The organism is Alistipes shahii WAL 8301 (genome assembly GCF_025145845.1).
GTDB classification, from domain to species: Bacteria; Bacteroidota; Bacteroidia; order Bacteroidales; family Rikenellaceae; genus Alistipes; species Alistipes shahii.
In genome coordinates this window covers 747803-1209175 of sequence record NZ_CP102253.1, presented here as the reverse complement: position 1 = coordinate 1209175, position 461373 = coordinate 747803, and the positions used below count along the sequence as shown (strand labels likewise).

The following is a 461373-nucleotide window of genomic DNA, read 5'->3' as shown; positions in this document are numbered from 1 at the left end:
GATGTACGCCCTGGCGAAACTTTATGCCGACCCTGCGTCGGCGTGGCATGGCGACGGGCGTATCGGCGGCCTGCTGCACAAGGGGCTTGCCTACTGGTATGCGAAGAAACCGTCGTCGCTGAACTGGTGGCACGGGGAGATCGGGGTTCCCAAGAAACTCGCCGCGATTCTGCTGATGATCCGCGGCGAACTTTCCGGTCCGGAACTGGAGCAGGGGCTGCGGATCATCGAACGTTCGCGCTTCGGCCGCACCGGGCAGAACAAGGTATGGCTGGCCGGGAACAACCTGATGCGCGGGCTGCTGACGGACGACGAGGCGCTCGTCGCCGAGGCCCGGGATCAGATCGCCGAGGAGATCGTCGTCACCGACGGCGAGGGCATTCAGGACGACTGGTCGTTTCACCAGCACGGACCCCAGATTCAGTTCGGGAACTACGGACTGGCCTATGCCGAGGGCCTTTCGTTCTGGCTCCGGGTTCTCGACGGGACGCCTTATATGTTCTCGGACGCGCAGTGCGCCGTCATCGAAAAGCTGATGCGGGAGGGTATTTGCCGGAGCATCTGGCGGGGTGTGATGGACCCGAGTTTCTGCGGCCGGCAGGTGTTTATCGACAGCGGTCCCGGAAAAGCCTCGTCGGCAGCCGTCGCCGCGGAGAACATCGCGGCGCTGAAAAGACCGGGATACCGGGTTTTCAGGCGGTTCGCCAAGAGGATACTGGAGCCGGAGAACCGCTCGGACGGATTGCGCGGGCCGCGTTATTACGGCCGTTCGGACTGCGGCATCTACCGTACCGCCACATGGTATGCGTCGATCCGCATGCACTCCGACCGTACGATCGGCTTCGAGTTTACGAACCGGGAGAACACTCTGGCCAACTTCTCGGCCGACGGGGCGTTGCTGTTCATGCAGCACGGGCGGGAGTACGACAATATCTTCGCCCATTGGGACTGGCGGATGGTTCCCGGGACGACGGCTTACGACGACGGTGCGCCCCTGAAGTGCGACAACTCCGTCGAGGCCAGGAAAAACCGTTCCGGGCATGTGGGCGGCCTCGCTTCGGGCGATGTGCTGTGTACGACGATGGAGATCGAGCGCGACGGGCTTCACGCCCTCAAGTCGGCATTCTTTTTCGGGGACCTCGTCGTGGCGTTGGGTGCGGACATCCGCAGTTCCGACGCCCGGATTTTCCGGATCACCACGGCCCTGGATCAGACGCACCTTGCGGGTCCGGTAACCCGGGGCGGAGCGGCCGAGACCTCCGGCGGCCTGCCGTGGGTGCATCACGACGGCCGGGGATACGTATCGCTGGACGGCGCTCCGATTGCAGTCAGCACGGAGATTCAGGAGGGAAAATGGGACCTGATAGATCCTTTTTACAGGGACAGAACCCAGCGGGGGCCGGTTTTCAAGTGCTGGTTCGGGCATGATCCGGCCCGGACGGGCGGCTATGCCTACGCTTTTCTGCCGTGCCGCGACGCGAAACGGACCGAACGGTTTGCCCGGAATCCCTCCGTGCGGATACTTCGGAACGATACCGGATGTCAGGCCGTCGAATACGGGAAAACATGCTGCGTCGTGGTTCACCGGGCCGGAGAATACCGCCTCGGCGGGCGGACGATCACGGCGCCGGAACCGGCGATCTACCTCCTCCGCGGCGGCCGGACCGAGGTCCGCAGCCTCCCGCCCCTAAACGGCGCTGCCGACTGAACGCCGGACGCCGGAAAAAGCCCCCTATTTTACATTTCGGCGGACTTGTTTCGGTCGGGCGCGAATTTCGGCTCCTTATTGAATATGCATTTGGTCCTTGCGCTGTGACGATTCCCGGATATTGAGTTTTCCCTGCAAACTGATGGATTGATGCGGTCCGATGGTCTCCGAATAATTACGAATCTGTTCCAGCAACAGTTTTGCAGCGACGCGGCCCATTTCGAAAGTCGGCTGCGCTACACTCGTTAGATTGGGTTCAATTATTAAGGCGCTTTGAGATTCGGAGAATCCGACGAATGCAATTTCATCGGGGATTCGGATTCCGGCTTTTTGTAAGGTTTTCATCATCCCGATCGCTGCCGGATCGTTGACGGCAAAAACGGCATCGGGACGGGGATGCATTTTTAGCAGTTCCGCCGCCGCCTTTTGTCCGCTTTCCATCGAGATGCCTCCCGGAATGACCAGCTCTTCGATTGCCGAAACCCCGTGAGCCTGCAAAGCATTCCTGTATCCCCGTTCCCGCTCTTGCGAAAGCAGCAGTCTTTTAGGTCCTGCAAGGTGTGCGATCCGTTTGTAGCCTTGCCGGATTAGGTGCTCCACGGCATTGAACGCCCATTTATAATCGTCAAATATAACATGAGGAGCCTCGACCCCCGGACAAAGCCGATTGAAAAAGACGAGCGGAACGCGTTTTTCCTGTAATTGTGTCAGGAAATCGGCGCTTTCCGAATCCTGTGTTACGGAGATAATGATTCCGTCGACCATTTTGGCATCCATGGCCAGCAGGTTTTTCAGTTCCGTTGCTGCGATTTCGTTTGACTGGCTGATCAGGATATGGTATCCTTGCGGCTCCATCACTTCCTGAATTCCTGTGATCACTTCTGCAAAGAATGAGTTGAAAAATTCGGGGACGATTACTCCGATGGACATTGTCTGCCGTTGTTTTAGGCTTAATGAAATCGGATTCGGATGATAATGTAACCGCTCCGCTACTTCAAGAACGGCTCTGCGGGTTTCGGGATTGACATCCCATCTGTCTGCAAGTGCTCTTGATACGGTGGACGGAGAAATGTTGAGCTCGCGGGCGATGTCCTTTATGGTGGCTCTGTGTTTCAACATGGAGTCGAAAAGTGTAAGTTGCTTGTAAATATAACAAAAATCGGGCATAATGAATCATTTGTCCGATAAATTTTTGGGGAGCCCCTGTAATGTCGGAGCCGAAATTCCCGCCGATTTCATCGGCAACGTTACCGGTAACGTTGCCGATGATTTTTAGCTGAAAAAACTTGTTTATGCAACATTCGGACACTAATTTCGTTCAACATCCGGAATTTCCGGAGGCCATTCACCAGCCGAAGAAACCTTATGCAACTACTCGACTTCATTACCATCGCTGTCTTTGCGGCAGGCGTTGTAATCATGGGGCTTTCCTTTTCAGGGAAAAGCCGGAATATGAAATCGTTTTTCGCCGCAGGCGGTGCCGTGCCATGGCCGATGAGCGGACTCTCTCTCTTTATGGGGTTTTTCTCGGCCGGGACATTTGTCGTATGGGGATCGATCGCCTATACTTCCGGTTGGGTTTCCGTCGCTATCCAATGGACGATGGCGCTCGCAGGATTTGCTGTAGGTCTGTTCATTGCTCCGCGCTGGCATAAAACCGGGGCTCTCACGGCAGCCGAATACATTACTCACCGGCTCGGGACGCGTACGCAAAAAATTTATACTTATCTGTTTTTGTTCGTGTCGCTTTTTACGACCGGCGCTTTCCTCTATCCCGTTGCGAAAATCGTCGAAGTTTCGACCGGCCTGCCTCTCAATGCCTGTATCTTGCTGTTGGGGTGTTTTTGCATCTTGTATGTGACCGTCGGGGGATTATGGGCGGTCATGTCTACCGATGTATTGCAATTTGTCATTCTGACGGCTGCCGTACTAATCGTCGTACCGATGTCGTTTGCGCGGATTGAGGGCGTAACGGAATTTATCCGCTCGGCTTCCGACGGATTTTTTCAACTGACGAACGAAGATTATACACTCGGGTTCATTATTGCTTTCGGTATATATAACGCCATTTTTTTGGGTGGTAACTGGGCCTATGTGCAACGTTATACCAGCGTTGCCTCCCGCAGCAGTTCCCGGAACGTCGGGCTGTTGTTCGGCGGTTTATATGTCGTCAGTGCCGTATTGTGGATGCTGCCGCCGATGATATACCGCCTGATCGACCCCTCGCTCGATTCCATTGGAGCCGAAGGCGCTTACTTGCTTATGTGCCGCGAGGTTTTGCCTGTCGGACTGTTGGGCTTGATGCTCGGCGGTATGGTGTTCGCCACGGCCAGTTCGCTCAACGCCACGCTGAATATTTCATCGGGAGTGGTTACAAATGATATTTTCCGAAGGCTGCGGCCTGCGAGTTCGGATAAACTCCTGATCCGTGTCGCACGTATTTCTACTGTTTTGTTCGGCTTGATGGCGATTGGCGTTGCATTGCTGATTCCTAAAATGGGAGGTATCGTCAATGTTGTCATCAGTGTTGCGGCTCTCACGGGCGTTCCGCTTTATCTGCCGATCATCTGGTCGCTTTTTTCACGCCGTCAGACGGGAACGTCGGTGATCACGGCCACGCTGTCGAGCTTGGGAGTTAACGCCTTGTTCAAATTTGTGATGCCTTCGGCAGGTCTTACCCTCAATCGGGCGGAGGAGATGATATTGGGTGTGACGTTCCCGGCAGTGATCCTGTTGTCGTTCGAGTGTTACTATCGGTTGCGGAAAGCGGAGGCCGCCGGCTATGGGGAATATGAGGTTTGGGAACGAAAAAATGAGACGGAACGTCAGAATGAAACCCTGACCCGATCTTCGGACGAAGACAACGCGTTCAGCCGTAAGGTCATCGGAATTGGAATCGCTTCGACGGGGGCTCTCATAACATTGTTGGGTCTCATTGCTCCGACCGGACGTTTGCTTGTTATTGGAATCGGTCTGTTGCTCATATTGTTCGGATTGAAGATTCGGCGTCATAAAGCGGTAAACAAAAAATAAGACAATCCTATATTTATGCTTTCTCAACCCTTTTCATCTTCTAAACGTGAGATGCACTCCCGTGCCCTTTCGGCGGAGTTCGTCGTCATCGGAGGAGGTTTTGCCGGTGTATGCGCCGCAGTTACGGCAGCCCGCTCCGGGACTAAAACAATTCTTGTGCAGGACCGTCCGGTGCTTGGAGGCAACGCTTCGAGCGAAGTTCGCCTGTGGATACTCGGCGCCACGTCACACATGGGCAATAACAACCGCTGGTCGCGCGAGGGCGGCCTGGTGGATGAAATACTCATCGAGAACCTTTATCGCAACAAGGAAGGGAATCCGGTGATTCTCGATACGATTCTTCTTGAAAAGGTTTATCAGGAACCCAACATAACGCTGCTGCTGAACACGGCGGTTTGGGATATTGAGAAGGCCGATCCACAGACTGTTTCGAAGGTGTATGCCTTTTGCTCGCAAAATTCGACCTTCTATGAAATATCAGGCAGGCTTTTCTGCGATGCATCGGGCGATGGCATTCTTGCATACCGTGCCGGGGCTGCATTCCGTATGGGTGCTGAAGAAAAGCGGTGTTACAACGAGCAGTTCGCTCCCGACAAAGGTGAATTCGGGGAACTGCTGGGCCATTCGATCTATTTTTACAGCTTGGATACCGGCAAGCCCGTTAAATTTGTTCCTCCGTCCTATGCTTTAAAGGACATCACCCGCATTCCGCGTTGGCGGAAAATCAGCTCCTCCGAACACGGTTGTCGTTTTTGGTGGCTCGAATACGGGGGACGGCTCGATACGATACACGATACGGAACAGATCAAGTGGGAAATTTGGAGCGTCGTCTACGGTGTGTGGGATTATATCAAGAATTCGGGGAATTTTCCCGATGCGGAGAATCTTACCTTGTCTTGGGTCGGAACGATTCCGGGTAAGCGCGAAAGCCGCCGTTTTGAAGGTGAATATACGTTGGTTCAACAGGATATCATCGAACAGCGACATCACCCTGATGCGGTCGCCTTCGGAGGCTGGGCTATCGATCTGCATCCCGCAGACGGTGTTTACAGCAGCCAGAACGGATGTATTCAATACCATTCAAAAGGAATTTACGAAATTCCGTACCGCTGCTATTGCAGCCGGGATATTCGCAACCTTTTTTTGGCGGGCCGCTGCATTAGCGCGTCGCATGTCGCGCACGGGTCCACGCGTGTCATGGCGACATCGGGATTCGGGGCGCAGGCTATAGGCATGGCAGCTGCGTTGTGTCTGCAAAAGGGGGTGTTGCCGGCCGATTTAACCCGTCTCGAATTTATGCGGCTGCTGCAACAACGCTTGAATTTAGCGGGGCAGAGTATTCCGGGAATACGGATTGATTCGGCCGGGAATCTCGCCGCTTCGGCCCGTATTTCAGCCAGCAGTGAATTGCGCCTTGCGGAAATTCCGTTCGACGGAGGATGGATGCCGTTGGATTATTCGGCAGCCCAGTTGCTGCCACTGAAGGCAGGCGTTCGGTACAGGTTCGAAATAGAAGTGGAAGCCTGCGAAGCCACTGTTCTTGAAGCGGAACTCCGCTATGCCGCAAAACCTTTCAACTATACGCCGGATATGACGGCGGAACGGGTTCGGATTCCGGTTGAAATGGGAACATGCAAGTTGTCGGTCGTCTTTACCGGGACCGTTCCGTCCGACCAATATGGATTCGTGACTTTTTTGAAGAATAATGCATTGCGCATTCGTTCGAGCAAAGCCCGTTATACGGGTATCGTCTCCGTATTCAATAAATTCAACGAAGCGGTCAACAATAACGGGCGTCAGACGCCTCCCGCCGGCAGCGGCATCGATGCTTTCGAATTCTGGTGCCCCGACCGACGGCCGGCAGGACAGAATATCGCCATGCGAATTACGCCCGCAATCGAAGCTTTTTCACCGTCTAATGTCGTCAACGGGTTTGTACGTCCGACTGTAACGGCTAACGCCTGGTGCGCAGCTTTCGGGGATAAGATGCCTCGTCTTTCGTTTTGCTGGGATGTTCCGCAGCGGATCGGTCGCATCCGCCTTTTTTTCGATACGGACTACGATCACGCTCTGGAATCGGTGCAAATGGGGCATCCCGAGCGAGTCATTCCCTTTTGTGTACAAGGTTACAGGATTCTGGACGGTCACGGCAATGTCGTATGCGAATGTACAGACAACCACCAGACCATCAATGATATTCGTCTAAAGGAGACTTTGGAGACCGATCGGCTCGCCATCGTTGTCGAACATCCTTCATCGGAGGTTGCCGCAGCTTTGTTTCAAATACACATCGAAGCATAAACTTACCTTAAAACAATAACCAATGAAGCAGAAATTGACTTATTTCAGGCGCACCAGGACCTTTGTCTTGAGCCTGTTGCTGCTCTCCTGCATGGCCGCGCAAGGTCAGCAACAGCCGTCGCGTATGGTAAAGGGCCTTGTCAAAGATGCCCGGACCGGAGAGCCGCTTGCTGGAGTTGCCGTATTGGTCCGCGGCACGACACAGGGCACTACTACCGGAATTTCAGGAGAATATGCGGTCTCGGTCCCGTCCGGTTCTACCGAATTGGAATTTTCCTTTCTCGGCTATGTGGCCAAAATTCAGAAAATCGGTACGGCTCATACTCTCGATGTAACGATGGAGGAGGAGGCCACCGGTTTGCAGGAGGTCGTTGTCGTGGGATATGGCGTACAGAAAAAGGCGAACCTGACCGGTTCGGTATCCGTCATGGAAGGAGATGACATCAACCGACGACAGGTTATGCGGGCGAGTTCGGCTCTCCAGGGGCTTTCGGCGGGTGTGTCGGTTGTTCAGAAATCGGGACAGCCCGGTTCGGACGGCGCCACGATTCGTGTGCGTGGTGTCGGCACGATCAATAACTCGGATGCCTTGGTGCTTGTCGACGGGGTGCAGGGAAGCCTCGATGCGCTGGATTCGAACGACATCGAGTCGATTTCGGTTTTGAAAGATGCGGCGTCAGCCGCCATTTACGGCTCCCGAGCCGCCAATGGTGTCATTTTGGTTACGACTAAAAACGGCGGTGACGAGAAATTGAGCGTTACGGTGAATAGTTCGGTGGCTTGGCAGCGTTTTACGGATCTGCCGGAATTCGTCAACGGATATACCTATATGAAAGCGATGAATACGGCGTACGAAAATGTCAAGAAAACGCCGCTCTATTCCGACTCTTACCTGGCCGACTACATGCGCTATAAACTGGTCGATCCGGACCGTTATCCCGATACCGACTGGCAAGATGCCCTTTACACAGGTTCCGGGTTCATGCAGCATCACCATATCAGCGTAAGCGGCGGTAAAAAGGTCAACACGCTGGCTTCGTTCGGTTATCAGGAGCAGGAAGGTCTGATTCCGGGCTTCAGCGCCGAACGTTACAATATGCGGCTCAATTCGCGTATGAATATTCGTAAGAATTTGCAGGCTAAAGTTCTGGTTGAGGCACGTCGAAACAATGTCGTCGAGCCGATCAGCGCCGCCAGTATCATGAGCAATGTCAACCGCATTGCGCCGATTTATACGGCGCGTCTGAAAGATGGGCGCTGGGGAACGGGATACAACAATGGCAATCCCGTCGCACAGGCCAACGACGGCGGATCGAGCGATAAGACGTACGACTTTTTGCGGGCGACGTTCCAAGTGGCCTATCAACCGTTTTCGGGCATGGATGTCGAGTTCAACTTTTCGCCCAAATTTTCAAACAACTATACGAAGAATTTCAATAAAAGCCTCAAGCTCTATACGCCCGACAGCGATGAACCTGTCCTGAATCCCGCCATGTCGAGTCTTAATCAGACGGATGCGAAAATAACCGAAAACATGTTACAGGTGATTCTGCGGTACAATAAGGAGTTCAGAGACCATGAAATCGGGATTCTCGGCGGTTATGAACAAATCATCTATAAAACCCAGAATATTTCGTTGCGCCGCGAAGGCTTTCCGTTGGTCGATTATCCCGTTATGAATGCCGGTTCGGTAACAAACTGGAGCAATGGTGGTGGTGCGTCTGAATGGGCTTTGCTTTCCTATTTCGCACGTGCGAACTACTCCTATAAGTCGCGCTATCTGCTTGAAGCTAATATTCGTGTCGATGGGTCGTCCCGATTTGCCCGGGGACACCGCTTCGGAGTTTTCCCGTCGGTGTCGCTCGGATGGCGTATTTCCGAAGAGAATTTCATGAAATCTGTCGACTGGGTAACGAATCTCAAACTGCGCGCTTCGTGGGGCCAGCTGGGTAATCAGGAGATCGGTACCTATCCCGCCTATACTACGATGAGTATGGGCCCGACTTTCATTTTCGGTACTACGCCGACCGCTGCCGATGGTGCCGTACAGAAATCCTATGCCAACGAGGGTATTACGTGGGAGACCAGCGAAACGATTGATGTCGGACTCGACGTATCGCTGTTTCGCAATAAATTCAACATGGTATTCGATCTTTACGAACGGAAGACCAAGGACATCCTGCTGAAGCTTCCTATCACGGGCATTACGGGACTGACGGAACCTTATCAGAACGCAGGTGTTGTACGCAATCGCGGCTGGGACCTCGAATTGTCGCACCGCAATCAGCACCGGGATTTCCGGTATCAGATTTCGTTCAACCTGTCGGATGTTCATAATAAGGTAATCGATCTCAAGGGAGCGGGACCGATCATCAGCGGTTTTTCTCTGATTGAGGAGGGGTATCCGATCAATTCGATTTACGGTTATAAGGCGCTGGGGCTGTTTCGGAGCGATGAGGAGATCGCGGGTGCACCCCGCCAGACATTTGGCGATATCGCCCCGGGAGATATCCGCTATGCCAATGTGAGTGATAGAAACAACAAGAATACGGTGGACCGGGATGATCGGACGGTTATCGGCAATGTTATTCCCCGTTATACCTATGGTTTGAATATCGCCATGCAATATAAGGGTTTCGATTTGTCGATGCTTATTCAAGGCGTGGGCAAGGTCAATGCAATTTATACGGGTGATGCGGTCTGGGCGCTTTACAATGCCGGAAAAATGCAACGATGGCACATGGATTATTGGACGCCGCAGAACCCCGGAGCCTCGTATCCCCGGCTGATTGCCGATTCGTCCCATAATAACTTTCAGAATTCCAGTTTTTGGGTTTATGACGCCTCTTACGTGCGTCTGAAAAATGCACAGCTTGGCTATACGCTGCCCGAGCGGCTTACCCGTAAAATATGGATTCAGAAACTGCGACTTTATGTTTCGGGGGATAATCTGCTGACATTCGACCATATGCCCAAAGGCTGGGACCCTGAGACGCGCAGCGGTGATGCGGAAATCTATCCGATCGCAAGCACCTATACCTTCGGTGTTCAAATTACGTTCTAAACGATTTCAACCATGAAAAAACTGATCATATTGTTTACGGCATGCATAGCACTGGTTTCGTGTCACGATATTCTGGATCGCTATCCGCTCGAAGGCCCTCCCAGCGCAACCTTTTTTTCAAACGAGGATGAGCTTACGCTGGCCATTAACGGGGCTTATGAAAGTCTCTACTGGCTTTCGAATGCCAATGTTCCTTATCAGATGTTCCTCGAGGGAGCGACGGACATTGTCTATGTCCGCGGTAATTATGCCAATATGGATGTAATTCGCATCGGGCAGGCTACGGCTTCGACGGCCGTGTTCCAAAGCGTATGGGATACATTCTACAATAACATCTCGCGTTGCAATAACATTCTCGACAATATGCACCGGGCCAAGGAGAATGTCAGCGAGACTTTCTACAACCGCATCGAAGCTGAAGCCAAATTCCTGCGAGCATATAACTATTTCTACCTGACCAGTCTTTACGGCGATGTGCCTTTTGTCGAACACATGCTCGATTGGAAGAACCCGTTGTTGCCGAAAACCCCTGTTCGCAAGATCATCGATGCCATGTATGCGGATCTTGATTCCGCATTTAAATCCGTTCCCCGGATCTGCTCCGACAAACAGTACAATCGGATCACCCAAGGTGCGGTTATGGGGCTCAAGGCCCGCATGGCGCTTGTCAATAACGATATGGATGTTGCGGCGGAAGCTGCATGGACGGTGATTTCATCGGGAGTCTATTCCGTCTATGACAGTTATGAGTACCTTTTCCTGTACGACGGTATGAATTCGAATGAGGTGATTCTCCAGATGCCTTTTGCCGAAGGGGTCAGAACCAGTCAGATACCCCGCCATTTGGGTGCACGTTCAGCCCCGGGCTATTCGGCCATTGTCCCGACGCAGGTGCTGGTGGACATGTATCAGTGCGTCGACGGCGAACGCATCGATCGCTCTAAACTTTACGACCCCAAGAAGCCTTTCGAGAAGCGTGATCCCCGATTGGCGTATTCGATTCTTTATCCGGGACAGTGGCATGCAGGTATCAGATTCGAAACTCATCCCGACTCGATCAAAACCACGAAGATCGTCAACGGCGCCTATACCCGTATTGCCAATGACGAAGCGACACACGCCTATGCCACATTTACGGGGTATCTTTTCCGCAAATATTATGATGAACAGGACCTGCCCGCCAAGGTAGCCAAGAGTTCTCTCAATTTTATGATCATGCGTTATGCCGAGGTGTTGCTTACCTATGCCGAGGCGAAGATCGAATTGGGGGAGATCGATGATACGGTTATCGAGGCCATCAATCAGGTCCGTCGTCGTAAGGACGTAATGATGCCTCCTGCGAAGATCACAATGTCGGTCGATGAACTGCGTTCTCTGGTTCGTTATGAACGTACTGTCGAACTGGCGTTGGAGGGGCATCGTTTGTTCGATATCCATCGCTGGGGAATTGCGGAGGAAGTGCTCTCCGGCTATATGCTGGGAAAGCGCAAAAAGGCCAATTGGTACGATCCGGTCATTCCGTCGTTCAGTGATGCAGGGAAACCGGTTTATCCGGATGAACGCATTTTCAACTCCTTGGGTTACGCCACATTCGATCCCGATAAAAACAGCCTGTGGTTTATTCCGCAGAATGAGATCGACCGTAATCCGTTGCTTCAGGAAGAGACGGAAGATGACGATGACGATTGGTAGACAGCTCTTTTATCACTGACAAAAAAATATAAATAATTTGAATCAGTAGTTGAAAATAAGATATAAAAATGCGATGGCTACCTTTCCCATCGTATGAATTAGCAGTCCGCAAGTAGAGCGGCACTTTGAAGCTCTTTGAATATTTGTTTTTTCGTTCAGCCAACTGAATAGCGCTTCAATGGGTTCCCTGACAGATGAAACGGCTTGAGAATAAATGTCATCAGCGGCCTTGTTTCTCTGCTTCTCTTCTTCAGGAGCCCCTTTGATTGACTTGACGGGAGCGTAGAACTCATTGGCCTTATCGCGTCTTTCCTGCTCCCAGTAGTCATTGCTTCGGTATATCTTGTCAGCGAAGATCTTCTTGTTGAAAAGATCCGGCATGCATTCGCTCTGGAAGACCTTCAGGTCATTCTCGGAGGCAGGAGAGAGCGCTATCTGGCACGGATGAGGAAGATGCCCTTTCCTGCGATATCCTACCATGTGAAGCTTTAGTCCATGATAGTACAGGTTCTTGGTGGAACAGTATCCTTTGTCTGCGATATCTCTGGCGACCTTGCCTGTACGGTTTCTTCCGCAGCATGTGATTATCGGCATCGAGTCAACAATCACGGTATCATCCTGACAGTCAGAAGGCCTGAACATCCTTAATAACTGCGAGGACAGTTCCCTAACAGCACCGGCCATCCTGTTGAGACGGTAATTGAATGTCTGATAGGACACCAGGTTCGGGAACCAGTCGCGCAAGTACTCTTTAGCGAAGTTGTGAATATCCTTGATGAGGGTGTACTTCTGCTCATGACCGACAAAGAAATAAATCGTGAGGATTTCCTCGTCGGAGAACAACGGTTTCGAATTATTGCTGTATCTTTGGCAATGGTATTTGAGGCTTTGTTCGTACATATCGCAGATATACATATAGATTTTTATTAGTCTATACTCTTTGTCCTTGGGAATCATAACAAGCAAAAAATAGGGGTATTTTTTTACTTTAAGTTACTGATTTCCAAGGATTTTGCAAGTATTTTCATCCCTTGATTTTCAAATATTTACAACTAATTCCGAGGCTTAAATGACCTCAGTTAAACTTATAAATCACAGCAGTTCAACTGCTGATTGGAATAAATATGAAAAAGATGATTATAGAATTGCTCTTTGCGCTTCCCCTGATTGCCGGAGGAGTAGCCTGCGGTTCGGATGAAGAGCCGGCTGCACCGATTGAAAACAAGCAATATAAGGTTTTACCTCACACTACGTCGATGGAGGTGCGTTGGAAAGATGCTGCCGGCGTTGTCCGGTTCTGTGTCGAATATGCGGAGGATGCCTCGATGGACGCCGTGCAGAGCGTCGAAGTCGAAGCGCCTTCGACCAATGTTTTGATTGAAGGCCTTTCTCCCGAGACCGACTATTTTGTCCGTACCCGGGCTTATAACGGGGTGCGTTGGACCGAATGGACTGATATCACTCCGATACGCACGGCGCAATTCACCGTTTCGGTTGAAACTTATAACCTGCTTGGTGCAGACATTACGACCAAGGGACCCTCGTGGGCCGAGCGTAAAAGTCATGTGGGGGATATTATCCGGCAGAGTGGCAATGATCCGGATATTCTTGGAGTACAGGAGTGCTCGATCGCTGCACAAAAAGCCGATATGAAAGCCATGCTTGGTGATTTGTACGATTACTCCGAGAATGAAAAACCGACATCGTCCCCTGGCCTTATTTTCTGGAAAAAGGGCGCCTTCGAGTTGGAGGAGCGGGAAATAGTCGATCTGTTGAACGGCAAATATCCCAATACTTACGAAAAACAACGGTATGGTCATTTCGTGAGACTGAAACATCTTGCTTCGGGCAGCAGCATCCTGGTTTACAGCGTCCATTTGCGGGCCGGGTCCGATGTCGCGACAGCGGACCTGCGAAAGGAAATGATTGATAATCTGTGCCCTCTTGCAGCGCGGAAATCGGCCGAGACGGGTTGTCCGGTCATCGTATTGGGGGATATGAACTGCACACCCAACCGGCTGATCGGAGGAATCCCGTCATCGCCGCAGGTTTACAAAAGTCATGGATTTCTCGATACGTTCACGCAAACCCGTCAGCGAACGAACGAGAACTATGCAACCTACTCTTCGTCGGCCGCCGTAGTCGAAGAATGCAGAGTCGAAGTCGGAGAGAATGGCAGCCGGCGAATCGACTATATTTTCACCTATCCCGAAAGCAGAGTCACGACGACCCGTTATGCTACGGTCCTTAATTTCGCTGAAGACGGGACGGCCAACAAACTCCGGTCTCCATTGCCTTCGGACCACCACCCGGTTCGAGCCGAGCTGAATTTTTTCTATGAATAACGAATGTCGCTTATTATGAAACGCATATTCCGTAACATGGCGGCTATGGTCGCAACCGCAGTCCTGCTGGCAGGCTGCGCCGACGATGAAAAGACTGCAATCCCTTCGTTTCTCGACGTGAATGTCAAATTCACCCACGCCGCAAAACCGGAAGTCGGGCAGACAATGGTTACGAATCTCTATTACGGTGAAATATCCGCTTCGGAGGTTATGACCGCCGTACCTGGCATGCAGGTCCAAAGCGTGCTTACAGCCGATATGATCCGCAGCGGATTCCGTGTGACATTTGATAATCCGGACAAGTCGACCGGAACGATGTATGTCTGTTCGTATGTTGATATTAATGAAAACGGGATCATCGATGAGGGGGATCTGGCCGTATTCTACAATAATCTGAAATTCGAGGATATGGAAAGCGGCGAAAAATTTCCGACCAATGTTATCGGTGAGTACGCTATCAATCTCAATCACGGGATCGTGTATGGGGAGGTGATTTCAGATGATGATATAGTAGATGCCGACGGCAATAAATATACGGCCGTAACCATCGGTTCGCAGCAGTGGCTCAAGGAGAATCTTCGTACGCGTCATTTCAACAACGGTGAGGCCATTCCGACCGATTATGATAATGCCGGCTGGATTGGCCTGATGAAAGAAGACGGTACGGGCCAACCTGCCGTCGCCGAGTATCAGGATGCCGACTTGGTGCAGGATGGGCTTTATTACAACTGGTTTGCCGTGACCGACGAGCGGGGTATCTGCCCCGAAGGCTGGCGTGTGCCGTCTGATGATGATTGGATCGAACTTGAAGAATGTCTCGGAATGCCATCATCGGAGGCCAAGCTCAACAATTGGCGCGGCGCCGACGCCCGTATCGGAGAACAGTTGAAAACCCGGGAACGGGATTTCGGCGAGGCGACTGATATTTATGGTTTTTCGGCCATGCCGTCCGGACAGCGGGAGAAGGATAAAGGCACGTTCAGCGCCTACAATGCCGATGCCTATTTCTGGACTACGACTGTTGCTCCGCTTGTAAAACAGGGCGTGCGCCGCGTCATTCGGAAAAGTTACTTCACGATCAATCGGGGTGTGATCTCCAAAGTCGCCGGACATTCCGTGCGCTGTGTGCGTGGCGGCAAAGCTCCGGAACCCAAATCTCTGGCGATTGACATTTCGTTCGACGGAGCTGTGACGCCCCGTGCCGGACAGGTTTTGAAGGCCTATCTTTATTATACGTCCGTCGCAGGTGTTAAAGTCGCCGAATCCACGCCTGATGCAACTGTTTCGACGACGCTTTCCGACACGCATATTTCGGATGGGGTTACGGTAACTTTTGAGAATATTCAGGAGTCGGCGGTAAATGTCTATGTTGCTGCATGGGTAGACGTTGACGCTGACGGAGCGATCAGTGCCGGCGATCTGGCGGCTTTTTATGCCAATGCCGGATTCGAGGAGGTGGAACGTCAGGAGGCGGAGGCGACGAATGTTGCCGGGCAGGAATCGTTGCAATTTTCCCTGACCAAAGTTTACGGTTCTGCTCCCGTTACGGTAAAGGATATCAACGGCAATGAATATCCGATCGTTACGATCGGTTCGCAGGAATGGTTTAAAACCAATCTGCGCGTCACGAAATACAAGAACGGAGACGCTATTCCTACGGATATCGCCGATGCCGATTGGATTAAGCTGACTTCAGGAGCCTGTGCGGCTTATCCCGATACGGATATTGCAATTAACGGATTGCTGTACAACTGGTATGCGGCATCGGACGCCCGGGGCCTTTGCCCCGAAGGGTGGCATGTGCCCACGGAAAAGGATTATCAGACACTTGAGATTGCGATCGGCATGGCCGAAGAGACCGCTGCTGGCAAACCCGGCTGGCGGCAGACTGACAAAGAAGGTACGAAACTCAAGGCAAACGTCGAAGGTTTCAATGGCTCCGATTTATTCGGTTTTACCGCCATGCCGGCGGGACAGCGGGCCGAAGGGAAGGGGAATTTCAATAACATCGGCACTTATGCCTATTTCTGGACTTGCGATGAGTTTACCGACAATCCGGAAAAGGCTTACCGCCGCGTGTTGCAGGCCAAATACGAGACGATCGCAAATTCGGTAATCAGCAAACTCGCCGGTTATTCCGTGCGCTGCGTGAAAGACTCCGAATAACGTTAAACCCATAAGGTGCGTTCTTCTTCAGCGGAAGGGCGCACCTTAAAAAACGACGACGTATGAGATATTTCATAAAAGCAGCAACTGTTGGCAAGGGAATTCTCTTTCTGCTGTTAGCGGGGCTGTGCATTCCGTCCGCAGCGCAAAAACGCCTGGCGGTCGAGGCGGAACATTTTCGCATCGAATGGCAAGAGAAAAGCGATGGGTACCGGATTTCGACGGTCTCGACGAACTCTGCATCGGGAAGAATCTCCTTGGAAAATCCGTCGGGCAGCTATGGATTTCTGTATTCCGCCACCAAACCCGATACCGTTTCATTGTACGAGACGATGCCTGATTACGTCCGGAAATTTCCGGGAAGGGAATATACGCTTTTGTATGGGCGTTGGCGCGATAATCTGCGCCCTGTGGCGATGAATACGGCCGGAGAGTTGGTGCGTTTTTATCCGGCATCGGCGATGCAAAAGGGTGACAGCATTATTTTCACCCGAAAAACGCGGCAGGGCACCTTGCAGGCCGTCTGGCGGCCATCGAAACAGTTCGGCAGCGATATCGAAGTGACAATGACGTTGCGGGCTGCGGTCGACGGGTATTTTTCGCTCATAACTCCGACTTTGGCCACGTTGTCCGAAAAGGAGATGGCCTGGGGTGTCATTCCGGGACATTTTCAGGGACGAAAACTGGAGCCGAACTTCGTCTGGAGTTATGGCTATGGCCAGGGAATTCCCGACAGGCCAGTCGTTGTCCGGGAGCGGACGGCTACCACTCTTTGTCCGACACTCACCGACCGGCAGGGACTTTCGTTTGCCGTGATTCCCGAGCCGGGACAGGGGCGAGACCCGTGGACTTATGATCACAGCACCCAGAATGAATGGCGGCTGGGCTTTTCCCTGATGAATCGCGACCGGGAACTGACCCCTTCGGCTTATCATCCGGTTTTGGGGCAGGAGGATTCGTATATGCGCAAGGGCGAGATCCGCACGTTCCGGTTCCGGTATACGGTGCAGCAAGGAGACTGGTATGCCCTTTGTAGCCATGCGGCCCGCGACATCTATCGTTTCGGCGATTTCCTTGCATTGAAAGAGCCTCGGCAGTCGCTTACGGATCGTATACTCCGTATGGCGGAATACCTCGAGAAAGACTCTACTTCGCTTTGGCGTACATTCGATTATCGAGGGGATACCATTGGGGCGCAAGAGTATAATGCCACGGTTTTCGAATACGAAAGGGATGCTGTTAAAAATTCGGATTACGGGGCTATGTGGATGCTCGCCCGGATTACGGGAAATGACACGTTGCGCCGGACACGATTACCTTACGCACGGAACTTCAAAATCCATCAGCAAGTATCCGGCGGTCCGCTGTCAGGAGCGGCTGCAGGGCAGTATTATCTGTGGAAAAGCGGCCGTTATACAGAAGAATGGGGCGATTATGCAGAGCCGATCGGGACGGTTTACTATATCATGCTCGATATCGGGAATATGCTGCTTTTCAATCCCGGAGACGCTGAATTGCGCGAAGATTTGCGGCGTGGGGCTGAACGGTTGCTGGCATGGCAGTATCCCGACGGACATTGGGAAGTTGCATACGACAAAGCCACAGGAAAGCCGGTGTTTAGGGACTTGCGTGATTTGCGGCCGACATTCTATGGCCTTTTGGTGGCTTACCGTCTTTTGGGCGACGAGCGCTATCTTGATGCTGCCTGCCGGGGTGCCGATTGGTTTGTGGCAAATGCTGTGGACGAAGGTTCCTTCCTCGGGGTTTGCGGGGACTTTCGCTTTGTCCCCGATTTTGTTATTGCCCAAAGTGCCCAGGCGTTGCTTGATCTCTATGAAACGACGGGGAAAGACTGTTATCGGGACGCAGCTTTGCGCACGGCGCGCTTCTATACGAATAATATATTCACGCATCCCGTTCCGACCCGGCAGGAGAAGCTGGTGAAAGGTGTCAGCCGTGAAGATTGGCAGATTGCACAGGCAGGACTTTCGTTCGAACACGGAGGGACGTTGGGCAGCAATGCCAAAAGCAACGGTCCGATTCTGTTATGCAGCCATGCAGGTATGTTCGTAAGGCTTTATGCCATGACAGGCGACCGGTTACTGCTTGACATGGCCCGGGCTGCGGCGTGGGCGCGCGACGCTTTTGTCGATCCGGCGACAAGCGTTGCTTCCTACTATTGGAATCGTATGAATAATGGTCCGGGCCGCTTCCCCCATCATGCCTGGTGGCAGGTCGGGTGGATCGTAGACTATCTGATCTCCGAAATCATGATGCGCTCGGACGGGGCGGTCGATTTCCCGGGTGGATTCGTCACTCCGAAGGTAGGGCCTCATAAATGTTACGGATTCGCTGCCGGGAAAATTTTCGATAAAACCGCTTCGCTTTGTCTTCCGCCCGAAGCCATTGACGTTTCGGAGCCGCAGGTCGATTATCTGTGCGCCTTGGAGGAGAACGATAAAGTGTTTTACGTCATGCTTCTGAATAACAGCACTTCCGATCGGGAAGTACAGGTTACTCTCCGTGCAGACCGTATTCTTCCGGGTAAGCGTTGCGATATCCGGCACGTCGCCTTGTTTGACGCCTCCGGGCGGCAAATCGGAAACCGGGGAGCGAATCAGGCTTTCAGTGTGCCGATTGAAGCCTGTGGTATGACAGTCGTTCGCGTGGAACTCGAATATACGGAGATTCAGGCGCATCGCGGCGGAATGGGATTATGGCCTGAAAATACGATCATGGCGATGAAAAATGCGATCGATTTGGGCGTGGATATGCTGGAACTGGATTTGATGATTTCCAAAGACAGCCTTGTCGTCGTTTCGCACGAGGAGATCATGTCTTCGGAGTATGTAACTAAACCTGATGGGACTCGTGTCACGAAAGCTGAAGAAGCCTCGCTCGTACTGTTCGGAATGCCGTATGATGACATTCGGCGTTATGATACCGGTCTTGCCGGCGATTCCAGATACCCTGCGCGGGTACGGATCGCTGCTTGCAAGCCGCTTCTTTCGGAATTGCTCGACGCCACAGAGGCTCATATTCGGGAAAAGGGCGGTCGGAATCTACGATACAACATAGAGATCAAAGCCTCCAAAGGCAAGGAACAACGCTGTATGGCTCCTGATTACAAAACATTTACCGATCTTTGTATGGCGGTCATCCTTGAAAAGGGGCTTGGCGGCAGGGTTACGATTCAGAGTTTCGATGCGCGTGTCCTGAATTATTTACATGAAAAATATCCCGGTATACGGACTTCGTATCTGATTTATCTCTCGGCAACTGATTTCGATAAGAACCTTGCCAAATTGAATTTTATCCCCGATGTTTACAGTCCCAAGCATACTTTCGTCGATGAAACATTGGTTGCCAAGGCCCATGCGGCCGGTATGGAGATTCTGCCCTGGACGGTCGATGACGAAGCCGATTTGCAAAGGCTTGCCCGGTTGAGTGTCGATGGGGTGATTACCAATTATCCGGACAGGGCCTTGAGACTGTTCCACTTGAAAGAGTAGACCTATGAAACGGGCATTTGCCTTATTGTTGCTTTTGCTGTTTGTAGCCACTTCGTCGAAAGGGGGCGGCCTGCAAATCGTAAAGATTGATACCGACCACCAGTCGTTCGTGTTCAGTGCCGCATCGGGAAAACCGCTGATGTTTCGTTATTGGGGTGCCCGGTTGTCGGAAGAGGATGCCGGGGCTATTTTGTCCGCCTGCGGCAGGGAGAAATCCTGGGAGTTGTATCCGGCATATGGCGGGGCGCTGTATACCAATCCAGCCTTGACGCTGGTCCATGCAGACGGGCAACTTACCACTGAGCTGGTCTTTTCATCCTGTCATAGCCGGCAATTGGATGAAAACCGGACCGAAACGATTATCGTGTTGCAGGATAAGGTTCTGCCGTTGACCGTGGAACTTCGTTTCACCGCATTCCGGCAGCAGGATATCGTCATGCAGTCGGTTACGGTCCGCAACCGGGAACAGGGCCCTGTCATTGTTCGTCAGATCGCTTCGGCATTCTTTTCCTTGAAGGCCATGTCGTATTACCTGACACATTTCCACGGTTCCTCGAATGCGGAGATGTGGCTCAAAGAGGAATTGTTGACTCCCGGCATCAAAACAATAGATTCAAAAAAAGGAGTGCGTACGACCCATAATGAGAACTCCTGCTTCATTGTCTCGGTGAACGGGCCGGCCAAGGAAGATGATGGCGAGGTGTACGGAGGAGCGCTCGCTTGGTCGGGGAATTTTGAATCCTCGTTTCAATTGGACGACTTCAACATGCTGCAAATAAGATGCGGACTCAATCCGTTCTGCTCCGAAATACGGCTTTTGCCCGGTGAATCGTTTACGACTCCGGAGGCTGTGGTTGGATACAGCGATCGCGGGAAGGGACAGCTTACGCGTAACTTTCACCGGTGGGCACGCCGTTACGCCCTTGCGCATGGCGACCGGTACAGATCGGTGGCTCTGAATAATTGGGAAGGAACACATTGGAATTTCAATGAAAAGGATCTGCGGGAGATTATTGACAAAGCTGCTGAAATCGGATGCGAACTATTCATTCTCGATGACGGATGGTTTGGCGGCAAGTATCCGCGTAACGATGCGACCGCGGGGTTGGGCGACTGGCAGGTGAATGCAGCCAAACTGCCCGGAGGATTGCAGTCCATTGCCGGGTATGCGGCGGCAAAAGGGCTTCGGTTCGGAATATGGATTGAGCCGGAGATGGTAAATCCGCATAGCGAACTGGCGCAGGAACATTCCGAGTGGATCGTTCGGAGCGGAGAACGCGAAATTCCCACCTTGAGACATCAATGGATTCTCGATCTGTGCAATCCGGACGTGCAGGATTTCATATTCGGCGTTTTTGATGATTTGTTATCCTCGGCGCCCGGTATCAGTTATGTAAAATGGGATGCCAACAGGCATGTCAACAACGTTGGATCGACCTATCTGCCCGCTGATGAGCAGAGTCGTTTCTGGGTGGATTATACTCGTGGGTTGTATAATGTCTATGAACGTATCCGTTCCAAGTATCCCGACATTGAGATACAGGCATGTGCTTCGGGTGGCGGTCGTGTCGATTTCGGATCTTTGCCTTTTCACGATGAAATATGGACGAGTGACAATACGAACGCAATTGACCGGATTTTTATTCAGTGGGGTACGAACCACTTTTTCCCGACTATGGCAATGGCTGCGCATGTTTCCGCTGCTCCCAACCGACAGACCGGAATGTCGCTGCCGCTCAAATTCCGCTGCGATGTGGCAATGTCGGGACGCATGGGCATCGAACTTGATCCGAGAAAACTCGCCCGCGAGGAGATTGCCTGTTTGCAGGATGCTGTTGCAGCCTATAAAACGATTCGCCCCGTTGTGCAGCACGGGGACCTTTATCGGTTGGTTTCTCCTTATGATGAAAGCGGTTGGGCTGCGTTGAATTACGTTTCGGAGACGAAGGAACGCTGTGTGTTGTTTGCATTCAGCACGGCATTACATACCCGGACGAGGCTTACGCTCCGGCTGAAGGGGCTTGATCCCGCCGGATATTACAAAATAACGGAACAGAATCGTCAGAAAGGCAAAACTGGTTGCCATGCCGAAGGTCAGACGTTATCGGGCGATTATTTGATGAAATGCGGAGTGGGATTCGACTTGGCCAAACCATTTGAGAGTTGTGTGCTCCTATTGGAAAGGCAGGATCGATAAAAAAGAGTTGAAAAAGTTCCGGGGCGATCCCGGAACTTTTTCTTTCTAATAGTTGGTCCTAATACATGAAACGTTTTATCCTGGATTAGAGCGCATTTTTCTGAAGACACAACCTTTCAGATGGCCTCTGTACTTGATATAATCAATTGAATTGTAGTTATATCCGGATTTCCCGGTTCAGAAATGTTTTCCGAAGAATGAGAAGTGACGATTAGTACTCCCTGCGGAAAACGAAAATCCCCGTAATCAAACGATTACGGGGATTGCCAGTGCCCAGGACAGGAATTAATTTGTGAAAACATATGCAAATAACTAAAATTTGAATATATTTATAATATGTTGAAATATAGTATATTAAAATGATATACTATGAAATGTATTTTGTCTGTTTTTAGCTGTTTTGCAAAAATGCGGACACGGTGCGGACATGAAAGTATTGCTGTATTCGAATCTAAATCATATCTTTGTAGAGCATAAAATGAGGATGTATGGCAAAAGTTACATATGTTTTGGCGCAAGGGGAGAACAGCGCGGGAGAATCGCAAGTTAATTTCCGTGTCTATGTTTCCCGCGAATTGCGTGTACGTGTGCCGTCCGGCATTTGGGTCGATCGGAAACGTTGGGGAAAGAAAAACGATATCAATATTCCGAACATACCGGGGGAGGAGCGCGATGCGCTGTTGGCAAAGCGGGCGAAATTGAAAGAATTGGTCGATGTAATTGAGACCTCGGTCGAGGCGGCAGACGATAAATCGACCGTTACGCGCGAGTGGCTCGAAAAGTTGATCCGGCGCACTTTGCGGCCAAAGACGGCGACTTCCGTTGAGGAAAAGAAAATAGGCTTTTTCCCGTTGACGGATGAATACCTCGCTACGCATAAATTGTCCGAATCGCGTGTCAAGCATTTCAATGTCTTGGTGCGGACGTTGAAGCGGTATGAGTTGTATCGTAAACTGTCGAACCGACGGTTCGTGCTGGACGTACACACCGTATCTCCGACGACACTTGATGATTTCGGGGCATTTCTGATGAAAGAACCGGAGATTTTCGACGAACATCCGGAGTTGTACGACGAGGTGCCGTATGCCCGGCCGAAGGTGAGGAAGAATCTGCCTGTGAAGCGCGGCCCGTACCTCAATGCTGCGGGAGAAACGGTAATTCCCGGCCGTCCGAAAGAGCGGGGCATGAATTACGTTTCGGATATGTTGATTCGTCTACGGTCGTTTTATGTATGGTTAAATGATAACGGACATACCTACAATGATCCGTTCAAGCAGTACAAGATTGCGGAGATTGTCTACGGTACGCCTATCTATATTACGACCGACGAACGCAAACAGTTGGCCGAAGCGGATATGGGGGATGACAAGCAACTGGAAACGCAACGAGATATTTTTGTTTTCCAATGCATGATCGGCTGCCGGGTGAGCGACCTTTATAAGATGACCTATGCCAATATCATCGGCGATTGCATCGAATATGTTCCCCGCAAGACGCGAGACGACCGAGTGGTGACGGTCTCGGTGCCGCTGATCGGTGCTGCGAAAGAACTGATTCGTAAATACCTCGATGAGAACCGCGGAACATTGTTTCCATTTATTTCGGAGCAAAAATGTAATGTCTATATCAAAGCGGCGTTCCGTAAAGCGGGACTGACGCGCATGGTGACGACGATCGACCAGCGGACGCGGCAGAATGTTCAGGTGCCGATCTGCGACCTTGCTTCGTCGCACATGGCGCGCCGGACATTCATCGGGAATGTTTATAAAAGCGTGAAAGACCCTGCGATCGTGGGAGCGATGTCCGGTCATAAGGACGGCAGCCGGGCGTTCGCTCGTTATCGCGATATTGACATGGATATTAAGCGTGATGCAGTAAGCGTGTTGGAGTAAGATTTGTTTTGTCGATAAATTTGTATAAATTTGCGACAGATATATGTGTGTAAATAGATGCAAGTAATAGAGGGTAAGATACTTAATAAGATAAAAAAGTGCGGGCGTGGTAAGCTGTATTCCGCATCCGATTTCGCTGTGTACGGATCGGCCGTATCGGTTGCGAAGGCATTGGAACGGCTTACTCGAAAAGGCGGTTTAGTCCGTATTGCAAGGGGCCTCTATTGCTATCCCAAAATCGACAGAAAGTTCGGACTGGGCATACAATACCCGACCATCAATGAAATCGCTGAAAAGGTAGCCCGGCAGGGCGAAGCCCGGGTTGTTCCGACGGGTATGCACGCATTGAATGTATTGGGATTGTCTGCCCAGGTACCGATGAACTATGTGTTTTATACGGACGGCAATTCCCGGACGGTTAATTTGTTCAACGGTCGCAAATTGCGATTCAAGCGTGTGGCGCTTAAAAATTTGGCCTATCAGAATAAAACGCTGATGCTTGCCGTATTCGCTCTGAAGGAGATCGGTCGGCCGCAGGTGACGGAGGAGCACATCGCCCAACTGAAGACGATATTCGCCCGGATTCCGAAGTCGAGCATTCTGCCCGATCTGCGGTTGGTGCCGGCATGGATTCGTAAAATCATTATGTCGTTCTATGAAGAATAATTTTTGGATGTTTTCCGACGAGCAGAAAAGTATGTTCGTTGCACAGACGAGCGAGCGTGTCGGGCTTCCTCCGCAGGCTGTCGAGAAGGACTGGTGGGTGACGATGACGCTGAAAGCCCTGTTCGAATCGTCGTGCCGGGACTTCATTACCTTCAAGGGCGGTACGTCGTTGAGCAAGGGTTGGCATGTCATAGAACGCTTCTCGGAGGATATCGACATTGCGATCGACAAGTCCTTTTGGGAAATTGCCGGGGACAACAAGTCGCAGCGCGATCGGATTCGGAAACTTTCGCGGGCCTATATCGAGCAGCGGCTCGTTGCGGAAACGCAGGCATTGCTGGAAGGATATGGGGCTTCCGATTTTGAGTTGCGTGCCGTTCCGGCGCAGGACTCCGATGCTGATCCGACGCTGGTGTTGCTGCCGTATCGAAGCATTTATGCGAATATCGAATATGTGGAATCGCAAATCCGGATCGAATTCAGTTGCCGGTCGATGAAAGAACCGCGTGAGCGGATCGAGATTCGTCCGCTGATTGCCGAGGCATATCCCAACGTATTCGGAGAATTGGTGTTCCCGATTTATGCGGTCGTGCCGACGCGGACGTTTTTGGAGAAGGCGTTTTTGCTGCATGAAGAGTTTCAGAAAGAGAGTCCGCGTGTCGAGCGAATGACACGCCATCTGTACGATTTGGAGCGGCTGATGGATACGGATTTCGGAAAGGCAGCCTTGGCTGATCCGAGAATGTATGCCGAGATTGTCAAGCATCGCAGCATATTCAATACGATTCGCGGAGTCGATTATCGGACGCACCATCCGAGCCGGATCAATTTTATTCCGCCCGAAAAATTGGCGGAGGTATGGCGCAAGGATTATGAGCGGATGCAGGAGTATTTCATCTACGGAGATTCGCTGCCGTACGATCGACTGATCGTACGGATGACGGAGTTGCGGGATCGGTTTCGGAAAGTTGTAATGGAGGATGATTTTTTCAGCGAATCGTAACTATGAATTCCGAGTATTATTTCCAGAAAGGTCTTCACCTGATCGTGGCGAGCGCTGTGATTTTTGCTTTGATCGTTTTGTTCAGTGCCATGGTTTCTCGGGGATTTCCGCTTTGGTTGGCGCTTGTCTTGCTTGTCCCCGCAGGACTTGGCGTGGTCGGATTTTACTTTTTCAGCCTGGGCAGTTCGGCCGATCTTTCGGAACGGTTTTTCCGTCGGTTTGGGCGTAGTCAGCCAAGAGGTGAAGAGAAAACAATGACAGAAGGAGTCGGTTCCGAACAGTGGTGTGAAAGAAGCCCGGATGCGATCGTGCCGGAATCCGCCGTTGTTTCTGCCGACCCGGTTCCGGACGATCGGATTCTCGAAAATGCACTCGCCACCGTTTACGAATATACCGACAAGGATTTGGGCGATGCCATTGACGAGACGAACCTGCGAATTTTGCGACGACGCTTGCTTTATCTGGCATGTATGACGCCTGTTCCGAACGATGTGCCGCAGGTTCAGCTTCGGCACGATCGGGTGAGCTATGGGGATTTGTGTCACTACGGTTGGAATGTCTGGAATGCTTTTAAGGGCGCGACCAATCGTTTTTATGACCAGACCGAATTGGCGGAATGGCTGAAAGCGAGTTTCGAGTCTTTGGCCAAATATAATACGAAGACGTTGCGGGCCAAACTCCGGGCGACGGACGGAGGTTATCGCATCCGATTGCTCGATAATCTGAAAGAATATATCCAAAAATAAAGAGCTGTATAAGTATGGGATATTTCCTGCACCCGGTCGGTGCAGGAAATTTTCTTGCTGTTTTCATGTAATTGCAAAATGCTGGTAAGTAGCAATATCTGAAATTGTTTGCCGGTGCAAATGCGGTGATTCGATTGCAAAAATAGGTGCAGGAAAAGCACCTGTTAATTTCGTCGCCGAACCTGCTTTCGGGTTCGGTTAAATTATCGTATTATGGACTTAAAACAATTGAGTGAGTTGGGCGGTGAAGTGAATGTGACCGTCCGTCTGGAAGATCTCCGGCAATGGCACAAGGAGTTGACGGCAGTCGCGTCGCCGCCGTCCGTAATGCCGGTTCCGCAACACGCGGGCGAATTGTACACGCGAAAACAGACCATCGCGTTGTTGGGTGTCGATTCCTCTACGTTGTGGCGATGGGCCAAGAGCGGTTATCTTGTTCCCGTGGAGTACGGCGGGCAGCGCCGTTATCGCGTGGCGGATGTGCAACGGATTCTAAACGGAGACAGCTATGCCCGCTAAAACAGTGAAAAGAGAAAGCCCCTACCTGCGCGTGGGAACGACCATCTACAAGCGGGTCCGGCAGCCGTTGAGCAGCGGCCGGAGCGTCGAGACGCTCATCCCGTGGAATGTCGAGACCTTGCGTCAGGACTACGGGAAAAGCTATCTGGCCTGCATTCCGAAATACGACGGCTTTTGCACGGTTCCCGACCACACGAACTACCGCCGGGAGATCGACGGTTTCCTGAACCGTTACGAGCCGATTCCCTTTCAGCCCGCCGATGGCATCTTTCCGCACATCCACGACTTTTTCGCTCATATCTTCGGCGAGCAGGTCGAACTGGGGTACGATTATCTGCAACTGCTCTACCTGCGCCCCTTGCAACGGCTGCCGGTATTGTTGCTGGTGTCGGATGAACGCAACACGGGAAAGACGACCTTTCTCAATCTCTTAAAGTCGATCTTCGGCGGAAACGTTACCTTCAATACCAACGAAGATTTCCGTTCGCAATTCAATGACGACTGGATGGGCAAACTGCTGATCTGCGTGGACGAGGTGCTGCTCAACCGCCGCGAAGATTCCGAGAGGATCAAGAACCTATCGACTGCACGCAGCTACAAGGCTGAGGCGAAAGGCCGCGACCGCCGGGAGGTGGAGTTTTTCGGCAAGTTCGTCCTCTGCTCCAACAACGAGCGCAATCCCGTCCTGATCGAGGCTGCGGAAACCCGCTACTGGGTGCGGCGCGTGCCGCCGCTCCCGTATGACGATCAACACCTGCTGGCCAAAATGCGAGCCGAGATACCGGGGCTGCTCTTCTATCTGCAACAACGTATGCTCTCGTCACATGAAGAGAGCCGTATGTGGTTCGCGCCCCGGCTGCTGGTCACCGATGCCTTGCGGCGGATCATACACTACAACCGCAGCAAGACCGAAACCGAAATGCTGTCGATTATTCGCGATATCATGGATGCCGAGAACCTTGCGGAGTATCGGTTCGACGTGAGCGATATGGTCAATATGCTGGAGATACGCGGCATCCGTGTTGACCATCCCACCGTGCGGCGGATTCTTGCCGAAAATTGGCAGCTGCGACCCGCACCACCGACTTACTACCAACGCTATACGATTACCTACAACGGCGAAACGCAGCGGCAGGACAGCAAGACGGCACGGGTCTATACCGTCACGCGGGAACAACTCGGCGGATTGCTGGACGATGCTGCGATGTAAGAATGTTGAAAAAAGGAAGTAGCTTTCTTATTTTCATAATCTTACATCTCTTACAAATCCTCTTACAAAGTCTTACGGGTTCTTTCGGACTTACAGCGCCGGATGCCGTGTAAGAGATATGTAAGACGCCAACCTTTTCTTTCACTGGATTTTACACTTTTTCTCAACAAATTTACGGAAAAAATGACTGTCATACCATACAGCAACCGGATTTCCATCCGTGATTTTCTCGCCTGGCGCGGGATTCAGCCCAAATACGAACGCAACGGCTACGGTATGTATCTTTCACCCTTGCGGGAAGAACGCACGCCGAGTTTCAAAGTGGACTACGTGCAAAATCTCTGGTACGACTTCGGACTGGGCGAAGGCGGTACATTGCTCACCCTCGTGATGCGGTTGGAGCGGTGCGACAGCCGCGAAGCGGTCCGACGGCTGCAAAACGGTGAAAAAGGAGACACGGGGATTGCTTCTATCTCACCGGGTATTGGTGAGCCTCTTGGCGTTGGCGGGGCATTGTCGGTCGTGCGGCCGGCCACCGTCCCCGCGCTCCGCATCCTCTCCGACGCTTCGCTCCGGCATCCGGCATTGGTCGGTTATCTCGCCTCGTGCGGCATCGTCCCGCCGGTCGCCGCGGCATTCTGCCGCGAGGTCCGTTACGAGATAAACGGCCGCGCCTTTTTCGCCGTCGGTTTCCGCAACGATGCCGGAGGGTGGGAGCTGCGCTCCGCACGGTTCAAAGGCGGCTCCTCGCCCAAACATATCACCACCATCGACAACCGTTCCGATACGGTAATCGCTTTCGAGGGATTTATGGATTTCCTCGCTTATCTCTCACTGAAATACCCCGAACGACTGCGCATCGACGCCGCGGTTCTGAACTCGGTCGTCAACCTGCCCAAAGCCGTTCCGTTTATCTCCCGACATCCGGTGATCCGCACCTTCTTCGACAACGACGAAGCAGGACGCAAGGCAACTGCCGATCTGATCCGTCTTTGTCCCCGCAGCGAGGTAATCGACCAAAGCAGTTTTACAAGGACGTAAATGACTATCTGATCGCCCATATAAAAGACCGGCCGAATCTCCCGAAAACGACATCCGACCGGCAGGGTCACCTTTGTCGGAATAATCTGCAAGCCCTGAAAGCGGAACCGGAGGAAATTGAACCACCGCGTCGGAAAGGGATAAAGGTTTAAGGAAGGCAAGGTTGTGTTTTCGTAGACGAAAACTGCGCCTTCCCCGCTGGCCGGCGTAAAATCCCGCTGGTCTGAACAACCTATATAGCATGAACAATCTATCGAAACAACCTGTCATGGAAACACCGAAGAAAACATACAGCAAACAGGGCGGTCGGCCGAAAGTCGGCATCGGCCGCATCTGCAAATACGTCGTCAGCACACGACTCAGCCCCGAACGGAAACTCCGATTCTCGGCCCTTTGCCGCGAGGCCGGGCAACCGCCGGCCGAAGTCCTGCGCCAGCTGATCGACCGAGGAACGGTGAGGGCGCGGATCACCCGTGAACAGCTGGATTTCATGGCCCAACTCAAGGGCATCGCCCGAAATCTGAACCAACTGACCCGGCTGGCCAATGCCAAAGGTCTGGCGGCTGTCAGGGTACGGCATGCGGCGATCGTCACGGCCATCGAAAAACTCCTGAAGCAGATATGCGATGGTCGGTAAGGTCATATCCGCTTCGTCCTTTTCGGGGACGGTAGGCTACGTGATGAAAGAGGAATCCCGGATACTGGAAGCTGAAGGCATTACGCCTCCGGAAGTGAAGGACATGGTGCAGGACTTCAAAGACCAGACCTTATTGAATCCGCGGCTGAAAAACACCGTCGGGCATATCTCGCTGTCTATCTCACCCAAGGACGCTCCGCGGATGACCGACGCCCTGATGACGCAGATCGCAAAGGAGTACATGCAGAAGATGGGCATCACCGATACGCAATACCTATTGGTGCGCCATCTCGACCAGCCCCATCCGCACTGCCATCTGGTCTACAACCGGGTCGGGAATAACGGGCAGACCATTTCGGACAAGAACATCAAGCTCCGCAGCGCCAAGGTATGCCGGGAGCTGACCGAGAAGTGCGGATTGTATCTCGCACCGGGAAAGGACGACGTGCGGCGGGAGCGGCTGCGCGAACCCGACAAGACCAGATACGAAATCCACGATGCGATCAAAAGGTGTCTGCCCCGATGCGCCGGATGGAAAGGGCTGGAGAAGCAACTGGAAAAACAGGGCATCGGCATCCGTTACAAGTATTGCGGTTCGACTGACCGCAAACAAGGGGTTTTGTTCTCGAAAAACGGCTTCGAGTTCTCCGGATCGAAGATCGACCGGGCTTTCAACTTTACGAAACTCGACAACCGGTTCAACAATATTCAACAACAAACCCAACACCGGGCAACGCTCTTCGGGAACCTCTCGGCGGCGGCAGGCAATTACCGTTCAGCATTTGCAGGGTTGTTCGGCGGTATGGGTAGCAGCGGCACGCGCGAAGAGCCGTCATCGGTAAACCTCGGAAAGGCAGGCGGGATTCCACTGCCGCCGGCCGATTCGCCCGGCGGAGTGTCCGCCAAGCAGTTACAGCGCAAGCCGGGAGAAAGCCCCGAAAAGTATATAGCACGAATCACGGCACTGCTCAACGCCGCGGCCGAGGCGATGGCCATCGCTGCGATGGAGCACCGCCGCAGGATGGAAGAACAGAAAAGAAGAGCCAAAATAAAACTGTAACCGAATTAGAAAATCTCAAAAATCATGAACGACGAAAATAAGATCGGACTCTCGATCGAAATGTACGAAGACCTCAAAGAAACGCTCGTCAAGGCTGTCAAAAGCACCAAAGCCAACGCGGGTCTGGAGAATGCACAGCTGGAACGGATCGAGCGGCTGATAGAGGCCACGGAGCTCTCGCAGGGGCAGGTCGCACAGATGCTCGAACAACTGCAACGGCATACGGCCTTGCCGGGAGTAAAAACCGAGCAGGAGCGGGAATTTACCGACAAATACAACGCTCTGTTGGCGCAGTTAGCGGGTAGGCTGGAGGTGATCGACAAAGAGATCAGGCAGACACATACATTGATAGAGCAGGTGAGGCAAGCTGTCGAAGCAGCGGCAAAGCCCGAAAACCTGCCAGTGCGGGAGCACCGGCATACTTATACGCTCGATATCAGTTCTTCGAAAACATTTTTGACGATGTTCGTCATGCTGGGATGTATTTTCCTGCAAGGCGCATTCATTTACCGAATCTCAGAGAATAATCGGCTGTTAGCTGCGAACGACCTGAAATACCGCTACGTGAAAATGCGTGGTGAGATCAAAGAAAAGGAGCTTATGGAGTTGGAAACGATATTCAGGGATGAGCAGCACACGGCCATACGCGATACCGTCCGAAACCAAGTTGAACGGTACAAAGAAGCCGTAAGGCGGCGGGCAGAACAACTAGAGCGGGCTGCAAGCAAAGAGTGCAAAGCGAAAAAGCTACTTGATGATGCAGCACAGTTGCGGGGAAAATAATTTATTTTCCCCGCTATAATGATTCGTTAATTTTGATTGACCACCTCCATGTTGTTTTGAAAATCAAGCAGTTGTGTTAATCTTGGATTTGTGGGCGTAAATGGTTTGGAGTCAATAATATAGGGGCGAACTTTTGCGTTTTAAAAATACGCATAAAAAAGCCCCTGTTCTTGAAAAGAACGAGGGGCAAAGGATTTTTTGAGGGGGCTGTGTGGGCCCCGGCATGATTGCCGTCCGCAGGCATCGCCCGTTATTTCAGCTTGCAGAGTTTGCGGTCTGCGTCGGTTGCCTCGCGTATGGAGATTGCAAAGCCTCCGCCGCGCGCCATCTCCACGTCGAGTTCCGTGCGTTGTCTGACCTTCCCGGTGCGGATGACATATGCCTGCGGATTGGTCTGGTAATCGGCATCGGGGGCATCGGCGTAGAGCGTCGCCACGTACTCCTTACCGGGATCGAGGTAGTCGAACGGGAGCGTCACCGTACGTCGGTTCTCGTCCGTCACGCCGCCCACGAACCACTCGCCCGTGTCTTTGGCCTTGCGCGCCACGACGATGTAGTCGCCCGGTTCGGCCAGCAGGTAGCGGCTCTCTTCCCAGTCCAGTGCGACGTCCTCGATGAAACGGAACGCATCCATGTATTTCTCATAGTGCTCGGGCAGGTCTGCCGCCATCTGCAGCGGCGAGTACATCGTCACGTACAACGCCAGCTGGTTGGCGAGCGTCGCGTTGACGTGCGAGTGGTTGCCGGGGTTGACCTCCGCGACGTCCATCACGAAGATGCCGGGCGTGTAGTCCATCGGGCCGCCCTGCAGGCGCGTGAAGGGCAGGATCGTCACATGGTGGGGCTTCGAGCCGCCGAACGCCTGGTACTCCGTGCCGCGTGCCGACTCGTTGCCGATCAGGTTGGGGTAGGTGCGGCAGAGGCCCGTCGGGCGCACCGCCTCGTGGGCGTTGACCATGATCTTGTGGTCGGCGGCCCGGCGGACGGCATAGAGGTAGTGGTTGTTCATCCACTGCCCGTAATGGTGCTCGCCGCGGGGCAGGATGTCGCCCACGTACCCGCTCTTGACCGAGTTGTACCCGTATTTGTCCATCAGGCGGTAGGCCGCTTCCATGTGGCGTTCGTAGTTGCGCACCGAAGCCGACGTTTCATGGTGCATCATCAGCCGGATGCCTTTCCCGTGCGCATATTCGTTCAGTGCGGCGATGTCGAAATCGGGGTAGGGGGTCACGAAATCGAAGACGTAATCCTTCGTGTGCCCGAACCAGTCCTCCCAGCCGACGTTCCAGCCTTCGACGAGCAGCTGGTCGAACCCGTGTGCCGCCGCGAAGTCGATGTACCGCTTCACGTTCTCGTTCTCGGCGCCGTGGCGGCCGCTGGGCCTGCATCGGGCGTAATCCGTCACGCCGAGCTGTACCGACGGCACGTCGCGCGTATAGGCCCAGTCGCTCTTGCCGGTGATCATTTCCCACCATACGCCCATGTATTTCACGGGCTTGATCCACGAGGTGTCGTCATAGGCGCACGGCTCGTTGAGGTTCAGGATCAGCTTCGAGGCGAGGATGTCGCGGGCGTCGTCCGAGACCGTCACCGTGCGCCACGGGGTATGGCAGGGCGCCTGCATGTAGCCTTTCCACCCCTGTGCGTCGGGCGTAAGGTGCGAGGTGAAGATGAAATTCCGGTCGTCCAGGTCGAGGTGCATGCACGCATAGTCGACCAGCGCCGCTTCGTGGATGTTGATGTAGAGCCCGTCGTCGCTCTTCATCTGCAGGGCCGTCTGTACGCCCGTGGGCGAGAAGGGCGTCTGCGACGAGTTGGGCGTGATGGCGCCGGGCATCAGCTCCCGTATCTGAGAGAGTTTCGACTCCGTGTAGTCGTACTCCTGCGTGTCGTAGTCGCCCGGGATCCAGAACGCCGTGTGGTCGCCCGCCATGGCGAACTGTGTTTTCTCCTCGCCGATGACGAAATAGGTCAGCGACTCCTGTTCGGGGAATTCGTAGCGGAATCCGAGCCCGTCGTCGTAGAGCCGGAAGCGGATCGTCATGTCGCGGCCTGTCGCGGCCTGCCGCAGCGTGACGGCCATTTCGTTATAGCGGTCGCGGATCTCGGCCTGCTCGCCCCATACGGGACGCCATGTCTGGTCGGACTCGCTGCGGGCCACCTGCCCGAGGGTGAACCCGTCGTAGAGCGATACCGGGCGCCCTGGTTCGCCCTTGCGGATTTCAGCCCCGAATTCCAACTTTGGGGCTTCGCCGCGCAGTTCGAGCCCCATGCCGCTGGGCAGGATCACGGGGCGCTCCTTGTAATCGAGCGTATAGGTGGGGCGGCCTCCATCCGCCAGGCTGAACTCCAGGCGGAGGCGGCCGTCGGGCGAGAGGAGCGTCTCCTGTGCCGTGCAGGCTGCACCGGCCAGCAGCGCGGAGATATATAAAAATATTTTCTTCATGGTTCGGTCTTGTTATTTACGTTTGAATTCTACGATCAGCGCCTGCCGCGGGCCGACCGTGGTGGTATCGTCCACCTCCGTGGCTTTGCCCGTCAGGACGTTGCGCCCGTCGCTCAGCCCCGAGGCGATCTCGGCATAGTGCGACCACGGCACCTGTTTCTTGCCCCGCGAGTTGTTGATGAAGACGAATACCGCGTCGGTGTCGTCATAACGGAAATAGGCGTAGGTGTTGTCGCGCGAGAGGAAGTGCATCGTGCGGCCGTTGTGGATCACGGGCTTCGACTTGCGCCATTGGAAGAGCCGCTGCGTGTAGTCGAAGAGCCCCGCCTGTACGGCATCGCGCTGCGCCGGGTCGAACAGGTTCACCGCGTCGCCCTCCCAGCCGCCGGGGAAATCCACGCGCAGCCCGCCGTGTCCCTGCGAGAGGTCTTTCGAGGTGAACATCATCTCGTCGCCCGAGAATATCTGCGGGATGCCGCGCATCGTGGCCAGCATCGCCATCGAGAGTTTCAGCCGGTCGGGGTTTCTGCGTACGATGTCGCCGATGCGGTCGGTGTCGTGGTTGGCGACGAAGATCATCATTTTCGACAGGTCATGGTAGACGAAATCGTGCGACAGGCAGTCGTAGACGCGCGTCATGCCCTCGCCCCAGCGGAGCGAGTCGGTGGGCAGCGCCCGGCAGATGGCCTCCTGCAGCGGGAAATCCATGATCGACGGCAGGTGCGAGTCGAAGCCGTCCTTGTTGGGATTGCCGCCCTGCCAGTATGCCAGTTGCGGGATCGACGACGTCCAGCATTCGCCCACGATGTTGAAATCGGGGTATTCCCTGCGTACGGCCGCGCACCACTCGCTCATCGGCACCTTCTCGTTGTAGGGGTAGGTGTCGACGCGGAACCCGTCCAGGCCGGCATACTCGATCCACCACACGGCCCATTGCTTGAAATATTGCAGCACATAGGGATTGTCGAGGTTCATGTCGGGCATCGACGGCACGAACCAGCCGCTCTCCTGCAGGTCGAGGTCGTAGCGCGAAGCGTTGGGATCCATGTTCGTCGAGAAGCAGACGTTCGTCCCGGTGTATTCGGGGAACTGGTGTATCCAGTCCCTGAAAGGCAGGTCTTTCATCCACCAGTGGCCCGTGCCGCAGTGGTTGGTGACGATGTCCATAATCACCTTCAGCCCGTGCTCGTGGGCTTTGCCGACGAACTCCCTATACAGTTCGTTCGAGCCGAACCGGGGGTCTATGCGGTAGTAGTCGCCGCAGGCGTAGCCGTGGTACGAACCTTCGGGTTCGTCGTCCAGCAGCAGCGGCGTGGGCCATACGGCCGTGGCGCCCAGCCCTGCGATGTAATCCAGGTGGTCGATCATCCCCTGCAGGTCGCCCCCGTGGCGGCCGAAGAAGGCGCTGCGGTCGGCGCGCTCCCGCGTGTGGGGCGTCGAGTCGTTCGACGCATCGCCGTTGGCGAAGCGGTCGGGCATCAGGAGGTAGATCATGTCGGCCGTGGTGAAACTCTTGCGTGCGACCGAGCCTTCGGCGCGTGCCGCGATCTCATAGGGAACCTTGAACTGTCGTTCCCCCTGCGAGAATACGAGGTAGTAGGTGCCCGGCTCCGCGTCGGGTTTCACCTCCACGTCCACGAATAGGTAATTGGGACTGTCGGCTTTGTGGCGGGCCTTCACCCCGACGCCCTGTCCGCCTTCGATGCGGACGTCGTATGCCGCGATGCCGGCCCCGTTGACGAGCAACTGGAGCGGGGTCTGCATCCCCGTCCACCACGAGAGGGGTTCGACGCGGGTAACCTCGCCCGAGGCGTCTGCCACCGAGGCGGGGTCGAATGCGGACTGTCCTGTCCCTGTGCAGGAGAGCAGTCCGGCTGCTGCGAGTGTCATGAAAAATCGGTTCAAAATATCGTCGTTTGTAAAGTTAGCAAAAAATCGGTTTCCAGCGATTCCCGTTTCGCCCGGGGCATCCCTGTGCTTCTCGTGCGCATCCCTGTGCTTCTCGGATGGTTTATTGTCTATTCCCGTCGGGTTCTATCGGGTTCCCGGCGGGTTCCCGGCGCTGTTTCCGCGCATCCCCGGCGCATGTCCGCAACTTTTATCTCCTGTCTTGTGCGAAGACCAGCCATTGCCATGCGGGAAGCACGGTGCGGGTGCCGCCCGTGTATTCCTTCCCGGTGAAGAACTCGCGGCGCGAGCCCTCGAACGGCAGGTCGAATGCGACCTCCTCCGCACTGAGGTTCGCAGCGACTGTCACCTCGTTGCCGCCGGCCGTACGGGAAAACAGCATCAGGCCGTCGGGTGTTCGTTCGCCGAGCGGGTATGCGGCCTGCCCGCCGCGTTCCCCGGCTGCGAGCGCCGGGTTCTCGTGGCGCAGCCGGATCAGGGCGGCGTAGAAATCCGTAAATCCGTTGCGTTCCCACGCGGGGACGGGGTCTTTCTCGAAGAACTCGAAGCGGTGGTCGAACCCCATCTCCTGTCCGGTATAGACGAGCGGCTGCCCGTTGGGCAGCGTGAAGGTCAGCAACGCCATCACGCGTGCCGCGTCGCCCATGCGCTCGAATTCCGTCCCGGCCCACGAGTTTTCGTCGTGGTTCGAGGTGAACATCAGGCGGAACGCCTCGCGCGGCATGGCAGCGGCATCCCTGGCGACGTAGGCACGCAGGTCTGCGGCGCTTTTCCGTCCCTGTGCGATGTCGTTCAGCAGGTGGTGCAGCTCCCACGCATACGAGGCGTCGAACGCCCCGTCGTGCAATGCGGGGGCTTCGCCCTCGGCGAGCAGGTAGATGCCGGGGTACTCTTTCCGCAGTGCGGGCAGCGTCTGCTGCCAGAAGTCGATGGGTACCTCGCACGCCATGTCGCAGCGGAATCCGTCGATGCCGCGGTCGAGCCAGAAACGCATGGCGGCCGCCATTGCGGCACGCATGTCCGCGTTGCCGTAGTCGAGCTTGGCGATGTCCGTCCAGTCGTACTGCACGATGGTGTTGCCCTGCGAGTCACGTACATACCAGTCGGCCGGGCGCTCCTCGATCCAGCGGGCATCGGGCGAGGTGTGGTTGGCCACCCAGTCCAGGATCACGCGCAGCCCGAGTCTGTGGGCTTCGGCCAGGAACCGGTCGAAATCCTCCAGCGTGCCGAATTCGGGGTTGACGGCTTCGTAGTCGGAGATGGCGTAGTACGAGCCGAGGGTTCCCTTGCGCTCCTTGACGCCGATGGGGTAGACGGGCATCAGCCAGACGATGTCCACGCCCAGTTCTCTGAGCCGGGGCAGGTGGCGTGCGGCCGCCGCCAGCGTCCCTTCGGGGGTGTACTGGCGCACGTTCATTTCGTAGACGACCGAGTTGTAACTCCAGTCGGGGTGGGCGGCCGGTTGCTGCGGCCGTGTGCCGCAGGCAACCAGTACCATTGCGAGAAGTAATGCGGGCAAGCGTTTCATGGCGTGTCGTTTAGAGCGTGAATACCACCGACGACCAGGCGCCCATGAGCAGTTTCGACGAAGCGTCGCCGCGCTGAAGTTTCACTTCACCTGAGACGCCTACGGCCTTGTCCGGTTGGTCGGTAAGGGTCAGTATCTGCTCCTCCCGGCCGAAGTTGTGCACGACGAGCATCCGTTCGCCGTCCAGCTCGCGGTACCAGGCCGCGATGGATTGCTGCGAGGTGTTGCCGTCGTTGTAGACCGGGTGTTTGACCATCTTGCCCTGCGCCAGCACGGGGTAGGTGTTGCGCAGCCGGGCGAACGTGCGGTAGAGGTTGAGCAGCGAACCGTCGTCGTCGGCCTGTGCCTCGACCGAGATCGCCGGGGTCAGCATCTGCATGTCGATCTTGCCCGAGAGGCTTCCCGAAGCCAGTTCGTTGCCCGCCTTGTCCCACAGGATCGGGGTGCGGACATATTCGTCGCCGTTGGATTTGGTGCCCCAGTACCCGAGCTCTTCGCCCTGGTAAATGTAGGGTGCGCCCTGCGCCGTGAGCAGCACGGCGGCCGCCACCTTCATCTTTTCGGCGGACTGTCCCAGGTCGGAGCCCGTGCGATCCTCGTCGTGGTTCGAAAGTTTCGTGGCTTCGATATAATCGCTGCGGTACTGTGCGTAGAGGGGCTGCACGTCGAGGATGTCCTTGACGAAATAGCATCCGATGCCGTTTTGCAGCGCCCATTTGAGCTTGTACCAGAACGTGAATTCGAACAGCGCCGGCAGCCCCCGGTAATAGGGTGCCGCCTTGTCCGCTTCGTCGAGCATCTCGCCCACCATGTAGAAATCGCCCTCTCCGCCGGCGGCCTTGTAGCTCTCGTTCATGCGGTCGTAGAATTTCTTGAGGAACGTGGGGTTCTCGTCGTTGTAGGCGTTGTGGTAGATGTGCTTCACGGCATCGAGGCGGAACCCGTCCACGCCCATGCGTACCCACTTGTCGGCCGCTTCGGTGACGGCCTTGAACGCCCCGGACTGCTCGGCCTCGGCGGCCTTGCCGTAGTTGAGGTCGGCGAATGCCGCCGTCCAGAAGTGCGAATGGTACATCGTCGGCAGCGAGAACTGCACGTTGGCCGGATCGGCCGAGCGGTTCGACATCAGGGTGAAGGGCTCCCCGAACCGGATGATCGTCCGGTTGTCGGGGGCGCCGTATTTGGTGCCTGCGGCCCACGACGTGGTCGAGGTGCGGACGAGGAATCCCCAGTCGGAATCGAAGTCGAGCGTCAGTTCGTAACTGTTGCCGCCCCTGGCGTAGAAGCGTTTGCTCGTGCCGTTGCCGAAATAGAGGTATTTGTCGTCCGCGCCGCCCTGCGTATTGTCCGCATCCGCGGCATCGGCCGTTTCGGTAACGGTCACCGTCGGGCTGTCGGCATTTGTCCAGTCGAGCACGAACTTGAAGCGCCCGGCGGCACCCGCCCCCGTGTCGGTCGAGAACCATTGTCCGGCATCGTAGCCTGCGGCGCCTTCCGTGGCGATCTGGTCGATCCGCCCGGCCGCGATGTCGGCCTGCGGGTCTTCGGAGAAGATATAGCGGTCACGGTAAGGGCTCCCTTCGGACGCGGCGGCCGATTTGAACCACGGGTGGTCTTTGCCCGTATGGTTGAGCACGTAATCCAGGTAGACCCGGATGCCGCGGGCATGGGCCGCGTCGATGAATGCCCTCAGGTCGGCGTCCGACCCGAAGGCGGGGTTGACCGCCTCGTAGTCGAGCACGTCGTAACCGTGGTACGAAGCCGCCGGATGGATCGGTGAGAGCCACACGGCCGAGGCGCCGAGTGCGTCGATGTAGTCGAGCCGCCGGGTCAGCCCCGGCAGGTCGCCCACCTTGTCGCCGTTGCCGTCGGCAAAGCTGTATACCAGCAGCTGGTAGCTTATGTCGGCGCGTTTGCGGTTGTCCCACGCATCGGGCTGGGCGACGACCTGCTCGCCCTCGAAATCCTGGGAGGCATCGCCGCTCTGTGTCACGGTGACGACGACCGGATCGCAGCCCGGGGCGGTGAAGGTAAGCGTCGCGGAGCGTTTCGACGACTCGTTTGCGGTCGCCGTGACCGCGAACGACGTGGAGGTTTTGCCCGATGTGAGGGCCGGTGTGCACCATGCGGTATTGTCGCTCTGCGTCAGCGACCACGCGCCCGCATCGGTGCGCAGGTCGAGCAGCCGGCTGCCGCCTGCGGCTTCGAATTCTATCTCCGTGGGGGTCACGGAGAGCATACTGCCGCCGGTATCGCCGGTCTTGTCGTCGCTGCACGACACGGATACGGAAAGTACGAGTGCCAGCAGCAGGAAAAGAAATTTTTTCATAGCGGAATCTCGGTTAAAGTTCGTTTCGGGGCCTGCCGTCCGGTCAGGGGCGGCAGGCCAGAAACGGGACGGCAATCTCTGTGTGCCGTCCCGTGAAAGGGTGGCCGTTATTCGGCCTCTGCCGGGGTCTTGCCCTCGGACATGATGTATATCTGCGAATTCGCGAGGTCGAAATAGATGTCGTAGGTGCCGTCGAGCTGGACTTTCATGTTCTGCGAACCGCCGCTGGTGATGATGTCGACGGCCTTGTTGATGTCGACCGCACCGCCCGACGCCGTGCCGTAGTTCTTGGAGTCGTCCCAGGCGTTGTTGAAGCGGATCTTGAATTCGCTGGCGGTGGTCAGGACTACGCCTTTGCGAACGAGGTAGGCGCCCTCCTCGCTCATGGAGAAATCGCCCAGGTCACCCCATCCGGTGATGTTGCCGACCAGTCCCCATGTGTCGGCGACCAGCTCGGGCTTGGCGCCTGCGGCCATCACGTAGGCGCGTCCCGCCTCGGGCAGCAGCCAGTAGTCGTACGTGCCGGCTTCGGCGATCACGGCATTGACCTTGTCGGCGGAAACCTTGAAGGCCGAGCCGATCGTGCAGGTGTAGGGGCTGCTGCCGGCGAATGCGGCGTCGGCCCCGATCCACTGCGACTCGTCGCCGCTCTTGAAGAGGAATTCCGAGTTGGCGGCTACCTCGACCCCTGCGGCCTTGTAGGCCACGATGTTCGAGCTGGCGCTCTCCATGGCCGTCGGGCCCCAGTCGGGGGTTGCGACGGTCTGGCCGTGGATGTACCAGTCGGCCTTTTCCGGCCCCGGGTCGGGTTCTTCGCCGCCGCCCGTGCCGTAGTCGCCGGCATTGAGTTCGTAGGTGATCTCCGCAGAGTTGTTCAGGGTTGCGTATACGCGGTAGTTGCCCGCCGTGGCCTTGATGTTGTCGCCGTTCTGCGAAAGGCGTCCGTCCGCCCCGCCGAAGTTTATCGCCCAGTCGTTGTCCGCACGGAATTTGAATTCCCCGGCGGTCAGTGTGACGTCGACCCAGAAACGCTGTTTTTGGGTGTCGAAATTCATCTCCGTGTCGGTGTCCCAGCCGCCCGGAGTGGCATCGCCGATAATACCCATCGAGTTGAACGACAGCTTATTGCTTAACGTTAATGTCGAACGGTCGAATACGAAGCGGTAGAAGCGCTTGGAATAGACCATGATGTTTCCGGAACCGCCGCTGGAGATCAGCGTGATCGACGGGGCTTCCGTTTCCGGAGCCGCAGCATCACCGTCGGTGCCCCAGTTGCAGGCATCGTTCCAACCGGCTTCGCCGCTCAGTTTGAAGCCGTTGGCGGCTTTTTCGCCCAAGTCAACGATAGCTTCGTAGGTGACCTCGTCGCCGGAGAAACAGAACAGTCCCTGTGCGTTGTCGAAATTCCAGCCGCAGTAATCGCCGATTACCCAGACCTGGGGATAGGTACGCTCGGCCGTCGTCACGGTCATGCGGACGGTGGCGGGGGCGGAGTAGAATTTTTCGAAGTCGGTGCCGATCGTGGCGCTGATGTAGAAATCCACGTCCGTAGGTTCGCCCGAGGGAACCCCCAGGCCGCCGTCTTCCACGGACAGCGCAAGGATGTTGTTGAGGCTTTCATAGGTCTGTTCCGACGAGGTGCCGTTCATTCCCGTGAAGAGCACCAGTTTCGCACCGTCGTTGTACGAGGCTTCGATCGAGTAGTTGATCTGGGTGCGGACGCCGAAGTCGGCGGCGTCCCAGGTGAAGGTCTGCGTCGAGCCCATGTTGTCGGGCGTAATGACGATCTCCCCGGGCAGCGCATGCAGCACGGGCGCCACGACCTTGTCGGGGTCGTAGGCCTTTACCTCGTCGAGCTTTTGGCAGGCGGAGAGGAGCCCCGTCGCAGCCGCCAGCATCATCGCATATCGTGTAATTTTCATAGTCGTACGATTTTTAGGGTTGGTTATTTATCGGTTGCGTTTCCGTAGCCGGGATTCTGGTGCAGTTCGGGGTTGGAAGCGAGCTCCGACGAAGGGATGGCAAAGATTTTCATGTAATCATCGAACCCCTGTCCGGTGAAGGTGCCGCCCTTGTATGTCCAGAGGAACGACGGGGTGGTGAACTTGCCGTAGCGGATCAGGTCGGTGCGGCGGTGCCCCTCCCACATCAGCTCGCGGGCACGCTCCTCGAGCAGGTAGTCGGCCGTGACCGACGAGGGGGCCGATACCCCGGCGCGGTCGGTCAGCTCCTTGAGCTTCGGCAGCGCGGTGTTGGCCTGTCCCAGGTTCATGCAGGCCTCGGCGTAGATCAGGTAGATCTCGCCCAGGCGGATCATCGGGAAGTCGATGTCGCTGTATGCCTTCGATGCAGCCGTGGCAAGGAATTCGTCGTTGGTCATGTCGTGGGGGATATTGTTGAACTTGAGGCAAGTCCACCCGTTGAGGAAGACATAGAGCGCATCGTTCATCGACTCCTGGCGGCCTTTGATGTAGAACATTCCGCCGCGTTTGTCGTTGACCGTATATTCGCCCGTGGTGTAGTCCGCGTTGCGGGCGTTGAAATATTTCTGTACGTATTCGTAGGGTACGCGGATGCCGGCCCAGCCGTTGTTCACGCCGTTGATCTTCTGTTCGGCCGTCACGTCGGTGGCGGCGATGGCTGCCAGCGTCAGGTACGACGTGCCGCCGTAGGACTGCGTCTGCTCGGCGTCGTATGCCACGCCGAAGATGATCTCCTTCAGGGCGTCGGCGTTCTCGCCGTTGTCGCCGCGGAAGAGGTCGGAATACTCCGGGCAGAGCGAGTAGCCCATGCCGAAGATCGCTTCGCAGGCGGATTTGGCCTCCGTCCACATCGGGGTGCCGGCATAAACCTCGGCATTGAGGTACATGCGGGCCAGCAGGCCGTTGACCGCACCCTTGTCGGCACGCGGGTAGTTCGAGCGTGCGGCAGGCATCGCGCTTTCGTCCGAAGCCAGGTCGGTCAGCTCCGAGATGCAGTAGTCAAAGACATCCTTGCGCGAGGCCTGTTTGGGGTTCACACCGCCGCCGAAGGGCGAGGTCTCGGTCGTAAACGGCACGTCGCCGAACACGTCGAGGGCGATCCAGTAGAAATAGGCGCGCAGGAAACGGGCCTCGGCACGGAAGCTCTGGATCCTGGCGGCCAGTTCGCTGCTCACGCCGCGGTCGGAGAGTTTGTCCGAGGCGGTCTGGCGCAGGTACTCGTTCACGTAGGCGATGCCCTGCAACGTACGTACGTAGACGGCGTAGGTCGCGTCGTTGTCGGCGTCGGACCACGTGTCGGTATTCATGGCGCGAACCCAGGCGTCGTTCTCCCAGGCGCATTTGCAGGCGTCGGCCGTAACCTCCTGGATCGTCCAGAATGCGCGGATGAGCTCCGAGGCGCCGCCGTCGCTGACCTGCAGGTCGGTGGTGTCGTTCGAGACGAAATTGAAATAGAGTTTGGTGAGCCCGGCCAGGTAGCCGTTCTCGTCTTTCCCGTAGACGGTCTCCGAGGTCGAGTCGGACGGGTTGAGGGGCAGGGTGTCGAGATCCCCGATGCACGAAGTGAGCAGCATCGTTGCGCCTGCCGCCGCCAAGGCGAAATGTTTTATGTCGATTTTCATGGTTCGTTCGTTTTTAGAAGTTTACATTCAGACGCAGCGAATAGGTGCGCGGGCGCGGCCAGATCGAGCCGTCGATGCCGTTGACGCCCGGTATTTCGGGGTCTACGCCGCTGTAATCGGTGATGACGAATACGTTCTGCACGCCGAAGGCGACGCGCATCGAGCCCTTCCAGTTGCCAATCTTGTTGAACGTGTACCCGAGGTTGATGTCGTCCATGCGGAAGAACGAAGCGTTTTCGAGGAACATGTCCGAATACCACTGCTCGCCGCTGTTGGCCTTCGTAAAGCCGGTCTTCTTGACCAGCCGTGCGAAGTTGGGCAGGTTGCCGGCGTTGATGTCGATGTTGGACGTCGAGTTGGCCGAGGCGAAGTCGTTGAAGACCCAGTTGCCCGCCGAACCGTGGCCGTTGAAGCCGAAGTCCCAGTTCTTGTAGCTCAGCTTGAGGCTGATGCCGTAGAAGAAGTCGGGGTTGGGGCTCTTGTCGGTCATGTAACGGTCGCCCTGGTCGATCTGGCCGTTCTTGTTGCGATCCACCAATGCGTTCTGGATCGGCTTGCCGTCCTGGTCGTAAACCTGCTGGAAGCAGTAGTAGGTGTAGGGTGCATAACCCACCATGTGGCGCTGGAGCAGGTTGCCCGTACCCTTGGTGATGCTGCTCACCTGGATGGCGTAGTCGGGGTCGTCGGTGTTGTTGAGCTTGGTGAACTCGGTGTGCTGGAACGTGCCGTTGAAGCCGACCGTGAGGTTCCAGTCCTTGGTCTGCACGGGGATGAAATTCAGGTTGAACTCCACGCCCTTGTTCTCCATCGAGCCGATGTTGGTGAGCACCGTGTTGCCGAAGTTCGAGCCCATGGGGGTGATGACGTTGTTCAGGAGGTCGTCCGTCTGACGCAGGTACCAGTCGACGCTGCCGTTGATGCGCCCGCCGAGGAACCCGAAGTCGAGGCCGACGTTGTAGGTCGTCGTGGTCTCCCATTTGATGTTGGGGTCGTAGGCGCCCGGCGTGAGGTAGAACATGTGCCCGGCGCTGCCCATGTAATAGGTCTTATAGACGTCGGTCGACATGTAGTAACGCGCCAGGTAGGGATAATTGGAGCCGATCTCCTGCTGCCCGGTCTGCCCCACGCTGACGCGCAGCTTGAGGGCCGAGACGGCACGCGAATCCTTCAGGAAATTCTCCTCGGCGATGTTCCACGCAAAGGCGCCCGAAGGGAAGAGGCCCCAGCGGGTATCCTTCGAGAAACGCGATGAGGCGTCGTCACGCAGTGTGAAGGAGAAGAGGTATTTCGAGGCGATCGAATAGTTCAGGCGTCCGTAGAACGAGAGCAGATAATTCTCCTGGCGGTTGAACGGGTAGCGCGAATCCTCGCCCTTCTGCTCGTGCGTCTCGTTGAAATAGGATACCGAGTGGTCGGAGCTGTAGAAATGCTGCCACGAATAACCGGCCATCACGTCGAGGTGGTGGATGCCCCACTCCTTATTGAAGTTGGCGTAGAATTCGAGCAGCTGGTTGCGGCGGAAGTTCGTCGTCCACGAATACTGTCCCCAGCCGCGGGCCTCGGTGTCGGTGTATGCCTGGAACGAGCCGGGGTTCACGCCGTCGTAGGTCTTGGCGCTCGATACGTCGAGGCCGAGGTTGAGGTTGAAGCGCAGCGCCTCGAAGCCGTGAACCTTATAGTCGATCTGGGCGTTGCCGATGAAACGCTTGGCACGCGCCGTATTGTCGCGGTCGTAGAGCTGCGAGAGCGGGCCTGCGCCCAGCAGGGTGTTGGGCGTGAAGTCCTCGCCGCGGCCCGATCCGTAGTTCCAGTATCCGTTGGTGGTCGTGTAGTCGATCGAACCGTCGTCGTTGCGGAAATAGGGGTCGATCGTGGGGTTGAAGAAGGCCGCCGAACCCACCACGCCGCCCGAGGCGTAGCGCTGCGACGTGATGACGCCCTTGGCGTTGAGGTTGACCGTGAGGTGCTTGTCGAAGAAGTTGGGCGAGAGGCTCAGGTCGAGCGTCCCGCGTTCGTATTTCGATGTTTCGAGCGTACCCTGCTGGTTGGTGTAGCCCACCGATGCGCGGTAGGGCATCCTATCGTTGATGTTGCCGATCAGGCTGACGTTGTGGTCATGCGAAATGGCGGTGCGGAAGACCAAGTCCTGCCAGTTGGTGTTCTTGTCGCCGAGCATCGACTGCACCTTGTCGCCCGTGGTCGTACCTGCGGGGTATACCTGGTCGATGTAGGTGCGGAACTCGCCGGGCGACATCACGGGCAGCTCGTCGGAGTTGGTCTGGACGCTCACGCTGCCGCTGTACGATACGCGGGGCGTGTTGCCGCGCCCCTTCTTGGTGGTGACGAGGATGACGCCGTTCGAGGCGCGCGAACCGTAGATGGCCGCCGCCGAAGCGTCCTTGAGCACGGTGAAGGATTCGATGTCGTTGGGGTTGATCGTCTCCAGCGGGTTGGCCATACCCTTGCCGCCGTCGACTGCGATGGGCACCCCGTCGATCACGATCAGCGGGTCGTTCGAGGCGTTGAGCGAAGCCGCACCGCGCACGCGGATGGTGGCGCTCGATCCGGGGCCTCCGTCGCCGGGGATGATATGCACGCCCGGAACCTTACCCTTGAGCATGTCCTGTGTGGAGACCACGGCGCCGCGGTTGAACTCTTCGGCCTTGATCGCCACGACCGAACCGGTCATGTCGTTCTTCTTGACCGTACCGTAGCCGATCACCACCACGTCGTCGATACCCATGGCATCCTCTTCGAGCGTGAGGTGCGCCAGCAGCGACGAACTGGCCACCAGGCTGACGGTCTTGTAACCGACATAGCTGACCTCGATGACCGACTCGGGGCCGGCGGCGCGGATGGCATAGTCGCCGTCGATGCCCGTCGAGACACCGTTGGTCGTGCCCTTTTCGACGACGGTAGCGCCCAGGATCGGCATCCCGGACTTGTCGACAACTACGCCTTTTACCTCATAACCAGCGTTTTGCGCCAGCGTGAGGGGGGGGGGTAAATTGACATATGAGCAAGATACCCGCACACATAGTTAAAAATCGTTTCATAAGAATTTTGGTTAGTTTATAAGTTGATTTTATGGATTGTAGGTCATTGGGCCTTGTGTTCTTTGACCAGGAAGACCGACACGGCGGCCAGCAGCATGAATACCCCGGCGAGCGCCAGCATGTCGGCCGCATCGGAGGCGAAGCAGTACTTGACGATGGCACCGCCGGTCAGTCCGATGACGATCTGGGGGACGGTGATCGTGAAATTGAAGATACCCATGTATACGCCCATGCGGCGTGGCTCGACCGCGCGCGACAGGATGGCGTAGGGCATGGCGAGGATGCCCGCCCAGGCGATGCCGATCCCCACCATCGGGAGCATCAGCGCGTACTGGTCGTGCAGCAGGCACAACCCCGCGAAGCCCAGCGCCCCGGCGAGCAGGCAGGCAGCGTAGACGGGTTTGTTGCCGTAGCGCGCGGCGACGCGCCCGAGGAACAGGGCGGCGATGCAGGCGGGGATGGGGTAGGTGCCGTTGAGCACGCCGACCCATGTCTGCGTGGCGCCGGCCGAGAGCACTTCGCCCGTGGCATGGTCGGTGACTACACCCGTGATGGCGGGTTTGAGGTAAGTCCACATCAGGAAGAGCGCCGCCCACGAGAAGAACTGCGTGACGCCCAGCCGCACCATCACGCCGGGGACGTTGCGCATGAGGCCGACGAAGCTCATCGGTTTGGCGTCCTCCTCGGAGAGGTTGTTGTAGCGGGCGAACTCCCCGGGCGGATATTCCCGTGTCTTGAACGAGGTGACGAGCACCGTGAGCAGCAGGATCGCGCCCCCGGCATAGTAGGAGTAGGCGATGTGCGGCGAAACATGCCCCGGAGCGGCCTCGTCCGACACGCCGAGCCATGTCATGACGAGCGGCAGGATAGCGCCGACGACCGCACCGAGGTTTATCAGGAAGGTTTGTACCACGTAGCCCTGTGTCTTCTGCGAATCGTCGAGCATGTCGGCCACCAGCGCCCGGAAGGGCTGCATCGTGACGTTGAACGACAAATCCATGAACAGCAGGATGAAAGCCCCCATGGCGAGCGGGGCGAAGGCGAGCAGTTTGGGGCAGTTGGGCATGAGCACCAGCGCCAGCGCCGAGATCAGCGACCCGCCCAGGATGTAGGGGATGCGGCGGCCCCAGCGCGTCCAGGTGCCGTCGGAAAAAAGCCCCACGATGGGCTGGACGATCATGCCGGCCAGCGGTGCCGCCAGCCAGAAGTAGCTCAGGTGGCTGACATCTGCCCCCAGCGATTCGAAGATGCTCGACGTGTTGGAATTCTGGAGCGAATATCCGATCTGCACGCCGAGGAAGCCGAAGCTGAGGTTCCAAATCTGCCAAAATGAGAGTTTAGGCTTGGTCATTTCGGTTTTTCGGTTGGTTTTCAGGTTATACAAATTTTAATAAAAAATCCGGACGGCGAACCGCAGGGCGACGAACGGAAGGTTCAGCCGGATGAACGGGCGGATTTTTGCGACGAACGGTAGCCCGCGGGGGACGATTTGGAATTTCCGCGGAAAAACACTACCTTTATTCGTAATAAACGAAACCCGTATATACTTTAATACAGCCTCAGTCAGCCTATATGCGATCGCTCAAAGTGTCCGGAATCATCCACCTGTTCGCCGTGCTCCATGCCGTGGTCGCCCTTTCGTGCCATCTGGCGGGGATCAACGACGAGTTGGTGCTGACGCTGCTGACGATCGTGCTGATCGTGCTGATCTGCCTCAAACGGGGACTGAACGTGGAGTTCACCGCTGCCAGCGTGATCGTCGTCAACGTGATCGGCTACCTGCTGGGTACGGGCGGTGCGCAGTTGATCGAGCTGTTATTGCACGCCCCGCCCGTGGTGCATGCCGTCTCGACCTTCATCACCACCGAGATCCTGGGCTGGAGCATCGTGTGGTTCACCAAGTTGTTCCGCCGCGGCGACGACACGGCGAGCCGCTCCTCGGCCTGGACGCCCCGCATCGGGTTGCTGCTGCTGGCCGTGGGGGGGGGGATTTTCGTGCTGAGGCTGGCCTATGTCGAGCTTTTCGCCTCGCCCTCCTTTTCCACAGACCGCCTCTACCACATGGCCGACTTGCTGGCTTCCAATTCCGCGGCACTGATTATCCTGCTGTGCGTCAATATCATCTATGTCCGGCATACGCGCAGGCGTGAAACCCGACACGGCCCGATCGCCGAAATCGCGGCCTTCCTTCTGTTCGTGCTGCTCACGTCGGCCTGCGTGGCGCTCATTACGGGGCTGCACCTGCCGTTCGCCTTCGACCGCTCGTTCACCGCACGGGAGTTCCTGCAACTGTGGATCGTCACCCTGCTGGTCGAGGTGACCCTCTATTCGGTCGTATTTATGGTCGATTACGCCCTGGTCGCACGTGCCGTGCTGCGTGCCGAGCGCGGCAAGGCGCACCAGGCGCAGTTCCGTTACATGAAACTCAAACAGCAGGTCAACCCCCATTTCCTGTTCAACTCGCTCAATATCCTCGACTGCCTGGTCTGCGAGCAGCGCACGGAGCAGGCCAGCGCCTACATCCATAAACTGGCGGGCATTTACCGTTACATGCTCCAGAACGAGGAGGAGACACTCGTGCGCCTGCGCGAGGAGATGGCCTTCGTGGGGATGTACGTCGACCTGTTACAGGTGCGTTTCCCCGAAGGGTTCCGCGTGGAGACCGACATTTCGGATGAGGCCATGAACCGCCATGTCCTGCCCTGCTCGGTGCAGTTGCTGATCGAAAACGCCTTCAAGCATAACTCGGTGGGGGCCGACCGGCCGCTGGTGATCCGCATCGTCGCCGTGGCCGAGGCCGTGACGGTGTCGAACAACCTTCAGCTGAAGGTATCCGGCAACCCCTCGACCCGTGTGGGGCTGAACTACATCCGCCAGCAGTACCTCGACCTGTCGGGCATCCCGATCGGGATACGCCGTACCGATACCGAATATTGTGTCACCTTACCGTTGCTGTAATATGAACGTACTGATCGTAGAAGACGAAATGATGGCCCAGGCAAACCTGGCGCGAGCGCTGACCCAGCATTTTCCCGACGTACGGATCGTCGGGACGACCGGCTCGGTCAGGGAAACGGTGCTCTGGCTGCGCACGCCGGGGAACAGTGCCGATGTGATTTTCATGGACGTGGAACTCTCCGACGGGGATTGCTTCGAGATATTCCGCCAGGCGGACGTAACGGCGCGGGTCATCATGACCACCGCATATGACAATTACGCCGTGCGGGCGTTCGAGGTCAACAGCATCGACTACCTGCTCAAACCGATCGACCTCGCGGCGCTGCGGCGTGCCGTGGAACGTTGCCGTGTGCGGAGCGGGGGCATCGACCCCGACGTATTGCTGAACGCAATCCGCAGCCCGCGCGAATACAAACAGCGCTATGTCGTGCGTTTCAACGACCGGATCGTCCCGGTGCAGACCACCGACATCGCCTATTTCTACTCGGAAGAGAAAAACACCTACCTTGTCACGAACGACAACAACCGCTACATCATGGATCAGTCGCTCGACGTCCTTTCGGACGAACTGGATCCCGGGCGGTTTTTCCGCATATCGCGCAGCTGCATCATCGCCATGCCGGCGATCGTCAGCATCGTGAAATACCTGGGCAACCGGCTGAAGATCACGGCACGTCCGCGTCCGGAGTTCGAGATGGTGGTGAGCCGGTCGCGGGTCGACGACTTCCTGAAGTGGCTGGAGGGGAATGGCTGAGCCTTGGTCGCGACGGGCAGGTCTTCGGCCCCCCCCCTCCGTTTCCGGGTTTTGTCCTCCGGCCTTCCGGGTTACCGTTCCTGCGGCGGGCGGGGGCTCCGGTTCCGGCGGGAGAGGGGAGTTCCGCAGAGGAGTTCCTCTGGAATTTTCCGCCGAGGACTGAAAGTTCACTTTGAAGGATCATGCTGCGGGCGTTCCTCCGGAGGCGTCCTTCGAGGGCTTCGGTTGAGAGATCCCAGGAAGGGATTCCCGTGGAAGGTTTCCGCAGGGGCACCCGGGAGGATGGCGCGGCGGCATGATAAAAGGGGCGCTCCGGAAATTCCGGGGCGCCCCTTATTTTTGCGGCCGGGGTCGGCGCTGCCGCAGTCTGCCCGTCAGCGGCGCCCGCTGCAGGCGATCATGTCGTGCAGCGACTCGTTGAAAGTCTCCTTGTGCAGCAGTTCCTCGAGCGGGAGGTGCATTCGGTAACGCCAGTAGTATCGGGCGACGGCCGGGACGTTGATGCGTTCCTTGGCCGGGTCGGGGTAGCGCAGTTCCCCGTCGGTCGAGAACCAGTCCTGCAACGGCAGGATGGTGAGCATCGCCGGGGAATTGAGGTGCATGTCGAGGATGCGCCGGCATATCCACGGCTCGCAGAAATAGGGAACGTCGCCCCCGATGCCGAGTGCTTCGTGGTAGAAGCGCGCCGTGAGTTCGCGGTCTTCCTCCCACCATGCCCGCAGCGGGTTCATGTCGTGCGTCGAAGTGGTGCAGACCGAGAAATAGGGGTAGTGCGCCGGGTCGGCGAAGAGTTCCCCCGGCGTCTTGGGCATGCGCTGGATTTCGAGCGAGAGGATTTGCAGTTCGTGCATCGTCTCGGGGACGCTGTCGGGAATCATGCCCAGGTCTTCGCCGCAGGTCAGCATCTCGGTCGCCGAGAGGAGCACCGGGAGCTTGCGCAGGGCGGATTCCTGCCAGAAACGGTTGTGCCGGTGGTAGAAGAAGTCGGTATAGAGCCGGTCGAAAGCTGCACGGCGCTCTCCGTCGAGCCGGCGGTAGGCGTGCGTCGAGTGGGGGGCGATGCGGGGGTGGAAATAGCCCTTGCGGCGCGGGTCTTCGATGAAGAGCACGTCGTCGAGCAATGCCATGAGCCCTTCCCGCAGCCGGGTCTGGCGTTCGTCGTCGCCCGGGAAGCGGGCTGCGACCTTGCGCTGGGTGGCATAGGCGGGCAGTAACCGCCCCTCCTTCATGCAGGTGGCGCGGACTTCGCCGGCCAGGTCGCCGAACAGTTCCCCGAGCATGTGTTCGTCGGGCGCCGGGGTGGTGTAGCGTCCGTCCTGCGTGTCGAAGCCCATGCCGCGCAGTTCATCTGCGGAATAGGGCAGGGCGGGGTTGAAATAGCCCAGCAACCCGTGTACGGCATGCGTGGGAATCTCCCAGATGCGGAAGAAGCCGAGGATATGGTCGATGCGGAAGGCGTCGAAGTATTCGGCCATCTTGGCCATGCGTGCCCGCCACCAGGCGTAGCCGTCGCGTGCCATGCGTTCCCAGTTGTAAGTCGGGAATCCCCAGTTCTGCCCGACGGCCGAGAATGCGTCGGGCGGAGCCCCGGCCTGCGAGTCCATGTGGAACAGGTGTGGGTAGAGCCATGCGTCGACACTCGTGCGACTGATGCCGATGGGCAGGTCGCCCTTGAGGACGATGCCGTGGGCGCGGGCGTAGGCGCAGACCTCGGACAACTGCGTATGCAGGTGGTATTGAACATAGCAGTGGAATGCGATGTCGCGGTTGTGGCTGCGGCAGTAGGCGTCGACGGTTTTGCGGTCATAGCGGGCGAAGCCGCCCCAGCGGGTGAAGTCGGGCGTGCCCGTTTCGTCGCGCAGCGTGCAGAAGGCGGCATAGGGGATGAGCCAGTGTCTATTGGCGGCGATGAAGTCCTTGTAGTCGCGGCGTGCCGCAGTGCGGGTTCCGTGGCGTTCGAACGCCCGGCGGAGCAGCCGCAGTTTGTGCCGGTTGACCCGTTCGTAGTCTATTTCGGGGAGTGCGTTCAGTTCGTTGCGCAGGGTGCGGTACTCGTCGTCCTCCACGACGCCCGCGGCCGGCAGCCGGATGAACTGCGGGTGCAGGGCGAAGGTCGAATTGGCGTTGTAGGGGTAGGAGTCTTCCCATGTACCGGTCATGGTGGTATCGTTGATCGGCAGTACCTGGATGACGCACTGCCCGGTGGCGGCCGCCCAGTCGATGAGCCGTTTCAGGTCGTAGAACTCACCGACGCCGAAATCCTCTTCCGTACGGAGCGAGAAGACCGGGATCGCCGTCCCGGCGCCCTGCCATCTGCGTTCGGGGAACCGCGGGTACGCCGCGGCGTCGAGGGCGTGTTCGCCGGCGCCGGGCAGTTCGCCCCAGGTGCGGTTGGCACCCTCCTCCCACAGGATGGGGGTGAGGGTCTTGCGGTCGGCGATCAGGAATTTGTATTCGAACCGGTGTGCGGTATGTAGCGTGAGTTCCCATTCCGGGAAGCGGCTGTCGTCCATCGGGACGATTCGTTTCCAGTCGCCCAGTTCACGGCCGCTGCCGGCGACGGCGAGCGTTTCGTCCGGCCGCAGGGTGGGCAGGATGACGCGCAGGGTGATGTTGCCGGCTGCTTTCTTCGGATTACCGGTTTTCCCGCGGCCGAAGATGCCCCGGGTGAATGCCGAGGAGTAGAACGGCGTGTCGGAGGGCATCTCCTGCCAGCGGTCGCGAATGCGCAGCGTACGCACCCCCTCCCGGGACGGGATCCGCAGCGTGTGCGGCCGCCATTCGCTGCGGATGCACACGCCCTCGCGCTCGACTTCGTAACGGTATTCTGCCGGCTGCGCCGCAGGGGCGTACCGCTCTACGGCGCAGGTCCAGACGCCGCCGTCGGCGTATTGCAGGGCGATGCGCCGCTTGCCGAGGCGGAGTACGAGCTGTTCGCCCCAGCGGGTACGGTATTCGATGCTGATCAGGAGTGTCATTCGTATATTCACTTTAATGATTATAACTTTGAGGAAATAAAGACATCAGAGCATGGAATAAGTCCGAAATTTCATTGGTCTACGAGACCGGGGACAATGTTCCGGCCCCATGCTGCCGTTTCCTGTTACAATCCAAATAAATCTGGATCAAAGTTTTCGGTTAAATTTGTTTTTATTTCATTTGCAATACATTGCGATTCTTGATGAGTTTCCCGGCCAAAGGTCAAGGCACAGCGTGTCTCCGCCGGCCTTCGATCGAGTCGGTGCGGAGTCACGATGTGCTTTGACCTTTGGCTCTTGCGAAAGCCGTGATTTCAGAACCCGTAAAAATCCTTCGGTAGACAGACTTTCCACAGCGGTCAGTATTCTGCCGCATGTTCCTGTATTAGTTTACAAAGGCCAGAGGAGCATTTTACATTAAGCGGACTCCAAAGCCGCACGCAATATGTAGTATTCTCTCTGGGAAAATCCGTTTACCGGAAGGGGTTGCTTATGACACGACACTATTGACATATTCGGTCTGGTGTTTCAACACGAAGTATAGTCTATTTACCAGTTTGCGGGCGACCTTTACGATGGCCTTGCTCTTGGGCATCCGCTTGCATTGTTCTGTATAAAACAGATTCATCGCGGGATCTTGGCGTATAGCCACCCATGCAGCCTCTATCAGATTACAGCGCATGACGGCGTGTTTTCGCACAGTAATGTCTCCTGTTCCGTCTTTCTCTCCGCTGCTATGGCACATCGGGATCATCCCGATATAGGCGGCCAGTTGTTCGGCATTGCGGAAACGGGTTATGTCGCATATCTCAGACAGAAACGCCATTCCCGTAGTCTGCCCGAACCCCGGAACGCTCATAATCAACCGCTGCGGTTCGCGGAATCGGTCCGCCTTGGCCAAGGCCCGTAAAGCCCGTGTCATCTCCAACTTCTGACGGCGTAGTTCCTCCAGATGCCGGAGCTGAATGTCGAGGGCCTGACGATCGCTCGGAGTGAGTGTCTCAACCTCTTTCAGCCATGCGAAAAAGCGTTTCGATCAGTTGGAGAAAGGTTCGAGGAACTCCTGCGGAATCCCGATGCCTAAACACCGTAACTGGGACTTGATCCGGTTCTTCTGACGGGTCGTGTCTTTGGTGATCGAGTTCTTCAATCTTATCAAGGAACGCATTTCCAACGATACACTGTCCGGCGTATAAATGCCTTTCAGTTCGTTGGCTCTTAAACTCCGCGCCAGCTTGCCGCTGTCCACGGCGTCACTCTTACGCAGCTTTTCGCTGCTCTTGGTCGGTACGTCGGCCGGGTTGACCACGATGTTGTCGATCCCCAATGCCGTCAGGCGTTCGTGTATCCAGAATCCGCAAAAGCCCGCTTCGTACACCGAATGATACTCGGCTCCCGGATAAACTCCTCGTCAGAAATCCGTGCAACGCTTCCGGGGCCGGATTTTGACTGAATTTCTTCAGTACAGAGGTCGCGGACAAGACCGTTACCGACCAACTCTTCAAATGGACGTCGATTCCTACATAAATCTTTTGTCCTTTGAAATAATTTCATTTCTTCGTTCTCTCATGGCTATCGTCGTTTTAGTTAGTAAAGGTCTCGCAACTTTAATCTAACCAAAATCTCGATAGCTTTTTCATCTATCCGCTTTCATCGCAGTCAACTCTGATTGTAAACATAGGGATTACATCAGAATCTGGATAGTTCGTCGTTTGTTTGGAATCGGTTTATACAAAATTACAAAAATAATCTGGTTTTGTCTTTCTGGCAGGGAAAAATCAGAGCCCTTCTCCATGAAATTGCGGACACGATGCGGACACGGAAAAAGAAAAATCCCCTCAGAGTTTCCTCTAACGGGATTTTTTGTGCCCAGGACAGGAATCGAACCTGCACGCCTTGCGGCACACGCACCTGAAACGTGCGCGTCTACCTATTCCGCCACCTGGGCATTTCTGGAATTGCGGTGTGCAAAAGTAATACTTTTTTCTGAAACACCAACTCTTTTTTCAAAAAAAATCTACTTGCTGAAGAACTTGTGCTGAAACAGAAGCAGATAGACGACTGCCACCGAGATGTAGGCATCGGCCAGATTGAAGATCGCGCCGAAGAAATAGTTGTTGCTGTCGACCAGAAACCGCAGCAGGCGGGGTACGCCGTTCCATTGGAACAGCGGGAAATAGAACATGTCGACCACTTTGCCCATCATAAACCCGGCGTAGTGCCCCCCGAATTGAGCCACCGTGTAGGGCGTCGATTCGGAGAAGATCAATCCGTAGAATGCGCTGTCGAGGATGTTGCCCATGGCGCCGGCGAAGATCAGCGCGAGGCCGACGATCACTCCCTTGGGCGTGTCTTGGCGTTTGGTGCAGAGGTGGTGCATCAGCCAGCCGATGAATCCGACCATGACGATCCGGAAGACGCCCAGCAGCAGCTTGCCCCAGTCGAAGCCTCCGCGCGAGGCGATGTGCATGCCGAAGGCCGCGCCGTTGTTCTCGATGAACCGCAACTGGAACCAGTCGGGGAAGACGACGATCGACTCGTCGAGGTGCATATGGGTCTTGATCCAGATTTTGAGCGCCTGGTCTGCGATGAGCAGCAGCACGATGAGCAGCGATATTTTCTTGAAATTCATAATCGTAGTGGTATTTGGTTGCAAAAATAGTAAAAAAATCTCCTTTTTCGGAACTCCGGGGCGATTTTACCTCCCGGGTCATGCACTTTGGCGGAAAAATCATATCTTTGGAAAATCGAAAAGTTTGACGATCTATGAAAAAATTGCTACTCCTCTGCGGGCTGTTGGCGGTATTTGCCTGTACGGAAGAGCCTGCGGACTCTGCCGGCGGCAATGGCGGACGGAAGGCCCGGGTGCTGGGTTCCCCGACTTCGCGGCTGGCGTTGCGGGGGAGTCTTTCCGTAAAGTTGTCGCCCGAAACGGCGCAGGCGGTTGCCGCTGCGCAGGCGCAGCTGCCCGCGACACGCAGCGGTGTCGCGACCCGTTCGGGTGTCGGCGGCATCGACGCAATCCTGCATGAAATCGACGCCGGGCGTTTCGAACGTGTCGTCGCATACAATCCCGAGTGGGAGGACGTTTACGAGCAGACGGGCATCAACCGCTGGTATACGATCGCGTTCGACGACGAAATTCAACTCTCCGAGGTCGGCGAGCGGCTGGCGGCGTTGCCCGGCGTTGCGGTCGTGGAGTACGGGATTGATCCCCGCTATATCCGTCCGATGAGCGAAGGCCCTGCCGTTCCGGCTTCCGAGGGCATGTTTCCCCGTGTGGGCGAGACCCGCGCCGCGAAGGCGATGAACGACCCGATGCTGCCTTTTCAGTGGAATTACGACAACCCGGGCGGAGGCCTCTTTCCGGATGTCGCCGTCAAGCCGGAGGCGGGGGCCGACATCGACCTGCTGGATGCCTGGCAGCTCTGCACGGGCAGCGAGGAGGTTATCGTCGCGGTGATCGACGAACCCGTGCAGATCACCCATCCCGACCTGCGGGCGAACATCTGGTCGAATCCGAAGAATTCGCAGGAACACGGCTATAATTTCTGGGACGACACCCCCGAACTCGACTGGAAGTCGGTCGGCGGGGATGACCGCAATCCGGAATACGCGGACCACGGAACGCATGTCGCAGGCGTCATCGCCGCCGTGAACAACAACGGCCGGGGCGTTTGCGGCATCGCCGGCGGGCGGAGCAACAGCGGCGGCGTGCGGATCATGTCGTGCCAGATCATGGGCAACAGCACGACCGGCGGCAAGGGAAACCCGACGGTCAAGGCCTTCGAATATGCCTGGACCAACGGTGCGATCATCGCCCAGAACAGTTGGGGATACAATCTCGAAACGGCGGACGGCACGAAGATCACCCCCGAGGAGTTTGAGCGGGAGTGGAAGAGCAATTATGGCATCATGCGCGACGCCATCGACACCTTTGTCCGCGGGGCGGGGACCCGGAACCCGAACTCCCCGTTGCAGGGCGGGCTTGTGATTTTCGCCGCCGGCAACGAGGGCGACGTTTACGGCGACGTCCGGATCTATCCGGCCGCCTACGATCCGGTGATCGCCGTCGGGGCGATGGACTGGAGTTTCCGCCCGGCCTATTATACCGACTACGGACCGTGGGTCGACATCGCGGCCCCGGGAGGCGACCGCTATTCCGGAAAGACGACGCGGACCGCTTCCGACGGGAGGACGGTCTTTTATAGCAATGCGCAGATTTTGAGCACGATCCTCTGCGACGATGCGATCGCTTATCAGGACGGACGCAAGGATGGCGGGATGTACGGCTACGGTTTTATGCAGGGGACTTCGATGGCGTGCCCGCACGTTTCGGGCGTTGCGGCCCTGGGGCTTGCTTACGCGGCGCAGAACGGAAAGAAATATACGCCTGCCGAGTTCAAGGCTCTGCTATTGAGTTCCGTTTACGGCATTGACGACTGCTTCACCGGCTCGAAGGACGGGGAGCTGGGTCCTATTGCCGATATGGCCGTCTATAAGAATAAAATGGGCGGAGGCTGTATCGACGCCCTGAAACTGCTGTTTGCCGTCAAGGGGACTCCCGCCGTCTATGTGAGGACCGGAGAGCCGGTGACCGTGGACTTCGCGCGTTATTTCGGGGGCGACCGGAGCCGGGTTGCGCTGACTGCCGCGTCGTTCGCATCGCCGGGCAACCTGGGGCTGTCCTCTTCGAAGGCGGTGTTCGACGGTACGAAGATCACTTTCGACTGTCCCGAACCGGGAACTTCCATGCTTCGGATAAGCGCGGTGTCGGGCGATACGGAGTTCGTGCGCGAATTCGCCGTCGTTTCCCGTGCCGGACTGGCCGCCAACGGCGGATGGCTTTGACCGGCTTTCCTCCCCGGTATGTCCTGCGGCGGTTCCGTGCGGAGCCGCCGTTTTTCTGCCTCTATTAATATATATAGGTAGTATCGGCTTTATCGGGTAAAATTGAAGATTTTTCAAAAAAAGATGCGCAAATATTTGCAGGTTCGGAAAAAGTCGCTACCTTTGCATCCGCGTTTGAGAAATACCGGTTCTTACAAATAAGTCGAGGGTTTACAATAAAGGAGCTTGAGATGGTTTTGTGTTCTGAATTTCAATAAGATGCAAAGTTCTTGAAAAAGTTTTTGGAGATTTAAAAAAGATTACTTATCTTTGCAGTCCCTTTCGCAAATGTCTCGTAAGAGGCTGCGAAAAAAAAATCTTTAAAAAAGATTTGGCGGATTCAAAAATAACACTTATCTTTGCAATCCCTTTCGCAACCAAAATGCGAAGCTTTTTTAAACTGGTTCTTTGAATTACTGGTTATATTTTGAGAGAAAAATTGTAGTATTTATCTGTCAATTTCCTTTTAAAGGATAAACGAATAGTCAGGACTCTAACAATACATTATTTTTTACAATGGAGAGTTTGATCCTGGCTCAGGATGAACGCTAGCGGCAGGCCTAACACATGCAAGTCGAGGGGCAGCACGGTGTAGCAATACACTGGTGGCGACCGGCGCACGGGTGCGTAACGCGTATGCAACCTACCCATAACAGGGGGATAACACTGAGAAATTGGTACTAATACCCCATAACATCAGGACCGGCATCGGTTCTGGTTGAAAACTCCGGTGGTTATGGATGGGCATGCGTTGTATTAGCTGGTTGGTGAGGTAACGGCTCACCAAGGCAACGATACATAGGGGGACTGAGAGGTTAACCCCCCACATTGGTACTGAGACACGGACCAAACTCCTACGGGAGGCAGCAGTGAGGAATATTGGTCAATGGACGCAAGTCTGAACCAGCCATGCCGCGTGCAGGAAGACGGCTCTATGAGTTGTAAACTGCTTTTGTACGAGGGTAAACGCTCTTACGTGTAAGAGCCTGAAAGTATCGTACGAATAAGGATCGGCTAACTCCGTGCCAGCAGCCGCGGTAATACGGAGGATCCAAGCGTTATCCGGATTTATTGGGTTTAAAGGGTGCGTAGGCGGTTTGATAAGTTAGAGGTGAAATACCGGTGCTTAACACCGGAACTGCCTCTAATACTGTTGAACTAGAGAGTAGTTGCGGTAGGCGGAATGTATGGTGTAGCGGTGAAATGCTTAGAGATCATACAGAACACCGATTGCGAAGGCAGCTTACCAAACTATATCTGACGTTGAGGCACGAAAGCGTGGGGAGCAAACAGGATTAGATACCCTGGTAGTCCACGCAGTAAACGATGATAACTCGCTGTCGGCGATACACGGTCGGCGGCTAAGCGAAAGCGATAAGTTATCCACCTGGGGAGTACGTTCGCAAGAATGAAACTCAAAGGAATTGACGGGGGCCCGCACAAGCGGAGGAACATGTGGTTTAATTCGATGATACGCGAGGAACCTTACCCGGGCTTGAAAGTTACTGACGATTCTGGAAACAGGATTTCCCTTCGGGGCAGGAAACTAGGTGCTGCATGGTTGTCGTCAGCTCGTGCCGTGAGGTGTCGGGTTAAGTCCCATAACGAGCGCAACCCCTACCGTTAGTTGCCATCAGGTCAAGCTGGGCACTCTGGCGGGACTGCCGGTGTAAGCCGAGAGGAAGGTGGGGATGACGTCAAATCAGCACGGCCCTTACGTCCGGGGCTACACACGTGTTACAATGGTAGGTACAGAGGGCAGCTACCCAGTGATGGGATGCGAATCTCGAAAGCCTATCTCAGTTCGGATCGGAGGCTGAAACCCGCCTCCGTGAAGTTGGATTCGCTAGTAATCGCGCATCAGCCATGGCGCGGTGAATACGTTCCCGGGCCTTGTACACACCGCCCGTCAAGCCATGGAAGCTGGGGGTGCCTGAAGTTCGTGACCGCAAGGAGCGACCTAGGGCAAAACCGGTGACTGGGGCTAAGTCGTAACAAGGTAGCCGTACCGGAAGGTGCGGCTGGAACACCTCCTTTCTGGAGAGTGTGACTATTTCGTCGACAGATAGGTCTGCGATTTTCTCTCGAAATAATCAGTAATTTTTAATGTTATACTCGAGTGGGGTTTTCCCGCGGATACAGTCCCGTAGCTCAGTTGGTTAGAGCACTACACTGATAATGTAGGGGTCTGCGGTTCAAGTCCGCACGGGACTACACCGATGCTACACTCGGGGGATTAGCTCAGTTGGCTAGAGCACCTGCTTTGCAAGCAGGGGGTCAAGGGTTCGACTCCCTTATCCTCCACTCATGGATCGAAAGATTCGACGTTCATTGACATATTTAAGGAGATGAGATAAAGTTCTCACGCGGGAATAGGCTGTGTGAGAAGTTGTAAGAAAGTAAATAAGGGCGTATGGGGAATGCCTAGGCTCTTGGAGGCGAAGAAAGACGTGGTAAGCTGCGAAAAGCTCCGGGGATTTGCAAACAAGATTTGATCCGGAGATTTCTGAATGGGACAACCCGTCAGGTAGAAGACCTGACACATCGTAAGATGGGCCAACCCTCTGAACTGAAACATCTTAGTAGGAGGAGGAAAAGAAAGAAACATCGATTTCCTGAGTAGCGGCGAGCGAAAGGGAAAAAGCCTAAACCGGTATTGTTACGGCAATGCCGGGGTTGTAGGACTGCAACATTCAAGTAACAATGAACTGGAACGATCTGGAAAGTTCGTCCATAGAGGGTGAAAGGCCCGTACAGGTAAGTTCGTTATGCGATAGCAGTATCCTGAGTAGGGCGGGACACGAGGAATCCTGTCTGAATCTGCCGGGACCACCCGGTAAGGCTAAATACTCCCAAGAGACCGATAGTGAACCAGTACCGTGAGGGAAAGGTGAAAAGAACCCCGAACAGGGGAGTGAAATAGAACCTGAAACCATACGCTTACAACCGGTCGGAGCAGCTTCGTGCTGTGACGGCGTGCCTATTGAATAATGAGCCTACGAGTTACTAATCACTGGCGAGGTTAAGTGCACGGATGCACGGAGCCGAAGCGAAAGCGAGTCTGAACAGGGCGGCTAGTCAGTGGTTGTAGACGCGAAACCTTGCGATCTACCCTTGAGCAGGTTGAAGGTTGGGTAAAACCAACTGGAGGACCGAACGAATAAGCGTTGAAAAGCTTCTCGATGACTTGAGGGTAGGGGTGAAAGGCTAATCAAGCTGGGAAATAGCTCGTACTCCCCGAAATGCCTTTAGGGGCAGCGTTGTAATTAAGAGTCTACTGGAGGTAGAGCTACTGATTGGATGCGGGGGCTTCACCGCCTACCAAATCCTGACAAACTCCGAATGCCAGTAGTATGATTTACAGCAGTGAGCGACCGGGTGCTAATGTCCGGTTACGAGAGTGGAACAACACAGACCAGCAACTAAGGTCCCGAAGAGTATACTAAGTTGATCTAACGATGTTTTGCTGCAGAGACAGCTAGGATGTTAGCTTGGAAGCAGCTATTCATTCAAAGAGTGCGTAACAGCTCACTAGTCGAGCGGCAAAGCGTGGATAATAAACGGGCATCAAGTATACCACCGAAGTTCTGGGCACGAGAGTGCGGTAGGGGAGCATTCCATTGACGTCGAAGCCATTCCGCGAGGATAGGTGGAGTTTATGGAAAAGCAAATGTAGGCATGAGTAACGATAATGCGGGAGAGTAACCCGCACACCGCAAGACCAAGGTTTCCTGATCAACGCTAATCGGATCAGGGTTAGTCGGGTCCTAAGGGTAAGCCGAACGGTGATCTCGATGGACAATCGGTTAATATTCCGATACTAACATATACCTCGATGGAGAGACGAAGGAACGTAAGTGACGCCGCCTGACGGAATAGGTGGTTAAAGGGCGTAGGTATAGGGACAGATTAAGAGTTAGTCCTTGCTGAAACCCGACAGTACGGAGCGGCTACGGCCAATCTGATAGTTCACCCAAGTCGACTTCCGAGAAAATCTTCTAAGTTATAGTATATGTTACCCGTACCGTAAACCGACACAGGTGGTCGAGGAGAGTATCCTAAGGTGCTCGAGTGAATCACGGTTAAGGAACTAGGCAAATTAACCCCGTAACTTCGGGAAAAGGGGTCCCTACGCGAGTAGGGCGCAGCGAAGAGGTCCAGGCGACTGTTTATCAAAAACACAGGGCTCTGCAAATTCGAAAGAAGACGTATAGGGCCTGACACCTGCCCGGTGCTGGAAGGTTAAGAGGGGATGTCATCGCAAGAGAAGCATTGAATCGAAGCCCCAGTAAACGGCGGCCGTAACTATAACGGTCCTAAGGTAGCGAAATTCCTTGTCGGGTAAGTTCCGACCTGCACGAATGGTGTAACGATCTGGACACTGTCTCAACCGTGAGCTCGGTGAAATTGTAGTCCCGGTGATGATGCCGGGTACCCGCAACGGGACGAAAAGACCCCGTGAACCTTTACTATAGCTTAACGCTGAATTTGGGTACACAATGTGTAGGATAGGCCGGAGACATTGAAGCGGGTACGCCAGTATTCGTGGAGTCAACGTTGAAATACGGCCCTTTGTGTACTTGGATTCTAACCCTTGATAGGGGACACCGTTTGGTGGGTAGTTTGACTGGGGTGGTCGCCTCCAAAAGCGTAACGGAGGCTTCCCAAGGTACCCTCAGCACGAATGGTAACCGTGCGCAGAGTGCAATAGCATAAGGGTGCTTGACTGTGAGACTTACAAGTCGACCAGGTGCGAAAGCAGGGTATAGTGATCCGGTGGTTCTGTGTGGACTGGCCATCGCTCAAAGGATAAAAGGTACTCCGGGGATAACAGGCTGATCGCCGCCAAGAGCTCATATCGACGCGGCGGTTTGGCACCTCGATGTCGGCTCGTCACATCCTGGGGCTGGAGAAGGTCCCAAGGGTTCGGCTGTTCGCCGATTAAAGTGGCACGCGAGCTGGGTTCAGAACGTCGTGAGACAGTTCGGTCTCTATCTGTTGCGGGCGTAGGAAAATTGAGGGGTCCTGACTTTAGTACGAGAGGACCGAGTTGGACGAACCTCCGGTGTATCGGTTATGCTGCCAAGTGTACCGCCGAGTAGCCGCGTTCGGTTTGGATAAGCGCTGAAAGCATCTAAGCGCGAAGCCATCCCCAAGATAAGTTTTCCCTTGAGGGGCGTAGGAGACTACTACGTTGATAGGCTGCAGGTGTAAAGACAGTAATGTCAAAGCCGAGCAGTACTAATTACCCGAACGACTTTTTTGCAGCAATTCTTTATCTCATTTCCCGGATATGTCAACTCATACCGAGTGCGACGGATTGTGATGATCTAAAAGCATCACTCGCACGGCTTCGATATATTGAAGCATAGGTTCTTTTAGGTGGTTATAGCAGTGAGGTTCCACCTCTTCCCATTCCGAACAGAGAAGTTAAGCTCACTTACGCCGATGGTACTGCGGTTTTCCCGTGGGAGAGTAGGTAGCCGCCTCTTCAAGGTCAGATCGTAAGGTCTGACCTTTTTTTTGTGCCTAACCCTTCCTTAACAGGAGGGGTTTTTGTCTTGGAGGGGGGGGGCAGCGCAACCTACAGGGGGAGCGAAGACGAAATGTTCGACGTCCGACACGGAGTTCGATGCCGGATATTTTCGGGAGGGGGAAGACTGCCTTTTTAAAGCGGCGTTTGGGAGGGCGTTATTTTTCCCGTTCTGCGAGGTATTCGTCGAGCGTGATCGGAGACGGGCGTTTGTGGATTTTCTGCCCGAGTTTTTCCCGAACAAGGTAGTAACTAGCCTGGAGCGTGCGGTTTATCTCGGTCAGCCCCCGGCGCGGCGGGAAGATTTTCATGGTCATCTCCCGGTTCCATTTGCGGGTGAAGAAACTGCTGTAATAGTCGTCCTCGGGATTTACGAGATATTCGATTGTCCCCTCCCATTCGATGCGGTTGAGCAACAGGTTGGGTTCGGATACGTAGAGCATCTTGAACGGCAGCGACTGGTAGGGCAGGTAGTTGAGAAAGACCTCGCCGTAGTTGTTGCGGTAGTTACCCGGCATCTTCTCCTTTTCGTAAAATACGAGTTTGTCTTCGATAAGCAGGATCACCCAGCGGTGCGACTCCTTGGGAAACATCAGTTCGCCGAGCATGCTCGGGGTTTCGACATACCCGCGTTTGCCGACCCGGACCATCTCTTCGATGAACCGGGCGGGATTGTCGGCATGTTCGAGAACCTGGTTGCAGATCACATAATCGAAAGCATCTTTTTCGAACGGGAGTTGCTCGCCGTCGGCTTCGATGAATTGCTGGTGAGGGTAAATCAGGACTTTTCCGCAGCGATGGGTGTCGTCGTGCGGAAACTTGTCGGCTATCACATCGGAACGAAACATCGGATCGTGTCCGGGACCGATTTCGAGTACCTTATCCCTGCGCTTGATGCGGAGATCCTGGCGTCCCAATGGATGACGGGTTATCATAGAGTGAGTTTGATGTGTGTCCCCGCAAATATAGGAAAAAACCTGCGTAAAAAATAAATCGGCTGAATATTTTCGGCCGATTTGTAAACGATTTTGTCCGAATTGTGGGCCTGCTCCCGAAATCGTCGTCTAATGTTCTCTGTTCTTGAGGTTTATGACGCGATTGATCCCCGGAGAATAGTCCGGTGTGCGGCGTTATTTGCCGTTGACGAAATCGAGGATTGCCCGGGCCGTGGTTTCCGGCTCCTCCAGAAATCCCATGTGGCCGCTGTTTTCGAGCCATACGACTCGGGCCTGCAGGTGCTCTTTTACCATCTTTTCGGCCGCTTCGACAGGGATGTAGTTGTCCTTGCGTCCGAGGATGAAGAGCTGGGGAACCTTCGAGGCGCGCAGCATCTCGTTCTGGTCCTTGCGGGCGATCATGCCGTTGAGCAGCGCTACGATTCCTTCGTCCTCGGTGACGGCGACCTGTTCGGTGAGGTCCTCGATGTAGTCTTTCATCCGGGTGCGGTTGTCCTCGGCGAAGCCCGCTTCGGGGGCCACGCGGGCCAGCGCATCCTTTTTCCCGGCCTTTACGAGGGCGATTTCGCGGCGGCGGTTTTCGGACTTCTCCGGCGTGTCGGCGTTGGGTGTCGAACTTAACAGCACAACTCCGTTGAGCATGTCGGGATGGCGTTCGCAGAAGGCCAGGGCTACGTAGCCGCCCATCGAGTGCCCGACGAGTGTGCAGCGGGGGATTCCCAGCGCCCGGAGGGCGTCGGCCACCGTGTCGGCGAGGAACTCCATCGAATGCTCCTCGCCCGTCACGACCGAGATGCCGTGACCGGGCAGGTCTAACGTAACCACGCGAAGCTCTTTGTAGAGGAATGGAACGAAATCCTCCCAGACGAGCATCGATTCGAGGTATCCGTGCAGGAGCACGACGCATTTGTCCCCTTTCTGGGAGTCGCAGACGTGCAGGGCGGTGGGACCCGCCATGATGAATTTTTCGATCATTGAATCTGGATTTATTCCTCCTCTTCGTCGAGGTAGTCGAGAACGGACTCGCGTTTGAGGGGCAGGATCTCCTCCTCGTCCTCTTCGTCGAAACTGCTGTAAAGCGCGTGGCGCTCCTTGCCGCTCTTGCGTATCGGTTCGAGACGTTTGGCTTTCCGAAGTTCATCCGCGTCGTGTTCGCGGATTCCCTTTTGTGTTTTCATGGGGAAATGAATGGTTGGTTTTAGAAATTTTCGCTGTCGAACACTCCTTCGAAGACGCGGCGCGCCGGTCCCGTCAGGCGGATGTCCGTATAGGTTTGTGTTCCCTGTTCATGCGAAAACCGTACCGCAAGCGCTCCTCCGGGTACGGTGATGCGGAAATCGGTCGTGTGGGGCTGCCGCGCGAAGGCCGTCACGATGGCCGCGGCCGTGGCTCCCGTGCCGCAGGCGAGGGTCTCGTTCTCCACGCCGCGTTCGTAGGTGCGCATGCGGATCGTGCCGTCGCCTGTGATCTGCACGAAATTGACGTTCGTGCCCTGCGGGAAGCGCGTCGTGTCGCGGCGGATGGCCCGTCCGCGGCCGGTTACGTCGACCGCTTCGAGGTCGTCGACGAATTCGACGTAGTGCGGGACGCCCGTGTTGAGAAACCACCAGCCGTCGCCCGTGCGGATCTCCCGCACGGCGATCATGCCCAGCTCGATCTCTCCCGAAGTGCCTTTCAGGCGGCGGATGCGGGCGGTGTGAAGCCCGTCTGCGGCATCGAAGAACTTGGTCTCCCCGCCGATGCCCCGGTGTTCGGCGAAAAGCGTGAAGCAGCGGGCGCCGTTACCGCACATCTCGCCTTCCGACCCGTCGGCGTTGTAATAACGCATCGAACAGTCGATCTCCGCGTTCCGGGCGAGGGTCATCAGCCCGTCGGCTCCGATGCCGAAATGACGGTCGCACAAGGCTGCGATAAGTTCCGCACGGGGCGTGAAGCCGCCTTCGCGGTTGTCGATCAGGATGAAGTCGTTGCCTGCTCCTTCGTATTTTGCAAATGCCGTCTGCACTTTTTGAATGGTTATGTCTTGGCAAAAATAGTAAAACTTCTAAAAGTTTTGCTAATTTTGTGAAAAATATCCGCTCGGGCGTGCAACGGCGGGCGGATTGTATTGTTTATGCCAGGATTCAAAAAACAGACCTTTATGAAAAGTGTGCTTTTCAAGCATCGTTCGATACGTAAATTCCGCCCGACGCCCATTCCCGAGGAGGTGCTGCGCGAGTGTCTCGAAGCTGCCTCGCGCGCTTCGACGTGCGGCAATATGCAGCTCTATTCGCTGGTGGTGACCCGCGATGAAACGCTCCGCGAACGGCTCGCGCCGTGCCATTTCAACCAGCCGATGGTCCGCCAGGCTCCGTGCGTGGTGACCGTCTGCGCCGATATTCACCGTTTCACGATGTGGTGCGAGCAGCGCGACGCCGACCCTGCCTACGACAATTTCGCGTGGTTCCTGAACGCTTCGACCGACGCCCTGCTGGCCGCGCAGAACCTCTGCGTCGAGGCCGAAATGCACGGGCTGGGCATCTGCTACCTCGGCACGACGATCTACACCGCGGGCGATATTTCGCAGATACTGGAACTTCCGAAGGGGGTCATTCCGCTCACCACCGTGGTCCTGGGTTATCCCGACGAGTCGCCCGAACTGACCGACCGCCTGCCGCTCGAAGCCGTGGTCCACTACGAGAAATACACCGATTACACGGCCGCCGAGATCGACGAACTGTGGGCCGAGCGCGAAGAGTCGGAGCTTACCAAACGTCTGCTGGCGGAAAACGGCCTCCCGAACCTGGCGCAGGTCTTCACCCAGCGGCGTTACGTGCGCAAGGACAACCTCGCCATCTCGGAGTCCTATTTCGCCCTTTTGAAAGAGAAGGGATTCTTCAACAACTGACGCCGTGCGGGGATCGTGTCGCATACTCGCCGCCGCGCTGCTGGGCCTGCTGTGCTCGGCGTGCAGCGTCACGCGCCACATTCCCGAAGGACAGTATTTTCTGCAAAAAGTAAAGATCGAGGACGACCGGTCCACGCCGCGCAAGGAACGCATCACGGCTTCCGACATGGAGAAGTACGTGCGCCAGACTCCCAACAAACGCTTCCTCGGGACGAATTTCTACGTCTGGCTCTACGAGCAGGCCGACCCTGCGAAGGACAACCGCTGGAACAACTGGAAGCGCAAGATCGGGCAGGCGCCCGTGACGCTGGACATGGGGCTGACCCAGAAGAGCGCCGAAAACCTGAAGGTCTACATGGACTCGAAGGGTTTTTTCTCTTCGCAGGCGACCTATGAGGTCGACACCGTTTCGCGCCGCAAGCGTGCGACGGTCACCTTCCGCACGCGCCAGGGCGAGCCTTACCGCATCGACTCCGTTTCCTACGAGTTCCAGGACAACTTCCTCGAACAGATCGTGCTGCCCGACACCGTCAATACGCTGCTGCATACGGGCGATATTTACGACGTGTCGGTCCTCGATGCCGAGCGGGAGCGCATCGCCGCCTACCTCAAGGAGCGGGGGTACTACAATTTCTCGGTCAACAACATCTCCTACGCCGCGCGGATGTTCGAGAAGGAGCGGCTGATCGACCTGCGGCTGATCGTCAAACAGTATCTCACGGGCTACGACGAACGCGGACTGCCCGTGATGGACAACAACATGGTCTACCGTATCGACCGGATCAACATTTTCCCCGATTACGACCCCACCGCCGCACGGACCGACACGATGCTGCTTTCGCGGCTCGATACGGTCTACTACCGCGGTCTGAACATCATCTACGAGAAACGGCCCAACCTGCGCCCTCCGGTGCTCCGTCAGGCCGTGCCGCTCTATCCCAACTACGTCTACAACTCGTCGCAGGTCAACCGCGCCTATTCCGACTTGATGGCGCTGGGGTATTTCAAGAGCGCGAAAATCGCCTTCGAGGAGCAGCCCCGGTCGGCCGACGTCACCGACATCGTCTCCTTCATCGGCGCTTCGGCCGATTCGACGCAGACGCTCTACACGCGCGAGGGCTACCTGACGTGCAACATTCTCTGCACGCCGACGCTCAAGCAGAGCGTCAAGGTCGATCTCGAAGGCAGCACCACGTCGAGTTTCTACGGCCTGAAGGCCACCGTCGGTTATCAGAACCGCAATATTTTCCGCGGCGCCGAGTCGTTCGACCTCTCCTTCACGGCGGGTTACGAATTTATGAAGGCTCCCGACGCCAGGCGCAAACGGGCCACCGAATTCGGCGTCACGACCGGACTGACCTTCCCGCGGTTCCTCGTGCCCTGGCGTACGGGCCGTTTCCGCACGGTGAACCAGCCGAAGACCAAGGTCGAACTGTCGATCAATTTTCAGGACCGCCCCTATTACGCCCGTACGCTTTCGAGCGCCGGCATCACCTACATGTGGACCAACAGCCGCTATTCGTCCTTCTCGCTGCGGCCGATCGACATCAACGTGGTCGACATGACTCGCCCGGTCGATCCCGAATTCCTGGGCAATACCTCCAACAAATACCTGATCAACAGTTTCAAGACCCAGTTCATCGGCGGCCTTTCGTTCGGCTACGGCTATAACAACCAGCGCAAGAACCTCGGCGGAAACGCCACGAACATCCGGTTCAACGCCGAGACCGCCGGCAACCTGATCGACGCCGTCGAGCACGCCTTCTTCTCGCCGGCCAAGGGAAAGGAGCAGTATACGATTTTCGGCATCGAGTATTCGCAGTATTTCCGCACCGATTTGAGCGTCAGCCGGAAAATCATGCTGGGGAGCACTACGGCGCTGGTGGGACGGCTTTACGGCGGTGTGGCGATGGCTTACGGAAACTCTTCGTCCGTGCCTTTCGACCGTCAGTTCTATTGCGGCGGCAGCAACGGCATGCGCGGCTGGACACCCCGAACCCTCGGGCAGGGTTCGGTGGCCAATCCCCACAACGATTTTCCGGTCCAGACGGGCGACGTGAAGCTGGAAGCCAACCTCGAACTGCGCTTCCCGGTCTGGGGCATGATCCACGGCGCGACCTTCTTCGATCTGGGCAACATCTGGTATATCCGGCACTATTCGGGTGAGTCCGAAGATACGGTGTTCCGGTTCGACCGTTTCTACAAACAACTGGGATTCAACACGGGACTCGGCCTGCGTTTCGACATCAAGTTCGCCGTGCTGCGCCTCGACTGGGGTATTCAGCTGCACAACCCCAACAACCCCTCGGGCGAGCGGTGGATTCACAATTTCAAGTGGAAGAACACGGCGCTCAACTTCGGCGTGGGTTACCCGTTTTAACGTTCGGCTTTTACTTCTTCGCCTTGTACTGCGACGGCGACATGCCGGCATTGCGTTTGAAGTAACTGCCGAAGAACGACTGGTTGGGGAAATTCAGGTAATAGGCGATCTCCTGCACGCTCATGTTCGAATATTTGAGCAGCGTCTTGGCTTCGAGGATCACGTAGTTGTCGATCCATTCCGATACCGATTTGCCGCTGATGCGCTTGATGAGCGTGGTGAGGTATTTGGGCGTGATGCATAGCTGCCGGGCGTAGAATCCCACGCTGCGTTCGTGCTTGTAGTGTTCGCCGAGCAGCTCGGTGAATTGCCTGAAATACTCCTCCGCACGGTTGTGTATCGGGCTGTCGACCTCGGGATGCTCCGTGAGGTAGTGGGTCAGGATGTCCCCGACCTTGTAGATCGTCGCGGCGATCAGTCCGCCGATGATCTCGCTCGAAAAATCCGTCTCGGAGCCTTTCAGTTCCTGTTCGACCATCGAGATAAAACTCCGGAGCGACTGGCTCTCGGCGTGCGTGAGTTCCATGCAGGGGAGCGAGCCGAATTGCAGGAAAAGCGGCATCATGCGTTTGGTGTCGATGTTGATGCGCTTGAGAAAATCCGGGGCGATGACGATAAGATGGGCCTTGAAACGGTTGTTGGATTGTACTTGCAGGATGTGCTTGGGGCTGAAGATGAAGAGCGAATCCTTTTTGAGCCGGAATTCCTGAAGGTTTGACGTGAGTGAAGTCTCGCCTTCGGTTCCGACGCCGATAATGAGAGCGTTCAGGCGGCTCGGGAACCGGAATATCTCCATTTCCGATGCGCTGTTTGCGGCGATGCATTCGCCCATAATTCCCGGACGCTTTTCGCCTCCGGCCATTGTGATGAGTTCGTTTAGGGTAAAACTCGATATCGGCATTTCTGAATTCGTCTGGTTCATAGTTTCGCTTAAATTTCGACAAATATAATAATGATCAGTCGGGTATCATTCAAAATGTTCGATTCTTCAACCTTATGAACACTACCGCGCGCTTTTCGACCTGCGGGTCTCTGAAAACGAAAGCGCCGACCTTACGGGTCGGCGCTCGATGCTCTGTCGGCGGACCGATCCGCATGAAGATTTATTTGGCGGCAGGTGCTGCTGCGGGCGCGTCGGTGATGCCCAGTTCCTTTTTCACGGCAGGCGCGACGTCCGTCAGCGTAGCCTCGTCGAAGTAAGCCAGCGATCCCGTCGACGTGTCGAACACGACCAGAAATCCGCCTGCGGCCGCTACCTTGTCGATGGCGCTTTTCGCCTTGTCGATGATCGGGGCGAGCAGTTCGTTCTGTTTCTTCTGGTAATCCTGCTGTGCGCGCTCCTGGAACTCGCGGGTGCGGGTCTGCATATCGTTCAGTTCCTTCTCCTTCACCTCCTTGATGGCGTCGCTGAAGGTGTTGTAGTTTTTCTGGAAATCCTGCAACTTGGTGTTGAATTCGACGTTCATCGTCTCGATGTTGTCCGACAACTCCTTGGCGAAGGTGTCCATGTTCTCCTGCATCGTCTTGGTCTCGGGCATCGCCATGATGATTTCCTGGGTGTTGATGCGTCCGAATTTCTGGGCGAAGAGCGATGTGGCGCCCATCACCAGCACAACCGCAAGGGTCAGTTTGATTGCTTTTTTCATACAGTTTTATCAGTTAATGTTTTGATGTCGGTTATTTCTTGAGCGCGTCGATCACCTGCTGCGTCCGCTCTACGGAAGGATTGGTGTAGAGCAGCGTGGGGTTGTTCGCCGAGTCGAGCACCAGGTCGGCGCCCGCCTGCTTGGCGTAGGCCTCGATGGCGTCGAAGACCTGTTTCTGGATCGGGGAGATCACCTCGATACGTTTTTTCATCAGCGTGCCTTCCTGTCCGAACAGGCTTTCCTGATACTCCTGCGCCTCCTTCTCCTTGTTCAGAATGGCGTTTTCGCGGGTCTGGCGCGCAGCGGCCGAGAGCGAGGTTTTCTGGCTCACGTAATTGTTGTAAAGCGCCTCGACTTCGGCAAACTTGGCGTCCACCTGGTCCTGGTACTGCTTGGCGAGCTTATCCAGGTCGGAAATAGCCGTATTGTAGGCGTCGATTGATTTGAACACTTTCTCGCTGTTGACGATTATGTAGTTCTGCGCCGCGAGTGTCCCTGCCGTCAGAATAAATGCCGCAATTAAAATCAGCCGTTTCATAATCCTGTTGTTTTTAAGTTAATATTCAGCCGGTTTCCCGGATTGCTGCTATAAATATAACTCTTTTCTTTCAAATTTATTGCCACGCCCCGTTTTATTTGAGCTCCCTTTGGCGAGGGGGATTCAGGGGATTTTGAATGCCGGTCCGCGGGTGCGGCCGTTCGGATCATGCTAAAATTGTTGTCCCAGAACGAAGTGGAACTGGCTGCCGCTCTTGGTCGAGGAGTTCGCCGGAGCGTCGAATCCGTAACCCCAGTCGATACCGAGCATACCCACCACGGGGAGGTAGAGGCGGACGCCGAAACCGGCCGAACGCTTGATCTTGAAGGGCGAGAACTTCTTCCACGAGTCGAATGCGTTACCGCCTTCGAGGAATCCCAGCACGTAGATCTGCGACGAGGGTTTGAGGATGATCGGGTAGCGAAGTTCGGCGGTGTATTTATTGTAGCCGCGCGAGTAGTTGCTGCCGGGGTCGAGCGCGCCGTCCTCGTAACCGCGCATCGCGATGATGTCGATACCGTATATATTGTATCCCGACATGCCGTCGCCGCCGACTTCGTAGCGTTCGAAAGGCGAAACCTTATACTTGTTGTAGCTGCCGAGGTATCCCATTTCGGCCTTGAGCATCAGCACGAGGTTCGAGTTTTTCAGGAACGACTGGAACCACTGCGCCTTGAACTGCCATTTGTGGAACTCCACCCAGCGGTAGCGCTCCTGGTTGGCCCGGTCCGCCTCTGCGGAGGTCGAGTTGGAACTGTTGGCGATCTGCTCCAGTTTTTTGTAGTCCTTGCCGTCCCAGAGCGAGTAGGGAAGCGTGGCCTGCACCGAGGCGCTGAACTCCGAACCGCGGCGCGGGTAGATCGGCTGGTCGACCGAATTGCGGCCGAACACCAGTTTGATCGATGCCAGGTTGGCCGCGCCGTTCGTCATCACGAACGACGACCAGTTTTTCAGCGCGTAGCGTTCGTAGCTGGCTTCGGCGTAGAACGTGAAATAGGGATCGGGCCAGTTCAGACGCTTGCCCAGACCGGCGGCGACGCCGTAGGTCCGGAAATACTGCGTACTGGTCTGCCATACGTAATAGGCGTTGTTCTGCTCCGAGAAGTGTGCCGAGAGGGTGAACGAGTTGGGTTTCTTGCCGCCCATCCAGGGGTCGGTGAAACTGAACGCGAAGGCCTTGTAATACGTACCGTTGGTCTGTGCCGAGAGCGAGAGCCGCTGGTTCTGGCCCATCGGGTAGGGGCGCCATGCGCCTTTCTTGAAGGTGTTCTTGATCGAGAGGTTGTTCAGCGTGATGCCGACCGAACCCACGAAGGTTCCCGAACCCCAGCCGCCGGCGATGTTGAACTGGTCGGAAGCCTGCTCTTCAAGCGGCCAGTTGATGTTGACCAGCTCGTTCGAAACGGGCTTGATGTCGGGCATGATGGCCTCGGGGTTGAAGTGCCCCATCGAACCCAGCAGGCGGATGGTGCGCATCAGCAGCGCGCGGTTGTAGAGTTCGCCCGGACGGGTGTCCAGCTCGCGGCGGATCACCTCGTCGTCGACGCGCTGATTGCCCGTGATGCCGACTTCGTTGATGGTGAACTGCTTGCCTTCGAAGACCTTGACTTCGATGTCGATCGAGTCCGGGGCGATGATCGTCTCGGCGGGTTCGATCTGCGACATCAGGTAGCCTTCGTTCTGATAGAGCGACGACACGGATGTCGCTTCGGGATCGGTCTCCTTGCCGATGCCCAGCTGCTTGTGCATCGTCTTCTTATCGTAGATGTCGCCCTTCTTGACGCCGAACATCTGTTGCAGCCCTTCGGTTTCATAGACCGAGTTGCCCACCCACGAGACGTTGCGGATGTAGTATTTGTTGCCTTCCGACACTTCGAGGTCGATGCCCAGCCGTTTTTCGTTGATCGGGTAGATCGAGTCGCGTATGATGGTGGCATTGCGGTAGCCCCGCGAGTTGTAGAAGTCGATCAGCAGCTCCTTGTCCGCCTCGTAGTCGTTCTCGTTGAGTTTGGTCCCCTTGAAGAAGTTGATCGACTTCTGGTGGGTCTTTTTGAACGTGCGGCGCAGGCGCTTGTCGTTGAACTGCTCGTTGCCGACGAAGTTGATCTTGCCGATCTTCACTTTCTCCTTGCGGTCGATCAGGAAGGTCACCGTCACGGCCTGTCCCGGGCGCAGCGTGTCGTTGTCGATACGCACGTCCACCTCCGTATTGCGGAATCCCTTTTCGGCCCAGTAGTTATGGATGAGCTTCTTGTTCTTGTCGATGACGTAGTCCGAGAGTTCGCTTCCGCGCTTGAGTTTGAGCTTTTCCAGCAGGTCCTTCTTCTTGCCCTTCGAAATGCCCTCGAACTCCCAGTTGTAGACGCGGGGACGCTCCTTGAGGAAGACCTCCAGGTCGAGGCTGTCGCCCTCGATCTCGGCGCCGATCTTCACGTCCGAGAAAAACCGCTGGCTCCAGAGCCGTGAAATGGCGTTGGAGATGAAGTTGCTCGGCAGGTAGACCGAGTCGCCTGCGATCAGTCCGGCAGACGACTTGAGGATCTCGGGGTTGAGGTATTGCACGCCGTGGACGTTGACGTCGCGGATGTAATAGAGCCTGGGTTCGCCCTCGCTTCGGAACATCGGGGCGTTTTCTGAAATCGCAGGCTTCGGAGCCGCCGTCGTGTCCTGCGGATTCTGCTCCTGGGCGAATATATTCGAGCAGCATAGCACGAGGGCAGCTGCTGCCGTGAATATCTTACCGGAATAATTCATCTATTAAATATAGTCTAAAGTCATCTATTTAACCAGTCCGAAGCGGCGATCGCGCCGTGCGTATTCCTCCATCGCGCGGTCGAACTCCTCCTCCGTGAAGTCGGGCCACAGCACTTCGGGGAACCACAGTTCGGCGTAGGAGGCCTGCCACAGCAGGAAATTGCTCAACCGCTGTTCGCCGCTGGTGCGGACGATCAGGTCGGGGTTCGGGTAGGGGGCCGTGTAGAGCGCGGTGCTGATCGTCTCTTCGGAAATCTCCGACGGGGCGATCTGGCCGGCCTCCACGCGTTGCGCGATCTGCTGCACGGCGTGCGTTATTTCGCTCCGCGACGAATAGTTGAGCGCCAGGATCAGCGTCAGCGTCCGTCCTCCCGCAGTCTGCTCCTCGGCCATGGCCAGGTAGCTGCGGACCTTCTCCGAAAAACGGCTCCGGTCGCCGATCATGCGCACCTCGACGCCCTGGCGGATCAGTTCGGGCGTTTCGTTGACGACGCTTTTGCAGAAAAGCTCCATCAGGGAGTCCACTTCCTCCGCGGGCCGTCCCCAGTTTTCGGTCGAGAACGCATAGAGCGTCAGGTACTTCACGCCCCAGCGCGCCGCGGCGCGCAACGACGCCCGCACGGGTTCGACACCCGCTGCGTGACCTTCGTAACGCTCCTTGCCGCGCAACTCGGCCCAGCGGCCGTTGCCGTCCATGATGATGGCGACGTGTTGCGGTATGCGTTTCTGATCGCTCATATTAGGGCACAAATATAGGGAAAAATTCTGTTAACTTGTGGAAAAATGCGATAAATGATTAACTGCGGATGTCGATTCCCCACATCATCTTATTCCGTAACGTGTCGTAAAATGATATATTGTGCGGCACGGCCAAAAAAATCGTCTGTTCGGCCCGCTCCACGGTGAACGACGCGCCGTGCGAAACGGGGTAGGTCCGGTTGTCCAGCGTGACGAAGGCGTCCGCCCGCCGGGCGTCCACGTTGAGCGTGATGACGCCCGTGTCGGGGATCACCACCGGGCGCATCGTGAGGTTGTGGGGGGCCAGGGGCGAGATGACCAGGCACTGGCACGTCGGGGCCACGACGGGACCTCCGGCGCTGAGCGAATAGGCTGTCGATCCGGTGGGCGTCGAGACGATCACCCCGTCTCCGTGGTAGGTGGCCACCATCTGCCGGTCGACGTAGGTCTCCACCGAGATCATCCCTGCGCCGTGGCGCTGCACGGTGAATTCGTTGAGCGCCAGCTGCGATTCGGGCTGTCGGGCGAATTCGCCCGTGACGCGCAGCATCGAGCGCGGCTCGGTCGCGATGTTGCCTTCGGCTATCTCGCGGAAGATCAGGTTCAGCCCGTTGCTCGGGGCGCTGGTCAGAAACCCCAGGTGCCCGGCGTTGATGCCCATGACGGGAATCGGCGCGCCGCAGAGACGGTGCACCCCTTCGAGCAGCGTTCCGTCGCCTCCGTAGCAGACCATGACGGTTTCGGCAGGCTGTTTGCCGATGTAGCGGCCGTAGATCCTTTCGGGCGGGAGCGCCGTTCCCGTGGCCTGCTCCACCAGGGGGGCGAACTCCTCGTTGACGGCGTAATCGAAGCCGAAAGCTCCGATCGTTCCGATCAGCTGGCGGATCTCCTCGGGGGTGTGGGCGATCTGCGCGCGGGAAAAAAGTATGATTTTCATCGGCGGAGTTTCGAAAAAATAAGTAACTTTACCACGCCGGAACGATCCGGGGCCTTTTCGGCCCGGCAAGGCGCCGGGATGTGGCATATCTCCGGCAAATATACGGAAAGGAGAGCGATGCGCCAAATTTATTTGAGCTTGTCCGGATCGCGTTCCGCATTCCGTGAAACAGCGTAGAATTATGACAAAGTTAAGCGTTAACATCAATAAGATCGCCGTGGTGCGCAATTCGCGGGGCGGCAATCTGCCCGACGTGGTCCGCGCCGCGCTGGACATCGAGCGTTTCGGCGCCGAGGGCATCACGGTCCATCCGCGTCCCGATGCGCGGCATATCCGTTACGACGACGTGCGCGATCTCAAACGGGCGCTCACGACCGAGCTGAACATCGAGGGCAACCCCATCCCGGGTTTCATCGACCTGGTGCTGGAGGTGGTCCCTGCGCAGGTGACGCTGGTTCCCGACGCCCACGATGCCATCACCTCGAACGCCGGGTGGGACACTCTGGCCAACCGCGCGTTCCTGACCGACGTGACGGCGCGCTTCCACGCGAAGGGCATCCGGGTCTCGGTTTTCGTGGACCCCGTGGCCGAGATGGTCGCCGGGGCGAAGGCCTGCGGCGCCGACCGGGTGGAACTCTACACCGAAGCCTATGCGCGCGAATATCCCGACGACCCGCAGCGGGCCGTCGCCCCCTATCTGGCCGCCGCCGAAGAGGCTCGTCGGCAGGGGTTGGGGCTGAACGCCGGCCACGACCTTTCGCTGGAGAACCTGCGCTGGTTCGCCGAACGCATTCCGTGGACCGACGAGGTGTCGATCGGCCATGCGCTGATCTGCGACGCCCTCTACTACGGGCTGGAAAACACCGTGCAGCTCTACCGGCGCGAACTTAAATTCTGACGACTATGAAACGCATCCTGATCCTTGCCGCCGCGCTGTTCACCGTGTGCACGGCCTTTGCGCAGAGCGAATACAACCTCCAGCGGCGCAGCCTTTTCGAGGTGCTCCCGGTCTATTCGAGCGACATCGTGTTCCTGGGCAACTCGATCACCGACGGCTGCGAGTGGGCCGAGCTGTTCAACAACCGCCACGTCAAGAACCGCGGCATCAGCGGCGACCGCTCGGGGTGGCTGCTCGACCGTCTCGACCCGATCGTCGGGGGGCATCCCAAGAAACTGTTTCTGATGATCGGCGTCAACGACCTGGCGGCCGGCGTTTCGCCCGACGAGATCGTGGCCAATGTGGCCCGGCTCATCGACCGTTTCCAGTCCGAGTCGCGCTGGACGAAGATCTACGTGCAGAGCATCCTGCCCGTCAATGGCGAGTCTTTCGCCAAGTTCAAGAACCACTACGAGCACGGCCGTCAGATCGTGCCGCTGAACAAGCGGCTCGAAGCGCTGTGCGACGAGAAGGAAGTCACCTACCTCGATGTCTGGGGGGCGCTGGCCGACCACGAGGGGCGGCTGGACAAGCGTTACACCAACGATGGCCTGCACCTGACGGGCGAGGGTTACGTGGTGTGGCGGGATGCGATCAAGCAACACGTGAAGTAGCCGCGTGACGTTGTCGAATCCCATATTCCGGCGGATTTCGCGCCTTGCCGACGAGCAGGGCGTGCAGGCTTTCGTCGTCGGCGGCTATGTGCGCGATCACTACCTGCGACGGCCTTCGACCGACATCGACGTGGTGGTTGTGGGCAGCGGCATTGCGCTGGCCGAGGCGCTCGCGCGCGAACTGAAGGCGAAGGTCTCGGTCTTCAAGACTTTCGGCACGGCGATGGTCCGCGCCCGGAATGTCGAAGTCGAGTTCGTGGGCGCGCGCCGGGAGTCCTACACCCGCGATTCGCGCAAACCCGAGGTCGAACCCGGCACGCTGGCGGACGACCAGCGGCGGCGCGACTTCACGATCAACGCCATGGCGTGGTCGCTGAACGGGGCCACGTTCGGCGAGCTGGTCGATCCTTTCGACGGGATGTCGGACCTCGAAGAGTGCATCATCCGCACGCCGTGCGATCCCGACGTCACCTTTTCCGACGACCCTCTGCGCATGATGCGCGCCGTCAGGTTCGCCTCGCAGCTGGGCTTCACCATCGAGGAAGAGACCTTCGAGGCGATCCGCCGCAATGCCGAACGCATCCGCATCGTCTCGCGCGAACGCATCGTCACCGAACTCAACAAGATCGTCCTTTCGCCCGTCCCTTCGATGGGCTTCGAGTTGCTGGAACTCACCGGGCTGCTGGAGCGGATTTTTCCCGAGATGCACAACCTCAAGGGGGTGGAGAAGCGGGGCCGCCACGCCCATAAGGACAATTTCATCCATACGCTCAAGGTCGTGGACAACGTGGCGCGCCGCAGCGGCGATTTGTGGCTGCGCTGGGCCGCCGTGCTGCACGACATCGCCAAGCCGCTCACAAAGGCCTACGATCCCCGTGTGGGCTGGACCTTCCACGGCCACGAGGTGCTCGGCTCGAAGATGGTCCCGGCGATTTTCCGCCAGCTGAAACTGCCGCTCAACGAGCACATGAAGTTCGTGCAGAAGCTCGTGTTCCTTCACCTGCGGCCCATCATCCTCTCGGAGGACCTCGTGACCGACTCGGCCGTGCGCCGGCTGCTGTTCGAGGCGGGCGACGACGTGGAGGCGCTGATGACGCTGTGCGAGGCGGACATCACCTCGGGCATCGACGCCAAAGTGAAACGTTACCTTTCGAATTTCGAGCTGGTGCGCCGCAAGATGAAGGACCTGGAGGAGCGCGACCGCATCCGCAACTTCCAGCCTCCGATCACGGGCGAGCTGATCATGGAGACCTACGGCATCGGCCCGGGGCGCGTGATCGGCGACATGAAGGAGATCATCAAGAACGCCATCCTGGACGGCGAGATTCCCAACGAATACGACGCGGCCTACGCGCTGATGGAGCGGCTGGCCGCCGAGCGGGGGCTGACCCGCGTCCGGAAATAAGGCGAACCCCGCGGGGTTCGCCTTTTGGTTCGGGGAGCATTCGCCCCGGCTGTTCGGAAACGCTCTTTTTCAGGGGCGCGGAAGGGGCGGCTGCCGTCGTCGGGGAGGGGCTAATTGCCGCTTTTCAGGCGGTCGGCGTCGAGCTGCGCCCGGGATTTCGACTTGGTTACCAGCCATACCCCCGCGAAGACGCACAGCGCGGCTCCGGCCTTGGTGAATCCGAAGGTGTCGAGTCCGATCGCCACGGTGAACAGCACCGCCACGACGGGCTGCACGTAGTTGTACATCGACACGACCGTGGGCCGCAGGTGGTGCTGGCCGATGGGAACCATTAGGTAGGAGAGGAACGTGGAGCAGACCACGACGTAACCGATTCCGGCCCAGGTCCGGGGCGCCAGCCCGGCGTAGTCGACCGCGGTCAGCGGACGGTAGTAGATCACCACGGCGACTATGGCGGCAAAGAGGAACATCCACTTCATCGTCGTCACGGGCGAGTAGCGGACGATCACGTTGCGGAAGGCCGTGAGGTAGGTGGCGTAGCTGACGGCGCTGACGATGCACAGCACGTCGCCCATGACGCTCGACGAGTGTCCTGTGCCGTGCTGGCTCACGAGAATCAGGATCAGCGCCCCGGCGCATCCCAGAAAGACGCCCCCGGCCTTCAGCCACGTGATCGGCTCGCGCAGGAACAGCGTCGCCAGCACCATCGTCAGCACGGGGACCACCGTGGCGATGATCGACGTGTCGATGGGCGAGGTGAGCGACAGCCCCCACAGGAACAGCATCTGGTTGAGCTGGATGCCGAAGACGGAGGCCAGGAGCAGCAGCGCGATGTCGCGCCGGGCGACCCGTTCGCGGGGCAGCAGCAGCGAGACCGTCCAGAACAGCAGCGCCGCGCCCACCATGCGGTAGACGCTCAACGCGAAGGGGTTGACCCCTCCGGGGTTGGCCTCGGACCAGAGTACGCTTTTGCCGATCGGGGCGTTGAGTCCCCAGACGATGTTGGCGACCCACAGGGCCGCATGTCCTTTCAGTTTTCCTTTGTCCATCTTTCGTAGCCCGTTCGAGAAGCGGGGGTCTGAAGCGGGGCGGGCGCCGATCCGTTTCCGAATCTCGATTTCGGCCGCCGCCCTTGAATCCCGGCTTTTGGCCGGGGCAAATATAAGGTAAAATTCGGTGCGATAATTGCCCGGTTTTCTTTTTGTGAGTAAAACGCGCTATAATCTCGACCTGGTTTTCGCCAATGTGTTTTTCGGAGCGAATTTTTCGTTCTACGTCTCCCTCACGCGCAATTACCTCGATTTTCAGCAGATATTCATGTTGCAGGTGCTTTCGGCGGCGGTTTTCTTCATTCCTTTCGCCCTTTTCTCCCGCTACTCCTACCGCATTACGTGGCGCGATGCGGGCAACATTCTGATTGTCACGCTGCTGATCGTCTACGGCTGGATGTACATGCTGCTCTGGGGGGCGTCTTACACCACGCCCATCGACGCCTCGGTCATCGCCACGCTCGGCCCGGCCTTCACGCTGATCATGGATCACCTGATGCACCCGCGCAAGTATATCGGGACGCGTGTCGTGGGGGTGGTCTGCGCACTCGTCGGCGCCGGAATCCTGATTCTCGGCGACGGCTTCTCGCTTACCCACGGCAGCCGCGCCCAGGGCAACCTGTTCGTGCTGGCGGCCGTGGTGGCCATCGCCGTCAATACGGTGATTATCAAGCCGCAGCTGGAGAAGCTGGGCACGCTGGTCGTGATGGGGTGGTACTACATCATCGGGCTGGCCATAACGGCGCCCTTCTTCTGGAAATACATCGACCACGTACCGTTTCTGCGGCTTCCGCTGTTTGCGCAGGCCGAACTGGGCTATATCCTCATTCTGGGAACCGTCCTGCCCATGTACCTGCTCTACCGCGGCACGGAGAAGCTGACCTCGGTGCACACGGCGCTCTACCGCTACATCCAGCCCGTGATCGCGGGCATCCTGGCCATTACGCGCGGACAGGCGCATTTCGACGCCGCGAACATCACCGCCTCGGTCTTCATCTTCGCGGGCGTCATCCTCGTGGTGGTAGGCTATAAGTATTATGTCCGCCACGGCCTGCCGAAACTGCGCAGCGACGGACGGCTGGAACACTAATCGGCCAGCAGCCGTTCGCGCCAGGCGTCGGGAACCGGTTCGCTCCGCTGGCGTGCGAAGTCGAAGACGACCATCACCGAGCGGCTTTCGCTGCGCACCTCGCCGCCGGCGAGCAGTTGCTGGAAGAGCGTCAGGCTCTTCGTTCCCACCCGTTCGCAGGTGGTCGTCACCCGCACGGGGTCGTGCATCCTGACCTGCCCCAGGTAGGAGGTCGAGGTCGAGACGGCGAGAATCCGCAGGTCTGCGAGCAGCACCTCCGCGCCCAGCACCTTTTCGTAGAACTCCATCTTGCCCACGTCGAAATACATCTGTTGCGAGACGTTGTTCACGTGCTGAAAGGGGTCCACGTCGGAGAACCGTTTCTGAATCGGGGTTTCGAGCGTGCGCGCCATCTTATTCGCGGATGATTTTCACCTCGCCGCCTTCGCCGAACGCGATGATCGACGACGCCTTGCGGGTCGGTTTGCCTTCGAAACGGGGGTTGACGACGAAATCCACGCCGTCGATGATCTCGCGGGCCACGTCCTGCAATCCCACGGGCGTCGCTTCGCCCGAGATGTTGGCCGAGGTCGAGACGATGGGCCGTCCCAGGGCGCGGAGCATCCGGCGGCAGAATTCGTGGTCGGGGATGCGCACGCCGAGCGTCCCTTCGTCGGGGATGAGGTTTTCGGCAAGCCCCGCGGCGCCCGGCAGGATGGCCGTCAGGGGCGAGGTGGCCAGCTCCATCACCTCGAAGGCGATTCCCGGGGCCTTGTTGACGTAGCGGACGATCATGTCGGCCGAGGCGCACAGCACGAGCATTGATTTCTTGTTCCCGCTCCGCTTGAGACGGTATATCCGCTCCACGGCGGCGGCGGAGGTGGCGTCGCAGCCCAGTCCCCAGACCGTGTCGGTGGGATAGAGGATGATGCCGCCCGCGCGCATCGTGCGCACGGCCTCGTCGACCTCCCTTTGCATTTCGGTTTGCGTCTGCATGGCGGTTATTTCAGGGGTAATATTTCGATCCAGTAGTCGTCGGGGTCGTTGATGAAGTAAAGCCCCATGTCGTGGTTTTCGTAACAGACGCAGCCCATGGCGCGGTGGTGCTCGCGCACGGCGTCGTAGTCGCCCGCCACGCGCATGCAGAGGTGGCTCTCGTTCTCGCCCAGCTCGTAGGGCGCGGTGGCGTGGTCGCGCAGCCAGGTAAGCTCCAGGCGGAAGGGGCTTTGTCCGTCGCCCAGATAGACCAGCGTGAACCCTCCGTCGGAGGCCTCTTTGCGGCCCGTTTCCCGCAGCCCGAGGGCCTTGTCGTAGAAGGCGATGCTGCGGTCGAGGTCCGTTACGTTGATGTTGAAATGGTCGAAACGACTTTTGATCTCCATAGATTCAGGTGTTTTTATACGGTACAAAAGTAATTTTTAATTTTTAATCTTTAATTTTTAACTCCGAATTTTATACCTTTGCACCACGAACGAAAAAATCCGAAAAAAAACGATAATCTTATGGGAAGAGCCTTTGAGTATCGCAAAGCGCGAAAAATGAAACGCTGGGGTCACATGGCCCGCACCTTCACCAAGTTGGGCAAAGAGATCGAGATCGCCGTCAAGGCCGGAGGTTCCGACCCGTCGGGCAACACCCGCCTGCGCATTCTGATTCAGAACGCCAAGGCCGAGAACATGCCCAAGGAGAACATCGAACGGGCCATCAAGCGCGCCACCGAGAAGGATGCCGCCGACTACAAGGAGGTGATCTACGAGGGATACGGCCCTCACGGCATTGCGTTCCTCGTCGAAACGGCCACCGACAACACCAACCGCACCGTGGCCAACGTGCGCATGTATTTCAACAAATGCGGCGGCACGCTGGGCAACAGCGGCTCGGTGGGCTTCCTGTTCGACCACAAGTGCGTCTTCAAGTTCCGCGCCGCCGAGGGTGTCGATCCCGAGGAGCTGGAGCTGGAGATGATCGACCTGGGGGTCGACGAGTTCTACTCCGAGGAGGACGGAATCACGGTTTACGCCCCCTACGAATCGTTCGGCGCCATCCAGAAGTGGCTCGACGACAAGGGCTTCGAGATCGTCTCGGGCGAGTCGGTGCGTATCCCCTCCGACGTGAAGGAGCTTGACGCCGAAGGCCGCGAATCGGTCGAGAAGCTGGTCGAGAAACTCGAAGAGGACGACGACGTGGTGAACGTATACCACACCATGAAGGACGCCGACGAGGAGTAGTCGCTGATTTCACGGGGCGTTTTTGCCCTTGTACCTGCGAGGCACGGACGGGATTACCGGTTCGTGCCTCGCTTCGTTTCCCCCCCCCTATGTAGCATGGCTCACTCGAAGAGGACGAACCTTTTTCCCTCCGTCAGGCAGGCGGGGCAGTACCAGTCGGCGTATTCCGACGGATAGAGGTTGCCGCAGTTCGGGCAGACTGCGAACCGGCCCGTGTCCGGGGCGTTGCGTCCCTCCTGCCGGCAGCGTTCCAGCAGGGCGATGTTCCGCATGTCTCCCGCCGAGGCCCAGGTCAGTATGCGCGCCGCATAGCGGTTGCCGCGCTCCATCGCCCGGCGGATGTCGGCTCCGGAGCGTCCGGCGTGGGCCTGTCGTTCGTAGGCGACGCTCCGTTCGAGGTTGCCGTCGGTCGTGCCGCCGAAAATGATGATCTTCCCCGGGGGCGTGTAATGACCTCCGAGATGGAGGATCGCCGTCGCGCAGTTGTTCTCCTGCAACCGCTCGGAGAAGGCCATGGCCCGGAACAGCCGTTCGGCCGTGTGGCGCTTTTCGTCGGCCGCGATGCCTGCGAAATGGTCGTATTGCACCGATTTGACGTGTTTGCGGCGGCAGCAGGCGTCCAGGTCGGCGAGCGTTTCGGCCCACGGCGAACCCTTCGGCGACCGGGGTTCGCGCGTCGCAGCGTAGTACATCCAGACAAGAATGCCTGCCGATGCCGCGAATAACAGAAGTATCAGACCGAGACGCAGTTTCATAATGTGTTGCCGGGGGAAAGGCCGCAGTCCGGAACGTGCATTTTTTGTGCCAACGGGCGTCTGTTTCATCTGCCGCCGGGGATTTTTGCAGCTCTGCTTTGGATTTCGGGTTCCAATCCCTATATTTGTAATCCGTCTTTGCGGAAACCAGGAGCGGGACGGCCTTGGGTATGAAAATCGGATTGAGCCTTTTTGCCGTGGCGGCCGCGGCTCTGCTGGCTGTCGGCTGCGGCGGAGACAAGGGCGGCGGTGAGGACGAGGCGAACTACGACGGCTGGATGCTGACCCGCTGGAAGGACGGTACGGCCTTGACCGGAACGGTTTACCTGCAACTCGGCGAAGACGGGATATTCTCCCTTTACCAGAGTATCGGGACGTTCGGGTACGCCCGGTTCACCGGGACCTACGCCCTTGTCGGCGATCCGGCGACCGGGCAGGTGCTTTCGGGGACCTATGCCGACGGTACGCCGTGGGACAGCAGCTATGCGGTTGAAAAAATGACGAAGCGGGAACTGCGGCTCCGCGCGCTGAAGGACGGCGTCGTCTCGGTCTATTCCGGGGTGGCGATCCCTGCTGCGGTGAAGGACGGCGTCACGGCCGGGCGGCTGCGCAGCGCCGCGCAGGGGGAGTCGTTCCTGTAAGGGCCCTTTGCGTTTCAGAATACCGCGCAGACCTCCATGCTGAAGGTGAGCTTGTGAAGCCGTTCGCGCGACGAACGCACCACGGGAGGTGCGACGTCGTAATCGGTCGAGAAGCGCACGCCGAGGTTTTGCGTGGCGAGGTAAGTGGTCGAAAGCCCGGTTCCGAAGGAGAATCCGGCGCGTCTTTCCAGCCTGCGGAAATCCGTGCGGCACGGTTTGTAGATCTCGCACCCTCCGAGCAGTTTGGCGCCCACGAGCCACCGCATCGAAAAGGGGTGGGAAAAATAGGGTCCCGCGTACATCGACGCACACTCCAGATTGTCGTTCTGCGCCACGCCGTTGACTTTCACGCGCAGGTTGGTGCACGACATGCGGCCGCCGAAACCCCAGTAGGGCGTTGCGAACCAGGCGCCCTGCACCGAGACGGCCGGCCCCGAGAGGAACTGCATGTGCATCCCGGGGTAGGGCGTGTAGCTTCCGGGGACGGTCGAGAATCCGAGGCTGAACCCGAGGAACGACGGCCGGCGGCAGCGGTCGTAGACCGAGTAGGTTTCCGTGACGTTCAGCCCCTTCTCCTTGAAAATCAGGTCTGCGAGGAAATATCCCAGCTCCGTGGCGAGGATGCCGATACCGGCTCCGACCATGATGTCGCTCATCCAGTGCCGGTTGTTGAGCTGACGGGTGACGCCCGTGATCGTCGCCACGGTGTAGCCCCCGATGCTGTACCACGGGCTGCGGTGGCCGTACTCCTTGTGGAGCATCGTGGCGGCCATGAAGGCCGTCGCCGTATGCCCCGAGGGGAAGGAGTTGCGCGACGATCCGTCGGGGCGCATCACACGGCAGGAGTATTTGAGCGAGTTGACCCCGATGGCCATGAGTCCCGCCGAAAAGGCGTCGGAGACCAGCATGCGGCCCCATGAACTGCGTCCCCTGACGCCGCAGGCTTTCAGGGCCACCATCGCCCCGGCGGGAGCGTACTGGAGCCAGTCGTCGTAGTCGTGGCGGAACGAACGGCTGTACCCGTTGCGCAGACGCCGGAAGTCGGAATCGTAGGCCTGCATCACGACGCCGCCCACGATCAGCGGCGTGCCGACGAAGAGCATGCGGTAGGCTTTTGTCGAGGTGTGGCGGTCGATGCGCCGTCGGAACTCCCCTCCGGCGCTCATGTCTGCGCTGTCCGGTAATTGCGCCGCTGCTCCCAGGCCCGCGAATGAGAGCAGGCAGGCGGCGGTCAGGCGTTTGAGCATCGTATTTTATCGCAACTGTTTTCTTTTTCTGTGGATTGCACGGATGATTTCGCCGCCGACAGCCAGCAGCGAGGTGAATCCGATCACCTCGGCCCATTGCATCCACGAGAGCGGTTCGGTGCGGAACACCTCGCCTCCGAATTCCACGATCAGCACCTGTCCCACGCCGATCGCCGCGAGGATCAGGAAGAATTCGCGGCAGCCGCCAAGACATGTGAAGACCGAATGGCGCGTCTCGAATCCCTTGGCGTTGAACATGTTCCAGAACTGGAGGAAGACGAACGTCGAGAAGAACACGGTCAGTTGCTCCACCGTGAGTCCGCCTTGCAGGATCGTCCACCGGAAGAGCATTCCCAGCAGTACGACCACCATCGCCGCGCCGCACGTGAAGAGGGTGCGGGCCATGGCGGGGGTGATGATGAATTCGTCCCTCGGGCGCGGTTTGTCGCGCATCACTTCGGGGTTGGGCGGCAGCGAGGCCATGGCCATCGCCGCGAAGGTGTCCATGATGATGTTCACCCAGAGAATCTGAACCACCGTGAGCGGCATGTCGGTTCCGAACAACGCGCCGATGAAGCAGATGGTGATGGCCGCGAAGTTGATCGTCAGCTGGAACAGCACGAAACGCTGGATATTGCGGTAGAGCGAACGCCCCCACATGACGGCCGTGGCGATCGAGGCGAACGAGTCGTCCAGCAGCGTGATGTCCGAGGCGTCCTTCGCCACGGAGGTTCCCGAGCCCATCGAAAGACCCACGTTGGCGAAATTGAGCGCTGGGGCGTCGTTCGTGCCGTCGCCCGTCACGGCCACCACCTCGCCGCGCTGCTGCAACAGCTTGACGAGACGCTGCTTGTCCAGCGGCCTGGCCCGGGACATGATCTTCAGCTCCTGCACGCGTCCCAGCAGCTCCTCGTCGCTCATGGCGGCGAACTCCGTGCCGGTGATGTGGTTCCGTTCGCCATCCGCGGCGTCGTTCCACAGCCCGATCTGGCGGGCGATTTCGCGCGCCGTGGCCGGGGTGTCGCCCGTGACGATCTTGATGCCGATTCCCGCCTCCAGGCAGCGTGCGACGGCCGCCGGAACGTCCTCGCGCACGGGGTCCGAGATGGCGGCCACCGCCGCGAAGTGCAGCCCGCCCGCCTTGACCGCTTCGAGGCAGTCGTCCGACGCGGTTTCCGCCCACGCCACGGCCAGCGTGCGCATGGCGCGGCTCTGGAACCCGAGGAGCTGTTCGGCGACCTGCGCGTCCTTGCCGTCCGGGGCGCACATCGTGCGCACGATCTCCGGGGCGCCCTTCACACAGAGGATGCGGCGGCCCGAGATGCCGCTTTCGATGATCGTCGCCATGTATTTGCGTTCGGTCGAGAAGGTCAGCCGGTTGACGATCTTCGCTTCGGCGCGCAGCGGTTCGTAGTCCTCGCCTCCGGCGCGCATCCATTCGAGCAAGGCCCCTTCCGTGGGGTTGCCGATGATATGGCCTTCGGCGTCGAGGAACGCCGTGGTGTTCAGGGCCACGACCTCGGCGAATTCCCGTGCGGGAAGCGTGTCGTAGCGGATCAGTTCCTGCACGTGCATGCGGTTCTGGGTCAGCGTGCCGGTCTTGTCGGTGCAGATGACCGTCACGGCGCCCATCGTCTCGCAGGCGTGCATTTTGCGCACGAGGTTGTTGGTCTTCAGCATCCGTCGCATGGACATCGCCAGCGACAGCGTAATCGACATCGGAAGCCCTTCGGGCACGGCCATGACGATGATGGCCACCGAAACCATGAAGATTTGCAGCACGTGCTGCGAGATGGTCAGCCAGTCGCTCTCGAGCAGCCCGCCCGCGAAGATCGCCTTTCCGAGCATCACGCAGAAGATAAGCGCCGAAAGGAGGATGCCCAGCCGGCCGATCAGACGCGAGAGGCGCGTCAGCTGACGGTCGAGGGGCGTCTGCTCTTCGCTCTGCACGGTCGACTGCTCCGTGACGCGTCCGGCTTCGGTCGCATCGCCCACGGCCGTTACGACCATCACGCCGTACCCGTCCGCCACGGTCGTGCCGCGCAGCACCGCGTTCGAGGGATAGGTCGCCTCGGGGTCGAAGTCGGCTTCGTTGACCGTCTTGTCCACCTCGGGTTCGCCCGTGAGCGTCGATTCGTTGATTTTCAGCGATACGGCCTCGACCAGTTCGCCGTCGGCGGGAATCGTCTCGCCGCTCTCGATGTAGACCACGTCGCCCGTGACCACGTCGCGTCGCGGAATTTCGCGGATCGACCCTTCGCGCATCACCTTCACGGGGATGTCGTCGTTCACCTGGTTGAGCCTCCGGAAACGCCGCTGGGCGTCCCATTCGAACCAGAATCCGACGCAGGTGGCGAGGATGATGGCGCAGATGATGCCCACCGATTCGGTGAAGTCCTTGTGGACGAATCCGATGATGAGCGACAGCACGGCGGCCAGCAGAAGGATGCGGATGATCGGGTCGCGGAATTTTTCCAGCAGCAGGCGCCAGGCCGAATCGTCCTTCGGCGGGGTGATGACATTGTCGCCGTGGCGCCGGCGGCTTTCGTCGATTTGCGGGGTAGTCAGTCCTTTGGGGTTGTAGCGAATCATCGGGTATTATAGTTTGTGTACGGAAAATTGTCGTGTCGAGGCGTCGAGCCGCACGGCGATGAACAGCAGGATCGTGAAGGCGATGAGCGACGAGCCTCCGTAGCTCATAAACGGCAGCGGAATGCCCATCACGGGCATCAGGCCGATGGTCATGCCCACGTTGACCAGCACGTGGAACAGCAGGATCGCCGCCACGCAGTAGCAGTAGATGCGTCCGAACGGCTCCTGCTGCCGTTCGCCCATGCGCATCAGCCGCAGGATCAGCAGGCACAGCAGCGTCAGCACCACGACCGAGCCGAGGAATCCCCACTCCTCGCCCACGGTGCAGAAGATGAAGTCGGTGTGCTTTTCGGGGACGAACCCGTATTTGATCTGGGTCCCTTCGAGGAAGCCCTTGCCCCAGAAGTTGCCCGAGCCGATGGCGATTTTCGCCTGGTTGACGTTGTAGTCGGTTCCGAGCGGGTCGCTGATGATGCCCAGGAAGCTTAATATACGGTCGCGCTGGTGCTGTTTGAGAATCGAATTGAAGATGTAGTCGGTGGTGGGCAGGAAGACGAGCGAACCGACGAACAGTCCCAGCGTGATGAAGATGTTGGCGAGATTCGAGCGGTAGGCGTATACGGCAGCGAAGACCACGGCCGCGAGGGTCGTTGTGAGCAGGCTGTGGTAGAGATCGAGCGTTCCGGGGGCGATCAGCGCCATCACGAGGCATAGCAGGATGGCCGACAGCATCACCGCGGCCAGGAACACGAGGCGCGAACGCCACTGGCCGTTCATCATCGCCTCGGAGAGCGTGCAGACCAGAATCAGCGCCACGAGCAGCGTCATCGGCGAGAGAAGGAACGAGACGATGAACAGCGCGGCGATCAGCAGCACCGGGATGCAGAGCCATTTGTTCAGCCCTTCGCGGTAGAGCACGAAAAGGAACGACCCCAGCACGATGCCCGACCCGGTGTCGTTCTGCAGGATGATGATGAAGAGCGGAATGCAGATCACCACGGCGACCTTCATCAAGTCGCCCGCGCGGTTGATCGAGAAGGAGTATTCGCTCATCACGCGGGCCAGGGCCAGGGCCGTGGCGATCTTGGCGAACTCCACGGGCTGCACGCGCAGCGACCCGAACTCGAACCACGCCTTCGCGCCGTTGACCTCGCGGCCGAAGAGCAGCGCGGCCACGAGCAGCGCGATGCCGCCCAGATAGGCCGGGTAGGCGAACATGTGGTAGAACCGTTCGTCGAGCAGCAGGACGATGATCGCCGTGACCCACGCCATGCCGATCCACATCAGCTGCTTCATGTAGAAGTGCGAGAACGAGAGCAGGTCGGCCGCGCTGTCGTCGTACGACGCCGAAGTGATCGAGATCCATCCCGCCGCGACGATCAGCACGTAGAGCAGGACGGTCCAGCCGTCCACGCCGTAAAAGATGCCGTTATGCCGGTTATTTGTCATAAGCGGGATAATAGATGTTCATGTCCTTGATGTATTGCAGCAGTTCGGGCCTGCGGATCGTGTCCGTCAGGTAGTACTCTTCCAGCAGGCTGGCGATCGGCAGGGCCGCCGAGGCGCCGAATCCGCCGTTTTCGACGTAGACCGAAATGGCGATCTTCGGATTGTCCTTCGGTGCGAACGAGAGAAAGGTCGAGTGGTCGCGGCCGCGCGGGTTTTCGGCCGTTCCGGTCTTGCCGCAGACGTCCAATCCTTCGAGCCGGGCGCGGGTCGAGGTTCCCCCGACGTTCACGCCCCGCCACATGCCCTCGACGATGGGTTCGAAGTGTTTCGGTTCGACCATCGTGTAGTGGCGTTCGTAGAAACGCGCGTCGAGCGAGTCCTGTCCTTCGATCTTCTTCACGATGTGCGGGATGTAGTAGTAGCCGCGGTTGGCCACGATGCACGCCAGATTGGCCAGCTGCAACGGCGTGCAGCCCAGCGCATCCTGCCCGATCGAGAGCGACAGCACCGTGAGCGAGTTCCACGAACCCCGGTACTGGCGGTCGTAGTAGGCGCGGTCGGGCACGTATCCGTTGCCCTCGTCGAGGAAGTCCGAACCCAGCTTGCGCCCGAATCCGAAGCTCTCGACATATTGTTTCCAGACGTCGTAACCCTCCTTCACGCTTCCGTATTTGGGGTTGTCGAGGATGTCGCGGAAGACGTAGCAGAAGTAGGCGTTGCACGAGGTCGCCACCGCGAAGCGCAGGTCCAGCGGCGAGGCGTGGGCGTGGCAGGCCATCTTCAGGCGGCCCGCCTGGTAGCCCATGTGGCAGGAGTGCAGGTCCGAAGGCCGGAGCACCCCTTCCTGAAGGCCGATCAGCCCCTGCACCAGCTTGAAGGTCGACCCCGGGGGATATTTGGCCTTCACCGCACGGTTGAACAGCGGCTTGCGCTTGTTGTAGAGCATCTTCATGTAGTTGTTGCCCCGCTGGCGCCCCACCAGCTGGTCCGGATCGTACGTCGGCGAGGAGACCATCATCAGGATTTCGCCCGTCGAAGGCTCGATGGCCACCGCGGCTCCCACCTTGCCGCGCATCAGCTCCTCGCCCAGCAGTTGCAGGCGGGCGTCGATGGTGCTCACCAGATAGCGTCCCGGTTCGGGAACCGAGTCGTAGCGGCCGTTCATGTAGGAACCCTTGATCGCCCCGTGGGTGTCGATCTCCTGAATCCGGACGCCCTTGCGGCCCCGGAGCTGCGGCTCGTAGGCCGACTCCACGCCGTTCATCCCTACGTAGTCGCCCGTCTTGTATTCGGGGTTGCGCTTCAGGTAGTCGGGGTTCACCTCGCTCACATACCCCAGCAGGTTGCCGCCCACTTCGCGGGGATACCGGCGGACGGTGCGGTAGACGGTGTAGAACCCCCGGAAGTTGCACTCGTCGAAGCGCAGTTTGTCCTCCTTGGAGATGTAGTTCATAATCAGCCGCGGCGCCCGCGGACGCATCCGCGCGTTGGCCAGTTCGCGTTCGAGCCGGGCGCGCGAAAGTCCCAGCACGTCGCACATGCGGGCCGTGTCGAAGCCCTGTTTGCCGATTTCGCTCGATATGACCATCAGGTCGTAGCATTCGCGGCTCTGCACCAGATATTCGCCGTTGCGGTCGAAGACCTCGCCGCGCGGCGGGTACTGCACGACGTGGCGCAGCACGTTGGCGCGCGCCAGATCGTCGTAGCGCGAATCGAAGAGCTGGATGTAGGCCAGCCGTCCGACGATCAGCGCGAAGATCAGCAGGACGATGACTTGCAGGGTGCGCATCCGCATGAAACTCTCGGAGTTTCTCATATGCGCACGGGGATTTTGGCGGTGAAGATGCGGGCGATGATCCAGATGAAGCCCGCCGATACCGCCGTGCTGACGACGATGCGCAGCAGCGTATGGAGCGCGTGGGTCCACGAAAGGGCCTCCAGCGAAAAGAATACGGCGTGATGCACGAGCGTCAGCGCCACGAGGTAGGTGATGAGCTTTCGTTCGCCCAGACGCGCCGACGAGGGGATGCCCCCTTCGCGGACGTTGTCGCGGCCGCAGATCATGCCGGCCAGGGTCGGGCGCAGGAAGGCGATCAGCAGCGTGGCGATCGTGTTGATCCCCGCCGCGCCCATGGCGAAGTCCATCGTGACGCCCAGCGCCAGTCCGGCGCCCAGAACTGCCGCGGGCGGCGTGTCGAGCGGCAGCAGGGCGATGAAGACGATGTATACGAGCGGGTTGAGGTAGATGCTGATGGTCAGGTTGTCGAACAGGAAAACCTGAAGCAGCGCCACCGCCGCGAAAAGTCCGAGATATGGTAGTGTGCGGTACATTTAGTCGTTCCGGGTGTGTTGTTCGATTTGTTCGCTTTGCTGCAGGTTGCGGATTTCGTAGAAGTCGCGGTTGCCGACCAGCACGACTTCGTTCAGCCGCGACATTTCGGCTGCGAGCCGCACCCGTACCGTGTAGGCCGTGCGGGTCTCGTTGAGCGAGGCGCTCTCGACCCAGCCGATCAGCACGTCGGCGGGAAAATACTGCGAGAATCCGGTCGTCACGACCTCCTGTCCGGGCTTCGGGTCGGCGTATTTCGACAGCTCGCCGAGGATCACCACGTTCTGGTCCAGCCCGTCCCAATAGATCGAGCCGTAATATTCGGCGTCGGCGAGCTTGCCGCTGGCCCGGAACGAGGTGTTCAGCACCGACATCGCCACGGCGTAGCGTTCCGTGCAGTCGACGACGTAGCCGGCCATCGCGCCGTCGGGCGAGAGGACGGCCATCTCTTCGACCACGCCGTCCTGACGTCCGCGGTTGAGCGTGATGAGGTTCTGCGCCCGGTTGACCGTGTTGGCCACGACCGATGCCGTGACGAAGCGGTATTTCGATTCGCCGATGTCCTGCATATAGCTGTCCAGCCGCGCGTTGGTTTCGGCCTCCTCGTACTGGGCGAGCCGCTCTTCGAGCTGTGCGACGCGGCCCAGCAGCAGCCGGTTTTCGTGTCCGAGGCTGAAGTAACGCCTTATGCCCGCGAAAAATCCGTGCACGCCTCCCGCCACCTGGTTCGACCGTGCGAGCAGCCGGGCCTGGGTGTAGTGGGTGGAGTGGGCGTAGTAGCTGATGGCCGCGACCTCCAACGCCACGAACAGCACCACGACGTAGATGCTTCGTATGAACTCGAACAGTTTGCGCAAAGCAGTTCCTTAATTTAAGATTGCGGACCAAGGCCCGCAATCCGTATTTGTCAATTTATCCGATTCTTGTCGGAACGAACCGTATTTCGGGCTTCGCGAAGTCGGCGGTGCAGGGGCATACTCGGGTATGTGACTGCACCGGAGGGCGAACGACGTGCGGAAGACGGCCGTTATCGCAAGAATCACTTCATCAGGAACGAGAACCGGTTGATATTCTTCAGCGCGATTCCCGTTCCGCGGGCGATGGCCCGCAGCGGGTCTTCGGCGATGTGGAACGGAATGCCGGTCTTTTCGTTCAGCCGCCGGTCGAGTCCCTTGATCAGCGCGCCGCCGCCGGCGAGGTAGATGCCGTTCTTCACGATGTCGGCGTACAGCTCGGGCGGCATGGATTCGAGCACCTTCATCAGCGCCGCGTCGATCTTCGTGAGCGACTTTTCCAGCGCGTAGGCGATTTCGCTGTACGAGAGCGACACGGTCTGGGGCAGTGCGGTCAGCATGTTGGGACCCGTCACGACGAAGTCCTCGGGCTCCTGCTCCAGGTCCGAAACGGCGGCGCCGATCGAACATTTGATCGCCTCGGCCGTGCGTTCGCCGATGCGGATGTTGTGCTGCTGGCGGACGTAGCTCTGGATGTCGTTGGTGAAGACGTCGCCCGCGGTGTTGATCGACTCCGAGCAGACGATGCCCCCCAGCGAGATGCAGGCGATCTCCGACGTGCCGCCGCCGATGTCGATGACCATGTTGCCTTCGGGGGCCTCCACGTCGAGACCCGCGCCGAGCGCCGCGGCCATCGGTTCGTAGATCATGTAGACTTCGCGTCCTCCGGCGTGTTCGGCCGAGTCGCGCACGGCGCGTATTTCGACGTTGGTCGACCCGGAGGGAATGCAGATCACCATGCGCAGCGAGGGTGCGAAGAGGCTGCCCGAGGTCTTGACCTTCTTGATCATGCCGCGCAGCATCAACTCCGTGGCGTTGAAGTCGGCGATCACGCCGTCTTTGAGCGGACGGATGGTTTTGATGTTCGGGTTGGTCTTCTCGTGCATCTGGCGGGCCTGCTGGCCGATGGCCACGAGCTTGCCCGTGTGGACGTCCAGCGCCACGATCGAAGGTTCGTCGACGACGACCTTTCCGTTGTAAATTATCAGCGTGTTGGCCGTTCCGAGGTCGATGGCCAACTCCTGTGTCAATGAAAAAATTCCCATATTCCTACACCCAACTGTTCTGTTTCGTGAAATGCTTTATTCTCAATCCGATACGCACCCGCGACGCCGCTTCGGACTTCGGCGGATGACATATCCCGACAAAGGTAGCAAAAAGCCCCGGAACTTTTTGTATTTTATTCTGATTTTTTTTAATTACATTTGTGCTGGAAAAACTGAATCTCCGCATGGAATACAAAATCGGAACCGACGCCCGCTGTGCGGTCATCGGCTATGGAAGCTGGGCGACGGCCATCGTCGGACTGCTTGCAGCCAACGGCCGGCGCGTAGGGTGGTATGTCCGCAATCCCGAGGTGCTCGAATCGCTGTGCTCGGACGGCCGCAACCCCCGCTATCTGAACGATCTGGAGTTCGACCGCAACAGCATCGCCCCCTCTTCCGACCTCGACGCCGTGGTGCGCGACGCCGACATCGTGATCCTCGCCACGCCTTCGGCCTACCTCAAGGATTTCCTCGCCCCGCTGACCGTTCCGCTCCGTGACAAATTCGTCGTTTCGGCCATCAAGGGCATCGTCCCGGGCGACTACCAGACCGTCGTGGAGTACATCCACGACCATTACGGGCTGTCGTATAGGCAGATCGGGCTGGTGACCGGGCCTTCGCACGCCGAGGAGGTCTCGCGCGGCAAGCTTTCGTACCTCACGGTCGTCTGCGCCGATCCCGAAAACGCGCGGTGCATCGGCGAACGCTTTGCCGGGGAGAACATTCGCCTCAGCTATTCCGCGGATCTCTATGGCGTCGAATACGCCGCAATTCTCAAGAATATCTACGCCCTTTCGGTCGGCATCGCCGTGGGGCTGGGCTACGGCGACAATTTTCTGGCCGTGCTGATCGCCAATGCGGCGGGCGAGATGACGCGTTTCCTGGAGGAGAGTTATCCCGATGAGCGCAACACGCAGGTCTCGGCCTATCTGGGCGACCTGCTGGTGACCTGCTATTCGACTTACAGCCGCAACCGCCGGCTGGGGCTGCTCATCGGCCACGGCTGTACCGTCAAGAGCGCCCTGAACGAGATGACGATGGTCGCTGAGGGCTATTTCGCGGCCGACTGCATCCGTCACATCAACTTCCGCCACCGGGTCGACATGCCCATCGCCGACATGGTTTACCGGGTGCTCTACGAGGGCGCCTCGGCGCGCAGGTGCATGCAGGAACTGACAACCAAATTAATTTAGTTAGCGATATGATGAAAAATGTGAAATTGGACATTGCCAAGACGGGCATTGAAATTTCCGCCGACATCGAGGCCAAAGCGCAGGCCGCCAATGCCCTGCTGCATTCGGGCAAAGGCGCCGGCAACGATTTTCTGGGTTGGGTGCACCTCCCCTCCTCGATTTCGGAGAACGAGATCGACGCCATCCGGAAGGAGGCTGCGAAACTGCGCTCGAAGGCCGACGTGGTCGTCTGCATCGGCATCGGCGGCTCGTACCTCGGCGCCAAGGCCGTGCTCGAAGCCATGAGCGATCCCTTCAAACTCCTGCACAAGGAGCAGAAGGACCCCACGGTCATTTTCGCCGGACAGAACATTTCGGAGGATTACACCGCCGAACTGCTCGCCGCGCTGAAGGAGCATTCGATCGCCGCCATCGTGATTTCGAAGTCGGGCACGACGACCGAGCCGGCCATCGCGTTCCGCCTCATAAAGGCCGAGATCGAGAAGCGTTACGGCAAGAAGGAGGCTGCGGAGCGCATCGTGGCCATCACCGACAAGGCGCGCGGGGCGTTGAAGACGCTCGCCACGCAGGAGGGATACCCGACGTTCGTCATTCCCGACGATGTGGGCGGACGCTTCTCGGTGCTGACCCCCGTGGGGCTGCTGCCGCTGGCCGTCGCCGGCGTGGACATCGCGGCTCTCGTCCGCGGTGCGCAGGAGATGGAGAAGGCCACGGCCGAAGGCGTCGCTTTCAAGGAGAATCCGGCAGCCGTCTACGCCGCCGTGCGCAACATCCTCTACAACGGAGGCAAGAAGATCGAAATCCTGGGTTCCTACGAGCCTAAACTGCAATATATCAACGAGTGGTGGAAACAGCTCTACGGCGAGAGCGAGGGCAAGCAGGGCAAGGGCATCTTCCCGGCGAGCGTCACGCTGACGGCCGACCTGCACTCGATGGGCCAGTATATCCAGGACGGCGAGCGCACCCTGTTCGAGACGATCATTTCGGTGGCCAAACCCGCCGCCGAAGTGCTGATCGAGGCTGACGGGGAGAACCTCGACGGGCTGAACTTCCTGGCCGGGAAGCGCATTTCGGAGGTCAACCGCATGGCCGAGCTGGGCGTTCAGCTGGCCCACGTGGACGGCGGCGTGCCGAACATCCGCATCGAGATTCCCGAAATCTCGGAGAGCGTGATCGGCGGCCTGCTGTACTTCTTCGAGAAGGCCTGCGGCATCAGCGGCTATATGCTGGGCGTGAATCCCTTCGACCAGCCGGGCGTCGAGGCCTACAAGAAGAACATGTTCGCCCTGCTGGACAAACCCGGCTACGAGGAGGCTTCGAAAGCTATCAAGGCCCGTTTGTAAAACGGGTTTCAGGGGCGTGGGCGGCGGCGTTTCCGAGCCGCTCCTGCGCTTCCATCCGGCTGGTTTCTAAAGCCGATACCGAAAAAGCCAATTCCCGCCGGGGATTGGCTTTTTTTATTTATTGGCCGCGGCGTTTATTGACCGCGCACCCGTCTGCCTTTCTCGGTGAAAATCTCTGTTTCGCCCTCTTTCTGCATGTAGAGCAGTTTTTCCCGGAAACCGCCGTTCGGAGCCGCGACGCTCTTTCCGGCTTCTGACGTGTCGGCCTGCGTGTCGATGACGGTATGTCCCTCCTTGTAATAAACAGCGTCGTAGACGCACGGGACGATCGGTCGGCCGCGGTCGTTCAGCATGCCCCACTTGCCGTCGCGCCGGACGATTGTGAATCCGGGGGTGGCTATGAGCAGGTACGCCAGCTCATAGACGCACGGCACGACGAGGCGGCCTTTCGGATCGACGCAGCCCCATTTCCCGTCGGCGAAGCCCAGGTTCTGCAACCGGGTGTCCGCGAAATCCGTGCGACCGTCGTTCACGAACGCCACCTTGTCCCGGACCGGGAAGATGAACCCGTAGAACGGCGTGATCCGGTTGCCTTTCCGGTCGATCAGGGCCGTCGGGCAATCCGAGAGAATCGGCACTTTGAATTTGTCGACTTCGTTTTTGACCATCGCGACGCTCTTGTCGAACCCGTATTCCCCGAAACTGCCGCACCAGTCGTATTGCAGGGGGACGGCCGTTGCGCCCGAGGGGTCGATGAACCCCCATTTGCCGTTGAGCCGTACGGCGGCCCGGTCGCCGATAAACTGCCGGGCGTCTTCGTAGCGGGCATTCCCGAAAACGGCGTGGCCGTATTCGTCGGTGAAATAACACGGGGCGGAACCCCGCGTCCGGTTCATGTAAAGCTGCGGACACTGCGAAGCGGCGCACGATGACAGCGCAAGGCTGATTAATAAGATATATGGACGCATCGGTTTAATATCTGACGTGTTTCTCCGTGTCGTGTTTTTTCTCAAAAATGTACTGTTCCTTCCAATTCAGGGGCGCAGCTTGCATTATATTATTTATAGATGCAGGGGGGAGACAAAAAAGGCGAACTTGAAGAGAGTTCGCCTTTTTTCATGGAAAAAAATCGGCCTATATGACTCCCTGCTCGACCATCGACTTGGCGACTTTCATAAAGCCCGCGATGTTCGCGCCCTTCATGTAGTTGAGGTAGCCGTCCTTCTCGGTGCCGTACTCCACGCAGGCGTGGTGGATCGACGACATGATCTGGTGCAGCTTGGCGTCGACCTCCTCGGCCGTCCAGTTGAGTTTCTGCGAGTTCTGCGTCATTTCGAGACCCGACGTGGCCACGCCGCCGGCGTTCACGGCCTTGCCCGGTCCGTAGGGAATCTTCGCCGCGATGAAGGCGTCGATGGCCTCCGGGCGGCAGCCCATGTTCGAAACCTCGGCCACGACCTTCACGCCGTTGGCCAGCAGCTGTTTGGCGTCCTCGCCGTCCAGCTCGTTCTGCGTGGCGCACGGCATGGCGATGTCCACCTTGACCTCCCACGGTTTCTTGCCCGCGAAGAACTGCGAGCCGGGGAATTTCGCGGCGTATGGCTCCACCACGTCGTTGTTCGACGCGCGCAGTTCGAGCATGTAGGCGATCTTCTCGGCGTCGAGACCCGCAGGATCGTAGATGTATCCGTCGGGACCCGAGATCGTCACCACCTTGGCGCCCAGTTCCGTGGCCTTCGTCGCCGCGCCCCAGGCCACGTTGCCGAAGCCCGAGATGGCGATGGTCTGGCCCTTGATGTCCATGCCGGCCTTTTCGAGCATCTGACGCAGGAAATAGACGGCTCCGAAGCCCGTCGCCTCGGGACGGATCAGCGAACCGCCGTAGGTCATGCCCTTGCCCGTCAGCACGCCGGTGTTCTCCTGGGCCAGCTTGCGGTACATGCCGTAGAGATAGCCGATTTCGCGTCCGCCGACGCCGATGTCGCCTGCCGGAACGTCGGTCTGCGGACCGATGTGACGCCACAGTTCGGTCATGAAGGCCTGGCAGAAGCGCATCACCTCACGGTCCGACTTGCCTTTGGGGTTGAAATCCGAACCGCCCTTCGCGCCGCCCATCGGAAGGGTCGTCAGCGCGTTCTTGAAGATCTGCTCGAAACCGAGGAACTTCAGGATCGAGGGGTTCACCGAGGGGTGGAAGCGCAGTCCGCCCTTGTAGGGGCCGATGGCGTTGTTGAACTGCACGCGGTAGCCCGTGTTCACCTGCACGTCGCCCTTGTCGTCGACCCATACGACCTTGAACGTGAAGGTTCGGTCGGGTTCCACGATGCGTTCGGCGATGCGGTTTGCCTCGAATTCCGGGTGCTGGTTGTAAGCATCCTCCACGGTCATCAGAACTTCGCGCACGGCTTGCAGGTATTCGCTTTCGCCGGGGTGCTTGCGCTCGAGTTCCGCCATAATTTTGTTAACGTTCATAGCTCTATCGGTTTTTGGTTGGTTTGCATCTCCTGTTCGGATTCTATCTTTTCACAAATATAAAAATATTTCCGACAGATTGTAATCTTTTCGGGGAAATTTATTTAAAATCCTAATCGTTTTTCCCTTCGCGTACCATGCCTTTGTTCGAACGCCCGTCGATGCAGACCCACAGCGGGCTGTCGAAGCGCACCTGCCGCAGGTACGTTCCGTCGTACAGCGCCTGTCGGGCGTCGAGTTCCTTTTCGCGGAAGAGGCCGTCGCCGCGGAAGGGGTTGATCGTCAGGTAACCCACGCCCAGCGAGGTGACGTTCTGGAAGAAGTGCGTGCCCTGCGAAGGCTCCACGTCGAACTTCTCGATGCCGCATTCGACGATCACCCTGGCCTCGGAGATGTGGTTCCACTTGACCGGAACCCCGAGGAACGGGTCCGAGGAGCCCCAGCGGCCGGGTCCCACGAGGATGTACGGCCGCCCCTGGTCGCGCATGCGGTTGTTGAGCGTCAGCAACTCTTCGGCGATCTTCTCGGTCGAGAGCGAGTCGAAGGCCTCGGATTTCACATAGATGATGTCGGCGATGTCGGTCATCTGCCCGATGCCGAGGGCCTGCTCGCCGTAGATCAGCGCGCGGGAGGCGTCGACCTCGTTCCAGTCGATGGACCGGTTGTCCTGGTTGTCGATGATCGGACGGATCTGCAACAGGTTGAAAACCTGCCGCTGTCCGGGCGCCACGTCCATGTTGACGGCGAATTCCACCTCTACGGGACAGCGCATCTCCTCGGCGCCCATCGTGAGGATGTCCGAGATGATTTCGGCCAGCGGGAAGGTGTTGTACTTGAGGATGTTGTTGAACGTGATGACCTTGCGTCCCTGGTCGAACGGGCTGTCGGAGATGCGTTCGTTCTCGCGGTCCCAGACCGAGCAGACGAATTTCGAGTTGCGGAAGCCGCCGATCTGGGTGAGTCCCAGCCGGCGCAGGTTCACCGCGTCGTCGATCGACGTGCGGAACTCCTCGGGCCGCAGGCTCAGGGCGAGCACCTCGTTCTGCGTGTCGCGCAGCGCCAGTTCGGGCGTCGAGGTCTGGAGCACCTTCTGCGGGTAGCGGGGCGAGAAGCGCAGCGTGCGTCCGCCGTCCACGACCAGTTTGCCCAGGCCCATGGCGATGTTGCAGACGCCGTCCTCCGGGCGTTCGTCGCCGATGGGGTAGTAGTTGATCGAGCGGGCCACGCCCGAACAGGTGGGGAAGTACAGCCCGTCCTGCTCCGTGCCGCACACTTCCTGGATGATCACGGCCATCTTCTCCTCCGAGATGAGGTTCTGCGACGACTGGATGTAGGCCCTCGACGCCGCGAAATAGACCGAGGCGTAGACGCTTTTGACCGCCTTGAGCAGCAGGCGCAGCATCTGGTCCTCGTTGTCGACGTAGGGGATCATGTAGGTCGAGTAGATGCCGGCGAAGGGTTGGTAGTGCGAGTCTTCGAGCTTCGACGACGAGCGGATGGCCAGCGGCGTGCGCACGGTGCGGATGTAGCTTTTCAGCGCCTCGCGCAACCGGAACGGGAGTACCGAGCTGACGAATTCCGAGAGGATCTCCTCGTCGGAAAAATCCTGCGAGATGATGTATTTCAGTCCGTTGTGGCGGATGAAGTCGTCGAAGAACTCCGTGGCGATGACCACCGACCGCGGGATCATGATGCGCACGTTTTCGTGCTTGTCGTACTGGCGGTGTTTCATAAGCATCGAGTTCATAAACGCCAAGCCGCGGGCCTTGCCGCCGAGCGAACCCTCGCCGATGCGCGCGAAGGCCACGGCGTCGGAGTAGGTCTCGGTGTCGAAACGCGCCACGACGCCCTGCCCGAGCAGCGTGCGGTAGTCGCGGATGAGTCCTACCAGCACGCGGCGGTGTTCTTCGACCGACGAGAAGTGGCTCTTGTTATACTGGCGGATCGACGACGCCAGCGGGAACAGTCCCCGCGAGTAGAGCCATTTCGAGAGGTGATTCTGCGAGGTGTGGTATTCGAACGCCCGGTCGGGGATCGTGGCGATCATCTGCTGCATCTGCGTCAGGTCCTTCGCGCGGCCGATTTCGGCGCCCGTGTCTGGGTCCTTGAAAACGAAGTCGCCGAAGGCGAACTCTTTGGCGATGTAGTCGTGCAGCTGCGAGAGCAGCGTCTTGGAGTTCTTGGCGATGAATCCCGCACCCAGCTCCGCGGCCTGTTTGCCGAAAGCCACCTGCGACGACTGCAACAGTACGGGCATCAGCGGGTTATCCTCCCGGATGCGGCGGCAGAGGTCGATGCCGGCGTCGAGTTTCTCGCTCTCGGGCGGGTCGTTGCGGCGGAGCACGAACCCCACGTCGGAGATCACGCCCAGCAGGTTTTTCTTGTAACGCTCGTACAGTTCCACGGCCTCCTCGTAGCAGCGCGCCAGCAGGATTTTCGGGCGTGCGCGTTTGCGCAGCACCTGCTGCTGCTCGTTGAAGGCGTCCTTCAGGAATTCGGTGTTTTGCAGCAGCAGCAGTTTGTAGATCTCCGGTAAATAGGTGGAATAGAAGCGGATCGAGTCCTCGACCAGAAGGATGGCCTGCACGCCCCCTTCGCGGATGTCCTCGTCGGCGTTCATCTTGTCCTCGATCAGCTTGATGATGGCGATGATCAGTTCCGTGTTGCCGTGCCACGAGAAGATGTAGTCCAGTCCCGAGCGGTCCTGCTCCTCGATGCGGCGGTAAATATCCTTCGAAAAGGAGGTCAGCAGCGCCACGGGGGTGTTGGGGTGCCGCTCCTTGACGATCTTGGCGAACGAAAAAACGTCGGGTTCGCCGACGTTGTACATCGTGAGGATGAAATCGAACGAATCGTCCCGGTCCAGCGCCTCCAGCGCCTCGGCGGTCGAGCTGACGCGCGTCAGCGACGGCGGGTTCGACATGTTGAGGTCGATGTACTCCTGGTTGATCTGCGACTCGATGTGCCCGTCCTCCTCCAGGATGTACCCGTCGTAGCTGCAACATACGAGCAGGATTTTGTGGATGCGGTATTTCATGAAGCGGTAGGGGACTTTGCTCCCGTCGGGCATGTATTGTTCCAGGCTTTTGTTCATTCGGATGCTAAATTTGTTCTACCAACAAAAATAAGGAAAAAATTGTTACCTTTGAAATCGGAAACGCTGAAAATAACCGCAAGACAAGATGAACAAGGAGAAATATACCCTGCAGGAGGTCACCACTCCCGCCCTGGAGCGCGAGTGGCTGGACTTTCCGAAACGAATCTATAAGGGAAACCGCAACTGGGTCTGCCCGCTGGACGTGGATGTCCTCGAGGTTTTCAACCCGTCGAAAAACGAACTTTTCGCCGACGGCGAGGCCATCCGCTGGGTGGCGCGCGACGCCCGGGGCGAGCTTGTCGGCCGCATCGCGGCGTTCTACAACCGCGAGAAGGCTTCGATCGAGGAGCAGCCCACGGGCGGCTGCGGGTTCTTCGAGTCGATCGACGACCAGCAGGTCGCCGACATGCTGTTCGAAGCCTCGCGCATGTGGCTGGCCAGCCGCGGCATGGAGGCCATGGACGGCCCGATCAACTTCGGACAGCGGCGCGACTGGTGGGGGCTGCTGGTCGAGGGCTACGAATTCCAGCCCCTCTACAAGAATCCCTACAATCCGCCCTATTACAAGGAGTTGTTCGAAAACTATGGTTTTAAGAATTATTTCAATCAGCACAGTTTTATCTGGCGGGTGAACGATTCGGAGGCCAACAAGCAGATTTTCGCCCGCGCCGAGCGTCTCTACACCGTGCCGGGTTACCGGGTCGAGAACATCGACATGAACAATCTGGAGGAGGCCGCCGAGAGTTTTCGCGTCATTTACAACAAGGCGTGGGCCTTGTTCTCGGGCGTCAAGCCGATGACGCAGGAGGAGGCGCTGGAGATGGTCCGGGAGATGAAACCGATCATCGACCCCAACATCATTTTCTTCGCCTATTTCAACGAAGAGCCGATCGGATTTTTCATCACCGTTCCCGACCTGAACCGCCTGATCGGCAAATTCAACGGCAAATTCGGCTTGCGGCAGAAGCTGCGGCTGATGTGGGACCTGAAGGTGCGCAAGTCGTGCGACCGCATTTTCGGCATCATCTTCGGCATCACGCCGGAGTTCCACGGCAAGGGCGTCGAGTCGGCCATCATGGTCAAGTACTGGCAGTTCCTCGAGCGGACGAAGAATCCCTACAAGTCGATGGAGCTGGCGTGGATCGGCGATTTCAACCCCGTGATGAACCGCATGATCGAGACCTACGTCTGTGCTACGCGCCACAAGGTGCACACCACCTACCGCTACCTGTTCGACCGCACGAAGGAGTTCCACCGCTGTCCGCGCCTGGGCGTGAAGCGCCGTTCGGAATGATTTGTTGTGCTGCAAGTCTCTCTTTCCAACGGGAGATTTCGGAGGAATTTTGAATACATGAAGCCTGCATCAAACACTCGTTACATATGAAAACCACCGTATTCACCAAGTACCACATCGCCGCGGGCGCCAAGATGGCCGAATTCGCGGGATACAACATGCCCATCGAATTCACGGGCATCAACGACGAGCACATGGCCGTGCGCAACGGCGCCGGGGTCTTCGACGTGAGCCACATGGGCGAAATCTGGGTCAAGGGTCCCCGGGCGCTCGATTTGCTGCAACGCATCACGACCAACGACGTTTCGAAGCTCTTCGACGGCAAGGTGCAGTACACCTGCATGCCCAACGGCCGCGGGGGCATCGTCGACGACATCCTGGTTTACCGCGTCGACGCCGAAACCTACATGCTCTGCGTCAACGCCGCCAATATCGACAAGGACTGGAAGCATATCTGCGCCGAGGGAAAGGCCTTCGGCATGGAGGCGGGCCACGGCAGGGAGCTTTACAATGCCTCGGACGAGATCTGCCAGCTGGCCGTGCAGGGACCGCTGGCTATGAAGATCGTGCAGAAGATGTGTGCCGAGCCGGTGGAAGGGATGGAGTATTATACCTTTAAGAAGATGCCCGTCGCCGGGTGCGACGCCATCCTTTCGATCACGGGTTACACCGGGTCGGGCGGCTGCGAGATCTACGTCGCCAACGAAGACGGCGACAAACTCTGGAAAGCCCTCTGGGAGGCCGGCGCGGAGTTCGGGCTGAAAAACATCGGTCTCGGCGCGCGCGACACCCTGCGTCTGGAAAAGGGCTTCTGCCTCTACGGCAACGACATCGACGACACTACGTCGCCGCTCGAAGCCGGGTTGGGGTGGATCACGAAATTCGCCGAGGGCAAGGATTTCATCGACCGCGCCGCGATGGAGCGGCTCAAGGCCGAGGGCGTGGGGCGCAAACTGGTGGGGCTGAAAATGGTCGAGCGGGGCATTCCGCGCCACGGCTACGCGATCGCCGCGCCGGACGGGACCGAAATCGGACATGTCACTTCCGGAACCATGTCGCCCTGCCTGAAAGTCGGCGTGGCGTTGGGTTACGTCGAGGCGGCCTATGCCAAGCCGGGCACGGAAATCGCTGTGGTCATCCGCGAGAAACCCGTGAAGGCCGAAGTGGTGAAGATTCCGTTCGTATAAACATAAACCGCAACCGATTTATTCTATGAAAGCGAAATATCTCGGGCTGGACCTTTCCAGTCCCATCGTGGTCAGCAGTTCGCCCTATACGGCCACGGTGTCCAACATCGAACAGTGCGTGCGCAACGGCGCGGGCGCCGTGGTGCTGAAATCAATTTTCGAGGAGCAGATTTACCGTCAGGCCGCCTCGCTCGACCGTATGGAAGGTTACGGCGACGCCGGGGAATACCTCGAACGCTATCTGGGTGAAGCCTATAAGGCGGAGTTGCTGGAGTTGGTTTCCGATGCCGCCAAGACGGGCATTCCCGTCATCGGCAGCATCAACTGCGCCGGCGCGGGCGACGCGTGGATCGAATATGCCGCGGCCATGCAGCAGGCCGGCGCTTCGGCATTGGAGCTGAATATCTTCCTGCTTCCGACAGATCGTCGGGCCTCGGCGCAGGAGATAGAGAGCCACTATGCCGGCATCGTGCGCAAGGTTGTCGCCGAGGTGACGATTCCCGTGTCGGTGAAGCTGCCGATGCGCCTTACGAACGTACTGTCGGTCGGCGACGCGCTGCTGGGCCGCGGGGCCGGCGGACTGGTGCTCTACAACCGCTTTTTCGAGCCGGACATCGACATCGAGAAGATGTGCCTGGTGAACGGCGATCCGTTCAGCGAGCCGGGCGAACTGCGCAACGTCCTGCGCAGCACGGCGTTGTGCGCCCATGCGCTCCCGCAGCTGGACATCGCCGTTTCGACCGGCGTCCACGACGGGGCCGCCGCGGTCAAGTCGCTGCTTTGCGGAGCGGCGGCGGTGCAGGTCTGCACGGCGATCCACAAATACGGCTACGAGGTGATCGGGGAGATGAACCGGTTCATCGACGCGTGGGCCGCCCGCCAGGGTTTCGAGTCGCTCGACGAATTCCGCGGACGCATGGATTACGGCTCCTCGGAGGGCGATTTCTACCAGCGCGTGCAGTACATGAAATATTTCCCGCACGATACCGAGTAGACTCCGCGTCGTTTCGAACGCAAATCCCGGATGCCGGCAAAAGGCGTCCGGGATTTTTTTGCGGGCCGGTCCGGAGGCGGGCTGGTTCGGGAACGGGTCGTTTTGCAGGGCGCTGTGCGGCGCGGTCTCTGCAAAAGGTTTTCTTGCCCGGTGTTGCGCGGGGCGCCCGGGATTTACTCCGCGGTCTCCGTGTCGAACGCCGCGTCGAACATCTTCCGCAGCCGTTGCGGGTCGCGGATCACGCCGCGCAGTTCTTCGAGCCGCCGGGCGTTTTCCGACTCTGCGATCCAGAGCCGCAGGTAACCGCCTTCGGCGTATTTCTGCTGCAAATGTGCGAGACAACGGGCATACTGCTCCTCGCGGTCCAGTTCCGGACAGTGCGCCAGCCCGTACTGCACGGTGCGGCGGATGATCGTTTCGGGGTCGATCACCCGGTCGGCCTCGGCCACGATCCGGCCGTAAATGGTGCGGGGTTCGCCGTCCGACGAGGCGCGGTGGTCCTCCACGGCGTCGCGCATCACCGCGATCTGTTCTTCGGAGAACCAGCGGCGCAGTTCGGTGTCGGCCGCAAGAATGCGTCCGGCGTCGATGTGGTGCCGTTCGCGGCCGTTTGCGAGACCCGTGTCGTGATAGGCGGCGACGGTGTAAACCATGTCGGCGTCCGCGTCGTAATGTGCAGCCAGCTCAAGGCTCTGCGCAATGACCGTCCGGACGTGGTCCGTGCGGTGCGCGGCGTCGAAATCTTCGTATCTGGGAATGATTTCCCGTTCGATATATCGTTCGAGTTCCTTGTTCATGGATGTAAAGGTATGAAAAGTCTCTGAATAACCCTCCTGCCCTGCGGTTTCATTTTCATCCGCAGCGTCGGCGGGACGTGTGCGCATGAAAAGTCCCTCCTTATCAGGGGAGGGACTTGGGATTGCCGGACGCTGCCGGATGGCGTACCCGGGTCGTGACGGTTATTTCGCGTAGGAGACTGCCCGTGTCTCGCGGATGACTGTGATCTTCACCTGACCCGGGTACGTCATTTCGTCCTGGATCTTTTTGGCTATGTCGTGCGAGAGTCCCTCCGACTCCTGGTCCGAGAGTTTGTCGGCGCCGACGATCACGCGCAGTTCGCGGCCGGCCTGAATGGCGTAGGTCTTCATCACGCCGGGATACGAAAGGGCGATGTCCTCCATCTCCTTCAGACGCTTGATGTAGCTCTCCACCACTTCGCGGCGCGCTCCGGGACGTGCGCCCGAAATGGCGTCGCAGACCTGGATGATCGGGGCGATGAGCGAGGTCATCTCCACCTCGTCGTGGTGGGCGCCGATGGCGTTGCAGACCTCGGGCTTCTCCTTGAACTTCTCGGCGAGTTTCATGCCGATGATTGCGTGCGGCAGTTCCGGTTCGTCGTCGGGCACCTTGCCGATGTCGTGCAGCAGGCCTGCCCGGCGGGCGATCTTGGGGTTGAGACCCAGCTCCGAGGCCATGATGCCTGCGAGGTTCGCCGTTTCACGGGCATGCTGCAACAGGTTCTGTCCGTAGGACGAACGGTATTTCATCTTGCCGATCATGCGGATCAGTTCGGGGTGCAGTCCGTGGATTCCCAGGTCGATCGTCGTGCGCTTGCCGACCTCGACGATCTCCTCCTCGATCTGCTTCTGAACCTTGGCGACCACCTCCTCGATGCGTGCGGGGTGGATGCGGCCGTCGGTGACGAGCTGGTGCAGGGCCAGACGCGCGATTTCGCGGCGTACGGGATCGAAGCCCGAGAGGATGATGGCCTCGGGGGTGTCGTCGACGATGATCTCGATGCCCGTCGCGGCCTCCAGAGCGCGGATGTTGCGGCCCTCGCGGCCGATGATGCGGCCCTTGACCTCGTCGCTCTCGATGTTGAACACCGTCACGGCGTTTTCGATGGCCGTCTCGGTCGCCACGCGCTGAATCGACGCCACGATGATGCGCTTGGCCTCTTTCGTGGCGGTCAGTTTGGCCTCTTCGACCGTTTCGTTGATGTAGGCGGCGGCTTCGGTCTTGGCCTCGGCCTTCATGTTCTCGATCAGGATGTTCTTGGCGTCTTCGGAACTCATGCCCGAGATCTGCTCCAGGCGTGCGTTCTGTTCGCGCTGCATCTGGTCGACCTCCTCCTTCTTGTGTTCGAGGATTTGCAGCTGGTTCTGCATCTGCTCTTTCAGACGGTCGTTCTCGCGGAGTTTGTTTTCCAGTTCGCGCTGCTGGTTTTGCAGGTTCTGCTCGATCTGCTTGGCGCGCTGCTCGCTCTGGGCGATTTTCTGGTTGCGCTCGTTGACCTGACGGTCGTATTCGCTCTTGAGCTGTATGAACTTTTCCTTTGCCTGAAGGATGCGCTCCTTCTTGATCATCTCTCCCTCGGCTTCAGCCTCCTTGACGGCGGCTTCGCGGCGCTTGCGGATCGACGTCTTGATCACGAGGTTCGTTACGACCGCGTAGATTGCGACGGCGACCACGGCAGAGATTGAGGCAGCCAAAATGATACTATACATGGGTCTTTGCTTGTTTGTTTTTAGTTATTAATTAGGGTTTTAATTGTAGCCATAAAAAAACCGCATAGGATTCCTTAATCTTGTTTGACGAATCTGCCGATCAGTCATGTGTGGGGGCTCCGACAATCGCAATCTTCCAACGGTACGCCGTAACGTACTCCCCGTGAGGGTGGTAAGGCCTGATTTTGAAACGCCTTGAGTTGCCCCAATTTAGTAAATGTTCAGTTTCGCAAAGCTATAAGGAATCTATGCGGGTAGATTCTTGTATGTAAAAGAACGTTTTTCGAACGGTGCGTGTCGTTCCGGGCGGTTTCCGCCCTTTCCCCCCCCCTCGCGGCCTTCCGTCTGCGGAGGCCTTCGGCCGGTTACTTTTTCGGGTCGTTCAGATACGCATCTATTTCCGTGCCGATTTTTTCGAGCTGTCGGAGGTCTTCGTCGTCCACCTCCCGGCTCTGCCGCATTCCGACGTTCGCGATGGCGAATTTCAGCGCGGTCATCGACAGGTAGTCCTGGTCGTTCCAGTTCTTGATATTCTGTTGTTTTATCAGCGCGAGGTAGCTGTTCACCTCCCGTTCGGCAAGCCGGTACATCTCCTCCTTCCCGCTCTCGATGTTGAACGGATAGCTTTTGCCTGCTATTTTGAGGGTTATTGCCTGTTTTGCCATTTTTTCGTTTCGTTTATTCCGTCGTCCTCTTCTCCGGCCTTCCGGCCGTTTTTCCCGGGGCCGTTTATTCGGCCTCCTGCGTCGTCGGGGCCGCCAGCGGCTGGCCCAGCAGCGCGATGCACTTGTCCACCTCCCGCATAAGACGGTTGACGCGCGCCCGCGCTTTTTCCCGGTTACGGCCTCCGCCCGCAAGCCCTTCGGTCAGCTGCATGCGCGCCAGTTCGGCATCCAGCTCCCGGACGCGCTCTTCGAGCGTGCGTTTCTCGGAGCGGAGCGTGTCGCGCTGTGCGGTCAGTTCCGCACAAAGGTCCGACAGCCTTTTGTGGTCGTCGATCAGCTGCCGCACGCGGGCTTCGATGTTCGTTATCACGCTCTTGTCGGCCATGACTTTCGGGTAAAGTTCCGGTTTACTTTTCAAAGGTACGAAAAAAACGCAAAAAAGCAAAAAATTATTTTGCGGCAATCTCCCCGTAGAGGTCGTAGTCGGCGGCCGAGGTGACCGTCACGTCGTAGAAGTGCCCGCGCAGCAGGCGGCGTTCCGAGGCGGGAATCAGGATCTCCTGGTCCACTTCGGGCGAATCGTACTGCGTGCGGCCGACATACCAGTCGCCCTGACGCGAATCTATGATCACCCGTTCGGTGCGCCCCACGCGGCGGCGGTTGTTTTCGAGCGAAATCTCGTTCTGTAAGGCCATTACGCGCTCCGCGCGTTGCTGCTTGATCGTTTCGGGAATGTCGTCGCGGAGGTTTTCGGCTGACCAGGTTCCCTCCTCCTCCGAGTAGGGGAAGACGCCCAGCCGTTCGAAACGCACCTCGCGCACGAACGCCAGCAGTTCTTCGAAATCGGCCTCCGTCTCGCCCGGATAACCCACCAGCAGCGTCGTGCGCAGCGCCAGGTCGGGGATCGCCCCGCGCAGGCGGCCGATCAGTTCCATGGCCTCGGCCTTAGTGTGGCGGCGGTGCATCGACGCGAGCTGTGCATCGGAAATGTGCTGGAACGGAATGTCGAGGTACTTGCAGATTTTCGGCTCCGAGGCCATCGCCTCGATCACCTCGTCGGGGAACCCGGCGGGGTAGGCGTAGTGGAGCCGGATCCATTCGATGCCGTCGATGCGGCACAGGCGGCGCAGCAGCTCGGCGAGCATCCGCCGGCCGTAGAGGTCGATGCCGTAGTAGGTCGTGTCCTGCGCGATGACCATCAGCTCCCGGACGCCCTGCCCGGCCAGCTTGCGGGCCTCCTCCTCCAGCTCCTCCATCGGGACGGAGACGTGTGCGCCGCGGATGAGCGGAATGGCGCAGTAGCCGCATTTCCAGTTGCAGCCTTCCGAAATTTTCAGGTAGGCGTAGTGTTTCGGGGTCGTCAGACGGCGTTCGGTGGCCAGCGCCGGGTCCTCCGAGGCTCCCAGTGCACGGACGATGCCGTCCCACGTGCGTGCGCCGAAATAGTCGTCCACCTCGGGAATCTCGGCCCGCAGTTCGTCGGCGTAGCGTTCCGAGAGGCATCCCACGACGAACAGCCGTTCGATCTTTCCGGCCTGCTTGGCCGCCGCGGCGCGCAGAATCATGTCTATCGACTCCTGCTTGGCGTCGCCGATGAATCCGCAGGTGTTGATCACCACGACCTTGGCGTCGGTGCGGTCGCTGTCGAAGAGGACCTCGTATCCGGCGGCGGCGAGCCGTGCCATCAGATGCTCGCTGTCGACGGTGTTCTTCGAACAGCCGAGCGTTATGACGTTAATTTTTTTCATGGCCGAACAATGCGTTGACGAACTCCTTCCGGTCGAAGATGCGCAGCTGGTCGATGCCTTCGCCGATGCCGATATAGCGCACCGGGATGTGGAACTGGTCGCTGATGCCGATCACCACGCCGCCCTTGGCCGTGCCGTCGAGCTTGGTGATCGTGAGCGAGGTGACCTGCGTGGCCTGCGTGAACTGCTTCGCCTGCTCGAAGGCGTTCTGTCCCGTCGATCCGTCGAGCACGAGCATCACCTCGTGCGGCGCGCCGGGAATCACTTTGCCCATGACGTTGCGGATTTTCGTCAGCTCGTTCATCAGGCCCACCTTGTTGTGCAGGCGTCCGGCGGTGTCGATCAGCACCACGTCGGCTCCGTTGGCCTTGGCCGAGGTGAGCGTGTCGAAAGCCACCGATGCGGGGTCGGAACCCATCTGCTGACGGATCATCGTCGCCCCGGCGCGGTCGGCCCACACCTGCAACTGGTCGATGGCCGCCGCGCGGAACGTGTCCGCCGCGCCGATCCAGACCTTCCGGCCCGCCTTGCCGAGCTGCGCAGCCAGTTTGCCGATGGTCGTGGTCTTGCCGGCGCCGTTGACGCCCACGACCATCACCACGTAGGGCTGACCTTCGGTGGCGTCGAGCCCGAAATTCTCCGACGAGCCGTGCGCATCCTCCATCAGCGTCGCGATCTCCCCGCGCAGGATAGATTGCAGCTCCGAGGCGTTCATGTACTTGTCCCGGGCCACGCGCTCCTCGATGCGGCGGATGATCTTCACGGTCGTCTCCACGCCCACGTCCGACGAGATGAGCACCTCTTCGAGGTCGTCGAGTACCCCGGCGTCGATCGTCGACCGGCCCGCCACGGCGCGCGCCAGTTTCGAGAAAAGCCCTGTTTTGGTTTTTTCCAGCCCGGCGGAGAGCTCCTCCTGCTGTTTCTGCGCCTGCTCCCCGGTGGGCGGCGTATCCTGTTTCTTTTTGAAAATATCGAAAAATGCCATGTCGTAAGGATTAATCCTTTGCAAAGATACGAAAAATGCAGGACGGTTCCAAAACCGGATTGCGGGCAATCTGACAAAACGTTCCGACCTCCTGAAAGTGCCGTTACGGCGCCGAAGATACGAAAAATGCAGGATGGTTTCAAAACCGGATCGCGGGCAATCTGGCAAAACGTTCCGACCTCCTGAAAGCGCCGTTGCGGCGCCGAAGATACGAACAAGTCGGATGGGGCCAAAACCGAACCGCCTCCGGCGCGAAAAAAGGTTCCGACTCCTAAAAGTGTCGTCGCGACGCCGAAGATAACAAGAAAGTTTGAAAAAAAGCGTTATATTTGTCGTATATACCTGTATTGATAATGATGAAACGAACCATTCTGTTGTCGCTCGCAGCGTTGTGCTGCGCCCTGACGGCCGCCGCGCAGGACCTGATCGTCAAGACCGACGCCGCGAAAATCGAAGCCAAAGTGATCGAAATCACGCCCGAAGCGGTGCGTTACAAGCGTTTTTCGAATCCCGACGGTCCGACCTACGTGCTCCCCGTTGCGCAGATCCATTACATCCAGTATGCCAACGGCGAAAAGGAGTATTACACCAAAACCATTCCCGCGACGCCGCTGACTCCGGCCACTCCGACTGTTCCAGCCACCCCGGCCACTCCGGCTGTCCCGGAAGCGCCGGCCGTGCAGCCTGTTTCCGGAGGCCGGTACGTGCTCAAACAGTACGAAATCGGCGAACTCTACGACCAGAACGGCATCCGGGGAGTGATCTGCCAGCTTTCGGACGACCGCCAGCACGGACTGGTCGTATCGCTCGATGAAATCTACCTTCACTGGAGCGAGTTCCGCAAGCCGGACCTGCGCCTTGCGGGCGCCGACAACCGCACCGACGGGGTGGCGAACATGGAGAAGGTGGCGCAGTACATCGCTGCGAACAACCTTTCGTGGGACGATTTCCCGGCTTTCAAATGGTGCCGCGACAAGGGTGAAGGCTGGTATCTGCCGGCCATCGACGAACTGCTGACCATCGGCCACAACTACAACGGCGGCACCCGCGTACAGAACAACCGCCAGGCCCGCAACAAGTTCAACGATGCGCTCAAGGACGCCGGCGGCAAACGCATGGACCGCCTGGTCTACTATTTCTCCTCGACCGAGATGGACGAGAAGAACGCCTACACGACCCATATGGGCATCGAGCCTCCCTATGTGATCGAAATTCCGAAATACAACAAGTTCCTCGTGCGCGCCGTGCACAAGTTCTGACGCTGCGCGCAAAGACCGCAAAAAGACGGAGGTCCGCATCGGACGCTCCGTCTTTTTTGATGCCGGCTGTCGGTCAGATGCTTTCGATCAGCGTTCGCAGTTTCGGAATGATAATCTCCCAGTCGTAGTGTTCGCGCACATAGGCCGGGCCTTTTTCGCTCATTGTACGCCGCAGTTCCGGATCGGAGAGTAGTCTGTGCAGTTTTTTGCGGAAGTCGCGGCCGTTATTATACCACAAGCCCGCGCCGCTCAGACGGCAATGGTCCTTCATCACCTTGCTGCGCCCGTTGACCAGCAGCGGTATGCGGCTCTGCATCCCTTCGAGCATCAGTAGCGAAAGGCTCTCCATCGGCGACGGGTTGACCATCACCGTGGCGTGCCGGACGATTGCGGTTTTTTCCTCGTCGGAGACATAGCCCGTGAAAAGAATGTCCGGCGAGTCGAACTTTCGGATTTCGTTTTCGAATCCGCCGACCAATACCAGTTTGGCGTCGCCGCCGTATTTTGCCTTGCAGCGCAGGAAGTAGGGCAGCAGTTTGTCCACTTTGGCTTTGGAGACGCGCCCCAAATAGAGCACGTATTCATCCGGAAGCTCGTATTTTGCCTTTACGCCGCTCCACTCTGCCTCCGGGGCCATTTCGATACCGCAGCCGACGATGCTGTTCGGGGCCAGAAACCGTCCGAAAACGCTGCGGCACAATTGCCGTTCGGCTTCGGTGTTGAATGCGATATGCCGTACCCGGGTGAACATCGGGGCGTTGATGCAGTAATAGAGCGGCTTGTCCGGGTGCGCCATCGGGATCAGCAGGCTTTTTTCCGGAGCGACGACCGATCCCAGAACCGCTTGGGGCGTGTAGAAGTTCGCGAAGATGAACGCTGCATATTCAGCCTTGTGGCTTTCGATATAACGCAGCAGGCCCGGGGCATGGGTCGCTGTCGATTCGTAGAAAGGCCGTTCGTTTTCAATCCCCGATTTCCACTCCGGGTGCAGGAAGGACGCCGCTCGCAGCAGGTTCAGCTTTTTCAGGTATTGCCGGATACGGCGTGCGGTCTTGTATTTTTTGCGGAAGGGCCTGAATTGCTCCTGGTCGATGGGCTGCGGCTTGAAACGGCGTATGGTGACGCCGTTCCAGGAACTGACACCTTCCGTGTAATCCTGATCCGGGTGGTTGAAGGCCCGGATGGTCGTGGTCAGCACTTCGACCTCGTAATAGGGCAGCAGCCGTTCAGCAAGCATCTGGCAGTGAACTTCTGCGCCGCCGTTGATATTTTCGCCGTAACGGACGATGATGAATGCTATTTTTTTCATAATGAGTTATAACTTGCCGAACAGCGCGAGCCACTCTTGGCCGATGCATTCCAGATCATAGCGCTCTGCGGCCTTGTAGCAGTTTTCGCGCATTCGTTTTTGCAGTTCCTCGTCGGCCAGCGCGCGGTTCAGCAGTTCCGCATATTTGCGCAGACTGTATGCCGGGACCATGATTCCGCATTCCCCGTCGCAGGTGATTTCCCGGATGCCGGAATACGAGTCGAACGACACCGGAATGGCCCCGTACTGCTGCCCCTCCATCAGGCACATGGGCAGCCCTTCGAAGTTTGAAGTCAGGCAGACGAAGGTGGCCCGGCGGTAGAAGGGCGTGACATCGTATTGATAGCCTGCGAATTCAATCCGCTGCAATTTCAACCTGCGGGCCTGCTTCTCCAGATCGCCGCGTTCTTCTCCGTCGCCGACGATCACCAGCCGCCATTCGGGATTTTGCTGCTCGATGCGCTTCCATATTTTCAGCAGCCGGTCGATGCGTTTGTGACATCGCTGGAATCGTCCGGCGTAGAGAACGATCTTCTCTTTGGGCGTTTTCGCGGGTTCCTGTGTCGGCAGCATCGGATTGAGCATCGCGGTAAGGCGTTCGCGGGGGAAATCGCAGCCGGGAAGTCCCGACCGGCGGATCTCTCGTTCGAATTCGTCGCTGTAACCCGGGCATAGCGTCACGAACCGGTCCACGTTCGAGAGCACCCGGATGTACAGTTGGGCGTAACGTTGTTCGAGTTTGCGGGTTAGCCGGTAGGCGGGCTTGCGCAGAAGTGCGTATTCCAGCCTGCGCGTCAGTGTGGGGCGGGGGATCTCCGACGACTTCTTGTGCTTCAGGTCGTATACCTCCCAGAATGGCGTGTTGTGCAGGCAGAAAATGATTTTGGCCGTGGTGCGCGTCCGGATCTGCTCGAATGCGATGTCGGTGGTTGCTTGTATGAACAGGACGTCTGCCCGCTCTGTTTTCAGCGATTCGCAGAGAAAGTCGGTATTTCGGACTCCCGAAATCCGTTTGGTGTCGGGCAGCGGACGGATGTCGAAGATTTTTCGCAGTTCTTCGGTAAGCAGTTCCGCATTCGGCTTCCAGGTATAGAGAAGTACTCTGAAGCCGTGTTTGGCAAAGAAGCGGCCCAGGTTGCAGGTTACGACTTCGGCGCCGCCTGCCGGGAATGTATAGTGATAAAAGGCGATGGTTTTGACCTGCATACTCGGAATTTAATGTTCAAAAGTAATAAATTATTTTGATATGCGCGACCGGCGGGGCTGAAAACACAAAGGGCATCCCGAAAGATGCCCTTTGTATTTAAGAGTCGAACTCTTAAAATACTTATTTCTTCTCCTCGAAGAAAGCTTTTACCTGGTCGTTGGCGATGACGCCTTCCTTGAACATGTAGGAACCGGTCTTCTCCGACTTGACCATCTTGATGCACTTGGTGAACTGCTTACCCGTGCCGGTTTTCAGTGTTGCGACTACTTTCTTTGCCATAGAGCTTCTTTACTATTTGATTTCACGGTGAACGGTAACCCGCTTGAGGAACGGATTGTACTTCTTGCGCTCCAGACGGTCGGGGGTGTTTTTCTTGTTCTTGGTGGTGATGTAACGGGACATTCCCGCAACGCCGCTCTCTTTTTGTTCGGTGCACTCGAGGATGACCTGAACTCTGTTGCCTTTCTTTGCCATTTGTTACTCGTTGTTTTTAGTACACGCTTTTGGGTGCGGCAGCTTCGCGCAGAGCGGCTGCGAGCCCTTTCTTGTTGATTGTTTTCATGCCGGCAGCGGATACCTTCAGGGTAATCCAGCGACCCTCCTGCTCGGACCAGAAGCGCTTGGTTTTCAGATTGGGACTGAATTTGCGCTTGGTCCTGTGGTGCGAGTGCGAGACGTTATTTCCCACGATCGCCACCTTGCCTGTGATTTCGCAAACTTTCATTGTTTGATTATTTTTGGTTAAAACCCGATTAAGGGAGTGCAAATATACAACCTTTTCGGCAAATAGCAAAAGCGGCCGTCTTTTTTTTCGGCTGGAAGCCTGATTCGGGATCGGGTTGAGCGGCGGCCGGCGATACGGCCGCAGTTGAAAAAGGGCGCAGAGTCGCTTTTTCAAGGGGCGTATTGTCCGGATTTTTCCTGCAACAACTCTTCTTCGAGCAGGGCGATGGCCGCCGTGCCCGCCTTGCGGATGACTTTATCGCGGCTTCCGTTTATGTAAACCAGCCGCGATACGGTATGTATGGGCGAGCTGACGGCAATCCATACCGACCCTGCGGGAAGTTCGGGCGTACCGCCCGACGGACCCGCAATGCCGGTGGTGGCGATGCCGTAGTGGGTGTCCGTAACATTACGGACGCTTTCGGCCATCATGCGCACGATCTCTTCGCTTACCACGCCGTAGAGGGCGATCGTGTCGCGCGGGATGCCGAGCAGAGACTCTTTGGTCTGGTTCCAGTAGGCCACTACGCCTCCTTTGAAATAGGCCGATGCGCCGGGCGTGGCCATCAACCGGGCGGCGATCGAGCCGCCCGTGCAGCTTTCGGCCACGGCGAGCGTTTCCATGCGTTCGGTAAGGAGTTGGTGCACTCGTTTTTCCGGGTTGGTGCAGGCCGTTATCGTCAAAAGCAGGGCCGGCAATGCGAAAATTTTATTCATGGGCGGTGAATTTTAATTTCCGTTCAGGCAGTCGCGCAGCAGGCCGATGGCGAAGGCGCTGGCGCGGTCGATGATCTGTCCCCGGTCGGTTCCGCACTGTTTGAGGATTGCGACCGTCTCCCGGGGTGTCGCCACGGCGATCCACACCGTGCCGACGGGCTTTTCCGCCGAGCCGCCCGAAGGTCCTGCGATTCCGGTGGTGGCCATGCCGTAGTCGGCGCCTGCCGTGCGGCGGACGCCCTCGGCCATCTGGCGGGCCACCTGTTCGCTCACGGCGCCGTAGCGGGCGATGTCCGCGGGGTCGACGCCCAGCAGTTCGGCTTTTGATTCGTTGCTGTACGACACCACGCCGCAGAGGAAATAGGCCGAAGCGCCGGGCATGGCCGTGAAGCGCGCGGCGATCGAGCCGCCCGTGCAGCTTTCGGCTGTGGCGAGCGTCAGGGAGCGTTCGGTGAGTATTTTGTGCACCACCTCCTGCATGGTGGCGGTTTCGAATCCGATGATGTTGTGGGGGATGATCCTGCGCAGGGCCTCGAACCGGTTCTCGATTTCGCGGGCGACGCTTTCGCCCTCCACCTCGTAGGCCGACAGGCGCAGGCGCACCGCGCCCGGATTGGGCAGGTAGGCCAGTTTCAGGTACGGGGGCAGGGCGTTTTCCCACGCTTCGATGCGCTTGGCGAGCATCGACTCGGGCAGTCCGGCGGTGATCATCGTGCGGTGGACGATCTGCCGCAGCGCGAAGCGGGTCTTCAGGCGGGGCATCACCTCGTCCTCCATCAGGTGCTCCATCTCGAACGGCACGCCCGGCAGCGAGACGACGACGTGCCCGTCGCGCTCGAACCACATGCCCGGGGCCGTGCCGTGGGCGTTGAACAGCACCGTGCAGCACGCGGGGACCATCGCCTGCGAACGGTTGAGTTCGTTGAACTCGATGCCGCGTTCGGCGAGCATTTTCTCAACGTGCCCGGCCACCCGTTCGTCGTAGCGCATGTCGCTGCGGAACATCTCCGCGAGGGTCTTTTTGGTGATGTCGTCCTTCGTGGGGCCGAGTCCTCCGGTGATGACGGTCACCTCCGAGCCGGCGAGGGCGCGCTCCGCGGTTTCGATGATTTGCGTGCGGTCGTCGCCGATCGAGATTTTCTCGCGGACCACGATGCCCGCCGCATTGAGGTGTTTGGCGATGGAGACCGAATTGGTGTCGACGATCTGCCCGATGAGTATTTCGTCGCCGATGGTGATGATGGTTGCCTTCATGTGTGGGGTTATTTTTGTCCGGACCCGGGGCGGCGTTCCTCTTCCGATTCGCCGTCGGATGCCTTCCCGGCGGTCCCGACGGCCTCCGGGGCGGATGCTTCGGGGTTTTCCCCGTTTTGCACGGACTCCCCGGCGGCGCGCATGGCGGCCGGCTTTTCGGCCGCGGCGATCAGTTCGCGGCACACCGCTTTGACCATTCCGGGACCGTTGTAGACGTATCCGGTGTAGAGTTGCACGAGGTCGGCCCCGGCGTCGAGCATCGCCCGCACGTCGCCGGCCGACATCAGTCCGCCGACCCCGATGATGGGGTAGGTTCCGCCCGAACGGGTGTGGACGCGGCGCACGATCTCCACGGCGCGGTGCGTGAGCGGTGCGCCGCTGAGGCGTCCGCTGCCGATCTTTTCGAGCGTCGTACGGCTCGTGTGGAGTCCTCCGCGGCTGTGGGTTCCGTTGGTGGCCACGATCCCGTCGAGCGGCGTTTCGAGCAGCACGTCGGTGATCTGGTCGATCACCTCGTCCGACATGTCGGGCGAGATTTTGAGCATGATCGGCCGGAACTGGTTCTGCCCGCGCCGGAAGTCGAACAGCGGGTTGAGTATCTGAAGGATATGTTCGCGCGTGTGCGTCGTGCCTTCGCGGCAGGCGTTGTCGCAGCTGATGTTGACGGTGAAATAGTCCGCATACTGGTAGAGGCTGCGGAAGAGTTTGAGGTAGTCCGCCGGAGCGTTCTCGGCGGGGGTCGAGGTGTTCTTGCCGATGTTGCAGCCCACGATCACGCCGTCGTGCGGGCGCCGCAGGTGGCGGATGGTGGCTTCCAGTCCGCGGTTCGCCAGACCGATGCGGTTGATGATGGCATTGTCCTTCGGGAGGCGGAAGACCCGCGGCCGCGGGTTGCCCGCCTGCGGACGGGGCGTCACGGTCCCCACCTCGACGAATCCGAATCCCAGCGCGGCCAGTTCGCGGAATGCCTCGCCGTTGTGGTCGAATCCTGCGGCCAGCCCGATGGGGTTGGCGAAACGGATGCCGAACACCTCGCGTTCGAGCGCCGGATGCTCCACGGCGTAGCATTTGCGCAACAGCCAGCGGCCGCCGGGTATCAGCCCGATGATGCGCAGCAACAGCAGCACCGCGTGGTGGGCCTGCTCGATGGTAAGCGAGAAAAGTACGGGCTTTATGACTCTCCGGTACATGGTTCTTAACTGATAATCGCGGGCAAAGGTAATTAAAAAAGGGCGAATTCGCTAATAAAAAGCAGGTTTCGCCTTTTTCGGACGCCGGAGCGTGCGCAATCCGCGCCGTTCGTGCTAAAAATATTCGCGGCGGTAGGCGTAGTGGTCGCGCATGGATTCGAAATCCCCGGGCCGCTCCTTGAGGCTGCGGCTTTCGGACGCGATGTCGTACGCCCCGCCGATGGTCCGGCAAAGTTCCTGCCAGGAGATCGGCCGCCGGCGCGCCGGGGCGGCCTGTGGCGGATACCACCCTTCGAGCGGCAGGCCGAAACGGCGGGCCAGCGAGGCGACGGACATTGCCGTGGCGTTGGCCTTGCCCTGCTCGGAGTAGCCCGCGATGTGGGGTGTGGCGAGCAGCGCGTTTTCCAGCAGCGCCGGATCGAGGTGCGGTTCGTGCTCCCAGACGTCGAGCGCCCAGCCGAGACCGCTCCGGAGCAGGGCCTCGCCGTCGACCACCTCCCCGCGCGAGGAGTTTATGAGGATGGCGCCGGGTTTCATCAGGCCGAACAGCCGGCTGTCGGCCATGTGGCGCGTCGAAGCGTCGAGCGGCGTGTGGAAGGTGAGGATGTCGGCCTCGCGGGCCACCTCCTCCAGCGTCCGGAATCCGCACCGCTCGCGCTCCTCGCGCGGCGGGTCGCAGCAGACGACGCGGAATCCCCACCCTTCGGCATACGCTTTCACGAGCGATCCGACGTGTCCCACGCCCACGATTCCCAGCGTGCGCTCGGCGGGCTGCCAGCCCTGCGTGCGGGAGAGGTGGACGAGCGCCGCGCCGACCCATTGCAGTACGCCCCGGGCGTTGCAGCCCGCGGCCGTCGTGACTTCGATGCCGTGCGCCGCGCACCACGCCGTGTCGATGTGGTCGAAGCCGATGGTCGCCGTGGCGATCAGCTTTACGCGCGAATCCGCCAGTAGTTTTTCGTCGCACCGCGTGCGGGTGCGGATCACCAGCGCGTCGGCGTTGCGGACGTCGGCGGCCGAAATCGCCGTTCCGGGGAGGTATTCCACCTCGGCGAACGGCTCCAGAACGCCCCGCAGAAAGGGAATGGCGCTGTCGGCAATGATTTTCATGGTAACGGGTGTTTTTTTCGTTTTTCGTCTTTGAGCAAACAAATATAGGTAAAAAATAAAAAATGCGTACCTTTGCAATTCAAAAGCATGTTATGGAACAGAAAAACTTCGATCCGGACGGGGTCGGCGTGGACAACGGAACCTATTTCGGACTTCCGTTCGCTCCCGAAACGGCGGAACTGGTGCTGATCTCGGCGCCGTGGGACGTGACGGTCTCCTACGGGGCCGGAGCGGCTTATGCCCCCGACGCCATTATCGAAGCCTCGACGCAGCTGGATTTCCACGATCCGCTGGCTCCCGGCGTCTGGCGCCGCGGCATCGCCACGGCCGATGTGGACTATTCGCTGCTGGAGTCTTCGCAGCGTCTGCGGGCCGACGCCGCACGGGTGATCGACCACCTCGAAGGAGGCGGCTGCCTGGAGGACGACTATGTCGTGCGCAAGGTCCGCCGTGTCAACGAGGGGTGCATGTCGATGAACGCCAACGTCGGGGCGCAGGCTTCGCGCTGGCTCGATGCGGGCAAGACCGTGGGGCTGGTCGGCGGCGACCACTCGACGCCCTACGGGCTGATCCGGGCGCTGGGCGCGCGCCATGCGGCGTTCGGCATCCTGCACGTCGATGCGCACTGCGACCTGCGCGATGCCTACGAGGGGTTTGAGTTTTCCCACGCCTCGATCATGTTCAACGTCCTGCGCGACGTGCCGCAGGTGACGAAGATCGCCCAGGTCGCCGTGCGCGACTTCAGCGAGTCGGAGGCCGCGCTGGCCGCTTCGTCCGGGCGCATCGCCACGTTCGACGACCTTTCGCTCGCGGCCGCCCTTTTCCGCGGCGAGACGTGGGATGCGCAGTGCCGCCGCATCGTCGACGCGCTGCCGCAGGAGGTCTACGTGAGTTTCGACATCGACGCCTTGACCTTCGAAAACTGCCCTCACACCGGAACGCCGGTTTCCGGCGGCCTTACGTTCAACCAGGCCGTCTGGCTGCTCGATACGCTCACCCGCTCGGGACGCCGTATCATCGGTTTCGACGTGGTGGAGGTGTGCCCCGCGCCCGACGAGCGGATCGACGCCATCACGGGCGCCCGCATGCTCTGGAAACTCTGCGGGCAGACCCTCAAGTCAAACGAATCATAAAACGACCGATAGATGCGACTTTTTTCGATGTACCGCTGGGTTCGCCAGCGACACATGATGGGGCTTCGGGGCCGCAACTTCCTGGAAGCGCCCTGGGCCGGAGGCGTGGTGCTGCTGGTGTGCGTGATCGCCGCCATGCTGCTGGCCAATCTCCCCGCGACCAAACTCTATTACCACCACCTGCTGGAGACCGACCTCTCGCTGATGGTCCATTCCCCGGACGGTGTGATCGACTGGATCTTCCCGCGGGGCATGACCGTCGAGAAGTTCATCAACGACGGGCTGATGGTGATTTTCTTCTTTGCCGTGGGGCTTGAGATCAAGCGCGAGATCGTCTGCGGGCAGCTTTCGTCCGCGCGCCGGGCCATCCTTCCGGTGCTGGCCGCTGCGGGCGGCATGCTGGTCCCGGCGATTTTCTTCACGGCGTTCAACCACGGCACGATGGCCGCAAACGGCTGGGGAATCCCCACCGCCACGGACATCGCCTTCGCCATAGGCATCCTCTCGATGCTGGGCAACCGCGTCCCCGTGTCGCTCAAAATCTTCCTCACGGCGCTGGCCGTCGCCGACGACCTGGGGGCCATTCTGGTCATCGCGCTTTTCTATGGCGGCAAGGTGCAGATCACCTGCCTGCTGGTGGCGCTGGTCATCATGCTGGGGGTCTACTTTATGAAGCAGATGGGCGAGAAGCGCATGTTCTCCTATCTGGTCCCGGCCTTCGTGGTCTGGGGGCTGTTCTATTACTCGGGCGTCCACTCGACCATCTCGGGCGTGGCGATGGCGCTGCTGATCCCGATGGAGCCGCGTTACAGCAAGGAGTATTTCGCCCATAAGATGCGATGGCTCAATGCGCTGATGCTCCGCGCCGCCTCGCACGAGGACTTCCCCAACGAGGAGCAGCGGTTCTACCTGCGGCGCATGCACGACCTGTCGTCCAACTCGGTGGGCATGAGCTACCGTCTGGAGCACGGACTGGCGCCCTACGTCACGTTCCTGATCATGCCGGTCTTCGCGCTGGCCAACGCCGGCGTCGAGATTACGTCGCTCGAATACCTCAATATTTTCCACTATTCGCCCGAAATCGGATCAATCGGCATGGGCGTCTTCTTCGGTCTTGTCCTCGGCAAGCCGCTGGGCATCTTCCTTGCCAGCTGGGGAGCCGTGAGGACGGGTCTTGCGGAGCTGCCCGAGGGGGCGACGTGGCGCATGCTGCTGGCCGTGGCCTGTCTGGGCGGTATCGGGTTCACGATGTCGCTGTTCGTCGATTCGCTGGCCTTCACCGACCCCGATCTGGTCGACCGCGGCAAGATCGCGATCCTGATGGGTTCGCTGGCCGCCGCCGTCGTGGGGTGCCTGCTGATCTTGATCTTTTCGGGGAAAAACCGCCGGACCCGGCAGGGCGGGCGGTAGGCATCCGCCGCGCAGGCGGCGTTTGCCGGAAATGGCGTCCGGTCCGGACCCGTGCGGCCGGAACAGATTTATTTGCTTCTGCCGGCGCCTTGCACTATCTTTGCAAAAAAGATTCGATAATGATGAAAAAGACCTTCCCGATCCTCCCGGCCCTCGTGCTGCTGGCCGGAGCCTGCTCGAAAAATTCGGGCGGAGGCGGCGTGAAATTCCGGAACGATACCGATTCGGTGGCCTACGTTATCGGCATGAACGTGGGCGCGAACCTGCTGAAAATGGATTCGACGATCAATGTGAACGCCGTTTGCGAAGGCATCCGCGACATGTTCCGCGGCAATCCCAGACTCTCGGCGGCCGATGCCGAGACGTTCTATCTGAGCTACGTGAACTACGCCCTTCCCGAGAAGGCGCGCGCCTATGAGGAGCAGTTCCTCCTCGACATCGCCAAGTCGAACCGCTCCTATGCCCGCACGTCGTCGGGCGTGACCTACACCGTTACGGACGTCGGGGATCAGAATCAGGTTCCCACTTCCGAGCGCGACAGCGTGGCCCTGCGGTGGGTGATCCGCACGGCGGCGGGCGACGAGATCGCCTCCTCCTACGAGCGGGGCGATACGGTGCGTTCGCTGGTCCGCAACCTGCGGCGCGGGGTGCAGGAGAGCGTGAAGCTCATCGGCAAGGGCGGCAAGATCAACGCCTGGATGCCTTCGTCGGCAGCCTACGGCGCCGAGGGCGACAAGGAACTGGGCGTGGCTCCCAATGCGACGCTCTATTTCGAGATCGAACTCGTCGACCTCGACAAGTATACGACCCGGTCGCGGCGGCGTTGACGGTCCGTCCGGCGCCGCCGGTTCCGCGGCCGGATCGTCCGGCCCGGGGATTTCGCCAAAATAGTTGCTCGGAATCATTTCGTTAACAAAATTTTTATATCTTTGCGGGGAATAAGCCCGCGCTTTGATAGGCGGCGCCTCGGCAGAGCCGGATAAATTCGCCTCTGCTCCCGGTTTGCACTGTCTTTGCGCGTGCGACGGCGACAATATAAAGGAAACATCAAACATAGTGAAAACAACAATGAAAAAAATCTTTTTTGCTGCGGCGCTCGCGGGTGCCGCAATGCTCGCCTCCTGCGGAGGAAACAAGAGCGGGGTACAGCTGGGCAGTCTGTCCGAGTTCGACTCTCTGTCGTATTCGCTCGGAGCCAACATCGGTTATGGCATGAGCTACGAAATGAAGGATATTCCGTTCGATTTCAAGGCTGTGGACAAGGGCGTCCGGGAAGGCGCTCTGGGCAAGGCCACCCAGGAGCACGACAAGTCGCTCGATATGCTGCGCGAATATTTTATGACCAAGCGCGGCGAGCGTGCGCAGGCCGTGGCGCAGAAGCGCGCCGAGGCGGACAGCGTGCGCCTGGCCGGCGGCGACACGACCAAGGTGGAGTATCCCGCGGCCGATCCCGACATGTTCGAGAGCGAGGAGGAGCGTACCGAGATCTCCTATGCCTTCGGTAACGACATCGGTTACAACATCGCACAGAGCGGCATGCCCATTCAGCTGGTCTGGATCGGCGAGGCCATGCAGAACGTGCGCGACAACAACGCCAAGATGACCGAGGACGAGGTGAACCAGTACTTGCAGTACTACTTCATGGTGAAGCGTCCGGCCGAGAACGCCGAGGCTTCGAAGGCGTGGCTGGAGAAGACGGAGAAGAAGTCGGGCGTGAAGAAGACCGAGTCGGGCCTGCTCTATAAGGTTACCGACGCCGGCGACGCATCGGTGATGCCCAAGGACCCGCGCGACGTGGTGAAGGTGCACTATACGGGCCGTACCCGCGAAGGCAAGGTGTTCGACACCTCGAAGTTCGCCAACCGTTCGAAGGAGCAGCAGGAGATGATCAAGAAGCAGCGTCCCGATGATTTCGACAAGGACGAACCCGTCGAGTTCCCGCTCAACCGTGTGATTCCCGGATGGACGGAAGGGTTGCAGCTGGTGGGCAAGGGCGGCAAGATCACGCTCTGGATTCCCGCCGACCTGGCTTACGGTGCGCGCGGCGCAGGCCGTGACATCGGTCCCAACGAGGCTCTGGAGTTCGAGGTCGAGCTGATCGACGTCACTCCCTACGTGGAGCCTGCTCCGGCCGATTCGACCGCAACGGCCGAGAAGCCCGAGGCTGCTCCCGCAAAATAGTCGGACCGTGAAAAATGAATCCGGATGTGCGCATGCACATCCGGATTTTTTATAAATAGGTATCTAAAAAAACTCCGGCCTTCGAATCATCGAAGGCCGGAGTTTTTCGGTTGGGTCCGTTTAGAACGGCAGGTCGTCGACCTGTGCGGGCGCAGAGGCGTAGGAAGGCTCCTCGGCGATGGGCGGCATGTCGGGCATCGGGGCCGCCGCGGCCTCCTGTTTGGGTTGCAGACGCCATGCGCGGATGTCGGTGTACCAGCGGCCGTTGTATTCGCGCGACTCGATGTTGACCGAGACGTTGTAGGTCGAGCCCTCTTTCAGACGGGCCACGTCTTCGGGCTTGTTGAAGAACGTAACGCAGATTTTGCGTGTGAAAGAGCCTTCGTTCATTTCGAAAACCACATCCTGACGCTGCCACTCACCGCGTGCCGACGTTCCCTTCGTCACGGGCAGTATTTTGTAAACGGTTCCTTCGAATTCCATAGTGTAAATAGGGTTTGTTTGCGGCAAAGGTAGCAATTTTCCGGGACATTCGGAGCCTTTCCCGCGGAAAAAACGCCTGACGTCCGAAGATCGGCGGATGCGGCGTTTCTGTCCCGGAACCGCGGCGTGCGCCCCGTTCCGTTCGGCTCCGTCGGAGGTTCGGCCCTTTCTTTTTGCTGCCTGTTACAGTGGCCTGCGGCCCGTAATCCGTATAAAAAAGCAGGACCCGGTTTGCTTTTTTTGCTTTTTTTGAATTATCTTTGGTGCTGTAATGATATTTTTTATTTGTCGGAGCGTTCTGCCGGACTGTCCGGTTTCGGCTGCGTCCGGCGTGTTGGCACCTTTGTCCATGATGAAAAAACTACTGCTTTTTGTTGCGCTTCTCGGCCTCGCGCTGCCCCTGCGGGCGCAGGACGACAAGGCGCTGGCCGCCGCCGCTGCGAAGGCCGACCTGAAACTGATGTCGTTCAACATCCGCTATTACAAGCCCGGCGCCGACGGCGACAACGGCTGGGTTGCGCGGCGCGCCGCCTGTCTGGAGATGATCCGTGCGGAATCGCCCGACGTCATCGGCTTCCAGGAGCCGCACCGGCCGCAGATCGACTATCTGAAGGTGAACCTCCCCGAATACGCCGAGGTCGACATGGGGCGCGACGCCGCGACCGACATCGAGAAGAAACCCGACGGCGGCGAGCATCTGATGATCATGTACCGCCGTTCGAAATACATCCTGCTCGACAGCGGGTTTTTCTGGATCAGCCCCACGCCCGAATGCCCTTCGCGGGGCTGGGACGCCATGTGCCGCCGCGTCACGGTGTGGGTGCAGCTCAAGGACCGGAAAACCGGAAAGGAGTTCTTCTATTTCGACACCCATTTCGATCATATCGGCAAGCAGGCCCGCGCCGAATCGGCCCGGATGATGGTCGCCCGGATGAAGCGGATCGCCGGTGAGAAGGCCGCCGTCTTTCTCTCGGGAGACCTGAATACGACCTACGACAACGCCCTGCTCGACCCGCTGAAGGCGTGGATGCAGTCGGCGCGCCATGCGGCCCCGGTGACCGACGAACTGCCGACGTTCAACGACTTCGGCAAGCGTTCGCTGTGGATCGACTTCATTTTCGCCCGCAACGCCCGTGCGCTGGCCTACCGGACCCTTGTCGATTCCGGGCGTTACGGCGTTCCGTTCCTCTCGGACCACAATCCCGTTTACGCGCTCTACAAACTCTGAATCCGCCGGACGGCCGACAAACCCGGATACAACCAAATTCCGATACCATGAAGAACCTTTCCCTCGTTTTCCGCAGCCTCGCGTTGCCCGTGCTGCTGCTGACGCTGAACGCCGCCGGTGCGCAGGAGAAGCAACCGCTCCGTTACGTCGATGCCGCGACGCTGACCGTCATCGGCAAGAGCATGCCCACACCCAAACTGTTCCAGCGGGTCGACACCGCCCGTTACGAACTCTGGCAGCCCGTGAAGAACTACTCGGCCTTCTCCACCGGACTGGCCGTCGTTTTCCGCACCGACAGCCGGACGATCCGCGCCCGGTGGAAAACCGGCGGATACGGATTGGGCCACAACATGACCGCCATCGCCCGCAAGGGTCTCGATCTCTACATCGAGCGCGACGGGCAGTGGGCCTACGCCGGTTTCGGCTGGCCCAAGGGCGACAACCACGACAGCGCGCTGGTCGAGTATATGGACGAGGGCGAAAAGACCTGTCTGGTCTACCTGCCCCTGTGGGACGAGGTGCTTTCGCTGGAACTGGGCATCGACGGCGACAGCCGCATCGAGGCCGTTCCGAACCCCTTCCGCCACCGGATCGTGGTGCTCGGGTCGAGCATCACCCACGGCGCTTCGGCCGGGCGTCCCGGCATGACCTGGACGGCGCGGCTGGCCCGCCGGATGGGACTCGATTTCCTGAATCTCGGTTACAGCGGGCAATGCAAGCTGCAACCCGAATTCGCGCGGATGCTGGCCGAGATGGATGCCGACGCCTTTGTTTTCGACGCCTTCTCCAACCCGAGCGCCGGGGAGATCGAGGAGCGGCTCGACGCCTTCGTGGCGACCGTCCGCAAGGCGCATCCCTCGACGCCGCTGATCTTCATTCAGACCGAGGTCCGCGAGACCGTGAATTTCAACCTCCGGGCGCGGAAATTCGAATCCGACAAGCGCGCCGCCGCCGAAGCGGGCGTCCGGCGGCTGATGAAGGACGACCGGAACATCTACTTCATCGACTCCCGGGGGATGATCGGCACGGACCACCTCGGGACGGTCGACGGTTCGCACCCCTCCGACCAGGGTTTCATGTACATGACCCGCCATCTCGAACCGCAGCTGCGCAAGATTTTCCGGAAATACGGAATCCGCTGATCCGCAGACCGGCAGGGCCGCAGCTTTCGGGCTGCGGCTTTTTCGTTTTTTGGGGCAGGAGGTTGCAAATCTGAAATTAATGCTATCTTTGCTTCCGGTATGACCGAAGATTTCATTCAGGAAAACGAGGATCGGGAACTGTTCCGGCGGATCAAGCAGGGGAGCGAGGAGGCTTTCCGGGTGGTTTACGGGAAGTATCACCGGATACTCTATGCCGTGGCCCTGAAGATGCTGAAGGACCGTTCCGCGGCCGAGAACGCCGTGCAGCACGTCTTCGTGAAACTTTGGATCGGGCGGCAGGAGATGACCGTCATGCTGAGCCTGCGGAACTACCTCTACACGATGACCCGCAACTACATCCTCAATTACCTGCGCAGCCGCAATACCGAGCTGGTGCACAGCTACCGCCTGGCGCAGCTCATTCCCGAGGCTTCGGACCCGCTCGACGCGCAGATCGAGCGCGAGGATCTTTTGCAGATGCTCGATACGGTGATCGCGGGGCTTCCGACCCAGAAGCGGCAGGTCATGTACCTGCGCAAGGCGGGCTATTCGAACCCCGAGATCGCCGAAATGCTCAATCTTTCGGTCAACACCGTCCGTTCGCACTACCAGGAGGGCGTCAAACTCCTGAAGAGCCGTTTCGGCCATATCGTCCTGCTTATCGTCATCCTGCAAACTTTATTTTTATGAACAGACCTTCGGAAGAACTTTTGCATAAGACGCTCGAAAACCGCGCCACCGCCGCCGAGGCCGCTTCGGTCGCCGAGTGGCTCGCCACCGATTCGGGCCAGGCATGGGCCAGTCGCTACATCGGCCGCGACTTCGACCGGCAGGAGTCCTGCGGCGACTATGAGCGGGAGGAGGTCGCCTCGGAGCGCATCTTCGCGCGGATCAAAACCGCCCTCACGCGCGGCCGGCGGCGGCGCATTCTTTTTCGCGTCGCCGCCGTCGTGATTCCCGTCGCGCTGGTGCTGGGCGTCGCCCTGCGTCTCGACCGTCAGGTAGGGGGCATCTTTTCGGATGCGGAGTACGGCGAATTCGTCGTCGACCGGGGGCGGCGTACGCAGTGCCTGTTTCAGGACGGCACGGTCGCCCACCTCAATTCCGAGTCGAAAATCCACTATCCCGTGAAGTTCGGGCTTTTCGAGCGCCGCATCCGGCTCGAAGGCGAAGCCTACTTCGAGGTGACCCACAATCCCCGGCGGCCGTTCGTCGTGGAGTTCGAGGGCGGAGAGATCCAGGTGCTCGGCACGTCGTTCAACGTCAAGGCCTACCGCGACGACGACATCGTCGCCGTAACGCTCGACGAGGGGCGCGTGGTGCTCGACGACCGTCGCGGCGGTCGTTTCGAGCTGTCGCCCTCCGAACAGCTGCTCTACGACCGGCGCTCGGGCGAGGGGCGGATCGTCCGCGGCGCCGACGCCATGCGTTATTCGATCTGGAAGGACGACGTGATCTCGTTCCGCGACACGCCCCTTGCAGAGGTGCTCGAAACCCTTTCGCGGTGGTACGACGTGCGCTTCGAAACCGACGGACAGCCCGATCGCCCCATATCCTACACCTTTGCGACCGACAATACGCTGCTGGATAATGTTTTGCGTGAAATGGAACTGATCTCTCCGGTGCGTTTCGAACGCACCAAAACAGAAATAAAGGTAAGTTTCAGATAAAAAAAAGAGTTTCGGCTCATCGTTTTTTCCCGTTTGCGTGTCTATTCTGTGAAAAGCGCGCAAACGGGCTTTTTAGTAAACAACTACCTAAACTAATCTGTATGAAACGAATCAGACTACTCTTTCTGATGCTGCTTTGTGTAGCCGGGACGGCCCTGACGGCCCGGGCGCAGAAAGTGACGTTGAATTTCCGGAATGCCAAGCTCGAACAGGTGTTCGGGCGGATTACCGAGCAGACGGGCTACACGTTCTACTATGCGCGTCCGACGGTCAATCCCGACAAGGTCGTCAGCATCGCCGTCGCGGATGTCGACGTGCGTGCGGCGCTGAAACAGCTGCTGGCGGACGACAAGGTCGAAATTGAGATCCGCGACGGCAAGATTTACCTTTCCCCCCCCCGGCAGAGTGCCGCTGTGCCGCAATCCGTTAAGGGCGTCGTCCGGGATGCCGCGGGCCAGCCCGTTGTCGGGGCCGCGGTGATTGTCAAGGGAACCACCCGCGGCGTGAGTTCCGGGACCGACGGCTCGTTCTCGTTCGAGGGTCTGGCTGACGGCGCCGTGCTGCAAGTCTCGGCGCTGGGCTACGCCACTGCCGAAATCCCGGTCGGCAACCGTTCGTTCGTCGCCGTGGAGCTGAAGGAGGACGCCACGCTCGTCGACGAGGTGGTGGTCGTGGGCTACGGCACGCAGAAGAAGGCCAACCTGACGGGCGCCGTCGACCAGGTCTCCTCGGAACTTCTGGAGAACCGTCCCGTGGCCAACGTCACGCAGATGTTGCAGGGCGCCGTGCCCAACCTCAATATTTCGCTGGCCGACGGCAAGCCCAACCGCTCGGCGTCGTACAACATCCGCGGCAAGACGTCGATCGGCGCGGGCGGATCGGCTCTGGTGCTGATCGACGGCGTCGAGGGCGACCCCGCGATGCTCAACCCCAACGACATCGAGTCGGTCTCGGTGCTCAAGGACGCAGCTTCGGCCGCCATCTACGGTTCGCGCGCACCCTACGGCGTGGTGCTCATCACCACCAAGGACCCGGGCAAACTCACCGACAAGTTCACGATCAACTACACGGGCAACGTCTCCATCCAGCAGCCCACGGCCATTCCCGACGTCGTGGACGACGGTTACGTCTATTCGCGCCTCTTCTACGACGCATGGTACAACTACCGCTTCAACGAGCCGACGGGCTTCAACAACTCGCAGGACTTTTCGCGTGCGTGGCTCGACACCTTCCGCCAGCGCAAACTCGCGGGCAACAAGCTCGAAACGACGGTCGAACCCGACGGCAAGTATGTCTACTACGGCAATACGGACTACTACGACGCACTTTACAAGGATACGGTGATCGCCCAGACGCACAACATCTCGGTCAGCGGTTCGAACGGCAAGATCAGCCACTACCTTTCGGGGCGTCTGTACGACTACAACGGCCTGTTCAACTTCACGCCCGACACCTACCGCACGATGAACCTCCGTTCGAAGGTCTCCTCGCAGGTGTTCAAATGGCTGAAGATCAGCAATAACTTCGACTACACGCACGACCGCTACCGTCAGCCGATGGGTTATTCGAAGGAGGGCGGCGGCGTGCTGTGGCGTTCGCTCAACGACCAGGGGCACCCCTCGTCGCCGATCTTCAATCCCGACGGTACGCTCACCAAGTCGGGCGCCTACGCCATCGGCGGTCTGGTGACGGGCAACAACTGGCTCGACCGCACGACCAAGACGCTCAAGAACACCACCACGCTCAATGTCACGATGCTGGAGAACCGCCTGCGCCTGACGGGCGACTTCTCGTTCCGCACCAAGGACTACACCGAGACCAAAAAGACCACGGCCATCCCTTACAGCGCCTACGAGGGCGAAATCGTCTACCTCGGCACGCCCGAGACCGACGACGTGATGAAGGAGTCGCTGCAACTGACGACCTATATCGCCACCAACGCCTACGCCGAGTTCGAGGACACCTTCGCCGAGAAACACTATTTCAAGGCGCTGGCCGGTTACAACTACGAGCAGCAGGACTACAAGTCGACCTACTCCGAGCGCAACGGTCTTCTGATGCCCGACGCCGACAACATCAACTTCGCGCTGGGCGACATCATGTCGATCACCGCCGGCGGCAGCCGCTGGCGTTACGTGGGCGCTTTCTTCCGCTTCAATTACGCCTACGACGACCGCTACCTGCTCGAAGTCAACGGCCGCTACGACGGCTCGTCGAAATTTCCGAACAACTCCCAATGGGGCTTCTTCCCCTCGGCTTCGGCCGCCTGGCGCGTTTCGCAGGAGAAATTCTGGAATGTCAGCCCCAAGGCCGTTTCGAACCTCAAGCTGCGCGCCTCGTACGGTGCGCTGGGCAACAGCAACGTCGATCCCTACACCTACCTCGAAACCTTCGGCCTGTCGACCTTCGGAACCGGTTCGGGCGATGCGGCCCGCTACCTCTTCGGTCAGGCCAAGCTGCGCTACACGAGCCTCCCGGGCCAGATTCCCGACAACATCGGCTGGGAGACCTCCAAAACCTTCGACGTGGGACTGGACGCCGGTTTCCTGAACGGACGGCTGAACCTCACGGCCGACTACTACATCCGCAAGACGGTGGACATGTACACCGTCGGCCCGACGCTTCCCGACACCTTCGGAGCGACGGCCCCCAAGGGCAACTACGCCGACATGAGCACCTACGGCTATGAAATCGCGTTGAGCTACAACGATTCGTTCAAGCTGGCGGGCAAGCCTTTCAATTTCGGGATCAAGGCGACGCTGGCCGACTATTATTCCATAATCGACCGCTATAACAACGCCTCGCGCAAGCTCTCCGATTACTACGAGGGGCAGCGTCTGGGCGAGATCTGGGGTTTCGTCTGCAACGGGCTGTTCCAGTCGCAGGCCGAAATCGACGCGGCGTTCGGCGGCAAGGGCTACAAGAATGACATCATGCAGACCTCCGAGAAGTACATCACCTATCCGGGCGACATGCGCTTCGAGGACCTGAACGGTAACGACGCCATCGACCGCGGCAGCAGCACGGTCGACGATCCGGGCGACCGGAAGATCATCGGCAACTCCGAGCCGCGCTACCTCTACACCATTTCGCTCAATGCCGACTGGAACGGTTTCTTCCTCTCGGCGCTGTTCGACGGCGTGGGCAGACAGCAGTGGTTCCCCAGCGACGAGAGCCTTTTCTGGGGCATGTACAACCGTCCCTACAACCAGGTTCCGACGTGGCATCTGCAAAACTACTGGACCGAGGAGCGTCCGAACGCCTACCTGCCGCGCTACGTGGGCTACTACGGCCCGATGAACGCCAATACGGTCAACGTCAATACGCGCTACCTGCAGGACGTGTCGTACATCCGGCTGAAGAATCTTCAGTTCGGTTACGAGCTGCCCAAGCGGTGGATCTCGAAGATCGGTCTTTCGAAGGTCTCGGTCTACTTCTCGGGCGAGAACCTCTGGAGCTGGTCGCCGCTCTACCGCCACACGAAGGATTTCGACGTGACGGTGGCCAGCAAGAAATCCGACTCGGATATTTCCAACAGCAAGGGCGACGGACATAACTATCCCGTGATGCGCAGCTTCAGCTTCGGCATCTCGATCACCTATTAAACTGTTTACGTGCTATGAAAAGATCAACCTATATATGGAGTCTGCTCGTGGGCTGCGTTGCGTTCGCCACGTCGTGCGACCTGACGGAGAACGTGCAGGTGAAAGCCGACAAGTCGATGATCTTCGGATCGAAATCGGGTCTCGAACTCTACTCCAATTCGTTTTACAAGGCCCTGCCGACGCTCAAGAACGGCTTCATGCAGGACAAGATGTGCGACGTGGGGGCCGTCAGCAACACCGACACCTTCATCAAGCGGGGGGCCTACAACACCGAGACGGCGACCAGCTGGAGCTGGGGCGCGCTCAAGAACGTGAACTACTTCATCGACGGCTGCAATGATCCGAAATACTGCACCGTCGAAGCCGAGACGCGCGACAACTACCTCGGCATCGCCCGTTGGTTCCGTGCGTGGTTCTACTACGACAAGCTGACCACCTACGGCGAAGTTCCCTGGTTCCCCAACGACATCCAGTCCTACCAGAACGACGTGATGTACAAGGACCGCGACAGCCGCGACGTGATCATCCGCAACCTGATCGCCGACCTCGATTTCGCCTACGAGCACATCCAGGCCACCTCGTCGACCGGCAGCGCGACGCTCACGCGCTGGGCCGCCGCCGCGCTCAAGTCGCGCGTCTGCCTCTTCGAAGCGGCTTACCGCCGTTACCACAACCTCACGGGGCTTGAGATAACCCCCGAGGAGCTGTATCGCGAGGCCGCCAAGGCCGCCAAGCTGGTGATCGACAACAGCGGTTGCTCGCTCAACACCGCCGCGGGCAAGAAGGGCGCCTATCGCGATCTGTTTTACAGCGAGACGCCGCTGACGCAGGAGGTGATCCTCGCCGTCTGCGCCAACGAGAAATCCGGCATCTTCGGCGAGCAGAACTGGTGGTTCAACGCCCGCTCGTACGGACTGTGCTGGAGCCTCGTCCGCTCGTTCGTCCACACCTACCTCAAGCAGGACGGCACGCCCTTCACCGCCGCCGCCGACTACGCCGTGAAATCCTTCGCCGAGGAGATGGAGGGGCGCGACCTGCGCCTGGAGCAGACCGTGCGCGGCCGCAACTTCCTGTGGGACGGCAAGACGGCGGTCGCCGACATCAAAAACCTTTCGCTCACGGGCTACCAGGTGATCAAGTATACGCTCGACGAATCGAAGTACGACGGCGGTGCGAAGAACATCAACAGCATTCCGCTGATCCGCTATGCCGAGGTGCTGCTCAACTACGCCGAGGCGCAGGCCGAACTGGGGGTGATCACCGATTCCGAATGGGCGCTCACGGTCGGTGCGCTGCGTAAGCGCGCGGGTATCACGGGCGGCACGGAGACGCTGCCCACGACCGTCGACAGCTACCTGCAACGCACCTTTTATCCGGACGTGACCAGCCCCGTGCTGCTCGAAATCCGCCGCGAGCGGGCCATAGAACTCGTCGCCGAAGGCATGCGCTTCGACGACCTGCGCCGCTGGAAGTGCGGATCGCTGATGGAGACCCTGCCGTGGAGCGGCATTCACATCCCCGGGTTGGAGCAGCCCGTCGATGTCAACGGCGACGGCGTGAACGACTACTACTTCACCGAGGGCGAGGTTGCGTCGGCTCCGGCGGCCTACAAGAACATCGCCGTCCGCGTCAATCAGGACGGCGTGGGGCTTTATGCCGAGGCGAATCCCGTGTCGGGTTACGATCTGGTCTACAAGACCGGTGCGGGCGACCGCTACTGGTATCCCGACGGGCGCCAGTACCTCTATCCGATTCCCGCCAAGGTGATCCGCGATTACAGGAACGCGGGCTATACGATCTCGCAGAACCCCGAGTGGGACAACGAATAAATAAAAAGCAAGACCATGAGAATATTCCGTTATTTACTGACGTTTTCGTTGAGTTTCGCCTTCGTTTTCGCCGCCGGGTGCAGCGATCCGAAGCCCGATTACTCGGAATTCTACAAACCCCAGCCCGGTGACGAACCGGAGGAGCCGGTCAATCCCGGACTTGAGGACAATCAGCTGAGAGTCATGTCGTTCAATGTGCGTTACAGCTCGGGCGACGACGGTGCGAACAGTTGGGACAACCGCAAGAAGGCCGTTCCGGCGATGTTCGCCGACCAGCAGCCGACGGTGCTCGGCGTGCAGGAGGCGCGGCTCGACCAGAAGACCTACATGGACGAGAACTGCGCGGGCTACAAGAGCGTCGGCGTGGGCCGCACCGACGGCCAGAATGCCGGTGAGTTCATGGCCATCTACTATCTCGCCGATGCCGTGAAGCTCGAAAAGTGGGGGACCTTCTGGCTCTCCGACACCCCCGACGTCCCGTCGGTCGGCTGGGACGCCTCGACCTACCGCACGGCCACGTGGGCCTTGTTCACCCACTACAAGTCGGGCCGCAAGTTCTTCTACGTCAACACCCACATCGACCATGTGGGGCAGGTGGCGGCCCAGAAGTCGATGGAGCTGATCGAGGCGAAGATCCGGTCGCTCAACCCCGACAACCAGCCGACGGTGCTGACCGCCGACTTCAACAAGATGCTCGACAGCCCGATTTTCGACGGCGTGAAGAAGTTCATGGCCGACGCGCGCACGACCGCTCCCGTGACCGACAACAAGGCGTCGTTCAACAACTTCGGCGGGGCGACCAACTACCCGCGCATCGACCACATCTTCAGCTCGGGCTTCACGCCCCTGCGCTTCGCCACCGTCGACCAGCGTTACGAGAAGGTCCCCTACATTTCGGACCACTATCCCATCGCGGCCGTGTTAGAGTTCAAGTAATCCTGCAACCAAAGCTCAAAACCGATTGAAATGAAACGATTTATCTATATGCTGGCCGCTTTCGCCCTCATGGGGGCCGTCTCCTGCCAGCCGGACGAGGAAGTGGCGGTCCACGCCTCGTTCACCACCGACAAGGAGTCCTACGACGTGGGCGATCCGGTGGTGCTCACCAACACTTCGACGGCCGAAAACGCCCTGATCGCCATCTGCAAATGGGAGCTGGGCAAGGGCGTCGTCTCCTACGAAACCACCCCGGAGAACATCTCCTACGATCAGGCCGGAGAGTATGTCATCAAGCTGACCGTCACCTCCGACCGCGGGGCGAAGAAGTCGTCGTTCGAGAAGACCATTCGGGTCGTGGACAACAACATCCGGCCCGTGGCCGACTTCACGTGGTCGCCCGAGAAGGTCGTGGCGGGCGAACCGGTGCAGTTCACCGACCGTTCGACCGACGAGGACGGCGAGGTGGTGGCCTGGGAGTGGAAATTCGGAACCACGACCTCCGACAAGCAGAACCCCGAATTCACCTTCGCGGCGCAGGGGGCTACGGAGGTCTCGCTGACCGTGACCGACAACAAGAAAGGCAGGAACACCAAGACGGTGACCATCGACGTGGGCCGCGGCGCCATCAGCCTCGACCTGCTCTGGTCGTACCCCTACGACGACACGAAGGACGCCTATGTGTTCGGCACGTCGCCCGCGGTCAGCCCCGACGGCGAGTATGTCTATGTGACTTCGACGGGTTATTCGCTGGTCTGCTTCACGAAGGCCGGCGAGCGTCTCTGGGCCTTCGACATCGGCAAGGACGGTGCGTCGGCCGAGAACAACAGCGGTTCGATCAAGGTGCAGTCGCCGACGCCTTCGGTCGACGAGGACGGCACGGTCTACGCGCTGGCGGGCTTCAACGAGCCGAACAAGGGTGCGGGAGGCAGCGCGTTCTACGCCGTCAGCGGCGGCGCCGGGGGCGGCTCGCAGGTCTGGCATGTGAATACGGGCGTGAACACCAGCTTCCGGTTCCTATCGCCGGCCGTCACCGAGAAATACCTCTTCATTGTGGCGCGCAACGTGCCTTCGGGGCACCAGAATTTCCAGGTCTACGACAAATCGTCGGGCGACCTGGTGGACGAGCGGCACGTCAACGGCGGCTCCTACGGCGGCGTGCTGCCGCTCAAAAACGGCATGGTGATCGCCGGTACGGGCGGCAGTCACGGCATGCGCGTCTTCTTCCCCGACGGCGCGGGCAAGTGGAAATTCTCCTGCGTGAAGTCGAACGGCCGCGAGCACAACTACGGCGGCAGCGGCAAGGATGCTACGTGCGAGGCGCCGAACGGCACGCAGCCTGCGTCGGGTCCCGGCGGCAAGGTCTACATTCTGTTCCAGAACCAGGGCGTGCGTGCGGACAAGAGTCTGGGCGGGGGTGTCGTCTACTGTTATGATCCGGCAAAGACCGTCTACGGGCAGACGCCCGAACCGGACTGGTACTGTCCCGTCAAGGGCGACTGCGCCCAGTCGGGCATGGGCGTGGCGCTGGGCGAGGACGGCACGGTCTACGCCGCGACGCAGAAGACCGGCAGCGTGGCGGCCCACGTCACGGCCATCTCCGCGCAGGGCGTGAAACGCTGGGAGCACGCCGCCGACGGCGACATCAACGGCGTTCCGGCCGTCGACGATCAGGGCTTCGTCTATTACAACGACCGGACTACGGGCAAGCTGGTGAAACTCCGCCCGGAGGATGGCTCGCGCGTGGCGGAGATCAAGCTGGCCGACGAGCTGCGTTCGTCGCCGACGATCTCCTACGACGGCACGATCTACGTCAACGGCATGAAGGACGACAAGCCTACCGTCTTCGCGGTGAAGGGTGCGGCCGAGGGCTGCGCCGCGTCGTGGTCGCAGCAGGGAGGCAACCCATCCAAAACCGAGTATATGTACTGATCCGCTGAAAATCAGGGATGAGCGGGCCGCGTCACACGACGCGGCCCATTTTTTTCGGCCTTCGTGTATGTCGTTTCCGGCAAAATTCCCTCTTTATTATGAAACGGGCGCAGGAACCGGGACGAAAAGAACCTCGAACACAATTCTAAATTTCAGCAGATGATCCGAAAACTATTGGTGCTGTTGCTCTGCCTCACGGCGGCGACGGCGACGGCGAAGAAGCCCAAATCCTCCGCTTCGAAGAAGGCGGAGAGTTCGGCCGAAAAACCGAAGGAAAGCGATTACGACAAACTTTTCAAGGAGAAACATACGGTGGCCGACGGCATGTTCCGCCTGCACGACGTCAAGGGGAAGCTCTATTTCGAGATTCCCGATTCGCTTTTCGGGCGCGAAATGCTGCTCGGATCGACCATTTCGGAGGTTTCGGACAACGCTGCGGCGACGACCGGCTCCAAGTCGGACTATCCGCTGCACGTGGTTTTCACGCGCAACGACCGTTCGGTCCAGCTGCGTACGGTCAACTGCGAGAACATCACCGACGAGACGGGGGCCTCCCGCGCGCTGGCCGAGGCGGTGAAGCGGAACACGGCCGATCCCATCCTGCGCAATTACAAGATCGAGGCCTGGAACCGGGACAGCACGGCCGTGGTGGTCAACGTCACGGACCTGTTCGTGGCCGACGTGGAGGAGATGTCGCCCTTCTCGAAGTACGGACTTTATACGGCTTTCGAGCTGAAGAAGACCTTTCAGAAGGAGCGTTCGATGCTGGGCGAAATCAAGGCTTTCAGCGACAATGTGGTGGTGCGCAGTACGTTGAGCTATATTTTCACGCTCACCCGCGGCCGCACGACGCTGGTCAAGGATCAGCCGCTGACGGCCGTGATGACCCGTTCGCTGGTGCTGCTGCCCCGCGAGCCTTACCGTCCGCGCATCACCGACAGCCGCATGTCGGTGTTCCCGACCGGCAAGGTGCTTTTCAGCGAGCGCGAGCAGCGCGCCAAGGTGATCTACTACGCCCACCGCTGGCGGCTGGAGCCGTCGGATATGGATGCCTGGAAGCGCGGCGAGCGGGTCGCGCCGAAGAAACAGATCGTTTTCTACGTCGACGACGGATTCCCGGAGATGTGGAAAAAGCATATTTTCGAGGCCGTCGACCAGTGGAACGAGCCTTTCGGGCGCATCGGATTTAAAAACGCCATCGCCGCAAAGCCCTATCCGAAGGACGATCCCGAATTCGATCCCGACAACATCAAGTATTCGTGCATTCGCTACGCGCCGATCGCCATCGCCAACGCCATGGGGCCTTCGTGGGTCGATCCGCGCAGCGGCGAGATACTCAACGCTTCGGTCTATGTCTACCACGACGTGATGAAACTGCTGAACAACTGGCTGTTCGTCCAGACGGCGCAGGCCGACGAGCGCGTGCGCGCCGTGACGATTCCCGAGGAGGTGATCGGCGACGGACTGCGCTACGTCGTGGCCCACGAGGTCGGCCATTGCCTGGGTTACATGCACAACATGAGCGCCTCGGCGGTGATTCCTGTCGATTCGCTCCGCTCGCCGTCGTTCACGCAGAAGTACGGCACGACCACCTCGATCATGGACTACGCTCGCTTCAACTACGTGGCCCGGCCCGGGGATAGGGAGCGCGGCGTGAAGCTCACCCCGCCGCGTTTCGGCCTCTACGACTACTATGCCGTGAAATGGCTCTACACGCCCGTGCCCGACGCTGCGACGGCTGCCGACGAATATGCCGTCACTTCGAAATGGATAACCGGGGCCGCCGCCGATTCGGTCTACCGTTTCGGCAAGCAGCAGTTCAGCCGCTCGATCGATCCCCGTTCGCAGTCGGAGGATCTGGGCGACGACGCCGTGAAGGCCTCGGGCTACGGCATCGCCAATCTGAAATACATTCTCGGCAACATGAACGCCTGGATCGGCGCCCAGGACCCCGATTTCTCCCAGCGGCGCACCCTCTACGACGAGGTGCTCACGCAGTATATCCGCTACCTGAACCACGTGCTGGCCAACGTCGGCGGCATCTACTTCGCCGAGAAGATGGAGGGCGACCCCGTGGAAGCCTACCGCAGCGTGCCGCGCGAACGCCAGCGCGAAGCCCTGCTGTTCTGTCTCGCGCAGCTCAAGGACATGAAGTGGCTGGACAACGCCGAACTGATCCGCGACATGCCGCTGATGGGTTCGCCCGCCGAGTCGATCATGGCTTCGCTGGTGTCGGTCGTCGTGGCCGCCCCGGCGCGTGTGGCTTTGAGCGCCGCGCTGGCCGAAAAGGAGGCCTACACGCCCGAGGAGTGCCGCAGGGATGTCTATGAATTCGTGTGGGCTTCGACGCTGAAGGGCCGCACGCCCGATGCACTGGAGATGATGCTCCAGCGCGAATACGTCCGCAGTCTCAGCCTTTCGGCCGGGCTGAAATACACCGGGACGGGGGCGCGGGAGGAGAAGAAGCTGGTCTCCGACGAGGGACTGATGCCCGTTCCCGCCTTCCTTGGGGAGCATGCGGCCCGCACCGCGGCGCTCACCGCCTGCGGGGAACGCTGCGGCCACGACCCCTTCGAAACCTTCTCCGCCGCGCACCGCGTCGACACCGCGCCGCTGCTGGGCTACGGCTCTCCGCGCCTGAACTACTACGACCCGCGCAACACCGAGGCCGGGGATTATGCCGCGCTGCTCAAACTGCGTGCGATGCTCCGCACGAAGAGCGCTTCGGCGACGGGCGAAGCGCGCCTGCACTACGAGTTGTTGCTGCGCAACATCGAGAAAGCGTTGAAAAAATAAATCTTCCGGACCATGATGAAACTGTTTAAAATAGCTTTCCTTCCGCTGCTGGCGGGAATCTTGCTGCTGCCGGCGGCGTCTCGGCCCGTCCGGGCGGCCGGTTCGGCCGCCGTGGAAGCCGGAGCCGGGGACAGGAAGCGCGACAAGAAAAAGAAGCAGGAGGCCGATACCGCCGCCAAGGCGACTCCCTACGAGAAACTGTTCAAGGACAAGCGGGTGGAGACTGTCCGCGGCGGCGGGCTGACCCTGCACCTGACTGCGGACAAACTCTACCTCGAACTCCCCGATTCGTTGCTCGGCCGGGGGCTGATGATCACCACGACGATCGAGCGGACGGGCGATCCCGGCGACGGACTGGCCCACCAGCAGCCCGTGCCGCCCTACATGGTCGAGTTCGGCCGCGGGAAGAGCGACACGCTCCTCTGCATGCGGGAGTTCGCTCCGGTGGTGATCGTCGACGGCAGCCCGGCGATGCGTGAGGCCGTTGGACGGAGCAACATCGGTCCGATCGTGGCCTCGTATGCCGTGAAGGCCCGCACGCCCGACGGGAAGTCGTCCGTCGTCGACGTCACGGCGCTTTTCGTCGGGGACGTCAAACGCCTGCGTCCGATCGACCCCGAGGGCGGCAACACCTACGGCGGCTGGATGACGGCCAAGGCCGATTACAAGAAGGACCGTTCGATGCTGACCGGCGTGACGGGCGGAAAAGGGTGCGTTTCGGTGGTGGGAGAGCTTTCCTACGGCACGACGGTCAGCTTCCTCGGCCTGCTCGACCTGTGGAAGGACAAGCCCCAGTCGATCGTCGCCCGCCGCACGCTCCGCGTGCTGGGCGATCCCGAACGGCGGATGCGGCTCTGCGACCAGCGGCTCGGGCTGGCGGCCAAGGCGTTCAAACGCTTCTCGGACCGGGAGCAGGAGGCCAAAACCGATTATTACGTCTGCCGCCGTTCGATCCTCGACAGCGCGGGGAAGGTGCGTCCCGTGGTGTTTTACGTCGACACGGCTTTCGACGCTTCGGCCTATGCCGCCGTCGAGCGGGGGCTTCTGCTGTGGAACGATGCCTTCGCGAAGATCGGCTGCAAGGATGTCGTGCGGGTAGAGCCTTTTCCGGCTGATCCGGCTTTCAACGACAACAGCCTCTATAACAACTGCGTGCGGCGCACGGGAACCTCCAATTCGGAACTCTACACCGCCTCGTGGGTCGATCCGCGCAGCGGTGAAATCCTCGGGACCGACATCTTCGTGCCCTTCAATTTCACGGCCGCCATTCAGAAGAAGCTGCTCCTGACGTTGTCGGCCGCCGACCCCGAGGCGCGCACCACGCAGCCTTCGGCGCGTCAGATCGCCGACGCCCTGACGGCCATGGTGGCCCGCCGTGCGGCCTCGGCTTTCGGCGTGATGCCCAACTACGCCGCCTCGTCGGCCTATCCGACCGACTCGCTCCGTTCGCCGTCGTTTACGCGGGAAAACGGCCTGGCGGCGTCGATCACCGACGACGTGTTCTACAACATCGTCGCGCAGCCGGGCGACAGGGAGCGCGGTGTGAAGCTCGTGGCCGATGCGCTGGGTCCTTACGATTATCTGGCCGTCGAGTGGCTCTACAAGCCCGTTCCGGGGGCTGTGACGCCGCACGACGAGGTTCCGGAGCTGCGCCGCCTGCTCGCCTCGAAGGAGGGTGATTCCCGCTGTTTCTTCGCGCAGTACGCCTCCGGGACTTACGATCCCCGCGTGGGGGCCGGAGACCTGGGCGACGACCTGTTCCGGAGCGTGGCGCTGCAATCGGCCAATCTGAAATATGTCGCCGAGCACGGCGACGGGTGGCTTTCGGGCCGCGACGGCGACTACAAGTTCCGCGAGGAGCTGCTCACGGAGATGGTTCTGCGCGTCAACTCCCTCGCCTTGCAGCTGATGCGCTACATCGGGGGCGTCTATATGAATCCGGTCTACGAGGGAACGGCCCGGCCCGCCTGCACGGCCGTGCCGCGCGAAGTGCAGCGACGCGCCCTGCGCGAGGCGCTCGCCCTGACCGCCGACCTCGGCTGGATCGACCGGCAGGGGGTGTCGAAGAACGTTTACAACCGCGTGCAGGCATGCGAATACCTCCAGCGCCGGATTGCGCGCACGCTTCTTGAAAAGCTCGGAACGCTGGACCTCGCGGCTTCGAAGGCTGACGATCCTTATACGGCCGACCTCATGGCGAAGGACCTCGTGGCGTGGTTCGAGGAGCGGCTCCGTTCGCGCGAACCGCTGACGGACCATGTCCGTAATCTGCAACAGTCGCTGCTCAAATCGACCGTCGCCGCGGCCAACGTCAAAGATAAGCCTTCGTCGGGTTCGGGAAGCGCCTTCGCGCTGTTTGACGGGTCCGCTTCGCTGTCCGACGGCGGCGATCTGTTCCCGGCGACTGACGCCGGGGCGCTTCCGGACATGCCGGCGGAGCGCCGGGCCGACGATTTCACGCCGTTGGGCGCCGGCGAGGTGCAGGGCGCCGCCTACGGCTACCGGACGCCGCGGGTGATTCCCGCCTTCCGGGAGCATCTGTTCTACGGACTGCTACTCGACATGAAGGCGATGTACCGGCGGGGCGCTGCGTCGGCTCCCTTGGCCGATACGCGCAGTTTCTGCCGCTACATGGCCGATCGGATCGACCGGGAGCTGGCGGTCGAATGACGCTGACAAACAGGCAGGCTGCAACCGAGAGGTTGCAGCCTGCCTGTTTGTGCCCGGGGCGATCAGCGTGTTTGGTCGAGGATTACGGTCTGTCCGGATAGTCTGCTTCGCTCGGCTTCGAAGCATATCCGGTGGCTTTCGACCGATTTTCCGATTGATGTGCGGAAGCGGTGCTCCCTGCGGCTGATCGTGTCGACGAAATCCTCGACCAGATTTAGGTCGGCTCCGGCGTGGAACGGCTTGCCGAGTATGCCGGAGAAATCGTATACCTGCTCTTCCCCGCCCCGGAATCGGCGCACGCGCAGGATGCGTTCGTCACCGTCGATTTCGCCGTGAGTCAGCCGTATGTGTGTCTCTCGCTGGTCGCCGAGGGTGAAGGCATCCATCGAGAAGGAGATCGTGACGTCGTTTTCCATTTCCATGGATACGATCTGGTGGTCCACCACGTCGTTGTCGCAGCGGAACACGCATCGGCCGTAATCGCCCGTGCGCAACTGTCGGAGTATGACCTCGTCGAGCGTCGCGCCTTCCGGGACGTCGAAATTCGAAATCCAGTCGCGCCGGTTATAGTAGAGGTCCACTGCCGAGTAGGGGCACTCCTTTTCCAGCGGGCAGTCGATGCACCGGGGCGTGCTTCCCTTCGGGGCGTTCTCGGCCCGGAACCAGCGCAGGGACCCGAACGACGATAGTTTGCGGCAGCGCGCCTCGGTGAGCCACAGCAGGAAGTCGATGTCGTGGCAGCATTTCGAAATCAGCATCGGGTTGGTGATCTCCTCGCGGCGCCACATGCCGCGGACGAATCCGTGTGTGGTTCGGTCGAGCCCCACGGCTGCGAGGTGGCTGATCGATATGATCTCTCCCAGCTGGCCCGAGTCGACGATCTCCTTGATCTTGATGAAATAGGGATGGTATCGCAGGACGTGGCAGACGCCGACGATGACCCCTTTGCGCCGCGCCGCTTCGGCGATGCGGCAGCATTCGGGCAGCGACTGCGCGATCGGTTTTTCGAGCAGGACGTTGTAACCCGCCTCGATGGCCTTCATGCAAGGCTCGAAGTGCATGTTCTCGGGCGTTCCGATCAGGATGGCGTCGGCCGGGACGGGGTTTTCGAAAAAGCGTTCGTAGTCGGCGAAGCACTCTTCGGGCTTCAGTCCGAATTTGGAGGCGACTGCGTGGCGGCGGATGTCGTTGAGCTCCGCTACGCCGACCAGTTTCAGCCGGTCGGGATTCCGGATCGCGTATTCGAGGTATTTGTTGGTACGGTTGCCCGCCCCGATGGCTACGATCGTGACGGGCTTCGTTTCGCTTGTTCGCTCCATATGTCTTCTGCTATTCCGTCGTTTCCGTCATTTCCGTCGTTTGTTCCTCTTCGGCGGCGTGCTTGCGCTCGGTCCGCTCCGCGAGTTTGATGCTCAATTCATACAGCCCGTATAGCGGCAGGATCACCAGAATGAGGCTGAATATGTCGGGCGGGGTTATGATTGCCGCGACGACGAGCAGTATGACGAACGCATGGCGTCGGTATTTGCGGAGGAATCCGGCCGAAACCAGCCCCATGCGGGTCAGGAAGTAGATCAGCAGCGGCAGTTCGAACATGAAGGCGCAGGCTATCGAGACGATGATGACGGTGGTCAGGTAGTCGCTGATGTCGAACATGTTGGTGATGAACTCGCTGGCCTGGTAGTTGGCGAAGAAGTTGATCGACAGCGGCGCCATGACGAAATAACCGAACAGCAGCCCTCCGAAGAAACAGAGCGACACCCAGAATACGAACAGGTGGGTTCCCTGAATCTCCTTCGGCGTGAGCGCCGGGCGTACGAAGCGCCAGAACTCCCACAGCGTGTAGGGCATGGCCATTGCCAGTCCCGTCAGGAGCGAGATCTTCATGTGGAGGTTGAACTGCCCGGACAGCGAAGTGTTGATGATCGAGAAACGGTCGTTGGCGATGCGGAAGGTCTCCGGATCGGTGTCGAACGACGTGCCGAGCACGCTGTTGAGCCATTCGGCCATATGCGCCCACTGGGCGCCCACCCATGTCAGCATGCGGTTGGTGGGGAAGTCCGGGCTTTGTGGCCCGAACAGCACCGTGTCGATAATGAAACTCTTGCAGAAGAAGGCCACCAGTCCGATGACTCCGATTGCCATCACCCCTCGCACCAGATGCGGGCGCAGGGCGTCGATGTGCTCGAAAAAAGTCATCTCCGTCGACTCCGGATCCTTTTTTTTCATGTTCATTTGTTTGCCGCCGCGGAACAGGTGTGATTACTCGGTCTTTCCGGAGTCGGATTTGTCTCCGGGTTTGTTGTCTTCGGCCGTATAGTCTTTGTTGACGGCATCCTTGAATTCTTTGACGCCGCGGCCCAGTCCGCGCATCAGTTCGGGGATTTTCTTGCCTCCGAAGAGCAGGATGACTACCAATACGATTACGATGATCTGCCCGTAACCGATTGCACAAGGGATAAGCATGGTTTTTTCTTTTAGGTTTTTATTCTGAACTCGGCGGCGCGGAGGCTGCGCTCCGGCCTATTTTTTGCAAATATAACACAATTTTTGCGATATTCGGGCCTGCTGTTCGCAAAAACCCGCCCGAATTTCGGGCGGGTTCGCTTTCAGAGGGTCAGGGCTATTTTTTGGTCTTCGCCGCGGGCAGCTCCTTGATTCGTATGTTTCGGAACTTGATTCCGGCTCCGTGTCCGAGCAGTCCGATGTGTCCCGAGGCGTTGAAGAGTCCGGGATGGTTCTTGTGGTCCACGGTGTAGGGGTTGTTTTTCCCGCCGTCGGGGGCCACGTTGTGGCCTTGGCAGGCCTGCCGGATGTCTCCGTCGAGAATCACCTCGCCGTTTACCGTCACGGTGATTCGGTCTCCCACGGCGCGTATCTCCTCGACGTTCCATGTTCCCAGGGGCGGGAATTTCACGCGTTTGGCCGGGATAATTCCGTAGACCGATCCGTGCTGCTGGTATACGCGCAGGTTCTTGTAGATCGGAGCGTCGTGGTCGAGCACCTGAATCTCCATGCCGTGATAGGCGGCGTCGACGCCCATGGGGGTGCGTATGCCGATGCCGTTGTTGACGCCCTCTCTGTCGAAGGCGAATTCGAATCGCAGGACGAAATCTCCGTACTCCTTCTTGGTGTAGAGGTTGCCCGATCCGCCGTACTGCGCCGTCACGTAGATCGTTCCGTCGACGGGGACGTAGTTGGTGGTGTTCCCGGTCCACTTGTGCATCGACGTACCGTCGAAGAGCACCTCGAAGCCGTCGGCAGCCTCTTCCTCCGAGAGTTCGAAGCGCGGCGTGGCGGGCAGTTCGCGGATGTACATTTCGCGGACGTTGAGGGGCGCATTTCCCGCGATGAGCAGGATCTGTCCCTCTGCGTAGGCGGGAATCTCCCGGTTGCATGCGTTTTCGAGGATTACGTTCTCGGCGGTCGTGACGCCGTTGAGTACGACCGTCACGCGGTCGCTGACCACCTTCACCTGCATTGTGTTCCACTCCTGCGGGCCGTTCGCGGCCGCTTTGGGTGCGGCGTTGTCGTGGAGCATGTTGCCCGTCAAGGCTCCGGAGTTCTTTCCTCCGAGTGCGATCTGCGGGATCGAGCGGATGCCCATCGCGGCCTCGCCTTCGGTCTTCCAGTCGAGGATCAGTTCGAAGTTTTCGTAATTTTTCGCCGATCCGATCGTTCCTCCGTCAGCGGCCCCGGTCAGGACGCCGTTTTCTGCGATCCAGTTCTTCGCCATCGCGGCCCGGGCCTCTGTTTGCGCTTTCGCCAGCGCCTTGGCCTTCATCGCCTTGCGGGTCTCGGGGTTTCCGACTACGGCTTTCCGGTTCTCCGGTTCGAGCGACAGGGGCTCGAATCCGGCCTCGGGGAGTTTTGCCATAAGTCCCTTTATCTCGTCGACGGCGTAACCTGCGTCGGCGTCGGATTTGGCCAGTCCGGCATATACCTCCTGGGCCTTTTTCAGGGCTGCTGCTACCGTTTCTCCTCCCAGCGCGGGGTTCTTCGCAGCGACGGTCTTCACGACCATTGCGGCGGTTTCGGCCGTCGCGGGTGCGTCCATGTAGTTCACGGCGAGCGTCAGCGCCGGGAATACCGGGGTTTTGGAGAGCGCTTTAAGCAGTTTGTTCTGTACCTTGGGCGAGGGTTTCGCCTCCAGTCCGCGGCGGTATAGCTGGTATTTGCGCATGGGCGTATTGCGCGACTTCGAGACGAAGTCCGTGTAGCGCGAAATTGCGGCGTCGGTCCATGCGGGGTTCTGCCGGGCGAGATCATACAACACGTCGACCATCGCGGGGTTTTGAACCGTCAGCAGGGCCGCGAATGCGGCCTGGCGGTCGTCGGCGGCCAGCAGGGCGTCGATCGCCTCTTTGCTGGCGGCCTGCGCCAGCAGGGGATAGTAGCGGGCCTTTTCGGGGGCGGCGGCCATCTGCCCTGCCACCATCTTGTACTGCATGTCGGAGGACTCTTTGGCCAGTGCGTTCTTCAATCCGGCCTGAAGGGCCTTCACGTCGTCCTCCTGCGCCTGGTTCAGCAGGCCGCACAGACGGTTGAAGTCCGCGGGGGTCGTGACGCCTGCCAGCGCGCCGTAGGCTGCCGTGCGCACCGCCCTGTCAGGGGAGTTCAGCAGCGCGAACACCTTGTCGGCTGCGGAGGTGATGCGCCTTTTTGCCACGAGTTTCAGGGCGTTGGCCTGCGTGGCGGGCGTGCCGTCGAGAGCTGCGACGAACGCTGCGTTGGGCTTTCCGTTGAATGCCGCGAGAGCTGCCGAGGCCTCTTTGGCATGTGCGCCTCCGAGCTGTGCGACGAGCGCGTTGAGCGCCTCCTGTCCTCCGATTTTCCCGGCGGCGCGGATGGCGGCCAGGGCCAGTTCCTCGTCGGCCGAGGAAATGGCCGCGATCACGGCGTTGGCCTGCGATGCGGCGTGGCGGGCGCCGAGCCAGCTCACGACGTCGGTTTTCGCGGCGTCGGAGAGCGACGGCATTTTCTTCACGACTGCGGCGTAGAGGGCGTCGTCGGCGAAATCGCCGGCGAAGTCGAGCGCCGCGCAGCGGTATTCGCGGTCGGCGTCTTTCAGCGCGGCGAGCAGTTCCGGCGTCTGTTTTTTGGCGTCCGTGCCGAGGACTATTCCCAGACCTGCGGCCCGGACGTTCTGCGGCATGCCGGTTTTGCGCAGGGCCTTGGCGGCGGCGACGGCCTTGCTGTTTCCTGCTGCCGCGAGCCGTGCGAGCAGGGCGACGTAGGCGCCCGTTGCGTCCGTTTTCGTGAAGGCGTATCCGTCGGCCTTTGCGGCTGCTGCGAGCGGCGCGATCGAGGCGGCTGTGCCGCACTTGGCCAGCGCGTTATAGACAGCCTCTTTCGTCGGCGTGCCGGCCTTGGGGTCTGCGGCCCATTTCAGCAGCGCGGGCTCTGCGGCCGCAAGGCGCTTCTCCGCGGCGGCATAGGCCAGCAGGGCGTCCGGGGCCGGGCTTGCGTCGATCAGTGCGAGGATCTCCCCGTCGGTTCCGGGCGTGGAGATCAGTCCGCGCACGGCGTAGTCGGCGAGGTATTCGTCCGCGGCGTATTTCACGAATACGGGGGCTTCGGCCGCCGTTGCGCATAGTTGCAGCTGCGAGAGCAGGAATGCCTGGTTGGGTTTGTCCGTCGAGGCGGCGACGGCGTCCGTCAGTCCGGCGCGGATCTCCCGCGCCAGCTCTTCGCGGCCTGCGGCGGTCACGTAGCTCACCACCCCGTTGATGGCGTATTCCACGGGGGCGTTCTTGCCTTCCGCTGCGGGCACGAGCATGGCGGCCATCATCCGGATTCCGTCGGCTCCGGTCGCCGCGAGTTCCTGCATCAGGCTGTCGAACGCCTTGGGCGTCTGGGCCGGGAGTTGGGCCAGGGCGTCCGCAACGATCGTCTCGGCGGTGCGCTGGCGCGCGTCCTGCGCACCGGCTGCGAAGGGCATCAGGGCGGCGAGGAGTATGGTGATAAATATCTTTTTCATGTTTTTTTCAGGTTTTGGACGTTATCAGATTTTCCACGGCGTGCGCATCGGCTGGTCGATGAGCCGGTTTGCGGCCTCGTCTCCGACGAAGAGCTGCTTGTCGGGATCGAAATGCAGCGTGCGGTTCAGGCGCAGGGCGCATGCCCCGAGGTTCACGAGCGTGGAGCTGCGGTGTCCCTTGAGCTCGTCGAGGGCGAAAGGCTCGCGGTTGCGCACGCATGCCAGGAAATCGGTGTTCTGCGGTTCGGGGTCGGGCATTTCGGCGATCTTCTCCATGACGTCGGGAATCGTGCACTCGAAACCCTGATACACCTTGCCCAGCGGACCTTCGATGTAGGGGACCTTGCCCTTGCTTTCGTAGCCCTCGCCTTCGAGGACGATCTGACAGCCGTCGTCGTAGGTGTATACGATCTTGCGCCAGATGCCCACGGCGTCGGGATGCTGCTGCGGAGCGTCGACCTCGATCTTCACGGGCGAGGTGTCGTCCTTGCCCAACAGGTACTGCACGGGGTCCATGTAGTGCTGTCCCATATCCGTGAGTCCGCCGCCGTCGTAGTCCCAGTAGCCGCGGAACGTGGCGTGCACGCGGTGTTTGTTGTAGGGTTTGTAGGGCGCCGGGCCGAGCCACATGTCGTAGTCCAGCTCTTCCGGGACGGATTGGGGCTTGAGGTTCTCCTGCCCCACCCAGAAGAATTTCCAGGTGAATCCCGTGGCTCCGGAGATGGTCACCTTGAGGGGCCATCCCAGCAGGCCGCTGTCGACGAGTTTCTTGAGCGGTTCGACCGTCGTGCCCAGTCCGTAGAAGGTGTCCTTGAAGCGGAACCAGGTGTTCAGGCGGAAGATGCGTCCGTTCTGCCGGACGGCCTCCACCACGCGCTTGCCCTCGCCGATGGTGCGCGTCATCGGCTTCTCGCACCAGATGTCCTTGCCGGCCTTGGCCGCCTCGACGGCCATGATGCCGTGCCAGTGGGGCGGGGTGGCGATGTGTACGATGTCGACGTTGGGGTCGGTGATCAGATCCCGGTAGTCGTGATAGCTTTCGAGGGTCTTGTCGAACTTCTTGCGGCCCAGCGCGATGGCGCTTTCGAGGTGTTTGCGGTCGACGTCGCAGACCGCCACCAGGCGGCATGCATCGTTGGAGGTGAAATGATAGCTGCTCTTGCCGATGCCGCCCACGCCGATGATGCCCTTCGTGAGCTGGTCGCTCGGGGCGACGAATTTGGTGCCTCCGAGCACGCTGCGCGGCACGATGGTCAGCAGCGCCAGCCCGCCTGCCTTTTTCAGAAAATCTCTGCGGTTACTCATAGTATTTCAGGTTGTGTTTTTTTGGATGCAGTCAATAAAATAGGTAGAGGAAACAGCGGTTCCGTCGGATGGGAACCGCCGTTTGTTTACAGGGTCGTCAGCCGGATGTTGCGCCAGAGGACCTTGATGCCTCCTCCGTCGTGAATCTGCAAGGCGATGCGTCCCTGCGCGGCGCCGATCTTCGCGTCGGTGATGTCCACCATCTCCTCGCCGTTGAGCCACGTCTGCACGCGGTCGCCCTGGACCTTCAGCCGCAGCGTGTTCCAATCCCCCTCCTTGAGAATCGACTCCTTCTCGTCGGGAATCTGCACCAGCCATCCGCGGCCGTAGGACTCGTAGATGCCCGCCGTGTCGTGGTTCTTCGGTGCCACTTCGCACTGCCAGCCGTGGACCTTCACCGGCGGCTCGACGAACGAGCGGAAAAAGACGCCGGAGTTGCCGTTGGCGAGCTGCTTGAACTCCACCGTCAGGTCGAAATCATCGTAGTATTCGCGCGTGGCGAGGTAACCGTATTTTTTGTCGGGACCGCTCTCGCAGACCAGCAGGCCGTCCTTGTCGACATACCATTTCTCGGTTCCGTAGGCTTCCCATCCCGTGAGGTCGCGGCCGTTGAAGAGTTCGACCTCCCGGCCGGCCTTGCGGGGCAGCTCCTTGATTTTCAGGTTGCGGAACGAAGCGGGGTAGCCGTGGTCCTGGAGGCACAGCACGCCGCGGTGCGCCAGTCCGTATTCGGGAGCCGTCTCCCATTTGCCGCTGTTCTTGCGGGCGAACCAGTCGTCGGTCCAGGCTTCGAATTCGAGGATCTTGCGGCCGTTGAGCCAATGCTCCACGTGGCCGTTGTCGCAGACGATGCGCGACGAGTTCCACTCGCCCTGCGGGTTGACCAGCAGCGAATCGGGATTCGGCAGGTGCATGGCGTAGTCCACGCCCAGTTTCTGCCACTCTTCGAGCCGGGTCGGGGCGTTCGTGGCCTCCCAGCCTGCGTTGTCGATCAGCTGGTACTCCGGCCCGGTGACATAGGGAACCTTGAAATAGGGGTTCTCGACCACGTGGTAGAGCATGCCGCTGTTGCCGCCGTAGGAGAGCTTCCAGTCCCAGTCGAGGATGAAGTTCTCATACTGCTTTTTGGTGACGATGTATCCCGACAGGTCGCTGCCGTCGCCCGCGGCCTGGATGCAGCCGTCCACGACGTGCCACGGCTGCGTGAGCGAATCGCCGTTGAAGTCTTTCCATTGGTCGAGCGTCTTGCCGTCGAAGAGCAGTTGCCAGCCGTCGGCGATTTCGGCTTCGGTGAGGGTGTTGTGACGGGGCCCGCACGAGCAGAGGCAGGCCGCGATGATCCCTGATCCGGCCAGCGTGCGGAGCAGATTTCGGAATGAGTTTCGTTTCATGTTTTAAGTAGCTTTTAATGTTTCATCGACTTAATTCGTATTTACGTTCATGGCGCAGAAGATTTTCAACTACGTGTGCAATTGAGAATAATTATGATCTGCGAAGTGACTTACGGTTTTTCAGTTATCTGCGCACGGCTGTTCCCTGGCAAGAACTTCACGAGTACGACGCCGTGGGACGCCACTTCGGTCTCGAAGTGGTCGGAAGTTTTCATCAAGTCCTTCTGTTGCCAAAGGTCGCGTACCGTCTGTTCGCCGCGCAATCCCAACTGGCGGAGCGAAATGCCCATCTTCGCCGGTTGCGAATCCTGGTTGAAGAAGCCGATGGCCATCGAACCATCCTCAAGGTGTTTGGCATAGATTACTTGCTTGTTTTCCTGCCAGACGGGGTAAGCCTGTATGCCCAGCGGGTCTTGGTTGACGTCGTTGACTTCATCGTTGGTGAGCAGGCTCATCGTGAAATCATCCATCTGTGCGATGTCGCAACCGATGAGCATCGGCGAGGCGAGTAGAGACCAGAGGCTGATGTGCGTATACTGTTCGTCGGCTGTCAGTTTCGTGGGATGCAATTTGGGGCCCCAGCCCACCATCCCCACAACCAACATGTCGGAATCGGCCCAATGGCCCGGATGGTTGAAAGCCAGCCAGCGGTCCTGCGAGAACCCGATGCGGCTTATGCTTTCCCATGTATCGCGGATGTCGCCTGTCGTGCGCCAGCAGTTCGCATAACGTTGCCAGACCGGAGCGTCGCCGTAGGGTGCACTGTTCGAGAGGCTGAAGATGATGTCGCGATCGATTTTCCTGAGCATGTCAAACATCTCCCTGACGTGGTAGTAGTTCAACGGATGCCAGTCGTATTTCAGGTAGTCAATTCCCCATTCTGCCCACTGTTTTACATCGGCCTCCACAAAAGAGTAAGGGCCGTGGTGCCAAACTTCACACCGATCCTCCCAGTAGTTACCGCCCGGTTTTTGATAACGATAGTTCTCGTTGTGCAATCCTTTTTCGATCCATTCATTTTCGCCATCGGGACGGTCCGAGTAGCTGCCGATGTGAGCGGCATAGGTACCGATCCACGGAGTCGAGTAAATGCCCACCCGCAAGCCCATGTCGTGAATCTCGCGCGTGAGCGCCGCCATGTCGGGAAATTTTTTGTTGGGCTGAATGGCGTTGTATCGGCCTCCGCGCCGGCCTTGCCAACCGTCGTCAATGTTGATGTAGCTCCAGCCGTGGTCGGCAAGCCCCTTTTCAACCATTGCGCGTGCCGAAGAAAGTATCTGTTCCTGTGTGACGTCGCGTGCCCAGCAGTTCCAACTGTTCCAGCCCATCGGTGGGGTGAGAGCGATTTCGTCACCCACGACGATCCGCAGGTCGCGTTCATAGCGCCCCAGCGCATTTTCGGCGCTCAGGCGGACGGTGTATTCTCCCGTTTTCTTCACGCGGCCGGTGATTCGACCAGTAGCGGGGTTGAGTTTCAGTCCCCGAGGTAGTCCTTCGGCCGAGAAGATCATCGGGCGGATACCCGTCGCTGCGATCGTGAAGAGAAATTCCGAGCCTGGACGCACACCGAAGATACGGGCACCGTTGATGCGTGGTGTTGGAGCTGCTTTCGGGGTCAGGATGTATTTCGACAGGTCAGATGCTCCCTGCACCACATCCTGTTGGGCCGAGATCTCGCCACAGATCGCAGTAAGAATCAAAATCATTAGAAAAGAGATGCGTTTTTTCATGATTTATTTTAATTAAGAACCTTCACTTTTTGGTTCGTTTTGTGATTTTGGATTAGTCGCAATGCGGAAGATAGAATCTCCCAATCCCCTGTGTAATTAGCCTTTATTGAAATCTCGGCAGACGAACGTTGGCTTGTATTGGAAGATACAGCTGGCCATTTTAGATGGGTTAAACTTTCAAGAATGTGCTTTTTCGGTAGAGAAAATAGAGAAACAGCCAACATATGGCGACATAGCCTGCGTTGCTGATCACCCGTGCTATCGCTTCGGGACAATGGGAAGCCGCCCCGCCGAAAAAGAAATTCGCAATGCCGCCGAACCCGACGATTCGTTGCGCCAGATAGATCGTGATGGAATTCAACCCTATTACGCGGAAGAAAAAAGTCCACCGTTTCCAGCCCCGCACGTCGATCAGGTAGTAGAACAATGCAAACAATCCCAAGGAATAGCCCGTTACCACGCAGGTGAACGAACTGCTCCATAGTTTTTTGTTTATGGGTATCCAGCAATTCCAGATGATTCCAATTACCGTGATGGCCACCGCGGCCAGCGCCATGCAAAGTGCAATCTGTTCGCCGCTGAGCGACGACCGTTTCCGGAGCAGAAATTCGCCCGTGAACATGCCAAACAATGCCGAGACGATGGCCGGAAGCGTGCTTAGCAATCCCTCGGGATCGAACGACCCACAGGCGAATGTCCCGGGAAGCCATTGGCGGTCTACCCATCCGGCGATATTCCCGGCTACCGAAAGCGGATCGGTGCCGTCGGGTGCGTCGGGTGCGACGACGAGGTACATCAGCAGCGAATAGCCGATCAGCACGACGGCCGCGAAAACAGCTCGTGTGCGCACTTTGCAATACATGTAAAGCAGGGAGGCGAACATCCACGCCAGTCCGATCCGGCCCAACACGCTCGCCACGCGCAGCGATGCGAAGTCGAAGCGGAATAGTCCATTGTAGATCATTCCCAAAACAATGAGCGTCATTCCCCGGCGGATGACCTTGAACAGAATCCGTCTTTCGCTGATTCCACTGGCGCGTTGTTTGGACAGCGAAAAAGGAAATGATACTCCGGCGATGAAGAGAAATAGCGGGAAGATCGTGTCGTGCTGGGTCAGCCCGTTCCACGATACATGACCCATCTGCCGGGCTATGGCGTCGGTCATGGGATTGGGCCAAAGGGCACATATTGCGGTAATAAGGCCTGCAAAACCCATGATGAAAAGCATGTCAAAACCCCGCAGGGTATCCAATGAAAGCAGTCTTTCGTTCGGTTCCATAAGTTCGGTTATTAAGAGACCGGGCGGAAGGGCTTCGGCCCGGCCCGCCCGCTCTCGTGACAAAAAATCAGTCAATGGAGACGACGCTGATTATCGGCGAGGTTCCCACGGCACCTGCCAGACGGTGGTTGCCTGTGTTGGGATTCTCACCGTTGCAGGCGATGTCGGCAGCGCAGCGCAACCGGCATTGCAACCGGTTGCCTGCAGTGATCTGAGCGCTCAGTGTGAAATCATTGTCGATCTGTGCGTTGTCCGAACCTACTCTCTTGTTGCCCGTGAGGTCTGTGACCAAATCGAGCGTATAGATTACTGATTCTCCGGCTACTTGGGCGGTGCGCTGTGCAGAAATGGGTTTCCAACTTTCGTTGTCAAGGTATTCAAGCGACCAGTAGCGGGCTGCTCCAGCCGCTGAACGGGTGATGAACTTGATGTGCATCACTGTACCGGCAGGCAGCGTCTCCTTGACCGGAATCTGGAAAAGCCAGTAATCGCCCGTCAGAGAACCTGAGAGATAAGGGTGGCCGGTTGTGCCGACAACTTTTTGGATGGTACGCGTATTCGCGGCATCTTGGACATAGCTGATCGTTCCTTCGCCGATTTCAGCCGGAAGGGCGTTGTCGAAGACGAAGGCATTGGTATATTTCCCTGTGGCATAGTAGTCGGCCGTAAAAAGCCATTCGACGGGGAAGCCTTTTACAATGTAGGCTCCCTGCTGGAACACGGCAATCGTGCGGGTTTCATCGCCACAGGTCAGCACAAGCGTTCCCTCGCGCTTTTTTCCGGTATTGGCCGAGCAGTTGATCTTGACTTCCCGCGATCTTTCGGCACCCTCCGGGATCAGCGTGCACCAATCCGGTTTCTCGGAAACCTTCCACACTCCGGGGGCTAAAACGATCAGGTTTTGCGTGCCGCCCTCCTTGGCAAACGACCATTCGTCGGTCGACAGGTCAAATGCGAGGGCCTCCTTGTTGTTGTCGTCGCATCCGGCGGCAAGCGCGGCGAGACAGTAAAGTATCGAAAAGTATTTTTTCATGAGATTTGATTTTTAGCGTGTAAAACGATCAATAGCCGGGATTCTGCACCAGATTCGGATTTTTATTGATTTCGCTCATCGGCACTGCCATCCAATAGCTCTTCGGGGACTCGAAGATACGGACACGTCCGCCCTGATTGGCTTCGATCACCTGGTAGAACTCCTCGGCGGTTTTTCCGTCGCGGTTCCACGAGCGAGGTTGTTTGTTCATCACTTCGGGAGCTTCCTTCCAGCGGCGCAGGTCGTGGAAACGGCGACCTTCGAACAGAAACTCGATTGAGCGCTCCTGATGGAGTACCTTACGCAGTTTTTGACCCGTGGGAATGCCTCCGGCAAGGGCCCACGAAGCTTGGAACGTAGGCAGGCCGCAACGCTTGCGCACCAGGTTGATATATTCGAGACTCTGTGTGCTCAGCGATCCGTTATATTCGAAATCGGCTTCTGCATAGCTCAAGTAGAGTTCGGGCAGACGCAGATAGGGGTAAGCGTAATAGTAGAAACTGAACGAATTGCTCGGAATGCTGTAGGTTGAAGCCTTGGGAATCCATTTCTGGCAAAGATAACCCGTACAACTCTGATATTCATCGGTCTCCTTGAGCGTTGATCCATGCAATTCACCGCCGCGCAGATAGAGCGTGATTTCTTTGCCGTCAATCTCATACGTGCCGCGGTCGTAACCCACTGAGGCATAGAACCGCGGTTCCTTGTAGAGATGCAGGTTGACCGTGCCGGCTTCGGCGTTGTAGGCATAGGGGTCAATATCTTTGGTTTCGGGGTCGTCCTCCCACGGAAGTCCGTTCTTCGTGTAGTACATTTCGACGGCCTCCATAGTCGGAACCGAGGTGGTCTTCCAGCCTAACGACATGTTGTTGGCGATCGGGCGGGGCCCCATCAACTGTTGCAGGGTCTGACAGCCACCACGGTCGCCTTTGGCTTCGATAAATTCGAGTCCGTTCCAATGCTCTTTGGTGAAGGCATCACGGTAGTTGCGGCGACCGCGCTCGTCATTGGGCAGACTCGAATCAGCCGAAGTGTAGAGCATGAAGTTTTGCCGGCCGAGTTCGGAGTTGAATTTCTCGGCTACAGAAATGGCTTCAGCCGCAGCCTCCATCGCCTTTTTCCATTTCTCGGGATCATAAGTCGTGTTCATCAGCGGCGTGCCGTCGTGATTGTCGAATCCGACATAGTCGGAGTTGCCGTTGACCAGCGGAGAGGCGGCATAGAGTAGCAGGCGGGCCTTGTAGCTCAGTGCCGACATCCTGGTCGGAAGTCCTAATTCGGTATCGATGACCGTTTCGGGCAGCAGTTCGGCTGCCTTGTCATAGCATTCGGCTATGTATTTCACACACTCGTCGTAGGGCGAGCGGGGGACAAAGATTTCCGAATCGGGGGCGTCGTTGGGAATGTATCTTTTGACCAGAATGATAGGACCATAATATTCCAGTAACAATTGGTGGTAGTACCCGATCAAATACCATGCTTCGCCGGCATAACGGGCGGCATTCTCCGGACTGATAGCCGGTACCTTGTAGACGTTGTCCAACAAGTAAAAGGCATAGCGGATGCCGCGGTAGATGTCATAGTTTGTACCGCCGCTCGTACTGTAAGGCGCCCATCTGCCGAAATAGGTGACATTAGCATTCTCCTCACCGTAGATGAGACTCTTGCTGGAAAACCAGTAGGTTGTACCCACACCGCCGGTTATCATGTCGTCGCCGGCGAACTGATCGGGCGACCAGTCATATCCAATCAGGTTGGGCATGTAAGTGCGCATGTAGTAGCGGTATTTCTCGGCCTGTTGCGTCGTTTTCCAAATGTCGTCCTGCGTGGCCTTGCCTTCGGGAACGACATCGAGGTATTCGCATGAGGTGAGCAGCAACAGGAATGAAAGCGTGATCAGTATGTTTTTCATGGTCGTGCGGTATTGTTTAGAAGTTGAATTGGAACCCGAGGTTGAACGTCCGTTGGAGCGGATAGCTCAATCCGTTGCCCGAACCTTTTTCGGGGTCCCAGTATTTGAATGGTGAGAAAGTCAGCAGATTGGTTCCTGAAACGTAGACACGCATCATTTTGTAGGAATAGCCGATTTCAGCGGTCTTCAGACGTAGCATCTTGCCGTTGCGCACGTAGAGCGTGTTGGCTTGGCCGTTGTGTTCGTTCCATTGCGAGGAGAGACGCGGATATTTGGCGTCGGGATCAGGGCTCGACTCGCTCCAATGTTCGTCAGCGATCCATTGCATCAGCCCGAATCCCGGCTTGGCCTTAGTCGAGAAAGGATGGGCATCATACATGATAATTGAAACTTTTCCCTGGCCTTGGAAGAACGCCGAACAGTCGAAACCCTTGTATTTGAGCGAGAATCCGAATCCGTATATGATCTCCGGGACTGTCGGGTTGCCATTCCAGCACTTGTCGTTGTCGTCGATGACCTCGTCATTGTTCAAGTCCTTGTATTTAATGTCGCCGGGCTGGAGTGGATAGCGGGTCGCGTAGACGCTCTTGGGTGACGAAGCGATATCTTCCTCATCCCGATAGAGTCCCTCGGCGATCAGACAGTTAATCGAGTTGATCGGGTGGCCTTTCTTGTATTGGTAGCCCCACTTGTATTGGGGTTCGTCCATCGAAACGATCTCGTTGTGGGCGTAGGTGAACGTACCGCGCAGCGAGAGGATCAGATCTTTGGAGAAAGCTTTGTTATAGTCGATCGAGATGTCTACGCCGCGGTTGTCCACCTTACCAATGTTGCCCCAAGGGGTGATGCCCGACATGCCGAACGACGAGGGTAGCGACGAACGCTGCATAAAGATGCCCGAACGCTTCTCCTTAAACCAGTCGAAGATGATGTTCAAACTGTCGAATAGACCGATCTCCACGCCGATGTCAAGTTTGCGGCTCTCCTCCCAGGTGGCGTTTTCGTTGCCGTAGATTGAAAGAATAGGGCCTCGTTTTTGGTCGAAGTTGGTTCCAATCATCACATCGTACCACTGATCCATGGCCACGGTACTTAGGTAGGGAAAGCGGTCCTTGTAGTTCGATGAGATTACGTCGTTGCCAACCAGACCGTATGAAGCGCGCACCTTGAAGAGGTTGACCTTATCTTTGATCCCCTTCCAGAAAGGCTCGTTCGAGATCACCCATCCGCCGGCGATCGAGGGGAAGAATCCAAAGCGTTTGCCCGGAGCGAAATTCTCCGAACCGTTGTAACCGAAATTGGCTTCGATCAGGTAGCGCTTGTCGAATCCGTAGGTAACACGGCCCGCGAGGCCCTGTTGCCGGTAGGGCAACGAGGCATACTCCTCGGCATCGGAAATATTCATGTTGCGCTCTTTTTGATGGTAAACAAACGTTGCGCCCACGTCATGCTTCTTATTGAAAGTGCGTGCATAGTCGAGTTTGACCTGGAACGCCAGTTCCCGGTAGCCATCGCGACCGCGGCTGGTTCCCAGATAGGTTGTGCCGGTATTAGTCGAGGAGCTCGTGTAGCTGTAATTGCCGTCAGCGTCTACGTCGTAGCTAGAGAGTTGATACATGAACGGCGTGAACGAGCGGTTGACAGCCGAATAAACGCGGTTATAGAATGTGGCCATGCCGGTTAGGCTCAACCCTTTGGTGACGAAGTCGAGGTTCTGGCAGACGGTCAGTGCCGAGGTGAAATGGCCACGGAACTTATCGCTGTAACCGCGGCAGAGCTGGGCGTAGGGGTTGATGAAAGTGTTGCCATCCCAAGCGTTCGCGGTGCCGAAACGCACGAACGTGTCAGTCTCCTCGCCGGGTAGCGTGGCCGGAAATTCGCAGGGCAGGGCCGAAAGCGCATAGGTGAAAAGCGAACCAACGCTTTCGATGGGTGCATGATTGTAGTGCAGCTGGGTGTTCATCTTCAGCGATACGCGCGTGGTTTTGGTGGCGTCGGCCGAGACGTTGGCTTGGAAAAGGTATTTCTGCGAATTGATGTTTGTGTCGAACTTCGAGGTGGAGGGGGCGCGCATGATACCGTTCTCATTAAACGCCGAGGCATTGAGGAAATAGTCGATCTTCTTGGCCCCGCCCGTCATGTTGAAGTTGAAGTTCTGGTTGAAGGTGCTGTTTTTGAAAAGCATGTCGTACCAATCTACGTTGGGATAAACGTAGGGATCGAGCCCCAGTTTAGTGCCCATGATTTTTTCGCGGCTATAACGTGGATTCTCGCCGCGCGTGGCACAGGCCTCGTTGTAGGTCTCCATGAAGGTTACACCGTCGGCGATCTTAGGAATGCGTGTCGGGGCCGACACGCCCAACTCAGCCCGCACGTTAACGGTCATCTTCTCCGAATCGCGGCCATTCTTGGTGGTGATGAGCATCACGCCGTTGGCGCCGCGTGATCCGTAAAGGGCTGTTGCCGTGGCGTCCTTGAGCACCGAGAACGATTCGATGGTCTCGGGCGGAATGTTGTTGAGCATCTGGTTGGTGATTTCCACGCCGTCGAGGATCAGCAGCGGCGACTGTCCCGATCCGAAGGTCGAGATTCCGCGGATCCAGAAATTGGCGCCGTCGGCGCCCGGCTCGCCCGATTTCTGCACGGCGATCACGCCGGCGATCTTGCCGCTGAACGAGGTCGAGAGGTTGCTCGACGAGGTTTGCAGGTCGCTCGGCTTGACCGACTGCACGGCGCCCACGAGCGACTCTTTCTTCTGCACGCCGAAGCCGACCACCACCACGTCTTCGAGTTTGTTCGAAGCGTCGGCCAGCGTGATGAGTTTGAAGAGGTGGATGTCCCGGACGGAAATTTTCTTGGTGTCGTAGCCCAGGAACGAAACGGTGACCGTCTTGGCCGAAGCGGGCACGGTCAGTTTGTAGTTGCCGCCGGCGTCGGTGGTCGTGCCGACGTTCGTGCCCTCAACATAGATGTTGGCTCCGACGATGGGCTGGTTGTCGGCCGAGGAGATGACCGTTCCGGCGACGGTCATCTCCCCGTTCGGGGCCGTCGGGGCGGAGACCGGCGAGCGGCGGGAGATGGTGACCAGTTTCCCCCCCCCTTTGACGGTATAGCGCAGCGATTTGTCGAGCACCGTGTCGAGCACGGTCTGAAGCGTCGCGTCCTTGAACGTTGCCGTGACCGGCCTGCTGACGTCGACGTCCTCGTTTTCGAAGAGGATCGAGTAGCCGGTTTGCCGCTCCACCTCTTCCAGCACCGTTTTCAGCGGAACGCTCCGGAAGGCTTTGGTGACGGTTTGCGCGTTGAGGGCGACTGTCAGCAGCAGGCACGGGATCAACGCTGCAATCTTCTTGAATAGGAGATTTACATGCATAAGTTTTAAGATTTAGGTTTGTTTGGAAAGAAGTTTTTTCAGGGTTCGGTTTTTCGGGGGCGGCTGTCGACGCGGTAACCGCAGGTGTCGCGCCTGACGCTGATCGGCAGGATGTCGCACAACCCGCCCATGATTGATTCGATGTCCTGCGCCTCGGTGAGCGATATGCGGAAGGTCTTGTCGTCGAACGCGTCGGTGCAGAGTTCGATCTTCACGTCGTATTCGCGGGCGAGCCGCCGGAGCAGGGCCGGGAGGGAGATCGCGTCGTAGCGGATGATGCCGTCGATCCAGCTGCGGAACTGGTCGGTGTCGACCTGCCTGCGCGACGCCTCCATCGTCCGGCAGTCGTAGGTGATCAGGTCGCCCGGAACCATCGTTTCCGTGCTGCGGGACGATTCGAATTGCAGCGAGCCTTCCATCAGCGCGGCCAATACGTCGGGGGCTTCGTCGTAGGCCGAGATGTTGAACCGGGTGCCCAGCACGGTGAACGTGCAGCCCCGGGCCTGCACCCGGAAGGGGAGGTCGGCGTTGCGGGCCACCTCGAAGTAGGCTTCGCCCGAAAGGCCGATGTCGCGCGACGAGCGGTTGAAATCCGACCGGTAGTTCAGGGTCGATCCGGCGTTGAGCCACACCTGGCTGCCGTCGGGCAGCGATATGCGGCTGTTGGTTCCCTGGGGAGCCTGTACGGAGAACATTTGCACGGGGTCTTCGGTGTGTATGAGGTGCCGGGTGGTGAAGGCCGAGATCAGGATGAGCACGGCTGCTGCCGCCGAGAACCGCAGCCAGCGCCGGCGGGCGCGGATTCGGTTCTCGCGCCGTTCTATTTTTCCGTTGAGCCGGGCGAGCGAACGGAGGACGTCGGCCGACGGCACGTGCCGTTGTTTCCATTCGCGTTCCCATTCGCGCATCAGGGCGGCGTTTTCCGGCGAGGCGGCGAGGAATCCGAAGAGTTCGCACTCTTCTTCGGGGGCGATGGGTCCTTCGAAATAGCGGACGGCGAGTTCTTTCAGGCTTTCGTTCATGGGGTCGGTTGTTGTACGCATACATACATACAACAATCGGGGCGGATTTTACCCCCCCCCGGTTCCGGAAAAATTCGCATATTTTTTGAAATTCGCCTCTGGAAGGCTTCAGGACGGCTGGTTCATCAGCCAGGCGAGGATCAGTATTTGCAGGTAAATGGATTGTTCGCGTTCGAGGGCTTCGGCGAAGATGCGCAGGGCGCGCTGGATGTGCCGCTCGACCGTATGCAGGGAGATGTGGAGCCGTTCGGCTATTTCCCGGTTCTTCAACCCCTGGAACCGGCTGAGCAAAAACACTTCGCGGCAGCGTTCGGGCAGCGAGTCCATGATGCGCTGTATCTGCTGTTCCAACTCCTGATACAGGTAGGGATGCCCGTTTTCGGCGAAGGAGAAATCGTAGTTGTAAAGACGCTCCTCCCCGATTTTCGCCCGGGCCAGGCAGCTGATCGTGTATTTGTCGACGATGCTTTTGTGCTTCAGGTAATTGAGGCATCGGTTGCGGGTCATGGCGAACAGCAGCATGCGGGCCTCTTCGGGGTCGAGGGGGGCTTGCCGGTCCCACAGCGCCATGAAGCAGTCGTGAACCAGGTCCTGCGCCTCGATGGGGTTGTTGACGAAACGCAGCGCATAGGCCGTCAACCGGGGTTGGCAGTCGATGTAGAGCCGTTCGAAATCATACCGTTTGGATTCGCTGTGCATTTGTCGGGTCCGTCCTGATGCTTTTTTTGTTTTGGGCGGTTTCCGCCGCTTTTCGGGGGTGAAACCGAGGCAAATATAATCAAAAAAGTAAAAAATGCCGCAGACGCTCTGAAAACATCTGCGGCATGGAGCGTGTTTCGACGCCGGTGCGGGCTACTTGTAAAGCCCGGCGACGGTGAAGTCGAGTATCTTGCCGAAGCCGTCGAACACCAGCGCGTTCGGCTGGTCGAGCTGTCCGCTGCCGAAGTTGATCTGCGGCACGACGTGTATCTTGTCGTTCCCGTCGTCCTTCGAGGTGACCACCGTCACCGCGCGGCTGCTCCATGCCAGCGAGGCGTTGCTCGGAAGGGTCGACGAGCCGTCGTAGTTCTCCATGGCGTAGTAGCCTTGCAGGTAGAGACGGGCCAGGGTGATGTGCTCGCCCGCAGGGGCCGTGAAGACGGGCGCCGGGTCGAAATTGACGCTGCCCGTCGTGAAGATCACCTTGTAGATGGCGCTGCGGGTGGCGATGTAGAGGATCGGGTCGAATCGCGAGAAGACGAAGCTCACGGCTTCGGCGATGAGGGCGTTGGCCTCCGCCGGGATGTCGTAGATCAGCTTGGCGGCGGGTGCGCCGGCCGAAGCGGAGTAGTTGCCGAAGGTGTAGAGCGCATGGTTGCCGTCAGCTTTCCGCATCAGCAGGGTGTGGGTGGCGTTGTCGATGCTGATGCCGCCCGCGATGCATCGCAGGCCGGGAGCGTTCCCCGGGTCGAAGGGCGACGAACCCACGCTGCCGCAGGCGTAGAACGTCTGGTTGTAGCCGTAGCAGAACTTGCCCTGTTCCCGGTCGTAGAAGATCGTGCTGGGTTTGCGGGTGCTGCCCGGAGCGGAGTGGGCCGAAACGACGCCGTTGTCGACGGTCATGGTTTCGGTTCCGCTGACGGGCGTCGAGATCCGGCCGCGGCTGAGCAGCGTTTCGTAAATGTCGCCGTCGTTGAGGATCATCGTGCACTGGTAGGTGTTGAGCAGGCTCCGGATGTCGAGCTTTCCGGGCAGGTAGACGAACGCATCCTCCTTATGGCCCAGGATTTCGTAATAATCGGTCTCCACGCGCATCAGGTCGTCGTCGGTCGACACCCAGAGGATGTTTTTCTTGTCGGTTTTGTCGTAGGTGTAGAGCATGTGGGTGACCGCCGAGGGGAACGGACTGCCGTTGCGCCGGCTGATCAGCTCCTTTTCGACGGTTCCCTGCTCCGCGCCCGAGTAGGTCTCGGTCAGCTGCGGGTGCATGATCAGTCCCAGGTCCGAGGTGGTTCCGTCCCGGGTGTAGGCCACCACAAGCCCTTCGTTGAATTGGGCCGTCACGATGAGCGTCCACTTGTACTGGTACTTCAGGTCGTGGGCGGTGTCGGTGACCGTCAGCAGGAACAGGTAGCCTTTCGAGGAGATCGGCAGGTCGATCACTTCGTGGAACTCGCGCGTCGTGGCGAGCGAAATCGCCTCCGAGTCGTTGTCGGTCTGACTCACCGTCCATTCGTAGGTAAGCTCCTCGGGATTCTCCCGGCCGTCTTTGGTGATGCGGATGCCCGTGATGTCGAGCCGTGCGTTGTGCACCACCGTCAGCTGCGAGGCGATGGCTTCCGGCACTTCGATCTCCACGGGCGGGATATGGGTGGTCTGCAACGTGCTTTTGTCGTCGTAGCACGACGCGGCGAGCAGGCCCCAGCCTGCCAGCAACAGATATAGGGTGTGTTTTCTCATGGTCGTTCGTCGTTTACTTGGTGCGGATCGTTACCTCCCGGCCCTTCATGGAGCCTGATTCGTGGATGCGTTTTTGCCCGGGGTTGGCGGCCTTCCATTCGTCGTACCAGGCCTGTGCCCTGGCGCGCCAGGCGTCGATGTAGTAGCTGTAATCGGGTCCCCAGTCGGGGAACACCTCCCAGCCGAAGATGTCCAGCAGCAGCTGGTGGCCGGCCTGGCTGTAAGCCTCCGTCGACGAGCTGCCCGAAGAGGCCTCCGATTCGATGAAGGCGTTGTAGGTGGACCACTGCTTGGTCGTCGCGGGTCGCGGCAGCATGTTGTGCCACGAGACGTTGGCTTTCAGGTAGAGGTCCGGTCCCACCCGGAGGTCGGGCGAATCGGTCAGGCAGAGCGTCAGTTCGCGCTGCTGCGTGTCGAGTTCGGCCGATTTGGCGACCTCGATGCGGATGGCGCCGTAGGTCTTCCCGGCCGGAACCTCCGCGCCGAGGATTTCGTACTGCCCGGGCTGCGCCGTGGTTCCCTCTTCGAGGATGCGGACGCCGATTTTCCGGTCGGAGCCGGAGGCCCCGCCGATGAGTTTCACCGGGACCTCGATCACCGCCTCGGCGACCCCTTCGGGCTGCTGCTTGAAGGTCATCGAGGCGTAGAACGTGCTGTCGGAATTCGAGTATCCGGGATATTCGGCCGTTTCGTTGGGCGCAGCCCCCGGGAAGCAGACCCTTCCCTGCGACATGTCGTAGCGTGTCGGGTCGTCCTTTTCGCAGCCGGCCGTCGTCGCCGCGGCCAGCAGTATGCAGATCAGTTTTTTCATGCTTCTCAACAATTAATCGTTCGACTTACTGTACGCGTCCCGACTGTATTTCGAAATCGGGGTAGGGCAGCATGTAGACGGCGTCGTCGATGACCTTGCTGCCGCTCATCACATCGCTCTGGCGGGGCAGTTTCTCGTAGCCCAGCCGCTTGTAGAAATAGAAGACCACGCCTTCGCAGATGAACTCCTTGCGGTACTCCTTTTCGAGCTGGGCCATCAGGCCCGCCTCGTCGAGGTCGGCATCCAGTTCTTCGTAGACCGCGCGGGCCTTGCGCACCTCCTGCAACAGGCTGCGGGCTTCGCCGAGGTCCTTGTCCGGACCGGAGATGCGGCACTCGGCGGCGATGTAGTACATCTCCGGCAGGCGGATCAGCGGCATCAGGTCCTTGTGGCGGTAGTCGGCGCCCGTCGAGGTCTGCTGATAGAGCTTCGAAGGGGTCTTGGTCCCCTCGGGCCAGTAGTCGGTGTTGTGGTAGAGCTGTTTGTAGCGGCAGTCGGAGATGCCGGCGCCCTTGATTTCGAAAAGATCGTCGGCGACCGAGTTCTTGATGCACAGCGTGCGGTACTGGCGGTCCTGTTCCGAATATTCGCGGTTGAGGTTGCTTGCGATCTTCTTGGCCATGTCCGTGACGCCGAGCGCGAAGATATGTTCGCTCGGGAAGCACATCTCGGTCGTGGGGGCCTTGGCGGAGTCGGTGAACGTGCGCAGCGTCAGCCCGCCGGCGATTCCGACCGATGCCGGGTCGTCGATCACTTCGAGGGCGGCCAGCAACGCGGTGTGTTTGTTTTCGTCGCTGCCTTCCCACATGCAGACGCGCGCCAGCAGGGCCTTGACGGCGAAGTAGTTCAGGTGCATGTAGCGGTAATCGTAGAATTTGTCGACGTTGGCTTCGGTATAGATGCTTTCGGGATACCTGGCCCGGATGGGGTCGATCTCCAGCAGGCGGGCGGCCTCCGTGAGGTCGGCGATCATGCGGCGGAGCGTCTCGGCGTAGGTCAGCTGCGGCGCCGCGTCCTTGTCGACGCTCGTCAGGTAGGGGACCGTGTGACGGCTCTCCAGGTCGGTGCGTCCGGCCAGGTCGCTGCACCCGAACAGGCGTATCAGGTCGAAGTGGATGTAGGCCCTCACGGCGAGCAGTTCGCCCTTGATGATGCGGTAGTTGACCGAGTCGAGTTCGTCCTTCCGGCGGTCGATGTGGTCGAGGGCGTCGTTGACGTTGGTGATCACCGAGTAGGATTTCTCCCAGACCTTTTCGATCACTTCGGTGGATTTCGTGGTTTTGTAGTTGTAGCGGTCGAGGTCGTAGTCGTCCGCGGCGGTGTTCTTGCGGGCGTCGTACTGGCGGCCCAGTATTTCGACCATGTGCCACGTCAGGTTTTCGCCGTAGAGGTCGGTTTCGCCCATGGCGAGGTAGCAGCCGATGAGCGTCTGCTGGAAGCCTTCGGCCGAGGAGTAGTGGGCCTCGGCGCGGATTTCCGACGGGGGCGTCACGTCGAGCCAGCTCTCGCACGAGACGGCTGCGAGGGCTGCGGCGGACAGAAGGAGGTATTTGATGCTGTTTTTCATGGCTTCGGTGGTTTGTGTTAGAAGGTTCCGGTCAGCTGGAACGACATGCTCCGTGCGAAGGGATAGGTCGTGCCGCGCTCGATGCGGATCGACGAGAGCGTGGCGATGTTGTTCATGTAAAAGGCCAGCTTGAGCCGCTTGAGGCGGATTTTGCTGATCAGCCGCGGGTTGAATTCGTAATAGAGGCTCAGCGACGAGAACGTCAGCTCGTTGTTGTCCTGCACGAAGCGCGTCGTGGCCCGGGTCTTTTCGTCGTGCTGCTTGCCGTTTTCGTCGGTGTAGGAGCCGAGTTTCTTGAACATGGCGTTCTGGCCCGGGGTCTGCCAGCGGCCGTAGAGCACGCGGCGGTCGACGTTGTAGTGGATGTCGACGTTTTCGACCTTGTTGACCAGCGTGGTGTTGTACCGCTGCCCGCCGCCGAGGAAGGTGCAGGTGGCGCTTAACCCGAAGCCCTTGTATTCGGCCGCGAAGCCGAAGTTGCCGCGGTACTTGGGGTCGCTGATGCCGGCCACGACCTGATCCTGCGCGTCGTACTCGTAGGTCAGCGTGCCGTCCTTCCTGACGTAGATTTCCTGACCCGTCGTGGGGTCGATGCCCAGCGACGGCACGGCCCAGATGGCGTTCATCGGCATTCCGTCCTGATAGATCAGCACGGGCGTCGAGTTGCTCTTGTCCTGCGCCTGGGCCATCATCTTTTCGTTGTAGGCCTTGAGGCTTTCGGAGAGGTTGATGATGATGTTCTTGTTATAGGCGATCGAGCCGAAGAGGTTGAAAAAGCCCTGTTTGCCCTGCCAGAGCGTATAGCTCAATTTGGCCTCGATGCCGCGGTTGCGGACTTTGCCCAGGTTGTCCTTCACGGTGTCGAAACCCGTGGAGGTGGGGATCACCACGTCGGTGAGCATGTTCTCGGTCACCGAGTTGTAGTAGTCGAAGGCGATCGTTGCGCGGTGGACCGTAATGTCGGCGCCCACGTTGTAGTCCATGCGCTGTTCCCATTTGAGGGCGGGGTTGGGCATCTTCGAGAGGTAGGCGCCCGTCTGTCCGTGGTAGGTGGCCCCGGTGTAGTAGAGATAGGTGGCCAGCACTTCGTTGGTGTCGTAGTTCTGGTTGCCCGTCAGTCCGGCCGAGGCGCGGATCTTGAATTGTTTCAAAACGTCCTGATCGCGCAGGAAGGGTTCGTTGTGGAGGTTCCACGCCACGCCGGCGCTCCATGCCGACGACCAGCGGTTGTCGGCGCCGTAGAGCGACGAGGCGCTTTCGCGGAACGTGAGGTCGACGTTGTAGCGGTCGTCGTAGCTGTACGACGCGGTTCCCAGGAAACTGATTTCGCGCGTGATCGACGAGATGCCGACGGGCTTTTTGTCCTGGGCGTACTGCCGGGCGAAGGTGATGTCGGCCGTCTGGCTGTTGGGGAATCCCTCGGCGTAGTGCTGGTAGGCGCTGTACGTGTTTTCGGCGATCCGGCCGCCGGCGTTGACGTAGAGGTAGTGTCTGCCCCAGTTTTTGGCGTAGTTGGCGTAGATTTCGCCCGAAATGTCGCTGCTCTTGCCGTTGTCGAGCTGGTAGGAGCCTTTGCGCAGCTGCATGCTCGTGCTTTCGTAGGCCGAGGTGGCGAATTTCGAATGCTTGGCCGGATAGAATTCGTCGGCGTCGCTGCGCTTTACGGCGATGCCGAGGCGGGCGGTGAGTTTCAGCGCCTCGGTGGCCTGCCATTCGGCGTAGAAGTTGTCCGTCACGCTGGTGTAGGTCTCGCGGTCGAGCGTTCCGAGCGTGGCGTCGTACATCGGGTTGGCCACTTCGTCGTAGGCCCAGCGGGCGATCTGGCCCGTCTGGGGATCGACGGCGCTCCAGTAGGGATTCATCCGGGCGTAGTCCCCGAAATCGCCCCACGGCGAGTTGTCGCTCCTGGTGTTGCTGACGCTCAATATGTTGCGGAACAGGAAGTTTTTCTTGCGGTACGAAACGTTCACGTCGCCCGAGAGCACCGTGCGCTCCGAACCCTTCATCACGCCCGCCACGTTGTTGTACGAGAAGTCGATCATCGCCCGCAGCTTGCGGCTGTCGCCCAGTTCGACCGAGAGGGTGTGTTTGTGGCCGACGCCCGTGCGCAGGGGTTTTGCGAGCCAGTAGGTGTCCAGTCCGCCGAGCACCTGCGCTTTGAGTGCGTTGTAGCGTTTGGTGAGATCCACCTGCGTCTGGGGATTCGCCGAGGTGTAGACGCCCTCGATGCGCTCGGCCTCGAGCTTCTCCCAGGCGTTGCAGAGGTTGTAGCTCGTCAGGTCGGGCATCGACACCTCGATGCTTCCGGTGTAGGTCACCAGCTCCTGATTGCCGGCCAGGCGTTTGGTCTCGATGACGATGACGCCGTTAGCGGCCTTCGAGCCGTAGAGCGCCTTGGCCGCGGCGTCCTTGAGGATGGTGATGCTCTCGATACGGGTCATGTCCATGTCCATCACCTTCTCGGCCGTGGTTTCGAACCCGTCGAGGATGAACAGCGGCTGGTTGGGGCGGTTCTGGTAGTTGCCCTTGATATTGACGCCCGTGGATTCCGAGGGGAAGGTGGTGATACCGCGCAGCTGCATGTCCGGCAGCGTGTTGGGGTCGGAGCCCATCAGCGTGTTGTCCATGATGTAGAGCGATGGCTCGATGTTTTTCAGGCTCTCGAAGACGTTGCGGTTACTCACGCGGGCCAGCTGGCCCGACGTGATGGTCGTGGCCGAACCCGTGTAGCTCTCCTTCTTGCGGGTGAAGATGCCGGTCACCACGACGTTTTCGATCTCCTGTTCGTCCTGCACCAGCCTGACTAGTCTGGTCTGTGCCGAGGAAAGCGTTTGCGAGACGTAGCCGATGTAGGAGAAGATCAGGTTGTCGCGGCCCTCGGGCATGCGGATCGAGAATCCGCCGTCGGACCCCGACACGACTCCCGTGGCGGTCCCCTGGATCAGGATGTTCACACCCACGAGCGGCGCGCCGGCCGTGTCCGTCACACGTCCGCTGACGACCTTGTCCGGGGCTTTCTGCGGGGCGGAGGCGTTCCCCCCCCCGCTTCGAACACGGATCACGATCGTGTCGTCGTCGATCGAGTATTCGAGCCGCGTGCCGCGCAGCGCTTCGTCGAGCACTTCGCGCACCGGGGCGTCGGCCTTGCTGAAGGAGATGCCGCCGATTCCCCGCACGGCGTCGCTATTATAGAGGATGTAATATCCCGTCTGCTGTTTGATCCGTTGGAGAACTTCGGCCAGCGACGCGTTGCGGAACGATACGGAGATGCGTTCCCTGCGCTGCTGGTAGGCTTCGCTCGCCGTCGCCTGCCGCGGCGCGCCCCAGACGGAAATCGCCAGCAGCCACATGCACACGGCAAGCCATGGCCTTCGGTGCGATACTGATAGGTAAAGTTTCCTCATAATAGCTGTGTTTTAAGTGACACGAATGCCGCCCCGTCGGGCGGCTTCCCAACTAACCGGCATCAATCGTCGTCACGGTCGATGCAGAGCACGATCTTCCCCTCCTCGACATCGGCGCGTATCTGATCGGTGCGCGCCAGCAGACGGGCCATTTCGGCAAAGGTTTCGTAGCGTTTCACGACGCCCGTGTAGCGCACCTTGTCGGCGTCGACGCCCCGCGGGACGATCTCCACGCCGTACCAGCGCGAGAGTTTGCGGCATATCGAGGCGATCGTCTCGTCGTTGAAGGTGAACAGTCCCCGGGTCCAGGCGGCGTAATCTTCGGCGGCGACCTGCCGCACGTCGAAGATAGCCCCTTCGCGCCCCACGCGGGCCTGCTGGCCCGGCTGGAGCATTGCGCGGCGGTGTCCGCTCCGCACCTCGACGCTGCCCCTCACGAGCGTGGTCTCGATCGCGCCCTCGTCGGCGTAGGACGAGATGTTGAACGCCGTGCCGTAGACGCTTACGGAAACCGTGTCGGCGTGGACCACGAACCGCCGCGAGGCGTCGTGCGCCACGTCGAAGTAGGCTTCGCCCGTCACGGTCACCTCGCGCGGCCCGTCGCCGAAGCGGACCGGGAAGACGAGGCTCGACTCGGAGTTGAGCCATACCTGCGTGCCGTCCGAGAGGCGGAGCGAGAACTCCTTGCCGCGCGGTACGGTGACGGTGTTCGTCATCGGAATCTCCTGCTCGGCCTCCACCTTGTGGTAGGCCAGCTCCTCGCCGGCGATCTCGAGGCGCGTGCCGTCCTGTTCGACGAGCATCCGCCGCCCGCCCGCTTCGAGCGCGACGTTCTCGCCCGACGAAAGGGTCAGCACGGCGCCCCGCACCCCGGGCGTCAGCTGCTCGATGTAAGCCTGCCGTGCGAGCCGTTCGGCCCGGCGGCCGAGCGTCCACCAGCCGCCGCCGGCCAGCAGCGCCGCCACGGCGGCGACCGCCGCGTATTTCCGGGCCGTGGCAGCCAGCATGCGCATCCGGCGCTTGCGGGCCGCCTTGCGGATGTTGCCCCATACGCGCTGTTCGTCGTAGCCGTATATCCGGCCCAGCAGCGGAAGGTTCTCCGCCGACTCCTCCAGCAGTTCCGCCAACTCCCGGTTCTGCGGCGAGCGGTCGAGCCACTCCCGGAGGATCGCCAGTTCCTCTTCGGTGGCGGTTCCCTCGAGGCGGGCTTTGAGTATTTCTTTGATCTGGTTTTCGAAACTCATGTCGTTTTCCGTGTTTTCAGGTTGGTCGGTGTGGCCGGAAACAACGTTTCCTATGGAATAGACCGAAAAAACGAACGCCGGACATACAATGCCGGCGTTTTTTTGTGAAAAATTTGCAGGTGGGTTACGGATTGTAACACAAAAGCGGAATCGGGATTTCGTCCTTTCGGTGCGGTGGGGCGAAATCGGGTCGGATTAAAATCGGATTCGGGGGGGGCGGACTCCGGCTGTCCGGGACCTAAAAAAGCGTGAGGAAGAACATCGATATTTTGCGCAGGGCTTTGAACGAGCGCGACATGTGGGTCTTCACGGTGTGGAGCGAGAGCGAAAGCAGGCGGGCCGTCTCGACGTAGCTTTTGTGCTCGATGCAGATCATCTTGAAGATGCGGCGTCCCTGTTCGGGCAGCGCCTCGATCCGGCGGTAGATGGCCGCAATCTGCTCGATCATAGCCTGTTCGTCGCCGGGGGCGTTCTCTTCGGCGGCCAGGCGCACCGTCTCCTTCGAGTTGATGTCGTAGAAGCGGTTCTTCATCCGGGCGTGCAGGTGGTCGAGCGCCGCGTTGCGCACGCAGCGGTAGAGATAGCTCTCCTTCTGGCGGATCTGGCTGAAATCGACGTCGAGCAGCGCGATGAAGACCTCCTGCACGATGTCCTCGGCTTCGTGTGCCGAACCGACGATGCGTTCGGCATAGAGCGTCGCCAGCCGGAAATGTTGGCGGAACAGGGCTTCGTATTCGGATGTGATTACGGTTTTCATGCAGTCTTTGACGCTGATGCTGACGGTGTTCGATTGCAAAAATAAGCGCTTCGGGCGAAAAAAGCAAACAATTCGTTACATTCTTTCGCCCGAAGCGGCTTTTCCGGGTGTCGGAACGCTTCCGGGAGGGGTCAGGAGTGCCTGCGCGCCAACTCTTTTTCGAGGTCGGCGATCGAGCATCCGGTGGCTTCGAGCAGCACGAGCAGGTGGTAGACGAGGTCCGAAGCCTCGTAGATCATCGCCTCGCGGTTCTGGGCCACGGCCTCGATGACGGTCTCCACAGCCTCCTCGCCGACCTTCTGCGCGATCTTGTTCACGCCGCGGTTGAAGAGCTTCGAGGTGTAGGAGCCTTCGGGCATCTCGGCGTGACGTCCCCGGATGACGCTTTGCAGGTAGCGGATGAAACCTTCGGTTTCGGGCACGGCCTCTCCGAAGCAGGTTTTCGACCCCGTGTGGCAGGTCGGGCCGTGGGGGATGACGCGGATGAGCAGCGTGTCGCAGTCGCAGTCGGCGGCCACCGACACGATGTCGAGCCAGTTGCCGCTGGTCTCGCCCTTGGTCCAGAGACGCTGGCGCGAGCGGCTGTAAAACGTGACGCGGCCTTCGGCGAGGCTTTTTTCATAGGCTTCGCGGTTCATGTAGCCCAGCATGAGGACCTGGAGGGTGCGGTCGTCCTGAATGACGGCGGGGACGAGTCCGCCGGGGAGTTTTGCGGCGTCGAACGCCGAAAACGGTTTTCCTTCGATTTTCATAGTGGTTTTATAATCTGACGTTTATGTTGCGTTTCTTCAACTCCCGCTTCAATACGGGTATCGGAATCTCGTTGTAATGGAAGATGCTGGCGGCCAACGCCGCGTCGGCACGGCCGAGGGTCAGCACGTCGGCGATGTGGTCCGCCGTGCCCGCGCCGCCCGAGGCGATGATCGGGACGGGCAGTTCCGCCAGCCGCGCGAAGGTGTCGCACGGGTAGCCGTTCTTCGTGCCGTCGTGGTCCATCGAGGTGAAGAGGATTTCGCCCGCGCCGCGGTCGGCGGCCTCGGCGGCCCAGGCGAAGAGTTCGCGCTGGGTGGGGCGTCGGCCTCCGTGGGTCGTGACGACCCAGCGGCCGTCGACGGTCCGGGCGTCGATGGCCGCGACGACGAACTGCGAGCCGTATCTGGCGGCGATGGCGTCGATCAGCGCGGGGTTGGCCACGGCGGCGCTGTTGAGGGTGATCTTGTCGGCTCCGGCGTCGAGCAGCCTGGAGGCGTCGTCGACCGACGAGATGCCGCCTCCGACGGTGAACGGGATGTCGATGCGCGCGGCGATGCGCGCGACCAGCTCCGTGAAGGTGCGGCGTCCCTCCTCCGAGGCGCTGATGTCGAGGTAGACCAGTTCGTCGGCCCCTTCGGCGGCGTATTTCGCACCCAGCTCCACGGGATCGCCGACCTGGCGCAGTCCCACGAAGTTGATGCCCTTGACGGTCTGTCCGTCGCGGATGTCGAGGCAGGGGATTATGCGTTTGGCAAGCATCGCGCGAGGTCTTTGAGGGTGATGCGCCCTTCGTAGAGGGCTTTGCCGACGATGACGCTCCGCAGGCCCTGCCGGTCTAACTCTTCGATGTCCGACATCGAAGAGATGCCGCCGCTGACGGTGATCTCCACCGTCGGGAAGCGGCCTTGCAGGTCGGCGTAGAAGGCTGCCGAGGGGCCGCAGAGCATGCCGTCGCGGGAGATGTCGGTGCAGATAACCTGCGTAAGCCCCTGCGGAATGAATCGCCCGATCAGCTCGGGGGCCGAGAGCGTCGAACTTTCCAGCCAGCCCTCGATGGCCACCGCGCCGTTGCGGACGTCGGCCCCGAGGATCAGCCGCCCGGGGCCGAACTCCGCGAGCCATGCGGCGAAAAGGTCGGGCCGGCGGACGGCGACGCTGCCGCAGATGGCGCGGCGCGCTCCGGCGTCGAAGACGCTGTGCAGGGCCTCGCGGCTCTTGATGCCCCCGCCGTACTGCACTTCGAGCGAGGTCCGCGCGGCGATGCGTTCCAGCACGGCGAGGTTGCGCGGCTCCGAGGCCTTCGCGCCGTCGAGGTCGACCATGTGCAGGCGGCGGATGCCCGCCTCCTCGAAGCGGAACGCCGCTTCGAGCGGGTCGCGGTAGTAGGTCTTCCGGCTGGCGTAGTCGCCCTGCGTGAGGCGCACGCACTGGCCGCCGATGATGTCCGTTGCGGGTATGATTTCGATCATGGTGTCAGAGGTTTAGAAAATTGAGTAAAATCCGCGCGCCCGCCGCACCGCTTTTTTCGGGGTGGAACTGCGTGCCGAAGAAGTTGCCGCTCCCGAGCGCCGCGCTGAACGGGCGACCGTAGTCGGTCGTGGCGATGGTTGCGGCGCAGGGTTCGGCGGCGAAGGAGTGGACGTAATATACATAGGTTTCCCCGGCCGTTTCGTCGAACAGCGGCGAGCGGAGCGAGGTGATTGTGTCCCAGCCCACGTGGGGGACTTTGAGCCGCGCGCCGTCGGCCGCCGTGGCCGGAAGCCGCAGGACCTGCGTCGGGAAGATGCCCATGCAGCGGGCGTCGCCCTCCTCGCTCGAAAGGCACATCAGCTGCATGCCGATGCAGATGCCCAGGACGGGCTGCGTGAGCGAGGGGATCACCGTGTCGAGTCCCCGCTCGCGGAGCTGCGACATGGCCGACGAGGCCTCGCCGACTCCCGGGAGGATCACTTTGTCGGCCCCGCGCAGCAGGGCGGGATCGGCCGTGAGCGTGAATTCGGCCCCTGCGCGGCGAAGGGCGTCGGCAACCGACCGCAGGTTGCCCGTGGCGTAATCGACGACGGCTATCATAGGACTCCTTTGCTGCTGGGGACGGTGTAATCGAACGGGATGTGCGCCACGGCCATGCGCAGGGCGCGGGCGAAGGCCTTGAAGACGGCCTCGGCCTTGTGGTGGTCGTTGTCGCCGCGGGCCGAGATTTGGAGGTTGCACCGCGCGGCGCATGCGAACGAGTGGAAGAAGTGGCGGAACATTTCGGTCGGAACGTCGCCAACCCGCTCGCGGCGGAACGAGGCGTCCCACTCGAAGTCGATGCGGCCCCCGAAGTCGAGCAGCGTCAGCGCCCGGCAGTCGTCCATCGGCAGGGCGAAGCCGTAGCGGGCGATCCCGGCCTTCGCGCCCAGCGCGCGGTCGACGGCCTCGCCCAGCGTGATGGCCACGTCCTCCATCGTGTGGTGTTCGTCGATGTCCAGATCGCCCCGCGCGTCGACGGCCAGCGCGACGCCGCCGTGGTGGGCGATCTGCGCGAGCATGTGGTCCAGAAAGCGCAGGCCCGTGGAGATTTGGCCGTTGAAATCCCCGCGGCCGTCGAGGTCGAGGCGGACGGTGATCTGCGTCTCGCGGGTCTCGCGCCGGATTTCGGCCCGGCGTTCGCCGCGGCGGATGAATTCGGCGATTTCGCTCCACGAGTCGGTGATCAGCGCACAGGCGTCGGCGGCGCCGGCTTCCTCCAGCGTCCGCAGCCCTTCGGCGGGGGGAGCGAGCAGGATGCCCCGCGCCCCGAGGTTGCGGGCCAGCAGGATGTCGGTCGCGCGGTCGCCGATGACGTAGCTCGCCGCGAGGTCGTATTCGCCGCCCGTGTAGCGGCCGAACATCCCTGTCCGGGGTTTGCGCGTGGGGGCGGCGTCGGCCTCGAACGTGCGGTCGATCAGCTGGTCGTCGAACGCGACGCCCTCGCCGCCGAGCGTCGCGAGCATTTTGTTATGCGCCGGCCAAAAGGTATCCTCGGGGAAGGACGGGGTGCCGAGCCCGTCCTGGTTGGTGGCCAGCACGAGGTCGAACCCGAGGCCCGTGAGCGCCTTCAGGGCGGAGATGGCTCCGGGTACGAACGCGAGTTTTTCGAGGCTGTCGATCTGTTCGTCGGCGGGTTCGGCGATGATCGTGCCGTCGCGGTCGATGAAGAGGGCTTTTTTCATAATCGGAAGTTTTTGACGGTTTCTATCATCCGGGCGTTCTCCGCGGGGGTTCCGACGGTGATGCGCAGGCATCCTTCGCAGCCCGGGATGCGCGAGCGGTTGCGGACGATGACCCCGGCCGAGATCAGCGCGTCGTACATGCGGTCGGGATCGGGGGTGCGGACCAGGATGAAATTGGCATCCGAAGGGTAGACCCGCTCGATGGCGGGGCAGGCCGCGAGCTGCGGCGCGAGCCGGTCGCGCTCGGCGCGGATTTCGGCCACCTGCGGGGAGATGTCTTCGGTGAGCCGTTCGGCGACGGCCTGCTGTGCGAGGCTGTTGATGTTGTAGGGATATTTCACGCGTGCGAAAAGTCCGGCGACGGCTTCCGATGCGAATGCCAGCCCGAGGCGAAGCCCTGCCATGCCCCACGCCTTCGAGAGGGTTTGCAGGACGATGAGGTTCCCGAATTCGCCGAGGCGCGCGAGGAATCCCGGCCCGGCGGCGAAGTCGATGTAGGCTTCGTCGAGGACGACCATGCCGTCGAATTCGCGGAGCAGCCGTTCGATGCCGGCCGCCGGGAAGGCGTTGCCCGTGGGGTTGTTCGGGGAGCAGAGCCACAGCAGACGGGTGCGCTCGTCGGCGGCCGCCAGCAGGGCGTCGGCCGGAAGCGAGAAGTCCGCGCCGAGCGGGACCTCGCGCATCTCGACGTCGTTGATGTCGGCGGCGACGCGGTACATGCCGTAGGTCGGGGCGATCGAAACGGCGTTGTCGACGCCCGGACGGCAGAAGATGCGGTAGCAGAGGTCGATGGCCTCGTCGCTGCCGTTGCCGATGAAGACCTGCTCTTCGCGCACGCCTTTCAGCGCGGCGATCTTCTGTTTGAGAAGCTTCTGATGCGGGTCGGGGTAGCGGTTGACACCGTTGTCGTAGGGGTTTTCGTTGGCGTCGAGCCACGTCGTGATCTCTCCGCCGGAAAACTCGTCGCGGGCCGTGGAGTAGGGTTTCAACGCCCGGATGTTGGGGCGCACCAGTTCTTCGAGCGGTTTCACAGCACACCTCCTTTCATGCGGACGCGCACGGCGGCGGCGTGCGCCCCGAGACCCTCGGCCTCGGCCATGGCGATGACGGTCGGGGAGAGGGTCGCAAGCCCCTTGCGCGAGAGTTCCTGATAGGTGATCTTGCGCAGGAACGAGTCGGTGTTCACGCCGCTGTAAGCCCGCGCCCAGCCGCCCGTGGGCAGCGTGTGGTTGGTTCCCGAGGCGTAATCCCCGGCGCTTTCGGGCGACCAGGGGCCGATGAAGACGCTTCCGGCGGCGGTGATCTGCGCCGCGACGTCCCAGGCGTCGCGCATCGAGATGATCAGGTGCTCGGGGGCGTAGGCGTTGGCGAAGCCGATCATCTTTTCGCGGCTGTCGAGGACCACGATGCGGCTCTGGCGCAGCGCCTCGCGGATGGTCTCGCCGCGGCGCAGCTGGAGCAGCTGTTCGCCGACGGCCCGCTGGGTGTCGCGGGCGAACTCCACCGACGGGCAGACCAGCACCGCCTGGCTGTCGCCTCCGTGTTCGGCCTGCGACAGCAGGTCGGCGGCGGCGAAGGCGGGCGACGCTTCGTCGTCGGCCAGCACCAGCACCTCCGAGGGCCCGGCGGGCAGGTCGACGGCCACGTCGTTGGCGCCGACCAGTTGCTTGGCCTTGGTGACATAGCGGTTGCCGGGACCGAAAATCTTGTCGACGCGCGGGATGCTCTCCGTGCCGTAGGCCATGGCCGCCACGGCCTGCGCCCCGCCGACGGAGAAGATGCGGTCGACGCCGCACAGATCGGCGGCATAGAGGATTTCGGGGGCTATCGTGCCGTCGGGGCGCGCGGGGGTGCAGAGGATGACCTCCCCGCAGCCGGCGACGCGGGCCGGGACGGCCAGCATCAGCACCGTGGAGAAGAGCGGCGCCTTGCCGCCCGGGATGTAAAGGCCCACGCGGCGGATCGGCACGGCGCGCTGCACGCACCGGACGCCCGGCATCGTCTCGATGTCGACCTCGGGCGGCAGCTGGGCGCGGTGGAAGGTCTCGATGTTCGCTTTCGCGGCGGCGAGGGCCTCTTTCAGCGCGGCGGGGATGAGCGCGGCGGCTGCGGCGCGCACGTCGGCCGGAATTTCGAACGTCCGGGGATCGCGCCCCTCGACGCGGCGGGTGACTTCGCGCAGCGAGCGGTCGCCGCCGGATTTTACGTCGGCGAGGATTTCGGTCACCTGTCGCGTGATCTCCTCCTCTTCCCGGGTGAAGCGCTCGGTGAGGGCGGCCCACTCGGCGCGTTCGGGATTGTTGTGGATTTTCAGAATTTCCATGACGGTTCCGGATTTTTAGCGGATCATGTTTTCGAGTGCCAGGATCAGGATGCCTTCGGCCCCGATCTCCTTGAGCCGTTCGATGCGCTCCCACAACTGGTCCTGGGAGATGACGGCGTGGATCGAGCACCACCCCTCCTGCGCCAGCGGCAGCACCGTCGGGCTGCGCATGCCGGGGAGTATCCGGATGGCGTCGCCGAGCCGCTCCTTGGGGAGGTTCATCAGCACGTATTTCATGCCGCGGCTGTCGAGGATCGAGTTGAGGCGGAAGGTCAGCTGCTCCGTTTCGCGGCGCTTGTCGCTGTCAAGCCCCGGGCAGGCGATGAGCACCGCCTCGGAAAAGAGGACCTTCTCGACCTCGACCAGCCCGTTGGAGATGAGCGTGCCGCCCGAGGAGACGATGTCGAAGATGCCGTCGGCCATGCCAACCGCCGGGGCGATCTCCACGGAGCCTTCGATGGTGTGGATCTCGGCCTCGATCCCCTTCTCGGCGAAGTAGCGGGCGAGGATGTTGGGGTAGGAGGTGGCGACGCGCCGGCCGCGGAAGAACGCGAGGCCTTCGTAGGCGGTCGTTTTGGGTACGGCCAGCGAGAGGCGGCAGCCTCCGAACCCGAGGTCCATGATCTGCTCGACGGGGAAACCCTTCTCGGCGACCTCGTTCAGCCCCACAATGCCCAGGTCGGCGACCCCCATCGAGACGGCCTGCGGGATGTCGTCGTCGCGCAGGTAGAGGACTTCCAGCGGAAACCCTTCCGCGCGGGAGATGAGTTTGCGCTTGCTCTCGGCAACGCGGATGCCTGCTTCGGAAAGCAGGTCGATGCTCTGTTCGTTCAGTCGGCCCTTGGCCTGGATGGCTATTCGTAACATATTCGGTGTGTGTTTGATTGTTTGCTTCTTTCGGACACCCACCTGCGGTTCGGCACGCAAAAAAGCCCACCCGCAGGGGGTGAGCTTCATGTATTCTATAATAACCTCTTACATATACATAATCGACCTACCCCTCGGTAAAGTGGTGATGGTGATGATGTATATGGTTGAAAATCGTCATTCGTCCGGTTGTCGGAGGCAAATATAGGGTTTCTGCGGGAAAAAACAAAATCCGGCCCGGATTTTTTTGCATCCGGCGGAAAAACGGCGGTCGGGGAGGATGGCCGCCGCTCTCGTTTGGCGAAACGCTCCGCCGCCGGATTGATTACAGCCGCCGCAGGCGCGCGGAAGGGAAACGGAGCGCGAAGTTGCGGTTTTTAAGAGTTTTTAGTATATTTACGGCCTGCATCCAGTGAAAACGGCCCGTGCGGTGCGCAGGGGCCGTACGGGCGGCCTTCCGGATTGTAACCTGTTCGTCCGGAACCCGCAGCGCGGACCTTTCATTTAAAACGAAAAGACAATGTGTGACCCTATTCAGTCGATTGCGACCCGTTTGCGCGGGCTGCGCGAAGCGCTTGAACTGACCCAGGAGGAGGTGGCTGCGAGCTGCAACCTTCCGGTCGGACAGTACAGGGAGATGGAGAGCGGCACGGCCGATTTTTCGGTGAACGTGCTGCAAACCATATCCCGCCATTACGGGATCAGCCTCGATGTGCTGATGTTCGGCGAGGAGCCGAAGATGAACGCCTATTTCATCACCCGCGCCGGAAAGGGCGTGTCGGTCGAACGGCAGAAGGCCTACAAGTACGAGGCGTTGGCGGCGGGATTCCGCGACCGGAAGATCGACCCCTTCATCGTGACGGTCGAGCCGGCTGCGGACGACGCCCCGATGCACCTGAACTGCCACCCCGGGCAGGAGATGAACTACGTGCTGGAGGGCCGCCTGCTGATCGGGCTGAACGGCAAGGAGATCGTGCTGAACACGGGCGACAGCCTCTATTTCGATTCGGGCCTGCCGCACGGGATGAAAGCCCTCGACGGCAAAACGGTGCGGTTTCTGGCCATAATAATGTAACGGCAGCATGGTAGAGCGATTTTTATCCCAGACCTCCTTCGTCTCGCAGGAGGATTACCGGAAGAACCTGCACATACGGGTTCCGGAGAATTTCAATTTCGGCTACGACGTGGTGGACGCATACGCCGCCGAGCAGCCCGGCAAGGAGGCGCTGCTGTGGACCGACGACCAGGGCGCCGAAATCCGGTTCACCTTTGCCGACATCAAGCGCGAAAGCGACCGCACGGCCTCGTATTTCCAGAGCCTCGGCATCGGAAAGGGCGATGTGGTGATGCTGATCCTCAAGCGCCGCTACGAGTTCTGGTTCTCGATTCTGGCGCTGCACAAGCTGGGCGCGGTGGTGATCCCGGCGACCCACCTGCTGACCAAAAAGGATGTTGTCTACCGCTGCAATACGGCCGGGATCAAGGCCATCGTCGCGGCGGGCGAGCGGGTGATCACCGACCACATCGCGGCGGCCATGCCCGAAAGCCCCACCACCGAACTGCTCGTCAGCGTGGGTCCCGAGGTCCCCGAAGGGTTTCTCGATTTCCACGCCGGCATCGAAAAGGCGGCTCCTTTCGTGCGCCCGGAGCGGGTGAACGCCAACGACGACGTGATGATGATGTATTTCACCTCGGGGACGACCGGCGAGCCGAAGATGGTGGCCCACGACTTCACCTATCCGCTGGGGCATATCACCACGGGGCTGCTGTGGCACAACCTCCACGAAGGCAGCCTGCACCTGACGATCGCCGACACGGGGTGGGCCAAGGCCGCGTGGGGCAAACTCTACGGGCAGTGGCTGGCCGGGGCCTGCCTGTTCGTCTACGACCATGAGAAGTTCACGCCCGCGGACATGCTGCGCAAGATCGAGCAGTACCGCATCACGTCGCTGTGCGCGCCTCCGACGGTCTACCGCTTCCTGATTCGCGAGGATCTCACCAAATACGACCTCTCGTCGCTGGAGTACTGCACCACGGCGGGCGAGGCGCTGAACGGAGCCGTGTACGACACCTTCCTGCGTCTGACGGGCATCCGCCTGATGGAGGGCTTCGGGCAGACCGAGACGACGCTGACGCTGGCCACGTTCCCGTGGATGAAGTCCAAACCCGGGAGCATGGGCGTGCCCAATCCCCAGTACCGGATCGACCTGGTGACCCCCGACGGCCGTTCGGCCGAGGACGGCGAGCAGGGGCAGATCGTGATCCGCACCGACGGGGGCAAGCCCCTCGGTCTGTTCAAGGGTTACTACCTGAACGATGAGCTGACCCGCGAGGCGTGGCACGACGGGGTGTATTATACGGGCGACGTGGCGTGGCGCGACGAGGACGGCTACTACTGGTTCGTGGGGCGTGCCGACGACGTGATCAAGAGTTCGGGCTACCGCATCGGTCCGTTCGAGGTGGAGAGCGCCCTGATGACCCACCCGGCGGTGGTGGAGTGCGCCATTACGGGCGTTCCCGACGAGATCCGCGGCCAGGTCGTCAAGGCGACGATCGTGCTCGCCGAGGCCTACCGCGGGCAGGCCGGGGAGGCGCTCGTCAGGGAGTTGCAGGACCATGTGAAGCGCATCACGGCTCCTTATAAATACCCGCGCGTGATCGAGTTCGTGGAGTCGCTGCCCAAGACCATCAGCGGCAAGATTCGCCGCAAGGAGATCCGCAGCGGCGACGAAGGGAAATAATCCGGCCGCAGGCCGGCGGGGAGAGGGACCGTGCGGAGGGCGCGGTCCCTCTCTCTCTTTGCGGCTGCCGCTTCGGGGCCGTCGCGGGATTTTAACGGAACCGTATATTGCGGTTCTGAAAAAGTTTCCTAATTTTGTCTTGTGAAAGCCTGAACATGCCCGGATGTGGAGAAGAAAAAAGAACTTGAGAATTTGCTTGTTTCCGTAAGCGAGAACGACGATTACGCTTTCCGGGTTTTCTATGATCTCTATTACCGGAGCGTTTTCCGGTTCGCCTACTATTTTCTGCGCAACAGGGAGGCCTGCGGCGAGGTCGTGAGCAACGTCTTCGTCGCCGTCTGGAAGTCCCGCGTCGCGCTGCGGAGGATCGAAAACATCGACGCCTACCTCTACGTCGTCGCGCGCAACGAGGCGAACCGGTATCTGAAGGAGTCCCGTACGCGCCGCCGCTGCCTCTCGTTCGAGGAGATTCCCATCTCGCTGATCGACCGAAATTCCCCCCCCCCACAGCGAAGACGCTCCCGATAGCCGGTTGATAGAGGCCGAAGTCGAGGAGCTGGTGCGCCGTCTCATAAACGATTTGCCCGAACGCTGCCGCACGGTGTTTCTGCTCAACCGGCAGGAGGGGCTGTCGTCGCGCGAGATCGCCGAGGCGCTGTCGCTCTCCGAGAGCACGGTGCGGGTCCAGATCAAGATCGCCGTCGACAGGATCGTGGCCGGCATACGCACGCATTATCCCGACCTGAAGCTGGTTTCCCTGCTGCTGTTCCTCTTCACGGCGCGTTTCTGACGCCTGCCGGAATGAAAAAAAGCCGCGGTTCCCTTAAACGGAACCGCGGCTTTCGCACTCTATATGTGTATACGACCAAAAAGGAGAAATCATGCAATATCAGCATACGAAGAGGGAGCCGGAGATGGCGGAACTGATCGAAGGTTCGGAGCGCGACCGCCGCAGGCTGGCGGAGCTGCTGGACGGCATCCGGGTGGGACCCGGAGTCGACGCCATGGCCGACGGAATGCGGGAGGCGGTGTGGGCCGACGTGCGCTCGCGCATCCGCCGCCGGGGAATCCGGATGCGGATCGTCCGCTACGCCGCGGCTGCGGCCGTGATGGCGGGCGTCGTCTGCGGCAGCTGGTTCATGGGCGGACGCCGGACCGAAAGCCGTCTGGTCGCCGCGGCGCAGCCGGTGAGCGTCTCGACGCCTCTGGGCGTGAAGTCCGACGTGGTGCTGCCCGACGGTTCGCGGGTGCGGCTCAACGGCGGCACGCGCATCGTCTATCCCGCGCTGTTCGGCGACGAACGCCGCGTGGAGGTCGACGGCGAGGCCTATTTCGAGGTCGAGCACGACGCCCGCAGGCCCTTCGTCGTCGTCACGGGACAGGTCGTCTCGACGGTGCTCGGAACGACTTTCAATGTGCACGCCTATTCCGAGGACGAGAATTACCAGATCACGCTGGCGACGGGCAGCTTGCTGGTGGACGGCGGTCCCGAGTCGCGGAGCGTGCGGCTGCGTCCCGGCGAGCAGGGATTCTTCGAGAGGACCTCCGGACTGCTGTCGCTGCGCAGGGTGAACGTCGAGCAGGTGCTCTCGTGGCAGGAGGACAGGCTCTACTTCCGGGCCGAACCCCTGGCGTCGATCGCCCGGAGCCTCGAAAGGCAGTTCAACGTCGACATCACGATCCCCGACGAACGGCTGCGCAGGATCTGTTTCACGGGTGAGTTCGTCGACGGCGAGAACATCCACGAAATCATGCGGATCATCTCGGCCGACAGCCGTATCCTCTGCCGCAGCCGCAAGAACCATTTCGAGCTTTACAGAAACCGATAGAGATTCACGATTTTTTTCACTACAACCTAAATTTCAATCCTTATGAGTAACAATTCTACCAGCAGAAGGTCCTTCCGGGACCTTTTCGGCCAGCGGATGCTGTGCAGACTGAGCGGATTGCTGACCCTGTGTTGGTTCACGGTGGCGGCCCAGGCTCTTTACGCGCAGAATCCCGTGATTTCGTTGACGCTGAAGAACGCCACCGTGCGCGAGGTGATCGAAGCGGTCAAGACGCAGAGCGGCTACTCGTTCTGGTATCGGGAGAGCGAGATCGACCTCCGGAAGCGCGTTTCGGTCGAGGCGCACGATCAGAACGTCCTGAAACTGCTCGACGGCGTGCTCGCCGACCAGGGAATTCTGGCCAAACTCGAAGGCCGCCACATCGTGCTTTACAAATCCGACCCGGCAGGCCGGGGCCGGGAATACCAGCTGAAGGGCCGCGTCGAGACCGAGGCCGGCGATCCGATCGTGGGGGCGAACGTGCTGGTCGAGGGCACGACGAACGGCATGGTGACCAATTCGAAGGGCGAATTCGCCCTGAACGTGACTGCGGGCGCGCGGCTCAGCGTGTCGTTCATCGGTTACGACGCGGCGCAGGTCGAAGTGGGCAACCGGACGCATCTGACCGTGGTGCTGAAGGAGAATAACCAGCTCCTCGACGACGTGGTGGTGATCGGATACGGCGTGCAGAAGAAGGTCAACCTGACCGGCTCGGTCGCCGTGCGCCAGATGTCGGAGATCGAGAACCAGCCCATGACGCACGCCTCGCAGGCGCTCTATTCGATGCCCGGCGTCTACATCAACCAGGCTTCGTCGAAGCCCGGCAGCGACGGCGCGACGATCCGCATACGCGGCGTCGGCACGATGAGCAGTTCCAGCCCCATGGTGCTGGTCGACGGCATGGAGTATTCGCTCAACGAGCTGAATCCCGGCGACATCGAGACGATCTCGGTGCTGAAGGACGCTTCGGCCTCGATCTACGGTTCCAAGGCCGCCAACGGCGTCATCCTCATCACCACGAAGCAGGCCAAGAAGGGCGCACCGGTGGTGAAGTTGAGCGCCAACTTCGGCATTCAGTCGGCGACCTACGTGCCCGACGTGGTGACCGACCCGATTCAGTATATGAACATGCGCAACCAGGCCGAACTGAACGAAGGCAAGCTGACGGTGACCTACAACCGCGACGACATCCTCGAATACGAGGAGGGCATGAAGCACGACAAGTACATCTATCCCGCCTCCGATTGGTACGACCTCTGCTACCAGAACGGTTTTCTCCAGCAGTACAACGCCCGCGTTTCGGGCGGCACGGACAAGATCTCCTACTCGCTGGGCGGCGGTTACATGAACCAGCGCGGCATCATGGTCGCCAACGACGACGCGGAACGCTTCTCGTGGGACATGAAGATCAACGCGCAGGTGACCAAGCGCCTGAAGGTGGGCATCAGCCTGCTGGGCAACCTGCGCTACAACACCGACCCGATCTACGGCGTATCGACGACGGTCAACGTCATCAACCGCGCCCTGCCGATCTTCGGCACGCAGCTGCCCGACGGCAAGTGGCTCTCGACGTGGCTCTCGACCCCCGGGCGCAACAACCCCGAGAATCCGCTCATGGAGCTGCACGAGGGCAACACCAAACGTCAGCTTCACCGCATTCTGGGGCGCATCAACATCGGCTACGACCTGCCGTGGGGCATCAAGTACAACGCCAACCTGGGCTACGTGAAGGTCGACCACTATTCGAAGGACTTCAAGCACGCGATGTACACCTACAATCCCAAAACTCTTGAGCGGAAGAACTTCAGCGCCTACGTTTCGGCCAAGGACTGGGACAACAACGCGATCAACTACACCTTCTACAACACCCTTTCGTGGGGCAAGAGCTTCGGCGGCAACCACAACTTCAACGTGATGGTCGGCACGGAGTACAAGCGTTACGACGGCAAGAACTTCCAGGCCAAAAAACGCGACTACTTCAACAACCAGCTCACCGCCCTGTCGGTCGGCTCCACGATGGAGGATATTTCGGGCGGATCGTCGCTCGAACTGCTCTTCTCCTACTTCGGGCGAATCACCTACGACTACAAGGAGAAATACCTGATCGACGTGACGGCGCGTTACGACGGTTCGTCGAAATTCGCCAAGGGCAACCGATGGGCCTTCTTCCCCGCCGTGTCGGTCGGATGGCGCATCGACAAGGAGAATTTCATGCAGAACGTCCGGGCGGTCGACGTGCTCAAGCTCCGCGGCTCGGTCGGCGAGATGGGCAACCAGGCCATCGGCAACTACGAGTACCTGATGGCCGTGCTGGCGAACAAGAGCTACAATTACAGCTTCGGCGACGTGCTGTCGGGCGGCGCGGCGATCAAGGATTTCGTCGACGAGAACATCTCGTGGGAGACCACCCGCACCTACAACCTCGGACTGGATTTCGAGGCCTTCGACCACCGCCTGCTGTTCAGCGTCGACCTCTATAAGAAACGCACCGAAGGCATCCTGCGCGACGTGAAGATTCCGGCGCAGATCGGCAACCTGAACGGCCCGAAGCAGAACATCGGCGTGGTGGCCAACGACGGCGTCGAGCTGAACCTCCAGTGGCGGAGCGCGGTCAAGAATTTCCATTACAGCCTCGGCGGCAATTTCTGCTACAACAAGAACATCGTCGTCGACCTCGACGGGCAGGAGTACATCAAGACCTTCAACATCATCCGCGAGGGCGAACCCATCGACGCGTGGTATCTCTACCAGGCCGACGGCTTCTACAACAGTTACGAGGAGATCGCCAATTCGGTGACCGTCGGCAGCGGCGTGAAGCCCGGGTACATCCGCTACAAGAATCTCAACAACGACGACAAGATCGACAACGACGACCGCGCCGTCTGCGGCAACCTCACGCCGAGCATCACCTACGCCTTCAACTTCTCGCTGGGATGGAAGGGACTCGAACTTTCGGCGCAGTTCCAGGGCGTCGCCGACGTGAAGACCTATCTTTCGGGCAACCTCGCAGCCCCGTTCTGGAACGGAGCGGGCGTGCTGAAGGAGTGGGCGACCGACGCGTGGACCCCCGAGAACCACAACTCCCGCCTGCCGATCCTCCACACCGCCACGGGCGCGCCCGAGATGCACGACTACAAGAACACGCAGTGGCTCTACGATGCGTCGTACCTGCGCTGCAAGCAGCTGCAACTCTCGTACACCCTCCCCAAGAGGTGGATTTCGAAGCTCGGAATGAGCCAGTGCCAGATCTTCGTCAACGGCGAGAACCTCTTCACGATCTCCCCGCTGAAGATGTTCGACCCCGAGATCGACCTTTCGTCGACCAACCTGATGCAGTATCCTTCGCTGCGGACGATCAACTTCGGCTTCAACATTACTTTTTAATCGCTTCAAATACGGAAAAACATGAAAAAAACAGTAATCGGATTGATGCTTTGCGGTGCGGCGGCGCTGGCCTCCTGTAACCTCGACACCATTCCCACCGACAAATATACGGTCGAGACGTTCTGGGAAACCGAAGAAGGAACCGAGGCCGCCATGACCGGCTGTTACAACATACTGACCAACAGCGCGCTGTTCGGAGACTCGGCGCCGCTGCTCGAAGAGACCTGCACGCCCAACGCCTATAATTACAACAACGCGGGCGGATACAATGTCATCGCCCAGGGGACCCACACGGCCAACAGCTCGGGCATCATCGCCAACCGCTGGAAAAAGTGCTACGAGGGCATCGGACGCTGCAACACCCATCTCAACCGCCTGCCTGCCGCCGTCGTGGCCGACGACCGCAGGGTGCAGATGGAGGGCGAGGCCAAGTTCCTCCGCGCGCTCTATTACTACATGCTGGTGACCTATTACAACGGCGTGCCGCTGATCCTCGAAGAGCCTGTCTATGCGCACGGTTCGCTGCCCCGCGCCTCGCGCGAGGAGGTGGTGCGGGCGATTCTCGACGATCTGAACGACATCATCGACCGCGAACTGCTCGACTGGCAGTGGACCAAAGCCGCCGACCAGGGGCGCGCCACGCGCGGCGCGGCGATGGCCCTCAAGGCCCGTCTGCTGCTTTTCGAGGCCAGCAAGCTGGTCAACCCCTCGAACGACGCCGCGAAATGGCAGGCTGCGGCCGATGCGGCCAAAGCCGTGATCGAGAAGGAGGCCCAGGCGGGCTACGACCTGTTCGGCGACTACCGGAAACTCTTCCTGCCGGCGAACGAGCACAGCTGCGAGTGCGTCTTCAACATCGAATTCTCGAAGACCAAGAACACGGCCGTCAATTCGTTCAACGTTTACAGCGTCCAGTACCGCAACAACGCACCGCTGCTCGATCTGGTGATGGACTACCGGACGACGACCGACGGTGCGGCCACGATGGGCAAGTACGACAACCTCGACCCGCGTTTCGCGGCGACGAATTTCTATCCCGGGAGCACGTTCCTCGGCAAGGCCAACTGCCCGGCCGGGGAGGTGTGCCAGTTCACGGGCTTCGCACACCGGAAACTCACGATCTACGACGCGCAGAAGCGCGATTCGGACGACAGCAACGGCGAGACCAACTACATGTTCATCCGCTACGCCGACGTGCTGCTGATGTTCGCCGAGGCGCAGAACGAGGTCGACGCCACGCCCTCCGATGCCGTTTACGACGCCGTGAACCGCGTGCGCGGCCGCGTCGGCATGCCCACCTATGCCTACGGTTCGAAGAGCCAGTCCGAAATGCGCGAGATCATCCGCCACGAGCGCCGCGTCGAATTCGCCGGCGAGGGGCTTTATTATAACGACATCCGCCGCTGGATGACCGCCGAGCTGGTGATGAACGCCGTGATTCAGGACTATGCGGGCACGGACATCGCCGTCCGGGCGTTCGACCCCGACCGCGACTACTGGTGGCCCGTTCCGGCGGACCAGATCCTGCTGAACAAGAAACTCGAACAGAATCCCAATTATTAATCCGACAACCGCTAACTGGCAATTATGAAAAAATATCTGTGGATACTGGCTGCCGCATTCCTCCTTCAGGCTTGCAGCAAAGACGAGGAGGAGGGACCTTACGTTCCCTGGCGGCCGGGCGACGACAAGGAGGAGACGATCGACCTGGACAAGGCCACGAAGGTGATGATTCTGACCGAGCAGGCCAAGAACCGGATCGTGATGATCGACCAGCCGACGGGAAAGGTCGCCTGGGAGTGGACGGCCGCCGACAGCGGGCTTTCGGCTGCGGAACAGGCGTGGTTCGATCTGCCCGACGAGGCCAAACCGGTCTACAACCGTACGTGCGTGCTCGTCACGGCTTCGGGCGGCGGCGTGGCGCTGATCCGCATTGCGGACAAGAAGGCGATGTTCTACGCCAAGCCGGGCGGAAACCCCCACTCGGCCGAGGTGCTGCCCGACGGGAATGTCGTCGTGGCGTCGAGCACGGGCAACCTGTTGAGCGTCTACGTATACAATGGCGCCGACAGCTACGTTTCCAGACCCGCCTTCACCATGCCGGTCCATTCGGCCCACAACGTGGTCTGGGACCGGAAGCGCGGCTGCCTCTGGACGGCGACGGGCGCCCAGCTGCTCAAGCTCGCCTACAACGGGAAGCGTACGGCTCCGGAACTGACGCAGGTGCGCTCTTACGATATGGCGGCGGGGAATACCGATGCCCACGACCTGGCGCCCGTCTGCGGGGAGGATGCGATGTATGTATCGACGAATCAGCATGTCTACAAGTTCGACTGTGCGGCGGAGAAGTTCCTCGACGTGGAGATCTTCCAGCAGAACACCATCAAGAGCATTTCGACGGGGCCGGAGGGGTATTCCACGATCGTCATGCGCCCCACGTCGGGCGGGAGCAACTGGTGGTCGGCCGAGGTGTGCGACATGAAGGGCAACCGGCTGTTCAACCGCGCGGGCTACCAGATTTACAAGGCCCGCTGGTATGTGGAGAATCCGTTCGGGTATCCCGAGGTTCACACTTTGTAAAACTTAAAATGCAAAAACGATGAAAAACATCCGAAAATACATGATGGCCGCGGCATGCATGACCGCCGCTGCGGCGCTGGTCGCCTGCACCGAGGCCGTGAAACGCGACACCGAGGAGGAGATCCAGGAGATGACCGTTCCCAAGAAACCCGGGCCGATCACGAAGGTGCCGGCAACGCTCACCTGCAACGGCGGCGAAGAGTTCACCTTCTCGGTTTCGAAGGTTCAGTGGGCCGAGACCTACGAATGGACGATCGCCGAGCAGGAGAAGTCGAAAATCTCGATCATCGACGGTCAGGGAACCAACGTCATCACCGTCAGGGTGGTCAACGACGACGTGGTGATTCCCGCCCAGTCGGTGTCGGTGGTGGCCAAAAACGAACTGGGCGCGAGCAAGGTGCGCGAGTATTTCGCGGCGATCACCGTGTCGGTCCCCATCGAGCTGCCGGGCTATACGATCAAGAAGTACGGCAAACGCTGGTGGATGACCGAGAACTGCCACGAAGCGGGCGAGGACGGCAACCTGGGCGTTGCGCCCGACCTGACGGCTTTCTCGGTTGCGGGGTTGGAGGCGTCGCATTTGCAGCGGTTGAACGACGCAAAGGGCCGTTACTACACCTGGTATGAGGCGATGACCGGCATATCGGGCTGTACGGCGGAGCAGTGTCCCTATGTGCAGAATTACGAAGGGGTGGACGACGTGGGCAACGCCTTCAAACTCGACGGTACGGAGGAGGGCGAGTTCGGCGTCCAGATACGCGGCTGCTGTCCCGAAGGCTGGCACGTGGCCAACGCCAACGACTGGTGGGACATGCTGATGGCTATCAAAAGCGAGTATGCCATTCCCGACGATTTCGCGCAGGGCGGATACACCTTCTCCGGCGGCCACGACGGGAAACCCGAGAATGCCATTACGAAGGCCGGATTCTACAAGTCGGGCTGCACGGTCAAGAATACGGGCAACGTCGGCGCATGGCTGCGCGGCGGCAACGGCCGTATCGTTGACGGCGGTATTTGGAATCAGGCGAATATGACGCTCACGGACGCCGGGGAACCCCTCCTGCAATTCGTCGACGGGGCCGAAAGCATCGGTTTCGGCTGGTATCCGCTGGGCTATCAGAAGGCCGACGGCAGTTTCAACAGCGGCGCGCTGGGCAAATGGGGCTACGTGTGGTTCATCGGGCAGACCAACGCCTCGACGGCCCGTTCGCTGGTCATCAGCGGTACGAGTCTGAACCTTCAGACCAAGACCAATCAGGAGGCGGCCAAGGATATTTATCTGAACGTCCGCTGCGTGAAAAACTACACCAAATAACCGGAAGCGATGAAAAAAAGAATTCTGTTTACGGCAGCGGCGCTGGTGTGCGCCGCCAACCTGACGGCCCAGTGTCTCGGCGTCGGAAGCTCGACCAGCAGCATGAGCCCCGAGGAGATGGCCGCCGCCGCGAAGGCCGGCGTGGAGTATGTCGAAATCGGCATCAGCGGCCGCGGGACCGTGGCTGAAATCCGCGAGAAGGCGCTGCACGCCAAACGCATGGCCGACGAGGCCGGTCTGAAGGTCTGGTCGTGCCACCTCCCGTTCTCCCGCAAGCTGGACATCTCGGTGCTGAACGACAGCGCCCGCATGGCCAACCTCGAATTCCTGACCGAAATGATCGCGATCTGCGGCGAAGTGGGACCGGAGAAACTGGTGCTGCATCCCAGTTCCGAACCGATTGCGGACGGGGAGCGCGAGCAGCGTATCCGGAACAGCATCGCTTCGATCGGCATATTGCGCAGGGAGGCGGCGCGGATCGGCGCGCAGCTGTGCATCGAGGATCTGCCCCGCACGTGCCTCGGGCGGAACTCGGCCGAGCTGCTGCGCATCATCGCCCCTTATCCCGAGGTGAAAATCTGTTTCGACACGAACCACCTGCTTTCGGAGGACCTGCTGCACTTCGTCGAGGCGTGCGGCGACCGGATTGCGACCGTCCATGTCTCGGATTACGACATGGTCGATGAACGTCACTGGCTTCCGGGCAAGGGCAAGATCGACTGGCCCGCGCTGTACGGGGCGCTGATGAAGGCCGGTTACAAGGGCGTCTTCATGTACGAGCTGAAACGCGGCGAGGGATCGTTCGGCGAAATGGTCGCCATCTACGAAAAGCTGGCCTCCGACGCGGCGAAGCTGGAATAACGCCGCTCCCGAAGAGTGCGAAAAAAGAGGTTACGGCAATTCGTAACCTCTTTTTCTGTGGGCCCAGAGGGGCATGATCCCACGACCTTCGGATTATGAGTCCGCTGCTCTGACCAACTGAGCTATGGGCCCGGTCCTGCGCCCCGGGGCGCTTTCGTGGCGCAAAGATAGAAAAAGTATTCAGATTGCGCAACCCCGAGGTGCTCCGGGTGCGAAAAAATTTGCACGCGGGCTTGTTTGTTGCGAATTAATTCGTACCTTTGTCGCGCTTAAGCATTAATTAAAAACAAAAACAACGAAATGAAAAAGGGTATTCATCCGGAGAATTATCGTTTGGTGGCGTTCAAGGACATGTCCAACGACGTCGTGTTTTTGTGTCGGTCCGCCGTTTCGACAAAAGAGACCATCGAAGTGAACGGCGAAACCTATCCCGTGTATAAGATGGAAATTTCCAACACCTCGCACCCGTTCTACACCGGTAAGATGAAGTTGGTTGACACCGCTGGTCGCGTCGATAAGTTTATGAGCCGTTACGCAAAACGCTACGATAAGAAGAATGCGAAGTAAAACTGCTTGCGCATTTACGAAATAACGGGCTGCAACCGAGGGTTGCGGCCCGTTGTTTTTCATTCCCCGCAGGGAATTTCCGGCCTTTGTGAAAAAATCCGTACAAGATTTTATTTTTATGCATATATTTGCGCCTGAAGGCAAACAAGACCGTAAACCCTTAAAGAGTCGGAGCCATGAAAAACAAGATGAAGCATATAGCAACCGCCGCGGCGCTGGGCGTCGTTGCACTCCTTGCCTCCTGCGTGAGCAGGCAGGTTGCCGTCGAGGCCGAGAGCCGGAGCGATTCGCTGGAGTTGGTCGTCAGCGCGAAGGACTCGCTGATCAATGCCGTGTTCGCGGACATCAACGCCATCTCGGAGAACCTCGCGCTGATCAAGTCGCGCGAGAACCTGATCACCGTGGCCGGGGAGTCGGAGGGAGGCCGCCGTCCCGTCGAGGAGATCGACAACGACATCAAGGCCATCGACCGGCTGCTGCGGGAGAACCGCGCGAAGATCGAGTCGCTGCAACGTTCGGCGGCCCAGCTGCGCAAGGCCAATCTGCGTATCGACGGTCTGGAGAAGATGATCGCCGACATGAACAGGCAGCTGGCGGAGAAGAAGGCCGAGGTGGAGCAGCTGCGCGAGAGCCTCGTCCGGATGGGCGACGAGGTGAAGAGCCTGACCGAGGAGGTGGCCGTCCGCAGCGCCGAGGTCGAGAACCTGAGCGGCGAGAAGGTCGAGTTGCAGAACCAGCTCAACACGGTCTATTACATCGTGGGGGCCGAGAAGGAGTTGCGCGACGCGCAGATCATCAACAAGCAGGGATTCATCGGACGGACGCTGACCGTCGGACGGAACAGTAATTTCGACAGCTTCACGATGGCCGATTCGCGCCTGCTGTCGGAGGTCCTCGTCGGACAGAAGAAGGCGACGCTCGTCACTTCGCATCCCGAGGGGTCGTACGAACTGGTGACCGACGCGAACAAGGTCGTCGAGAAACTGATCATCACTGATCCCGTGCGGTTCTGGGAGTCTTCGAAAATTCTGATCATTAGTTGCAAATAGGCGGTTCTTCCGTCGTTACAACGCTTTTCAGGGTCCCTGCCGGTCGCGGCGGGGACTTTTTTTGACATCACGGGAGCTGATTTGTTTGCTTTTCCTGATTTTTTTTGTATTTTTGTTCGTAAAATCACGTCACACAGATCAAATAAGTTTATGGATTATCAACCCCAACCGCAGTTTGAGGAGTCGGCATTGAAGGAGAGTTGTTCTGCGGATTGTAGTAGTTGTCCTACGTTCCCGGCGCCGTTCCGCCGCATCGGCGATTCGACCTATTGTCGGTTTTCACAGCTTACGTTTGCAGCCGGAGAAGGGGTGACGTTCCCCGCAGACCGCATGGTGCGCATCCTTTTCGTGATGTCGGGATCGTTGAGGCTGGAACACGGAAACGACACGGTGCGTCTGGTTACGTCGAAACAGTGCGTGTGTCTCGCCCGCAGCGAACGCTTCGTGGTGACGGCTCAGGACGACGAGACGCATGTGGTCGTGCTGTCGCTCATCCATCGGATCGAATTCTGCGAGCAGGACATTTTCGACAAGGTGATGCCCTACGACTCGGTCGTTCCGACCGAATCGGTCCCCATGCTTTCGATGCATCCGGCGATAGAACGCCTTTTGAGCACATTCTTTACGATCCGCCAGATGTTCAACTGCGTCCGCTACCACCGGATGAAGGCCACCGAGCTTTTTATGATGATCAAGGTGCTCTACACGCCGACCGAACATGCCTACTTCTTTCAGTCGATGATTCAGCCGCAGGACAATTTCCGCGTCTTCGTCTGCAACAATTACGACAAGGCACAGGGCGTCGCCGAGCTGGCTTCGCTGGCGGGCATGAGCCTCTCGGTCTTCAAACGCCGCTTCGCCGAGCATTTCAACGACAGCGTTTACCACTGGATGATGCGCCAGAAGGCGCTGAAGGTCTTCACCGACATCCGCGACGGCGAGGACAGCACCAAGGCGCTGATGAACAAGTACGGGTTCCGTCACTACACGCAGTTCAGTCGTTTCTGCAAGAATTACCTTCAGGCGACGCCCGCGCAGCTGATCAACTCGATCAAGAAGAAATAGGGCCGCCGGCCGCCACGGATGAAAAGGATGAAAAGGAGGCCTCTCCGCAGGTCTCCTTTTTTCGATGCGACGCCGGATGAACCGCGCACGGCGTCATCGGGCCGGTCGCGGCGTAGGGCATCGGGCCGGATCGGACCGGATTTACGGGTGACGCCGGGGCGGATGCCATCTGGTTTTCAGCGTTCCAGCACGTAGACGTTCAGGTCGATCCACTCTCCGTCGGAGAGCTGTTCGCCCTGTAGCTCGACATGGCTGCGGAGGAAGCCGAGACGCTGCGGAATGCGGTTGCTCGGGAGGTTGCCCGTGCCGCAGCGGATCTCGACACGCCGCATGCCCATCTCCCCGAACGCAAGGTCGCAGAGCGTCCGCACGGCGGCCGCCATGATTCCCTTGCCCTGCTGCTCCTCGCGCAGCCAGTAGCCGATCTCGACGCTGCGCCTGGCGGCGTCGGCCGATTTGAAGCCGATCAGTCCCGCAAAGGCGTTGCCGCTGCGGAGCGTGAAGACCGGATTGGCCGTGTCGGCAAGCATTCCGGCCACCACCTGCCGGGTCTGCTCGATCCGGTGCGTGTCGGCCACGAACGGGAGCCAGCGGCCCAGGTAGCGGCGTTGGGTGTCGATCGAGGCGAAGATGTCCGGCGCGTCCTCCGTGCGGAGCCGCCGGAGCGCGTAAGGGCCGAAGAGGGGGATGGTTTCCATAGTGCGTGAATTCGTAGCGGTAAAGATACGAAAAAGCGGGACGGTTTCAAAGCCGGATGGCGCTCGATTCGGCAAAACGCGCCGAACGATAAAGGCGGCAGGCCCTTGGCGCCGAAGATCGGGAAAAAGCGCGCATTCGGGTTTGCATATAAAAATAGGTGTCGAAGGCCCGGGATCCTGCCGCCCGGGAGCTGCCGGGACGCCGTCCGGGTGGCGGGGTGACATAGTTGGCCCGGGGAGGTAATATTTTTTGCGGTAGCTGTTGCGTTATCCAAAACTTTTCCTATCTTTGCACCCGATTTCGCCCCTGAAGTCAGGACGATCGGGCGCGGTTCTTTGAGAAGAGTGAAAAAGTAGAAAATTTATTCCGAATAATTTGCGCGATAAATTTTTTATGCCTACTTTTGCAATCCAAAACGGTGAATACTGCCGATGTAGCTCAGTTGGCCAGAGCAGCTGATTTGTAATCAGCTGGTCGGGGGTTCGAATCCCTCCATCGGCTCGGAAAGCCGACGCGAGGGAAGCGAAATGAAGTTACAAAACCGCGTTAGCGGCACAGATGAAAAAGATTGGCGGCACAGGCTTGCCTGACGCAGACAAGGTTTTTCAGATGTGAGGTTTCGAAGAAACTTTTGTAACGGAAGCAGCGACCGGGCGCCGGTAGAACGAAAGCCTCCCCAAAGCGGGATCGGCGAAGTGGAACGAGGCGCAGCCGAGTGAAACGAGCCAATTCCTCCGGGAAAGACGAGCGAAGCGAATTCCTCACGGGAGAGGAGCAAAACAAGGGAAGTTACCAGAGTGGCCAAATGGGGCAGACTGTAAATCTGCTGGCGTACGCCTTCGGTGGTTCGAATCCATCACTTCCCACAAAAAAGAGTGCCGGTTGGAGTTGCAGGCCCGGCGCCGTCGAGAGACGGTGTGAGGGAGGGGATAACTCTGATACGGTCTGTTTTTGCGGAAGTAGCTCAGTTGATAGAGCATCAGCCTTCCAAGCTGAGGGTCGCGAGTTTGAGCCTCGTCTTCCGCTCCAATGCGCAGCAGCGTGTGATACGAACGCCTCCGTTCAGCGATGATGGGGAGTTTGTGTCGCTCGCTTGTTCTGCGAAATGAATTTTAAAACTTTGGGACAATTTTTAACAATACTTTAAATACTTAATACTATGGCAAAAGAAAAATTCGACCGGTCGAAACCGCACGTAAACATCGGTACCATCGGTCACGTTGACCACGGTAAGACCACCCTTACCGCTGCTATCACGACTGTTTTGGCAAAGAACGGTCTGTCGGAACTCCGTTCGTTCGACTCGATCGACAACGCTCCCGAGGAGAAAGAGCGTGGTATCACGATCAACACCTCGCACGTTGAGTACCAGACGGCCAACCGCCACTACGCTCACGTAGACTGCCCGGGCCACGCCGACTATGTGAAGAACATGGTTACCGGTGCCGCTCAGATGGACGGCGCCATTCTGGTCGTTGCCGCTACGGACGGTCCGATGCCCCAGACCAACGAGCACGTGCTGCTCGCCCGTCAGGTGAACGTACCGCGCATCGTCGTTTTCCTGAACAAGTGCGACATGGTGGACGATCCCGAAATGCTCGACCTGGTCGAGATGGAGGTTCGCGACCTGCTTTCCAAGTATGAGTACGATGGCGACAACGCTCCCATCATCCGCGGTTCCGCACTCGGCGGCCTGAACGGCGAGCCGAAGTGGGAGGAGAAGATCATGGAGCTGATGGCTGCCGTTGACGAATATATCCCCGTTCCTCCGCGTGAGAACGAGAAGCCGTTCCTGATGCCTGTCGAGGACGTGTTCTCGATCACCGGCCGCGGTACCGTCGTAACGGGCCGTATCGAAACCGGTGTCATCCACGTAGGCGATCCCGTCGAGATCGTAGGTCTTGAGGAGAAGACCCTCACGTCGACCTGCACGGGCGTCGAGATGTTCCGCAAGCTGCTCGACGAGGGCGAGGCCGGCGACAACGTAGGTCTGCTGCTCCGCGGTATCGACAAGAAGGAGGTTAAGCGCGGTATGGTAGTCGCCAAGCCGGGTTCGATCACTCCGCACACCGAGTTCGAGGCCGAGGTCTACATCTTGAAGAAAGAGGAGGGTGGCCGTCACACGCCGTTCCACAACAACTATCGTCCCCAGTTCTACCTGCGTACGATGGACGTAACGGGTGAGGTTCACCTGCCCGCAGGCGTCGACATGGTTATGCCGGGCGACCACGTGACCATCACCGTGAAGCTGATCTACCCCGTAGCTATCAACGAAGGTCTGCGTTTCGCAATCCGCGAGGGTGGCCGTACGGTAGGTGCAGGTCAGATCCTGAAGATCGTGAAGTAGTTCAGGCGCGAGAGCCATCGGAAGGTTGCTTGCGAATGGCCGAGCGACGCCGACTACTGTCGCCTGCGGTTTTCGGGCGACGAAATAATAGACAGAAAGCAGTACGGGTTACTGTACTCTTTCTGTCACCTAGGAGCATAGTTCAAGGGTAGAATAGCGGTCTCCAAAACCGTTGATGGGAGTTCGAATCTCTCTGCTCCTGCCAAGAGTAAAAGACGAAGATATGTTCAAATACGTTAAAGAATCTTACAACGAGCTTGTAAACAAGGTAACGTGGCCTACGTTTCCGCAGCTCCAGAGTTCTACGATCGTCGTGATGGTGGCTTCGGTCATCTTCGCCGTGGTCGTTCTGGCGATGGACGTGACGTTCGAGAACGTGATGGCAGGCATTTACAAGACCCTGGGCGGTCTTGGCCGTTAATTGTTTGCTGAACGATGAGCGAGATTAAGAAACAGTGGTATGTCGTCCGCGCAATCGGTGGCAAGGAGGGGAAGGTCAAAGAGTATATCGAGGCTGAAATCCGCCACAACCACCTTGAGGACTACATTTCCCAGGTGCTGATCCCTACCGAAAAAGTCTATACCATCCGCAACGGAAAGAAGGTCTCCAAGGAGAAGGTCTCTTATCCGGGCTACGTGCTGGTGGAGGCTGCGTTCGTAGGGCAGATTCCGATTATAATTCGCAATACCCCCAACGTGCTGGGTTTCCTCGGCGACACCAAAGAGGACAGCCGCAAGATGAACGCCACGCCCCTGCGTCCGCAGGAGGTAGCGCGTATTCTCGGCCGCGTCGACGAACTGAACGCACAGGAGGAGGAGAACGAAATACCCTTCTTTGTCGGCGAGACCGTCAAGGTTACGGACGGTCCTTTCTCGAGCTTCCAAGGTACTATCGAGGCAGTCGACAACGAGCGCAAGAAACTCACGGTATCGGTGAAGATATTCGGGCGCAAAACTCCTATGGAGTTGAGTTTCACCCAAGTAGAAAAAGAATAATTAACCAAGGAAAACTATGGCAAAAGAGGTTGCTGCATTTATTAAATTGCAGATCAAAGGTGGTGCCGCCAATCCTTCGCCCCCGGTTGGTCCCGCATTGGGTTCTAAGGGAGTCAATATCATGGACTTCTGCAAGCAATTCAATGCTCGTACGCAGGACAAGGCGGGAAAGGTTCTTCCGGTCATCATCACGGTTTACAGCGATAAGTCGTTCGACTTTGTTGTAAAACAGCCGCCCGTAGCTATCCAGCTCAAGGAAGCAGCTAAAGTGCAGAAAGGTTCCGCGCAGCCCAACCGCGACAAGGTCGGTCAGGTGACGTGGGATCAGATCCGCGAAATCGCGCAGGACAAAATGCCCGATATGAACTGCTTCACGCTGGAATCCGCTATGCGCATGGTTGCCGGTACTGCCCGCAGTATGGGTATCAGTGTCGTCGGAGAATTTCCTAATATGTAATTGCGAAGAAGATGAGTAAGTTGACAAAAAATCAAAAGATCGCCTACGCTAAGGTGGAAGCCGGTAAGGCTTACAAGCTCTCGGAGGCTGCCGCTCTTCTGAAGGAAATTACGTTCACGAAATTCGACGCTTCGGTGGATATCGACGTGCGTCTGGGAGTCGATCCCCGCAAGGCGAACCAGATGGTCCGCGGCGTGGTGACGCTTCCCCACGGAACCGGTAAGACGGTGCGCGTGCTGGTGCTGTGTACTCCCGAGAAGGAGGCCGAGGCACAGGCTGCAGGCGCGGACTATGTAGGTCTGGACGAGTATGTTGACAAGATCAAGGCCGGCTGGACCGACGTTGACGTGATCATCTGTACTCCCAATGTGATGGGTAAAGTCGGTGCGCTGGGCCGTATTCTGGGTCCCCGCGGACTGATGCCGAACCCCAAGACCGGTACGGTTACGATGGAAGTCGGCAAGGCCGTCCAGGAGGTGAAAGCCGGTAAGATCGACTTCAAGGTCGACAAATTCGGTATCATCCACACGACGGTAGGCAAGGTTTCGTTCTCGGCAGATCAGATCGTGGACAACGCGAAAGAGGTGCTGAATATGATTCTCAAGCTGAAACCGGCTGCTGCCAAAGGTTCTTACGTGAAGAGTATTTATCTCTCGACCACCATGAGCCCCGGCGTGCAGATTGATTCCAAATCAGTAGAAACCAAATAAGAAGGAGGAGAGAAGAGATGACTAAGGAAGAAAAACTGGTTGTAATTGACAGCCTTGCCGAGCAGCTCCAGGCTTATCCTCACTTCTATATCGCCGACATCGAGTCGCTGAACGCAGAGCAGACCGCTGCCCTGCGCCGCAAGTGCTTCGAGAGCGACGTGAAGCTGGTGGTCGTTAAGAACACCCTCTTGGGCAAAGCCCTTGAGAAGGTGGAGAAGGCCGATGCTGATCTGGTAAAAGTATTGGAGGGTCCTACCTCGATTATGTTCACCAACGTTGCGAAAGCTCCCGCTGTTTTGATCAAGGAGTTCCGCAAGAAGTCGGAGAAGCCCGTCCTGAAGGCGGCTTTCGCCGAAGGATGCGTTTACGTGGGTGACGATCAGCTGGACGCTCTGTGTAACATCAAGTCGAAGGAAGAGCTTATCGCCGACATCGTCGCACTGCTCCAGTCCCCGGCCAAGAATGTTATCTCTGCATTGCAGGCTAATGCAGGCCAAAAGATTGCGGGCCTCGTGAAGACGCTCGAATCGAGAAACAACTAATTTCACAAACAAGAATCAAAAACAAATTAATAAGCTTACAACTATGGCAGACGTAAAGAAACTTGCTGAAGAACTGGTAAACCTGAAGGTTACCGAGGTAAACGAACTCGCACAGATCCTCAAGGAGGAGTATGGCATTGAGCCGGCTGCTGCCGCTGTTGCCGTTGCAGCTCCCGCTGCAGGCGCAGGCGAGGCTGCTGCCGCCGAGAAGACGTCGTTCGACGTTATCCTGAAGGCTGCAGGTCAGGCCAAGCTCCAGGTTATCAAGGTAGTGAAGGACATCGCAGGTCTTTCGCTGGGCGATGCTAAGGCACTTGTTGACGGTGCTCCCAAGGCCGTTAAGGAGGGTGTTTCCAAGGAGGAGGCTGAGCAGATCAAAGGCCAGCTCGAGGAAGCAGGTGCTGAAGTTGAGCTCAAGTAGCATTGCTGCTTAAGCGTCAATAGAAGACGAACAGGTATAGGGCTTACCGGTGTGTAAGCTCTATGCCTTTTCTTGGTCTAAAGACCGGAAGTGCCGATCAGGAGCTGTGTCCGGTTTTTGGAATATAGGATGCTCCCGGGGCCTGCAAGGCCTTCATACGGGAGCATTGCCGGGATAATGACCCGCACATTTTGGGGAGCGTAACCCATTACACTTCAACTAATTTGGATTTTACGATGTCCGCAGCAAAAACACAACAAAGAATTAGCTTTTCGACAGTAAAAAACCGGGTTCCGTACCCGGATTTGCTGGAGGTACAGCTTAAATCATTCCGGGACTTTTTCCAGATGGACACCACGGCCGAAAACCGTAAGAACGAGGGCCTCTACAAGGTCTTCCAGGAAAATTTCCCCATCACGGATACCCGGAACAATTTCGTTCTGGAGTTTATCGACTACTATATCGACCCGCCCCGTTACTCGATCGAGGAGTGCCTGGAGCGCGGTTTGACGTACAGCGTTCCGCTGAAAGCCAAGCTGAAGCTCTACTGCACGGACGACGAACACGAAGATTTCGGTGTTGTCGTTCAGGACGTGTACTTCGGTACGATCCCCTATATGACCGAACGCGGTACGTTCGTCATCAACGGTGCGGAGCGTGTCATCGTATCCCAGCTGCACCGTTCGCCCGGCGTGTTCTTCGGACAGAGCATGCACACGAACGGCACCAAGCTCTACTCGGCGCGAATCATTCCTTTCAAGGGTTCGTGGATCGAGTTCGCTACGGACATCAACAACGTGATGTATGCGTACATCGACCGTAAGAAGAAACTGCCCGTCACGACGCTGCTGCGCGCCATCGGCTACGAGGCCGACCAGCAGATCCTGGAAATCTTCGACCTGGCGGACGAGGTGAAGGTCAACAAGGCCAACCTCAAGAAGGCCGTGGGCCGCAAGCTGGCCGCGAGGGTGCTCTCGACGTGGGTCGAGGACTTCGTGGACGAGGACACGGGCGAGGTGGTTTCCATCGAACGAAACAACGTGATCGTGGACCGCGAGACGGTTCTCGAGGAGGAGCATGTGGACCAAATCCTCGAAAGCGGCGCCAAGACGATTCTGCTGCACAAGGAGAACCTCTCGGGCATCGACTTCTCGATCATCTACAATACGCTGCAAAAAGACCCGTGCAACTCCGAGAAGGAGGCCGTGGTTTATATTTACAGGCAGCTGCGCGCTTCGGAGCCGCCCGATGAGGCTACGGCGCGCGACGTCATCGAGAAGCTGTTCTTCTCGGACAAACGCTATGACCTGGGCGATGTGGGCCGTTACCGCATCAACAAGAAGCTGGATCTGGACACCGATCCGGCCATCCGCACGCTGACGCGCGAGGACATCATCGCCATCATCAAATACCTGATCCAGCTGATCAACTCGAAGGCCGACGTCGATGACATCGACCACCTGTCGAACCGCCGCGTCCGCACGGTGGGCGAGCAGCTGTCGAATCAGTTCTCGGTCGGTTTCGTGCGCATGGCGCGTACGATCCGCGAGCGCATGAACGTGCGTGACAACGAGGTGTTCACGCCGGTGGACCTGATCAACGCCAAGACCCTTTCGTCGGTGATCAACTCCTTCTTCGGAACCTCGCAGCTCTCGCAGTTCATGGACCAGATCAACCCGCTGGCCGAAATCACGCACAAACGCCGTCTGTCGGCCCTCGGTCCCGGCGGTCTGTCGCGTGACCGCGCCGGTTTCGAGGTGCGGGACGTGCACTACACGCACTACGGACGCCTTTGCCCGATCGAGTCGCCGGAAGGCCCGAACATCGGTCTGATCTCGTCGCTGTGCGTCTATGCGAAGATCTCCCCGATGGGCTTCATCGAGACGCCTTACCGCCGCGTGGAGAACGGCAAGGTCGATATGGACAATTCGCACATCCACTACTATTCGGCCGAGGAGGAGGAAGACCTGGTCGCCGCACAGGCGAACACCCCGATCGACGGGGAGGGCAATTTCCTGGAGCCGGATCGCATCAAGGCGCGTGAAGGCGCCGATTTCCCCGTGGTCACGGCCAGCGAAGTGGACCTGATGGACGTGGCTCCGAACCAGATTGCCTCGATCGCCGCGAGCCTTATCCCGTTCCTGGAGCACGACGACGCCAACCGTGCGCTGATGGGTTCGAACATGATGCGCCAGGCCGTGCCCCTGGTGACTTCGGAAGCCCCGATCGTCGGCACGGGTATCGAGAAGGACATGATCTCCGACAGCCGCATCCAGATCGTTGCCGAGGGCGACGGCGAGGTGGTTTTCGCCGATGCGACGAAGATTCAGATCAAATACGAGCGTACGGAGGACGAGATCCTCGCGTCGTTCGCTCCGGAGGTGACGACCTACACGCTGCCGCGCTACCGTCGCACCAACCAGAATACCTCGGTGACGCTGAAGCCCATCGTGCTGACGGGCGACAAGGTGACGAAGGGGCAGATTCTGACCGAAGGCTACTCGACGCAGCACGGCGAGCTGGCCCTGGGCCGCAACCTCAAGGTGGCGTTCATGCCCTGGAAGGGTTACAACTTCGAGGACGCCATCGTGATCTCGGAGCGTATCCAGCGTGAGGACATCTTCACCTCGGTGCACGTCGACGAATATATCATGGAGGTCCGCGACACCAAGCGCGGTGTCGAGGAGCTTACGTCGGACATTCCCAACGTCTCGGAGGACGCCACGAAGGACCTCGACGCCAACGGTATCGTCCGTGTCGGCGCCAACATCCACCCGGGCGACATCCTGATCGGCAAGATCACCCCGAAGGGCGAGAGCGATCCGTCGCCCGAGGAGAAGCTGCTCCGCGCGATCTTCGGCGACAAGGCCGGCGACGTGAAGGACGCCTCTTTGAAGGCCCAGCCGTCGCTGCACGGCGTGGTGATCGACACCCGTCTTTACAGCCGCGCCAACAAGGAGGGCAAAAAGAGCAAGAGCGCCGAGAAGGCCCAGCTGGACAAGCTCGACGAGAAGTTCGCAGCCGAAATCGCGGAACTTACGAAGCGTCTGGTCGGCAAACTGTGGACGCTGCTTCAGGGCAAGACCTCCACGGGCGTTACGGACTACTTCGGGGTGGAACTCTATCCCGCGGGGACGAAATTCTCGCAGAAGATGCTGGAGGAGATCGCCCGCAAGTCGACGGACGAGAAGACCGGCGTGGTGATGGGGTATCTGAACCTCGGGTCGTGCAACTGGACGGGCGACGCCCACACCGATGCGCTCATCGAGGCCACCATCAACAATTACACCATCGAGTGGAAGAAGGCCGACGCCGCCATCAAGCGCGAGAAGTACAACATCACCAACGGCGACGAGCTTCCGCAGACGGGCGTCATCCAGATGGCCAAGGTCTACATCGCCAAGAAGCGTAAGCTGAAGGTGGGCGACAAGATGGCCGGACGCCACGGTAACAAGGGTATCGTGGCCCGTATCGTGCGCGACGAGGACATGCCGTTCCTCGAGGACGGAACGATCGTCGACATCTGCCTGAACCCGCTGGGCGTGCCTTCGCGAATGAACCTCGGCCAGATTTACGAGACCGTGCTCGGATGGGCCGGCCGCGAGCTGGGCTTGAAGTTCGCCACGCCGATTTTCGACGGCGCTTCGCTCGACCAGATCAACGAATACACCGCGCAGGCGGGTATCCCGCACAGCGGCCGTACGTACCTCTACGACGGCGGCACGGGCGAGATGTTCGACCAGCCGGCTACGGTGGGCGTGATCTACATGCTCAAGCTGGGCCACATGATCGACGACAAGATGCACGCGCGTTCGATCGGTCCCTACTCGCTCATCACGCAGCAGCCGCTCGGCGGTAAGGCGCAGTTCGGCGGTCAGCGTTTCGGTGAGATGGAGGTCTGGGCGCTCGAAGGCTTCGGCGCCGCCAACATCCTGCAGGAGATTCTGACGATCAAGTCCGACGACGTGATGGGCCGCGCCAAGGCGTACGAGGCCATCGTCAAGGGCGAGAATCTGCCCAAACCGGGTATTCCCGAGGCGATGAACGTGCTGCTGCACGAGCTTCGCGGTCTGGCTCTGTCGGTGAAACTCGAGTAAGGTGTATTTTAGAGGAAAAGAAAAACGAGAACAAATATGTCAATTACCAAAGACAATAAACCGAATAATGGTTACAGCCGGATTTCGATCGGCCTGGCCTCCCCCGAGGAGATTCTGGCCCAGTCGAGCGGCGAGGTGCTGAAGCCCGAGACCATTAACTACCGTACCTACAAGCCCGAGCGCGACGGTCTGTTCTGCGAACGGATTTTCGGCCCGGTGAAGGATTACGAGTGCCACTGCGGTAAGTACAAGCGCATCCGCTACAAAGGCATCGTCTGCGACCGCTGCGGCGTGGAGGTGACCGAGAAGAAGGTGCGCCGCGAGCGCATGGGACACATCTCGCTGGTGGTTCCGGTGGTGCACATCTGGTATTTCCGCTCGCTGCCTTCGAAGATCGGCTACCTGCTGGGCATTCCGTCGAAGAAACTCGAGGCGATCATCTACTACGAACGTTACGTCGTGATCAACGCCGGCGCCGCCTCGGAGCAGGGCATCGAGCGTCTGGCCACGCTTTCGGAGAAGGAGTACCTCGACGTGGTGGCCGCGCTGCCGAAGGGCAACCAGTCGCTCGACGATTCGGACCCCAACAAGTTCGTCGCCATGATGGGCGCCGAGGCCGTCTACACGCTGCTGAAGCAGGTGGACCTCGATTCGATGTCCTACGCCCTGCGCCACAAGGCCTCGACCGAGACCTCGCAGCAGCGTAAGTCGGAGGCGCTGAAGTGTCTGAACGTCATCGAGTCGTTCCGCGCCTCGGAGGGCAAGAACAAGCCCGAGTGGATGGTGCTGAACGTGATTCCGGTGATCCCGCCCGAGCTGCGCCCGCTGGTGCCGCTGGACGGCGGACGTTTCGCCACGTCGGACCTGAACGACCTCTACCGCCGCGTCATCATCCGCAACAACCGCCTCAAACGCCTGATCGAGATCAAGGCCCCGGAGGTGATTCTGCGCAACGAGAAGCGCATGTTGCAGGAGGCCGTCGACTCGCTGTTCGACAACTCGCGCAAGAGCAACGCCGTGAAGAACGAGTCGAACCGTCCGCTCAAGTCGCTGTCGGATTCGCTCAAGGGCAAGCAGGGCCGCTTCCGCCAGAACCTGCTGGGTAAGCGTGTCGACTACTCGGCCCGTTCGGTCATCGTCGTCGGTCCCGAGCTGAAGATGCACGAGATGGGCATTCCGAAGGACATGGCCGCCGAACTTTACAAGCCGTTCGTGATCCGCAAGCTCATCGAGCGCGGCATCGTCAAGACGGTGAAGTCGGCCAAGAAGATCATCGACCGCAAGGACCCCGTGATCTGGGGCATTCTGGAGAATGTCATCAAGGGACACCCCGTGCTGATGAACCGCGCCCCGACGCTGCACCGCCTCGGTATCCAGGCGTTCCAGCCCAAACTGATCGAGGGCAAGGCCATGCAGCTGCACCCGCTGGCATGTACGGCGTTCAACGCCGACTTCGACGGCGACCAGATGGCCGTGCACCTGCCGCTGGGCAACGCCGCCATCCTGGAGGCCCAGCTGCTGATGCTGGGTTCGCACAACGTCCTCAATCCCGCGAACGGCGCGCCGATCACGGTCCCTTCGCAGGACATGGTCCTCGGTCTCTACTACATCACCAAGCCCCGCAAGGGCGTGAAGGGCGAAGGCCGCGTATTCTACGGCGCCGAGGAGGCGATCATCGCCTACAACGAGGGCCGGGCCGACCTGCACGCCATCGTGAAGTGTATGGTCGACGACCTGGACGAGCAGGGTAACGAGGTGCGCGTGCTGAAGGAGACGACCATCGGCCGCATCCTCTTCAACCAGGTGGTTCCCAAGGAGGTGGGTTACATCAACGAGATTCTGACGAAGCGTTCGCTGCGCGACATCATCGCCGTGGTGATGAAGAAGGCCGGTGCCGACAAGGTGGCCGCGTTCCTCGACGACATCAAGAATATGGGTTACCGGATGGCCTTCCGCGGCGGTCTGTCGTTCAACCTCGATGCCGTGATCATCCCCGAAGAGAAGGAGAAGCTCGTGCAGGAGGGCTACGAACGTTCGGACTCCATCATGGAGGACTACAACATGGGTCTTATCACCAACAACGAGCGTTACAACCAGATCATCGACGTCTGGACGAATATCAATACCAAGCTGACGAAGGCCGTGATCGAAACGCTGATCAAGGACAACGACGGTTTCAACCCGGTATACATGATGCTCGACTCCGGCGCCCGTGGTTCGAAGGAGCAGATCCGTCAGTTGAGCGGTATGCGCGGTCTGATGGCCAAGCCGCAGAAGTCGGGCGTCGAGGGTGGCCAGCAGGTCATCGAGAACCCGATTCTCTCGAACTTCAAGGAGGGACTTTCGGTGCTGGAGTACTTCATTTCGACCCACGGCGCCCGTAAGGGTCTTGCCGACACCGCCCTGAAGACGGCCGACGCAGGTTACCTGACGCGCCGTCTGGTGGATGTGGCGCAGGACGTGATCATCAACGAGGAGGACTGCGGCACGCTGCGCGGCCTGACGGCTACGGCCATCAAGCGCAACGACGACGTGGTGCAGACCCTCTACGACCGTATTCTGGGCCGTGTGGCCCTGAACGACGTGATTCACCCGCTGACCGGCGAGGTGATCTGCAAGGCCGGCGAGGAGATCACCGAGCCGATCGCCGAAGCCATCGAGAAATCGCCGCTGGAGTCGGTGGAGATCCGTTCGGTGCTGACCTGCGAGTCGCGCCGCGGCGTCTGCGCGAAGTGCTACGGCCGCAACCTGGCCACGGCCCGCATGGTTCAGAAGGGCGAGGTCGTCGGCGTCATCGCCGCGCAGTCCATCGGCGAGCCGGGTACGCAGCTGACCCTGCGTACGTTCCACGTCGGCGGTGTGGCCGGCGGCACGGCTGTCGAGACCAACGTCGTTTCGAAATACGAAGGCCGTCTGGAGATCGACGAGCTGCGCACCGTCAAGGGCAAGAATGCAGCCGGCGAGGCGATCGACATCGTTATTTCGCGTCAGTCGGAGTTCCGCATCGTCGACCCCAAGACCGACATCGTCCTCTATACGCACAACCTGCCCTACGGCGCGACGCTCTTCATGGCGGACGGCTCCGAGGTCAAGAAGGGCGACCTGATCTGCGAGTGGGACCCCTACAACGCCGTTATCATTTCGGAGTACGAGGGTAAGGCCTCCTACGAGAGCGTTATCGAGGGTATCACCTACCGCGACGAGCGCGACGAGCAGACGGGCCTTTCGGAGAAGGTCGTGATCGAGTCGAAGGACAAGACCAAGAACCCCGTCATCAAGATCGTCGACCGCGAAGGTCTGGAGGTCAAGCAGTACAACCTGCCCGTGGGCGCCCACGTGGTCGTGAAGGACAACGCCCGCATCAAGGCCGGCGACATCCTGATCAAGATTCCGCGCGCCGTCGGCAAGTCGGGCGGCGACATCACCGGCGGTCTGCCGCGTGTTACGGAGCTGTTCGAGGCCCGCAACCCGTCGAACCCCGCCATCGTATCGGAGATCGACGGCGAGGTGGCGTTCGGCAAGATCAAGCGCGGTAACCGCGAGATCATCATCACCTCGAAGCAGGGCGACGTGAAACGCTATCTGGTTCCCCTGTCGCGTCAGATCATCGTGCAGGAGAACGACTACGTGAAGGCCGGCAGCCCGCTGTCGGACGGTGCGATCACCCCGAGCGACATCCTCAATATCCTCGGCCCGACGAAGGTGCAGGAGTACATCGTCAACGAGGTGCAGGAGGTGTACCGCATGCAGGGTGTGAAGATCAACGACAAGCACTTCGAGGTCATCGTCCGCCAGATGATGAACAAGGTGAAGATCGAGGACCCGGGAGACACCCGTTTCTTCGAGGATCAGGTTGTCGACAAGTGGGAGTTCATGGATGTGAACGACGAGTTGTACGACAAGGTGGTCGTCACCGACGCGGGCGATTCGACATCGTTGCAGCCCGGGCAGATCGTTTCGCTGCGTAAGCTGCGCGACGAGAATTCGAGCCTCAAGCGCCGCGACCAGCAGCCGGTGCAGGTGCGCGACATCGTGCCCGCGACTTCGACCCAGGTGTTGCAGGGTATCACCCGCGCCGCACTCCAGACTTCGAGCTTCATCTCGGCGGCTTCGTTCCAGGAGACGACCAAGGTGCTGAACGAGGCGGCCATCCAGGCCAAGGTCGATCCGCTGGAGAACCTCAAGGAGAACGTGATCTGCGGTCACCTGATCCCCGGCGGTACGGGCCTGCGCGACTACGACGACCTCGTAGTCGGTTCGAAGGCCGATCTGGAGTCGCTCCAGCAGGCGCAGTAGCCGAAGACGAAGGGGGGGGCTATGGCGACGACGTGTCGCCGGGCAGTTGCCCTTCGTGTACATATCGAAAAAAGCCGCTCCCGAAAGGGTGCGGCTTTTTGTAGGAGCAGTACAATGCATAAAAGTGTAAATGTTTTGTTTACAGGTATTTAATGTATTGATTTCCGTAGGTTCCGAAACACTCAAAGGCAGAATCGGGCAGGTTTAACGGTGAGTTGTATTACTTATCCGTTACCTGCCCGAAATGCTTTATTTCGCATTAAAGCGCTTGTTTTTCAGCTTGTTGTGCCGAATTCTCGCATGCCAAATAACTTGACTAAACGTTTAACCCATCCAACAAGTTCAAGTTATTATGCAACGCAGCACGTTCAAAGTCCTTTTCTACGTAAAAAGGCAGTCGGAGAAATCGGGCCAGATTCCCGTCATGGCCGTATTACGATCAACGGTACGATGTCGCAGTTCAGCTGCAAACTCACCGTTCGTTCTTCTTTTTGGGATACCAAGGCAAATAAAGCAGCCGGCAAAAGCCTCGAAGCCCAACGCATCAACCGAATGTCTTCGTCTTCTGCGCATTTACAGGTTTAAGCTATGCGAACGTTTCGAAACTGACCCATACAGATATTCATACAGACGACAACGGGGATCGTTGGATCATCGACAAGCGTCAGAAGACGGGTACACAGTTCCGTGTCAAACTTCTCCCCGTTGCTGAAATGATTTACGACTGTTATAAGGACATGCACCTCTCGGGAGACAGGGCCTTCCCGCTCAAAGGCACCTATAATACGTTGAATATGTCGTTACGGCATGTTACCAGGCATGCCGGTTGCCGTTCAATCCGACGATCCATGTGGCCCGGCATACATTTGCCACGACGGTCACGCTCACGCAGGGCGTACCGTTGGAAACCGTATCGAAGATGCTGGGACATAAACATATCACCACGACCCAAATTTACGCCCAAATCACCAACGACAAGATCGGACAAGATATGACGGCATTGAGCGGAGAAATTCAACCGTGTTTTCAAGGTCGCGCAGCAACCTAATATTCAAGCAATTCCCAGCCGGCGAGAAAGACGATATTCTGCGCCCCGGACGCTACCCTGCGAACGCTCTCCAAATCCACGACCGGAACACTTATGCTGATAGCCAGCAAATAACCTGTGAAGGGAATTTTCCGATGCCATTCTTCTGACGACATAAGGCAGTGCATAATTAAGAGTTTTTTATAAGCGATAAATTAAAGAATTCTTGTGTTCATGAATTTGTGATTTTGGTGATTCACGACTGTATTCATTCGTGAACGACTTCTTTTATGCAGAGGAGATGGGAGGCGTTCCTGCCTGCCATATCGATTCCATGAATGACTTGTAAAAGGAATGTAGGAAAGAGGGTTTTGAATCTCGCGTTTCATCTTTTGATAGTGAAAGATTTTATTTGTGATGCATTCGGGTTTTATGTCCGCTCCAGTCCGTTCGGCGGTTTTTTTCGTGCCGGACGGTTGTAATATTACACCCCGGAACTGATCCGGCTATGGAAGCCGATTTATCGTAAAATGTATCTTCGCCGAGGAGTTCATCATCATCAGACGCGCCCCTTCGAAAGTGCAGTTCATCGCTCGACACAACGAGTTTTATTTTCAATTTCAGAAACTGGCCAATAACTATAACCAGATTGTAAAGGTCGTCAATGCGCACTTTTCCAACATTGCGATCCCGCATCAGATTGCCATGTTGGAACAACAGACACGCGAATTGAAAGTCCTAAGCATCGAAATTCTCAACCCCGCAAAACAGGCTAAGGAATGGTTGCGAATATAAGGTCGGGCCCCTCGCCCAGTGGAGCGTTGTATTATAACAAGGAGAAAGTGGATAAGGATAAAGCGGAAGTACTCTTTGGGCAGAAGATGTTAGAGCTGTTCGACAAATATGGACAGTGGATGTTGTACCTCGATTAACAAACAGAAATGATTGCGTCAGTGTACCATAAAATACGTGTAAATTTGCTTTTAATTCAAACAACGCATCTATTTAATATGTTGGTAAAAATGGTGCAAAGCAGATAATATTTTAATAGTGTAGGCGAAATTCTAGAGTTTTCATTAATATTTCCGAGCATACCACAGGATGTAGATATGATTAATTTGATTGAAGGACCAAAAAGTGAATGGCAATTTTTTGGAATTCATCTTAAATAGTATAAGATTATCTTTGTTTCCTTTAGTTGCTATACATTTCTAGTTCAATTAGAATAATCGTATTAAATATGGCGTAACCAAATCTCCTAAGTCGTTGTAACAAAATTCGTTCAAATCCTCACCTGCAGAACAAAAAAGTTGCACATTTTTTTGCAAATCCCTGTCCAAATTCAACTTTCCTATCATAATGGAAGAGAAATGCGGATGTTGTATAGTGGAGATACCGATAAATAGCAATATGATGTTGTTATTAATGATATTACAAGGTTAAGCCAAGCCAAATTTTCACCACAAAAAATTTTTGCAACTCCCCGAAATTGTTCGAGCGCAGGATATTCCCCGAATACCCCCCCCCGCTTTGCGGGATTGGGGTGCGACCCCGGCTATCCTCCGGGGATAATCATATTATTTCCGCGTATTGTCGAATCTCAAATTTTATGGCTATGACAAACACACTCAAATTCCTGCGGACCTTCACTCTCGACGAGTTCAAGGAGTGGAAAGGTATTCTGCAAATCCGTATCATCCGCAACGAGCAGACGGGAAAGTATTTCTTCGGATATGGCGATAAGGCGGGCGCCGTTACCTCGAAGTATCCCGCAGAACCGCTCGATCATCCCGTCGTTTCGGAGGTGATCTCCGAGGAGAGCGGCGAGCAGTTTCTCCTGCTTCACAATGCCGGGGATAACCCGCAGTTCACCACGGTTGCCACGCTGTAACCTTGTCTATCTTTCCATCGAAAGGCTGTTCCTCCACTCCGGGGGAGCGGCCTTTTTATTATGCTATTACGAGTTCAACCAAATCCAATTTCATTTCATCATGCAATTACGCCATTCACAACGCCGGGCAGCCAAGATGCGGTTAGCCCTGCAAGGAGCTTCGGGATCGGGCAAGACCTATTCGTCGCTCCTTATCGCCCACGGCATGACCTCCGACTGGTCCAAAATCGCTGTCATTGACACCGAGAACGGGAGTGCGGACCTCTATGCCCACTTGGGAGCCTACAACGTGCTCTCCCTCTCGGAGCCTTACAATCCCGAGAAATACATCGACGCCATCGGTATCTGCGAAAGCGCAGGCATGGAGGTTATCATCATCGACAGCATCTCCCATTGCTGGGATTACCTGCTGGATTTCCACGCCAATCTGCAAGGCAACTCCTTCGCCAACTGGGCCAAGGTCACGCCCCGGCAGAACGCCTTTATCCAGCGGATTCTCAACTCCTCGTGTCATGTGATCTGTACGATGCGGAGCAAGCAGGAGTACGTGCTCAACGAGCGCAACGGCAAGATGATCCCCGAGAAAGTGGGGCTTAAAGCCGTACAGCGGGATAATGTCGACTACGAGTTCACCATCGTATTCGATGTCAACATGAAGCACTATGCTTTGGCTTCCAAGGACCGCACGGAGCTTTTCGCCGGGAAGGCGGAGTTTCCGCTGACTGAACAAGTCGGGATGCAGATTCTCGACTGGTGCAACCAATGTCGAACCCAACCCTCCGCAAATTATGGAACAAGCTATCCCGCGGGCAGAGTCGCACAGTAACAACGTACTGCCCTTTACGCTCCGTGAAGATGCACGGGATGCAACACAGCTGATTATCCCCTCGCCCTCGTTCGGGGAAGAAGAGGAATCCCCGTTCCGGGAAACTCCCGAAGAACAGCCCCGCAAGCCTTTCATCGAGGCCAATACCAAGGCTGTTACACTCAGCCACCTCCAGAACGATTGCATTACCCCGGTCTTCTCCAGGGACAACGAGGTGACCATCTCGCACAATCAGTTCATCGAAACCATGTGGGAGTGTGCGCAGCGGATGTTCCGAAGCTGTACGGTGGAAGAGCCCGAAATACGGGTGAGCCATATCGTCAAGGGACGGACACCCGAAGCCATCCACAAGGCCGTAAAGGACCTTACCGACGAGGACAAGACCATCTATTACGAGCGGATGATGTTCTGCATCGAGATACCCGCCATAACGGAGGTTATCGACGGATGCAGGCTCAACTTGACCGTAGGAGGTGTAAGGGCCTACAACCAGGAGAACCTTTACAGTAAGAAAGGCTTCGAGAAATTCAAAGTCTTTATCGGGTTCAAGAACATGGTTTGTTGCAATATGTGTGTGGCCACGGACGGACTGGCCGGGGAGATGCGGGTGACGAATACGCAGGAGTTGACAGCCAAGATTACGGAGCTGATCGTAAGCTACAATGCCAGGCGGCATTTGGAGCGGATGCGGGCGTTACTCGATACCTCCATGTCGGAAAGTCAGTTCGCGCAGATGGTGGGAAAGGCACGGTTGTATCAGTTCCTGCCGCCTGCTCAACGCAAGCAGCTCCCGGAATTCGAATTCACGGACTGCCATCTGAACACCATCGCAAGGGCCTATTACAACGATACGGCGTTTGCGTGCGACAGACAGCGGGAGATTGACCTATGGAGGGTGTTCAACCTCTTTACCGGAGCCAACAAGTCCAGCTACATCGATTCGTTCCTCGCAAGAAGCCGGAATGCGACGGTATTCACGGAGGGAGTGGCAAAGGCGCTCATCGGGGAACCCGAGTACAGGTGGTTTGTTGAGTAAAAACCGCTTGGATATGATACGGCTATTCTACAAGGTATTCTTCGGATACCTGCTGAAATGGTGGGGGTAACCTGTTCAAATATTGAATTAAAGGATGCCGGTTGGAATACTTTTTTGCGAAATAACGAGTGTAACTTATTGAAATACAATTCTAATTATCGGAGGTTCGAGTCCTCCTCCCGCTACCAAAGCGGACAATTCTACGGAGTTGTCCGTTTTTTTGTTTGCCGGAATGGATGGTCGGGCAAACGGCGCGCTATTTGCAGCAGGAGTCGATACCATAAAATTTCCAAAGCCATGAAAGAGAACAAAGACACCGCCTGCGAACCTTGCGAGCAGAATTTCGAGCGTAACATCAATCGTTTGGTTAAAGAGGGCAAGGCTCCGACGCCCAAAGCCCGTCAGCAGAAAGAGCATGAAGTGAAATCGGCTTTCGCCGAAACCGGGAAGGAGCGTAAATAGTCCGTTTCCCGTGCCGCAAAGGCAAGGGGCAGGTCCGGACGGACCTGCCCTTCGTCGTTTATTCGGCCCTGCCTGCCGGACGCCTGTTCCTGCCGGGCATTCCCCGCAGGTCGTCGCCCAGGTCCTCGCGCGCCGCATCGGCGATCCGCATCAGCTCCTCGACCACTTCGGGATGCTGGTTCTGAACGTCGTAGCGTTCGCCGGGGTCGCGGCGCATGTCGTAGAGCGCCAGCGGGAATTCGTGCCCTTCGGCCACCTTGCCCGGGCGTCCGCCGTTGCCGGGCGGGAATGCTTCGTAACTGCGGCCCGGATGGGCGAACACGAGTTTGTAGTGTCCGTCGCGCACGGCTTCCAGGCTGTTTTTCCGGTAGTAGAACAGGAACGACGTGCGTGGCGCGGCGTCCGGCACGCCCTCGAACAGGCTGCGGATGCTTACGCCGTCGATTTGCTTCGCCGGGAGCGGCGTGCCCGCGATCTCCGCGAAGGTCGGCAGCAGGTCGATGGACGAGGCCAGCTGGTTGCAGATCGTTCCGGCGGGTGTCGTCCCCGGCCATCACACGATGCACGGCACGCGCTGCCCGCCTTCGAAGGTGGTTCCCTTGCCTTCGCGAAGACCGCCCGTCGAGCCGGCGTGGTCGCCGTAGTTGATCCACGGCCCGTTGTCCGAAGTGAGCACGACGATCGTATTGGAGGCCGCGCCGCTCTTTTCCAGCGCCTTGAGCACTTCGCCCACGCTCCAGTCGATCTCCATCATCACGTCGCCGTACAGTCCCTGCTCGCTTTTGCCCTTGAACTTGTCCGAGACGAAGAGCGGCACGTGCGGCATGGAGTGGGCCAGGTAGAGGAAGAACGGGCCTTCGGACCTGCGTGTGATGAAATCGACGGCATGTTCCGTGTACCGGGTGGTGAGCTGCGCCTGGTCCGCGGCCGAGACCGACGGGTTGACGACCTTGCGCCCTTCGTACAGCGGCAGCGGCGGATAGGACGACGTCTGCGGATGGTGGGGCCACATGTCGTTGGAGTAGGGCAGCCCGAAGTATTCGTCGAAACCGTGGTCGAGGGGCATAAGCCCCGGGCGGCATCCCACGTGCCATTTGCCGACGATGGCGGTTGCGTAGCCGGCTTTCTTCAGGTTTTCGGCCATGGTCTCCTCGTCGGGGTTGAGTCCTGTTTTCGATTTCGGACCGAGCGCCCCGGCGAATCCGATGCGGTTGGGGTAGCATCCCGTCAGAAGCCCGGCGCGCGAAGCGCTGCTGACAGCCTGGGCGCTGTAATAATTGGTGAAGCGCATGCCTTCGGCGCAGAGCCGGTCGATGTTGGGCGTCCGGTATCCGGTGGCCCCCGTTGCGGTCAGGTCGCCGTAGCCCATGTCGTCGAGGTGGATGAGCACGATGTTCGGCGGCTGTTGTCCGGGGCGTTTCGGGTGTGCGTCGGCGTGCTGTGCCGCAGGAATTCCGGCGAAGGTCAGCAGCGCCATGCCGGCGGCCGGCCTGAATCTCGATGGGTTCATTCGGGTAGGGTGGGTCCTTGTCCGGGGATGCCGTTTCGTGAGGCCGGGACCCGTTTGTCTTCACGAGACGGACGTGACATTTCACAAAATTAATCTTTTTTCCGGAAAATGATTATCTTTACGCGGTTTAATGAGCGGTGATTTATGGTTAAAAAGAATATTCTGGGGACCATCGGCACGACCCCGATGGTGCGGATCAACCGGCTGTGCCCCAATCCGAACGTGAAAATATTCGCCAAACTCGAAGGCTTCAATCCTACGGGAAGCATCAAGGACCGCATTGCGCTGCGGATGATCGAGGCCGCCGAGCGGGACGGACGGCTGACGCCCGGCAAGACGATCATCGAACCCACATCGGGCAACACGGGCATCGGGCTGGCCATCGTGGGGATCGTCAAGGGCTATCCCGTGGAGATCGTGATGAGCGAAGCGGTGTCGATCGAACGGCGGAAGATCATCCGCTCCTACGGTGCGAAGGTGATTCTGACACCCGCCGAGGAGGGGACCGACGGGGCGATCCGCCTGGCGCGGAAAAAGGTCGCCGACGCTCCCGGCAGGTATTTCATGCCCGACCAGTTCGCCAACGCCAGCAACTACCTGGCCCACTACCAGTCGACGGCGCTGGAGATCTGGCAGCAGACCGGCGGCAACATCGACTACCTCGTCTGCGCCATCGGGACTTCGGGGACGCTGATGGGTCTTTCGCGTTTCCTCAAGGTGATGAAGCCCGACATCAAGGTCGTCTGCGCACAGCCGATCCGCGGCCACTACATTCAGGGGCTCAAGAACATGGAGGAGGCCATCGTGCCCGACATCTACGATCCGTCGCAGATCGACGTGCAGGAGATGATCGAGAGCGAGGAGGCGATCTCCATGGCCCGGGAAATCATCCGCAGGGAGGCGATCTTCGCCGGCATGTCGAGCGGCGCGGCGATGCTGGCTGCGGTGCGTACGGCGCAGAAGATCGAGCGGGGCAATATCGTCGTGGTTTTCCCCGACCGGGCCGAGAAGTACTTGAGCACGACGATGTTCGACGAGTTCTCGGACTGATCCTCCGTCCGGAATGCTGAAAAAGCCTGCGGCCGTTTCGGCCGCAGGCTTTTTTCGGGGCGGGAATCCCTATTTCTGCCTGTCGTAGGCTTCGACGCCGCTGCGGAGGAAATCGACGAATCCCTGCACGTCGAGGTCGTAGCCGCGGGGCGGAACCAACTCCTTCCCGCCGCGCCCCTGCAACACGTAGTAGGGCTGGGCGTTGACCCCGAAGGTCTTCAGCGCGTAGTAGGAGTTGATTTTGCCGAGGCTCTTGAGCACCTTGCCCGCATCGGTGGTCACCCATTCGCTCTCGGGAAGCACTTTCTTGTCGTCGGAGTAGAGCGCCACGATCACGTAGTCGTTGCGCAGGATGTCCAGCACCTGCGGGTCGGACCATACGCGGGCCTCCATTTCGCGGCAGTTGACGCATCCGTGGCCCGTGAAGTCGATGAAGAGCGGCTTGCCGACCTTGGCGGCGTATGCCTCGGCCTCCTTGAGATCGAAGAATCCTTCGAGGTTGTGCGGCAGGTGGAGGAAGTCGCTGTGTTTGGGTTTCTGTCCGTCGACGGTCAGCAGCATGCGCGCCTCGCCGCCTGCCGGGGCCGGTCCGGAGCCGTCCTGTTGTCCGATGACGAAGTCCTGCGTGTGCAGGGGCGGCAGGTAGCCCGAAAGACCTTTGAGCGGGGCGCCCCACATGCCGGGGACGAGGTAGACGACGAACGAGAAGGTGACGATGGCCAGCGCCAGGCGTCCTACGCCGAGGTAGGGCATGTCGCTGTCGTGGGCGAACTTGATTTTGCCCAGCAGGTAGAGACCCAGCAGCGAGAAGGTCACGATCCACACGGCGAGGTAGATCTCCCGGTCGAGCAGTCCCCAGTGGTAGGTCTGGTCGGCCACCGAGAGGAACTTCATGCCCAGCGCGACTTCGATGAATCCCAGCACGACTTTCACCGAATTGAGCCATCCGCCGCTCTTGGGCAGCTTCTTGAGCATCGAGGGGAAGAAGGCGAAGAGGGTGAACGGCAGCGCGAAGGCGACGGAGAAGGCCAGCATCGTCACGATCGGACTCCAGAACTCTCCGGCGGTGGATTTGATCAGCACCGAGCCGACGATGGGTCCGGTGCACGAGAACGACACCAGCACGAGCGTCAGGGCCATGAAGAAGATGCCGGCAAGGCCTTTGGAGTCGGCTTTGGAGTCGGTTTTATTGACCATCCACGAGGGCATCGTGATCTCGAACGCGCCGAAGAACGATGCGGCGAAGACCATGAACACCAGGAAGAAGAGGATGTTCGGGAGCCAGTGCGTGGCCAGCCAGTTGAAGATGTCGGCCGTCACGGCGTCGCCGCCCACCAGGCGGGTGATCAGGATGATCGCCGCGATGGGCAGCGTGTAGAGGGCCACGATGAAGAACCCGTACATGCCGGCGCGGATGCGGCCCAGCGCGGGGCTTCCGGAGCCTTTCATAAAGAACGAGACGGTCATCGGGACCATCGGGAAGACGCAGGGGGTCAGGAGGGCGGCGAAGCCCCACAGAATGGCTTCGATGATCAGCCCCCACAGCGAGCCGCCGCCTGCGGCGTCCTTCTGTGCGGGAGCGATTTCGGCCGCAGGGACGGTTTCCGATGCCGCGGCGCTCTCCTTGGCCGGAGTTTCCGCGGGCTGCACGGCGGGCGTCGCACCTGCGGGCAGGGTGATCGTCAGTTCCGTGTCGTCGGGCGGCAGGCAGCTCGTATCGTTGCAGATCATCCATGCGAGTTCCGCTTTGACGGTCGCCTGCGGGGCCGTGAGTTTCACGCTCTGGGCGAACTGCGCCTTTCGGGCGAAGGTTCCGATCTCCATTCCGAACGTTTTGTCGTAGTGGCGTTCGGGACGGGTCAGCTGCTCGACGCCTCCTTCGAGGACGGCGCCTTCGCCCGGGGTGAAGGTGATCGTCGTGGCGTTGGGCCCGCCCTCGTAGGGTCCCATGTCGTACATGTGCCAGGGAGCCGGAATGGATGCTTCCAGCACGATCCGGTAGGTCTGGCCGTCGAGGTGCTGCACCGAGCTTTTCCAGCTGACGCTCTGCGCCGAGACGGTCGTGGCGATCATTGCGGCAAGGACCGGCAGGAGGGTGCGAATCAGTTTGTACATAGTCGTGTCGCTTTTTATATTTCGGACAAATATACGGGTTTTTTACGGATAAATTGCTACATTCGCACGATGATTCGAATCTCGCTCGTCATTCCCACCCACAACCGTGCCGCACAACTCGTTGCGGCGCTCGAATCCGTCGTGCGGCAGGATCTTCCGCGCGACGAGTGGGAGTGCGTGGTGGTGAGCAACAACTCCACGGACGACACCGAGGCGCGTTTCGCGGCCTTTGCCGCGGCGCATCCCGGGTGCGGCCTGCGGCTCGTCGCGGAGGAGGGACCGGGGGTGTCGTACGCCCGCAACCGCGGACTGCGGGAGGCGCAGGCGCCGCTGGTGGCCTTCATCGACGACGACGAACGGGTCAACGAGGGGTTTCTGCGCGCCTATCTCGAATTCTTCGAAACCCGTCCCGGGGCCGTCGTGGCCGGGGGGCGCATCGTCGCCGAATACCCCGCGGGACGTCCGGCGTGGATGTCGAAATACGTCGAAATGCCGATCGCCAATCCGATGGATTTCGGAGAGCGGGTGCGTCCGTTCCCGGCGGGACGCGTTCCCGGGGGCGGCAATATGGCTTTCCGCCGTGCGGGGCTGGCCGGTTACGGGGGGTTCGATCCGACGCTGGGGCGCGTGAACGGCGAGTTGATCGGCGGCGAGGAGAACGACTTTTTCGAACGTCTCCTGCTCGGCGGCGAGACGATCTGGTATGTGCCGGGGGCGGTGATGTGGCACATCATTCCGCCGGCGAAACTCACCGGGGCTTATTTCCGGCGGTTGAGCTACAACGTCGGGGTGAGCCAGCGGCTGCGGGCCGAAATCCACCGCCGGCTGCCGAAGACCTTCGTGCTGGAGATCGCCAAATGGGCGGCGACGCTCGTGCTCTGCTGCACGATGCCGCCCCGCAAATCGCGGTGGCTGCTGCGCATGCGTCTGGAAATCAGCCGGGGGCTGTTCACGAAAATTAAAAATTAGGAGTTGCAGACTTTGGTCGCATGCGATAAGCCCCTCCCGAGGGAGGGATTTGGGGTGGGGCAGAATTGTAAATACGGCGGAACGCTGGGCGACAGCGAATTCTCCGGAAGAAAATTGGTTGTGATTCCGGTATGCGCTGCTGTTTTAAATACAAAGGGCTGAACATTTGTTCAACCCTTTGTATTTAAAACAGGTACTTTTCGTTTTTGACCTTGTTCACCAGCCGGTGGATGTCGGCCCAGGCCTCCTCGCCGAAGGTCGTGCCGACGACTTCGATCACCTTGCCGGCGGTGATGGCGCCGATCGTGCCGCACTGGCGCAGCGAAAGTCCGTCGCAAAGCCCCGCCAGGAATCCGGCGGCGTAGAAATCGCCCGCTCCCGTGGTGTCCACGCGCTTGGCCGCGGCCATGATGCCCACGTGTACGACCTCCTCGCCCTGTTTGATCAGCGCGCCTTTCGTGCCGATCTTCACGACGGCCAGTTCGCACATCTGCGAAATGGCCTGGAGGGCGTTCAGCGGCTCGGCCTCGCAGGTGAAGGTCTTGGCCTCGTCCTCGTTGGCGAAAACGATGTCGACGTGCTCGCTCACCAGCCCGCGCAGGAATTCGAGGTTCTCGGCCACGATGTTGAAGCTGGCCAGGTCGATGGCGACCTTCAGGCCGCACTTCTTGGCCGTACGGGCGGCCTTGAGGATCAGGTCGTGGTTCTGCACCAGATAACCTTCGACGTAGAGGCAGTCGTACCCCTCGAAAATCGACGGCTCGATCTCTCCGGCCGAGAGTTCGAGCGCCGCGCCGAGGTGGGTGACCATCGTGCGCTCGCCGTCGGCGGAGATCAGCGACACGCATTTGCCCGAACGCTCCCTGCCCCGGAAAATGATCGGCTCGATGCCGAGGTTGTCCAGCGCCTGCACGAAGAAGTCGCCCGTGGTGTCGGGGCCCACCTTGCCGATGAACCCGACGCTGCAACCCAGCTGCGCCATGGCGCGGATGGTGTTGCCGGCCGATCCTCCGAGCGAGAGGGAATAGGGGAGTCCGGCCACCGATTTCGAAATTTCGGTCTGGAGCCGGGTGTCCACGAGGCTCATCGAGCCTTTGGCTAATTTGAACCTCCCCAGCACGGAGTCGGTTTTCAGGTTGACCAGCATGTCGGTCAGGGCGTTGCCGATGCCAATTACGCGTTTCATTCGCTTATGTTCGGGTTTTTGTTGAATTCGTTTGCATTGCGGCCGTTCGCGGCGGGCAGGCGGAGCTGTCTAAATCGACAGGATTTTCACCAGTTCCAGCGCTCCGCGGTCGATGCCTTTGTCGTGTTTGATGGCCTTGGCGAAGGGCACGTAGACGATCTTGCCGTTCATCGTGCCGATCATCACGTTGCGCTGTCCGTCGAGGATCGCCTCGATGGCTGCTTCGCCCATGCGCGAGGCGAGGATGCGGTCCACGGCCGTCGGCGAGCCGCCGCGCTGGATATGGCCCAGAATCGTCACTCGCGCGTCGTACTGCGGGAACTCCTTCTTCACACGTTCGGCCAGCGCCGTGGCGCCGCCCGTCTTGGGATTCTCCGCGACGATCACGATCGCCGAGTTCTTGCTCTTGCGGAACCCGTGGTTGATCAGTTCCGCCAGCTGGTCGACCTCGGTCTCCATCTCCGGGATGATCGCCGCCTCGGAACCCGTCGCGATGGCGCTGTTGAGCGCCAGGTAACCCGCCGTGTGGCCCATCACCTCGACGAAAAAGAGGCGTTCGTGGCTTGACGCCGTGTCGCGCAGTTTGTCGACCGACTCCATGATCGTATTCAGCGCCGTGTCGTAGCCGATCGTCGAGTCCGTGCCTCCGAGGTCGTTGTCGATCGTTCCGGGAAGCCCCACGATCGGCACGTTGTATTCCTCGGCGAAAAGTCCCGCGCCGGTCAGCGATCCGTCGCCGCCGATCACCACCAGAGCGTCGATGCCCGCGGCCACCATGTTGTCGTAAGCCGCCTTGCGGCCTTCCACGGTCTTGAACTCCTCGCTGCGGGCGGTTTTCAGAATCGTGCCGCCCAGCTGGATGATGTTGCTCACGCTCTGCGATTTGAATTCAACGATCTCGTTGAATACCAAACCTTTGAATCCGCGCATGATTCCTTTTACGGTAAATCCGTTGTAGATTGCGCTGCGCGTCACCGCGCGGATTGCCGCATTCATGCCCGGCGCGTCGCCGCCCGATGTCAGAATGCCTATGCTCTTGATTCCGGCCATACTCTCATTTGTTAAAAACAAAACCGTTCAAAGGTACGAAAATATTTCAAAAATTTCAAAAATACGGGCGGCCCAAAAAGGATGCCGCCCGTATTTCCGGGAACTTTTTATTTTAACGCGAATGATTTCCGGCTTCGCTTACCGGGACCGGGCGGCGCTGCCGCGGGTCGTTTTTGCGCTGTCGGCGGCGTCGGTTTCCCGGCGGATCGTCACCGAGGCTTCGTCGCCGGTCTCGGAGGCTTTGACCGAGACCTTCCGGCCGTCGGCGTTGACCCGCAGTTCGCCCTGCTTCTTGTCGACGGTGATGTCGATGGATTTCGAGGGCACGGAGATGTGGAGCGTCTTGCGGCCCTCCTCGATCACGCTTTCGTCGTCGTAATCTTCCAGCAGGCGTTCGAGGGTGGTGGTGTCGCCGTCGATGACGATTTCGCTCTGGAACACCTGTTCGAGGACCCTGCGTTTCGTCCGGAACTTGTCGCCCACGTTCTCGCGGATGGCCACGCACGATACGGCGATGATCGAGGCCAGCCACAGCAGGAAGATGGCCAGCACGGTCTTGCCGCCGGGTTTGCGCGAGGCGATCAGGCACATCAGCACGTAGATCAGCAGGATGATGGGGATGAGCGTGGCCAGGATGCCCAGACTCGCGATCCAGATCGACACCGTGTTGCCGAAGACGGCGGGCGTGAAGAAACCCTCTCCGCCGACGATCAGGGCGAACATGCCGATGATCAGGGCGCAGGCCGCCATGATGAGTCCGAAGACGATGAACCCGGCGATGATTTTCAGCAGGATCAGCACCACCTTGCCGAAGACCGATACGACTTCGGCGACGATCGGTTTGGCCTTGGCGTCGGGTTCGGCGCAGGCCGTGGCGGTGGCCGCGGTGACCTCGCCGATGGATTGTGCGGTGATCTTCTCGCCGTTCATTTCGAGTTTCTGCCGCGCCGAACGGGCCGCCGGAACGGCGAACCACATGATGAAATAGCAGATCAGGAAGATGCCGAACAGGTTGCCGAACATCGGGCTGAACCAGTGCAGGAAGGGAATCCACCCGAAGCAGGTGAACAGCAGGGGCAGAAACAGCCCGAGGCGCACCCACACTGGGTCGATGTCGAAATATTTGCCGATTCCGGCGCAGACGCCGCCCAGCTTGGCGTTTTCCGTGTCGCGGTAGAGCCGGCGGGGGATGCGCGGCGTGTCGCAGTGCAGGTCGCGGTCGACGCTCTCCCGGGAGATGTCCTCGGCCGAGCCCATCTGCCGGATGATGTTCAGGATCAGCGGTTTCTCCACGATGCGGGTGTTATCCTGCGCCGAGAGGATCAGTTCCGCGATGCGGGCTTCGATGTCGGCGACGATCTCCGCGCCGTCGGCCGTGTCCTTATAGGTTGTCTTGAGGCTCTCGAGGTAGGTTTCGAGGGCCTCGTAAGCGTCGGCGTCCATCGTGAACGCCACGCCCGAGATGCTGCATTTTTTAACCTCTTTCATGGTTGTCGCGTCGTTTCGGAATTCAGAGTTTGCGGATGCTGCCGCCGCTCGACTTTTCCAGCGAAGTCTGGCAGTCGCCCGAGTAGCGGACCGACGAGCCGCTCGATGCGCTGGCGGTGAGTTTTCCGCTGCAATCGATCGAAGCGCTGGCGGCGCTCGATGTGTCGATCGAGGCGTTGACGGCCGAGAATTTTTCGGCGTTGAGTTTCGATGCCGAACTCATGTCGGCCCTGAACGTCCCGGCGGAACCTTCGAGGATGATTTTCGATGCGCTCGATGCGTCGAGCGAACAGCTTTCGGCCTCGACCGAGGCCTCGACCTTCGAGGCGCTCGATGTTTCGATGGTGCAGGAGACGGCTTCCACCGCGGCTTTGATCTTGGCGGCGCTCGAAGCCTCGATGCTGAATTTGCCGGCTTTGAGCGTCGTCTCGCCGATGATCTTCGAGGCGCTCGAAGCGTCGAGCGAGCGGATTTTCCCGTTGGCCGGGACGGTGATCGTGACGTTGCCGTTCTGGATGTTGTTCACCTTTTGATCGAGGGTGGCTTCGAGTTTGCCCTTGACGGCCCGGACCACCACCAGGTCGATCAGGTTGTCGTCGGCTTCGATGCGGATGTCCGACACCTTGTCCGAGATGACGACTTTCACGGCGCGCGAGGCTTCGATGCCGTCGAAATCGGGTGCCGGAACGGTTTTGGTGACGATCTTGCCGCTGCCCTTGATGTTTTTGCCCAGCAGGGGCGCTGCGACGCAGGCGACATAAGCGGTTGCGGAGAGGCACGCTGCGATCAGGACGGCTATCAGCAGGAGTTTTTTCATGGTTTTGTTTTTTGGGGGTTAATTGTTTTTTCCGTGGCGGATGAGTTGGATCTGTCCGACGAGTTCATCCCAGGCTTCGTCGAGCGTTGCGAGGTATTCGCGGCCTTTGTCCGTGAGCGTGTAGTACTTGCGGGGCGGACCCTGCGGGGATTCCTCCCAGCGGTAGGTCAGCAGTCCGGCATTTTTCTGCCGGGTGAGGATCGGGTAGAGCGTACCCTCGACTACGATCATCTCGGCCTGCTTGAGTTCGGCGATGATCTTCGGAGCATACGAGTCCTCGCGGGAGAGAATGGCGAGGATGCAGTACTCCAGAATTCCTTTGCGCATTTGCGCCTTTACGTTGTCTTCAGCCATGGTGCTATGCGTTTAACCTTTTGGGGGCTTTGGGAACGATCAGCCAGAGGATGATGTAAACCCAGAGCGAGAGACCTCCGAAGAAGATCAGGAGCAGGGTTGCGATGCGTACCAGTGATGTATCGAGTCCGAAGAATTCGGCCAGGCCGGCACAGACGCCTGCGATAATGCTGTCTTGGGAACGGAATAACCGTCTGTTTTCGTTCGTTGCCATGATTTTATCGGTTTTTGCTGTTGATATTGAATTTTCGGGCCGGCTCCTCGGGAATGACGATCCAGAGGATGATGTAGGCCCAGATCGAAAGTCCGCCGAAAAGGATCAGCAGGAGCATCAGCAGCCGGATCAGCGTCGGGTCGGAGTCGAAGTACGCGGCGAGACCCCCGCAGATGCCGGCGATCGAACGCTCGGTGCGCGAGCGGTAGAGTTTGCGCAGGGGCGGCTGTTCGGCGGATTCGGTTCCGGTCCCTCCCTCGGCGGACTCGGACCGCTCCGCGCCGCGGGGTTCGCCGAAATCGGCCGGACTGCCCATCTGGGCCATCGTCGCACGGACGACGTCGAGCGTAATGACCCGCATGGGCGAGGCGACCCGCTCGCGGAATATCTCCGCCACACGGGCCTCGATGTCGCCCATCGTTTCGGCGTCACCCTCCGGCAGGCGCCGCCGGATGTCGTCGAAATAGCTGCCCAGTACCCGGTAGGCGTCCTCGTCGAGGATGAATGCCACGGAGCCGATGTTTACGTTTACAGTCTCTTTCATGGTCGTAAAAGTATTGTCGCGGTTTGATGTTTTGCGGGTTTTACTATTATTACAATGCAAATATAATACGAATTTTAGTATTATGTAATACAGAGTACATTATTTTTTGAAATTATTTTTCATACCTATATTTAGAACGGCGGCAATTTGGGGTTCGGGGGGGGGTATGCGCCGGAGAGGAACTCGCGGTTCGGCGGGGGCTCTTCTCCCCCCCCCCTTCAAAGGGAGGCCGGGAGGGATTGTCTGTCTGGATGCGCGACGCGCATATCGCCCGGCATAAAAAGGGCCGGAGCAACGCTCCGGCCCTGGTCGTTATCGCTGCTGCGACAGTCGTTAGTCCTCGAACTTCGCCGAGAGGAACTCGCGGTTCAGACGGGCGATATGCGCAATGGAAATCTGCTTGGGGCACTCGGCCTGGCAGGCTCCCGTGTTGGTGCAGTTGCCGAAGCCCAGTTCGTCCATCTTGGCGACCATCGCCTTGGCGCGGCGCGCACCCTCGACACGGCCCTGGGGCAGTTTGGCGAGCGACGACACGCGGGCGGCGACGAAGAGCATGGCCGAACCGTTCTTGCACGTCGCGGCGCAGGCTCCGCAGCCGATGCAGGCGGCGGCGTCCATCGACTCCTCGGCGTCGGCCTGCGAGATCGGAATGGCGTTGGCGTCGGGCACCGAGTTCGTGCGCACCGAGATGAAGCCTCCGGCCTGCAGAATCTGGTCGTAAGCCGAACGGTTCACCACGAGGTCCTTGATGACGGGGAACGCTGCCGAGCGCCACGGCTCGATGGTGATCGTCGCGCCGTCCTTGAACTTGCGCATGTAGATCTGGCAGGTCGTGGCGCCCTGGCTGGGACCGTGGGCCTGTCCGTCGATGTGCAGCGAGCACATGCCGCAGATACCCTCGCGGCAGTCGTGGTCGAAGGCCACCGGCTCCTTGCCCTCGTGGATGAGATTGTTGTTCAGGATGTCGAGCATTTCGAGGAACGAGGTGTCGGCCGAAATGTTCTCCACCTTGTAGCTCTCGAAAGCGCCTTTGGATTTAGCGTCCTTTTGACGCCATATCTTTAATGTAAAATTCATGGTTTCGATTCGATATTAAAGTTCAACGTCAAATGGCCTTAATCTTTGTAGTTGCGCTGTGCGGGGTGCACGAACTCGAAGTTCAGCGGCTCCTTGGTGAGTTCCGGAGCCTGGTCCATGCCCTTGTACTCCCATACGGCGGCGTATACGAAGTTCTCGTCGTCGCGCTTGGCTTCGCCCTCCTCGGTCTGGTGTTCCGTGCGGAAGTGGCCGCCGCACGACTCCTCGCGGTTGAGGGCGTCGCGGGCCATCAGCTCGCCCAGCTCCAGGAAGTCGGCCAGACGCAGCGCCTTTTCAAGTTCGACGTTGAAGTCGTTCTCCTTGCCTACGACCTTCACGTCCTTCCAGAACTCCTTGCGCAGGGCCTGAATCTCGGTGATGGCCTTTTCGAGGGACTCTTTCGTACGGGCCATGCCGACGTTCTCCCACATGATGTGGCCCAGCTTCTTGTGGATGTCGTCCACCGACTGCTTGCCGTTGATCGCGAGAAGTTTCGCGATCTTCTCCTTGACGCCCTTCTCGGCCTCGTCGAAGGCCTTGGTGTCGGTCTTCACCTTCGGGGCCTGGATCTTGTGCGAGAGGTAGTCGCCGATGGTGTAGGGCAGCACGAAGTAACCGTCGGCAAGACCCTGCATCAGGGCCGATGCGCCGAGGCGGTTGGCGCCGTGGTCCGAGAAGTTGGCCTCGCCGATGGCGTAGAGACCCGGGATGGTGGTCATCAGGTTGTAGTCGACCCAGATGCCGCCCATCGTGTAGTGCACGGCGGGGAAAATCTGCATCGGCTGCTCGTAGGGGCTGACGTCGGTGATCTCCTCGTACATGTCGAAGAGGTTGCCGTAACGCTGCTTGATAATGTCCTTGCCCAGACGCTCGATGGCGGTCTTGAAGTCGAGGTATACGGCCAGACCGGTCTCGTTCACGCCGTAGCCTGCGTCGCAACGCTCCTTGGCGGCGCGCGAAGCCACGTCGCGCGGCACGAGGTTGCCGAAGGCCGGGTAGCGGCGTTCCAGATAGTAGTCGCGGTCCTCCTCGGCGATCTGCGAGGGTTTGAGCTTGCCGGCGCGGATGGCCTTCACGTCCTCGAGTTTCTTGGGAACCCAGATACGGCCGTCGTTACGCAGCGACTCGGACATCAGCGTCAGCTTCGACTGCTGGTCGCCGTGAACGGGGATGCAGGTGGGGTGGATCTGCGTGAAGCAGGGGTTGGCGAAGCCGGCGCCCTTGCGGTAGCACTGGAATGCGGCCGAGCCGTTCGACGCCATGGCGTTGGTCGACAGGAAGAAGACGTTGCCGTAGCCGCCCGTGGCGATCACGACGGCGTGGGCGCCGTGGCGCTCGATCTCGCCCGTCACGAGGTTGCGGGCGATGATGCCCTTTGCCTCGCCGTCCTCGATGACGATGTCCAGCATTTCGTGACGCGGGTAGCTCTTCACCGAACCGGCCGCAATCTCCTTGTTGAGGGCCGCGTAGGCGCCCAGCAGAAGCTGCTGGCCCGTCTGGCCGCGGGCGTAGAACGTACGCGATACCTGCGCGCCGCCGAACGAACGGTTGGCCAGCAGGCCGCCGTACTCGCGGGCGAAGGGGACGCCCTGGCCCACGCACTGGTCGATGATCAGGTTCGAGACCTCGGCCAGACGGTAGACGTTGGCCTCGCGGGCGCGGTAGTCGCCGCCCTTGATCGTGTCGTAGAACAGGCGGTATACCGAGTCGTTGTCGTTCTGGTAGTTCTTCGCTGCGTTGATACCGCCCTGGGCCGCGATCGAGTGGGCGCGGCGGGGCGAATCCTGAATGCAGAATACCTTGACGTTGTAGCCCAGTTCGCCGAGCGAAGCGGCTGCGGAGGCGCCTCCCAGACCCGTACCGACGATGATGATGTCGAGCTTGCGCTTGTTGGCGGGGCTTACGACCTTGATAGCTGTCTTATGGTTGCTCCACTTTTCGGCCAGAGCACCGGCAGGAATTTTAGCATCTAATTTTAAAGCCATATCGTTTGTGTGTTTATTATTCTACAAAGGGGGTGATTAGCATGCGCCTGCGATGCAGGGGCAGAAGAAGTAGACGAGCACCACGGCGGCGAATCCGAGGAATATGATCGTGGCCACGATGTTGGCGATGCACTTCAGGCGGGGATACCACGTGTCGTTGGCCCAGCCCACGGTCTGGAACATCGACCATACGCCGTGCGTGAGGTGGAACCACAGGGCGGCGAACCATACGAGGTAGATCACCACGTAGTACCACTGCGAGAAGGTGTAGGCGATCAGCGAAGCTCCGTCCGCGGGGTCGAGTCCCAGCGAGTTCTCGTGTCCGCCCAGAATCTCCACGAGCTGCATCTTCGACCAGAAGTTGAACAGGTGGATCAGGAGTCCGCCCAGGATGATGAAGCCCAGTACGAGCATGTTTTTCGAAGCCCATGCCACGCCCGGCTCCTGCACCGTCACGGCGTAACGCTGCGAGCCGCGCGCCTTGTAGTTGTTCAGCGTGAGGATGACGGCGTAGAGGAAGTGGACGAAGACGCCCAGCGCCAGAACGGCCGTTCCGGCCAGCGCGTACCAGTTTGCGCCCAGCAGTTCGCAAATCATGTTGTACGCTTCGGGCGAGATGATCGCCGTGATGTTCATCGACATGTGGAAGAGGATGAAGAGCACGAGGAACATGCCCGTCACGCTCATTACTAACTTCTTGCCAAGCGAGGAATTAGATAGAAAACAGCTCATAATGATTTTAATTTGTTATATTTGTTAATGATTTGTGTTCCGGCGCTTTTATTTTACGCACGCAAAGATAGCCATTGTTTGCGGAATAACAATAGAAACGGACGGGAATTTTATGCCTGAAAGGAGGGTTTTATGACCAAAAAAGAACTGCGCGCCGCGATGCGCCGGCGGAACCTCGGAATGGACGCTGCGGAGCGCGCCGAAGCCTCGCGCCGGATATTCGGCCGGGCCGGGCGGCTGGAGGCTTTCGGCGCGGCCCGGACGGTGGGTGTTTTCTGCTCGCTTCCCGACGAGCCGGACACGGCGGAGACGCTGGCGCGGTGGAGCGCCGTGAAACGCATCGTGGTTCCGCGCGTCGAAGGGGATGTGATGCGATTCTGCGAATACGACCCGCAGACGCTGCGTCCGGGGGCTTTCGGCATCGCCGAGCCGGGACCCGAGGCGCAGACGTGCGACCCGTCGGAGATCGACCTCGTGATCGTTCCCGGCACGGCGTTTACCGCCGCGGGCGCCCGTTGCGGCCGCGGCCGGGGTTACTACGACAAATACCTCTCCCGGCCGGACGTGCACGCCGTGAAAGTCGGCGTGTGCTTTGCCCACCAACTGGTCGGGGAGCTGCCTGCGGAGCCGCACGACGTGGCGATGGATTACATAATAACGGATTGAATGATGGATGCGAAAGAGTTTGCCTCCGCCTATGGCGAGGCGTTCGGACCCGCCGCGGGACTGCCGCTGCTGTTCTGGTATTCGGACGGGCCGGTGCGTGCCGTGCCCAAAGTCGAAGGATGTTTTTTCAAGGCGCTGGCCGAAGCCCGCGAGGGGTCGGCGGTGAGCCTCAATGCCGCCAATATCGGCTGCGGGGGCGGGAAGTTCTACACCGGCTTTGCACCGATGCCGCCCTTCGTGCCGGCCTTCGTGTCGCAGAAGGAGCACTACAAGCAGACACCCGAAATGGTGCTGGAGTTCATCGGGCGGCTCGGCGTGCCGGAGGCCTCCGGTGCGTGGCTCAATTTTGCGCGCATTGATACGCCGCAGGCCGCGGAGGCTTTCGGTACGGCCGACGGGGCGCTGTTTTTCGCCACGCCCGACATATTGTCGGGACTGGTGTCGTGGGCCGTTTACGACAACAATGCCGACGATGCCGTGTGCGTGCCCTTCGGGTCGGGATGCAGCGCCGTCGTGACGCAGGCCGTGCGGGAGAACCGCCGGGGCGGACGCAGCGTCTTCCTGGCGTTGTTCGACCCTTCGGTGCGTCCGTGGGTCGACGCCTCGGAGCTGGGGTTCGTCGCGCCGATGTCGCGTTTGCGCGAGATGTGCGGCACGATGCGTGCAAGTTGTCTTTTCGGGACCCATGCGTGGAACAAGGTCCGGGTCCGCATTAATGGAGGGAATATATGAAAAAGAGAAGAGTGGCGCTGGTGCTGGCAGGCGGCGGCGCACGGGGCGTGGCCCATATCGGGGCCATCGAAGAGTTGGAGAGGCAGGGATTCGAGATCAGCGCCGTGGCGGGGACCTCGATGGGTGCGCTGGTCGGGGGCGTGTATGCCTCGGGGTACCTCGAACCGTTCAAGGAGTGGATGCGCGCACTCGATAAATACAAGGTTTTCAGCCTGGTCGATTTCGCGTTGAGCACCGAAGGGCTGGTCAAGGGAGACCGGGTGATGGAGGCGATGAAGGAGCTGGTCCCCGACGTGCAGATCGAGCGGATGCCCGTGCCTTTCGCCGCCGTGGCGGCCGACCTGCTGACGGGCGACGAAGTGGTGCTCGACAGCGGGGGATTGTACGACGCCATCAGGGCTTCGATCTCGATTCCTTCGGTTTTCAGGCCCGTGCACCGCGACGGCCGGGTGCTGGTCGACGGCGGCACGGTCAACCCGCTGCCGCTGAACCGCGTGCGGCGCGAGGAGGGCGACCTGCTGGTCGCCGTGGACGTCAGCGCCCGGTTCGGGGCCGATTCCGTCCGCCGGGCCAATGCGTCGCTGAATTATTACAAGGTGCTGATCGCTTCGTCGCAGATCATGCAGCAGCGCATCACGCAGCTGATGTGCCGTCTGTACAAACCCGACATCATGGTCGGGCTGCCCGCCGACAGCTACGGCATGTTCGAGTTCTACCGTTCGGAGGAGATTCTCGAGGCGGGGCGTGCGGCGACGCGCGCGGCGCTGGAGCGGCTGGAAACCGACGGTGAAAACGGTATGGTTTTTGCTGAAAGCGAAGAAAAGATTGCGACGGCCCGTTTTTGAAGAATTCAAAAGTAGTGACGCAACTTCACACAGATTTTAGGGCCATCGCAATGTATTCGGGGATGAAGGAGATGGCGGAAAACATTTCCGGATTCCTTACGGGGCAAAGATAGAGAAAGTTTCCGGATTTGCAATCGCTTTGCCCGAAAGTGATATGGGTGCGTCCAAAATTCCGAAGGGGCGGGCCTTTTTCGCGTGGCAAATCCGTTTTTTTTCGCGCTGCGGCCGCCTGTCCGGGTGCCCGGTCCGGCCTGCGGGACGCATTCGCAAAGCAAATTCCCGGCTCATCGAGCCGGGAATTTGCTTGTTTGCGGGGTGGGGTCAGCGTCTGTCGCCTTCGCGGACGTAGGCCGCGATGCGGTGGCTCCGCTTGCCGATGGGGATGCCCAGGCCGAGCGTTACGTTCATCGAACTCTGCTTGATGGGAACCCACTGCGGCGTGTGCTTCGAAGTCAGCACGTCGGTTGCCAGATAGAAATTGATCCAGTTGGGGCAGAGGTTCAGCGCCAGGCCGACGGCTCCGCCGCGGTTGTCGATCACCGAATAGCTTCCCGACACCGTGAACCAGCGCACGGGGTGGAAATTGACCGATCCGGTGATGTTGTGCATGGTCTTGTATTTCCAGACGCGGGCCGTGTAGAGCAGGCCGATGCCGATTTTGTGGCGCCACACTTCGTATTCGAGTCCGGCGTTGACCGACGCGCGGAGCATCTTGGTCGTGCTGCGCCCGTCGACCTGGTTGAATTTCAGCATTTCGAGGTCGAAATCCGGAACCGGCTCCGAGGCGTTTTCCGGAACCGTGGCGCCCGTGAATTCCGTCTCCTGCGTCGAGACGCCCATGACGGAGTTTTTCTTGCTCCAGCTGATGAATCCCAGGTCGGTCACGGCCAGCGACGCTTGCAGGTTGGGCAGGATGTCGTACGTGGCGCCCAGATCGAGGGCGAAGCCGTATCCTGCGGGTTTGGTGGGTTTGAAGTCGAGATCGCCGATCTCGAAGGTCTCGCTGTCGGGGTCCGTTTCGACTTTGGCCCCGGCGGCCGTGAGGTCCAGCGTGCCTTGGGTGAGAACGGCCCAGCGGTCTTCGCGGAGCGAGATGTCGAAGCGGTCGTAGGTGACCTGCGCACGGGCGAGTCCGGCGAGGAACTTACCGCGGATGCCGATGTAGAGGCGGTCGTCCATCAGCGGGAACGAGTAGCTGAAAGCCGCCTCGAGGTAGGAGTCCGTCGAGGTGCCGAAGTTGCGGATCTGGCCCTCCTTGCCGAGTTTGATGAATTCGAAGAGCGAGTAGGGCAGGTTGGCGTCTTCGTTGACCCGCACGTTGAGGTCGAACGACCAGAAATTCTTGTGGTTTTTGGTAAAGGCGCCGAATCCGATGACGTTCATGCGGAAGTCCATGCCCAGCAGGTTGTTCTGCTTGAGGCCCGAGAGTGCATCGGCGGCCGACACGGAGCTGTCGAACAGCGTCACCAGCTTGCCGTCGCGGGAGAAGAGGATGTTGTCCACGGCGATGTTGCCGCCCACGTTGATGTTCACGCCGCCGATGGCCGGGATGTTGACGTAGCCGCGCAGCGGCGCGAAAGCCGGGTTGAACTGGCTGCGGAAGGTCGAACCCTCCATGAAATAGGCCGTGGGGTTCTGGGCTGCGGCGCCGGTCGCCAGAAGCGCCGCCGCGATGAGGGTGTATATTTTTTTCATGATGGAGTGCGGTTTAGATGTCGAGTTTCAGTCCTCCGTTCTTGAGCAGGCTCAGGCTGATGACGATCTGGTACTGGTCGTCGCTGAATCCTTTGCCGGGATAGTATTCCGTGAGCGTCACGGGAATCCGGATCGTGATGCCCTCGACGATCTGCCGCAGGTCTTCGGCGAAAAGCTGCGTTTGGGGAATGTCGTTCGATGCCTTGTCTGCGCCGACTCCGACCTGGAACGTGATCTCCGTGGGCGAAAAACTCGGATCGAGGAGCAGCGAAAGGGGCAGCCCGCTGGTGATCTGGCCGTAGAGGAACAGCGTGTTTCTGGCGTTGGGCGTGCCCTCGGGGTCGAGGTTGTCGGCGAGCATGTCCACTATGTCGCTGCTGATGTCGATATGGCCGACTTCGTATTCGAGCTGGTCTATTCCGAGCGAGCCGGTCAGGTAGGTGCGGGCCAATGCGCTGACTTCGTCCGCGAGCCGTTCGCGCAGCGATGCGTCGTTGCGGTAGGCGGTTTTGAATGCTGTCTTGAAGGTTTGCTCGTCGGGAGCCGTCAGGTTGAGAAGCAACAGAAATTCCGCGGCGTATTTGTCCCAAACCAGATCGACGACCGATGCGAGTTTGGCGTCGCTGGCCTGCATCTCCTCGCGCAGCGTTCGGAGCAGCGTATTTACATACGTCTGATCGTCTTTGTCCTGCAATTTGACGAGGTCGACGAATTTGCCGTCGGGCAGCTGGGAGGGAAACCAGATGTCGGCTTCGCGGAAGATCTCTTCGATGTTGCCGCCGTTGTTTTTGATCTCGTCCTTCGAGACGAGCACCTTGACCAGCGGGATGCGGAACTGCGACCCTTCGTCGCCGATGGCGATGTTGTCGGTGTCGATGTTTCCCAGATCGTAATCTTTGTCCACGCATGCGGTGGAGAGCATGCCGGACAGGAGCAGGAGGATAAGTTTTCTTATAGGCTTGGCGTGTAGTGAAATAGCGATGTGCAAAGATATGATTTTCGGACGAATTAAACAAAAAATGCGACCTTTTTATAGACTTTCCGATTTGCAATATATTTGCTAAATTTGCAGGGCGTATGGCTGAAACGGAAAAACCGGATCTCAAGGAGCAGGTGGCCCTGCTGCCGCTGTCGCCGGGCGTCTACCAGTTCGTGGACCGCTCGGGGACGATCATCTATGTGGGTAAGGCCAAGAGCCTGCGCAAGCGGGTGTCTTCGTACTTCGTGCAGTCGAAGGAGCACAGCGCGAAGGTGCGTGTGCTGGTGAAGCAGATCGTCGAGATCCGCCATATCGTCGTGGGGAGCGAGACCGACGCCCTGCTGCTGGAAAACTCGCTGATCAAGAGCCTTCAGCCGCGTTACAACATCCTGCTCAAGGACGACAAGACCTATCCGTGGATCGTCGTGCGGCGCGAGCACTTTCCCCGCGTGCAGTCGACGCGCATCCTGACGCGCGACGGGTCGCAGTATTTCGGCCCCTACGGATCGGTGATGATGCAGCGCAGCGTGCTCGACTTCATCCGCGAGGTGATCCCCCTGCGGACCTGCAAACTCAACCTCGCCCCGGAGTTGATCGCCAAAGATAAATATACGGTCTGCCTGCAATACCACCTGGGCAACTGCAAGGCCCCGTGCGTCGGGCGGCAGTCCGAGGAGGAGTATGCGCAGCTGGTCGGCATGGTCGTTTCGGTGCTGAAAGGCGACCTGCGTCCCGTGCGCCAATACCTCGAAGGGGAGATGGCGCGTGCGGCCGGGGAGCTGAAATTCGAGCTGGCGCAGCGGTACAAACAGCGGCTCGACGCCCTGGACAACTATGCCGGACGGTCGGTGATCGTCAGCGCGAAGATCGTCGACGTCGACGTTTTCTCGCTGCTGCCCGACGACGACGTGGCCTGGTGCAACTTCGTGCGCATCCGCCACGGTTCGGTCGTGGGCGTGCAGACCGTGAAACTCTCGACGGGCGTCGGGGCCGACGAGCGCGACATGCTGACGCTGGCCATCCAGCACATCGTCGAAAACATCGCCGGGGGCGAACTCTCCCGCGAGGTGATCGTGCCGCTGCTGCCCTCGACGACGCTGCTGTTCGAAGGCGTGACTTTCACGGTCCCGAAGCGCGGGGAGAAACTCGAACTGCTGGAATTCTCGCGGAAGAGCGCCCGCATCTACCGCGCCGAGCAGTTGAAAAACCTCGAAATCAAGAATCCCGAGCGGTATACCGAGCGGCTGATGAATGCCGTTCAAAAGGAGCTGCGCCTCGACAGACAGCCGCGGCACATCGAATGCTTCGACAACTCCAACCTGCAGGGCGCTCATCCGGTGGCTTCGTGCGTGGTGTTCCGGGATGGAAAACCCTCCCGCAAGGAGTACCGCCATTTCAACATCAAGACCGTGACGGGGGCCGACGACTACGCCTCGATGCGGGAAGTCGTCTTCCGGCGTTATACGCGGCTGATGGCCGAAGGGGCCGAAATGCCCGACCTCATTATCGCCGACGGCGGAAAGGGGCAGATGGGAGTCATTCACGAGGTGCTGGAGCGGCTCGGGCTGGACATCCCCATTGCCGGACTGGCCAAGGACGACCGGCACCGCACCGCCGAACTGCTCTGCGGCTTTCCGCCCGTGCTGGTCGGCATCCGTCCCACTTCGCCCCTGTTCCACTTTTTGGCGCACATTCAGGAGGAGGTGCACCGTTTCGCCGTTTCCTTCCACCGGCAGAAACGCAGCAAGGCGTTTATCCACAGCGAACTGGAGCAGATCGAGGGGGTCGGGGACAAGACGGTCCAGACCCTGCTGCGCCATTTTCGCACGGTGGAAAAGGTCCGTGCGGCCAACATCGAAGAACTTTCGGCGCTGGTCGGGGCGGCAAAGGCGAAAAAAATCAGGGCCTTTTTCGAAAAATAGCCGTATTTTTTGAAAAGTTACGAAAATCACCTATCTTTGTCCACCCGATTCGCCGCGTAACGCTCGCGGAAATGCCCGGATGGCGGAATCGGTAGACGCGTTGGTCTCAAACACCAATGACAGCAATGTCGTGCCGGTTCGACCCCGGCTCCGGGTACAAGTAAAATCGCTTAATTTGTTGATTATGACAGGTTAAGCGATTTTTAATTTTCGGGTTTTCCCCGCATTTTCCCCGCAGACAATTTTATCTTTTTGGAACGAAGTGTTAATGTATTACTGAATTTGACATTAAGGTATATAAAAAATGTAATAAATTCAGATTTTCACTATATTTGTCGCGTCAGATATCTATTGCAATATGAATTCAAAAGTATTATTTTCTGCCGTGTATCTGTTGGCGGCAGTACCGTCATCTGCACAAACGGATGCCCCTTGGTTTTTGTCCGCTTCCGATTCGCTATGCGGAGTCCGTCTGACAGAGATTTGTGCGGCAAGAGGTAAAATTCCCCCCCCCTCCCGAAAAAAATCTGAAATAATCGTCGCCGTCATCGACGGCGGGTTCGATGTTTCGCATACGGCTCTTGCGGATTTCATCTGGACCAATCCACGCGAACAGGCTGCTAACGGCCGTGATGACGATAAAAACGGCTATGTAGACGACATTCACGGCTGGAATTTCCTCGGCAATGCTGTTGGAGAGAGTCTTCGAAGGGCCGGCACGGAACCTTTCCGGGAATACAAACGGCTTCGGCCTCGCTTCAAGGACGCTGATACAAGCCGCCTTACTCTTTCGGCAAAGGCCGAATATGCCTATTATAAGCAGATGGAACGGGCCGCCCGGCTCGATACCTACATCAAATTTACCGAATATCAGCGTATTCGTTCCGATGCTTTCCGCATTTGCGATTCATTGATGCGCCTGAAATACGGTGATCGAGAAACAACGGTCGCCGATTTTCAGCGTCTTGAATTGGCCGACACGACCGGGCTTGCGCTGCCTCTGTCGATTGCGGCTTCCACACCCGTTATGTTCACACCCGACATGCCGTGGCACGAAGCGGTGGAAAAGATCGACAGCGAATATCGTTTGTCCGCCGTACGTGTGGCCAGCCTCGATTCCCTGAATGACGATCCTCATATAAAATTGGGCAATCGCCCGGACGATTTCCGGAATTTCCGTTACGGAAACAATCTTATCGGCGACGATCCCTATCATGGGACGATGGTTGCCGGAGTGATTGCGGCGTGTGCGGCGACGGCCGGGGAGTTGCCGCGCCCGGTAAAGATCCTCTCCGTCCGTGCCATTCCCGAAGGCGATGAATACGACCGCGATGTAGCTGCGGCAATCCGTTATGCGGTGGATAACGGCGCAGAGGTGGTGAATATGAGTTTCGGCAAGTACCTATCGCCTCACCGGGATGAAGTACTGGCTGCGATGAAATATGCCCGGAGCAAGGACGTATTGCTGGTTATGGCCTCCGGCAACGACGGCGTCAATGTCGATGTCCGTCCGATATTTCCGACTTGCCGGGACACGAAAGGACGCCGTCTGGAAAACCAGATCGTCGTGGGGGCCTCGACGCCCGACGGACGGGTCGCTTCTTTCAGCAACTACGGAGCGGAAAATGTGGATCTGCTCGCCCCCGGAGAAAATGTACGATCGACCGCTCCCGAGGGCGGATACGATACGGCGCAGGGAACGAGTATCGCTGCGCCGATAGTTTCCGGTGTCGCAGCGGTCTTGCGGAGTTTCTATCCCGATCTTTCGGCTCGTGAGATACGGGAAATTCTGATTCGTACCGTTACGCATTTTCCGGCGGACGAGATGCCTGTTCCCGGGAAATCCGAAACTTCCCGCATGATCCAGGGGCGTCAGGTCTGTCTCGGTGGAGGGATTCTCAATGCGCAGGCGGCCATGAAAGAGGCGTCGAAAATCAGCAAATTCGGAGAGCGATGAAACGGTTGCTTGTATTTTTAACGGTATGGAGTCTTTATCCGCTCTGTGCTCAGGAATCCTATATGGCGCGGGCCGACCGCTTTTCGTCCGATTCGCTCGGTGGATTGATCCGTAACCAATATGTTTCGGTTCAGTGGATCGGCGAGGAGTGCCGTTGGTTCCATTATACGTCGGATGACGCCGATGCACGCCGTTATTGGTTGGTCGATACCCGCACCTGGCGGAAACGCCCGCTGTTCGACAGTTTCTCGATGACGCGGCAGTTGGCCGCATACGCCGATTCATCACGGATGCCGACCCCGAAGGAGTTACGGCTCTACGGCCTTGAATTCGATTCTTCCGATCCCCGCGGTTTTACGTTCGATTTCAATAAGCACCGGCTGCACTACGATGGCCGAAATGGCAAACTGAGCGAAAAGCCCCGGCAGGATGCTTCCCGCGGGAATCTTTTCTCGCGGGGCGACTATCGGCGCAGCTACTCCGCCGACAGCTCGTATTATGTTACGGCTGTCGGTCATGACCTCATGCTCTTTCGCGGAGATGGAAGCGACAGTGTACGGCTGACCCACGACGGGGAGCGCTATCATTCGTTCTCCACCGGCGGGAACAACGTCGTCGGGCCGGAGGCGCGCAGCTCCGCCATCGGCCGCTGGATGGGGAAAAGCCATTATTACCTGCTGGTGCGCGAAGACAAGCGCGAGGTGGAGGAGCTCACGCTGGTGGACAACCTCGCCCGACCGCGCCCCAAGGCTAAAAGCTACAAATTTCCCATGCCTGGCGATGAGCATGTCGTTCAATACGATGCCTGGCTGGTCGATGCCGACAGCATGTGCATTCGGAAACTCGACATCGCCCGCTGGCCCGATCAGAAAGTCGAAGTTCCCCGGTTCAGCATGATCGCTCATACGGACCGTTATGCCTGGCTCGTTAGTCGCAGCCGGACGTGCGACAGCGTGGAACTGTGCCGGGTCGATTTCGCGGCGCACCGTGTCGAGCCGATTATCCGCGAGGTGTGCAAACCGGCCCAGAATGACCAGCAATTTTGTTTCCATATCCTGAATGAAGGCCGCGATATCCTCTGGTGGTCGGAGCGAACGGGATACGGTCATTATTACCTGTACGATGGAAACGGACGCCTGCAAGGGGCCGTCACTTCGGGCGCATACGTCGCCGGAAAGATCGAACGTATCGATACGCTCGCCCGGACGATCGTCTACGAGGGTTACGGACGGGAACCGGGTGTCAATCCGCATTACCGCTTTTATTACAAAACCGGATTCAACGGCGGCGAGCCGGTTTTGCTCACTCCCGGAAACGGCGAACATTCGGTGGCATTCTCTCCCGACGGACGTTTCCTGACGGACACTTGGTCGCGTATGGATCGTGCCCCGCGGCATCAGGTCTGCGACATGAAAGGCCGCGGCCGTATCGAACTGGAGCCGTGCGACCTTTCGGAACTCTATGCCCGCGGATGGCACGAACCGGAAGTCGTCGAAGTGCTGGCTGCGGATTCCGTGACCCGGCTCTATGGCATCGTCTACCTTCCTTTCGACCGGGAACCCGGGCGGAAATACCCGATCATCAGCAATGTCTATCCCGGCCCCCATGTCGATCTGGTTCCGCAGGCCTTTACCTTGGATGACAACTACAATCAATCGCTCGCACAGCTGGGATTCGTCGTCATAAATTTCGCCTACCGCGGCAGCGGCCCCTGGCGCGGACGCGATTTCCATACGTTCGGCTACGGGAATCTGCGGGATTATGCTTTGGCCGACGACATGGCCGCGATCCGGCAGATTGCAGCCCGCTATCCTTGCGCCGATATTGAAAGAGTCGGAATTTACGGACATTCCGGAGGCGGTTTCATGACGGTCGCCGCCATGCTGAACCATCCGGAATTTTACAAGGTCGGGGTGGCTGCTTCGGGGAACCATGACAATAATATTTACTCCCAGTGGTGGGGCGAAACTTTCCACGGAGTAAAGCAGACCTGGGGGAAAGACGGGAAACCGCATTTCGAATGTCATATTCCGACCAACATCGAATTGGCCGACCGGCTGGCCGGACGGCTGCTGCTCATCACCGGAGACATGGACAACAATGTGCATCCGGCATCTACGGCCCGGCTGGCCGATGCGCTGATCCGGGCCCGCAAGCGTTTCGACATGACGGTCATTCCCGGAGCGGATCATGGTCTCGGGAACTCATATTATGTAAATCTGATCCGCTATTATTTTACGGAACATCTTCTCGGGTTGCCTCAGCAGGAGATCGATATAGTCAAACACAACTAATGGATAATGCGTATGAAGCAAACTTTAAGAAATTTTTTACCATTCGTATTTACGTCATTGTTACTTGTAACGATACTTCCTGCCGTCGCTGCTTCTGAGAGCGAGGGGAACAAACATCCGGTGTGGGGTACGGTCAAGGATACGAATGGTGTACCGCTTGTCGGTGTGTCCGTGGTTGTCGTAGGAACGCATTCCGGTGTGAATACTGATATTAAGGGTACGTTCCGGATCATAGTTACCGACGGCGCTACGTTGCGATTCTCATACATTGGTTATGAACCGCAGGAACTCAAGATAAAGCCTGATCGGGTCGGTTATGATATAACGCTCAAGGAGCAGTCCACGGACATCGGACAAGTCGTCGTGACAGGCTTTGCCAAAACTGAGATTCGCAAAAGCACCGGTTCGGTTGCCGTGATTGAAGGAAAAGATCTCAAGACTTCGCCTTTGGAGGGAGTAGACAAACTGTTGCAGGGCAAACTGGCCGGAGTGAGCGTGCAATCCGTATCCGGCCGTCCGGGCGAAGCCGTGAAGATCCGCATTCGCGGAACGAGCACCATCACGGGCAATGCCGAACCGCTGTGGGTCATTGACGGCGTACCGATGCAGAAGGAGGTCCCGACACCTCCTGTTTCCAACACGCAGATTCGCTCCGGAGACTTTTCGAATATTTTTGCTACGGGCATCGGTGGGATCAATCCTAACGACATCGAGTCGATCTCCGTGTTGAAGGACGCTGCCGCTGCCGCAATTTACGGATCTCAGGCTGCCGGCGGTGTGATCGTGGTAACGACCAAACGCGGCAAATCGGGACCTACGCACGTCAACTATTCGGGAACCGTATCCATTCAGACGCGGCCTGTACGGTCTGCCAATTTGATGAACTCACGCGAGAAACTGGCCTGGGAGCAGGAATTATGGGACGAATTTGCAGCTGCCGGTTATGCGAATAATCTTCAGGATGGCAAAAGTTACTATCCGGTTGTGGGTATCGTGGGCATGATTCGTTCGGGATACGGCAAATATAAGGGATTGAGCGTCGCAGAGCAGGATGCCAGGATTGCGGAACTGGGCAGCCATACGACAGACTGGTTCGAGGAACTGTTCCGGACGACAGTTTCCACAAGCCACTATCTCTCCATTTCGGGAGGTAATCCCAAAATGGCCTATTATCTCTCAATGGGATATGGTAACGATCAGGGCATTGTGTTGAAAAACTCGTACGACCGTTACAATTTCAACGGCAAGATCGATGTAACACCGAACAGAGTCGTATCGTTCGGTATCAGTACGGATTTCTCCTATCAGACATCCAAGGCACCGTCGAGCAATGTGGATATGTTCAAATACGCCTATTTCGCCAATCCCTATGAACGCCCTTATAACGACGACGGTTCCTATCGGGCTGACGAGACTTATTTTTCCTTGAGTGAAATCAATGGAAGCTATACGGTAGCGCTTCCCGAAAACGGATTCAACCTGATGCGGGAGATCAATGAGACTTCGGCCAAGAGTACCAGCGGAAACTTCACACTGACGGGAAATACGACGGTCAATATCACCAAGGATCTGAAGTTCGTGGGTCTGGCGTCGTTCTCCTATATTTCGGATCACGGGGAGAATATCAATGGAAAGAATACCTATGCGGCATGGATGGATCGGCCGTTCGAAAACAATACGACGACTTCGAAACGAATCTATGGTTCCATTTATCAGACTTCGACATACAATACCAATTATATGTTACGGGGACATTTCGCCTATGGACATACTTTCAACGAAATACATCGGCTCAATGTGTTGGCCGGAGCGCAGATCAGCCGGAATTACGCCAAGACGATTTTTACCAAACGTTACGGCTACGACCCCGTTACGGGCAACCACTCGACGCCGCTTTATCCTGCGAGCGGAAACAATTCGGTGATCGATTACGATAAACTTGTCAGTTTCGGGAAGACCCTCGATAATTCCACCGGGCAAGCTATTACGGAAAACGCTATGGCCTCGTTCTACGGTACGATCGACTATATCCTGCTCAACCGCTATGTTTTCAATGCCTCGGTAAGATCCGACGGATCGAATAATTTCGGCAGCAAGGAGCAGTTCAATGCTACCTGGTCGGCAGGTTTTTCTTGGAATATAGACGAAGAGTCGTGGATGAAAGGGAAAATCTCGGATGTGATCAGTTCGATGACGCTCCGTTTGGCCACGGGTTATACGGGCGGTGTCAATAAGTCGGTCTATCCGGTAATCATCATGAAATACGATAACACGTTTCGAATTTCCGATACGGATTCCTACCGGATGGGGACTATTTCGAATGCCCCGAATCCGCATCTGAGCTGGGAGAAGACCTGGGATATCAAAGCGGGTCTGGACATCGGATTTTTCAAGGATCGTTTGCGATTGCAGGTCGAAGCATACAACCGTAAAGGATACGATCTCGTGACTTCTTCGCGCGTGAATTCGGCAGTCGGATTTATTTCGCAGGGATATAATACATCCGAACAGGTGAACCGGGGAGTCGAGTTCACTTTGGGGGCGACGATTCTGCGTTATAAGGATTTTGCGTGGAATTTTACTGCCAATGCGGCTTACAATATGAACAAACTGACCAAATACGTGTCGCCCAACAGCGGTATCTATGGTCAGTATTATGTAGGTTATCCCCAGGGGATGATCATCACGGGCAAGAGTACGGGCATCGATCCATCGACGGGATTCTACAATTACGAACTGCGTCCCGATGCGAAAATAAACGAAGTCGCGGACTACCGGAACATGCAAAACTATCTTTTCTATGTAGGTACATCGACGGCTCCCTGGACGGGCGGGTTCAATACGTCCGTTCGTTACAAGGGGCTTACGCTCAGTATGAACGGTGTGTTTTCGTTGAACGGCAAAGTGCTGAACGATATCGTATCCCCCGCATCCTACAGTTCGGTGAGTGACCGGAATATGACCGGTGTGGATAAGGAGCCCATTCCCAACTCCAAATACGACCTTTATGTCAACCATCTCAATGTCGTGCGTGATGTAACCTATCGCTGGACTCCGGATAATCCTGTTACGGACGGTTATCCGCGTCTGATCGACATATACGGAGGGCGCCTTTACGATCAGAACGGCAATCTTATCGCCCAGAGTCTTCCTTCCGAATCAAGAGTTACGAACTGTCTGTTGCTGGAGAATGTTTCTTATTTGAAAATCAGTTCCCTGACATTGCTTTACGACCTTCCCGGCGCGTGGGTGAAGAAACTTCACATGCAAAATTGCAGCGTGTCGTTTACGATGAACAATCTGGCGACGTTCACGAATTACTCGGGGCTGGACCCTGAAACTCCCGGTGCGGTGTACCCGCAATGCCGCTCCTATTCGATCGGACTTTCGATCGGATTTTAATTCCGAAACGGTAATTTCAAAACAGAGAGTATGAAAAAGACATTCACAGTGATTGCACTCGTGTTATTAGCCGTATCCTGCAACCGCTATTTGGATATAAAACCTTACGGACAGACCATCCCCGAAACAGCCGAGGAATTTTCAGCGTTGCTCCATGCGCATCTCGACGAGATCGATTACGGAGAGGAGGTCGTGATGGGCGACGGATTGGAAATGGCCGATTTGGAGTGTTATGCCGATAACCTGGCTGCTAATCTGACTCAATATCCCGGAGGAAATTATATTTCGCTTTACATAGGAGAGCAACTTTCCGCTAAGCAAACTCTGTATACGAATCTTTATGCGGTGATTCGGGATTGCAACATCATAATCGGTTATCTCGAAGACCGGAGCAGCCGGCTCGGGATGGACGTGCTCGGTACGGCGTATGCCCTTCGCGGTATCTGCTATTATAATTTGCTGCGCAACTTCTGTCAGGCTTGCAATCCGGATAATCCGGGGCCTGGTGTACCGTTGGTTACAGAATTTGATATGGAGGCGAAGCCTACTCGCAGTACTTATAACCAGACCGTCAAACGGATCGAAGAGGATTTGAATAAAGCGATCGAATACGACATTCAGGATGAGATCTACCGCTTCAATTCCGATGTCGCCAAAGGCTATCTGGCCCGGCTCTATTTCTGGACACAGCAGTATCGTTTGGCAGCTCAGTATGCCTCGGAGTTATTGGAAAAATATCCGTTGCTCGATGCGGAACCTTACAAGGCGATGATCGGGGAACAGATGGCCAAGAGTGGCAACATGATCTTCAAGGCACAGATTTATGCTGGATCTTCGGAATCTACAGCGCTGACGAATTCAAAGAATTATTTGAAAAACAGACCTTGTTCCCGCCTGTTTTACGATCTTTTCGCCGAAAAGGAAAGAGATGTGCGTTTCGCGCTGTCGATCGATGCCAAAAGACTGCCGGCTAAGAACCTGCTTTCCTGCCTGCGAAGCGCTGAATTGCAGTTGATTCTGGCTGAGAGTTATTATCATAGCGATGAACCCGAAAAGGCCCTTGCTGCTTTGAACGAACTGCGACGAAAGCGTATTGCCGATGTCTCGGACTACACGATGCAGACTCTGCCTCCGGTCGATCACGACGATTTGATTCAGGTCGATGCCAAGGGAAATGCGCTGACTCCGCTGCTGTATGCTATCCATTGCGAACGCCGCAAGGAACTTTTCCTTGAAGGAGATCGCTGGTACGAACTCAAACGTAACGGATGTCCGGAGTTCTGGGTCGCCAAGCAGGGACTGAAATACACGACTTATTCCTGGATGTATACTTTCCCGCTTTACGCTCCCGATATTCAATTGGTCGAGGGGTTGGAGCAAAATCCGGGGTACGATAAAATGGAATAAAAGAATCAGGATTATGAACAATACGATGAAAAGACGAATGATTGCGTTTGTCGCAGCGATTGCGGCTGTTGTGTCGCTGAGTGGCTGTGATGACAACTATGATGAGACGCCGCCTTTGGCTAAGGATTATTTGACGAAATACATTATGCCCGACGGTGTATTTCTCGGGAATGAGGATTGGGCGCAGATCGCAAGCGAAGAAGATGAATATGAAGCCTTTCTGGAAGGTTCGAAATAACTGTTGAACAAACCTTTATTAATTAAAACTTTGGTTATGAGAAAATTTTTATTTGCATTGCTCGCGGCGCCGCTGTTATTCGGCGCTTGTTCGGATGACAACGATGAATCGACGCCTACGCTTTCTTTTGCGAAGCCGGTGCTCGCGCTTTCGACAGGTTCTGTAACACTGGATCTGCAAGTCAGCGGTGTAGATTTATCATCGCTTGCGTCGCCCGTCACCGTTCCCGTTGCTTTCTCGGGTACGGCTGTCAAGGGTTCCGAGTATTCCGTATCGGCCGAACAATTCATATTGGGAGGTAACAATCAGTCGCTTTCGATTACGGTAACGGCTTTGGACAACTACGACGAAGCCAAGGAAATCGTCGCGACGTTGGGCTCGGTGGCTGACTTTATCCCCGGGAAAAATGCCACGGCGAAGATCAGTCTGGGAGTGAAAGGTAAAATTATGTATTCCTTCTCTGTCAAATCCATGACCATGGGTGAGACCGGTTCCGTTCAGTTGGATCTTTATACGGCTACGGGGGCAAAATATACTGCGGAGCAGGATATCGTCATTCCCATTGAGATCGCCGAAGGTTCGACGGCTGTCGAGAATACCAATTTTACGTTCGAGGGGGCTAAACAACTGGTTGTCGCTCAGGGTAAAAGTTCAGGTGCCATTACCCTTAAAGCCGGCACGCTGGAAACCGGAAAAGACAAGGTCGTTCTGAAAACCGGACTGGAGAACAACAAAGGATTCGTCCGGGGACAGTATAACGAGATTACCGTAACGATTTTCGGATCGTATTTCAGCAAACTGGAAGGTACATGGAAAATGAGTGCCGAAGGTAATTATGATCCTATGGAGTATGCCAATCTGAATGGAAGCAGTTCTGAATACGACAAACCTACGTTCGACGCCGATATGGCTGCTTTACCCGCATATAATGCAAAGGACCGGTTGATTTTCACGGAAGAGGGTCTTACGACCTCGCTTGAATCGACCTTGAAAAACTTCTTCCGGGAGAATTCGGGTATCTCGAATGGAGGCGAATTTACATTATACAGCATGTCGGGGAAAATTCCGGTTCAATTAATCCTTCTGGATAATGTAAATCGCTATTTTTCTGCAATAGAGCAGAGTCAAGATACAGAAGCTTATATTGGAGTCCGTTTTAAGGATGGAGATGCCAATAAAATGGAGATGTATTTTATTGATTTTGATTCAAAATCATTTTTGATTGATAAATTGTATTACGAAGAAAATAAACCGACCGCTCAATATTATCCTTATATTTCCTTTACATTCGAGCGAGAGACTGAATAAGTCAGCCTTTTTCGTTATAACAAGGGGCTGTCTAATAAGTCCCTGAAATTGAAATCACCCTCGTCAGAGCTTGTTCTGGCGAGGGTGAAATCATTAAACCGGACTTGTTAGATAGTCTCTTGTTATATTTATTTTACTTATGCTTTGTATTGATTTACCAGTGCTCTTAAAGTTTCTTCTCTTATAAGACCGACTGCTTTGGCAACAATTTTATTATTTTTAATAATTAGAGTGGTAGGTAATGTGTTTACACCGTATTTTGTTGCAATATCTTCTCCTGCTTGATCGATGTCAATACGTCCAAAATGACATTCTTTATTTGTATAATCATTTGCAACTTTTTCAAATATTAAGCGATACCTCTTACATGGACCATTCCATGGGGCTGTAAAATACATCACCAATACCCCAGGTCCCTCTGTTGACCAGAATTCAACTTCACCCTCGGTCAGGAGGTTAAATACGGCTACTCGTGTTTGTGCCAAAGGACTCATATTGCGAAATAATTCGAGTAATTGCGAATTTGTCAATGGTATTGACACGTGTTCGATTGTAGTGGTTTCGGCTTCTAAAAATGTTGACTGGTTTGCAAATTTCGGTTCTTCGACCTTGCAAGATACGAGGTATAGAATAATCCCTAACAATAAGACAAGTTTCTTCATAAATTGAGAAAATTAAAACAATTATTTGACTTTATAGCTTTCTATTAATTCGGTTAGAGCTGCTTCAGTCAAGATGCCCAACGCTTGAGCTACGACTTCTCCGTTTTTAATTATAATAGTTGTAGGAACTTTAACAATATTGAATAGTTCTGCCAGTTCTGGAGATTCATCCACATCAACTTCCAAGAAACGACATACACTGGCAGTGTATTTTTCTGATACTTTATGATAAATGGGCTTATACATTTTACATGGTCCACTCCATGTCGCTGTAAAACAGACAGCAACCAGAGAAGTATTCAAATAGCTCTTAAATTCTTCTAAACTGCTTACTAAAACAACCGCACGAGTCTGTACAGTAGTTAATGTGTTATACAACCCAATAATTTGTGCGTCGGTTAACGGAATACATACATGCTCAATGTTGGACTCTGTAGTCGTTAATTGAGAGTCGGCATTTTTCTCTATTTTACAAGAGGAAAAAAATAGAGATTACCATAATAAAAGAAATAATTTTTTTCATAAAGCGTTAATTTTAATAACATTCTAAATGTATGAAAATAAAATGAAAAATACAATAGAATGGAAAAATATTTTTCCTGCCACCCAAAATCGATCCGAATACAAACTTTAACACAGTTTGATTTACGCCCCACCTACTGTTGAAATCGAGATTATTGAATCTGGAATTATTTTAATTTTGTTGTCGCAATATCTCAGCATCGTCGAGTAGTTTTTTCGCTTTCCGCTCCTTAACAGTCGCCTGCTCCAACCGTTCAGCCTGACGCCTTACGGCTTCTTCGTACCACTCGACTTGGTTTCGGACGGTATCGCGCATGGCCGTGTGCTGCTTATCCCTGAATATCGTTTCCAACTCCATTAGCTCCTTTTCCTTGATCTCACCCCGCATTTTCACGTAGCGGTATTTCAGGTCGTTCGCAGCTAACAGCCGATTATTCTCTGAGATTCGGTAAATGAATGCGCCTTGCAGGAAAATACATCCCAGCATGGCGAACATCATCAGAAATGTTTTCGAAGAACTGATGTCGAGCGTATAGGTATGGCGGTGTTCCTGTGCGGGCAGGGCGTCGGGCCTTGTCAATGCTTCGACGGCTTGCCCGACCTGCTCGATCAATGTATGCGTATGCTGGTTATCTTGATTGATTGTTCCCAGTTTACCAGCTAATTGCGCCAGCAGCGTGTTATATCTGTCGGCAAATTCCCGCTCCTGCTCGGTTTTTACTCCGGGCAAGGCCGTATGCCGTTGCAGATGTTCGAGCAGCTGTGCGACCTGCCCCTGCGAGCGTTCCACGGCCTCTATCAGTCGCTCGATCCGTCCAAGCTGGACATTCTCCAAACCTGCGTTTCCTGCGCTGCCTGCCTTGGCGTTTTTGATGGTTTTGACAAGCGTTTCCTTGAAGTCTTCATACATCTCGATCGAGAGGTCGATCTTATTTTCGTTGTTCATGGTTTTCCGGTTTTAAGGTTATATTTTCATTTTGGCTCTTCTTTTCTGTTCTTCGAGCTTGCGGCGGCGTTCCATCGCGGCTATGGCCATCGCTTCGGCCGCTGCATCGAGCAGCGCTGTAATTCGTGCGATATGCTCTTCGGGGCTTTCTCCCGGCTTGCGCTGCAACTGCTCGGCGGACACTCCGACGGGCGAATCGGCCGGCGGCAGCGGAATCCCGCCTGCCTTTCCGAGGTTTACCGACGGCGGTTTTTCGCGCGTGCCGCCGCTACCCATACCGCCGAACAACCCGGCAAATGCCGAACGGTAATTGCCTGCCGCCGCCGAGAGGTTCCCGAAGAGCGTGGCCCGGTGCTGGGTTTGTTGTTGAATATTGTTGAACCGGTTGTCGAGTTTCGTAAAGCTGAAAGTCCTGTCGATCTTCGAGCCGGAGAACTCGAAGCCGTTTTTCGAGAACAAAACCCCTTGTTTGCGGTCGGTATTTCCGCAATACTTGTAGCGGACGCCGATGCCCTGTTCCTTTAATTTGCCTTCCAATTCGTTCCAGTTCTTGCACTTGGGCAGACAGCCTTTGATCGCATCGTAGATTTCGTATCTGGTCTTGTCGGGTTCGCGCAATTGCTCCCGCCGTACGTTGTCCTTTCCCGGTGCGAGATACAATCCGTACTTCTCGGTCAGCTCCCGGCAGACCTTGGCGTTTCGAATCTTGATGTTCTTGTCCGAAATGGTCTGCCCGTTGTTCCCGACCCGGTTGTAGACCAGATGGCAGTGCGGATGGGGCTGGTCGAGATGGCGAACCAAGAGATACTGCGTATCGGTGATGCCCATCTTCTGCATATACTCCTTTGCGATCTGCGTCATCAGGGCGTCGGTCATCCGCGGAGCGTCCTTGGGTGAGAAAGACAGCGAGATATGCCCGACGGTGTTTTTCAGCCGCGGATTCAATAAGGTCTGGTCTTTGAAGTCCTGCACCATATCCTTCACTTCCGGGGGCATGATTCCTTCGGCTTCCAATATCCGGGATTCTTCTTTCATCACGTAGCCTACCGTCCCCGAAAAAGACGATCCCGATATTACCTTACCGACCATCGCATATCTGTTTCAGGAGTTTTTCGATGGCCGTGATGATCGCCGCATGCCGTACCCTGACAGCCGCCAGACCTTTGGCATTGGCCAGCCGGGTCAGCTGGTTCAGATTCCGGGCGACGCCTTTGAGCTGGGCCATGAAATCCAGCTGTTCGCGTGTGATTCGCGCCCTTACCGTTCCTCGGTCGATCAGCTGGCGCAGGACTTCGGCAGGCGGTTGCCCTGCCTCGCGGCAGAGGGCCGAAAAGCGGAGTTTCCGTTCGGGGCTGAGCCGCGTGCTGACGACGTATTTGTGGATGCGGCCGATGCCGACTTTCGGGCGTCCGCCCTGTTTGCTGTATGTTTTTTTCGGTGTTTCCATGATAAGTGGGTTGTAAGCATTTTTTTGTTCAGACCAGCGGGATTTTACGCCGGCCACCGGGTAAGGCGGAGTTTTCGTCTACGAAAACACAACCTTGCCTTCCTTAAATCTTTACCCCTTTCCGACGCGGTGGTTCAATTTCCGCCGTTTCCGCTTTCAGGGCTTGCAGATTATTCCGAAGAGCCTGAACAGCCTTTGTTTCGGGGGCGTTCCTCTGTGTCGAAGGCTTTTGTGTTCGGTCTTTTATGCGGGCGGTTAGATAGTCATTTACGTCCTTGTGCCCGCTGTAAAAACTGCTTTGGTCGATTACCTCGCTGCGGGGACAAAGACGGATCAGATCGGCTGTTGCCTTGCGTCCTGCCTCGTCGTTGTCGAAAAAGGCGTGAATCACCGGATGCCGGGAGATAAACGGAACGGCTTTGGGCAGGTTGACGACCGAGTTCAGAACCGCGGCGTCGATGCGCAGTCGTTCGGGATGTTTCAGCGAAAGATAAGCGAGAAAATCCATAAATCCCTCGAAAGCGATCACCGTGTCGGAACGGTTGTCGAGGGTGGTGATATGTTTGGGCGAGGAGCCGCCTTTGAACCGCTCGGAGCGGAGCTCCCACCCTCCGGCATCGTTGCGGAACCCGACGGCGAAAAAGGCGCGGCCGTTTACCTCGTAGCGGACTTCGCGGCAGAATGCCGCGGCGACAGACGGGACGATGCCGCGCGAGGCGAGATAACCGACCAATGCCGGATGACGGAGCGGGTCATCGGAAAGGATGCGGAGTGCGGGGACGGCGGCTAGACGCACGACCGGCGAGGGCCCTCCGACAGCTGGACGCTCGCCAACACTCGGTGAAAGAGAAGCGGAACCGGCGTCCCTTTTTTCACCGTTTTGCAGCCGTCGGACAGCTTCACGGCTGTCGCACCGCTCCAACCGCATCACGAGGGTGAGCAATGTGCCGCCTTCGCCCAGTCCGAAGTCGTACCAAAGATTTCGCACGTAGTCCACTTTGAAACTCGGCGTGCGTTCTTCCCGCAAGGGTGAAAGATACATGCCGTAACCGTTTCGTTCGTATTTGGGCAGAATGCCCCGCCGGGCGAGGAATTGCCTGATGCTGATATTTTTCAGATCATTCATAATTTTTGTTTTTTGAAGTTTGCCGATATTGCCTTACTACTTACTACATTTGCGTAATCGTTTGATAAATAATTCGCTATGTGTAGTAACCAAGTTTATGTCACCTTACTACCGTAGTAATTGACGTAGTGGCGTAGTAAGATGTCGTAAGGTGTGTATTTTGTATTCTGCTACATGGCAGCCTATTCTTTTTCAATGTTTTATCGCAGTGTGTAGTAGCGTAGTAACTACAATCCGTAAGAGACGAAAGGGTTGGGTGAGATTTTTTCAATGACCCAGCCGTAGACGGGATTTCCGTTGATACGCTTCGAGCGTCATTCGAACCCGGCCTTGCGCAAGGCTTCGCCCATGCGTTTTTCGGAGAGGTTCAGCGACGAATAGCTGCGCAGGTAGTTCAGAATCTCCACGGTGGTCATAAAGCAATCCGTGACGGCATGTTCCGGAGGCTTCTCGAACCCTTTCAGCAGCATTTCGTATTCGATGGTCTGGACATGGAATGCGGCGTTTCCCCGGTGCAGTTCTTCGATTTCGGCTTCGTCGAACCAATAGCGGAATCCGTTGCTCAGGAGTGTTCGGGCTTCGGCATATACCCGATCCATATTGACCCATATCGCCCGGTCGATGTCGATGGATAACACCTCGAAGGGCAGGAAGCGCCGCGAGCCGGTCGGGTCGGTCAGAAAGTCGTTCCCGTTCACCGAGGCCATGAAGCTCGCCAAGTGGGGATACTCTTCGATGTAAACGTCGTAGGGCCGCCGGTATTTGACCGAAGGAGCCGTGATGAGGTTCTTAAGCTCGTTTTCATCCCGTTTGTTGAGCGCCTTCAGCTGGTCGTCGATGTTGATGAAGAGGTATTCGGCGACCAGCGTCAGCATGTCCTTGTTCTGCGGGTCGATCTTTCCCGTGAAAAGATAACTGGCGAGTGAGCGGGGACAGAGGTTGTCGAGCCATGTGGTCTTGAACTTTCCTTGCTCACCGGTCAATACCAGACAGACATGGTTCTGACACCCAACGTCGTTCATCGCATTGGCGACCACACCGACGAGCCATTTGGTCAGGTCCTCCGACCAATGCCGGGCGTTGCGCACAGTGACGGTCGCGGTCAGTTCGTCGATGGCCTGCGTTCCCGTTGCCGGCGGCAGTTTATGAAAATACGCCTGCACGGGATTCACACGCTCGGAAAAGTCGCTTTCGAGCATGCTGCGCAGGTTCTCCGCCGAGGTGGAGATGCCGATGGTGCGGTCGAGCTCCCGCCGGAAGGAGTTAAGCCGGTATTTGGTCACGGGGAGGAACTCGCCGTCGCTGCTGCGGAACTCCGCACGGCTTTTGACTGTGTTGTAGCGGAAGGCGTAATGCTCCCGCAGGAACTCCTCGATACGCTCGTTCCGGGACTGCTTGCCGGGGGCTGCAACGCTGTCTGACACCTTATTTGCCATCTTGTTCGCCGAGAATCCGTTGAATGTCCGAGGTGCGGTAGCGAACCTTGTTCCCGACCTTAACGGCTTTCAGATATCCTTTGCGGTTCCAATGCCAGAGCGTCGCATCGCAAACATCGCATAGCTCTTTGACCTGTTCTTTGGTCAGGTAACGTTCCTTGCGGGCTTCGGCGACTTGTGCAGCCAGCTCTTCTTTGGCGCGGTCGATAAGGCTTTTGGAGAAAGCCAACAGATCCTCGCCGCTTACCTCCAGCCGGATGCTGCCCGGAGCATCCCGGAGGATGGATAATAAATCTTTCATACATTGCTTTCCGCCCGTTGTGAGGCGCAGCCTTCCGGCGGACGGGAAAGCAGCGCCGCCGCCCGGAAATCCGAGCGACGGCGCAAATATAATGTTATGATTGAACGATGTTTAAGCGTTTAATTCGCGGTGTGTTAAGACGAATTTAACGAGCCTTATTGCGATAGAAAATCTTTTATTTCCCGGATGATAAGGGCCTCGCCGCCCCGACTGCTGACGGCCGATCCGATAAGCAGCGGTTCCGTCAGACGGCTGTATGCTTCCTGTATGCCCCGCTCGTGGACGATGCGGATGTCAGAGCCGTATTCTGCTTGCAGGGCATCGCGGAATGGCTTGATATTGATTGGAACCACCAGATAGCGTAATTCATCGAGAGCGATCTTCAGACGTGCGATGTCGGTCTGGGTGTGTTTCCTCGTGAGGTATTCGCCGATCTTTCTTCGCAACTCAGCGGGATGTGTGACAATTGGCGAAAACATTTCCACCAATGATCTGGCTGCGCTCGGCCTGCCGGGCTTCCTCTTTTCACCTGCATCTTCGACAAGAAGAGTGCCCGTTGCCCATTCCAGCACTCGGTCGCTTTCGGCCAGCCGTATCGCTTCGCGGTGGGCATCCCAATCCTGCTTGGTGCGCAGTTCTAATTTGATGGAGCGGGAGATTAGCAGTTTGATCGTGGCACTCATGGTCATTTTCTGCAAGAATCCCAGATCGGGCGAGCGCCGCAGCTCTTCGCAACGCTCCACCATCCGTTCGAAACTCTTGCCGAAGTAGAGCCAGCAAAGCATTGCCGGGAGTGTGGAATCCTTGCCGGGCTGTTCGCACTCCCGGATGATCTTGCCGGCAAGGTCGTGTTGTTGGGCTGCCTGCTCGATTTCATCGACATGCTCGAACAGTCCTTCATTGGCTTTGTCGGACATGAGGCGCCGGTACCGGGGGATAAGGGACATGGCTTGGAATATGACCGACTGGCACCCTGCATAGTCACGGGCGTTCATCGCCTCTTCGAATGCGGCGTATTCTTCGAGGTGGGTGTCCATCCATTCCCGTAACTTTGCTTTGAAAGCCTCGTATTCCTGCTGACCCATAAGTCGTAATGTTATAACCCGATTTTTAGGTAAGAATCCCGCCGTCCGAGATACATATTCCGGTAATTCTCTTTCAATTCATCGGATAAATAGGAGTTGGCGATCAGCGTATCTAAAAGCGGATAAGAGGTGCAGAATTTGTCGAGTTCCCGTCGGATAGTTTTGTCGGGGAGCCCTAATCTTTTGCCGAATTCCCGGAAAGTTGTGCTGTTGGTCATTCCATAAGGCATAGATTCGGCGGCATTGTCTTTCAGCAACCCTTTGTCGAGAGCGAATATCCGGTCGTCTACATGCAGTTTGGTATTTATCAGGTCGTATGCCGGGGACAGACGGAAATCGCCTGATTCGGTTTCGAGTACCGAAAAATTTTTCAGATGGGCGTCGCCGTTGCAAATCAGAAAATTGAATATGATGAGATCGAAAAATTTCAGGGTCTCTACTTTCCATGCAGGCAGGTATCGTCGAATTAACTCTCCGCATTCTTCGTATGTCAAGTACTCATATTTGTAATTCTTACCGCCGTTTTGCGTAGTCAGTCCGGCGAGCGATGCGAAATCTTCTTTTCTGCGCTTTGTGCCGTCGGGTTTGACATCGAACCGTTTGGTGATATAAGCCGGTTCTCCTCCTTTGAAAAAGCAAAGTCCGTTTGCGGCGGTTTCGATTCCGAATACCTGTGACGCGATTTGCATGGTCAGATTCTCATTCGCGGAACTATATATCCGGTTGCGGAAATCGCTTAACTTCGGTTTGAGGATATAGTGGCCTTGTTCGCCTTTTTGAGTTAAAGCCAGTTTACCGTTGCGAACGATCATCGAATATTTGGGTTGTACTCCCGACAGCGAGATTCGCTCCTGATTGTGCAGAAACTCTTCTTGGGCTGCGGAATTGTTGTCGTCATCAATGGGTGTATAATCCAAAAATGGAGACACTTGCCGGCCGTCGAACAGATGTTTTATCGCAATCGGAGAGTAGCTGTCATATCCTTCGGCCAATGTGGACGGGCAAATCGTAATCGGGTTCATTGTTATAGGGGTTTTACGGTTACTGCTCCGGCAACATCCGTTTGCGCTGTTGCCAGCAGAATGCCGAAATGGTCGTTTTCATCGATATGCAGCATGCGGGATTGAACGATGCGGTTGCGGCCCTCGGAAAGCATGTTGCTGAAAAAGGGGAACAGATAGGCTGATCTATACTCCTGTTGTGTTTTGGGTAATGTCAGACTGACGGCTGGCTGCATATCATCAGCATAGTATGTATCATCGTATTTGAAAACATATTCAGTCGGCGATATTTCTGTCAATATGCCGGCTAACTTGCCATTCATGTATACTGCCCCTTGTCTCATGATTCATTCCGCTGTTTGATTCCGATTTGTAGTTCCAGCCCCAGTGTATCGAGTATTTTTTCAAGAACTTCGATCGTGGGATTCCCTTCTCCGCGCTCAATTTTTGTGAGCGTATTGATACCCACACCGGCCAATTCCGCAAGTGTCCGTTGCGTTATTTTCAATATCTTGCGGCGCTCTTTTATTGCATTACCGACTTTGTCCATAAATCCCAATTTGATGTGATTTTAATGCAAATATAGCGCAATTTATGAATAAGTCAAATAAAATCACTGTTTAATGTGATTTATGATTGCGGGCTAATGTTCGTTGCATTCCGACCGCGCTGCGGACGCAATCATCTCCTTTACGATAACAAATTTACTAATTCTTTTTTCATTTCATCGTCGATGGTGCGATAACGTGCGAAAGCCTTGCTGCCTTCCTTATGTCCGCTTAAAGCTCCGACCAGATTGGGATCTTTGACTTGCTTGTACAGGTTTCCGACGAATGTTCGGCGGGCCAGATGCGACGAGGCGATCTCGTAAAGCACCCTCTTTTCTTCTTCGCGAGTAGTGGGGTTTATGACCGTAACCAACCGTTTCAATCCGGCAGCTTTGAAAATCCGCTTGATCGCCAGATTGTATTTCTGCTCGGAGATGAACGGTAGCAGTTTGTCGCCGTCCAGACTTTTATAACGGGATACGATCTCTTTGGCTGTCTGATTCAGCGGAACCCGCACGGTCAGCGGCCGCCCTTCTTTGGTCTTGCGTGGTATGTACTCGATGGCTCCGTCGATCAGATTCGATTTCGTCATTTTCAGCAGATCACCCACCCGGCAGCCGATCAGACATTGAAAAACGAAGATGTCGCGCTGAACGGCCAGTTGCGGATGCCGCATCAGATTCGTGCCGTAAATCTTGTGCAACTCCTCGACCGTGATATAATAAGGCGTTCCGTATGTGCATTCCTCCAACGGGAAATCGTCGAACGGTCGGTTACGGGTCTTTTTGTTGCTGTTGCACCAGTAGAAGAAAGTTCGGATGCGCGAGAAACAATCCAATAACGTATTCTTTCCTCTGGGTTGCGGTGTGCGTGCTTCGGGGATAGCTTCGTAGATTTCCGGGTAAAGAGCGCAGTAGCGGTATTCATTTTCCAAAAAATCCCAAATATTCCGCAAGGTGTCGGCCGTTACTTGATCGATGTCCAATACGAATGCTTTTTGCCCCCTCTTGGTTGTCCGGATATAAAGTTCATACCGCTGTAATCCTCGTTTGATGACCCGGTAATTCTTTTTGCGGACATCGGAAAGACGGTGCTTTTCGAGAAATTCGTCGAACAATGCGATCAATGTCGGTTTGGCCGTTTCTTCCGTGGCCGTTTCGACATTGTACTTTTGCGGATTGTAATATTGTTCCAAAGTCTCTTTCAGCCACTCTTTCTGCGGTTCTGCCGTCTGTCGGGACTGATAGGCTTTTTCGAGGTAGGACTTGAGTTTGCGGGCTTCATCGTTGTAATAGGAACGCATTTCGTCGTCGCAAACGATTTTGCTTTTGACCTGTTCGGCCTTGTCATCCCAAAGATTGGGATTGATGGTGAGCCGGGTCGGTGCGACCATATCTACCTGTCTGCCATCCCGCAGACGTGCGTAAATGGTCGCCTTCGATTCTGTATCATAGCGTTTTACGCTCTTTTTGATGATGAGAGTTATTTTCATAGTACCCAGATTCCGGATTGACAGAGCAAAAATACGAAAAATTCCCCACATTTTCCCCACATCTGCTAAAATATGTTTAATCTGAATTTATCTGGTAAAATGATTGAATATTTATATATTATTGATAATAAATAAAATAAATATAAATTTATTCATTCTTGCCTCTATTTAAGTTTAATAGAATTTAATATATTCAAATGCGGCTCCGGGTACTGAAAACGTCGCTTGGTCAATTGATCAGGCGACGTTTTGCTTTTGCCGGGGTGTGCATGAGGCGTGAAAAATGGACTTATTAGTCAAAACGGGTGCTGAAACGCCTCAAAAACAGGAAAACGCCACGCTATAGGTCAAAACGGGTGCCGATAGCGTGGCATTCTATTTGATTTTCAGTATATTTTGGCATTTGAAAATATAGAAATTGCATTATGAACAAAAAAATGCCCGACATGCAATTCCCCCATTGTAAAGAAGGACGGAAAACGCAAAAGCGTCCAACGATACAAGTGCATGGTTTGTGGACGCCGCTTCAGCGGCGGGCGTGATTTTACAAAAGAAGACATCTGGGAGATGTACCTGCACGGCAAGCAGACAATAGCCCAGATCAGTGAAACTACAGGTCTCAGTGCTTCGACCGTGACACGTCGGCTTGCCTCCATTTCGTTCAGCTGGGAACAGCCTGGATCAAAGGAAGCGGTGTGATACATCTCGACGCCACGTATTTTGGGCGCAATACAGGAGTGCTGCTGGCTCTGGAAAGCGGAAGCGGCAGACTTCTTTACATGAAGCATATCGCCCACGAGCACATCAGTGATTACGAGGACGCTGTGAAACATATAGTAGGATGCGGGTATGCCATTCAGGGGATTGTCATTGATGGTTTTCAAAAGCTGTTTACCGTCCTTTCGGAATACAGAATACAGATGTGCCAGTTCCACATGGTGGCGATAATAAGAAGAAAACTGACCAAGAATCCGCAACTTGAGGCAGGAAAGGAGTTATTGGATCTTGCATACCGTCTAAAAGACATGAATGAAAGTGCATTCGTCAGTGCATTTGAGAAATGGAAGAGGAAATGGCATGACTTCCTGAAAGAAAAGACGGTCAACGAGATTACCGGACGCACGATATATACCCATCAACGGCTCAGATCTGCCATGGTCAGCATATCGACCTACCTTCCTTTTTGTTTACATACGAGAAAGTCAGAGGTATGCCCAACACAAACAATATGATCGAAGGCACATTCACCGACATGAAGAAAGCCTTGCGGAATCATCCGGGAATGATTGAGGAAAACCGCAAGCGGATGATGAACGGGTTTTTCTTGGCATATGCCAAATTGCATAATGAAAAAGGAGACAACCGCTAAGGCCATCTCCTGAATCGCATTATGCATATTGGACGGCTTTATTCCTGGCGGAGGTGCTCCCCAGCAGAGCTCCGTTACGCTTTAAGCCGCAATGCAAAATAACAAAATACAGATGAATCCACCAAAAACGGGTGCCATTTTCAGCACCCGTTTTGACCTATAGAGCGAAAGCGCTCGCATCAAATATGTGTTCAAAAGTTTTGAATGGTCATATCATACTGACAGACACCAGTATTACAACGATTTTAGCACCCGAAATGACCTATACGCCGAAAAATGCCGGATGGCATTGCGGATGGGGACTTTCGTTTTCCTGCCGGCCGCATCCGGTTCGGACGGGAATCCGACTTCGCCGCCCGCCGCTTCGGCGATCGCCCGGCAGACGTGTCGGCTGCATCCATCGCCATTTCCGGGTTTTTCTTGCTCTTCCCGACACGGTATCCGGTTTCCTTTGCGGCTGTTGCGCCGTTGGTGAGCGGCATGTGCCCCGCCATGTCGTCCTTCGGTTCCGGATGGCGGCGATCCCGACTCCGTGAATAACCGTATTCTTGTTCCGCGTCGTGCGCTGTTCCCGTTTTCCTCTGTTTTGTGCGTCATGCTTCCTCTGCAAGCGCATGGCCGGACCCTCCTATGCTCCTTTCGGCTCTCGAAACTGTGCCCGGTGGTCGGGCCTTCCGCCGTTTCTGCGAATCTTTAGGTGACTTCAGGCGGTCTTTGATTTGCGGCTTCCTATCTTGCAACGCAGTTTCACTAAATTTTATTCTATGATGCACTTACCAGATTTAACCGGCATGTCCTGCCTTGCTTACATGGGGCAGGCCGTATTTGCGGGCGCGACCCGCAACAAAACCCTCCCTGATTTTATCTCCTGTTTCGCACGCCACGTCGGGGAGTGCGAACGGACGGGGCGGAACGGTTCGACTGCAAACTACCGGATGGCCTACCGTATGCTCGTCCGGTATGTGGGCGGAGGCAAGCTGCCTCCGGAACAGTTCACCGCCGAATGGCTCGAACATTACGAGCGGTGGCTTCTGGCGCGGGGTCTCGGGACCAATTCCGTCGTATTCCACATGCGCTCCCTGCGGGCCGTTTACAACCGGGCCGTCGAACAGGGGCTTTTCCCCGCTGCGGGCAGCAATCCTTTTCGCCGCAGGCTCATCAAACAGGTGGCGACCCGCAAGCGCGCCCTGCCGCGCGAGACGCTCCGGCGGATCGGCGGTGCCGACCTTTCGGCCTTGCATCCCAAATATGCGCTGGCGCGCGATCTTTTCATGTTCAGTTTCTACACCCGGGGCATGTCGTTCGTCGACATGATCTACCTGCGCAAAAGCGATGTCCGTGACGGAGTGCTGACCTACCGGCGCAAAAAAACAGGCCAGACGCTTTCCCTGCGCGTCGAAGCGCCCCTGCAAAAAATCATCGACCGCTACGACAGCGATTCTCCCTACGTGCTGCCCGTCCTGACCGCCGACGACAGCTACCGCGCCTATCGTCAGCAGCAGCGCGAGCTGAACAAATTCATCCGTAAAATCGGCGAGCTGCTGGGAATCTCCGAGCCGCTGACCTTTTACGTGGCCCGGCACTCGTGGGCGACGCTGGCCCGCGACTGCGGCACGCCGCTGACGGTGATCAGCGCCGGCATGGGGCATACCTCCGAGCGGACGACGCGCGTCTATCTTGCGCAGCTCGACCGCAGCGTCATCGACAAAGCCAATCGGAAAATCATCAATCTGTGAAGATCGGACCGATTCAGGCGATATTCGGATCAAATGGATACAAGGAAAAAACGGTGCGGATGACGGAAACAAGGCCCATTACTGTAAATAATGTGTCTTCGGGACATAAATGATTGCTATTTAAACAATTCCCATCGTCTGCGAAGGTAAGGTTATTTCTGATTATAACCAAATATTTTACATTAAAAAAATGCAAATAATCCGATAATAATCTGATTATTCGTGTTTTGCATATCCATCTCATTTTTCGGACCGGGTTGCGGACATAAAATCCGTTTTTTGGCTCTGCATCGTGTCCAAATATGTCTTTTTTAGCTGACTGTCATTGCTTTATGTAAACAAGACCCATTATTTACAGTAATGGGACTCGGGAGAATGGTGTACCGGTTGTATTAAAACAGATTACAAGTTGACACTCTCTCTTAAGATTTTGTGGGCGGTGAAGATTCTGCTCACATTGCGCAAGGCGGCGGAAGCCGGGGTTCCTCCCATGAAAAGCTCCGAATTGCTGGCGGCTTGCGTGGCTCCGCATGCGGATACCTATATGTATCGCCGCGCCCTGCGGGAGTTGGTTGCCAAGACCGACTTTGTGACCTGCGACATCCAGTCGAGCCGGACCACCTACGAGTGGAATCCCGATGTCCGCCCGAGCCTGTACGATCTGGTCATCCGGCTGGAGGGCGGCATCCACGAGACATCGAATGCTTTCTGGTCGTACGAGAACACCTACACGATGCAGCCTTTGCACAAGGTGAACAAACGGTACGACGCGCTGACGCGCGAATATCTCTCGAGCATCTACGTCGACGAACTCGACTCCCCGGCGCTGTCCGAACGGAGCAGGGCCAAATTGCCCCATATGAATTTACAAACGACAGAACATGCGGAACAACACACTTAATTAATAACCCGAAAAATGAAACGTCTCTACATTATTGCATTGTTCGTTTTCGCGGGCGGATTTGCTTCTGCCCAGGAAAACGGGAACCGGGATGCGCAGAACCGCATCGTACGGGGGCCTTATGAAACCAATCGCTTTTTCGATAATGTTTTCGTCGGAGTGGCCGGAGGTGTGAACCTTTATTTCGGTGAGAACGACTCCGAAGGAAAATTCGGGAAGCGCCTGGCTCCGGCGATGGACATCCATGTCGGCAAATGGTTCACGCCTTCGATCGGTGCGCGCGTCGGCTACGCGGGCTTGCAGGCCAAAGGCTGGACCTCTGCCGGAACGCTCTACGCCAAGAGCGCAGACGGCGGCCTGTTCCGGGAAAAATTCGGCGTGATGTACCTGCACGCCGACGCCATGTGGAACTTCTCGAACGCCGTGAGCGGCTACAAGGAGAGCCGTACGTGGAATTTCGTGCCTTTTGTCGGTGTCGGCTGGGCGCGCTCCTACGGCAACGACGCCCATGACAACGAGATCGGCTTCGATGCCGGCCTGCTGAACGTGGTGCGCCTGTGCAGCTCGCTCGACCTGACGCTCGAAGCCCGCTGCCTGCTCGTCAACCAGCGTTTCGACGGTGTGACCGGCGGCCGCACCGGCGAGGGAATGCTTTCGGTGACGGCCGGCCTGGCTTACAAGTTCAACCGCCGCGGCTTCGTGCGCGCCTCGAACGTGCAGCCGGTGGACGTTACGCCCTATCTCGACCGGATTCGGAATCTTGAGGAGAACAACACCGACCTTGCCTCGAAAAATTCCGTCCTGAACGACGAGAACGAGAAACTGCGCAACGCGCCCGCCAAGGTCGTCGTCGAACAGAAGGTCTCCGCATCGCCCGTGGTGCTCTTCTTCAGGATCGGCAAGGCCACGCTCGACAGCAAGGAGCTGACGAACCTCGAATTCTATGTCAGGAATGCCATGAAGCTCGACAGCGACAAGACCTTCACGCTGATCGGCTCGGCCGACAAGGATACCGGCAACCGGGAGCTGAACCAGCGTCTGAGCGAGCAGCGGATGGAGTATGTCTACGACCTGTTGAAAAACAAGTACGGCGTCGCTCCGGAGCGTCTGGTCAGGAAGGCCGAGGGCGATACGAACAACCGGTTCTCCGAGCCGGAACTGAATCGCGCTGTCATTGTGGAATAATTCAGCCGAATCATATACAAACGTCACATTCAACGAAAAAGAAGCCATGAATAAATTGTTAATGCCTTATGAGGCACCGGAGCTGTTTCTGATCTCCGTCCGCGTCGAAAAGGGGTTTGCTGTAAGCAGCGACATCGAGCCGGGAGAAGGCGGCGGTGAGCTGGGATACGACGAAACCTACTGATGAGATCGGATACCCGAAAACCAACATTCAAAACAGAGAATGCACGATGAAAAAATTATTGATTATAGCGACTCTTGCCGCAGTCGGCATGGGTGCATGCAGCAAGGATGACGGCGTTTCCGCTCCGGAGGACTTGCGGAAATATGTTCAGGTGACCATCCCCGAGAACGTGGCTTCCGGCGAAACCCGCACATCGGTTGACGGCACGACGACCTCCTGGGTCGCAGGCTACAAGGTCGCCGTATCTCTCTACAACGGTTCCACGACGGAGGTCTGCGAATTCACGGTCGACAGGACGGGCGCGACCACGACCTTCTCGGGCAGCGTGCCCGTCGGCAGCTACACGTGCGCCGCAGCCCACTATCCCTTCTGCGCCGCCACGTTCGACGCTGTAAACAAGACCTTCACGCATACGTGGGGCGATGCTTACTGCTCGACGGATCTGGCCGCCTACGACTTTATGTTCTCGACCGTGTACGAGACCCCGTTCGTGGTCGACGAGACAACGACTGTCCTGCCCATTGCGCTGACTTTCAGACCGCTGATGGCCCGTATCGGGATGAAGCTCGCTCTGGGCGCCAACGAGACCCCGAAATACGTCACCTTCACCACCGACGACAACGTGCTGCCGACGGCCGGTACGGTCAATGCCGACGGAACTTTCTCCGCTTCGGCCCTGACCAACTCGCTCACCGTGGAGACCGACCGGAAGGAGTTCACCGTGGGCCTGCTGCCCGTCGGCGTCGCTTCGAAAATGAGCGTACATGTTACGACCACCGACGGCATGACCTATTCGGACAAATCGTTCCAGCTGGCCGGTCTGAAGCGCAATACCCACTATACGATGAATGTTCCCTGCCGTACGAAACGCTTTATGCTTACGGTTCCCGATGGCGTAAACTCGAAATACGGTACGGGCACCTATGGGGATAACGGATTCTTCCAGGTAGAACCGCAGTATGATCCGGAAAGTATTTTTGATGGCTGGCATTTCCTCCGCTCCGAGATCAAGAGCGACAAGGACGCTGCCGACGGTGACGTACTCAAGAACAGAAATCGTATCCAGTTGCAGGCTGTCAGCCTCGGCACCAACAGGGCGCAGAACGGTGCGTTTGTAACGCCTCCGATTCAGTGCGACGGAACCAAGACCGTGACGGTGTCTTTTACGGCGGCCACCAATAAGTTAACTGTTGGCTCGGTTCAATACCGAATCGGCGTGACAAACAATGGCGCTGATATTTCGGAGAACTTCCTCCGGAGTTTTGACAATATTCAGTCGAGCCTGGAGGGAGAGTGCCCGTGGAAACACAGCGGTTCCGTATCCCGGACCCATACCTTTACGGTCACCAACGGTCAGCGGATTATGATGAAGGTTTACTCCAGCGGCGGCGGTACCCCTTGTCATTTGGAACTCGCCGACTTTACCTATACGGTCGAATAGATCTCGGCACGGCAAAATACATACGATCGGGACGGATGCAACAGCCGTCCCGATTTATATATAACCATATCCAAGTATGAAAGCAGTTTATACAAAACCGGAACTGGAGGTCTTCGCAGTTGCGGTGGAAGCCGGGTTTGCAATCTCGCAGCCCGACGGGGGTGAGTTGGGTCCGACTTCGGAGGACTATTCGGATAACGGGGATTTAACTTATTGAAAATCAAAAAATATGAAATACAGTTCTGTTTTCCGCTTGTCGCTGCTGGCGCTTCTGCTGGCGGGATGCGGGAAGGACGATGCCGGAACGACGGCATGGACCCGCCCCGAAGAACCGGCAGCGGCGGGGAACCCCGTCGTTTGCCGCCTTTCGATCGACGACGGCGACGAGTCGCCGGAGGCTGAAACCCGTACGGCATACGGCCCGCTGACGAACGGCTCCTGGCCGATCTACTGGCGCAGCGGCGATCGGGTGGAGGTCATCTCTCCGCAGACGGCTCCGCAGCGGGCGACGGTCGAGGTTCGCGTCTCCGGGGCGACCGAAAGCGAGGCCGATTTGAGCGATACCGGGATGGTCTGGGGCGAAGGGCTGCACGACTTTTACGCCTTCTATCCCTCCGGGGCGATCCGGGCCAATGCCGGTTCGATCGTCGTGGCGGCGGTCCCTGCCGTCCAGACCTGCAACAACGGGGAGTGCAACATGCAGTATGCCTGCATGTCGGCCTGCGCCGAGGATGTGGCCCAAGGCGAGGTGGTTTCGTTTGCATTCCGTCCGCTGATGACCACGGTAGCCGTGTCCGTGGGATTTTCCGAGACGGTCGAGGTGCAGAAACTCGTCCTTTCGAGCGCGAACGACGCCGTGGCCGGACAGTTTACCCACGACATCGCCGCCAACGTCAGCACGGTCGATCCCGACAGGCGTTCCAACGTGCTGGCGCTCCATCTGACGACGGGCGATGCGCCCTATATCCGGATCAATGCCGGCTCGAAAATCGTGGTGACGGCCTTTATGCTGCCGCAGGACATCCGCGGCCTGACGCTGACGGCCGTTACGACCCAAGGGCGGACTTACAGCTACACCACGCCGGCGACGCTCCGGGCCGGACACCGCTATTCGTTCTCAGTCGGCGACATGCCGGCCCAGGCCCAGCACATTGCCTCGGACCGGTCCGACTGGATGAAATACCTGCCCGATAACGCTTTCCTCTCGCAGATCTCCATTCCCGGATCGCACGACGCCTGCGCGATCTACGGCTCGCACTACGAATATAAGAGCGGTATGCCGCAAGAGAGATACCATTTCAAATGGCTGCTTTCCTGGTTAGGCAACACCAACACAACGAAAGTCACCAAGGCGCAGGAACTTTCCATCGAGGAGCAGCTGGCGGCGGGCGTCCGCATGTTCGACCTGCGTCCCTGCGCGTCTTCGGCTTCCGTAAAGGACCTTCCGATTCATCACGGCATCTCCGTGCTGGGCGATCCGGCCCGCGGCGGTTATACGCCGGGCGCGTCCGGTCGGCAGGAGCTGTCGCCCTTCCTGCTTTCGCAGGTGCTCGACCGCTTCGTGCGTTTCCTGGAGGAGCATCCGGGCGAGACGCTGCTCGTGCATATGAAATATGAGAACACCTCCACCAACGCCAATAAAAGAGGGTGGAACAAGAGTGTCGTGAGCTACATCAAGTCCCGTTGCAACGGCCGTATCGCCGACTTCACGCCGCGGATGACGCTCGCCGACGCCCGGGGCAAGATCCTGTTCGTCATCCGCGAGGATTATAAATCGGACAATGGCGGGGAGTATCTCGGGGCCTATCTGAACTGGACGAACGATAAGGTGGTCTTCGAGACCACGCTCCACGGCAACACCGGCGAGGCGGCTCCGATCAAGGTCAACGACCTCTACAACATCAAGAACGGGGCTTCGGACGGCGTGAGCAAGTATGCGGCCATCGACGAGTGCATCGCCTACACCTACAATGCGACGGACGTCGCGCGCTGGTGCATGAACTACGTGAGCTGCTATGACAGAGACCATTGCAGCGTGACGGGGCTTGGCATCCTCGGGGCTTTGGGCGACTATGACTATTGCGCCAACCGCTACAACCGCTATACGGCGGACAAGCTGAACCGGCCCGATTTCCGCGGAAACGCCGGCATCGTGCTGATGGATTTCGCGGGGGCTTCGAACGCCACGATGACCTACGGCCAGACCTATTCGAACATGGCGGTTTACGGCGACGACCTGGTGGAGGCCGTCATCGGCGCCAACAACAAGTGGGACCTGCGCCGCAACGAATAGGCGGTGTCTGCCGCAAAAAAAAGAAGCGTCCGGTTGGCCGGGCGCTTTTTTTGCGTGTGTGCGGCGTGTCAGCAGTCGGTGAAGAGGTTGAGCTGGTGCAGCAGCGTGAAGGCGAAGAAGCTCCCGATGATCAGGCACATCACCGCGAGCAGCGCGTTGAGCACCCGCGGCGAGGGTTTCGTGGGCCGCCCGGCGTTGTCGCGGATGTATTCGCGGAAGAAGAGGTACAGCGCCGGGACGATGCTGCATGCCAGCAGGTAATCCTCCGGAATGCCGAAGAAGTAGACCTTCGAAAGTCCGATCAGCGCCCAGTGGCAGAGGAACATCGCCAGCACGATGTTGACTCTCTCCGAAAAGGCCAGCATCAGCCCGATCGTGAAGACCGCCACCGAGCAGGGCATCACCGGCGAGGTGATCATCGGGAAGGTGCGGCCCAGCAGGAGCGAGAACAGCGGGTAGACGAGCGGCATGGCGAACAGCAGCGCGGCGAACGCCTTGTGGTTGCCCGTGCGTTGCAGCGAGGCGTGCCCGACCGCCAGGTCGTAGACCCAGATGCACCCCATGATGGCCCAGAACAGCGCCAGCAGGTCGTGGTGTTCGCGCGGCTCGCAGCAGACGAGGTAATAGACCCCGGCGATCCAGAAGTTCAGGAGCGCCATGAACACCTTCATCGCGATCCGCACGGCGGGCGAGGGGCGGAAGTAGAGCAGCAGGGTCAGGACGACGGCCGCCAGCGTCAGCGCGAGCTGTGCGGGCCATGTCGCGGCGTTGTAGGAAGCGATGGTATTCCAGAAAGTCTCCATGCGGAAGGTTTATTTCACGTTTTTTCTGCGCCGCGTGAGCGAGAACGCCCGGCGGTTGAAGACGAAGATCGGCAGCGTGGCTCCGGCGGCCAGCAGGGCGATGACGCTCAACGACACGGTGGCGTTGAGGAAGAACAGCTGCATGTACTGCATGCCTTGGCCCGGGTCGTTGAGCGACTGGAGGAACATGATGAGCGAGAAGACCGTCTTGTAGGCGTAGATGCCCGGAACCATCGGCAGCAGCGCCGGGATGTAAAGCGCCGTCATCGGGCAGCGGATGGCCTTGCCCAGCCAGAGGCTTCCGAAGCCGATGGCCGTTGCGGCGCAGAGCGACGCCGTGGCGATGTCCATGCCGGCGCAGTTCATCAGGCAGAACCGCAGGGCGTGTCCCACGGCGGCCAGCAGGGCGATGCGCGGGAAGGCGCGCATCGGGGGATCGGAGACGGCGCCGAAGCCGACGGCCGCCACGGCCGCGAAAAACCCGTCGAGAAGAATGTCCGCAGCGATCATAGCAGGCTGTTTTTAACCATTAGCAAAGTCGCCGAAAGCCCGATGGCGATGCAGATGATCAGCAGCAGGGCGTTGATCAGCCGGCTGAATCCGATCAGGATGTGGCCTTCGACGATGTCGATCACGCCGTTGATCAGCGGCACGCCCGGCACGAGGTACAGTACGCTCGTGGCGAGGGCCGTCTCCGCCGTGCAGTCGAAGCGCAGGGCCGCTGAGGCGCACAGCGAGGCCATGAAGGCCGAGATGATGAAGATCAGGAAGTGGTTGACGCCGTGCGCCTGCATCCGCTGCCGGGCGGCGAACCCCACGAGCGTGGCGGTGAAGACGATGCCCGCGGCTGTCCAGTCGCCGCCGAAAAGACGGCAGAACGAGGCGTTGGCCAGTCCGACGGTCACCAGCACGAAGATCGGGTCGATGCGCGGTTTGTCGATCAGCTCCCCGTAGCGCCGGCGGATTTCGTCCAGGGGGAGCCGGTCGTCGAGGGCATCCCAGCTCAGGGCGCTCAGGTCGGAGTTGCGTTCGAAACTGATCGGCAGGGCGGGAATCTTCACCACGCGGGTGACGGCTTCGCCCGTCGCGTCGTCGCGGACCGTGAGGATCGTGCTTTTCTGGAAACTCGACAGCTGAATGTCGACTCCCTGCGACTGTCCGATACGCTGCGAATTGCGGATCACACGCGAGGTGTGGACGCCGGATGCGAGCAGGTAGGTCGCGTAGTCCGCAATGAAATCGAGGATTTCGGTCAGTTCTTGTCTGGTTTTCATAACGGCTGCAAAAATAGTTCATTTCCTCCAAACGGCCCGTCTCCGGGCCTGAAAAATTTGCCCGGCGCGTGATTTTGCGGCCGGCCTGCGTCGCTGTCCGCCCCCTCGCTGCGGGGCTGCCGGATGGTTTCGGGGACAAAGCGGGGCTTTTTTAGGCGGAACGGATAAATTTTTCTACCTTTGCTTCCCGGTATGGAAGCATCTTTCAAAAAGTCATACGCCTCGCTGGGGGCCGACAGGCTGGTCCTTCTGTGGCTCGGGGTGTGGTGGATTGCAAACCTCGTGCAGGCCGGCTTTACGGAGCTTGCCAACGACGAGGCCTACTACCATATGTTCGCCGAACGGCTCGCATGGGGGTATTTCGACCATCCGCCCGTGACGGCGCTGCTGGTCTGGGCCGGAGAGCGTCTCTTCGGCGGGGAGCTGGGCGTGCGGTTTTTCTTCACCGTGCTGCAACCCCTCTACCTCTGGATTCTGTGGCGTCTGATCCGCCCGGCGGATGCCGGTCGCCGCGACGCCGCGCTGTTCGTCGTGGTGTCGGCCGCGACGCTGATGCTCCAGCTCTACGGCTTCATCGCCGTGCCCGATGGGCCGCTGATGTTCACCACGGCGTTGTTTCTGCTGACTTTCAAATGGTTTTCCGAAAACCGCCGCCGGGCGTGGTTGTGGATGGGTATTGCCATGGCGCTGATGGCTTACAGCAAATACCACGGCGCGCTGGTGGTTCTTTTCGCGCTGGCCGCCAACCCGCGGCAGCTGCTGCGCCCTGCCCTGTATTCAAGCGGCGCGGTGGCGTTGCTGCTGCTCGTTCCGCACCTCGTGTGGCAGTACGAGCACGACTGGGCGTCGTTCGCCTACCATCTTTCGGGCCGCAACTCGGTCTTCAGACCCGGCTACGTCGTCGAATTCCTGGCCAACATGCTGGTGGTCTTCAACCCCTTCTTCGTGCCGCTCTACGTGCAGGCATGGCGGAAGGTGAAGCCGCAGACCCCCGTCGGGCGGGCGCTGAAGCTCCTGCCCGTGGCCTTCATCGTCTTCTTCATGCTCTCGTCGCTGCGCGGTTACGTCCAGCCCCAGTGGGTGATCGTCTCCTGCTTCGGACTGGTCTGCGTGTTGTTCGCCTATGCGCGGCGGCATCCCCGCACGCGCCGTTACGTGATGCGGGCCGGGGGCGTGACCGTCGGACTGATCGTCCTGGCGCGGCTGGTGATGATCTTCAACCCGCTGGGCATCCGTTTCGAGGTGTTCAACAATCCGGAGAGCTACGCCGCCATCGCCGCCGAGGCCGACGGCCGTCCGGTGGTTTTCCGCTACGGTTACGCCGTTGCGGCCAAATATGCGTTCTATACGGGCGGCGAGGCCTACTGCCAGCCCAATATCCGTTACCGTACGCATCAGTGGCAGTTCCGCGACGACGATTCGCGGTTCATCGGCCGTGAAGTGCTCGTCGAATGTCCGGACGGGACCGTCTCGGACAGCACCCGGCAGGTGCGGACCCTCACGATGGCCAACGGCCGGAGTTTCACCTGGTTCGTCGATCCGGCTTTCCACCCCGTGCGGCTGGTGGACATCGCCTTTACGGGCCTGCCCGGGCGGGTGGCCGCGGGCGAGACGCTGCGCCTCGAACTGCGCATCAGGAATCCCTATCCCTATGCGATCCGCGTGGGTGCGGACGACACGCAGCTGGTGATGCTGTGGAAACACGGGCGTTTCCGGGTCGACGAGTTCCCCACCGGCGAGACCTTCACGATTCCGGCCGACAGCGAACTGACGCGCGGGGTGACCTTCACCGTTCTGCCGCAGCTGGCCGGCGAGACTTTCGACGTGGGGTTCGCGCTGCGCCGGGAGGGTTATACGAATTGGTTTAACGGAAAATCCGTCCCGACGGAGGTCGGAAATTTATGATAGAACAGTTTTTCAAATTCTGCGTCGTCGGCGGCTCGGGCGTCTTCGTCGATTTCGGCGTCACCTATCTCTGCAAGGAGTGGCTGAAGCTGAACAAATATGTGGCCAATTCGCTGGGGTTCCTCTGCGCCTCGACTTCGAACTACATTCTCAACCGCATCTGGACGTTCCAGAACGAAAATCCCGACATCACGGGCCAGTACCTTCGGTTCCTGGGCATCGCGGCTGTCGGGCTGGTGATCAACAACGCCACCATCTACGTCCTGCACGGCCGTTTCCGCCTGAATTTCTACCTGGCGAAACTCTTTGCCATCGGCGTGGTGACGTTCTGGAATTTCTTTATGAATTATTTCTTCACCTTCTGACCGGGCTGTCTTTCCGGCCCCGCATCATTTGCGTTTGCGGATACGGCGGAAGGGGAGTTTCAGCACCCCGAAGAACGCCTCTCCGAAGATTCCTCCCGACATCTTCGACGTTCCCTCGCGGCGTTCGACGAAGATGATCGACACCTCCTTGAGCCGCATTCCCAGCCGCCAGGCCGAGTATTTCATCTCGATCTGGAACCCGTAGCCCTTCATGCGGACGGCGTCGAGGTCGATCGTCTCCAGCGCCCGGCGCGAGTAGCAGACGAATCCGGCGGTGGCGTCGCGCAGCGGCATGCGCGTGACGATACGCACGTACATCGAGGCGAAGTAGGACATCAGAAGGCGCGACATGGGCCAGTTGACCACGTTGACGCCCTGCACGTAGCGCGAACCGACCACCACGTCGTTGCCCTCGGCGGCGGCGCGGTAGAGGCGCACCAGATCGTCGGGGTTGTGCGAAAAGTCGCAGTCCATCTCGCAGATGTAGTCGAATCCGTTCTCCAGTCCCCAGCGGAATCCCGCGAGGTAGGCCGTGCCCAGGCCCAGTTTCCCGGCCCGTTCCATGAGGTGGAGCCTCTCCGGGAACTCCTTCCGGCGCTCCTTGACGATCGCGGCCGTGCCGTCGGGCGAACCGTCGTCGATGACGAGCATCTCGAAGGGTTCGGGCAGCGAGAAGACCTTGTCGATCATCGCCGAAATGTTCTCTTTTTCGTTATAGGTCGGAATGATTACCAGTTTGCGCATGGCGGATGTCGTATCTTTTGGAATTACAAAGTTACTACAAAAAAGTGAAATGCGGAAAGATATAGTGATAGAATTGAGTTACAAGGGTTTTAGTTGAAGTGGCGAAAATTCGTGAAGACATTACAATCCCTGCCGAAGCCAAATCCAGACGCCGCAACGTTACTTGTTCGTAACCATGCCCTAAAATGCGACAAACGGGTACGGATGGCGAAACAAGACACTAAGGAATAGTGAGTTACCGACAACTCACGCGAAAAATCCGGTTACGGAAAAAGATTGCGTCGTTCCTCCCCGTTTTGCGTACCGACACCGGACTCTTCACCAACTAATTTTGAAACAAAAAAATTAAGGACGATGAAGAGTACATTTTCAGTCATCTACTACCTCAAGCGTCAGGTAGTGAAAAAGGACGGGACGGTTCCCGTCATGGGACGCATCACGGTGGACGGCAGCCAGACGCAGTTCAGCTGCAAACTGACTGTCGATCCGAAGCTGTGGGACACCAAAGGTGGACGTGTCACGGGCAGAAGCACGGCGGCACTCGAAACGAACCGTATGCTTGACAAGATGCGGGTACGCATCAACAGGCACTATCAGGAAATAATGGAGCGTGACAACTTCGTCACGGCGGAGAAGGTGAAGAACGCCTTTCTCGGACTGGAGCACCGCTACCACACGCTGATGCAGGTGTTCCGCCAGCACAACGAGGACTATGAGAAACAGGTGGAAGCAGGCATGAAAGCCAAGGGTACACTGGAAAAGTACCGTATAGTTTACAAGCACCTGCAAGAGTTCCTCACCATCCGCTACCATGTGAAGGACATAGCCCTGAAAGAGCTTACCCCGGCTTTCATCTCCGACTTCGAGATGTTCCTGCGCACGGACAAGCACTGCTGCACCAATACCGTGTGGCTGTACGTCTGCCCGCTACGGACGATGGTGTTCATCGCCATCAACAACGAGTGGCTGACACGCGACCCGTTCCGCGAGTATGAAATCAAGAAGGAGGAAACGACACGCAGTTTCCTGACCAAAGATGAAATCCGTCTGCTGATGGAGGGGAAACTGAAAAACGCCAAACAGGAGCTGTACCGCGACCTCTACCTGTTCTGCGCCTTCACGGGGCTGTCGTTCGCGGATATGCGCAACCTTACGGAAGAGAATATCCGCACCTATTTCGACGAACACGAGTGGATAAACATCAACCGCCAGAAAACGGGCGTGGTGTCCAACATCCGCCTGCTTGACATCGCCAACCGCATAATCGGCAAATACCGGGGGCTGTGCGGTGATGGCAGGATATTTCCCGTTCCGCATTATAACACGTGCCTTGCCGGTATCCGTGCCGTCGCCAAGCGTTGCGGCATCACCAAGCATATCACGTGGCATGTCGCCCGCCATACGGCAGCCACGACGGTTTTCCTCTCCAACGGCGTACCCATCGAAACGGTCAGTTCCATGCTCGGACACAAGAGCATAAAAACGACGCAGATTTACGCGAAGATAACCAAAGAGAAGCTCAATCAGGACATGGAAAACCTTGCCGCAAGGTTGAACAGTGTCGAGGAATTTGCAGGTTGCACCATCTAAAAAAGAAGAGCCATGAAACGTGACATAATCATCATAGAGGACAAGGCGGTCAGCGTAACCGGTAACGACTTGTGGATGACCGCCACCGAAATAGCCGGACTGTTCCATACGACCGTCCCGGCAGTGAACGCCGCCATCAGAGCCGTCCGCAAGTCGGACGTGCTGAACGACTACGAGGTGTGCCGCTACATGCAGCTTGAAAACGGGCTGTACGCGGATGTGTACGCGCTTGAAATCATCATCCCGGTCGCCTTCCGACTGAACACCTACAACACCCACCTATTCCGCACATGGCTGGTGGGAAAGGCTCTCGCCAAAGAGAAACGGCAGGCATACGTGATGTTCATACAGAACGGAAAATCCGGGTATTGCTGATTGCACATACCCCATAAGACAAGAAAACGGGCAGCACCACAAAAGGTGTCGCCCATTTCCTTTTTCATGTTGGCGTCACTCCAGCGGCTTGCGGTAGTTCGCTTCCAGTACCTCGCGCAGCCCCGTTTCCGGGTAAAGCACCTTCCCTCCCAAAAGGATAAAGGGCAACACGCGGTTGTTGCGGTATTCCTGCAAGGTGCGCCGGCTTACACGGAGCAGTTCCGCCACCTCGCCGTCCGTCAGGTAACGTTCCCCGTCCAGCGGAGGACGGTAACTTTCCAGAAAGGCGGACAGCCATTTCGAGCCTTTGCGCATATCCTGCACCACAGAGGCTATCGGCTCGTCTTCCATCGTAAAAACGTCGTTGTTCTCGTTCATCATAACTTCGGATTCAGTGGGTGAATAAATCAAATCATCTGCCGCGCGGATAGAGCGTGCCGACAAGCGGTATCAGCCGCTTCACCTCCTCCGGCTTGTAATAGAACCTGCGGTTTATCTGCGAGTAGCCGATAAGCCGCCTGTCGCGCAGCGTCTGCAACGTGCGCGGGCTTATTCTCAACTGCCCGCAGACCTCCTCGCCCGTGAGCCATCTTTCCATGCGCCCCGTGCCGCTTTTGCGCCTCAGGGCTGCGACCTTTTCCGAAAGTGCGCCGAATGCCGCCACCATCATCTCAAAGGTCTTTTTCTCAATAGATACTATTTCCATATTCATGCAATTACCGGTTTGCCCGCAAAGGTAACGATGCAGCCCCGGACACGTGCCGTTTCCCGTTGAAAGGCTGCCTGTTGCGCCGTTTGACCGGGTTACGGAGCCATCTTCCGTAAAAATCTTACGTGAGTCACGTAGTGAGTTGTTAAAGCCCCTTTTGTTTATTGCCGAATTTTGCCGCAGAACCAAAAAGAAAGGACTGAATATGAAAGTGATAACGATGGAAAGTTCCGTCTTCCGGTCATTGACGGAACAGATAGCGGAGATTGCGGCATACGTCCGTACCGTCTCCGGCGATAAGAAAGCGGCATCGCCCGACAGGTTGCTCACCACACGCGAGGCGGCGCACCTGCTTAACGTGAGTACCCGCACCCTCCAGCGTATGCGCAGCGAGCAACGCATCGGCTATGTCGTGCTTCGCGGCAAATGCCGCTACCGGCAGTCTGAAATTGACCGCCTGCTTGAAGCGTGTGCCGTCAACGAGGACGCGGCGACACCGCAGGAATTGAAACGCAACCACACGCTGCGCACGGGCGGCAAACCAAATGGAAGGAGGACATAAGTCATGGAACTGCTCACACGAAACATCTTCGAGGGCTGGATGCAGAAGCTGATGGAACGGCTCGACCGTCAGGACGAACTGCTGCTGGCGATGAAGGCTGAGGGAAAACAGCCCGCTATCACGGAAAGCATCCGTCTTTTCGACAATCAGGACTTGTGCATGTTGCTCCAGATAAGCAAGCGCACCCTGCAACGCTACCGCAGTGTCGGCGCATTGCCCTACAAGACACTGGGCAAGAAGACCTATTACAGCGAGGAGGACGTGCTGACATTCCTTTCCAACCATATCAAGGACTTCAAAAAGGAAGATATAGCCTTCTACAAGGCGCGTATCCATAATTTCTTTCATAAATAACCCATTAAAACATTTTTCAGATGGCAAAGAAAAAAGACGAAAAGGACGTGCTGGTGGTCCGTGACGAGAAGACGGGCGAGATCAGCGTGGTAGCCGGGCTGAACGCTGACGGCACACCCAAGCGCACCCCCGCGAAAGCGGAGAACGCGCAGAGTTTTCTGCAATTCGACCGTCACGGCGACGTGCTGGACAACTTCTTCAAGAACTTCTTCCGGCAGTGCAAGGAACCCAGCCGCTTCGGTTTCTACCGCATCGCGGCAGACCAAGCCGAAAATCTCTTGGAGGTGATGAAGCAACTGCTGAAAGACCCCGAAGTGAACAAGGATCTGCTCGCCCCTCACAAGGTGGACACCTCCGGTTATGAGAAGAAGGTGCAGGAAGAACAGGCGGCACAACAGACAGTGAAACAAGAACCTCAAAAACAGGAAAACATGGAACAACAGAAAGAACAGCAGGAAAGCCCGCAACAGACACAGGGCAAACGGGGCTACCAGCCCATCGACGAGAACAAAATCAACTGGCAGGAACTGGAGGACAGATGGGGCGTGAAACGCGACGACCTTGAAAAGTCCGGCGACCTTACGAAGATGCTCAACTACGGCAAGTCCGACTTGGTGAAGGTCAAGCCCACCTTCGGCGGCGAATCATTCGAGCTGGACGCCCGCCTTTCCTTCAAGAAGGACGGCGAGGGGAATGTCAGCCTCGTGCCTCACTTCATCTGCAAGGAGCAGAAACTGGATGAATACAAGGAACACAAATTCTCCGACGATGACCGGAAGAACCTCCGCGAAACGGGTAACCTCGGCAGGGTCGTGGACATCGTGGATAGGGAAACGGGCGAGATCATCCCCTCCTACGTCAGCATCGACCGCAAGACGAATGAGATTACGGACATCCCGGCAAACAGGGTGCGCATCCCGGAGCGCATCGGCAAGACGGAGATCACCGCGCAGGAGCGGGACATGCTCCGCGCCGGACTGCCCGTGCGCGACAAGCTCATCGAGCGCAACGACGGCAGGAAGTTCGTCACCACCCTGCAAGTGAACGTGGAGCAGCGCGGTGTGGAGTTCGTGCCGGGAACCGGCAGGTCGCCCCGTACCGCACAGACACAGGAAACCAAAGGCGACACGTCGAAAAGTCAGGTGCAAGGCGGGGAAAATGCCGCCCAAGCCAAGAAGGAGCAACGCCGCAACACGTGGACGAACGAGGACGGCAGCATCCGCCCCATCAGCAAATGGAGCGACGTGAACTTCTCCGACCGGCAGAAAGCCGACTATGTGGCGGGCAAAGCCGTGAAACTGGAGAACGTGACCGACAAGCAGGGCTTCCATGCCACGATGTATATCAAGTTCAACCCGGAGAAGGGCCGCCCGTACCGCTACGACACGAACCCCGACAACGCCCAGCAGGTTGCCCCGTCCAACGAGAGCCGCACGCAGGTGGCGGTGAACAACGAGGGCAAGACCAACGAGGCGACAAAGAACCTGAAAGAGCCGTTGCAGAAAGGTCAGACCGCCCCGAAGGACACCCGCCAGCAACAGCAGCAGGAGAAGCTGCGGAATAAGAACAACAAAGGCATGAAAATGTAATCCCGTGTCCGCCACTGAATCCAAAATAAAACCCAAAGTATCAACAAAAAAGAAGAATACATGAAGACAATCATTGCAGAAAAGCCCTCCGTGGCACGTGAAATCGCCCGCATCGTGGGCGCGACAAAGAGAGAGGAAGGATATTTCGAGGGAGGCGGCTATGCCGTGACATGGGCATTCGGACACCTCGTCCAGCTTGCCATGCCCGACGGCTACGGCGTGCGCGGATTTGTCCGTGACAACCTCCCGATTATCCCCGACACCTTCACGCTCGTCCCCCGTCAGGTCAGGACGGAGAAAGGTTACAAGCCCGACAGCGGCGTGGTGTCGCAGATAAAAGTCATCAAACGGCTGTTCGACACCAGCGACCAAATCATTGTGGCGACCGATGCCGGGCGCGAGGGTGAACTTATCTTCCGATACCTCTACCACTACACGGGCAGCACCACTCCTTTCGTGCGCCTGTGGATCAGCTCGCTCACCGACAAGGCTATCCGTGAGGGGTTGCGCAACCTCGAAGACGGCAGCAAGTATGACAACCTCTACCTCGCCGCCAAAGCGCGGAGCGAATCCGACTGGCTCGTGGGCATCAACGGTACGCAGGCACTTTCCATCGCCGCCGGACACGGCACGTATTCAGTCGGACGGGTGCAGACACCCACGCTGGCGATGGTGTGTGAACGCTACTGGGAAAACCGCCGTTTCACGCCCGAAGCCTTCTGGCAGCTCCATATCGCGACGGACGGTTGCGGTGGCGAGGTCGTGAAGTTCTCATCTTCCGAGAAATGGAAAGAGAAAGAGCCGGCTATGGAGCTGTATAATAAGGTAAAGGCGGCAGGCTCCGCAACGGTAACGAAAGCCGAACGCAAGGAGAAGACGGAGGAAACTCCGCTTCTGTATGATCTGACGACGCTCCAGAAAGAAGCCAACGCCAAGCACGGCTTCACGGCGGAACAGACGCTTGAAATAGCGCAGAAACTCTACGAGAAGAAACTTATAACCTATCCGAGAACGGGAAACCGCTACATTCCCGAAGACGTGTTCGCTGAAATCCCCAAGCTGCTCGCCTTCATCGGCACGCAGCCCGAATGGAAAGACAAGGTGCGGGCGAAAGCCGCCCCGACACGCCGCAGCGTGGACGGCGGCAAGGTGACGGACCACCATGCCCTGCTCGTCACAGGCGAGAAGCCGCTCTTCCTCTCCAAAGAGGACGGCATCATCTATCAGATGATTGCCGGGCGCATGATCGAGGCATTCTCCGAAAAATGCGTCAAGGATGTTACCAACATCACGGTGGAATGTGCCGGGGTGGAGTTCATCGTGAAAGGCAGCGTCATCAGACAAGCCGGATGGCGTGCCGTCTATGGCGAGGACAAGGAGGAAACCACCATCCCCGGCTGGCAGGAAGGCGACACGCTGACACTGAAAGCCTCTTCCATCACGGAAGGAAAGACCAAGCCCAAGCCGCTGCACACCGAAGCCACCCTGCTCGCGGCAATGGAGACCGCCGGCAAGGAAATCGAGGACGACGCACTGCGTCAGGCTATGAAGGACTGCGGCATCGGCACTCCGGCAACCCGTGCAGCTATCATCGAGACTCTCTTCAAGCGCGGATATATGGAACGCTGCAAGAAATCGCTTGTCCCCACCGAAAAGGGGCTCGCCCTCAATTCCGTCGTCAAGACAATGCGCATCGCCGATGTAGCCATGACGGGCGAATGGGAGAAGGAACTGGCACGCATCGAGCGCGGGGAACTGTCCGCCGACACCTTCCGCAAGGAGATAGAGGCGTACACACGGGAAATCACCTCCGAACTGCTCTCTTGCGACAAGCTCTTCGCACATAAAGACTCCGGCTGCGCGTGTCCCAAGTGCGGCACGGGCAGGATGCGGTTCTACGGCAAGGTGGTGCGCTGCGACAATACGGAGTGCGGACTGCCCGTGTTCCGGCTGAAAGCGGGACGCACCCTGTCCGATGATGAAATCAAGGACCTGCTCACCGACGGGCACACCAAGCTGCTCAAAGGCTTCAAGAGCAAGCAGGGCAAGAGTTTCGATGCCATTGTTGCCTTTGACGGGGAATATAACACGACGTTCGTGTTCCCGGAAAAGAAAAGCAAGGCTTCCTCTCCGAAGAAAAGGAAATAATCACTAACTTTTAATAAGTTAGGCTGCATCCGGGCAATAGAAACAAACAAGTTTTTTTCGTATTGTCTTCGATTTGCACTAACTTTGCCACTTGTTCAGAGTAATGAATTGTTCTTCGATACCGGATTACACTCATACTTTGGATTTAGTGGTGGCACTCGGAGGGATACCGGGTGCCTTTTTCTTCCTTTTTTCAACCGATTATCCCGTTAAATATCAATCCACTAAACTCCAAAGTAATGAACAACAAGAAGAAAAACGAGGGTCAGACCGACTTTTCCTATTACGGTCTGTACCTGCTGGACTATCTCCGCACGAACAAGTTTGAACAGGCATCCGATGCCGCCTTCATACGGGAACGGGCCGACCGTGCCGCCGAAATGTATGAAAAGGCACGGCTCGAAGGCTATGCAACCGACGGTGCGCAGGAGCTGGCGATGGACACGCTGCTGCGCGGGCTGCGCTACTCCCGGTACGCCATCCTCCGTGAAGTCGTGGAGAACGAGTTTTCCGACGAAGTGCCGGAAGAGAAGCGTGAAGCCTTTATCCATAAACTCCTGCCGCTTGTCGGCAACGTGTTCTCCGTCTATGACCTCTCGGACGACAATTTCGCCCTGTCTTCCGATTACGACCTGCTCTACACGGAGCTGACGGGGGCAACCGTCCTTTATATCGGGGAATATGGCGTTTAACCGCAAACAGAAACTGCGGGACAACATCGAGGCGATACGGACAGCATTCATCCTTGACAGGGAAAACAGGACAGCGACTTCCGAAGAGCGTGCCATACTCCAAAGGTACTGCGGTTTCGGCGGTCTGAAATGTATCCTGAACCCGGCGAAGGAACTGACGGATGCCGTCCGATGGGCGAAATCCGACCTCGAACTGTTCGTCCCTACGGTAGAGCTGCACAGGCTCATCCGCGAGAACAGCAAGGACGAAACGGAGTACAAGCGGTTTGTGGATTCGCTGAAAGCATCCGTGCTGACCGCTTTCTACACACCCAAAGAGATAACCGACACCCTCGCGGACGTGTTGGCGGATTACAGTGTCCGCCCCGCCCGTATGCTCGAACCATCGGCAGGTGTCGGCGTGTTCGTGGATTCCATGCTGCGGCACAGTCCGGATGCGGACGTGATGGCTTTCGAGAAGGATCTGCTCACGGGTACAATCCTGCGGCATCTCTATCCCGACCAAAAGATGCGCACCTGCGGTTTTGAGAAAATCGAAAGACCGTTCAACAATTATTTCGACTTGGCGGTGTCCAACATCCCGTTCGGAGACATCGCCGTGTTTGACGCGGAGTTCGAGCGGAGCGATTCCTTTGGCAGACGCTCCGCCCAGAAAGCCATACACAACTATTTTTTCCTCAAAGGGCTTGATACCGTGCGTGATGGCGGTATCGTGGCGTTCATCACCTCGCAGGGGGTATTGAACAGTACCAAGATCTCTGTGCGTAACGAACTGTTCAGGCAAGCCAGTCTGGTGTCGGCGATACGTCTGCCCAACAACCTGTTCACGGATAATGCGGGCACGGAGGTGGGCAGCGACCTGATTGTCCTGCAAAAGAACCTGAACAAGACGGAAATGTCGCAGGACGAGCGGCTGATGACCGTGATACAGACGGACACGAAAACCGACCTGACCGACAACGCCTATTTCATCCACCACCCGGAACGCATCGTGCATACGACGGCGAAACTTGACACCGACCCCTACGGGAAGCCCGCTATGGTCTATCTGCACGAGGGCAAGGCAGCAGGCATCGCCGGGGATTTGCGCCGTATGCTCGATAAAGATTTCCATTACAGGCTCGCCATGCGTCTGTATTCGGGAACAATCCGGAATACAGGTTCGGAAGAAAAGGCAGTCACTGAAAAAGAGGCGGAGCATTCAACAGTTAAATTGGAAGCGGCATCCTTGGCAAAAGTGGTGGAAACACGGACGGAGAAACCGCAACCCGTAGAGGAAAAGCCGGAGATAGAGCCATATCGCCCGAATTACTCGGAAGGTGTGCAGCTATCATTGCTCGACCTCTGGGGAATGACGGAAGAGGTCAGTCAGCCTAAAACCGCCAAAAAGAAAAAGGCGGCGAAAAAAGAAAGCCCGGCAAGGCGCATTCCGTCCAAGCCACAGACGCAGGCCGCACCGAAAGTCACGGCTGTGCCGGCGGCTTCATCCGCCAACCCTGCCACGGAGAACAAGGAGGCGAAAGCCGAAACCACCGCCAAGCCTGCCGATCCCGACGACATCTATGCCAAGCTTGACTGGGAAACCAACCCTCCCATCAACGGATTTTATGAAACGATGATGAGCCTCACGCCGGAGCGCAGGAAGGAACTTCGGGAGCTGGCAAGGCAGCATAATAAGAAGCAGGAAAACAAAACGGTTGCGCCGGTCACGCCGGAAGTACCACGTGAACAACCCCGGCAGGAGGAAACACAGCCGGAGGCAGTCGCCGCACCTGTCGTTACCGATGCTCCACCGGAAACGGTGGCGACTTCCCTTTTCCCCGACATCGAACAGGAAAAGCCGAAGGAGGAAACAATCGACCTTTCGCCCTGTCCTTACCACCGCACGCCGGAGATGCACCTGCGTGAAGGCTCGCTGGTGGCTGACAGGGCGCGCCGCAACATCGGCTATCTGAAGGACATCACGCCTTACGGGGCGACATTCCAGCCGCTCGACCTGAAAGGATACCAGAAGGAGAAGGCGTTACAGTATGTTTTACTCCGTGACGCCTACGAGCGGCTTTACCGCTATGAATCGAACCTGCACGAAGCAAATGTCCAGTGGCGTGAGCATCTGAACACCTGTTACGATGAATTTGTCATGCGTTACGGTAACCTCAACGCCAAGCAGAATGTAAAGCTGGTGATGATGGACGCGGGCGGGCGTGACATCCTTTCGCTGGAACGGGCGGAGAACGGGAAGTTTGTCAAGGCGGACATCTTCGTGTACTGCACCCCAAAAGTTGGACACTTTTGGGGTGTTTTTTATGAAATATAATTATGAGATTCGTTTAAAGGCCGTAAAACTGGTACTCGAAGGCGGACTTTCGGTTAGGGAAGCCGGATGTCACTTGGGCTGTGGCCGCTCGCAAGTTCACTTGTGGGTAACATTATTCGAGCGCCATGGCCTTGCCGGCCTTAAGCTGCGCCACGGTAGCTACAGTGCAGAATTTAAGTTGTCAGTTTTGAAGCATATGCACCAAAATCATCTATCTTTGCTGGAGACAGCAGTGCATTTCGGCATTCCGGGCCCTTTTGTTATTCGTCAATGGGAGCGGCTCTATCAAAACCAAGGTGCTGAAGGCCTGCGGCGTAAACCGCAAAGAAGGAGGCCGGCCATGAGTAAATCGAAGACTAAAAAAGTCAAACTCAAAACGACTCCGCACGAAGAGTTGCTTAAGGAACTGGAGTATCTTCGTGCCGAGAATGCTTACTTAAAAAAATTGCAGGCCTTAGTCGAGGAGCGCATTGTCCGCGAGAGCGGGAAAGAGCCCAAGCCATCGAAGGACTAAGGCCGCAGTGCCGGCTTTCAGTATTGCTCAAAGCCGCAGGGATGGCGCGAAGCACATTTTATTATCACTTCAGAAAATCAAAACAACCCGATAAATATGCTCGCGAAAAAGAGAGTATTATAAGGTTATATCACGAACATAAGGGGCGTTATGGTTATCGGCGCATTACCGTTGAAATGAATAAGATCGGATATGCGATAAATCACAAAACCGTACTTAAGCTGATGAATATTTGCGGGATAAAAAGTCAGGTCAGGCTCCGTAAATACTGTTCATACAAAGGACAGATCGGACGGATAGCGCCCAATCTTCTGCAACGCGACTTTGCAGCCGAAAAACCGAATCAGAAGTGGGTTACTGACCTTACGGAATTTTCGGTTTGCGGCGTAAAGTTATATCTATCGCCGATTATGGACTTATATAACCGGGAGATTATTAGCTATAAAATAGCTGAACGCCCTAACTTTATGCAGATCATGAAGATGCTGGACGATGCGTTTGCCAGAATACCGGATTCTCCGGGTATTGTCTTGCATTCCGACCAGGGCTGGCAGTATCAGATGAAGCAGTATCAGCTCCGTTTAAGACAGAAAGGTATTACACAGAGCATGTCGCGCAAGGGTAACTGTCTGGATAACGCTGCTATGGAAAGTTTCTTTGGATTATTGAAGTCCGAATTATTATATTTGCAAAAATTCTCATCCATAGACCATTTCCGAAAAGAATTGGAAGAATATATCGACTACTACAATAACAAGCGGATAAAGAAATACTTAAACAACATGAGCCCGGTACAATACCGAACTCATGCCATCTAAACAAATACTAATCCGTCCAATATTTGGGGTGCACTTCATCGAGCGTCCCGTTTCCTTCTCGGTGGAGAGCCATGCCAACGTCGGCTCACCCGAAGAAGCCCTGTCTGCGTCGCTCAACAAGTTCGGTACTGTCAATCTCGACTATATGCGGGAGATAACCGACAGCACGGCGGAGGAGTTGCTTACAGCCCTGCAAGGACGCATCTACTACAATCCGCTCGTGACCGGTTACGAGATCAAAGACCGCTTCATAGCCGGAAACGTGATAGAGAAGGCGGAACGCATAGAGGCTTGGATGGGCGACAATCCCGACAATGAGCGTATGCCGGAGGTTAAGCAGGCGTTGGAGGCTCTGAAAGATGCCGAACCGCCGCGCATCGCCTTCGAGGATCTGGACTTCAATTTCGGGGAACGCTGGATTCCGACAGGTGTCTATGCCGCTTTCATGAGCCATTTCTACGATACCGAAGTGAAAATCGCCTATTCTCCGAGTCTGGACGAGTTTTCGGTGGCTTGCAGCCATAAGAACTTCAAGATATGGGATGAGTTCTGTGTCAAGGGTTATTACCGCAGTTACGACGGCATGAGCCTGCTGAAACACGCCCTGCACAACACTTGCCCCGACATGATGAAGTCCATCGGCAAGGACGAGCATGGCAATGACATCAAGGTGCGCGACAGCGAGGGCATACAGCTCGCCAACGCCAAGATTGACGAGATACGAAACGGCTTCTCCGAATGGCTGGAAGAGCAGTCGCCGCAGTTCAAGGAACGGCTGACGACGATGTATAACCGGAATTTCAACTGTTTCGTGCGCCCGAAGTATGACGGCTCGCACCAGACCTTTCCGGACCTTAACCTGAAGGGGCTGGCAAGCCGGGGTATCAGGAGCGTCTATCCCTCGCAGATGGATTGCGTATGGATGCTGAAACAGAACGGCGGCGGAATATGCGACCATGAGGTGGGAACCGGCAAGACGCTGATAATGTGCATCGCCGCACATGAGATGAAGCGTCTGAACTTGGCGCACAAGCCGATGATTATCGGGTTGAAAGCCAACGTCGCGGAGATTGCCGCTACCTATCAGGCGGCATATCCCAACGCGCGTATCCTGTACGCTTCGGAGAAGGACTTTTCGACTGCCAACCGTGTGCGTTTCTTCAACAATATCAAGAACAACGACTACGATTGTGTCATCATGTCGCACGACCAGTTCGGCAAGATACCGCAGTCGCCGGAGTTGCAGCAGCGCATTCTGCAAGCGGAGCTTGACACGGTAGAGGAAAACCTCGAAGTGCTGCGCCGGCAGGGAAAGAATGTGTCGCGGGCGATGCTGAAAGGCTTGGAGAAGCGTAAACACAACCTTGAAGCGAAGCTGGAAAAGGTGGAACACGCCATAAAGTCACGCACGGACGATGTGGTGGACTTCAAGCAGATGGGCATCGACCACATCTTCATAGACGAGAGCCACCAGTTCAAAAACTTGACTTTCAACACGCGCCACGACCGTGTGGCGGGATTGGGCAACAGCGAGGGAAACCAGAAAGCTCTGAACATGCTCTTTGCCATACGCACCATACAGGAGCGCACGGGCAGGGATTTGGGAGCGACTTTCCTTTCCGGTACTACCATCAGCAATTCGCTGACGGAGCTGTACTTGTTGTTCAAATATTTGCGCCCGAAAGAGCTGGAACGGCAGGACATCCGTTGTTTCGATGCGTGGGCAGCGATATTCGCCAAAAAGACGACGGATTTTGAATTTAACGTGACGAACAACGTGGTTCAAAAGGAGCGTTTCCGCTATTTCATCAAAGTGCCGGAGCTTGCCGCCTTCTATAATGAAATCACGGACTACCGCACGGCGGAGGACGTGGGCGTTGACCGTCCTAACAAGAACGAGATACTGCACCACATACCGCCCACGCCGGAGCAGGAGGACTTCATACAAAAGCTGATGCAGTTCGCCAAGACGGGTGACGCCACCCTGTTGGGCAGGCTGCCGCTTTCGGAAACGGAGGAAAAGGCGAAGATGCTCATCGCCACGGACTACGCCCGGAAAATGGCACTCGACATGCGCATGATAGACCCGCATTACGAAGACCACCCCGATAACAAGGCAAGCCATTGTGCCAAGATGATTGCGGAGTATTACCAAAAATACGACGCGCAGAAAGGCACACAGTTCGTTTTCTCGGACTTGGGGACATATCAGCCGGGCGACGGGTGGAACGTCTATTCGGAAATCAAGCGCAAGCTGACGGAGGATTACGGCATACCGCCAAGCGAGGTGCGATTCATTCAGGAGTGCAAGACCGACAAGGCGCGGAAGGCGGTGATAGATGCCATGAACGCCGGGACGGTGCGCGTGCTGTTCGGCTCCACCTCCATGCTCGGAACGGGTGTGAACGCACAGAAAAGGTGTGTAGCAATTCATCATCTCGATACGCCGTGGCGACCGTCCGACCTGCAACAGCGTGACGGACGGGGAGTTAGAGCCGGGAATGAGATTGCCAAGCATTTCGCAGGGAACAACGTGGATGTAATCATCTATGCGGTGGAGAAGTCACTGGACAGCTACAAGTTCAACCTCCTGCACTGCAAGCAGACTTTCATCAGCCAGCTTAAAAGCGGTGCTATGGGGGCGCGTACCATCGACGAGGGGGCAATGGACGAGAAATCGGGCATGAACTTCTCGGAATATATGGCGTTGCTATCCGGCAACACCGACCTGCTGGACAAGGCGAAACTTGAAAAACGTATTGCCTCGCTCGAAGGGGAACGCAAGTCTTTCAACAAGGGCAGGCGTGATTCGGAGTTCAAGTTAGAGTCAAAGACCGGCGAGTTGCGCAACAACACGGCTTTCATAGATGCCATGACGGAGGACTGGAACCGCTTTCTTTCGGTGGTGCAGACCGACAGGGAGGGCAACCGCCTTAATATAATAAAGGTGGACGGTGTGGATTCTGTCGATGAGAAGGTCATCGGAAAGCGTTTGCAGGAGATAGCGAAAAAAGCCACTACAGGCGGGCTTTACACGCAGGTCGGAGAGCTTTACGGTTTTCCGATAAAGGTGGTGAGCGAGAGGATACTCAAAGAGGGATTGGAGTTTACCGACAACCGCTTCGTGGTAGAGGGGAACTACAAGTACACCTACAACAACGGACATCTGGCAATGGCTGACCCGTTGGCCGCCGCCCGCAATTTCCTCAACGCTTTGGAGCGCATCCCCTCCATCATCGACCAGTATAAGACTAAGAACGAGGTGCTGGAACGTGAGATACCGCAGTTGCAGGAGATAGCGGGCAAAGTATGGAAGAAGGAGGATGAACTGAAACAGTTGAAGTCTGAACTTGCCGCCCTCGACCGCAAGATACAACTGGAGCTTGCGCCGCCAACGCCCGAAATCGCCGAAAAGGAGAACGAGGGGCAGCAGGTCAAGTCCAAAGCGGAAGACGCGCAGAACAGGCAGGCGCAGTATCCCGAAGATACATCGCCGCAGATACGCAGTCCTGTGGATAGTATCGTTGACAACCATGTCATAATCGGGCGTCCGGGGATGTATGCCAAGGAGGAAACCCGGTCCAAAGGATTGAAAATATAACCTTAGGAATTTTATCTGAAGTATTAATAGGGGCTATCCCAAAAGGTCTAAAAGTAAATTTTATCCTCTCTGCAAGTATCTGCAGGATGGCAACTGCATTTTTTCTTTTTGGGCAGCCCTTATTAAAATTTATTCTTATTTTAGGTTGTATACATTCATGTCCATTTATGTAAAAAAATTCCTGCTGACCTTGTTTATGTCTTGTCAGTCACCATTTGCAAAACCATATTTGACCCTCAAAGAGGCTGAATTTGATAAGTAACTTGCTACATACTCATAATAAGGAGCTAAATAGAACACGAATGGGAAATACACAAATGCCAAACTAAAGAAGATATTGGCCAAAATAAACGCTATACCGAGAGAGAAACTTGATTTTTCAACTTCCTAAAACGGTGTTGTTTAAACATTTCTACTTATTTGTACTTGCCAGTTGAACCTACGCTTCCCTAATAAAATGTCTATGGTAAAAAGTTAAAAAATCCTCCCGCTTTTGTTAGATATATTTTTTTGTGTAATTTTGTAATCGTTATGCGGCAGTAATAATATACATATTAATACAAGTTAGTAATCCTGTAGTTCTCACATGCTACGAGGAGGTATTAAAAGGTGCGTTTCGACAATGCATCTATTGTAGTATATTATTGCTTAATCCAAATGAATATTATAAATTTAGGAATTCTTGCTCACATTGATGCAGGAAAAACTTCCGTAACCGAGAATCTGCTGTTTGCCAGTGGAGCAACGGAAAAGTGCGGCTGTGTGGATAATGGTGACACCATAACGGACTCTATGGATATAGAGAAACGTAGAGGAATTACTGTTCGGGCTGCTACGACATCTATTATCTGGAATGGTGTGAAATGCAATATCATTGACACTCCGGGACACATGGATTTTATTGCGGAAGTGGAGCGGACATTCAAAATGCTTGATGGAGCAGTACTCATCTTATCCGCAAAGGAAGGTATACAAGCGCAAACAAAGTTGCTGTTCAACACTTTACAAAAACTGCAAATCCCGACAATTATATTTATCAATAAAATTGACCGTGCCGGTGTGAATTTAGAGCGTTTGTATCTGGATATAAAAACAAATCTGTCTCAAGATGTCCTGTTTATGCAAACTGTTGTCGATGAATCGGTTTATCCGATTTGCTCCCAAACATATATAAAGGAAGAATACAAAGAATTTGTATGCAACCATGACGACAATATATTAGAACGATATTTGGCGGATAGCGAAATTTCACCGGCTGATTATTGGAATACGATAATCGCTCTTGTGGCAAAAGCCAAAGTCTATCCGGTACTACATGGATCAGCAATGTTCAATATCGGTATCAATGAGTTGTTAGACGCGATCTCTTCTTTTATACTTCCTCCGGCATCGGTCTCAAACAGACTTTCATCTTATCTTTATAAGATAGAGCATGATCCCAAAGGACATAAAAGAAGTTTTCTAAAAATAATTGACGGAAGTCTGAGACTTCGAGACGTTGTAAGAATCAACGATTCGGAAAAATTCATCAAGATTAAAAATCTAAAAACTATTTATCAGGGCAGAGAGATAAATGTTGATGAAGTGGGTGCCAATGATATCGCGATTGTAGAAGATATGGAAGATTTTCGAATCGGAGATTATTTAGGTGCTAAACCTTGTTTGATTCAAGGATTATCCCATCAGCATCCCGCTCTCAAATCCTCCGTCCGACCAGACAAGCCCGAAGAGAGAAGCAAGGTGATATCCGCTCTAAATACATTGTGGATTGAAGACCCGTCTTTGTCCTTTTCCATAAACTCATATAGTGATGAATTGGAAATCTCGTTATATGGTTTGACCCAAAAGGAAATCATACAGACATTGCTGGAAGAACGATTTTCCGTCAAGGTCCATTTTGATGAGATCAAGACTATCTATAAAGAACGACCTGTAAAAAAGGTCAATAAGATTATTCAGATCGAAGTGCCCCCCAACCCTTATTGGGCCACAATAGGGCTGACTCTTGAACCCTTACCGTTAGGGACAGGGTTGCAAATCGAAAGTGACATCTCCTATGGTTATTTGAACCATTCTTTTCAAAATGCCGTTTTTGAAGGGATTCGTATGTCTTGCCAATCCGGGTTACATGGATGGGAAGTGACAGATCTGAAAGTAACTTTTACTCAAGCCGAGTATTATAGCCCGGTAAGTACACCTGCTGATTTCAGACAGCTGACCCCTTATGTCTTCAGGCTGGCTTTGCAACAGTCAGGTGTGGACATTCTCGAACCGATGCTCTGTTTTGAGTTGCAGATACCCCAAATGGCGAGTTCCAAAGCTATTACAGATTTGCAAAAAATGATGTCTGAGATTGAAGACATCAGTTGCAATAATGAGTGGTGTCATATCAAAGGGAAAGTTCCATTAAATACAAGTAAAGACTACGCCTCAGAAGTAAGTTCATATACTAAGGGCTTAGGCATTTTTATGGTTAAGCCATGTGGGTATCAAATAACAAAAGGCGATTATTCTGATAATATCCGCATGAACGAAAAAGATAAACTTTTATTCATGTTTCAAAAATCAATGTCATCAAAATAATGGAGCGGTCAGGAAATTTCTATAAGGCAATACGGTTGGGATATATACTTATCTCCATTCTTATCGGATGTATGGCATATAATAGCCTCTATGAATGGCAGGAGATAGAAGCATTAGAACTTGGCAATAAAAAAATAGACGAGCTCCGAAAAGAAATAAACAATATCAATATTCAAATGATAAAATTTTCTCTATTGGGTGAAACAATACTGGAATGGAACGATAAAGATATCGAGCATTACCATGCACGGCGTATGGCAATGGACAGTATGCTCTGCCGTTTCAAGGCCACCTATCCAGCAGAGCGCATCGATAGTGTGCGCAGTCTTTTAGAGGATAAGGAACGACAGATGTTCCAGATAGTCCGGTTAATGGATGAACAACAATCTATTAACAAGAAGATAGCCAATCAAATTCCGGTTATTGTGCAGAAAAGTGTGCAGGAACAGTCCAAAAAGCCAAAACGAAAAGGTTTCTTGAGCATCTTCGGCAAAAAAGAGGGAACGAAGCCAACGACAACAACGACTACGCTCCGTTCATCCAATAGAAACATGGTCAACGAACAGAAAGCGCAGAGCCGTCGATTGTCAGAACAAGCCGATAGTCTTGCTGCCCGTAATGCAGAACTTAACAGACAACTGCAAGGATTGATTTGCCAAATCGAAAAGAAGGTACAATCTGATTTACAAAATAGAGAAAGCGAGATAACAGCCATGCGTAAAAAATCATTTATGCAGATAGGCGGCTTGATGGGATTTGTTCTTTTGCTGTTGGTCATTTCCTATATCATCATACACCGTGATGCAAAGAACATTAAACGATACAAACGCAAGACAACGGATTTGATCGAGCAATTGGAACAGTCCGTGCAACAAAATGAGGTACTCATAACCTCCCGAAAGAAAGCGGTACATACTATTACCCATGAGTTGCGTACACCACTGACGGCAATAACCGGCTATACCGAACTTTTGCGGAAAGAATGCAATAGCGGTAATAATGGGCAATATATCCAAAATATACTGCAATCCTCCGACCGTATGCGGGATATGCTCAACACTTTGCTTGATTTCTTCCGCCTGGACAACGGCAAGGAACAGCCCCGTCTGTCACCCTGCCGGATTTCTGCAATCACGCACACACTTGAAACGGAGTTCATGCCTGTTGCCGTGAACAAAGGGTTGTCCTTGTCCGTGAAGACTGGACACGATGCCATTGTATTGACCGACAAAGAGCGAATAATACAAATCGGGAATAACCTGCTGTCAAACGCTGTCAAGTTCACAGAAGAAGGCGGTGTTTCTTTGATTACTGAATATGACAATGGAGTTCTGACACTGGTCGTTGAGGATACAGGTACAGGCATGACAGAAGAGGAACAGAAACAAGCGTTCGGTGCGTTTGAACGTCTATCAAATGCCGCCGCAAAGGAGGGTTTCGGGCTTGGGCTTGCCATAATGCGTAATATTGTGTCGATGCTTGGCGGAACAATCCGTTTGGACAGCAAGAAAGGGAAAGGCAGTCGTTTCACAGTTGAAATTTCTATGCAGGAAGCTGAAGAACAGCTTGGATATACAAGCAATACACCTGTTTATCATAACAATAAATTCCATGATGTTGTCGCCATTGACAATGATGAGGTATTACTTCTGATGCTGAAAGAGATGTATTCCCAAGAAGGAATACACTGCGACACTTGCACCGATGCTGCGGCACTGATGGAAATGATACGCCAGAAAGAATACAGCCTGTTGCTGACAGACTTGAATATGCCCGGTATAAACGGTTTCGAATTGCTGGAATTGTTGCGTTCGTCCAACGTGGGCAATTCACCAACAATCCCGGTGGTTGTGGCAACCGCTTCGGGCAGTTGTAACAAAGGGGAACTATTGGCAAAAGGCTTTGCCGGATGCCTGTTCAAGCCGTTCTCCATATCGGAGTTGATGGAGGTTTCCGACAGGTGTGCCATAAAAGAAACACCGGACGGGAAACCGGATTTTTCAGCCTTGTTGTCCTACGGCAATGAAGCCGTTATGCTGGAAAAGTTGATGACGGAAACTGAAAAGGAGATGCAGACAATACGGGAAGCGGCAACAGAAAAAGACCTGCAAAAGCTGGATTCCCTAACACACCACCTGCGCAGCTCGTGGGAGGTGCTACGTGCCGACCAACCGCTAAATGTACTTTACAGATTGCTTCATGGCGATGTACTCCCGGATGGTGAAGCGTTAAGCCATGCTGTGACTGCTGTGCTGGATAAGGGAGCAGAAATAATCCGGTTGGCAGAAGAGGAAAGGAGAAAATACGAAGATGGATAAGACAACAATAATTGTGGTGGAAGACAACATCGTGTATTGCGAATATGTCTGCAATATGCTGTCACGGGAGGGCTACCACACCATGAAGGCTTACCACCTCTCAACCGCGAAGAAACATCTGCAACAGGCGACGGATAATGACATCGTGGTTGCCGACCTGCGCCTGCCTGACGGTAACGGCATTGACCTTTTGCGCTGGATGCGAAAGGAGGGAAAGATGCAGCCCTTCATCATAATGACCGACTACGCCGAAGTGCATACAGCCGTGGAAAGCATGAAACTCGGTTCTTTGGATTACATACCCAAACAGCTTGTGGAGGATAAACTTGTCCCCCTGATCCGTTCCATACAGAAGGAGCGAAAAGCGGGACACAATCGTATGCCCGTATTCGCCCGTGAAGGTTCCGCCTTTCAGAAAATTATGCACCGCATAAGGCTGGTAGCCGCCACTGATATGAGCGTGATGATATTCGGTGAGAACGGCACTGGCAAGGAACATATCGCCCACCATCTACACGATAAGAGCAAGCGGGCAGGTAAACCATTCGTGGCGGTGGACTGTGGCTCACTCACCAAAGAGCTTGCGCCGTCGGCTTTCTTCGGACACGTCAAAGGGGCGTTCACAGGTGCGGACAGTGCCAAAAAAGGATATTTCCATGAAGCGGAAGGCGGCACGCTGTTTCTGGACGAGGTGGGCAACCTTGCGTTGGAAACCCAACAGATGTTGCTCCGTGCCATACAGGAGAGGCGGTATCGCCCGGTCGGTGACAAATCGGACAGGAGTTTCAACGTCCGCATCATCGCTGCCACCAATGAAGATCTGGAAGTCGCAGTGAGTGAAAAGCGTTTCCGGCAGGATCTGCTTTACCGCCTGCACGACTTCGGGATAACTGTTCCTCCGTTGCGTGACTGTCAGGAGGACATCATGCCGCTGGCGGAGTTCTTTAGAGATATAGCCAACAAAGAGTTGGAATGTAACGTGAGCGGTTTCAGTTCCGAAGCCCGTAAAGCGTTGCTGACCCATGCATGGCCGGGCAACGTGCGGGAACTTCGGCAAAAGATAATGGGAGCGGTATTGCAGGCGCAGGAAGGCGTAGTCACGAAAGAGCATCTGGAACTTGCCGTGACCAACCCGACCTCACCCGTCAGTTTCGCCCTGCGCAATGACGCGGAGGATAAGGAGCGGATATTACGGGCGTTGAAACAGGCAAACGGCAACCGGAGTGTCGCCGCCGAACTGCTCGGAATAGGCAGGACAACACTATACAGCAAACTGGAAGAATATGGACTTAAATATAAATTCAAGCAATCATAGCCCGTAATTCACTGAATTTGGCTATCTTTGCATAACATTTGAGAAAAAACGGCGATTTGCAGGAGCTTTTCGCCGCCGACATATAGAATAAGACCGCAAGGAGTTTCAGGCGTAAATCTGGTAAATTGAAACTGAAAGAAGCTAATTGCGTGATGCTTAAGCTATGCCTACGCATAGCGTGCAGTCACGCGTTTCTTTCAGGGGCTTTACCAGAGCCTACGCTTGAAGTAGTGTGGATTGCACGCTACTTTTTTTGCCCTTGCCTAACGAAAGGTAACGATTATGGGTAAAGTTCAGATTCTCGCCGTACTGACGATGGACGGATGTCTTTCTTCTGAGTTATATGATAAAGCACATCAGGATTTGTGCCTTGACCGTTGCGGTCTTGATGAAATCAGGGAGAAAGCCCTTTACCATGTCACACCGGACTATTCCATTTCAATGCTGCACGAATGGAGAAAAGACGGCACGAACATCCGCTACCTCGCGGAAGCCACACCGGACACGGCGGATTATATCAACGGACTGCTGCGGATGCACGCTGTGGATGAAATTATACTATACACCGTTCCTTTCATTTCAGGAAGCGGGCGGCATTTTTTCAAATCGGCTCTGCCGGAGCAACACTGGACACTCTCTTCGCTAAAAAGCTATCCAAATGGCGTATGCCGAAGTATCTACACCCTTGACAAATAAGCAAGACAGCCAAAATGTACGGCAGACATACAATTCTGTTTTCTGAAATAGAATAAATGTTCTGATTACGAACAATTTAAGCCCGTATAAATTCATTCCTTCTGAAAAATATTGAATTTTATACCACTGAAATCCAGTACCTTGAAAAAATCGGTGCCGGATTTTTTGTTTTCTGACACGTGTTTTGCCAATTATATTCATGTGCGCACGAAGAAAACAAAGTGTAATTTCAAAATTGACAGAACCATGAATTATTTCTTGCTGGCGGAAACAGACTTTTTCCGCCTGATAAACGAAGCCGGTGACTGCAATATGGAAACGGCATACACGGCTCTCGCCGCCCCGCCACTCAAAAGCGTGTGTAAAGTCCCGTCACCATCGTGAACATTTCCTCCAGCATATCAAAATAGATACCCTCGTGTACGGCAATGTCCTTTGTCTTGCACTCAAAGGTCTTTTTGCTGAATGTCCTGCGGTAGAAGCGCATATTGTAGAGGTCTGCCCCTTCGTCATAGATGATGTCAAGGCGGTTTGCGCTTGTCTTGTTCCTTGCAAGGCTCATCCGTAAGCCGTTGCCCATGTCGATGAAGTCACGGCTTCCCGTCATGGCGGTGAAGCGTCTTCCGCCTATCTGCTGTAATATCGTCTTTGCTATCATATCCTTTGTTTTTAGGGTTTTAAGGGTTGGCGGTGCGGACACCGCCAACACGTTCAAAATTCTCGTATCTCGGCAATGGGTGTCTGCCGTTGCAGCCATTCCTTCACACATTCCATATTGTACTCGCTCGTGATGACTGCCGTATGGCTGTCGGTGGCGGTGAAACGTGTGCTTTCGTAATCATCTATCCACCCTTTGAGGGTGTCCGTTCCCCACGCTCCGGCATCGTCAAAGATACCGTCCAATGCCGTGATAGGCTCGCTGAATCTGACTATCAGCGTCTGATAGGTCGTGTTCATCGGTTGCCCTCCTTTCCTGCTTTTGCGTCCAGCCACTTGTCCCTTGCGGTTCGGCACTCGTCCAAAGTGGGTTTGACACAAGCGAACAGTTCTCCGTCCGTGTGGCGGTAGTCATACTGCACAAGCGTCCGCCTGCGTCTGCCGATACCCGATTGGAAACGCTCGTATTTCTCCGTACCTGCTTCCGTGCAGGTGCTTATTCCGTTGATTGTCATTCGTGTTGCCATAATGTTGCTTTTTAGATGATTAAAAATGTACTGACAGAACTCTGTTCTTCATCACCATTTCGGGGTTGCTCGTGTAGCGTTGGTGCAGGTAGAAATGGTGAGAACCGAAGCCGTAAAGGAAGAACTTGTCAAGTTCGTGCTTCTCGGCAAATTCTTTTACACCTCTCCTTAATTCCTCCTCACTCGTTGCGAGAGTGAGGAGGTTTACAAATTCAAGGAACATCGTGGGGATTGCATCATCCCACACACAAATCATGCTTTCAATTCTTACTTCCATATCAATGTTGTTTTAGGGGTTATGCTATGCCGCTTTCATCCGCTCACGGATAAGGTTGGCGTTGCGGTTCACAAGGTCTATGATGCGCTCGTGATATTCGGTGTCCTGGTTGTGCTTGCCGTGGCACTGCACCACTTCGAGGGTTCGCAAGTCCACCTCTACGGTTTCAATAATCTCATCGCCAATCCTTGCCGAGAGTATGAGGGTGTCGGCTTTCTTGTAGTATCCACTGCCAAACACGCAGATGCCCTGCGTCTTGCCCTCGTTGTAATACTCGTCTATGCTTTCAAGCACCTTGACGATTATTTCCTCGTCCGTGATTACCAAGCCGAAGAATTTGGATTTGTTGGCGATGAAATCCTCCGCATCTTTCTTTCGTTGGAGTTGTCGCTGTTGCTCACGCTCACGCCTTTCAATCTCCCAACGGCGTTGCTCTGCGGCTCTTTCCTTCTCGTGTATGGCTTCAATCTTTCGGGTTGCGTTGTCGTGTGCCGCCATGAAATCTTCGGGACAGATGTTCTTCGGGTTACGGAGGTCTTGACCGAGTTTTTTGAGCATACGCAGATAGTCGCACCACATTGGGAAGTTGTCTATCTGATACTTGTGACGCTTGGCAATCAGATATGATGCCCAACATTCATCGGCAGTACGGGCATTGAAAAGGAAGTGTTTCATGACCTCAATCTCACCGCCTTTCATAAGGGTTTCAATTCGTGGGTCGGAAAGCAGAGCCTTGAAAAGACGCACGGGGTAAATGCCGTGGAAATCGCCCTTGAAGCCGTTACGTCTGAGTTGGGGCAATATCCTCATCTTTGGATATGCACAGCTTCTTGCCACCACATCATCGTATAGGCTGTTGTGCGGTCTTACCTCCATATCGCTGCCTAATGCCCACACATCGCAGTAGCAGAAAAGGAAGCCACGGAGCAACGCCATATCCGTAACCTTGCCGTCGGGTGAAATCCAACGCTGCACGACCTCGTGGCAGTAGAAACGCATCGGTTCGCCTTTCCTGCTCTCGCATCTGACCTGCGCCACGCGGATTACCTGATACCCTTTGCAGGTGGTTATCACGCTGAAATACTGCGTTTCCTTGTAGATGCGTCTGCGTGTGTCCTGCACTTTGAGTTCGGCATGGCATTGGGGGCAGGTGCAGCCTTCAAGGGTGTCGCATAGTCCGCTGTCGCTGTGCCACTCGTGACCGCAGTCGGAACAGGTGATGTTCCCTTTCTTGGTGCGGTAGCCGATATGCTCAACGCAGTGGCGGTATGCCCAATCTATTTGTGTCGCTGATATGGGGCGAAGGTTGGCGGAAAGTCTTGCCACCTCTTTCTGTATCTTGGTCTTCGGTTTCATAAGCCTAAATCAAATAATGAGGGTTGGGGTTGGTTTTCTTTTCTCGCTGACGTTCTGTGGCGGTTCTGCAACTTGCGGAGTTCCTCCTCTTGGTATTTGCGGACAGCGTTCTGACGTGCCTCCGCCTTTTCCTCTGCCGTGAGTTCCACAACATGGTTCACAACCACTTGGCAGTCCATCGGTTTGCCCACCTCTATCTCGTTTTCCTCATAGTAGTGGATGGCTTGCCCGAATATCTCTCCGTCCGTGAAACCGTTGCAACCGCTTTTCTGCACATAGTTCAGAATGTGGGTCACGCACTCGTCCATATTCTTGGCAGGGTTGCGGTACTTCTTTGCAAATAGCGCATCTTCCTCCGCACGCTGTTCCAAGTACATATGTATCGTTCTCTTGAAATGGTCTGTTCCTTTCATATCGCTGTCATTTTTAGATTATCTGTTTCAGTATCTCTCTCCAATAGGTCGGCTCTACCTCGCTGAGAAGGAAGTCCATGAAATCCCTCCGTGCGTCCTTGTTCAGTTCGTGGTACAATCTTCGGAAAGTTTCAAAATTGCCGTTGATGTACGTTTCCACCATATACACGAAGATGTTGTCCACCTCGTAATATCTGCACTGCTGCGCTGCCGTCTTGCTGTTTCTCTTTGCCATGTCGGTAAGGGTCAAAGGGTGAATAACCAAAGGATGAAGCCGAAGAAGGCAATGGTGGAAAGGATAGCCACGATTACACCTATCGCCACTCGGAACACTCCGTTTACAATCTCTCTGATGATACCCCAAAGGATGCCGAACACCCCGAAGGCGGTGCGCATCATCAAGCCGCATATCGCCAACCCGATGTGTTGCGCCATTTGTCTGAAATTTGCCGTTGCCGTCATATCTTCGCTGTTTTTGATTTTTTTGTTTTTAATGCGGATTCAAGAGCTGAGGGAGTTGAGTTTCAAACTATCTTATCTGCCTCTCGTTTATCCGACATTTTTTTTATGCGTCTTTCTGTCGCATCGGTCGTTTTCGTTTCGGGTGCTTGAAAAGGTAGGGATTAGGGAATGCAAGGTTTTTCGGGGAAATACTACCCGAAGGGCTGGAGATTTCCGCAGAAAACAGGAGGCTTGACCTTGCTTTCCCGTCCAATCCCGGAATTACCTTTGCGCCCAGAACGAAAATGACTGACTGATGCGGCTCACTGAAAGGCGCAAAATGGAGGTAAACGAAAACAGAGGCAGATTGGGTGGAAAAAAACTTCAGGGGAAAATCCGTAAAAAAAAGAATCACCAAAAGGAAAAAGACATCACCGGAAGCGTGAAAAGCGCAAACCACAACAATCATTCTTCCCGGTTTGCCCGCTGTGTGTGGCCGCCTGTTTCATTCATGGGGCAGGCTGACACACTCTGCATTCACTTTCCGCTTCCGGCAAAAGAGACAGCGAAAAAAGAAAAATCATTTGAAAACCCGTAAAAGCACCTCTTGGCATAGGCGCAAAAGAAAGGGGCATCGCATCATCAGTCTAAACATCGTTTAGGCGTGAGGCAATGCCCTTTTCTCCGGCTATGCGGTAGTCGGCACACGTTTGTTCCAAACTCGTTTTGGGCAATGGTGTGCCGACGGATAAAACCGCTTTTACGGAAAAATCTTATGAATGAGGGGATAAAAAAAACGGGAGTTTATATCAAAATCTCGAATTAAATAGCTACTTTTGCATATGAAGAGTTCTTTGAAGGTTACGCAACGCGCAGAAGGATAATGCAGTAGATAACTAACTAAATCGTAACCTATTACTATCATGAGCGACTAACCTACGCTCATTTCCAATAAATTACACTCTTTTCGTAACTTCCTGAGACAAAGATAATATTATTTTGCAAATCGCGGCTATTTTGTGCGCCGTTTCAGGGCGCGGGCCGTTGCGGGGTAAAAGTACGCTTTTTTCCGCAGACTGCCGCAACGTTTCCGTTAAAAAGGTTATCTTTGTGCTGAAATGAAACTTGAGGTGCGACAGGTGACCGAGGTCACCGATTCGCTGCTCGAAGCGTTCGGGCGGCTGATGCCGCAGCTTTCGCCGCGGCTGGAGGCCCCTTCCGGGGAGCGGCTGCGGGCAGTGGCGGCGAACCCTTCGGCGGCGCTTTTCACCGCGGAGTCCGGCGGCGCTGTCGTCGGGGCGCTGACCTTGGTGTGGTACGACGTGCCGTCGGGGCGCAAGGCGTGGATCGAGGATGTGGTGGTCGACGCCGCGGCCCGGGGATTCGGGGCGGGCGAGGCGCTCGTGCGCGCGGCGCAGGCGCATGCCGCCGAGGTCGGCGCCGGGAAGGTGATGCTCACCTCCAACCCTTCGCGCGGGGCTGCGCGCAGACTGTACGCAAAAATGGGATTCAAGGAGGCGGAAACCACGGTTTTTGCCTGTAAAACAGATACGGAATGAAAAAAATCGTGAAGATCGCGGTTATAGCCGTGGTCGTTATCCTGGCTATCGCCCTGATCGCGCCGGCCGCGCTCCGGGGCAAGATCGCCGACATCGTGAAGCGCGAGGCCAATGCCATGCTCGCCGCCCGGCTGGATTTCGAGAACCTCGACATCAGCCTGCTGCGCCATTTCCCCAACGCTTCGGTGGAACTGAAGGGGCTGACGCTGGTGGGCGTCGACCGTTTCGAAGGCGACACGATCGTCGCCGCACGGCGTATTTCTGTGGTCGTCAATCTGATGTCGCTTTTCGGCGACAGCGGATTCGAGGTGACGAAGGTCATCCTCGCCTCGCCGGCGGTGCATGCGCACAAACTCGCCGACGGAGCCGTCAGCTGGGACGTGATGAAACCCGCGGAGGCTCCCGCGGAGGAGGTTCCCGCAGAGGAGTCCGCGCCGTCGTCGTTCCGGCTTTCGGTCCGCGACTTCCGCATTTCCGACGCGGCGATCCGCTACGAGGACGATTCGACGAACATGCGGTTCTCGACCGCGCCCCTCTCGCTGCGTCTCCGGGGCAACATGTCGGCCGACCGCACCGACCTCGACCTGCGGCTGACGGCCGCCGCCATGCGTTTCGTGTCGGGCGGCATTCCGCTGTTGAGCGACGCCGAGGCGGAGCTTGTCGCCGTGATCGACGCCGACCTTGCGAACAACCGCTTCACCTTCTCGCGCAATACGCTGCGTCTGAACGCCATTTCGGTCGGTCTCGACGGCTGGGTCGAACTGGACGGCGACGCCGTGGCCATGGACCTCAAGGCCGGCTGCGACAAGGTGCAGTTCAAGGACGTTCTGTCGCTGATCCCGGCCTTCTACACCCGTGAGTTCAAGAACCTCACGGCGGGCGGCGAACTGTCGATGGAACTCTGGGCCCGGGGCGAAATGCGCGGCCCGGCGCTTCCGGCCTTCGAACTGAAAACCGAGGTCCGCAACGGCAGTTTCCAGTACTCCTCGCTGCCCAAGGCCGTGACGGACATCAATATCGCCGCCAGGGTCTCGAACCCCGGATCGGTGATGGACAAGACGGTCGTGGATCTCTCGAAATTCGGGCTTCGGATGGCCGGAAATTCCGTTGCGGCGACCTTCTACGCCACGAATCTCGTCAGCGACCCCGTTTTCCGGGCTTCGGCCGACGGACGGGTCGACCTGGGAGCCGTGAAGGAGGTCTATCCGCTGGAAAAGGGCGTCGACCTGGGCGGTCTGATCACTGCGGACCTAAAACTTTCGGGCCGCATGTCCGACATCGAGAAGAACCGCTACGAACGGTTGGGCGCGCAGGGAACCTTCGTCGTCGAAGGGGTGGGGCTGACGCTTCCCAACCTCCCGGCGGTCCGTATCCGCCGCGCTGCGGCCACCGTCACGCCCGCCGCGATGACGCTCGGGGAGTTCGGCCTGACGGTCGGCAGGAGCGACCTTTCGGCCAACGGCCAGCTGACCGGTTACATCGGTTACCTGCTGCGGGACGACGTGCTTTCGGGGCGCCTTTACGTGAAATCGGAGCTGCTCGACCTGAACGAGATCATGGACGCCATGCCCTCGGCGGAAGGCGGGGCCGCGGACGAAGAGGCTCCGGCGGAACCGGTGCGGGCCATCGAGGTCCCGCGCAACCTGAACCTCTCGCTCAACACCGATCTGCGAAAGGTGCTTTTCGAAAAGATGACGATCGGCGACATCTCGGGCGAGATGCGCGTTGCCGGCGGCGCGCTGTCGCTCGAACGGCTTGCGATGGGCGTCTTCGGCGGCAGGGCCACCGCTTCGGGCAGCTACTCGACGGCTGCCGATCCGGCGCGTCCGGTCCTGAAACTCGATGCCGCCGTTTCGGGCGCTTCGTTCCGGAAGACCTTCGAGGAGCTGGAGATGGTGCAGCAACTCGTGCCGATCTTCGCCAAGACGGGCGGCGACTATTCGCTGTCGCTCGACCTCGGCACGTCGCTCGACGCCGCAATGTCTCCCGACCTGCGGTCGCTCAACGCTGCGGGCGAGATCAAGTCGGCCAATATCCACGTGCAGAATATCGAGGCGTTCGATGCCCTGGCCAAGGCGCTGGGCAACGACGACCTGCGGAAAATCGAGGCCCGGGATGTCGCCATTCGTTTCTCCATTAAGGACGGGCGCATCACCACGCAGCCCTTCGATCTGAAGATGGGCGGCGTGAACATCAACCTCGCGGGTTCGACGGGGCTTGACCAGACCATCGACTACAAGGCCCGGGTGGCCGTTCCGGGCGGGAAGACGCTCCAGTCGGTCGGCGTGAACATCGGCGGCACGTTCTCCTCGCCGAAGATCACCCTCGGGATCAGGGAGGCCGCCGAGGAGGCCGTGAAGAACGTCGTCGACGAGCAGATACAGAAACTCACGGGCAGCGAGTCGCTCTCGGAAGAGATCGCCAAACAGGCTGAAAACCTCCGCGCCGAGGCGAAGCGCGCCGGCGAGAAACTCATCGCCGCCGCGCAGGAACAGCGCGCGAAACTCGTCGAAGCCGCGGCTTCGAAGGGGGCTTTGGCCAGGATCGCCGCCGAGAAGGGCGGGGATAAGCTGGTGCAGGAGGCCGAGAAGCAGGCTGCCAACCTCGAAGCAGAGGCCGAGCGGCAGATCGAGAAACTCACGTCGAAAAAGGAGTAATCGGAATGCTTGCAATATTCGCCGTCATCATCGGAGGCATTGTGACGGGGCGCCTGCTTGTCGGCTGGCGCCTCGCCTTCGTACAACGTCTCATCACCTTCATTATCTGGGCGCTGTTGTTCCTGCTGGGCGTCGAGGTCGGTTCCGATCCGGCGGTCGTCGGCTCTCTGGCGACGCTCGGGGCGGCCGCCTTTGCGATCTTTGCGCTGTCCGTTGCGGGGAGCGTCTTCGCTGCGTGGTTGCTGTGGCGGCGTATTCGCGGCCGCGCCGTGTCTGCGGACGAAGGCGGAGATGCGGACGAAGCTCCCGTTTCCGCGTGGACGGCCCTGAAAGGGAGTCTGGTGATCGTCGTCTTTTTCGTCGCGGGGTGCGTCGCGGGGCTTTTCGCGCCGTTCGACATGACCGGTTCGCGTATGAGCGCCTATGTGCTCTACGCGCTGATGTTCTGCGTCGGCGTGACGCTGGGCAACGACCGCACCCTTGCGGAGCGAGTCCGGCGGCTCGATCCGCGGCTGGCGCTGCTGCCCGTCGCTACGGCCGTAGGCACGCTGGCCGGTGCGGCCCTCGCCGCGCCGCTGCTCGGCGGCTGGTCGCTGACCGACTCGCTGGCCGTGGGCGCGGGATTCGGCTACTATTCGTTTTCGAGCATCTTCATCGCCGACCTCCGGGGACCGGAGCTGGCGACGATCGCCCTGCTGTGCAACGTCATGCGTGAAATCTTCACCCTGCTGGCCGCACCGCTCGTGGCGCGCTGGTGCGGACCTCTGGCCGCCGTGTCGATCGGCGGCGCGACGACCTTCGACACCACGCTGCCCGTCATCACGCAGGCCGCCGGGCGGCCCTATGCCGTGGTTTCGATCTTCCACGGCTGTGCGCTCGATTTCAGCGTCCCGTTTCTGGTGACGTTCTTCTGTTCGATCTGACAATGCGGATTGGCCGCGGTGTGATCCGGGGTTTTGCTTTTTCGTGTTATATCTTTTTTTGTATCGACTTTTCGAAGCGTACGCCATCTCCCTCCCTGAGGGAGGGTCGGGGTGGGGTCAGACTTGTATACGACGCCGAAGGCGGCGGCAACGACTATCGACAGCAACAGGGGATCCAAGTATATGATTTGCCTATTTCTTTATATAGCTTTGCAGCGCCTCGACGTAATCGGCGAAGGCGTCGCGCCCGGCGTCGGTGATGCGGCACACCGTGCAGGGAATCTTGCCGCGGAAGGTCTTCTCGACTTCGATGTAACCGGCTTTTGCGAGTTTGTCCAGCTGCACCGAGAGATTTCCGGCGGTGGCTCCGGTCTGCTGCCGGATGAAGACGAAGTCGGCGCTTTCGACCCCGATGAGGATCGAAACGACGGCCAGCCTCAATTCGGAGTGCAACAGGGGATTCAGCTCTTTGAACATCGCGTTATCGGGCAGGGTGGTTCGACTTGTAGTTGAGGATATGCCCCGGAACGATCATCATCACCACGAATCCGGCGATGAAAAGCAGCGGCTGCCACATGTCGCCGGCGATCAGCGTGAACGGAGCGAGGATGATGGCCGCGACGCCCCCGACGGCGGTGGGCGTGAAGCGGATGATCAGCCCCGTCACGGTGGTTCCCATGCCCATGATGAGCAGAATGATGAAGAGTATCGGCAGGCGCATGGGCATGAAGAGCGCCAGCATGCTGACGAACCACGCCGAAAGACCCATTACCGTCCAGACGTTCCCGATCACGCGGTCGACGAACGTGCGCACCTCGCCTTCGGGCTTCTTCTCGCGCGAAATCCACATCAGCAGCCAGCCCAGCAGGGGCAGCATCAGCCAGAGGTAGTTCCAGCGCGGGTCTTGGAAATAGAGGACTGCGCCCCAGACGGCGAGCGTCGTCAGTACGGTGGCGTAGCCCCATGCCAGCAGCGGACGGCCCGAGTTGCGGACCATGCGGCTGCGGGTGTTTTCGATCATGCGGCCGATCAGCGCCAGGCTTTCGGCGGCTTCGAGTTTACGGTCTTCCATGGTGTTATCGGTTTTCCGAAGCCTCTGCGGCGTCGCGTTTGACTTGTCGTTTGAGTGCGTATCCCGAGCCTGTGAGCCCGACGAGGACCGCCACGGCGAACTGAATCAGGTTGCCGTCCGGGTTGACATTGATCCACGATTCGCGGATGATGCCGAAGGCAACCGGCAATAGGAAGCACGAAACGTAATACATATATTTGTTGTGAATCACCGTTCCCGAGATGAAAAGTCCTGCGCTGATCAGCAGCAGGACCGGGAACAGCGGATCGACAGGCCATTCCCGCTCCATGCAGATCACGAAGGTAGAAAAGGCGGCCAGACCTGCTATGCATCCCCATACCTGTTCCAGCAGGCGGTCGGTGTAGCTTTTGACCTGCGTAGCACGGCGGCGGTTGTACCACCACGTAGCGGCCCATCCGGCGGCCAGTGCGGGCAGCCACAGCCATTGCCAGGCGCGACTTTCGGTGAAGGTCAGCAGGAGGAAAATCCCGACGGCGGTTGCGGCGAGCAGGTATCCCCATAGGATGAAGAGGTTGCTGCTGCCCGACGAAAGGTTGCGGCGCGTGTCGCGGATCATGCGCTGGATGAGTTCGATGCTTTGGTCGGCGTTGAAGTTTTTGTTGTCCATCGTTTCGTTTTTTTCAGCGGTTGCGGTAATTGCATTCGTCGTCGCAGTCGAACAGATACCAGGCGAGCGACAGGGCGATGTTCAGCCCCCATCCGGCGATGACCCACAGCACCCACCAGTAGTGGGGCGAGGTTTGCCAGTTGACGAAGGCGAGAAAGGCGCAGACCACGACGCAGGTGGTCAGGCGGCGGATGAACCAGCGCGCGAAAAGGCGGCGTTTGTCGGTGCGGGCGGGAGTGATTTCCATGGCTTTTTCCGGTTGTGAGCGGCTGCTCGGTTTGTAAATCCATTACAAATATAAAGTAGTTTATAAAATAAACCAAATTTCGAGCCGGAAATTTTTCGGAAAAAGCGAATACCTATATTTATTGAGCGGGAAGTGTTTATTGAGCGGGAAGATGCCTGTCGGGAGGAGGCAGAATCGGACCCTTCGAAAAGAGTCCGGTTTCGCGGCGGGGCGCTCCCTGCGGGCAGGCGGTTGTGGGGGGCCGAACCTGCCCGGGCCTACTTGTTTTCGGCGGTCAGCACCAAGTCCATCCATTCGGGGTGGCGGCGGATATAGGTCGCGACGAACGGGCATTGGGGGACGACCTTGAGCTTCTTTCTGCGGATGTCCTCCAGCACGCCCTGCACCAGCTCCTTGCCGATGCCCCGACCTTCGTACTTCGGGGGCACTTCGGTGTGCGTCAGTACGATAAGTCCGTGTCCCAAAACGTATTCGGCCAGGGCCATGCCGTCTCCGAGGTCGAGTTCGTAACGCTTTTCGGCGGCGTTGTCGATCAAAGTGTGCTTCCTTTCCATATGCATCTCGTTTTAATTGGGTCGGAATGCTTCAAATTTGATTCCGAAGTCGTATTTTTGTCTTCCGTTATGAACCGCATTGCCGAAATACTGCTCGACTGGTACGCCCGCGAGGGTCGTGACCTGCCGTGGCGCCGTACGCGCGATCCCTACCGGATCTGGCTCTCGGAAGTGATCCTCCAGCAGACCCGCGTGGCGCAGGGGATGGAGTACTACCTCCGTTTCACGGAGCGTTTTCCCGACGTTGCGTCGCTCGCCGCCGCGCCCGAGGACGAGGTGCTGAAACTCTGGCAGGGGCTGGGCTATTACAGCCGCGCCCGCAACCTCCGGGCCGCCGCCCGTGAGGTCGTAGAGCGTTTCGGAGGGGTGTTTCCCCGCTCGTTGGACGACGTGCGTTCGCTGCGCGGCGTGGGCGACTATACCGCGGCGGCCATCTGCTCGGCGGCTTACGACGCTCCGTGCGCCGTCGTCGACGGCAATGTCTACCGGGTGCTCTCGCGGCTCTTCGACCTCGCCGAACCGATCGACACCACGGCCGGAAAACGGGCTTTCGCCTGCTTGGCGCAGTCGCAGCTCGACGCCGCGCATCCGGGCCGCTACAACCAGGCGATCATGGACTTCGGGGCGATTCAGTGTACGCCCGCGTCGCCCCGCTGCGAAGCATGTCCGCTGTCGGAGAGCTGTCTGGCCCTCGCTGCCGGAACCGTCGCCGACCGTCCCGTGAAACGAGGCAAAACCCGGGTCCGCGACCGCTGGTTCAATTACCTGCACGTCGCCTCGGGCGACCGGGTCCTGCTGCACCGCCGCGAGGGGCGCGACATCTGGCAGGGACTTTACGAGTTTCCGCTGATCGAGACCGACGCTCCCGTTGAATTCCCGGACCTCGCGGCTCTGCCGCAGTTCCGCCGCCTGCTGGGCGACGGTCCGTGGCATCTGGTGCGCAGCGTTTCCCTGCCCCGGCACCAGCTGTCTCACCAGCGGCTTCATGCGGTCGTTCACCGCATCGAAACGCCTGCATTCACTCCGGCCGCCGCTGCTATGGCCGTCCCGGCCGACTCGCTGGGCGACTATGCCGTGCCGCGGCTTGTCGACCGTTACCTGATGCAGGCCGGTTCGGACGACTCCTCGTTTTAAATCCCGTCGAGGCGGGGATTTAGGGGAGGGGCAGATTTGTAAACACGGCTGTGAGCCGTGGGTTTGCGGTCGGATTATCGTATCAGATACCCGATGTGGGCGACGTAGATCGCCAGGAAGATCGCGCCCTCCCAACGGTCGATCGCCCGGCGTTTGAACGTGAAGGCCGCGAGGAACAGCAGCACCGAACTCAATACGACCATCAGCAGGTCCCAGACCGTGATGCCGCCCATCGAGAGCGGATGGATCGTCGCGCTCAAGCCCAGGATCAGCAGGATGTTGGCGATGTTCGATCCGATGACGTTGCCCAGCGCCATGTCGGCCTTGCCCTTGAACAGCGACACGAGCGACGAGGCCAGCTCGGGCAGCGATGTGCCGCCAGCCACGAGCGTGATGGCGATCACCGATTCGCTGATTCCGAGCCGCCGGGCGATCTCCGTGGCGCTGCGGAGGAACATTTCGCCGCCGAAAATCAGTCCGGCGAGGCCTCCGACGATCATCGCGGCCATGAGCCATCCGGCCATTCCGGGTTTCGCTCCGGCGTCCGGGGCCGTCGCCTCGGGCCGTTTCGTGGTGCGGATCGTGTACCACATCAGCGCACCGTAGAGCAGGAGCATGACGATGCCGTCGATGCGTCCGATGCGGTCCGCCGCACCTTTGAAGACATAGGAGTCCGCTGCCAGCGCCAGCAGCAACAGCGATACGATCACTCCGAACGGAATGTCGCGGCGGATGTTGCCCGCCGTGAGCGGCAGGGGGCGGATCAGGGCGCAGACGCCCAGGATGACGAAGACGTTGAAGATGTTCGACCCCACGACGTTGCCGATTGCCACGTCGCTTTTGCCTGCGATGGCCGAGAGCACCGACACGACCAGTTCGGGCGTCGAGGTGCCGACGGCGACCACTGTGAGCCCGATGATGAATTCCGGCACGCGGAACCGCTGCGCCAACGCCGCGGAGCCGTCCGTCAGGAAGTTCGCGCCTGCGAGGATCAGCCCGAGGCCAATGATGAGGAGTAAGATGTCCAAACTATGAATTTTGAATTGTGAATTCTGAATTGTTTGATCATGCCAGCAGGATCAGACTCACGGCCATCAGGGCCATGCCGGCCACCACGCCGTAGATGGAGATGTGCGCCTCGCCGTATTCGCGGGCCGCGGGCAGCAGTTCGTCGATCGAGATGAAGACCATGATGCCTGCCACGCCGGCCAGGATGCAGCCCATCAGCGTCGGGGTCATGAAGGGCGTCAGCACCAGATAGGCCAGTACGGCGCCGACCGGTTCGGCGAGGCCCGAGAGGAGCGACAGGCGGAAAGCCTTTCGGCGGTCGCCCGTGGCGTAGTAGATCGGGATCGAGACGGCGATGCCTTCGGGAATGTTGTGGATGGCGATGGCCACGGCGATGGCTACGCCGAGGGCCATGTTGTCCACCGCCGAAGTGAAGGTGGCGATGCCTTCGGGGAAGTTGTGGATGCCGATGGCCAGCGCCGTCATCACGCCCATGCGCATCAGACGGGGATTGTGCGGCTGATGGTCCATCTCCTCGACTCTGTGTGCTTCGTGGGGATTCTCGATCGAGGGGACCAGCCGGTCGATGACGCCGATCAGCAGAATGCCCGCGAAGAAACTCGCCACGGTGACGATCACGCCCGTGTGTGCGCCCCATTCGGCCGAGAGGGTCGTGTTTGCCTGCTGGAACAGCTCGACGAACGAGACGTAGATCATCACGCCGCCCGAGAGGCCCAGCGAGAACGAAAGCAGCCGTTTGTTGGTGCGTTTGGCGAAGAAGGCGATCGCGCTGCCGATGCCCGTGGCGAGGCCCGCGCCGAGTGTCAGCAGCAGGGGGATGAGGATATTGTGTTCTTCCATACGAATCGTTTTCGTTTGTTTGGCAAATACGCAGCAAACCGTCCGGGTTGCCGGGTTTTCCACCGCAAAGATAATGCATAAAACGAAATACCGAACCCGCAAGGGTTCGGTATTTGTAGGTAAACGAACATGCAGAAAAGAGTAAATATCATGTTTACAGGTATTTAATTCTCTGTTCTGCATATGCTCCGAGCAATAGAATTGCACATTCGGGCAGGTTTAACGGTGAGTTGTGTTACTTATCCGTTACCTGCCCGAAATGCTTTGATTTACACTAAAGTGCTTGTTTTCAGCTTATTGTGTTGGATTTCCGCATAACAAATAACCTGACTTAACGTTTAACAAATCCACAAAGTTCAGGTTATCATGCAACGCAGCACTTTCAAAGTCCTTTTCTACGTGAAAAGGCAGTCGGAAAAACATGGTCAGGTTCCCGTCATGGGCCGTATCACGATTAATGGTACGATGTCGCAGTTCAGCTGCAAACTCACCGTTCGCTCCACCCTTTGGGATGCCAAGGCGAACAAGGCTTCCGGTAAGAGCCTCGAATCGCAGCGTCTCAATGAAAAACTGGAAAATATCAAAACCAATATCGGCAAGCAGTACCAACGCCTCTGCGACCGTGATTCGTATGTTACGGCCGAAAAGGTCCGCAACGCCGTCCTCGGTATGGGCGACGACTGCCGCCTGCTGTTGCAGACCTTCGACGAATACCTTGCAGGGTTCCTCAAACGTGTGGGCAAAGACCGCGCCTATTCGAGCTATGACAATTACCGCAAACGCCGTAACCGGCTTGCCTCTTTCCTCGAATACGAATACCGTGTAAAAGATATTCCTTTCAAAGAGCTGAAGCGGGATTTCATCGAAAAGTTTGTGGTCTACCTCTCCTCGGTACAAGGGATGCGTTCCGGGACGATCCATTCGACTATCAAGAAACTGAAGCTGATGACCTACACGGCGTATAAGAACGGCTGGATTGCCGTCGATCCTTTCGCCGGGTTCTATGTCAAAGCGGAATACGCTGAACGACGTTATCTATCCGCTTCGGAATTGCAGGCCGTGATGGATGTCAGGCTCCCCAACTACCGGACGGGCATTAACCGGGATGCCTTCGTTTTCTGCGCCTTTACGGGCCTGAGCCATGCAGACGTAGTAAAACTCACCCACGCGGACATCCATACGGACGATAACGGAGAGCGCTGGATTATCGACAGGCGCCAGAAAACAGGTACGCAGTTCCGGGTCAAACTTCTTCCCGTTGCCGAAATGCTCTACGAGCGTTATAAGGATATGCACCTCTCAGGCGACCGGGTCTTTCCGCTCAAAGGCACTTATAATACGCTGAACATGTCCTTGCGGCATGTTGCCAGACACGCCGGTCTGTCGTTCAACCCCACGATCCACCTCGCGCGGCATACCTTCGCCACGACGGTTACGCTCACGCAGGGCGTACCGCTGGAAACGGTCAGCAAGATGCTGGGGCATAAGCGGATCACCACGACCCAAATCTATGCTAAGATCACCAATGATAAAATCGGACAGGATATGGCGGCATTAAGCGAGAAACTCAGCAGCGTCTTCAAGGTCGCACGGTAATGGCCTCCTATCTTACAGCTAATTCGATTCCCGATCTTACTTCGTCAATAGCAGGGTAATTTTCGATGTAAGTTTTCCCGCCGGCAGGGAATTTATCGTCAGAGATGGAAATATGCAAGGCCATGCGAATCGCCCGAGGGGCGAGCCTTGCATATTTCCATCCCCGGCGTTTTGCTGGTCGCTACCGTCGGAAAAGGCGACATTCTGCGGCTCCTGACGATCCGGTTCTGATGTTCAGCCGCGAGCGGCCTGCCCGTTCGACGGCCCCTTCCGTCCTGCTATCTGCCGTCGAAATACCCCGCTTTTTCAAAACGGCCGTCTGTTGTTCTTCTTCTCGTGGAGATAATTCAACTCGTCGCTGTAAATGTCCATGACGAACCGCAGCATATTGTCGGCCAATGCCGTAAGCCTTGTCGTATCGTCTCCCAGCAGGTGGAGGATTGCCGACACTTTGCACTTGGTTTGGGTACTGACATAGATCGCAGAGCGATTACGGCAATCCACCGGAGCGAAGAACATGCGTTCGAAATCCGGAAGCGCGAGCTTTTTACGCCGGAATCCGGCCGACTCCTTTCCAGTAGTCGTTTGGGTGTCGACGTCTGTTTTCTCAGCAGTCGGTGCCGATGCTCCGGATACCGTTTCCGATGTGTTTCCCTCGGGAGTGTCCGTATCTTCCTCTTCCGGTTCGGGAATCCTGCGGACGACTTTCGAATCCAAAGGGGCCTGTCCGGCGATCATCTGACGCATCAACTCCTCGTCGACTTCGATACGGGGATGTTTAGAAGGATTGGGTGCGGGTTTGTCAGTTTCTTTTAATGAATCCATGGTACAACGTTTTTGAGATTGAATGTTCGGTTTGCAGTCGTAAAGCATGTGTGTTCGGTTTTATGTTTTAAACCATTCAAAATATCGTTTTCCGTTTAATGCGGTTTATATCGGGATAATGAACGCAATAAGAAAACCGACCTTTCATGCTGCAAGATACAACCGACTGAAATACCTCGGTTCCGATGTCCGCTCCAGACCGCTCCAGTCCGCACCGAGGCAAAAATTACGGACTGTCCCGTCCTGAAAAAGGTTTACAGAAAAGAGTAAATCTTATGCAGCAAACAACGAATTCAGACTTATCGCGTCATTATTTACCGCGTCAGTTGCGTCATCTGATTTTACAGGAGTATTTGAGCGGAGTCAAGACGGCTCGCCAACTCTCCGAAGAACATGGTATTCCCATGTCTACGATTCATAAGATGGGTCAGCGCTGGAAAGCGAAAAATAGTTGTAGCTTTGTGAGTACCCCTAATCCTTATCCGATCATGTCCCGCGTTACGAGTGAAGAAGCCAGTGAATTATTATCCGAGAACAAAGCCCTTCGGCGGCGCTTGGAAGAGGCTTTATTACGTCTGGAAGGCTATGAGATCATGGGAGATATCCTCCAAGAAGAATACGGTATCGACCTGCTAAAAAAATCCGCAGCCGGACAGTCCAGCGTCTCAAAGAAAGACACACAGCAATGAGCCTGTCGTTTCTGTGCGGGTTGTTCGGCTATACCCGTCAGGCCTATTATAAACATTTACGGCGTAATAGGGAAGGATCCTTGTCCGACACCCTTCTTTTGGAGCGGGTGGGTTACTACCGGAAACTGATGCCCAGGCTCGGCGGTCGTAAACTGTGGCATTTGCTGCAACAAGACGGATTTCCGGTCAGCCGGGATCGGTTATTTACGCTGCTTTCGGAAAACAATCTTCTGGTCAAACGTCGGAAGAAATACAGCGTTACGACCTGCTCGCGGCACTGGATGCGTAAATATCCGAATCTGATCCGGGGTTTCGACCTCGAGCGGCCGCATCGTTTATGGGTCGGAGATATTACGTACATTTCTTTGAAAGAAGGATTTGCATATCTGGCTTTGATAACGGATGCCTATTCCAAACGGATCGTAGGCTATGATCTGAATACGACATTGGAACGGGACGGAGCGCTCCGTGCACTGAGGATGGCCATAGACCAGACTCCGCAGCAAAAACGGCAAGGGTTAATCCATCATTCGGACAGAGGATGCCAATATTGTTCGAAAGAATATGTGAAATTGCTGACCGATAATGGGATTCGCATCAGCATGACTGAAAAGGGCGATCCGTATGAGAATGCCGTTGCCGAACGGGTGAACGGTATTCTGAAGAGCGAATGGATCGACGAGGAATGTTTTGAAAGTTTTCAGGCAGCAAAAGAACGCATCGACCAGATCGTTATCCTTTACAATTCACTCAGACCTCATGCCAGCTGCGATTGGCTTACGCCCTTGGAAGCGGAACTTAGAACCGGGAAACTCAAACATCATTGGGGCCGAAAGACGGTTGTTCGGAAGGCATATGTAAACTTATATCAGGACAATATTTTTTGAACCAAAATGTTTATCTTTAATTATCAATCACTGTAAACCTTTTTCAGGACGGGACAAAGTGGATAAGGATGAAGCCGAGGTGCTCTTCTGGCAGAAGATGTTGGAACCGTTCGACCGATACGGGCGCATGGATGTCAATGCCTACATGGAGAGTTTCATTCGAGTATGATTTCATTTTCAGAGCCAAGTACAGAACTGTTTATTGTGACCCTAATTTCACTTCGGAGGCGGATTCTTTCTATTAGATAAAGATAATCGAGAAAAAGTCTTTCAATGCGCGACGCAACTTGGTAACTGCCTGTTGAAGTTGTTTGTCGACCTTTTTCTGCGGAATGCCAAATTGTTCGGCAATCTCCTTGTAACTCTTTCCCTCCAGCCGCCGGGCCTTGAATATCTGCTGCGTCAGTTCCGGCATTTGTTCGAGTTGGGCCCGGCATATTTCGAGAATTTCGTTCCGGAACAGGATGTCCGGGTCGCAACTCTCGATAGCTCGGGTATAGTAATCCATTGCGCTGCGCTCTTTGAGTTTGATCTGTTCGTATACGGCCTGTCCTATTTGCTGATTCCGGCGATACATCAGGCAATTGTTCCGGATGACTTTATACAGATAGGCTTCGATGTTCGCCCCGTTAATGTTGTCGCGATGTTCCCATACGGCCATGAAACTGTCGTGCACGATATCTTCTGCCGTTTTGGAATCCCGCACATAGCTGTTGGCTATGAGCAGGTATTTCCGCTTGTATTGACGGAATAGCTGCTCGAAAAGTTGCTGTGAGAACGACGAAGCTGTGTCCATAGAGAGTATTCTATACACAAAGATATAATATTTTCCCGGAAGAAATTCTGAAAATAAAATTACGCCCGTACGGACGGAATGCGAAGCGGTTCCGGAAAGCGCGGATCAGAGAAGCCGGAGCATGTGCTTAATTCACACCGTTTCAATGAATTGAACATATTGAAAAAAATATTTTCGTGATTTGTTGTTTGTTCATGGGGGAAAGAGGAGCAGTTATGCATCTTTATTATCAGATAGAGCCCATAAAAGATGAAAGAAGAAATTACAAACGCCCAGTTGTTTCGGTTCTGTGCCGGAGAAACGACAGTCAAAGAGAATGATCGAATTGCCGCCTGGCTGGATGAGAATCCCGAAGAGCATCAGCAACGGCTGAACGACGTGCATTCGATGTACCTTGTAAGCATTTTATGCGACGAATCCGAAGCTAAGCTGCCGACACGACGCTCTGCATGGGCCACTTCTTTCCGTCGGTATGCTGCCGGCATTGCCGCCGCCTTGTTGGTCGGATTTGCAGGCAGCTATGCATTCTTTGCCTTCCGGCTGAACGGCTGGGCCCAACAGCAGACCGTCATCGAGGCTCCGGCGGGCCAGCATGTCCGGATTTCACTCAACGACGGTTCGGAGGTCGATCTGAATTCCGGAAGCCGGCTCATCTACCCTTCGATTTTCAGTGGCAAGGAACGCCGGGTCAAACTCGTCGGTGAAGCCCGGTTCGATGTCAGCCACAACGAAAAACAGCCTTTCATTGTGGAGACCTTCGCCTACGATGTCCGGGTGTTGGGAACCGATTTCAATGTGATTGCCGACGAGGCGAAAGGCCGGTTCTCGACGGCATTGTTCGAAGGCCGTGTGTCCGTCCGCAACCATCGGACCAGCGAGCAGGTCGTCATGGAACCCAATACGGTCGTCCGGCTCGAAAACGGCTACTTGTATGTGGACGAACTTGAGAATTGCGACGAGTATCTATGGACAGAGGGTATTCTGTCGTTCCGGAACGACTCGTTCGATGAGGTCGTTGAGAAACTCAGGAAATATTATGACGTCGAGATTGAAATCCGATGCGCTACGCTTCCGAAAGTGGCCTATGGACGCCTCAAAATCCGCATTTCAGAGGGAATCGAACATGCTTTACGCGTGTTGCAGCTCGCCTCTGATTTTACCTACGAATACGATCACGACCGGAACAGAATTATCATCCAGTGATGGTTTCATAAAGTTTAATACCACCCCCAAACGAAAATTGCCTATGAAGAAATGACCGAACGATCCACCATTGCCTTTCCGGTCGGACGTGAAAAAACCTGCAGGCGGGCAAACACCTGCAGGCCGGAGTCCAATCGGAAAATGATCAACCTTTTCTCAAAATTGAACTTTAATTCAACAAAAGTATGAATAAAAAGATTATTCAGCGAATTAGTTTGTTAATTCTTTTATTCGTTCTGCCCATCGCATATCCCGTAACCGACATTCACGCGCAAGACGTTCGTGTGACTATTCGTATGGAAAAGGTTCGTATGGAGCAGGTTATGAATGAGATTGAGCGTCAGACGAAATATCTTTTCGGAAGCGCCGAGAACGTGGATGTGAAACGCATTGTTACGGTACAGGTCGTGAATCGTCCGCTGCAGGAGGCGCTTGACGCCATGCTCCGGGGAACAAATGTATCCTATACGGTCCAGGGCTCGAACATTGTACTGAAGAACGGACGCTCTGAAGCCGAGGCGAAGAAGCCTGCTGTGATTTCCGGTGTCGTACGCGATGCGGCCGGCAACCCGGTTGTCGGAGCAGCCGTAGTCGTGAAAGGTACGACGATTGGGATCAGCACGGACTCAGAGGGCCGGTTTTCGCTCCAGGTACCCCCCCCCGCTTCGCAGGCCGTTCTGGAAATCAACTATTTGGGGTATGCCCCGGCGGATGTTCGGGTCGGCAGCGCCACTCGCTTCGACATTACGCTCAAAGAGGATAGCCAACAAATCTCGGATGTGCTCGTTGTCGGCTATACGCCCATGCGCAAAAGCGACTTTACGGGCTCGATAGCGAGTGTCAAAGCCAGCGAACTGACGACAACGACGCCCACCATGGCGCAGGCGCTTGCCGGCAAGGTCGCCGGCGTGGAGGTCCGGCAGGCCGACGGCGCGCCGGGTGAGGGCGTGCAGATACGTGTGCGGGGTGTCAACTCGCTCTCGGCTGGCAGCGATCCGCTGTATGTTGTCGACGGTTATCCTGCCTCGGAGGATGTTTACATCAATCCGGGCGATATCGAGAGCATCGACATTCTGAAAGATGCCGCCTCGGCTGCAATCTACGGTTCGCGCGGCGCTTCGGGCGTCGTGCTGATTACAACCAAACGCGGCAAAGAGGGCGAGCGCGCCAAGATCAGCTATGATTTCTCTTATGGTATTCAGCAGCTCGAACGTAAGGTCGATCTGTTGGATGCGAACCAATTCCGGGACCTGTACATTGCTTCGCGCAACGATTCCTATCGCCGGAAAGCGACGGCCGCCGGCATTGCGTGGAGTCCCAACGACGACAATACGATTCGTTCGGCCAAGGGATTTTCGCTCGCCGATGTCGGTATCCACCCCATGTTCTACGATTTTACGACCCGGACGCCTGTCGAACAGCAGTACAATACCGACTGGCAGGACGAGGTGTTCGGCAACGCCGGAATGATGCGCCACAACATTTCGGTGACGGGAGGTTCCAAGGCTATTCGCTACATGGCCAGCGTCGGCTACATGGATCAGGATGGTATTATCGCCCCCTCGAATCACAATCGCATTAATGCCCGTCTGAATCTCGATGCACAGATCACCAAGCACTTTTCGGCCAGCCTGAGCTATTCGATGTACGACGTCAAAAACAAAGTGGTACAGGCGGAAGGGCGTATGATCAATGACGGTGTTATTCAAAGTATGCTCATGTATCTGCCCAACCTGCCGGCCTATGAGGAGAACGGCGATTACGCTCGTAGCGCCATGATCCGGATGGTGACGGACTGGGGCATCAATTTCCCCGAAAATCCGCTCGTCATCGCCAACGAACTGGATATTTCGGAGAAGACTTCGCGCCACAACCTGAACTTCAACCTGGTCTATGAACCATTGCCCGATCTGAAGATCTCGGCGCGACTGGGACAGCAGTGGTACAACTACCGCTATTTCTACTACCGGCCGATGAGCATAGGCCGAAACAGCACGCCCGCCTATGGGCCCGAACTGGCCTCCTACAATATCGCCCGCTCGAGTTCGACCTACGATATCGACCGGCTCGGGGAGTTCACGGCAAGCTACAAGAAACAGCTCGGACGCCATCACGTCGATGCGCTCATCGGCTATACGCTTCAGCGCAAGACCTACGACCGACTCGGTGTCCAGGCTACGGGATTCGCCGACGACCGCATCCACGAGGTGACAGCCCACGGCCCGAAAGATTCGGACGTATCGCTTTATGAAACCCGCAAAGCGGCTTGGTCGATGATGTCCTATCTGGCGCGTCTGAACTATTCGTTCGACGACCGTTACACCGTGACCGGAACGTTCCGCACCGACGGTTCGTCGCGTTTCGGCGTCAATAACCGCTGGGGATATTTCCCGTCGGTATCGGCAGGCTGGACGATCTCGAACGAACCGTTTCTGAAAGATGCGCTCGAAAACATTGCTACGGTCCGTATCCGTGCCAGCTGGGGTAAGAGCGGCAACAACGACATCGGCAATTATTCCAGCATTGCAGGTATCTCGACCGGAAGTTATGCTTTCGGCACGACGGCCGTATCCACTTCCCGTCTCGGCGGGTTTGCCGATTCGGAACTCGGATGGGAAACGACGACGCAGACCAACATAGGTCTGGACCTGGGATTTTTCAACAGCCGGTTGAATGTGATTGCCAACTATTACAACTCCATCTCGACCGACATCCTCTATAACGCACCGATCTCCGCGATTTCCGGGTTCACCTCTTCAACGACCAACATGACCGATGCGAAGATCCGCAACCGTGGTTTCGACCTGCAGGTCGACGCCCGATTGCTGACCGGCAAGGTAAAGTGGAATGTCAGCACGAATATTTCGATCAACCGTAACAAAGTGGTTAGTTTGGGCGGACTGGACGACATTCTCTCCACATCGGAGCGTTCCGTGCAATCGCATATTACCAAAGAAGGCTATCCCATTGGGTCGTTCTACGGCTACAAGGCCGTCGGCATCATGTCGGAACTCGATTACAAGAACGCGCTGAAGGACCGGGAGGTTTATCTGGCCAACGGCAGCAAGTTCCCTGCCGGCTACACGCTGCAAGGGCCTGCCGTACCCAGCTATGCGCTCGACGATCTGTCCTACGGCAATACGATCTGGAAAGACGTGAGCGGCGACGGCGTCATCGACACGAACGACAAAACGATTTTGGGGAACGCTTATCCCGACTTTACGGGCGGCTTCTCGACCAGCCTCTCGTGGAAAGGCTTCGATCTGGGAGCGAGCTTCACTTACTCGTACGGCGGTGAGGTGATCAATTTCCAGGATTACTATCTGTTCAACGTGGAAGGATCGTCGAACCAGTATGCGATTGCCGCCGACCGTTATGTGTCGGATACGAATCCGGGGCGCAACAACGTACCCATCGCCACGCGGATCTCGGTGACGAACCAATCTCTCAAACTCTCTTCGTACTATGTGGAGGACGCCTCTTATTTCCGCTGCTCGAACATTACGTTAGGCTATACGTTGCCCAAACGTCTGCTCCGGAAGATCGGGGTCGAATCGTGCCGGGTATATGTCAGCGGCGACAACCTCTTCACTATTACCGACTACCGCGGTTACAACCCCGAGGTTTCGTACAAGAGCAGCAACCTGATGCCCGGATTCGACTGGGGTTGCTATCCGCTGTCGCGTATCTACTCGGTAGGTTTAAATTTAACGTTTTAATCCGTTCTGTTATGAGAATCAGTCATCTGTTTATTCTTCTTGCAGCGTCGGCTATGCTGACTGCGTGCGATTTTCTCGACGAATATAATCCCAATTCAGTGACAGTCGGCAATTACCATACTTCCGAAGAGGACATTGTCGCATCGCTTAACGGCGTCTACACCTCGCTGACGCAAAGTTATGTTGCCGATAACTATCACTATTTTACCGATGTGCGCGCCAATGCGACCGTCGTAACCAACAGCGGCGCCAACAGCGGCATTCCCTATCAGTTCTACAATTATACGCTTACCGAGGAGAATGTCTATGTTTACAACCGTTATTCGCAGTTGTACAAGATCATTTCGCGCGCCAATACGCTCTTCGCCCATCTGGGGGATGTCAGTTATGCTACTCCTTCGGCCCGCGATACGTATGAAGCCGAAGCCCGGTTCCTGCGCGCTTTGTCTTACTACTGGCTGGTAACCGAGTGGGGTGACGTGCCATTGGTGCTCAAGGTTCTGGAGAGTACGGAAGAGGTTCGGGCCAACAATTACCGCCGCCCGAAGGCCGAAATCTACCAGGCCATTTTCGACGACCTGAAATATGTGACCGAAAGCCCCCTGCTTGATGTGCAACCTGCCTCGGCATGCGGCAAGGTCAGTAAGGCTGCCGCATGGGCACTTTGGGGCAAAGCCTTGTTGCAGCAGGCTTGCGATGAAGATTTCATCGGCTCGAAATCCGAATTGCTCGGACAGGCGATCGGGAAACTGACTGCTGCCTGGGATCTGCGCAAGTTCGGCGAACTCTCGTCGGTTTCCTATTCCTCCGTCTGGGACCTCTCTACGCAGAAGTCGTGTGCGGAAAATATTTTCCAGGTCAACTATATTCAGGGGAACGCCGACCTGGGATCGGTGTGGAATTATATGTACGGTCCTGAGGGAGCGGGCGTCACCTCGCAGAGAAAAGGCGAGATGCAGAACGTCACGATACAGGCTGTCTATGATTCATTCGAGCCGGGCGATGTCCGCCGCTCTTTCCTGCGGGCAACGAACAAGGCGGGGCAGACTTACTATCACACCATGAAGTATGCCGATCTGGAATGCGGCGCCAACGGGTATGGAGGCAACAACTGGATTGTGCTGCGTTATGCCGATGTGGCGCTGATGCTGGCTGAAGCCTATTATTGGTCGAAAGAGGAAACATTGGCGAAAACCTGGCTGAACAAGGTGCGTGAGCGTGCCGGGCTGGGCGATTGGTCGGGGAGCGACCTGCGTCAGGGCATCTACGATGAACGCCTGCACGAATTCATGCAGGAGGGGCTCCGCTGGCAGGATTTGCTGCGTATGTACGATCGTATGGAGATGCTGGAGCACTTCAGCGCGATCAATTCCAATTTTTCGTTGAAAGACTTGTTACTGCCTATTCCCTACAACGAACGGATTCTCAATCCCGAAGGCCTTTATCAGAATCCGGGATACGGAAGCAATTAAACGGTTCGGGACATGAAAAGATTCTCGTTAATTCTTCAGGCATTCCTGCTCGGTTGCACGGGTATCCGTCGTAGAGAGGCAACCCGTTAGACATTTGAAAAATTTTAACAGACTGAAACCATGAAAAGAATCATATCGTTGCTATGCGTCGCATGTTTGGTTTTGATAACCGCATGTTCCGACGACAAAGAGGTGGGGCCGATTTTCGATTCGGTCCTTACCCCCGATTTCACGTTCGATGACGGCGCAGAGATTATCGCCGGCGTCGATGCCGTACAGTTTACCGACAATTCAACGGCCAAAGGCACGGAGATCAGCGGCTATTTCTGGCATTTCGGATTCGCCGGACTGGGAAACTGGTCGGAAGAGGCTGCTCCGGACCCTGTCATGTACAAGGAGGCCGGCGAATATGTCGTTACGCTGACGGTCTACGGCGCCGACGGCAACAGCAGCTCGACCAAACGGACCATTGTCGTCAAGGCCGCCAATCTGGCGCCCTCGGCATCCTTCACGTATACTCCGGAAACGGTGGTTGTGGATACCGAAGTAACCTTTACCGACACATCGGTCGATTCCGATGGCGAGATCGTCGCCCGCCGGTGGACCCTTCCCGATAATACGACCTCTACCGAAGCTTCGGTCAAATATACCTTCACGAAGGGCGGCACGTTCGATGTGACGCTTCAGGTGACTGATGACCGGGGTGCAAGCAGCGAGGTTTCGAAGAAAATCTTCGTAGCAGGCGACGAGGGCATCGGCTCCGGCAGCGAGAGCGACCCGTGGCAGATTGCCACCGCCGACCGATGGAACGAGATCGCGCAGTCGATCAACGGCACCCAGCCGGGCGATTATAAAGCCGGGGACTACTATCTGGTGACGAACGATATCGATTTCAGCGGTAAGAACTTCATCGCATGGGACAGCTTCTCCGGTCAGCTCACCGGCAACGGCAACTCGCTGAAGGGCATTACGGCGACCCGCACGGTTGCGGAGGCCGACATCGACGCGGATGCTGCCATCTTCGGCGTCATCCGCATTAATTCGGGTACGGTCAAGGATCTCAAAATCGAAGCTACCCTCACCTCGAACGGCAACCGGATCGGCGGCATGACCGGGCGCAACAACGGAACGCTCGACGGCGTATACTTCGTGAAAGGCACGCTCACGGGTGTGAAGCGTGTCGGCGGCATTGCGGGCGAAAACAACTCGGTTATCGTCAACTGCGCAGTGTTGGGCGGCAACATCTCGTCATCGGGCGAGAATGCCGGCGGCATCACGGGCGGCAACACCAATGCAAAAGCCTTCGTCATCAACTGTTACAGCTGGATGGAGTCGATCGTTTCATCGGGGCCCAATACCGGCGGCATCATCGGTTACGGTGGCAGTGACTCGTTTGCCGTCAACTGCTATACGACAACGGCGACCGTTGTCTCCGGGGGCATGTACGGCGGAGCTGTCGGATACGTCAAGAAGAGCAACCTGCAGAACATCTACGGCAATTCAGCGGTCGGCGTCGCTGTGGGAAGAGCGAAAAACACCGGCAGCAATGTTCCTTCGGTATGGCCGACGCAGACTTCCAGAGCCCTCTCGCTCGGAGAGATGATGTCGGGCAGCGTGAGCGTACCCTCGAATAACACGGAGTACGGCAGCTTCGTCGAGGCGTTGAATGCCGGCGTGGATATTTTCAACAGTGCGACGTTCAGCCAGAAACCCGAAGGCGTGGTACTCCGCCGTTGGAAGAGTTCGGGCACCTACCCGGTTCTGGCGGACTAACCCTTCATTCATGTTTGTAAAACGGCCCTGGAGGGTGATCTTTCGGGGCCGTTTTTATCCATTTAAAATTGAAACCAATGAACAAGCGTATTTTTATTTTTCTATTCATTATCGGGGCGTTATGTCTGTGCGGTTGTGCGGACGACTTCGCCACAAAAATCAATTTGGACGGAAATTCGTCCGAGGGAGAATTTAACAGCGAGGCCGCGCTCTATGGTACGGTTCAGGACAACTACGGCAAACCGATAGCGGGCGTACTTGTCAGTGACGGCATGCAGACTACTGAAACCGATGCGAAAGGCAATTGGCAGTTGTTCAGCGACCTGAAGCTTCGTCGGTTCGTGTTCGTCACGATTCCGGCCGGTTATGAAGTTCCGTCGAAGAACGGAATTCCCCAGTTCTGGCAGCGGATTCCCGAAAACGAGAAGCAATTCAAGGCCGATTTTACGTTGATGAAGCGCGCCGGCTCGGGCGATCGGTATACGATTTTGATGACGGCCGATCCGCAGATCCGCGCCAAGACCGAGGGAACGGACAAATACATGTTCCATTCGATTGACATTTACGAGGATATGTGCAAAGACATGAAGGAGCTCGCCGCGACGATCACCGACCGTCCGGTATACAGCATTTGCCTGGGCGACATGGTGCACAACAACATGAGTTTGTGGGAAGACTATTGCGAGGGCCTCAAGGATTTTTCGTTCCCGGTGTTTCATGTGATCGGCAACCATGACCACATTCAGAATGCTGCGAGCGACGATTTGGCCGTGGCGGAATATGAAAAATACCTCGGGCCGACGAATTATGCCGTCGATCTGGGACAAGTTCACTACATTTTCCTCGACAATATCGAAATGGCGGATAATTCCGCACTCACGGCCAGCGCCACGGGCGCCTACAAGAACGGGCTTTCCGAAGAGGCTGTCGAATGGCTGTGCGGTCATCTGTCGCATGTCGACAAAAACAAGATCCTCATGGTTTGCGGACACACCTCGTTTTACAAGAAGATCGGTTACGATCCGTCGGTGTCGGACCTGAATGCATCCGTCTATACGGGATTGTTCTCCGCCTACAAATTCGTGCATTCATGGGCGGGGCACAACCACGATTATTATAACTATGCCTATGCCGCCGAGGAGACCAGTCCGAAATACCCCAATGTCGAGTCGCATATCCTGGGACGTTCGACCGGTATGTTGGGACTCAATGCGTCCGTTACGTCCGACGGCGGCCCGCGGGGTTATCTGGTGATCGATGTCGACGGCGAGAACATCACGTGGAAATTCAAGGCCTGCGGTTATGAGGAGGGCAAAAAGCTGGAAAACCTACCTGCCGACTGGCAGCTCCGTGCTTATGCGCCTAACGAGCAGGGCTGGTACACTTCCGGGAAAGTTTATGTCAACGTCTGGAACTACGACGCCCACTGGGGGCCCGTTTACTATTCGGATAGCGGTAAAACGAAGGTGGCGATGAGCAAGGACAAGACCCACGACGGTTACGCCAATTCACTCTACGAGCAGTATAAGGATCAGTATACGGTATTGGCATACACCACGACACCCCATATGTTCAGTATCGAACCGTCGGAAGGTGCCACTTCGGCGACGATCGAGACAACCGACCGGTTCGGCAACCGTTATACTGCCAGTGTAAGTTGGTAACCCCTCTCCTGCGTTCCGGGCCGCCGGGGATTTTACAATAGACAATGTGTGATCTATGAGATGTGATTTTGTATTTTGGGGAGCCGCCGCATTGGGCGGATTGGTCCCTGTTCACGGGCAGGATAATACGATGCGCCGTCCGAATATTCTGTTCTGCATCGCCGACGATGCCGCATGGCTTCATTTCGGGGCTTATGGCTGCCAATGGGTCTCGACGCCGGTTTTCGACAGTGTGGCCGCACGGGGTGTGCTGTTCGAGAATTGTTACACTCCGAATGCGAAATCGGCGCCTTCGCGTGCGTCGCTGCTCACGGGACGCTACTCGTGGCAGTTGGGCGAGGCGGGTAATCACATCTGTCATTTTCCCGAGGATGCCGGGGTCTTCACCGAGGCGCTCGAAGAGGCTGGGTACGACGTGGCCTTTACCGGCAAGGGCTGGGCTCCGGGCAATCCCGGCATGAAGAACGGCCGTAGACGGCAGTTGACGGGTGAAGCGTGGCAGAATCGGAAACTGACGCCTCCGACATCCGAGATGCTCGCCACGGACTATGCGGCGAATTTTTCCGACTTCCTCTCCTCGCGTGAGGATGCGTCGCGGCCGTGGTTCTTCTGGTTCGGCTGTCGCGAGCCGCACCGCCGCTATGAATACGGCAGCGGAGCGGCCAAAGGCGGACGGACGACCGGAGAGATCGATCGTGTTCCGGCTTTCTGGCCCGACAACGAGACGGTGCGTAACGACATGCTGGACTACGGGTTCGAGATCGAACATTATGACCGGCAGTTGGGGCTGATGCTGGCCCGGCTGGAAGAACTCGGGGAGTTGGACAACACGCTTGTCATTGTCACGTCGGATAACGGAATGCCGTTCCCGCGTGCCAAAGGGACGCAGTACGAGTATGCTCATCACATGCCTTTGGCCATGATGTGGCCGCAAGGAGTGAATAGTCCCGGACGCCGGGAGGCGGTTTACGTCTCGTTCGTGGACATCGCACCGACCATTCTGGAGATTGCCGGAACGGACCCTTCGGCGGCCGGGATGGCGCCGCTTCCGGGCGGGAGCCTCGTGCCGCTGTTGCGGAATGAACCGGACCCTTGTGCAGCGTTGCGCGAACGGGCGTTGCTGGGCCGCGAGCGGCACGACAACGGACGCCCCGGTGACCAGGGTTATCCGATCCGGGGGATTGTACGGGGCGGTTGGCTCTATCTGTGCAACCTCAAACCGTGGCTGCTGCCCGGCGGCAATCCGGAAACGGGCTACCGCGACATCGACAGTTCCCCGACGAAAACAGCCATTCTGCAATTGCGGCGCAGCGGGCAGGATCGTCGTTATTATGACCTGTCGATGGGACAGCGTCCGGCGGAGGAGTTGTACCATGTCGAAACGGACCGCGAATGCCTCGCCAACCGGATCGGGGACGTTTCATGCCGGATTCTGGCAGATTCACTGCGGGCCGAGCTTTTCCGGACGCTGCGCGAGCAGGGCGATCCGCGGATGACGGGCGACGGCGACGTATTCGATCGCTATCCCTACGACAAGCCGGGAAAGGACAGCGTTTACGAACGGACCGTCAGTGGGGAGATCATTCCGTGGGAACAGTCGAACTGGGTGCTTCCGACCGATTACGAACAATACGAAACAGTAAAAAACAACTAACCCGAATATGATGATAAGATTATTGATTTTTCTTGCATCCCTTTTCCTGTTTGGTGCTTGTGCGAGTTCCGAATCCGTTTCCGGCACCCGTGCCGAACGGGTTGTTTCAGAGATTCACGACCCCGCCTCGAAAAAGGTGCTGGTCGCCTCCCATCGGGGCGACTGGCGCAACTATCCTGAAAATTCACTCCCTGCCATCCGCAGCGCTATCGAAATGGGAGTCGACATTGTAGAAATAGATTTGGCGCTGACCTCGGACAGCGTGCTGGTACTCTGTCACGACCGCACCATCGACCGGACGACTTCGGGCAGGGGACTTATTGCGGAAATTACTTATGATTCCATTCGGCGGGTGAATTTGCGTGCGGGGCAGAATGCGGTCACACATTGGAAAGTACCCACGCTCGAAGAGGTGCTCATATTATGCAAAGACAAAATTGTCGTCAATATCGACAAAGGATTTCAATATTACGGGTTGATACATCCGTTGCTTGAAAAATACGGCATGCTGGAACAGGTGCTCATCAAAAGCAATGTCACCGCCGACCGTGCCGCCGCGACTTTCTCGAAATATGACGACAATTGTCTTTTTATGCCCATTGTAAACTTCGGGAAGAAATCGTACCGAAAAATTCTCGAAAGCTATGAACGACTGAAATATCCATTGCTGGCTTACGAAATCTGCTGGTCGGAATACACGCCCGAGGTCGAGACCTGCATGCGCGAAGTCATCGCCGGCGGCTCGAAACTGTGGGTGAACTCCCTGTGGCCCTCCCTGAACGGCGGGCTTTGCGACGATGCCGCGGTAGAGGGCGACCCGGCCGAGGTGTACGGGAAACTGGTCGATATGGGCGCCACCATGATCCAGACCGACCGCCCCGAACTGCTGATCTCCTACCTCCGCTCGCGCGGACTGCACGACTGACGCCATGAGCCGTATTACGGAATTCTACCGCATCAGTCCTGCGGCTCCTGCCCGGGAGCAGGACGAAGCATCGCGCGACAAGTACTACCGCCGCCTGCGCCTGCAGGCATTCGTCGCCGCAACGCTCGGATACAGCCTCTACTACGTCTGCCGCACCAGTCTCAACGTCATGAAGAAACCCATTCTCGACAGCGGGTCCTTGGACGCATCGCAGTTGGGAGTCATCGGCTCGGCACTCCTCTTCGCCTATGCCATCGGCAAGTTCGTCAACGGATTCATCGCCGACTACTGCAACATCAAGCGCTTCATGGCCACGGGACTCATCGTCTCGGCCGCGGCCAACGCCCTGATGGGGCTCATGGGGCTCGCACATTCCGTAGTCCCGACAGCCGTGATATTCGTTGCATTCGCCGTGATGTGGGGTCTGAACGGGTGGGCGCAGTCCATGGGAGCGCCTCCGGCCATCATATCCCTCTCCCGCTGGTATCCCCTCAAGGAGCGCGGGACCTACTACGGGTTCTTCTCCGCAAGCCACAACCTCGGGGAGTTCTTCTCATTCCTTTTCGTAGGCTCCATCGTCTCCTTTGCGGGTTGGCAGGCCGGGTTCTTCGGATCGGCCGTGGCAGGGGCCATCGGCGTGGTGCTGGTACTCTGCTGGCTCCACGACACGCCGGAGTCGAAAGGACTCCCGCCGGTAGAGGCGCTGGCCCATGAAAAACCCGTCCCCGGAGCGGAGAAGTCCGTCAAAGAGATTCAGAAGCAGGTGCTCCGCACCCCGGCGGTATGGGTGCTGGCGGCGGCAAGCGCGTTCATGTACATATCCCGCTATGCCATAAATGGCTGGGGAGTGCTGTTCCTGCAAGAGGCCAAGGGATTCTCGGATGTAGAGGCGATTTCCGTAGTCTCGATAAACGCACTGCTGGGAATACTCGGAACCGTGCTCTCGGGATGGTTCTCGGACAAACTCTTCAAGGGAGACCGAAAGATACCCGCCCTGCTGTTCGGCATACTGAACTCCCTGGCCCTGGCACTGTTCCTGTACGGAGGAAATGCCATGTGGGTGAACGTCCTCTCGATGGTGCTGTTCGGAATAGCAATCGGCGTGCTGATCTGCTTCCTCGGAGGATTGATGGCTGTGGACATCGTGCCGCGAAAGGCCACGGGTGCCGCGCTGGGGGTCGTGGGAATAGCAAGCTACATCGCGGCGGGCATTCAGGACGTAGCATCGGGATGGCTTATCGACAGGCACATCACCGTAGCCGCCGACGGCGCGAAGCACTACGATTTCGGGCCCGTGGCACTATTCTGGATTGCGGCGTCAGTAATATCATTTCTGCTCCCGCTATTAAACCGGAAAAAAGATAAAGGCTAACTATTGAAACTATGACTTACAACCGAACTTAGAGCATCAGATACAATCCTATATGAAATAATATCAGGAAATGGAGCATTATCCTATCTGCAAGCCCTGGGACTTCTTGAAGTTCCGGGGCTTGTCGTTTCCGAATATCAAAAGATCCGAGGACCTCCTACGGATTTGCAAAGTAATGTAATAAACAAATTATATTGAAATTCAAAAAACAGATAGCCATGTTACGAAATACCCGATCTTTTGAAAAGAATAGTTTTATCCGTTTTCTGCGTCTTTCGCAAGTACGTTCTCTCTTTGCTTCGGAATACGAACAAGCACAAACAGCATACGAACGTTATATCAACTGTATTCAGCGGTTGTTCCGACCCGGAAAATTATCGGCGTATAGGTCATTTCGGGTGCTAAAATCGTTGTAATACTGGTGTCTGTCAGTATGATATGACCATTCAAAACTTTTGAACACATATTTGATGCGAGCGCTTTCGCTCTATAGGTCAAAACGGGTGCTGAAAATGGCACCCGTTTTTGGTGGATTCATCTGTATTTTGTTATTTTGCATTGCGGCTTAAAGCGTAACGGAGCTCTGCTGGGGAGCACCTCCGCCAGGAATAAAGCCGTCCAATATGCATAATGCGATTCAGGAGATGGCCTTAGCGGTTGTCTCCTTTTTCATTATGCAATTTGGCATATGCCAAGAAAAACCCGTTCATCATCCGCTTGCGGTTTTCCTCAATCATTCCCGGATGATTCCGCAAGGCTTTCTTCATGTCGGTGAATGTGCCTTCGATCATATTGTTTGTGTTGGGCATACCTCTGACTTTCTCGTATGTAAACAAAAAAGGAAGGTAGGTCGATATGCTGACCATGGCAGATCTGAGCCGTTGATGGGTATATATCGTGCGTCCGGTAATCTCGTTGACCGTCTTTTCTTTCAGGAAGTCATGCCATTTCCTCTTCCATTTCTCAAATGCACTGACGAATGCACTTTCATTCATGTCTTTTAGACGGTATGCAAGATCCAATAACTCCTTTCCTGCCTCAAGTTGCGGATTCTTGGTCAGTTTTCTTCTTATTATCGCCACCATGTGGAACTGGCACATCTGTATTCTGTATTCCGAAAGGACGGTAAACAGCTTTTGAAAACCATCAATGACAATCCCCTGAATGGCATACCCGCATCCTACTATATGTTTCACAGCGTCCTCGTAATCACTGATGTGCTCGTGGGCGATATGCTTCATGTAAAGAAGTCTGCCGCTTCCGCTTTCCAGAGCCAGCAGCACTCCTGTATTGCGCCCAAAATACGTGGCGTCGAGATGTATCACACCGCTTCCTTTGATCCTAGGCTGTTCCCAGCTGAACGAAATGGAGGCAAGCCGACGTGTCACGGTCGAAGCACTGAGACCTGTAGTTTCACTGATCTGGGCTATTGTCTGCTTGCCGTGCAGGTACATCTCCCAGATGTCTTCTTTTGTAAAATCACGCCCGCCGCTGAAGCGGCGTCCACAAACCATGCACTTGTATCGTTGGACGCTTTTGCGTTTTCCGTCCTTCTTTACAATGGGGGAATTGCATGTCGGGCATTTTTTTGTTCATAATGCAATTTCTATATTTTCAAATGCCAAAATATACTGAAAATCAAATAGAATGCCACGCTATCGGCACCCGTTTTGACCTATAGCGTGGCGTTTTCCTGTTTTTGAGGCGTTTCAGCACCCGTTTTGACTAATAAGTCAAATTATCTCCTGCGGATACACTTCATATGATGGCAAAGTTAAGAATAAAGTTGATAGCAATCCAAGAAGAACCGGTAAAAGTGGCTCCGGAAATGGAATCGTTACTTCGGGCAGCCATTGCATTGACAAATTTCGAAATAAAAATGGTCTGGTTGAAAGTAAGCCATCCTGCGGTCATGGACTGTAGTAAGAAAGTCGCATTGCCGAAGTCTCCGATTTATTTGGCAGAACAATTTACGCCCACAGATCTTATGGAAATAGTAACTTCGATGCAGGGACTCGGAGTCGGACGATGTCTCGATGGTTCACAGGCTTCTTTGGATATGTTCGTAGAAAGTTTCTCGTGGATGTTCAATGTTCGGATAAACAATCCCAATCAGTGTAAGCATGCAATACTGAACCGAAAACTGCGGTTGACTCGTTTTTTGGACTTATTGAGAGGATATCTCATTGAAAGAAGCCAACAATGATAATCGGCAGCCCTCACTTAAGGGCTGTTTCCAATTCTGGAGAATATAATTTTATAGAATACAAAAAAGAAATTTGTTATACCTTTATCGTTTTCGACAATTTGCCTATTTTGAGAATTTTTCATATCTTGCGAGAGGTTATTTGAAATGCGGTATTTGAGCGCAAGTCGCTGAAAATAAGCCGTTGTCTTTTCGTTACCTATTCTCCTGTACAAAGATGTAACGACTCGATAAATCAAGTCGTTACATCTTTATAAACCCACACCGATGATTATTCGGTATTTTCCGATAGCGCTATTGTCGTAGCTTATCAGGCGTTTCTGTTTGCCCCTCTCCGGGCGGCGGATCGGAGGCGGGACGTCCGGTCGTGGAGTTCCGGCTGTTGTTATTCGTGCGCTTCGCGGATTAGTTCGCCCAGCACTTCGATGCTGTCGGCCGTGATATGGGGCTGCGGGTCGGCCTTGTCGGCCACGTCGAGCGTCGTTTCGCCCGAGAGCACCAGCACGCCCATCGCCCCGGCGTTGTGGGCCATCTGGACGTCGGTGTAGATGCGGTCGCCGACCATGGCGATCTCGTAGGGCTGCAACCCGTGGCGCGAGAGGATGCCCGAAAGCATGTTCGGGTCGGGCTTGCCCAACGTGATGTCGGGGCGGCGTCCCGTGGCGTGTTCGAGGCAGGCGCAGATCGAGCCGCAGTCGACCAATACGGTCGGCTGATCGGTGGGGCACACCCGGTCGGGGTTGGTGGCGATATAAGGCACTCCTTGTTTGATCCACCAGGCCGCGCGGCAGAGCCGTTCGTAGCGGAGCGTCATGTCGAACGCCGCCACGATCACGTCGGGCACGTCGTCGGCCGAGTCGGCGCACGACTCGAAGCCCGCAGCCTCGAATTCCGAGATCATCGACGGCGTGCCGAGCAGGAACAGCCGCTTGGCCGCAGGGTGATGGGTCTTGATGTAGTCGATCGTGGCCAGCGCCGTGGTGTACATCTCGTCGCGCGAAGCCCTGATGCCCAGCGTGTCGAGTTTATGGAGGTAGTCCGCGATGCTTTTCGACGGGTTGTTCGTCAGGAACGAGTAGCCGATCCCCTGTTCCTTGAGTCCGTGCAGGAAGGCCTGCGTGTAGGGGAACAGCGACATCCCCATGTAGATCGTGCCGTCCATGTCGAGCGCCACGTGGCGGATGCGGCGCAGGCGTTCCATCAGTTCGGCGTGCTCCCAGACGGAGCGGTACTTGTGAAAGGGTTTGTTTTCCATGTCGTTATTTGTTCTTTTTGTCGATGCGGTGTTGTTTGATCACGGCGCCCGCGGTGTTGACCACCTTCAGGTCGATGCCCTTCGCGTCGGCCGACACGCGGAGGCAGTCGTTGTTCGAGTTGACGAGGATCGGGAAGTCGACCCCGCGGCTGCCGTCGTCGATCCAGTGGTAGCGGTGGTAGTGGCCGCAGAGCATCAGGTCGATGCCTTTGCCGGCGAGTTCGGGTATGAACAGCCTGCGGATCTGCTGCTCGCCGTACCAGCTGTCCTCCTTGCCCGGGATCATGTGCATCAGCACGATGCGCACGGGGGCCGCCCGGAATTCGTCGCTGTTGACGACGCCTTTCAGCCATTCCGCCTGCTGCCGGCGGTATTCGTTCCAGTCGCCCATGCCGTAATAGCGGGGATCGTTGTCGGGCTTGTCTTCACAGCCGTCGAGCACGATGAAGAAGGCCGGGCCGCGGCGAAACGTGTAGTAGGTTTCGCCGGTCGGTGTGGGGAAATAGTCGAGCCAGTGCTGTGCATAGGCGCCGCGGTTCTCGTGGTTGCCGCGCGTCACGGCGAGGGGGATGCCCGCGGGCGTGAGTATCTTCGATGCCGACCCGAGGCAGGCGTCCCAGAGCGTCTGCTCGGTCTCGGTCTGGCTGGCCAGGTCGCCGTTCAGGCAGACGAAGTCCGGCTGGGCTTCGGGGGCCTCCTTGATCAGCAGCTGGAAAACGGAGTCGCGGGCGTGGATGTCGTTGACCATCCAGAAATCGACCTTTTCCTGTGCAGGGTCGAGGGTTCTGATGGTGTAGGGCTTGCGCCGGTACACTTCGCTGCCGTCCCCGTCGTCGAGGATGACGCGCCGGTTGCCCTCGTTCAGGACGATTCCCCGCTGCATGATGCGGTAGCGGTAGGTCGTGCCGGGTTGGAGCCCTTCGATCCGCACCCGGTGCATGCGTCCGACGCGGCAAAGTCCGAGATGCGAGTCGTAATACCTGGGCCGTTCGGCCGAGTAGAAGTGCGATCCGTCCATCGGGGCGAGTTCGACCCAGCCGATGGCGTCGGCCTTTGCGTCCCAGACGACCGTGAAGCCGTCTTCGGTGACATTCAGTACATAGGGTCCGTGTGCGATGCGTACCGTAGGCGGCACGGCGGTTTGGGCGAGGGCGGCGGCCGTCAGCAGGAGCGCGCCCAGCAGCAGGGTAAGTCGTTTCATGGTGAAAGTTGTATCGGTTCGAAATCCAAAGGTATGTTTTTATTTTCTTTTATCCAATTTTTCGTTTTATTAATCCGAAAAGAAATAAAATGCATTGTGAAAGGAAAATTTTTTCGTCGCTTTTGGCTGTCGAAAGGAAAATAATATCTATATTTGCCTTTGTTTTGGGAAACCCGGGAGCTTTCCTGCGGGTTTCGTTTGTGAAAAATTGGAAACGGTAAAATCAAGCAGATATTCTATGAATAAGGTAGAGAGCGCCCTTCAGCGCACGACCGACACCAAAGCGCTGGTGATCGGCGTCGGAACCCTTCCGCGGACGGCGGAGATGTTCAACGAGTTGTTTCCCGGCTGCCGCGCCGTCGTGGTCGCCGACACCAATACGTGGCGCGTCGCCGGCGGCGAGGTGCACCGCATCCTCGCCGATGCGGGGATCGGGCAGGACGAACCGCACGTGTTCGCCGATCCGAAACTCTACGCCGAATGGTCGTTCGTCGAGGAGCTGGACGGTGTGCTGGCTGCGACCGATGCCGTTCCCGTGGCCGTCGGTTCGGGCGTGATCAACGACCTGACCAAACTCTGCTCCCACCACAACGGCCGCCGTTACATGGTGGTCGGCACGGCGGCTTCGATGGATGGTTACACGGCCTACGGAGCCTCGATCACCAAGGACGGCAACAAGCAGACCTTCGACTGTCCTGCGCCGCTGGGCATGGTTCTCGATCCGTCGATTTCGGCGGCTGCGCCCGCCAGAATGTCGGCTTCGGGCTACGCCGACCTGATCGCCAAGATCCCTGCCGGGGCCGACTGGATGCTTTCCGACGCCGTGGGGTCGGAGCCGATGGACGATTTCGCCTTCGGATTGGTGCAGGACGGGCTGAAAGAGGCTCTGTCCGATCCCGCAGGCGTGCATGCGGGCAATGTGGAGAAGGTCGAACAGCTGGCCGAAGGGCTGCTGTTGAGCGGTTTCGCCATGCAGGCCACGCAGTCGAGCCGCCCGGCTTCGGGCGCCGAACACCAGTTCAGCCATCTGTGGGACATGGAGCACCTGAAATACAACGGCGCTTCGGTGTCGCACGGCTTCAAGGTCGGTATCGGCACGCTGGCCTCGACGGCCTTTCTCGAAATGCTGCTCGACGCCCCCGTGGAGCAGCTGGACATCGAGAGGTGCGTCGCTGCGTGGAAATCGTGGGACGAGACCGAGCGGGACATCCGGGCCATTTTTAACGACGATCCCGAATTCGTGGCCCGCGGCCTGAAGGAGACCCGCGACAAATATGTCGACAGGGAGGGGCTGCGCGACCAGCTCACGCGGCTCAAAAAGGCGTGGCCCGAACTGCGCGAACGCATCCGCCGGCAGATCATTCCTTTCGACGAGGTGCGCCGCCGCCTGGAACTCGTCGGGGCGCCTTATGAGCCCGAACAGATCGGCGTTTCGCGCACCCGTTTCCGCGAGGCGTTCGGGAAGATTCCCTACATGCGCAGCCGCTATACGGTCATCGACACCGCCTTCCGCTGCGGCTGGATGGAGGAGTGGCTCGACCGGCTGTTCGGCAAGGGCGGCGTCTGGGAGGTCGGAAGCCCTGCGCCGGGTTCTGGCGAACCGGCTCGCTCCGCCGCGGCTCCGGTCCCGGGCGCATAGAGCCGTGTGCGGCTTCCGGGCGATAAAACGGAAAAATCACGAAAATAATTTAGAATATCGCTCCGAAAGTTGTATATTTGGCTTCTGAAACTACTAACTTTCATTTCGAAATGACATCTGAACAAACCAAGCGCTTCAAGTATTGGCAGATGCGTACGATCATCGCGACGATGGTCGGTTACGCGCTCTTCTACTTCGTGCGCAAGAATTTTTCGCTGGCCATGCCCGGCCTGGAAGCCGATCTCGGCATTTCGAAGACGAGCCTCGGCATCTTCCTCACCCTGAACGGCCTGATCTACGGCTTTTCGCGTTTCGCCAACGGCATTCTGGCCGACCGCATGAACGCCCGCTGGTACATGGCCGTCGGTCTGGCGCTGTGTGCGCTGGCCAACTTCGCGTTCGGATTCGGCGAGGACGTCTCCTACTGGATCACGGGCGAGCATTCGGGCGACCAGTTCGGCAACACGATGATCCTCTTCATGGGCGTCATGTGGGTCGTCAACGGGCTGTTGCAGGGTACGGGATTCCCGCCCTGCGCGCGTCTGCTGACCCACTGGATTCCGCCTACGGAGCTGGCGACGAAAATGTCGGTGTGGAATACCTCGCACTCGATCGGCGCGGGCCTCGTGGTGATCCTCTGCGGTTACATCATGGGTACGCTGGGCACGAACATGGCGGGCGATCCCGACGCCGTGGCTTCCATCGCCGCCAACCTGGGCGTTTCGCCCGACGATGCTGCGGGCATGGAGCGCGTGATGACCTCCGCGGCGCATGTCGGGGCGTGGAAATGGTGTTTCTGGATTCCGTCGGCGATCGCTTTCGCCGGAGCCATCGGGCTGGTGGTTTTCCTGCGCGACACCCCGACCTCGGTGGGGCTTCCCGAACTGGAAGGAACCGAGACCAGGCAGGTGAAGACCGAAAAGAAGGGCGCCGAGCACAAGGCGTTCCTAATGAAATACGTCTTCAAGAATCCGCTGATCTGGATTCTGGGCTTCGCCAACTTTTTCGTCTACATCGTCCGCTTCTCGGTGCTCGACTGGGGGCCTTCGCTGTTGAGCCAGTCGAAGGGCGTCTCGATGTCGCACGCCGGATGGCTCGTGGCGATGTTCGAGATTGCCGGCATCCTCGGCATGCTCTTCGCCGGCTGGGCGACGGACAAGTGGCTCAAGGGCCGTGCGCACCGCACCTGCGTCTTCTGCATGGCGGGCGCCGCGCTGTTCGTCTTCCTGTTCTGGCAGCTGCCTGCCGATGCTCCGATCTGGCTGCTGTTCACGACGCTCTGCGCCGCAGGGTTCTGCATCTACGGCCCGCAGGCGCTGATCGGCATTGCCGCCGCGAACCAGGCCACGAAGAAGGCCGCCGCCACGGCCAACGGCCTCACGGGGCTGTTCGGCTACGCTTCGACGCTCGTTTCGGGTGTGGGACTGGGCTTCGTGGCCCAGCACTACGGCTGGAATTGGGCCTATGTCGGCATCCTGGGCATGGCCGTCGTGGGCATGCTGGTCTTCCTCCTGATGTGGGGCGCCAAGGCCGACGGCTACGAACCCGAGGCGGAATAAGGGAATCGAAGGTTCTGTTTTAGATGATGATACGGACTTCGGTCCGGAAGGGTCCGGCCCGTCACGGGTTGCGGACCTTTTTTTGCGAAATACGGAATCTTTTTTTATCTTTGGTGGCGTAACGACACTTTTATCAGTCGGAAGGTTTTGCCGAACCGTTAGGTAACCCGGGTGTGCGCCCGTCCGACTTTTTTTGTATCTTTGCTTTTGTAACACTTTAAATATCCGATCGATATGCTGAGCATTGCCGAACGGCACAAATACATTCTCGACAGTCTGAACAAGCACGGTTTCGTCCGGATTACCGACGTTGCCAACGAACTGGGCGTTACGAAGGTGACCATCCGCAAGGACATCAAGATTCTCGAAAGCAAAGGCCTGTTATATAAGGTGCACGGCAGCGCGCGTCCGGCCAATCCCCACGTTGCGGACCTCGACGTGCATGTGAAGGACAACATCAACCGCGACGCCAAGCGCCGCATCGCCCAGCGGGCGGCGGAGATGCTCGGCGAGACCGACTCGATCATCATGGCCTCCGGCTCGACCGTCTACGCCTTCGCCGAGGAGATCAAGATGCGCATGTGGCATCACCTGAACATCGTCACGCCGTTCCTGCGGCTGGGCGTGCTGCTGAACGAGTCGGAGAACGTCAACGTCGTGCAGCTGGGCGGCTCGGTGCACAAGAAGTCGCTGTCGGTGCTGGGCGAAGAGGCCGCGCGCGAACTGGACGACTGCATCTGCTCGAAGGTCTTCTTCGGGGTGGACGGCATCGACCCCGAGCACGGCATCACGACTTCGACGATCGACGAGGCGAAACTCACGCGGCGGATGATGCACGCCGCCTCGCAGGTCATCGTGCTGGCCGACTCGTCGAAATTCGGACAGCGCGGTTTCGGCCGCATCTGCGCGCTGGAGGACATCGACGTGATCGTCACCGACGAGCGGATTCCCGAACAGATGATCTCGATCATCGAGGAGGCGGGCGTCGATCTGATCATCGTCCGATAGCCCGCTCTCCGGGGCGGGCGGTTCCGGGAGCCGGGGCCTGCCGCGCCGGAAATCCGCGGACATGCGCCTTCCGCCCCGCCGCACGCACTCCGCATGCGGCGGGGCGTATACGGCATGTTGAAAAATTTTTCCGGAAAAAGTGTTGCAGAGGCGGCGAAAATGCCCTATCTTTGTGCACAATTATAGCGACACCTGAATCCTATGAATTGTAAACCCAACATAGCATCGGCGCAAGCGTTTTGGCAGCAGGATTACTGGTCGGGTTTCCAGTCTCCGACGGATTCGGGCATTATTGTTTTATTAGGGTAACTGTTTTGGTTGCCCTATTTTTTTGTGTCCAGCGACGAATGAAGACATTTTACACCAACGCGAAGATTTTCCGCAACGGTCGTTTCGAACCGGGGCTGATCGCCGTCGAAGGGGGCCGCATCGCGGCCGCCGGGGAACCGCGCCCGGGCGACCGGGTGGTGGACCTCGGGGGGCGGCACCTCGTGCCGGGGCTGGTCGACGTGCATGTGCACCTGCGCGAGCCGGGCTTCCCGCAGAAGGAGACCATTGCGACGGGTACGGCCGCCGCGGCCCGCGGGGGGTATACCACGGTCTGCTCGATGCCCAACCTGAACCCTGCGCCCGATACGCCGGCGACGCTCGGCGAGCAGCTGGAGATCATCCGCCGCGACGCCGTGGTGCGCGTGAAACCCTACGGTACGATCACGATGGGCCAGCGCGGATGCGGCGAACTGGTCGATTTCGCGGCCTTGGCCCCGCAGGTCGTCGGCTTCTCGGACGACGGCCGCGGCGTGCAGTCGGCGGAACTGATGGAGGAGGCGATGCGCCGGGCCGCGGCTGTCGGTAAACCGATCGTGGCTCATTGCGAAGTCGATGAACTGCTGCGCGGGGGCTATATCCACGACGGGGTTTACTGCCGCGAGCACGGACACAAGGGCATCTGCTCCGAGAGCGAGTGGCGGCAGGTCGGGCGCGACATCGCGCTGGCGGAGAAGACCGGCTGCCGGTATCACGTCTGCCACGTCTCCACGAAGGAGAGCGTCGAACTGGTGCGCCGCGCCCGGGCGAAGGGGCTGCGCGTGAGCTGCGAGACGGCGCCGCACTACCTGCTGCTGTGCGACGAGGATTTGCAGGAGGAGGGTCGCTTCAAGATGAACCCGCCGCTGCGGAGCCGCGCTGACCGCGAAGCGCTCGTCGCGGGCATTCAGGACGGCACGATCGAGGTCATCGCCACGGACCATGCCCCCCACACCGCCGCCGAGAAGGCGCGCGGACTGGCCGGGAGCGCCATGGGCATCGTGGGGCTGGAGACCGCTTTTCCGCTGCTTTATAAATACCTGGTGCTGGAGGGGGTGATCACGCTCGAAAAGCTCGTCGCCCTGATGTCGGCGAATCCCCGCCGGATTTTCGCGCTCGAAGGAGGCGTGGAGGAGGGCGATGCCGCCGATTTTACGGTGCTGGACCTCGGGGCGGAGTATGCCGTGGACCCCGGGACGTTCCTTTCGAAGGGGCGGGCCACGCCCTTCGCCGGATGGAAGGTGCAGGGCCGCGCCGTGCTGACGGTGGTGGGCGGCAAAGAGGTTTATGACGATAACTACGAATCAAACAGATAAGGATGAAAGCTTTTACGAAAAAAATTGTCTTGGAGAACGGCCGCGAGTTCTACGGATACGGTTTCGGCGCCGACCGCGAGGCCATCAACGAGATCGTCTTCAATACCTCGATGGTGGGGTATCAGGAGATCATGTCCGATCCGTCGTATACGGATCAGATGGTCGTGATGACCTACCCGCTGATCGGCAACTACGGTATGGCCGACGAGGATTACGAGACCAAAACGCCGACCATCGGCGGCATGATCGTGCGTGAGTACAACGACTCGCCGTCGAACTTCCGCTATACGAAGACGCTGAACGAGGTCTTCGAGGAGCACGACATTCCGGCCATCTGGGGCGTGGACACCCGCGCCCTGACGCGCATCATCCGCGACGAGGGGACCCAGAAGGTGCTCATCACCGACGTGGCGACGCCGCGCGACGAGGCCCTGCGCAAACTCGGCGAATACGTCATGCCGCGCGACATGGTTTCGCGTGTGAGCTGCAAGAAGCGCTGGATGTCGCGAGTCCCCAACCACAAGTACGACGTCGTGGCCGTCGACTGCGGCATCAAGTACAACATCATCCGTCTGCTGAACCGCGTGGGGTGCAACGTGACCGTCATGCCCTACAACTCCACCGTGGAGGAGATCATGGCCTTCCATCCCGACGGGCTTGTGCTTTCGAACGGCCCCGGCAATCCCGAGGACGTGACGCCGGTGATCGAACTGGTGAAGCAGCTCCGCGGCAGGCTGCCCATCTTCGGAATCTGCATGGGCCACCAGCTGATTTCGCTGGCCTACGGCGCCCGGACCTTCAAGATGAAGTTCGGCCACCGCGGCGCCAACCACCCGGTGAAGAATCTCGTGACGGGGAAACTCGAAATCACGAGCCAGAATCACAGCTACGCCGTGGATGTCGATTCGCTCGCCGGCACGGGGCTTACGCTGACGCACGTCAACCTGCTCGATGGCACGGCCGAGGGCGTGGAGTGCGCCGCCGACCGGGTTTTCTCGATGCAGTACCACCCCGAGAGCGCTTCGGGTCCGCAGGACAGCGCTTATTTGTTCAAGAAGTTCACAAAAATAATGGAGGAGCACAAAAATGCCTAGGAGAAAAGATATCAAGAAGGTTCTGGTCATCGGTTCGGGTCCCATCGTCATCGGACAGGCCGCCGAGTTCGACTATGCGGGTACGCAGGCGTGCCTCGCGCTCAAGGAGGAGGGTTACGAGGTGATCCTCGCCAACTCGAACCCCGCTACCATTATGACCGACACGCACATTGCGGACAAAGTCTACATGGAGCCGCTGACGCTGGAATACGTCGCTAAGATCATCCGCTTCGAGCGTCCCGACGCCATCGTCCCGGGGCTGGGCGGACAGACGGGTCTGAATCTCGCCGTGCAGCTGGCCAAGAAGGGCATTCTGAAAGAGTGCCAGGTCGAAATTCTGGGCACGTCGTTCGAGTCGATCGAGCGCGCCGAGGACCGCGAGCTGTTCAAGGAGCTGTGCGAGTCGCTGGGCGAGCCGGTGCTTCCTTCGCACATCGCCATGTCGATCGAGGAGGCTGTGGCGGTGGCCGAGGAGATCGGCTATCCGGTGGTGCTGCGCCCTGCCTTCACGCTGGGCGGCACGGGCGGCGGTTTCGCCGACGACGAGACCGAATTGCGCGAGATGATGCGCAACGCCCTTTCGCTCTCGCCCGTGCACCAGGTGCTCGTCGAGAAGAGCATCAAGGGCTATAAGGAGATCGAGTACGAGGTGATGCGCGACCGCAACGACACGGCCATCTGCATCTGCTGCATGGAGAATATCGACCCGGTGGGCATCCACACCGGCGACTCGATCGTCGTTGCCCCGAGCCAGACGCTCACCAACAAGGAGTTCCAGATGCTGCGCGACTCGGCGCTGAAGATCATCCGCGAACTGAAGATCGAGGGCGGCTGCAACGTGCAGTTCGCACTCGACCCGCTCTCGTTCAAATACTACCTGATCGAGGTCAATCCCCGCGTGTCGCGCTCCTCGGCCCTGGCGTCGAAGGCCTCGGGCTATCCCATCGCCCGCGTCAGCGCGAAGATCGCCGTGGGACTCACGCTCGACGAGATCCGGATCGCCAATACGCCGGCTTCGTTCGAACCGACGCTGGACTACATCGTGACGAAGGTCGCCCGCTTTCCCTTCGACAAGTTCTCCGACGCGTCGAACAAGCTCGGCACGCAGATGAAGGCCACGGGCGAGGTGATGTCCATCGGCCGCACGATGGAGGAGTCGCTGCTCAAGGCCGTGCGTTCGCTCGAAACGGGCGTCTGCCACATCTACCACAAGAAATTCGACAAGTGGTCGAACGACGACCTGCTCGTCTACATCAAGGGGGGAACCGACGACCGGCTCTATGCCATCGGCCAGCTGATCCGTAACGGCGTCGACCTGGCGCTGATCTACGACAAGACGAAGATCGACATGTTCTTCCTGGAGAAGTTCAAGAACATCGTCGAGTTCGAAAACGTCGTCCGCGCACACCCGATGGACGTCGAGACGCTCCGCGCTGCCAAGCGCATGGGTTTCAGCGACAAGTACATCGGTCAGCTGTGGGGCCTTTCGCAGAACGAAATGTACCGTCTGCGCGAGAAGAACAACGTCTTCCCGGTCTACAAGATGATCGACACCTGCGCCAGCGAATTCGCCTCCTACGTGCCCTATTTCTACTCGACCTACGAGGAAGAAAACGAGTCGATCGTCAGCGGGAAAGAGAAGATCATCGTGCTCGGTTCCGGCCCGATCCGCATCGGCCAGGGCGTCGAATTCGACTACTCGACCGTGCACGCCATCTGGTCGATCCGTGCGGCGGGCTACGAGGCCATCATCATCAACAACAACCCCGAGACCGTCTCGACCGACTACACCACCAGCGACAAGCTCTACTTCGAGCCGCTGACCGTGGAGGACGTGATGAACGTCATCCATCTCGAAAAACCGAAGGCCATCGTGGTGTCGCTCGGCGGACAGACGGCCATCAACCTCGCCGAACCGCTCGCCGAGCTGGGCGTGCCCATCATCGGCACGGACACGCAGGCGATCAAGAACGCCGAGGACCGCGGCTGCTTCGAGAGGATCATGGAGGAGCTGGGAATTCCGCAGCCCGAGGCCGAGGCCGTTACCGACATCGAGTCGGGCGTCCGGGCCGCGGCGCGCATCGGCTATCCGGTGCTGGTGCGTCCGAGCTACGTGCTGGGCGGCCGCGCCATGCAGATCGTCTCGAACGAGGAGCGCCTGCGCCACTACCTGCAAACCGCCGTGGAGATCGACGTGGACCAGCCGGTGCTGGTCGACCGCTATATCATGGGCAAGGAGCTGGAGGTGGACGCCATCTGCGACGGCAAGGAGGTCTTCATCCCCGGCATCATGGAGCATGTCGAGCATACGGGTATCCACTCGGGCGACTCGATCAGCGTCTATCCGACCTTCAGCGTGAGCCAGAAGGCCAAGGACAAGATCATCGACTATACGGTCAAGCTGGGCCTTCGGATCGGTATCGTCGGCCTGTACAACATCCAGTTCATCGTCGCCGGCGAGGACGACGTCTACGTCATCGAGGTCAACCCGCGCTCGTCGCGCACCGTGCCCTTCCTCTCGAAGTCCACGGGCGTGCCGATGGCCCACATCGCCACGCAGGTGATTCTGGGCAAGTCGCTCCGCGAGCAGGGCATCACGGAGGTCTACGGTCGTGAGAAGGAGCGCTGGTACGTCAAGGCTCCGGCCTTCTCGTTCGCCAAGATCCGCGGCATGGATTCGTATCTCTCGCCTGAAATGAAATCGACGGGCGAGGCCATCGGCTACGACGACAAACTGACGCGCGCGCTCTACAAGGCGTTGCAGGCCACGGGCATGCACGTCTCGAACTACGGAACGATCTTCGTGACGATCGCCGACCACGACAAGGAGCAGGCGCTTCCGCTGGTGAAGCGGTTCTACGACCTGGGCTTCAACATCGAGGCGACGACCGGGACCGCCGAGTTCCTGCGGGCGCACGGCATCCGCACCCGTACGCGCCGCAAGCTCAACGAGGGCAGCAACGAGATCATCGAGGCGCTGCGTCAGGGGCATGTCAGCTACGTGATCAACACCATCGACATCAACCAGCACAACACGCGCCTCGACGGTTACGAAATACGCCGCACGGCCGTCGAGAACAACGTGACGGTCTTCACGGCGCTGGAGACGGTGAAGGTGCTGCTGGATGTGCTGGAGGAGATCACGCTGCGCGTTTCGACTATTGATTCGAAATAAAATTCCGACAAGACGCCGGAGCCGTCAACGGAATGCGGACTAAAAGCGCGAGAAACGGGGCCGGTTTGCTTGCAAACCCGCGAATAGGCGCCCGTTTCCAGCGTTAGGTCGCATGAAGTAGGCGAAGGTGATCGTCGGCCGGTTTTGTGGCACTTTTGCCGGATCAAAAGTGCTGAAAAAATTATGTATAAGAAAGGCATCTATAAGATTCTCACGAACGAGCCCCTGACCGACGCGGTGTGGCGCATGACCCTCGCGGGCGATACGCAGTGGATCTCGGCGCCGGGGCAGTTCGTTAATATCGCGCTGGAGGGCAAGTACTTACGCCGTCCTATCTCGATCTGCGATTACGATAACCGCTCGATTGCGCTGATCTACAAGGTCGTGGGCGGGGGAACGGAGCAGATGAGCCGCATGCTGCCGGGCGAAACGCTCGACCTGCTGACGGGTCTGGGCAACGGATTCTCGACGAAGAACGACGCGCGGAGACCCCTGCTCGTCGGGGGCGGCGTGGGCGTGCCGCCGCTCTACAACCTGGCGAAAAAACTCCTCGCCGAAGGAAAACCCGTGCAGGTGGTGCTGGGCTTCAACACCGCGTCGGAGGTCTTCTACGAGGAGGAGTTCCGCGCGCTGGGCTGCGAGGTCGCCGTCTCGACGGTCGACGGTTCGCGGGGCGTCGGGGGCTTCGTCACGACGGCCATCGCCGAACGGGGGCTGGATTTCGATTACTTTTACGCCTGCGGGCCGCTGCCGATGCTCCATGCGCTCTACAACGCCGTGGAGCAGGACGGCCAGCTGTCGTTCGAAGAGCGCATGGGGTGCGGATTCGGCGCCTGCATGGGCTGTTCGTGCAAAACCAAATACGGCTACAAACGTATCTGCAAGGAGGGGCCGGTCCTTACCAAGGATGAAATCATCTGGTAAGAACAATTCACAATTCATAATTCAAAATTTACAATTATGACAGATACTTCGGTTGAACTCTGCGGCCTCAAATTGGACAATCCGGTCGTGCCGGCCAGCGGAACCTTCGGCTACGGCAACGAGTTCCGCGAGTTCTACGACATCAACATCCTCGGGTCGTTCTCGTTCAAGGGTACGACGCGCGAGGCGCGCTTCGGCAATCCCACGCCGCGCATCGCCGAGTGCGGTGCGGGGATGATCAATGCCGTGGGGTTGCAGAACCCCGGCATCGACGCCGTGATCCGCGAGGAGCTGCCGCGGTTGAAAACCTTCTTCCGAAAACCCGTCATCGCCAATATTTCGGGTTTCTCGGTCGAAGAGTACGCCTATTGCTGCGAGCGCATCGACAGGCAGGAGCAGGTGGGGCTGATCGAGGTCAACGTCTCGTGCCCCAACGTGCGGCACGGCGGCATGTCGTTCGGGACCTGTCCGGACGCCGCCGCCGAGGTGACGCGCGCCGTGAAGGCCGTGACGACGAAGCCCGTCTTCATCAAACTTTCGCCCAACGTGACGGACATCGTCGCGATCGCCCGGGCGTGCGAGGAGGCGGGGGCCGACGGCATCTGCCTGATCAATACGCTGCTGGGCATGCGTATCGACATTGCGCGCCGCCGTCCGGTCATCGCCAACACGATGGGCGGATTCTCGGGCGCCGCGGTCTTCCCCGTTGCGCTGCGGATGGTCTACCAGGTGGCCCGGGCGTGCCGGATTCCCGTGATGGGGTGCGGCGGCGTCACGACGGCCCGCGACGTGATCGAGATGATGATGGCCGGAGCCTCGGCCGTGCAGGTCGGGGCTGCGAACCTCGTGAATCCCTATGCCTCGAAGGAGATCGTCGAGGCGCTGCCCGGCGAAATGGAGCGGCTGGGCATTGAAAAGTTGAGCGACATAATCGGCTGCATCGAGTGATTGCGCGGCACCTTCGGCGTTTCCCTCGTCGGCTCCGACAGCCACATGCGTCGAATATGTTCTGCGAAACTCCGAATTTGCCGCACGCTGACCCGATGTGAAAAATAAATGCTAAATTTGTATATTATGCAACACGATGTAATCATAGCCTGCGACTTCAAGTCGGCGGAAGACACCTTCCGGTTCCTCGACCTCTTTAAGGACGAGGAGCGCAAACCCTTTCTGAAAATCGGCATGGAGCTGTTCTATGCCGAGGGACCCGCCATCGTGCGGGAGATCAAGCGCCGGGGACACCGGATTTTCCTCGATCTGAAACTCCACGACATCCCCAACACCGTGAAAAAGGCGATGGCCGTGCTGTCGCGGTTGGACGTGGACATGTGCAACGTCCATGCGGCCGGGACGATCGAGATGATGCGAGCCGCGCGCGAAGGCCTTACGCGCGAAGACGGCACGCGGCCCCTGCTGATCGCCGTGACGCAGCTCACCTCGACCAGCGAGGAGCGCATGCGGGAGGAACTTCTGATCGACGCCTCGATCAACGACACGATCGTGAAATACGCGCAGAACACCCGGGCCGCAGGGCTGGACGGCGTGGTCTGCTCGCCGCTGGAAGCCGGCATGGTGCACGGGGCGTGCGGCGAGGAGTTTCTGACGGTCACGCCCGGCGTGCGTTTTGCAGATGGCGACGTGGCGGACCAGGTGCGCGTCACCACGCCCGCCCGCGCCCGGGAGATCGGTTCCGACCTGATCGTCGTGGGACGCCCGATCACCGCGGCGGAGGACCCTGTGGCGGCTTACCGCCGGTGCGTCGCCGAGTTCGTCGGATAGACCGTGGTTCTGGTTGCCTTGTGGTCGCGATGCGACAAGCCCCGGCTTGAGGCGGGGGATCGGATTTGTAAACGCCGCCACAGGCGGCGAATACGGCATTCGGCTGCGTGAGATGGAACGATATTACAAAAATTGTTAATTCTATGAAACCGGTAAAACTTTTCTACCTGCGCTCGTGCCCCTTCTGCAAGAAGGCGCTGCGTTACATCGACGAGGCGCGTGCCGCCCATCCGGAGCTGGCCGCCGTCGGGATCGAGCTGATCGAGGAGTCGGAGCAGCCCGCCGTGGCCGACGCGTTCGACTACTATTACGTGCCCACGTTTTACGTCGACGGCGTGAAGGTCCACGAGGGCGGCATTTATCCCGAGGAGGTGGAGAAGATTTTACGTTCGGCGCTGGAATAAATGAGTGTCTTGCTGCGTGTTCTGCCGCTTGTCGCGGCCGTTGCCGGGCTGTTGTTGCCTGCCGGGGCGCAAGTCCCGGTGAAAGGCGGCGAAGTCTCCGATTTCGACTTCGCCGTCGACGTCGTGGAGCGCGCCTATGCGGGCTATCCGGACAAGACGGCGAACCGCGCGGCGGAGTACGGGGCGCTGAAAGAGCGGCTGCGGAGCGGGATCGCTTCGGGGCGCGACACGTATGACGCCGTTGCCGAGTATCTCGGCTGGTTCGACGATTCGCACCTCGGAACGGAGGGCGTGAGGGCTTACCGGCCCAAATCAATCCGCCGACCTTCGGATTACGCGGCACGGATGGAGCGTTATGACCCGCAGTTCACCCATTGTCGGGTGGACGGCGAAACGTATCTGATCCGTTTCCCGTCGTGCGACCTGAATGAAGAACAGACCGCTTGGGTGCGGACTGCCGTGCGGGCTTATCTGGCTTCGGGGTGTGAAAACCTGATCCTCGACATCCGCGGCAACGGCGGCGGGAGCGACAGCGCCTATGAACCGCTGCTCCGGCTGCTCTACGACCACGAAGGGGCGGAGGATGCCATGGAGTACCGCGTTTCGGACCTGGCCGTCGCCCACGTGCGGGAGTTTGCCGGAGATACGGAGCGTGGACGCGGGAAGATCGCACGGATGGAACGCACTCCGGCCGGGGAGTTCCTGACGGACGGACCGAAAACCTACCGGATACACTACGATTCCGTCTCGCCGCGGCCTCGCCGGGCGGGGCTGCTGATTGATGGGAAAGTCGGCTCCTCGGGTGAACAGCTGGTGCTCGAAGTCAGGGCCAGCAGTCGCCGCACGACCGTTTACGGGCAGGATAACACGCTCGGGTGCCTCGATTTCTCGAACTGCGAAATACTTTATTTTCCGCAGGACCCGACCCGGTGGATGATGCTCCCCACGACCCGTTCCTGCCGGGTTCCGGAAGGCCGCGGGATCGACTCCGCGGGCATCGCGCCCGATGTGCGCATTCCGCTGCCGCTGCCTGAAGTCCTGACCGACAACGTCGATACATGGACGTTGTGGGTCGCCGAAGATATGAAAACTGAAAAACGAAAAGAATAAATGGGTTTCCGCCCCGAAGTCTCCCTTTGCCAAAGGGAGATTTAGTGGGAATGTCAATATGAAATCGGCATCGCAGATGCCGTTAACGCAGGTTCGGCGGATTTCATGGTTGACACTCTTCCCATGGGGAGGGGAAAGAATGAAGAATTTTGCCGAACCTGCGTTCAAGTAAGATGGAGAAGAAAATTGCTAAAGACCTGCTGTCGATCGGCGCGGTGTTCCTGCGCCCCGAACAGCCTTTCACCTGGGCGAGCGGCATCAAAAGCCCGATCTACTGCGACAACCGGCTGACCCTGACGGCTCCTGTCGTCCGCGGCCATGTCGAGGCGGGCCTCGCCGAAATCGTCCGCACGAAATTCCCCGAAGCCGAGGTGCTGATGGGAACCTCGACCGCCGGAATCGCCCATGCGGCCATCACGGCCACGATCCTCGACCTGCCGATGGGCTATGTGCGCAGCGGCTCGAAGGACCACGGCCGCGGCAACCGGATCGAGGGCCGGCTCGAAAAGGGCCAGAAGGTCGTCGTGATCGAGGACCTCATCTCGACGGGCGGTTCGTGCATCGAGGTGGTTGAGGCCCTGCGCGAAGCCGGCGCCGAGGTGCTGGGCGTGGCTTCGATCTTCACCTATGGGATGCAGAAGGGGCTTGACCGCATGCGGGAGGCGAACGTTACGAATTACAGCCTTTCGAACCTCGACGCGCTGGTCGAAGTGGCCGCCGAGGAGGGGTATATCAAGCCTGAGGACAAGGCGCGGCTGATCGCCTTCCGCAACAATCCGTCGGACGAGAGCTGGATGCAATAATTCCGATTTTAGCGGGCGATTTTCGTCCTTCCCCGCTCGTCCCGAATGGGCAGTGCCTCATGTACAGCCCATCCGTGCCGATCACCGGGCAGGCTAAAAATCGCTCCCCTAAAATCAGAATCAGGGTTTGCCGCGATCGCCCGGCGCCTTCCGCCGATCCGTTGCGTGCCGCGAGCGGGAAATACCGACGGCGCAATGAAAGCGGAACAATGCGGATACCCGCGCAGCCAAAGTCTCCGCCGAGGCGGGGATTTAGGGGCGGGTCCGGTTTGCAAACACGGCGGAAGGCCGTGAATCGGGACCGACCGAAAAGAGGGACCGTTGAAGAATTTAAAATCCGAACTTCTATAAATAACTTATGCGACATTTGATTGATCCCACAGACCTCACGGTTGCCGAAACCGAGCAGATCGTAGCTCTGGCCGAGGACATTATCGCCAACCGCGCCAAGTACAGCGAGGCGTGCAGGGGCAAGAAACTGGCCACGCTCTTCTACGAGCCTTCGACCCGCACGCGGTTGAGTTTCACGGCGGCGATGCTCGAACTGGGCGGGCAGGTCATCGGCTTCTCCGACGCCAACTCCTCGTCGGTGTCGAAGGGCGAGACGGTGGCCGACACCGTGCGCGTGATCCGCTGCTTTGCCGACATCATCGCCATGCGTCACTTCAAGGAGGGTGCGCCGTTGGTGGCCTCGCAGTATGCGGGCATCCCGGTCATCAACGCCGGCGACGGCAGCCACGCCCATCCCACGCAGACGCTTACCGACCTCTTGACGATCAAGCGCGAGAAGGGCCGTTTCGACAACATGACGATCGGTTTCTGCGGCGACCTGAAATTCGGCCGCACGGTCCACTCGCTGATCAAGGCGCTGTCGCGCTATTCGAATATCAAGGTGATCCTGATCGCTCCGCAGGAGCTGCGCCTTCCGGACTACATGCTCGCCGAGATGGCCGAGAACTCGCGTCTGGAGTTTCGCGAGGTCGAGACCATGGAGGAGGTGATGCCCGAATTGGACATCCTCTACATGACCCGCGTGCAGAAGGAGCGTTTCCTCGACGAGGAGGAGTTCGACCGCGTGAAGAACAGCTTCGTGCTCAACCCCGAGAAACTGAAGACCGCCAAGGAGGATATGATCATTCTCCACCCGCTGCCGCGCGTCAACGAGATCACGCGCGCCGTGGACAACGATCCCCGCGCGGCTTACTTCCGCCAGGTCGAGAACGGAAAGTTCGTGCGCATGGCGCTGATCTATACGCTGCTGCGCTGGGCCGACGAGAACAGACCTTTCGAACGCACCCCGGTCTTCAGCGAACGGTATGTCGTGAACGAATACGAGTGCCCGAACCGCCGCTGCATCTCCGCCACGGAGGATGTCGACCGGCTGTTCCACCGTCAGGCGGACGGGACCTGCCGCTGTGCCTACTGCGAGGCGAAAGCCCGGTAGCTTGTCTTTTTACTCAATCCGGTAATTTGGAATAAAAAAATGAAGAACCTCATACTGTTGTTTTTTTCGGCTTTGGCCTGGGGCTGTTGCGAAACCCCGAAACACGAAATTTCGCTGCGCCCTTCTGAATACGTCACGACGCTCGTGGGCACACAGTCCGACTACTCGCTTTCGACGGGCAATACCTATCCGGCCGTGGCCCTGCCGTGGGGCATGAACTTCTGGACGCCCCAGACGGGCAAGATGGGCGACGGCTGGGCCTACACCTACGGATCGCACACGATCCGGGGCCTGAAGCAGACGCACCAGCCCTCGCCGTGGATCAACGATTACGGACAGTTTTCCATCATGCCCGTGCGCGGCAAAGACAAGGTTGATGAAAATGCGCGCCAGAGCTGGTTCTCCCACCAGTCGGAGACGGCGAAGCCCTATTATTACTCGGTCTATCTGGCCGACCACGATGTCGTGGCCGAAATGGCTCCGACGGATCGCGCCGCCGTGCTGCGCTTCACCTTTCCCGAGTCGGACGAATCGGGCGTGGTGATCGACGCCTTCGACCGCGGGTCGCAGGTCAAAGTCATGCCCGACAGCCGCACCGTCGTAGGATACACCACGCGCAACAGCGGCGGCGTGCCCGACAATTTCCGCAACTGGTTCGTCATCCGCTTCGACAAGCCGATCGAAAGCAGCAAGCTGTTCGATGGGGAGCGGGAAATCGCCGGTTCGTCGGTCGAAGGCGGCCATGCGCTGGCGGCGGTGTACTTCACCACCCGCCGCGGCGAGCAGGTGACGGCGCGCGTGGCCTCGTCGTTCATCTCCGAAGAGCAGGCTTTGCGCAACCTCGAAACCGAGGTCGGCGATGCCGATTTCGAGACGGTGAAAGCCCGTGCGCAGGAGCGCTGGGACGAGGTGCTGGGGCGGATCGAGGTCTCGGGCGGCACCGAAGAGCAGTACCGGACCTTCTATTCGTGCCTCTATCGCTCGACCCTGTTCCCTCGCAAATTCTACGAGATCGACGCCAAAGGCAATCCGGTGCATTACAGCCCCTACAACGGCGAGGTGCTGCCGGGCTATATGTATACCGACACGGGTTTCTGGGATACGTTCCGGTGTCTGTTCCCGCTGCTGAACCTGGTCTACCCGTCGGTCAACGCCGAGATTCAGGCCGGGTTGGCCAACACCTACCGCGAGAGCGGCTTCCTGCCCGAATGGGCCTCGCCGGGCCACCGCGGCTGCATGGTGGGCAACAATTCGGCTTCCGTAGTTGCAGATGCGATCCTGAAAGGAGTGACGCCCGCAGAGGATGTCGCCACGCTCTACGAGGCGATGCTTGCGGGACGCGACAAGGTGCATCCCACGGTAAGCTCCACCGGTCGCCTCGGACACGAATATTACAACACGCTGGGCTACGTGCCCTATAACGTGGGCATCAACGAAAATGCCGCCCGGACGCTCGAATACGCCTACGACGACTGGTGTATCGCGCAGACGGCGAAGATGCTGGGCAAGGACGAAGATGCGAAACGGCTGGAAAAGGCTTCGCAGAACTATAAAAACCTGTTCGATCCCGAAACCCGCCTGATGCGGGGCCGCAACGAGGACGGCACGTTCCAGTCGCCGTTCAGCCCCTACAAGTGGGGCGACGCCTTCACCGAGGGCAACTCGTGGCACTACACCTGGTCGGTGTTCCACGATCCGGAGGGCCTTGCAACCCTAATGGGAGGCAAAACCGAATTCGGAAAAATGCTCGATTCGGTGTTCGTCGTGCCGCCGATCTACGACGACAGCTACTACGGGTTCCGCATCCACGAGATCACCGAGATGCAGGTGGCCAACATGGGCAACTACGCCCACGGCAACCAGCCGGCGCAGCACATGATCTACCTCTACAACTACGTCGGCCAGCCGTGGAAGGCGCAGTGGTGGACGCGCGAGGTGATGGACCGCCTCTATTCGTCGAAGCCCGACGGCTACTGCGGCGACGAGGACAACGGACAGACCTCGGCGTGGTATGTCTTCTCGGCTCTGGGATTCTATCCCGTGTGCCCGGGATCGGACGAGTATGCGGTCGGCTCCCCGCTGTTCCGGAAAGCGGCGATCCATCTGGAGAACGGCCAGACCGTGGAGATCGACGCCCCGCAGAACTGCGCTGAAAACCGTTATGTGGGACGGATGACCGTCGACGGCAAGGTCACCGGGAAGACGTTCCTCGAATACGGCGAGTTGCTCGGCGGCGCCAAGATCGCCTTCGGGATGCAGCCGGAGCCAGACAAAGACCGGGGCGCGAAGCCCGGGGATGCGCCCTATTCGATGAGCCGGGAGGATTGTCGATAAATTGTCGATAGAATCTGTCCGGGAATTTTGAAAGTATGTCGAAAAGCGCTATTTTTGTAACGTTGTTTTTACAACTGTTAGGTTAATTCTCATGAATTCAGGCTGCAATATCGACCAACGCGAACGAAAGAAACAGCAGGGCCAGGCCGCTGCCTTCTATTTGCGGGCGTGTCAGCAGCAGATGCGACGTGCAGCGTCCCTGGGGCAGCAGATGCCTGCTCGTGGGGTGCTCGGATAGATACCAGACCGCCATGACATGCGATGTCGTGGCGGTCTGCTTTTTTCACCCGTCCGAAAGACGGGATTCAGGGGCGGTGGCAGGTCGGGGCGTTCCGGCGCCGGTTCTCCGTCCGCTCAAGAGACGGGTTTTAAGTGATATAAAAAACGAATTCATATGAAAGTAGGCGTGATTATGGGCTCTGTGAGCGACTACGAGGTGATGGCCGAAGCCGTCGCCATGCTCGAAGCGTTCGGTGTCGATTTCGAAAAACGGGTGGTCAGCGCTCACCGCACGCCCGATCTGCTGTGCGAATACGCCAAGACGGCCAGGGAGCGCGGTATCGGCGTGATCATCGCCGGGGCCGGCGGCGCGGCGCATCTGCCGGGCATGGTGGCCTCGATGACTCCGCTGCCCGTGGTGGGCGTTCCCGTGAAGTCGCGCGCCCTGAACGGACTGGACTCGCTGCTGTCGATCGTGCAGATGCCCGCGGGCGTTCCCGTGGCCACGACGGCCATCAACGGGGCGAAGAACGCCGCGCTGATCGCCGTGTCGATCCTCGCTTTGCAGGATGCCGCTCTGGCGGCGAAACTCGACGCCTTCCGCGCCAAACAGACCGCGGATGTGCTGAAGGCTGAAATATAGTTGGGAAATTTCCAACCGCGTGCGACAAGCTCCTCCCGAGGGAGGGGGTTGGGATGGGGCAGACTGGTAAACGCGGCGGCACGCCGCGAATAACAACGGCCGAAAGTAAAACAACGAATGACGAATAAACAACATAAAGGCGGATTAATGAAGACCATCGGTATCATAGGTGGCGGCCAGCTGGGGCTGATGATCGCCGAGCAGGCGCGGGAACTGGGCGTGCGCACCGTGTGCCTCGACCCGGCGGCCGACGCTCCGGCGTTCAACGTTTGCGACGATCATATCGTCGCGGCCTACGACGATGCCGCGGCGCTCGAGGAGCTGTGCCGCCGCAGCGACGCGGTGACCTATGAATTCGAAAACGTACCGGGGGATATTCTGATTCCGCTGTGCGGGAAATACAACATCCCGCAGGGCTACAAACCCCTTTACGATTCGCAGGACCGCCTGCGCGAGAAGTCGAACGCCCGCGACCACGGGCTGCGCACGCCCGGTTTCGAGGCCGTGGACGACGAAGCGTCGCTGCGCGAAGCCGTGCGGCGGCTGGGGCTTCCCGCCGTGCTGAAAACCCGCACGCTGGGCTACGACGGCCACGGGCAGCGGGTGCTGAAGACGGAGGCCGACATCGCCGGGGCGCTGCCCCTGCTTGCGGTTCCCTGCATCCTGGAGGAGTTCGTGCCGTTCGATTCCGAGGCCAGCATCGTGATGGTGGCGGACGGCGAGCGGGTCGTGAGTTTTCCCGTGGGGCGCAATGTCCACCGCGACGGGATTCTGGATTTGTGCATCGTACCTGCCGAAGTCGATTCCGGGGTGCTGGCGCGCATGAAGGCCCAGAGCGAGCGTTTCATGCGCGATTGCGGCTATCGGGGCATCCTGGCCATCGAGTATTTCATCAAGGGCGGTGAAATCTACTTCAACGAGATGGCCCCGCGCCCGCATAACTCGGGTCACTACACCATCGAAGGCGCGACCACGAACCAGTTCCGCGAACTGGTCCGCTATCTGGTCGGGGAGCCTTTGCAGGAGCCGCAGCCGGTGGCTCCCACGGTGATGAAAAACATTCTGGGACAGGATCTCGAAGCCGCGGAGCGAATCGCCGCGGAGAACCTCCCGGGCGTATATGTCCACCTCTACGGCAAGACGGAGAGCCGTCCCAAGCGCAAGATGGGCCACATTACGTTCGTGGGGATGGATGCCGCACGGTTCGAGGCCGAATGGGCCGGACGTTTTGTGAAATAACCGATCGGGCCGTCCCGCAGGCAGCTTCCCTCCGGGGGGCGCTTACGTACACGGCCAAAGGACGTGATAACGGCGTATTGAGCCGCTGAACGATGAATGAAATACAAACAGAGATAAATGAATAATACGACCAATTACCGCATTTTTGTCGAGAAATTACCCCGCTTCCGGGTCGAGGCCGAGAGCCTGCGCCGCGAGCTGAACACCAATCTGAACCTGTCGCTGGGCGAGGTGCGCCTGCTCTGCGTCTACGACCTTTTCGGCTTCAGCGAAGAGCTGCTGGAAAAGAGCCGCTATACGGTTTTCGGCGAGGTGGTGACCGACTCGGTGACCGACACGTTCGACCTCGCGGGGCGCAAGTATATCGCCGTGGAGTATCTGCCCGGGCAGTTCGACCAGCGCGCCGCTTCGGCCGTCGACTGCGTGCGGCTGATCGATCCCGAGGCCCGGGTCGACATCCGCTCGTCGAGGCTGCTCGTTTTCGATGACAAGGCGACCGACGGGGAGCTGGCGAAGATCCGGCATTACTACATCAACGCCGTCGAATCGCGTGAGAAGGACCTCTCGGTGCTCAGCGACATGGAGCAGGCCGAAGTGAAGCCCGTCGGGGTGCTCGAAGGGTTCCGGGAGATGGCGGATTCCGAACTGGAGCCTTACTGCAAGACGATGGGTCTGGCGATGAACGCCGACGACCTGCGCGAGGTGGTGAAATACTTCCGTTCGGAGGGGCGCGATCCCTACGAAACCGAGCTGCGCATCCTCGACACTTACTGGAGCGACCACTGCCGCCACACGACCTTCACGACTGAGTTGGAGGGCATCACCGTCGAGGAGTCGTTCGTCAAGGAGGAGATCGAAGATTCGCTGGCGCTGTACCTGCGTATCCGCCGCGAACTGGGCCGTGAGCACAAGAGCCTCTGCCTGATGGATATGGCGACCATCGGCGCGCGCTACCTCCGGCAGAAAGGCCTGTTGGACGATCTGGAGGTCTCGGAGGAGAACAACGCCTGCTCGGTCTACATCGACGTCGATGTAGACGGGCGGACCGAGAAGTGGCTGTTGCAGTTCAAGAACGAAACCCACAACCATCCGACCGAGATCGAACCTTTCGGCGGGGCTTCGACCTGTCTGGGCGGCGCCATCCGCGACCCGCTGTCGGGCCGCAGTTACGTCTATCAGGCGATGCGCGTGACGGGCGCGGGAAACATTTACCTGCCTGTGTCGGAGACCCTTTCCGGAAAACTGCCGCAGAGCGTCATTTCGAAGAAGGCCGCGGCGGGCTATTCGAGCTACGGCAATCAGATCGGACTGGCTACGACCCATGTCCGCGAGATTTATCACGACGACTATGTCGCCAAACGCCTCGAAGTGGGGGCTGTGGTGGGGGCCGTGAAGGCTGCGAACGTCCGCCGCGAGCGTCCCGCACCGGGCGATAAAATCATCATGTTCGGCGGCCGCACGGGCCGCGACGGCATCGGCGGTGCGACCGGCTCTTCGAAGGAGCACGACGCCAAGTCGCTCGAAACCTGCGGCAGCGAGGTGCAGAAGGGCAACGCCCCCGAGGAGCGCAAGCTCGAGAGGCTGTTCCGCCGTTCGGAGGTGACGCGCCTCGTCAAGAAATCGAACGATTTCGGAGCGGGCGGCGTCAGCGTCGCCATCGGCGAACTGGCCGACGGGCTGGACATCTACCTCGACCGCGTGAAGACCAAGTACAGCGGTCTGAACTCCACGGAACTCGCCATCAGCGAGTCGCAGGAACGCATGTCGGTGGTGGTCGAGGCGAAGGACATGGAGGAGTTCATGGGATACTGCCGCGAGGAGAACATCGAGGCGGTGCACGTGGCCGACGTGACGGACACGGCGCGCATGCGGATGTTCAACGGCGACAGGAAGGTCGTGGACCTCAAGCGCGAATTCATCGACAGCGCCGGGGCGAAGCATTATGCCGAGGCGCGGATCGGCGCGGTGGAAAACCGCGATCCCTTTGCCCGTGAAGTGGCGGGGGAGACCCTCGCCGAGCGTTTTACGAACAACCTCAAGGATAACAATGTCGTCTCGCAGCGGGGCCTCGTGGAGATGTTCGACGCGACGATCGGCCGCTCGACGGTGCTGATGCCCTTCGGCGGCCGCATGCAGCGCAGCGAGACGCAGGTCTCGGTGCAGAAACTCCCCACGGACGGCTATACCGACACGGCCAGCATCATGGCCTTCGGCTACAACCCCTACGTGGCTTCGTGGAGTCCCTACCACGGCGCGGCCTATGCCGTCGTGGAAGCTGCGGCGAAGGTCGTGGCCGCGGGTGCGCGTTACGAGAGGATGCGCTACTCCTATCAGGAGTATTTCGAGCGTATGACCCGGAATCCCGAGTCGTGGGGCAAGCCGCTCGGCGCGCTGCTCGGTGCGCTGAAGATGCAGGTCGAACTGGGCCTGCCTTCGATCGGCGGCAAGGACTCGATGTCGGGCACGTTCCAGGACATCAACGTTCCGCCGATGCTGATGGCCTTCGGCATCACGACGGTCGACGCTTCGAAGGTCATTTCCACCGACCTCAAAGGCGCAGGACATCGCATTTACCTCGTCCGCCATACTCCGCTGGAGAACCGGATGCCCGACACGGCGCAGCTGAAGGAGAACTTTGCGTTCGTCAGCGGGCGGATCGAGTCCGGGAAAATCCTCTCGGCGTGGTCCGTGGGCTTCGGCGGCGTCGGAGAGGGCCTTGCCAAGATGGCTTTCGGCAACGGCATCGGCGCGGAGGTGACGATGGACGAGCCGAAATTGTATGAATACGCCTACGGTTCGATCCTCGTCGAGTGCGAGGGCACGTTGGAATATCCGCATGCCGAACTGCTGGGCTTCACCGTCGCCGAGGAGGCGCTGACGGTCAACGGGGTGAAGATGCCGCTCGAAGAGCTTTACAAGGCCAATACGGAGAAATTCGCGGCCGTTTACCCCGACAAGGGCCGGAACTCGGCGGAGGTGATGACCTCCGCACCTGCCCCGAAAACGTTCGTTTATCCCGGCGAGGCGGTCGAGACCCCGGTGGTCTATATTCCGGTGTTCCCCGGCACGAACTGCGACTACGACACCGCCAAGGCGTTCCGCGCGGCGGGGGCCGAGGTCCGGACGAGCGTCTTGTGCAACATCGCCGGCGACGACGTTTTGCGCTCGATCGCCGAAATGAAGGAGCATATCCGCCGGGCGCACATCTTCGTGCTCGCAGGCGGTTTCTCGGCGGGCGACGAACCCGACGGAAGCGCCAAATTCATTGTCAATGTGTTGAACAATAAGGATATTCGCGACGAAATCCACGCTTTGACCGACCGCGGAGGCCTGATCCTGGGCATCTGCAACGGTTTCCAGGCGTTGGTCAAGTCGGGCCTTTTGCCTTACGGACGTCTGGGCATGGTCACCAAGGAGTCGCCGACGCTGTTCCGCAACGACGTCAACCGTCATATTTCGCAGATCGTCGCGACGCGCGTCGCGACGACCGCTTCCCCGTGGCTCCGCGGCTTCCGTCCGGGTGAACTGCATTCGATTGCCGTCAGCCACGGCGAGGGTAAGTTCGTGGTGAGCGAGGAGCTTGCCCGCGAGCTGTTCGCCAACGGGCAGGTGGCCTTCCAGTACGCCGATGCCGCAGGGAACCCCACGGCAGAGGCTCCCTGGAACCCCAACGGATCGTCGTACGCCATCGAGGGCATCATCTCGCAGAACGGGTTGATTCTTGGAAAAATGGGCCACACGGAGCGTTACGAAAACAACCTGTTCAAGAACATCGCCGGCAACAAGCAGCAGTCGTTGTTCGCCAATGCCGTGGCCTATTTCCGCAAAGTGCAATAACCTTAAAAAAACGATAACCGATGAAAACCTCCCTGTTCCGATTTTGCGGCGTGCTGCTTCTTGCGGCGATGCTCGCTCCGGTCTGCGTTCATGCCCGGAAAAACCCGAAGAACCCGAAAAACAACATGCGCCTGCTGTACTGGAACATTCAGAACGGAATGTGGTCCGGGCAGGGCGACAACTACGACAAGTTCGTGGAGTGGGTCAGGGCGTACGATCCGGACGTCTGCGTCTGGTGCGAGGCGCAGTCGATCTACAAGACCGGCACGGCCGACAAGATGGATGTCGCCGACCGTTATCTGGTCGGGAACTGGGGCGAACTGGCCGCCCGTTACGGCCACAAATACTGGTATATGGGCGGACACCGCGACAATTACCCGCAGGTGATCACGTCGAAATACCCGATCGAGAACGTCGAACGTATCGTCGGCTCGAAACCCGACAGCGTGGTGACGCACGGAGCGGGCTGGGCGCGCATCGAGAAGAACGGCAAGACGGTCAACATCGTAACGCTTCACACCTGGCCGCAGGGGTATGCCTTCGAGGCTAAGGACCGCGATGCGAGCCGTGCCGAGAACGGCGGCGACAAATACCGCCGCATGGAGATGGAATACATCTGCAACCATACGATCCATTCGGTTCCGGGCGCCGAAAAGCAGTTCTGGATGATGATGGGCGACTTCAACGCGCGTTCGTCGCGCGACAACTGGTTCTACAAATATCCGGCGGGCGACACGCGTTTCCTGGTGCACGACTACATTCTCCGGCACACGCCTTATGTGGACGTGATCGCCGGGAAATATCCCGGGGAGTTCAAGACCACGACGGGCGGCAAGTCGCGCATCGACTTCGTTTACTGCACGCCGCCGCTCTACGAGCGCATCACGCATGCCGACGTGGTGACCGACGCCTACACCGAGCCGGTCCGCGATCCGGCCAAACTTTCGAATTTCTGGCACCCCTCGGACCACCGTCCGATCGTGGTGGACTTCAATATGAAATGAGACAACGAATCAAATAATCAAAAAACACCCAAACAACATGAAACAGCTCGAAATGCTCTACGAGGGCAAGGCAAAACAGGTTTTTCGCACGGACGATCCTGATAAGATCATCATCCACTACAAGGATGCCGCTACGGCTTTCAACAACATCAAGAAAGCTACGATCGAGAACAAGGGCGTGCTGAACAACGCCATTTCGACCCTGATCTTCAAGGAGCTGCATAAGGCCGGCGTGAAGACCCACTATATCGAGACGATCAACGACCGCGATCAGGTCTGCCGCCGGGTGACGATCATTCCGCTGGAGGTGATCGTGCGCAACGTCATCGCCGGTTCGATGGCCCAGCGTCTCGGCATCGAGGAGGGCACGCAGCCCTCGAACGTCATTTTCGACATTTGCTACAAGAAGGACGAGCTGGGCGACCCGCTGATCAACGACCATCACGCCGTTGCGCTGGGCGCCGCTACGTACGAGGAGCTGAACGAGATGTACGCCATGACGGCCAAGATCAACGAGGTGCTCAAGGAGCTGTTCCTGAAGATGAACATCAAGTTGGTGGACTTCAAGATCGAGTTCGGCAAGACGTCGGACGGCGAGATCGTGCTGGCCGACGAGGTGTCGCCCGACACCTGCCGTCTGTGGGATGCCACGACCAACGAGAAACTCGACAAGGACCGTTTCCGCCGCGACCTGGGCAAGGTCCGCGAGGCTTACGAGGAGATTCTGGCGCGCCTGCAAAAAATCGTCGGGTAGTATGATGGAAGTGATCCGCGACCGTGAATTGCACGAGGAGTGCGGGGTGTTCGGCATCTACGGAGTGCCGAACGCCGCGTCGCTGACCTATTACGGTCTCCACGCCTTGCAGCACCGCGGGCAGGAGGGGGCCGGCATCGTCTCGGTGGACGAGAGCGGCACGTTCCGCCGCATCAAGGGCGGAGGGCTGGTGACGGAGGTTTTCGACGAGGCGAAACTCGCCACGCTGAAAGGTTCCACGGCCATCGGCCATGTGCGTTACACCACGGCCGGAGGCGGCGGCATGGAGAATGTCCAGCCGTTCCTCTTCCGCCACAACACGGGCGACTTCGCGCTGGCGCATAACGGCAATATCGTCAATTCGGAGTTGCTGCGCCGCCACCTCGAAAACAAGGGCAGCCTGTTTCAGTCGACTTCCGACAGCGAGATCCTGGCCCACCTGATCAAGAAGGAGACGCGCTACCACGACCGGCCGCGCATCTTCTCGATCATCGACGCGCTGAACATGCTCGAAGGGGCTTTCGCCTTCCTGATTATGACGGCCAACCGCATCTACGCCTGCCGTGACAAGTACGGCCTGCGTCCGCTGTCGATCGGCAAGCTGGGCGACGGATGGGTGGTGTCGAGCGAAACGTGCGCGTTCGACGTGCTGGGCGCGGAGTTCGTGCGCGACGTCGAGCCGGGCGAGATCGTGACGATTGATAAACAGGGCATCCGCAGCCGCGACTACTCGATGTACAAGCGTCACGAAATGTGTTCGATGGAGTACATCTACTTCGCACGCCCGGACAGCGACATCGACGGCTGCAACGTCCACGCCTACCGCAAGGAGTCGGGACGCCTGCTCTGGAAGGAGGCTCCCGCCGAGGCGGACATCGTGGTCGGCGTGCCCGATTCGAGCCTCAGCGCCGCGATGGGTTACGCCGAGGCGAGCGGACTGCCGTATGAAATGGGACTTATCAAGAACAAGTATATCGGCCGCACCTTCATCCAGCCCTCGCAGGAGCTGCGCGAGAAGGGCGTGAGGATGAAACTTTCGGCCGTGCGTTCGATCGTCAGGGGCAAGCGCGTGGTGCTGGTCGACGACTCGATCGTGCGCGGCACGACCTCGCGGCGCATCGTCACGATGCTCAAGGAGGCGGGAGCCACCGAAGTGCACGTGCGCATCGCCAGTCCCCCGATGACCGATCCCTGCTTCTACGGCGTGGACACCTCGACACGCGAGGAGCTGATCTCGGCCCGCAAGAACACGGCGGGGGTCTGCGAGGAGATCGGCGCCGATTCGCTGGTGTTCCTCTCGCCCGAGTCGCTGTTGAAGGCGGGCAGCCGCAAGGAACTTTGCATGGCCTGCTTCACGGGGCAGTATCCCACGGCGCTCTACCAGTCGCCCGAGGAGGCCAACAAGGACGTAAAATGTTAGCGGACGCGAAGCGGTCATTGCGAGGAGGACGCAGGTCCGACGCGGCAATCTGAACCGGTGTTGTGACGTTACGGCATTTTTCCCGGATTGCCACGGCATCTGGCGATGCCTCCCAATGACGGGCCCGGAGAATGGGGATAAAAACAGGGAATTTAAATTATTTAAACCATATATTGCTATGGCTCAAAGTTATGAAAAGGCCGGCGTGAATCTCGAAGCCGGATACGAAGTGGTGCGGCGCATCAAAAAGCATGTGGCCTCGACCTCGCGTCTGGGTGTGATGGGCAACATCGGCGCTTTCGGCGGTATGTTCGACCTCTCGGCCCTCAAGGTGAAGGAACCGGTGCTCGTGAGCGGGACCGACGGCGTGGGAACCAAACTCAAGCTGGCCTTCGAGATGGACAAGCACGACACGATCGGCATTGATGCCGTGGCCATGTGCGTCAACGACGTGCTGGCGCAGGGCGCCGAACCGCTGGTGTTCCTCGACTACGTGGCCGTGGGGCGCAACGAACCCCAGAAGATCGAGGCCATCGTCGCGGGTGTCGCCGACGGCTGCCGTCAGGCCGGCTGTGCGCTGGTGGGCGGCGAGACCGCCGAGATGCCGGGCATGTACGCCGAGGGCGAATACGACATCGCCGGATTCACGGTGGGCGTCGTGGAGAAGTCGCAGCTGATCGACGGTTCGAAGGTCAGGGCGGGCGACGTGCTGGTGGGCGTTGCGTCGAGCGGCGTGCACTCCAACGGCTTCAGCCTCGTGCGCAAGATCGTCGCGGACAACTGCCTGAACCTGCGCGAGTCCTATCCCGAACTGTCGAACAAACAGCTCGGCGAGGTGCTGCTCACGCCGACGAAAATCTATGTGAAGCAGGTGCTGGAGGTGGTTCGCAACTGCGACGTGCACGGCATCAGCCACATCACGGGCGGCGGTTTCGACGAAAATATTCCCCGCATCCTCCGCGAGGGGCAGGGGCTTGAGATCGACGAAGGGTCGTGGGAGATTCTGCCCGTGTTCCGCTTCCTCGAAAAGTACGGCAAGGTGGCCCACCGCGAGATGTTCAACATCTTCAACATGGGCATCGGCATGGTCATCGCCCTCGATGCCGCCGAGGCGCAGAAGGCCATCGGCATCCTCACGGAGCAGGGCGAGCGTGCCACGGTCATCGGACGCGTAACCGACACCGAGGGTGTCGTCATCCGATAGAGGGATGCGGCGCCTTGCGGTTTTCGCCAGCGGCAGCGGCACGAACTTCGAAGCCATCGTCACGGCCTGCGAGCGGGGCGTGCTGGATGCCGAAGTCGTGCTGATGGTCTGCGACAAACCCGGTGCGAAGGTGGTCGAAAGGGCTGCCGCTCACGGGGTCGGGGCGTTCGTCTTCGCGCCGAAGCAATATGCCTCGAAAGCGGACTACGAGCGGGAGATCGTCGCGCGGCTGGATGCCGCGGGCGTGGAGCTGGTCTGCCTGGCGGGCTATATGCGCATTGTGGGCGACGTGCTGCTGGGGGCCTACGGCGGGCGGATCATCAACATCCACCCCTCGTTGCTGCCGGCCTTCCGCGGGGCGCATGCCATCGAGCAGGCGCTGGAATACGGCGTCAAGGTCTTCGGCGTGACGATCCATTACGTCGACGCCGAGCTGGACGGCGGACGCATCATCGCCCAGCGGGCCTTTCCCTACGAGGGCGATGACATCGGGGAACTGGAAGCGATGATTCATGCCGTGGAATATCCGTTATACATTGAAACTATTAAAAAACTGATCGAATAATGCGCGCATTAATTAGTGTAAGTGACAAGACCGGTGTCGTGGAGTTTGCCAAAGGGCTGCGGACTCTGGGCTGGGAGGTGATCGCCACGGGCGGTACGATGAAGCTCCTGGCCGACAGCGGCGTGGAGGTAATCAACATCAGCGACGTGACGGGATTCCCCGAGATCTGCGACGGCCGCGTGAAGACCCTGCATCCCAACGTGCACGGCGGACTGCTGGCCCGCCGCGACGATCCGGAGCACCTGAAAGCCCTGAAGGATAATCATATCGAGTTCATCGACATGGTCTGTGTGAACCTTTATCCGTTCCGGGAGACGATTTCGAAACCCGGCGTGAAGATGGAGGACGCCATCGAGAACATCGACATCGGCGGACCTTCGATGCTTCGCTCGGCGGCCAAGAACTGGGCCGACGTGACGGTGGTGTGCGACCCCGCGGACTATGACGCGATTCTGGACGAGATTCGCGCCGGCGGCAATACCGAAAAGGCCACGCGCCTGAAGCTCTCGGCCAAAGCCTATACGCATACCGCCGAGTACGACGCGATGATCGCCGCCTATATGCGCGCGCAGGCGGGTCTGAACGAGAAGCTTTTCCTCGAGTTCGACCTCGTGCAGTCGCTGCGCTACGGCGAAAACCCCCACCAGTCGGCCAAATTCTACCGCGAGGGGAAGGAGGTGCCCTATTCGCTGGCATTCGCCAGACAGCTCAACGGCAAGGAGTTGTCGTACAACAATATCCAGGACGCCAACGCCGCGCTGTGCATCGTGCGCGAGTTCGACAAGCCGTTCTGCGTGGGCCTCAAACACATGAATCCCTGCGGCGCCGCGACGGGCAAGGATGTCGTCGAGGCATGGACGAAGGCCTACGAGGCCGACAAGGTGTCGATCTTTGGCGGCATCGTGGCGACGAACTGCACGGTGACGCGCGAAGCGGCCGAGCTGATGAAGCCGATCTTCCTCGAAATCATCATGGCCCCGAAATTCGACGAGGGGGCGCTCGAAGTGCTCTCGGCGAAGAAGAACCTGCGCCTGCTCGAGGTCAGCATGGACAAGGGCGACGTGGACCCGAAACAGTATGTGAGCGTCAACGGCGGCCTGCTGGTGCAGGACCTCGACGTGGCGACGAAGGCCGTTACGGCCGATATGTGCGTCACGAAGGCGAAGCCCGCTGCGGAGCAGATGGAGGATCTCAATTTCGGCTGGCATATCGTCAAACACGTGAAGTCGAACGCCATCGTGGCGGTGAAGGACGGCCGGACGCTGGGCGTCGGCGCCGGACAGATGAACCGCATCGGCTCGGCGGAGATCGCCCTGAAGCAGGCGCATGCCGCAGGCGTCACCGAGGGTCTCGTGCTGGCGTCGGACGGTTTCTTCCCCTTCGACGACTGTGTGACGCTGGCCGCCGAATACGGCGTGACGGCGATCGTGCAGCCCGGCGGTTCGGTCCGCGACGAGGATTCGATCCGGAAGGCCGACGAGAAGGGTATCGCCATGGTATTCACCGGTGAGAGGCACTTCAAGCATTAGTATCACCGGCGTTACCATTTTTGGGTAGTACAGAAATCCGACCGGATACCGGAGCCGTTGGCAAGGGACGGGCTAAAAGCGCGAGCGGAGGGGACGGTTTGTTTACAAACCCGCGAATAGTCGCCCGGAGCCAGCGTTAGACCGTTCCGGGCAGGCGGAGGTATCGTCGGAGAGTTTTTGTGGCACTTTTTGCGGAAAAAAGTGCCGGAATCTGCGGAGTTTATTCTGCGATAAAAAGGAATTTTGTTTATGAAGGTACTGGTTATCGGCGGCGGAGGCCGCGAACACGCCATTGTCGACGCGCTGTCGCGTTCGCCGCAGGTTGAAAAAATTTACTGCGCACCCGGGAATGCGGGCATCGCCCGGCAGGCCGAGTGCGTGGCCATTCGTGAAACCGAGGTGGAACGCCTGCGTGACTTTGCCGCGGAGCGGGGCATCGGCCTCACGGTCGTGGGTCCCGAAGTGGCGCTGGCGGCGGGTGTCGTCGACTGCTTCAGGGCCGCGGGGCTGCGCATCTTTGGTCCGACGAAGGCTGCGGCGCGCATCGAGTCGTCGAAGGAGTTCGCCAAACGGCTGATGGCTAAATATGCCATCCCGACAGCCGGATTCCGCGCATTCAACGACTATGCCGGGGCGCTGGCCTATGTGCAGGGGCGTCCTCTGCCCGCAGTGCTGAAATACGACGGACTGGCCGCCGGAAAAGGCGTGGTGATCGCCCGGACGATGGCCGAGGCCGAAGCGGCGTTGCGGGATATGTTGCTCGACGACAAGTTCGGCGAGGGCAAGGTGGTCGTCGAGGATTACCTCGAAGGTCCCGAGTTTTCGTTCATGTGCTTCGTTTCGGGACACAAGGTGTGGCCGATGGCGCTGGCGCAGGACCACAAGCGCGCCTACGACGGCGATGAGGGTCCCAATACGGGCGGTATGGGCGCCTATTCGCCCCTGCCGTTCGTGACGGCGGAGGACGAACGCTATGCCCTGGAGAAGATCATGCAGCCCGTGGCCGACGCGATGATCGCCGAGGGGTGTCCCTTCGAGGGCGTGCTCTACGGCGGACTGATGAAGACTGCGCGGGGTATCGAGGTCATCGAGTTCAACGCCCGTTTCGGCGATCCCGAGACCGAGGTGGTGCTGCCGCGCCTGAAGAGCGACATCGTCGACATCTTCTGTGCCGTGGCCGAGGGACGCGATACGCAGCTGGAGTGGCACGATTTCGCTGCGCTGGGCATCGTGCTGGCCTCGAAGGGCTATCCGGGCGACTACGAAAAAGGACACGAGATCAAGGGCCTGGACCGCGTCGAAGGGGCTGTTTATCACATGGGAACCCGGGCCGACGGCGGGCGGATTCTCACCAACGGAGGCCGCGTGCTGTTCGTGGTGGGCAAGGGCAGGGACCTGGCCGAAGCGCGGAGGAATGCGCTGGCCGACGTGGCCCGCATCGACTGCGACAATCTGTTCCACCGCACCGACATCGGCCACCGGGCTTTCGACGATTTGGAAAGATAATACGAGCGATATATGGCAAAAATAATCAGCGGAAAAGAACTTTCAGCGAAACTGAAACTTGAAATGGCGGACGAGGTGAAGACCTTCCCCGCGAAATACGGCCGTGTGCCCCATCTGGTTGTCATCCTCGTGGGCGAGGACCCCGGCAGCGTGAGCTATGTGACGGGCAAGGCCAAGGCTTCGGCCGAGGTGGGCATCCGCAATACCACGATCCGAAAGCCCGAGTCCGTTTCCGAGGCCGAACTGCTGGACATCATCACGGCCCTGAACCTCGACGACGAGGTGGACGGCATTCTGGTCCAGCTGCCCCTTCCGAAACATATCGACGAGGACAAGGTGATCGCCGCCATCGACAAACAGAAGGATGTCGACGGCTTCCATCCCCTGAACGTTGCGGCGCTGTGGCAGAAACAGCCCTGCACGCTCCCCTGCACCCCGAAAGGCATTCTCAAGATGCTGCGGGCCGCAGGCGTGGAGATCGCCGGCAAGCGCGCCGTGGTGATCGGCCGCAGCAATATCGTGGGGCTTCCCGTGTCTAAACTGCTCTTGGACGCGAACGCTACGGTGACGATGGCCCACAGTCGTACGCGCAACCTCGCCGAAGTGACGCGCGGGGCGGAGATTCTGGTGGTGGCCATCGGTCGGCCGAAGTTCGTCACGGCGGAGATGGTGTCGCCGGGCGCCGTGGTGATCGACGTGGGGGTGAACCGCGACCCGGAGACGGGCAAACTGTGCGGCGATGTCGATTTTGCAGCCATCGAACCCAAGGCCTCGGTGATCACGCCCGTGCCGGGCGGCGTCGGGCCTATGACGATCTGCTGCCTGATGGAGAACACGATCGAGTGTTTCCTCCGGCGAGCGGGCCGGTAGCCGGAGGAACGGAGCGAAAACTTCGGTTTTTTTTGCGCCTCCGCTGAAAAAAATCAGCCGTTGACTCACGGGTCAACGGCTGATTTCGTTTTACAGGGTTCCTGTTATCAGAGTTTGATCGGTTCGGATATTTTGATATTGTCGAGGAACCAGCGGTTGGCTGTTCCGACTTCCCACTGCGTCTGCGTAATGGTGATCTTCGTATCCTTGTTGACCGTAATGCCCTTCAGGCTGACTTCGGCGCGAACCCATTCGAGCTTGTGACCATCCTCCCATCCCAGTTCGGGTATGTCGATCTGCACTTTGTCGCTGCCGTTCTCGAAGATGACGATCAGATTGACGGGGTCGATCTTGCCGGACCCCTGGCGCATTCCGCACCAGTCGAACGAGAGTGTCACATTGTCCTTTGCTTCGGGAACCCCGTCTATCGGAGGAAGAATGATACCTGCGTGATTGCCGGTCTTGCCGAATTTGAGGTAGTTCTGCTGGAGGTAGATGCGTTTGTTGTCGTTCTTGTCGTAGATAAACTTGTAACCGAGTTTTTCGACAGCGTCGAATGCAGTCACTCCATCGACAGTTATGGAGGTAAGCGCTGTCGCTTTTGCATCGAGGTTATCCGTCTCGACCGTTTGGCCGACACCGCTTGCTACGGACCACGGTTCGAGCCATTCGAAGTTCTCCAGGAAATAGACGATCTCGTTCAGGCCGTTGTCCTCGACATCGGTAGCCATGATGCGCTGTACAGGCTCGGCCAAACCGGCGTAGTAGCCGGTGACGGTTACGATATGGCCGGTCAGGGCGGAAAGGCCCAGACTCGACGGGGCGTCCACGACGCTGACCGAGTACTTGGCATCCTCCGAAACGGTGAGGGTGCTGCCGTTGAAAACGCCCTTGACGGTGACGTAGCCCCGTTTGGAGGAGGTGTAGTCGTCGATCTTTGCGCTGATGTCCTCCGGTTCGGGGTAGTTCACCGCTCCGCCGGACAGAACCGTCACCTCGTCGCAGTCGATTACCGTAGCGAGTTTCTGCGAGTCGGATGACTTGGTGCCCAAGAGCGAAATCTTGTCGCCGACGGCAACCGTCGTGGCGTCCGAGACGAAGATATTGTCCGTGTTTTTGTCGTCGCTGATGACGAAGCCTTTGGTCGTCACGGCCACGACGATCGCCGACGGTACGGAAATGACCGTTTCGTCCGCCAGGGCGGCGAGTTCACCTGCCGTGTACTCCTTCACATCGCGGTATTTGTCTCCGTTCTGCGTGATGAGCACCTGTGCGCGGCTTGCAAGAGTCCGTCCCTTGAAGACGAGGGTGGCCTTGCGGGGATTGTCCTCCGCGCCGTCGCGCATGTTGTCGGTCACCGAAACCGTCACGTCCATGACGCCGGTTCCCGAGTTGGGCGTGACCGTCACCCAGTCGGGGACTTCCGTCACCCAGTCGGCGTCGGCATAGATGGTGATGATCTTTTCCGCCGCTCTTTCCGCTTCGAAATTCAAGGTGTTGGCGCTCGCCAGAACAGCTTCGGAAAGGTGGTCCTCATCCTTGTCGCAGCCCCAGAAGGAACATAGGGCCGCCATGAGGATCGGGGCTGTCATATATTTTACAAATCTCATAATCTTGTTTTTTAGGTTATTTCCGACTTAAAAATCGAGTCCGTCGCTCCATCCCGGATTCTGCGTGAGGTTCGGGTTGAGCGAACGCTCGCCGCTGGGAATCGGGTAGAGGTAATCGCGTTCCTCGTTGAACGGAGTGCGCAGATTCTCTACGGTTTTGTGATAGTAGACATAGCCTTTGTCCCCCTCGGAGAGAATGATGTCCGAACCGAGTTCGTATACCGAAACTCCTTCGCCGGCTTGGGGTTTGGTCTCTCCTGCCTTATAGAGAATCAGATCGGCCGTTTCTTTGCCCGCAAGCTTGTATTCGCCGGGGCCCGGGAAATACATGCCGGAAATGGCCTGGTCGATGCAATAGCCGGCTTTCCAGCGATACAGATCCTGAAGGCGGAAACCCTCCTGGATCAGCTCGACGGTTCGTTCGCGGCGGATTTCCAGAATGACGCCCTTGTTGGCGCCGGTCACGTTGGGATAGCCGTACTCTTTGGACTCAAGATACCAGTCGATATTTTTGTTGGCTTCGTTCATGTCGAGGCCCCGCATTCCCACCCGGCTTCGGATTTCGTTGACGGTGATAACCAGATCATTCTGCGTGAGCGTTCCCAGTTCGGCCTTGGCTTCGGCATAGTTGAGCAGCACTTCGGCATAGCGGAAAACCGGCATGTCGCAGGTCGAACGGTCGTTGCGGTCGATCTGTCCTCCCGAGGCCGTCGTGTCCTGAACGAATTTGATGGGTTGGTAGCCGGTGATCGTGACGCCGAGATCGGGTCCCTGCACCCGCTTGGCGCCGATGCGCTTGTAACCCGGGGTGCGGATCGACTGCGCCAGGCGCGGGTCGCGGTCCTTCACCTCCTCGGTGAAAGGCAGCGTCTGCCACCCCTCCTGGTCGGTGAATGCCGTGCCGTCCTTCTTCAGGTACATGTTGATGAATTTGCGGGTGTAGCCCGGGCGGCCCTGTGTCGGCAGCAGCGTGTAGGCCGTCGCATTGTGGTAGACCTGGGCCTCGTAGCTGTTCCGGATGGCGAGGATATACTCTTCGGTGCTGGCATTCTCCTGTGCGAAGAGCATCATGTAGTCCTTGTCCGGAGTTTTGGTGGAGTAGAGCTTGTAGGGACCTTCGTCGATGATCGTTTTGGCGGCCTTGGCGGCTTCCTCCAGATAATAGGTGTAGTCATGTCCTTCGAGGTTGATGCCGTGGTATTTGCGGTAGGTTCCCTCGAAGAGGCAGAACCGCGCTTTCAGCGCCAGCGCCGCCCATTTGTTGACGCGGTAGGTCGATATATCCTCCGTAAGACCGCCGCTGTTGATGGCTTCGTCGATATCCTTGATCATATTGGTCATGATCAGTTCGCGTGAATCGCGCGGTTTGTAGAGCGCTTCGTCGGCCGAGCCGAGCTGCACCTCGTACCAGGGTACGTCGCCGAAGCGTTTCACCTTGTCGAAATAGAAGGCGGCGCGGAAGAATTTGGCCAGGGCCGTATATTCGGTCACGGCCTTCTTGTCCTCGCATTGATCGACATATTCCAGCAGGGTGTTTATGCGGCGCAGGTTGCCCCACGACCAGCCGCCGCCGGTGTTCGGAACGGTGCGCTTGTCGCCTCCGTAGAGAACATCGGAGAGGGTCATCTGAACGAGCAGGTCGTTCTGCTCATCGTAGGGCGTCTTGTCCAGCAGGTTGTCGTAAAAGGGATTGGAGAAGAGTTCCAGGTCGCTTCTCGTCTTGAAGTAGTCGAACTGCGTCACCCGATCCAACGGTTCTTTGTCCAGCAGGGAGTCGCAGGCCGATAATCCTGCAATCAGCGTTGCTGCCAGTATGATTAATCGCTTCATGGTATTCGGATTTTGAAATTATTAGAAGGTGATGTCGATGCCGAACATGAACGTCTTGGCCCACGGATAGTAGGCGTTGTTGTTCACGCCGGAACGGTTGATAGCCGCTTCGGGATCGACGTACTTGGAGTTCTTTTTGAGCGGCGACCAGTAGCAGAGGTTCTCGCCCGAGAAATAGATGCGGATCTGGTCGATGCCGGCCTTCTTGGTGAGGGTCGCGGGGATCGTGTAGCCGACGGTCAGGTTTTTCAGGCGCAGGTAGCGGATATTCTGCAGGTAACGGTCGTTGACCTTGCTCAGATAACCTCCCGATGAAGAATAGGCTCTTGCGCGCGGGAAATAGGAGTTGGGATTGTCCTCAGCCCATACCTTGCCGAGGAAATCCGTCGGGAGGTAGGAGAGGTAGGGATAGGAATAGCAGCCCCAGAAAGGCATCATTTCTCCGTGGGGATACCAGTAGTGGTTGCCGGTTCCCTGGAAGAAGACCGAAGCGTCGAAGCCCATCCAGCGGATCGAGGCGTTGATGCCGTAGGAGAGCGTCGGGAGCGAGTTGCCCAGGATCGTCCGGTCGCCCGGCTTGTCGACGGTGTCGTTGCCGACTCCCCAGACGCCGTTGCCGTCTAGGTCGACGAACTTCAGGTCGCCGGCCTGCCAGCCGCCGGTCAGACGGCCCGTGCTGTAACTCAGGTCGACCTCTTTGGCATAGGCCTGCGCCTCTTCGGTGGTCTTGAAGAACCCGTCGGTCTTGAAGCCCCAGATTTCGCCGATCTCCATGCCGACGTAATAATCTCCCTTTGTCAGGTTGGTCAATGACTTGTTCGGGTTGTTGTCGTATTTGGTGATGACGCTCTTGTAGTCGCTGAGGTTGAAACCGACGCTGTATTCGAACGGTTTGCCGGCGAGTTTGAACTGGTCGCGCCAGCTGACGGAGAGCTCATAACCCTTCGTACGCAGTTCGGCGGAGTTCATGCTGGGCGAATCGGCCCCGTATACGCCGGGCAGCGCCATTCCGTCGGTCAGCATGTCCTTCGTGTCGCGGATGTAGACGTCGCCGGTGAAGTTGAGCCGGTTGTTCAGCATGGTGAGATCCAGACCCAGGTCCCACTGCTGGGCGGTTTCCCAGGTCAGGTCGGAGGCTACGGGGGCGCCCAGCGAGGAGTATTTGCCCTTTATGCTGCCGTCGAAGGTGTAGTTGCTGAAATCCTTGTTCGTGATCAGGCGCATGTAGGTGTAGTAGGACGACACGTTCTGGTTGCCCAGACTGCCGAACGAAGCGCGCAGCTTGAGGTTGTCCACCAGGTCTTTGGCGTTGCCGAAGAACGGCTCCTCGGAGATGCGCCATCCGGCCGATGCCGAGGGGAACAGGCCCCAGCGGTTGCCCGGTGCGAAACGCGACGATCCGTCGTAGCGTCCGCTCACCTCGAAGAGGTAGCGCCCTTTGTAGTCGTAGTTGATACGGGCGAAGAAGCCTGCCAGGGCGTATTCGTTCTGGCCGCCGCCGTAAGCGCCCTCCGTGGGAGAGCCTGTTGCCAGATTCAGGTCGTCGAGGTTTATGGAGGAGAGGTTGATGCCTGCCACCGAGACGTTCTTGCTGGACCACGTTTCGTAGTTGAATCCGGCGGTTGCCGACACGTGGTGCGCCTCGCCGAACGTTTCGTCGTAGTTGGCGTAGACGTTGGCCGAATAGTAGTTGCGCGTCTGAACCACTTCGTCGAGCTGGTTCATGCCGGCGCCCGTGTCGTAGGCGAGCAGCGGCCCGTCGGGGTATTCGCGGTAGTTCATTGCGGAACTGCGGCTCGTATTGCGGTTCTGGTAGAGGCGGTAGGTGAAGTCACCCGTGATGCTCAACGTCTTGAACGGCGTGATGACCAGGCGTGTCGTGTTCGAGAAGTCGTTCGAGCGGTCGACGTTGCGGTGCGTGCCCTCGTTGAGCAGGATGTGGCGTCCGTTGGCGATCTTGTAATCGAGATACGGCGTGCTGTAAAGCCACGATCCGTCGGGGTTCTTCATGGGGAAGTTGGCCAGTGCGTGGCGGGCGCTGTAAGCGATGGTGTTGTCTACGCTGCCGTCTCCCAGAGACTTGTAATTCGACGAGAAGAACGACGTGTTGTTCGAGAGCGTTGCCCACCGGTTGATCCGAAAATCGAGTTTCGCACGCAGGTTGTATTTGTTATACACGTCGGGATGTGCGCGCTGAATACCTTCCTGGCGGTCATAGGCGCCCGAGACGAGGTATTTGATGTCCTTCGTGCCGCCGCTGAGCGAGATGTTGTGCTGCTGCACGGGCCGACGCTGCTGGAAGAGCATGTCCCACCAGTCGTAGTTGCCGTAGTAGACCCACTGTTTGCGGCCGTTGCGGATCTCTTCGACGACCCACGGACGGTCGGGATGCTCGGTCCTGTCGTTCACGCGCGCCAGCAGCTGCTGCATGTCGTGATCGTTGTATTTGACATAGTTCGTTCCGGAGTCGGCCTGCCAGAACTTGTTGACCGTATAGACCGACCAGTAACCGCGGTTCTCGTAGTCGGTCGAGGTCGTGGCCTCCTCCCAGCCGAAACGGCCGCTGTAACGCACCGTCGCCTTGCCGTCCTGGGCCGAGCCGTTCTTGGTGGTGACCAGGATGACGCCGAAGGCTGCGCGGGCGCCGTAGACGGCTGCCGCCGAAGCGTCCTTGATGACCGAGATCGACTCCACGTCGTTGGGGTTGACGCGGTTCAGGTCGCCCACCACGCCGTCGATCAGCACGAGCGGGTCGGCCGAGTTGATCGAGTTGACGCCGCGGATGTTGATCGCCGGTGTGCTGCCGGGTTTACCCGAGGAGGTGGTGATGTTGAGACCCGCTACGGAACCCTGCAACATGCTGCCCAGCGAATGGGTGACGCGGTTTTCGAGCTCCTTGCTCCCTACGGTCGCAACGGCGCCGGTCAGGTTGACTTTTTTCTGCGTACCGTAGCCGATTACGACGGTTGCATCGAGCATGATGGCGTCCTCTTGCAGGTAGATCGTGATGCTGTTCCGGCTTGAGGGAACCGTCACTTTCTGGGGCAGGTAACCCAGGCAGGTGACCTGGAGAACGGCTTCTCCCGACGGAACCTGGATTTTGAAGGTGCCGTTTTCAGAGGTTGTGACGCCTTTGGTCGTACCATCGACCAGAACGGCTACACCCACGAGCGGCTGTTGATTGGCGTCGAGGACTTTTCCCGACACCTCCCTGTTCTGGGCCGAAAGGGCTGTTATTCCCCCTCCCAATACCAGAAGAAGAGATAGAACCAGTGGTCTTAATACTCTCATAAGATCTGTGTTTGTTGGTTAGTAAATGATGATTGTGGTTGGGTATGTAGCGAAAATCACTTGCGTCGGTAGGCATCCGTGGAGAATGCTTTCGGCCGCTGCATGTTTTCGGTCCACTCGTTTCCGAATTCGTCCTTGACGGTGATCACAAGGTCGGTGTCCGCATCGTCCGCCTTCACCTTGAAGAAGTGCGTGAACTTGTCGGTGATGAACGACGGGGTCGACTTGAGTCCCGCGTTGTTGAACCGCTTGACCGAGAGCGCCGCGATATGGAGCGGGTCGTAGGCCCAGACTTCGGTGTAGGGCAGCGTCTTGCGGTTTTCGTCGACGACGCTCAACGTCCAGTCCGAATTCCAGTTCCAGATGTTGATCAGCACCTCGTTGTCGTTGTTCTGCGGATAGGCGTTGACATATTGCATATAGGCGTTCTTGACCGAAGCGGAGATGTCGGAAGGCATCAGCGGAACGTCGGCCATCGAAAAATGCACGTTGTTCAGGTCGTAGCTGCGGAACTGGTACTCTTCGGGCCATCCGGTCGATTTGTAGAGACATTGGAAATCGGTTCCCGTGACATCCCAGATGCCGTAGCCGCCCGGAGTTCCGTCGGTTCCGATGTGGATTCCGGGTGTGAGGTTGCCGGACCACCACCACGAAGCGCATACCGAGCCGGAGTTATACTCCCGGAAGTTATGCCCGTCCACGATCGGAGCGTCGGGCGTCACGTTGAAAAGTTTGTGGGTATGCCCCGTCACGAAGCGGACGGTATATCCGTCGAGGATGTCGAAAAGCCGCAGGGTGTTGACCGGATCATGGTCGATCTTGAATCCCGATGTGGTCGGATAGAACACCTGCGCATGCATGGCAACGACGACGGGGGTCGTCTTGGCCACGTGCGACAGGTCTTTCGCCAGCCAGTCCAGCTGCTCGGCGGAGAGGCTCTTGACATAGTTGCGGGATTCGGTTCCGTCGTAGCTGCTGCAATCGATGTCGTCCATGACGACGTAATGGACCTTGCCGATGTTGAACGAATAGTAGGTCGGGCAGATCTGATCCACATATTTGACCGCCGCATCGTAGTCCGACCTGGTCTGGAAGTCGTTGTCATGGTTGCCCATGGTGTGGAAGATCTGCAGATTCTTGATCTGGCTGTTGATGGTGTTCAGGTACTGGGGGAAATAGTAGCTGTTCGAATACCAGTAGAGGTCCCAGGTCATGTCCCCGAGGGTGAGCGCATACATCTTCTCGCCCTTGTGGCGGGTCATGTAGTCCGTAAGGTCGGAGGTGAACTGGGCGAACTGTCCCAGGTCGCCCGTTCGGTTGGCGAGGTGCATGTCGCCCAGCATGAAGATCTTGTAGGAGTCCTGTCCGTCGACCTTTTCGAGCTTGAAGTCGGCCCGTTCGACGACGTCGGCGCTGTTTTTGAGCGCGCGGTGGAACTGCGGGAGCACCCCGACGGACGGAACTTCGTAGCCGCTCGGGACGGAGATGAAGACATATCCCCACTTTTTGGCCGATTTGAGCTGGTAGATGCCCTTCTCGTTCGTGACGGTCACCTCCGCGCCGTCGGAGACCACGACGTTCTCCACGCCGACGCCGGCCGACGACACGATCCCGTAGACCGTGGTGCCTGCATCCGGTTTGAAATCTATGTCTTCGACGATGTTGATGTAGATTCTTCCGAACGATTTTTTGCGCGCGTCTCTTTTGACGAAGACTTTGTAGTAACCCGTTTCACACCCGTCGGCCAGGCGTACGGTGAAACTGTCGGAAGTGGTGTTGACGATGGGGCAGACGTAGGAGATGCCTGCGTCCGACTCAAGAATGAATGTGTCTGTGGTCAGGGGCGATTTCCCCCCCCCACTTACGGCGAAAGTGCACTCGCCGCCTTCGGTGACGTCTACCGACCCCGGAACCGTGAATTGCACGTCGAAATTATCCGCGGGGGTCTTTTCGTCATCGCTGCCGCCGCAGGCGAAGAGTTGCGAGACGGCGATGAGTGCCAGTAACAGATACTTTAATACGTTTTTCATTTTAAGTTCTTCGATTATAATTTTTTTATTTGTCCGCGTTTTGTAAATCCGGTTGTTTGGACACCTCGAAGGCCCGGAAAGACCCGGTCGGGGACTCCGTCCCGAAGTCTCCGTTTGCGGCCCTGCCGGCCTTCGCATCTTCCATTATATATATGGTAACCATCTGTTTACCGTGTCGCTTCTGTCTGAAAAACTTTTCAAATATAACTTGTTTGTGTTTCGATTGTGTTTCGAATACATTTCAAAATTAAACTTATTTTATTAAAAAACAAAATCGGATGATTTTTTTTGCAAATAAAAAATTTTAATTTTTAGTCGTGTTTCGTTTGGTAGATTTGCCATTTCCCTTTCATTTCTTTTTCGTTGCCCTTGATTTGTGGAATGGTTGTGAAGCGAAACTGTCGGGCGTCTGTTTTTCGGCGACGGCAGTTCGGAAAACGGCGTGGCGGAGAAGAGTGGCGGGCGGAACCGGAGGTGTTGTCGGAACCGGTCCCGGCCGCTCGGGGCGGGCTGTCGCCTGCGCTGGGAGCGGCAGTGTGGCGGGCGGATTTCGGCGCAGGCCGAAAAGACGCTCGCGGAGGTGAGTTCCGGAGGCTATGAATGCCAGGAGGCGGTGAGCTGTTCGGGGAGCGGAACCGAGGAGTCGCGCCGCCAGACCATCGCCCGGTCGGCGGCCGCGTCGCCCGTGCCGAAGTCGAAGCGGTCTGCGGAAACGAACCTCGCCGGAACGTCGCCAGCGAACCCGAAGCGTCCGTAAAATTCCCGGAGCCACTCCTTGCCGGGCGTCGGGATGAGGAGCGCCGCATCGTCGCCGCGCTCCGCGATGAGCCGCATCGCTTCGCGCATCAGCTGCGAAGCCAGTCCGCGTCCCCGGAACGCCGGGTCCGTCGCTACGCCATAAATATAGGTCGTGCGGCCCAGCTCCGTCCGGAACGGCAGGAGGTGGAGCATCGCCGCCATGCGGCCTTCGGCCTCGGCCGTCAGCATCCGGCGGCGGGAGTAATAGCGCATGATGAACGAGTCGGCGAATTGTTCGTCGTCGCCGAAGGCCTTCATCCAAAGCTCTTTGCAGGCCACTTCGTCGGGGTGCATGCAGATCGCCGCGAATTTGTGCTGGAGGAACGCCGGGTGGTAGGAGAGTTTGGCCTGCCGCAGTCCGTCCAGCCCGAGGTCCTCCTCACGGTTGATCAGCGTGAAACGTTCGGGGAGGTGCTGTGCGAAGAGTTTGTTGATGATCGTGAAAGCGCCGTCGAACTCCGTGTCGGCCTTCTCTACATGGGTGTCGAAGGTGTGGTCGTTGACCGCCGAGCCGTAGGTGAAGGCCGCGAGGCGGTCGCCGACGTAGATGCAACCGCCGATCAGCCCCAGTTCTTCGAAATGTTCGAAGGCCCGCTGCATGGCCCGCTGCTCGGCGCACAGCTCCGAGGTGTGACCTTCGTGGGCCTTGCGCCATTCACGCTCGAGGGCCATGCACTCCCCGAAGCGGTCGGGCGTCAGCTCTTCGTAGCAGTAGTCGGGATATTCGGCCGTGAAGCGGTTGATGTGGTTGCGCTTGGGCTGATAGCGGCGTCCGGCAAGGTTGCGAAGATCGTCGGCGTTGTAGACGTAATCCTCCAGCGCGCGGTCCGACTCGAACGCGAAATGGCAGGGAACGATCCGGCGGATCGTGTCGCGGCCTTCGTCCGTCAGGCCGATGATCCGCAGCCGCTGTCCGTGGGCGTGGGCGTCTTCGCGCAGGAGGGGGAGGATCGGGCCGAAGTCGCCCTCGCCGACGGGCTGCATGTAACCGATGCGCTCGCCGCCGTCGATCTGGAAGCGGATCACCAGGAATCCGCCGATCTCGGCCCACGCGCTGTGGAACACCGCCTGCCAGCAGTACATGTTGGCGAAGGCGAGGTCGCAGTTGCAGATGCCCGAGGGCATGGTATAACGCTCGATGACCGCCCGGTCTTCGAGGCGCACGGGTTTGAATTCAATCATTTGCCGTATAGCTCTTTTTCTCGATATGGGTGTAATACTGCTGGACCAGCGCCCGGAAATTCTGTGCCAGACTGTCGGCGGCCGGGGTGGCCGGGCATTCCTGCACATTCATGTCCGAATCGTCGAGCACGATTGCGCCTTCGCCGGTCAGCGCGCGGAACCGTCCGTCGTAGCTGACCGACCAGCGGGGCCGTTGCGGTTCGTTCAGCACGTCGCGCCCGAATGCGAAATAAGGCTCCCGGTTGCCAGTGAGTCCCAGCAGGGTGGGCATGATGTCCAGTTGCTGCGTGATCTCGCCGACCTCGCCCCGCAGGGCGCCGTCGGGGGTGTAGATGAAGCCGATGATGTGCATGTTGCCCGGGTAGGAGCGCGTCTCCTCCGCGAATTTCTCCGACGACACGTGGTCGGCCACGAAGACGAAGATCGTGCGGCGGAACCACTCCTCGCCGCCGAAACGCTGGAAGAAGAGGCGGAACGCCCGGTCGTCGTAGGCGACGCCCTTGTGAATCCGGGTGTAGCCCTCGGGCAGCGTCGCGGCGTACTTTTCGGGTACGACGAACGGGTGGTGCGACGAGAGGGTGAACAGCGCGGCGAAGAAAGGTTCGGGCATCGCCGTCAGCTCCTCGCCCGTGAATTGCAGGAACTCTTCGTCCCAGATGCCCCAGTAGCCGTCGAAATCCCTTGTTCCGTGCTTCGCCTCGTAGTCCTCGCGGCTTACGAGCCGCTCGACGCCTGCCGAACGGGCATAGGCCCCGAAGCCCATCGAGCCGCGTTCCGAGCCGCAGAAGAAGGCCGTCGCATAGCCTTTGTCCGCCAGCATGGCGGGCAGCTGGCGGCTCTCACCCAACGATTGGGGCATCAGTACGAACGGCGTGCGGAACGAGGGGATGCTTCCCAGCACCGAGGGCATGGCCTGGATCGAACGCGAGCCGTTGGCGTACATCCGTTTGAATGTCAGACCGTTGCGCATCAATGAATCGAGGAACGGCGTGAAGCCTTTTTCCGGGAGGTCGGCGTAGAGTTCCGGATGGAGGAACGCGGAGTGCTCGGCCGACATGCTCTCCATGATGAAAATCATCACGTTGCGGCCCGTGAGATCGACCGCCGCGCTGTCGGCGGGCTGGTGCACGGGCGTGAAGCGCTGGGGCAATTCCTCCGGGGTGAAATATTTCCTGTATTTGACGCTTCCCGCGCTGCCGATGGTGCGCAGGATGCAGAACGGGTTGCTTAAAATCAGATTGGCCTTGCCGCTGTCCGCCGTGTAGAGCATGGCGTTGGAAAGGGTGATCGGACGGGTCATGCGGGTCATGCCGCCGCGCATCCCGGCGACGCTCAGCCCCGCCGCGAGGGCGAAGACGGCTGTGCCGCCGGCATAGTAGGCCCAGCCGCGGCTGAAAACGCTCTCCTCGTGCGTCCGGCGGCGGTAACCCCACGCCAGCAACGCCACGAGTCCCGCCCACAGCAGTACGAGATACCAGTTTTCGGCCATGAACTTTCCGGCCAGCTGCAACGAGTTGTCGTTGTCGGCGAAGAAAATTTCGTCGGCCGTGAAACGCTTCTGCGTGTAGCGGAAATAGACCGTGTCGGCGAGGTTCGCCGCTGCGATCAGCACGGCGTTGACGATCACGTAATACCAGAACAGCATGCCCCGGTACCAGCGCCGTTCGCGCAGGTGCAGGGGCAGGAGCGACAGCAGGATGAACACGCCGTCGGCATAGACGACCGACGCGGTGTCGAATTTCAGCGACCCGGCCACGAGCTGCCCCAGTTCGCTCCACTCCGGCGGACCGAGCAGGGCGGCGTTGTAGACCCAGAACGCCGCGCGGCAGAGCATCAGCGCCGCGTAGAGCAGTGCGATGCGCCACACGAGCAGCGCCAGCGGCGTATGGAGCAGGCGTTTCATCCTCTATTCGCAGGCTTTCAGCGACATGTCGAGCGACTTGATCTGGTGCGTCAGCGCGCCCACCGAGATGAAGTCGACGCCGCACTCGGCATAGTCGCGCATCGTGTCGAGCGTGATGCCGCCGCTCGATTCGGTCTCGCAGCGTCCGGCGACCTTCTCGACCGCCCGGCGGGTCATTTCGGGAGTGAAGTTGTCGAACATGATGCGGTCGACGCCGCCCGCCGCGAACACCTCGTCGATGTCTTCCAGCGTGCGGACCTCGCACTCGATGGGGATCGTCTTGCCTTTGGCCGCGAGGTATCGGCGCACACCTTCGATCGCGGGGCGGATGCCGCCGGCGAAGTCGATGTGGTTGTCCTTCAGCAGGATCATGTCGAACAGCCCCATGCGGTGGTTCTCGCCGCCGCCGATCTTCACGGCCATCTTGTCCAGCACGCGCATGCCGGGCGTGGTCTTGCGCGTGTCGAGGACCTTGGTACGAAGTCCCTCCAGCCGCTTGACATAAACGGCGGTCTGGGTCGCCACGCCGCTCATGCGCTGCATGATGTTCAGCAGGATGCGCTCGGCCTGAAGCAGCGAGCGCAGGCGTCCCGAGACGTAAAAGGCCACGTCGCCGGGCGCGACACGGTCGCCGTCGTGCAGGATCTGTTCGAATTTCATTTCGGGATCGAGGCGTTGCAGTACGAGTTGCGCGATTTCGATCCCGGCGATCGTGCCCTCCTGCTTGCACAGCAGGCGCATGCGTCCGTGTTCGTCGGCCGGGATGCACGAGAGCGACGTGTGGTCGCCGTCGCCGATGTCCTCCCTGATGCAGAGTTCGATCAATTCATCTACGAAAGGTTTGTATTCGGGTTTCATGGTTCGTGGATATTTATTCTTTGATAATCAGTCGCCCTTCGTATATTACCTGAAAAACGCCGGCGCAGGTGAAGCTGACCCGGCAGTCAACGCCGTCGATTGCGCCTGTGAGATTGGTGATTTTATAGCGTTCGACGGGCCGGTAGCTCGATCCTCCGCCTTCATTGTTCTCTTTGAGGGCGGAGGGAATGATCTCCTCCCTGACGAAGTTGAGCGACTTGTCGCCCTTCGGGGTGTAGGTGACCGTTTGGAGCCGCATTTCCACGCCCGGCATGTTGGCCGCGAAGCGCGTTTTGTGCATGTAGAGGGAGAAACTCTCCGGACCGCCTGCGAATTCGAACCAGGCTTCCGGGTCCGTAAACGTTTCGCCTTTGGCGTCGGTCACGGTCGAGGTGCCGTAAAAATGCAGGTTGACACCTTGCAGGTATCCGTTTTCGATGCCGTCATTGGTTGTGGCGTAACGGACTTTGGGTTCGCCGTCGTCGTTGCAGGCAGCGAAAGTTGCGGCGGCGAAGAGGAGGAAGAGGATTTTTTTCATGTGTCGGTATTTGTTAGATGTTTATATTCAGGGTGATGCCAAATGTCCGGGGGCGTCCGCGCTGGACGAACTCATTGCCGATCGACTTGAAATAGAAGACGTCGTAATGCGCTCCTCCGAGGTTGCGGCCCCAGATGTCGAGCGAATAGTGCTTGTGCTCGAACCGCACGGAGGCGTCTGCTAACGCATAAAAGGGCTGCGAAAGTGTGTTCTCCTCGTTCCACCAGATGCGCCCCGCGCAGCGGACTCCCGCTTGCAGGACCACATCGCCGAGCCACTTGACGCCCGTGGGCAGGGTCCATGCCGCCTGGGCCGAGAGGGTGTGCTGCGGGGCGTAGGGGATACGGTTGTCCTTGAAATCCTCGATGCCGTTGTCGTAACGCACGAAACGGGCGTCGGTGTATCCGTAGGCCGTGTTGATCTCCAGCGACCGCCACGGCGCGAATTGCAGGGCCGCTTCGGCTCCGACGCTGCGCGTGCGGCCGGCATTGGTCATCATGCGGCCCGTGCTCTGTCCCTCCGGGAAGATCGTGAGCTGTTGGTCGCGGACATCAATGTAAAATACCGCGAAATCGCCCCGCACGGCGCCGTCCATGCACGAGAAGTGGCCGCCCAGTTCGTAGTTCCAGCTGTATTCCGGCTCGTAGGACATCAGGTCCGCTTCGTCGTACTGCGAACCGGCCATCCGCCATTTGAGCTTTTCGCTCAAGATGTCGGAGAACATCTGCGTGTTGAATCCCCCGGCCTTGTAGCCCTTGGCTACCGAAATATAGAGGTTGCGCACTTCGTCGAAAGCGTAGAGCAGCGAGACCTTCGGCAGCACTTCGCAGTAGGTGTGGGCGATGCGGTTCCCCTCGTCGATCGAGATGCGTTTCGGCGCGGGCGCGCCGCCCTCCTTGCTGACGAAATAATCCATGTCGGTCCGGCTGTGGTAGGCCAGCGACGTGTGTTCCACGTCGAAACGGATGCCGGCCGTGAGCCGCCAGCGGCCCAGCCGCAGGTTCGACTCGTGGTAAACGGCGCCTCCGTACACGGGCATACGGAAATCGGAGTAGAGCGGCAGTTCATCCGCGGAGATCGAGTATTCCTCGTTCCAGATCGCGCCCAGATGCTCGTTGGCGTTCTTGACGATCAGCTCCTCGATGCCCGTGCGTTTGAAGTGCACCGGGGCTTCCATCACGCCGTGGCGGTAGAAACCGAAGGCGCCCAGCAGCCAGCCGTAGCGCCGTCCGTCGTGCGAACGGAAAACGATGTCCTCGGTCAGGGCGTGTTCGCGCCGGGCCTGCCGGAGCGTGAACCAGGGTTCGGGCGTGAAGTCCTGGTCGAGCGTCATCTCGTCGTCGGAGTACTGGTACGAGGTGATCGACGAGACGGAATATTTCGCGGCGTCGTAGCGCACCGTGAGTCCGTCGCTGACCGTTGTGCGGCGGTAGGACGACGGGTCGTTATAGCTGATCTGGCCGTTGCGGATGACGGTCTTGCCGTCGCGCACGATGTCCTCGCCGGCGTAGGCGTAGGGATAACCTCCCTGGTCGAGCGCCGAGAACGAGAAGGTGTTGTCGATGCGCACTCCCCGGTTGTTGCGCCACTGCGTTTTCCAGCGTCCTCCGCCCAGACGCTCCCAGTCGCATTTCTCGCCCGTGCAGTCGTTGTCGAAGAAGCCGCCCGTGTGGGTGAAATAGCCCGTCACGGCCATTCCGAGGTCGGGCGATAGCTTGTAGTAGGACGATGCCCGGAAGCGGTAGGAATCCCCGCTGCCGTATTCGGCCGTCAGCCGCACGCCCTCGTAGGTGAGCGGCGAGAGCGTGTAGACGTTCACCACGCCGCCCATCGTGTTGCGGCCGTAGAGCGTCGACTGGGGGCCGCGCAGGACCTCGATGCGTTCGGCGTCGGCCAGCTCCGTGTCGAAGTTGTCCTTGTTGAGCACCGGGACGTTGTCGATATTCAGCCCGATGACCGGCTGGTCGATGCGCGCGCCGAGGCCCCGCACGTAGATCGACGAGGTCATGCGCGAACCGTAGTCCGGAGCGTGGAAGTTGGGAACCGTTTGCGAGAGGTTTTTCACCGCCCCGATGCGGCCCCGTTCGATGGCGCGGCCGCCGACGATCGACGCCGCGACGGGCTGCGAACGCAGCACGAGGCCCTGTTTGATGGCCGTCACCTGCACCTTGTCCACCACGATCACCGTGTCGGCCGTCTCCGTGTCCGGCGTCGGGCCGTCGCCGCCCGCGGTGCGGGCCGCGGCCGCGGAGGCCAGCAGCAACAGGGGTATGACGAGCGATTTGCGGTGCATGTATCGGTTGCGGTTATCGGGAGTACAAAGTAACGGTTTTATTTCGGTCGGTGCAATCCTAATTTATGAGGAGGCGCGTCACATCCCGTCGGGATCGACGTAGCCCGCCGCCAGGGCGTAGACCACCAGCCCGGCGGCGGTGCGGATGCCGAGCTTCTCCATGATGTTGCGACGGTGGGAGATCACGGTCGTCAGGCCGATTCCCAGCCGGTCGGCGACCTGCTTGTTGATCAGTCCGCCGGCGATGAGCGTCAGCACTTCGGCCTCGCGCTCCGTGAGCGGCTGCGCAGCCTGCGGCTGGACGGGCAGAGCGTGTTCCGGTCGGCGGACGCTGTGTTGCAGTCGCATGAGCGAGCGCACGAAACGCTCCTCGTCGGTCTGCACGTCGATGCAGTGTACCCCGGCGGGCGTCTGTCCGTTGGCGAGGACGATGGTTCTGTGGCTGCGGGCGCGGAAGAAGGCGTTGTGCGCCGCGAAGAGCTGCGCCGTGACGAAATAATGGATGAACCGCTCCGGATCGGCCTCCGCAAATTCCTGAAAGTTGCCGAACAGTTCCACGTCGGCGGCCGGGGCCGCTTTTTCGAGGATGGAGCGCAGCCCCACGCCTACGAGAACGTTGGCGGTCAGGATGGCTATGACGGGGCGCTGCTGCATCATTCGTGGTGGTAGGGTTCGTTGTTGAGGATGGTGAAGGCCCGGTAGATCTGTTCGGCGAAGATGGCCCGCACGATCTGGTGGGAGAAGGTCATGCGCGAGAGCGACAGCCTGCCGTCGGCGCGTGCGTAAACTTCGTCCGAGAAGCCGTAGGGACCGCCGATGACCAGTACCAGGCGTTTCACGCCGCTGTTCAGCCGCTTTTGCAGCCACAGCGCGAACTCCACCGAACGGTATTCTTCGCCGCGCTCGTCGAGCAGCGTCACGTAGTCGCCGTCGGTAAGCTGGCGCAGGATGGCCTCGCCTTCGGCCGTGCGCTGCTGTCGGACGGTCATGCTTTTGGTGTTGCGCACGTCGGGCAGCGCGGTGACGGCGAACCGGCAATAGTGATTCACGCGCCGGGCATACAGTTCCACCAGCGCGGCGATCTCTTTCGAGTCGGTCTTTCCTATGACGATCAGCTCTATGGTCATTGCGTTCCGCCTGTGCGTCGGTCGGGCACAGTACGGCGCAAAGATAGCCTTTTTATTCGGTTCGGGCAAATCGTTTTTCCCGTCCGGAAACGGCGATGCCGCGCTTCGGGGCGCGGCATCGGGGCTTCGGGGCCGGGGGCGCTATCCGAACAGTTCGTTCAGCACACGGGCAAGACGGTATCCGGCATTGCGGATCTGGCGCTCGATCAGCGGCAAGGCCTCGTTCAGGAAATCCTGTCCCAGCCGCTGCCCGGGCTTCGCCCATTCGAACTGCGCCTCGCACACGACGGCGTTGTCGTGGAGCCAGTCGCGCGGCGTTCCGGCGGCTACGGCCTGCCTTTCGGCTTTCGGAAGGCGGTCCAGCTCATCGGCCCACTCGCTGACCGACCAGATGCGCGTGGTGGTGATGATCTCGTTGTCCCAGACGCTGTGGATGGGGAATTTGTGCGGCTTGTGGTACTTGTCCTCGAACAGCACGTCGTATTTCATGTCGTGCGTCGTATACTTGATGTGCGCCGGGCAGTGCATGTCGCCCACCAGATGGATGATGTACTTGAGGTTGACCTCCACGGCCGAATCGGTGAGACTGCGGTAGTTCTTCAGGTTCTCGATGGCCTGCTCCAGTCCGTAGATGGCGTTGCCGTTCTTCGCGAGCATCGAATCCTCGTAACGCAGTTCGGCGTTCACGGGCGCGGTGTGCCAGTTGTTGGTGAACTTGTACTCGGGGGTGTGGCGGTATTCGTCCATCCACTTGGCGAAGTAGACGATCGAGTGGCCCCCGAGGTACTTCTCGATGCGCTTTTTGGCTTTTTTCGTCAGATTGCGTTCGGCGATCTTGGCGATCGTCTCGTGGCCTTCGCGTCCCCATCCGAAGACGCTCCCCGTGTTGAGCAGGCCGGCGAAGAGCAGTAGCAGCAGCAGTTTTTTCATTGGGTTATCGTATTTACAGGTCCGAATTCCACTCGCCGTCGGTGTCGGAGTAGATCACCGGACGGGACTTTTCGACCGATTTGAGCCACTGGTAGGCCTTGTACATATTGTAACCGTTGCCCGAAGGACCGCCCAGGGAGTAGGCGATGACGCAGGTGAAATTGCGCGAACGGTAGTACATCGCCTTCACGCGTTCGAGGTAGTCGCCGACAAGCCGAGGGTCGTTCGACGGCGTGCCTCCGACGGTGCGGTCGCCGCTCCGCTCCGGGGCGTTGATGTTGGCCCGGTCGATGACGTAAAGGCCCAGAGAGTCGCACAACTCGTAGAACCATGCGGGCTGCGGATAGTCCGGGCAGATGGTATTCTTTCCCTTGGCCTTCAGGGCTTTCAGCTCCGCGAGCGTCGTCTTGCGGTCGGCGGCGGCGTTGTATCCGGCCTTGACGGGTTTTAGCTCCTTGCCCAGCCGCATGATGCGTCCGTCGACGAGTTCGGTCTTGCCGAAGCCGATCTTCAGGGGCATATACTCCTTGTAGACTCCGTTGCGGCGCGTGAAAAGCATCACCTTGTAGAGGGGCGGCGTTTTGCTTCCGGCCTCCCATTTGTTCTTGTAGGTGTGGTAGATGAACGGCGAGAAGCGCACCGTGTCGGTCGAGCGGCCCGGGATGGTGATTTCGGTCATGTTGAATTCGAGCAGCTTGCCCTGCGGCGAGTAGATGTCGTAGCCGACGGTGACGGGTTCCTCGTAGTTGTATGCGTTCTGCGTCACGATTTTGAGGTCGAGCATTCCGAAGTCGCGCCCCAGCGAGTCGGGCACCAGTCCGATTTCGAAATCGGCGATCGAGCGTTTGTTCTGGTAATAGAGGTAGCTGTTTTCGACGGACTTGCGGACAACGGGGGCCGCGGCGTCGAGCTGCCGGGCGGGATTGTCGTTGCGCATCAGCAGTTTGAAGTCGTTGGCGCCCTCGCGGATGAAGGGGGTCAGGTCGAACTCCGCGGGCGTCAGCGGGTCGCTGACCTCGGCTACCTGGCGGTCGTTGAGCCAGAGCGAGTAGGCCGAACCGGGATTTTCCACGTGCAGGTAGACCATGCCGTCGGTCCAGGCGAACGGAATCTCGATCTCCTGTTCGAGAACGGCATGGAGAGGACCTTCGGTCGCAATCGTCACCTCGGGTTCGAAAGCCTTCCAGTAGCCTCCGGCTTCGCGGTTGCGGGCCTCGGCGTCGTGGCGCGCGTCGTAGGGGACGACCTCCGTACGGTAGACGCGGCCTCCTCCGGGCGTCATCGGGACCGGATTCCTCTCCTCCATGATCTGGGCCGTCGCAGAGAGCGCGCAGGCTGCCAGCGCAGCCGTCAATATCGTTCGTTTCATTGTTTACGGGGGTGTATAATCACGACAAAGGTACAAAAAAGTTGAATGGGTTCAAAACGGAATTGCATGCGGCCCGGTGAAACATTCCGACGCATGGAAGTGTCGTTACGGCACCAAAGGTACTTTTTTTTTGACAAATCGCAAATAATCGTTAACTTTGTCAATTCGGAAAAAACGACTGGAAACACAGACAAAATCGAGATATGAAAACGCAGAGAATCGTAGAAATCCTGAAATCGGACGCTGTCGATACCGACGTCGTCGTAAAAGGCTGGGTGCGCACCAAGCGCGGTAACAAGAACGTGGCGTTCATCGCCCTGAACGACGGGTCGTGCGTAGGTAATATACAGGTGGTGGTCGATCTGGCCAAAATCTCCGAGGAGCAGCTCAAGCCCGTGACCACGGGCGCCTGTCTCCGCGTCGACGGCCGTCTGGTGGCTTCGCCGGGCGCGGGGCAGGGCGTCGAGGTGCAGGCCGAAAAAATCGAGGTTTACGGTACGGCCGACCCCGAGAGCTATCCCCTGCAGAAGAAGGGGCATTCGCTGGAGTTTCTGCGCGAAATCGCCTACCTGCGTCCGCGCACCAACACGTTCGGTGCGGTGCTCCGCATCCGTCACGCCATGGCTTACGCCATCCACGAATATTTCAACAAACACGGATTCTACTATTTCCACACCCCGATCATCACGGCTTCGGACTGCGAAGGCGCCGGCGCGATGTTCCAGGTGACGACGCTCGATATGAACAACCTGCCCCGGACCGGGGAGGGGGCGGTCGACTACGCGCAGGACTTCTTCGGCAAGGCGTGCAACCTCACGGTGTCGGGCCAGCTCGAAGGCGAGCTGGGCGCACTCTCGCTGGGCCGCATCTACACCTTCGGCCCCACGTTCCGTGCCGAAAACTCGAACACCCCGCGCCATGCGTCGGAGTTCTGGATGATCGAGCCGGAAGCGGCCTTCTTCGAACTGGAGGACAACATGGAACTGGCCGAGGATTTCCTCAAATACCTCATCCGGTATGCGCTGGACAACTGCATGGAAGACCTCGAATTTATGAACAAGATGTGGGACAAGGGGCTGCTGGAGCGTCTGCACTTTGTGCTGGAGCACGATTTCAAGCGTCTCGACTACACCGAAGGCATCGAGATTCTGAAGGCTTCGGGCCGCAAGTTCGAATTCCCCTGCGACTGGGGCTGCGACCTGCAATCCGAGCACGAGCGCTACCTCGTGGAGGAGCACTTCAAGCGTCCGGTCATCCTGATCAACTACCCCAAGGACATCAAGGCCTTCTACATGAAGCAGAACGACGACGGCAAGACGGTGCGCGCCATGGACGTATTGTTCCCGGGAATTGGCGAAATCATCGGCGGTTCGGAGCGAGAGGCCGATTATGGCAAACTTCATGCAAGAGTCGCCGAATTGGGCATGAACGAGAAGGAACTCTGGTGGTATCTCGATACCCGCCGCTGGGGTTCGGCGCCGCACTCGGGCTTCGGCCTGGGCTTCGACCGCCTGCTGCTTTTCGTGACGGGCATGACCAACATCCGTGACGTGCAGCCGTTCCCGCGGACGCCCCAGCACGCCGACTTCTAACGAAAGCCGTCCGAGTGCGGCGCCTTCCGGCCTTCCCTCGCCGTCCGCGACAGCCACATACTTGAGTGTGCTCCTGCCGCGCCCGACTTCCCGAAAACCGGAATCCGCCCGCCCTGAACGACTTTCGAAAACCCTAAAACCCGATAAATGAAGAGACCAAATTCGGAATGCTGAACAATTCTTAATTTGGACCCAATATGGCTATTAATCAGAAACAGGTACTTTCGCTTCAGCAGAAGCTCTCTCCGCAGCAGATACAGATGATCAAGCTGCTGGAACTGCCCGCCGTGCAGCTCGAACAGCGCATCAAACAGGAGATCGAAGACAATATCGTGCTGGAAGAGGAGGAGCGTTCGGCCGAGGACGAGGAGCAGCCTCCCCAGCAGATCTCCTTCGACGAATACCTCCGGGAGGACGACACGCCGTCGTACAAGAGCCGCATCAACAACTTTTCGAAGGACGACAAGCAGCGTCCGGTCTATCTGACCGAAGGACGGTCGTTGCAGGAATACCTCGTCGAGCAACTGGGCTACCGCAATCTTCCGGAGCGCGACATGCGGCTGGCGGTCTACCTGATCGGCAGCATCGACGAGGACGGCTACCTGCGCCGCGACCTGGAGTCCGTGGCCGACGACATCGCCTTCACGATGGGGCTTGAAACGACGGCCGGGGAGCTGGAACGCCTGCTCGGAATCATTCACGAACTGGAGCCGGCGGGCATCGGCGCGCGCGACCTGCGCGAATGCCTGCTGTTGCAGATGGCGCAGATGCCGGTCAACACCCGTCCGCGGCGGCTGGCCAGGAAGATTCTGACCAGCTATTTCGACGAGTTCGTCAAGAAGCACTACGAGAAACTGATGGCGCGGCTGCAAATATCCGAGGACGATTTCCGCGACGCGATCGCCGAGATCCGCCACCTGTCGCCCAAGCCCGGCAACCTCTACGCCGAGGGCGGCACGGACACCACGCCCTATATCATTCCGGATTTCATCCTCGACTACCAGGACGGGCGGTTCAACCTCTCGCTGAACTCCTACAACGTTCCCGAGGTGCGCGTCAACCGCCGCTATATGGAGATGATCCGCGAAATGGTGGGTTCGGACGGGCGGGTCAGGGAGAAGGACAAGGAGGCCATTCAGTTCGTGAAGAACAAGATCGACTCGGCGAAGTGGTTCATCTCGGCCATCAAGCAGCGGCACGACACGCTGATGCGCACGATGCAGACCATCCTGGACTACCAGCAGGAGTATTTCAAGGACGGCGACAAGTCGAAACTCCGGCCGATGATCCTCAAGGACATCGCCGACCGCACGGGGCTGGACGTGTCGACCATCTCGCGCGTGGTGAACAGCAAGTACGTGCAGACGCAGTTCGGGATCATCCTCCTCAAATCGCTCTTCTCGGAGGCCATGCAGACCGATTCGGGCGAGGAGGTGTCGAGCTACGAGATCAAGAACATCTTGCAGCAGTGCATCGACGAGGAGGACAAGCGGCGTCCGCTGACCGACGAGACGCTGATGGACATCCTCAATTCGAAGGGCTACCGCATCGCCCGGCGCACCGTGGCCAAATACCGTGAGATGCTGGGAATACCGGTGGCAAGGCTTCGGAAACAGATATAGCCCGCTTAAGAAGCGGGATTTAAGGGCGGCAGGCTTTCGGATATCGGATTCGGGTCTGCGCTGCCTGCCTTGAAAAACGTTTTTTAAGCGGGCGGGTCATTGCGGGCGAATGCAATGAGCGTGGCAATCCGATGGATAGTCGGGAGGTTCCGACATGATCCGCAGATCGCCGCGTCGGACTGAAAGTCCTCCTCGCAATGACGCCCGTCTGAACGGCGGGCATTAAAGAATTGGAAATGAACTATAAAAAAATCGCTACCGGCATATCCTGGGTCCTGCATCCGTTCCTGCTGCCCGTCTACCTGATGGCGGTGCTGCTGACGATGACCGCCTTTTCGCACTATCCTCCCAATGTGAAGTTCTATTTGCTGTGGGTGGTGGCGCTCTACGCGATCGTCATTCCGCTGCTGTCGCTCGGCGTGCTGCGCTCGCTGGGCCGCATTTCGGACTACCGGATCGACGACCGCAGGGAACGCTTCCTGCCGCTGCTCGTCGGGGCCGTCTGCTACGTGCTGTGCGCCATCACCATCGCGAAGATTCCTTCGGCGATTTTCCTGCGTAAATTCATGGTCGCCGCGGCCTGCTGCGAGGTGCTGTGTCTCGTGGTGTCGTTCTACTGGAAGATCAGCCTTCACCTGACGGGCATGGGGGCCGTCGTGGCGCTGCTCGTGGTGATGAACGTCGTGGGCGTGGGCAACATGCTCGTTCCCCTCATGGTCGCCATCCTCTGCGCCGGGGCGCTCGCGTCGGCGCGCCTCTACCTCGGATGCCACAACGGCTGGCAGGTGCTGGCCGGATTCTGCGGCGGTTTCGCCGTGTCCGTCCTCGCGGTGCTTTTTCTGTAAATCGTCCCGAAAAAATGAAAACCGGCCGGAAACAGTTTCCGGCCGGTTTTTCGTAGTTGTACCGCCTGTTAGACGCAGCCCTGGGCGAGCATGGCGTTGGCGACCTTCATAAAGCCGCCGATGTTGGCGCCCACGACGTAGTTGATGTAACCGTCGGACTGGGTTCCGTAGCGCACGCAAACCGCGTGGATGTTCTGCATGATGGACTTCAGCTTCGCGTCGACCTCCTCGGGCGACCAGGTGAGGCGTATCGAGTTCTGGGTCATTTCGAGTCCCGAGGTGGCGACGCCGCCGGCGTTGGCCGCCTTGCCCGGAGCGTAGAGCAGCTTGTGCTGCTGGAAAATCCGGATGGCGTCGGGCGTCGAGGGCATGTTGGCGCCTTCGGCGACGCACATGCAGCCGTTGTCGACCAACGCCTGCGCCTCGTCGCCGTTCAGCTCGTTCTGCGTGGCGCACGGCATGGCGATGTCGCACTTCACGCCCCACGGACGTTCGCCGGGGTAGTAGGTTGCCGACGGATATTTTTCCGCGTACTCCTTGATACGGCCGCGGAAGATGTTCTTCAGCTCCATGACGTATTCCAGTTTCTCGGGGCTGATGCCTTCGGGATCGTGGATGTAGCCCGACGAATCGGAGAGCGTCACCACCTTGGCGCCCAGTTCGGTGGCCTTCTGGCAGGCGTACTGGGCGACGTTGCCCGAGCCGGAGATGCAGACGGTCTTCCCTTTGAACGAGTCGTTGCGCGTGGCGAGCATCTCCTGCGCGAAGTAGCAGGTTCCGTAGCCCGTGGCCTCGGGGCGCAGCGGGCTGCCGCCCCAGTCGCGGCCCTTGCCGGTGAGCGTGCCGGTGAATTCGTCGCGCAGACGCTTGTACTGGCCGAACATGAAGCCGATTTCGCGGCCGCCGACGCCGATGTCGCCCGCCGGAACGTCGGTGTCCTGTCCGATGTGACGTTGCAGCTCGGTCATAAACGACTGGCAGAATTTCATCACCTCATTGTCCGACTTGCCTTTCGGGTTGAAGTCCGAGCCGCCCTTGCCGCCGCCCATCGGGAGCGTCGTGAGGCTGTTCTTGAAGGTCTGCTCGAAAGCCAGGAACTTGAGGATCGAGAGGTTCACCGAGGGGTGGAAGCGGATCCCGCCCTTGTAGGGGCCGATGGCGCTGTTCATCTGGATGCGGTAGCCGCGGTTGATTTCGATTTCGCCTTTGTCGTTGAGCCACGGCACGCGGAAAATAATCACGCGCTCGGGTTCGGCAATGCGTTCCAGCACCTTCATCTTTTGCAGGATCGGGCTGGTCACGATGTGCGGGGCCAGCGATTCGGCCACCTCGCGGACGGCCTGATGGAATTCCGGCTCTCCGGGATTGCGTGCAATCAGCCGGGCCATGAAGTCTTCGACGTACTGTTGGGCTTGTTCGTTCATAAGCGATTCGATTTTGAGGGGGTTTGTATTTGTTTCTCGCCCCTAAAAATAGAACATTTATCGGAGTTTTGCAACTTATTTAAGAATTTCGTAAAATATTTTATTTATCCGCTCCCCGAATTTGCTTACTGTCTGCGAGGAGGTTGGACTTCGGGAATGAAAATCCGTAACGAAAAATGACGGATTTGCAGTAAATCCGTCATCGAAATTTTTTCAAATTTTTTTCGGCTTTTCCCGCCGGGAAGCCCGTATTATTTCGAAAAAGCGAAGCCGACGTAGACGTTCTTGTATTTCGACAGCAGCGTCGTGGCCGTCGAAAAATAGGAGACTTTGCTGCCGAGCGCCGTGACGACCTCGACGAGTCTGGTGACCGGGAAGACCAGCACCAGTTCCTGCCCGCTGATGTAGGCGTGGCCGGGAACCGAACCCAGGTTGAGCTTGCCCTTGGCGAAATGGAGCGTCACGACGTGTGTCGGGGCGTCGTATTCGTAGGTTCCCGAGAGGGTGTGGGAGCCGAGCGTGGCGGTGAAGGCGTCGTCGTCCTTGCCGAAGGTGAACGTTCCGGCGCCGGGGCGGATGCCCGCCTTGGCATAGGCCTTTTCGAGCTGTTTGACGACGGCGGTTTCGAGCGCCGCGCCCCCGACCTCCGAAGCGATGTCGCCTCCTTCGAACTTGACGCCCGGACCCGTGTAGTTCCACGTTCCGGCAAGAGCATATTGGGTCAGCTTGCCGTCGGTGGCTTTGTCGGCGGCCGCCGTGGCGGCTTTTTTCAAGGCCTCTTTCCAGTCCTGCGCCGAGGAGGTCGTGCCGCCGAGCAGGAGCAGGGATGCTGTGAATAGCAGGAGTTTCTTCATTGGATCTATGTTATAACATGTCGAGTTCGCGCAGCCATGCCGCTGCCGAGGCGTCGGAGGGCATGCGCCAGTCGCCGCGGGGCGAGAGCGTCACCGAGCCGACTTTCGGTCCGTCGGGCATGGCCGAACGTTTGAATTGCTGGGTGAAGAAACGGCGGACGAAGACCGTGAGCCACCGGAGAATCGCGGCGCGGTCGTAACTCCCGTCGAAGGCCTGTTCGGCCAGCAGCAGGATTTTCGCAGGACCGTAACCCGCGCGGAGGAAGTTGTAGAGGAAGAAGTCATGGAGTTCGTAAGGCCCCACGAGGTCCTCGGTCTTCTGGGCGATCCGGCCCTCGGCGTCGGCCGGGAGCAGTTCGGGGCTGACGGGCGTGTCGATGATGTCGAGCAGCGTGGCGCGCGTCGCGGCGTCCTGTTCCGTCGCGGCGGCCCACTTCACGAGGTGGCGCACCAGCGTCTTGGGAACCGAGGCGTTGACGCCGTACATCGACATCTGGTCGCCGTTATAGGTCGCCCAGCCCAGCGCCAGTTCCGACAGGTCGCCCGTGCCGATGACCAGTCCGCCCTCCATGTTGGCCACGTCCATCAGGATTTGCGTGCGTTCGCGCGCCTGGGCGTTTTCGTAGGCCGCGCCCCGGCAGCCGGGGTCGAGGCCTATATCCTGAAAATGCTGCGTGCAGGCGTCGCGGATCGGGATTTCGCGGATCGTCACGCCCAGTCCGCGCATCAGCTCCAGCGCATTGTTGTAGGTGCGGTCGGTGGTTCCGAATCCGGGCATCGTGATGCCGATGATGCCCGCGCGGTCGAGGTGCAGGAAATCGAAGGTCCGGGCCGTCACGAGCAGTGCGAGCGTCGAGTCCAGGCCGCCCGAAATCCCGACGACGGCCTTTTCGGAGCGGGTGTGAACCATCCGCTGCGCAAGTCCGTGCGACTGTATCCGGAAAATCTCCTCGCAGCGTTCGCTGCGGTCGGCTTCGTCCTTGGGTACGAACGGCATCGGGTCGATGTCGCGGTCGAGCGCCACGCCGCGAAGCCCCTCGGGAATCTTCATTTCGATCACGGTGTTCTCCGTGGCCCCTTCGTTCGCGCGGAACGAGGTGTTGCGGCGGCGTTCGAACTCCAGCCGCTCGATGTCCACGTCGGCGACGACCAGCTGTTCGTCGGGCGAGAAGCGCGCGGCTTCGCGCAGAATGCAGCCGTTTTCGGCGATGACGGCGTTGCCGGCGAACACGAGGTCGGTGGTCGATTCGCCGAAGCCCGCCGAGCAGTAGACATAGGCCGCAATCGCGCGTCCCGACTGCTGGGCCACCAACTGCCGCAGGTAGGCGTGTTTGCCGACCGATTCGGGCGATGCCGAGAGGTTGAAGATCACCTTCGCGCCGTTGAGCGCCAGCTGCGACGAGGGCGGTGCGGCGGTCCAGAGGTCCTCGCAGATCTCGATGCCGAACTCCGCGCCGTTGACTTCGAACGTGAGGTCGGCGCCGAAGTCGGCCTGCTGCCCCGCGACGGCGATATGCTCGTCGGAAATCCCGGCGCCCGACGCGAACCAGCGGTTTTCGTAGAACTCCCCGTAGTCGGGGATATAGGTTTTGGGAACCACGCCCAGCACTTTGCCTTGCGTGAAGACCACGGCGCAGTTGTAGAGCGTCGACCCGTGGCGCAGGGGAGCGCCTGCGATCAGCGTGAGGGGGAGTTTGCGCGTGGCGCGCACCAGGCGTTCCAGCGCCTCGTCGGCCGCGTCGAGCAGCGTCTGCTGCAACAGGAGGTCGCCGCAGGTGTAGGCCGTGACGCCCAGTTCGGGGAACGCCACGATCTCGACGCCCCGCCGGGCGGCCTCCTCGGCCATCGCCGCCATCCGTTCGGTGTTGTAGTCGCAGTCGGCGACCCGCACGTGCGGAACGGCCGCCGCCACCTTGAGAAAACCGAAATTGTCCATAGACTTCGTGATTTTTAATTGTTCTTCGGGCTATTCAGACCAAAGAACCGCCAGATTCAGGATCACCTGCTGGGCCTTGCGCATCGTCGTGAGCGAGCAGTATTCGAACTTGCCGTGGAAATTCATGCCTCCGGTGAAGAGGTTGGGGCACGGCAGGCCCATGAACGAGAGGCGCGCGCCGTCCGTGCCGCCGCGAATGGGCCGTACGAGGGGTTTCACGCCGGCCATCTCCATCGCTTTCAGAGCCTTGTCGATCACCTGCGGGTGCGGCTCGACCATCTTGCGCATGTTGTAGTACTGATCCTTGAGCGTGAGGGTCACGACCTGGTCGCCGTATTTCTTTTTCAGCAGGTCGACTGCGGCCCACATGAAGACCTTTTTCTGCTCGAACTTCTCGGCGTCGTGGTCGCGGATGATGTAACTGACCGAAGCGTTCTCGACCGTGCCGTTCAGCCCTACGCAGTGGTAGAATCCCTCGTAACCCTCGGTGAACTGCGGACGCTGCGAGGCGGGCAGCAACCCCTGAAGTTCGCACGCCACGTCGATGGCATTGATCATTTTGTTCTTGGCGTAGCCCGGATGGACGTTGCGGCCCTGAATCTCGACCTTCGCGCTCGCGGCGTTGAAGTTTTCATACTCCAGTTCGCCCTCCATGCCGCCGTCGACCGTGTAGGCGAAATCGGCGCCGAAGGCCTTCACGTCGAAGAAATCCACGCCGCGGCCCACCTCCTCGTCGGGGGTGAAGCCGATGCGGATCTTGCCGTGTTTCACCTCGGGGTGCGCCATGAGGTATTCCGCGGCGGTCATAATCTCCGCCACGCCGGCCTTGTCGTCGGCGCCCAGCAGCGTCGTGCCGTCGGTGTGGATCAGGGTGTGGCCCTTGAAGAAGGCCAGCTCGGGGAAGTCCGCAACCCGCATCGTCAGCTGGCCGTTCAGGGCGATGTCGCCGCCGTCGTACTCGTCGATCACGCGGGGTTTCACCTCCTTGCCGCTCATGTCGGGCGAGGTGTCGACGTGGGCGATGAAGCCGATGACGGGGGCGTTCTCGCACCCTTTCGAGGCGGGGACGGTGCCCATCACGTAGCCGTACTGGTCCATCGTGACCTCGGTCATGCCCAGGGCCTCCATCTCGTCGCGCAGGGCCGCCAGGAGGACCTTCTGTTTTTCGGTCGAGGGGAATGTCGTGCTCTCCTCCGACGACTGGGTGTCGTAGGAGACGTATTTCAGAAAACGTTCTTTCAAGTCCATTGTCGTTGCAGATTAAATGTTATTCTTCCTTTTTGGCCCGCAGGGTGTGCCAGGCGAAGTAGCCGATCAAAACGAGGTACATCGCAAGGCCCGTCCATTCGGCGGCGTTCGACGAGGCCCAGCCGGAGAGGAACCAGTCCACGCCGACGAATTTCAGCACGGCGCTCACCACGCCCATCAGCGCGCCGCCGGCGATGAAGCCCGAGGCGATCAGCGTGCCGCGGTCGAAGCGGGCTTTGTTCAGACCCTCGTCTTTCGAGCGGCCGGAGACGAACCAGGCCACCAGTCCGCCCACCACCAGCGGGGCGTTCAGCTCCATGGGGATGAACATGCCCAGCGCGAAGGCGAGGGCCGGGACACCGATCGACGTGAGCACAAGGGCCAGCGCCGCGCCGCAGAAATAGAGCATCCACGGGGTCTGGCCGCCGGTCATCAGGGGCTGGATCACCGCCGCCATGGCGTTGGCCTGCGGAGCCACCAGCGCCCCTTCGCCCACGAATCCGTAGGATTTGTTGAGGATGATCATCACCCCGGCCACGGTTGCCGCAGCAACGAACGTGCCGAGGAATTTCCAAGCCTCCTGCTTTCGGGGCGTCGTGCCGAGCCAGTAGCCGATCTTGAGGTCGGTGATGAAGCCGCCGGCCATCGACAGGGCCGTGCAGACCACGCCGCCGATCACCAGCGCGGCGGTCATGCCCGTCGTGCCGCTCAGCCCCACGCTCACCAGCACCAGCGACGAGAGGATCAGCGTCATCAGCGTCATGCCCGAGACGGGGTTCGTTCCCACGATGGCGATGGCGTTGGCCGCGACGGTCGTGAAGAGGAACGCGATGATGAAGACGATCAGAATGGCCGTGACGGACTGCACCCAGCCGTCGAGCAGCCCGAAGTGGAAGAAGACGAAGACCGAAATGAGCGTGGCGATCAGGATCGTGAGGATGCGCTTCATCGAGATGTCGCGCTGCGTGCGCTCGGGGGCCGCGGCGGCGCTTTTGCCGCCTCCGAACTCCGAGACCGCGAGGCCTACGGCCTGGCGGATGATCTTCGACTGGCGGATGATGCCGATGATGCCCGCCATGGCGATGCCGCCGATGCCGATCGGCTTGCCGATGAAGGCGAAGAGGTTTTCGGCGGTGAAGATCGACTGCGGGTCGGCGACGATGTCGGCGCGCGTGACGCCCAGCAGCGAGAGCATCGCGGCGGGATCGACCGCTTCGGCCAGCGAGCCGACCACCGGGACGATCACGAACCAGACGAGGCACGAGCCGGCGGTGATGATCATGGCGTATTTCAGGCCGATGATATACCCCAGACCCAGCACGGCGGCCGAGGTGTTCAGCCCGAAGACCACCTTGAACTTGTCGGCGGCGACTGCGCCCCATTCGCAGATGCGCGTCGAGACCGACTCGGTCCACAGTCCGAACGTACCGACGACGAAGTCGTACAATCCGCCCACGAGTCCCGCGACGGCCAGCAGTTTGGCCTGCGAGCCGCCCTTCTCGCCCGAAACGAGGACCTCGGTGGTCGCCGTGGCCTCGGGGAAGGGATATTTGCCGTGCATCTCCTTGACGAAGTATTTGCGGAAGGGGATCAGCAGAACGATGCCCAGCAGGCCGCCGAACAGCGACGAGAGGAACACCTGCCAGAAAGCGGCGTCGAGGCCCAGAATGTAGAGCGCCGGGAGGGTGAAGATGGCTCCGGCGACGATCACGCCCGATGAGGCGCCGATCGACTGGATGATGACGTTCTGCCCCAGCATGTTCTTTTTGCCCAGCACCGAGCCCATGCCCACGGCGATGATGGCGATCGGGATGGCCGCTTCGAAGACCTGCCCGACCTTGAGGCCGAGAAAGGCCGCGGCGGCCGAGAAGACGACGGCCATGACGACGCCCATCGTGACCGAGTAGGGCGTCACCTCCTTCGGATTCGACGAGGCGGGCATCACGGGCGTGTACTCTTCGCCCGGCTTGAGTTCGCGGTAGGCGTTTTCGGGCAGCGAAGTTTGGATTTTTTCGGGTTCCATGTATGATTATGAATTTTGAATTCTGAATTCTGAATTGCAATCGTTCGGTTTTGCCGAACGATTAGCGGTTGTCGCCGCTGCCCGTCAGGTGGTTGCGCTGCATGCGCGAGCGGAGTTTGTCGACGTTCATCTGCGCCACGTCGTCCAGTTCGTAGCCCAGGTCGCGGGCGAGGGTGGCGCAGTACCACATGACGTCGCCGATCTCCTTGACGATTTCGAGTTTCTTCTCGGGGGTGAACTCCTCGTGGGCGTCGCGGATCACTTTTTTGACCTTGTCGGCCACTTCGCCCGCTTCGCCCGTAAGTCCGAGCGTGGGGTAGATGATGCGGCGGTCGTCGGGGTAGATCGCCGTTTCGAGGGCGTGCTGCTGGTATTCGTTGAGAGTCATCGTTTGGGGTTTATGAGTTAAATCGGACAAAAATAACGATTTTTTCGCAAGAATGCACGAAAAGTCCCGGCAACCTGTCTGAAAATCGGGTTGTCGGGACCTCTTTTTATGCCGTATTGCGGACCGTCCGGCGGATCAGAGCGTGTTCAGCGTCGCGCGGGCATTGCGCAGGGTCTGCTCCCAACCGTCGAAGGCGACCGGCGAACGGAACGGCTCCAGCAGGTCGTGGAGGGTTTGCAGTTTCGCGTCGTCGCCGCTGAATTCCGTTTTCAACAACCGGATTTTCTCCCAGTCCTGGATGCCTTCGACGAGGCGTTCGAAACGGATCGACGAGCGGCCTTCGGGATAGACGAGGTAGGTGTCGCCGGCGGCCCATTTCCGGAACCGCGAGTCGCGGATCGGGTCCTCGACCCACGAGTTGTAGGCCCAGCGCAGGAATCCGTCGTAATCCTCGGCGGCGGCGTACCAGCTCAATTAGGTCGCCTCGGCCGGCGCCGACGAGGTGTAGGTGTTCGGGAATCCCGACGAACAGCAGACGTAGAAGGTGGTCGTCAGCCCCTTGCTGCGGCGCTGGACGATGTCTGTCTGTTCGATCGGGCCGAAGATGCTGGCGCACATGTCCTTGATGTAGGGATACTGTTTGAAGATCTTGTGGTTGTCGGCCAATGCGATGCCTAGTTCGGGCGCGACCTCCTTCAGCAGGGCGGTCGCGGCGGCCATCACCTCGGGCGAACGCTCGTCCATCGCAATGTTAGTGATGCCGAGCCATCCTTTTTCGCGGAGGTGACCGACGAAGGCGGGCAGGAACGGGCCCCACATTTCGCGGAAGGCCGGCGTGCCCGGATCGGCCTTGACGTCGACGAATTCGCCCGTCACGGCATCCTTGTAGTGGAGCATGTTGTTCCACGGCAGCATCGAATAGCAGTTGACGTACTTGCCGACGCCCAGGTCGAGCATGAACCGCACCCAGCGGTCGAAGACCGTGAAGTCATACTCCCACGTGCCGTCGGCCAGGCGCGTCCAGACGATCATATCGGCGTAGGCGTCGTAGCACTGGTTGTTCCAGGGGTCCTTGTTGAGCGTTGCCGTGATGACTTTCTGCCCGGCGTCTGCGAGCTGCCGCATCGTCGGTCGCATCCGTTCGAAATGCTCGTCGCTCCAGACCTCTACCCCTTCGGCGCGGGCCACGGCCGCCGGATGCTGCCACAGGTCGAGGTGGTAGGTCCACTCCGAAGGCGCGGGCAGGGTGCGTTCCGTGACGTTCAGGTGCAGCGTCAGCGTTTCTGCGACGCCTTCGCCCTTTACCGCAACCGGAGCCGTGTAGCGGCCGGGGGTGGCGTCGCGCGGGATGTCTACCGTGATCCAGACGGGACGGGTCGACCGGGCGGGCACGTCGCATGAAGCCGCCTCGTCGAGCAGGTCCGCTTCGAGGTGCGCCGGGTTGTTCTCCGGCCGTGCGCCGCAGGGTTGGTCGGTCAGAAAGCGGTCGCTGACGACGTATTTGACGAAGCGTGCGCGGGCGATGCCGGGGAGCTTCGCGCCGTTGTCCGCAACGAAGTCGCCCACGGTGCAGGTCAGGCCGCCGACAGCCGCGGGAGCGGAGATGACAGCCTGGGCCGAGACCTTCTCGCCGCGCCAGCCCGTGAGGGTCGTCTGATCCGTCACGGCTGCTGCGCAGGGTGTCGCGCGGGGATAGCGGACATCCGTCGAGCCGAACGTGACGATCGGTTTTTCGACTCCGTTCCAGGTTTCGGGTTTCTCTCCCTGCGGGTCGGCGGGTTCCGTCCAGTCGAAATGCGAGAGAGCATGCTGCGGGGGAATGCCGGTGCAGGAGAGCAGTGCCAGCAGGGGGAGAGTTGCGAGTAGTTTTTTCATGGTCCGTTTATTTTGGGTCGGTTTGTTTCGGTTGTTTTCGGTTGTTTTCGGGTGCGGTTCCGGGTGCAGTCTCCGGGTGCAGTCTCCGGGTGCAGTCTCCGGGGCGGTTTCCGGGGACGGTCTCCGGGTGCAGTCTCCGGGGCGGTTTCCGGGGACGGTCAGAGCGCCTCCAGCGCCTGCTCCAGCCCCATGCCGTGCGAACCTTTGACCAGCACGAGGGAGTGCTCCACGGGGGAGACTTTCAGCAGCGAGATCAGGTCGTCGCGCGTGGGGCAGAGCGTGACGTTGGCCGGCTTTTCCGCGAGTCCGTCGTAGGCCTTGGCGAATTCCGGACCTACGAGCAGCAGTTCCGCTTCGGGGTCCTGTGCGGCCATCTCGATGATTGCGGCGTGTTCGCGTTCGGACCAGTCGCCCAGTTCGAGCATGTCGCCCAGAATCAGCACCCGGCGCTGACGCTCTTCGAGCGGCTCGGCGAGAAAATTCCCGACCGAAGCCCGCATGCTCGACGGGTTGGCGTTGTAGCAGTCGGCGACGAGCGTGTTGCGGGACGTTCCGATGCGCTGCGAGCGGTTGTTGTCGGGAACATAGCTGGCGATGGCGTGGCGGATGCGTTCGTCGGGAACGTCGAAATAGCGTCCCACGGCGACGGCGGCCGCGATGTTGAACCGGTTGTAGCTGCCTTCCAGATGGTTTTCGATGCCGTCGGCCAGCGATGCGGAGTAATATTCGTCGGCCAGCGAATCGCGTTCGGCGGCCATGCCCGTCAGGATTTCGTCGTCGGCCGGAACGAAGGCGTGGCCTCCGTTCGCCGCGAGGAAGTCGAACAGTTCGCCCTTGCCGCGGCGAACCCCCTCCGGTCCGCCGAAGCCTTCGAGGTGCGCCAGGCCGATGTTGGTCAGGATGCCGTAGTTCGGCTCGGCGACCGATGCCAGCAGAGCCAGTTCGCCGCAGGCGCTCGCGCCCATCTCCACCACGCCGAACTCCGTGTCGCGGGTCATGGCGAGCAGCGTCAGCGGCACGCCGATGTGGTTGTTGAGGTTGCCGCGGGTGGCATAGACCTCGAACCGCTCGGCCAGCACGCGGCTGACAAGCTCTTTCGTGGTGGTTTTGCCGTTGCTGCCCGAGATGGCGAGGATCGGGATTCCGAGCGCCCGGCGGTGGCAGCGGGCAAGGTCCTGCAAGGCTTTCAGCGTGTCGTCGACGAGCACGATGCGCTGCCGCTCGTCGGAAGCGGCGACCTGCGGATCGTCGGAGACGGCGTAGGCCGCGCCTTTTTCGAGCGCTTCGGCGACGAAACGGTTGCCGTCGAAGGTATCGCCCCGCAGGGCGAAGAAGATGGAGTCCGGCTCGATCCGGCGCGTGTCGGTCGAGATACGGGGGTGCTGGCTGAAAAGTTCGTATAGTTCGGACATGGAAGATGTTGGCAAGTATTGTTTTGAGATTATTCGGTCACATGCGATAAGTCCCCTCCGGGGAGGGGATTTGGAGGAGGAGCAGACTCGCAAACACGGTGGAACGCCGTGGATGCGAACGTTGGAATGCACAGTGACGGGCGATGGAAATCATAAGGTCTGGAATGATTTCATCAAGCACATCTGATCCAACGAATCAGATGTGCTTGTCGCCGTTGTGGAACTTGACTTCGTCGATGAATTTTTTGATGTTCTGCTCCTCGGAGCGGGGGCAGACCATCAGCACGTCGTCCGTGTCGACGACGATGTACTCCTTCAGTCCGCTGATCACGGCGATCTTGTCCTTTGGGAGCGAAACGATCGAACTGCGTGTATCGTAGAGGTAACAGCCCTCTTCGGGCACGGCGTTGGCATAGCGGTCCTTGCGCGAATGCTGGTAGACCGAACCCCACGTCCCGACGTCGCTCCAGCCGAACTCGCCGCAGCGGACGTAGACGTTGTCGGCCTTCTCCATGATGCCGTAGTCGATCGAGATGGCGCGGCACTCTGAAAAGGCGATCTCCACGACGTTGCGCTCGGCGTCGGTTCCGATGGCGCGCATCACGCCGCTGAAGAGCGCGTGGTGCTCGGGGAGGTATTTCTCGAAGGCCTCGACGATCGAGCGCACCTTCCACACGAAGATGCCCGAATTCCAGTAAAACTCACCGGATTGCAGGAACACCCGCGCCAGTTCGATGTCAGGCTTCTCGGTGAAGCACTTGACCTTGCTGATGGGTTTGTCGTCCGAGACCTGGATGTAGCCGTAGCCCGTGTCGGGACGCGTGGGTTTGATGCCCACGGTCATCAGCGCGTCGTGCTCCGAGGCGAAGTCGAGACACTCGGCGATGATCGCCCGGAAGTCGTCTTCGTTGAGGATCAGGTGATCCGCCGGGGTGACGATCATTTCGGCATCGGGATTGCGTTTCAGCAGCGTGTAGGCCGCATAGGCCACGCAGGGGGCCGTGTTGCGGCCCACGGGTTCGCAGAGCACTTGTTTTTCGCCGATTTCCGGGATGTGTTCGAGAACCAGGCTTTTGTATTTATCGTTGGTCACCACGAGGAAATTCTCCGCAGGAACCATTTTTGCGAAGCGTTCGTAGGTGTGGCGGATGAAGGATTTGCCCGTCCCGAGAATGTCGAGGAACTGCTTGGGCATCGACTGCCGGCTCTTGGGCCAGAAGCGCGTCCCGATGCCGCCCGCCATGATGACACAATATTTATTGCTTGACATGAGTTATTATATGGAGTTAATTTCGACAAAGATAAAAATATTTTAGTAACTTTGCCGCCTATTGGAAAATTAAATTTTCGCCCCGGCAATGAAAATCAAACTCTTCACGATACCCAATCTGCTGACTCTGTCGAACCTGTTCTGCGGTTCGGTGGCGGTGGTTTCGGCGCTGGTTTGGGGCGACCTGAAGCTGGCCTTCGGCCTGATGGTTCTGGCCGCCGTGTTCGACTTTTTCGACGGCTTCGCAGCGCGTCTGCTCAACCAGAGTTCGCCCATCGGGCTGCAACTCGATTCGCTGGCCGACGACATCTCATTCGGACTGGCCCCGGCGGCGATCATGTATTCGCTCTATCAATGGATGCCCGGCATCTGGCTGCCCGAAGGGTATCCGGGGCTGGTCGTTTTCGTCTTTACGGCCTGCGCCGCGTTGCGGCTGGCGAAATTCAATATTGACGACACGCAGCGCACGGAGTTCTGCGGACTGCCCAGCCCGGCGGCGGCGATGCTCTGCGGTTCGCTGGGGCTGTTGTTCGAGACCAGCGGACTGGAACTTCCGCGCGAGGCGATTTCTGCCATTGCCGTGGTCGTGGGACTGCTGATGATCTCGAATGTGAGGATGTTCGCCCTTAAATTCCACGGCTTCGGCTGGAAAGGGAACGAACTGCGCTACGGATTCATCATCGCGGCCGTCGTGACGGCCGTCCTCCTGCGCGGTTACGCCGTGCCGGCGATCATCGTGCTGTATATCCTCGTTTCGCTGGTGCGGGGGCTTGCCTGCCGGACAAAAGGCTGTGGGAAAGCCGAATAGTTGTATATTTAAAATTTTTTAATTATATTTGCCGCGGATTTCCGCTCTTTGGCTGACATGTCGAGATTTTCGAACCGCATATTGCTGACGCTCCTGCTCGGTCTGTTTTTTGCAGCGCCCGAGGCGGTGCGCTCCCAAGGCTTCGATGCGAAGACCTTGCAGCGCGCCCAGCGCAACGGCCAGACGGGTAACCTCTACGGCAGCAATCCCTACGAGCAGACCGAAGGCGAGGAGGGCGAGAACCAGCAGCCGCAGGACACCACCAAGAAGGAACGGAAAATCCGCAAGCCGCTCGAGTCCTATTTTTTCAATGACTCGATCCGCGCGCTGAACAACTTCAAATGGCACGTGAGCCGCGATTTCAACCGCGTCGAGATCGGGCCTTTGGACACCACGCTGACCGATTACCGGATCGACTATCCGTTCTACCGGGAGGACGTGGGCGACATCGCCCAGGGGGCTTTGGGCCAGACGTCGCTGCCGTTGAACTATTTCCGGCGTCCGCAGTTCTTTGACTTCAGTTTTGCGAGTCCCTACTACGCGTACACCTACAACATGGAGAACGTGCCCTTCTACAACACGAAGAAGCCGATGATCCGGATGAATTACGCGGAGTCGGGGCAGAAGCGTTTCCGTGAGGAGAATTTCGGCATCATGCATGCGCAGAACATCTCTCCGACGACGGGTTTCAACATCGACTACAAGGCGCGGGGCACGCGCGGCCAGTACGTCTGGTCGCGGACCAAGAACCACAACCTTGCGGTGGCCGTCAGCCACACGGGCAGGCGGTATTCGGTCCATGCGGGCTACTACAACAACCACATCGAGCAGCAGGAGAACGGCGGCGTGGTCGGCGAGTGGGCCATTGCGGACACGACGTTCGAGATGCCTTCGGGCGTGCCGATGCGGCTGGCCGACGCCGAGGCCAGGAACCTCTACCGCAACAACGCCTTCTTCGTCACGCAGTCCTACGGCATTCCGCTGCAACGGCTCACGGAGAGCGATTTCTCGATGGCGAACCTCTCGGCGGTGTATATCGGCCATTCGTTCGAGTACAGTTCGTGGAGCAAGGTCTACACCGACAGGAACGAGCCTTATACGAATGAACGGGACCACCGGGACGAGAACGGCGATTTCGTCTCCGCGGAGGGGCATTATTACGGCAACTGGTTCATCAACCCTGCGGAGACGCGCGACTCGATCTACGAGCGGAACATTTCGAACCGCTTCTTCGTGCAGGCGCAGCCCTGGGACCGGAACGGAATCGTGGGGACGCTCGACGCCGGCATCGGCATCGACATGCACACCTACTCGCAATTCGAACTGAAAGATTACCTGACGGGGAAGTACACGAAGGTCAACAAGACGAGTTACTTCTTTTACGGCTCCGTCAGCGGAAAGATAAAGAAATATGTCGACTGGGACGGAAACCTCCGTTTCTACCCGTCGGGATACAGAGGCGGAGATCTCTCGATCGGCGCGCACCTCGCGCTGAAAGGCTATCTGCGCGGACACCCCCTGATTCTCGAAGGCCGGTTCTCGATGGACCGCCGCTCGCCGACCTACTGGCAGGAGAATCTGTTCTCTAACCATTATATATGGAACACTCCTTTAAGCAAGGAGAATGAAACTCGGTTCGAGGTCAAGTTTTCGGTTCCCGATTTCGCGTTCGAAGCGGGGGCATGGCAGGGAGTCGTCTCCGACAAGATTTACTATGCGTCGGACAGCAACGTCGCCCAGCACAGCGGCAACGTCAGCCTCACGAGTGTGTATGCTCGCAAAGATTTCCGTTTAGGCGGACTTCATTTGGACAACAGGGTATTGTTGCAGTGGAGCACGGATCAAGATGTTGTACCCGTTCCGCTTTTGAGCGCCTTCCTGTCGTATTACTACGAATTCTGGGTCGTGCGCGATGTGCTGCGCCTGCAGATCGGTCTGGACGGACGCTATAATACCAAGTATTATGCGCCCGGTTACAATCCGGCTCTGTCGGTGTATTACAACCAACGGGAGGTCGAGACGGGGAATTACCCCTATATGGACGCTTTCGTCATGGGAAAGTGGAAGAGAATGCGGATATTCCTGAAATATCAGCATGTGAACAAGGGACTGTTCGGTAACGGAGAATATTTCTCGGCGGCTCGCTATCCGCTCAATCCGGGCATGTTCAAAATCGGTATCTCATGGGGATTCTATGATTGACGTGCTGTTCTGCGCGGTGTAAGCTGCCCGCAAAACAACATTTTATGTTAAAAAAGACCGTATTAACGTTTGCGTTCTTAACCATTCTTACGACATTTTACGGCTTCAACGCCCAGTTCAGCGCACCCGCGACGGACGACGCACTGAACGCACTGGCCGAGATGCACCACTCGCTGCTCCCCGAGGGCAGTTACGTCATTTCGGCCTACGACAATCTGATTCGCAACATCAGCGAAGAGGAGGGCCACGACTGGCGCCTGATGAGCGCCATCGCCTACCACGAATCGCGCTTCACGCCCGACATCACCTCGCGCAGCGGGGCCCGCGGCCTGATGCAGATCATGCCTTCGGTGGCGCGTCAGTTCGACGTCCCCGCGGCCGAGATCACTGATCCGAGGACCAATATCTGGTTGGCCAACAAACTGATGTCGAAGATCATGTCGTCGCTCCGTTTTCCGGAAGGGACACCTGAAAAAGACCGCATGAGCATCATCCTGGCCTCGTATAACAGCGGTATCGGCCATGTGAACGACGCCCGCCGTCTGGCCCGCCTGAACGGAGAGAACCCCAACTCGTGGGAGGTCGTGGCCCGGTACCTTACGCTGAAGGCCGAGCCGGAATTCTACGAGAACGAAGTGGTCAGATGCGGACGATTCACCGGCAGCCGGCAGACGCTGGCCTATGTGAACGACGTGATAGGACGCTACGACAGATACTGCCGCATCGCCGGAAGGTAACGGCGGCAGGATAAATTAAAGGCAGGACCCGCAAGAGCGGTCCTGCCTTTTTTGTGCCTGTGCCCCGCGCAGCGGGGACAGGATGCCCTGCGGTGTGGAATCTACTCGAAGACGGAGATAGTTGGCGGCAGTCCAAATTTTGCAATTTCCCGAATTATCGCTATATTTGAATGATTCGGAGTATTCCGACATATTTTGAGAAAACTGTGGAAAACCATTCGGCGTATTTTCAGCAACTATTCCGCGATCACTATGAACCCTTGTGTGCACGGGCTTTTCAGATGGTCCATGACCGCAAGGCGTCGGAAGACATCGTGCAGGATGTCTTTCTTGCCTTGTGGGAACGGCGGGAGGAGGTGGACTTCGACCGGCCGCTGCTGCCGCTGCTGTTTGTCGCCGTGAAGAACCGTGCCATAGATTTGCTGCGCTCCAAAAAATGGCGGGGGGGGGAATCCGGACTGGACGAGTTGGATGTCTGTATTCGTACGCTTGTCGCCGACCATATCGAAGAGGAGTTCCAGTTATCGCAGTTGAGCGAGGAGATCGACTGCTGCATTTCGGGACTTTCCGAGCAGTGCCGCCGGGTGTTCCTGTTGAGCCGCACGACAGGCCTGAAAAACCGGGAGATCGCCGAGCGGCTCAACATCAGCGTCAAGACCGTCGAAAAGCATATCGGGGCGGCGCTCTCCCAGCTTCGGCTCCGGCTCAGCCGCAGCGGATTTCTGCGGCTTTTCCTCTGAAAAACAGAAGATGCCCTGCACCGAAACGGTGCAGGGCATTGTTTTTTCCGCCTCGTTAGCGGAGTGGGAATTCGTGTGTGTGTGCGACGCGTCCGCCGGGACCGACGATTCGGATCGCGATTCGGTCGCCTGTCATGTCGCACCGTATGTAGCTTTGATTGCCGTTGACCACGACCGGGAACCGAACTTCGTCGTTTGCCGGGTGGAAGCCGTAGCGGTGCGTGTGGCCGGAGAACATGATATTGATGCCGGCCTCGTTGAGGATCGGCAGGAACAGATTCCGGAGGTGGTTGCTGCCGTGCCACGTTCCGCCGTCGAGCGGAATATGGAGGAAGACGACGCGTGCCGAGGCGTTGCGGAAGGTTTCGGAGGCCACCGCCCTGCGGAGCCATTCGCACTCTTCGCGGCGATAGGCGTCGTAGTCGGCAAGCCCTCCGTATTCGATGTCCGTGTCAGGCTTGTCTTCGCCGCAGTCGAGCAGCAAGAAACAGACCGATCCGACTTTGCAGAGTTGGTAGTGACGGCCGCTGCGCGTCGGGAAATAGTCGTGCAGACGGTCGGCGAAGACGCCGCGCGTCTCATGGTTGCCGCGGTTGTAGAGTATCGGGGTCTCCGAGGCGTAAAGGTTTACCGAGGCGTCGATGAAATCCCGGAACAACTGCTCCTCATTTTCAATGCTGTTGGACATGTCGCCGTTGAGCATTACGAAGTCGTGTTTGCCGAAATTGATTTCCCGGCACAGTTCGGTCATGTCGTCGGCGCGTCCGTGGATGTCGTTCAGGATGACGAACGAACAGTCGGTTCCCGTTGCCGGGAATGTCCGGAACCGGAACGGTGCGCGTTTGTAGACATTGCTGGCAACGGTCCTGCCGTAGAGGACGTTGTCTCCGTGTTTCCATTCGAGTACCTCCTGCGAGAAGATGCGGTAGCAGTATTTCGTTCCGGGACGCAGGTTGTTCAGCCGCACGGCGTGCAGCGTCTTGTGCGCCTGTTTGCGGCCCGCGACGGTTTCGTAATGGCGGGTATGTTCGGCGGCGTAGAAACTGCGTCCGTCGTCCTCGGTTGCCTCGACCCATGACAAAGCGGGTTTGTTGGTAGTCCACAGGACGGTTACGCCGTCTTCGGTCATGTCGCACAGCCACGGGCCATGCGTGATCTTGAAATCCTGGGCCGGCAGCGTCAGTGCCGCTGCCAGCCCGAGGAGTGTGAATAGCAGTTTTTTCATCTTCCGAACGCTTTATTCCTGATTCTCCGGGAGGTCTTCCTCGGTCTGGAACCGGATGTCGGCCACGACGGGGCGGTGGTCCGAGGCGTCGACGCCGTCGACCTGCTGGTCGCTGCGCGAAACCACTGTGCAGTTCTGTACGCCGAAGTGTCCGATCGGGGCATACAGTATGTAGTCGATCTTGCGGGTGGGATTCTCCGACGGGAAAGTGTATTGGTCGATCGTTCCGACATTGGTCAGGAACGCGGTCATCGTGGCGATGACGTTCGAACTGGGAATGGCGTTGAGGTCGCCCGCAAGGATGAGGTCTCCGTCCAGTTCCGTGTCGCGGATACGGCGGATCTCATTGGCCTGCACCAGGCGGCTCGCATCGCCCGAAAGATGATCGAGGTGCGTCGAGGCGACATAGAGGTCTTTGCCGTCGATCTCGACGCGGATGACGCACAGCGAACGGTCCTCTCCCGGTTGCGAAGCGGCGCAGGGGAGCCGGTAACTGCGGGTCTCTATAATCGGGTGTTTCGACAGCACGGCGTCGCCGTATTCGCCTCCGTCGCGGTCGATGGCTTTCGAGAAGTGCCACTCCATACCGAGTTTGGCTGCCAGGTCGCGGGCCTGGTGTACGTCTTTTCCCGTGCGGTTGGTGAAGACATCCACCTCGTTGAGGGTTACGAAGTCGGGGTCCTGCCGGCGGATTACCTCGGCCAGCGCGTCCAGATCGGCTGCATTGGCGGGGCTTGTGGCGCGTGCGCCGTAGATGTTGTAGGTCATTATGCGGATGATCCTGCCTTTGGGTGGAATGACTGCCTTGTCTCCGTGCTCGTCGTTGTAATTGTCGTCGTTGGTGCATGAAACGACAATCAGGAGCAGCGCCCACAGACATATAGTCTTTTTCATAGTCTTTCGTTTGGTTTAAAAATTTGTTAGTCGGATCAGAATGCCCATACTTCGGCGATGCAGGTCTGGTAGAGGTCGGCCTGCGTGGCGGTGACGAAGATACGGAAATAGCGCCCCGTTGCCTTGTGGTCGAGGTATACCGTGTTCTCGATCCGGTTTTCGACGGTAAAGGTCCCTGCATGGGTCCAGTTTTGGTTGTCGTCGCTCACGTCGATGTTGAAGATACGCGGGTTGCCGCTGCTCTTGGGAACGTCGGAGCCTTCTTTGTCAGACCGTCCGCGGATCGTGAGTCCGTGCAGTTCCTTGGGTGCGCCCATGTCGACGGCGATCCAGTGCGGCGGGCCGGGTTTGGCGTTACGCCACTGCGTACCCCAATAGGTGTTGTTTTCGCCGTCGATGATCGAAACGGCCAATCCGCGGTTGGGGTAGGTCGATGTCGCTTCAGCCTCCTGCGTCGAGAACCCGGCGATCGACCAGCCGCTCCTGTCGTATCTCGGGAACGGATTTTCGGTGTAGTAGCCGTTGATGCGCAGGTAAGCCGTCTGCAACGATTCGTTGACGGCCAGGTCGGGTGTCACATTCTCGATCCGTACCGGCAGCAGGAAGACGCCCACGCCGTCGAACGCCTGGCTGTTGATGGCGATCCGGATGGGCGAGGAGATGTATTTCCCGTTAGGAATCACGGCTTCGAGGTTCTCGATCGTGTAGCTTCCATCAAGCATCATCGGGTAGTTGCTCTGGTGCTTCTGATTGTAGGTATCCACCAGTTCGGGGGCGACGCGAAATTTGACCGTCACATCGCATCCCGGGTTGCGGATTCCGCTCAGGTTGGCGTAGACCATGAGCGACGTGTCGCGTTCGAGCGGGAATGAGAGTGTGTTCTTGGAGGCGTCGTCGACGGCGTTGACCGTGTAAATACGCGTATAGTTCTCGGGGTTGTCCACGTTCAGGTCGTCCTGAATCGGGTTTTCGCAGGCTGCGAAGAGCGTTCCGCAGCAGAGGACAGCCAGGTATTTCGTAAGTTTCATAGTCGTTATTCGTTTTTACGGTTACCATCCGGGATTCTGGACGATCTGCGGATCGCGGTTGATTTCGGACTGGGGAATGGGGAAAAGGTAGAACTCGGGCCGGAACACGCGGGTTTCGAATACGGTTTTCTCGTAGAACGCCTCGTCGGTGAAGCTGTTGCCTGCGTCGACGTTCATGCCGTAGAAGGGTCCTCCGTCGGTCTGGTCGGCGATCAGCCAGCGGCGGGTGTCGAAATAGCGCAGTTGCTCGAAGCAGAGTTCGATGCGGCGTTCCAGCCGGATCTGCTCGCGCATTTGACTCTGGTTGAGATCGCTTTGGACCGGTCCCAGGCCGCCGCGCTCGCGGATTTTGTTCAGGTAGGTTTCGATGTCCGCATTCCCGGGATCGTATTCGTTGAGCGCCTCGACGTAGTTGAGCAGTATCTCGGCGTAACGCATGATGACGAAGGGACGCTTGATGTAGTTGCCGTTCTTGGGATTGGACGAGGGCGAAACGTTTTTGATGGCGATGTATCCCGAACGCGGGAAGTCCCACGTGCCTTTCTTTCCCGATCCTCCGGTGTAGTAGAGCTGGATGCGGGTTTTCTGATCGCCGATCCAGTAGGCGCCGTTGAAGCAGATGTTGACGTAGAAACGCGGTTCACGATTGACGAACATGTTGCGCGTACCGGCGGGAGCGAATACCCAGCCCGATTTGGGGTCGGAGTAGTTCGCCTTCGAATAGCCGCTCTCCTTGTCCGGGGTAATGGCCGTGCCGTCTTTCATGCGGAAAGCGTCGACCAGTTGCTGGGTCGCCCCCATGCTTTCATAGCCGCTGAACTGCCGGGGTGAAGCCGACCGTTCCCAATGTTTGAGGTAGTTGCTGATGCGGACCATCATCACCTCGCTGTTCCAGTTCTCCAGGAAAACGTTGCGGCAGGACAGGTAAGGGTCGAGCGTTCCGTCGGTGTGGTACTCCTTGTAGAGGTCGAAAATTCCCAGGTCGATGACATCTTTTGCAGCCTGGGCGGCCTTGTTCCACTTTTCGGGGTCTTTTCGGGTCGAAAAAAGGTGTTTGCCGTCCGTGTTGACCACGTTGGCGTAGGCCGGGTTGCCGTTGAACTGGTCGCTGGCGGCCAGCAGCAGTACGCGGCTTTTGAGTCCCATGCACATGGCCAGTGTCGCCCGGCCGTAATCCTTGTCGGCCTGCACGGTGAAGTGCAGCGGCAGGCGGTTGTTGTCGATCATGTCGTCCAGTTCGCCGACGATGTAATCCACGCACTCGTCGTAGGAACTGCGCGGCAGGTTCATCTTCACATCGTCGCGGTCGAGGTCGCCCGGAAGGACTTCGTCGCCCAGCAGTACGCACGGACCGTACTGGCGCAGCAGGCAGTAATAGAACCAGGCGCGCAGGAAGCGGGCTTCGTTCTTGTATTGTTCGACGACGATCGGGCCGCGCGTAGGATCGTCGAGCATCTCCTGGTTCGAGCCGATGTGCTGGATGAAGTAGGTTGCCGAACGGATGCCCCGGTAGTAGTGCGACCAGTACTCGTAGTAGTTCGACGATGCGCTCCAGTTGCCGAGGTTCATCTTGAAGGAGTTGTAATCCTCGCGGTCGTAGGTAACGTCCAGGTCGTCCGAACACGGGTCCCAGGGCACGCCGTTGGTGCGGTGCGACTCGTCGCGGATGTAGCTGTAAACGGTAGCCAGGTATTTCTCGGAGTAGGAGGTGCGCTGGAATACCTGCTCGATGGTGATCCGGTCGTCGGGAACCTGGTCGAAGAAGTCGTCGTTGCAGGCGGTCAGGATGCCGAGGGCGGCCAGTAAAGTGAGTATTGTTTTAAGTTTCATAGCTTGTCGGGGATTTTAGAAGTTGAAATTGATACCCAGGCTGACGGAACCGATGTTGGGATATTTTGCGCCGCGGCCGTCGCCCAGTTCCACGTCCCACAGTTTGAATTTGCTGAATGTAAGCAGATTGACGCCCTGTATGAAGATGCGCGCATTGTTGATGTGGATGCGTTTCATCCAGCGGTCGGGGAGCGTATAGGAGAGTTCGATGTTTTTCAGACGCAGGTAGCTGGTATTTTTGAGCCACCACGTGCTGGCTTCGTAGTTCATGTTCATGTTGCCGATCGAGAGGCGCGGGTAGAAGACATCCTGGCGGGGATTGGCCTCGGTCCAACGGTCGGTGATGTTGCTCAGCAGGTTGCCGCGGCTCGATCCCTGTGCGAAAGGCAGTACGCCTTCGCCGCTGAGGATCGCGTCGACGTGTGCGGCGCCCTGGAACATGGCTGACAGCGAGAGGCCTTTCCAGCCTACGGAGAATCCGAAGCCGTAGACGATTTCGGGGACACTTCCCCAGCCGATGGGCACTTTGTCATATTCGTCGATTTTGCCGTCGCCGTTGATGTCCTTGTAGCGGATGTCGCCCGGGCGCGTGTCGCCGACCTGTACAGGCGCTGCGGCGATCTCCTCCGGACTTTCGAAGAGTCCCAGTGCGATGAGCCCGAACCGCTGGTCGACCTTGTTGCCGATGGTTTTCTGCCAGGGATAGGCCACGGTGCTGTCGTCTTCGAGGACCTTGTTTCGGTTGAACGAGTAGTTACCCATGACGCTCAACGACCAGTCCCGCCACGAATTGGCATAGCTGACCGACATTTCGATACCTTTGTTCTCGACTTTGCCGATGTTGCCGTAGGGGTTGTTGATCATACCGAAATAGGACGGAATGCTTGTGCGGCGCAGGTAAATGCCTTTGCGCGACTCCTTGAAGGCGTCGAATTGCAGGTTGAACTTGTTGTTCAGCAGGCGCATGTCCAGTCCGATGTTGGTTTTGTCGGCGATCTCCCACGTTACGTCGACGGCATATTCGTCGATGGCCGTAGTCCCGTAGGTCTGGTCCATGTTCTTTCCGAACTGGTAACTGGTGTCGTTGGTGTCCTTGACCGTAGCCAGGTAGGCGAAACGGCGTCCGCTGATCTGGCTGTTGCCGACACGACCCCATGTGCCGCGCAGTTTGAGGTACTGGATCACCTCTGTGGCGCCTCTGAAGAAGGGTTCGTTGCTGATTACCCAGCCAAGTCCGACCGACGGAAAGAAGCCGTAACGGTTTTTCGGGGCGAAGTTCTCCGAACCGTTGTATCCGAAGTTGAACTCCCCGAAATAACGGTCGTCGAACGAGTAGGTGAAACGTCCTGCCAGGCCGCGGAAACGGTAGGGCAGCGCCTCTTCGACGTTGGTGGCTTTGGTATTGATTTCGTCGCTCTGGTTAAAGAGCATCATGCCCGATACGGTGTGCCTGCCGAAAGTGTTGCGGTAGTTGACTGCGGCTTCCAGATAGATGGCGCGGTTACCCTTTGCACTGAGGCTGTAGGCCAGGTTTTCGGTTCCCTGGCGGGTTTGCTCGTAGAGCAGGTTGCCGTTGGCGTCGCGTCCTGTGGCGTGGTAGGTGTTCGGGGTTTTGGTGAAACGGTTGCTCGTGTAGTTGTAGGTGTCGAACGAGAACATGCCTGAAACCGAGAGCCCTTTGTAAATCTGCTGCGTGATGCGCAGGTTCGAATAAACCTGGCTGCGCCACTGGTTGGCATAGCCCGTTGCGCCGAGCTGTGCCACGGGGTTTATATCGCCGCCCGAGAAGGCGCCGAGCTTGCCGTCGGGGTAGAGCGGCGCGATATAGGTCGGAGGTGTGAAATAGGCCGATTCGAAGATGCTTGCCTGCGAAGATGCCGGATAGTTGGCGTTGGCCAGGTAGCCCTGGATGCCCAGTTTGATTTCGGTGGTGCGGAACGGGTTGAGCGTGAGGTTCGAGGTGACGTTGTAACGGCGGTAGAAGGTGTTCGAGTTGTAGTCGGCCAGTTTCGTGTCCTTGTACATGCCGTTCTCGTCGTAGTAGGCCAGGCCGATGTAGTAGACCGCCTTATCGGAACCGCCCTGCACGTTGACGTTGGCCGAGCGGTTGCGGCTGAAGTTACGCAGGATCTGTTTCATCCAGTCTACGTCGGGATAGAGATAGGGGTCTTCCCCGCGGCGGGTCTTATCAATGATCTCCTGGCTGTATAGTTTGCCGCCGCCGCGGGTGAGCGACGCTTCGTTCGACATCTCCATGTAAGTCGCGCCGTCGGCGAAATCGGTGATCTTGGTCGGTTTGGTGAGGCCTTCGGTATAGCGTACGCTGAATTTGGGGCGTCCTTTCAGGCCGCTTTTGGTATTGATGATAATGACGCCGTTGGCGCCGCGAACGCCGTAAACAGCAGTTGCAGAGGCGTCCTTCAGGATCGAGAAACTCTCGATGTCTTCGGGGTCGACGTTGGAGAACGAGCGGGGAACGCCGTCGACGAGCGTCAGAGGGGCGCTCATGCTGGCTGTCAGCGTTGAGATGCCGCGGATGTAGATGTTCGCGTCGTCGAAGCCCGGTTCACTGGTTCGCTGTACCGAGACCAGGCCCGATACGCGGCCCGCAAGGCCTTGTGTGAGGTTGGCGACGGGAACTTTCAGTTCCTTGGTCGCTATGGTCTGCTGCGAGCCGATGACGCTGATCTTTTTCTGCACGCCGTAGCCCACCACCTCCACGGCGTCGAGGATGGCGTCGTTTTGCAGCATAACCACGTCGACGATTTCCTGCCCTGCGACCGAAACGTCCTGCGATTTGTAACCTACATAGCTGAATTCCAGTACTTCGTCGGGATAAACGTCGAGCAGGTATTTGCCGTTGATGTCGGTGGCTGTACCGATGTTCGGACGGGCCTTGATGCGGATCGTGACGCCGATGAGCGGATCGTTGTTCTGGTCCCTGACGACGCCTGTGATGCGTGTGATCTTCCGGGGTGTAGCTGCGGCCGCAGCTACGGAGCGTCCGATGACGATCTGCCTTCCCGAGAGTTTCCAGGTGTTGTCGGTTCCGGCGAACAACTGTTTCAGGACAGCCGAAATGGGCTGATTCGTTACTTTCAGGGTGACTTTGCGGTGGATGTCCAAGATGTTGTCGTAGTAAACGAAGATGTAGTCGCTTTGGCGTTCGATCAGTGTGAGGACCTCCTTGATGGGGCGGTTCTGTACGTTGAGCGTGATGGTTTTCGCCGCCTCTGCCGTTTGTGCACTGACGGGCCGGATGAACCCGATTGTTGCCAGCAAAAACAGGAATGTTATCCGGAATAGGTGGAATAATCCCCCATTATCGGCCTTAAAAAGACCGATTTTACCATTTTTGTTGTACATTTGTAAAGATTTGAAGTTTAAAAGGCTATTTTAGATTTTCAATCGCTCCGGATGTCGTTGAGGGACGACATCCGGTCTTTTTTTGGAGGGATACGGGCTGTTACATAGGCAGGTCAGTTTGGGTTGTTGGTAGTCGGGTTATAGTCGATTCGGAAATTCCCGGATCCGGTGATTTGCAGGTTGATAGGGGCTGTTGCGCTCAAGATTTTCAGCACTTCGGCCGGATCGTCTTTGAGTTCGAGTTTGCCCGAGAGCGTCAGCGCTTCGGCTTCGGGCGTACACTCGATCCGACAATTGTAGTAGCGGGAAAGGCGTTCGAGGATGTTCGACAGCGGGTCGTTGTCGAAGGGCAGGTATCCGTGAATCCAACTGATGTAGCTTTCGGCTTCCACTTCGCGGACCTCCAGCGATTCCGAGGTGTCGAGGATGGCTTGTTGGCCGGGAACGATGCGAATTCCGCGGTCGGATCGTCCGGCAGGGGCTACGCTGACGGAGCCGGAGAGCAGGACGACCTCCTGCGTGCGATCGCGGCCGTAGGAGGACATGTAGAATTTGGTTCCCAAAACGCAGACATCCATCTTGCCTGTGTGTACCGAGAAAGGCCGTTCGGCATCGTGCGCCACTTCCATGTAGATTTCGCCTTCGACGTATATTTCGCGCTTCTGCTTTTCGAATACGACGGGGTAGACCAGCCGTGATCCGGCGTTGATCCAGACGCGGGTTCCGTCGGCGAGCGTCAGTGTCGTCTGCTTGCCGTAGGGAACGACCAGCTGGTTGAACGTCGCAGCCTCTTTTTTGGGAATGGTTTTTTCGGCGTTGTTGATCCGGATGGCGGTCGAATCGTAACGGATTGTCGATTTTTGGGTTTCGAGCAGGAGGGTTTTCTGCTCGGACAGCACCAGTTGCACCTCTTTCTGGGTGAATACGGGGGTGTCGGCCTGCCGGATAAACATTTCGATGTCCGGGACGGTCGACGGTTGCAGTCGGTAGTAACCGACAACGGCCAGCATGACGCAGGCTGCCGCTGCGATGCCGATGCCCAGACGGCGCAGTTGCGGCCGCAGGAAAGACCGGGGTCTGGATGCTTCGGCAATCCGGGCCATGACGTTTTCGAGGGCTTGACTGGTGTTGAACCGGGTTTCCGCAAGGCGGGCGTTTCCCCAGGCTTTGTAAGCCCGGAGAAAGGCGTTGCGGTTGGCTTCGGATGCTTCGAGCCACTCCTGCAGTTCCCGGCGTTCCGTGTCGGTGAGGGGTGTGCCGTCCAGTTGGCGGGTTATCAGATCTTCGATGATATGTTCGGGTCTCTTCATTCTATCTATATCACGGATGAAAGCGCTGAAACCCTACCCCCTCCGGCGTTTTTTTTCGGACCGCCGGGGTAAACAAAAAGCAGAACCGGTGAGGCTCTGCTTTTTGCGGGTTGCGAAAATAGATATTGTCAATAGACCCACTCGAAATTGTCGACGTAGAGTACGTTCGACTTGCAGCCTGCCATGAAGTCGCCGTAGGCGCTCGTCGAGCAGGAGATCACGATCTGATACAGCCCCGACGGTTTGGCCTTCGTGTCGTAGAAGTTGAGCGGAAGCTGTACGTCGATCATCTTGCCGCCGGTCGAACTTTGGTCGATGAAGAGCGAGCCGTAGGCGATGATCGGACCCTCGTCGAGCGTACTCATCTCTTCCGGGTCCCAGGTCCCGGTGGGGGCTTCCGTGCCCGATCCGACTTCGCGGCGGGTGTTCCAGTCCACGATGGCGACCATGATGCGGGCCTTGTCCCGGTCCCCTTCGTGAATCGGGGCGCCGAAATTCTTTTCGATGTCGACGATGCCGATATGTTCTGCATAGTATTGCAGTTTCAGCGCCTTGGGACGGGCTTTCCAGGCGTAAGGCTGGCCGAACGACACGACGCCCCGGGTCAGGACGTCCTTCTGGAACAGCCCCGAGAAGAGGTTGCCCGAGGCGAGGACTCCCACGGCGGACGTAGCCTGAAGTTTGGCGCGCGTGCCTCCGTCGAAGGGGGCCTGCGTGCAGAGTCCCCTGGTGAAGGTGTTGTTGCCGCTGCCCCAGAACTCCGCGGTCTTGTTGTTCTGGGTCCAGCAGCTCAGCGAGCTGTCCTCCAGGTCGCCGTTGGGAATCGTGTTGCCCGCGGGGGCCGCATATTCCATCAGCTGGGTCTGCTCGCCCCCGACTGTCAGGCGGAATTCGTAGGTGTGCCCTGCGAAGAGACCCTTGTCCGGCACGAAGTTGTAGACGGCAAGCCCGTGGGGGTTGGTCGACGAGCTCCATTCGGGCGCGAGCGTTGCCGTCAGGATGCCGGCCTCGTAGCTGCTTTCCGCCATTCTCTGCCACTCCGTGGCGCCCTTGATCCGGTATTCCAGCGCGGCGCCGGCCGCATACTCCTCGGCAGAGACGAGAGCGGTGGCCGTGGCCGTATTGTTCCACAGGTCGGTTGCCCGGAGGGCGACCTTCACATTGGTAGGCTCCACGTAAAGCAGCCACCGTTCGGTGATTCCGTGGCAGGTGACGTCTACGAAACGCACCGATTCGAAGCTGCTGCCCGAAAGCTCTTCGAGCGAGGGCGAATAGGTCGTGATGTCGGCGGGGCCGAGTTTGAGTTCCGTGACCTCGATATGTGCCAGATCGGTGTCGCTGGGGACGAGGACCCGGGCGATGCGGTTTTTCTCCTCGATCTCCGTGGCGCCGATCTGCCCCGTCACGCTGAAACGGCGCTCGATGGTCTGTGTGGCGCGGATCGTCCATTCGTAATCCTGGTAGAGCGAAAGCGTGGTGTAGATCGGCGAACGCAGGTCGAACGTGCCGGTCAGCTCCCGGGAGCTGCGGATCTGTTGCAGGACCTCCTCCTTGTCGAGCTGGATGCTGTGGATGACGGCGTCGTAACCCACGGCGTCGATCCGCACGTTGCGGATGTCGGTCGCTTCGTCGAGCGAGAGGGTGACCGTCCGCGATGTGACGTTGTTTTCCGAGACCGAGAAGCCCTGGCCTTCGACGCTCGCGATGCGGAGTTCGACGACCGGATAGGGGATGTCGTTGTGGATGCACGACGCGAGGAGCGCCGCGGCTGCAAGGAGTGCTGTTTTCAGGTATCTGGTCATAATTTATTTCTTTTTCTTGTCCCACAGGTGTACCGTCATGCCGAAGTTGATGGCGGCGACGTTGAGCCTGAAACGCATGTTCGAAGCCTTGCGCGTTCCGATCTTGTTGCCGGCGTCGTCCTTCTGCGTGACGGAGGTGTACTGGATGCCGCCCAGCCCGAACGACAGTGTGGCGCAGACGTTGGGGAAGATATAGACGGCAGCTCCCGGATTAAACGCCAATTTGAGCTGCGTATTGTCGCTGAACGTGGTTTTCATGTTGTCGCTGGCGGTGTCGGGCTGGTAGGAGAGCTTCGACGTTCCGGTCGACAGCGAGAGTTCGAACTCGGCGAACAGTCCGAAACGGCCCTTCGGGTCGAGTCCCGCGTAGGAGCGGTGGAAAATGCCGAACGAGTAGTTGTCGCTGTTGAAATTGACCTTCGGAATGCTGCCCGAGGCGTCGTTGCTTTCGCCCAGGTCGTAGCGTGCGGCATCGAGGTTGCCGTCCATGTGGCGGTAGCCGAAACGCACGCCCAGACAGTTGTTGTCGCGGTAGAAATAGCCGATGAAGGGTTTGACGGTGGCCACCGTGCCGTCGGCGTCGATGCCGTCGAGGATGAGCATGATGTCCGTGTCGTCGCTCGACATCGTGCCGTAGGAGGCCGTCAGACCCATGATCACCTCGCCCTTGTAGGCGAACTTGAGCTTGTTGATTTCGCGGTCGATACGCCGGCGTGTGGGCAGGAATTGTTTTTTGCCGCGGATCGGCGACTGAACTTCCGCGGCCTTGAGTGCCTGCAATTGCTTCTGTCCGTCGGCCGGGACTGCCGCTTCCGAGGCCGGGATTGCCGCTTCCGAGGCCGGCGCATTTCCGGTTGCCGGGGTTTCTTCTTCGGTGGAGATCGTTCCGGCTGCGGCGGGTGCGATTGCGGCTGCCGGAGCGGCTGTTTCCTTCGGATTCCCGGTTGCGGCGGTTTGCCGCGCCAGCGCGTTGCCGCACGAGATAATTATGATCAGCAGGGTGCAGAGTATGCTTCGTGTCATAGTGTGCCGTTTTTAGAGATAGAAGGCCATGCCGAGGCCGATCGAGAAGATATTGACCTTGAAGTTCATCATGCTCGTGTTGCGTTTGCCCACGGTGACCTGATTGTGAACCTGTTTGGTATGGGTATAGCTGATGCCCATCACGCCCACGTTCACTTCGACGGCCATGTTGTTGGTGGCGAAGGCCACGATGCCCGGCGAAATGCCCAGCGAGAGGGTGTAGCCGGTTTCGTAGGTTCCCTTCACGGGCGAGTCGTTGGCGAAGCGCGCCTGCGTGCCTCCGGCCGCGAGCGACATCTCGTTGAACAGCGCGAAGCGTTTGTTGCGTCCCAGCGGGATGTACTGCCGCCAGATCGCCGCCGCCGAATAGGTCTGCTTGAGCGAGTAGAAATCCCTGGCCACGATGTTCGTGCCCGTCTCCTCGTTGCCGAAATGCAGTTCGGCGTTGTCCAGCTTGAGCAGCGTGCGCGAATAGATGAAGCGTCCTCCGAGGGCCATGTTGTCCCGGAAGGCGTAGGCGATCATCGGGCTGACGCGGAAGGTGTAGCCTTTCGAGTTGATTCCCTCGATGACGAGGAACTGATAGCCTTTGTTGGTATGGGTCGAGTAGGAGGCCGTACCGCCGAAAATCCACTGTCCTTTCGGCACGAACAGGTTGTGCGTGTCGGTAAGTCCGCGCTCCTGGCGCATTTCGTTGATCGTTTTCGGACGCTGGTCGGCTGCCGCCGCAGTTTGGGCGGCGGTTGTTTCCTGTGCGCGCAGCGCCTGCGCCGTGCCCGTGAGGCACAGCGCGAGGGCGAGCGTGCGGATGAATAGCTTGCGCATCTGCTTGCGTTTAGTGATTAGTATACCCATTCGAAATCGTCTACGTACATGACATTGCCCAGACAACCGACCTTGAAGTCGCCGTAGGCGCTCGTCGTACAGGAGATGACGAGTGTATATGCACCCGTAGGTTTGGTCGTTCTGTCGTAATATTCGATCGGAATCTCCACGGTCGTCATCGCGTCGCCTGGTGTGGTTTCGCCGATCAGCAGCGATCCGTAGGCGATGACGGGGCCTTCGGCGGTTTCGGCGGTTTTGGCGGGGTCCCACACGCCTGTCGGCGACCCCATGCCGGCGACAGTCGCGTGACGGCTGTTCCAATCGACGATAACGGCGAAGATACGCGAACGGTCTTGGCCGTCCTGAATGTATTCGTGCTCTTCGGTGACGGTTCCCTTATTGACGGCGCCCACGGTGGCGTGGTATTTGAGCCGCAAGGCCGTCGGACGCGCTGTCCACTGGTAGGGCATTCCGAAACTGGCCGTTCCCGAGAGATTCGCAAAACGGAACGTTGCCGAGAAGAGATTGCCCGCGGCGAGCAGGCCGAACGCCGACTGCGATTCGAGCTTGGCGCAGTAGCTGCCGCCCATGCCGGGTTTGGTCGACTGCGCACACAGTCCCGAAGTTGCGGCATTGCCGCTGCCCCAGAACGTCGTGGATTCCGACGTGCTTTTGCCGAAACAGGGGAGTGATCCGCTTTCCATATCCCCGTCGGGGATGACCTGCCCGGCAGCGGCCTGAAACTCTGCCGAGGAGACGGTTTCGCCATCGAGCGCCGCCCGCGCCTCGTAGCTGTTGCCGGCGAAGACGCCGGTGCCTGCGACGGGGGTGTGGACGGTCAGGCCCGCGGCATTGACCGATTCCTTCCATTGGGCCGTGAACGTGGCCGTATAGATGCCCTCGCCGGCGTTTACGCCCTCGGCGTCGGACCACTCGCCGTCTTTGACGCGCAGCCCGAAGGTCGCCGTCGTGACGTTCGGATCGAGGACCAGCGCGCGCAGCGTGAGGCTGTTCGTCCAGAGGTCGTAATCCGTCTTTTCAATGGGCAGAAGACCTTGCAGACGGTATTCCGAGATGGCGGTGGCTTCGGCGCCGGCCGAATCCGTGACGCGGATGCTCACCGGATGGCTGCCGCCCGGACGCCCTGCGAAGAAGGCGTCGGAAAGGGTGACCGTCAGGCTCAAGTCGCTCTCCCTGGTCACCTCGACGCCCTCGGTCGTGCCGTTCAGCGCTTCGTAGCTGTCGTCGCCGATGCCTATCACGACGCTCTTTACGGCGGCCATCGTGGTTATCATGTAACGTTTCGGGGAGGTTGTCCCGGGGATGAAATCCTGCGGCTGGTCCATGTCGAAACCGTCGCTTTCGATGCTCGGCTCGGGGCTGAACGGGAACGTGTCGTCGTAGTCGTCGGTCGAGGTGTCCACCTTGACGACGAAGCATTCGATGAAGCCCGGCAGGTCTTTCGAGAACCGGAAGGAGACGCTGTATTTGCCGCCGGTCTGCACGCCTTCGAATCTGGCCTCCCTGACGATGACGCCGCGGTCGGGGTGCGTGCCCTCGAAGCGGGTCGTGAGCGTGGTCGCACCCTCGGGCATGGTGAAGTAGCCCGTGCCGTCGGCCGTGTAGTTCAGCGCCGGGACGCCGCCCTGCTGAACCTGCCCTTCGTCGAACGCGTCGGCGGCGACTACCCACGCATGGAAATTCTCGCCGAAAGCGGCGGAAACCGTGGCGTCGAATTTCACTTCGGCGACGACGTTCTGCCGTTTGCACTCCACTTCGGCTACGGTCGTCTGTCCGGCTGCCACCGTAAAGGTCTTCTCGCCTTTGTAGAAACGTTTGGTGAACGACGCGGGGACGGCTTCTCCCGCATCGACCTCCACGCGGTATTCGCCCGCGAGCAGCTCCAGCCGTGAGGGGAGCGTCTCTGCGGTGTATTGGCGCAGCAGCTCGCCGCTCGCGCGGTAGATGCGTACGGCAAGGCGTTGCAAGGGGTCGTATTCCCCGTCGGCTTCGGCCCGCGTGGCCGAAACCCGCATTTCGAGCACACCCGTGTCGCCCGTGTCGGCGCTCCCGGCCGTCTCTTTCGAGCAGGCGGCCGTCAGCGCGGCGCAGAACAGCAGGGCGGCGGTAATGTATTTTTTCATAATTCGTCAGCCTTAATTCGCCGGTACGTAATACTTCAGGGTCTTGGTCGTGCTGAGACCGTTGTTCTCCGTCACCGTGAGTATGAAATTGTTGTTGCCGGGGAAGCCTGTCAGCAATCTGGTGAACATCTTGTCGATCTTGAGCCGAATGGACGGTTTGTCCTTGACTGCGTCCTCGATGGGGAATCCGAGGGCTGAAATCGCCTCCCGGACATCTTCGGCCGGATGCATGGTTCCGTTCGTATCTTCGAAGCCTTCGATATTGCAGAGATCGAACCGGGCCGGGATGCCCATCGTGCCGAGTTCCTTGGCGTCGAGGTTGTCGCAGTCGATGGTCACGTCGAGCGATTTGATGCCTGTTTGCGCCGTGATGTCGATCTCCGTGTCGCGGTCTGCGGACGGCGTTTGCGTTTCGTCGATATTGAAATCTACGCCGACAATCGAAGGGCCTTCGTTGGCCGGATCGACCGTGAGCGTCAGCGACGCCCGGGCCGAAAGTCCTTTGGCGTCGGTTATCTCGAAGGCGAATGCGTGCGTGCCCTCGTATGCGGGATAGAGCAGTTTCATGGCTCCTGCGATGTCGAAACTCTTCGAAGTCGCCCCCTTGAGATCGTCGCCCAGCGGGAAGCCGAGGCCTGCGAGAACCGTGTAGGCGGGGTCCGACGCCCCGATTGTGCAGAGGTCGAATTCCGGACCGCCGATTCCGGACACCATGCCGGTCAGCCGGGAGTTGTCCGACGTGATTTTCACCGCGAACGACCCGATGCCGTTGGACGAGGCGAGATTGAATGCGAACGGCCGGGTGTAGTTGCCCTGGGCGTCGAACATCGAGGCCAGAAGCTGGAAGGGTTTCGTGAGGTCGTAGCCCGGACATTCGAGGGTCGGGGCGACGGGAAGTCCGGGTTCGCCGGGGTTGTCGGGATCGTTGACCGGGATTTCGTCGTCCTCCATGAAGTCGTTGACGTCGATGTCCAGTTTGATGTCTCCCTTGTCCGAGTAGGTGATCACGATCGAGAGCTTGCGCCATTGTCCGGCCTTGACGCCCGAGATGCTCTTGTTGATCCGGACGGGTGCGTCGGGCGTATCGGCGAAAGCCCCTTCGAGGTGCAATTTGAGCGTGTTGGTCTCGCCCTGCGGCATGAAGTAGGCCGCGCGGGTTTCATCCTTCAGGAAGGTCATCGTCGTTTCGCCCAGCGTGACGGTCGACTTGGTGTCGGCGGTGAGCTGGTCGGCGAGGTCTTTCGAACACATCAGCGTCACCTTGATGTTGTTCAGCGTGCAGACGACCTCGTTGATGGGCGTGGTTTGGTTCTTCTCGATGACGAACTCCTGCGAACCGAAATAGACGGGGTGTTCCCATTCGGCTGCCGGCGTCGTGGCGGCCTCTTCCGAACGGACCTCCATCGTGTAGCCGCCCACCGGAAGCTCCAGCCTGCCTGCCTCGCCGATCGAGACCTTCAGATCGCCGTAAGTCTCCTGGAGCGCCAGCTTGCCCGTTGCGTCGCGAATTTCGATGATGAATGTGTCGACGTCGGGCTGCGCCTCGTCGGTGCGCGTCTGGGGCTTCGCCGTCTCGTCTGACGTGTCGTCGGGGCGGGTTTCGGTATCGGTGTCGACCACGACGCGCATGCTCATGTCCGCCAGCGTCAGGTAGCCTTTGGCGTTGGGATCGGGCGGAGTGCCCGGCTCGTTGTTCTTATAGGCGGGATCTTCGTTCACACAGCCGGTCGCGAGCAGCGCCGTCGCTGCCGCAGCCGTCAGAATCTTGGTAAAGGTTTTCATATCTCGGTATTTTTATTTGCGTTATTCGGTGGCCTCGTCGTTGAGTTCCACGTCGAGTTCCACGGTCTCGGTGTATCCTTCGCCGAGGGTGACGGTCAGCGTCGCGCTGCCGGCCTTCTTGGCGTCGAGCGTGAAGATGTGGCGCGTGGCTGGGCGTGCCGCTTCGAGCGGCTCGGGGGTGAAGGTGTAGAGCGGCCCCTCCGACGTGCCGTCCTGGCTCTGGCCCCGGGCCGTACCCTTCAAGGTGAGCGGCTTTCCGGCCTGCACCCAGACGGCTTCCGCTTCGGCCGCGTCGCAGGGACGGAACGTGAAGATGCTGCCCGCTCCGGTCGTCACGGTGAACTCCGCGTTGTTGTAGTATTTTTTGAACGACTCGGTGGCGCGCACGAGGGTCTGCGCATTGCCGATCGTCGCCGTGATCTGCGCGGTGCTGGTGCGGCGCGCCGCGACCTCCACTTCGGTCGCGCCTGCGTAGTAGGGTTTGTCCGCGCCTTCGGCTTCGGGATCGCCGTAGGTGACCGTGATCGCGTAGCGGCCTTCGGGGAAGGTGTAGGCGGTCTCCTCGGCGTTATACGCCGCGACCGTCGCCCAGCTTTTGTCGAAATTTTCACCCCGGATGCGGAGCGTGAAATCTTTGCCGTCGGGTTTCGCCGCAGCGCGGGTCGCGCCCTGAACCGCGGCCATCGCCGCAGCGGCATCAATCGTGGCGTCGGCCTCGCAGGCGATGCGGATGGTTCCGCAGCCCTCTCCGGCCGGGGTCTCTTTCTTTTCGGAGCATCCTCCGGCCATGACAGCCGCCGATGCAAGCAGGTAAAGCAGTTTTCTCATGGCGGTTATTCGTTGACGATGGATACTTTGATGTTGTCGAGGTAGAGGTAGTGATTGCCGTTGGCGCCGAATATTCCGGTCCAGGACGATACGTTGCCGATACGGTTGACATTCACCTTCCATGAGATTCTGTGGGCGCTGTTAAAGTCGGCCAGGAATGTTTTGGTGTTCCAATTCGAAAGCGGGGTATTCCACGATTTGTCGGTTTCGAGGGCTATGTCTTCCGCTTCGACGGGGTTTTCAAGATTGTCTCCGCCGTTGGGCTGGCCCGAATTGGTCGTGTAGCCGTAATTGAACGTAGGATTGCCGTATGTTCCGCCCTTATTTTTGTTACTGTCCATCATCCAGGAGTCCTGTCCTCCGACGTAATCGAATGAAACCCGGACTCTGACTGTTTTGCCGGATTTGATACCGCTGACGGGCGGCGAGTCGATACGTCCCGGGTAGCGGGCATACGATGAAGCCTTGCCGACTCCTCCGCCTTCGAACCGGCAGGAGCTTCGGATACATTTCCCGGTTTCCCCGCCCACACGAGCCGCCGTCCATCCGATGGCGCCCTTGTCGGACAGCAGGTGCGCATCCTTGTTTCCGGCGCTGCTGCTGCTTGTTCCCGTTCCGACGTTGCAGTCGTAGTCGAACTGGATGATATTGCTGAAATCCTCCGCCAGCAGGTAGGGGACGCTGAGCGTGATGTCGTTGTTGCCGAATTCGGTGATCTGCGGCATTGTCAGCGTGTTCGATACGACAGCGCTTTCCGATTCGTACTGTACCGTGACGGCTTTTCCCGAGAGGTTGTCGGTCCACGAGGGTTTGAGCACCATCGTGTATTTGCCCTCGGCGTCGGGCGTGAACTGGCGGACGTTCGTGCCGTTGTCGAACAGCGAGCCTTCGGGGGCGGTGAGGGTGATCTTTCCGACCGCCTCGCCCAGCGTCGCCGTGCCCTTGTCCGCAGGCAGCGAGAAGTTCAGACGCGTGTAATAGCGGCCGATGGCGGGAATGTGGTAGGCGATCGGGGTGGTGTGGCCTTCGGAGAAGTGTTTGCCGGGGATGTTGCGCGGCTCGGATTCCCCGGCTTCGCAAATCGCGGTGATGGTCACCGGCTGCTCGGCGGTGAGTTCCACCGGTGCGATGACGGCGAAGACCACGTCGCCCGCATCCTTCGGAGTGTCGAAACGCAGCGTCAGCGTGTTGTTGCCGTCGGTGAGCGTCGGCGCGGCATCGGGATCGGCGGCATCGACCGTCATGCGCCCCGTGACGGGCTGCGGAAATGCCAGCGTGATCTCCGAGACCTTTTCGCCCAGATCGTTTTTCGGAATGCGTATTTTCAGCACGTGAACTTTGTGGCGGAACTGGAACTGCACCGTCTCGCCGGTGTCGTTCTTCTCCAGAGCCGGGGCCTTGACCGGATCGGCCACCATCACGTCCCAGTCGCCGTTGAAGCCGCCGTCCTGCACGTCAGGGATCAGGTAGGTGGCCTGCGTGCCGTCACTTTCGGACGGAACGGGCGACACGGCATAATAGGTGTAGGTGTCCGCGGGCATTTGCGGGATGTCTCCCCTGAACTTGGCCGTGTTGTAGTCGGTGTTGTAGTGGTAGAGTTTGAAAGCCTGTTTGCTGAAGACGGTCTCGGATCGGGAGTTGACGGCCCAGAGTGCGATCTGGTCGTCGGAAGCCCATTTGACCGATACGCCGTCTTCGCCGAGCTGGGTGCGGGACTTGTCTTCGGATTCGATGTCGATCTTCGGACCGGAGCCTACCGATACGCTGATTGTTTCGGTCGCGGGCCGGGTGTCCGCATCCGAAGAATCGGAGCATGCCCCGAAGACCAGAGGCAGCGCGAGCCAAATAATCCGGAAATTTATTCGCATAGAATAGATTCTTTTATCTGTAATGTGTACAAAAATAGGTACAGGTTCCCGTTCGCGGAAATAAATTCAACGAACGCCGGATTTTTCATCACGAACAGCCTCCTTTTTATCCTCACGGATGCGCCTTTCCGGCGGTGCGGAGCGCAAAAAACCTCCCTGCGCAACTTGCAGGGAGGTTTTGCTTTCACCGGAGCGCAGTTCCGGTCCGGGCGGCCCTCGTTCGCTGTCGGGTCGGCTATTTTACGTACTTGTCGAGCCAGCCGAAGAATTCGCGGTTCCAGACCAGCGAGTTCTGGGGTTTGAAGACCTGATGCGCCTCGTTTTCGAACGCCACGAGCCGCGCCGGAATGCCCAGCGTGCGGGCCGCCGTGAAGGCTTCGAGCGACTGGGTGTAGGGGATGCGGAAATCCTTCTCGCCGGTGATGATCAGGATTGGCGTGTCCCATTTCGAGACGAACTTGTGCGGCGAGTTGGCGTAGGAACGCTGTGCCGTGGCGTTCGCCGTGTCCCAGTAGGGGCCTCCGTAGTCGTTGTTGACGAAGAACAGCTCCTCGGTTTCGCCGTACATCGAGTCGAAATCGAAGATGCCGCAGTGGGAGATGAAGGCCTTGAAACGCTTCTCGTGGCATCCGGCGAGGAAATAGACCGAATAGCCGCCGTACGACGCCCCGACGCAGCCCATGCGCTCCCGGTCGGCCCACGGTTCGCGGGCCACGTCGTCGATGGCCGAGAGGTAGTCGCGGATGTTCTGGCCCGAGTAGTCGCCCGAAATCTGGTCGAGCCACTCCTGTCCGAACGAGGGCAGGCCGCGGCGGTTCGGCGCGACGACGATATATCCCTGCGCTGCCATCAGCTGAAAATTCCAGCGGTAGCTCCAGAACTGCGATACGACGCTCTGCGGGCCGCCCTGGCAGTAGAGCAGCACCGGATATTTTTGCGACGGGTCGAAATCGGGCGGCAGGATCACCCACGTCAGCATCTGCTTGCCGTCGGTGGTCTTGACCCAGCGTTTCTGCACCTCGCCCATCCTGATATTGTCGTAGACCGATTTGTTGATGGCCGAGATTTGCGCCAAAGAGCCGTCCTCCGGATTTATCTCGAAGAACTCCGTGGCCATCGAGATCGTGCACATCTCGGCGGCGATCCGCTCCCCGGCCATCGTGAAGGCGTTGATGTCGTGGTCGCCGCGGGTGATGACCTCCACCTCGCCGACCGACGGCGCGACGCGGCAGATCTGGTGCGTCGCCTCGATCGGGGCGATGAAATAGATCAGGTCGTTGCCGCTCCAGACGACGTTCTGGGCGTTGTAGTCGAAGTCGGCGGTGAGGTCCTGCATTTCGGCGGTGTGGCAGTCGTAGACGAACAGGCGGGCCTTGTCCGACTCGTTGCCTGCGCGGCGCTGCGAGAGGAAGGCGATCTTCGAATCATCGGGCGACCAGACGGGATATTTGTCGTAGCCGACCATGGCCGCCTGATCGTTGACGGGTTTGCCGGTATTGAAGTTGGTGGGCTTGCAGATGTTTTGCGTCGCGCCGCTTTCGAGGTCGTAGACGAAGATGTCCGAATCGGTCGACACGGCGTAGGCGGTGCCCGTCAGCGGTTTGCAGGTGTAGGCCAGCATCGTCCCGGCGTTGTTCCAGGCGATCTCGGCCATGTCGAAATAGGGCGCCAGCGGGGCGTCCCACTGCGCGTCGGGCATGATGTCCCTGCCGCCCGTCACGACTCCCTTGCTCAGCTCGCCGACGAAGATGTGGCGGTATTCGCCCTCGTCCCAGTAGTCCCAGTGGCGGGCCATCAGGTCGTCGTAGATGCGGGCTTTCGATTTGTCCATGTCCTTGTAGATGTCCGACGAACGGCGGTCGGCCGTCCGCACGGTCTGCACCCACCAGATGTGCTTTCCGTCGGGGCTTACGCCGAAGCCCTCCACGTCGGGAACGCCGTCGCCGCTGCCCGTGATCTGCGTCGCGTCGCCGCCCGAGGCGTTCATCCGCCACACCTGCATCGAACCGCCGCGGTCCGAGAGGAAATAGATGTGCCGTCCGTCGGCGCTCCACTTCGGCGAGAGGCTGTTCGACGTGAAGTCCGTCAGGCATGTCACGGCCTTCGAGTCCATGTCCTCGACCCGGATCGTCGTCACGCCGCGGTTCTCGGCCATGTTGTAGTCGGTCTGCTGGTAGAGGAGCGTCCGGCCGTCGGGCGAGAGCGACGAGCCGCCCGCGCGGCTCATCTTCCACATCACCTCGGGGGTGAGGCGTCCGGCGGCGATCTCTTCGGCCGTCAGCGCATTGTCGATCTTCAGAGGCTCGGGACGCTTGTCGCATCCGCCGAGGCCCATAGCTGCAATAGCCGTCATCAGGAGAATTTTTTTCATTTTTTGAGGTTTCTTACGTATATTTGTTCACAAATTTCCGATGAAAAGATGAACCGTACCGTTTATTTCGCCGACAGGGCCGTGGCGTTCACGGCCGAAGCTCCCGGCGGGGCGTGGTACGCCGTTGCGGCCGAAGCCTGCGGCGGCATATCACGGGCCAAGATACTGAATTTTCTCGAATCGCACAACTCCGTGGCCGTCGTTTCGGACGATCCCGACAGGGCTTTCGCGGCCTTTGCGGCGGAGTTCACGCCGGTCGAGGCGGCGGGCGGCGTGGTGGTGAACGACTGCGGCGAGTGGCTGATGATCCACCGCAACGGCCGCTGGGACCTGCCCAAAGGGCATCTGGAGTGCGGGGAGCGCATCGAGGAGTGCGCTGCGCGTGAGGTCGAAGAGGAGACGGGCGTGGCGGCTCGGGTCGTGCGGCCGCTGTGCGAGACGCTGCACGCCTACTATTTTCCGAAAACTGCGCGCTGGGAACTGAAACGGACCCACTGGTACGAACTGCATGCGTCCGGGTGCGCCGGTCTGACGCCCCAGACCGAGGAGGGGATCGACTCCGCGGTGTGGTGTGCGCCCCGCGAGGTGGCAGACAATCTGCGCGACGCTTTCCCGACGATCCGCTGCGTGGCGGCGGCTATGGGCCGAAATTAGGCGTTTGCGGCCTGCTCTGTGAGCTGTCGGCGCGCGGCCTCCCGGTATTTGCGCGAAATCTCGATGGTCATTCCGCCGATCTCCACGTGTGCCGGGCAGCAGCGGTCGATGCGCGCCGTGTTGACGATGAACGAGCGGTGGATGCGCAGGAAACGGCTGTCCAACTGTGTCTCCCATTGCGAAATGCGGGTTTTGGTGCGGTAGGCGAGGCCCCCGGCGGTGTGAATCCACACTTCGCTGTCGTTCGATTCGACGTAGCTGATTTCCGCGGGGTCGAGCGTGATTTTGCGGCGGTCGGAGACGAAACTGATCGAACGGGCGTAGGGACAGCGGCGTTCGAGGTGTTTTTCGAGAGCTATTTCCGGAGCGATGAGGGCCGTCAGGACCAGCAGGATGAAGGGGGGGGGTTGAGCAGCAGCCCCGGCATTCCGCCTTCGCCGGCGCCGAGCACCACCGCATGGCCCAGCATCAGCGAGAGGTATTCGATGCCGAGGATCGCCAGCGCAAGGTAGACGGTGTCGAGGATTCCCTGCCGCCGGTTTTCGAACGACAGCTGCGGCACGAAGTAACGCGCCGTGAGCATTCCGGGCAGGAACAGCACTCCGAGCAGGAGGGCGTCGGCGAAGAGATACCCCAACCCCACGAGGACAAAGGCGATGACGAGCGTGGCCGTGAGCCACCAGACGACGGGCAGAAACTGTTTCATGCGGAATTTCCGTTTTTACAAATATAGGTAAAATCAGTCTCCGGTGTCCCCGCCCGGTCCCGCAAAAAACGCTCCCGGGGCCGATCGGCGGGATTCGACGGCGTAAGAGCGGGATTCGACGGGCGGTTTTTTTGTGGTTTCGGCCTGCGGCAGCCTATCTTTGCCATACGGGAATGGTCCCGCGATGACTTAAAACTTTTGCGTTATGTTCGATTTGTTTCTTCAGGGCGGGACATGGATCATGTCGATCCTGACCGTGGAATTGATTTGTCTGTTGTTTGCCGCGTGGAAAGCCCCGGCATGGGTCAGGGAGATCGGCCTGCTGGTGTTGGTGACCGACCTGATCTGGCAGTTGAAAGGGATGTTCAATGCCGCTGAAGTCGTGCAGCAGGTAGGCGACGTTCCTTTGACGCTGGTTGCCGGCGGCTTGAAGGTTTCATTCATATCGCTGATTTACGCCCTGCTGATCTATGCCGCCTCGCTGGTGATCCGCATGTTGCAGAAGCCGCGGATATAGCCCGGTTAGGAACCGGGGCGTATGGGCGGAAGATGGCAGCCGGGCTTTCGGTCCGGTTCTGCGCCCTTTCCGGTTTCTGAACGGATCGCGCCCGGTTATAAAACGGGCGCGATTTAACCGTTGCCGAGCAGTTTCTGCTGCGTGTCGTACGCCTCGGCGATCAGTTCGGGCGGGTAGTCGTACAGCTCCAGAATGCGGATGGCGTTGCGCGTGGTGAGGGGACCGGTGTGCAGGCAGTAGTCGAATACCAGCCGCCCGTCGGCCACCTCTTCACGGAAGTGGTGCAGTTCGTAGCCGTCGCCGCGCAGCAGTTCGGCCAGTTCGATGTCGTGCGTGGCGGCCAGCACGATGTGCGGCCCGCGGTTGAGGCGCGCCAGCACGGCTTTCCCGGCCGCGATACGTTCGGTGGTGTTCGTGCCCTTGAACAGTTCGTCGAGCACGAAGAGGCACGCCGCGGGCCGGTCCGCGTCTTCGAGCAGCCGCTTGACGGTGAGCACCTCCTGCAAATAGTAGCTCGTCCCTTCGGTGATGTCGTCCGAAATGCGGATCGACGAGTGGAGCCGCATGTAGGGCGCCGTGAACCGCTCCGCAAAACAGGTGCAGAGGGTCTCGCCCAACAGGGCGTTGAGCATCACCGTCCGGATGAAGGTGGTTTTGCCCGACATGTTCGACCCGGTGAGCAGCAGCCCCGTGCCGTCGAGCGTCAGGGTGTTCGCTGTGCAGCCCTCGATCAAAGGATGCACGACCTGCACGGCTTCGAGGTATTTGCCGTCGGTGAACGTCGGGCGGCAGGTCTTCGCGGCGCGGCGCAGGCGCATGACCGAGATGGCCGCGTCGGTCCGGCCGATGAAGCGGAACACGTCGTGGATGGCGTCGCGGTGAGTCGCGATGCTGCCGGTGAAGCGGTGGAAAAGAATCACCTCGATGTTGAACGCGATCTTCACCAGCTCGAATGCCAGCCATCCGACGGCCGCCAGTTCGTTGCCTCCGTCGCCCTGCGTGCCGACGATGCGGCTGCGGTGCTCGACCTCGGCGACCCGGCGGATCGGCCGTGCGGCTTCGTCCGAGCCGGGAACCCCCTCTGCCGCAAGGTACCGCGCGGTTTTCAGGGCCGTGGAAAGCTGCTTTACGGCCGATGTGTAGAGGGAGATGTTGATTTTGTTGCTGTAATGAATATACATGTTGACCGCGTAGATCGCCACGAAGAGCAGCAACAGCGCCGGATAAAACGGCGCGAGAAGCAGCGCGGCCGCGGCCGCAGCGGTCAGCGCGTAGATCAGTCCGATGCGGCGGACCCGGACCGGGGTGTCGAAGATCAGCCGGCAGAGGTCGTAGGCGTCGTCGCCCGCGAGGCGTGCAAGGTGTCCGGCGCACCGTTGCGTCAGTTCGTCGTCGTTTTCGAAAGCACCGACCCGGCGGTCGAAATCCGCGGCATCCTCCTCGCCCCGCAGCGTCCGCAGCCGGGCGTAGAGGTATTGCTGGCCGACACGTGAGGTCGTGCGGTCGATCTTTTCGAACACGGCGTTCAGGTCGAGGTCGGCCGTCGTCTCGGCGTCGACGATCTGAAAGACTCCCTCTTCGGCCGGGCAGTTGTAGAAATAACTGCCGATCGGATCGAAGTCATATGCCGCAGACTCCCCTCCGGGGCCTCCGGAAGGCTTGAACAGCGAAGCGATGTAGTCGGTCGGTCTCATGTCTGCGGTTGTCTTCTGAAAATTTTTACGCTGCGGAAGCGGCGGTCGGGGTCGGAGGCCGTGTCGTCCTGCGATTGCTTTTTTAAGCAGGCGTCCTACGCTGCGAGTGCAATGGTCGGGATCGGAGGCCTGCCGGCCTGGGGTCGCCCCTGAAGCTGGCGTCCTACGCCTGCGCCTGCATCGCGCGAGCGATGCCTTCGGCGATCTGGTCGATGGCGCCCTGGAGCTTGCCGCCGATCATCATTTTCATCATCATGTTCAGCTCGATGTGCAGCACCAGCCGCATGCGGGTGTCGGTGTCGGAGACTTTGTGGAGCTGAATCCAGAAGGCGAAATCCATCGGGATTCCCCCGTCGTCGCCCACGATCTTGACGTGGCGCGGTTCGATGCGCTCCTCCATGCGGAGACGGACGGTGAAGCCTTTGGCCTTGAACGAACAGGTCTCCTCGGTGGCCTGCCACTCCTCGACGCGGTCGGCGACGGCCGGGGTGAGGTTGTCGAAGCGGCTGATGACGGCGTAAATCTGTTCGGCGGGACGTAAAATCCGGTGTTGTTTCGAAATGTATTCCTGCATATTGCGCGTTGAAAATTATAAGTTGAAAGTTTTGCGGGCCCGGATCATTCCGCCGGCTGCGGGGCGGCCCAGAAACGGTCGGCGTCGGAGGTCCGGACGGTGGATTCATTCAGCGAGAATCCCTCGAACCCCGGGGGCAGCAGGGCGATGGCGCGGCCTTCGTATCCGACCTCCTTGTCGTATCCGGTCTGCTCCCAACAAGTGAACCAGTAGAGGTTCTTGGCCCAGTAGGAGAGGTAATTCTCCGGGTCGCGTGTTCCGAGAAGCCGGTGTACGGCCATCGGCTCTCCGGCGACGGTGCGCTGCCGCATCTCTTCGAGTGAGAGCGCTTCGCCTTCGGGCGAGGCGACGTAGGATTGCATGTCCGAGTCTATCATCGCCCATTTCTCGCATTCGGGCAGCCAAACGAGGTTGACCACGTGGCAGTCCCGATCGAGCGAGTCGGCCGGAAGGCACGTCACGAAGCGGTTGACGATCCCTTGCGAGAGCAGCAGCTCGTGGAGCAGGATCGAGTGCAGGCGGCAGTTGAAAGCCGGTTCTACGGTACGGGTATACTCCCACAGTCCGATTGCGTTGCGCGTTTCGGGGTGGACTTTCTGATTGGCGTGGGGAATGTTCCGGGCGACGAACTGCGCCAGCGCGCGGGCGTTGTCCCAGGTCGTCGCGGCGGGATTCACGAGGGTGTCGAGCCGGAAGTATTCGCGGATTTCACGGGCGCGGACGGTGTCCTGTTTATAGGTGAAGCGATACTGCACGGTGTCGGCGGCGTAAGGGCCTGCGGCGCGGAGCAGCTCCACGCGCTGCTGTTTTTCGAGACCGGTCAGATAGTCAATGGCCTGTTCGCGGAAGACGAAACGGGCCAGCAGAAAGATTGCCAGCAGCAGGCCGATGAGCGAAAGCAGAGCGATACCTGCGATTTTGAAGAGTTTTTTCATGGGCGGCGATTATGTCCGCTGCAAAGATAGGGATTTTTCCGGTGGCGGCAAACGAACGGGACGAACCTTTGCGGGGTTCGTCCCGGGATGCGGTTGCGAAGCGGCAGGGCCTTGCGGAAACGGGGCGGGGCCTTGGAAAAACGGGCCGGCGATATGGGGGCTGCGCGCGGACAGCTCCCGACGGCGTGATCCGGGGTTGGCGGTCTTTGAATCCGGCCGGCTCTGAATCCGGCTTTTCAAGCCGGCGGTCAGTCGATCTCGAAGGTGCGTGCCGTGTCGCTGTCTACGGTGATGCGCACCGTCATCGTGTTGTCGGGCAGCAGCTGTTCGATCTTCTCGGGCCACTCCACCAGACACAGGTCTCCCGAGTAGAAATACTCCTCGTAACCGAAGTCGAAGGCTTCCCGCAGGTCGTTGATGCGGTAGAAATCGAAGTGGTGGATGCGTCGGTTGCCCTCGCCCTTGTATTGGTTGACGATGGCGAACGTGGGGCTGGTCACGGTGTCGGCGGCCCCGAGTTCTGCGGCGATTTCACGGATGAGCGTGGTTTTGCCCGCGCCCATCTCGCCGCGGAAGGCGACCACCGTGCGGCGGCCCAGCGAGCCGATGATCGCCCCGGCGACCTGCGGAAGCTCGTCCTGCGAGGTGATGTGAATGGTTTTCATCTATTGTTTTGGCTTTAGAACGATATACGGTACGATCATCTCCTCCATCGAAATTCCGCCGTGCTGGAACGTGTTGCGGTAGTAGCGGATGTGGCGGTTCGCGTCGTTGTTGTAGACGAGGAAATCGGTGTTGTAGGCGAAGATGTAGCTCGACGTGAGGTTGCTCGACGGCAGCTGCACGTCCTCGGGTTTCAGGATTTCGTAGACTTCGCGGGAGTTGTACGCGAGGTTGCGGCCCGTCTTGTAGCGCAGGTTGGCCGAGGTCTCGCGGTCGCCGGTCACCTTCACCGGGTTGTCCACGCGGATCGTGCCGTGGTCCGAGGTGATGACGACGGTGTGTCCCCGCTCGGAGAGGAGCTTGAGGATGGTGTAAAGGTCCGAGTGCTCGAACCACGAGCGCGTCAGCGAGCGGAACGCCGCGTCGTCCTCCGTGAGTTCGCGGATGATGTCGGTCTCGGTACGTGCGTGCGAAAGGATGTCGAGGAAGTTGTAGACGATGACCGAGAAATCGGCGTCGTAGACCTTCTGGATGTTGTCCACCAGCTTGCGCCCCTGCTCCGGGCGCACCAGCTTGTCGAACGAGAACTTCCAGTTCTTGCCGTTCTGGCTCATCAGCCGCTTCAGAAACTCCTCCTCGTACTGGTTCTTGCCGCCCTCCTCGTTGTCGTTGAGCCACTTGTTGGGCATCAGGCGGTCGATGGCCAGCGGCATCAGCCCCGCGAAGACGGCGTTGCGGGCGTACTGCGTGGCGGTGGGGAGGATGGCGCAGTAAAAGTCGTCCTGCGCCACGTCGTACCAGCCCCGCAGCAGCGACGAAATCGACCGCCACTGGTCGTAGCGGAAGTTGTCGATCAGCAGCAGCGTGGTCTTGGGGTTCTCGTCGACGACGGGGAAGATGTTGGTGCGCATGAGCGTGTGCGACATCACGGGGGTGTCGTCCGAGCGCTTGTTGATCCAGTTGTAGTAGTTGCGGCGCACGAACTTGCAGAACTCCTGGTTGGCCTCGCTTTTCTGGTAGGTCAGCACCTCCTTGATGCTCTGGTCGGTGGATTCCGCCAGTTCGACCTCCCATGCGGTGAGTTTGCGGTAGAGCGCGCACCAGTCCTGGAACGTGTCGGCCATCTGGAGCGAGGACGAGATGCGGCCGAACTCCGAACGGTAGTCGGCGGTGGTCTGCTCGGTCACCAGCTGTTGCTGGTGCACGTTCTTCTTGATCGAGAGCAGCACCTGGTTGGGGTTGACGGGCTTGATGAGGTAGTCGGCGATCTTCGACCCCACGGCCTTGTCCATGATGTTCTCCTCCTCGCTCTTGGTGACCATGATCACGGGCGTCGTGGGGCGCACCTCCTTGATCTTGGGAAGGGTTTCGAGTCCCGTCATGCCGGGCATCATTTCGTCGAGGATGATCAGGTCGTAGGCTCCTTCGGAAGCCATGTCGATCGCGTCGTATCCGTTGTTGCAGGTGTCCACTTCATAGCCCTTCTGCTGCAGGAACAGCACGTGGGGTTTCAGCAGTTCGACTTCGTCGTCGACCCAGAGTATTTTGACCATACCGTTATCGGATTTAGAATTTGCAAAATTAATGTTTTTATCATCAAACGCAAAAACCCCGCGGTTTATTGGGTCGGCTCCGGTTTTGTGTGAATATTGCGGTAATTTTTTGCTGGAACGGAATATTGTTCGTATATTTGCGAACAATGATAACGGATATGACGAAAAAGGCCTATACGGACCAGGAGGAACAAATTGCCCGCTTTGCCAAGGCGATGGGGCATCCGGCGCGGATGGCTATTCTGCAATTCCTTGTCAGGCAGGACAGTTGCTTTTTCGGGGATATTCACGAAGTGTTGCCGATTGCCAAAGCGACCGTATCGCAGCATCTAAAGGAGTTGAAAGAGGCCGGATTGATACAGGGTGAAATCGAAACACCGAAAGTCCGTTATTGTATCAACCGTGCGAATTGGACGGTGGCGCGCAATCTTTTTGTCGGTTTCTTCTGTGACTGCAAGGACAAAGATTCCTGCTGCGGGTGAACGACTTTTTTTATTGATATTGTTCGTTGTTCGGCGAATTACATTTAATGAAAAGCAGATATGGAGATTAAAGTATTGGGAACGGGGTGCGCCGGATGCAAGGTACTCCACGAAACGGTAAAGCAGGTGGTCGCCGAGTTGAAATTGGCGGCGACGGTCGTAAAGGAAGAGGACATCATGAAAATCATGTCCTACAATGTGATGGCCCTGCCGGCGTTGGTCGTGGATGAGCAGGTCGTAGCCAAAGGGCGGAAATTATCGCTTGCAGAGGTCAAGGAACTGCTGACAAAATAATTCGCCATGAAAAGATTATTGTTGCTTGTGGCTGCCGCAGCATTTGCCGCCTGCGGAAATAATCCGCGAAAAACCGTTGCCGATAGGCAGCAGGATGATTGTGTCGAAGTGCTTTGTTTCTACGGGGCAAAACGCTGCGCGACCTGTATTGCGATTGAAACCGGCGTGAAAGAGGTTGTCGAAACCGATTTCGCCGGGCAGGTTGGGGCCGGAGAGGTGTATTTTCGTATTATTGACATTGCAAAGCCGGAAAATGAAGCGTTGGCCGACAGATATGAAGTGACGTGGTCGGCGCTGTTGCTGAATAAATGGCGGGACGGGAAAGAAACCGTAACCGATTTGACGCAGTTCGCCTTTGCCAATGCTCGCACGAATCCGGAGCAATTTAAAGCGGAACTCTGTGCCGAAATTCGAAAACAGTTGGGCGAATAGGTATGGAATGTTTGCAGCACTTGCTGGACGGCTCGACCGTTCCGATACTGACCGCTTTTCTGCTCGGCCTGCTGACCGCCGTAAGCCCCTGCCCGCTGGCGACGAACATCGCCGCGGTGGGTTATATCTCGAAGGATTTGGAAAACCGCCGCCGCGTTTTTCTCAATGGCTTGCTTTACACGCTCGGACGTGTCGCGACCTACACGTTGCTGGGTGCGGTGCTGATTGCTGTGCTGCGTGCGGGGGCGAGTGTTTTCGCCATTCAGAAGGCAATCGGCAAATGGGGAGAAATGCTGATCGCTCCGGCGCTGATTCTGATCGGATTGTTTATGCTCTTCGGACATCGGCTCAACCTGCCGAATTTCGGGTTCTCGGGGCGCGGCGAGCGGATGGGGCGGGGTGGCGGATGGGGTGCGCTGTTGCTCGGCATTCTTTTTTCTCTGGCGTTCTGCCCGACGAGCGGCGTTTTCTATTTCGGAATGCTTATTCCGATGTCGGCCGCAGAAACGGGCGGTTATCTCCTGCCTGCCGTATTCGCTGTCGCTACGGGGCTTCCTGTGGTCATCGTCGCATGGCTGTTGGCGTACAGCGTTGCCGGGTTGGGCGCATTCTACAACCGGATGCAGGCGATTCAAAAGTGGCTCTCGCGGATTGTAGGCTTGCTTTTTATAGCCGTGGGCATTTATTATGGAGCAATTTATTTCTGTTAAAACGATGATTCAACGATTTGCCGACTGGCTCGTCTACGGCGTATTCGGGATGAGCGCCGAAACACATTTCGGAAGCGCTGTCAATTTCTTTTTCTACGACAGTGTCAAAATTCTGATCCTGCTGTTCTTGATCAGTATGGTAATGGGAATCGTCAATGCCTATTTTCCGATTGACAAACTGCGCCATTACCTTACGACCCGCAAACTGTACGGGTTTCAATACCTTTTTGCATCGCTGTTCGGGGCTATCACGCCGTTTTGCTCCTGCTCGTCGATCCCGTTGTTTATCGGTTTTGTCAAAGGCGGGATTCCTTTGGGTGTGACATTTGCGTTTCTGATTACCTCGCCGCTTGTGAATGAGGTTGCCGTGGCGATGTTCCTTGGTTCGTTCGGCCTGCGGGCGACGGCGATTTATGTTGTGAGCGGCATTCTGCTCGGCATGATCGGTGGCTTTGTACTCGGCCGCTTCAGGCTGGAACGCTATCTTTCGCCGTGGGTGCGGCAGCTGCAGGCGCAGTCCGATACGAAATCGGAAGTTTGGGCGGAAGAGCGCACGCCGTTCGTTCGACGGCTTCCCGTCATTGTGCGCGATGCGTGGGGTATTGTGCGGGGTGTGCTGGTATATGTGTTGATCGGTATCGGTGCAGGTGCGGCGATGCACGGGTATGTGCCCGAAGGATTTTTCGAGCAATATATGTCGAAAGATAATTGGTTTGCCGTGCCATTGGCTGTCGTTTGCGCCGTACCGATGTATGCCAACGCCGCCGGAATCGTTCCGGTGGTGCAGGTCTTCGTGACCAAAGGCATTCCGCTGGGGACGGCTATCGCCTTTATGATGGGCGTTGTCGGGTTATCGTTGCCGGAAGCCACGATGTTGAAAAAGGTGATGACATGGCGGCTGATCGGGATATTCTTCGGAGTGATGACTTTATTCTTTATTCTGTCGGGATATGTGTTTAATATGTGCTTGTAATACAGTTGTTTAATGTTTTTTGGCGTTTACGTCGAGCCTTCGGAATAAATATCTGATATAGAATATTTTAATTTTGGCCCGGGTTTTGCCCGATATTTGTTATCGTGTTGTGAACGTGCAGACTACACTGCCGCGGGAAAAAAGTGAAAAAAAATTGCCGATTATTGGCGGATATGTAAATAAAGCGTATATTTGCACTCCGAATCATTTTGGATGAACTTAATTTTAAATACTATATAAACATGACAAAGGCAGATATCGTAAGCGAAATCGCTAAAAGCACCGGCGTTGAGAAGGTGCAGGTGCAGGCTATCGTCGAGGCTTTCATGGAGAGCATCAAGACGTCGCTCACCCAAAAAAATAACGTGTATCTCCGTGGTTTCGGCAGCTTCATCGTGAAGAAGCGCGCCAAGAAGGTTGCCCGCAACATCTCGAAGAACACGACGATCACCATTCCCGAACACAACATCCCCGCTTTCAAGCCCGCAAAGAGCTTCGCAGCGAAGGTGAAATAACGGATAATAAGAACCTCTTAAAATTTAAGGACTATGCCAAACGGAAAGAAGCATAAGCGTCACAAGATGGCTACCCACAAGCGGAAAAAACGTCTTCGTAAGAACCGTCACAAGAAAAAGTAGGGTAGCACCTTTGTTCTAACGATAGATAAAGCTAAAGGGGCCAAAGGGTTCTTTTAGCTTTACCTATTTTCGGGTTTCCGATTTTTCGGGCGGTTTTTCCGCCTTTTTCGCGGGTTTTCCGGACGCCGGGCCCCGCGTTCCGCCGGACGTTTCCGGCATCCATTTTTCCCTTTGGAGTTCGCCGCCACTTCACAGCAAAACGCGGCTTCAGTACTAATTTCAGCCATACCGCGCCCGGTTTCCCGGAGCGCGACACACGATAGATGAACAGAGAATTAATCGTAAACGTAACCCCGACCGAGATATCAATCGCCATGTGCGAGGACAAGGTGCTCGTCGAACTGAACAAGGAGCAGTGCCAGACGGGCTTCGCCGTGGGGGACATCTACCTCGGGAAGGTGCGCAAGATCATGCCGGGACTGAACGCGGCATTCGTCAACATCGGACACGAAAAGGACGCCTTTATCCACTACCTCGACCTGGGGCCGCAGTTCCCCTCGTTGCAGAAGCTCGTCGCCTCGCAGCAGCCCGGAAAACGCGGGTTCCGCGTCGAGAGCATGAAACTCGAACCGCCCGTCGAGAAGACCGGGAAGATCGGCGAATACCTCCAGGTGGGGCAGCAGATCATGGTCCAGGTGGCCAAGGAGGCCATTTCGACCAAAGGTCCGCGCCTGACGGCCGACATTTCGCTGGCCGGCCGCAACGTGGTGCTGGTTCCCTTCACCTCGAAGGTTTTCCTTTCGCAGAAAATCCGCTCGGCGGACGAGAAGAAGCGTCTCAAGCGCATTGCCGCGGCGGTGCTGCCGAAGAATTTCGGCGTCATCATCCGCACGGCGGCCATGGAGGCCAAGGACGAGGACATCGAGCACGACATCCAGACCCAGATCGACCGCTGGCGCAAGACCTGCGCGGCGATCAAGAAGAACGCGGCGTCGGCCCCGGCGCAGCTGATGAGCGAGATGAACCGCGCCAACACGATCATCCGCGACTCGCTGAACGGCTCCTTCTCGCAGATCGCCGTCGACGACGAGGCGATGTACAACGAAATCCGCGGCTACATCCGCCAGATCGAACCCGAGAAGGAGAAGATCGTCAAACTCTACAAGGGCAACGTGCCCATTTTCGACAACTTCGACATCTCGAAGCAGATCAAGTCGCTCTTCGCCAAGTACGTGTCGCTCAAACGCGGCGCCTACCTCATCATCGAGCGCACGGAGGCCATGAACGTCATCGACGTCAATTCGGGCAACCGCACCAAGGCCGAGGACAACCAGGAGCAGACCGCCATGGACGTGAACCTCGCCGCGGCGAAGGAGATCGCCCGCCAGCTGCGGCTGCGTGATTTGGGCGGTATCGTCATCATCGACTTCATCGACCTGCACAAGGCGCAGAACAAGCAGGCGCTGTTCGACGAGATGGTGAAGCTGATGGCCACCGACAAGGCCAAGCACACGGTGCTGCCACTCACGAAATTCGGCCTGATGCAGATCACCCGCCAGCGGGTGCGTCCCGTGGCCGTCGAGAGCGTTTCGGACGTCTGCCCGACGTGCAACGGTTCGGGCAAGATCGAACCTACGGTGCTGCTGGACAAGAAGATCGAGAACCAGATTTCGTTCCTCACGCAGGATCGCGGACACAAATTCATCAAGCTGGTCGTCAGTCCTTACGTGGCGGCGTTCCTCCGAAAGGGCCTCTGGTCGCTGCGCCGCCGCTGGGAGTGGAAGTACAAGGTGCGCCTTGAGATCGCCGAGGACCAGAGCATCGGGATCGTCGAGATCCACTACCATGACAAAAAGGATAACGACCTTATAACCAAATAAGGCATGGCAACCGCCCGCGAGCAGCTGGCGCAGTTCGCCGCCGGGTCGAAAGCCCTCGGCAGACTGTGCCGCGAATATAAAAACAGGAGTGCTACCGTCCACCTCGAAGAGCTGGTCGGCGGCGCTCTTTCGTTTTATGCCGCGGCGGCCGTGGCCGAATCCGGGGGCGTGCATGTCTTTGTCGCCGAGGACCGTGACGCCGCAGCCTACCTTCTGAACGACTTCTACAACCTGCTGGACGAACGGCAGGTTTACTTCTTTCCCTCGTCGTGGAAGCGTTCGGCGGCCTATGGCGCCGAGGATGCGCAGGGCGTGGTGCAGCGCACGGCGACGATGCACGCCGTGCGGAATTTCTCGGGGAAGGGCTACCTGGTGGTCTGCACCTGCCCCGAGGCGCTGGCCGAGCGGGTCGCCGACGCCGAAGCCCTGCAACGGGAGACGATCACCGTGAGGGTCGGCGACCGGATTTCGATCGAGGTGCTGGAGCAGGCGCTTGTCGATGCTTCGTTTACGCGCGTGGATTTCGTCTACGAGCCTGGCCAGTACTCGGTGCGCGGCGGTATCGTCGACGTCTTCTCCTATTCGGAGAGCAAACCCTACCGACTGGATTTCTTCGGCGACGAGGTCGACTCGATCCGGCGGTTCAACATTTCGAGCCAGCTGTCGTCGGACAGGCTGGAGCGCGTGGAGATCATCCCCGACCTGAACGCCGGGACGCCCGCCGCGGCGAAGGTCTCCTTCGCGCGGTTTGCGGGCGCGGAGGCTTCCTGGTGGTTCTACGACGCCGATTTCGTGTTGCGGAGGGTCAACGACATCCGCCGCAGGACGCTCTCGGACATGGAGCATCCCGATGAGATCGACTCGCTGCTGACGAGCCGCAACTCGCTCGTGGCCGACCTTTCCGGAAGCCGGATTTTCCTGCTGCGCGACAATCTTCCCGAGCGGCCCGCGGCCGCAACGGTGAAGTTCGCGACGTCGCCCCAGCCGAAATTCAATAAAAATTTCGAGATGCTGGCCGACGACATGATCCGGGGTGCGCTGCGGGGTTACGATACCTATATACTTTCGGAGAACAAGGCGCAGGTCGAGCGTCTCGAAAATATTTTCCACCAGATCGGCCGCGGACAGGCCGTCGTGCGGTCGCTGTCGACGACCCTGCACGAGGGGTTCGTGGACAACGACCTGAAACTGTGCCTCTACACCGACCATCAGATTTTCGACCGCTACCAGCGTTACCGCATCAACGGCGAGATCCGGCGCGACGAGCAGATGACCGTCGCCGAGCTGAACCAGCTGCGCCCGGGCGACTACGTGGTGCATATCGACCACGGCGTGGGCCGTTTCGACGGGCTGGTGAAGATCGCCGCGGGCGACGGACGCATGCAGGAGGCGATCAAGCTGGTCTACAAGGACGGCGACGTGCTGTTCGTCAACGTGCACTCGCTCCACCGCATTTCGCGCTACAAGTCGGGCGACGGCGAGCCGCCGAAGGTCTACAAACTGGGCAACGGCGCCTGGCAGAAGCTGAAGAACGCCACCAAGAAGGCCGTCAAGGACATTTCGCGCGAACTGATCGCCCTCTACGCCAAACGCAAGGCCTCGAAGGGCTACGCCTTCTCGCACGACAGCTATTTGCAGCACGAGCTGGAGGCGTCGTTCCGCTGGGAGGACACTCCCGACCAGCAGTCGGCCACGGCGGCCATCAAGAAGGACATGGAGTCGGATCAGCCGATGGACCGGCTGGTGTGCGGCGACGTGGGCTTCGGAAAGACCGAGGTGGCGATCCGCGCGGCGTTCAAGGCCGCTGTCGACGGCAAGCAGGTCGCCGTGCTGGTTCCGACGACGATCCTCGCCTTGCAGCACTACCGCTCGTTCACCGAGCGTCTGCGCGATTTCCCGGTGAGGGTGGAGTACATCAACCGCACCAAATCCACGAAGGAGGTCAGCCAGATCCGCGAGGACCTCGCCTCGGGGAAGATCGACATCCTGATCGGCACGCACAAGATGCTGGGCAAGCAGATCGTGTTCCGCGACCTGGGGCTGCTGATCATCGACGAGGAGCAGAAATTCGGCGTCGCCGCCAAGGAAAAGCTCACCGAGATGAGCGTTTCGGTCGATACGCTGACGCTCACCGCCACGCCGATTCCGCGCACGCTGCGATTCTCGCTGATGGGTTCGCGGGACTTGTCCGTCATTTCGACCCCGCCGCCCAACCGCCAGCCGATCCTCACCGAGTCGCACGTATTCTCGGAGGAGATCATCCGCGATGCCGTCGAGGCGGAACTCGCCCGCGGCGGCCAGGTCTATTTCGTCCACAACCGCGTCGAGGACCTGCCGGCCCTCCAGGGGCTGATCACGCGCCTCTGCCCGAAGGCCCGTGTGGCCGTCGGGCACGGCAAGATGCCGGCCGAGCAGCTGGAGAAACTCATCATGGACTTCATCTACGGGGAATTCGACGTGCTGGTGTCGACGACCATCGTCGAGAACGGCATCGACATTCCCAACGCCAATACGATCATCGTCGACAACGCCCAGAACTTCGGTTTGAGCGACCTGCACCAGCTGCGCGGCCGCGTGGGGCGTTCGAACCAGAAGGGCTACTGCTACCTGCTTTCGCCGCCCGACGAGCTGCTGTCGTCCGACGCGCGGCGGCGTCTGCGGGCCATCGAGGAGTTCTCCGACCTGGGTTCGGGGTTCAACATCGCCATGCAGGACCTCGACATCCGCGGCGCGGGCAACCTGCTGGGCGCCGAGCAGAGCGGGTTCATCGCCGACATCGGTTTCGAGACCTACCAGAAGATTATGAACGAGGCGGTTGCCGAACTGCGTGCCGAGGGGCTTCATGTCCCGGGCCTGAGCGACGGGGAGCAGGAGGTCGTGGAGCAGATGCGTTTCATCGACGACGCGCACATCGACATCGAGGTCGAGGCCGCGCTGCCCGACGCCTACGTTTCGCAGCAGGCCGAACGCCTGAAACTCTACCGCGAACTCGACTCGACGAAGGACGAGGAGGCTTTGCAGGCCTTCGAGAGCCGTCTTGCGGACCGCTTCGGTCCCCTGCCGCGCGCCGCGAAGGAGCTGTTGAACGTCGTGCGCCTGCGCTGGGAGGCCATTCGTCTGGGCATGGAGCGCGTGAAGGTCAAGAACGGGCTGATGATCGTGCATTTCGTGGGCGAGGAGAACTCGCCTTTCTACAAGAGCGAGGCCTTTATGACCCTGTTGCAGCGGATTACGCAGCGGCCCGACCGATTTGTGCTCAAACAGCACAATAATCGGTTGGCGATGACCGTTAGGAATGTCAAAGACGTGGAAGACGCATACAAAACGCTGCAGCAGCTTTGAATCTGATCGTAGACATAGGCAACACCCTTGTCAAGTTGGCCGTTTTTGACGGCGGACGGATCGTCGCCCAGCGCTGCGTGGAGCGGCTGCATCCGTCGATGCTCGGCGAGTTGCTGGAGGGCCGCAGGGCCGCGAAGGCCGTCGTCGCTTCGACGCGCGGCGAAGCGGACGACGTGGTCGAAACGGTCAGGCCCTATGCGGATTACCTGCTGGAATTCACCTCGCAGACCCCCGTGCCGGTTGCCAACGCTTACCATACGCCCGAGACGCTGGGCCGCGACCGGCTGGCCGCCGCCGTGGGCGCCACGGTGCTTTACCCGGGGCGCAACGTGCTGATCGTCGATTTCGGCACGGCCGTCACGATCGACCTGGTGACGGCCGACAACACGTTCCGCGGCGGGTGCATTTCGCCGGGGATGAAAACCCGTTTTCGGGCGCTCCACGACTACACGGCCTGCCTGCCGCTGTGCGGTCCGACCGAAAGCGGGGAGTTGCAGGGGCTCACCACCGAAGAGGCCATCCGCCTGGGGGTGATGAACTCGCTGACCTTCGAAATTGAGGGCTATATGGCCCGGATGGAGAAAAAAATCGACGATTTATGCGTAATTTTTACCGGCGGGGACGCGAAATACTTTGCGAAAAGAATTAAAAACACGATATTTGCAAATTGTAATCTGGTCTTTTGCGGATTGGATCGAATTTTAGAGTACAATGCAAGTGAAGAACACCTTGATTAAGCTGGTTGTCGCGGCTGCAGCGATGTTTCCTTTTGCCGTTTCGGCCCAGACAAGCAGTATTAACGCATTCTCGCCCTATACGATGTACGGCATCGGTGAACAGAATACCCCCGGTACGCTGCAGATGCGCTCGATGGGCGGTGCGGGTGTGGCCATGCGTTCGGTGAGTACGGTCAACCTGCTCAACCCCGCGGCTTACAGCGCGGCTCCGCAGAAGACTTTCCTTTTCAACTTCGGGTTGGAGGGGCAGAACTACTACAACGCCCAGACGGTCGGAGGCGTCGGGAAACGGACGGCCTACAACACGTTCAACTTTCACGACATCGCTTTCCAGATGCCGGTGGCGAAGCGGCTGGGACTCGGTTTCAGCCTCACGCCTTACAGTTCGGTGGGTTACAGGACCAAGTATTACCACGAATACGATCCCGAAGACCCCATTTACGCCAACGTCGGCAATATTCAGTACAACTACCAGGGCGAGGGCGACGTGACGGAGGTCAAGGTCGGCCTGGGCTGGGAGCCGTTCAAGAATTTTTCGGTGGGTATCGCCGCACAGTATTACTGGGGCGACATCGACCGTACGTTCGTGATGACCCCGACCGCCATTACGGGCGAGGGAACCTTCACCTCGACGGTGGGGCAGGACAATTACAGCATTTCGAGCATCAAGGGGCAGGTCGGCGTGCAGTGGAACGCGATTCTGAACGCGAAGCGCATCCTGACCTTCGGCGCGACGTACGACTTCGGCGGCGACCTGAACCCGGAGGTGACGAAAAAACTCTATATCGGCGACCTGTACAACACGGTCGTCAAGAGCGATACGACGCACCTGAAGCTGGTGCTGCCCCGGCAGCTGGCCGTGGGGGCCTATTACCAGACCGGCAGGTGGGCCGTCGGCGTGGATTATGTGTTCCAGAACTGGGGCGGCCGCAACTCGGGCTACGAGATGACGGGAACCAGCGGCAGCGGGGAGAACAAGACGGAATACAAGGTGGCCTACACCAATACGAGCACGATCAAGATGGGTGTGGAATACACCCCGAACCGTTACGATGCGCGTCACTTCCTCAAACGCTGGTCCTACCGTGCGGGTTTCCGCTACGGAGCCTACAACCAGACGTTCAACGGGGACAAGCTTGCGCAGTACGCCGTGACGGCGGGCATCGGCATTCCGGTGAGGCGCGGCGCCTTCTCGGCCATCGACATCGGCGTCGAGTACGGTCGCCGCGGTTACAACATCGCCGACCGCCTGGGGCTGGTCCGGCAGCAGTATTTCAAGTTTGCGATCGGCTTCACGCTCTTCGCGGGACAGATGGAGAACGGCGAATATTGGTTCATGCGCTCCAAGTTCGATTGATGTGACAGGCAAGCAAAAATAAAAGATAGAAACACAAAAATTAATCTGACCGATGAAAAACGTTAAATTCCTGCTTTCTGCTGCGTGTGCGCTTTTTGCAGTCGCAGCGATGGCACAGCAAGATTTCAGTGATCCGAAGTACGCGGTCTGGGGTGACACTCCTCAGGAGCGGGAGCAGAACATTCTGAACAGCAACTTCCTCAAGGAGTCGCTCGACAACAAGGATTACAACGCTGCCGCGCATTACCTCAAGGAGCTGCTCGACAAATGTCCGAAGGCTTCGCAGAATACCTTCGTGCGCGGCATCACGCTTTATAAGAACAAGATCGCGCGCGCCAAGAGCATCGCCGAGAAAAACACCTACACCGACTCGCTGATGATCGTTTACGACCTGCGCAACGAGTATTTCGGCGACCATCCCAAGTACGGCACGCCCTATATCCTCGACCGCAAGGCCCGTGAGTATCTGATGTACAAACCCGCCGACCGCAAGGGTATCCGCGAAGCGTTCCGCGCAGCCATCGAGGCCGGCGGCGACAACACCGATCCCGAGACCGTCGTGGCCTATTTCTCGAACCTCTGCGACGATTACAGAAATACCGACGAGGTGATGCCCGACGAGATCATCGCCGAGTACGACCTTCTGACGCCGTTCTTCGAGAAGAACCCCGCTGCCGCCGAGTACAAGAGCCAGTTCGACGCTGCGTTCGGATTGAGCGGCGCCGCAAGCTGCGAGAATCTCGAAAGACTCTTCAAGGGCAAGCTGGCCGCCGCTCCCGACGACGAGGCGCTGCTTTCGCAGGCCGTGGCTCTGATGTCGCGCGCCAAGTGCGACGGTGATTTCTACTTCTCGATCGCCGAGAAATACTATCAGGTGAAGCCTTCGTCGGAGACGGCCATGTTCCTGGCCCAGGCTTTCCAGAACAAGAAGGACTATGCAAAGGCGAAGACCTACCTGAACGAGGCGCTGGATGTCGAGAAAGACCCCGCCGAGCGTCAGAAACTGCTCGTGCGCATCGCGCTGGTGGGCCTCGTGTCCAACGACATTCCGGGCGCTGCCGCCGCTGCGCGCCAGGCCCGCGACCTGGATCCCGAGGACGGCGTTCCGTACTTCATCCTGGCGCAGTGCTATGCTTCGTCGGCAGGTTCGTGCGGCGGTTTCGCCGGTCTGGCGACCTATTGGGCCGCTTACGATACGATGGCCAAGGCGGTCGAACTGCTCCCGGCCGATTCGGAGTACATGGAGCACGCCAAGAGTTCCCTCGGCAAGTTCCGTTCGGTTTTCCCCAGCTCGGAGGAGTGCTTCTTCAACGAGTTGCAGGAGGGTGCGCGCTATACGGTGACCTGCGGAACGGCCGCCGGTATCACCACCACCGTCCGTGCCCGCTAAAAAACACGCTCCCGACAGGCTTTGATGGGAAAACGCATGACAAGAACGATCAGGGTAGCACTCTCCGTGACGGGGAGTGCTATCTTGCTATTCTCGTGTGCGGACAAGGATGCGGGCCGCGCGTCGGCTTCCGAGGAGACAATGATGACCGAATACAGCGAGGACCTTTCGGTCGTGATGTCGCAGAACGGCCGCCGGTCGTACCATTTCGTCACGCCGCTGCTCGAAGGTTATTCGCTGGCCCGCGAACCTTACCGCGAATTCCGCAAGGGCGTGAAGATCACTACCTACCAGAACGATTCGCTGACCACGGTGGACGCCGTGCTGACGGCCAACTACGCCATCTATTACGAGAACCGCGAACTGTGGGAGGCCAAGGGCAACGTCGTCGTCGAGAAATCCGACGGCAAGACCCTCTACACCCAGCAGTTGTTCTGGAATGCGCGGACCAAGAAAATCTATTCGAACGTCGATTCGAAGATCGTGCAGAACAACGGCCGCGATGTCTTCATCGGCGAAGGTTTCGAATCGGACGAGGAGTTCAAGGACTGGCGTTTTCGCCGCATGAAGGGCCGTATGGAGGTCGAGATGAAGCAGAGCGCCGACTCCGCGGCCACGGATTCCACGTCCGTGCGCCCGGTTCCGAAACCCTCCGACAGCCGGCCCTCCGACAGCCGGCCCTCCGACAGTCGGTCCGCCGTCCGGACGTCCGAATCCGGGAGGGCCGCTCCGGCCCGGGAGATTCCCGCCGGGCCGGCTGAAAGGCAGGTCGGAAGACCCGAAGCGGAGGTTGAGCGCCGGCCGCTGAAAATGCGGGACGGCTCCCGGGAGGAGGCGCGTCCGGTCCTGCGGGAGGAGCAGGTTTCCGTCGAACCCAAACTCAAAAACTGAAAGCGATGCTCACCACCGTCGTCCTGATCGTCGTAATGCTGTTGCTGTCGGCTTTTTTCTCGGGGATGGAGATTGCCTTTACGAGCAAGAACCGTCTCAAGCTGGAGATCGACCGCAAGCAGAACCGCATGTTCGACCAGATTGCCGAGGTTTTCGCCCGCCATCCGGGGCAGTATATCACCACGATCCTTGTGGGCAACAACATCGCGCTGGTCGTCTATTCGCTGTCGATGTCGCTGCTTCTGCGCAGCATTTACGCCTCGCTGGGGTGGGAGCAGCTCGCCCGGAGCGGCTCGGTCGCCGTGGACACCGCCGTTTCGACGGTCATCATCATCTTCTTCGCCGAGTTTCTCCCCAAGTCGATTTTCAGGAACAATCCCAATTTCTATTACCGCGCGCTGGCGCCGGTGATCTATTTTTTCTACATCGTACTCTATCCGGTGGCGCGTTTCACGACGCTGCTTTCCCACGGCATTCTGCACCTTCTGGGCCGCCGCGTCGAGGAGCGGAACATCACTCCGAGTTTCGACCGCGAGGACCTCGCGGCGCTGCTCGACTCGAACAGCCCGGAGCAGCATTCGGAACCGGACAACGAGCTGAAACTCTTCCAGAACGCGCTGGATTTCGCCGACCTGCGCGTCAGGGACTGCATGGTTCCGCGTGTGGACGTCGAGGCCGTGGACATCGACGACACCTCGATCGAACAGCTCACGGCGCGTTTCGTCGACTCGAAATATTCGCGTATCTTCGTCTGGCGCAAGTCGATCGACAACATCGTGGGCTACGTCAATTCGAAAAGCCTTTTCACGCGGCCCCGGCAGATCGCCGACGTGATGATGGAGGTCAATTTCGTGCCCGAGACCATGCCTTTGCAGCTGATGCTGGAGAATTTCATCAAGCACCGTTCGAACATCGCCGTCGTGATCGACGAATTCGGCGGCACGGCGGGCGTCATTTCGCTCGAAGACGTGCTGGAGCAGATTTTCGGCGAGATCGAGGACGAGCACGACATTCCGGACCTCACCGAAAAGCAGGTCGGCCCCGACGAGTATGTTCTCTCGTGCCGCCTGGAGGTGAAATACCTGAATGAAAAATACAACCTCGGCATCGAGGAGAGCAAGGAATACGACACGCTGGCCGGTTTCATCATCTTCAATTACGAGGGTATTCCCACCGCCGGGGAGACGGTTTTCATCGGCGGCCTGCAATTGCGGATTCTCCGTACGACGCGTTCGCGCATCGAACTGGCGCGGGTGAAGAAATTGTAGCGTGGGCCGGATTCCGCCGCCTTTCCGGTAAATTCCCGTCCCGGCGGGGATTACGGGGGCGAAGCGTGCGTATATTTTTACTTTTATTCTGTTCTTTTTACAATTAATTTTACTACCTTTGGCTGATAATTCGAAACAATACGAATAATTAACAATTTATATGGCAAGTTTAAACACTTTACGAACCAAGTTCGGCATCGTGCTTTCGATCATCATCGCACTGGCCCTCTTGGCATTCATCCTCTCTCTGAAGACTGAAATGGGCTTCTCGGGCAACGACCCGCGTGTTGGTGTGATCGACGGCGAGAAGATCAACTATTCGGAGTACTACGACCAGTACGAGACGATTAAGTCGCAGAACAACATGCAGGAGAGCGACGAGCAGCAGTCGGCCATGCTGGCCAATGCCGCCTGGCAGGCGCTGATCGCCAAGCACGTGCTGACGCCCGGTTTCGACCGGATGGGACTTCGCGTCACCGAGCCGGAGCGTCTGGCGATGGTCAGCGGACAGCATCCTTCGCAGGCTTTCTACAATGCTTTCGCCGATCCCCGCACGGGCGAGTACAGCGTGGCTGCCATCAGCCAGTTCCTCGCGCAGGCCGAGACCAACCCCGAGGCGGCCAATGCCTGGGCGCAGCTCAACGAGCAGGCCCGTCTGGAGCGCGAGGTGCAGAAGTACTTCGGACTGGTGAAGGGCGGCGTTTACGTCAATTCGCTGGAGGTCGCCCGCGGTGTCGAGGCCGCCAACAAGTCTTTCTCGGGCAAGTGGGCCGGCAAGAAGTTCTCGGCCGTTCCCGATTCGCTCGTCAAGGTGTCGTCGGGTGATGTGAAGGCTTACTACAACAGCCATAAGAACCAGTTCAAGCAGACCCCGTCGCGTACGATTTCGTATGTCGTATTCGAGGTCTCCCCCACGGACGACGACCTGCTGGCGCTTGAGAAGAGCGTGACGGAGGTGGGCCGGGAGTTCGCCGCCGCCGAGGAGGTGAAGACCTTCGTCCGCGCCAACCGCAACGGCAAGATCGCCGACAGCTACGTTTCCGCCGCACAGCTCTCCGACGAGGAGGCCAAGGCGCTGATGGCGGGCGAGATGTACGGTCCCGTGCTGAAGAACAACGAGTGGACGATGTCCCGCGCGCTCGATTCGAAGATGGTTCCCGACTCGGTGGGCGTACGTCATATCGTGCTGCCCTATGCGCAGGAGGCGCTTGCCGACAGCCTGCTGACGGTGCTGAAGAAGGGGGGCGATTTCGCGCAGACCGCTGCCCGTTATTCGGTTTACGACGCTACGGCCGCCAACGGCGGTGAAGTGGGAGTGCTGCCTTTCTCGGCCTTCACGGGCGAGTTCGCCGCCGCTTTGGCCAATGCCAGACAGGGCGACATCGTGAAGATCGCTTCGGGCGACGCCATCCAGCTGATGCAGGTATACCGTGCCGACAAACCTTCGAAACACGTGCAGGTGGCTACGATCACCTATCCCGTGGAGGCTTCGGCCGCCACGCGCCGCGACGTGCACAACCAGGCCGGTTCGTTCATGGTCAACGCCAAGGGTTCGGCCGCCGCATTCGCAGATGCCGCTTCGACGGCTGCCGTGACGCCCCGCGTGGCTGCGATTGCCCAGGGCGACCGTACGATCCGCGGCCTTGAGGATTCGCGCGAGGTGGCCCGCTGGGCCTACGGAGCGAAGGAGGGCGACCTTTCGGCGATCTTCAATGTAGGCAAGGACTACGTGATTGCCACGCTGACCGAGATCGACGACAATGAGTACGCACCGCTGAATAAGGTTTCGGCCCAGATCCGTTCGCAGCTTCTTCGCGACAAAAAATACGATTATATCGTCAAGAGCCTTTCGGGTTCGACCCTCGCCGAACAGGCTGCAAGTCTCGGCTCGGAGGTGGAGGACTTCTCCGATGTGACTTTCGGTTCGTTCTACGTGAACGGCGTGGGCATGGAGCCTCGTCTGGTGGGCGCCATCGCATCGGCCGAGAAGGGTGCCCTGTCGGCTCCCGTGAAGGGACTTTCGGGCGTCTATGTCTTCGAGGTCGGGGATGTCAAGACCGACGACAAGCAGACCGCCGAAGGCGAGAAAGTTCGCGCCCAGGCCATGGCCGAGGGCATGGCCCAGCAGTTCGCCATCCCGGCTATCCAGCAGATGGCCAAGATTCAGGACCTGCGCGGCAAGTACTTCTAAACGATTGATTTTACGGTGCATCTTTGCACTTGCTCCTGCAGGGCGCGAATGGGACGTACTTCGGTACACCCATCCGCGCTCTGCTTCGTTTAAGCACAAACCGGCAGCTCTCACCGCAAAGATTGAAAATTAGCGGAGAATTCTCTGCGCAGTCCGGCTTTTTTCGTATCTTTAGAGGCGTAACGGCTCTTTTAACAGCCGGAGGCCCTGTCAAACCAGGTGCAATCCGGTTTCGGAGCCGTCCGGTCATTCATTCTCTTCGTAATAGGATAAATAAATATTCGCCATGAACAACTTCATCTATCACAATCCGACCAAACTGGTTTTCGGCAAGGGCCAGATCGCCCGTCTGCCGAAGCTCATTCCCGCCGGAAAACGCATCATGCTGACCTTCGGCGGCGGAAGCGTCAAGCGTAACGGCGTCTACGATCAGGTCGTCGCCGCACTCGAAGGCCGCGACCTGGTCGAGTTCTGGGGCATCGAGGCGAATCCGTCGGTCGAGACCCTGCGCGAAGCCATTGCGCTGGGCAAAGAGCGGAAGGTGGACTTCCTGCTGGCTGTCGGCGGCGGGTCGGTCATCGACGGTACGAAACTCATCGCTGCGGGCCTTCTCTACGACGGCGATGCATGGGACATCGTGCTCAAGGGGCAGGCCGGCAAGACCGTGCCGCTGGCTACGGTCCTCACCATGTCGGCCACGGGTTCCGAGATGAACTCCGGGGCGGTCATTTCGCGCTACGAGACCAAGGAAAAATATGCTTTCTACGGCGATTATCCGGTCTTCTCGATCCTCGATCCCGAGACGCTCTATTCGCTGCCGAAGCGTCAGGTAGCCTGCGGACTTGCGGATACTTTCGTGCATGTGCTGGAGCAGTATATGACTACGCCCCATCAGTCGCGGCTGATGGACCGCTGGGCCGAAGGCATCCTGCATACGGTGGTCGAAATCGCTCCCAAAGCGCTGGCGGACGAGCGCGATTACGACACGATGTCGGAATACATGCTTTCGGCGACGCTGGCCCTGAACGACATGATCCGTATGGGCGTGACGCAGGACTGGGCGACGCACATGATCGGCCACGAGCTGACGGCGCTGCACGGCTTGACGCACGGTGCGACGCTGGCCATTGTCATCAACGGTACGCTGCGCGTGCTGCGCGGGCAGAAACGCGGCAAACTGCTGCAATACGGCGAGCGTATCTGGGGCATTGCCGGCGGTTCGGAGGAGGAGCGCATCGACCGCACGATTGCGGCCAACGAGGCGTTCTTCCGTTCGCTGGGCCTCTCGACACGCCTTTCGGAGGAGGGTATCGGCGAAGAGACCATCGCCGAGATCGAACGCCGCTTCACGGCTGCGGGCGATCGGTTCGGCGAGGCGCAGAACGTCGACGGCGCCATGGCCCGCCGGATTCTGGAGGCCTGCCTGTGATTCCATTGCCGGCTGCCGAAAGAACAATCCCCGCAACCTCGGTTGCGGGGATTGTTTGTCATGGAACGCGGGTTTATTCGTCCACCCCGAATGTCGAAACGTTGAGACTGCCCAGCGCATCGACCGTGATGCCGTATTCTCCGGTCTCGACGCCTTTCAGGATGATGAGGTAGGAGCTGCTTCCGAACCGGCGCGAGATGAAGGGCTGCCGTTCCAGCGTGTTGCGCTGCCGGTCGCCGAAGGTTCCGACCGACGCGTATTCGGCGATCCGCATCTTCTTCTTGACCTTGAACCGGAAGACGCTGATCACCGACATCGGGTCGATCAGGTTGTCCGGAACGCGGATGATAAAGGCGATGCCGTCGCTCTTCCGGAACCGGACGGGGGACTGCGCGCCTTTCAGCGTCATTTCGTCGATGTGGTCCTTTCCGATGCCGAACAGTTTCTGCCCGGTGGACGACCGGTGGCGGGGAGCCAGGCTCTCCTGGACGAGCTGCTCGGTTCTGTTGTCGGGCCGGATAGCCAGTGCCTGGCCGATGAATTCAGGTTCGGGGAATGTCAGGGTGCTGTCGGTCCGGGTTGCGGAGGGTTCCGGTGCGGCGGCCGCCTCCGGTGTCTGCGCCTGCGACCGGATGCAGGCACAGCAGGCAAGCAACAGAATGAGGGTTTTCTTCATGCGAATGGAACGTTGTAATGAATTTGTGTATTTCAGTCGTAAAGATAATGCAAAAACTCCCGTTCCGGTCTTTGGCGGGTGAAAAAAGTCCCTCCCGAAGTGCTCCGGAACAAAAAACGCCCCGGTCTTGCGACCGCGGCGTTTCTCTTGTCGGAGCCGGGAATTTACTCGGCGAGCAGGATTTCGAGGATCTTGATGGCTGCCGTGGCGATCGGCGTACCGGGGCCGAAGATGGCGGCGGCGCCGTCGCGGTAGAGTTCATCGTAGTCCTGCGCGGGGATCACGCCGCCGACGATGACGATGATGTCCTCGCGGCCCAGCTTCTTCAACTCGGCGATGATCTGCGGCACGAGCGTCAGGTGGCCGGCGGCCAGCGACGATACGCCGACTACGTGCACGTCGTTTTCGACGGCCTGCTTGGCGGCCTCCTCCGGAGTCTGGAACAGCGGACCCATGTCGACGTCGAAGCCGATGTCGGCATAACCCGTAGCGACCACCTTGGCGCCGCGGTCGTGTCCGTCCTGGCCGAGCTTGGCGATCATCACGCGCGGCTGACGGCCCTCTTTCTTGGCGAATTCGGCGCACAGCTCCTTGGCGCGCTCGAAGGATTTGTCGTTTTTCACTTCTGAAGAGTATACACCTGAAATGGAACGGATAACAGCTTTGTAGCGGCCTACGACCACTTCGCAGGCATCGGAGATTTCGCCCAGCGAGGCGCGGACCTTGGCGGCCTCGACGGCCAGTTCGAGCAGGTTGCCCTGCTTGCTCTTCACGCACTCGGTGATGGCGGCCAGCGCCTTCTTCACGGCAGCTTCGTCGCGGTTGGCGCGCAGCTCCTTGAGCCGCTTGATCTGGCTCTCGCGCACGGCCGTGTTGTCCACGGCGAGAATGTCGATCGGGGCCTCCTTCTCCAGACGGTATTCGTTGATGCCGATGATCTTCTCCTCGCCGGAGTCGATGCGGGCCTGCTTGCGGGCCGACGCCTCCTCGATGCGCATCTTCGGAATGCCGGTCTCGATGGCCTTGGCCATACCGCCCAGCTTCTCGACCTCCTCGATGCGCTCCCAGGCTTTGTGGGCGATCTCGTTGGTCAGCGTCTCGATGTAGTAGGAACCTGCCCACGGGTCGACCTCGCGGCAGATGTTGGTCTCCTCCTGAATGTAGATCTGCGTGTTACGCGCAATACGCGCCGAGAAGTCGGTCGGCAGGGCGATCGCCTCGTCCAAGGCGTTGGTGTGCAGCGACTGGGTGTGTCCCAGCGCGGCGCCCATGGCCTCGATGGCCGTGCGGGCCACGTTGTTGAACGGGTCCTGCTCGGTGAGCGACCAGCCCGAGGTCTGCGAGTGGGTGCGCAGCGCCAGCGACTTGGGGTTCTTGGGGTTGAACTGTTTAACGATCTTGGCCCACAGCATACGCGCGGCGCGCATCTTGGCGATTTCCATGAAGTGGTTCATGCCGATGGCCCAGAAGAACGACAGACGCGGTGCGAAGGCGTCGATCGACATGCCTGCGTTGACGCCGGCGCGCAGGTACTCCAGACCGTCGGCCAGCGTGTAGGCCAGCTCGATGTCGTTCGTGGCGCCCGCCTCCTGCATGTGGTAACCCGAAATCGAGATCGAGTTGAACTTGGGCATGTTCTTCGAGGTGTACTCGAAGATGTCGGCGATGATCCGCATCGAGAACTCGGGCGGATATATATAGGTGTTGCGCACCATGAACTCCTTGAGGATGTCGTTCTGGATCGTACCGGCCAGCTGGTCGAGCGTGCAGCCCTGCTCCAGGCCCGTCACGATGTAGAAGGCCAGGATCGGCAGCACGGCGCCGTTCATGGTCATCGACACCGACATCCGGTCGAGCGGAATGCCGTTGAAGAGCACCTTCATGTCCTCCACCGAGCAGATCGACACGCCGGCCTTGCCCACGTCGCCCACCACGCGCGGGTGGTCGGCGTCGTAACCGCGGTGCGTTGCCAGGTCGAAGGCCACCGACAGACCTTTCTGTCCGGCGGCGAGATTGCGGCGGTAGAATGCGTTGGACTCCTCGGCGGTCGAGAATCCGGCGTACTGGCGGATGGTCCACGGACGCATCACGTACATCGTCGAGTAGGGGCCGCGCAGGAACGGGGCGATGCCTGCCGCGTAGTTCAGGTGCTCCATGCCTTCGAGGTCTTCGGCCGTATAGGCGCCCTTGACGGGGATGCGCTCGGCCGTCAGCCACGGCTCCACCTGTCCGCAGCCTTTCGAGGCGCAGCAGCTCTTCTGCCCGCCTGCTTCGTATGTCAGTTCTGAAAATTTAGCTCTCATGATCAGATGCCCATTTCTTTAAGATAAAACTTCAGAGTCTCCAGGACGTTCGACTTCACCGAGATGAAGTTCGTGATGCCCTGGGCCTCCAGTTCGGGTGCGCATGCGGGAGCGCCTGCGACTACGAGAATGGCTTTGCCGGCGAGCAGCTCCTTCACCTTCGGTGCGGCCTCTGCGTAATCGTCGTCCGAAGCGCAGACCACCACGATCTCGGCTTTCGATTCGAGTGCGGCCTTCACGCCCTCCTCGATCGACTTGAAGAAGGTGTTGTCCTGCACGCGGATTCCGGCGCAGGCGAAGAAGTTGCACGAGAACTGGGCGCGGGCGCGGGCCATCGCCAGGTTGCCGCAGGTGAGCATGAACGCCTTGGGCTGTTTGCCCGAGCGGTCCACGTGCAGGCGCATCGCCTCGAAGGCCATGGCGCCGCGGTAGGGCGTGAGGACGTTGCCTTCGGCAGCGGGACGGGTGACGGCTTCGGCGGTGATCTCCTTCGGGGCCACCTCCGTGAAGTTGGGGAACTGGTTGGCGCCGAGCAGCGTCTGGCGGCGCGTTGCGATGGCCTTGTCCTTGGCGGCGGCCGAAGCCTCCACGCGCTCCTTGATGAAGCCGGCCTTGTAGGCCTCGGCGTAGCCGCCCTTCTCCTCGATTTCGAGGAAGAGCTTCCAGGCCTCGGCGGCGATCGACTGCGTGAGGTTCTCCACGTAGTACGAGCCGCCTGCGGGGTCTACCACCTGGTCGAAGTGCGATTCGTGCTTCAGGAGCAGTTCGACGTTGCGGGCGATGCGCTTCGAGAACTCCGTGGGGCTTTCGAACGCGGCGTCGAACGGCGTCACCTCCAGCGAATGTACGCCGGCGATGGTGGCCGACATGGCCTCCGTCGTGCCGCGGAGCATATTGACATAGGGATCGTAAACGGTCTGGTTCCAGTCTGCCGTGCGGGCGTGGATGTGCATTTTGCAGGCGCAGTTCTTCGAGGGGTTGTAACCCTTGACGATGTTGGCCCACAGCATGCGCGCCGCGCGGAACTTGGCGATTTCGAGGAAGTAGTTCGAGGTGACCGAGAACGAGAAGCGCAGCTTGCGGGCCGCCAGCTCGGCGTCCACGCCGGCGTCGGTCAGGCGCGCGATGTAATCGTTACCGGCCGAGAGGGCGAACGCCAGCTCCTCGACGATGGTCGATCCGGCGTTCGAGAAGATGCCGGCCGAGACGGTCACGATACGGATGTGCTTGTACTCGCGGGTCTTTTCGATCAGCGAGGCGATCTTCGCGAAGCACTTTTCGCCGTTGGGCGAGCAGAAGTCGCCTTTCTGCGACAGTCCCTTGACCAGCGGGTCGATCGAGAAGGCCACGTGCGCCTCGGAGGCAGTGCCTTCCTTTTCGAGCTTGGCGATCACCAGTTCGGCGATGCTGCCCGTCTGCGCGCCGCAGAAGACCATTTCGATGGCCGGGATCGAGATTCCGGCGAGCAGCTGATCGAGTTCTTCGGCCGTGAAGCCCTCCTTCGCGATTGAGAAGCCCAATGAATCGACGCCCGAGTTGAGGAGTTTCAGCGCCTCGGCGTTGGCCTCCCTGGGACATTTTACCTCGACGGTCTGATGCACGCGCCAGCGATTGTGGCTGCGCGTACCTCTGACGTACGGGAACTCGCCTGCCTGCGAGCCCAGAAAACGGATGCCTTCGAGGTTTTCGGCGCGGTAGTAGGGGCGGACGTTGAATCCTTCTCCCGTACGCCACACCAGCTTGCGCTCGTAATCGGCTCCTTTCAGGTCGGCTGTAATCACCTCTTCCCACTTTTCGGTCGGGACCGGCGGGAACTCGGTGAACAGCTTTTCACGTTTGGTATTTGCCATGACTATTTAGAGATTAGTATGTGTGTAGTTTCGTTCTGTTTCAAAATTGCACGTAAAGTTACAAATTAATTACCGAATTGTAACAAGAAATTGTTACGAAAATAACAGTGCAGCGGAATTTTTCCGGATTTCGCCGCCCGCCGCATTTCCGGACGGCCCGGCGCGGATGCTGTCTTCGGTGTGGTTGAATGGTTGAAAAATGGTCTTTATTTCTGCTTGTTTTGGAAAAAAACGAAAAAATGTATTTTGGGGATTTTTCGTGAAAAATGAGGCTGTTTTTCGAAAAATGACTGAAATTTTCGGGTGTGTGCGGCGAAAAACGGTTGTTTTTTCGGGAAAATGATGAAAAAAACGGCTGTTTTTTGAAAAAACGGTGATTTTGTAAAAACAACGTAACGGAATAATTCGTACATTTGTAGCCGGAACGAAAGATGTACCGCAGCGGGGGAGCGGCCCCGGGTTAGTTAGGTCGGCAGGTCCTGCCGGGAGGCAGTTGTCCGGTTGAATTTCAGGTTAGGTTTTAGTTTGCAATTATCGGGTCCTTCCCCGCGCGGTTTTTTCTACGAACACTAAACCCTTAATCAGTCAGGTATATGTCATCATTACTCAGATTCAAGATGGTCGATGCGGCCATAAATCACACGGCCGTCGAGGTGAAAGTTCCCGAGGGACGCCCGTCGGACTACTTCGGAAAGAAGGTATTTGGACGTGCGGCTATGCGGAAGTATCTCGACAAGCGCACCTATGCGGCCCTGCTCGACACGATGGAAAAACGCACGCCGCTTACGCGCGAAGTTGCCGACAGCATCGCGGCGGGTATGCGCCAGTGGGCGCTGGAGCACGGTGCGGACCACTATACCCACTGGTTTCAACCCCTGACGGGCGGTACGGCCGAGAAACACGACGCCTTTGCCGAGCCGGACGGTCAGGGCGGCGTGCTGGAGGAGTTCTCCGGCAAGCTGCTCGTGCAGCAGGAGCCCGACGCCTCGTCGTTCCCCAACGGCGGCATCCGCAATACGTTCGAGGCCCGCGGCTACTCGGCCTGGGACCCCACGTCGCCCGCCTTCATCGTCGACACGACGCTCTGTATCCCTACCGTCTTCATCGCCTACACGGGCGAGGCGCTCGACTACAAAGTGCCCCTGCTGCGCTCGCTGACGGCCATCGACAAGGCCGCCACGGAGGTGTGCCGCTATTTCGACAAGAATGTCGAGAAGGTCTTTTCCTACCTGGGCTGGGAGCAGGAATATTTCCTCGTGGACGAGAGCCTTTGGGCCGTGCGTCCCGACCTGATGCTCACGGGGCGTACGCTCATGGGACACGAGTCGGCCAAGAACCAGCAGTTGGAAGACCACTATTTCGGGGCGATTCCGACGCGTGTGATGGCCTTTATGAAGGACCTCGAATACGAGTGCCTGAAGTTGGGAATTCCGGTCAAGACGCGCCACAACGAGGTGGCTCCCAATCAGTTCGAGCTGGCTCCGGTTTACGAGGAGGCCAACCTGGCCAACGACCACAACCAGTTGCTGATGACCATTATGGACAAGATCGCCCGCCGTCACCAGTTCCGCGTGCTGCTGCACGAAAAACCCTTCAAGGGGATCAACGGATCGGGCAAGCACAACAACTGGTCGCTGGGAACCGATACGGGCGTGAACCTGCTCGGTCCGGGCAAGACCGCTTCGGAGAACCTCCAGTTCATCACTTTCCTGGTGAACGCCATTTCGGCGGTTTACAAGCACAACGGCCTGCTGAAGGCGTCGATTATGAGCGCGACGAACGCTCACCGGCTGGGCGCCAACGAGGCGCCTCCCGCCATCATTTCGACCTTCCTCGGAACGCAGGTGTCGGCCGTGCTGGACAAGCTGGCCGCATCGAAGGGCGACGACGCCATCCGTTTCGACGCCAAGAACGTCTTCAAGAT

The 461373-nt window shown here is 58.2% G+C and carries 358 protein-coding genes, 9 tRNA genes, 3 rRNA genes and 8 pseudogenes (2 of these 378 only partly in view); 194 read left to right on the top strand and 184 right to left on the bottom strand.

Annotated elements, in window-relative coordinates; genetic code table 11:
• Positions 1 to 1708, top strand: partial view of a polysaccharide lyase family 8 super-sandwich domain-containing protein gene (locus NQ492_RS05140; protein WP_015545726.1) — the 3' portion only. It extends 338 nt beyond the left edge of the window; the window shows 1708 of its 2046 coding nt (coding positions 339-2046); its start codon lies beyond the left edge, outside the window; its stop codon occupies positions 1706 to 1708.
• Between the two features lie 75 nt (positions 1709 to 1783).
• Here NQ492_RS05140 and NQ492_RS05135 read toward each other — a convergent pair whose 3' ends face one another.
• Positions 1784 to 2875: a LacI family DNA-binding transcriptional regulator gene (locus NQ492_RS05135; RefSeq protein WP_259873860.1), complete on the bottom strand. Its 1092-nt coding sequence runs from the start codon at positions 2873 to 2875 to the stop codon at positions 1784 to 1786.
• Positions 2876 to 3073: 198 nt separating this feature from the next.
• Between NQ492_RS05135 and NQ492_RS05130 the strand changes: the two genes are divergently transcribed.
• Genes NQ492_RS05130 through NQ492_RS05115 form a run of 4 tightly spaced genes read left to right on the top strand, consistent with a single transcriptional unit; the run spans position 3074 to position 11798 of the window.
• Positions 3074 to 4741, top strand: coding sequence for a sodium:solute symporter family protein (locus NQ492_RS05130; protein ID WP_015545729.1), 1668 nt, complete (start codon positions 3074 to 3076; stop codon positions 4739 to 4741).
• 15 nt (positions 4742 to 4756) lie between these two features.
• Positions 4757 to 7042 carry an FAD-dependent oxidoreductase gene (locus NQ492_RS05125; protein WP_044053900.1) on the top strand — a complete coding sequence of 762 codons (2286 nt, stop codon included), beginning with the start codon at positions 4757 to 4759 and terminating at the stop codon, positions 7040 to 7042.
• Positions 7043 to 7064: 22 nt separating this feature from the next.
• A complete protein-coding gene (locus tag NQ492_RS05120; protein WP_015545731.1) occupies positions 7065 to 10106 on the top strand; it encodes a SusC/RagA family TonB-linked outer membrane protein in 3042 nt (1013 codons plus the stop codon).
• A gap of 12 nt (positions 10107 to 10118) precedes the next feature.
• Entirely contained in the window at positions 10119 to 11798 is a 1680-nt protein-coding gene (locus tag NQ492_RS05115; protein WP_015545732.1) for a RagB/SusD family nutrient uptake outer membrane protein, read from the top strand.
• 42 nt (positions 11799 to 11840) lie between these two features.
• Here NQ492_RS05115 and NQ492_RS05110 read toward each other — a convergent pair whose 3' ends face one another.
• Positions 11841 to 12755, bottom strand: a complete 915-nt coding sequence (locus NQ492_RS05110; protein ID WP_259872901.1) for a transposase — start codon at positions 12753 to 12755, stop codon at positions 11841 to 11843.
• A gap of 167 nt (positions 12756 to 12922) precedes the next feature.
• Here NQ492_RS05110 and NQ492_RS05105 point away from each other — a divergent pair, with 167 nt between their 5' ends.
• The 14 genes from NQ492_RS05105 (at position 12923) to NQ492_RS05040 (ending at position 31575) form a co-directional block, all read left to right on the top strand.
• Positions 12923 to 14143: an endonuclease/exonuclease/phosphatase family protein gene (locus NQ492_RS05105; protein WP_015545733.1), complete on the top strand. Its 1221-nt coding sequence runs from the start codon at positions 12923 to 12925 to the stop codon at positions 14141 to 14143.
• Between the two features lie 15 nt (positions 14144 to 14158).
• Positions 14159 to 16309, top strand: coding sequence for a fibrobacter succinogenes major paralogous domain-containing protein (locus tag NQ492_RS05100; RefSeq protein WP_172633796.1), 2151 nt, complete (start codon positions 14159 to 14161; stop codon positions 16307 to 16309).
• Positions 16310 to 16371: 62 nt separating this feature from the next.
• Positions 16372 to 19821, top strand: a complete 3450-nt coding sequence (locus tag NQ492_RS05095; protein ID WP_015545735.1) for a glycerophosphodiester phosphodiesterase family protein — start codon at positions 16372 to 16374, stop codon at positions 19819 to 19821.
• 4 nt (positions 19822 to 19825) lie between these two features.
• Positions 19826 to 22018 carry an alpha-galactosidase gene (locus NQ492_RS05090; RefSeq protein ID WP_015545736.1) on the top strand — a complete coding sequence of 731 codons (2193 nt, stop codon included), beginning with the start codon at positions 19826 to 19828 and terminating at the stop codon, positions 22016 to 22018.
• A 488-nt stretch (positions 22019 to 22506) separates the two neighbouring features.
• The gene (locus NQ492_RS05085) at positions 22507 to 23910 is read left to right on the top strand and encodes a site-specific integrase (protein WP_044053903.1); all 1404 of its coding nucleotides are present in this window, start codon (positions 22507 to 22509) and stop codon (positions 23908 to 23910) included.
• Between the two features lie 57 nt (positions 23911 to 23967).
• Positions 23968 to 24576, top strand: a complete 609-nt coding sequence (locus tag NQ492_RS05080; RefSeq protein ID WP_044053904.1) for a DUF6088 family protein — start codon at positions 23968 to 23970, stop codon at positions 24574 to 24576.
• On the top strand, positions 24566 to 25579 hold the full coding sequence (locus tag NQ492_RS05075) for a nucleotidyl transferase AbiEii/AbiGii toxin family protein (RefSeq protein ID WP_015545737.1): 1014 nt from the start codon (positions 24566 to 24568) through the stop codon (positions 25577 to 25579). The genes NQ492_RS05080 and NQ492_RS05075 overlap by 11 nt, the downstream gene beginning before the upstream one ends.
• 2 nt (positions 25580 to 25581) lie before the next feature.
• A complete protein-coding gene (locus tag NQ492_RS05070) occupies positions 25582 to 26325 on the top strand; it encodes a hypothetical protein (RefSeq protein WP_022061803.1) in 744 nt (247 codons plus the stop codon).
• Positions 26326 to 26538: 213 nt separating this feature from the next.
• On the top strand, positions 26539 to 26844 hold the full coding sequence (locus NQ492_RS05065; protein WP_014775640.1) for a helix-turn-helix domain-containing protein: 306 nt from the start codon (positions 26539 to 26541) through the stop codon (positions 26842 to 26844).
• Positions 26834 to 28054 (top strand): primase-helicase family protein, encoded by a 1221-nt coding sequence (locus tag NQ492_RS05060; protein WP_009597055.1) that lies wholly within the window; start codon positions 26834 to 26836, stop codon positions 28052 to 28054. Before NQ492_RS05065 ends, NQ492_RS05060 begins: the two co-directional genes overlap by 11 nt.
• Positions 28055 to 28237: 183 nt before the next feature.
• Positions 28238 to 29095 (top strand): toprim domain-containing protein, encoded by an 858-nt coding sequence (locus tag NQ492_RS05055; protein WP_015545739.1) that lies wholly within the window; start codon positions 28238 to 28240, stop codon positions 29093 to 29095.
• Between the two features lie 268 nt (positions 29096 to 29363).
• Positions 29364 to 29732, top strand: coding sequence for a MobC family plasmid mobilization relaxosome protein (locus NQ492_RS05050; RefSeq protein WP_009597001.1), 369 nt, complete (start codon positions 29364 to 29366; stop codon positions 29730 to 29732).
• Entirely contained in the window at positions 29722 to 30792 is a 1071-nt protein-coding gene (locus tag NQ492_RS05045; RefSeq protein ID WP_015545740.1) for a relaxase/mobilization nuclease domain-containing protein, read from the top strand. The genes NQ492_RS05050 and NQ492_RS05045 overlap by 11 nt, the downstream gene beginning before the upstream one ends.
• Positions 30793 to 30816: 24 nt before the next feature.
• Complete coding sequence (locus tag NQ492_RS05040; protein ID WP_015545741.1) at positions 30817 to 31575, top strand: hypothetical protein; 759 nt, start codon at positions 30817 to 30819, stop codon at positions 31573 to 31575.
• Positions 31576 to 31825: 250 nt separating this feature from the next.
• Here the strand turns inward: NQ492_RS05040 and NQ492_RS05035 are convergent, their stop codons facing one another.
• From NQ492_RS05035 to NQ492_RS05000, 8 genes are all read right to left on the bottom strand, one after another.
• The gene (locus NQ492_RS05035; RefSeq protein WP_009597069.1) at positions 31826 to 34021 is read right to left on the bottom strand and encodes a glycoside hydrolase family 97 protein; all 2196 of its coding nucleotides are present in this window, start codon (positions 34019 to 34021) and stop codon (positions 31826 to 31828) included.
• A gap of 12 nt (positions 34022 to 34033) precedes the next feature.
• Positions 34034 to 35911, bottom strand: coding sequence for a glycoside hydrolase family 13 protein (locus NQ492_RS05030; RefSeq protein ID WP_014775642.1), 1878 nt, complete (start codon positions 35909 to 35911; stop codon positions 34034 to 34036).
• A gap of 208 nt (positions 35912 to 36119) precedes the next feature.
• On the bottom strand, positions 36120 to 37427 hold the full coding sequence (locus NQ492_RS05025; protein WP_015545742.1) for an alpha-amylase family glycosyl hydrolase: 1308 nt from the start codon (positions 37425 to 37427) through the stop codon (positions 36120 to 36122).
• Between the two features lie 40 nt (positions 37428 to 37467).
• A complete protein-coding gene (locus NQ492_RS05020) occupies positions 37468 to 39786 on the bottom strand; it encodes an alpha-amylase family glycosyl hydrolase (protein ID WP_015545743.1) in 2319 nt (772 codons plus the stop codon).
• Between the two features lie 107 nt (positions 39787 to 39893).
• Entirely contained in the window at positions 39894 to 41708 is a 1815-nt protein-coding gene (locus NQ492_RS05015; RefSeq protein ID WP_009596999.1) for a SusE domain-containing protein, read from the bottom strand.
• 23 nt (positions 41709 to 41731) lie between these two features.
• Positions 41732 to 43390, bottom strand: a complete 1659-nt coding sequence (locus tag NQ492_RS05010; protein ID WP_014775645.1) for a RagB/SusD family nutrient uptake outer membrane protein — start codon at positions 43388 to 43390, stop codon at positions 41732 to 41734.
• A gap of 13 nt (positions 43391 to 43403) precedes the next feature.
• Positions 43404 to 46325 carry a SusC/RagA family TonB-linked outer membrane protein gene (locus tag NQ492_RS05005; RefSeq protein WP_015545744.1) on the bottom strand — a complete coding sequence of 974 codons (2922 nt, stop codon included), beginning with the start codon at positions 46323 to 46325 and terminating at the stop codon, positions 43404 to 43406.
• 164 nt (positions 46326 to 46489) lie between these two features.
• Positions 46490 to 47797, bottom strand: a complete 1308-nt coding sequence (locus NQ492_RS05000) for an MFS transporter (RefSeq protein ID WP_014775647.1) — start codon at positions 47795 to 47797, stop codon at positions 46490 to 46492.
• Between the two features lie 221 nt (positions 47798 to 48018).
• On the opposite strand from NQ492_RS05000, the gene NQ492_RS04995 reads away from it, so the two are divergent.
• Together NQ492_RS04995 and NQ492_RS04990 are read left to right on the top strand one after the other, a co-directional pair.
• Positions 48019 to 49404 (top strand): sensor histidine kinase, encoded by a 1386-nt coding sequence (locus tag NQ492_RS04995; RefSeq protein WP_015545745.1) that lies wholly within the window; start codon positions 48019 to 48021, stop codon positions 49402 to 49404.
• A 1-nt stretch (position 49405) separates the two neighbouring features.
• Positions 49406 to 50158, top strand: a complete 753-nt coding sequence (locus tag NQ492_RS04990; RefSeq protein ID WP_009597005.1) for a LytR/AlgR family response regulator transcription factor — start codon at positions 49406 to 49408, stop codon at positions 50156 to 50158.
• A gap of 374 nt (positions 50159 to 50532) precedes the next feature.
• Here the strand turns inward: NQ492_RS04990 and NQ492_RS04985 are convergent, their stop codons facing one another.
• The 4 genes and pseudogenes from NQ492_RS04985 to NQ492_RS04965 all read right to left on the bottom strand — a co-directional run bounded on the left by NQ492_RS04985 (position 50533) and on the right by NQ492_RS04965 (position 55768).
• On the bottom strand, positions 50533 to 53136 hold the full coding sequence (locus NQ492_RS04985) for a 4-alpha-glucanotransferase (protein WP_015545746.1): 2604 nt from the start codon (positions 53134 to 53136) through the stop codon (positions 50533 to 50535).
• A 490-nt stretch (positions 53137 to 53626) separates the two neighbouring features.
• A pseudogene (locus NQ492_RS16335) lies at positions 53627 to 54706 on the bottom strand (IS110 family RNA-guided transposase).
• A 296-nt stretch (positions 54707 to 55002) separates the two neighbouring features.
• Positions 55003 to 55084, bottom strand: a tRNA-Leu gene (locus tag NQ492_RS04970).
• A gap of 69 nt (positions 55085 to 55153) precedes the next feature.
• Positions 55154 to 55768, bottom strand: a complete 615-nt coding sequence (locus NQ492_RS04965; protein ID WP_015545747.1) for a lipoprotein signal peptidase — start codon at positions 55766 to 55768, stop codon at positions 55154 to 55156.
• Positions 55769 to 55902: 134 nt separating this feature from the next.
• On the opposite strand from NQ492_RS04965, the gene NQ492_RS04960 reads away from it, so the two are divergent.
• The 6 genes from NQ492_RS04960 (at position 55903) to rrf (ending at position 63518) form a co-directional block, all read left to right on the top strand.
• A complete protein-coding gene (locus NQ492_RS04960) occupies positions 55903 to 57987 on the top strand; it encodes a S8 family serine peptidase (protein ID WP_015545748.1) in 2085 nt (694 codons plus the stop codon).
• Between the two features lie 552 nt (positions 57988 to 58539).
• Positions 58540 to 60063 (top strand): 16S ribosomal RNA (locus NQ492_RS04955).
• Positions 60064 to 60166: 103 nt separating this feature from the next.
• A tRNA-Ile gene (locus NQ492_RS04950) sits at positions 60167 to 60240 on the top strand.
• A 16-nt stretch (positions 60241 to 60256) separates the two neighbouring features.
• A tRNA-Ala gene (locus NQ492_RS04945) sits at positions 60257 to 60330 on the top strand.
• A gap of 89 nt (positions 60331 to 60419) precedes the next feature.
• A 23S ribosomal RNA gene (locus tag NQ492_RS04940) occupies positions 60420 to 63292 on the top strand.
• Positions 63293 to 63404: 112 nt separating this feature from the next.
• Positions 63405 to 63518, top strand: a 5S ribosomal RNA gene (gene rrf / locus NQ492_RS04935).
• The 16S, 23S and 5S rRNA genes sit together here with 2 tRNA genes alongside, the layout of an rRNA operon.
• Before the next feature lie 199 nt (positions 63519 to 63717).
• Here rrf and NQ492_RS04930 read toward each other — a convergent pair.
• The 4 genes from NQ492_RS04930 to dapF all read right to left on the bottom strand — a co-directional run bounded on the left by NQ492_RS04930 (position 63718) and on the right by dapF (position 66520).
• Positions 63718 to 64494: a class I SAM-dependent methyltransferase gene (locus NQ492_RS04930; RefSeq protein ID WP_044054448.1), complete on the bottom strand. Its 777-nt coding sequence runs from the start codon at positions 64492 to 64494 to the stop codon at positions 63718 to 63720.
• 195 nt (positions 64495 to 64689) lie between these two features.
• Positions 64690 to 65490: an alpha/beta fold hydrolase gene (locus NQ492_RS04925; RefSeq protein ID WP_015547301.1), complete on the bottom strand. Its 801-nt coding sequence runs from the start codon at positions 65488 to 65490 to the stop codon at positions 64690 to 64692.
• Positions 65491 to 65501: 11 nt separating this feature from the next.
• On the bottom strand, positions 65502 to 65693 hold the full coding sequence (locus tag NQ492_RS04920) for a hypothetical protein (RefSeq protein WP_015547300.1): 192 nt from the start codon (positions 65691 to 65693) through the stop codon (positions 65502 to 65504).
• A 20-nt stretch (positions 65694 to 65713) separates the two neighbouring features.
• Complete coding sequence (gene dapF / locus NQ492_RS04915) at positions 65714 to 66520, bottom strand: diaminopimelate epimerase (RefSeq protein WP_044054447.1); 807 nt, start codon at positions 66518 to 66520, stop codon at positions 65714 to 65716.
• 135 nt (positions 66521 to 66655) lie between these two features.
• Between dapF and NQ492_RS04910 the strand changes: the two genes are divergently transcribed.
• Together NQ492_RS04910 and tamL are read left to right on the top strand one after the other, a co-directional pair.
• On the top strand, positions 66656 to 67402 hold the full coding sequence (locus tag NQ492_RS04910; protein WP_022061367.1) for a nitroreductase family protein: 747 nt from the start codon (positions 66656 to 66658) through the stop codon (positions 67400 to 67402).
• A gap of 4 nt (positions 67403 to 67406) precedes the next feature.
• Positions 67407 to 69782: a translocation and assembly module lipoprotein TamL gene (gene tamL / locus NQ492_RS04905; protein WP_044054446.1), complete on the top strand. Its 2376-nt coding sequence runs from the start codon at positions 67407 to 67409 to the stop codon at positions 69780 to 69782.
• A gap of 10 nt (positions 69783 to 69792) precedes the next feature.
• Here tamL and NQ492_RS04900 read toward each other — a convergent pair whose 3' ends face one another.
• The 6 genes from NQ492_RS04900 to NQ492_RS04875 form a co-directional block, all read right to left on the bottom strand.
• Positions 69793 to 70614 (bottom strand): helix-turn-helix domain-containing protein, encoded by an 822-nt coding sequence (locus NQ492_RS04900; protein ID WP_259873847.1) that lies wholly within the window; start codon positions 70612 to 70614, stop codon positions 69793 to 69795.
• 271 nt (positions 70615 to 70885) lie between these two features.
• Positions 70886 to 71428, bottom strand: a complete 543-nt coding sequence (locus tag NQ492_RS04895; protein ID WP_015547297.1) for an OmpH/Skp family outer membrane protein — start codon at positions 71426 to 71428, stop codon at positions 70886 to 70888.
• A gap of 31 nt (positions 71429 to 71459) precedes the next feature.
• A complete protein-coding gene (locus NQ492_RS04890) occupies positions 71460 to 71966 on the bottom strand; it encodes an OmpH/Skp family outer membrane protein (protein WP_015547296.1) in 507 nt (168 codons plus the stop codon).
• Between the two features lie 171 nt (positions 71967 to 72137).
• Positions 72138 to 74720 (bottom strand): BamA/OMP85 family outer membrane protein, encoded by a 2583-nt coding sequence (locus tag NQ492_RS04885; RefSeq protein ID WP_015547295.1) that lies wholly within the window; start codon positions 74718 to 74720, stop codon positions 72138 to 72140.
• Between the two features lie 24 nt (positions 74721 to 74744).
• The gene (locus NQ492_RS04880; RefSeq protein ID WP_015547294.1) at positions 74745 to 75458 is read right to left on the bottom strand and encodes an isoprenyl transferase; all 714 of its coding nucleotides are present in this window, start codon (positions 75456 to 75458) and stop codon (positions 74745 to 74747) included.
• 58 nt (positions 75459 to 75516) lie between these two features.
• Complete coding sequence (locus tag NQ492_RS04875) at positions 75517 to 76395, bottom strand: NAD(+)/NADH kinase (RefSeq protein WP_015547293.1); 879 nt, start codon at positions 76393 to 76395, stop codon at positions 75517 to 75519.
• Between the two features lie 181 nt (positions 76396 to 76576).
• Between NQ492_RS04875 and NQ492_RS04870 the strand changes: the two genes are divergently transcribed.
• The 3 genes from NQ492_RS04870 to NQ492_RS04860 are packed head-to-tail and all read left to right on the top strand — an operon-like array spanning position 76577 to position 79351.
• Positions 76577 to 77293, top strand: a complete 717-nt coding sequence (locus tag NQ492_RS04870; protein WP_015547292.1) for a pyridoxine 5'-phosphate synthase — start codon at positions 76577 to 76579, stop codon at positions 77291 to 77293.
• A gap of 5 nt (positions 77294 to 77298) precedes the next feature.
• Positions 77299 to 77946 (top strand): GDSL-type esterase/lipase family protein, encoded by a 648-nt coding sequence (locus NQ492_RS04865; protein ID WP_015547291.1) that lies wholly within the window; start codon positions 77299 to 77301, stop codon positions 77944 to 77946.
• A 4-nt stretch (positions 77947 to 77950) separates the two neighbouring features.
• A complete protein-coding gene (locus tag NQ492_RS04860) occupies positions 77951 to 79351 on the top strand; it encodes a CCA tRNA nucleotidyltransferase (protein ID WP_044054445.1) in 1401 nt (466 codons plus the stop codon).
• A gap of 110 nt (positions 79352 to 79461) precedes the next feature.
• Here NQ492_RS04860 and NQ492_RS04855 read toward each other — a convergent pair whose 3' ends face one another.
• Positions 79462 to 80400: a DMT family transporter gene (locus tag NQ492_RS04855; protein WP_015547290.1), complete on the bottom strand. Its 939-nt coding sequence runs from the start codon at positions 80398 to 80400 to the stop codon at positions 79462 to 79464.
• Positions 80401 to 80581: 181 nt separating this feature from the next.
• Between NQ492_RS04855 and NQ492_RS04850 the strand changes: the two genes are divergently transcribed.
• On the top strand, positions 80582 to 81490 hold the full coding sequence (locus NQ492_RS04850; protein ID WP_083810287.1) for a DMT family transporter: 909 nt from the start codon (positions 80582 to 80584) through the stop codon (positions 81488 to 81490).
• Here the strand turns inward: NQ492_RS04850 and NQ492_RS04845 are convergent.
• From NQ492_RS04845 to NQ492_RS04835, 3 genes are read right to left on the bottom strand one after another with little or no spacing between them, the layout of a single operon-like run.
• The gene (locus NQ492_RS04845) at positions 81487 to 81882 is read right to left on the bottom strand and encodes an acyl-CoA thioesterase (protein WP_015547289.1); all 396 of its coding nucleotides are present in this window, start codon (positions 81880 to 81882) and stop codon (positions 81487 to 81489) included. The genes NQ492_RS04850 and NQ492_RS04845 overlap by 4 nt on opposite strands.
• 1 nt (position 81883) lies before the next feature.
• The gene (locus NQ492_RS04840) at positions 81884 to 82465 is read right to left on the bottom strand and encodes an L-threonylcarbamoyladenylate synthase (protein WP_015547288.1); all 582 of its coding nucleotides are present in this window, start codon (positions 82463 to 82465) and stop codon (positions 81884 to 81886) included.
• A gap of 5 nt (positions 82466 to 82470) precedes the next feature.
• Positions 82471 to 82851, bottom strand: coding sequence for a VOC family protein (locus tag NQ492_RS04835; protein WP_015547287.1), 381 nt, complete (start codon positions 82849 to 82851; stop codon positions 82471 to 82473).
• Between the two features lie 120 nt (positions 82852 to 82971).
• Here NQ492_RS04835 and NQ492_RS04830 point away from each other — a divergent pair, with 120 nt between their 5' ends.
• Complete coding sequence (locus NQ492_RS04830) at positions 82972 to 83697, top strand: YebC/PmpR family DNA-binding transcriptional regulator (RefSeq protein ID WP_022061236.1); 726 nt, start codon at positions 82972 to 82974, stop codon at positions 83695 to 83697.
• Positions 83698 to 83798: 101 nt separating this feature from the next.
• Here NQ492_RS04830 and NQ492_RS04825 read toward each other — a convergent pair whose 3' ends face one another.
• Positions 83799 to 84452, bottom strand: coding sequence for a rubrerythrin family protein (locus NQ492_RS04825; protein WP_015547285.1), 654 nt, complete (start codon positions 84450 to 84452; stop codon positions 83799 to 83801).
• A 170-nt stretch (positions 84453 to 84622) separates the two neighbouring features.
• On the opposite strand from NQ492_RS04825, the gene NQ492_RS04820 reads away from it, so the two are divergent.
• The gene (locus NQ492_RS04820; protein ID WP_015547284.1) at positions 84623 to 85093 is read left to right on the top strand and encodes a hypothetical protein; all 471 of its coding nucleotides are present in this window, start codon (positions 84623 to 84625) and stop codon (positions 85091 to 85093) included.
• Between the two features lie 14 nt (positions 85094 to 85107).
• Here the strand turns inward: NQ492_RS04820 and NQ492_RS04815 are convergent, their stop codons facing one another.
• From NQ492_RS04815 to NQ492_RS04785, 7 genes are all read right to left on the bottom strand, one after another.
• Positions 85108 to 86340, bottom strand: a complete 1233-nt coding sequence (locus NQ492_RS04815) for a phosphatase PAP2 family protein (protein ID WP_015547283.1) — start codon at positions 86338 to 86340, stop codon at positions 85108 to 85110.
• A 6-nt stretch (positions 86341 to 86346) separates the two neighbouring features.
• Entirely contained in the window at positions 86347 to 88932 is a 2586-nt protein-coding gene (locus NQ492_RS04810) for a calcium-translocating P-type ATPase, PMCA-type (protein ID WP_015547282.1), read from the bottom strand.
• A 6-nt stretch (positions 88933 to 88938) separates the two neighbouring features.
• Complete coding sequence (gene rodA, locus NQ492_RS04805; protein ID WP_015547281.1) at positions 88939 to 90381, bottom strand: rod shape-determining protein RodA; 1443 nt, start codon at positions 90379 to 90381, stop codon at positions 88939 to 88941.
• A complete protein-coding gene (locus NQ492_RS04800) occupies positions 90371 to 92197 on the bottom strand; it encodes a peptidoglycan D,D-transpeptidase FtsI family protein (RefSeq protein ID WP_015547280.1) in 1827 nt (608 codons plus the stop codon). Before NQ492_RS04800 ends, rodA begins: the two co-directional genes overlap by 11 nt.
• Positions 92194 to 92712 carry a hypothetical protein gene (locus tag NQ492_RS04795; protein WP_015547279.1) on the bottom strand — a complete coding sequence of 173 codons (519 nt, stop codon included), beginning with the start codon at positions 92710 to 92712 and terminating at the stop codon, positions 92194 to 92196. The genes NQ492_RS04800 and NQ492_RS04795 overlap by 4 nt, the downstream gene beginning before the upstream one ends.
• The gene (mreC, locus tag NQ492_RS04790; RefSeq protein WP_044054443.1) at positions 92713 to 93567 is read right to left on the bottom strand and encodes a rod shape-determining protein MreC; all 855 of its coding nucleotides are present in this window, start codon (positions 93565 to 93567) and stop codon (positions 92713 to 92715) included. It abuts the gene before it with no gap.
• Positions 93568 to 93749: 182 nt separating this feature from the next.
• Positions 93750 to 94769: a rod shape-determining protein gene (locus NQ492_RS04785; protein ID WP_010266755.1), complete on the bottom strand. Its 1020-nt coding sequence runs from the start codon at positions 94767 to 94769 to the stop codon at positions 93750 to 93752.
• A gap of 185 nt (positions 94770 to 94954) precedes the next feature.
• On the opposite strand from NQ492_RS04785, the gene NQ492_RS04780 reads away from it, so the two are divergent.
• On the top strand, positions 94955 to 95962 hold the full coding sequence (locus tag NQ492_RS04780; protein ID WP_044054442.1) for an NAD(P)H-dependent glycerol-3-phosphate dehydrogenase: 1008 nt from the start codon (positions 94955 to 94957) through the stop codon (positions 95960 to 95962).
• An 11-nt stretch (positions 95963 to 95973) separates the two neighbouring features.
• Positions 95974 to 97305: a glucose-6-phosphate isomerase gene (locus tag NQ492_RS04775; protein WP_044054797.1), complete on the top strand. Its 1332-nt coding sequence runs from the start codon at positions 95974 to 95976 to the stop codon at positions 97303 to 97305.
• Positions 97306 to 97439: 134 nt separating this feature from the next.
• Here NQ492_RS04775 and NQ492_RS04770 read toward each other — a convergent pair whose 3' ends face one another.
• The 3 genes from NQ492_RS04770 to NQ492_RS04760 all read right to left on the bottom strand — a co-directional run bounded on the left by NQ492_RS04770 (position 97440) and on the right by NQ492_RS04760 (position 102871).
• On the bottom strand, positions 97440 to 98273 hold the full coding sequence (locus tag NQ492_RS04770) for a WG repeat-containing protein (protein WP_044054441.1): 834 nt from the start codon (positions 98271 to 98273) through the stop codon (positions 97440 to 97442).
• Positions 98274 to 98439: 166 nt separating this feature from the next.
• Positions 98440 to 99777: an NADP-specific glutamate dehydrogenase gene (gdhA, locus tag NQ492_RS04765; protein ID WP_015547275.1), complete on the bottom strand. Its 1338-nt coding sequence runs from the start codon at positions 99775 to 99777 to the stop codon at positions 98440 to 98442.
• Between the two features lie 112 nt (positions 99778 to 99889).
• The gene (locus tag NQ492_RS04760; protein ID WP_149887618.1) at positions 99890 to 102871 is read right to left on the bottom strand and encodes a PEP/pyruvate-binding domain-containing protein; all 2982 of its coding nucleotides are present in this window, start codon (positions 102869 to 102871) and stop codon (positions 99890 to 99892) included.
• 88 nt (positions 102872 to 102959) lie between these two features.
• On the opposite strand from NQ492_RS04760, the gene NQ492_RS04755 reads away from it, so the two are divergent.
• From NQ492_RS04755 to NQ492_RS04745, 3 genes are all read left to right on the top strand, one after another.
• Entirely contained in the window at positions 102960 to 104168 is a 1209-nt protein-coding gene (locus NQ492_RS04755) for a hypothetical protein (RefSeq protein ID WP_015547274.1), read from the top strand.
• 86 nt (positions 104169 to 104254) lie between these two features.
• The gene (gene gcvT, locus NQ492_RS04750) at positions 104255 to 105355 is read left to right on the top strand and encodes a glycine cleavage system aminomethyltransferase GcvT (RefSeq protein WP_015547273.1); all 1101 of its coding nucleotides are present in this window, start codon (positions 104255 to 104257) and stop codon (positions 105353 to 105355) included.
• 25 nt (positions 105356 to 105380) lie between these two features.
• Positions 105381 to 106349: a dihydroorotate dehydrogenase-like protein gene (locus tag NQ492_RS04745; RefSeq protein WP_217727660.1), complete on the top strand. Its 969-nt coding sequence runs from the start codon at positions 105381 to 105383 to the stop codon at positions 106347 to 106349.
• A 173-nt stretch (positions 106350 to 106522) separates the two neighbouring features.
• On the opposite strand, the gene NQ492_RS04740 is transcribed toward NQ492_RS04745, so the two are convergent.
• The 6 genes from NQ492_RS04740 to ftsY form a co-directional block, all read right to left on the bottom strand.
• A complete protein-coding gene (locus NQ492_RS04740; protein ID WP_015547272.1) occupies positions 106523 to 107146 on the bottom strand; it encodes an HD domain-containing protein in 624 nt (207 codons plus the stop codon).
• A gap of 162 nt (positions 107147 to 107308) precedes the next feature.
• Positions 107309 to 108856 carry a ribonuclease Y gene (gene rny / locus NQ492_RS04735; protein WP_044054436.1) on the bottom strand — a complete coding sequence of 516 codons (1548 nt, stop codon included), beginning with the start codon at positions 108854 to 108856 and terminating at the stop codon, positions 107309 to 107311.
• A gap of 365 nt (positions 108857 to 109221) precedes the next feature.
• Positions 109222 to 109521 carry a cell division protein ZapA gene (locus NQ492_RS04730; RefSeq protein WP_015547271.1) on the bottom strand — a complete coding sequence of 100 codons (300 nt, stop codon included), beginning with the start codon at positions 109519 to 109521 and terminating at the stop codon, positions 109222 to 109224.
• A 64-nt stretch (positions 109522 to 109585) separates the two neighbouring features.
• Positions 109586 to 109906, bottom strand: coding sequence for a hypothetical protein (locus NQ492_RS04725; protein ID WP_015547270.1), 321 nt, complete (start codon positions 109904 to 109906; stop codon positions 109586 to 109588).
• Positions 109907 to 109970: 64 nt separating this feature from the next.
• A complete protein-coding gene (gene rimO / locus NQ492_RS04720) occupies positions 109971 to 111269 on the bottom strand; it encodes a 30S ribosomal protein S12 methylthiotransferase RimO (protein WP_015547269.1) in 1299 nt (432 codons plus the stop codon).
• On the bottom strand, positions 111256 to 112254 hold the full coding sequence (ftsY, locus tag NQ492_RS04715) for a signal recognition particle-docking protein FtsY (protein WP_015547268.1): 999 nt from the start codon (positions 112252 to 112254) through the stop codon (positions 111256 to 111258). The genes rimO and ftsY overlap by 14 nt, the downstream gene beginning before the upstream one ends.
• A 353-nt stretch (positions 112255 to 112607) precedes the next feature.
• Here ftsY and NQ492_RS04710 point away from each other — a divergent pair, with 353 nt between their 5' ends.
• Positions 112608 to 113513 (top strand): hypothetical protein, encoded by a 906-nt coding sequence (locus NQ492_RS04710; RefSeq protein ID WP_044054435.1) that lies wholly within the window; start codon positions 112608 to 112610, stop codon positions 113511 to 113513.
• A 73-nt stretch (positions 113514 to 113586) separates the two neighbouring features.
• Here the strand turns inward: NQ492_RS04710 and NQ492_RS04705 are convergent, their stop codons facing one another.
• The 9 genes from NQ492_RS04705 to NQ492_RS04665 form a co-directional block, all read right to left on the bottom strand.
• Positions 113587 to 114822 (bottom strand): glycosyltransferase family 4 protein, encoded by a 1236-nt coding sequence (locus tag NQ492_RS04705; RefSeq protein ID WP_015547267.1) that lies wholly within the window; start codon positions 114820 to 114822, stop codon positions 113587 to 113589.
• A 6-nt stretch (positions 114823 to 114828) separates the two neighbouring features.
• Complete coding sequence (locus NQ492_RS04700) at positions 114829 to 116028, bottom strand: glycosyltransferase (RefSeq protein WP_015547266.1); 1200 nt, start codon at positions 116026 to 116028, stop codon at positions 114829 to 114831.
• A 121-nt stretch (positions 116029 to 116149) separates the two neighbouring features.
• Positions 116150 to 116308 (bottom strand): DUF4295 domain-containing protein, encoded by a 159-nt coding sequence (locus tag NQ492_RS04695; protein ID WP_015547265.1) that lies wholly within the window; start codon positions 116306 to 116308, stop codon positions 116150 to 116152.
• A gap of 12 nt (positions 116309 to 116320) precedes the next feature.
• Positions 116321 to 116503, bottom strand: a complete 183-nt coding sequence (rpmG, locus tag NQ492_RS04690; protein WP_015547264.1) for a 50S ribosomal protein L33 — start codon at positions 116501 to 116503, stop codon at positions 116321 to 116323.
• A gap of 16 nt (positions 116504 to 116519) precedes the next feature.
• Positions 116520 to 116753 carry a 50S ribosomal protein L28 gene (gene rpmB, locus NQ492_RS04685; RefSeq protein WP_015547263.1) on the bottom strand — a complete coding sequence of 78 codons (234 nt, stop codon included), beginning with the start codon at positions 116751 to 116753 and terminating at the stop codon, positions 116520 to 116522.
• 170 nt (positions 116754 to 116923) lie between these two features.
• Positions 116924 to 117469: a CinA family protein gene (locus NQ492_RS04680; RefSeq protein WP_015547262.1), complete on the bottom strand. Its 546-nt coding sequence runs from the start codon at positions 117467 to 117469 to the stop codon at positions 116924 to 116926.
• A 12-nt stretch (positions 117470 to 117481) separates the two neighbouring features.
• Entirely contained in the window at positions 117482 to 118723 is a 1242-nt protein-coding gene (locus NQ492_RS04675; protein ID WP_015547261.1) for a competence/damage-inducible protein A, read from the bottom strand.
• Between the two features lie 8 nt (positions 118724 to 118731).
• On the bottom strand, positions 118732 to 119913 hold the full coding sequence (locus NQ492_RS04670; protein WP_118406795.1) for a quinone-dependent dihydroorotate dehydrogenase: 1182 nt from the start codon (positions 119911 to 119913) through the stop codon (positions 118732 to 118734).
• A 114-nt stretch (positions 119914 to 120027) separates the two neighbouring features.
• Positions 120028 to 121023: a 4-phosphoerythronate dehydrogenase gene (locus NQ492_RS04665; protein ID WP_015547260.1), complete on the bottom strand. Its 996-nt coding sequence runs from the start codon at positions 121021 to 121023 to the stop codon at positions 120028 to 120030.
• A 92-nt stretch (positions 121024 to 121115) separates the two neighbouring features.
• On the opposite strand from NQ492_RS04665, the gene NQ492_RS04660 reads away from it, so the two are divergent.
• From NQ492_RS04660 to NQ492_RS04645, 4 genes are all read left to right on the top strand, one after another.
• Positions 121116 to 122156: an agmatinase family protein gene (locus tag NQ492_RS04660; protein ID WP_015547259.1), complete on the top strand. Its 1041-nt coding sequence runs from the start codon at positions 121116 to 121118 to the stop codon at positions 122154 to 122156.
• A 12-nt stretch (positions 122157 to 122168) separates the two neighbouring features.
• Positions 122169 to 123566 (top strand): Na+/H+ antiporter NhaA, encoded by a 1398-nt coding sequence (nhaA, locus tag NQ492_RS04655; RefSeq protein WP_022062511.1) that lies wholly within the window; start codon positions 122169 to 122171, stop codon positions 123564 to 123566.
• A 122-nt stretch (positions 123567 to 123688) separates the two neighbouring features.
• Positions 123689 to 124393 carry an FKBP-type peptidyl-prolyl cis-trans isomerase N-terminal domain-containing protein gene (locus NQ492_RS04650; protein WP_044054796.1) on the top strand — a complete coding sequence of 235 codons (705 nt, stop codon included), beginning with the start codon at positions 123689 to 123691 and terminating at the stop codon, positions 124391 to 124393.
• Between the two features lie 241 nt (positions 124394 to 124634).
• Positions 124635 to 125747, top strand: coding sequence for an FKBP-type peptidyl-prolyl cis-trans isomerase N-terminal domain-containing protein (locus NQ492_RS04645; protein ID WP_015547256.1), 1113 nt, complete (start codon positions 124635 to 124637; stop codon positions 125745 to 125747).
• Positions 125748 to 125867: 120 nt separating this feature from the next.
• On the opposite strand, the gene NQ492_RS04640 is transcribed toward NQ492_RS04645, so the two are convergent.
• On the bottom strand, positions 125868 to 126230 hold the full coding sequence (locus NQ492_RS04640) for a DUF3127 domain-containing protein (protein ID WP_015547255.1): 363 nt from the start codon (positions 126228 to 126230) through the stop codon (positions 125868 to 125870).
• Positions 126231 to 126582: 352 nt separating this feature from the next.
• Between NQ492_RS04640 and NQ492_RS04635 the strand changes: the two genes are divergently transcribed.
• The 10 genes from NQ492_RS04635 to NQ492_RS04590 all read left to right on the top strand — a co-directional run bounded on the left by NQ492_RS04635 (position 126583) and on the right by NQ492_RS04590 (position 144038).
• Positions 126583 to 127458, top strand: a complete 876-nt coding sequence (locus tag NQ492_RS04635; protein WP_044054431.1) for an endonuclease/exonuclease/phosphatase family protein — start codon at positions 126583 to 126585, stop codon at positions 127456 to 127458.
• Positions 127459 to 127505: 47 nt separating this feature from the next.
• On the top strand, positions 127506 to 128600 hold the full coding sequence (locus tag NQ492_RS04630; protein ID WP_015547253.1) for an SGNH/GDSL hydrolase family protein: 1095 nt from the start codon (positions 127506 to 127508) through the stop codon (positions 128598 to 128600).
• 99 nt (positions 128601 to 128699) lie between these two features.
• The gene (locus NQ492_RS04625; RefSeq protein WP_015547252.1) at positions 128700 to 129290 is read left to right on the top strand and encodes an RNA polymerase sigma factor; all 591 of its coding nucleotides are present in this window, start codon (positions 128700 to 128702) and stop codon (positions 129288 to 129290) included.
• The gene (locus NQ492_RS04620; protein WP_015547251.1) at positions 129287 to 130270 is read left to right on the top strand and encodes a FecR family protein; all 984 of its coding nucleotides are present in this window, start codon (positions 129287 to 129289) and stop codon (positions 130268 to 130270) included. The genes NQ492_RS04625 and NQ492_RS04620 overlap by 4 nt, the downstream gene beginning before the upstream one ends.
• 101 nt (positions 130271 to 130371) lie before the next feature.
• Positions 130372 to 133875: a SusC/RagA family TonB-linked outer membrane protein gene (locus NQ492_RS04615; protein ID WP_044054430.1), complete on the top strand. Its 3504-nt coding sequence runs from the start codon at positions 130372 to 130374 to the stop codon at positions 133873 to 133875.
• Between the two features lie 14 nt (positions 133876 to 133889).
• Positions 133890 to 135704 carry a RagB/SusD family nutrient uptake outer membrane protein gene (locus NQ492_RS04610; protein ID WP_022062518.1) on the top strand — a complete coding sequence of 605 codons (1815 nt, stop codon included), beginning with the start codon at positions 133890 to 133892 and terminating at the stop codon, positions 135702 to 135704.
• A gap of 15 nt (positions 135705 to 135719) precedes the next feature.
• Positions 135720 to 136640, top strand: a complete 921-nt coding sequence (locus NQ492_RS04605; RefSeq protein WP_015547250.1) for an endonuclease/exonuclease/phosphatase family protein — start codon at positions 135720 to 135722, stop codon at positions 136638 to 136640.
• A gap of 30 nt (positions 136641 to 136670) precedes the next feature.
• The gene (locus NQ492_RS04600) at positions 136671 to 138572 is read left to right on the top strand and encodes a PKD domain-containing protein (RefSeq protein ID WP_138266193.1); all 1902 of its coding nucleotides are present in this window, start codon (positions 136671 to 136673) and stop codon (positions 138570 to 138572) included.
• Positions 138573 to 138731: 159 nt separating this feature from the next.
• Positions 138732 to 141368 carry a zinc-dependent metalloprotease gene (locus NQ492_RS04595; RefSeq protein ID WP_044054429.1) on the top strand — a complete coding sequence of 879 codons (2637 nt, stop codon included), beginning with the start codon at positions 138732 to 138734 and terminating at the stop codon, positions 141366 to 141368.
• Between the two features lie 12 nt (positions 141369 to 141380).
• Positions 141381 to 144038 (top strand): zinc-dependent metalloprotease, encoded by a 2658-nt coding sequence (locus NQ492_RS04590; protein WP_015547248.1) that lies wholly within the window; start codon positions 141381 to 141383, stop codon positions 144036 to 144038.
• A 62-nt stretch (positions 144039 to 144100) separates the two neighbouring features.
• Here the strand turns inward: NQ492_RS04590 and NQ492_RS04585 are convergent, their stop codons facing one another.
• The 27 genes from NQ492_RS04585 to hisG form a co-directional block, all read right to left on the bottom strand.
• The gene (locus NQ492_RS04585; RefSeq protein ID WP_015547247.1) at positions 144101 to 145357 is read right to left on the bottom strand and encodes a Gfo/Idh/MocA family protein; all 1257 of its coding nucleotides are present in this window, start codon (positions 145355 to 145357) and stop codon (positions 144101 to 144103) included.
• Between the two features lie 10 nt (positions 145358 to 145367).
• Positions 145368 to 146273 carry a twin-arginine translocase subunit TatC gene (gene tatC, locus NQ492_RS04580; protein ID WP_015547246.1) on the bottom strand — a complete coding sequence of 302 codons (906 nt, stop codon included), beginning with the start codon at positions 146271 to 146273 and terminating at the stop codon, positions 145368 to 145370.
• Between the two features lie 27 nt (positions 146274 to 146300).
• The gene (locus tag NQ492_RS04575; RefSeq protein ID WP_022062525.1) at positions 146301 to 146504 is read right to left on the bottom strand and encodes a Sec-independent protein translocase subunit TatA/TatB; all 204 of its coding nucleotides are present in this window, start codon (positions 146502 to 146504) and stop codon (positions 146301 to 146303) included.
• A 157-nt stretch (positions 146505 to 146661) separates the two neighbouring features.
• On the bottom strand, positions 146662 to 150018 hold the full coding sequence (locus tag NQ492_RS04570; RefSeq protein ID WP_259873821.1) for a DUF1080 domain-containing protein: 3357 nt from the start codon (positions 150016 to 150018) through the stop codon (positions 146662 to 146664).
• 24 nt (positions 150019 to 150042) lie between these two features.
• On the bottom strand, positions 150043 to 151323 hold the full coding sequence (locus tag NQ492_RS04565; RefSeq protein ID WP_015547244.1) for a Gfo/Idh/MocA family oxidoreductase: 1281 nt from the start codon (positions 151321 to 151323) through the stop codon (positions 150043 to 150045).
• A gap of 86 nt (positions 151324 to 151409) precedes the next feature.
• Positions 151410 to 152714 (bottom strand): 3-keto-disaccharide hydrolase, encoded by a 1305-nt coding sequence (locus tag NQ492_RS04560; RefSeq protein WP_259873819.1) that lies wholly within the window; start codon positions 152712 to 152714, stop codon positions 151410 to 151412.
• Between the two features lie 110 nt (positions 152715 to 152824).
• Positions 152825 to 154444, bottom strand: a complete 1620-nt coding sequence (locus tag NQ492_RS04555; protein ID WP_044054618.1) for a putative Ig domain-containing protein — start codon at positions 154442 to 154444, stop codon at positions 152825 to 152827.
• Positions 154445 to 154613: 169 nt separating this feature from the next.
• Positions 154614 to 155723: an acyltransferase family protein gene (locus NQ492_RS04550; RefSeq protein ID WP_083810302.1), complete on the bottom strand. Its 1110-nt coding sequence runs from the start codon at positions 155721 to 155723 to the stop codon at positions 154614 to 154616.
• A gap of 67 nt (positions 155724 to 155790) precedes the next feature.
• Positions 155791 to 156756, bottom strand: a complete 966-nt coding sequence (locus NQ492_RS04545; protein ID WP_015548091.1) for a BACON domain-containing protein — start codon at positions 156754 to 156756, stop codon at positions 155791 to 155793.
• A gap of 28 nt (positions 156757 to 156784) precedes the next feature.
• Complete coding sequence (locus NQ492_RS04540; RefSeq protein WP_015548090.1) at positions 156785 to 158668, bottom strand: RagB/SusD family nutrient uptake outer membrane protein; 1884 nt, start codon at positions 158666 to 158668, stop codon at positions 156785 to 156787.
• A gap of 16 nt (positions 158669 to 158684) precedes the next feature.
• Positions 158685 to 162041 (bottom strand): SusC/RagA family TonB-linked outer membrane protein, encoded by a 3357-nt coding sequence (locus NQ492_RS04535; protein ID WP_231839948.1) that lies wholly within the window; start codon positions 162039 to 162041, stop codon positions 158685 to 158687.
• 38 nt (positions 162042 to 162079) lie between these two features.
• Positions 162080 to 163063: a FecR family protein gene (locus NQ492_RS04530; RefSeq protein WP_015548089.1), complete on the bottom strand. Its 984-nt coding sequence runs from the start codon at positions 163061 to 163063 to the stop codon at positions 162080 to 162082.
• A gap of 108 nt (positions 163064 to 163171) precedes the next feature.
• Complete coding sequence (locus NQ492_RS04525) at positions 163172 to 163762, bottom strand: RNA polymerase sigma-70 factor (protein ID WP_015548088.1); 591 nt, start codon at positions 163760 to 163762, stop codon at positions 163172 to 163174.
• A gap of 153 nt (positions 163763 to 163915) precedes the next feature.
• Positions 163916 to 165502, bottom strand: coding sequence for a PKD-like family lipoprotein (locus NQ492_RS04520; protein WP_083810265.1), 1587 nt, complete (start codon positions 165500 to 165502; stop codon positions 163916 to 163918).
• Positions 165503 to 165515: 13 nt separating this feature from the next.
• Complete coding sequence (locus NQ492_RS04515) at positions 165516 to 166313, bottom strand: DUF4843 domain-containing protein (protein WP_015548087.1); 798 nt, start codon at positions 166311 to 166313, stop codon at positions 165516 to 165518.
• A 25-nt stretch (positions 166314 to 166338) separates the two neighbouring features.
• Positions 166339 to 167880 (bottom strand): RagB/SusD family nutrient uptake outer membrane protein, encoded by a 1542-nt coding sequence (locus tag NQ492_RS04510; protein ID WP_015548086.1) that lies wholly within the window; start codon positions 167878 to 167880, stop codon positions 166339 to 166341.
• A 17-nt stretch (positions 167881 to 167897) separates the two neighbouring features.
• Complete coding sequence (locus NQ492_RS04505; protein ID WP_157359502.1) at positions 167898 to 171284, bottom strand: SusC/RagA family TonB-linked outer membrane protein; 3387 nt, start codon at positions 171282 to 171284, stop codon at positions 167898 to 167900.
• Positions 171285 to 171346: 62 nt separating this feature from the next.
• Positions 171347 to 172528 (bottom strand): FecR family protein, encoded by a 1182-nt coding sequence (locus NQ492_RS04500; RefSeq protein ID WP_147620899.1) that lies wholly within the window; start codon positions 172526 to 172528, stop codon positions 171347 to 171349.
• Positions 172529 to 172766: 238 nt separating this feature from the next.
• The gene (locus NQ492_RS04495) at positions 172767 to 173285 is read right to left on the bottom strand and encodes a sigma-70 family RNA polymerase sigma factor (protein WP_044054900.1); all 519 of its coding nucleotides are present in this window, start codon (positions 173283 to 173285) and stop codon (positions 172767 to 172769) included.
• Between the two features lie 131 nt (positions 173286 to 173416).
• Positions 173417 to 174037 carry a bifunctional phosphoribosyl-AMP cyclohydrolase/phosphoribosyl-ATP diphosphatase HisIE gene (gene hisIE, locus NQ492_RS04490; protein WP_015548084.1) on the bottom strand — a complete coding sequence of 207 codons (621 nt, stop codon included), beginning with the start codon at positions 174035 to 174037 and terminating at the stop codon, positions 173417 to 173419.
• A gap of 7 nt (positions 174038 to 174044) precedes the next feature.
• Positions 174045 to 174797: an imidazole glycerol phosphate synthase subunit HisF gene (gene hisF, locus NQ492_RS04485; protein ID WP_015548083.1), complete on the bottom strand. Its 753-nt coding sequence runs from the start codon at positions 174795 to 174797 to the stop codon at positions 174045 to 174047.
• Complete coding sequence (gene hisA / locus NQ492_RS04480) at positions 174779 to 175507, bottom strand: 1-(5-phosphoribosyl)-5-[(5-phosphoribosylamino)methylideneamino]imidazole-4-carboxamide isomerase (protein WP_015548082.1); 729 nt, start codon at positions 175505 to 175507, stop codon at positions 174779 to 174781. Before hisA ends, hisF begins: the two co-directional genes overlap by 19 nt.
• 4 nt (positions 175508 to 175511) lie before the next feature.
• A complete protein-coding gene (hisH, locus tag NQ492_RS04475; protein ID WP_015548081.1) occupies positions 175512 to 176108 on the bottom strand; it encodes an imidazole glycerol phosphate synthase subunit HisH in 597 nt (198 codons plus the stop codon).
• Positions 176105 to 177232 carry a bifunctional histidinol-phosphatase/imidazoleglycerol-phosphate dehydratase HisB gene (hisB, locus tag NQ492_RS04470; RefSeq protein ID WP_149887856.1) on the bottom strand — a complete coding sequence of 376 codons (1128 nt, stop codon included), beginning with the start codon at positions 177230 to 177232 and terminating at the stop codon, positions 176105 to 176107. The genes hisH and hisB overlap by 4 nt, the downstream gene beginning before the upstream one ends.
• On the bottom strand, positions 177229 to 178263 hold the full coding sequence (hisC, locus tag NQ492_RS04465) for a histidinol-phosphate transaminase (protein ID WP_044054616.1): 1035 nt from the start codon (positions 178261 to 178263) through the stop codon (positions 177229 to 177231). Before hisC ends, hisB begins: the two co-directional genes overlap by 4 nt.
• Positions 178260 to 179555: a histidinol dehydrogenase gene (gene hisD, locus NQ492_RS04460; protein ID WP_015548079.1), complete on the bottom strand. Its 1296-nt coding sequence runs from the start codon at positions 179553 to 179555 to the stop codon at positions 178260 to 178262. Before hisD ends, hisC begins: the two co-directional genes overlap by 4 nt.
• Positions 179556 to 179570: 15 nt before the next feature.
• Positions 179571 to 180422 (bottom strand): ATP phosphoribosyltransferase, encoded by an 852-nt coding sequence (gene hisG / locus NQ492_RS04455; protein WP_015548078.1) that lies wholly within the window; start codon positions 180420 to 180422, stop codon positions 179571 to 179573.
• Positions 180423 to 180942: 520 nt separating this feature from the next.
• On the opposite strand from hisG, the gene NQ492_RS04450 reads away from it, so the two are divergent.
• The 10 genes from NQ492_RS04450 (at position 180943) to NQ492_RS04405 (ending at position 193132) form a co-directional block, all read left to right on the top strand.
• Positions 180943 to 181497 carry a helix-turn-helix domain-containing protein gene (locus tag NQ492_RS04450; protein WP_022061378.1) on the top strand — a complete coding sequence of 185 codons (555 nt, stop codon included), beginning with the start codon at positions 180943 to 180945 and terminating at the stop codon, positions 181495 to 181497.
• A 7-nt stretch (positions 181498 to 181504) separates the two neighbouring features.
• Positions 181505 to 183163, top strand: a complete 1659-nt coding sequence (locus tag NQ492_RS04445) for an AMP-binding protein (protein ID WP_015548077.1) — start codon at positions 181505 to 181507, stop codon at positions 183161 to 183163.
• Between the two features lie 165 nt (positions 183164 to 183328).
• Entirely contained in the window at positions 183329 to 183691 is a 363-nt protein-coding gene (locus NQ492_RS04440; protein ID WP_149886052.1) for an RNA polymerase sigma factor, read from the top strand.
• Positions 183692 to 183695: 4 nt separating this feature from the next.
• A complete protein-coding gene (locus tag NQ492_RS04435; RefSeq protein ID WP_022061380.1) occupies positions 183696 to 183953 on the top strand; it encodes a sigma factor-like helix-turn-helix DNA-binding protein in 258 nt (85 codons plus the stop codon).
• Between the two features lie 91 nt (positions 183954 to 184044).
• The gene (locus NQ492_RS04430; protein ID WP_022061381.1) at positions 184045 to 184992 is read left to right on the top strand and encodes a FecR family protein; all 948 of its coding nucleotides are present in this window, start codon (positions 184045 to 184047) and stop codon (positions 184990 to 184992) included.
• A 42-nt stretch (positions 184993 to 185034) separates the two neighbouring features.
• Complete coding sequence (locus tag NQ492_RS04425) at positions 185035 to 188376, top strand: SusC/RagA family TonB-linked outer membrane protein (RefSeq protein ID WP_231839947.1); 3342 nt, start codon at positions 185035 to 185037, stop codon at positions 188374 to 188376.
• Positions 188377 to 188397: 21 nt separating this feature from the next.
• On the top strand, positions 188398 to 189939 hold the full coding sequence (locus tag NQ492_RS04420; RefSeq protein WP_015548074.1) for a RagB/SusD family nutrient uptake outer membrane protein: 1542 nt from the start codon (positions 188398 to 188400) through the stop codon (positions 189937 to 189939).
• A 24-nt stretch (positions 189940 to 189963) separates the two neighbouring features.
• Positions 189964 to 190956, top strand: coding sequence for a DUF6528 family protein (locus tag NQ492_RS04415; RefSeq protein ID WP_015548073.1), 993 nt, complete (start codon positions 189964 to 189966; stop codon positions 190954 to 190956).
• 19 nt (positions 190957 to 190975) lie between these two features.
• Complete coding sequence (locus NQ492_RS04410; protein WP_015548072.1) at positions 190976 to 192271, top strand: FISUMP domain-containing protein; 1296 nt, start codon at positions 190976 to 190978, stop codon at positions 192269 to 192271.
• A 9-nt stretch (positions 192272 to 192280) separates the two neighbouring features.
• Positions 192281 to 193132 carry a sugar phosphate isomerase/epimerase family protein gene (locus tag NQ492_RS04405; protein ID WP_015548071.1) on the top strand — a complete coding sequence of 284 codons (852 nt, stop codon included), beginning with the start codon at positions 192281 to 192283 and terminating at the stop codon, positions 193130 to 193132.
• 58 nt (positions 193133 to 193190) lie between these two features.
• On the opposite strand, the gene NQ492_RS04400 is transcribed toward NQ492_RS04405, so the two are convergent.
• Positions 193191 to 193264 (bottom strand) — tRNA-Ile (locus NQ492_RS04400).
• A gap of 168 nt (positions 193265 to 193432) precedes the next feature.
• Here NQ492_RS04400 and NQ492_RS04395 point away from each other — a divergent pair.
• The 3 genes from NQ492_RS04395 to NQ492_RS04385 all read left to right on the top strand — a co-directional run bounded on the left by NQ492_RS04395 (position 193433) and on the right by NQ492_RS04385 (position 195813).
• A complete protein-coding gene (locus NQ492_RS04395) occupies positions 193433 to 193699 on the top strand; it encodes a type B 50S ribosomal protein L31 (protein ID WP_015548070.1) in 267 nt (88 codons plus the stop codon).
• Positions 193700 to 193887: 188 nt separating this feature from the next.
• Positions 193888 to 194748, top strand: a complete 861-nt coding sequence (locus NQ492_RS04390; RefSeq protein ID WP_044054899.1) for a Cbp1 family collagen-binding glycoprotein adhesin — start codon at positions 193888 to 193890, stop codon at positions 194746 to 194748.
• Between the two features lie 150 nt (positions 194749 to 194898).
• The gene (locus NQ492_RS04385) at positions 194899 to 195813 is read left to right on the top strand and encodes a helix-turn-helix domain-containing protein (protein ID WP_022061388.1); all 915 of its coding nucleotides are present in this window, start codon (positions 194899 to 194901) and stop codon (positions 195811 to 195813) included.
• Between the two features lie 176 nt (positions 195814 to 195989).
• Here NQ492_RS04385 and NQ492_RS04380 read toward each other — a convergent pair whose 3' ends face one another.
• Positions 195990 to 196511 carry a GNAT family N-acetyltransferase gene (locus NQ492_RS04380; RefSeq protein ID WP_015548067.1) on the bottom strand — a complete coding sequence of 174 codons (522 nt, stop codon included), beginning with the start codon at positions 196509 to 196511 and terminating at the stop codon, positions 195990 to 195992.
• Positions 196512 to 196939: 428 nt separating this feature from the next.
• Between NQ492_RS04380 and NQ492_RS04375 the strand changes: the two genes are divergently transcribed.
• The 20 genes from NQ492_RS04375 (at position 196940) to NQ492_RS04280 (ending at position 215620) form a co-directional block, all read left to right on the top strand.
• A tRNA-Thr gene (locus NQ492_RS04375) sits at positions 196940 to 197013 on the top strand.
• Positions 197014 to 197295: 282 nt separating this feature from the next.
• A tRNA-Tyr gene (locus NQ492_RS04370) sits at positions 197296 to 197378 on the top strand.
• 87 nt (positions 197379 to 197465) lie between these two features.
• Positions 197466 to 197541, top strand: a tRNA-Gly gene (locus tag NQ492_RS04365).
• A 130-nt stretch (positions 197542 to 197671) separates the two neighbouring features.
• Positions 197672 to 198859: an elongation factor Tu gene (gene tuf / locus NQ492_RS04360; protein WP_015548066.1), complete on the top strand. Its 1188-nt coding sequence runs from the start codon at positions 197672 to 197674 to the stop codon at positions 198857 to 198859.
• Positions 198860 to 198990: 131 nt separating this feature from the next.
• Positions 198991 to 199064, top strand: a tRNA-Trp gene (locus NQ492_RS04355).
• Between the two features lie 18 nt (positions 199065 to 199082).
• A complete protein-coding gene (gene secE, locus NQ492_RS04350) occupies positions 199083 to 199280 on the top strand; it encodes a preprotein translocase subunit SecE (protein WP_015548065.1) in 198 nt (65 codons plus the stop codon).
• Positions 199281 to 199294: 14 nt separating this feature from the next.
• The gene (gene nusG / locus NQ492_RS04345) at positions 199295 to 199855 is read left to right on the top strand and encodes a transcription termination/antitermination protein NusG (RefSeq protein WP_015548064.1); all 561 of its coding nucleotides are present in this window, start codon (positions 199295 to 199297) and stop codon (positions 199853 to 199855) included.
• 16 nt (positions 199856 to 199871) lie between these two features.
• Positions 199872 to 200312: a 50S ribosomal protein L11 gene (gene rplK, locus NQ492_RS04340; RefSeq protein ID WP_015548063.1), complete on the top strand. Its 441-nt coding sequence runs from the start codon at positions 199872 to 199874 to the stop codon at positions 200310 to 200312.
• 11 nt (positions 200313 to 200323) lie between these two features.
• On the top strand, positions 200324 to 201022 hold the full coding sequence (gene rplA / locus NQ492_RS04335) for a 50S ribosomal protein L1 (RefSeq protein WP_044054614.1): 699 nt from the start codon (positions 200324 to 200326) through the stop codon (positions 201020 to 201022).
• Positions 201023 to 201039: 17 nt separating this feature from the next.
• The gene (gene rplJ, locus NQ492_RS04330; protein WP_015548062.1) at positions 201040 to 201564 is read left to right on the top strand and encodes a 50S ribosomal protein L10; all 525 of its coding nucleotides are present in this window, start codon (positions 201040 to 201042) and stop codon (positions 201562 to 201564) included.
• Positions 201565 to 201607: 43 nt separating this feature from the next.
• Positions 201608 to 201985 carry a 50S ribosomal protein L7/L12 gene (gene rplL, locus NQ492_RS04325; protein ID WP_015548061.1) on the top strand — a complete coding sequence of 126 codons (378 nt, stop codon included), beginning with the start codon at positions 201608 to 201610 and terminating at the stop codon, positions 201983 to 201985.
• 236 nt (positions 201986 to 202221) lie between these two features.
• The gene (rpoB, locus tag NQ492_RS04320; RefSeq protein WP_044054613.1) at positions 202222 to 206082 is read left to right on the top strand and encodes a DNA-directed RNA polymerase subunit beta; all 3861 of its coding nucleotides are present in this window, start codon (positions 202222 to 202224) and stop codon (positions 206080 to 206082) included.
• Between the two features lie 36 nt (positions 206083 to 206118).
• Positions 206119 to 210378: a DNA-directed RNA polymerase subunit beta' gene (gene rpoC, locus NQ492_RS04315; RefSeq protein ID WP_015548059.1), complete on the top strand. Its 4260-nt coding sequence runs from the start codon at positions 206119 to 206121 to the stop codon at positions 210376 to 210378.
• 210 nt (positions 210379 to 210588) lie between these two features.
• Positions 210589 to 210963, top strand: a complete 375-nt coding sequence (locus NQ492_RS04310) for an Arm DNA-binding domain-containing protein (protein WP_229028895.1) — start codon at positions 210589 to 210591, stop codon at positions 210961 to 210963.
• Positions 210964 to 211228: 265 nt separating this feature from the next.
• Positions 211229 to 211426 (top strand): tyrosine-type recombinase/integrase, encoded by a 198-nt coding sequence (locus NQ492_RS04305; protein ID WP_240046636.1) that lies wholly within the window; start codon positions 211229 to 211231, stop codon positions 211424 to 211426.
• Between the two features lie 501 nt (positions 211427 to 211927).
• A complete protein-coding gene (locus NQ492_RS04300; RefSeq protein WP_044054612.1) occupies positions 211928 to 212200 on the top strand; it encodes a plasmid mobilization protein in 273 nt (90 codons plus the stop codon).
• Positions 212201 to 213020: 820 nt separating this feature from the next.
• A complete protein-coding gene (locus tag NQ492_RS04295) occupies positions 213021 to 213296 on the top strand; it encodes a hypothetical protein (protein WP_015548057.1) in 276 nt (91 codons plus the stop codon).
• A 100-nt stretch (positions 213297 to 213396) separates the two neighbouring features.
• Positions 213397 to 214122: an ATP-binding protein gene (locus tag NQ492_RS04290; RefSeq protein WP_050794822.1), complete on the top strand. Its 726-nt coding sequence runs from the start codon at positions 213397 to 213399 to the stop codon at positions 214120 to 214122.
• The gene (locus NQ492_RS04285; protein ID WP_015548055.1) at positions 214085 to 215158 is read left to right on the top strand and encodes a DUF3871 family protein; all 1074 of its coding nucleotides are present in this window, start codon (positions 214085 to 214087) and stop codon (positions 215156 to 215158) included. Before NQ492_RS04290 ends, NQ492_RS04285 begins: the two co-directional genes overlap by 38 nt.
• A 297-nt stretch (positions 215159 to 215455) precedes the next feature.
• Positions 215456 to 215620 carry a hypothetical protein gene (locus NQ492_RS04280; RefSeq protein ID WP_015548054.1) on the top strand — a complete coding sequence of 55 codons (165 nt, stop codon included), beginning with the start codon at positions 215456 to 215458 and terminating at the stop codon, positions 215618 to 215620.
• Positions 215621 to 215678: 58 nt separating this feature from the next.
• On the opposite strand, the gene NQ492_RS04275 is transcribed toward NQ492_RS04280, so the two are convergent.
• Both NQ492_RS04275 and NQ492_RS04270 read right to left on the bottom strand, forming a co-directional pair.
• Positions 215679 to 216029 (bottom strand): hypothetical protein, encoded by a 351-nt coding sequence (locus NQ492_RS04275; RefSeq protein WP_231839946.1) that lies wholly within the window; start codon positions 216027 to 216029, stop codon positions 215679 to 215681.
• Between the two features lie 144 nt (positions 216030 to 216173).
• Entirely contained in the window at positions 216174 to 217130 is a 957-nt protein-coding gene (locus NQ492_RS04270) for a sulfatase-like hydrolase/transferase (protein WP_231839945.1), read from the bottom strand.
• Between the two features lie 144 nt (positions 217131 to 217274).
• Between NQ492_RS04270 and NQ492_RS04265 the strand changes: the two genes are divergently transcribed.
• A complete protein-coding gene (locus tag NQ492_RS04265) occupies positions 217275 to 218180 on the top strand; it encodes a PLP-dependent cysteine synthase family protein (RefSeq protein WP_015548052.1) in 906 nt (301 codons plus the stop codon).
• 69 nt (positions 218181 to 218249) lie between these two features.
• On the opposite strand, the gene NQ492_RS04260 is transcribed toward NQ492_RS04265, so the two are convergent.
• Positions 218250 to 220295 (bottom strand): protein-disulfide reductase DsbD family protein, encoded by a 2046-nt coding sequence (locus NQ492_RS04260; protein ID WP_259873795.1) that lies wholly within the window; start codon positions 220293 to 220295, stop codon positions 218250 to 218252.
• Positions 220296 to 220364: 69 nt separating this feature from the next.
• Here NQ492_RS04260 and NQ492_RS04255 point away from each other — a divergent pair, with 69 nt between their 5' ends.
• Positions 220365 to 221264 (top strand): glycosyltransferase family 2 protein, encoded by a 900-nt coding sequence (locus NQ492_RS04255; RefSeq protein ID WP_015548049.1) that lies wholly within the window; start codon positions 220365 to 220367, stop codon positions 221262 to 221264.
• A 184-nt stretch (positions 221265 to 221448) separates the two neighbouring features.
• Here NQ492_RS04255 and NQ492_RS04250 read toward each other — a convergent pair whose 3' ends face one another.
• From NQ492_RS04250 to NQ492_RS04205, 10 genes are all read right to left on the bottom strand, one after another.
• The gene (locus NQ492_RS04250) at positions 221449 to 222450 is read right to left on the bottom strand and encodes an adenosine kinase (RefSeq protein ID WP_015548048.1); all 1002 of its coding nucleotides are present in this window, start codon (positions 222448 to 222450) and stop codon (positions 221449 to 221451) included.
• Between the two features lie 69 nt (positions 222451 to 222519).
• Positions 222520 to 223500 (bottom strand): 6-phosphofructokinase, encoded by a 981-nt coding sequence (gene pfkA / locus NQ492_RS04245; RefSeq protein WP_015548047.1) that lies wholly within the window; start codon positions 223498 to 223500, stop codon positions 222520 to 222522.
• Between the two features lie 138 nt (positions 223501 to 223638).
• Entirely contained in the window at positions 223639 to 224988 is a 1350-nt protein-coding gene (locus tag NQ492_RS04240) for a PspC domain-containing protein (RefSeq protein ID WP_015548046.1), read from the bottom strand.
• 22 nt (positions 224989 to 225010) lie between these two features.
• The gene (locus NQ492_RS04235) at positions 225011 to 225805 is read right to left on the bottom strand and encodes a head GIN domain-containing protein (protein WP_015548045.1); all 795 of its coding nucleotides are present in this window, start codon (positions 225803 to 225805) and stop codon (positions 225011 to 225013) included.
• 18 nt (positions 225806 to 225823) lie between these two features.
• Positions 225824 to 226159 carry a PadR family transcriptional regulator gene (locus NQ492_RS04230; RefSeq protein WP_015548044.1) on the bottom strand — a complete coding sequence of 112 codons (336 nt, stop codon included), beginning with the start codon at positions 226157 to 226159 and terminating at the stop codon, positions 225824 to 225826.
• Positions 226160 to 226163: 4 nt separating this feature from the next.
• Positions 226164 to 226373 carry a PspC domain-containing protein gene (locus tag NQ492_RS04225; protein ID WP_015548043.1) on the bottom strand — a complete coding sequence of 70 codons (210 nt, stop codon included), beginning with the start codon at positions 226371 to 226373 and terminating at the stop codon, positions 226164 to 226166.
• Between the two features lie 4 nt (positions 226374 to 226377).
• On the bottom strand, positions 226378 to 226917 hold the full coding sequence (locus NQ492_RS04220) for a PspC domain-containing protein (RefSeq protein ID WP_015548042.1): 540 nt from the start codon (positions 226915 to 226917) through the stop codon (positions 226378 to 226380).
• A 333-nt stretch (positions 226918 to 227250) separates the two neighbouring features.
• A complete protein-coding gene (locus NQ492_RS04215) occupies positions 227251 to 227994 on the bottom strand; it encodes a succinate dehydrogenase/fumarate reductase iron-sulfur subunit (protein ID WP_015548041.1) in 744 nt (247 codons plus the stop codon).
• 38 nt (positions 227995 to 228032) lie between these two features.
• On the bottom strand, positions 228033 to 229979 hold the full coding sequence (locus tag NQ492_RS04210) for a fumarate reductase/succinate dehydrogenase flavoprotein subunit (protein WP_015548040.1): 1947 nt from the start codon (positions 229977 to 229979) through the stop codon (positions 228033 to 228035).
• A 36-nt stretch (positions 229980 to 230015) separates the two neighbouring features.
• The gene (locus NQ492_RS04205; protein ID WP_022061269.1) at positions 230016 to 230711 is read right to left on the bottom strand and encodes a succinate dehydrogenase cytochrome b subunit; all 696 of its coding nucleotides are present in this window, start codon (positions 230709 to 230711) and stop codon (positions 230016 to 230018) included.
• A 132-nt stretch (positions 230712 to 230843) separates the two neighbouring features.
• On the opposite strand from NQ492_RS04205, the gene NQ492_RS04200 reads away from it, so the two are divergent.
• Genes NQ492_RS04200 through NQ492_RS04190 form a run of 3 tightly spaced genes read left to right on the top strand, consistent with a single transcriptional unit; the run spans position 230844 to position 232954 of the window.
• The gene (locus tag NQ492_RS04200) at positions 230844 to 231377 is read left to right on the top strand and encodes a 5-formyltetrahydrofolate cyclo-ligase (protein ID WP_015548038.1); all 534 of its coding nucleotides are present in this window, start codon (positions 230844 to 230846) and stop codon (positions 231375 to 231377) included.
• A gap of 3 nt (positions 231378 to 231380) precedes the next feature.
• Positions 231381 to 232109 carry a DUF169 domain-containing protein gene (locus NQ492_RS04195; RefSeq protein ID WP_044054896.1) on the top strand — a complete coding sequence of 243 codons (729 nt, stop codon included), beginning with the start codon at positions 231381 to 231383 and terminating at the stop codon, positions 232107 to 232109.
• Positions 232106 to 232954 carry a patatin-like phospholipase family protein gene (locus tag NQ492_RS04190; protein ID WP_015548036.1) on the top strand — a complete coding sequence of 283 codons (849 nt, stop codon included), beginning with the start codon at positions 232106 to 232108 and terminating at the stop codon, positions 232952 to 232954. Before NQ492_RS04195 ends, NQ492_RS04190 begins: the two co-directional genes overlap by 4 nt.
• Positions 232955 to 233275: 321 nt before the next feature.
• Here NQ492_RS04190 and NQ492_RS04185 read toward each other — a convergent pair whose 3' ends face one another.
• Both NQ492_RS04185 and NQ492_RS04180 read right to left on the bottom strand, forming a co-directional pair.
• Positions 233276 to 234649 (bottom strand): DUF5723 family protein, encoded by a 1374-nt coding sequence (locus tag NQ492_RS04185; protein ID WP_015548035.1) that lies wholly within the window; start codon positions 234647 to 234649, stop codon positions 233276 to 233278.
• A gap of 13 nt (positions 234650 to 234662) precedes the next feature.
• Positions 234663 to 235637: a hypothetical protein gene (locus NQ492_RS04180; RefSeq protein ID WP_229104373.1), complete on the bottom strand. Its 975-nt coding sequence runs from the start codon at positions 235635 to 235637 to the stop codon at positions 234663 to 234665.
• Positions 235638 to 235726: 89 nt separating this feature from the next.
• Here NQ492_RS04180 and uvrC point away from each other — a divergent pair, with 89 nt between their 5' ends.
• The 8 genes from uvrC to NQ492_RS04140 all read left to right on the top strand — a co-directional run bounded on the left by uvrC (position 235727) and on the right by NQ492_RS04140 (position 248156).
• On the top strand, positions 235727 to 237550 hold the full coding sequence (gene uvrC / locus NQ492_RS04175; protein WP_015548033.1) for an excinuclease ABC subunit UvrC: 1824 nt from the start codon (positions 235727 to 235729) through the stop codon (positions 237548 to 237550).
• Between the two features lie 73 nt (positions 237551 to 237623).
• Positions 237624 to 237707, top strand: a tRNA-Leu gene (locus NQ492_RS04170).
• 201 nt (positions 237708 to 237908) lie between these two features.
• Positions 237909 to 239507: a S8 family serine peptidase gene (locus NQ492_RS04165; protein ID WP_195498230.1), complete on the top strand. Its 1599-nt coding sequence runs from the start codon at positions 237909 to 237911 to the stop codon at positions 239505 to 239507.
• Entirely contained in the window at positions 239504 to 241801 is a 2298-nt protein-coding gene (locus NQ492_RS04160) for a S9 family peptidase (protein ID WP_229092133.1), read from the top strand. Before NQ492_RS04165 ends, NQ492_RS04160 begins: the two co-directional genes overlap by 4 nt.
• 12 nt (positions 241802 to 241813) lie before the next feature.
• On the top strand, positions 241814 to 245203 hold the full coding sequence (locus NQ492_RS04155) for a SusC/RagA family TonB-linked outer membrane protein (RefSeq protein ID WP_231839944.1): 3390 nt from the start codon (positions 241814 to 241816) through the stop codon (positions 245201 to 245203).
• 30 nt (positions 245204 to 245233) lie between these two features.
• Entirely contained in the window at positions 245234 to 246610 is a 1377-nt protein-coding gene (locus NQ492_RS04150; RefSeq protein ID WP_015548031.1) for a RagB/SusD family nutrient uptake outer membrane protein, read from the top strand.
• A 13-nt stretch (positions 246611 to 246623) separates the two neighbouring features.
• Entirely contained in the window at positions 246624 to 246848 is a 225-nt protein-coding gene (locus NQ492_RS04145) for a hypothetical protein (RefSeq protein WP_015548030.1), read from the top strand.
• 36 nt (positions 246849 to 246884) lie between these two features.
• Positions 246885 to 248156 carry a hypothetical protein gene (locus NQ492_RS04140; RefSeq protein WP_015548029.1) on the top strand — a complete coding sequence of 424 codons (1272 nt, stop codon included), beginning with the start codon at positions 246885 to 246887 and terminating at the stop codon, positions 248154 to 248156.
• Positions 248157 to 248293: 137 nt separating this feature from the next.
• On the opposite strand, the gene NQ492_RS04135 is transcribed toward NQ492_RS04140, so the two are convergent.
• The 13 genes and pseudogenes from NQ492_RS04135 to NQ492_RS04075 all read right to left on the bottom strand — a co-directional run bounded on the left by NQ492_RS04135 (position 248294) and on the right by NQ492_RS04075 (position 258722).
• Positions 248294 to 248818: a thioredoxin family protein gene (locus NQ492_RS04135; protein ID WP_083810264.1), complete on the bottom strand. Its 525-nt coding sequence runs from the start codon at positions 248816 to 248818 to the stop codon at positions 248294 to 248296.
• Between the two features lie 21 nt (positions 248819 to 248839).
• Positions 248840 to 249196 (bottom strand): thioredoxin family protein, encoded by a 357-nt coding sequence (locus NQ492_RS04130; RefSeq protein WP_044054609.1) that lies wholly within the window; start codon positions 249194 to 249196, stop codon positions 248840 to 248842.
• Positions 249197 to 249512: 316 nt separating this feature from the next.
• Positions 249513 to 250286 carry a hypothetical protein gene (locus NQ492_RS04125; protein WP_015548028.1) on the bottom strand — a complete coding sequence of 258 codons (774 nt, stop codon included), beginning with the start codon at positions 250284 to 250286 and terminating at the stop codon, positions 249513 to 249515.
• Positions 250287 to 250304: 18 nt separating this feature from the next.
• Positions 250305 to 251375, bottom strand: a complete 1071-nt coding sequence (locus NQ492_RS04120; protein ID WP_015548027.1) for a relaxase/mobilization nuclease domain-containing protein — start codon at positions 251373 to 251375, stop codon at positions 250305 to 250307.
• A complete protein-coding gene (gene mobC, locus NQ492_RS04115; RefSeq protein ID WP_015548026.1) occupies positions 251365 to 251733 on the bottom strand; it encodes a plasmid mobilization relaxosome protein MobC in 369 nt (122 codons plus the stop codon). Before mobC ends, NQ492_RS04120 begins: the two co-directional genes overlap by 11 nt.
• 103 nt (positions 251734 to 251836) lie before the next feature.
• Positions 251837 to 252859: a toprim domain-containing protein gene (locus NQ492_RS04110; RefSeq protein WP_044054608.1), complete on the bottom strand. Its 1023-nt coding sequence runs from the start codon at positions 252857 to 252859 to the stop codon at positions 251837 to 251839.
• Positions 252860 to 253086: 227 nt separating this feature from the next.
• A pseudogene (locus NQ492_RS04105) lies at positions 253087 to 254295 on the bottom strand (virulence-associated E family protein).
• The gene (locus tag NQ492_RS04100; protein ID WP_009597484.1) at positions 254285 to 254596 is read right to left on the bottom strand and encodes a helix-turn-helix transcriptional regulator; all 312 of its coding nucleotides are present in this window, start codon (positions 254594 to 254596) and stop codon (positions 254285 to 254287) included. The pseudogene NQ492_RS04105 and the gene NQ492_RS04100 overlap by 11 nt, the downstream one beginning before the upstream one ends.
• Positions 254597 to 254751: 155 nt before the next feature.
• Positions 254752 to 255681, bottom strand: coding sequence for a DUF6043 family protein (locus tag NQ492_RS04095; RefSeq protein ID WP_015548024.1), 930 nt, complete (start codon positions 255679 to 255681; stop codon positions 254752 to 254754).
• 11 nt (positions 255682 to 255692) lie between these two features.
• On the bottom strand, positions 255693 to 256703 hold the full coding sequence (locus tag NQ492_RS04090) for a type II toxin-antitoxin system HipA family toxin (protein ID WP_009597477.1): 1011 nt from the start codon (positions 256701 to 256703) through the stop codon (positions 255693 to 255695).
• Between the two features lie 2 nt (positions 256704 to 256705).
• Positions 256706 to 257026, bottom strand: coding sequence for a HipA N-terminal domain-containing protein (locus NQ492_RS04085; protein WP_014775883.1), 321 nt, complete (start codon positions 257024 to 257026; stop codon positions 256706 to 256708).
• Positions 257023 to 257232, bottom strand: a complete 210-nt coding sequence (locus NQ492_RS04080) for a helix-turn-helix domain-containing protein (protein WP_015548023.1) — start codon at positions 257230 to 257232, stop codon at positions 257023 to 257025. Before NQ492_RS04080 ends, NQ492_RS04085 begins: the two co-directional genes overlap by 4 nt.
• Positions 257233 to 257372: 140 nt before the next feature.
• Positions 257373 to 258722: a site-specific integrase gene (locus NQ492_RS04075; protein WP_044054607.1), complete on the bottom strand. Its 1350-nt coding sequence runs from the start codon at positions 258720 to 258722 to the stop codon at positions 257373 to 257375.
• 459 nt (positions 258723 to 259181) lie between these two features.
• On the opposite strand from NQ492_RS04075, the pseudogene NQ492_RS16330 reads away from it, so the two are divergent.
• The 8 genes and pseudogenes from NQ492_RS16330 (at position 259182) to NQ492_RS04025 (ending at position 267831) form a co-directional block, all read left to right on the top strand.
• Positions 259182 to 260091 (top strand): annotated as a pseudogene (locus tag NQ492_RS16330) (IS256 family transposase, variant Zn-binding type).
• Positions 260092 to 260855: 764 nt separating this feature from the next.
• Positions 260856 to 261827, top strand: coding sequence for a tyrosine-type recombinase/integrase (locus NQ492_RS04055; protein WP_044054606.1), 972 nt, complete (start codon positions 260856 to 260858; stop codon positions 261825 to 261827).
• A gap of 409 nt (positions 261828 to 262236) precedes the next feature.
• Entirely contained in the window at positions 262237 to 262728 is a 492-nt protein-coding gene (locus NQ492_RS04050; protein WP_022061263.1) for a hypothetical protein, read from the top strand.
• Positions 262729 to 262743: 15 nt separating this feature from the next.
• Complete coding sequence (locus NQ492_RS04045; protein WP_015548020.1) at positions 262744 to 263913, top strand: OmpA family protein; 1170 nt, start codon at positions 262744 to 262746, stop codon at positions 263911 to 263913.
• 46 nt (positions 263914 to 263959) lie between these two features.
• Positions 263960 to 264097 (top strand): hypothetical protein, encoded by a 138-nt coding sequence (locus tag NQ492_RS04040; protein WP_022061261.1) that lies wholly within the window; start codon positions 263960 to 263962, stop codon positions 264095 to 264097.
• A gap of 46 nt (positions 264098 to 264143) precedes the next feature.
• Positions 264144 to 265538, top strand: coding sequence for a fimbrillin family protein (locus NQ492_RS04035; RefSeq protein ID WP_044054605.1), 1395 nt, complete (start codon positions 264144 to 264146; stop codon positions 265536 to 265538).
• Between the two features lie 76 nt (positions 265539 to 265614).
• The gene (locus tag NQ492_RS04030) at positions 265615 to 265755 is read left to right on the top strand and encodes a hypothetical protein (RefSeq protein ID WP_015548017.1); all 141 of its coding nucleotides are present in this window, start codon (positions 265615 to 265617) and stop codon (positions 265753 to 265755) included.
• 12 nt (positions 265756 to 265767) lie between these two features.
• The gene (locus NQ492_RS04025) at positions 265768 to 267831 is read left to right on the top strand and encodes a fimbrillin family protein (RefSeq protein ID WP_015548016.1); all 2064 of its coding nucleotides are present in this window, start codon (positions 265768 to 265770) and stop codon (positions 267829 to 267831) included.
• Positions 267832 to 267899: 68 nt separating this feature from the next.
• Here the strand turns inward: NQ492_RS04025 and NQ492_RS04020 are convergent, their stop codons facing one another.
• From NQ492_RS04020 to NQ492_RS04010, 3 genes are read right to left on the bottom strand one after another with little or no spacing between them, the layout of a single operon-like run.
• Entirely contained in the window at positions 267900 to 268634 is a 735-nt protein-coding gene (locus NQ492_RS04020; RefSeq protein WP_015548015.1) for a DUF6064 family protein, read from the bottom strand.
• A 9-nt stretch (positions 268635 to 268643) separates the two neighbouring features.
• Positions 268644 to 269144 carry a threonine/serine exporter family protein gene (locus NQ492_RS04015; protein ID WP_015548014.1) on the bottom strand — a complete coding sequence of 167 codons (501 nt, stop codon included), beginning with the start codon at positions 269142 to 269144 and terminating at the stop codon, positions 268644 to 268646.
• On the bottom strand, positions 269141 to 269908 hold the full coding sequence (locus NQ492_RS04010; RefSeq protein ID WP_015548013.1) for a threonine/serine exporter family protein: 768 nt from the start codon (positions 269906 to 269908) through the stop codon (positions 269141 to 269143). The genes NQ492_RS04015 and NQ492_RS04010 overlap by 4 nt, the downstream gene beginning before the upstream one ends.
• Positions 269909 to 270100: 192 nt before the next feature.
• Between NQ492_RS04010 and NQ492_RS04005 the strand changes: the two genes are divergently transcribed.
• Positions 270101 to 271813 carry an ArnT family glycosyltransferase gene (locus tag NQ492_RS04005; protein ID WP_015548012.1) on the top strand — a complete coding sequence of 571 codons (1713 nt, stop codon included), beginning with the start codon at positions 270101 to 270103 and terminating at the stop codon, positions 271811 to 271813.
• Positions 271810 to 272178, top strand: a complete 369-nt coding sequence (locus NQ492_RS04000; protein ID WP_015548011.1) for a GtrA family protein — start codon at positions 271810 to 271812, stop codon at positions 272176 to 272178. Before NQ492_RS04005 ends, NQ492_RS04000 begins: the two co-directional genes overlap by 4 nt.
• A 24-nt stretch (positions 272179 to 272202) precedes the next feature.
• Here NQ492_RS04000 and NQ492_RS03995 read toward each other — a convergent pair whose 3' ends face one another.
• Positions 272203 to 272922 carry a polyprenol monophosphomannose synthase gene (locus NQ492_RS03995; protein ID WP_015548010.1) on the bottom strand — a complete coding sequence of 240 codons (720 nt, stop codon included), beginning with the start codon at positions 272920 to 272922 and terminating at the stop codon, positions 272203 to 272205.
• Positions 272923 to 273276: 354 nt separating this feature from the next.
• Between NQ492_RS03995 and NQ492_RS03990 the strand changes: the two genes are divergently transcribed.
• Positions 273277 to 274512 carry a site-specific integrase gene (locus tag NQ492_RS03990; protein WP_004310578.1) on the top strand — a complete coding sequence of 412 codons (1236 nt, stop codon included), beginning with the start codon at positions 273277 to 273279 and terminating at the stop codon, positions 274510 to 274512.
• A 12-nt stretch (positions 274513 to 274524) separates the two neighbouring features.
• Complete coding sequence (locus tag NQ492_RS03985) at positions 274525 to 274887, top strand: hypothetical protein (protein ID WP_004310577.1); 363 nt, start codon at positions 274525 to 274527, stop codon at positions 274885 to 274887.
• Positions 274888 to 274962: 75 nt separating this feature from the next.
• Here the strand turns inward: NQ492_RS03985 and NQ492_RS03980 are convergent, their stop codons facing one another.
• Together NQ492_RS03980 and NQ492_RS03975 are read right to left on the bottom strand one after the other, a co-directional pair.
• Positions 274963 to 275268, bottom strand: coding sequence for a helix-turn-helix domain-containing protein (locus tag NQ492_RS03980; RefSeq protein WP_004310576.1), 306 nt, complete (start codon positions 275266 to 275268; stop codon positions 274963 to 274965).
• Between the two features lie 31 nt (positions 275269 to 275299).
• Positions 275300 to 275599 (bottom strand): helix-turn-helix domain-containing protein, encoded by a 300-nt coding sequence (locus tag NQ492_RS03975; protein ID WP_004310575.1) that lies wholly within the window; start codon positions 275597 to 275599, stop codon positions 275300 to 275302.
• Positions 275600 to 275801: 202 nt separating this feature from the next.
• On the opposite strand from NQ492_RS03975, the gene NQ492_RS03970 reads away from it, so the two are divergent.
• From NQ492_RS03970 to NQ492_RS16255, 14 genes and pseudogenes are all read left to right on the top strand, one after another.
• A complete protein-coding gene (locus NQ492_RS03970; RefSeq protein WP_004310574.1) occupies positions 275802 to 276158 on the top strand; it encodes a helix-turn-helix domain-containing protein in 357 nt (118 codons plus the stop codon).
• A 3-nt stretch (positions 276159 to 276161) separates the two neighbouring features.
• The gene (locus NQ492_RS03965) at positions 276162 to 276512 is read left to right on the top strand and encodes a helix-turn-helix domain-containing protein (protein ID WP_004310573.1); all 351 of its coding nucleotides are present in this window, start codon (positions 276162 to 276164) and stop codon (positions 276510 to 276512) included.
• Between the two features lie 20 nt (positions 276513 to 276532).
• Positions 276533 to 278101 carry a DUF3945 domain-containing protein gene (locus NQ492_RS03960; RefSeq protein ID WP_004310572.1) on the top strand — a complete coding sequence of 523 codons (1569 nt, stop codon included), beginning with the start codon at positions 276533 to 276535 and terminating at the stop codon, positions 278099 to 278101.
• A gap of 60 nt (positions 278102 to 278161) precedes the next feature.
• Positions 278162 to 280249, top strand: a complete 2088-nt coding sequence (locus NQ492_RS03955; RefSeq protein ID WP_015548008.1) for a type IA DNA topoisomerase — start codon at positions 278162 to 278164, stop codon at positions 280247 to 280249.
• Between the two features lie 239 nt (positions 280250 to 280488).
• The gene (locus NQ492_RS03950; RefSeq protein ID WP_004310570.1) at positions 280489 to 280941 is read left to right on the top strand and encodes a DUF1896 domain-containing protein; all 453 of its coding nucleotides are present in this window, start codon (positions 280489 to 280491) and stop codon (positions 280939 to 280941) included.
• Positions 280931 to 283204: pseudogene (locus NQ492_RS03945) on the top strand (N-6 DNA methylase); the annotation flags it as partial. The gene NQ492_RS03950 and the pseudogene NQ492_RS03945, both read left to right, overlap by 11 nt.
• A 43-nt stretch (positions 283205 to 283247) precedes the next feature.
• Positions 283248 to 283772 (top strand): helix-turn-helix domain-containing protein, encoded by a 525-nt coding sequence (locus NQ492_RS03940; protein WP_032558195.1) that lies wholly within the window; start codon positions 283248 to 283250, stop codon positions 283770 to 283772.
• Positions 283703 to 284590 carry an IS3 family transposase gene (locus NQ492_RS03935; protein ID WP_117615371.1) on the top strand — a complete coding sequence of 296 codons (888 nt, stop codon included), beginning with the start codon at positions 283703 to 283705 and terminating at the stop codon, positions 284588 to 284590. The genes NQ492_RS03940 and NQ492_RS03935 overlap by 70 nt, the downstream gene beginning before the upstream one ends.
• A 40-nt stretch (positions 284591 to 284630) precedes the next feature.
• Positions 284631 to 288191, top strand: a pseudogene (locus tag NQ492_RS03930) (helicase-related protein); the annotation flags it as partial.
• A gap of 657 nt (positions 288192 to 288848) precedes the next feature.
• A complete protein-coding gene (gene tet(Q), locus NQ492_RS03925; protein ID WP_004310568.1) occupies positions 288849 to 290774 on the top strand; it encodes a tetracycline resistance ribosomal protection protein Tet(Q) in 1926 nt (641 codons plus the stop codon).
• On the top strand, positions 290774 to 293092 hold the full coding sequence (locus tag NQ492_RS03920; protein WP_004310567.1) for a hybrid sensor histidine kinase/response regulator: 2319 nt from the start codon (positions 290774 to 290776) through the stop codon (positions 293090 to 293092). Before tet(Q) ends, NQ492_RS03920 begins: the two co-directional genes overlap by 1 nt.
• Positions 293085 to 294407, top strand: a complete 1323-nt coding sequence (locus tag NQ492_RS03915; RefSeq protein ID WP_015548007.1) for a sigma-54-dependent transcriptional regulator — start codon at positions 293085 to 293087, stop codon at positions 294405 to 294407. The genes NQ492_RS03920 and NQ492_RS03915 overlap by 8 nt, the downstream gene beginning before the upstream one ends.
• 282 nt (positions 294408 to 294689) lie before the next feature.
• Positions 294690 to 295103 (top strand): dihydrofolate reductase family protein, encoded by a 414-nt coding sequence (locus tag NQ492_RS03910; protein ID WP_004310534.1) that lies wholly within the window; start codon positions 294690 to 294692, stop codon positions 295101 to 295103.
• Positions 295104 to 295304: 201 nt separating this feature from the next.
• A pseudogene (locus NQ492_RS16255) lies at positions 295305 to 295442 on the top strand (RteC domain-containing protein); the annotation flags it as partial.
• Between the two features lie 10 nt (positions 295443 to 295452).
• Here the strand turns inward: NQ492_RS16255 and NQ492_RS03905 are convergent.
• The 8 genes from NQ492_RS03905 to NQ492_RS03870 are packed head-to-tail and all read right to left on the bottom strand — an operon-like array spanning position 295453 to position 298795.
• On the bottom strand, positions 295453 to 295761 hold the full coding sequence (locus NQ492_RS03905) for a hypothetical protein (protein WP_004311984.1): 309 nt from the start codon (positions 295759 to 295761) through the stop codon (positions 295453 to 295455).
• Positions 295762 to 295814: 53 nt separating this feature from the next.
• Positions 295815 to 296060, bottom strand: a complete 246-nt coding sequence (locus NQ492_RS03900) for a DUF6956 domain-containing protein (RefSeq protein ID WP_004311983.1) — start codon at positions 296058 to 296060, stop codon at positions 295815 to 295817.
• Positions 296057 to 296287 carry a DUF3873 domain-containing protein gene (locus NQ492_RS03895; RefSeq protein WP_004311982.1) on the bottom strand — a complete coding sequence of 77 codons (231 nt, stop codon included), beginning with the start codon at positions 296285 to 296287 and terminating at the stop codon, positions 296057 to 296059. The genes NQ492_RS03900 and NQ492_RS03895 overlap by 4 nt, the downstream gene beginning before the upstream one ends.
• A gap of 19 nt (positions 296288 to 296306) precedes the next feature.
• The gene (locus NQ492_RS03890; RefSeq protein WP_004311981.1) at positions 296307 to 296564 is read right to left on the bottom strand and encodes a hypothetical protein; all 258 of its coding nucleotides are present in this window, start codon (positions 296562 to 296564) and stop codon (positions 296307 to 296309) included.
• Positions 296565 to 296588: 24 nt separating this feature from the next.
• Positions 296589 to 297920: a PcfJ domain-containing protein gene (locus tag NQ492_RS03885; RefSeq protein ID WP_004311980.1), complete on the bottom strand. Its 1332-nt coding sequence runs from the start codon at positions 297918 to 297920 to the stop codon at positions 296589 to 296591.
• Positions 297917 to 298333: a PcfK-like family protein gene (locus NQ492_RS03880; RefSeq protein WP_004311979.1), complete on the bottom strand. Its 417-nt coding sequence runs from the start codon at positions 298331 to 298333 to the stop codon at positions 297917 to 297919. The genes NQ492_RS03885 and NQ492_RS03880 overlap by 4 nt, the downstream gene beginning before the upstream one ends.
• A 13-nt stretch (positions 298334 to 298346) precedes the next feature.
• A complete protein-coding gene (locus NQ492_RS03875; RefSeq protein WP_004291534.1) occupies positions 298347 to 298568 on the bottom strand; it encodes a hypothetical protein in 222 nt (73 codons plus the stop codon).
• 11 nt (positions 298569 to 298579) lie between these two features.
• Positions 298580 to 298795, bottom strand: coding sequence for a hypothetical protein (locus NQ492_RS03870; protein WP_004291535.1), 216 nt, complete (start codon positions 298793 to 298795; stop codon positions 298580 to 298582).
• Between the two features lie 319 nt (positions 298796 to 299114).
• Between NQ492_RS03870 and NQ492_RS03865 the strand changes: the two genes are divergently transcribed.
• The 4 genes from NQ492_RS03865 (at position 299115) to NQ492_RS03850 (ending at position 303913) form a co-directional block, all read left to right on the top strand.
• Positions 299115 to 299372, top strand: coding sequence for a hypothetical protein (locus NQ492_RS03865; RefSeq protein ID WP_232509265.1), 258 nt, complete (start codon positions 299115 to 299117; stop codon positions 299370 to 299372).
• A gap of 520 nt (positions 299373 to 299892) precedes the next feature.
• Positions 299893 to 300333, top strand: coding sequence for a GNAT family N-acetyltransferase (locus NQ492_RS03860; protein WP_015548004.1), 441 nt, complete (start codon positions 299893 to 299895; stop codon positions 300331 to 300333).
• A complete protein-coding gene (locus NQ492_RS03855) occupies positions 300330 to 302990 on the top strand; it encodes an AsmA family protein (protein WP_015548003.1) in 2661 nt (886 codons plus the stop codon). The genes NQ492_RS03860 and NQ492_RS03855 overlap by 4 nt, the downstream gene beginning before the upstream one ends.
• Before the next feature lie 5 nt (positions 302991 to 302995).
• Complete coding sequence (locus NQ492_RS03850) at positions 302996 to 303913, top strand: LysO family transporter (RefSeq protein ID WP_259873762.1); 918 nt, start codon at positions 302996 to 302998, stop codon at positions 303911 to 303913.
• Between the two features lie 192 nt (positions 303914 to 304105).
• Here NQ492_RS03850 and NQ492_RS03845 read toward each other — a convergent pair whose 3' ends face one another.
• The 5 genes from NQ492_RS03845 to NQ492_RS03825 all read right to left on the bottom strand — a co-directional run bounded on the left by NQ492_RS03845 (position 304106) and on the right by NQ492_RS03825 (position 306414).
• Positions 304106 to 304390: a winged helix-turn-helix domain-containing protein gene (locus NQ492_RS03845; protein ID WP_015548002.1), complete on the bottom strand. Its 285-nt coding sequence runs from the start codon at positions 304388 to 304390 to the stop codon at positions 304106 to 304108.
• A gap of 4 nt (positions 304391 to 304394) precedes the next feature.
• A complete protein-coding gene (locus NQ492_RS03840) occupies positions 304395 to 304985 on the bottom strand; it encodes a hypothetical protein (RefSeq protein ID WP_015548001.1) in 591 nt (196 codons plus the stop codon).
• Between the two features lie 4 nt (positions 304986 to 304989).
• On the bottom strand, positions 304990 to 305613 hold the full coding sequence (locus NQ492_RS03835) for a hypothetical protein (RefSeq protein ID WP_015548000.1): 624 nt from the start codon (positions 305611 to 305613) through the stop codon (positions 304990 to 304992).
• A gap of 13 nt (positions 305614 to 305626) precedes the next feature.
• On the bottom strand, positions 305627 to 305860 hold the full coding sequence (locus NQ492_RS03830) for a 2TM domain-containing protein (protein ID WP_015547999.1): 234 nt from the start codon (positions 305858 to 305860) through the stop codon (positions 305627 to 305629).
• 257 nt (positions 305861 to 306117) lie between these two features.
• A complete protein-coding gene (locus tag NQ492_RS03825; protein WP_015547998.1) occupies positions 306118 to 306414 on the bottom strand; it encodes a GNAT family N-acetyltransferase in 297 nt (98 codons plus the stop codon).
• 69 nt (positions 306415 to 306483) lie between these two features.
• Between NQ492_RS03825 and mutY the strand changes: the two genes are divergently transcribed.
• Entirely contained in the window at positions 306484 to 307548 is a 1065-nt protein-coding gene (gene mutY, locus NQ492_RS03820) for an A/G-specific adenine glycosylase (RefSeq protein ID WP_015547997.1), read from the top strand.
• Positions 307549 to 307622: 74 nt separating this feature from the next.
• Here mutY and NQ492_RS03815 read toward each other — a convergent pair whose 3' ends face one another.
• On the bottom strand, positions 307623 to 308576 hold the full coding sequence (locus NQ492_RS03815) for a calcium/sodium antiporter (protein ID WP_044054602.1): 954 nt from the start codon (positions 308574 to 308576) through the stop codon (positions 307623 to 307625).
• A 37-nt stretch (positions 308577 to 308613) separates the two neighbouring features.
• Complete coding sequence (zupT, locus tag NQ492_RS03810; protein WP_015547996.1) at positions 308614 to 309417, bottom strand: zinc transporter ZupT; 804 nt, start codon at positions 309415 to 309417, stop codon at positions 308614 to 308616.
• A gap of 366 nt (positions 309418 to 309783) precedes the next feature.
• Here zupT and NQ492_RS03805 point away from each other — a divergent pair, with 366 nt between their 5' ends.
• The gene (locus NQ492_RS03805; protein WP_259873760.1) at positions 309784 to 311013 is read left to right on the top strand and encodes a site-specific integrase; all 1230 of its coding nucleotides are present in this window, start codon (positions 309784 to 309786) and stop codon (positions 311011 to 311013) included.
• Between the two features lie 306 nt (positions 311014 to 311319).
• On the opposite strand, the gene NQ492_RS03800 is transcribed toward NQ492_RS03805, so the two are convergent.
• On the bottom strand, positions 311320 to 311838 hold the full coding sequence (locus NQ492_RS03800) for a DUF3408 domain-containing protein (RefSeq protein ID WP_149886948.1): 519 nt from the start codon (positions 311836 to 311838) through the stop codon (positions 311320 to 311322).
• A 275-nt stretch (positions 311839 to 312113) separates the two neighbouring features.
• Between NQ492_RS03800 and NQ492_RS03795 the strand changes: the two genes are divergently transcribed.
• Positions 312114 to 312527, top strand: a complete 414-nt coding sequence (locus NQ492_RS03795; protein ID WP_014775546.1) for a hypothetical protein — start codon at positions 312114 to 312116, stop codon at positions 312525 to 312527.
• The gene (locus NQ492_RS03790) at positions 312524 to 313414 is read left to right on the top strand and encodes an IS3 family transposase (protein ID WP_014774758.1); all 891 of its coding nucleotides are present in this window, start codon (positions 312524 to 312526) and stop codon (positions 313412 to 313414) included. The genes NQ492_RS03795 and NQ492_RS03790 overlap by 4 nt, the downstream gene beginning before the upstream one ends.
• 241 nt (positions 313415 to 313655) lie before the next feature.
• Here the strand turns inward: NQ492_RS03790 and NQ492_RS03785 are convergent, their stop codons facing one another.
• Positions 313656 to 314228, bottom strand: coding sequence for an RNA polymerase sigma-70 factor (locus NQ492_RS03785; protein WP_231839942.1), 573 nt, complete (start codon positions 314226 to 314228; stop codon positions 313656 to 313658).
• 231 nt (positions 314229 to 314459) lie between these two features.
• Between NQ492_RS03785 and NQ492_RS03780 the strand changes: the two genes are divergently transcribed.
• The 8 genes from NQ492_RS03780 to NQ492_RS03745 all read left to right on the top strand — a co-directional run bounded on the left by NQ492_RS03780 (position 314460) and on the right by NQ492_RS03745 (position 327992).
• The gene (locus tag NQ492_RS03780; RefSeq protein ID WP_044054601.1) at positions 314460 to 315413 is read left to right on the top strand and encodes a FecR family protein; all 954 of its coding nucleotides are present in this window, start codon (positions 314460 to 314462) and stop codon (positions 315411 to 315413) included.
• Between the two features lie 296 nt (positions 315414 to 315709).
• On the top strand, positions 315710 to 319132 hold the full coding sequence (locus tag NQ492_RS03775; RefSeq protein ID WP_229028790.1) for a TonB-dependent receptor: 3423 nt from the start codon (positions 315710 to 315712) through the stop codon (positions 319130 to 319132).
• A gap of 11 nt (positions 319133 to 319143) precedes the next feature.
• On the top strand, positions 319144 to 320604 hold the full coding sequence (locus tag NQ492_RS03770) for a RagB/SusD family nutrient uptake outer membrane protein (protein WP_259873758.1): 1461 nt from the start codon (positions 319144 to 319146) through the stop codon (positions 320602 to 320604).
• Between the two features lie 120 nt (positions 320605 to 320724).
• Positions 320725 to 322377: a PKD domain-containing protein gene (locus NQ492_RS03765; protein WP_044054600.1), complete on the top strand. Its 1653-nt coding sequence runs from the start codon at positions 320725 to 320727 to the stop codon at positions 322375 to 322377.
• A 77-nt stretch (positions 322378 to 322454) separates the two neighbouring features.
• Positions 322455 to 324041 carry a calcineurin-like phosphoesterase C-terminal domain-containing protein gene (locus NQ492_RS03760; protein ID WP_231839940.1) on the top strand — a complete coding sequence of 529 codons (1587 nt, stop codon included), beginning with the start codon at positions 322455 to 322457 and terminating at the stop codon, positions 324039 to 324041.
• Positions 324042 to 324096: 55 nt separating this feature from the next.
• On the top strand, positions 324097 to 325695 hold the full coding sequence (locus tag NQ492_RS03755; RefSeq protein ID WP_231839939.1) for a sulfatase family protein: 1599 nt from the start codon (positions 324097 to 324099) through the stop codon (positions 325693 to 325695).
• 10 nt (positions 325696 to 325705) lie between these two features.
• On the top strand, positions 325706 to 326620 hold the full coding sequence (locus NQ492_RS03750) for a glycerophosphodiester phosphodiesterase family protein (protein ID WP_044054887.1): 915 nt from the start codon (positions 325706 to 325708) through the stop codon (positions 326618 to 326620).
• 4 nt (positions 326621 to 326624) lie between these two features.
• Positions 326625 to 327992, top strand: coding sequence for an MFS transporter (locus NQ492_RS03745; protein ID WP_015547990.1), 1368 nt, complete (start codon positions 326625 to 326627; stop codon positions 327990 to 327992).
• Positions 327993 to 328642: 650 nt separating this feature from the next.
• Here NQ492_RS03745 and NQ492_RS03740 read toward each other — a convergent pair.
• A pseudogene (locus NQ492_RS03740) lies at positions 328643 to 329581 on the bottom strand (IS256 family transposase, variant Zn-binding type); the annotation flags it as partial.
• Between the two features lie 176 nt (positions 329582 to 329757).
• Here NQ492_RS03740 and NQ492_RS03735 point away from each other — a divergent pair.
• Positions 329758 to 330198, top strand: a complete 441-nt coding sequence (locus tag NQ492_RS03735) for an RteC domain-containing protein (protein WP_259873756.1) — start codon at positions 329758 to 329760, stop codon at positions 330196 to 330198.
• Positions 330199 to 330583: 385 nt separating this feature from the next.
• On the opposite strand, the gene NQ492_RS03730 is transcribed toward NQ492_RS03735, so the two are convergent.
• On the bottom strand, positions 330584 to 331453 hold the full coding sequence (locus tag NQ492_RS03730) for an HAD-IIA family hydrolase (RefSeq protein WP_015547988.1): 870 nt from the start codon (positions 331451 to 331453) through the stop codon (positions 330584 to 330586).
• Between the two features lie 4 nt (positions 331454 to 331457).
• Positions 331458 to 332654, bottom strand: coding sequence for a purple acid phosphatase family protein (locus tag NQ492_RS03725; protein ID WP_015547987.1), 1197 nt, complete (start codon positions 332652 to 332654; stop codon positions 331458 to 331460).
• 238 nt (positions 332655 to 332892) lie between these two features.
• On the opposite strand from NQ492_RS03725, the gene NQ492_RS03720 reads away from it, so the two are divergent.
• The 25 genes from NQ492_RS03720 (at position 332893) to folD (ending at position 366339) form a co-directional block, all read left to right on the top strand.
• Positions 332893 to 334293, top strand: a complete 1401-nt coding sequence (locus NQ492_RS03720; protein ID WP_015547986.1) for a sn-glycerol-1-phosphate dehydrogenase — start codon at positions 332893 to 332895, stop codon at positions 334291 to 334293.
• A gap of 110 nt (positions 334294 to 334403) precedes the next feature.
• Positions 334404 to 335852 (top strand): MFS transporter, encoded by a 1449-nt coding sequence (locus tag NQ492_RS03715; protein WP_044054598.1) that lies wholly within the window; start codon positions 334404 to 334406, stop codon positions 335850 to 335852.
• A gap of 234 nt (positions 335853 to 336086) precedes the next feature.
• On the top strand, positions 336087 to 336860 hold the full coding sequence (locus NQ492_RS03710) for a DeoR/GlpR family DNA-binding transcription regulator (RefSeq protein ID WP_015547984.1): 774 nt from the start codon (positions 336087 to 336089) through the stop codon (positions 336858 to 336860).
• 347 nt (positions 336861 to 337207) lie between these two features.
• Entirely contained in the window at positions 337208 to 338482 is a 1275-nt protein-coding gene (locus NQ492_RS03705) for a dihydroorotase (RefSeq protein WP_015547983.1), read from the top strand.
• A gap of 2 nt (positions 338483 to 338484) precedes the next feature.
• Positions 338485 to 339576, top strand: a complete 1092-nt coding sequence (gene carA / locus NQ492_RS03700) for a glutamine-hydrolyzing carbamoyl-phosphate synthase small subunit (protein ID WP_015547982.1) — start codon at positions 338485 to 338487, stop codon at positions 339574 to 339576.
• Positions 339569 to 342751, top strand: a complete 3183-nt coding sequence (carB, locus tag NQ492_RS03695) for a carbamoyl-phosphate synthase large subunit (protein ID WP_015547981.1) — start codon at positions 339569 to 339571, stop codon at positions 342749 to 342751. Before carA ends, carB begins: the two co-directional genes overlap by 8 nt.
• A gap of 183 nt (positions 342752 to 342934) precedes the next feature.
• Positions 342935 to 343675 (top strand): dihydroorotate dehydrogenase electron transfer subunit, encoded by a 741-nt coding sequence (locus NQ492_RS03690; protein WP_015547980.1) that lies wholly within the window; start codon positions 342935 to 342937, stop codon positions 343673 to 343675.
• Between the two features lie 36 nt (positions 343676 to 343711).
• Positions 343712 to 344623: a dihydroorotate dehydrogenase gene (locus NQ492_RS03685; protein WP_015547979.1), complete on the top strand. Its 912-nt coding sequence runs from the start codon at positions 343712 to 343714 to the stop codon at positions 344621 to 344623.
• A 126-nt stretch (positions 344624 to 344749) separates the two neighbouring features.
• Positions 344750 to 345454, top strand: coding sequence for an orotidine-5'-phosphate decarboxylase (gene pyrF / locus NQ492_RS03680; protein WP_015547978.1), 705 nt, complete (start codon positions 344750 to 344752; stop codon positions 345452 to 345454).
• 143 nt (positions 345455 to 345597) lie between these two features.
• The gene (locus NQ492_RS03675) at positions 345598 to 345858 is read left to right on the top strand and encodes a glutaredoxin family protein (protein WP_015547977.1); all 261 of its coding nucleotides are present in this window, start codon (positions 345598 to 345600) and stop codon (positions 345856 to 345858) included.
• Positions 345859 to 346968 carry a S41 family peptidase gene (locus NQ492_RS03670; protein ID WP_015547976.1) on the top strand — a complete coding sequence of 370 codons (1110 nt, stop codon included), beginning with the start codon at positions 345859 to 345861 and terminating at the stop codon, positions 346966 to 346968. It abuts the gene before it with no gap.
• Positions 346969 to 347141: 173 nt separating this feature from the next.
• Positions 347142 to 347771 (top strand): orotate phosphoribosyltransferase, encoded by a 630-nt coding sequence (gene pyrE / locus NQ492_RS03665; RefSeq protein WP_015547975.1) that lies wholly within the window; start codon positions 347142 to 347144, stop codon positions 347769 to 347771.
• A gap of 358 nt (positions 347772 to 348129) precedes the next feature.
• A complete protein-coding gene (gene pyrB / locus NQ492_RS03660; protein WP_044054597.1) occupies positions 348130 to 349215 on the top strand; it encodes an aspartate carbamoyltransferase in 1086 nt (361 codons plus the stop codon).
• Positions 349216 to 349254: 39 nt separating this feature from the next.
• Positions 349255 to 351549, top strand: coding sequence for a GH92 family glycosyl hydrolase (locus NQ492_RS03655; RefSeq protein ID WP_015547974.1), 2295 nt, complete (start codon positions 349255 to 349257; stop codon positions 351547 to 351549).
• Between the two features lie 394 nt (positions 351550 to 351943).
• Positions 351944 to 352411, top strand: a complete 468-nt coding sequence (gene purE, locus NQ492_RS03650; RefSeq protein ID WP_015547973.1) for a 5-(carboxyamino)imidazole ribonucleotide mutase — start codon at positions 351944 to 351946, stop codon at positions 352409 to 352411.
• Positions 352412 to 352558: 147 nt separating this feature from the next.
• Positions 352559 to 353650: a 5-(carboxyamino)imidazole ribonucleotide synthase gene (gene purK, locus NQ492_RS03645; RefSeq protein ID WP_015547972.1), complete on the top strand. Its 1092-nt coding sequence runs from the start codon at positions 352559 to 352561 to the stop codon at positions 353648 to 353650.
• Positions 353651 to 353767: 117 nt separating this feature from the next.
• Positions 353768 to 357487: a phosphoribosylformylglycinamidine synthase gene (locus NQ492_RS03640; protein WP_015547971.1), complete on the top strand. Its 3720-nt coding sequence runs from the start codon at positions 353768 to 353770 to the stop codon at positions 357485 to 357487.
• Between the two features lie 20 nt (positions 357488 to 357507).
• Positions 357508 to 358491, top strand: a complete 984-nt coding sequence (locus NQ492_RS03635) for an endonuclease/exonuclease/phosphatase family protein (RefSeq protein ID WP_015547970.1) — start codon at positions 357508 to 357510, stop codon at positions 358489 to 358491.
• Positions 358492 to 358528: 37 nt separating this feature from the next.
• Positions 358529 to 359245, top strand: a complete 717-nt coding sequence (gene purC, locus NQ492_RS03630; protein ID WP_015547969.1) for a phosphoribosylaminoimidazolesuccinocarboxamide synthase — start codon at positions 358529 to 358531, stop codon at positions 359243 to 359245.
• A 1-nt stretch (position 359246) separates the two neighbouring features.
• Positions 359247 to 360665 carry an amidophosphoribosyltransferase gene (purF, locus tag NQ492_RS03625; RefSeq protein ID WP_015547968.1) on the top strand — a complete coding sequence of 473 codons (1419 nt, stop codon included), beginning with the start codon at positions 359247 to 359249 and terminating at the stop codon, positions 360663 to 360665.
• A gap of 178 nt (positions 360666 to 360843) precedes the next feature.
• On the top strand, positions 360844 to 361869 hold the full coding sequence (gene purM, locus NQ492_RS03620) for a phosphoribosylformylglycinamidine cyclo-ligase (protein ID WP_015547967.1): 1026 nt from the start codon (positions 360844 to 360846) through the stop codon (positions 361867 to 361869).
• A gap of 4 nt (positions 361870 to 361873) precedes the next feature.
• Positions 361874 to 362434 (top strand): phosphoribosylglycinamide formyltransferase, encoded by a 561-nt coding sequence (purN, locus tag NQ492_RS03615; protein WP_015547966.1) that lies wholly within the window; start codon positions 361874 to 361876, stop codon positions 362432 to 362434.
• Entirely contained in the window at positions 362434 to 363963 is a 1530-nt protein-coding gene (gene purH, locus NQ492_RS03610) for a bifunctional phosphoribosylaminoimidazolecarboxamide formyltransferase/IMP cyclohydrolase (RefSeq protein WP_022061307.1), read from the top strand. Before purN ends, purH begins: the two co-directional genes overlap by 1 nt.
• Positions 363964 to 364212: 249 nt before the next feature.
• A complete protein-coding gene (gene purD / locus NQ492_RS03605) occupies positions 364213 to 365469 on the top strand; it encodes a phosphoribosylamine--glycine ligase (protein ID WP_015547965.1) in 1257 nt (418 codons plus the stop codon).
• A gap of 12 nt (positions 365470 to 365481) precedes the next feature.
• Positions 365482 to 366339: a bifunctional methylenetetrahydrofolate dehydrogenase/methenyltetrahydrofolate cyclohydrolase FolD gene (gene folD, locus NQ492_RS03600; protein WP_015547964.1), complete on the top strand. Its 858-nt coding sequence runs from the start codon at positions 365482 to 365484 to the stop codon at positions 366337 to 366339.
• A 107-nt stretch (positions 366340 to 366446) separates the two neighbouring features.
• On the opposite strand, the gene NQ492_RS03595 is transcribed toward folD, so the two are convergent.
• From NQ492_RS03595 to NQ492_RS03535, 13 genes are all read right to left on the bottom strand, one after another.
• Positions 366447 to 367949 (bottom strand): BACON domain-containing protein, encoded by a 1503-nt coding sequence (locus tag NQ492_RS03595; RefSeq protein WP_138265964.1) that lies wholly within the window; start codon positions 367947 to 367949, stop codon positions 366447 to 366449.
• Between the two features lie 27 nt (positions 367950 to 367976).
• On the bottom strand, positions 367977 to 369779 hold the full coding sequence (locus NQ492_RS03590) for a RagB/SusD family nutrient uptake outer membrane protein (protein ID WP_015547962.1): 1803 nt from the start codon (positions 369777 to 369779) through the stop codon (positions 367977 to 367979).
• Between the two features lie 21 nt (positions 369780 to 369800).
• Positions 369801 to 373070 (bottom strand): SusC/RagA family TonB-linked outer membrane protein, encoded by a 3270-nt coding sequence (locus NQ492_RS03585; RefSeq protein ID WP_022061302.1) that lies wholly within the window; start codon positions 373068 to 373070, stop codon positions 369801 to 369803.
• Positions 373071 to 373126: 56 nt separating this feature from the next.
• Complete coding sequence (locus tag NQ492_RS03580; protein WP_015547961.1) at positions 373127 to 375100, bottom strand: calcineurin-like phosphoesterase C-terminal domain-containing protein; 1974 nt, start codon at positions 375098 to 375100, stop codon at positions 373127 to 373129.
• 594 nt (positions 375101 to 375694) lie between these two features.
• Positions 375695 to 377080 carry a GNAT family N-acetyltransferase gene (locus NQ492_RS03575; protein WP_015547959.1) on the bottom strand — a complete coding sequence of 462 codons (1386 nt, stop codon included), beginning with the start codon at positions 377078 to 377080 and terminating at the stop codon, positions 375695 to 375697.
• Complete coding sequence (locus NQ492_RS03570) at positions 377073 to 378983, bottom strand: LTA synthase family protein (protein ID WP_015547958.1); 1911 nt, start codon at positions 378981 to 378983, stop codon at positions 377073 to 377075. Before NQ492_RS03570 ends, NQ492_RS03575 begins: the two co-directional genes overlap by 8 nt.
• 3 nt (positions 378984 to 378986) lie before the next feature.
• Complete coding sequence (gene nadC / locus NQ492_RS03565; RefSeq protein ID WP_015547957.1) at positions 378987 to 379841, bottom strand: carboxylating nicotinate-nucleotide diphosphorylase; 855 nt, start codon at positions 379839 to 379841, stop codon at positions 378987 to 378989.
• A gap of 13 nt (positions 379842 to 379854) precedes the next feature.
• Positions 379855 to 380379, bottom strand: a complete 525-nt coding sequence (locus tag NQ492_RS03560; protein WP_015547956.1) for a hypothetical protein — start codon at positions 380377 to 380379, stop codon at positions 379855 to 379857.
• 13 nt (positions 380380 to 380392) lie between these two features.
• A complete protein-coding gene (locus NQ492_RS03555; protein ID WP_015547955.1) occupies positions 380393 to 382672 on the bottom strand; it encodes a TonB-dependent receptor in 2280 nt (759 codons plus the stop codon).
• Positions 382673 to 382750: 78 nt separating this feature from the next.
• The gene (locus NQ492_RS03550) at positions 382751 to 383326 is read right to left on the bottom strand and encodes a helix-turn-helix transcriptional regulator (RefSeq protein ID WP_044054885.1); all 576 of its coding nucleotides are present in this window, start codon (positions 383324 to 383326) and stop codon (positions 382751 to 382753) included.
• The gene (rlmH, locus tag NQ492_RS03545; protein WP_015547953.1) at positions 383326 to 383799 is read right to left on the bottom strand and encodes a 23S rRNA (pseudouridine(1915)-N(3))-methyltransferase RlmH; all 474 of its coding nucleotides are present in this window, start codon (positions 383797 to 383799) and stop codon (positions 383326 to 383328) included. Before rlmH ends, NQ492_RS03550 begins: the two co-directional genes overlap by 1 nt.
• Before the next feature lie 141 nt (positions 383800 to 383940).
• Entirely contained in the window at positions 383941 to 384729 is a 789-nt protein-coding gene (locus NQ492_RS03540; RefSeq protein ID WP_015547952.1) for a S1/P1 nuclease, read from the bottom strand.
• Positions 384730 to 384742: 13 nt separating this feature from the next.
• Entirely contained in the window at positions 384743 to 386098 is a 1356-nt protein-coding gene (locus NQ492_RS03535) for a glycoside hydrolase family 2 TIM barrel-domain containing protein (RefSeq protein WP_044054595.1), read from the bottom strand.
• Positions 386099 to 386301: 203 nt separating this feature from the next.
• Between NQ492_RS03535 and asnS the strand changes: the two genes are divergently transcribed.
• From asnS to NQ492_RS03520, 3 genes are all read left to right on the top strand, one after another.
• Positions 386302 to 387690, top strand: a complete 1389-nt coding sequence (asnS, locus tag NQ492_RS03530; protein ID WP_015547951.1) for an asparagine--tRNA ligase — start codon at positions 386302 to 386304, stop codon at positions 387688 to 387690.
• Between the two features lie 197 nt (positions 387691 to 387887).
• Complete coding sequence (gene rpoN, locus NQ492_RS03525; protein ID WP_022061290.1) at positions 387888 to 389312, top strand: RNA polymerase factor sigma-54; 1425 nt, start codon at positions 387888 to 387890, stop codon at positions 389310 to 389312.
• A gap of 236 nt (positions 389313 to 389548) precedes the next feature.
• On the top strand, positions 389549 to 390157 hold the full coding sequence (locus NQ492_RS03520; RefSeq protein WP_015547950.1) for a hypothetical protein: 609 nt from the start codon (positions 389549 to 389551) through the stop codon (positions 390155 to 390157).
• Between the two features lie 68 nt (positions 390158 to 390225).
• Here NQ492_RS03520 and gdhA (NQ492_RS03515) read toward each other — a convergent pair whose 3' ends face one another.
• The 9 genes and pseudogenes from gdhA (NQ492_RS03515) to NQ492_RS03470 form a co-directional block, all read right to left on the bottom strand.
• A complete protein-coding gene (gene gdhA, locus NQ492_RS03515) occupies positions 390226 to 391581 on the bottom strand; it encodes an NADP-specific glutamate dehydrogenase (RefSeq protein ID WP_015547949.1) in 1356 nt (451 codons plus the stop codon).
• Positions 391582 to 391832: 251 nt separating this feature from the next.
• Entirely contained in the window at positions 391833 to 392435 is a 603-nt protein-coding gene (locus NQ492_RS03510) for a DUF4923 family protein (RefSeq protein ID WP_015547948.1), read from the bottom strand.
• A gap of 10 nt (positions 392436 to 392445) precedes the next feature.
• On the bottom strand, positions 392446 to 394371 hold the full coding sequence (locus tag NQ492_RS03505) for an NAD(+) synthase (protein ID WP_015547947.1): 1926 nt from the start codon (positions 394369 to 394371) through the stop codon (positions 392446 to 392448).
• Positions 394372 to 394401: 30 nt separating this feature from the next.
• On the bottom strand, positions 394402 to 395619 hold the full coding sequence (gene pepT, locus NQ492_RS03500) for a peptidase T (RefSeq protein ID WP_015547946.1): 1218 nt from the start codon (positions 395617 to 395619) through the stop codon (positions 394402 to 394404).
• Positions 395620 to 395638: 19 nt separating this feature from the next.
• Entirely contained in the window at positions 395639 to 397642 is a 2004-nt protein-coding gene (locus NQ492_RS03495; RefSeq protein WP_015547945.1) for an OPT family oligopeptide transporter, read from the bottom strand.
• 61 nt (positions 397643 to 397703) lie between these two features.
• Positions 397704 to 398030 (bottom strand): nucleoside triphosphate pyrophosphohydrolase family protein, encoded by a 327-nt coding sequence (locus NQ492_RS03490; RefSeq protein ID WP_015547944.1) that lies wholly within the window; start codon positions 398028 to 398030, stop codon positions 397704 to 397706.
• 135 nt (positions 398031 to 398165) lie between these two features.
• Positions 398166 to 399905, bottom strand: a pseudogene (locus tag NQ492_RS03480) (DUF4091 domain-containing protein).
• Between the two features lie 158 nt (positions 399906 to 400063).
• Positions 400064 to 401317, bottom strand: a complete 1254-nt coding sequence (locus NQ492_RS03475) for a UDP-N-acetylmuramoyl-tripeptide--D-alanyl-D-alanine ligase (RefSeq protein WP_015547942.1) — start codon at positions 401315 to 401317, stop codon at positions 400064 to 400066.
• Positions 401318 to 401513: 196 nt separating this feature from the next.
• Positions 401514 to 402587: a mannose-1-phosphate guanylyltransferase gene (locus NQ492_RS03470; protein WP_022061283.1), complete on the bottom strand. Its 1074-nt coding sequence runs from the start codon at positions 402585 to 402587 to the stop codon at positions 401514 to 401516.
• Positions 402588 to 402675: 88 nt separating this feature from the next.
• Here NQ492_RS03470 and pssA point away from each other — a divergent pair, with 88 nt between their 5' ends.
• The 4 genes from pssA to NQ492_RS03450 all read left to right on the top strand — a co-directional run bounded on the left by pssA (position 402676) and on the right by NQ492_RS03450 (position 407074).
• Positions 402676 to 403395, top strand: coding sequence for a CDP-diacylglycerol--serine O-phosphatidyltransferase (gene pssA / locus NQ492_RS03465; protein WP_015547939.1), 720 nt, complete (start codon positions 402676 to 402678; stop codon positions 403393 to 403395).
• A gap of 57 nt (positions 403396 to 403452) precedes the next feature.
• Positions 403453 to 405597: a putative porin gene (locus NQ492_RS03460; RefSeq protein ID WP_015547938.1), complete on the top strand. Its 2145-nt coding sequence runs from the start codon at positions 403453 to 403455 to the stop codon at positions 405595 to 405597.
• A gap of 44 nt (positions 405598 to 405641) precedes the next feature.
• Positions 405642 to 406334, top strand: coding sequence for a transglycosylase SLT domain-containing protein (locus tag NQ492_RS03455; protein ID WP_015547937.1), 693 nt, complete (start codon positions 405642 to 405644; stop codon positions 406332 to 406334).
• 206 nt (positions 406335 to 406540) lie between these two features.
• Entirely contained in the window at positions 406541 to 407074 is a 534-nt protein-coding gene (locus NQ492_RS03450; RefSeq protein WP_168949039.1) for an RNA polymerase sigma-70 factor, read from the top strand.
• A gap of 55 nt (positions 407075 to 407129) precedes the next feature.
• On the opposite strand, the gene NQ492_RS03445 is transcribed toward NQ492_RS03450, so the two are convergent.
• The 14 genes from NQ492_RS03445 to NQ492_RS03380 form a co-directional block, all read right to left on the bottom strand.
• Positions 407130 to 408299 carry a purple acid phosphatase family protein gene (locus tag NQ492_RS03445; RefSeq protein WP_015547935.1) on the bottom strand — a complete coding sequence of 390 codons (1170 nt, stop codon included), beginning with the start codon at positions 408297 to 408299 and terminating at the stop codon, positions 407130 to 407132.
• 12 nt (positions 408300 to 408311) lie between these two features.
• Complete coding sequence (locus NQ492_RS03440; protein WP_015547934.1) at positions 408312 to 409193, bottom strand: endonuclease/exonuclease/phosphatase family protein; 882 nt, start codon at positions 409191 to 409193, stop codon at positions 408312 to 408314.
• A 35-nt stretch (positions 409194 to 409228) separates the two neighbouring features.
• On the bottom strand, positions 409229 to 410221 hold the full coding sequence (locus NQ492_RS03435) for a BT_3987 domain-containing protein (protein ID WP_015547933.1): 993 nt from the start codon (positions 410219 to 410221) through the stop codon (positions 409229 to 409231).
• Positions 410222 to 410242: 21 nt separating this feature from the next.
• Positions 410243 to 412051, bottom strand: a complete 1809-nt coding sequence (locus NQ492_RS03430; protein WP_015547932.1) for a RagB/SusD family nutrient uptake outer membrane protein — start codon at positions 412049 to 412051, stop codon at positions 410243 to 410245.
• Between the two features lie 15 nt (positions 412052 to 412066).
• Entirely contained in the window at positions 412067 to 415333 is a 3267-nt protein-coding gene (locus NQ492_RS03425; protein ID WP_050794790.1) for a TonB-dependent receptor, read from the bottom strand.
• 197 nt (positions 415334 to 415530) lie between these two features.
• Positions 415531 to 416727 carry a FecR domain-containing protein gene (locus NQ492_RS03420; protein ID WP_015547931.1) on the bottom strand — a complete coding sequence of 399 codons (1197 nt, stop codon included), beginning with the start codon at positions 416725 to 416727 and terminating at the stop codon, positions 415531 to 415533.
• Positions 416728 to 416855: 128 nt separating this feature from the next.
• Positions 416856 to 418529, bottom strand: coding sequence for a PCMD domain-containing protein (locus NQ492_RS03415; protein ID WP_015547930.1), 1674 nt, complete (start codon positions 418527 to 418529; stop codon positions 416856 to 416858).
• A gap of 3 nt (positions 418530 to 418532) precedes the next feature.
• Positions 418533 to 419552, bottom strand: coding sequence for a hypothetical protein (locus tag NQ492_RS03410; RefSeq protein ID WP_015547929.1), 1020 nt, complete (start codon positions 419550 to 419552; stop codon positions 418533 to 418535).
• 12 nt (positions 419553 to 419564) lie between these two features.
• Positions 419565 to 420377 carry a hypothetical protein gene (locus NQ492_RS03405; RefSeq protein ID WP_015547928.1) on the bottom strand — a complete coding sequence of 271 codons (813 nt, stop codon included), beginning with the start codon at positions 420375 to 420377 and terminating at the stop codon, positions 419565 to 419567.
• A gap of 17 nt (positions 420378 to 420394) precedes the next feature.
• Complete coding sequence (locus NQ492_RS03400; protein ID WP_015547927.1) at positions 420395 to 422521, bottom strand: DUF4493 domain-containing protein; 2127 nt, start codon at positions 422519 to 422521, stop codon at positions 420395 to 420397.
• A gap of 12 nt (positions 422522 to 422533) precedes the next feature.
• Entirely contained in the window at positions 422534 to 424303 is a 1770-nt protein-coding gene (locus tag NQ492_RS03395) for a DUF4493 domain-containing protein (protein WP_015547926.1), read from the bottom strand.
• Between the two features lie 21 nt (positions 424304 to 424324).
• Positions 424325 to 425131, bottom strand: a complete 807-nt coding sequence (locus NQ492_RS03390) for a DUF4493 domain-containing protein (RefSeq protein ID WP_015547925.1) — start codon at positions 425129 to 425131, stop codon at positions 424325 to 424327.
• Between the two features lie 5 nt (positions 425132 to 425136).
• A complete protein-coding gene (locus NQ492_RS03385) occupies positions 425137 to 426999 on the bottom strand; it encodes a fimbrillin family protein (protein WP_015547924.1) in 1863 nt (620 codons plus the stop codon).
• Positions 427000 to 427234: 235 nt separating this feature from the next.
• The gene (locus tag NQ492_RS03380) at positions 427235 to 429370 is read right to left on the bottom strand and encodes a S9 family peptidase (protein WP_015547923.1); all 2136 of its coding nucleotides are present in this window, start codon (positions 429368 to 429370) and stop codon (positions 427235 to 427237) included.
• A gap of 48 nt (positions 429371 to 429418) precedes the next feature.
• Between NQ492_RS03380 and NQ492_RS03375 the strand changes: the two genes are divergently transcribed.
• A complete protein-coding gene (locus NQ492_RS03375; protein ID WP_022061042.1) occupies positions 429419 to 430024 on the top strand; it encodes an NUDIX hydrolase in 606 nt (201 codons plus the stop codon).
• Here NQ492_RS03375 and NQ492_RS03370 read toward each other — a convergent pair.
• Both NQ492_RS03370 and NQ492_RS03365 read right to left on the bottom strand, forming a co-directional pair.
• Positions 430021 to 430308, bottom strand: coding sequence for a LytTR family DNA-binding domain-containing protein (locus NQ492_RS03370; RefSeq protein WP_259874117.1), 288 nt, complete (start codon positions 430306 to 430308; stop codon positions 430021 to 430023). The two genes, NQ492_RS03375 and NQ492_RS03370, sit on opposite strands and share 4 nt — an antisense overlap.
• A gap of 95 nt (positions 430309 to 430403) precedes the next feature.
• On the bottom strand, positions 430404 to 430730 hold the full coding sequence (locus NQ492_RS03365) for a hypothetical protein (protein ID WP_015547922.1): 327 nt from the start codon (positions 430728 to 430730) through the stop codon (positions 430404 to 430406).
• A gap of 205 nt (positions 430731 to 430935) precedes the next feature.
• Between NQ492_RS03365 and NQ492_RS03360 the strand changes: the two genes are divergently transcribed.
• The gene (locus NQ492_RS03360) at positions 430936 to 431247 is read left to right on the top strand and encodes a hypothetical protein (RefSeq protein ID WP_015547921.1); all 312 of its coding nucleotides are present in this window, start codon (positions 430936 to 430938) and stop codon (positions 431245 to 431247) included.
• 113 nt (positions 431248 to 431360) lie between these two features.
• Here the strand turns inward: NQ492_RS03360 and NQ492_RS03355 are convergent, their stop codons facing one another.
• The 5 genes from NQ492_RS03355 to porX form a co-directional block, all read right to left on the bottom strand.
• Positions 431361 to 432941: a MutS-related protein gene (locus NQ492_RS03355; RefSeq protein ID WP_015547920.1), complete on the bottom strand. Its 1581-nt coding sequence runs from the start codon at positions 432939 to 432941 to the stop codon at positions 431361 to 431363.
• Positions 432942 to 433104: 163 nt separating this feature from the next.
• Positions 433105 to 433515 (bottom strand): hypothetical protein, encoded by a 411-nt coding sequence (locus NQ492_RS03350; protein ID WP_015547919.1) that lies wholly within the window; start codon positions 433513 to 433515, stop codon positions 433105 to 433107.
• Between the two features lie 44 nt (positions 433516 to 433559).
• The gene (locus NQ492_RS03345) at positions 433560 to 434450 is read right to left on the bottom strand and encodes a transglutaminase domain-containing protein (RefSeq protein WP_015547918.1); all 891 of its coding nucleotides are present in this window, start codon (positions 434448 to 434450) and stop codon (positions 433560 to 433562) included.
• 248 nt (positions 434451 to 434698) lie between these two features.
• Positions 434699 to 435115 (bottom strand): tRNA (adenosine(37)-N6)-threonylcarbamoyltransferase complex ATPase subunit type 1 TsaE, encoded by a 417-nt coding sequence (gene tsaE, locus NQ492_RS03340; protein ID WP_015547917.1) that lies wholly within the window; start codon positions 435113 to 435115, stop codon positions 434699 to 434701.
• Positions 435116 to 436666: a T9SS response regulator signal transducer PorX gene (porX, locus tag NQ492_RS03335; protein WP_015547916.1), complete on the bottom strand. Its 1551-nt coding sequence runs from the start codon at positions 436664 to 436666 to the stop codon at positions 435116 to 435118. It abuts the gene before it with no gap.
• A gap of 158 nt (positions 436667 to 436824) precedes the next feature.
• Between porX and NQ492_RS03330 the strand changes: the two genes are divergently transcribed.
• From NQ492_RS03330 to NQ492_RS03260, 15 genes are all read left to right on the top strand, one after another.
• Positions 436825 to 437148, top strand: coding sequence for an ArsR/SmtB family transcription factor (locus tag NQ492_RS03330; protein ID WP_044054880.1), 324 nt, complete (start codon positions 436825 to 436827; stop codon positions 437146 to 437148).
• Positions 437149 to 437208: 60 nt separating this feature from the next.
• A complete protein-coding gene (locus NQ492_RS03325; RefSeq protein ID WP_015547914.1) occupies positions 437209 to 437442 on the top strand; it encodes a thioredoxin family protein in 234 nt (77 codons plus the stop codon).
• A 6-nt stretch (positions 437443 to 437448) separates the two neighbouring features.
• Positions 437449 to 437874: a nitrophenyl compound nitroreductase subunit ArsF family protein gene (locus NQ492_RS03320; protein ID WP_015547913.1), complete on the top strand. Its 426-nt coding sequence runs from the start codon at positions 437449 to 437451 to the stop codon at positions 437872 to 437874.
• Between the two features lie 2 nt (positions 437875 to 437876).
• Positions 437877 to 438584, top strand: a complete 708-nt coding sequence (locus tag NQ492_RS03315) for an aromatic aminobenezylarsenical efflux permease ArsG family transporter (RefSeq protein ID WP_015547912.1) — start codon at positions 437877 to 437879, stop codon at positions 438582 to 438584.
• Positions 438585 to 438588: 4 nt separating this feature from the next.
• On the top strand, positions 438589 to 439557 hold the full coding sequence (locus tag NQ492_RS03310) for a permease (RefSeq protein ID WP_015547911.1): 969 nt from the start codon (positions 438589 to 438591) through the stop codon (positions 439555 to 439557).
• Positions 439558 to 439799: 242 nt separating this feature from the next.
• Positions 439800 to 440072: an HU family DNA-binding protein gene (locus tag NQ492_RS03305; protein WP_015547910.1), complete on the top strand. Its 273-nt coding sequence runs from the start codon at positions 439800 to 439802 to the stop codon at positions 440070 to 440072.
• 386 nt (positions 440073 to 440458) lie between these two features.
• A complete protein-coding gene (locus NQ492_RS03300; protein ID WP_044054590.1) occupies positions 440459 to 442015 on the top strand; it encodes an Rne/Rng family ribonuclease in 1557 nt (518 codons plus the stop codon).
• Between the two features lie 3 nt (positions 442016 to 442018).
• Positions 442019 to 445357, top strand: a complete 3339-nt coding sequence (gene mfd / locus NQ492_RS03295) for a transcription-repair coupling factor (RefSeq protein ID WP_015547907.1) — start codon at positions 442019 to 442021, stop codon at positions 445355 to 445357.
• On the top strand, positions 445354 to 446094 hold the full coding sequence (locus tag NQ492_RS03290) for a type III pantothenate kinase (RefSeq protein ID WP_022061048.1): 741 nt from the start codon (positions 445354 to 445356) through the stop codon (positions 446092 to 446094). Before mfd ends, NQ492_RS03290 begins: the two co-directional genes overlap by 4 nt.
• A gap of 22 nt (positions 446095 to 446116) precedes the next feature.
• Positions 446117 to 447451: an OmpP1/FadL family transporter gene (locus NQ492_RS03285; protein WP_015547906.1), complete on the top strand. Its 1335-nt coding sequence runs from the start codon at positions 446117 to 446119 to the stop codon at positions 447449 to 447451.
• Positions 447452 to 447503: 52 nt separating this feature from the next.
• Entirely contained in the window at positions 447504 to 448841 is a 1338-nt protein-coding gene (locus NQ492_RS03280; protein WP_172633824.1) for a tetratricopeptide repeat protein, read from the top strand.
• A gap of 36 nt (positions 448842 to 448877) precedes the next feature.
• A complete protein-coding gene (gene lptC / locus NQ492_RS03275) occupies positions 448878 to 449732 on the top strand; it encodes an LPS export ABC transporter periplasmic protein LptC (RefSeq protein WP_083810300.1) in 855 nt (284 codons plus the stop codon).
• Positions 449733 to 449737: 5 nt separating this feature from the next.
• A complete protein-coding gene (locus tag NQ492_RS03270; protein ID WP_015547903.1) occupies positions 449738 to 451000 on the top strand; it encodes a hemolysin family protein in 1263 nt (420 codons plus the stop codon).
• 160 nt (positions 451001 to 451160) lie between these two features.
• Positions 451161 to 453191: a peptidylprolyl isomerase gene (locus NQ492_RS03265; RefSeq protein WP_015547902.1), complete on the top strand. Its 2031-nt coding sequence runs from the start codon at positions 451161 to 451163 to the stop codon at positions 453189 to 453191.
• A 286-nt stretch (positions 453192 to 453477) separates the two neighbouring features.
• Positions 453478 to 454620: an iron-containing alcohol dehydrogenase gene (locus NQ492_RS03260; RefSeq protein WP_015547901.1), complete on the top strand. Its 1143-nt coding sequence runs from the start codon at positions 453478 to 453480 to the stop codon at positions 454618 to 454620.
• Between the two features lie 73 nt (positions 454621 to 454693).
• Here NQ492_RS03260 and NQ492_RS03255 read toward each other — a convergent pair whose 3' ends face one another.
• The 3 genes from NQ492_RS03255 to NQ492_RS03245 form a co-directional block, all read right to left on the bottom strand.
• Complete coding sequence (locus NQ492_RS03255; RefSeq protein ID WP_015547900.1) at positions 454694 to 455296, bottom strand: hypothetical protein; 603 nt, start codon at positions 455294 to 455296, stop codon at positions 454694 to 454696.
• A 164-nt stretch (positions 455297 to 455460) separates the two neighbouring features.
• The gene (scpA, locus tag NQ492_RS03250; protein ID WP_015547899.1) at positions 455461 to 457599 is read right to left on the bottom strand and encodes a methylmalonyl-CoA mutase; all 2139 of its coding nucleotides are present in this window, start codon (positions 457597 to 457599) and stop codon (positions 455461 to 455463) included.
• A 2-nt stretch (positions 457600 to 457601) separates the two neighbouring features.
• Complete coding sequence (locus NQ492_RS03245) at positions 457602 to 459449, bottom strand: methylmalonyl-CoA mutase family protein (RefSeq protein WP_015547898.1); 1848 nt, start codon at positions 459447 to 459449, stop codon at positions 457602 to 457604.
• A 617-nt stretch (positions 459450 to 460066) separates the two neighbouring features.
• Between NQ492_RS03245 and NQ492_RS03240 the strand changes: the two genes are divergently transcribed.
• Positions 460067 to 461373, top strand: partial view of a glutamine synthetase III family protein gene (locus tag NQ492_RS03240; protein WP_015547896.1) — the 5' portion only. 850 nt of this gene lie beyond the right edge of the window; the window shows 1307 of its 2157 coding nt (coding positions 1-1307); its start codon is at positions 460067 to 460069; its stop codon lies off the right edge, out of view.

What these genes read in the sequence shown, in the direction of transcription:
- mutY (WP_015547997.1), top strand. Translation starts at nt 306,484, where the DNA reads ATGAACCGCATTGCCGAAATACTGCTCGACTGGTACGCCCGCGAGGGT.
- NQ492_RS05015 (WP_009596999.1), bottom strand. Translation starts at nt 41,708, where the DNA reads ATGAAAATTACACGATATGCGATGATGCTGGCGGCTGCGACGGGGCTC.
- NQ492_RS04985 (WP_015545746.1), bottom strand. Translation starts at nt 53,136, where the DNA reads ATGACACTCCTGATCAGCATCGAATACCGTACCCGCTGGGGCGAACAG.
- NQ492_RS04185 (WP_015548035.1), bottom strand. Translation starts at nt 234,649, where the DNA reads ATGAAAAAAATATACACCCTCATCGCGGCGGCGCTTCTGGCGACCGGC.
- NQ492_RS05010 (WP_014775645.1), bottom strand. Translation starts at nt 43,390, where the DNA reads ATGAAAATCGACATAAAACATTTCGCCTTGGCGGCGGCAGGCGCAACG.
- NQ492_RS04740 (WP_015547272.1), bottom strand. Translation starts at nt 107,146, where the DNA reads ATGAACAAGGAACTCGAACGATATATCGAACGGGAAATCATTCCCAGA.
- rpoN (WP_022061290.1), top strand. Translation starts at nt 387,888, where the DNA reads ATGGCTATTAATCAGAAACAGGTACTTTCGCTTCAGCAGAAGCTCTCT.
- mfd (WP_015547907.1), top strand. Translation starts at nt 442,019, where the DNA reads ATGGCAACCGCCCGCGAGCAGCTGGCGCAGTTCGCCGCCGGGTCGAAA.
- hisA (WP_015548082.1), bottom strand. Translation starts at nt 175,507, where the DNA reads ATGATCGAAATCATACCCGCAACGGACATCATCGGCGGCCAGTGCGTG.
- NQ492_RS03790 (WP_014774758.1), top strand. Translation starts at nt 312,524, where the DNA reads ATGAGCCTGTCGTTTCTGTGCGGGTTGTTCGGCTATACCCGTCAGGCC.
- NQ492_RS04450 (WP_022061378.1), top strand. Translation starts at nt 180,943, where the DNA reads ATGTGTGACCCTATTCAGTCGATTGCGACCCGTTTGCGCGGGCTGCGC.
- NQ492_RS04995 (WP_015545745.1), top strand. Translation starts at nt 48,019, where the DNA reads ATGCGATCGCTCAAAGTGTCCGGAATCATCCACCTGTTCGCCGTGCTC.
- NQ492_RS04555 (WP_044054618.1), bottom strand. Translation starts at nt 154,444, where the DNA reads ATGAAAAAACGCATCTCTTTTCTAATGATTTTGATTCTTACTGCGATC.
- NQ492_RS04280 (WP_015548054.1), top strand. Translation starts at nt 215,456, where the DNA reads ATGAAAGAGAACAAAGACACCGCCTGCGAACCTTGCGAGCAGAATTTC.
- NQ492_RS03560 (WP_015547956.1), bottom strand. Translation starts at nt 380,379, where the DNA reads ATGAAAAAAATCCTCTTCCTCCTCTTCGCCGCCGCAACTTTCGCTGCC.
- NQ492_RS04695 (WP_015547265.1), bottom strand. Translation starts at nt 116,308, where the DNA reads ATGGCAAAGAAAGTAGTCGCAACACTGAAAACCGGCACGGGTAAGCAG.
- NQ492_RS04965 (WP_015545747.1), bottom strand. Translation starts at nt 55,768, where the DNA reads ATGAATTTCAAGAAAATATCGCTGCTCATCGTGCTGCTGCTCATCGCA.
- tuf (WP_015548066.1), top strand. Translation starts at nt 197,672, where the DNA reads ATGGCAAAAGAAAAATTCGACCGGTCGAAACCGCACGTAAACATCGGT.
- NQ492_RS04600 (WP_138266193.1), top strand. Translation starts at nt 136,671, where the DNA reads ATGAAACGATTTATCTATATGCTGGCCGCTTTCGCCCTCATGGGGGCC.
- rplK (WP_015548063.1), top strand. Translation starts at nt 199,872, where the DNA reads ATGGCAAAAGAGGTTGCTGCATTTATTAAATTGCAGATCAAAGGTGGT.
- NQ492_RS04640 (WP_015547255.1), bottom strand. Translation starts at nt 126,230, where the DNA reads ATGGAATTCGAAGGAACCGTTTACAAAATACTGCCCGTGACGAAGGGA.
- NQ492_RS04560 (WP_259873819.1), bottom strand. Translation starts at nt 152,714, where the DNA reads ATGAAACGAAACTCATTCCGAAATCTGCTCCGCACGCTGGCCGGATCA.
- NQ492_RS04620 (WP_015547251.1), top strand. Translation starts at nt 129,287, where the DNA reads ATGAACAGACCTTCGGAAGAACTTTTGCATAAGACGCTCGAAAACCGC.
- NQ492_RS04755 (WP_015547274.1), top strand. Translation starts at nt 102,960, where the DNA reads ATGAACAAGGAGAAATATACCCTGCAGGAGGTCACCACTCCCGCCCTG.
- NQ492_RS03575 (WP_015547959.1), bottom strand. Translation starts at nt 377,080, where the DNA reads ATGATTGAATTCAAACCCGTGCGCCTCGAAGACCGGGCGGTCATCGAG.
- NQ492_RS03285 (WP_015547906.1), top strand. Translation starts at nt 446,117, where the DNA reads ATGTTTCCTTTTGCCGTTTCGGCCCAGACAAGCAGTATTAACGCATTC.
- NQ492_RS03555 (WP_015547955.1), bottom strand. Translation starts at nt 382,672, where the DNA reads ATGCACCGCAAATCGCTCGTCATACCCCTGTTGCTGCTGGCCTCCGCG.
- NQ492_RS03455 (WP_015547937.1), top strand. Translation starts at nt 405,642, where the DNA reads ATGTTAAAAAAGACCGTATTAACGTTTGCGTTCTTAACCATTCTTACG.
- NQ492_RS03960 (WP_004310572.1), top strand. Translation starts at nt 276,533, where the DNA reads ATGGCAAAGAAAAAAGACGAAAAGGACGTGCTGGTGGTCCGTGACGAG.
- NQ492_RS05040 (WP_015545741.1), top strand. Translation starts at nt 30,817, where the DNA reads ATGAACGACGAAAATAAGATCGGACTCTCGATCGAAATGTACGAAGAC.
- NQ492_RS03470 (WP_022061283.1), bottom strand. Translation starts at nt 402,587, where the DNA reads ATGTCAAGCAATAAATATTGTGTCATCATGGCGGGCGGCATCGGGACG.
- rplJ (WP_015548062.1), top strand. Translation starts at nt 201,040, where the DNA reads ATGACTAAGGAAGAAAAACTGGTTGTAATTGACAGCCTTGCCGAGCAG.
- NQ492_RS03765 (WP_044054600.1), top strand. Translation starts at nt 320,725, where the DNA reads ATGAAAAGAATCATATCGTTGCTATGCGTCGCATGTTTGGTTTTGATA.
- NQ492_RS04775 (WP_044054797.1), top strand. Translation starts at nt 95,974, where the DNA reads ATGAAAAATGTGAAATTGGACATTGCCAAGACGGGCATTGAAATTTCC.
- NQ492_RS03310 (WP_015547911.1), top strand. Translation starts at nt 438,589, where the DNA reads ATGATTCAACGATTTGCCGACTGGCTCGTCTACGGCGTATTCGGGATG.
- NQ492_RS05090 (WP_015545736.1), top strand. Translation starts at nt 19,826, where the DNA reads ATGAAACGGGCATTTGCCTTATTGTTGCTTTTGCTGTTTGTAGCCACT.
- NQ492_RS04820 (WP_015547284.1), top strand. Translation starts at nt 84,623, where the DNA reads ATGAAAATCGGATTGAGCCTTTTTGCCGTGGCGGCCGCGGCTCTGCTG.
- hisF (WP_015548083.1), bottom strand. Translation starts at nt 174,797, where the DNA reads ATGCTTGCCAAACGCATAATCCCCTGCCTCGACATCCGCGACGGACAG.
- NQ492_RS04085 (WP_014775883.1), bottom strand. Translation starts at nt 257,026, where the DNA reads ATGAGACAAGGGGCAGTATACATGAATGGCAAGTTAGCCGGCATATTG.
- NQ492_RS05070 (WP_022061803.1), top strand. Translation starts at nt 25,582, where the DNA reads ATGAATTCCGAGTATTATTTCCAGAAAGGTCTTCACCTGATCGTGGCG.
- rplL (WP_015548061.1), top strand. Translation starts at nt 201,608, where the DNA reads ATGGCAGACGTAAAGAAACTTGCTGAAGAACTGGTAAACCTGAAGGTT.
- NQ492_RS04430 (WP_022061381.1), top strand. Translation starts at nt 184,045, where the DNA reads ATGCAATATCAGCATACGAAGAGGGAGCCGGAGATGGCGGAACTGATC.
- NQ492_RS03850 (WP_259873762.1), top strand. Translation starts at nt 302,996, where the DNA reads ATGCTTGCAATATTCGCCGTCATCATCGGAGGCATTGTGACGGGGCGC.
- NQ492_RS04135 (WP_083810264.1), bottom strand. Translation starts at nt 248,818, where the DNA reads ATGAAGAAACTTGTCTTATTGTTAGGGATTATTCTATACCTCGTATCT.
- NQ492_RS04165 (WP_195498230.1), top strand. Translation starts at nt 237,909, where the DNA reads ATGAATTCAAAAGTATTATTTTCTGCCGTGTATCTGTTGGCGGCAGTA.
- NQ492_RS04575 (WP_022062525.1), bottom strand. Translation starts at nt 146,504, where the DNA reads ATGCTTATCCCTTGTGCAATCGGTTACGGGCAGATCATCGTAATCGTA.
- NQ492_RS03835 (WP_015548000.1), bottom strand. Translation starts at nt 305,613, where the DNA reads ATGGACAACAAAAACTTCAACGCCGACCAAAGCATCGAACTCATCCAG.
- NQ492_RS04645 (WP_015547256.1), top strand. Translation starts at nt 124,635, where the DNA reads ATGAAAAAAATCTTTTTTGCTGCGGCGCTCGCGGGTGCCGCAATGCTC.
- NQ492_RS04080 (WP_015548023.1), bottom strand. Translation starts at nt 257,232, where the DNA reads ATGGACAAAGTCGGTAATGCAATAAAAGAGCGCCGCAAGATATTGAAA.
- purM (WP_015547967.1), top strand. Translation starts at nt 360,844, where the DNA reads ATGGCTCAAAGTTATGAAAAGGCCGGCGTGAATCTCGAAGCCGGATAC.
- NQ492_RS04395 (WP_015548070.1), top strand. Translation starts at nt 193,433, where the DNA reads ATGAAAAAGGGTATTCATCCGGAGAATTATCGTTTGGTGGCGTTCAAG.
- NQ492_RS05025 (WP_015545742.1), bottom strand. Translation starts at nt 37,427, where the DNA reads ATGGTACTGGTTGCCTGCGGCACACGGCCGCAGCAACCGGCCGCCCAC.
- NQ492_RS03720 (WP_015547986.1), top strand. Translation starts at nt 332,893, where the DNA reads ATGAATAAGGTAGAGAGCGCCCTTCAGCGCACGACCGACACCAAAGCG.
- NQ492_RS04815 (WP_015547283.1), bottom strand. Translation starts at nt 86,340, where the DNA reads ATGCTCAAACGCCTGACCGCCGCCTGCCTGCTCTCATTCGCGGGCCTG.
- NQ492_RS03380 (WP_015547923.1), bottom strand. Translation starts at nt 429,370, where the DNA reads ATGAAAAAAATTCTCCTGATGACGGCTATTGCAGCTATGGGCCTCGGC.
- NQ492_RS04290 (WP_050794822.1), top strand. Translation starts at nt 213,397, where the DNA reads ATGCAATTACGCCATTCACAACGCCGGGCAGCCAAGATGCGGTTAGCC.
- NQ492_RS04425 (WP_231839947.1), top strand. Translation starts at nt 185,035, where the DNA reads ATGAGTAACAATTCTACCAGCAGAAGGTCCTTCCGGGACCTTTTCGGC.
- NQ492_RS04890 (WP_015547296.1), bottom strand. Translation starts at nt 71,966, where the DNA reads ATGAAACGGCTGATTTTAATTGCGGCATTTATTCTGACGGCAGGGACA.
- NQ492_RS03750 (WP_044054887.1), top strand. Translation starts at nt 325,706, where the DNA reads ATGATAAGATTATTGATTTTTCTTGCATCCCTTTTCCTGTTTGGTGCT.
- NQ492_RS03540 (WP_015547952.1), bottom strand. Translation starts at nt 384,729, where the DNA reads ATGAAAAAACTGCTGCTGCTACTGCTCTTCGCCGGCCTGCTCAACACG.
- NQ492_RS04760 (WP_149887618.1), bottom strand. Translation starts at nt 102,871, where the DNA reads ATGAACAAAAGCCTGGAACAATACATGCCCGACGGGAGCAAAGTCCCC.
- NQ492_RS03395 (WP_015547926.1), bottom strand. Translation starts at nt 424,303, where the DNA reads ATGAAAACCTTTACCAAGATTCTGACGGCTGCGGCAGCGACGGCGCTG.
- NQ492_RS03440 (WP_015547934.1), bottom strand. Translation starts at nt 409,193, where the DNA reads ATGAAAAAGACTATATGTCTGTGGGCGCTGCTCCTGATTGTCGTTTCA.
- NQ492_RS04925 (WP_015547301.1), bottom strand. Translation starts at nt 65,490, where the DNA reads ATGATCGAAAAATTCATCATGGCGGGTCCCACCGCCCTGCACGTCTGC.
- NQ492_RS03805 (WP_259873760.1), top strand. Translation starts at nt 309,784, where the DNA reads ATGCAACGCAGCACTTTCAAAGTCCTTTTCTACGTGAAAAGGCAGTCG.
- NQ492_RS04545 (WP_015548091.1), bottom strand. Translation starts at nt 156,756, where the DNA reads ATGAAAAAATACTTTTCGATACTTTACTGTCTCGCCGCGCTTGCCGCC.
- NQ492_RS04605 (WP_015547250.1), top strand. Translation starts at nt 135,720, where the DNA reads ATGAGAATATTCCGTTATTTACTGACGTTTTCGTTGAGTTTCGCCTTC.
- NQ492_RS04410 (WP_015548072.1), top strand. Translation starts at nt 190,976, where the DNA reads ATGAAAAACATCCGAAAATACATGATGGCCGCGGCATGCATGACCGCC.
- NQ492_RS04405 (WP_015548071.1), top strand. Translation starts at nt 192,281, where the DNA reads ATGAAAAAAAGAATTCTGTTTACGGCAGCGGCGCTGGTGTGCGCCGCC.
- mobC (WP_015548026.1), bottom strand. Translation starts at nt 251,733, where the DNA reads ATGGAAACACCGAAAAAAACATACAGCAAACAGGGCGGACGCCCGAAA.
- purH (WP_022061307.1), top strand. Translation starts at nt 362,434, where the DNA reads ATGCGCGCATTAATTAGTGTAAGTGACAAGACCGGTGTCGTGGAGTTT.
- NQ492_RS04055 (WP_044054606.1), top strand. Translation starts at nt 260,856, where the DNA reads ATGATGCACTTACCAGATTTAACCGGCATGTCCTGCCTTGCTTACATG.
- NQ492_RS04020 (WP_015548015.1), bottom strand. Translation starts at nt 268,634, where the DNA reads ATGGAGACTTTCTGGAATACCATCGCTTCCTACAACGCCGCGACATGG.
- NQ492_RS04100 (WP_009597484.1), bottom strand. Translation starts at nt 254,596, where the DNA reads ATGAAAGATTTATTATCCATCCTCCGGGATGCTCCGGGCAGCATCCGG.
- NQ492_RS03800 (WP_149886948.1), bottom strand. Translation starts at nt 311,838, where the DNA reads ATGGATTCATTAAAAGAAACTGACAAACCCGCACCCAATCCTTCTAAA.
- NQ492_RS04110 (WP_044054608.1), bottom strand. Translation starts at nt 252,859, where the DNA reads ATGAATGATCTGAAAAATATCAGCATCAGGCAATTCCTCGCCCGGCGG.
- NQ492_RS03775 (WP_229028790.1), top strand. Translation starts at nt 315,710, where the DNA reads ATGGAAAAGGTTCGTATGGAGCAGGTTATGAATGAGATTGAGCGTCAG.
- pfkA (WP_015548047.1), bottom strand. Translation starts at nt 223,500, where the DNA reads ATGGCCGGAATCAAGAGCATAGGCATTCTGACATCGGGCGGCGACGCG.
- NQ492_RS04585 (WP_015547247.1), bottom strand. Translation starts at nt 145,357, where the DNA reads ATGGAGCGAACAAGCGAAACGAAGCCCGTCACGATCGTAGCCATCGGG.
- NQ492_RS04565 (WP_015547244.1), bottom strand. Translation starts at nt 151,323, where the DNA reads ATGAGTAACCGCAGAGATTTTCTGAAAAAGGCAGGCGGGCTGGCGCTG.
- NQ492_RS04595 (WP_044054429.1), top strand. Translation starts at nt 138,732, where the DNA reads ATGATCCGAAAACTATTGGTGCTGTTGCTCTGCCTCACGGCGGCGACG.
- NQ492_RS03845 (WP_015548002.1), bottom strand. Translation starts at nt 304,390, where the DNA reads ATGTTCAAAGAGCTGAATCCCCTGTTGCACTCCGAATTGAGGCTGGCC.
- NQ492_RS03505 (WP_015547947.1), bottom strand. Translation starts at nt 394,371, where the DNA reads ATGGACAATTTCGGTTTTCTCAAGGTGGCGGCGGCCGTTCCGCACGTG.
- NQ492_RS03300 (WP_044054590.1), top strand. Translation starts at nt 440,459, where the DNA reads ATGAACAGAGAATTAATCGTAAACGTAACCCCGACCGAGATATCAATC.
- NQ492_RS04960 (WP_015545748.1), top strand. Translation starts at nt 55,903, where the DNA reads ATGAAAAAATTGCTACTCCTCTGCGGGCTGTTGGCGGTATTTGCCTGT.
- NQ492_RS03270 (WP_015547903.1), top strand. Translation starts at nt 449,738, where the DNA reads ATGCTCACCACCGTCGTCCTGATCGTCGTAATGCTGTTGCTGTCGGCT.
- nadC (WP_015547957.1), bottom strand. Translation starts at nt 379,841, where the DNA reads ATGAAACCCGAATACAAACCTTTCGTAGATGAATTGATCGAACTCTGC.
- NQ492_RS05000 (WP_014775647.1), bottom strand. Translation starts at nt 47,797, where the DNA reads ATGACCAAGCCTAAACTCTCATTTTGGCAGATTTGGAACCTCAGCTTC.
- NQ492_RS03965 (WP_004310573.1), top strand. Translation starts at nt 276,162, where the DNA reads ATGGAACTGCTCACACGAAACATCTTCGAGGGCTGGATGCAGAAGCTG.
- NQ492_RS04000 (WP_015548011.1), top strand. Translation starts at nt 271,810, where the DNA reads ATGATAGAACAGTTTTTCAAATTCTGCGTCGTCGGCGGCTCGGGCGTC.
- tsaE (WP_015547917.1), bottom strand. Translation starts at nt 435,115, where the DNA reads ATGAAAACCATTCACATCACCTCGCAGGACGAGCTTCCGCAGGTCGCC.
- NQ492_RS04570 (WP_259873821.1), bottom strand. Translation starts at nt 150,018, where the DNA reads ATGAAAAAGATATTTATCACCATACTCCTCGCCGCCCTGATGCCCTTC.
- NQ492_RS03365 (WP_015547922.1), bottom strand. Translation starts at nt 430,730, where the DNA reads ATGAAACAGTTTCTGCCCGTCGTCTGGTGGCTCACGGCCACGCTCGTC.
- NQ492_RS04615 (WP_044054430.1), top strand. Translation starts at nt 130,372, where the DNA reads ATGAAACGAATCAGACTACTCTTTCTGATGCTGCTTTGTGTAGCCGGG.
- NQ492_RS04075 (WP_044054607.1), bottom strand. Translation starts at nt 258,722, where the DNA reads ATGAAAATAACTCTCATCATCAAAAAGAGCGTAAAACGCTATGATACA.
- NQ492_RS03490 (WP_015547944.1), bottom strand. Translation starts at nt 398,030, where the DNA reads ATGACTCTCAACGAATACCAGCAGCACGCCCTCGAAACGGCGATCTAC.
- NQ492_RS04855 (WP_015547290.1), bottom strand. Translation starts at nt 80,400, where the DNA reads ATGGACAAAGGAAAACTGAAAGGACATGCGGCCCTGTGGGTCGCCAAC.
- NQ492_RS03875 (WP_004291534.1), bottom strand. Translation starts at nt 298,568, where the DNA reads ATGGCAAAGAGAAACAGCAAGACGGCAGCGCAGCAGTGCAGATATTAC.
- NQ492_RS04835 (WP_015547287.1), bottom strand. Translation starts at nt 82,851, where the DNA reads ATGGAGATCAAAAGTCGTTTCGACCATTTCAACATCAACGTAACGGAC.
- NQ492_RS04725 (WP_015547270.1), bottom strand. Translation starts at nt 109,906, where the DNA reads ATGGCCGACAAGAGCGTGATAACGAACATCGAAGCCCGCGTGCGGCAG.
- NQ492_RS04920 (WP_015547300.1), bottom strand. Translation starts at nt 65,693, where the DNA reads ATGAAAACACAAAAGGGAATCCGCGAACACGACGCGGATGAACTTCGG.
- NQ492_RS04730 (WP_015547271.1), bottom strand. Translation starts at nt 109,521, where the DNA reads ATGGCAAAACAGGCAATAACCCTCAAAATAGCAGGCAAAAGCTATCCG.
- NQ492_RS04590 (WP_015547248.1), top strand. Translation starts at nt 141,381, where the DNA reads ATGATGAAACTGTTTAAAATAGCTTTCCTTCCGCTGCTGGCGGGAATC.
- NQ492_RS05030 (WP_014775642.1), bottom strand. Translation starts at nt 35,911, where the DNA reads ATGACACTCGCAGCAGCCGGACTGCTCTCCTGCACAGGGACAGGACAG.
- NQ492_RS05130 (WP_015545729.1), top strand. Translation starts at nt 3,074, where the DNA reads ATGCAACTACTCGACTTCATTACCATCGCTGTCTTTGCGGCAGGCGTT.
- NQ492_RS05115 (WP_015545732.1), top strand. Translation starts at nt 10,119, where the DNA reads ATGAAAAAACTGATCATATTGTTTACGGCATGCATAGCACTGGTTTCG.
- NQ492_RS04770 (WP_044054441.1), bottom strand. Translation starts at nt 98,273, where the DNA reads ATGCGTCCATATATCTTATTAATCAGCCTTGCGCTGTCATCGTGCGCC.
- NQ492_RS03870 (WP_004291535.1), bottom strand. Translation starts at nt 298,795, where the DNA reads ATGACGGCAACGGCAAATTTCAGACAAATGGCGCAACACATCGGGTTG.
- NQ492_RS03590 (WP_015547962.1), bottom strand. Translation starts at nt 369,779, where the DNA reads ATGAAGCGATTAATCATACTGGCAGCAACGCTGATTGCAGGATTATCG.
- NQ492_RS04265 (WP_015548052.1), top strand. Translation starts at nt 217,275, where the DNA reads ATGGTTAAAAAGAATATTCTGGGGACCATCGGCACGACCCCGATGGTG.
- NQ492_RS03315 (WP_015547912.1), top strand. Translation starts at nt 437,877, where the DNA reads ATGGAATGTTTGCAGCACTTGCTGGACGGCTCGACCGTTCCGATACTG.
- NQ492_RS03580 (WP_015547961.1), bottom strand. Translation starts at nt 375,100, where the DNA reads ATGAAAAACGTATTAAAGTATCTGTTACTGGCACTCATCGCCGTCTCG.
- NQ492_RS03900 (WP_004311983.1), bottom strand. Translation starts at nt 296,060, where the DNA reads ATGAACACGACCTATCAGACGCTGATAGTCAGATTCAGCGAGCCTATC.
- uvrC (WP_015548033.1), top strand. Translation starts at nt 235,727, where the DNA reads ATGGCTGAAACGGAAAAACCGGATCTCAAGGAGCAGGTGGCCCTGCTG.
- NQ492_RS03410 (WP_015547929.1), bottom strand. Translation starts at nt 419,552, where the DNA reads ATGACACGAAGCATACTCTGCACCCTGCTGATCATAATTATCTCGTGC.
- NQ492_RS04785 (WP_010266755.1), bottom strand. Translation starts at nt 94,769, where the DNA reads ATGGGAATTTTTTCATTGACACAGGAGTTGGCCATCGACCTCGGAACG.
- NQ492_RS03325 (WP_015547914.1), top strand. Translation starts at nt 437,209, where the DNA reads ATGGAGATTAAAGTATTGGGAACGGGGTGCGCCGGATGCAAGGTACTC.
- NQ492_RS04550 (WP_083810302.1), bottom strand. Translation starts at nt 155,723, where the DNA reads ATGGAACCGAACGAAAGACTGCTTTCATTGGATACCCTGCGGGGTTTT.
- NQ492_RS04235 (WP_015548045.1), bottom strand. Translation starts at nt 225,805, where the DNA reads ATGAAAAAACTCCTGCTGATAGCCGTCCTGATCGCAGCGTGCCTCTCC.
- NQ492_RS04910 (WP_022061367.1), top strand. Translation starts at nt 66,656, where the DNA reads ATGAAAAGTGTGCTTTTCAAGCATCGTTCGATACGTAAATTCCGCCCG.
- NQ492_RS04680 (WP_015547262.1), bottom strand. Translation starts at nt 117,469, where the DNA reads ATGAATAAAATTTTCGCATTGCCGGCCCTGCTTTTGACGATAACGGCC.
- purF (WP_015547968.1), top strand. Translation starts at nt 359,247, where the DNA reads ATGATGGAAGTGATCCGCGACCGTGAATTGCACGAGGAGTGCGGGGTG.
- NQ492_RS03420 (WP_015547931.1), bottom strand. Translation starts at nt 416,727, where the DNA reads ATGAAGAGACCCGAACATATCATCGAAGATCTGATAACCCGCCAACTG.
- gdhA (WP_015547275.1), bottom strand. Translation starts at nt 99,777, where the DNA reads ATGAACGTTAACAAAATTATGGCGGAACTCGAGCGCAAGCACCCCGGC.
- NQ492_RS04875 (WP_015547293.1), bottom strand. Translation starts at nt 76,395, where the DNA reads ATGAAAATCATACTTTTTTCCCGCGCGCAGATCGCCCACACCCCCGAG.
- NQ492_RS04160 (WP_229092133.1), top strand. Translation starts at nt 239,504, where the DNA reads ATGAAACGGTTGCTTGTATTTTTAACGGTATGGAGTCTTTATCCGCTC.
- NQ492_RS04210 (WP_015548040.1), bottom strand. Translation starts at nt 229,979, where the DNA reads ATGGCTTTAAAATTAGATGCTAAAATTCCTGCCGGTGCTCTGGCCGAA.
- carA (WP_015547982.1), top strand. Translation starts at nt 338,485, where the DNA reads ATGAAAGCTTTTACGAAAAAAATTGTCTTGGAGAACGGCCGCGAGTTC.
- NQ492_RS03915 (WP_015548007.1), top strand. Translation starts at nt 293,085, where the DNA reads ATGGATAAGACAACAATAATTGTGGTGGAAGACAACATCGTGTATTGC.
- NQ492_RS05060 (WP_009597055.1), top strand. Translation starts at nt 26,834, where the DNA reads ATGCCCGCTAAAACAGTGAAAAGAGAAAGCCCCTACCTGCGCGTGGGA.
- NQ492_RS03975 (WP_004310575.1), bottom strand. Translation starts at nt 275,599, where the DNA reads ATGAATATGGAAATAGTATCTATTGAGAAAAAGACCTTTGAGATGATG.
- NQ492_RS03520 (WP_015547950.1), top strand. Translation starts at nt 389,549, where the DNA reads ATGAACTATAAAAAAATCGCTACCGGCATATCCTGGGTCCTGCATCCG.
- NQ492_RS03770 (WP_259873758.1), top strand. Translation starts at nt 319,144, where the DNA reads ATGAGAATCAGTCATCTGTTTATTCTTCTTGCAGCGTCGGCTATGCTG.
- NQ492_RS03345 (WP_015547918.1), bottom strand. Translation starts at nt 434,450, where the DNA reads ATGAAAAAACTCTTCAAAATCGCAGGTATCGCTCTGCTTTCGCTCATC.
- NQ492_RS03405 (WP_015547928.1), bottom strand. Translation starts at nt 420,377, where the DNA reads ATGCGCAAGCTATTCATCCGCACGCTCGCCCTCGCGCTGTGCCTCACG.
- NQ492_RS03705 (WP_015547983.1), top strand. Translation starts at nt 337,208, where the DNA reads ATGAAGACATTTTACACCAACGCGAAGATTTTCCGCAACGGTCGTTTC.
- NQ492_RS05120 (WP_015545731.1), top strand. Translation starts at nt 7,065, where the DNA reads ATGAAGCAGAAATTGACTTATTTCAGGCGCACCAGGACCTTTGTCTTG.
- NQ492_RS03995 (WP_015548010.1), bottom strand. Translation starts at nt 272,922, where the DNA reads ATGCGCAAACTGGTAATCATTCCGACCTATAACGAAAAAGAGAACATT.
- purD (WP_015547965.1), top strand. Translation starts at nt 364,213, where the DNA reads ATGAAGGTACTGGTTATCGGCGGCGGAGGCCGCGAACACGCCATTGTC.
- NQ492_RS04200 (WP_015548038.1), top strand. Translation starts at nt 230,844, where the DNA reads ATGACCAAAAAAGAACTGCGCGCCGCGATGCGCCGGCGGAACCTCGGA.
- nhaA (WP_022062511.1), top strand. Translation starts at nt 122,169, where the DNA reads ATGCGACTTTTTTCGATGTACCGCTGGGTTCGCCAGCGACACATGATG.
- NQ492_RS03830 (WP_015547999.1), bottom strand. Translation starts at nt 305,860, where the DNA reads ATGGAAATCACTCCCGCCCGCACCGACAAACGCCGCCTTTTCGCGCGC.
- tatC (WP_015547246.1), bottom strand. Translation starts at nt 146,273, where the DNA reads ATGAACATGAAAAAAAAGGATCCGGAGTCGACGGAGATGACTTTTTTC.
- NQ492_RS04010 (WP_015548013.1), bottom strand. Translation starts at nt 269,908, where the DNA reads ATGAAAACCAGACAAGAACTGACCGAAATCCTCGATTTCATTGCGGAC.
- rlmH (WP_015547953.1), bottom strand. Translation starts at nt 383,799, where the DNA reads ATGACCATAGAGCTGATCGTCATAGGAAAGACCGACTCGAAAGAGATC.
- NQ492_RS04005 (WP_015548012.1), top strand. Translation starts at nt 270,101, where the DNA reads ATGGAAGCATCTTTCAAAAAGTCATACGCCTCGCTGGGGGCCGACAGG.
- NQ492_RS03635 (WP_015547970.1), top strand. Translation starts at nt 357,508, where the DNA reads ATGAAAACCTCCCTGTTCCGATTTTGCGGCGTGCTGCTTCTTGCGGCG.
- NQ492_RS03920 (WP_004310567.1), top strand. Translation starts at nt 290,774, where the DNA reads ATGGAGCGGTCAGGAAATTTCTATAAGGCAATACGGTTGGGATATATA.
- NQ492_RS03255 (WP_015547900.1), bottom strand. Translation starts at nt 455,296, where the DNA reads ATGAAGAAAACCCTCATTCTGTTGCTTGCCTGCTGTGCCTGCATCCGG.
- NQ492_RS04625 (WP_015547252.1), top strand. Translation starts at nt 128,700, where the DNA reads ATGACCGAAGATTTCATTCAGGAAAACGAGGATCGGGAACTGTTCCGG.
- NQ492_RS04225 (WP_015548043.1), bottom strand. Translation starts at nt 226,373, where the DNA reads ATGGCAACGAACGAAAACAGACGGTTATTCCGTTCCCAAGACAGCATT.
- NQ492_RS03320 (WP_015547913.1), top strand. Translation starts at nt 437,449, where the DNA reads ATGAAAAGATTATTGTTGCTTGTGGCTGCCGCAGCATTTGCCGCCTGC.
- NQ492_RS05005 (WP_015545744.1), bottom strand. Translation starts at nt 46,325, where the DNA reads ATGCCGATCCTGGGCGCTACCGTCGTCGAAAAGGGCACGACCAACGGT.
- NQ492_RS04295 (WP_015548057.1), top strand. Translation starts at nt 213,021, where the DNA reads ATGACAAACACACTCAAATTCCTGCGGACCTTCACTCTCGACGAGTTC.
- NQ492_RS03825 (WP_015547998.1), bottom strand. Translation starts at nt 306,414, where the DNA reads ATGGAAAGGAAGCACACTTTGATCGACAACGCCGCCGAAAAGCGTTAC.
- purN (WP_015547966.1), top strand. Translation starts at nt 361,874, where the DNA reads ATGCGGCGCCTTGCGGTTTTCGCCAGCGGCAGCGGCACGAACTTCGAA.
- nusG (WP_015548064.1), top strand. Translation starts at nt 199,295, where the DNA reads ATGAGCGAGATTAAGAAACAGTGGTATGTCGTCCGCGCAATCGGTGGC.
- NQ492_RS04285 (WP_015548055.1), top strand. Translation starts at nt 214,085, where the DNA reads ATGGAACAAGCTATCCCGCGGGCAGAGTCGCACAGTAACAACGTACTG.
- zupT (WP_015547996.1), bottom strand. Translation starts at nt 309,417, where the DNA reads ATGGAAGAACACAATATCCTCATCCCCCTGCTGCTGACACTCGGCGCG.
- lptC (WP_083810300.1), top strand. Translation starts at nt 448,878, where the DNA reads ATGACAAGAACGATCAGGGTAGCACTCTCCGTGACGGGGAGTGCTATC.
- NQ492_RS03260 (WP_015547901.1), top strand. Translation starts at nt 453,478, where the DNA reads ATGAACAACTTCATCTATCACAATCCGACCAAACTGGTTTTCGGCAAG.
- hisIE (WP_015548084.1), bottom strand. Translation starts at nt 174,037, where the DNA reads ATGAAAATCGAAGGAAAACCGTTTTCGGCGTTCGACGCCGCAAAACTC.
- NQ492_RS04420 (WP_015548074.1), top strand. Translation starts at nt 188,398, where the DNA reads ATGAAAAAAACAGTAATCGGATTGATGCTTTGCGGTGCGGCGGCGCTG.
- NQ492_RS04660 (WP_015547259.1), top strand. Translation starts at nt 121,116, where the DNA reads ATGGAACAGAAAAACTTCGATCCGGACGGGGTCGGCGTGGACAACGGA.
- NQ492_RS04635 (WP_044054431.1), top strand. Translation starts at nt 126,583, where the DNA reads ATGAAAAAACTACTGCTTTTTGTTGCGCTTCTCGGCCTCGCGCTGCCC.
- NQ492_RS03955 (WP_015548008.1), top strand. Translation starts at nt 278,162, where the DNA reads ATGAAGACAATCATTGCAGAAAAGCCCTCCGTGGCACGTGAAATCGCC.
- NQ492_RS04800 (WP_015547280.1), bottom strand. Translation starts at nt 92,197, where the DNA reads ATGAGAAACTCCGAGAGTTTCATGCGGATGCGCACCCTGCAAGTCATC.
- NQ492_RS04900 (WP_259873847.1), bottom strand. Translation starts at nt 70,614, where the DNA reads ATGGGCGAATGCATCGCCGCAAACAGCGCATCGGAAATGGAGATATTC.
- NQ492_RS04240 (WP_015548046.1), bottom strand. Translation starts at nt 224,988, where the DNA reads ATGAAAGAGGTTAAAAAATGCAGCATCTCGGGCGTGGCGTTCACGATG.
- NQ492_RS04630 (WP_015547253.1), top strand. Translation starts at nt 127,506, where the DNA reads ATGAAGAACCTTTCCCTCGTTTTCCGCAGCCTCGCGTTGCCCGTGCTG.
- NQ492_RS05045 (WP_015545740.1), top strand. Translation starts at nt 29,722, where the DNA reads ATGGTCGGTAAGGTCATATCCGCTTCGTCCTTTTCGGGGACGGTAGGC.
- NQ492_RS03640 (WP_015547971.1), top strand. Translation starts at nt 353,768, where the DNA reads ATGAATAATACGACCAATTACCGCATTTTTGTCGAGAAATTACCCCGC.
- pyrE (WP_015547975.1), top strand. Translation starts at nt 347,142, where the DNA reads ATGGAGAAGAAAATTGCTAAAGACCTGCTGTCGATCGGCGCGGTGTTC.
- NQ492_RS03510 (WP_015547948.1), bottom strand. Translation starts at nt 392,435, where the DNA reads ATGAAGAAACTCCTGCTATTCACAGCATCCCTGCTCCTGCTCGGCGGC.
- NQ492_RS03690 (WP_015547980.1), top strand. Translation starts at nt 342,935, where the DNA reads ATGTATAAGAAAGGCATCTATAAGATTCTCACGAACGAGCCCCTGACC.
- NQ492_RS05035 (WP_009597069.1), bottom strand. Translation starts at nt 34,021, where the DNA reads ATGAAGAAAATATTTTTATATATCTCCGCGCTGCTGGCCGGTGCAGCC.
- NQ492_RS04845 (WP_015547289.1), bottom strand. Translation starts at nt 81,882, where the DNA reads ATGGCGCGCACGCTCGAAACCCCGATTCAGAAACGGTTCTCCGACGTG.
- NQ492_RS03780 (WP_044054601.1), top strand. Translation starts at nt 314,460, where the DNA reads ATGAAAGAAGAAATTACAAACGCCCAGTTGTTTCGGTTCTGTGCCGGA.
- NQ492_RS04380 (WP_015548067.1), bottom strand. Translation starts at nt 196,511, where the DNA reads ATGGAAACCATCCCCCTCTTCGGCCCTTACGCGCTCCGGCGGCTCCGC.
- gdhA (WP_015547949.1), bottom strand. Translation starts at nt 391,581, where the DNA reads ATGAACGAACAAGCCCAACAGTACGTCGAAGACTTCATGGCCCGGCTG.
- NQ492_RS05055 (WP_015545739.1), top strand. Translation starts at nt 28,238, where the DNA reads ATGACTGTCATACCATACAGCAACCGGATTTCCATCCGTGATTTTCTC.
- NQ492_RS04145 (WP_015548030.1), top strand. Translation starts at nt 246,624, where the DNA reads ATGAACAATACGATGAAAAGACGAATGATTGCGTTTGTCGCAGCGATT.
- NQ492_RS04220 (WP_015548042.1), bottom strand. Translation starts at nt 226,917, where the DNA reads ATGAAAGAGACTGTAAACGTAAACATCGGCTCCGTGGCATTCATCCTC.
- NQ492_RS03940 (WP_032558195.1), top strand. Translation starts at nt 283,248, where the DNA reads ATGAAATATAATTATGAGATTCGTTTAAAGGCCGTAAAACTGGTACTC.
- NQ492_RS04030 (WP_015548017.1), top strand. Translation starts at nt 265,615, where the DNA reads ATGAAAGCAGTTTATACAAAACCGGAACTGGAGGTCTTCGCAGTTGCG.
- NQ492_RS04830 (WP_022061236.1), top strand. Translation starts at nt 82,972, where the DNA reads ATGGGAAGAGCCTTTGAGTATCGCAAAGCGCGAAAAATGAAACGCTGG.
- NQ492_RS04510 (WP_015548086.1), bottom strand. Translation starts at nt 167,880, where the DNA reads ATGAAAAACAGCATCAAATACCTCCTTCTGTCCGCCGCAGCCCTCGCA.
- pyrB (WP_044054597.1), top strand. Translation starts at nt 348,130, where the DNA reads ATGCGACATTTGATTGATCCCACAGACCTCACGGTTGCCGAAACCGAG.
- purE (WP_015547973.1), top strand. Translation starts at nt 351,944, where the DNA reads ATGAAAGTAGGCGTGATTATGGGCTCTGTGAGCGACTACGAGGTGATG.
- NQ492_RS04190 (WP_015548036.1), top strand. Translation starts at nt 232,106, where the DNA reads ATGAAAAAGAGAAGAGTGGCGCTGGTGCTGGCAGGCGGCGGCGCACGG.
- NQ492_RS03710 (WP_015547984.1), top strand. Translation starts at nt 336,087, where the DNA reads ATGCTGAGCATTGCCGAACGGCACAAATACATTCTCGACAGTCTGAAC.
- NQ492_RS03865 (WP_232509265.1), top strand. Translation starts at nt 299,115, where the DNA reads ATGGAGGTAAACGAAAACAGAGGCAGATTGGGTGGAAAAAAACTTCAG.
- folD (WP_015547964.1), top strand. Translation starts at nt 365,482, where the DNA reads ATGGCAAAAATAATCAGCGGAAAAGAACTTTCAGCGAAACTGAAACTT.
- NQ492_RS04120 (WP_015548027.1), bottom strand. Translation starts at nt 251,375, where the DNA reads ATGGTCGGTAAGGTAATATCGGGATCGTCTTTTTCGGGGACGGTAGGC.
- NQ492_RS03860 (WP_015548004.1), top strand. Translation starts at nt 299,893, where the DNA reads ATGAAACTTGAGGTGCGACAGGTGACCGAGGTCACCGATTCGCTGCTC.
- NQ492_RS04045 (WP_015548020.1), top strand. Translation starts at nt 262,744, where the DNA reads ATGAAACGTCTCTACATTATTGCATTGTTCGTTTTCGCGGGCGGATTT.
- NQ492_RS04035 (WP_044054605.1), top strand. Translation starts at nt 264,144, where the DNA reads ATGAAAAAATTATTGATTATAGCGACTCTTGCCGCAGTCGGCATGGGT.
- NQ492_RS03585 (WP_022061302.1), bottom strand. Translation starts at nt 373,070, where the DNA reads ATGAGAGTATTAAGACCACTGGTTCTATCTCTTCTTCTGGTATTGGGA.
- NQ492_RS03795 (WP_014775546.1), top strand. Translation starts at nt 312,114, where the DNA reads ATGCAGCAAACAACGAATTCAGACTTATCGCGTCATTATTTACCGCGT.
- NQ492_RS03735 (WP_259873756.1), top strand. Translation starts at nt 329,758, where the DNA reads ATGGCAAAGTTAAGAATAAAGTTGATAGCAATCCAAGAAGAACCGGTA.
- NQ492_RS04215 (WP_015548041.1), bottom strand. Translation starts at nt 227,994, where the DNA reads ATGAATTTTACATTAAAGATATGGCGTCAAAAGGACGCTAAATCCAAA.
- rpoC (WP_015548059.1), top strand. Translation starts at nt 206,119, where the DNA reads ATGTCAATTACCAAAGACAATAAACCGAATAATGGTTACAGCCGGATT.
- NQ492_RS04930 (WP_044054448.1), bottom strand. Translation starts at nt 64,494, where the DNA reads ATGATAACCCGTCATCCATTGGGACGCCAGGATCTCCGCATCAAGCGC.
- NQ492_RS03350 (WP_015547919.1), bottom strand. Translation starts at nt 433,515, where the DNA reads ATGCAGGAATACATTTCGAAACAACACCGGATTTTACGTCCCGCCGAA.
- NQ492_RS05135 (WP_259873860.1), bottom strand. Translation starts at nt 2,875, where the DNA reads ATGCCCGATTTTTGTTATATTTACAAGCAACTTACACTTTTCGACTCC.
- hisD (WP_015548079.1), bottom strand. Translation starts at nt 179,555, where the DNA reads ATGGAAATTCTGAAAATCCACAACAATCCCGAACGCGCCGAGTGGGCC.
- NQ492_RS04700 (WP_015547266.1), bottom strand. Translation starts at nt 116,028, where the DNA reads ATGCAGGTCAAAACCATCGCCTTTTATCACTATACATTCCCGGCAGGC.
- NQ492_RS03970 (WP_004310574.1), top strand. Translation starts at nt 275,802, where the DNA reads ATGAAAGTGATAACGATGGAAAGTTCCGTCTTCCGGTCATTGACGGAA.
- NQ492_RS03890 (WP_004311981.1), bottom strand. Translation starts at nt 296,564, where the DNA reads ATGGAAGTAAGAATTGAAAGCATGATTTGTGTGTGGGATGATGCAATC.
- NQ492_RS03265 (WP_015547902.1), top strand. Translation starts at nt 451,161, where the DNA reads ATGGCAAGTTTAAACACTTTACGAACCAAGTTCGGCATCGTGCTTTCG.
- NQ492_RS03950 (WP_004310570.1), top strand. Translation starts at nt 280,489, where the DNA reads ATGAACAACAAGAAGAAAAACGAGGGTCAGACCGACTTTTCCTATTAC.
- NQ492_RS04230 (WP_015548044.1), bottom strand. Translation starts at nt 226,159, where the DNA reads ATGGCTGAAGACAACGTAAAGGCGCAAATGCGCAAAGGAATTCTGGAG.
- NQ492_RS03855 (WP_015548003.1), top strand. Translation starts at nt 300,330, where the DNA reads ATGAAAAAAATCGTGAAGATCGCGGTTATAGCCGTGGTCGTTATCCTG.
- NQ492_RS03400 (WP_015547927.1), bottom strand. Translation starts at nt 422,521, where the DNA reads ATGAAAAAATACATTACCGCCGCCCTGCTGTTCTGCGCCGCGCTGACG.
- carB (WP_015547981.1), top strand. Translation starts at nt 339,569, where the DNA reads ATGCCTAGGAGAAAAGATATCAAGAAGGTTCTGGTCATCGGTTCGGGT.
- NQ492_RS03550 (WP_044054885.1), bottom strand. Translation starts at nt 383,326, where the DNA reads ATGCAGCAGCGCCCCGTCATAGCCATCCTGACCGCCAACGTTCTCGTA.
- pssA (WP_015547939.1), top strand. Translation starts at nt 402,676, where the DNA reads ATGAAAATCAAACTCTTCACGATACCCAATCTGCTGACTCTGTCGAAC.
- NQ492_RS03390 (WP_015547925.1), bottom strand. Translation starts at nt 425,131, where the DNA reads ATGAGAAAACTGCTTTACCTGCTTGCATCGGCGGCTGTCATGGCCGGA.
- NQ492_RS04505 (WP_157359502.1), bottom strand. Translation starts at nt 171,284, where the DNA reads ATGAGGAAACTTTACCTATCAGTATCGCACCGAAGGCCATGGCTTGCC.
- NQ492_RS03760 (WP_231839940.1), top strand. Translation starts at nt 322,455, where the DNA reads ATGAACAAGCGTATTTTTATTTTTCTATTCATTATCGGGGCGTTATGT.
- NQ492_RS04150 (WP_015548031.1), top strand. Translation starts at nt 245,234, where the DNA reads ATGAAAAAGACATTCACAGTGATTGCACTCGTGTTATTAGCCGTATCC.
- pyrF (WP_015547978.1), top strand. Translation starts at nt 344,750, where the DNA reads ATGCAACACGATGTAATCATAGCCTGCGACTTCAAGTCGGCGGAAGAC.
- NQ492_RS03990 (WP_004310578.1), top strand. Translation starts at nt 273,277, where the DNA reads ATGAAGAGTACATTTTCAGTCATCTACTACCTCAAGCGTCAGGTAGTG.
- NQ492_RS03430 (WP_015547932.1), bottom strand. Translation starts at nt 412,051, where the DNA reads ATGAAACTTAAAACAATACTCACTTTACTGGCCGCCCTCGGCATCCTG.
- NQ492_RS04870 (WP_015547292.1), top strand. Translation starts at nt 76,577, where the DNA reads ATGACAAAGTTAAGCGTTAACATCAATAAGATCGCCGTGGTGCGCAAT.
- NQ492_RS04705 (WP_015547267.1), bottom strand. Translation starts at nt 114,822, where the DNA reads ATGAAAAAAATAGCATTCATCATCGTCCGTTACGGCGAAAATATCAAC.
- NQ492_RS04885 (WP_015547295.1), bottom strand. Translation starts at nt 74,720, where the DNA reads ATGAATTATTCCGGTAAGATATTCACGGCAGCAGCTGCCCTCGTGCTA.
- hisG (WP_015548078.1), bottom strand. Translation starts at nt 180,422, where the DNA reads ATGTTACGAATAGCCATCCAGGCCAAGGGCCGACTGAACGAACAGAGC.
- NQ492_RS03980 (WP_004310576.1), bottom strand. Translation starts at nt 275,268, where the DNA reads ATGATGAACGAGAACAACGACGTTTTTACGATGGAAGACGAGCCGATA.
- NQ492_RS04140 (WP_015548029.1), top strand. Translation starts at nt 246,885, where the DNA reads ATGAGAAAATTTTTATTTGCATTGCTCGCGGCGCCGCTGTTATTCGGC.
- NQ492_RS04385 (WP_022061388.1), top strand. Translation starts at nt 194,899, where the DNA reads ATGGATTATCAACCCCAACCGCAGTTTGAGGAGTCGGCATTGAAGGAG.
- purC (WP_015547969.1), top strand. Translation starts at nt 358,529, where the DNA reads ATGAAACAGCTCGAAATGCTCTACGAGGGCAAGGCAAAACAGGTTTTT.
- NQ492_RS05050 (WP_009597001.1), top strand. Translation starts at nt 29,364, where the DNA reads ATGGAAACACCGAAGAAAACATACAGCAAACAGGGCGGTCGGCCGAAA.
- NQ492_RS04795 (WP_015547279.1), bottom strand. Translation starts at nt 92,712, where the DNA reads ATGTACCGCACACTACCATATCTCGGACTTTTCGCGGCGGTGGCGCTG.
- NQ492_RS03985 (WP_004310577.1), top strand. Translation starts at nt 274,525, where the DNA reads ATGAAACGTGACATAATCATCATAGAGGACAAGGCGGTCAGCGTAACC.
- ftsY (WP_015547268.1), bottom strand. Translation starts at nt 112,254, where the DNA reads ATGGCATTTTTCGATATTTTCAAAAAGAAACAGGATACGCCGCCCACC.
- NQ492_RS05110 (WP_259872901.1), bottom strand. Translation starts at nt 12,755, where the DNA reads ATGATTCCCAAGGACAAAGAGTATAGACTAATAAAAATCTATATGTAT.
- NQ492_RS04540 (WP_015548090.1), bottom strand. Translation starts at nt 158,668, where the DNA reads ATGAAAAACATACTGATCACGCTTTCATTCCTGTTGCTGCTCACCTCA.
- NQ492_RS04520 (WP_083810265.1), bottom strand. Translation starts at nt 165,502, where the DNA reads ATGAGAAAACACACCCTATATCTGTTGCTGGCAGGCTGGGGCCTGCTC.
- NQ492_RS03685 (WP_015547979.1), top strand. Translation starts at nt 343,712, where the DNA reads ATGACAGATACTTCGGTTGAACTCTGCGGCCTCAAATTGGACAATCCG.
- NQ492_RS03595 (WP_138265964.1), bottom strand. Translation starts at nt 367,949, where the DNA reads ATGAGATTTGTAAAATATATGACAGCCCCGATCCTCATGGCGGCCCTA.
- NQ492_RS04195 (WP_044054896.1), top strand. Translation starts at nt 231,381, where the DNA reads ATGGATGCGAAAGAGTTTGCCTCCGCCTATGGCGAGGCGTTCGGACCC.
- NQ492_RS04205 (WP_022061269.1), bottom strand. Translation starts at nt 230,711, where the DNA reads ATGAGCTGTTTTCTATCTAATTCCTCGCTTGGCAAGAAGTTAGTAATG.
- NQ492_RS05020 (WP_015545743.1), bottom strand. Translation starts at nt 39,786, where the DNA reads ATGAAAAAATTTCTTTTCCTGCTGCTGGCACTCGTACTTTCCGTATCC.
- NQ492_RS03360 (WP_015547921.1), top strand. Translation starts at nt 430,936, where the DNA reads ATGTTCGATTTGTTTCTTCAGGGCGGGACATGGATCATGTCGATCCTG.
- NQ492_RS04155 (WP_231839944.1), top strand. Translation starts at nt 241,814, where the DNA reads ATGAAGCAAACTTTAAGAAATTTTTTACCATTCGTATTTACGTCATTG.
- NQ492_RS04270 (WP_231839945.1), bottom strand. Translation starts at nt 217,130, where the DNA reads ATGAACCCATCGAGATTCAGGCCGGCCGCCGGCATGGCGCTGCTGACC.
- rpmG (WP_015547264.1), bottom strand. Translation starts at nt 116,503, where the DNA reads ATGGCAAAGAAAGGCAACAGAGTTCAGGTCATCCTCGAGTGCACCGAA.
- NQ492_RS03905 (WP_004311984.1), bottom strand. Translation starts at nt 295,761, where the DNA reads ATGATAGCAAAGACGATATTACAGCAGATAGGCGGAAGACGCTTCACC.
- NQ492_RS03655 (WP_015547974.1), top strand. Translation starts at nt 349,255, where the DNA reads ATGAAGAACCTCATACTGTTGTTTTTTTCGGCTTTGGCCTGGGGCTGT.
- NQ492_RS04260 (WP_259873795.1), bottom strand. Translation starts at nt 220,295, where the DNA reads ATGTACAAACTGATTCGCACCCTCCTGCCGGTCCTTGCCGCAATGATC.
- rodA (WP_015547281.1), bottom strand. Translation starts at nt 90,381, where the DNA reads ATGACAAATAACCGGCATAACGGCATCTTTTACGGCGTGGACGGCTGG.
- NQ492_RS03840 (WP_015548001.1), bottom strand. Translation starts at nt 304,985, where the DNA reads ATGGAAGACCGTAAACTCGAAGCCGCCGAAAGCCTGGCGCTGATCGGC.
- NQ492_RS03305 (WP_015547910.1), top strand. Translation starts at nt 439,800, where the DNA reads ATGACAAAGGCAGATATCGTAAGCGAAATCGCTAAAAGCACCGGCGTT.
- NQ492_RS03415 (WP_015547930.1), bottom strand. Translation starts at nt 418,529, where the DNA reads ATGACCAGATACCTGAAAACAGCACTCCTTGCAGCCGCGGCGCTCCTC.
- NQ492_RS04745 (WP_217727660.1), top strand. Translation starts at nt 105,381, where the DNA reads ATGAAAGCGAAATATCTCGGGCTGGACCTTTCCAGTCCCATCGTGGTC.
- NQ492_RS03535 (WP_044054595.1), bottom strand. Translation starts at nt 386,098, where the DNA reads ATGAAACGAACGATATTGACGGCTGCGCTGGCAGCCTGCGCGCTCTCT.
- NQ492_RS04810 (WP_015547282.1), bottom strand. Translation starts at nt 88,932, where the DNA reads ATGATTCGCTACAACCCCAAAGGACTGACTACCCCGCAAATCGACGAA.
- NQ492_RS04495 (WP_044054900.1), bottom strand. Translation starts at nt 173,285, where the DNA reads ATGAAAACCGTAATCACATCCGAATACGAAGCCCTGTTCCGCCAACAT.
- NQ492_RS03715 (WP_044054598.1), top strand. Translation starts at nt 334,404, where the DNA reads ATGACATCTGAACAAACCAAGCGCTTCAAGTATTGGCAGATGCGTACG.
- NQ492_RS03675 (WP_015547977.1), top strand. Translation starts at nt 345,598, where the DNA reads ATGAAACCGGTAAAACTTTTCTACCTGCGCTCGTGCCCCTTCTGCAAG.
- NQ492_RS04840 (WP_015547288.1), bottom strand. Translation starts at nt 82,465, where the DNA reads ATGCAGACGCAAACCGAAATGCAAAGGGAGGTCGACGAGGCCGTGCGC.
- NQ492_RS04515 (WP_015548087.1), bottom strand. Translation starts at nt 166,313, where the DNA reads ATGAAAAAACTGATCTGCATACTGCTGGCCGCGGCGACGACGGCCGGC.
- NQ492_RS04040 (WP_022061261.1), top strand. Translation starts at nt 263,960, where the DNA reads ATGAATAAATTGTTAATGCCTTATGAGGCACCGGAGCTGTTTCTGATC.
- NQ492_RS05095 (WP_015545735.1), top strand. Translation starts at nt 16,372, where the DNA reads ATGAGATATTTCATAAAAGCAGCAACTGTTGGCAAGGGAATTCTCTTT.
- rpoB (WP_044054613.1), top strand. Translation starts at nt 202,222, where the DNA reads ATGTCCGCAGCAAAAACACAACAAAGAATTAGCTTTTCGACAGTAAAA.
- NQ492_RS03475 (WP_015547942.1), bottom strand. Translation starts at nt 401,317, where the DNA reads ATGTCCGAACTATACGAACTTTTCAGCCAGCACCCCCGTATCTCGACC.
- NQ492_RS03330 (WP_044054880.1), top strand. Translation starts at nt 436,825, where the DNA reads ATGACGAAAAAGGCCTATACGGACCAGGAGGAACAAATTGCCCGCTTT.
- NQ492_RS03570 (WP_015547958.1), bottom strand. Translation starts at nt 378,983, where the DNA reads ATGAAACGCCTGCTCCATACGCCGCTGGCGCTGCTCGTGTGGCGCATC.
- NQ492_RS05105 (WP_015545733.1), top strand. Translation starts at nt 12,923, where the DNA reads ATGAAAAAGATGATTATAGAATTGCTCTTTGCGCTTCCCCTGATTGCC.
- NQ492_RS04780 (WP_044054442.1), top strand. Translation starts at nt 94,955, where the DNA reads ATGGAATACAAAATCGGAACCGACGCCCGCTGTGCGGTCATCGGCTAT.
- NQ492_RS03460 (WP_015547938.1), top strand. Translation starts at nt 403,453, where the DNA reads ATGTCGAGATTTTCGAACCGCATATTGCTGACGCTCCTGCTCGGTCTG.
- asnS (WP_015547951.1), top strand. Translation starts at nt 386,302, where the DNA reads ATGAAAACGCAGAGAATCGTAGAAATCCTGAAATCGGACGCTGTCGAT.
- NQ492_RS04865 (WP_015547291.1), top strand. Translation starts at nt 77,299, where the DNA reads ATGAAACGCATCCTGATCCTTGCCGCCGCGCTGTTCACCGTGTGCACG.
- NQ492_RS04880 (WP_015547294.1), bottom strand. Translation starts at nt 75,458, where the DNA reads ATGAGCGATCAGAAACGCATACCGCAACACGTCGCCATCATCATGGAC.
- NQ492_RS04990 (WP_009597005.1), top strand. Translation starts at nt 49,406, where the DNA reads ATGAACGTACTGATCGTAGAAGACGAAATGATGGCCCAGGCAAACCTG.
- NQ492_RS04610 (WP_022062518.1), top strand. Translation starts at nt 133,890, where the DNA reads ATGAAAAGATCAACCTATATATGGAGTCTGCTCGTGGGCTGCGTTGCG.
- NQ492_RS05065 (WP_014775640.1), top strand. Translation starts at nt 26,539, where the DNA reads ATGGACTTAAAACAATTGAGTGAGTTGGGCGGTGAAGTGAATGTGACC.
- NQ492_RS03755 (WP_231839939.1), top strand. Translation starts at nt 324,097, where the DNA reads ATGAGATGTGATTTTGTATTTTGGGGAGCCGCCGCATTGGGCGGATTG.
- rpmB (WP_015547263.1), bottom strand. Translation starts at nt 116,753, where the DNA reads ATGAAAGTTTGCGAAATCACAGGCAAGGTGGCGATCGTGGGAAATAAC.
- rimO (WP_015547269.1), bottom strand. Translation starts at nt 111,269, where the DNA reads ATGAAAAAAATTAACGTCATAACGCTCGGCTGTTCGAAGAACACCGTC.
- pepT (WP_015547946.1), bottom strand. Translation starts at nt 395,619, where the DNA reads ATGGACTTGAAAGAACGTTTTCTGAAATACGTCTCCTACGACACCCAG.
- NQ492_RS04675 (WP_015547261.1), bottom strand. Translation starts at nt 118,723, where the DNA reads ATGAAGGCAACCATCATCACCATCGGCGACGAAATACTCATCGGGCAG.
- NQ492_RS04090 (WP_009597477.1), bottom strand. Translation starts at nt 256,703, where the DNA reads ATGAACCCGATTACGATTTGCCCGTCCACATTGGCCGAAGGATATGAC.
- hisB (WP_149887856.1), bottom strand. Translation starts at nt 177,232, where the DNA reads ATGAAAAAAGCCCTCTTCATCGACCGCGACGGCACGATCATCGCCGAA.
- NQ492_RS04125 (WP_015548028.1), bottom strand. Translation starts at nt 250,286, where the DNA reads ATGAACAACGAAAATAAGATCGACCTCTCGATCGAGATGTATGAAGAC.
- purK (WP_015547972.1), top strand. Translation starts at nt 352,559, where the DNA reads ATGAAGACCATCGGTATCATAGGTGGCGGCCAGCTGGGGCTGATGATC.
- NQ492_RS03375 (WP_022061042.1), top strand. Translation starts at nt 429,419, where the DNA reads ATGAACCGTACCGTTTATTTCGCCGACAGGGCCGTGGCGTTCACGGCC.
- NQ492_RS05075 (WP_015545737.1), top strand. Translation starts at nt 24,566, where the DNA reads ATGAAGAATAATTTTTGGATGTTTTCCGACGAGCAGAAAAGTATGTTC.
- NQ492_RS03385 (WP_015547924.1), bottom strand. Translation starts at nt 426,999, where the DNA reads ATGCGAATAAATTTCCGGATTATTTGGCTCGCGCTGCCTCTGGTCTTC.
- NQ492_RS04670 (WP_118406795.1), bottom strand. Translation starts at nt 119,913, where the DNA reads ATGTACCGGAGAGTCATAAAGCCCGTACTTTTCTCGCTTACCATCGAG.
- NQ492_RS04710 (WP_044054435.1), top strand. Translation starts at nt 112,608, where the DNA reads ATGATGAAACGAACCATTCTGTTGTCGCTCGCAGCGTTGTGCTGCGCC.
- NQ492_RS04255 (WP_015548049.1), top strand. Translation starts at nt 220,365, where the DNA reads ATGATTCGAATCTCGCTCGTCATTCCCACCCACAACCGTGCCGCACAA.
- NQ492_RS03445 (WP_015547935.1), bottom strand. Translation starts at nt 408,299, where the DNA reads ATGAAAAAACTGCTATTCACACTCCTCGGGCTGGCAGCGGCACTGACG.
- NQ492_RS05080 (WP_044053904.1), top strand. Translation starts at nt 23,968, where the DNA reads ATGCAAGTAATAGAGGGTAAGATACTTAATAAGATAAAAAAGTGCGGG.
- secE (WP_015548065.1), top strand. Translation starts at nt 199,083, where the DNA reads ATGTTCAAATACGTTAAAGAATCTTACAACGAGCTTGTAAACAAGGTA.
- NQ492_RS05085 (WP_044053903.1), top strand. Translation starts at nt 22,507, where the DNA reads ATGGCAAAAGTTACATATGTTTTGGCGCAAGGGGAGAACAGCGCGGGA.
- scpA (WP_015547899.1), bottom strand. Translation starts at nt 457,599, where the DNA reads ATGAGAGCTAAATTTTCAGAACTGACATACGAAGCAGGCGGGCAGAAG.
- NQ492_RS05100 (WP_172633796.1), top strand. Translation starts at nt 14,159, where the DNA reads ATGAAACGCATATTCCGTAACATGGCGGCTATGGTCGCAACCGCAGTC.
- NQ492_RS05125 (WP_044053900.1), top strand. Translation starts at nt 4,757, where the DNA reads ATGCTTTCTCAACCCTTTTCATCTTCTAAACGTGAGATGCACTCCCGT.
- NQ492_RS04650 (WP_044054796.1), top strand. Translation starts at nt 123,689, where the DNA reads ATGAAAAAGACCTTCCCGATCCTCCCGGCCCTCGTGCTGCTGGCCGGA.
- NQ492_RS03910 (WP_004310534.1), top strand. Translation starts at nt 294,690, where the DNA reads ATGGGTAAAGTTCAGATTCTCGCCGTACTGACGATGGACGGATGTCTT.
- NQ492_RS04415 (WP_015548073.1), top strand. Translation starts at nt 189,964, where the DNA reads ATGAAAAAATATCTGTGGATACTGGCTGCCGCATTCCTCCTTCAGGCT.
- NQ492_RS03355 (WP_015547920.1), bottom strand. Translation starts at nt 432,941, where the DNA reads ATGAGACCGACCGACTACATCGCTTCGCTGTTCAAGCCTTCCGGAGGC.
- NQ492_RS04535 (WP_231839948.1), bottom strand. Translation starts at nt 162,041, where the DNA reads ATGCATGTAAATCTCCTATTCAAGAAGATTGCAGCGTTGATCCCGTGC.
- NQ492_RS04665 (WP_015547260.1), bottom strand. Translation starts at nt 121,023, where the DNA reads ATGAAAATCATTGCCGACAGCGCCATTCCCTTTCTGCGGGGCGTTCTG.
- NQ492_RS04530 (WP_015548089.1), bottom strand. Translation starts at nt 163,063, where the DNA reads ATGAACGAAAGCCTGAAAGAACTCGCCGTCCGCTATTTCGAAGGACCC.
- rny (WP_044054436.1), bottom strand. Translation starts at nt 108,856, where the DNA reads ATGTATAGTATCATTTTGGCTGCCTCAATCTCTGCCGTGGTCGCCGTC.
- porX (WP_015547916.1), bottom strand. Translation starts at nt 436,666, where the DNA reads ATGGTCAAAATACTCTGGGTCGACGACGAAGTCGAACTGCTGAAACCC.
- NQ492_RS03435 (WP_015547933.1), bottom strand. Translation starts at nt 410,221, where the DNA reads ATGAAACTTACGAAATACCTGGCTGTCCTCTGCTGCGGAACGCTCTTC.
- NQ492_RS04895 (WP_015547297.1), bottom strand. Translation starts at nt 71,428, where the DNA reads ATGAAAAAAGCAATCAAACTGACCCTTGCGGTTGTGCTGGTGATGGGC.
- NQ492_RS03495 (WP_015547945.1), bottom strand. Translation starts at nt 397,642, where the DNA reads ATGGAACCCGAAAAAATCCAAACTTCGCTGCCCGAAAACGCCTACCGC.
- NQ492_RS04015 (WP_015548014.1), bottom strand. Translation starts at nt 269,144, where the DNA reads ATGATCGCTGCGGACATTCTTCTCGACGGGTTTTTCGCGGCCGTGGCG.
- NQ492_RS04250 (WP_015548048.1), bottom strand. Translation starts at nt 222,450, where the DNA reads ATGAAACGCGTAATTGGCATCGGCAACGCCCTGACCGACATGCTGGTC.
- NQ492_RS03895 (WP_004311982.1), bottom strand. Translation starts at nt 296,287, where the DNA reads ATGGCAACACGAATGACAATCAACGGAATAAGCACCTGCACGGAAGCA.
- NQ492_RS04500 (WP_147620899.1), bottom strand. Translation starts at nt 172,528, where the DNA reads ATGAGTTTCGAAAACCAGATCAAAGAAATACTCAAAGCCCGCCTCGAG.
- NQ492_RS03245 (WP_015547898.1), bottom strand. Translation starts at nt 459,449, where the DNA reads ATGGCAAATACCAAACGTGAAAAGCTGTTCACCGAGTTCCCGCCGGTC.
- NQ492_RS04390 (WP_044054899.1), top strand. Translation starts at nt 193,888, where the DNA reads ATGAAGCATATAGCAACCGCCGCGGCGCTGGGCGTCGTTGCACTCCTT.
- NQ492_RS03745 (WP_015547990.1), top strand. Translation starts at nt 326,625, where the DNA reads ATGAGCCGTATTACGGAATTCTACCGCATCAGTCCTGCGGCTCCTGCC.
- rplA (WP_044054614.1), top strand. Translation starts at nt 200,324, where the DNA reads ATGAGTAAGTTGACAAAAAATCAAAAGATCGCCTACGCTAAGGTGGAA.
- NQ492_RS04025 (WP_015548016.1), top strand. Translation starts at nt 265,768, where the DNA reads ATGAAATACAGTTCTGTTTTCCGCTTGTCGCTGCTGGCGCTTCTGCTG.
- gcvT (WP_015547273.1), top strand. Translation starts at nt 104,255, where the DNA reads ATGAAAACCACCGTATTCACCAAGTACCACATCGCCGCGGGCGCCAAG.
- NQ492_RS03730 (WP_015547988.1), bottom strand. Translation starts at nt 331,453, where the DNA reads ATGGAAAACAAACCCTTTCACAAGTACCGCTCCGTCTGGGAGCACGCC.
- NQ492_RS03725 (WP_015547987.1), bottom strand. Translation starts at nt 332,654, where the DNA reads ATGAAACGACTTACCCTGCTGCTGGGCGCGCTCCTGCTGACGGCCGCC.
- NQ492_RS04825 (WP_015547285.1), bottom strand. Translation starts at nt 84,452, where the DNA reads ATGAAACTGCGTCTCGGTCTGATACTTCTGTTATTCGCGGCATCGGCA.
- NQ492_RS04095 (WP_015548024.1), bottom strand. Translation starts at nt 255,681, where the DNA reads ATGGGTCAGCAGGAATACGAGGCTTTCAAAGCAAAGTTACGGGAATGG.
- NQ492_RS03880 (WP_004311979.1), bottom strand. Translation starts at nt 298,333, where the DNA reads ATGAAAGGAACAGACCATTTCAAGAGAACGATACATATGTACTTGGAA.
- NQ492_RS04525 (WP_015548088.1), bottom strand. Translation starts at nt 163,762, where the DNA reads ATGCACAGCGAATCCAAACGGTATGATTTCGAACGGCTCTACATCGAC.
- NQ492_RS04445 (WP_015548077.1), top strand. Translation starts at nt 181,505, where the DNA reads ATGGTAGAGCGATTTTTATCCCAGACCTCCTTCGTCTCGCAGGAGGAT.
- NQ492_RS03885 (WP_004311980.1), bottom strand. Translation starts at nt 297,920, where the DNA reads ATGAAACCGAAGACCAAGATACAGAAAGAGGTGGCAAGACTTTCCGCC.
- NQ492_RS03670 (WP_015547976.1), top strand. Translation starts at nt 345,859, where the DNA reads ATGAGTGTCTTGCTGCGTGTTCTGCCGCTTGTCGCGGCCGTTGCCGGG.
- NQ492_RS03280 (WP_172633824.1), top strand. Translation starts at nt 447,504, where the DNA reads ATGAAAAACGTTAAATTCCTGCTTTCTGCTGCGTGTGCGCTTTTTGCA.
- hisH (WP_015548081.1), bottom strand. Translation starts at nt 176,108, where the DNA reads ATGATAGCCGTCGTCGATTACGCCACGGGCAACCTGCGGTCGGTTGCC.